This is a genomic window from Rhizobium sp. USDA 3886, assembly GCF_056279785.1.
Window position 1 is genome coordinate 58,159 of record NZ_JBWCDC010000001.1, and the last position, 451,553, is coordinate 509,711.

421 protein-coding genes, 1 tRNA gene and 26 pseudogenes (2 of these 448 only partly in view) are annotated in these 451,553 nt (G+C 60.5%); 224 read left to right on the forward strand and 224 right to left on the reverse strand.

The features are described from left to right. Window positions 1-456, forward strand: partial view of a sensor histidine kinase gene (locus ACZ9BX_RS00315; protein ID WP_476214891.1) — the final stretch only. Its footprint begins 1,110 nt before the window's first position; the window shows 456 of its 1,566 coding nt (coding positions 1,111-1,566); its start codon lies off the left edge, out of view; it ends in the stop codon at window positions 454-456. Between the two features lie 78 nt (window positions 457-534). Here the strand turns inward: ACZ9BX_RS00315 and ACZ9BX_RS00320 are convergent, their stop codons facing one another. The 4 genes from ACZ9BX_RS00320 to ACZ9BX_RS00335 form a co-directional block, all read right to left on the reverse strand. Then, window positions 535-1,320, reverse strand: a complete 786-nt coding sequence (locus tag ACZ9BX_RS00320; protein ID WP_476214893.1) for a TIGR01458 family HAD-type hydrolase — start codon at window positions 1,318-1,320, stop codon at window positions 535-537. A 269-nt stretch (window positions 1,321-1,589) separates the two neighbouring features. Then, entirely contained in the window at window positions 1,590-1,733 is a 144-nt protein-coding gene (locus ACZ9BX_RS00325) for a hypothetical protein (protein WP_476214895.1), read from the reverse strand. 43 nt (window positions 1,734-1,776) lie between these two features. Continuing rightward, window positions 1,777-2,046 carry a hypothetical protein gene (locus ACZ9BX_RS00330; RefSeq protein WP_476214897.1) on the reverse strand — a complete coding sequence of 90 codons (270 nt, stop codon included), beginning with the start codon at window positions 2,044-2,046 and terminating at the stop codon, window positions 1,777-1,779. 184 nt (window positions 2,047-2,230) lie between these two features. Continuing rightward, window positions 2,231-3,031 carry a class I SAM-dependent methyltransferase gene (locus ACZ9BX_RS00335; RefSeq protein WP_476214899.1) on the reverse strand — a complete coding sequence of 267 codons (801 nt, stop codon included), beginning with the start codon at window positions 3,029-3,031 and terminating at the stop codon, window positions 2,231-2,233. A 338-nt stretch (window positions 3,032-3,369) separates the two neighbouring features. Here ACZ9BX_RS00335 and ACZ9BX_RS00340 point away from each other — a divergent pair, with 338 nt between their 5' ends. Then, window positions 3,370-5,604, forward strand: a complete 2,235-nt coding sequence (locus ACZ9BX_RS00340) for a putative bifunctional diguanylate cyclase/phosphodiesterase (protein WP_476214901.1) — start codon at window positions 3,370-3,372, stop codon at window positions 5,602-5,604. Window positions 5,605-5,849: 245 nt separating this feature from the next. Here ACZ9BX_RS00340 and ACZ9BX_RS00345 read toward each other — a convergent pair whose 3' ends face one another. The 6 genes and pseudogenes from ACZ9BX_RS00345 to ACZ9BX_RS00370 all read right to left on the reverse strand — a co-directional run bounded on the left by ACZ9BX_RS00345 (window position 5,850) and on the right by ACZ9BX_RS00370 (window position 10,677). Continuing rightward, on the reverse strand, window positions 5,850-6,122 hold the full coding sequence (locus ACZ9BX_RS00345; protein WP_027510065.1) for a DUF982 domain-containing protein: 273 nt from the start codon (window positions 6,120-6,122) through the stop codon (window positions 5,850-5,852). 376 nt (window positions 6,123-6,498) lie between these two features. After that, window positions 6,499-6,825 (reverse strand): annotated as a pseudogene (locus tag ACZ9BX_RS00350) (adenylate/guanylate cyclase domain-containing protein); the annotation flags it as partial. A gap of 81 nt (window positions 6,826-6,906) precedes the next feature. Further along, complete coding sequence (locus ACZ9BX_RS00355; RefSeq protein WP_476214904.1) at window positions 6,907-7,680, reverse strand: FadR/GntR family transcriptional regulator; 774 nt, start codon at window positions 7,678-7,680, stop codon at window positions 6,907-6,909. 9 nt (window positions 7,681-7,689) lie between these two features. Then, complete coding sequence (locus ACZ9BX_RS00360) at window positions 7,690-8,970, reverse strand: TRAP transporter large permease (RefSeq protein WP_476214905.1); 1,281 nt, start codon at window positions 8,968-8,970, stop codon at window positions 7,690-7,692. A 4-nt stretch (window positions 8,971-8,974) separates the two neighbouring features. After that, window positions 8,975-9,553 carry a TRAP transporter small permease gene (locus ACZ9BX_RS00365; RefSeq protein ID WP_476214907.1) on the reverse strand — a complete coding sequence of 193 codons (579 nt, stop codon included), beginning with the start codon at window positions 9,551-9,553 and terminating at the stop codon, window positions 8,975-8,977. 146 nt (window positions 9,554-9,699) lie between these two features. After that, entirely contained in the window at window positions 9,700-10,677 is a 978-nt protein-coding gene (locus ACZ9BX_RS00370) for a TRAP transporter substrate-binding protein (protein ID WP_476214909.1), read from the reverse strand. Window positions 10,678-11,050: 373 nt separating this feature from the next. Here ACZ9BX_RS00370 and ACZ9BX_RS00375 point away from each other — a divergent pair, with 373 nt between their 5' ends. Together ACZ9BX_RS00375 and ACZ9BX_RS00380 are read left to right on the forward strand one after the other, a co-directional pair. Then, window positions 11,051-12,070, forward strand: coding sequence for a Gfo/Idh/MocA family protein (locus ACZ9BX_RS00375; RefSeq protein WP_476214911.1), 1,020 nt, complete (start codon window positions 11,051-11,053; stop codon window positions 12,068-12,070). Window positions 12,071-12,184: 114 nt separating this feature from the next. Further along, the gene (locus tag ACZ9BX_RS00380; RefSeq protein WP_476214913.1) at window positions 12,185-12,376 is read left to right on the forward strand and encodes a DUF3008 family protein; all 192 of its coding nucleotides are present in this window, start codon (window positions 12,185-12,187) and stop codon (window positions 12,374-12,376) included. 94 nt (window positions 12,377-12,470) lie between these two features. On the opposite strand, the gene ACZ9BX_RS00385 is transcribed toward ACZ9BX_RS00380, so the two are convergent. Then, on the reverse strand, window positions 12,471-12,830 hold the full coding sequence (locus tag ACZ9BX_RS00385; protein WP_476214915.1) for a hypothetical protein: 360 nt from the start codon (window positions 12,828-12,830) through the stop codon (window positions 12,471-12,473). Window positions 12,831-13,211: 381 nt separating this feature from the next. Here ACZ9BX_RS00385 and ACZ9BX_RS00390 point away from each other — a divergent pair, with 381 nt between their 5' ends. Then, window positions 13,212-13,661, forward strand: a complete 450-nt coding sequence (locus ACZ9BX_RS00390; RefSeq protein WP_476219851.1) for a hypothetical protein — start codon at window positions 13,212-13,214, stop codon at window positions 13,659-13,661. Here the strand turns inward: ACZ9BX_RS00390 and ACZ9BX_RS00395 are convergent. After that, complete coding sequence (locus ACZ9BX_RS00395; RefSeq protein ID WP_476214917.1) at window positions 13,651-14,301, reverse strand: response regulator; 651 nt, start codon at window positions 14,299-14,301, stop codon at window positions 13,651-13,653. The genes ACZ9BX_RS00390 and ACZ9BX_RS00395 overlap by 11 nt on opposite strands. Beyond that, on the reverse strand, window positions 14,298-15,695 hold the full coding sequence (locus ACZ9BX_RS00400) for a sensor histidine kinase (RefSeq protein ID WP_476214919.1): 1,398 nt from the start codon (window positions 15,693-15,695) through the stop codon (window positions 14,298-14,300). The genes ACZ9BX_RS00395 and ACZ9BX_RS00400 overlap by 4 nt, the downstream gene beginning before the upstream one ends. Window positions 15,696-15,967: 272 nt before the next feature. On the opposite strand from ACZ9BX_RS00400, the gene ACZ9BX_RS00405 reads away from it, so the two are divergent. The 4 genes and pseudogenes from ACZ9BX_RS00405 (at window position 15,968) to ACZ9BX_RS00420 (ending at window position 19,869) form a co-directional block, all read left to right on the forward strand. After that, entirely contained in the window at window positions 15,968-16,726 is a 759-nt protein-coding gene (locus ACZ9BX_RS00405) for a hypothetical protein (RefSeq protein WP_476214921.1), read from the forward strand. 119 nt (window positions 16,727-16,845) lie between these two features. Then, on the forward strand, window positions 16,846-18,174 hold the full coding sequence (locus ACZ9BX_RS00410) for an MFS transporter (protein WP_476214923.1): 1,329 nt from the start codon (window positions 16,846-16,848) through the stop codon (window positions 18,172-18,174). Window positions 18,175-18,240: 66 nt separating this feature from the next. Beyond that, window positions 18,241-18,930, forward strand: a pseudogene (cysC, locus tag ACZ9BX_RS00415) (adenylyl-sulfate kinase); the annotation flags it as partial. A gap of 165 nt (window positions 18,931-19,095) precedes the next feature. After that, complete coding sequence (locus ACZ9BX_RS00420) at window positions 19,096-19,869, forward strand: DUF1194 domain-containing protein (protein ID WP_476214925.1); 774 nt, start codon at window positions 19,096-19,098, stop codon at window positions 19,867-19,869. A gap of 106 nt (window positions 19,870-19,975) precedes the next feature. Here ACZ9BX_RS00420 and katG read toward each other — a convergent pair whose 3' ends face one another. Then, entirely contained in the window at window positions 19,976-22,177 is a 2,202-nt protein-coding gene (katG, locus tag ACZ9BX_RS00425; protein ID WP_476214928.1) for a catalase/peroxidase HPI, read from the reverse strand. 431 nt (window positions 22,178-22,608) lie between these two features. On the opposite strand from katG, the pseudogene ACZ9BX_RS00430 reads away from it, so the two are divergent. Both ACZ9BX_RS00430 and ACZ9BX_RS00435 read left to right on the forward strand, forming a co-directional pair. Beyond that, window positions 22,609-22,771 (forward strand): annotated as a pseudogene (locus tag ACZ9BX_RS00430) (DNA-binding response regulator); the annotation flags it as partial. After that, window positions 22,771-22,905 carry a hypothetical protein gene (locus tag ACZ9BX_RS00435; RefSeq protein WP_476214930.1) on the forward strand — a complete coding sequence of 45 codons (135 nt, stop codon included), beginning with the start codon at window positions 22,771-22,773 and terminating at the stop codon, window positions 22,903-22,905. The pseudogene ACZ9BX_RS00430 and the gene ACZ9BX_RS00435, both read left to right, overlap by 1 nt. Before the next feature lie 395 nt (window positions 22,906-23,300). Here the strand turns inward: ACZ9BX_RS00435 and ACZ9BX_RS00440 are convergent, their stop codons facing one another. Continuing rightward, window positions 23,301-24,698: an MFS transporter gene (locus tag ACZ9BX_RS00440; protein ID WP_476214932.1), complete on the reverse strand. Its 1,398-nt coding sequence runs from the start codon at window positions 24,696-24,698 to the stop codon at window positions 23,301-23,303. A 138-nt stretch (window positions 24,699-24,836) separates the two neighbouring features. Here ACZ9BX_RS00440 and ACZ9BX_RS00445 point away from each other — a divergent pair, with 138 nt between their 5' ends. The 7 genes from ACZ9BX_RS00445 (at window position 24,837) to ACZ9BX_RS00475 (ending at window position 31,312) form a co-directional block, all read left to right on the forward strand. Continuing rightward, window positions 24,837-25,268, forward strand: a complete 432-nt coding sequence (locus tag ACZ9BX_RS00445; RefSeq protein WP_027510082.1) for a winged helix-turn-helix transcriptional regulator — start codon at window positions 24,837-24,839, stop codon at window positions 25,266-25,268. A 14-nt stretch (window positions 25,269-25,282) separates the two neighbouring features. Further along, window positions 25,283-26,359 (forward strand): Ldh family oxidoreductase, encoded by a 1,077-nt coding sequence (locus ACZ9BX_RS00450; RefSeq protein WP_476214934.1) that lies wholly within the window; start codon window positions 25,283-25,285, stop codon window positions 26,357-26,359. A 113-nt stretch (window positions 26,360-26,472) separates the two neighbouring features. Continuing rightward, a complete protein-coding gene (locus ACZ9BX_RS00455) occupies window positions 26,473-27,222 on the forward strand; it encodes a FadR/GntR family transcriptional regulator (RefSeq protein WP_476214936.1) in 750 nt (249 codons plus the stop codon). A gap of 23 nt (window positions 27,223-27,245) precedes the next feature. Further along, window positions 27,246-28,220, forward strand: coding sequence for a sialic acid TRAP transporter substrate-binding protein SiaP (locus tag ACZ9BX_RS00460; protein WP_476214938.1), 975 nt, complete (start codon window positions 27,246-27,248; stop codon window positions 28,218-28,220). A gap of 62 nt (window positions 28,221-28,282) precedes the next feature. Further along, a complete protein-coding gene (locus ACZ9BX_RS00465; protein ID WP_132564255.1) occupies window positions 28,283-28,855 on the forward strand; it encodes a TRAP transporter small permease in 573 nt (190 codons plus the stop codon). Window positions 28,856-28,859: 4 nt separating this feature from the next. Then, the gene (locus ACZ9BX_RS00470; RefSeq protein ID WP_476214941.1) at window positions 28,860-30,266 is read left to right on the forward strand and encodes a TRAP transporter large permease; all 1,407 of its coding nucleotides are present in this window, start codon (window positions 28,860-28,862) and stop codon (window positions 30,264-30,266) included. A gap of 14 nt (window positions 30,267-30,280) precedes the next feature. Further along, complete coding sequence (locus tag ACZ9BX_RS00475; RefSeq protein WP_476214943.1) at window positions 30,281-31,312, forward strand: L-idonate 5-dehydrogenase; 1,032 nt, start codon at window positions 30,281-30,283, stop codon at window positions 31,310-31,312. Here the strand turns inward: ACZ9BX_RS00475 and ACZ9BX_RS00480 are convergent. After that, window positions 31,309-31,587, reverse strand: a pseudogene (locus tag ACZ9BX_RS00480) (dihydrodipicolinate synthase family protein); the annotation flags it as partial. The gene ACZ9BX_RS00475 and the pseudogene ACZ9BX_RS00480 overlap by 4 nt on opposite strands. After that, a pseudogene (locus tag ACZ9BX_RS00485) lies at window positions 31,547-31,960 on the reverse strand (ABC transporter substrate-binding protein); the annotation flags it as partial. The pseudogenes ACZ9BX_RS00480 and ACZ9BX_RS00485, both read right to left, overlap by 41 nt. 145 nt (window positions 31,961-32,105) lie before the next feature. On the opposite strand from ACZ9BX_RS00485, the gene ACZ9BX_RS00490 reads away from it, so the two are divergent. Beyond that, window positions 32,106-32,573, forward strand: a complete 468-nt coding sequence (locus ACZ9BX_RS00490; protein ID WP_476214945.1) for an RrF2 family transcriptional regulator — start codon at window positions 32,106-32,108, stop codon at window positions 32,571-32,573. 4 nt (window positions 32,574-32,577) lie between these two features. On the opposite strand, the gene ACZ9BX_RS00495 is transcribed toward ACZ9BX_RS00490, so the two are convergent. Further along, window positions 32,578-33,654 carry an acyl-CoA dehydrogenase family protein gene (locus tag ACZ9BX_RS00495; protein WP_086998172.1) on the reverse strand — a complete coding sequence of 359 codons (1,077 nt, stop codon included), beginning with the start codon at window positions 33,652-33,654 and terminating at the stop codon, window positions 32,578-32,580. 225 nt (window positions 33,655-33,879) lie between these two features. Between ACZ9BX_RS00495 and ACZ9BX_RS00500 the strand changes: the two genes are divergently transcribed. Beyond that, entirely contained in the window at window positions 33,880-34,617 is a 738-nt protein-coding gene (locus tag ACZ9BX_RS00500; protein WP_476219853.1) for a metallophosphoesterase family protein, read from the forward strand. Here ACZ9BX_RS00500 and ACZ9BX_RS00505 read toward each other — a convergent pair whose 3' ends face one another. From ACZ9BX_RS00505 to ACZ9BX_RS00535, 7 genes and pseudogenes are all read right to left on the reverse strand, one after another. Further along, window positions 34,618-36,966 carry a polysaccharide biosynthesis tyrosine autokinase gene (locus tag ACZ9BX_RS00505; RefSeq protein WP_476214947.1) on the reverse strand — a complete coding sequence of 783 codons (2,349 nt, stop codon included), beginning with the start codon at window positions 36,964-36,966 and terminating at the stop codon, window positions 34,618-34,620. It abuts the gene before it with no gap. 4 nt (window positions 36,967-36,970) lie between these two features. Then, window positions 36,971-37,978 carry a glycosyltransferase family 2 protein gene (locus tag ACZ9BX_RS00510; RefSeq protein ID WP_476214949.1) on the reverse strand — a complete coding sequence of 336 codons (1,008 nt, stop codon included), beginning with the start codon at window positions 37,976-37,978 and terminating at the stop codon, window positions 36,971-36,973. After that, entirely contained in the window at window positions 37,975-38,901 is a 927-nt protein-coding gene (locus tag ACZ9BX_RS00515) for a glycosyltransferase family 2 protein (protein ID WP_476214951.1), read from the reverse strand. Before ACZ9BX_RS00515 ends, ACZ9BX_RS00510 begins: the two co-directional genes overlap by 4 nt. Further along, on the reverse strand, window positions 38,901-39,896 hold the full coding sequence (locus ACZ9BX_RS00520) for a glycosyltransferase family 2 protein (RefSeq protein WP_476219855.1): 996 nt from the start codon (window positions 39,894-39,896) through the stop codon (window positions 38,901-38,903). Before ACZ9BX_RS00520 ends, ACZ9BX_RS00515 begins: the two co-directional genes overlap by 1 nt. Before the next feature lie 39 nt (window positions 39,897-39,935). Further along, window positions 39,936-41,099 (reverse strand): annotated as a pseudogene (locus tag ACZ9BX_RS00525) (glycosyltransferase family protein); the annotation flags it as partial. Window positions 41,100-41,180: 81 nt separating this feature from the next. Further along, window positions 41,181-41,972 (reverse strand): endo-1,3-1,4-beta-glycanase ExoK, encoded by a 792-nt coding sequence (gene exoK, locus ACZ9BX_RS00530; RefSeq protein WP_476214953.1) that lies wholly within the window; start codon window positions 41,970-41,972, stop codon window positions 41,181-41,183. Window positions 41,973-41,975: 3 nt separating this feature from the next. Continuing rightward, window positions 41,976-43,094, reverse strand: coding sequence for an acyltransferase family protein (locus ACZ9BX_RS00535; RefSeq protein ID WP_165928221.1), 1,119 nt, complete (start codon window positions 43,092-43,094; stop codon window positions 41,976-41,978). Between the two features lie 525 nt (window positions 43,095-43,619). On the opposite strand from ACZ9BX_RS00535, the gene ACZ9BX_RS00540 reads away from it, so the two are divergent. Further along, window positions 43,620-44,579, forward strand: coding sequence for a glycosyltransferase family 2 protein (locus ACZ9BX_RS00540; RefSeq protein WP_476214957.1), 960 nt, complete (start codon window positions 43,620-43,622; stop codon window positions 44,577-44,579). A 6-nt stretch (window positions 44,580-44,585) separates the two neighbouring features. Here ACZ9BX_RS00540 and ACZ9BX_RS00545 read toward each other — a convergent pair whose 3' ends face one another. Beyond that, a complete protein-coding gene (locus ACZ9BX_RS00545) occupies window positions 44,586-45,587 on the reverse strand; it encodes a glycosyltransferase family 2 protein (RefSeq protein WP_476219857.1) in 1,002 nt (333 codons plus the stop codon). 135 nt (window positions 45,588-45,722) lie between these two features. Then, window positions 45,723-46,010 carry an exopolysaccharide production repressor protein gene (locus ACZ9BX_RS00550; protein WP_476214959.1) on the reverse strand — a complete coding sequence of 96 codons (288 nt, stop codon included), beginning with the start codon at window positions 46,008-46,010 and terminating at the stop codon, window positions 45,723-45,725. 769 nt (window positions 46,011-46,779) lie between these two features. Here ACZ9BX_RS00550 and ACZ9BX_RS00555 point away from each other — a divergent pair. The 4 genes and pseudogenes from ACZ9BX_RS00555 (at window position 46,780) to ACZ9BX_RS00570 (ending at window position 51,135) form a co-directional block, all read left to right on the forward strand. Further along, window positions 46,780-47,460, forward strand: coding sequence for a sugar transferase (locus ACZ9BX_RS00555; protein ID WP_476214961.1), 681 nt, complete (start codon window positions 46,780-46,782; stop codon window positions 47,458-47,460). A gap of 121 nt (window positions 47,461-47,581) precedes the next feature. Then, a pseudogene (locus tag ACZ9BX_RS00560) lies at window positions 47,582-48,803 on the forward strand (polysaccharide biosynthesis/export family protein). An 11-nt stretch (window positions 48,804-48,814) separates the two neighbouring features. After that, on the forward strand, window positions 48,815-50,080 hold the full coding sequence (locus ACZ9BX_RS00565) for an O-antigen ligase family protein (RefSeq protein ID WP_476214963.1): 1,266 nt from the start codon (window positions 48,815-48,817) through the stop codon (window positions 50,078-50,080). Between the two features lie 47 nt (window positions 50,081-50,127). After that, the gene (locus tag ACZ9BX_RS00570) at window positions 50,128-51,135 is read left to right on the forward strand and encodes an acyltransferase family protein (protein ID WP_476214965.1); all 1,008 of its coding nucleotides are present in this window, start codon (window positions 50,128-50,130) and stop codon (window positions 51,133-51,135) included. A 3-nt stretch (window positions 51,136-51,138) separates the two neighbouring features. On the opposite strand, the gene ACZ9BX_RS00575 is transcribed toward ACZ9BX_RS00570, so the two are convergent. The 4 genes from ACZ9BX_RS00575 to ACZ9BX_RS00590 all read right to left on the reverse strand — a co-directional run bounded on the left by ACZ9BX_RS00575 (window position 51,139) and on the right by ACZ9BX_RS00590 (window position 57,548). Further along, window positions 51,139-54,312, reverse strand: coding sequence for an efflux RND transporter permease subunit (locus ACZ9BX_RS00575; protein WP_476214967.1), 3,174 nt, complete (start codon window positions 54,310-54,312; stop codon window positions 51,139-51,141). Continuing rightward, on the reverse strand, window positions 54,309-55,484 hold the full coding sequence (locus ACZ9BX_RS00580) for an efflux RND transporter periplasmic adaptor subunit (protein WP_132564228.1): 1,176 nt from the start codon (window positions 55,482-55,484) through the stop codon (window positions 54,309-54,311). The genes ACZ9BX_RS00575 and ACZ9BX_RS00580 overlap by 4 nt, the downstream gene beginning before the upstream one ends. A gap of 522 nt (window positions 55,485-56,006) precedes the next feature. Then, a complete protein-coding gene (locus tag ACZ9BX_RS00585) occupies window positions 56,007-56,594 on the reverse strand; it encodes a DNA-3-methyladenine glycosylase (protein ID WP_476214970.1) in 588 nt (195 codons plus the stop codon). Between the two features lie 51 nt (window positions 56,595-56,645). Next, complete coding sequence (locus ACZ9BX_RS00590) at window positions 56,646-57,548, reverse strand: LysR family transcriptional regulator (protein ID WP_476214971.1); 903 nt, start codon at window positions 57,546-57,548, stop codon at window positions 56,646-56,648. A gap of 122 nt (window positions 57,549-57,670) precedes the next feature. Here ACZ9BX_RS00590 and ACZ9BX_RS00595 point away from each other — a divergent pair, with 122 nt between their 5' ends. Together ACZ9BX_RS00595 and ACZ9BX_RS00600 are read left to right on the forward strand one after the other, a co-directional pair. Beyond that, complete coding sequence (locus ACZ9BX_RS00595) at window positions 57,671-58,411, forward strand: SDR family oxidoreductase (RefSeq protein ID WP_476214973.1); 741 nt, start codon at window positions 57,671-57,673, stop codon at window positions 58,409-58,411. A gap of 138 nt (window positions 58,412-58,549) precedes the next feature. Next, window positions 58,550-58,816, forward strand: a pseudogene (locus ACZ9BX_RS00600) (oxidoreductase); the annotation flags it as partial. 237 nt (window positions 58,817-59,053) lie between these two features. Here ACZ9BX_RS00600 and ACZ9BX_RS00605 read toward each other — a convergent pair. Continuing rightward, on the reverse strand, window positions 59,054-59,965 hold the full coding sequence (locus ACZ9BX_RS00605) for a LysR family transcriptional regulator (RefSeq protein ID WP_027510111.1): 912 nt from the start codon (window positions 59,963-59,965) through the stop codon (window positions 59,054-59,056). A gap of 165 nt (window positions 59,966-60,130) precedes the next feature. Between ACZ9BX_RS00605 and ACZ9BX_RS00610 the strand changes: the two genes are divergently transcribed. From ACZ9BX_RS00610 to ACZ9BX_RS00630, 5 genes are all read left to right on the forward strand, one after another. Beyond that, a complete protein-coding gene (locus ACZ9BX_RS00610) occupies window positions 60,131-60,943 on the forward strand; it encodes an alpha/beta hydrolase fold domain-containing protein (protein ID WP_476214975.1) in 813 nt (270 codons plus the stop codon). 48 nt (window positions 60,944-60,991) lie between these two features. Next, window positions 60,992-62,179, forward strand: coding sequence for an efflux RND transporter periplasmic adaptor subunit (locus ACZ9BX_RS00615; protein ID WP_476214977.1), 1,188 nt, complete (start codon window positions 60,992-60,994; stop codon window positions 62,177-62,179). A gap of 237 nt (window positions 62,180-62,416) precedes the next feature. Beyond that, window positions 62,417-65,614, forward strand: coding sequence for an efflux RND transporter permease subunit (locus tag ACZ9BX_RS00620; protein WP_476214979.1), 3,198 nt, complete (start codon window positions 62,417-62,419; stop codon window positions 65,612-65,614). Window positions 65,615-65,769: 155 nt separating this feature from the next. Beyond that, window positions 65,770-67,554, forward strand: coding sequence for an IlvD/Edd family dehydratase (locus ACZ9BX_RS00625; protein ID WP_476214981.1), 1,785 nt, complete (start codon window positions 65,770-65,772; stop codon window positions 67,552-67,554). Between the two features lie 130 nt (window positions 67,555-67,684). After that, a complete protein-coding gene (locus ACZ9BX_RS00630) occupies window positions 67,685-69,532 on the forward strand; it encodes a putative bifunctional diguanylate cyclase/phosphodiesterase (RefSeq protein WP_476214983.1) in 1,848 nt (615 codons plus the stop codon). On the opposite strand, the gene ACZ9BX_RS00635 is transcribed toward ACZ9BX_RS00630, so the two are convergent. The 4 genes from ACZ9BX_RS00635 to ACZ9BX_RS00650 form a co-directional block, all read right to left on the reverse strand. Continuing rightward, window positions 69,480-70,496 (reverse strand): NAD-dependent epimerase, encoded by a 1,017-nt coding sequence (locus ACZ9BX_RS00635; RefSeq protein WP_476214985.1) that lies wholly within the window; start codon window positions 70,494-70,496, stop codon window positions 69,480-69,482. The genes ACZ9BX_RS00630 and ACZ9BX_RS00635 overlap by 53 nt on opposite strands. A gap of 2 nt (window positions 70,497-70,498) precedes the next feature. After that, entirely contained in the window at window positions 70,499-71,815 is a 1,317-nt protein-coding gene (locus ACZ9BX_RS00640) for a UDP-glucose dehydrogenase family protein (RefSeq protein WP_476214987.1), read from the reverse strand. A 94-nt stretch (window positions 71,816-71,909) separates the two neighbouring features. Continuing rightward, entirely contained in the window at window positions 71,910-73,337 is a 1,428-nt protein-coding gene (locus ACZ9BX_RS00645) for a mannose-1-phosphate guanylyltransferase/mannose-6-phosphate isomerase (RefSeq protein WP_476214989.1), read from the reverse strand. Between the two features lie 32 nt (window positions 73,338-73,369). Further along, window positions 73,370-74,797, reverse strand: a complete 1,428-nt coding sequence (locus tag ACZ9BX_RS00650; RefSeq protein ID WP_476214991.1) for a phosphomannomutase — start codon at window positions 74,795-74,797, stop codon at window positions 73,370-73,372. A gap of 155 nt (window positions 74,798-74,952) precedes the next feature. Here ACZ9BX_RS00650 and ung point away from each other — a divergent pair, with 155 nt between their 5' ends. The 3 genes from ung to ACZ9BX_RS00665 all read left to right on the forward strand — a co-directional run bounded on the left by ung (window position 74,953) and on the right by ACZ9BX_RS00665 (window position 77,347). After that, window positions 74,953-75,654: a uracil-DNA glycosylase gene (gene ung, locus ACZ9BX_RS00655; RefSeq protein WP_086998221.1), complete on the forward strand. Its 702-nt coding sequence runs from the start codon at window positions 74,953-74,955 to the stop codon at window positions 75,652-75,654. A 140-nt stretch (window positions 75,655-75,794) separates the two neighbouring features. Continuing rightward, the gene (locus ACZ9BX_RS00660) at window positions 75,795-76,727 is read left to right on the forward strand and encodes a VOC family protein (RefSeq protein WP_476219859.1); all 933 of its coding nucleotides are present in this window, start codon (window positions 75,795-75,797) and stop codon (window positions 76,725-76,727) included. Window positions 76,728-76,738: 11 nt separating this feature from the next. After that, window positions 76,739-77,347: an alpha/beta hydrolase gene (locus tag ACZ9BX_RS00665; protein ID WP_086998224.1), complete on the forward strand. Its 609-nt coding sequence runs from the start codon at window positions 76,739-76,741 to the stop codon at window positions 77,345-77,347. Here ACZ9BX_RS00665 and ACZ9BX_RS00670 read toward each other — a convergent pair whose 3' ends face one another. Then, complete coding sequence (locus tag ACZ9BX_RS00670; protein ID WP_476214994.1) at window positions 77,348-78,190, reverse strand: DUF6030 family protein; 843 nt, start codon at window positions 78,188-78,190, stop codon at window positions 77,348-77,350. A gap of 401 nt (window positions 78,191-78,591) precedes the next feature. Between ACZ9BX_RS00670 and ACZ9BX_RS00675 the strand changes: the two genes are divergently transcribed. Continuing rightward, on the forward strand, window positions 78,592-79,437 hold the full coding sequence (locus ACZ9BX_RS00675; protein ID WP_476214996.1) for a GNAT family N-acetyltransferase: 846 nt from the start codon (window positions 78,592-78,594) through the stop codon (window positions 79,435-79,437). Here ACZ9BX_RS00675 and ACZ9BX_RS00680 read toward each other — a convergent pair. After that, window positions 79,434-80,351, reverse strand: a complete 918-nt coding sequence (locus tag ACZ9BX_RS00680; RefSeq protein WP_476214998.1) for a DMT family transporter — start codon at window positions 80,349-80,351, stop codon at window positions 79,434-79,436. The genes ACZ9BX_RS00675 and ACZ9BX_RS00680 overlap by 4 nt on opposite strands. Window positions 80,352-80,546: 195 nt before the next feature. Here ACZ9BX_RS00680 and ACZ9BX_RS00685 point away from each other — a divergent pair, with 195 nt between their 5' ends. Beyond that, window positions 80,547-81,845 carry an adenylosuccinate synthase gene (locus tag ACZ9BX_RS00685; RefSeq protein WP_132564194.1) on the forward strand — a complete coding sequence of 433 codons (1,299 nt, stop codon included), beginning with the start codon at window positions 80,547-80,549 and terminating at the stop codon, window positions 81,843-81,845. A gap of 61 nt (window positions 81,846-81,906) precedes the next feature. Then, a complete protein-coding gene (locus ACZ9BX_RS00690; RefSeq protein ID WP_476215000.1) occupies window positions 81,907-84,294 on the forward strand; it encodes a hypothetical protein in 2,388 nt (795 codons plus the stop codon). A gap of 179 nt (window positions 84,295-84,473) precedes the next feature. Here ACZ9BX_RS00690 and ACZ9BX_RS00695 read toward each other — a convergent pair whose 3' ends face one another. From ACZ9BX_RS00695 to ACZ9BX_RS00705, 3 genes are all read right to left on the reverse strand, one after another. After that, complete coding sequence (locus tag ACZ9BX_RS00695; protein ID WP_476215002.1) at window positions 84,474-85,151, reverse strand: glutathione S-transferase family protein; 678 nt, start codon at window positions 85,149-85,151, stop codon at window positions 84,474-84,476. 88 nt (window positions 85,152-85,239) lie between these two features. Further along, a complete protein-coding gene (rpoH, locus tag ACZ9BX_RS00700) occupies window positions 85,240-86,148 on the reverse strand; it encodes an RNA polymerase sigma factor RpoH (RefSeq protein WP_476215004.1) in 909 nt (302 codons plus the stop codon). A gap of 172 nt (window positions 86,149-86,320) precedes the next feature. Continuing rightward, entirely contained in the window at window positions 86,321-87,346 is a 1,026-nt protein-coding gene (locus ACZ9BX_RS00705) for an RluA family pseudouridine synthase (RefSeq protein WP_476215006.1), read from the reverse strand. 37 nt (window positions 87,347-87,383) lie between these two features. On the opposite strand from ACZ9BX_RS00705, the gene ACZ9BX_RS00710 reads away from it, so the two are divergent. Together ACZ9BX_RS00710 and ACZ9BX_RS00715 are read left to right on the forward strand one after the other, a co-directional pair. Continuing rightward, window positions 87,384-87,758, forward strand: a complete 375-nt coding sequence (locus tag ACZ9BX_RS00710; RefSeq protein WP_027510130.1) for a hypothetical protein — start codon at window positions 87,384-87,386, stop codon at window positions 87,756-87,758. Window positions 87,759-87,763: 5 nt separating this feature from the next. Next, entirely contained in the window at window positions 87,764-88,585 is an 822-nt protein-coding gene (locus ACZ9BX_RS00715) for a TrmH family RNA methyltransferase (RefSeq protein ID WP_476215009.1), read from the forward strand. Between the two features lies 1 nt (window position 88,586). Here the strand turns inward: ACZ9BX_RS00715 and ACZ9BX_RS00720 are convergent, their stop codons facing one another. Continuing rightward, a complete protein-coding gene (locus ACZ9BX_RS00720; protein WP_476215011.1) occupies window positions 88,587-89,741 on the reverse strand; it encodes a hypothetical protein in 1,155 nt (384 codons plus the stop codon). 121 nt (window positions 89,742-89,862) lie between these two features. Continuing rightward, window positions 89,863-90,462 carry a DUF1134 domain-containing protein gene (locus tag ACZ9BX_RS00725; protein WP_476215013.1) on the reverse strand — a complete coding sequence of 200 codons (600 nt, stop codon included), beginning with the start codon at window positions 90,460-90,462 and terminating at the stop codon, window positions 89,863-89,865. 187 nt (window positions 90,463-90,649) lie between these two features. Here ACZ9BX_RS00725 and chpT point away from each other — a divergent pair, with 187 nt between their 5' ends. Together chpT and ACZ9BX_RS00735 are read left to right on the forward strand one after the other, a co-directional pair. Continuing rightward, window positions 90,650-91,297, forward strand: a complete 648-nt coding sequence (chpT, locus tag ACZ9BX_RS00730; RefSeq protein WP_476215014.1) for a histidine phosphotransferase ChpT — start codon at window positions 90,650-90,652, stop codon at window positions 91,295-91,297. Window positions 91,298-91,416: 119 nt separating this feature from the next. Continuing rightward, entirely contained in the window at window positions 91,417-91,779 is a 363-nt protein-coding gene (locus tag ACZ9BX_RS00735; protein ID WP_476215016.1) for a response regulator, read from the forward strand. Window positions 91,780-91,899: 120 nt separating this feature from the next. Here ACZ9BX_RS00735 and ctrA read toward each other — a convergent pair whose 3' ends face one another. Next, a complete protein-coding gene (ctrA, locus tag ACZ9BX_RS00740; RefSeq protein WP_027510136.1) occupies window positions 91,900-92,601 on the reverse strand; it encodes a response regulator transcription factor CtrA in 702 nt (233 codons plus the stop codon). A 440-nt stretch (window positions 92,602-93,041) separates the two neighbouring features. Here ctrA and ACZ9BX_RS00745 point away from each other — a divergent pair, with 440 nt between their 5' ends. Next, a complete protein-coding gene (locus ACZ9BX_RS00745) occupies window positions 93,042-93,392 on the forward strand; it encodes a hypothetical protein (RefSeq protein WP_027510137.1) in 351 nt (116 codons plus the stop codon). Between the two features lie 96 nt (window positions 93,393-93,488). Here ACZ9BX_RS00745 and ACZ9BX_RS00750 read toward each other — a convergent pair whose 3' ends face one another. Beyond that, on the reverse strand, window positions 93,489-93,767 hold the full coding sequence (locus ACZ9BX_RS00750) for a GNAT family N-acetyltransferase (protein WP_027510138.1): 279 nt from the start codon (window positions 93,765-93,767) through the stop codon (window positions 93,489-93,491). A gap of 107 nt (window positions 93,768-93,874) precedes the next feature. On the opposite strand from ACZ9BX_RS00750, the gene ACZ9BX_RS00755 reads away from it, so the two are divergent. Next, the gene (locus ACZ9BX_RS00755; RefSeq protein ID WP_132564401.1) at window positions 93,875-94,342 is read left to right on the forward strand and encodes a paraquat-inducible protein A; all 468 of its coding nucleotides are present in this window, start codon (window positions 93,875-93,877) and stop codon (window positions 94,340-94,342) included. Window positions 94,343-94,365: 23 nt separating this feature from the next. Here the strand turns inward: ACZ9BX_RS00755 and sciP are convergent, their stop codons facing one another. Beyond that, window positions 94,366-94,641 carry a CtrA inhibitor SciP gene (gene sciP, locus ACZ9BX_RS00760; RefSeq protein WP_007533628.1) on the reverse strand — a complete coding sequence of 92 codons (276 nt, stop codon included), beginning with the start codon at window positions 94,639-94,641 and terminating at the stop codon, window positions 94,366-94,368. Between the two features lie 389 nt (window positions 94,642-95,030). Here sciP and ACZ9BX_RS00765 point away from each other — a divergent pair, with 389 nt between their 5' ends. Beyond that, on the forward strand, window positions 95,031-95,441 hold the full coding sequence (locus ACZ9BX_RS00765; protein WP_476215019.1) for a hypothetical protein: 411 nt from the start codon (window positions 95,031-95,033) through the stop codon (window positions 95,439-95,441). A 28-nt stretch (window positions 95,442-95,469) separates the two neighbouring features. After that, entirely contained in the window at window positions 95,470-95,736 is a 267-nt protein-coding gene (locus tag ACZ9BX_RS00770; protein WP_476215021.1) for a helix-turn-helix domain-containing protein, read from the forward strand. 5 nt (window positions 95,737-95,741) lie between these two features. Here the strand turns inward: ACZ9BX_RS00770 and ACZ9BX_RS00775 are convergent, their stop codons facing one another. After that, window positions 95,742-95,978, reverse strand: a complete 237-nt coding sequence (locus ACZ9BX_RS00775) for a hypothetical protein (RefSeq protein ID WP_476215023.1) — start codon at window positions 95,976-95,978, stop codon at window positions 95,742-95,744. 229 nt (window positions 95,979-96,207) lie between these two features. Further along, the gene (gene cysQ / locus ACZ9BX_RS00780; protein ID WP_476215025.1) at window positions 96,208-97,026 is read right to left on the reverse strand and encodes a 3'(2'),5'-bisphosphate nucleotidase CysQ; all 819 of its coding nucleotides are present in this window, start codon (window positions 97,024-97,026) and stop codon (window positions 96,208-96,210) included. Between the two features lie 463 nt (window positions 97,027-97,489). Between cysQ and ACZ9BX_RS00785 the strand changes: the two genes are divergently transcribed. The 7 genes from ACZ9BX_RS00785 (at window position 97,490) to ACZ9BX_RS00815 (ending at window position 104,118) form a co-directional block, all read left to right on the forward strand. Beyond that, a complete protein-coding gene (locus tag ACZ9BX_RS00785) occupies window positions 97,490-98,392 on the forward strand; it encodes a branched-chain amino acid ABC transporter permease (RefSeq protein WP_476215027.1) in 903 nt (300 codons plus the stop codon). A gap of 4 nt (window positions 98,393-98,396) precedes the next feature. Beyond that, entirely contained in the window at window positions 98,397-99,788 is a 1,392-nt protein-coding gene (gene livM, locus ACZ9BX_RS00790) for a high-affinity branched-chain amino acid ABC transporter permease LivM (RefSeq protein ID WP_476215029.1), read from the forward strand. Continuing rightward, window positions 99,788-100,666 (forward strand): ABC transporter ATP-binding protein, encoded by an 879-nt coding sequence (locus tag ACZ9BX_RS00795; protein ID WP_476215031.1) that lies wholly within the window; start codon window positions 99,788-99,790, stop codon window positions 100,664-100,666. The genes livM and ACZ9BX_RS00795 overlap by 1 nt, the downstream gene beginning before the upstream one ends. Continuing rightward, window positions 100,666-101,394 (forward strand): ABC transporter ATP-binding protein, encoded by a 729-nt coding sequence (locus ACZ9BX_RS00800; protein WP_132564171.1) that lies wholly within the window; start codon window positions 100,666-100,668, stop codon window positions 101,392-101,394. The genes ACZ9BX_RS00795 and ACZ9BX_RS00800 overlap by 1 nt, the downstream gene beginning before the upstream one ends. Window positions 101,395-101,418: 24 nt before the next feature. After that, window positions 101,419-101,772, forward strand: coding sequence for a DUF6867 family protein (locus ACZ9BX_RS00805; protein ID WP_132564169.1), 354 nt, complete (start codon window positions 101,419-101,421; stop codon window positions 101,770-101,772). A 120-nt stretch (window positions 101,773-101,892) separates the two neighbouring features. Beyond that, entirely contained in the window at window positions 101,893-103,014 is a 1,122-nt protein-coding gene (locus ACZ9BX_RS00810) for a branched-chain amino acid ABC transporter substrate-binding protein (protein ID WP_476215034.1), read from the forward strand. A 135-nt stretch (window positions 103,015-103,149) separates the two neighbouring features. Then, on the forward strand, window positions 103,150-104,118 hold the full coding sequence (locus tag ACZ9BX_RS00815; RefSeq protein WP_476215035.1) for a 2-hydroxyacid dehydrogenase: 969 nt from the start codon (window positions 103,150-103,152) through the stop codon (window positions 104,116-104,118). A gap of 26 nt (window positions 104,119-104,144) precedes the next feature. On the opposite strand, the gene ACZ9BX_RS00820 is transcribed toward ACZ9BX_RS00815, so the two are convergent. From ACZ9BX_RS00820 to ACZ9BX_RS00835, 4 genes are all read right to left on the reverse strand, one after another. Continuing rightward, window positions 104,145-105,332, reverse strand: coding sequence for an acyltransferase family protein (locus ACZ9BX_RS00820; protein ID WP_476215037.1), 1,188 nt, complete (start codon window positions 105,330-105,332; stop codon window positions 104,145-104,147). Between the two features lie 133 nt (window positions 105,333-105,465). After that, complete coding sequence (locus tag ACZ9BX_RS00825; RefSeq protein WP_476215039.1) at window positions 105,466-105,891, reverse strand: N-acetyltransferase family protein; 426 nt, start codon at window positions 105,889-105,891, stop codon at window positions 105,466-105,468. A 52-nt stretch (window positions 105,892-105,943) separates the two neighbouring features. Beyond that, window positions 105,944-106,861 carry a response regulator gene (locus tag ACZ9BX_RS00830; protein WP_476215041.1) on the reverse strand — a complete coding sequence of 306 codons (918 nt, stop codon included), beginning with the start codon at window positions 106,859-106,861 and terminating at the stop codon, window positions 105,944-105,946. Next, window positions 106,854-110,240, reverse strand: a complete 3,387-nt coding sequence (locus ACZ9BX_RS00835) for a hybrid sensor histidine kinase/response regulator (RefSeq protein WP_476215043.1) — start codon at window positions 110,238-110,240, stop codon at window positions 106,854-106,856. Before ACZ9BX_RS00835 ends, ACZ9BX_RS00830 begins: the two co-directional genes overlap by 8 nt. A gap of 179 nt (window positions 110,241-110,419) precedes the next feature. Here ACZ9BX_RS00835 and ACZ9BX_RS00840 point away from each other — a divergent pair, with 179 nt between their 5' ends. From ACZ9BX_RS00840 to ureG, 18 genes and pseudogenes are all read left to right on the forward strand, one after another. Continuing rightward, window positions 110,420-112,312 (forward strand): acid phosphatase, encoded by a 1,893-nt coding sequence (locus ACZ9BX_RS00840; RefSeq protein WP_476215044.1) that lies wholly within the window; start codon window positions 110,420-110,422, stop codon window positions 112,310-112,312. A gap of 368 nt (window positions 112,313-112,680) precedes the next feature. Beyond that, window positions 112,681-113,973 carry an urea ABC transporter substrate-binding protein gene (urtA, locus tag ACZ9BX_RS00845; protein ID WP_476215045.1) on the forward strand — a complete coding sequence of 431 codons (1,293 nt, stop codon included), beginning with the start codon at window positions 112,681-112,683 and terminating at the stop codon, window positions 113,971-113,973. Window positions 113,974-114,092: 119 nt separating this feature from the next. After that, window positions 114,093-115,712 carry an urea ABC transporter permease subunit UrtB gene (gene urtB / locus ACZ9BX_RS00850; protein WP_476215047.1) on the forward strand — a complete coding sequence of 540 codons (1,620 nt, stop codon included), beginning with the start codon at window positions 114,093-114,095 and terminating at the stop codon, window positions 115,710-115,712. Continuing rightward, complete coding sequence (gene urtC, locus ACZ9BX_RS00855) at window positions 115,709-116,872, forward strand: urea ABC transporter permease subunit UrtC (RefSeq protein ID WP_476215049.1); 1,164 nt, start codon at window positions 115,709-115,711, stop codon at window positions 116,870-116,872. The genes urtB and urtC overlap by 4 nt, the downstream gene beginning before the upstream one ends. 6 nt (window positions 116,873-116,878) lie before the next feature. Continuing rightward, the gene (gene urtD, locus ACZ9BX_RS00860; RefSeq protein ID WP_476215051.1) at window positions 116,879-117,634 is read left to right on the forward strand and encodes an urea ABC transporter ATP-binding protein UrtD; all 756 of its coding nucleotides are present in this window, start codon (window positions 116,879-116,881) and stop codon (window positions 117,632-117,634) included. A gap of 221 nt (window positions 117,635-117,855) precedes the next feature. Next, on the forward strand, window positions 117,856-118,551 hold the full coding sequence (gene urtE, locus ACZ9BX_RS00865) for an urea ABC transporter ATP-binding subunit UrtE (RefSeq protein WP_476215052.1): 696 nt from the start codon (window positions 117,856-117,858) through the stop codon (window positions 118,549-118,551). A gap of 162 nt (window positions 118,552-118,713) precedes the next feature. Beyond that, entirely contained in the window at window positions 118,714-119,535 is an 822-nt protein-coding gene (locus ACZ9BX_RS00870; protein WP_476215054.1) for an urease accessory protein UreD, read from the forward strand. A 21-nt stretch (window positions 119,536-119,556) separates the two neighbouring features. Then, on the forward strand, window positions 119,557-119,859 hold the full coding sequence (locus tag ACZ9BX_RS00875; protein WP_024315673.1) for an urease subunit gamma: 303 nt from the start codon (window positions 119,557-119,559) through the stop codon (window positions 119,857-119,859). Between the two features lie 10 nt (window positions 119,860-119,869). Next, window positions 119,870-120,124 (forward strand): DUF1272 domain-containing protein, encoded by a 255-nt coding sequence (locus ACZ9BX_RS00880; protein ID WP_476215056.1) that lies wholly within the window; start codon window positions 119,870-119,872, stop codon window positions 120,122-120,124. 11 nt (window positions 120,125-120,135) lie between these two features. Beyond that, a complete protein-coding gene (locus ACZ9BX_RS00885; RefSeq protein WP_022716977.1) occupies window positions 120,136-120,441 on the forward strand; it encodes an urease subunit beta in 306 nt (101 codons plus the stop codon). A gap of 22 nt (window positions 120,442-120,463) precedes the next feature. After that, window positions 120,464-120,877, forward strand: coding sequence for a lysozyme inhibitor LprI family protein (locus ACZ9BX_RS00890; RefSeq protein WP_476215058.1), 414 nt, complete (start codon window positions 120,464-120,466; stop codon window positions 120,875-120,877). A gap of 11 nt (window positions 120,878-120,888) precedes the next feature. Continuing rightward, window positions 120,889-121,512 (forward strand): Urease operon accessory protein, encoded by a 624-nt coding sequence (locus ACZ9BX_RS00895; RefSeq protein WP_476219861.1) that lies wholly within the window; start codon window positions 120,889-120,891, stop codon window positions 121,510-121,512. A gap of 3 nt (window positions 121,513-121,515) precedes the next feature. Further along, on the forward strand, window positions 121,516-123,228 hold the full coding sequence (gene ureC / locus ACZ9BX_RS00900; RefSeq protein WP_476215059.1) for an urease subunit alpha: 1,713 nt from the start codon (window positions 121,516-121,518) through the stop codon (window positions 123,226-123,228). 29 nt (window positions 123,229-123,257) lie between these two features. Further along, window positions 123,258-123,932, forward strand: a pseudogene (locus ACZ9BX_RS00905) (TIGR02117 family protein). A gap of 351 nt (window positions 123,933-124,283) precedes the next feature. Further along, entirely contained in the window at window positions 124,284-125,150 is an 867-nt protein-coding gene (locus tag ACZ9BX_RS00910) for a GGDEF domain-containing protein (RefSeq protein ID WP_476215061.1), read from the forward strand. Window positions 125,151-125,229: 79 nt separating this feature from the next. Then, window positions 125,230-125,709: an urease accessory protein UreE gene (gene ureE / locus ACZ9BX_RS00915; RefSeq protein ID WP_476215063.1), complete on the forward strand. Its 480-nt coding sequence runs from the start codon at window positions 125,230-125,232 to the stop codon at window positions 125,707-125,709. Window positions 125,710-125,715: 6 nt separating this feature from the next. Next, the gene (locus ACZ9BX_RS00920; RefSeq protein ID WP_476215065.1) at window positions 125,716-126,387 is read left to right on the forward strand and encodes an urease accessory protein UreF; all 672 of its coding nucleotides are present in this window, start codon (window positions 125,716-125,718) and stop codon (window positions 126,385-126,387) included. A 76-nt stretch (window positions 126,388-126,463) separates the two neighbouring features. Next, a complete protein-coding gene (gene ureG / locus ACZ9BX_RS00925) occupies window positions 126,464-127,075 on the forward strand; it encodes an urease accessory protein UreG (protein WP_132564130.1) in 612 nt (203 codons plus the stop codon). A 42-nt stretch (window positions 127,076-127,117) separates the two neighbouring features. Here ureG and ACZ9BX_RS00930 read toward each other — a convergent pair whose 3' ends face one another. Further along, the gene (locus tag ACZ9BX_RS00930; protein ID WP_476215068.1) at window positions 127,118-127,432 is read right to left on the reverse strand and encodes a DUF930 domain-containing protein; all 315 of its coding nucleotides are present in this window, start codon (window positions 127,430-127,432) and stop codon (window positions 127,118-127,120) included. A gap of 2 nt (window positions 127,433-127,434) precedes the next feature. Between ACZ9BX_RS00930 and ACZ9BX_RS00935 the strand changes: the two genes are divergently transcribed. Next, window positions 127,435-127,752, forward strand: a complete 318-nt coding sequence (locus ACZ9BX_RS00935) for a hypothetical protein (protein WP_476215070.1) — start codon at window positions 127,435-127,437, stop codon at window positions 127,750-127,752. A 40-nt stretch (window positions 127,753-127,792) separates the two neighbouring features. On the opposite strand, the gene ACZ9BX_RS00940 is transcribed toward ACZ9BX_RS00935, so the two are convergent. The 6 genes from ACZ9BX_RS00940 to ACZ9BX_RS00965 form a co-directional block, all read right to left on the reverse strand. Then, window positions 127,793-131,098 (reverse strand): efflux RND transporter permease subunit, encoded by a 3,306-nt coding sequence (locus tag ACZ9BX_RS00940; RefSeq protein ID WP_476215072.1) that lies wholly within the window; start codon window positions 131,096-131,098, stop codon window positions 127,793-127,795. 11 nt (window positions 131,099-131,109) lie between these two features. After that, window positions 131,110-132,297, reverse strand: a complete 1,188-nt coding sequence (locus ACZ9BX_RS00945; protein ID WP_027510172.1) for an efflux RND transporter periplasmic adaptor subunit — start codon at window positions 132,295-132,297, stop codon at window positions 131,110-131,112. Between the two features lie 423 nt (window positions 132,298-132,720). Then, window positions 132,721-133,692, reverse strand: coding sequence for an ABC transporter substrate-binding protein (locus ACZ9BX_RS00950; RefSeq protein ID WP_476215075.1), 972 nt, complete (start codon window positions 133,690-133,692; stop codon window positions 132,721-132,723). 55 nt (window positions 133,693-133,747) lie between these two features. Further along, the gene (locus tag ACZ9BX_RS00955; protein ID WP_476215077.1) at window positions 133,748-134,875 is read right to left on the reverse strand and encodes an ABC transporter permease; all 1,128 of its coding nucleotides are present in this window, start codon (window positions 134,873-134,875) and stop codon (window positions 133,748-133,750) included. Beyond that, window positions 134,872-135,756: an ABC transporter permease gene (locus ACZ9BX_RS00960; protein ID WP_476215079.1), complete on the reverse strand. Its 885-nt coding sequence runs from the start codon at window positions 135,754-135,756 to the stop codon at window positions 134,872-134,874. Before ACZ9BX_RS00960 ends, ACZ9BX_RS00955 begins: the two co-directional genes overlap by 4 nt. 225 nt (window positions 135,757-135,981) lie before the next feature. Further along, on the reverse strand, window positions 135,982-136,764 hold the full coding sequence (locus ACZ9BX_RS00965; protein ID WP_476215081.1) for an ABC transporter ATP-binding protein: 783 nt from the start codon (window positions 136,762-136,764) through the stop codon (window positions 135,982-135,984). 99 nt (window positions 136,765-136,863) lie between these two features. Here ACZ9BX_RS00965 and ACZ9BX_RS00970 point away from each other — a divergent pair, with 99 nt between their 5' ends. Beyond that, window positions 136,864-137,277, forward strand: a complete 414-nt coding sequence (locus ACZ9BX_RS00970; protein ID WP_476215083.1) for a cupin domain-containing protein — start codon at window positions 136,864-136,866, stop codon at window positions 137,275-137,277. A 2-nt stretch (window positions 137,278-137,279) separates the two neighbouring features. Here ACZ9BX_RS00970 and ACZ9BX_RS00975 read toward each other — a convergent pair whose 3' ends face one another. Genes ACZ9BX_RS00975 through ACZ9BX_RS00990 form a run of 4 tightly spaced genes read right to left on the reverse strand, consistent with a single transcriptional unit; the run spans window position 137,280 to window position 140,659 of the window. Then, window positions 137,280-137,675, reverse strand: a complete 396-nt coding sequence (locus ACZ9BX_RS00975; protein ID WP_476215084.1) for a hypothetical protein — start codon at window positions 137,673-137,675, stop codon at window positions 137,280-137,282. Between the two features lies 1 nt (window position 137,676). Beyond that, window positions 137,677-139,131, reverse strand: coding sequence for a dihydropyrimidinase (gene hydA / locus ACZ9BX_RS00980; protein ID WP_476215086.1), 1,455 nt, complete (start codon window positions 139,129-139,131; stop codon window positions 137,677-137,679). Next, window positions 139,128-139,406: a hypothetical protein gene (locus ACZ9BX_RS00985; RefSeq protein WP_476215088.1), complete on the reverse strand. Its 279-nt coding sequence runs from the start codon at window positions 139,404-139,406 to the stop codon at window positions 139,128-139,130. The genes hydA and ACZ9BX_RS00985 overlap by 4 nt, the downstream gene beginning before the upstream one ends. Further along, entirely contained in the window at window positions 139,406-140,659 is a 1,254-nt protein-coding gene (locus ACZ9BX_RS00990; protein WP_476215090.1) for a Zn-dependent hydrolase, read from the reverse strand. The genes ACZ9BX_RS00985 and ACZ9BX_RS00990 overlap by 1 nt, the downstream gene beginning before the upstream one ends. Before the next feature lie 292 nt (window positions 140,660-140,951). Here ACZ9BX_RS00990 and ACZ9BX_RS00995 point away from each other — a divergent pair, with 292 nt between their 5' ends. Beyond that, window positions 140,952-141,596 (forward strand): TetR family transcriptional regulator C-terminal domain-containing protein, encoded by a 645-nt coding sequence (locus ACZ9BX_RS00995; protein ID WP_476215092.1) that lies wholly within the window; start codon window positions 140,952-140,954, stop codon window positions 141,594-141,596. Window positions 141,597-141,639: 43 nt separating this feature from the next. On the opposite strand, the pseudogene ACZ9BX_RS01000 reads toward ACZ9BX_RS00995, so the two are convergent. Together ACZ9BX_RS01000 and ACZ9BX_RS01005 are read right to left on the reverse strand one after the other, a co-directional pair. After that, a pseudogene (locus ACZ9BX_RS01000) lies at window positions 141,640-143,121 on the reverse strand (GAF domain-containing protein); the annotation flags it as partial. A gap of 127 nt (window positions 143,122-143,248) precedes the next feature. Then, a complete protein-coding gene (locus ACZ9BX_RS01005; RefSeq protein ID WP_476215094.1) occupies window positions 143,249-144,148 on the reverse strand; it encodes a LysR family transcriptional regulator in 900 nt (299 codons plus the stop codon). A gap of 103 nt (window positions 144,149-144,251) precedes the next feature. Between ACZ9BX_RS01005 and ACZ9BX_RS01010 the strand changes: the two genes are divergently transcribed. Then, a complete protein-coding gene (locus tag ACZ9BX_RS01010) occupies window positions 144,252-145,265 on the forward strand; it encodes a zinc-dependent alcohol dehydrogenase family protein (RefSeq protein WP_476215096.1) in 1,014 nt (337 codons plus the stop codon). A gap of 46 nt (window positions 145,266-145,311) precedes the next feature. On the opposite strand, the gene ACZ9BX_RS01015 is transcribed toward ACZ9BX_RS01010, so the two are convergent. Together ACZ9BX_RS01015 and ACZ9BX_RS01020 are read right to left on the reverse strand one after the other, a co-directional pair. Further along, window positions 145,312-146,364, reverse strand: coding sequence for a magnesium and cobalt transport protein CorA (locus ACZ9BX_RS01015; protein WP_476215098.1), 1,053 nt, complete (start codon window positions 146,362-146,364; stop codon window positions 145,312-145,314). Between the two features lie 110 nt (window positions 146,365-146,474). Beyond that, a complete protein-coding gene (locus ACZ9BX_RS01020; RefSeq protein WP_476215100.1) occupies window positions 146,475-146,891 on the reverse strand; it encodes a rhodanese-like domain-containing protein in 417 nt (138 codons plus the stop codon). Between the two features lie 70 nt (window positions 146,892-146,961). Here ACZ9BX_RS01020 and ftrA point away from each other — a divergent pair, with 70 nt between their 5' ends. Further along, window positions 146,962-147,951 carry a transcriptional regulator FtrA gene (ftrA, locus tag ACZ9BX_RS01025; RefSeq protein ID WP_476215102.1) on the forward strand — a complete coding sequence of 330 codons (990 nt, stop codon included), beginning with the start codon at window positions 146,962-146,964 and terminating at the stop codon, window positions 147,949-147,951. Window positions 147,952-148,147: 196 nt separating this feature from the next. On the opposite strand, the gene preA is transcribed toward ftrA, so the two are convergent. The 4 genes from preA to ACZ9BX_RS01045 form a co-directional block, all read right to left on the reverse strand. Next, the gene (gene preA / locus ACZ9BX_RS01030) at window positions 148,148-149,461 is read right to left on the reverse strand and encodes an NAD-dependent dihydropyrimidine dehydrogenase subunit PreA (RefSeq protein WP_476215104.1); all 1,314 of its coding nucleotides are present in this window, start codon (window positions 149,459-149,461) and stop codon (window positions 148,148-148,150) included. 12 nt (window positions 149,462-149,473) lie between these two features. After that, window positions 149,474-150,835, reverse strand: coding sequence for an NAD(P)-dependent oxidoreductase (locus ACZ9BX_RS01035; protein ID WP_476215106.1), 1,362 nt, complete (start codon window positions 150,833-150,835; stop codon window positions 149,474-149,476). Between the two features lie 395 nt (window positions 150,836-151,230). Beyond that, window positions 151,231-152,184 (reverse strand): HWE histidine kinase domain-containing protein, encoded by a 954-nt coding sequence (locus ACZ9BX_RS01040; protein WP_476219863.1) that lies wholly within the window; start codon window positions 152,182-152,184, stop codon window positions 151,231-151,233. Between the two features lie 238 nt (window positions 152,185-152,422). Further along, window positions 152,423-153,217: a response regulator gene (locus ACZ9BX_RS01045; RefSeq protein WP_027510191.1), complete on the reverse strand. Its 795-nt coding sequence runs from the start codon at window positions 153,215-153,217 to the stop codon at window positions 152,423-152,425. 270 nt (window positions 153,218-153,487) lie between these two features. Between ACZ9BX_RS01045 and ACZ9BX_RS01050 the strand changes: the two genes are divergently transcribed. Both ACZ9BX_RS01050 and ACZ9BX_RS01055 read left to right on the forward strand, forming a co-directional pair. After that, window positions 153,488-153,694, forward strand: a complete 207-nt coding sequence (locus tag ACZ9BX_RS01050) for a NepR family anti-sigma factor (RefSeq protein ID WP_027510192.1) — start codon at window positions 153,488-153,490, stop codon at window positions 153,692-153,694. Between the two features lie 10 nt (window positions 153,695-153,704). After that, window positions 153,705-154,259, forward strand: coding sequence for an RNA polymerase sigma factor (locus ACZ9BX_RS01055; protein ID WP_037141941.1), 555 nt, complete (start codon window positions 153,705-153,707; stop codon window positions 154,257-154,259). A gap of 66 nt (window positions 154,260-154,325) precedes the next feature. Here the strand turns inward: ACZ9BX_RS01055 and ACZ9BX_RS01060 are convergent, their stop codons facing one another. From ACZ9BX_RS01060 to hemP, 7 genes are all read right to left on the reverse strand, one after another. Further along, window positions 154,326-154,730, reverse strand: coding sequence for a hypothetical protein (locus tag ACZ9BX_RS01060; protein ID WP_476215110.1), 405 nt, complete (start codon window positions 154,728-154,730; stop codon window positions 154,326-154,328). 9 nt (window positions 154,731-154,739) lie between these two features. Beyond that, entirely contained in the window at window positions 154,740-155,087 is a 348-nt protein-coding gene (locus ACZ9BX_RS01065) for an ElaB/YgaM/YqjD family protein (RefSeq protein WP_476215112.1), read from the reverse strand. Between the two features lie 147 nt (window positions 155,088-155,234). Continuing rightward, window positions 155,235-156,029, reverse strand: coding sequence for a heme ABC transporter ATP-binding protein (locus ACZ9BX_RS01070; RefSeq protein ID WP_476215113.1), 795 nt, complete (start codon window positions 156,027-156,029; stop codon window positions 155,235-155,237). Between the two features lie 12 nt (window positions 156,030-156,041). Then, window positions 156,042-157,157, reverse strand: coding sequence for a FecCD family ABC transporter permease (locus tag ACZ9BX_RS01075; RefSeq protein ID WP_476215115.1), 1,116 nt, complete (start codon window positions 157,155-157,157; stop codon window positions 156,042-156,044). Window position 157,158: 1 nt separating this feature from the next. After that, window positions 157,159-158,085, reverse strand: a complete 927-nt coding sequence (locus tag ACZ9BX_RS01080) for a heme/hemin ABC transporter substrate-binding protein (RefSeq protein WP_476215117.1) — start codon at window positions 158,083-158,085, stop codon at window positions 157,159-157,161. Between the two features lie 11 nt (window positions 158,086-158,096). Then, window positions 158,097-159,149, reverse strand: coding sequence for a hemin-degrading factor (locus tag ACZ9BX_RS01085; RefSeq protein ID WP_476215119.1), 1,053 nt, complete (start codon window positions 159,147-159,149; stop codon window positions 158,097-158,099). Window positions 159,150-159,158: 9 nt separating this feature from the next. Beyond that, complete coding sequence (hemP, locus tag ACZ9BX_RS01090) at window positions 159,159-159,338, reverse strand: hemin uptake protein HemP (RefSeq protein ID WP_476219865.1); 180 nt, start codon at window positions 159,336-159,338, stop codon at window positions 159,159-159,161. Window positions 159,339-159,482: 144 nt separating this feature from the next. On the opposite strand from hemP, the gene ACZ9BX_RS01095 reads away from it, so the two are divergent. The 6 genes from ACZ9BX_RS01095 (at window position 159,483) to ACZ9BX_RS01120 (ending at window position 162,716) form a co-directional block, all read left to right on the forward strand. Beyond that, a complete protein-coding gene (locus ACZ9BX_RS01095; RefSeq protein WP_476215121.1) occupies window positions 159,483-159,926 on the forward strand; it encodes a hypothetical protein in 444 nt (147 codons plus the stop codon). Between the two features lie 62 nt (window positions 159,927-159,988). After that, complete coding sequence (locus ACZ9BX_RS01100; protein ID WP_476215123.1) at window positions 159,989-161,245, forward strand: energy transducer TonB; 1,257 nt, start codon at window positions 159,989-159,991, stop codon at window positions 161,243-161,245. A gap of 107 nt (window positions 161,246-161,352) precedes the next feature. Continuing rightward, window positions 161,353-161,766, forward strand: coding sequence for a DUF2325 domain-containing protein (locus tag ACZ9BX_RS01105; protein ID WP_027510203.1), 414 nt, complete (start codon window positions 161,353-161,355; stop codon window positions 161,764-161,766). Then, complete coding sequence (locus tag ACZ9BX_RS01110; protein WP_132564076.1) at window positions 161,763-162,029, forward strand: hypothetical protein; 267 nt, start codon at window positions 161,763-161,765, stop codon at window positions 162,027-162,029. The genes ACZ9BX_RS01105 and ACZ9BX_RS01110 overlap by 4 nt, the downstream gene beginning before the upstream one ends. Before the next feature lie 10 nt (window positions 162,030-162,039). Beyond that, on the forward strand, window positions 162,040-162,354 hold the full coding sequence (hmuQ, locus tag ACZ9BX_RS01115; protein WP_027510205.1) for a heme-degrading protein HmuQ: 315 nt from the start codon (window positions 162,040-162,042) through the stop codon (window positions 162,352-162,354). After that, window positions 162,351-162,716 carry a bleomycin resistance protein gene (locus ACZ9BX_RS01120; protein ID WP_027510206.1) on the forward strand — a complete coding sequence of 122 codons (366 nt, stop codon included), beginning with the start codon at window positions 162,351-162,353 and terminating at the stop codon, window positions 162,714-162,716. The genes hmuQ and ACZ9BX_RS01120 overlap by 4 nt, the downstream gene beginning before the upstream one ends. 2 nt (window positions 162,717-162,718) lie before the next feature. On the opposite strand, the gene ACZ9BX_RS01125 is transcribed toward ACZ9BX_RS01120, so the two are convergent. Both ACZ9BX_RS01125 and ACZ9BX_RS01130 read right to left on the reverse strand, forming a co-directional pair. Further along, window positions 162,719-163,075: a DUF423 domain-containing protein gene (locus tag ACZ9BX_RS01125; RefSeq protein ID WP_476215127.1), complete on the reverse strand. Its 357-nt coding sequence runs from the start codon at window positions 163,073-163,075 to the stop codon at window positions 162,719-162,721. Between the two features lie 8 nt (window positions 163,076-163,083). After that, on the reverse strand, window positions 163,084-163,473 hold the full coding sequence (locus ACZ9BX_RS01130; protein WP_476215129.1) for a group II truncated hemoglobin: 390 nt from the start codon (window positions 163,471-163,473) through the stop codon (window positions 163,084-163,086). Window positions 163,474-163,629: 156 nt separating this feature from the next. On the opposite strand from ACZ9BX_RS01130, the gene ACZ9BX_RS01135 reads away from it, so the two are divergent. The 4 genes and pseudogenes from ACZ9BX_RS01135 (at window position 163,630) to ACZ9BX_RS01150 (ending at window position 165,782) form a co-directional block, all read left to right on the forward strand. Continuing rightward, window positions 163,630-164,193: a TetR/AcrR family transcriptional regulator gene (locus tag ACZ9BX_RS01135; RefSeq protein ID WP_476215131.1), complete on the forward strand. Its 564-nt coding sequence runs from the start codon at window positions 163,630-163,632 to the stop codon at window positions 164,191-164,193. Between the two features lie 18 nt (window positions 164,194-164,211). Beyond that, window positions 164,212-164,553: an SMR family transporter gene (locus ACZ9BX_RS01140; protein WP_476215133.1), complete on the forward strand. Its 342-nt coding sequence runs from the start codon at window positions 164,212-164,214 to the stop codon at window positions 164,551-164,553. Between the two features lie 68 nt (window positions 164,554-164,621). Then, window positions 164,622-164,729 (forward strand): annotated as a pseudogene (locus tag ACZ9BX_RS01145) (ThuA domain-containing protein); the annotation flags it as partial. A gap of 9 nt (window positions 164,730-164,738) precedes the next feature. Continuing rightward, window positions 164,739-165,782 carry a Gfo/Idh/MocA family protein gene (locus ACZ9BX_RS01150; RefSeq protein ID WP_476215135.1) on the forward strand — a complete coding sequence of 348 codons (1,044 nt, stop codon included), beginning with the start codon at window positions 164,739-164,741 and terminating at the stop codon, window positions 165,780-165,782. A gap of 44 nt (window positions 165,783-165,826) precedes the next feature. On the opposite strand, the gene ACZ9BX_RS01155 is transcribed toward ACZ9BX_RS01150, so the two are convergent. Then, complete coding sequence (locus ACZ9BX_RS01155; RefSeq protein WP_476215137.1) at window positions 165,827-167,017, reverse strand: glycosyltransferase; 1,191 nt, start codon at window positions 167,015-167,017, stop codon at window positions 165,827-165,829. A 302-nt stretch (window positions 167,018-167,319) separates the two neighbouring features. Between ACZ9BX_RS01155 and ACZ9BX_RS01160 the strand changes: the two genes are divergently transcribed. The 4 genes from ACZ9BX_RS01160 to ACZ9BX_RS01175 all read left to right on the forward strand — a co-directional run bounded on the left by ACZ9BX_RS01160 (window position 167,320) and on the right by ACZ9BX_RS01175 (window position 174,150). Then, window positions 167,320-168,660, forward strand: coding sequence for a polysaccharide biosynthesis/export family protein (locus tag ACZ9BX_RS01160; protein ID WP_476215139.1), 1,341 nt, complete (start codon window positions 167,320-167,322; stop codon window positions 168,658-168,660). Between the two features lie 32 nt (window positions 168,661-168,692). Then, window positions 168,693-171,953, forward strand: coding sequence for a nucleotide-binding protein (locus ACZ9BX_RS01165; protein WP_476215141.1), 3,261 nt, complete (start codon window positions 168,693-168,695; stop codon window positions 171,951-171,953). Between the two features lie 4 nt (window positions 171,954-171,957). Then, window positions 171,958-173,229 (forward strand): glycosyltransferase family 4 protein, encoded by a 1,272-nt coding sequence (locus ACZ9BX_RS01170; protein ID WP_476215142.1) that lies wholly within the window; start codon window positions 171,958-171,960, stop codon window positions 173,227-173,229. A gap of 237 nt (window positions 173,230-173,466) precedes the next feature. Next, entirely contained in the window at window positions 173,467-174,150 is a 684-nt protein-coding gene (locus ACZ9BX_RS01175) for a sugar transferase (protein WP_476215144.1), read from the forward strand. Between the two features lie 446 nt (window positions 174,151-174,596). Here the strand turns inward: ACZ9BX_RS01175 and ACZ9BX_RS01180 are convergent, their stop codons facing one another. After that, window positions 174,597-176,090, reverse strand: coding sequence for an oligosaccharide flippase family protein (locus ACZ9BX_RS01180; RefSeq protein ID WP_476215146.1), 1,494 nt, complete (start codon window positions 176,088-176,090; stop codon window positions 174,597-174,599). A gap of 240 nt (window positions 176,091-176,330) precedes the next feature. Here ACZ9BX_RS01180 and ACZ9BX_RS01185 point away from each other — a divergent pair, with 240 nt between their 5' ends. Continuing rightward, on the forward strand, window positions 176,331-177,125 hold the full coding sequence (locus ACZ9BX_RS01185; RefSeq protein WP_476215148.1) for a 4'-phosphopantetheinyl transferase family protein: 795 nt from the start codon (window positions 176,331-176,333) through the stop codon (window positions 177,123-177,125). Here the strand turns inward: ACZ9BX_RS01185 and ACZ9BX_RS01190 are convergent. The 3 genes from ACZ9BX_RS01190 to ACZ9BX_RS01200 all read right to left on the reverse strand — a co-directional run bounded on the left by ACZ9BX_RS01190 (window position 177,049) and on the right by ACZ9BX_RS01200 (window position 189,259). Further along, window positions 177,049-178,644 (reverse strand): glucosamine inositolphosphorylceramide transferase family protein, encoded by a 1,596-nt coding sequence (locus ACZ9BX_RS01190; RefSeq protein ID WP_476215150.1) that lies wholly within the window; start codon window positions 178,642-178,644, stop codon window positions 177,049-177,051. The two genes, ACZ9BX_RS01185 and ACZ9BX_RS01190, sit on opposite strands and share 77 nt — an antisense overlap. 49 nt (window positions 178,645-178,693) lie before the next feature. Beyond that, window positions 178,694-188,209, reverse strand: coding sequence for an amino acid adenylation domain-containing protein (locus ACZ9BX_RS01195; protein WP_476215152.1), 9,516 nt, complete (start codon window positions 188,207-188,209; stop codon window positions 178,694-178,696). A 264-nt stretch (window positions 188,210-188,473) separates the two neighbouring features. After that, window positions 188,474-189,259: a glycoside hydrolase family 16 protein gene (locus tag ACZ9BX_RS01200; RefSeq protein WP_476215153.1), complete on the reverse strand. Its 786-nt coding sequence runs from the start codon at window positions 189,257-189,259 to the stop codon at window positions 188,474-188,476. 215 nt (window positions 189,260-189,474) lie between these two features. Between ACZ9BX_RS01200 and ACZ9BX_RS01205 the strand changes: the two genes are divergently transcribed. The 4 genes from ACZ9BX_RS01205 (at window position 189,475) to ACZ9BX_RS01220 (ending at window position 194,265) form a co-directional block, all read left to right on the forward strand. Next, on the forward strand, window positions 189,475-190,908 hold the full coding sequence (locus ACZ9BX_RS01205; protein ID WP_476215155.1) for a hypothetical protein: 1,434 nt from the start codon (window positions 189,475-189,477) through the stop codon (window positions 190,906-190,908). Beyond that, window positions 190,905-192,161 carry a polysaccharide pyruvyl transferase family protein gene (locus ACZ9BX_RS01210; RefSeq protein WP_476215157.1) on the forward strand — a complete coding sequence of 419 codons (1,257 nt, stop codon included), beginning with the start codon at window positions 190,905-190,907 and terminating at the stop codon, window positions 192,159-192,161. Before ACZ9BX_RS01205 ends, ACZ9BX_RS01210 begins: the two co-directional genes overlap by 4 nt. Window positions 192,162-192,408: 247 nt before the next feature. Further along, window positions 192,409-193,116 carry a Crp/Fnr family transcriptional regulator gene (locus ACZ9BX_RS01215; RefSeq protein ID WP_476215159.1) on the forward strand — a complete coding sequence of 236 codons (708 nt, stop codon included), beginning with the start codon at window positions 192,409-192,411 and terminating at the stop codon, window positions 193,114-193,116. A gap of 381 nt (window positions 193,117-193,497) precedes the next feature. Then, window positions 193,498-194,265: a LuxR C-terminal-related transcriptional regulator gene (locus ACZ9BX_RS01220; protein ID WP_132564036.1), complete on the forward strand. Its 768-nt coding sequence runs from the start codon at window positions 193,498-193,500 to the stop codon at window positions 194,263-194,265. Between the two features lie 667 nt (window positions 194,266-194,932). On the opposite strand, the gene ACZ9BX_RS01225 is transcribed toward ACZ9BX_RS01220, so the two are convergent. Both ACZ9BX_RS01225 and ACZ9BX_RS01230 read right to left on the reverse strand, forming a co-directional pair. Beyond that, window positions 194,933-196,348, reverse strand: coding sequence for an efflux transporter outer membrane subunit (locus tag ACZ9BX_RS01225; protein WP_476219867.1), 1,416 nt, complete (start codon window positions 196,346-196,348; stop codon window positions 194,933-194,935). A 583-nt stretch (window positions 196,349-196,931) separates the two neighbouring features. Then, on the reverse strand, window positions 196,932-197,456 hold the full coding sequence (locus ACZ9BX_RS01230; protein WP_476215162.1) for a DUF6428 family protein: 525 nt from the start codon (window positions 197,454-197,456) through the stop codon (window positions 196,932-196,934). A 42-nt stretch (window positions 197,457-197,498) separates the two neighbouring features. Here ACZ9BX_RS01230 and ACZ9BX_RS01235 point away from each other — a divergent pair, with 42 nt between their 5' ends. Genes ACZ9BX_RS01235 through arsK form a run of 6 tightly spaced genes read left to right on the forward strand, consistent with a single transcriptional unit; the run spans window position 197,499 to window position 201,425 of the window. Next, window positions 197,499-197,855, forward strand: coding sequence for an ArsR/SmtB family transcription factor (locus ACZ9BX_RS01235; protein WP_476215164.1), 357 nt, complete (start codon window positions 197,499-197,501; stop codon window positions 197,853-197,855). Beyond that, on the forward strand, window positions 197,852-198,382 hold the full coding sequence (locus tag ACZ9BX_RS01240; RefSeq protein WP_476215166.1) for an arsenate reductase ArsC: 531 nt from the start codon (window positions 197,852-197,854) through the stop codon (window positions 198,380-198,382). The genes ACZ9BX_RS01235 and ACZ9BX_RS01240 overlap by 4 nt, the downstream gene beginning before the upstream one ends. After that, window positions 198,382-199,077, forward strand: a complete 696-nt coding sequence (locus tag ACZ9BX_RS01245; RefSeq protein WP_476215168.1) for an MIP/aquaporin family protein — start codon at window positions 198,382-198,384, stop codon at window positions 199,075-199,077. The genes ACZ9BX_RS01240 and ACZ9BX_RS01245 overlap by 1 nt, the downstream gene beginning before the upstream one ends. Next, a complete protein-coding gene (gene arsC, locus ACZ9BX_RS01250) occupies window positions 199,074-199,496 on the forward strand; it encodes an arsenate reductase (glutaredoxin) (protein ID WP_476215170.1) in 423 nt (140 codons plus the stop codon). Before ACZ9BX_RS01245 ends, arsC begins: the two co-directional genes overlap by 4 nt. Further along, window positions 199,471-200,196 carry an arsenical resistance protein ArsH gene (gene arsH, locus ACZ9BX_RS01255; RefSeq protein WP_476215172.1) on the forward strand — a complete coding sequence of 242 codons (726 nt, stop codon included), beginning with the start codon at window positions 199,471-199,473 and terminating at the stop codon, window positions 200,194-200,196. Before arsC ends, arsH begins: the two co-directional genes overlap by 26 nt. Further along, window positions 200,193-201,425, forward strand: a complete 1,233-nt coding sequence (gene arsK / locus ACZ9BX_RS01260) for an arsenite efflux MFS transporter ArsK (RefSeq protein ID WP_476215174.1) — start codon at window positions 200,193-200,195, stop codon at window positions 201,423-201,425. Before arsH ends, arsK begins: the two co-directional genes overlap by 4 nt. 23 nt (window positions 201,426-201,448) lie before the next feature. Here arsK and ACZ9BX_RS01265 read toward each other — a convergent pair whose 3' ends face one another. Then, complete coding sequence (locus ACZ9BX_RS01265) at window positions 201,449-201,955, reverse strand: hypothetical protein (protein WP_476215176.1); 507 nt, start codon at window positions 201,953-201,955, stop codon at window positions 201,449-201,451. A 46-nt stretch (window positions 201,956-202,001) separates the two neighbouring features. Continuing rightward, complete coding sequence (locus ACZ9BX_RS01270) at window positions 202,002-203,348, reverse strand: mechanosensitive ion channel family protein (RefSeq protein ID WP_476219869.1); 1,347 nt, start codon at window positions 203,346-203,348, stop codon at window positions 202,002-202,004. A gap of 281 nt (window positions 203,349-203,629) precedes the next feature. On the opposite strand from ACZ9BX_RS01270, the gene ACZ9BX_RS01275 reads away from it, so the two are divergent. The 5 genes and pseudogenes from ACZ9BX_RS01275 to ACZ9BX_RS01295 form a co-directional block, all read left to right on the forward strand. Continuing rightward, window positions 203,630-204,022, forward strand: coding sequence for a GFA family protein (locus ACZ9BX_RS01275; protein ID WP_027513617.1), 393 nt, complete (start codon window positions 203,630-203,632; stop codon window positions 204,020-204,022). Between the two features lie 20 nt (window positions 204,023-204,042). Continuing rightward, window positions 204,043-204,221, forward strand: a pseudogene (locus ACZ9BX_RS01280) (IS481 family transposase); the annotation flags it as partial. A gap of 281 nt (window positions 204,222-204,502) precedes the next feature. Next, window positions 204,503-204,631: pseudogene (locus ACZ9BX_RS01285) on the forward strand (metallophosphoesterase); the annotation flags it as partial. Window positions 204,632-204,814: 183 nt separating this feature from the next. Further along, a complete protein-coding gene (locus tag ACZ9BX_RS01290; protein WP_476215178.1) occupies window positions 204,815-205,714 on the forward strand; it encodes a metallophosphoesterase in 900 nt (299 codons plus the stop codon). Between the two features lie 42 nt (window positions 205,715-205,756). Next, a pseudogene (locus ACZ9BX_RS01295) lies at window positions 205,757-206,162 on the forward strand (adenylate/guanylate cyclase domain-containing protein); the annotation flags it as partial. Between the two features lie 147 nt (window positions 206,163-206,309). Here ACZ9BX_RS01295 and ACZ9BX_RS01300 read toward each other — a convergent pair. Both ACZ9BX_RS01300 and ACZ9BX_RS01305 read right to left on the reverse strand, forming a co-directional pair. Further along, complete coding sequence (locus ACZ9BX_RS01300) at window positions 206,310-206,825, reverse strand: LapA family protein (protein WP_476215180.1); 516 nt, start codon at window positions 206,823-206,825, stop codon at window positions 206,310-206,312. A 50-nt stretch (window positions 206,826-206,875) separates the two neighbouring features. Beyond that, entirely contained in the window at window positions 206,876-207,562 is a 687-nt protein-coding gene (locus ACZ9BX_RS01305; RefSeq protein ID WP_476215182.1) for a TetR/AcrR family transcriptional regulator, read from the reverse strand. 147 nt (window positions 207,563-207,709) lie between these two features. Between ACZ9BX_RS01305 and ACZ9BX_RS01310 the strand changes: the two genes are divergently transcribed. The 5 genes from ACZ9BX_RS01310 to ACZ9BX_RS01330 all read left to right on the forward strand — a co-directional run bounded on the left by ACZ9BX_RS01310 (window position 207,710) and on the right by ACZ9BX_RS01330 (window position 212,613). Then, window positions 207,710-208,888: a patatin-like phospholipase family protein gene (locus ACZ9BX_RS01310; protein ID WP_476215184.1), complete on the forward strand. Its 1,179-nt coding sequence runs from the start codon at window positions 207,710-207,712 to the stop codon at window positions 208,886-208,888. A 27-nt stretch (window positions 208,889-208,915) separates the two neighbouring features. Further along, window positions 208,916-209,674 (forward strand): acetoacetate decarboxylase, encoded by a 759-nt coding sequence (locus tag ACZ9BX_RS01315; RefSeq protein ID WP_476215186.1) that lies wholly within the window; start codon window positions 208,916-208,918, stop codon window positions 209,672-209,674. 26 nt (window positions 209,675-209,700) lie between these two features. Then, window positions 209,701-210,483, forward strand: a complete 783-nt coding sequence (locus tag ACZ9BX_RS01320; protein WP_476215188.1) for a 3-hydroxybutyrate dehydrogenase — start codon at window positions 209,701-209,703, stop codon at window positions 210,481-210,483. A gap of 130 nt (window positions 210,484-210,613) precedes the next feature. Continuing rightward, a complete protein-coding gene (locus tag ACZ9BX_RS01325; protein WP_476215190.1) occupies window positions 210,614-211,501 on the forward strand; it encodes a DUF2092 domain-containing protein in 888 nt (295 codons plus the stop codon). Further along, entirely contained in the window at window positions 211,501-212,613 is a 1,113-nt protein-coding gene (locus tag ACZ9BX_RS01330; RefSeq protein ID WP_476215192.1) for a hypothetical protein, read from the forward strand. Before ACZ9BX_RS01325 ends, ACZ9BX_RS01330 begins: the two co-directional genes overlap by 1 nt. 106 nt (window positions 212,614-212,719) lie before the next feature. On the opposite strand, the gene ACZ9BX_RS01335 is transcribed toward ACZ9BX_RS01330, so the two are convergent. Further along, on the reverse strand, window positions 212,720-213,361 hold the full coding sequence (locus ACZ9BX_RS01335) for a TetR/AcrR family transcriptional regulator (RefSeq protein WP_476215194.1): 642 nt from the start codon (window positions 213,359-213,361) through the stop codon (window positions 212,720-212,722). A gap of 230 nt (window positions 213,362-213,591) precedes the next feature. On the opposite strand from ACZ9BX_RS01335, the gene ACZ9BX_RS01340 reads away from it, so the two are divergent. From ACZ9BX_RS01340 to ACZ9BX_RS01355, 4 genes are read left to right on the forward strand one after another with little or no spacing between them, the layout of a single operon-like run. Next, window positions 213,592-214,656, forward strand: coding sequence for an efflux RND transporter periplasmic adaptor subunit (locus ACZ9BX_RS01340; RefSeq protein ID WP_476215196.1), 1,065 nt, complete (start codon window positions 213,592-213,594; stop codon window positions 214,654-214,656). A 1-nt stretch (window position 214,657) separates the two neighbouring features. Then, on the forward strand, window positions 214,658-215,755 hold the full coding sequence (locus ACZ9BX_RS01345; RefSeq protein WP_476215198.1) for an efflux RND transporter periplasmic adaptor subunit: 1,098 nt from the start codon (window positions 214,658-214,660) through the stop codon (window positions 215,753-215,755). After that, window positions 215,752-218,805, forward strand: a complete 3,054-nt coding sequence (locus ACZ9BX_RS01350) for an efflux RND transporter permease subunit (RefSeq protein WP_476215200.1) — start codon at window positions 215,752-215,754, stop codon at window positions 218,803-218,805. Before ACZ9BX_RS01345 ends, ACZ9BX_RS01350 begins: the two co-directional genes overlap by 4 nt. 1 nt (window position 218,806) lies before the next feature. Then, window positions 218,807-220,090, forward strand: coding sequence for an alpha/beta hydrolase (locus ACZ9BX_RS01355; RefSeq protein WP_476215202.1), 1,284 nt, complete (start codon window positions 218,807-218,809; stop codon window positions 220,088-220,090). Here ACZ9BX_RS01355 and ACZ9BX_RS01360 read toward each other — a convergent pair. Beyond that, window positions 220,075-220,347, reverse strand: a complete 273-nt coding sequence (locus tag ACZ9BX_RS01360) for a hypothetical protein (RefSeq protein ID WP_476220081.1) — start codon at window positions 220,345-220,347, stop codon at window positions 220,075-220,077. The two genes, ACZ9BX_RS01355 and ACZ9BX_RS01360, sit on opposite strands and share 16 nt — an antisense overlap. Between ACZ9BX_RS01360 and ACZ9BX_RS01365 the strand changes: the two genes are divergently transcribed. Then, window positions 220,271-220,783 (forward strand): TetR family transcriptional regulator, encoded by a 513-nt coding sequence (locus ACZ9BX_RS01365; protein WP_476219870.1) that lies wholly within the window; start codon window positions 220,271-220,273, stop codon window positions 220,781-220,783. The genes ACZ9BX_RS01360 and ACZ9BX_RS01365 overlap by 77 nt on opposite strands. Window positions 220,784-220,864: 81 nt before the next feature. Here the strand turns inward: ACZ9BX_RS01365 and ACZ9BX_RS01370 are convergent, their stop codons facing one another. From ACZ9BX_RS01370 to xylF, 7 genes are all read right to left on the reverse strand, one after another. Next, on the reverse strand, window positions 220,865-222,637 hold the full coding sequence (locus tag ACZ9BX_RS01370; RefSeq protein ID WP_476215204.1) for an ABC transporter ATP-binding protein: 1,773 nt from the start codon (window positions 222,635-222,637) through the stop codon (window positions 220,865-220,867). Between the two features lie 91 nt (window positions 222,638-222,728). Then, window positions 222,729-223,724, reverse strand: coding sequence for a hypothetical protein (locus ACZ9BX_RS01375; RefSeq protein ID WP_476215206.1), 996 nt, complete (start codon window positions 223,722-223,724; stop codon window positions 222,729-222,731). Window positions 223,725-223,796: 72 nt separating this feature from the next. Then, window positions 223,797-223,940: a hypothetical protein gene (locus ACZ9BX_RS01380; RefSeq protein WP_476215208.1), complete on the reverse strand. Its 144-nt coding sequence runs from the start codon at window positions 223,938-223,940 to the stop codon at window positions 223,797-223,799. Between the two features lie 367 nt (window positions 223,941-224,307). Continuing rightward, window positions 224,308-224,384 (reverse strand) — tRNA-Arg (locus ACZ9BX_RS01385). Between the two features lie 134 nt (window positions 224,385-224,518). Further along, window positions 224,519-225,301 (reverse strand): ATP-binding cassette domain-containing protein, encoded by a 783-nt coding sequence (locus tag ACZ9BX_RS01390; protein ID WP_476215210.1) that lies wholly within the window; start codon window positions 225,299-225,301, stop codon window positions 224,519-224,521. A gap of 14 nt (window positions 225,302-225,315) precedes the next feature. Then, window positions 225,316-226,629, reverse strand: a complete 1,314-nt coding sequence (locus ACZ9BX_RS01395; protein ID WP_086994472.1) for a sugar ABC transporter permease — start codon at window positions 226,627-226,629, stop codon at window positions 225,316-225,318. A gap of 263 nt (window positions 226,630-226,892) precedes the next feature. Then, the gene (gene xylF / locus ACZ9BX_RS01400) at window positions 226,893-227,933 is read right to left on the reverse strand and encodes a D-xylose ABC transporter substrate-binding protein (protein WP_476215212.1); all 1,041 of its coding nucleotides are present in this window, start codon (window positions 227,931-227,933) and stop codon (window positions 226,893-226,895) included. 226 nt (window positions 227,934-228,159) lie between these two features. Between xylF and ACZ9BX_RS01405 the strand changes: the two genes are divergently transcribed. The 5 genes from ACZ9BX_RS01405 to ACZ9BX_RS01425 all read left to right on the forward strand — a co-directional run bounded on the left by ACZ9BX_RS01405 (window position 228,160) and on the right by ACZ9BX_RS01425 (window position 233,149). Then, on the forward strand, window positions 228,160-229,383 hold the full coding sequence (locus ACZ9BX_RS01405; RefSeq protein WP_476215214.1) for an ROK family transcriptional regulator: 1,224 nt from the start codon (window positions 228,160-228,162) through the stop codon (window positions 229,381-229,383). A 272-nt stretch (window positions 229,384-229,655) separates the two neighbouring features. Continuing rightward, the gene (locus ACZ9BX_RS01410) at window positions 229,656-231,065 is read left to right on the forward strand and encodes a circularly permuted type 2 ATP-grasp protein (RefSeq protein WP_476215216.1); all 1,410 of its coding nucleotides are present in this window, start codon (window positions 229,656-229,658) and stop codon (window positions 231,063-231,065) included. Further along, complete coding sequence (locus tag ACZ9BX_RS01415) at window positions 231,065-232,009, forward strand: alpha-E domain-containing protein (RefSeq protein ID WP_027508220.1); 945 nt, start codon at window positions 231,065-231,067, stop codon at window positions 232,007-232,009. Before ACZ9BX_RS01410 ends, ACZ9BX_RS01415 begins: the two co-directional genes overlap by 1 nt. Before the next feature lie 12 nt (window positions 232,010-232,021). Next, window positions 232,022-232,840: a transglutaminase family protein gene (locus tag ACZ9BX_RS01420; protein ID WP_132561204.1), complete on the forward strand. Its 819-nt coding sequence runs from the start codon at window positions 232,022-232,024 to the stop codon at window positions 232,838-232,840. 90 nt (window positions 232,841-232,930) lie between these two features. Further along, complete coding sequence (locus tag ACZ9BX_RS01425; protein WP_476215220.1) at window positions 232,931-233,149, forward strand: hypothetical protein; 219 nt, start codon at window positions 232,931-232,933, stop codon at window positions 233,147-233,149. Window positions 233,150-233,242: 93 nt separating this feature from the next. On the opposite strand, the gene ACZ9BX_RS01430 is transcribed toward ACZ9BX_RS01425, so the two are convergent. Further along, window positions 233,243-233,437 carry a hypothetical protein gene (locus ACZ9BX_RS01430; RefSeq protein ID WP_476215221.1) on the reverse strand — a complete coding sequence of 65 codons (195 nt, stop codon included), beginning with the start codon at window positions 233,435-233,437 and terminating at the stop codon, window positions 233,243-233,245. 54 nt (window positions 233,438-233,491) lie between these two features. Beyond that, complete coding sequence (locus ACZ9BX_RS01435; RefSeq protein ID WP_476215222.1) at window positions 233,492-233,845, reverse strand: hypothetical protein; 354 nt, start codon at window positions 233,843-233,845, stop codon at window positions 233,492-233,494. A 320-nt stretch (window positions 233,846-234,165) separates the two neighbouring features. Between ACZ9BX_RS01435 and ACZ9BX_RS01440 the strand changes: the two genes are divergently transcribed. Both ACZ9BX_RS01440 and ACZ9BX_RS01445 read left to right on the forward strand, forming a co-directional pair. Continuing rightward, window positions 234,166-234,468, forward strand: a complete 303-nt coding sequence (locus ACZ9BX_RS01440; protein WP_476215223.1) for a hypothetical protein — start codon at window positions 234,166-234,168, stop codon at window positions 234,466-234,468. Window positions 234,469-234,531: 63 nt separating this feature from the next. Beyond that, window positions 234,532-234,795, forward strand: coding sequence for a DUF1488 family protein (locus tag ACZ9BX_RS01445; protein WP_027508225.1), 264 nt, complete (start codon window positions 234,532-234,534; stop codon window positions 234,793-234,795). A 380-nt stretch (window positions 234,796-235,175) separates the two neighbouring features. Here the strand turns inward: ACZ9BX_RS01445 and ACZ9BX_RS01450 are convergent, their stop codons facing one another. The 9 genes from ACZ9BX_RS01450 to chvE form a co-directional block, all read right to left on the reverse strand. Then, entirely contained in the window at window positions 235,176-236,003 is an 828-nt protein-coding gene (locus tag ACZ9BX_RS01450) for a transglutaminase-like domain-containing protein (protein ID WP_476215226.1), read from the reverse strand. Window positions 236,004-236,086: 83 nt separating this feature from the next. After that, window positions 236,087-236,962, reverse strand: a complete 876-nt coding sequence (locus ACZ9BX_RS01455) for a transglutaminase family protein (protein WP_476215228.1) — start codon at window positions 236,960-236,962, stop codon at window positions 236,087-236,089. Between the two features lie 45 nt (window positions 236,963-237,007). Beyond that, window positions 237,008-237,250 (reverse strand): hypothetical protein, encoded by a 243-nt coding sequence (locus tag ACZ9BX_RS01460; RefSeq protein WP_476215230.1) that lies wholly within the window; start codon window positions 237,248-237,250, stop codon window positions 237,008-237,010. Window positions 237,251-237,368: 118 nt separating this feature from the next. Further along, complete coding sequence (gene araD / locus ACZ9BX_RS01465; RefSeq protein ID WP_476215232.1) at window positions 237,369-239,108, reverse strand: L-arabinonate dehydratase; 1,740 nt, start codon at window positions 239,106-239,108, stop codon at window positions 237,369-237,371. Between the two features lie 61 nt (window positions 239,109-239,169). Continuing rightward, entirely contained in the window at window positions 239,170-240,603 is a 1,434-nt protein-coding gene (locus ACZ9BX_RS01470; RefSeq protein WP_476215234.1) for an aldehyde dehydrogenase family protein, read from the reverse strand. Window positions 240,604-240,674: 71 nt separating this feature from the next. Further along, complete coding sequence (gene araD1, locus ACZ9BX_RS01475) at window positions 240,675-241,670, reverse strand: AraD1 family protein (protein WP_165928146.1); 996 nt, start codon at window positions 241,668-241,670, stop codon at window positions 240,675-240,677. A 111-nt stretch (window positions 241,671-241,781) separates the two neighbouring features. Further along, on the reverse strand, window positions 241,782-242,987 hold the full coding sequence (gene mmsB / locus ACZ9BX_RS01480; RefSeq protein WP_027508232.1) for a multiple monosaccharide ABC transporter permease: 1,206 nt from the start codon (window positions 242,985-242,987) through the stop codon (window positions 241,782-241,784). Next, window positions 242,984-244,522, reverse strand: coding sequence for a multiple monosaccharide ABC transporter ATP-binding protein (gene mmsA, locus ACZ9BX_RS01485; RefSeq protein WP_476215236.1), 1,539 nt, complete (start codon window positions 244,520-244,522; stop codon window positions 242,984-242,986). Before mmsA ends, mmsB begins: the two co-directional genes overlap by 4 nt. A 98-nt stretch (window positions 244,523-244,620) precedes the next feature. Next, the gene (chvE, locus tag ACZ9BX_RS01490; protein WP_027508234.1) at window positions 244,621-245,685 is read right to left on the reverse strand and encodes a multiple monosaccharide ABC transporter substrate-binding protein; all 1,065 of its coding nucleotides are present in this window, start codon (window positions 245,683-245,685) and stop codon (window positions 244,621-244,623) included. Window positions 245,686-245,958: 273 nt separating this feature from the next. Between chvE and ACZ9BX_RS01495 the strand changes: the two genes are divergently transcribed. Both ACZ9BX_RS01495 and ACZ9BX_RS01500 read left to right on the forward strand, forming a co-directional pair. Next, window positions 245,959-246,963 (forward strand): LysR family transcriptional regulator, encoded by a 1,005-nt coding sequence (locus ACZ9BX_RS01495; protein WP_476215239.1) that lies wholly within the window; start codon window positions 245,959-245,961, stop codon window positions 246,961-246,963. 57 nt (window positions 246,964-247,020) lie between these two features. Then, complete coding sequence (locus ACZ9BX_RS01500; RefSeq protein ID WP_476215241.1) at window positions 247,021-247,500, forward strand: hypothetical protein; 480 nt, start codon at window positions 247,021-247,023, stop codon at window positions 247,498-247,500. Here ACZ9BX_RS01500 and ACZ9BX_RS01505 read toward each other — a convergent pair whose 3' ends face one another. Beyond that, complete coding sequence (locus ACZ9BX_RS01505; RefSeq protein WP_476215243.1) at window positions 247,501-247,737, reverse strand: hypothetical protein; 237 nt, start codon at window positions 247,735-247,737, stop codon at window positions 247,501-247,503. A 153-nt stretch (window positions 247,738-247,890) separates the two neighbouring features. Between ACZ9BX_RS01505 and iolG the strand changes: the two genes are divergently transcribed. Together iolG and ACZ9BX_RS01515 are read left to right on the forward strand one after the other, a co-directional pair. Then, entirely contained in the window at window positions 247,891-248,883 is a 993-nt protein-coding gene (iolG, locus tag ACZ9BX_RS01510; protein ID WP_476215245.1) for an inositol 2-dehydrogenase, read from the forward strand. Window positions 248,884-249,052: 169 nt separating this feature from the next. Next, window positions 249,053-249,943, forward strand: coding sequence for a DMT family transporter (locus ACZ9BX_RS01515; RefSeq protein ID WP_476215246.1), 891 nt, complete (start codon window positions 249,053-249,055; stop codon window positions 249,941-249,943). Window positions 249,944-249,948: 5 nt separating this feature from the next. Here ACZ9BX_RS01515 and ACZ9BX_RS01520 read toward each other — a convergent pair whose 3' ends face one another. The 3 genes and pseudogenes from ACZ9BX_RS01520 to ACZ9BX_RS01530 all read right to left on the reverse strand — a co-directional run bounded on the left by ACZ9BX_RS01520 (window position 249,949) and on the right by ACZ9BX_RS01530 (window position 254,287). Then, window positions 249,949-251,724, reverse strand: coding sequence for a B12-binding domain-containing radical SAM protein (locus ACZ9BX_RS01520; protein ID WP_476215247.1), 1,776 nt, complete (start codon window positions 251,722-251,724; stop codon window positions 249,949-249,951). A 185-nt stretch (window positions 251,725-251,909) separates the two neighbouring features. Then, window positions 251,910-253,611: pseudogene (locus tag ACZ9BX_RS01525) on the reverse strand (DEAD/DEAH box helicase). Window positions 253,612-253,900: 289 nt separating this feature from the next. After that, on the reverse strand, window positions 253,901-254,287 hold the full coding sequence (locus ACZ9BX_RS01530; RefSeq protein ID WP_476215248.1) for a hypothetical protein: 387 nt from the start codon (window positions 254,285-254,287) through the stop codon (window positions 253,901-253,903). A gap of 53 nt (window positions 254,288-254,340) precedes the next feature. Here ACZ9BX_RS01530 and ACZ9BX_RS01535 point away from each other — a divergent pair, with 53 nt between their 5' ends. Continuing rightward, window positions 254,341-254,466, forward strand: coding sequence for a hypothetical protein (locus tag ACZ9BX_RS01535; RefSeq protein ID WP_280173940.1), 126 nt, complete (start codon window positions 254,341-254,343; stop codon window positions 254,464-254,466). An 80-nt stretch (window positions 254,467-254,546) separates the two neighbouring features. Beyond that, window positions 254,547-257,924 (forward strand): response regulator, encoded by a 3,378-nt coding sequence (locus tag ACZ9BX_RS01540; RefSeq protein ID WP_476215250.1) that lies wholly within the window; start codon window positions 254,547-254,549, stop codon window positions 257,922-257,924. Here ACZ9BX_RS01540 and mnmC2 read toward each other — a convergent pair. Continuing rightward, on the reverse strand, window positions 257,921-258,637 hold the full coding sequence (gene mnmC2 / locus ACZ9BX_RS01545; protein WP_476215252.1) for a tRNA (5-methylaminomethyl-2-thiouridine)(34)-methyltransferase MnmC2: 717 nt from the start codon (window positions 258,635-258,637) through the stop codon (window positions 257,921-257,923). The two genes, ACZ9BX_RS01540 and mnmC2, sit on opposite strands and share 4 nt — an antisense overlap. On the opposite strand from mnmC2, the gene ACZ9BX_RS01550 reads away from it, so the two are divergent. The 13 genes from ACZ9BX_RS01550 (at window position 258,636) to ACZ9BX_RS01610 (ending at window position 267,486) form a co-directional block, all read left to right on the forward strand. Beyond that, the gene (locus tag ACZ9BX_RS01550) at window positions 258,636-259,814 is read left to right on the forward strand and encodes an NAD(P)/FAD-dependent oxidoreductase (RefSeq protein WP_476215254.1); all 1,179 of its coding nucleotides are present in this window, start codon (window positions 258,636-258,638) and stop codon (window positions 259,812-259,814) included. The two genes, mnmC2 and ACZ9BX_RS01550, sit on opposite strands and share 2 nt — an antisense overlap. Window positions 259,815-259,927: 113 nt before the next feature. After that, entirely contained in the window at window positions 259,928-260,635 is a 708-nt protein-coding gene (locus tag ACZ9BX_RS01555; RefSeq protein ID WP_476215256.1) for a DUF1045 domain-containing protein, read from the forward strand. 47 nt (window positions 260,636-260,682) lie between these two features. Then, on the forward strand, window positions 260,683-261,540 hold the full coding sequence (locus ACZ9BX_RS01560) for an AraC family transcriptional regulator (protein WP_476219872.1): 858 nt from the start codon (window positions 260,683-260,685) through the stop codon (window positions 261,538-261,540). Between the two features lie 105 nt (window positions 261,541-261,645). Beyond that, entirely contained in the window at window positions 261,646-262,311 is a 666-nt protein-coding gene (locus ACZ9BX_RS01565) for an AzlC family ABC transporter permease (protein WP_476219874.1), read from the forward strand. Then, window positions 262,308-262,610 (forward strand): AzlD family protein, encoded by a 303-nt coding sequence (locus ACZ9BX_RS01570; RefSeq protein WP_476215258.1) that lies wholly within the window; start codon window positions 262,308-262,310, stop codon window positions 262,608-262,610. Before ACZ9BX_RS01565 ends, ACZ9BX_RS01570 begins: the two co-directional genes overlap by 4 nt. Before the next feature lie 115 nt (window positions 262,611-262,725). After that, the gene (gene puuE / locus ACZ9BX_RS01575; RefSeq protein WP_476215259.1) at window positions 262,726-263,649 is read left to right on the forward strand and encodes an allantoinase PuuE; all 924 of its coding nucleotides are present in this window, start codon (window positions 262,726-262,728) and stop codon (window positions 263,647-263,649) included. Then, entirely contained in the window at window positions 263,649-264,146 is a 498-nt protein-coding gene (gene uraD / locus ACZ9BX_RS01580; RefSeq protein WP_476215261.1) for a 2-oxo-4-hydroxy-4-carboxy-5-ureidoimidazoline decarboxylase, read from the forward strand. The genes puuE and uraD overlap by 1 nt, the downstream gene beginning before the upstream one ends. After that, on the forward strand, window positions 264,147-265,169 hold the full coding sequence (alc, locus tag ACZ9BX_RS01585; RefSeq protein ID WP_476215263.1) for an allantoicase: 1,023 nt from the start codon (window positions 264,147-264,149) through the stop codon (window positions 265,167-265,169). A gap of 57 nt (window positions 265,170-265,226) precedes the next feature. Next, window positions 265,227-265,520 carry a nucleotidyltransferase family protein gene (locus ACZ9BX_RS01590; RefSeq protein WP_086994518.1) on the forward strand — a complete coding sequence of 98 codons (294 nt, stop codon included), beginning with the start codon at window positions 265,227-265,229 and terminating at the stop codon, window positions 265,518-265,520. After that, window positions 265,517-265,879: a HepT-like ribonuclease domain-containing protein gene (locus ACZ9BX_RS01595; RefSeq protein WP_476215266.1), complete on the forward strand. Its 363-nt coding sequence runs from the start codon at window positions 265,517-265,519 to the stop codon at window positions 265,877-265,879. Before ACZ9BX_RS01590 ends, ACZ9BX_RS01595 begins: the two co-directional genes overlap by 4 nt. A 3-nt stretch (window positions 265,880-265,882) precedes the next feature. After that, entirely contained in the window at window positions 265,883-266,383 is a 501-nt protein-coding gene (locus ACZ9BX_RS01600) for an ureidoglycolate lyase (protein WP_476215268.1), read from the forward strand. Further along, window positions 266,380-266,736 (forward strand): hydroxyisourate hydrolase, encoded by a 357-nt coding sequence (uraH, locus tag ACZ9BX_RS01605; protein WP_027508255.1) that lies wholly within the window; start codon window positions 266,380-266,382, stop codon window positions 266,734-266,736. Before ACZ9BX_RS01600 ends, uraH begins: the two co-directional genes overlap by 4 nt. 3 nt (window positions 266,737-266,739) lie before the next feature. Further along, a complete protein-coding gene (locus ACZ9BX_RS01610; protein ID WP_476215271.1) occupies window positions 266,740-267,486 on the forward strand; it encodes a metallophosphoesterase family protein in 747 nt (248 codons plus the stop codon). Here the strand turns inward: ACZ9BX_RS01610 and ACZ9BX_RS01615 are convergent. From ACZ9BX_RS01615 to ACZ9BX_RS01630, 4 genes and pseudogenes are all read right to left on the reverse strand, one after another. Continuing rightward, window positions 267,483-267,887, reverse strand: coding sequence for a type II toxin-antitoxin system HicB family antitoxin (locus ACZ9BX_RS01615; RefSeq protein WP_476215273.1), 405 nt, complete (start codon window positions 267,885-267,887; stop codon window positions 267,483-267,485). The genes ACZ9BX_RS01610 and ACZ9BX_RS01615 overlap by 4 nt on opposite strands. A 2-nt stretch (window positions 267,888-267,889) precedes the next feature. Beyond that, window positions 267,890-268,076, reverse strand: a pseudogene (locus tag ACZ9BX_RS01620) (type II toxin-antitoxin system HicA family toxin). Window positions 268,077-268,122: 46 nt separating this feature from the next. Then, window positions 268,123-269,265 (reverse strand): alpha-hydroxy acid oxidase, encoded by a 1,143-nt coding sequence (locus ACZ9BX_RS01625; RefSeq protein WP_132561264.1) that lies wholly within the window; start codon window positions 269,263-269,265, stop codon window positions 268,123-268,125. A gap of 76 nt (window positions 269,266-269,341) precedes the next feature. Beyond that, window positions 269,342-270,307 carry a quinone oxidoreductase family protein gene (locus tag ACZ9BX_RS01630; protein ID WP_476215276.1) on the reverse strand — a complete coding sequence of 322 codons (966 nt, stop codon included), beginning with the start codon at window positions 270,305-270,307 and terminating at the stop codon, window positions 269,342-269,344. Between the two features lie 95 nt (window positions 270,308-270,402). Between ACZ9BX_RS01630 and ACZ9BX_RS01635 the strand changes: the two genes are divergently transcribed. Further along, entirely contained in the window at window positions 270,403-271,251 is an 849-nt protein-coding gene (locus ACZ9BX_RS01635) for a LysR family transcriptional regulator (protein WP_476215278.1), read from the forward strand. 78 nt (window positions 271,252-271,329) lie between these two features. On the opposite strand, the gene ACZ9BX_RS01640 is transcribed toward ACZ9BX_RS01635, so the two are convergent. The 4 genes from ACZ9BX_RS01640 to ACZ9BX_RS01655 form a co-directional block, all read right to left on the reverse strand. Beyond that, window positions 271,330-271,734, reverse strand: coding sequence for a helix-turn-helix domain-containing protein (locus ACZ9BX_RS01640; RefSeq protein WP_476215280.1), 405 nt, complete (start codon window positions 271,732-271,734; stop codon window positions 271,330-271,332). 7 nt (window positions 271,735-271,741) lie between these two features. Then, complete coding sequence (guaD, locus tag ACZ9BX_RS01645; protein ID WP_476215282.1) at window positions 271,742-273,076, reverse strand: guanine deaminase; 1,335 nt, start codon at window positions 273,074-273,076, stop codon at window positions 271,742-271,744. Further along, complete coding sequence (locus ACZ9BX_RS01650) at window positions 273,073-274,314, reverse strand: urate hydroxylase PuuD (protein ID WP_476215284.1); 1,242 nt, start codon at window positions 274,312-274,314, stop codon at window positions 273,073-273,075. The genes guaD and ACZ9BX_RS01650 overlap by 4 nt, the downstream gene beginning before the upstream one ends. 69 nt (window positions 274,315-274,383) lie before the next feature. After that, window positions 274,384-274,842 carry a hypothetical protein gene (locus ACZ9BX_RS01655; RefSeq protein WP_476215286.1) on the reverse strand — a complete coding sequence of 153 codons (459 nt, stop codon included), beginning with the start codon at window positions 274,840-274,842 and terminating at the stop codon, window positions 274,384-274,386. A gap of 249 nt (window positions 274,843-275,091) precedes the next feature. Between ACZ9BX_RS01655 and ACZ9BX_RS01660 the strand changes: the two genes are divergently transcribed. Then, window positions 275,092-275,424: a hypothetical protein gene (locus ACZ9BX_RS01660; RefSeq protein ID WP_027508266.1), complete on the forward strand. Its 333-nt coding sequence runs from the start codon at window positions 275,092-275,094 to the stop codon at window positions 275,422-275,424. 7 nt (window positions 275,425-275,431) lie between these two features. Here ACZ9BX_RS01660 and ACZ9BX_RS01665 read toward each other — a convergent pair whose 3' ends face one another. Continuing rightward, entirely contained in the window at window positions 275,432-276,328 is an 897-nt protein-coding gene (locus ACZ9BX_RS01665; protein WP_476215289.1) for a LysR substrate-binding domain-containing protein, read from the reverse strand. Between the two features lie 102 nt (window positions 276,329-276,430). On the opposite strand from ACZ9BX_RS01665, the gene ACZ9BX_RS01670 reads away from it, so the two are divergent. Beyond that, a complete protein-coding gene (locus ACZ9BX_RS01670; protein ID WP_476215291.1) occupies window positions 276,431-276,634 on the forward strand; it encodes a hypothetical protein in 204 nt (67 codons plus the stop codon). Here ACZ9BX_RS01670 and xdhC read toward each other — a convergent pair. The 5 genes and pseudogenes from xdhC to ACZ9BX_RS01695 all read right to left on the reverse strand — a co-directional run bounded on the left by xdhC (window position 276,610) and on the right by ACZ9BX_RS01695 (window position 282,633). Then, on the reverse strand, window positions 276,610-277,422 hold the full coding sequence (gene xdhC, locus ACZ9BX_RS01675; protein WP_476215292.1) for a xanthine dehydrogenase accessory protein XdhC: 813 nt from the start codon (window positions 277,420-277,422) through the stop codon (window positions 276,610-276,612). The two genes, ACZ9BX_RS01670 and xdhC, sit on opposite strands and share 25 nt — an antisense overlap. Window positions 277,423-277,666: 244 nt before the next feature. Next, window positions 277,667-280,006 carry a xanthine dehydrogenase molybdopterin binding subunit gene (gene xdhB, locus ACZ9BX_RS01680; protein ID WP_476215294.1) on the reverse strand — a complete coding sequence of 780 codons (2,340 nt, stop codon included), beginning with the start codon at window positions 280,004-280,006 and terminating at the stop codon, window positions 277,667-277,669. A 212-nt stretch (window positions 280,007-280,218) separates the two neighbouring features. Further along, a pseudogene (locus ACZ9BX_RS01685) lies at window positions 280,219-280,314 on the reverse strand (endonuclease domain-containing protein); the annotation flags it as partial. A 46-nt stretch (window positions 280,315-280,360) separates the two neighbouring features. Next, on the reverse strand, window positions 280,361-281,827 hold the full coding sequence (gene xdhA / locus ACZ9BX_RS01690; RefSeq protein ID WP_476215296.1) for a xanthine dehydrogenase small subunit: 1,467 nt from the start codon (window positions 281,825-281,827) through the stop codon (window positions 280,361-280,363). Window positions 281,828-281,856: 29 nt separating this feature from the next. Then, entirely contained in the window at window positions 281,857-282,633 is a 777-nt protein-coding gene (locus ACZ9BX_RS01695; RefSeq protein WP_476215298.1) for a 3-hydroxybutyrate dehydrogenase, read from the reverse strand. Between the two features lie 218 nt (window positions 282,634-282,851). On the opposite strand from ACZ9BX_RS01695, the gene glpK reads away from it, so the two are divergent. Further along, window positions 282,852-284,345, forward strand: coding sequence for a glycerol kinase GlpK (gene glpK / locus ACZ9BX_RS01700; RefSeq protein WP_476215300.1), 1,494 nt, complete (start codon window positions 282,852-282,854; stop codon window positions 284,343-284,345). A gap of 36 nt (window positions 284,346-284,381) precedes the next feature. Here glpK and ACZ9BX_RS01705 read toward each other — a convergent pair whose 3' ends face one another. Next, window positions 284,382-285,404 carry an acyltransferase family protein gene (locus tag ACZ9BX_RS01705; RefSeq protein ID WP_476215301.1) on the reverse strand — a complete coding sequence of 341 codons (1,023 nt, stop codon included), beginning with the start codon at window positions 285,402-285,404 and terminating at the stop codon, window positions 284,382-284,384. Between the two features lie 165 nt (window positions 285,405-285,569). Between ACZ9BX_RS01705 and ACZ9BX_RS01710 the strand changes: the two genes are divergently transcribed. The 9 genes and pseudogenes from ACZ9BX_RS01710 (at window position 285,570) to map (ending at window position 291,707) form a co-directional block, all read left to right on the forward strand. Continuing rightward, on the forward strand, window positions 285,570-286,031 hold the full coding sequence (locus tag ACZ9BX_RS01710) for a nuclear transport factor 2 family protein (protein WP_476215303.1): 462 nt from the start codon (window positions 285,570-285,572) through the stop codon (window positions 286,029-286,031). Window positions 286,032-286,047: 16 nt separating this feature from the next. Beyond that, window positions 286,048-286,602 carry a TetR/AcrR family transcriptional regulator gene (locus ACZ9BX_RS01715; RefSeq protein WP_476219876.1) on the forward strand — a complete coding sequence of 185 codons (555 nt, stop codon included), beginning with the start codon at window positions 286,048-286,050 and terminating at the stop codon, window positions 286,600-286,602. A gap of 132 nt (window positions 286,603-286,734) precedes the next feature. Beyond that, window positions 286,735-287,109, forward strand: a complete 375-nt coding sequence (locus ACZ9BX_RS01720) for a YciI family protein (RefSeq protein ID WP_476215305.1) — start codon at window positions 286,735-286,737, stop codon at window positions 287,107-287,109. Further along, the gene (locus tag ACZ9BX_RS01725) at window positions 287,106-288,365 is read left to right on the forward strand and encodes an RNA polymerase sigma factor (protein WP_476215307.1); all 1,260 of its coding nucleotides are present in this window, start codon (window positions 287,106-287,108) and stop codon (window positions 288,363-288,365) included. Before ACZ9BX_RS01720 ends, ACZ9BX_RS01725 begins: the two co-directional genes overlap by 4 nt. A gap of 103 nt (window positions 288,366-288,468) precedes the next feature. After that, window positions 288,469-288,937 (forward strand): annotated as a pseudogene (locus ACZ9BX_RS01730) (SRPBCC family protein). A 127-nt stretch (window positions 288,938-289,064) separates the two neighbouring features. Beyond that, on the forward strand, window positions 289,065-289,322 hold the full coding sequence (locus ACZ9BX_RS01735) for a type II toxin-antitoxin system prevent-host-death family antitoxin (RefSeq protein WP_132561901.1): 258 nt from the start codon (window positions 289,065-289,067) through the stop codon (window positions 289,320-289,322). After that, entirely contained in the window at window positions 289,322-289,744 is a 423-nt protein-coding gene (locus ACZ9BX_RS01740; protein WP_476215309.1) for a PIN domain-containing protein, read from the forward strand. The genes ACZ9BX_RS01735 and ACZ9BX_RS01740 overlap by 1 nt, the downstream gene beginning before the upstream one ends. Window positions 289,745-289,845: 101 nt before the next feature. Then, window positions 289,846-290,907: an LLM class flavin-dependent oxidoreductase gene (locus tag ACZ9BX_RS01745; protein ID WP_476215310.1), complete on the forward strand. Its 1,062-nt coding sequence runs from the start codon at window positions 289,846-289,848 to the stop codon at window positions 290,905-290,907. Window positions 290,908-290,948: 41 nt separating this feature from the next. Then, window positions 290,949-291,707, forward strand: a complete 759-nt coding sequence (gene map, locus ACZ9BX_RS01750) for a type I methionyl aminopeptidase (protein WP_476215312.1) — start codon at window positions 290,949-290,951, stop codon at window positions 291,705-291,707. A gap of 231 nt (window positions 291,708-291,938) precedes the next feature. Here map and ACZ9BX_RS01755 read toward each other — a convergent pair whose 3' ends face one another. Then, a complete protein-coding gene (locus ACZ9BX_RS01755) occupies window positions 291,939-292,529 on the reverse strand; it encodes a PadR family transcriptional regulator (protein WP_476215313.1) in 591 nt (196 codons plus the stop codon). 157 nt (window positions 292,530-292,686) lie between these two features. On the opposite strand from ACZ9BX_RS01755, the gene ACZ9BX_RS01760 reads away from it, so the two are divergent. After that, entirely contained in the window at window positions 292,687-293,868 is a 1,182-nt protein-coding gene (locus tag ACZ9BX_RS01760; protein WP_476215315.1) for a YbfB/YjiJ family MFS transporter, read from the forward strand. A 120-nt stretch (window positions 293,869-293,988) separates the two neighbouring features. After that, window positions 293,989-295,251: a peptide antibiotic transporter SbmA gene (gene sbmA, locus ACZ9BX_RS01765; protein WP_476215317.1), complete on the forward strand. Its 1,263-nt coding sequence runs from the start codon at window positions 293,989-293,991 to the stop codon at window positions 295,249-295,251. A gap of 103 nt (window positions 295,252-295,354) precedes the next feature. On the opposite strand, the gene ACZ9BX_RS01770 is transcribed toward sbmA, so the two are convergent. Then, the gene (locus ACZ9BX_RS01770) at window positions 295,355-296,353 is read right to left on the reverse strand and encodes a polysaccharide deacetylase family protein (RefSeq protein WP_476215319.1); all 999 of its coding nucleotides are present in this window, start codon (window positions 296,351-296,353) and stop codon (window positions 295,355-295,357) included. 118 nt (window positions 296,354-296,471) lie between these two features. Here ACZ9BX_RS01770 and ACZ9BX_RS01775 point away from each other — a divergent pair, with 118 nt between their 5' ends. The 3 genes from ACZ9BX_RS01775 (at window position 296,472) to der (ending at window position 299,275) form a co-directional block, all read left to right on the forward strand. After that, window positions 296,472-297,056 (forward strand): NnrU family protein, encoded by a 585-nt coding sequence (locus ACZ9BX_RS01775; protein ID WP_476215321.1) that lies wholly within the window; start codon window positions 296,472-296,474, stop codon window positions 297,054-297,056. 101 nt (window positions 297,057-297,157) lie between these two features. Beyond that, window positions 297,158-297,841, forward strand: a complete 684-nt coding sequence (locus ACZ9BX_RS01780) for a tetratricopeptide repeat protein (RefSeq protein WP_476215323.1) — start codon at window positions 297,158-297,160, stop codon at window positions 297,839-297,841. A 15-nt stretch (window positions 297,842-297,856) separates the two neighbouring features. Continuing rightward, window positions 297,857-299,275, forward strand: coding sequence for a ribosome biogenesis GTPase Der (der, locus tag ACZ9BX_RS01785; RefSeq protein WP_476215325.1), 1,419 nt, complete (start codon window positions 297,857-297,859; stop codon window positions 299,273-299,275). Window positions 299,276-299,380: 105 nt separating this feature from the next. On the opposite strand, the gene ACZ9BX_RS01790 is transcribed toward der, so the two are convergent. From ACZ9BX_RS01790 to ACZ9BX_RS01840, 11 genes and pseudogenes are all read right to left on the reverse strand, one after another. Further along, window positions 299,381-299,818, reverse strand: coding sequence for a hypothetical protein (locus ACZ9BX_RS01790; protein ID WP_476215327.1), 438 nt, complete (start codon window positions 299,816-299,818; stop codon window positions 299,381-299,383). Window positions 299,819-300,106: 288 nt separating this feature from the next. Further along, window positions 300,107-300,385, reverse strand: a pseudogene (locus ACZ9BX_RS01795) (transcriptional regulator, SarA/Rot family); the annotation flags it as partial. Window positions 300,386-300,456: 71 nt separating this feature from the next. Continuing rightward, window positions 300,457-301,635, reverse strand: a complete 1,179-nt coding sequence (locus tag ACZ9BX_RS01800; RefSeq protein WP_476215329.1) for a glycosyltransferase family 4 protein — start codon at window positions 301,633-301,635, stop codon at window positions 300,457-300,459. A gap of 164 nt (window positions 301,636-301,799) precedes the next feature. Then, the gene (locus ACZ9BX_RS01805) at window positions 301,800-302,711 is read right to left on the reverse strand and encodes a sugar kinase (RefSeq protein WP_476215331.1); all 912 of its coding nucleotides are present in this window, start codon (window positions 302,709-302,711) and stop codon (window positions 301,800-301,802) included. Between the two features lie 158 nt (window positions 302,712-302,869). After that, window positions 302,870-303,211 (reverse strand): hypothetical protein, encoded by a 342-nt coding sequence (locus ACZ9BX_RS01810; protein ID WP_027508293.1) that lies wholly within the window; start codon window positions 303,209-303,211, stop codon window positions 302,870-302,872. 161 nt (window positions 303,212-303,372) lie between these two features. Further along, window positions 303,373-303,708, reverse strand: a complete 336-nt coding sequence (locus tag ACZ9BX_RS01815) for a hypothetical protein (RefSeq protein ID WP_476215332.1) — start codon at window positions 303,706-303,708, stop codon at window positions 303,373-303,375. Window positions 303,709-303,848: 140 nt separating this feature from the next. After that, the gene (locus ACZ9BX_RS01820; protein WP_027508295.1) at window positions 303,849-304,832 is read right to left on the reverse strand and encodes an ABC transporter ATP-binding protein; all 984 of its coding nucleotides are present in this window, start codon (window positions 304,830-304,832) and stop codon (window positions 303,849-303,851) included. Beyond that, window positions 304,825-305,817, reverse strand: a complete 993-nt coding sequence (locus tag ACZ9BX_RS01825) for an ABC transporter ATP-binding protein (RefSeq protein ID WP_476215335.1) — start codon at window positions 305,815-305,817, stop codon at window positions 304,825-304,827. The genes ACZ9BX_RS01820 and ACZ9BX_RS01825 overlap by 8 nt, the downstream gene beginning before the upstream one ends. Window positions 305,818-305,819: 2 nt before the next feature. Continuing rightward, complete coding sequence (locus tag ACZ9BX_RS01830) at window positions 305,820-306,737, reverse strand: ABC transporter permease subunit (RefSeq protein WP_027508297.1); 918 nt, start codon at window positions 306,735-306,737, stop codon at window positions 305,820-305,822. After that, the gene (locus ACZ9BX_RS01835; protein ID WP_132561324.1) at window positions 306,734-307,657 is read right to left on the reverse strand and encodes an ABC transporter permease subunit; all 924 of its coding nucleotides are present in this window, start codon (window positions 307,655-307,657) and stop codon (window positions 306,734-306,736) included. The genes ACZ9BX_RS01830 and ACZ9BX_RS01835 overlap by 4 nt, the downstream gene beginning before the upstream one ends. 48 nt (window positions 307,658-307,705) lie before the next feature. After that, a complete protein-coding gene (locus tag ACZ9BX_RS01840; RefSeq protein WP_132561326.1) occupies window positions 307,706-309,286 on the reverse strand; it encodes a peptide ABC transporter substrate-binding protein in 1,581 nt (526 codons plus the stop codon). Between the two features lie 269 nt (window positions 309,287-309,555). Here ACZ9BX_RS01840 and bglA point away from each other — a divergent pair, with 269 nt between their 5' ends. After that, a complete protein-coding gene (gene bglA, locus ACZ9BX_RS01845; RefSeq protein WP_476215339.1) occupies window positions 309,556-311,193 on the forward strand; it encodes a beta-galactosidase BglA in 1,638 nt (545 codons plus the stop codon). A gap of 128 nt (window positions 311,194-311,321) precedes the next feature. Further along, window positions 311,322-311,612, forward strand: a complete 291-nt coding sequence (locus tag ACZ9BX_RS01850; RefSeq protein ID WP_476215341.1) for an addiction module antidote protein — start codon at window positions 311,322-311,324, stop codon at window positions 311,610-311,612. A 6-nt stretch (window positions 311,613-311,618) separates the two neighbouring features. Here ACZ9BX_RS01850 and ade read toward each other — a convergent pair whose 3' ends face one another. The 9 genes from ade to ACZ9BX_RS01895 all read right to left on the reverse strand — a co-directional run bounded on the left by ade (window position 311,619) and on the right by ACZ9BX_RS01895 (window position 321,763). Beyond that, window positions 311,619-313,316 carry an adenine deaminase gene (gene ade / locus ACZ9BX_RS01855; RefSeq protein ID WP_476215342.1) on the reverse strand — a complete coding sequence of 566 codons (1,698 nt, stop codon included), beginning with the start codon at window positions 313,314-313,316 and terminating at the stop codon, window positions 311,619-311,621. A gap of 132 nt (window positions 313,317-313,448) precedes the next feature. Continuing rightward, window positions 313,449-314,555 carry a branched-chain amino acid ABC transporter substrate-binding protein gene (locus tag ACZ9BX_RS01860; RefSeq protein ID WP_476215343.1) on the reverse strand — a complete coding sequence of 369 codons (1,107 nt, stop codon included), beginning with the start codon at window positions 314,553-314,555 and terminating at the stop codon, window positions 313,449-313,451. A gap of 270 nt (window positions 314,556-314,825) precedes the next feature. Further along, on the reverse strand, window positions 314,826-315,887 hold the full coding sequence (locus ACZ9BX_RS01865) for an alpha/beta hydrolase family protein (RefSeq protein WP_476215345.1): 1,062 nt from the start codon (window positions 315,885-315,887) through the stop codon (window positions 314,826-314,828). Window positions 315,888-316,037: 150 nt separating this feature from the next. After that, window positions 316,038-317,363: an omega-aminotransferase AptA gene (gene aptA / locus ACZ9BX_RS01870; RefSeq protein WP_476215347.1), complete on the reverse strand. Its 1,326-nt coding sequence runs from the start codon at window positions 317,361-317,363 to the stop codon at window positions 316,038-316,040. A gap of 263 nt (window positions 317,364-317,626) precedes the next feature. Continuing rightward, window positions 317,627-317,944 (reverse strand): ArsR/SmtB family transcription factor, encoded by a 318-nt coding sequence (locus tag ACZ9BX_RS01875; RefSeq protein ID WP_022714154.1) that lies wholly within the window; start codon window positions 317,942-317,944, stop codon window positions 317,627-317,629. A gap of 107 nt (window positions 317,945-318,051) precedes the next feature. Continuing rightward, entirely contained in the window at window positions 318,052-318,807 is a 756-nt protein-coding gene (locus ACZ9BX_RS01880) for a HugZ family pyridoxamine 5'-phosphate oxidase (protein ID WP_476219878.1), read from the reverse strand. Between the two features lie 32 nt (window positions 318,808-318,839). After that, window positions 318,840-319,889, reverse strand: coding sequence for a choline ABC transporter ATP-binding protein (gene choV, locus ACZ9BX_RS01885; protein WP_027508307.1), 1,050 nt, complete (start codon window positions 319,887-319,889; stop codon window positions 318,840-318,842). Continuing rightward, window positions 319,886-320,731, reverse strand: coding sequence for a choline ABC transporter permease subunit (gene choW, locus ACZ9BX_RS01890; protein ID WP_476215348.1), 846 nt, complete (start codon window positions 320,729-320,731; stop codon window positions 319,886-319,888). Before choW ends, choV begins: the two co-directional genes overlap by 4 nt. 78 nt (window positions 320,732-320,809) lie before the next feature. Beyond that, window positions 320,810-321,763: a choline ABC transporter substrate-binding protein gene (locus ACZ9BX_RS01895; RefSeq protein ID WP_132561345.1), complete on the reverse strand. Its 954-nt coding sequence runs from the start codon at window positions 321,761-321,763 to the stop codon at window positions 320,810-320,812. Between the two features lie 234 nt (window positions 321,764-321,997). On the opposite strand from ACZ9BX_RS01895, the gene ACZ9BX_RS01900 reads away from it, so the two are divergent. The 3 genes from ACZ9BX_RS01900 to ACZ9BX_RS01910 all read left to right on the forward strand — a co-directional run bounded on the left by ACZ9BX_RS01900 (window position 321,998) and on the right by ACZ9BX_RS01910 (window position 324,971). Then, window positions 321,998-322,600, forward strand: coding sequence for a thymidine kinase (locus ACZ9BX_RS01900; RefSeq protein ID WP_027508310.1), 603 nt, complete (start codon window positions 321,998-322,000; stop codon window positions 322,598-322,600). Between the two features lie 52 nt (window positions 322,601-322,652). Beyond that, window positions 322,653-323,723, forward strand: coding sequence for a hypothetical protein (locus ACZ9BX_RS01905; protein WP_476215351.1), 1,071 nt, complete (start codon window positions 322,653-322,655; stop codon window positions 323,721-323,723). 117 nt (window positions 323,724-323,840) lie between these two features. Beyond that, window positions 323,841-324,971 carry a DUF2333 family protein gene (locus tag ACZ9BX_RS01910; protein WP_476215352.1) on the forward strand — a complete coding sequence of 377 codons (1,131 nt, stop codon included), beginning with the start codon at window positions 323,841-323,843 and terminating at the stop codon, window positions 324,969-324,971. Window positions 324,972-324,974: 3 nt separating this feature from the next. Here ACZ9BX_RS01910 and ACZ9BX_RS01915 read toward each other — a convergent pair. The 3 genes and pseudogenes from ACZ9BX_RS01915 to ACZ9BX_RS01925 all read right to left on the reverse strand — a co-directional run bounded on the left by ACZ9BX_RS01915 (window position 324,975) and on the right by ACZ9BX_RS01925 (window position 326,809). Continuing rightward, window positions 324,975-325,432, reverse strand: a pseudogene (locus ACZ9BX_RS01915) (PAS domain-containing protein). A gap of 45 nt (window positions 325,433-325,477) precedes the next feature. Then, window positions 325,478-326,203 (reverse strand): helix-turn-helix transcriptional regulator, encoded by a 726-nt coding sequence (locus ACZ9BX_RS01920; RefSeq protein WP_476215354.1) that lies wholly within the window; start codon window positions 326,201-326,203, stop codon window positions 325,478-325,480. A gap of 144 nt (window positions 326,204-326,347) precedes the next feature. Next, the gene (locus ACZ9BX_RS01925) at window positions 326,348-326,809 is read right to left on the reverse strand and encodes an Lrp/AsnC ligand binding domain-containing protein (protein WP_476215355.1); all 462 of its coding nucleotides are present in this window, start codon (window positions 326,807-326,809) and stop codon (window positions 326,348-326,350) included. 112 nt (window positions 326,810-326,921) lie between these two features. Between ACZ9BX_RS01925 and putA the strand changes: the two genes are divergently transcribed. The 3 genes from putA (at window position 326,922) to ACZ9BX_RS01940 (ending at window position 332,151) form a co-directional block, all read left to right on the forward strand. Further along, window positions 326,922-330,041 (forward strand): bifunctional proline dehydrogenase/L-glutamate gamma-semialdehyde dehydrogenase PutA, encoded by a 3,120-nt coding sequence (gene putA / locus ACZ9BX_RS01930; protein ID WP_476215356.1) that lies wholly within the window; start codon window positions 326,922-326,924, stop codon window positions 330,039-330,041. A 173-nt stretch (window positions 330,042-330,214) separates the two neighbouring features. Beyond that, window positions 330,215-331,891, forward strand: a complete 1,677-nt coding sequence (locus ACZ9BX_RS01935) for a formate--tetrahydrofolate ligase (protein WP_476215358.1) — start codon at window positions 330,215-330,217, stop codon at window positions 331,889-331,891. 23 nt (window positions 331,892-331,914) lie between these two features. Then, window positions 331,915-332,151 carry a hypothetical protein gene (locus ACZ9BX_RS01940; protein WP_476215360.1) on the forward strand — a complete coding sequence of 79 codons (237 nt, stop codon included), beginning with the start codon at window positions 331,915-331,917 and terminating at the stop codon, window positions 332,149-332,151. Between the two features lie 298 nt (window positions 332,152-332,449). Here ACZ9BX_RS01940 and ACZ9BX_RS01945 read toward each other — a convergent pair whose 3' ends face one another. Together ACZ9BX_RS01945 and ACZ9BX_RS01950 are read right to left on the reverse strand one after the other, a co-directional pair. Beyond that, complete coding sequence (locus tag ACZ9BX_RS01945) at window positions 332,450-332,686, reverse strand: CopG family ribbon-helix-helix protein (RefSeq protein ID WP_476215362.1); 237 nt, start codon at window positions 332,684-332,686, stop codon at window positions 332,450-332,452. A gap of 111 nt (window positions 332,687-332,797) precedes the next feature. Further along, window positions 332,798-333,661, reverse strand: a complete 864-nt coding sequence (locus ACZ9BX_RS01950) for an extensin-like domain-containing protein (RefSeq protein WP_476215364.1) — start codon at window positions 333,659-333,661, stop codon at window positions 332,798-332,800. 279 nt (window positions 333,662-333,940) lie between these two features. On the opposite strand from ACZ9BX_RS01950, the gene ACZ9BX_RS01955 reads away from it, so the two are divergent. Continuing rightward, a complete protein-coding gene (locus tag ACZ9BX_RS01955) occupies window positions 333,941-336,076 on the forward strand; it encodes a TonB-dependent receptor domain-containing protein (protein ID WP_476215366.1) in 2,136 nt (711 codons plus the stop codon). Window positions 336,077-336,337: 261 nt separating this feature from the next. Further along, entirely contained in the window at window positions 336,338-338,527 is a 2,190-nt protein-coding gene (locus ACZ9BX_RS01960) for an anthranilate synthase (RefSeq protein WP_476215368.1), read from the forward strand. Window positions 338,528-338,572: 45 nt separating this feature from the next. On the opposite strand, the gene ACZ9BX_RS01965 is transcribed toward ACZ9BX_RS01960, so the two are convergent. Then, window positions 338,573-339,169, reverse strand: a complete 597-nt coding sequence (locus tag ACZ9BX_RS01965; RefSeq protein ID WP_476215370.1) for a GNAT family N-acetyltransferase — start codon at window positions 339,167-339,169, stop codon at window positions 338,573-338,575. Window positions 339,170-339,299: 130 nt separating this feature from the next. Between ACZ9BX_RS01965 and emfA the strand changes: the two genes are divergently transcribed. Beyond that, window positions 339,300-340,214, forward strand: coding sequence for a CDF family cation efflux transporter EmfA (gene emfA / locus ACZ9BX_RS01970; protein ID WP_027508325.1), 915 nt, complete (start codon window positions 339,300-339,302; stop codon window positions 340,212-340,214). Then, complete coding sequence (gene queF / locus ACZ9BX_RS01975; RefSeq protein ID WP_476215372.1) at window positions 340,214-340,678, forward strand: preQ(1) synthase; 465 nt, start codon at window positions 340,214-340,216, stop codon at window positions 340,676-340,678. The genes emfA and queF overlap by 1 nt, the downstream gene beginning before the upstream one ends. Window positions 340,679-340,694: 16 nt before the next feature. Here the strand turns inward: queF and ACZ9BX_RS01980 are convergent, their stop codons facing one another. Beyond that, window positions 340,695-341,465 (reverse strand): DUF2076 domain-containing protein, encoded by a 771-nt coding sequence (locus ACZ9BX_RS01980; RefSeq protein WP_476215374.1) that lies wholly within the window; start codon window positions 341,463-341,465, stop codon window positions 340,695-340,697. 105 nt (window positions 341,466-341,570) lie between these two features. After that, window positions 341,571-342,293: a hypothetical protein gene (locus tag ACZ9BX_RS01985; RefSeq protein WP_476215376.1), complete on the reverse strand. Its 723-nt coding sequence runs from the start codon at window positions 342,291-342,293 to the stop codon at window positions 341,571-341,573. A 159-nt stretch (window positions 342,294-342,452) separates the two neighbouring features. Between ACZ9BX_RS01985 and ACZ9BX_RS01990 the strand changes: the two genes are divergently transcribed. From ACZ9BX_RS01990 to leuA, 3 genes are all read left to right on the forward strand, one after another. Next, entirely contained in the window at window positions 342,453-343,040 is a 588-nt protein-coding gene (locus ACZ9BX_RS01990) for an ATP-dependent Clp protease proteolytic subunit (protein WP_476215378.1), read from the forward strand. Window positions 343,041-343,296: 256 nt separating this feature from the next. Beyond that, window positions 343,297-344,481: a benzoate/H(+) symporter BenE family transporter gene (locus tag ACZ9BX_RS01995; protein ID WP_476215380.1), complete on the forward strand. Its 1,185-nt coding sequence runs from the start codon at window positions 343,297-343,299 to the stop codon at window positions 344,479-344,481. Window positions 344,482-344,805: 324 nt separating this feature from the next. Further along, window positions 344,806-346,521, forward strand: coding sequence for a 2-isopropylmalate synthase (gene leuA / locus ACZ9BX_RS02000; protein WP_476215382.1), 1,716 nt, complete (start codon window positions 344,806-344,808; stop codon window positions 346,519-346,521). 44 nt (window positions 346,522-346,565) lie between these two features. Here leuA and ACZ9BX_RS02005 read toward each other — a convergent pair. After that, a pseudogene (locus tag ACZ9BX_RS02005) lies at window positions 346,566-347,049 on the reverse strand (winged helix-turn-helix transcriptional regulator); the annotation flags it as partial. 2 nt (window positions 347,050-347,051) lie between these two features. Between ACZ9BX_RS02005 and ACZ9BX_RS02010 the strand changes: the two are divergent. Continuing rightward, on the forward strand, window positions 347,052-348,017 hold the full coding sequence (locus tag ACZ9BX_RS02010; RefSeq protein ID WP_476215384.1) for a quinone oxidoreductase family protein: 966 nt from the start codon (window positions 347,052-347,054) through the stop codon (window positions 348,015-348,017). Window positions 348,018-348,019: 2 nt separating this feature from the next. On the opposite strand, the gene ACZ9BX_RS02015 is transcribed toward ACZ9BX_RS02010, so the two are convergent. From ACZ9BX_RS02015 to ACZ9BX_RS02030, 4 genes are all read right to left on the reverse strand, one after another. After that, the gene (locus ACZ9BX_RS02015; protein ID WP_476215386.1) at window positions 348,020-348,865 is read right to left on the reverse strand and encodes an anti-sigma factor family protein; all 846 of its coding nucleotides are present in this window, start codon (window positions 348,863-348,865) and stop codon (window positions 348,020-348,022) included. A gap of 3 nt (window positions 348,866-348,868) precedes the next feature. After that, on the reverse strand, window positions 348,869-349,375 hold the full coding sequence (locus ACZ9BX_RS02020) for an RNA polymerase sigma factor (protein ID WP_476215388.1): 507 nt from the start codon (window positions 349,373-349,375) through the stop codon (window positions 348,869-348,871). 168 nt (window positions 349,376-349,543) lie between these two features. Beyond that, entirely contained in the window at window positions 349,544-350,104 is a 561-nt protein-coding gene (locus tag ACZ9BX_RS02025) for a tetratricopeptide repeat protein (protein ID WP_476215389.1), read from the reverse strand. Between the two features lie 144 nt (window positions 350,105-350,248). After that, on the reverse strand, window positions 350,249-351,157 hold the full coding sequence (locus tag ACZ9BX_RS02030; protein ID WP_476215391.1) for a metallophosphoesterase family protein: 909 nt from the start codon (window positions 351,155-351,157) through the stop codon (window positions 350,249-350,251). Window positions 351,158-351,228: 71 nt separating this feature from the next. Here ACZ9BX_RS02030 and ACZ9BX_RS02035 point away from each other — a divergent pair, with 71 nt between their 5' ends. Beyond that, window positions 351,229-351,708 (forward strand): NUDIX domain-containing protein, encoded by a 480-nt coding sequence (locus tag ACZ9BX_RS02035; RefSeq protein ID WP_027508338.1) that lies wholly within the window; start codon window positions 351,229-351,231, stop codon window positions 351,706-351,708. A 3-nt stretch (window positions 351,709-351,711) separates the two neighbouring features. On the opposite strand, the gene ACZ9BX_RS02040 is transcribed toward ACZ9BX_RS02035, so the two are convergent. Further along, on the reverse strand, window positions 351,712-352,701 hold the full coding sequence (locus tag ACZ9BX_RS02040) for a glutathione S-transferase family protein (protein ID WP_476215393.1): 990 nt from the start codon (window positions 352,699-352,701) through the stop codon (window positions 351,712-351,714). 275 nt (window positions 352,702-352,976) lie between these two features. Between ACZ9BX_RS02040 and ACZ9BX_RS02045 the strand changes: the two genes are divergently transcribed. Both ACZ9BX_RS02045 and ACZ9BX_RS02050 read left to right on the forward strand, forming a co-directional pair. Continuing rightward, window positions 352,977-353,477: a GNAT family N-acetyltransferase gene (locus tag ACZ9BX_RS02045; RefSeq protein WP_476215395.1), complete on the forward strand. Its 501-nt coding sequence runs from the start codon at window positions 352,977-352,979 to the stop codon at window positions 353,475-353,477. A 73-nt stretch (window positions 353,478-353,550) separates the two neighbouring features. After that, the gene (locus ACZ9BX_RS02050) at window positions 353,551-354,864 is read left to right on the forward strand and encodes an MFS transporter (protein WP_476215397.1); all 1,314 of its coding nucleotides are present in this window, start codon (window positions 353,551-353,553) and stop codon (window positions 354,862-354,864) included. Here ACZ9BX_RS02050 and ACZ9BX_RS02055 read toward each other — a convergent pair. The 5 genes from ACZ9BX_RS02055 to ACZ9BX_RS02075 are packed head-to-tail and all read right to left on the reverse strand — an operon-like array spanning window position 354,861 to window position 362,110. Beyond that, complete coding sequence (locus ACZ9BX_RS02055; protein ID WP_476215399.1) at window positions 354,861-355,280, reverse strand: N-acetyltransferase family protein; 420 nt, start codon at window positions 355,278-355,280, stop codon at window positions 354,861-354,863. The genes ACZ9BX_RS02050 and ACZ9BX_RS02055 overlap by 4 nt on opposite strands. A 4-nt stretch (window positions 355,281-355,284) precedes the next feature. After that, window positions 355,285-357,354, reverse strand: coding sequence for a hypothetical protein (locus tag ACZ9BX_RS02060; RefSeq protein WP_476215401.1), 2,070 nt, complete (start codon window positions 357,352-357,354; stop codon window positions 355,285-355,287). Window position 357,355: 1 nt separating this feature from the next. After that, complete coding sequence (locus ACZ9BX_RS02065; RefSeq protein WP_476215403.1) at window positions 357,356-360,169, reverse strand: DUF4159 domain-containing protein; 2,814 nt, start codon at window positions 360,167-360,169, stop codon at window positions 357,356-357,358. Beyond that, window positions 360,166-361,086 carry a DUF58 domain-containing protein gene (locus tag ACZ9BX_RS02070; RefSeq protein WP_476215405.1) on the reverse strand — a complete coding sequence of 307 codons (921 nt, stop codon included), beginning with the start codon at window positions 361,084-361,086 and terminating at the stop codon, window positions 360,166-360,168. The genes ACZ9BX_RS02065 and ACZ9BX_RS02070 overlap by 4 nt, the downstream gene beginning before the upstream one ends. Before the next feature lie 13 nt (window positions 361,087-361,099). Next, window positions 361,100-362,110 (reverse strand): AAA family ATPase, encoded by a 1,011-nt coding sequence (locus ACZ9BX_RS02075; protein ID WP_476215407.1) that lies wholly within the window; start codon window positions 362,108-362,110, stop codon window positions 361,100-361,102. A gap of 158 nt (window positions 362,111-362,268) precedes the next feature. On the opposite strand from ACZ9BX_RS02075, the gene ACZ9BX_RS02080 reads away from it, so the two are divergent. From ACZ9BX_RS02080 to ACZ9BX_RS02090, 3 genes and pseudogenes are all read left to right on the forward strand, one after another. After that, on the forward strand, window positions 362,269-362,892 hold the full coding sequence (locus tag ACZ9BX_RS02080; RefSeq protein WP_476215409.1) for a DUF1285 domain-containing protein: 624 nt from the start codon (window positions 362,269-362,271) through the stop codon (window positions 362,890-362,892). Next, window positions 362,889-363,539: a CoA pyrophosphatase gene (locus tag ACZ9BX_RS02085; RefSeq protein WP_476215411.1), complete on the forward strand. Its 651-nt coding sequence runs from the start codon at window positions 362,889-362,891 to the stop codon at window positions 363,537-363,539. The genes ACZ9BX_RS02080 and ACZ9BX_RS02085 overlap by 4 nt, the downstream gene beginning before the upstream one ends. Beyond that, a pseudogene (locus ACZ9BX_RS02090) lies at window positions 363,536-364,790 on the forward strand (CCA tRNA nucleotidyltransferase). The gene ACZ9BX_RS02085 and the pseudogene ACZ9BX_RS02090 overlap by 4 nt, the downstream one beginning before the upstream one ends. Here ACZ9BX_RS02090 and ACZ9BX_RS02095 read toward each other — a convergent pair. The 3 genes and pseudogenes from ACZ9BX_RS02095 to hemF form a co-directional block, all read right to left on the reverse strand. Next, a pseudogene (locus ACZ9BX_RS02095) lies at window positions 364,791-364,977 on the reverse strand (DUF1059 domain-containing protein). Between the two features lie 112 nt (window positions 364,978-365,089). Beyond that, entirely contained in the window at window positions 365,090-365,371 is a 282-nt protein-coding gene (locus ACZ9BX_RS02100) for a hypothetical protein (RefSeq protein ID WP_476215413.1), read from the reverse strand. 116 nt (window positions 365,372-365,487) lie between these two features. Beyond that, a complete protein-coding gene (hemF, locus tag ACZ9BX_RS02105; protein WP_476215414.1) occupies window positions 365,488-366,402 on the reverse strand; it encodes an oxygen-dependent coproporphyrinogen oxidase in 915 nt (304 codons plus the stop codon). A gap of 171 nt (window positions 366,403-366,573) precedes the next feature. Here hemF and ACZ9BX_RS02110 point away from each other — a divergent pair, with 171 nt between their 5' ends. Then, window positions 366,574-366,834 carry a hypothetical protein gene (locus ACZ9BX_RS02110; protein WP_022714201.1) on the forward strand — a complete coding sequence of 87 codons (261 nt, stop codon included), beginning with the start codon at window positions 366,574-366,576 and terminating at the stop codon, window positions 366,832-366,834. A 3-nt stretch (window positions 366,835-366,837) separates the two neighbouring features. On the opposite strand, the gene ACZ9BX_RS02115 is transcribed toward ACZ9BX_RS02110, so the two are convergent. Then, window positions 366,838-368,484, reverse strand: coding sequence for a Na/Pi cotransporter family protein (locus ACZ9BX_RS02115; protein ID WP_476215416.1), 1,647 nt, complete (start codon window positions 368,482-368,484; stop codon window positions 366,838-366,840). A gap of 206 nt (window positions 368,485-368,690) precedes the next feature. Next, window positions 368,691-369,152 (reverse strand): tRNA (cytidine(34)-2'-O)-methyltransferase, encoded by a 462-nt coding sequence (locus ACZ9BX_RS02120; RefSeq protein WP_476215418.1) that lies wholly within the window; start codon window positions 369,150-369,152, stop codon window positions 368,691-368,693. Window positions 369,153-369,534: 382 nt separating this feature from the next. On the opposite strand from ACZ9BX_RS02120, the gene ACZ9BX_RS02125 reads away from it, so the two are divergent. Continuing rightward, window positions 369,535-371,391, forward strand: coding sequence for an ABC transporter ATP-binding protein (locus tag ACZ9BX_RS02125; protein WP_476215420.1), 1,857 nt, complete (start codon window positions 369,535-369,537; stop codon window positions 371,389-371,391). A 273-nt stretch (window positions 371,392-371,664) separates the two neighbouring features. Continuing rightward, window positions 371,665-371,787: a hypothetical protein gene (locus ACZ9BX_RS02130; RefSeq protein ID WP_476215422.1), complete on the forward strand. Its 123-nt coding sequence runs from the start codon at window positions 371,665-371,667 to the stop codon at window positions 371,785-371,787. Window positions 371,788-371,966: 179 nt separating this feature from the next. On the opposite strand, the gene ACZ9BX_RS02135 is transcribed toward ACZ9BX_RS02130, so the two are convergent. Beyond that, complete coding sequence (locus ACZ9BX_RS02135) at window positions 371,967-372,191, reverse strand: ribbon-helix-helix domain-containing protein (RefSeq protein ID WP_027508356.1); 225 nt, start codon at window positions 372,189-372,191, stop codon at window positions 371,967-371,969. A 163-nt stretch (window positions 372,192-372,354) separates the two neighbouring features. Here ACZ9BX_RS02135 and ACZ9BX_RS02140 point away from each other — a divergent pair, with 163 nt between their 5' ends. The 5 genes from ACZ9BX_RS02140 to ACZ9BX_RS02160 all read left to right on the forward strand — a co-directional run bounded on the left by ACZ9BX_RS02140 (window position 372,355) and on the right by ACZ9BX_RS02160 (window position 377,913). Beyond that, window positions 372,355-374,244, forward strand: coding sequence for an ABC transporter ATP-binding protein (locus ACZ9BX_RS02140; RefSeq protein WP_476219880.1), 1,890 nt, complete (start codon window positions 372,355-372,357; stop codon window positions 374,242-374,244). Between the two features lie 239 nt (window positions 374,245-374,483). Beyond that, window positions 374,484-375,062, forward strand: coding sequence for a ubiquinol-cytochrome c reductase iron-sulfur subunit (petA, locus tag ACZ9BX_RS02145; RefSeq protein WP_027508358.1), 579 nt, complete (start codon window positions 374,484-374,486; stop codon window positions 375,060-375,062). Between the two features lie 14 nt (window positions 375,063-375,076). Continuing rightward, a complete protein-coding gene (locus ACZ9BX_RS02150) occupies window positions 375,077-376,348 on the forward strand; it encodes a cytochrome b (protein ID WP_027508359.1) in 1,272 nt (423 codons plus the stop codon). A gap of 21 nt (window positions 376,349-376,369) precedes the next feature. After that, window positions 376,370-377,254, forward strand: a complete 885-nt coding sequence (locus ACZ9BX_RS02155; RefSeq protein ID WP_476215426.1) for a cytochrome c1 — start codon at window positions 376,370-376,372, stop codon at window positions 377,252-377,254. Window positions 377,255-377,370: 116 nt separating this feature from the next. Next, window positions 377,371-377,913 (forward strand): adenine phosphoribosyltransferase, encoded by a 543-nt coding sequence (locus ACZ9BX_RS02160; protein WP_027508361.1) that lies wholly within the window; start codon window positions 377,371-377,373, stop codon window positions 377,911-377,913. A 9-nt stretch (window positions 377,914-377,922) separates the two neighbouring features. Here the strand turns inward: ACZ9BX_RS02160 and ACZ9BX_RS02165 are convergent, their stop codons facing one another. Genes ACZ9BX_RS02165 through ychF form a run of 3 tightly spaced genes read right to left on the reverse strand, consistent with a single transcriptional unit; the run spans window position 377,923 to window position 379,984 of the window. Then, window positions 377,923-378,390: a MaoC family dehydratase gene (locus tag ACZ9BX_RS02165; RefSeq protein ID WP_027508362.1), complete on the reverse strand. Its 468-nt coding sequence runs from the start codon at window positions 378,388-378,390 to the stop codon at window positions 377,923-377,925. Beyond that, window positions 378,387-378,848, reverse strand: coding sequence for a MaoC family dehydratase (locus tag ACZ9BX_RS02170; RefSeq protein WP_086994230.1), 462 nt, complete (start codon window positions 378,846-378,848; stop codon window positions 378,387-378,389). The genes ACZ9BX_RS02165 and ACZ9BX_RS02170 overlap by 4 nt, the downstream gene beginning before the upstream one ends. Before the next feature lie 32 nt (window positions 378,849-378,880). Further along, window positions 378,881-379,984 (reverse strand): redox-regulated ATPase YchF, encoded by a 1,104-nt coding sequence (ychF, locus tag ACZ9BX_RS02175; RefSeq protein ID WP_476219882.1) that lies wholly within the window; start codon window positions 379,982-379,984, stop codon window positions 378,881-378,883. A gap of 368 nt (window positions 379,985-380,352) precedes the next feature. Between ychF and clpS the strand changes: the two genes are divergently transcribed. Next, entirely contained in the window at window positions 380,353-380,664 is a 312-nt protein-coding gene (gene clpS / locus ACZ9BX_RS02180) for an ATP-dependent Clp protease adapter ClpS (protein WP_476215430.1), read from the forward strand. Window positions 380,665-380,795: 131 nt separating this feature from the next. Then, window positions 380,796-381,050, forward strand: coding sequence for a hypothetical protein (locus tag ACZ9BX_RS02185; protein WP_476215432.1), 255 nt, complete (start codon window positions 380,796-380,798; stop codon window positions 381,048-381,050). 135 nt (window positions 381,051-381,185) lie between these two features. On the opposite strand, the pseudogene ACZ9BX_RS02190 reads toward ACZ9BX_RS02185, so the two are convergent. The 5 genes and pseudogenes from ACZ9BX_RS02190 to ACZ9BX_RS02210 form a co-directional block, all read right to left on the reverse strand. Then, window positions 381,186-381,640 (reverse strand): annotated as a pseudogene (locus tag ACZ9BX_RS02190) (N-acetyltransferase family protein). 5 nt (window positions 381,641-381,645) lie between these two features. Further along, a complete protein-coding gene (pth, locus tag ACZ9BX_RS02195; RefSeq protein WP_476215434.1) occupies window positions 381,646-382,368 on the reverse strand; it encodes an aminoacyl-tRNA hydrolase in 723 nt (240 codons plus the stop codon). A gap of 82 nt (window positions 382,369-382,450) precedes the next feature. Beyond that, window positions 382,451-383,170, reverse strand: coding sequence for a substrate-binding periplasmic protein (locus tag ACZ9BX_RS02200; RefSeq protein WP_027508368.1), 720 nt, complete (start codon window positions 383,168-383,170; stop codon window positions 382,451-382,453). A 25-nt stretch (window positions 383,171-383,195) separates the two neighbouring features. Further along, entirely contained in the window at window positions 383,196-385,553 is a 2,358-nt protein-coding gene (locus ACZ9BX_RS02205; RefSeq protein ID WP_476215437.1) for an EAL domain-containing protein, read from the reverse strand. A gap of 185 nt (window positions 385,554-385,738) precedes the next feature. Then, on the reverse strand, window positions 385,739-386,359 hold the full coding sequence (locus ACZ9BX_RS02210; protein ID WP_476215439.1) for a 50S ribosomal protein L25/general stress protein Ctc: 621 nt from the start codon (window positions 386,357-386,359) through the stop codon (window positions 385,739-385,741). Between the two features lie 309 nt (window positions 386,360-386,668). On the opposite strand from ACZ9BX_RS02210, the gene ACZ9BX_RS02215 reads away from it, so the two are divergent. The 3 genes from ACZ9BX_RS02215 to ACZ9BX_RS02225 all read left to right on the forward strand — a co-directional run bounded on the left by ACZ9BX_RS02215 (window position 386,669) and on the right by ACZ9BX_RS02225 (window position 390,924). Then, window positions 386,669-388,774 carry a putative bifunctional diguanylate cyclase/phosphodiesterase gene (locus tag ACZ9BX_RS02215; RefSeq protein ID WP_476215441.1) on the forward strand — a complete coding sequence of 702 codons (2,106 nt, stop codon included), beginning with the start codon at window positions 386,669-386,671 and terminating at the stop codon, window positions 388,772-388,774. Window positions 388,775-388,869: 95 nt separating this feature from the next. Then, window positions 388,870-390,336 carry a hypothetical protein gene (locus tag ACZ9BX_RS02220; protein ID WP_476215443.1) on the forward strand — a complete coding sequence of 489 codons (1,467 nt, stop codon included), beginning with the start codon at window positions 388,870-388,872 and terminating at the stop codon, window positions 390,334-390,336. A 102-nt stretch (window positions 390,337-390,438) separates the two neighbouring features. After that, window positions 390,439-390,924, forward strand: a complete 486-nt coding sequence (locus tag ACZ9BX_RS02225; protein WP_476215445.1) for a 2'-5' RNA ligase family protein — start codon at window positions 390,439-390,441, stop codon at window positions 390,922-390,924. Window positions 390,925-390,987: 63 nt separating this feature from the next. Here ACZ9BX_RS02225 and ACZ9BX_RS02230 read toward each other — a convergent pair whose 3' ends face one another. The 7 genes from ACZ9BX_RS02230 to lgt all read right to left on the reverse strand — a co-directional run bounded on the left by ACZ9BX_RS02230 (window position 390,988) and on the right by lgt (window position 397,553). Continuing rightward, complete coding sequence (locus tag ACZ9BX_RS02230) at window positions 390,988-391,485, reverse strand: Kazal-type serine protease inhibitor family protein (RefSeq protein WP_476215447.1); 498 nt, start codon at window positions 391,483-391,485, stop codon at window positions 390,988-390,990. Between the two features lie 88 nt (window positions 391,486-391,573). Next, window positions 391,574-392,506, reverse strand: coding sequence for a ribose-phosphate pyrophosphokinase (locus tag ACZ9BX_RS02235; RefSeq protein ID WP_027508417.1), 933 nt, complete (start codon window positions 392,504-392,506; stop codon window positions 391,574-391,576). A 105-nt stretch (window positions 392,507-392,611) separates the two neighbouring features. Next, window positions 392,612-393,433: a hypothetical protein gene (locus ACZ9BX_RS02240; protein WP_476215449.1), complete on the reverse strand. Its 822-nt coding sequence runs from the start codon at window positions 393,431-393,433 to the stop codon at window positions 392,612-392,614. A 98-nt stretch (window positions 393,434-393,531) separates the two neighbouring features. Continuing rightward, window positions 393,532-394,683 (reverse strand): M24 family metallopeptidase, encoded by a 1,152-nt coding sequence (locus ACZ9BX_RS02245; RefSeq protein WP_476215451.1) that lies wholly within the window; start codon window positions 394,681-394,683, stop codon window positions 393,532-393,534. A 4-nt stretch (window positions 394,684-394,687) separates the two neighbouring features. Beyond that, the gene (pgeF, locus tag ACZ9BX_RS02250) at window positions 394,688-395,482 is read right to left on the reverse strand and encodes a peptidoglycan editing factor PgeF (RefSeq protein ID WP_476215453.1); all 795 of its coding nucleotides are present in this window, start codon (window positions 395,480-395,482) and stop codon (window positions 394,688-394,690) included. 100 nt (window positions 395,483-395,582) lie between these two features. After that, on the reverse strand, window positions 395,583-396,683 hold the full coding sequence (locus ACZ9BX_RS02255; RefSeq protein ID WP_476215455.1) for a class I SAM-dependent methyltransferase: 1,101 nt from the start codon (window positions 396,681-396,683) through the stop codon (window positions 395,583-395,585). 21 nt (window positions 396,684-396,704) lie between these two features. After that, window positions 396,705-397,553 carry a prolipoprotein diacylglyceryl transferase gene (lgt, locus tag ACZ9BX_RS02260; RefSeq protein WP_476215457.1) on the reverse strand — a complete coding sequence of 283 codons (849 nt, stop codon included), beginning with the start codon at window positions 397,551-397,553 and terminating at the stop codon, window positions 396,705-396,707. A gap of 192 nt (window positions 397,554-397,745) precedes the next feature. On the opposite strand from lgt, the gene ACZ9BX_RS02265 reads away from it, so the two are divergent. The 4 genes from ACZ9BX_RS02265 (at window position 397,746) to ACZ9BX_RS02280 (ending at window position 400,073) form a co-directional block, all read left to right on the forward strand. After that, the gene (locus tag ACZ9BX_RS02265) at window positions 397,746-398,006 is read left to right on the forward strand and encodes an accessory factor UbiK family protein (protein ID WP_027508423.1); all 261 of its coding nucleotides are present in this window, start codon (window positions 397,746-397,748) and stop codon (window positions 398,004-398,006) included. A 393-nt stretch (window positions 398,007-398,399) separates the two neighbouring features. Then, window positions 398,400-398,900 carry a type III secretion system chaperone family protein gene (locus ACZ9BX_RS02270; RefSeq protein ID WP_027508424.1) on the forward strand — a complete coding sequence of 167 codons (501 nt, stop codon included), beginning with the start codon at window positions 398,400-398,402 and terminating at the stop codon, window positions 398,898-398,900. 1 nt (window position 398,901) lies between these two features. Continuing rightward, window positions 398,902-399,720: a pyrroline-5-carboxylate reductase gene (gene proC / locus ACZ9BX_RS02275; RefSeq protein ID WP_027508425.1), complete on the forward strand. Its 819-nt coding sequence runs from the start codon at window positions 398,902-398,904 to the stop codon at window positions 399,718-399,720. A gap of 11 nt (window positions 399,721-399,731) precedes the next feature. Next, a complete protein-coding gene (locus ACZ9BX_RS02280) occupies window positions 399,732-400,073 on the forward strand; it encodes a tRNA-binding protein (RefSeq protein ID WP_476215461.1) in 342 nt (113 codons plus the stop codon). On the opposite strand, the gene ACZ9BX_RS02285 is transcribed toward ACZ9BX_RS02280, so the two are convergent. Genes ACZ9BX_RS02285 through ACZ9BX_RS02300 form a run of 4 tightly spaced genes read right to left on the reverse strand, consistent with a single transcriptional unit; the run spans window position 400,074 to window position 403,210 of the window. Beyond that, entirely contained in the window at window positions 400,074-400,655 is a 582-nt protein-coding gene (locus tag ACZ9BX_RS02285; protein ID WP_476215463.1) for a DUF1349 domain-containing protein, read from the reverse strand. 7 nt (window positions 400,656-400,662) lie between these two features. Further along, complete coding sequence (locus ACZ9BX_RS02290; protein ID WP_476215465.1) at window positions 400,663-402,039, reverse strand: ATP-binding protein; 1,377 nt, start codon at window positions 402,037-402,039, stop codon at window positions 400,663-400,665. 28 nt (window positions 402,040-402,067) lie between these two features. After that, entirely contained in the window at window positions 402,068-402,766 is a 699-nt protein-coding gene (locus ACZ9BX_RS02295) for a response regulator (RefSeq protein WP_027508429.1), read from the reverse strand. After that, on the reverse strand, window positions 402,767-403,210 hold the full coding sequence (locus ACZ9BX_RS02300; RefSeq protein WP_051336468.1) for a MarR family winged helix-turn-helix transcriptional regulator: 444 nt from the start codon (window positions 403,208-403,210) through the stop codon (window positions 402,767-402,769). It lies immediately after the preceding gene. A gap of 293 nt (window positions 403,211-403,503) precedes the next feature. On the opposite strand from ACZ9BX_RS02300, the gene ACZ9BX_RS02305 reads away from it, so the two are divergent. Beyond that, window positions 403,504-404,397, forward strand: coding sequence for a branched-chain amino acid aminotransferase (locus ACZ9BX_RS02305; protein WP_476215467.1), 894 nt, complete (start codon window positions 403,504-403,506; stop codon window positions 404,395-404,397). Between the two features lie 49 nt (window positions 404,398-404,446). On the opposite strand, the gene ACZ9BX_RS02310 is transcribed toward ACZ9BX_RS02305, so the two are convergent. Together ACZ9BX_RS02310 and ACZ9BX_RS02315 are read right to left on the reverse strand one after the other, a co-directional pair. Beyond that, window positions 404,447-404,713 (reverse strand): hypothetical protein, encoded by a 267-nt coding sequence (locus ACZ9BX_RS02310; protein WP_132561448.1) that lies wholly within the window; start codon window positions 404,711-404,713, stop codon window positions 404,447-404,449. 169 nt (window positions 404,714-404,882) lie between these two features. Next, complete coding sequence (locus ACZ9BX_RS02315) at window positions 404,883-405,491, reverse strand: DUF1236 domain-containing protein (protein WP_132561450.1); 609 nt, start codon at window positions 405,489-405,491, stop codon at window positions 404,883-404,885. Window positions 405,492-405,770: 279 nt separating this feature from the next. Between ACZ9BX_RS02315 and ACZ9BX_RS02320 the strand changes: the two genes are divergently transcribed. Continuing rightward, window positions 405,771-406,415, forward strand: coding sequence for an MBL fold metallo-hydrolase (locus tag ACZ9BX_RS02320; RefSeq protein WP_476215471.1), 645 nt, complete (start codon window positions 405,771-405,773; stop codon window positions 406,413-406,415). A gap of 70 nt (window positions 406,416-406,485) precedes the next feature. On the opposite strand, the gene ACZ9BX_RS02325 is transcribed toward ACZ9BX_RS02320, so the two are convergent. The 6 genes and pseudogenes from ACZ9BX_RS02325 to ACZ9BX_RS02350 all read right to left on the reverse strand — a co-directional run bounded on the left by ACZ9BX_RS02325 (window position 406,486) and on the right by ACZ9BX_RS02350 (window position 410,758). Beyond that, window positions 406,486-406,899 carry a BA14K family protein gene (locus tag ACZ9BX_RS02325; RefSeq protein WP_476215472.1) on the reverse strand — a complete coding sequence of 138 codons (414 nt, stop codon included), beginning with the start codon at window positions 406,897-406,899 and terminating at the stop codon, window positions 406,486-406,488. A gap of 146 nt (window positions 406,900-407,045) precedes the next feature. Next, the gene (locus ACZ9BX_RS02330; protein ID WP_027508436.1) at window positions 407,046-407,261 is read right to left on the reverse strand and encodes a cold-shock protein; all 216 of its coding nucleotides are present in this window, start codon (window positions 407,259-407,261) and stop codon (window positions 407,046-407,048) included. 482 nt (window positions 407,262-407,743) lie between these two features. Beyond that, window positions 407,744-408,634, reverse strand: a complete 891-nt coding sequence (locus ACZ9BX_RS02335; RefSeq protein WP_476215475.1) for a DMT family transporter — start codon at window positions 408,632-408,634, stop codon at window positions 407,744-407,746. 194 nt (window positions 408,635-408,828) lie between these two features. Then, window positions 408,829-409,977, reverse strand: a complete 1,149-nt coding sequence (locus ACZ9BX_RS02340; protein WP_476215477.1) for a PQQ-dependent sugar dehydrogenase — start codon at window positions 409,975-409,977, stop codon at window positions 408,829-408,831. Between the two features lie 80 nt (window positions 409,978-410,057). Beyond that, window positions 410,058-410,393, reverse strand: a pseudogene (locus ACZ9BX_RS02345) (class GN sortase); the annotation flags it as partial. Next, window positions 410,393-410,758 (reverse strand): hypothetical protein, encoded by a 366-nt coding sequence (locus ACZ9BX_RS02350; protein ID WP_476215479.1) that lies wholly within the window; start codon window positions 410,756-410,758, stop codon window positions 410,393-410,395. The pseudogene ACZ9BX_RS02345 and the gene ACZ9BX_RS02350, both read right to left, overlap by 1 nt. 350 nt (window positions 410,759-411,108) lie before the next feature. On the opposite strand from ACZ9BX_RS02350, the gene ACZ9BX_RS02355 reads away from it, so the two are divergent. The 4 genes from ACZ9BX_RS02355 (at window position 411,109) to ACZ9BX_RS02370 (ending at window position 413,571) form a co-directional block, all read left to right on the forward strand. Beyond that, window positions 411,109-412,311, forward strand: coding sequence for a pyridoxal phosphate-dependent aminotransferase (locus ACZ9BX_RS02355; RefSeq protein ID WP_476215481.1), 1,203 nt, complete (start codon window positions 411,109-411,111; stop codon window positions 412,309-412,311). A 100-nt stretch (window positions 412,312-412,411) separates the two neighbouring features. Beyond that, on the forward strand, window positions 412,412-412,678 hold the full coding sequence (locus tag ACZ9BX_RS02360; protein ID WP_476215483.1) for a type II toxin-antitoxin system Phd/YefM family antitoxin: 267 nt from the start codon (window positions 412,412-412,414) through the stop codon (window positions 412,676-412,678). Then, the gene (locus ACZ9BX_RS02365) at window positions 412,675-413,061 is read left to right on the forward strand and encodes a type II toxin-antitoxin system VapC family toxin (protein ID WP_476215485.1); all 387 of its coding nucleotides are present in this window, start codon (window positions 412,675-412,677) and stop codon (window positions 413,059-413,061) included. The genes ACZ9BX_RS02360 and ACZ9BX_RS02365 overlap by 4 nt, the downstream gene beginning before the upstream one ends. 225 nt (window positions 413,062-413,286) lie before the next feature. Next, window positions 413,287-413,571, forward strand: a complete 285-nt coding sequence (locus ACZ9BX_RS02370) for a DUF2188 domain-containing protein (RefSeq protein ID WP_027508444.1) — start codon at window positions 413,287-413,289, stop codon at window positions 413,569-413,571. A gap of 119 nt (window positions 413,572-413,690) precedes the next feature. Here ACZ9BX_RS02370 and ACZ9BX_RS02375 read toward each other — a convergent pair whose 3' ends face one another. The 5 genes from ACZ9BX_RS02375 to trxB all read right to left on the reverse strand — a co-directional run bounded on the left by ACZ9BX_RS02375 (window position 413,691) and on the right by trxB (window position 418,533). Continuing rightward, window positions 413,691-414,494: an aminoglycoside phosphotransferase family protein gene (locus ACZ9BX_RS02375; RefSeq protein WP_476215487.1), complete on the reverse strand. Its 804-nt coding sequence runs from the start codon at window positions 414,492-414,494 to the stop codon at window positions 413,691-413,693. Between the two features lie 72 nt (window positions 414,495-414,566). Continuing rightward, the gene (locus ACZ9BX_RS02380) at window positions 414,567-415,691 is read right to left on the reverse strand and encodes an alkene reductase (RefSeq protein ID WP_476215489.1); all 1,125 of its coding nucleotides are present in this window, start codon (window positions 415,689-415,691) and stop codon (window positions 414,567-414,569) included. 106 nt (window positions 415,692-415,797) lie between these two features. Continuing rightward, window positions 415,798-416,091, reverse strand: a complete 294-nt coding sequence (locus tag ACZ9BX_RS02385) for an ArsR/SmtB family transcription factor (RefSeq protein ID WP_086994171.1) — start codon at window positions 416,089-416,091, stop codon at window positions 415,798-415,800. Between the two features lie 547 nt (window positions 416,092-416,638). Beyond that, window positions 416,639-417,535, reverse strand: coding sequence for a LysR family transcriptional regulator VtlR (locus tag ACZ9BX_RS02390; protein WP_027508448.1), 897 nt, complete (start codon window positions 417,533-417,535; stop codon window positions 416,639-416,641). 23 nt (window positions 417,536-417,558) lie between these two features. Further along, entirely contained in the window at window positions 417,559-418,533 is a 975-nt protein-coding gene (gene trxB / locus ACZ9BX_RS02395; protein WP_476215494.1) for a thioredoxin-disulfide reductase, read from the reverse strand. Between the two features lie 229 nt (window positions 418,534-418,762). Between trxB and ACZ9BX_RS02400 the strand changes: the two genes are divergently transcribed. The 5 genes from ACZ9BX_RS02400 to ACZ9BX_RS02420 all read left to right on the forward strand — a co-directional run bounded on the left by ACZ9BX_RS02400 (window position 418,763) and on the right by ACZ9BX_RS02420 (window position 422,962). Further along, the gene (locus tag ACZ9BX_RS02400; protein WP_476219884.1) at window positions 418,763-419,230 is read left to right on the forward strand and encodes an Lrp/AsnC family transcriptional regulator; all 468 of its coding nucleotides are present in this window, start codon (window positions 418,763-418,765) and stop codon (window positions 419,228-419,230) included. Then, window positions 419,220-420,008 carry a hypothetical protein gene (locus ACZ9BX_RS02405; RefSeq protein WP_476215496.1) on the forward strand — a complete coding sequence of 263 codons (789 nt, stop codon included), beginning with the start codon at window positions 419,220-419,222 and terminating at the stop codon, window positions 420,006-420,008. The genes ACZ9BX_RS02400 and ACZ9BX_RS02405 overlap by 11 nt, the downstream gene beginning before the upstream one ends. Window positions 420,009-420,089: 81 nt before the next feature. Further along, window positions 420,090-420,896 (forward strand): glycosyltransferase family 2 protein, encoded by an 807-nt coding sequence (locus ACZ9BX_RS02410; protein ID WP_476215498.1) that lies wholly within the window; start codon window positions 420,090-420,092, stop codon window positions 420,894-420,896. 15 nt (window positions 420,897-420,911) lie between these two features. Further along, window positions 420,912-421,943 carry a glycosyltransferase gene (locus ACZ9BX_RS02415; RefSeq protein WP_476215500.1) on the forward strand — a complete coding sequence of 344 codons (1,032 nt, stop codon included), beginning with the start codon at window positions 420,912-420,914 and terminating at the stop codon, window positions 421,941-421,943. Beyond that, a complete protein-coding gene (locus ACZ9BX_RS02420) occupies window positions 421,940-422,962 on the forward strand; it encodes a glycosyltransferase (protein ID WP_476215502.1) in 1,023 nt (340 codons plus the stop codon). The genes ACZ9BX_RS02415 and ACZ9BX_RS02420 overlap by 4 nt, the downstream gene beginning before the upstream one ends. Window positions 422,963-422,983: 21 nt before the next feature. On the opposite strand, the gene ACZ9BX_RS02425 is transcribed toward ACZ9BX_RS02420, so the two are convergent. The 6 genes from ACZ9BX_RS02425 to ACZ9BX_RS02450 all read right to left on the reverse strand — a co-directional run bounded on the left by ACZ9BX_RS02425 (window position 422,984) and on the right by ACZ9BX_RS02450 (window position 431,652). After that, window positions 422,984-424,024: a glycosyltransferase family 4 protein gene (locus tag ACZ9BX_RS02425; protein ID WP_476219886.1), complete on the reverse strand. Its 1,041-nt coding sequence runs from the start codon at window positions 424,022-424,024 to the stop codon at window positions 422,984-422,986. 39 nt (window positions 424,025-424,063) lie between these two features. Further along, window positions 424,064-424,540, reverse strand: a complete 477-nt coding sequence (gene greA, locus ACZ9BX_RS02430) for a transcription elongation factor GreA (protein WP_027508456.1) — start codon at window positions 424,538-424,540, stop codon at window positions 424,064-424,066. 241 nt (window positions 424,541-424,781) lie between these two features. Further along, a complete protein-coding gene (locus ACZ9BX_RS02435; protein WP_476215504.1) occupies window positions 424,782-425,996 on the reverse strand; it encodes a T6SS phospholipase effector Tle1-like catalytic domain-containing protein in 1,215 nt (404 codons plus the stop codon). A gap of 72 nt (window positions 425,997-426,068) precedes the next feature. Next, window positions 426,069-429,554, reverse strand: a complete 3,486-nt coding sequence (gene carB, locus ACZ9BX_RS02440; protein ID WP_476215506.1) for a carbamoyl-phosphate synthase large subunit — start codon at window positions 429,552-429,554, stop codon at window positions 426,069-426,071. Window positions 429,555-429,726: 172 nt separating this feature from the next. Further along, window positions 429,727-430,752 (reverse strand): zinc-dependent alcohol dehydrogenase family protein, encoded by a 1,026-nt coding sequence (locus ACZ9BX_RS02445; protein WP_476215508.1) that lies wholly within the window; start codon window positions 430,750-430,752, stop codon window positions 429,727-429,729. 72 nt (window positions 430,753-430,824) lie between these two features. Beyond that, window positions 430,825-431,652, reverse strand: a complete 828-nt coding sequence (locus tag ACZ9BX_RS02450) for a LytTR family DNA-binding domain-containing protein (protein WP_476215510.1) — start codon at window positions 431,650-431,652, stop codon at window positions 430,825-430,827. On the opposite strand from ACZ9BX_RS02450, the gene ACZ9BX_RS02455 reads away from it, so the two are divergent. Both ACZ9BX_RS02455 and ypfJ read left to right on the forward strand, forming a co-directional pair. After that, complete coding sequence (locus ACZ9BX_RS02455; protein WP_476215512.1) at window positions 431,651-432,175, forward strand: DUF2306 domain-containing protein; 525 nt, start codon at window positions 431,651-431,653, stop codon at window positions 432,173-432,175. The genes ACZ9BX_RS02450 and ACZ9BX_RS02455 overlap by 2 nt on opposite strands. 81 nt (window positions 432,176-432,256) lie before the next feature. After that, window positions 432,257-433,189, forward strand: coding sequence for a KPN_02809 family neutral zinc metallopeptidase (ypfJ, locus tag ACZ9BX_RS02460; protein WP_476215514.1), 933 nt, complete (start codon window positions 432,257-432,259; stop codon window positions 433,187-433,189). 75 nt (window positions 433,190-433,264) lie between these two features. On the opposite strand, the gene ACZ9BX_RS02465 is transcribed toward ypfJ, so the two are convergent. Continuing rightward, window positions 433,265-434,260: an aldo/keto reductase gene (locus tag ACZ9BX_RS02465; RefSeq protein ID WP_476215515.1), complete on the reverse strand. Its 996-nt coding sequence runs from the start codon at window positions 434,258-434,260 to the stop codon at window positions 433,265-433,267. A gap of 109 nt (window positions 434,261-434,369) precedes the next feature. Between ACZ9BX_RS02465 and ACZ9BX_RS02470 the strand changes: the two genes are divergently transcribed. The 3 genes from ACZ9BX_RS02470 to ACZ9BX_RS02480 all read left to right on the forward strand — a co-directional run bounded on the left by ACZ9BX_RS02470 (window position 434,370) and on the right by ACZ9BX_RS02480 (window position 438,227). Next, on the forward strand, window positions 434,370-435,272 hold the full coding sequence (locus ACZ9BX_RS02470; RefSeq protein WP_476215517.1) for a LysR family transcriptional regulator: 903 nt from the start codon (window positions 434,370-434,372) through the stop codon (window positions 435,270-435,272). Window positions 435,273-435,430: 158 nt separating this feature from the next. Further along, entirely contained in the window at window positions 435,431-436,678 is a 1,248-nt protein-coding gene (locus tag ACZ9BX_RS02475) for a TCR/Tet family MFS transporter (RefSeq protein WP_476215518.1), read from the forward strand. Between the two features lie 145 nt (window positions 436,679-436,823). Further along, window positions 436,824-438,227 carry an MATE family efflux transporter gene (locus tag ACZ9BX_RS02480; RefSeq protein WP_476215520.1) on the forward strand — a complete coding sequence of 468 codons (1,404 nt, stop codon included), beginning with the start codon at window positions 436,824-436,826 and terminating at the stop codon, window positions 438,225-438,227. Here ACZ9BX_RS02480 and ACZ9BX_RS02485 read toward each other — a convergent pair. The 3 genes from ACZ9BX_RS02485 to ACZ9BX_RS02495 all read right to left on the reverse strand — a co-directional run bounded on the left by ACZ9BX_RS02485 (window position 438,185) and on the right by ACZ9BX_RS02495 (window position 441,029). After that, window positions 438,185-439,264, reverse strand: a complete 1,080-nt coding sequence (locus tag ACZ9BX_RS02485; protein WP_476215522.1) for an acyltransferase family protein — start codon at window positions 439,262-439,264, stop codon at window positions 438,185-438,187. The genes ACZ9BX_RS02480 and ACZ9BX_RS02485 overlap by 43 nt on opposite strands. Window positions 439,265-439,363: 99 nt before the next feature. Further along, complete coding sequence (locus tag ACZ9BX_RS02490; RefSeq protein WP_086994487.1) at window positions 439,364-439,684, reverse strand: antibiotic biosynthesis monooxygenase family protein; 321 nt, start codon at window positions 439,682-439,684, stop codon at window positions 439,364-439,366. 157 nt (window positions 439,685-439,841) lie between these two features. Further along, window positions 439,842-441,029, reverse strand: a complete 1,188-nt coding sequence (locus ACZ9BX_RS02495) for a hypothetical protein (protein WP_476215524.1) — start codon at window positions 441,027-441,029, stop codon at window positions 439,842-439,844. Between the two features lie 220 nt (window positions 441,030-441,249). Between ACZ9BX_RS02495 and parC the strand changes: the two genes are divergently transcribed. Further along, window positions 441,250-443,505 carry a DNA topoisomerase IV subunit A gene (parC, locus tag ACZ9BX_RS02500; protein WP_476215526.1) on the forward strand — a complete coding sequence of 752 codons (2,256 nt, stop codon included), beginning with the start codon at window positions 441,250-441,252 and terminating at the stop codon, window positions 443,503-443,505. Between the two features lie 155 nt (window positions 443,506-443,660). Continuing rightward, a complete protein-coding gene (locus ACZ9BX_RS02505; protein ID WP_476215528.1) occupies window positions 443,661-444,116 on the forward strand; it encodes an SRPBCC family protein in 456 nt (151 codons plus the stop codon). Here the strand turns inward: ACZ9BX_RS02505 and ACZ9BX_RS02510 are convergent. From ACZ9BX_RS02510 to hemB, 4 genes and pseudogenes are all read right to left on the reverse strand, one after another. Next, window positions 444,105-444,251 (reverse strand): annotated as a pseudogene (locus ACZ9BX_RS02510) (type II toxin-antitoxin system death-on-curing family toxin); the annotation flags it as partial. The gene ACZ9BX_RS02505 and the pseudogene ACZ9BX_RS02510 overlap by 12 nt on opposite strands. Before the next feature lie 43 nt (window positions 444,252-444,294). After that, complete coding sequence (locus tag ACZ9BX_RS02515) at window positions 444,295-445,071, reverse strand: arginyltransferase (RefSeq protein WP_027508471.1); 777 nt, start codon at window positions 445,069-445,071, stop codon at window positions 444,295-444,297. 172 nt (window positions 445,072-445,243) lie between these two features. Next, window positions 445,244-445,702: an RDD family protein gene (locus tag ACZ9BX_RS02520; protein WP_027508472.1), complete on the reverse strand. Its 459-nt coding sequence runs from the start codon at window positions 445,700-445,702 to the stop codon at window positions 445,244-445,246. 71 nt (window positions 445,703-445,773) lie between these two features. Then, on the reverse strand, window positions 445,774-446,787 hold the full coding sequence (hemB, locus tag ACZ9BX_RS02525) for a porphobilinogen synthase (protein ID WP_476215531.1): 1,014 nt from the start codon (window positions 446,785-446,787) through the stop codon (window positions 445,774-445,776). Between the two features lie 132 nt (window positions 446,788-446,919). Between hemB and ACZ9BX_RS02530 the strand changes: the two genes are divergently transcribed. The 5 genes from ACZ9BX_RS02530 to nrdR all read left to right on the forward strand — a co-directional run. Then, window positions 446,920-447,357, forward strand: a complete 438-nt coding sequence (locus ACZ9BX_RS02530) for a DUF6163 family protein (RefSeq protein ID WP_027508474.1) — start codon at window positions 446,920-446,922, stop codon at window positions 447,355-447,357. A gap of 131 nt (window positions 447,358-447,488) precedes the next feature. Then, entirely contained in the window at window positions 447,489-448,004 is a 516-nt protein-coding gene (gene ldtR, locus ACZ9BX_RS02535) for a transcriptional regulator LdtR (protein ID WP_027508475.1), read from the forward strand. Window positions 448,005-448,456: 452 nt separating this feature from the next. Then, window positions 448,457-449,758 (forward strand): L,D-transpeptidase family protein, encoded by a 1,302-nt coding sequence (locus tag ACZ9BX_RS02540; protein WP_476215534.1) that lies wholly within the window; start codon window positions 448,457-448,459, stop codon window positions 449,756-449,758. Between the two features lie 392 nt (window positions 449,759-450,150). Next, a complete protein-coding gene (gene glyA / locus ACZ9BX_RS02545; protein ID WP_476215535.1) occupies window positions 450,151-451,449 on the forward strand; it encodes a serine hydroxymethyltransferase in 1,299 nt (432 codons plus the stop codon). 9 nt (window positions 451,450-451,458) lie between these two features. Then, window positions 451,459-451,553, forward strand: the start of a protein-coding gene (gene nrdR, locus ACZ9BX_RS02550; RefSeq protein WP_022714748.1) for a transcriptional regulator NrdR. 382 nt of this gene lie beyond the right edge of the window; the window shows 95 of its 477 coding nt (coding positions 1-95); the start codon lies at window positions 451,459-451,461; its stop codon lies off the right edge, out of view.

The following is a 451,553-nucleotide window of genomic DNA, read 5'->3' on the forward strand; positions in this document are numbered from 1 at the left end:
CGCCGCGCTGTCCGCAATTTGGCGGAAAATGCGGTCCGCTACGCCGGCCACGCCAGAGTTCATGTCCAGCAGTCGGCCGCCGGCGTGGATATCGTGGTTGAAGACAACGGCCCAGGCATCCCAGACGGCATGACCGATAAGGTATTTGCTCCGTTCTTTAGGCTGGAAACATCTCGAAACCGGGACACAGGAGGCGTTGGGCTGGGCTTGTCAATCGCTCGTGCGGTGGCGCGCCAGCATGGCGGCGATATCGCGCTATACCCCAACAATCCCGGACTCAAGGCAGTCATTTCGCTTCCAAAGGAAGGTCGCGTTGATCCGCCGTCGTCAAAGCGAAGCCGAAATAGCAAGAGCGCGATTTCGCTGAAACGCCCGGCCCGCAATAACACCGTTCCAGCCGCCGAACCGCAGGCGCCCGCTCGTGCGTCGCTCTCGTTGCCCCGGCCGAAGACGTAGTCCAGCCTGGAGCTGGAGACCGCCAATATAGCACGCGGCAGCCGCCCTAAACGCCTCTGAGCAGATGAATGCTCGGTATCATTCCCTCGGCCAAGTGTTGCGTTCCGCGAGAATCCAGTCGGCCGCGGCGGAAATATCGTCGACCGTCGCAGTTGGCGGCGGCCTGAACCGGGTTTCGTCCCCGGGACGATACTTGCCCGTGCGGACGAGCAGCGCCTGGGAAAGTCCGGCCTGTAGGGCACCCGCAACGTCGGTTTCCGCGTCGTCGCCGACCATTACGGCCTCCGCCTTCGAACAATTCATGCTAGCGAGCGCCAATAGGAAGAATTCGGGAGAGGGCTTTCCCAAAATGATAGCGCGCCTTTGGCTTGCAAACTCCAGTGCCGTAATGAATGCGCCCGCATCGAGACTGAGCTTTCCATCAGCATCCTGGAAAGTCCGGTTTGGCGCGAGCCCGAGGAATTCGGCATCCTCGATCAATTCTCGAAAGGCCGCGTTCAGTGTCTGGTAATCGAAAGCCTCGCCGGCATCGCCGACAACAAGAGCCTTCCCTTGCCCTCCTGCCAAGCCTTGGAAATCCGGCACGAGGTCGGGGTGAACCAGAAGGTATGGCGATCGATCGTGTTCCTCGAGCCACTTCCGCGCAGCTTGCGCAGGCGTGAAGAACTCGTCACTTGTGACAGAAAGCCCAAGTCCGTCCAGCCGCTTTAAGATAGCCTGCTTGTTCGAGCGCGTCGTATTGCTCACGAACCGGATAGGAAGGCCGGCTTCGCGCAAGCGCGCGACAGCATCTGTTGCGCCCGGTATGATTTCCTCGCCGTCATAGATGACGCCAGCGAGATCCAGAAGTACGCCGCTAATCATAGAAGGAGAATGAACGCCGAAGCATCCTGCGTCAATTTTGTGAGGGACCTGGTCACGTTAGCAACCGCAAAGCATTACACGGTGCCGGAGACTCCCAAGAGAAGCGCGAGTAGTATGATGCCGACCAAACCAGCGATGAATACCAACCGCTGCCAACGCCTCTTCAGGATGATTTCACCCTGGCGGACGTCTTCCGCAGAGAAAGTCGGGGGCGGCTTCTTAGTTTGGTCTGGGCTCTGCTGCTTGTTCATCCATACTCTGCCTTTTCATCACTGCGACAGGTTCTGTGCGGGAGGGGTAGGTGGCTGCCCTTGCTGATCAGGTATATTGCTGCCAAATGGATTGATGATGAGCAAAGCAAAAGCGATCACCAGAACGACAACAAGTCCGATGACGACGTGTCGGGTGCGCATGGGCCTTCTCCTTTTGGTGGGCTTTCGCAAGGACCGATGGTCCTTACTTTTTTCGCTTCTCCGCAAGCACCCGTGCCAGGGCATCTTTGAGAATTGCGCGGATCTCGTCGTTCGCTAAGCCTTGAATGGCGAAAGCCCGGCTTGGTTCGACGCCAGGATCTTCTTCCTGATCGCTGACGGTTTCATTGTCGCGCACCAGCAATTCCAACGCCTGATGAAACTTGGGATCTCCGGCAATGATTGTGAGCAGCGACACAAAAAGCCGACGATGGGCGTTCAACCGCGCTTCCGTTTCGTCTGCCATGTCGCTCATTTTATCGATCCCGCATCTAGCAGCGGAACGAGAGCTTGAGAAATTTGTTCCGGCGATAAGCGCAAATCGAGACGCCGACGTGGTGACGTTTCAAGATCGATATTGCATTCGGTGGCCGCGAGTCGGACGAACTGTTCCAGCGCAGAACCGTGGGAAGCATTCCCGCGCTCCGCCGGCCATCCGGTCAGGGAACGATACCTTGGCAGGCCCAGGCGACGTTCGCAAAAGATCTCCGGCCGTCGGGCTGGCCGGCCTCGTAGGCGTCGCGCACGGCAGCCTCGGTGCGCACCCGTTCCGCGGCGTCGAGCGTGGCCACATATTTGCCGAGCGGCCCTTCGCCAGCGCCAATCGGTGTCCAGTAGTCGTCAAAGTTTTGATAGTCCATGCGGATCATCAGCTGGGTTTCCGTGACGTTTACGAGACCCTGCTCGACAAAAGTCCGTTTCATTTCGCCCGGTTGCATCATCGGTTGGAAGCAATAGCGGGCGCGCAGCTGGCGCCCGCCGTCGCTGAGAGCCGCCACCGTGTCGACCATCATGCGCATGCCGGGCATGCCGCCGAGATGATCCCATACGGCCGCTGCGACGATGCCGCCCGGCCGGACGACGCGACGCATCTCAGCGACGGCCTTACCGGCCTCGGGTACGAAGTGGAGGACGAGCAGCGCCAAGGCGCGGTCGAACGTGCCGTCATCGAAAGGGAGGGCGCAGGCGTCCGCTTGCCGGACCTTTATGCGCGGGTCGGTGTTGCGCCGGATTGTTTCCTCGACAAAGACGGGAGAATAATCGATCGCGGCGATCTCGCCGAGATCGGCGGTCCTGGCGAGCGCGAAGGTCAGGCTGCCGGTGCCGCAGCCGACATCGAGAATCTTTTCGCCGTCGGCAAGCCCCGCGAAATCGATGAACATGGGCGCGAGTTTTTGGCTCCAGCGACCCATGAGTTGCTCATAGCCGGCTGCATCGTGGATGTTGAAGCTTGAGGTCATCGAACTATCCATAGATTTTGGTCGTATGCTAGACCTCGATAGAGTGCTTGCCAAGGCGCAAAAGCAATCGCTTTTAGGGGGGAACTGATCGCTGTGTTCACCCCGCTCCAGTCATCTCGATCAACTGGATCAAGTTCCCGCAGGTGTCGTTCAAGACGGCCATCTTGACAGTGCCTGCATCCATAGGCGCTTGCGTGAACTCCACTTCCAAGGGCACGCAGCCATATTCCGCGTCCAGTTCATCGCCTCGGAGTGCGCTGTGGAGGCGTCGCGTAAATCTGAGGTTTCTTAGGTGGAGCTTAACGTTCTGGAATTAAGCATGTTCTCATGAAAAGGGCATGCGACACATGAAACATCCCCGGCTTCGCGCGGTCTTCCTTCTCCTCATCCTTCCTGCTGCCGCGTCGGCGTCCATCTGGGCGGCGCTCGCGATTATGATCGGGGTCGCAACGGGAGCTACCGACGAGGCGGCCATTGGACGGCAGCGGCATCTTGCGGAAATCGTGGTTGCGAAGCTGCAGGAGGGCGTGGCCCACGATCAGGAAAGCGTGACGGTATGGGACGACGCAGTGCACAAGGTTGCCGCTGGTGATCAGGACTGGATGGAGATGAACCTCGGCAAGTGGATGTTCACTTACTTCCAGCACGAGCGGGCGTTCGTGGTCGCTCCGGACGGGCGTGCAATCTACGCCTTCGCCAGTGACGAAGCCGACCCCAAAGAAGCCTTCCGGCAGATGCATGACATAGTTCTTCCGCTGGCCCAGAAGCTCCGGAGGAGGCTGGTCATAGGCGACCAGAATGGCGTCTCCGACCAAGTCCTTAGCATCGGCGAAAGCGAGCTGGCCCTCGTCAATGGCCATCCGTCAGTCGTCAGCGTGAAACCCATAGTGTCGGATTCCGGCGATATAGAACAGGATCCTGCGCGCGTAAATCTTCACGTCGCCGTACGCTACCTCGATGGCAATTTCCTATCCGGCATGGAGCAGGAATATATGTTCGACGATCTCCGCTTCACATGGGCGCGAAGCAACGACGACGGCCGGTCCTATGCGAAGTTGAAGAACGCGACCGGAAGCGACTTCGGATATTTTTCCTGGCGACCGTTCGCACCAGGCGCCGCCGTGGCGGACAGCGTCGGCCCAACGGTCGCCATCGCCGGTATCGCCGTCTTCGCTGCCATGAACGCTATGGGAGGAGCGGTGCTGCTACGAAGCCGCCGCTTGCAGCGCAGCAGAGCCGAACTGGAGCACCTAGCCGCGCACGACGGCCTCACCGGACTGGTGAACCGTTCCGAGTTCCAAAGGCACCTTTCTCAGTCGTTCGCCTCCTCCGTACCTGGACAGTCCACCGCAGTGCTGTTCATCGACCTGGACCGTTTCAAGCAGGTGAACGACATGCTTGGCCATGCGGCGGGCGACGCTCTCCTAGTGGCGGTTGCCGGCCGCCTGCACGATGTCTGTTCCGGAAGCCTTGTAGCGCGCCTCGGTGGCGATGAGTTTACCGTCGTCCTGAAGAACGTCTGCGAGGAGAACGTGGCCGCCGTCTGTGAGCATATCCTTGAAGCGATGGGGCGCCCCTTCGAGATAGACGGAGGCCCGATCAGCATCGGCGCGAGCATCGGGGTGGCTATCGCCGAGAGCGGAATGGCCGCTTCGGAGCTAACGAGAAAGGCTGATATCGCGCTGTATAATGCCAAAGGCGCCGGCCGAAACTGCTACGCGATCTTCGGCGCTCATATGGAGGAGCTCCTCCAGACGCGCCGCGAAATCGAATACGATTTGCGGCGGGCCGTAGCCGAAGGAGAAGGACTGGAGCTTCATTTCCAGCCCGTCTATGCGGCGGACAACGGTGCGCTCTGCGGTGCTGAGGCGCTCCTGCGCTGGCATGACCCGATCCGCGGCAGCGTCGGTCCGGACGTGTTCATACCGATTGCGGAAGAATGCGGGCTCATGAACTCGCTTGGAGAGTTCGTCCTGAGGGAGACGTGCCTCGCCGCGCAGCGCTGGCCGGCGCTCAAGATCGCAATGAATGCGTCCCCGAAGGAACTCCGGGGCGACGGCTACCCGCTCAAGGTGATGTCGATGCTAAATCACTACGGCATCAACCCAGAACAGATCGAAATCGAGATTACGGAAGGTACGCTCCTTGACAGCGGAGGACAGTGCCAGCGAAACATCGAGACGCTTCGATCGGCTGGCGTCCACTTCGCGCTCGACGACTTCGGAACGGGGTTCTCCTCGTTTGGACGCCTTCAGAACGTCAAGGTCGACCGTATCAAGATCGACAAGAGCTTTGTCGACCGGTTCGGAAGGGAAGAGGAGGGGCAGGCCATCGTCGAAGCGATGATCGGATTGGCGCGCGCCAAGGGCTTGAAGACGACGGCCGAGGGCGTTGAAACCGAGGACCAGCGCGTGGCGTTGAAGGAACTCGGCTGCGATCATCTTCAAGGGTATCTGCTGTCTCGGCCTCTTTCGAAAGAGCAGTTCGATGAACTCGTCGGAGGCAACGTCGTCAACCTGCGTCTGTCAAAGATATCAACCCTCGCTCACGCCTCAAGCAGCCAGACCGAATAGCAGCGGCAGTGAGGCCGTCAGAGTCGCAAGCAGCATGCCGGACGGGCGCGCGAGGTCGACGCGCAGCGTGCTGTTGCTCTTCTCGTTTAGAGTTCCGCCACGCAAGATGCCGCCGCGGCGGCCAGGCCCGCGTCGCCAGCGTTCCACGGCCGCAGGTACCGCTGCACGAACGTTTGACGCACTGTCAAACGCCTTGGCTCGATCTGCAACGTACGACACTCTAGCTGCTTAGAATGGAACGGAAATCAGGCTCTCACTTGGATGATGTCAGGGATTTCGACGGGAATGTGCGCCTCGCGAGCGGCATCGATGAAGGCCTGCCTTGCCTGCTCTTTTGACGTTCTTCCGTCAGCTACGCCGATGCATACTTCCATGGCATCGAAAAATGCTTTGCCATCGGACACAGGCCAATACCGGAGAAGCATATCGAGGGCCTCCCGCGTATTTGTAATGGTGTAGAGCTGTCCGCTTTTCTTGCAGACAATCATTACCGGCTGAACCCATTGCGCATTGTCCATGGCCCACCTCATGACCTGTCGGCAAGTTACACTCACTGGAATCCTGCACGGGCGCAAGCGGATTCAAAGCTTGGGTTAATTTCTCATCGATCCAGGAGACACAGAAAAACGCGAGGAGCAGGTACCGCGCGCTCATGTGGCGTTTCGTTCGATACCGCCCGAACGCGCAGCGGTTTCCGGAGCGTTGGTGCGGGCAAGTTCCTGCAGGAACTGGTCCATCAAGGGGGAATCTCCAAGCGCCGATGCTTGCGTTCGGAGGCCAGCGAAAATTCAGGTTTTGTCTGCATCAATCGCGCCATTTGCAACCTGGGCTTCCGCCACATCCCCGCGACCCGCCAGCAATGCGGGTCGGTCGCTGGGAGGCGTCGGCAACACCACGACCGCGGTCGGCGCTACGGACGACCGCGGCGCTCACAAATATGCTGCTAGGCTCGGCCATGGATTCAAGCCGCGAAAGGTCTTTCCGCAAAGCCGAGCTGGATACCGATAGCCGCATCAAGGACCTCATTCGTGCTTGGGAATGCGGCAAGGAACCCGTCGCCGGCGCTCTTGAAAATCCGGCCACCGTGGCGCTCGACCGACGGTTTGATGACATCATCGAAAACTGAACGCAGCTTTCCTAGGTCGCAGCCTCGTCCTCGGCCATAAGGCAGCTATATCCGGCGATGTCGCCGGCCATGATCGCAGCGAGCTTCCGTTCCACGCTAAGGTCTCGCTACTTTACTTCGGGTCACAACGTGGCTCTTGCCAACACCGGTTGCTATCGGGTTGGAGGAAAAGGAGATCAGCCCTTGCGCTTGGTCGTTCCTGAAATCCATTTGGCCTGTTGGCCGCTCAGCAGGGCGCGATAGCGTTCTTGGCTGGCGGTCAGGTGAGCACGCATGGCGGCGCGGGCGGCTTCCGGGTTATTGGCAGAAATCGCCTTCAGGATTGCCAGATGCTCTCGTTGCAGGCCTTCCTGATAGTTACGCGATAGCATGCTGTCTGTACCCCAAGGGGAAGCGACGTCGCAGGGGATCGCCCGCATGCCGAGCGCATCGAGAACTTCTACGTAGTAGGAATTATTAGTGGCGGCCGCAATTGTGCGGTGGAAAGCGAAGTCGCTCTTGCCCGTTGCCTCGCCGCGCTCAAGCAGCCGGTCGAATTCGAAGAAAGCTTCCTGGATCTGCGCCTCCTGAGCGGCGTTGCGCCGCAGTGCGGCAAGCCCCGCGCTCTCGATCTCCAGTCCCATGCGCACCTCGATCACGTTAAGCGCATGGGAGATCTTGTTGCCGACATCGAGGGTGATCGAACCGAAAGCAATCGTCGGATGGTCCTTGACGAAGACGCCGGCGCCTTGCCGCGCCTCGACAAGTCCATCGGCGGCAAGGGTCGCAATCGCCTCGCGGACAACGGTGCGGCTGACGCCGAAGAGCTCGCCCATCCGGCTCTCCGTTGGTAGCTTCTGGCCGGGCGCGTATTCCCCGGACAAGACCTGAGCACGGATGGCCGAAACCACGCTTTCGGAGAGTTTCGGCCTTCGCTCGACCCTCAAATCAACGGCTATATCGGCCGCCATGTCGCTCTCCTATTTGAACACAGCCGGCAGCCACAGCGAAATTGCCGGGATGTAGGTGACCAGTCCGAGCACCACCAGGCCGGCGCCGTAGAACGGCCAGATCGAGCGCATAGCCTCCCAGACGGAAATCTTGCCGACCGCACAAGCCACGAATTGCACGGCGCCGACTGGAGGCGTGTTCAGCCCGATGCCGAAATTCAGGATCATGATCACGCCGAAATGCACCGGATCGACGCCGTAGGCCTGCGCCACCGGCAGGAAGATCGGCGTGCAGATGATGATGGTCGGTCCCATGTCCATGAACGTGCCGAGCAAAAGCATCAGGACATTGAGCAGCATCAGAACCGTCAGTGGATCGTCGGCGACGGTCTTCATCCAGGCCACCAACGAGGCCGGCACCTTGAGGAAGGCCATCAGCCAGGAGAAGGCGGCGGCGGTGCCAATGATCAAAAGCACCATTGCCGTCGTGCGCACGGCGCCTTGCGTGGCGTGGACGAAGTCTTTCCAGCTCATCTGCCGGTAGACGAAGAAGGTTATCAGCAGCGCGTAGAGCACAGCGATGCACGAGCTTTCCGTCGCCGTGAAGATGCCGGACCTCACCCCGCCGAAGATGATGGCGATCAGCAGAAGCCCGGGCAGCGCGACAGCGAGCAGATGCGCCGCCACGGCAAAGCCGGGGAACGGCTCCGTCGGGTAGCCGCGCGAGCGCGCGACGATGTAGGCGGTCACCATGAGTGCAACTGCGAGCAAGATGCCGGGTAGTATGCCGGCGGTGAACAGGTCGGCGATGGAGATCTTGCCGCCGGCGGAGATCGAATAGATGATCATGTTGTGGGAGGGCGGCAGGAGCAGCGCGATCAGCGCCGCCATCGAGGTCACGTTGACCGCATAGTCTGCGCCATAGCCGCGCTGCTTCATCTGCGGGATCATCAGGCCGCCGACGGCTGCGGCTTCTGCCACCGCCGAACCGGAAATGCCGCCGAACAGCGTCGCGGTGACGATGTTGACCTGGCCGAGACCGCCGCGCACGTGGCCGACCAGGGACGCGGCGAAGGCAACAATGCGGCTCGCGATGCCGCCGCGTACCATCAAGTCGCCGGCGTAGATGAAGAAGGGGATGGCGAGCAGCGAAAACACGCTCATGCCGGAATTGAGCCGCTGGAAGACGACCAGCGGCGGCAGGCCCATGTAGACCACCGTTCCGAAGCTGGCAACCCCGAGGCAGAAGGCGATCGGCGTGCCTATCAGCATCAGGGTGGTGAAGACACCGAATAGGATCCAGAGTTCCATCGCACTACACTTTCAATTTGACGTTCGGGTCGGCATTGATGTTTTCGATCTCGACGGCGATCTCGGCGGGCAAAATCTCATCCAGCGCATCGTCGATCGGTTCGCCGGCGAGACGAAGCACGATGCGCTCCAGCGAGAAGATCACGGCAAGCACGCCGCCGCCGGCGAGCGGCAGATAGTCGAACGCGCCGGAAATACCCAGCGACGGCAAGGTGGTGTTCCAGGTCAGGCTCATGAGCGCACCGCCGTACCAAATCATGCCGGCGCCGAAGGCCAGAATGACCACGTCCGAGATCATGCGCAGGACGCGCTTGCCGGATTTCGGCAGCACGTAGAGCAGCACGTCGAAACCAAGATGGTTGTTCTCCCGGATGCCGATGGCGGCGCCGAGGAAGATGAACCAACTCATCAGCATGACCGAGCCCGGCTCCGTCCAACTCGGCGAGTCGTTCAGCACGTAACGGCAAAATACCTGCCAGGCGACGAAGGCTGTCATCAGCACCAGGCCGGCGCCGGCGAGCCACAGGGCGGCGTTGCTCAGGCGCGTCAGGAAATTGGTGACGGGTGTCAGGTTGTTCGACATAAGGGCCTCGTCGAATTTGGGCGTTCACTCTCCCTTATGGGAGGATCGATGAAGATTTGCGCGAAACGGCAGATGAACCGGGGTGGAGATAACCGCCACCCCGGTAGCTGACGCCGCCTCCCGCAAAAAAGGGAGGCAAGGTGCGGCTACTGCACCGCTTTTACATCCTCGACCATCTTCTTCAGCACGTCGTTGGTGACGTGCTTCTCGTAAACCGGGGACATGGCGTCGATGAACCCCTGCTTGTCCGGCATGGTGATCTGCGCGCCGAGTTTTTCGACATTGGCACGCGATTCAGCGACCTTGGCTGCCCAGAGCTCGCGCTGCTTTGCGACACTGTCCTTGGCTGCCTGCTTGAAGACCTCCTGATCCTCCGGCGTCAGCTTGTCGAAAGCGGCCTTGTTCATGACGAACACCTCCGGCAGGATCGTGTGCTCGTCGAGAGAGTAGTTCTTCGCAACTTCGGCGTGCTTGGCGGTGTCGTAGCTCGGGAAGTTGTTTTCCGCGCCGTCGATGACGCCTGTTTCGATCCCCGAGTAGACTTCGCCATAGGGCATTGGCGTGGCGTTGGCGCCGAGGGCCGCCACCATGTCGACGAAGATGTCGGACTGGATAACGCGGAACTTCAGGCCCTTCATGTCGGCAACCGAGGTGATCGGCTTCGTCTTGTTATAGAAAGAGCGTGCGCCTGCGTCATAATATGCCAGCACCACGAGGCCGGCCGGTTCGAACGCCTTCTTGATCTGGTCGCCGATCGCGCCGTCCATGACCTTGTGCATGTGTTCTTCTGAACGGAAGATATAGGGCAGCGCCGGCACGATGGTTTCCTTCACCGTCCCGTTGAACGGCGCCATCGAGATGCGGTTCAGCTCGATCACGCCCGAACGCACCTGCTCGATCGTGTCCTTCTCCTCGCCAAGCTGCGCGGAATGGTAGACTTCGACGGCGTAGCGGCCGCCCGTGCGCTCCTTCACCAGCTCGCCGAAATACTTGACGCCCTCGACGGTCGGATAGCCATCCGGATGAGTATCGGACGATTTCAGGACCGTTTGAGCGCTGGCCGCGCTGCTCATGAACGAGGCGGCAACCATAAGACCCGCCGCCAGTTTAACAAAGTTTTTCATGCTCTCCTCCCGATTTGCATGACGATTAATTTTTCAGAGCCGGTACGCCTGCTTTGCGAGTCCAAAGGAAAAGTCCCCCTGCACGCTTTGCCTCCTTCTGGCGATAGTCCACGACCAGACACTGGTGGTCCGGCACGATTGAGTAGTTGCGCGAATTAGGAAGCCGCTCCTCCAACCGGCCCTCTATGGCTAGGGCCAGCAAGATGTAATGTCAACATACAAAACCTATGTACTTGTATGATGAATTCTTGCGGCCCGTACGGCAGAAAAACAAGGAGGGAACATGCAGACGAGGCGACAACGCAACATTGACAAGCAGGTGAATGCGGGCATTCCTGCGTTGATCGATTGAAGGGCTGACGGAGGGACTGAGATGGCAAAATTGCGCATCGGGTTGATCGGTCTCGGCATGGCCGCAGCGCCGCATGCCAAAGGGCTGCTCGATCTTAAGGACAGAGTGGAGGTCGCTGCCGCCTTCAGCCCGACGCCTGCGAGGCGGAAAGCATTTTCAGAGACCTACGGTTTTTTGACCTGCGACGACGCCGAAACGATATTCAGCGACCCGTCGATAGTTGCGGTCATGATCCTGACGCCGCCCAATACGCACCTCGAACTGGTACAGCGAGCAGCCGAAGCACACAAGCACGTGCTTCTCGAAAAGCCGCTGGAGATCACGCAGGAGCGGGCGCGGGCGCTGGTCGAGGTGGCGGAGCATGCCGGGATAAAGCTTAGCATCGTACTTCAGCATCGCTTTCGTCCGGTTAGCATGGCATTTGCGGGATTGATCAATGAAGGGCGCCTCGGCGAGATCGCCAGCGCTTCGGCGCGCCTCCACAACTGGCGGCCGCAAAGCTATTATGACCAGCCGGGACGCGGCACTCGGGCTCGTGATGGCGGCGGCGTGCTTCTCACCCAGGCCATCCACACACTTGACCTTCTGGTTTCGCTCGCCGGCCTTCCGGAGGAGGTCAGAGCCTATGCGGCAACCAGCAAGGTGCACCGCATGGAGACGGAAGATCTGGCAATGGCGGCCATCCGCTTCGCAAGCGGAGCAATCGGGACGGTGAGCGCCACCACCTGCGCCTACCCCGGCTATCCGGACGAGATCGACGTCATCGGCACCCGCGGCATGGCCCGCCTCGGCGGGCGAAGTCTTGCCGCTTCCTTCCACGATGGAACCGAAATTTCAATCGAAGACGAAGCAGCCGGCGGTGCCGGCGCCGATCCTATGGCCTTCCCGCACGACCATCACCGCGCCGTGCTTGCCGATTTCCTCGACGCTATCGAGCATGGAGGCGCGCCGCGCGTGACCGGGCGCGAGGCGCTAAAGGTTCACCGCCTCATTGATGCCATTCTCGCCGCCGCCGAAAGCGGCCAGCCGGAACGTCCGTAAAGCGTTTCCGCGAGCAACCAAGCCGGCATGGTCGAGCTCAGTCTGGCGTCTGGTCGACCTGGCTCAGGAACTATCCTTCCCGGCGGGAGTTGAGCGTGGAAGGGAGAAACCGACATGCCAGCAAAATCGAAAGCACAGCAGAAGGCGGCTGGAGCAGCTCTCGCAGCAAAGCGAGGCGAAATACCGAAAAGCGAGCTTAAGGGGGCGTCCAAGCAGATGGTTGACTCCATGAGCGAGAAACAGCTCGAGGAGTTCGCCGCGACCAAGACCAAAGGAAAACCGGAACACGTCTCCCGGAAGCAGTAGGACGCCGTCAAAGGCGACCACTGATCACAATACAATCCATAAAAAGCTCGAACACGGGAGGGCTATATCGTGCCTACCGATCCGTGCGCTCGGCCTATATTTGGCTCAATGAATCGGCAAGTTTCTCTCTCAACGTTCGCCCTACAAGAATGTCATCGGCCCTGCGTTCAGGATCACACGCCCGCATTTCGGCCGTCAGCAATTTTAAAGCCTCAGCCAACTTTCTTTCCGCATTGACGGTAAACGCTGAACCGGCTTCCCGCAACTCGCCGTAGGCTTTTGCGCACTCATAGACCTCATCGATCCTGGCAAGACACTCCGCTGTGGGTTTGATGAGTCTCAGGGCGAGACGGAGGTTGATTGCGATCGCAAGTTCGAACGCAGCAGCCGAGAAACTTGCAACCGCGCCCGGGGGACGGACTCGGTTCAGAAACACCTGCCATTGAGGGATCATTGCGGTCTCCGGAACACCGACCTAAATTTCATGAAAAAACGAGAGTACGCGAACACATATCTCTCGTGGGTTGATCATGCCCTCCAAGTCTTCGTCTGTCCTCGGACCTTAGTCTTAACGCTAGCGGACGAAAGTCTGATCCCACCCATGGGAAAGGTCTGATCATCTTCAATCTGGCGCATCGAGGGTTGACGGCCAGCATCCGTCATGAGCAATCTCATGGAGCTTGGGCTGGACTTTTTCGGCTTCGAATCTTGGCTGCATGTAAATTTGCTCAGCAGGTTTTGCCCGCCGTCTCGAGCCGAATGTCCGCCATTGCTCCAAGTGCGCCCTTTAATTATCACAAAGGATGTGGGTGCTGACCCGCGTCAGGTAACAGCGATGACTACGCGTCGGAATTTTCTAGCCATCTTGTGTTGGGCTTCGGTCGGCGCTTCCCTTTCGGTTCTTCCCTACAAGATCGAAATATCCGGATCCGCATTCGACGTGACCGCCCAGTCTGCTCTGGCCAAGGGTGGAAACAACGGGAATGGCGGTGGCAACGGCGGAGGCAATGGCAATGGCGGAGGCAACGGCGGAGGCAACGGCGGAGGGAATGGAAACAGCAGCGGCAACGGGAACAGCGGCAACGGCTCTTCCGGAAAGAACTCTGGTGCATCAGCTACGACAAGCGATGACGACAACTCCTCGCTCGAAGTGCGTCACGTCGATGGAATGAGCGAGGAGATCAAAAGGGGACGCTACGTCATGAAGGACGCGAAAGGACGCACGATCGTCAATCGGCGCGCCACCTTTGATGATGTAAAGCGGCTTCGGTCGTTCAGTCCCTGACCAGCTTTCGATCAACGGCATCGCGAAGGACCATCGCCGCCTCGGTCCTGTTATTGACGTCAAGTTTCGCCATGACCTGTGTCATGTGATGCTTGATCGTTTTCTCGTGCAGGTCGAGCTTTCTGGCCACCTCCTTATTGCTAAGTCCTGTCGCGACGAGGCTCAGAACTTCGTGCTCGCGTGCGGTAAGCGCCGCAATTGCGTCAGCATCAGAAGACGGGGGTGGATTGTGAAGCAACTTGGCGGACAGCGTCGGCGCGACATATCCTTCCCCCGCAGCCACCGTACGGATGATGTCGGCAAGCGCCCTGGAGCCGACGCCCTTGAGAACATAACCTTTCGCCCCCGCTTTCAAGGCGCCGGTAACGTCGTCGTTGGCTTCAGAGACCGTCAACATAATGATCTTCTGCGACGGTGATACTTCAAGGATCGGATCAATCGCATTCAGTCCCCCGCCGGGCATGGAAATGTCGATGAGTATGACGTCAGGCTGCAGGTTCTCTGCAATTCGCAACGCGTCATCCCTCGATCCGCCTTCGGCAACCACCTCGAAGCCGTCGATCTCCGACAAGCTCCTCGTTACGCCCTCTCTAAACAGCGGATGATCGTCGATAACCGCGACCCGTATCTTTTCGCTCATACTTGCTCGGTCTCCTCAGTATTCAGTGTCATTCTGACGATCGTGCCTGGCGCCGCGGATATGATCTCGAACGTACCGCCAAGACTTTCAACGCGTTCCCTGAGGCCCGCAAGCCCAAGGCTGGTAGGCCCGACGTCGTCAGGATTGAAACCCGGCCCATCGTCTGCAACCTCCACAGTGACGCACTTTCCCTCCAGGCGTTGAATAACGTGCTGACCACCGCCGCCGTGACGATGAGCGTTATTCAGCGCCTCCTGGACGAAACGGTAGACGCATATCTTCGCAGACGGCGACAGACAAACAGATGTGCTGGATGTGACCAAGTCGACCACCGTTCCGGTTCTCTGCCGATGCGCGTGAACACTCCGCTCCAATATTTCCGAAAGACTCGCAGCCTCGATCTGCGGCAAGACCAGACCGCTGCAAATCGTGCGGATTTCGTGCATGGCCTCGTCGAGGCTTGCCTTGATGGACGCGATCTCCTGCTCGCGCCTGGCCGGAGAGGTCGGTGAGCCGACGACCGTGCGACTATCCAGCCGAAGCGACGCATAGGCTATAAGCTGGGCCGGGCCATCGTGAAGATCAGCGCCGATGCGCCGCAGATGGCTCTCGTTCAACGCCGTGACACGCTCGGACGCGCGCTGGACACGCTCCCGGAGAGCCTCGTTCTGGGCGAGCAGGGCGGACAGATCGTCAATCCGCTGTCTTAACGCGTGACGCTGATTTTCGATCGTCCGGCTGCCCCTTAGAACAATCGCAGATAGCGTGGCAAAGAACACGAGCGTAAAGCCTGCCACGGCGAGCCACGTGTGAAGCCGGGCCCGGTTCAGGCTGTGCTGGAAGTCGTTGGCAATCTCGTAAAACTCGGAGACGGCGACCACCTGTCCCGACCAGGGCTGAAGGACAGGGTTATAGATCTCCAAAAGCGGTTTTCCGGCCAGGCGTTCTGTCTCGTCCTCGACATCATCGAGGTCGTTGAATTGCGCCGCCATCTTGCCGGCAAAGGCCGTCTTGAGTTCATCGCTAAGCGGGAACCTTTTCCCGACCATGGCCTTGTCGTTCGAATAGAGAACGGTTCCGTCCGAGCGCCACAAACGGAATGACAAAAGCCGGTCTCCGAGCGCACCTTGCCCGAGCGTCTCGTCCAGAGCTCTCGCGACCGTGTCGTCAAGCGCCTCGCTCGTCTGCATGTCAGGCAGCAGCGGAGCAACGACGCTGTCCACGTAAAGGGCGGTCGTTGCGGCAGAATTGCGTGTAACGGCGTCTTCGATCATACGTGTCACGAACGCCCCGACCAGGAGCATCGCCACGATCGAGACGACGCCGCCAATGACCAGGAACTGCTTGGCCAGCGACTGCGAATTCCACTTTGAAATCAGGTTGGGCCGACGCACGAGTATTCTCGGGGATTGGTCGCATAATATGGGCGACCCGTTTCGATCTGGCAGACAGCCTACCGTCTCCGCTGCGGCGGTCAATGGCGAGCTCTTCCTGCCCCGACTATCAGACGTTTGGAATCCCTCCATCGGACTTAAGTCCTAACCGCCGCGGCATTGGTCTGAGGATCATGGAATCGCGCCGCTGCGCAAGCTATTGTCGCCCCACTGATGCCGCTCATCTGCGGCGACCGCGATTTGCATCGCTGCTTCAACAAGGAGACAATCACATGCCTATCAGGAAACTTGTCGGCCGGAGCATCCTCGCGCTCGCCATGACAGTCGCTCCACTGGCGGGCGCCTCGCTGGGAATATCGGATGTGGCCTTCGCCAAGGGCGGAAATGGCAACGGCAATTCCGGGGGTGGGAATGGCAACGGCAATGGGAATGGCAACGGAGGCAGCCATGGCAGCGCCGGTTCGAACCATGGCAAGTCTGGGAACGCGCATTCGAAGGCGAGTTCCAAGACTGGGACTGCAAGCACGCCGACGCTCGAATCGCTTTTCTTTCATGACAAGAAACCCAGCAAGGCCGTAAAGGCGGGTAAGCCCGTGAAGGCCGGCAATGCTGCAAAGGCAAGTCTGAGGAATGCCAAATCAGATACGGCTGGCCTGAGTTCGTTGAACCGCAATTATCACGCCTACATGAATTCCAACGACCCGCGGCTGGCCCCTGTTGCCGACTATGTGATGGCATATGCGGAATTCGAAAAGGTAAGCGGGCCGGATGTGGTTCCGACGGATCCCGAACTGAGCGATGAGGCGCTGCGCGAGGCTCTTGCCGGCTTCACGAAGGGAGGCGTCGTGAGCGACGATGCCCTTGCAGAAGCCAAGGAAATCCTTGGCGTGGGGCCGGCCGTCGGCAAGATCGATGAGATTCGCGAAACGCTCCCCGAGCCGGAGATCGTGGATACCGTTGAGGAGCCGGCAGCCACGGAAACGACAACTGTGACGATCGTCACCGAGACGCCAGTCGAACCGGCGAACTGACGTTGGTCATTCGCCGGTACCTTGCGGCGGCGACTGAAGAGTAGGTTCGTTCGGTTTTGGGCTATTTTCGTGCTAAAGTACAAAAATTGGGGGGCGATGTTAAATGGGAGGACGAAAACATGCCCACTCAAGTCCCAACGGATTTCCGCCGTGTGATCATTGCCGCGTCGGTAGGAAACATCATCGAATGGTATGACTTCTATATCTTCGGAAGCTTGGCCGCCGTGCTTTCGGTGAAGTTCTTTGAGCAATCCAACCCGGTCGCAGCTCTGCTGAGTACGATTGCGCTGTTCACCGCAGGATTCCTGATCCGCCCCTTGGGGGCGTTCCTCTTCGGCTGGATGGGCGACCGGGTCGGCCGCAAATACACGTTCCTCATCACGCTCACCGGCATGGGGTTGGGCACAGGCGCCATCGGCTTGATACCGAGCTATCAGGCGATCGGGCTGACCGCCGCATTCCTCCTCTTCGGCCTGCGGATGGTCCAGGGCTTGTGCCTGGGCGGCGAGTATGGCGGGGCCATCACCTACGTCGCCGAGCATGTCCCCGACGAACGCCGCGGCTACTACACAGGTTGGCTTCAGACCTCTCCAACTCTCGGGATCGTGGTGTCGCTGGCCGTGATCATCGCGACGCGCACGTATTTCGGCAATGAGGTCTTCGACGAATGGGCGTGGCGCATTCCGTTCCTGGTATCCTTCCTGCTGGTAGCCATTGCAATCTATATCCGGCTTCAGCTCCGGGAGACACCGATCTTCCAGGAGATCAAGGCTAAGGGACAGATGACCCGAAATCCCTGGAAGGAAGCCTTCCTCAGTGCCAACATCCAATATGTCGGGATCGCGACCATCGTGCTGATCGGGCAAGGAGTGGTCTGGTACAGCGGCCAGTTTTGGGCTTTGTACTTCCTGCAGCAGGTTTCCAAGGTGGACTCGCTGACCTCGTCCTACATCGTGGGAGCTGCGCTGCTCATTGCAACGCCGAGTCTGATCTTTTTTGGCTGGCTGTCAGACATTATCGGCCGCAAGCCAGTGATTCTCGGAGGCATGCTGCTCGCCGCGATCACGTACTATCCGCTGTATTTGTGGCTGGGAACAGTCACGCAGCCTGACAACATCAACTTCCCGGTCGCGATCTTCATCATCTTCATCCTCGTTTGCTATGTCGGGATGGTATATGGCCCGGTCGGAGCGTTCCTGGCGGAATACTTCCCCGGCAGGATCCGGTACACGTCGGTATCGGTGCCGTATCACATCGGCAATGGCTGGGGCGGCGGATTGGTGCCGTTCATCACCTCGGCGGCGTTCGCGGCCACCGGCAGCATCGGCTACGCGCTGATCTACCCGATCGCGGTTCCTGCCGTATGCTTCCTGCTCGCCCTCTTCCTGATGCCCGAGACCCGCAGAATAAGCATCTGGGAGCCGATCGAGCCTAGAACCGGATCGTAACAAGGTCGTCCGTGTGCGGGCCGCAAGGCCCGCCTCGCACCCTCGCATAGGAGCGCCCGTGACCCGCCAATCGCCTTCGACAGCCATCGCGGCAATCGCATCACCGGCAATTTCATTCTGATCGACCGGATGACCAATCGGACCATCGATGCCAATATGTGTCGAGCGGAAAATATTCGCTGGCAGGCTCTTGAGATCAATCGCGGGTCGCGTGCCGTCCTGATGAACCAGCGGCCTGCGGTCGTATGGTTCACCGGGCTTTCAGGCTCTGGCAAGTCGACTGTTGCAAATAGCCTCGAGAAGCTGCTCCACGGTAAAGGCCGTTACACCTACGTGCTGGATGGCGACAATATTCGCCATGGCCTCAACCGCGATCTTGGCTTCACCACTGAAGACCGCGTCGAAAACATCCGGCGCGTTGCGGAAGTGGCCAAGCTAATGGCCGATGCCGGATTAATTGTGCTCGTCTCCTTCATCTCGCCTTTTCGCGCCGAGCGCCAGCTCGCACGCGCGATGATGGAAAAAGGCGACTTCTTCGAAGTATTCATCGACACACCGATAGAGGAATGCGCCAGGCGCGATCCGAAGGGGCTCTATAAGCGCGCGATCACCGGCGAGATCAAAAACTTCACTGGAATCAGCTCCCCCTACGAGCCGCCGGAGAATCCTGAGCTCCGTCTTCGCACGGTGGGTTCCGATCCTGATCGGCTCGCCATGCAGGTGGAGGAGTTGCTCGGCGTGCGCCCTGCCGGCTGAGGGTGGGAAATCAGGCTGAGGGCGAACTGACAAGCTATTCTGCCCATCGCGGTGGTTCCCTCTATCACTGAAAGTTGAAAGGATGCGCGCGGCGGAAGGTCACTCCCGGACCAAGCTGTGTTACAGTTTTCTTATGGTTTGAATAACGCAGTGATTGGGTTGCCGATGCTTACGACACTCGCTGTGCTCATGAGCCTCTCTGGCGCCGCCGCGACGATGGCGCAAGCGGCAGGAGGCGAGGTCGATGTTGAGCTCGTCCTCGCCGTCGATACCTCCCGGTCCATGGACTATGAGGAAATTCGCATCCAGCGTGAGGGTTATGTCGAAGCGCTCAAGCACAAGGAATTCATCGACGCGGTAAAGAACGGTCTCACCGGCCGCGTCGCCATAAGCTATTTCGAATGGGCAGGCTATGTGGTGCCTGGTTCCGTGATCGATTGGGAGGTAATCGAGACGCAGCAGGATGCGGTCGAATTCGCCGGCAAGCTCGAAGCACGGCCGATCAACACGCAGCGCCGCACGTCGATCTCCACCGCCATCGCCCAAGGCACGATGATGATCGCCTCAAGCCCCTATAGCGGCGTGCGGGAGGTGATCGATGTTTCCGGGGACGGCCCAAACAATTCCGGCGAACCGGTCACGCCCAGCCGAGACAAGGCGATGAAAGCAGGCGTCGTCATCAACGGCCTCGCGATTATGCTGAGGCCATCTGAGAGCAGGCTCGACGAGTATTATGCAGATTGCGTGATCGGTGGGCCCGGCTCCTTCGTGCTGCCGGTTCACAAGATCGAGGATTTTGCCGTTGCCGTGCGCCGTAAGCTGGTCATGGAGATCAGCGGCCTTACCCCGCCGGCCACGGTACGGAAAATTGCTGGCGTCGAGCCAACCACCGATTGTCTGATCGGCGAGAAGCAGTGGCAAGACCTGTTCGACCGCTGACTTCCACTGTTTCATCCGCTCCAGCTTTGGCTCGGTTCTTGAACGGCTGACAGGAAAGGCGACCGGGCGCAGCTGGATCTCAGCTGCGCCCGTGTGCCTATCCACCTCAGGCGGCGAGATCGAAGCGATCGGCGTTCATCACCTTCGTCCAGGCCGCCACAAAGTCGCGCACGAACTTCTCTTGCGTGTCACTCTGACCGTAGACCTCGGCGAGCGCTCGCAGTTGGGAGTTCGAACCGAAGACGAGATCGACACGGGTGCCGGTCCACTTCATGTCATCCGTATTGCGATCGCGTCCCTCGAATACATACTTCGATTCCGGTGCCGCCTTCCAAACCGTGCCCATGTCGAGCAGGTTGACGAAGAAATCGTTGGTGAGCGTTTCAGGGCGCGTGGTGAAGACACCGTGCTGGGATTGTCCGGCATTGGCGTTCAAAACGCGTAGGCCGCCGACGAGAACTGTCATTTCCGGCGCTGTCAGCGCCAGCAGTTGCGCCTTGTCGATCAGCAACTCCTCGGGCGAAATGGAATATTCGCCCTTCTGATAGTTGCGGAACCCATCGGCGATCGGTTCGAGTACGGCAAAGGAGTCCACATCGGTCTGCTCCTGCGTCGCGTCGGTGCGGCCGGGCGTGAACGGAACTTCGATGTGATGACCGCCGTTCGCCGCCGCCTTCTCGATGGCTGCTGCGCCGCCGAGCACGATGAGATCGGCGAGCGACACTTTCTTTCCGCCGGACTGGGCGTCGTTGAACGCCTTCTGAATCCGTTCAAGCGTATCGAACACGATCGCCAGCTGGTCTGGCTGGTTGACCTCCCAATCCTTCTGAGGTGCGAGGCGGATGCGCGCGCCGTTTGCACCTCCGCGCTTGTCGGAGCTGCGGAAGGTGGATGCCGAGGCCCAGGCGGTCGAGACCAGCTGGGAGATTGACAGTCCCGATGCGAGGATACTGCCCTTGAGATTGGCGACATCCTGTGCGTCGATCAGGACGTGGTCAATCGCGGGGAGGGGATCCTGCCAGATCAGTTCTTCCGCCGGAACTTCCGGGCCGAGATAGCGCGCGCGCGGGCCCATGTCGCGATGGGTCAGCTTGAACCAGGCGCGGGCAAACGCATCTGCGAACTGATCCGGATTTTCGAAGAAGCGCCGGGCAATCTTTTCGTAGGCAGGGTCGAAGCGGAGCGCAAGGTCCGTGGTCAGCATGGACGGCGCGTGACGCCTGGACTTGTCGTGCGCGTCCGGTACTGTACCGGCACCGGCACCATGCTTTGGCGTCCACTGATGCGCACCGGCCGGGCTCTTCGTCAGTTCCCATTCGTAACCGAACAGGTTCCAGAAGAAGTTGTTGCTCCACTTCGTCGGTGTCGTGGTCCAGATGACTTCCAGGCCGCTGCCGATAGTGTCGCCGCCCTTGCCGGTTCCGAAGCTGCTCGTCCAGCCGAGGCCCTGCTCCTCGATGCCGGCCCCCTCGGGTTCAATGCCAACATGCGAGGCATCGCCTGCGCCGTGGGTCTTGCCGAAGGTATGTCCGCCCGCAATAAGGGCGACGGTCTCTTCGTCATTCATGGCCATACGGGAGAAGGTCTCACGAATATCCCTGGCGGCGGCAAGAGGATCGGGGTTGCCGTTCGGCCCTTCCGGATTGACGTAGATCAGACCCATCTGCACGGCGGCGAGGGGAGTTTCGAGATCTCGTTCGCCGGAGTAACGCTTGTCTGCAAGCCAGGTAGCCTCGGCGCCCCAATAAACGTCTTCTTCGGGCTCCCAGACATCCGGGCGGCCGCCGGCGAAGCCGAACGTCTTGAAGCCCATCGACTCCAGGGCAACATTGCCGGTGAGGATCATCAGGTCGGCCCAAGAGATCTTGTTGCCGTATTTCTGCTTGATCGGCCAGAGCAGTCGGCGTGCCTTGTCAAGATTGACGTTATCCGGCCAGCTGTTGAGTGGTGCGAAACGCTGCTGACCGGCTCCCGCACCGCCGCGGCCGTCGCCGGTACGGTAGGTGCCTGCACTGTGCCATGCCATGCGGATGAAAAGTGGGCCGTAGTGACCGAAATCGGCCGGCCACCAGTCCTGCGAATCGGTCATCAGCGCGAGGAGATCCTTCTTCAGCGCCTCCAGGTCGAGCTTCTTGAACTCCTCGGCGTAGTCGAATCCTTTGCCCATGGGATCGGACAGGGAGGAGTTCTGATGGAGGATCCTGAGGTTCAGCTGGTTCGGCCACCAGTCCCGGTTCGACCTACCGCCATGGGCCGTGTGCGTATGCACGACTGGACACTTGCCCGCAGTATCGACTTTTGAATCCATATTTTTCTTCCTTGTGATCACTTGAATTGGGCCATCCAGAGGAAGACCGCCCTGAAGCAAACGAGTTCAGGGCGTCCGGCGCGCCTGGATAGTCTGGACGTCAACAAGCTACGCACCATCAGTGACCATTATATGGGCCGCGTGTGACGGTGGCTGCATCTCATCTCCGCTTCAGGCACTATACCCAAGCAGGTTCATTAATTTAAGTTGGATTTTCCGATCATTGCGATAAGGTTTAGTTATGAAAAGACACTTAAGCAGCTTCGCTGTTTTTCGAGGCGTTGGCGTGTGCCATCGTCGACGACGAAATCCGGATCTTGTTTTCTAGGCATCACAATCGCAGCAACATTGCCTGAACATCCTTCCGTCCCCGTAATGCTGTTGCAACCTTCGCGGCAGACAAGGGAGGGACGCGAGGGCGAGGCGACGTATTGAGGCTTCTGTTAATCGAGGACGAGAGGGAACTGGTCAATGCGCTGTCGGTGGCGCTGAGCAAACACGGCATCGTCACAGACACATACAATGCATCTCGCTGACGCAATCGAATTAACGCGCCAAAATGTTTACGATGCGATCCTTCTGGACCGGCGTCTATGATCGACTCGCTGATCAAGGTCGTCGAGGCGTTCGACCGGGCCGGTGTCGAGCTGATTAACGAGAACGCTGTCAGTAGCGGCGGCGGACGGGGCGTGCGCCTAAGGCACACGCAATCTTCAAGCGCGGCATGATCTGAGAGCTGGCATTGGAGTGGCGCCGCCGCCAGATCCGGCCGGGGCTTCCACTAGAATTGGGGCAAGGGAAAGGACAGACATGCGAGCCCGGGTCGAACCGACTTTCATCGAACTTTTTCTGATGAGCTCATCGTGCTGACATCGACAGATACCTGCAGAACGCCTCCCATTCCGGACACGCGCGATTTACCGAGCCGTCGAGTTCGATGGAGTGCTGGGAATACCGGCTGGACTTCCCCCGGCATCTGCAATCGCCGATACGCGATCCGGATCCGTCCGAAGAGATTTTGCTTCGACCAGAGCGGTGTTGCCTTTGGCTCGGAGGATCATCTGCTTTCGGTGGACGTTCGATGCGATTGATGGCCGCGACTGGAGCCACGGCCGTCTTGCGTTCAGGATGGCATGGCCTGATCGCAGGGCACACCGCAGCGGCGCCTGATGCCCGTGGCAGTGATCAGCGCGCCGGCCACGGCGGCTGCGACCGGGACGATTAGCGCCGTCTGAAGCGATACCAGCCGCGCTTCAGCAGATGTAGAATCGCCAAGAGCATAGGCGCCGATGGCACTTGCACCCGAAAGGCCGAGGGCTGCGCCGAACTGGAAGGCGGTATTGACCAGCCCGCCGGCCAGCCCCTGTTCGTCTTCACGAATGCCGTCGGTGGCGGCGATTGTCAGCGGGCTGTAGGCGATCGAGAAGGCCAGTCCGAGCAGCAGCATGCTTGGGAAGATCGCGGCATATGTCCAGTCGAGTTCCATCCGCAATAGTAATGCATACGAGACGGCGGCAAGAACGAAGCCTCCGAAGATGACGCGGTCGTTTCCGAAGCGATCGACAAGCCTGGGCGTCAGGATGGGAGCGACGACCGCGTCGATGCCGATCACCAGCATCGCAATGCTGGTCTGCATGGGTGTCCAGCCAAGCAGTTCCTGGAGATAGAGTGTCGCGATAAACTGGAAGCCGAAGAATGATCCGGCGAACAGCAGTGCTCCGAGGTTCGACCGGAGGAGGGATCCGGAGCGGAATATTCCGAAACGCACGAGCGGGGAAGCGGACCGGCGCTCGATGAGGACGAAGGCAAGCCACAGCGTCGCACTCGCTCCGAACACGCCGAGCGTCCATGCCCAGTTCTGGTTCGGATGTTCGAGGCGGGTCACGCCATGGACTGCAAGCAGCATCGCCGCCGTTAGCGCGACAGCGCCAGGGATGTCGAAGCGCTCCTTGGCGGTTGCAGACTGCTTGTCGGCGATGAGCCTGATCGCGGCCGCAAACGTGAGGAGCGCGAGGATGACCGGCGCAAAGAACACCCAGCGCCAGTCGATCGCGGCGAGCAATCCGCCCAAGACAAGCCCAAGCGAGAAACCGGCGGAGGCCGTGGATGCGTAAATGGTCACTGCGCGGTTGCGCTGAGGGCCTTCCGGAAAATTCGTCGCGACAAGCGCCAGGCCGGCCGGTGTCATGAATGCCGAGGCGGCGCCCGTGACAAAGCGAGCGAGAAGGAGCATCCAGCCTTCCGTGGCAAGGCCGCCGAGGCCCGAGAATGCAATGAAGACGGCAAGTGCGGAAAGGAAGACCCGGCGCTTGCCGAAGATGTCCGCAGCGCGGCCGCCGAGCAGCATGAAACCGGCGTAACCGAGCACATAAGCGCTCACCACGCCGCTCAGCGTGGTTGTCGTCAAATTAAGATCGGACCGGATTGCCGGAAGCGCGATATTCAGCATGGCGACATCGATGCCCTCAAGAAAGATTGCCCCGCAGAGGACGATCAGCGTGGCTGCGGCACGGGGCGTCATAGGTGCAGCGCCTGTTTCAGGGGATGAAACGGTTGTTGACATAAAGCATGATCCTTCGTTGACGATGGAGGAACAGTGACTTTTCGTCAGCCAGTTCCCTCTTGTAACTGTCAAACAATAAGGCCATGATCCGGCGCTATGAAAGAAGGCACTTTAAACTCACCGAGTAACCCTTGCAGCACCGAGGCGGATTACGAGGTCCTGCAGTGGGACGCGCGCGAAGGCTGCGAGGTACGGCAAATCCTCGATCGCATCGCCGACAAATGGTCGCTGCTGGTGATCGCGCTGCTGGAAAAGCGCACGCTGCGCTTCACCGAATTGCGCAACAGCATCGAAGGCATCAGCCAGCGCATGCTGACGACCACCTTGCGCAACCTGGAACGCGACGGAATTATCGAGCGGACGGTCTATCCCGTCGTGCCGCCGCGCGTTGAATACGCCCTGTCGCCCCTCGGCTGTACTCTGCACGAAACCATCCAGGCGCTGGTGGGGTGGACGGAATCCAACCAGGCTGAAATTCTGGCGGCCCGAGCCCGTTATGACACTAAGGCAGCCAGCGAGCGCTGGTGAAAGGTAATTTGCCGATGCCGACTGAACGTCCGACTTCGCCTGTAAGAGCGAGGCTTGCTTCCATCGATCGCTTCTGCCGCGCCGTCTTCATTGCAGCGGGTACTGACGAGGCTACCAGCGATGGAGCGACGCGCGCGATGATGCATGGAACGCGGCTCGGCATCGACAGCCATGGCGTCCGGCTGTTGCCGCACTATGTCAGGGGCTTGACCGAAGGCCGCATCAACCGGCAGCCGAAGGTGGCGCTGGCTTCGGCATTCGGAGCGGTCGGTGTGCTCGAGGCCGATAATGGCCATGGAGGGCTTGCTACTTTCGTGGCGATGGATCATGCGATCGAATTTGCGGACCGTTACGGCATCGGGGCCGTGGCCATCCGCAATTCCTCGCATTTCGGGCCTGCCGGTGCCTATGCGCTCGAGGCGACCCGGCGGGGCTTCATCGGCTTTGCCTTTTGCAATTCCGACAGTTTCGTCCGCTTGCATGACGGTGCGATGCGCTTTCACGGCACCAATCCGATCGCCTGCGCCGTGCCTGTCGTCAACGACAATCCCTGGCTCTTCGACATGGCCACCAGCGCGGTGCCCTATAACCGCGTTCAGCTTTACAGGAGCCTTGGCAAGAGCCTGCCGGCCGGTACGGCTTCGGATAGCCGCGGCCACGATACCACCAACCCGGAACAAGCCGACATGCTGGCGCCGCTTGGCGGTGAATTCGGGTTCAAAGGTGCGGGGTTGGCGGGAATTTCTGAAATCCTCAGTGCTATCCTGACCGGCATGAAATTGAGCTTCGACATCGCGCCAATGCCCGGCCCGGATTTCTCGACGCCGCGGGGACTCGGCGCGTTCGTGCTCGCGATGAAGCCTGATGCTTTCCTGGATAGACACAGGTTCGACGCTGCGATGACGCGCTATTTGGAGACGTTGCGAAGTTCGCCGGCCCGCGATGACCTGCATGTCATGGCGCCGGGCGACCGCGAATGGAACGTTGCCGAGGACCGCGAGACGAATGGTGTCCAACTCGACCCCGCGACAGCGGAATGCTTTGCGGCGCTTGCCGCGCGTTACGATCTGAAACCGCCGTTCGGCCCATAGGGCCTGTTTCTTGCGGCGGATTGACGCATAGGAAGATCAATGTTACCAACGGATGAATTGGTCAGGCCACTTGGCCAATTGTGCGTTTGAGGAGAAACGCGCCAGGGAGGCATATGTTTTCAGCTGTTGAATCGCGCCGCCTTTACAGGCAGGTGGCGGACCAAATTCGCTCGATGATCGCGACTGGCGAACTGGCTGTTGGCCAGCGCCTTCCGCCCGAGCGCGAACTCGCCGAAAAGCTGGCGGTCTCGCGCCCGACCATTCGCGAAGCTTTGATAGTGCTGGAAGTAGAAGGGCTCGTGCATATCCGGATGGGCTCGGGAATATATGTCGCCCGGAAGCACACCATTCAGCCCGCTCAGCCGGAGCGCGAACCGTTCGAAGGGCCTTTCGAGCTGCTGCAGGCCCGCGCCATCATTGAATGCGCGATCGCCGAAGAGGCTGCACAGCGTGCGACGCCCAGCCACATTGTCGTGCTCGACGAGAATCTGCAGCAGATGGCAAGCGTTGTCAGCGACACCAACGCGGCGCTCGCCGTCGACCGAGCCTTCCATACGGCAATCGCCGGGATCGTCGAAAATGCCGTGCTCATTCGCTTCACCGGCGAAATCTACGATCAGCGCATGACGCCGTATTTTGAGAAGCTGGCGAGCCATTTCGAGGGACCGGATTCCTGGACGTGGGCGATGGAGGAGCATCGCGCCATCAGGAATGCGATCGCAGCCAACGATCCCGTGGCCGCCAAACAGGCGATGCGGACGCATCTCGACAGATCGCAGAAGAGATTTTCCGAAAGCTTCGGGGAGGAGTTTTTCGGAGAAGACGAAGGCCGCCGCGCGGCCCAGAGGAAAGCAAAGATCTAACGCAAGCTCGGGAGGAAAGAGCGATGAAGATCAGACTGGCTACGATAGTTTGCACGGCAGCCGCCATCATGGCGACGACGGTTGCAGCGCACGCACAGACGGTCCTGAAATGGGCCCATGTCTACGAAACGTCCGAGCCCTTCCACACGGATTCGGTCTGGGCATCCGAGGAGATCAACAAGCGCACCGGTGGGCGCTACAAGATCGAGGTCTATCCCGCTTCACAGCTTGGCAAGGAAGCGGACATCAACCAGGGGCTGAAGCTTGGCACCGTCGATATCATCATTTCCGGGTCGAGCTTTGCCGCCCGCGACTATAAGCCGATCGGCGTCACCTACTTTCCCTATATCTTCCGCGGTCCAGAACATCTGATCGCCTACACCAAGAGCGATGTTTTCAAGCGCCTTGCGCAGGGCTACGAGGACAAGACCGGCAACCACATCGCTGCCGTCAGCTATTACGGCACGCGCCAGACGACCTCGAACAAACCAATCGCGAAGTGCGCCGACATGCAGGGTCTCAAGATTCGTGTTCCCGACGTTCCGGCCTATCTCGCGATGCCGCGGGCCTGCGGCGCCAACACGACGCCGATCGCCTTTGCCGAGGTGTATCTGGCGCTTCAGAACGGCACGGTCGAGGCACAGGAAAACCCGCTGACGACGATCGAGGCGAAGAAGTTCTACGAAGTTCAGAAGAACATCATCCTGACCGGCCATATCGTCGATCACCTGAACACCGTGGTTTCCAAAACCCTGTGGTCGAGCCTTTCCGACGAGGACAAGAAAATCTTCGGAGACGTGTTGCAGGAAGCTGCAGAGCGCACGACGAAGACGATCGAAGGGCGTGAGAACAAGCTCATTGCCACCTTCAAGGAAAAGGGCATCAACGTAACAGAAGTCGACAAGAGCGACTTCGAGAAGACGGTTGCCGAGAAGGTGGCCTTCGAGGACTTCGGCTACGAGAAGTCCGACTGGGAAGCCATCCGCGCTATCCAATAATCGTGACGATGCGGCGCCATCGAGCGCCGCATCCTCCCTTCCGGCAAAAACGGATGTCGCTCATGTCGCAAGAAGTCCACACCCAGATCACCCCCGACGAGATTGCCCACACCTTCGAAGGCGCGGCTCCGACCGCTAAAGCTTCGGACTATGCCCCGGAGGACTGGATCACCCTGATCGTCTTCTGGCTGATGACCGGCTGCGTCTTCCTGCAGTTCTTCACACGTTATGTCTTGAACGACAGCTATGCCTGGACGGAAGAGATCGCCATCAACTGCCTGATCGGCGTCGTCTTCCTCGGTTCGATCATGTGCGTGCGCACCTCGCGCCATATCCAGGTGGACGTGTTCTACCACTATATGCCTGCGGGTCTGGCGAGGGTTCTTGCCACCTTCGTCGATGTCGTCCGCATCGGCTTCTTTGCCTACGCCTGCTATCTGATGTGGCGCTATGTACAGATCGTCGCCGGCGAGGAGATGGTGACGATCGCGCTGCCCCGCAACATCGTCTTCTATAGCGTCTTTGCCGGATTCGTCCTGATGCTGCTGCGCGCCATCATGGTCTCCGTGGCCAATATGCGCCGCGGCTATTCCGTTCTGGAACGGCCCGAGGAATTCCAGAAAATCGAGGATTGATCACATGCTCCTGCTCGTCGGCTCCTTTCTCTTGCTGATGGTCATCGGCGTGCCGGTCGCCATCTCGATGGCGTCCGCCTCGGTGCTCTATATCGTCATTTATGGCGTCGCGCCCGACATCATCGTCGCCCAGCGCATGATCGCCGGCGTCGAGAGCTTTCCGCTGCTTGCCGTTCCCTTCTTCATTCTTGCCGGCAACCTAATGAATTCGGCCGGCGTAACAGGTCGCATCTATTCGTTTGCGGTCGCCCTCGTCGGCTGGATGAAGGGAGGGCTCGCGCAGGTCAACATCATTGGCTCGGTCATCTTCTCCGGCATGTCGGGAACCGCGCTTGCGGATGCCGCCGGCATCGGTACGATCGAGATCAAGGCGATGAAGGACCATGGCTATCCGGTCGAAGCTGCCGTCGGCGTCACCGCGGCCTCGGCGACGCTCGGCCCGATCTTTCCGCCGTCTCTGCCCTTCGTCATTTACGGCATGATGGCGAATGTATCGATCGGCGCGCTGTTTATGGCCGGCATCCTGCCCGGAATCGTCATGACCATTCTGATGATGGTGACGGTGGCCGGCTTCGCCTATGCGCGGAGCTGGGGTTCGGACGCGCCCTTCGATGTGAAGCAACTGCTGTCGGCATCGCTGGAAATCGTCGTAGTGCTGCTCGTTCCCGTCGCGATCTATCTCATGATGCTTGCCGGCTTGTCGATGAACGTGTCGGCCGGCATCGCGCTTGCAGCGCTTCTGGCGCTGGACTGGTATTTCAGTTTTTCCGCCGTCATGGCGCTGATGACGCCGGTCATTCTCATCGGCGGGATGACGATGGGCTGGTTCACGCCGACGGAGGCGGCGGTCGCGGCGGTGCTCTGGTCGCTTTTCCTGGGGCTGGTGCGCTACCGCACGATGACGTTCACAACGCTCGCCAAGGCGAGCTTCGATACGATCGAGACCACGGCCTCGGTCCTTTTCATCGTCACGGCGGCCTCGGTCTTTGCCTGGCTGCTGACGGTCAGCCAGGCAGCACAGCTCTTATCGACGGCGATCCTTTCGATCACCGACAACAAGTGGGTGTTCCTGATCCTCGTCAATCTGCTGATGCTTTTCGTCGGCTGCTTCCTGGATACGATCGCTGCGATCACCATCCTCGTGCCGATCCTGTTGCCGATCGTGATGCAGTTCCAGATCGATCCCGTGCAGTTCGGCCTCATCATGACGCTCAATTTGATGATCGGCCTGCTGCATCCGCCACTCGGAATGGTATTGTTCGTCCTGTCGCGGGTGGCAAAGCTCTCCGTCGAGCGCACGACCATGGCGATCCTGCCTTGGCTCGTTCCGTTGTTCATCGCGCTGATCCTGATCACCTTTGTTCCGTCGATTTCGCTCTGGCTGCCGCAGCAGCTCGGGTTGTTGAAGTAATCACGGAGGTACGCATGCAGACGCGTTTTGCCCGGCTTTACGGACCACGGGACCTGAGGGTCGAGGCGGGCTCGGTGCCGGAACCCGGGGAAGGCGAAGTGCTCTTGCGCATGGCGGTTGCGGGGATCTGCGGCTCCGACCTGCACTACTACCAGGATGGCGGCTTTGGGCCGGTGCGTGTGCGCGAGCCGATCATTCCCGGCCACGAAGCATCCGGCTTCGTCGAGAAGGCGGGCGCTGGCGTGGCCTTGCCTCCTGGCACCCTGGTCGCCGTCAATCCCAGCCAGCCGTGCGGATCGTGCGAATATTGCGAGCGCGGGCAGCCGATCCACTGCCTCGACATGCGTTTCATGGGCAGCGCCATGCGGCTCCCGCATGAGCAAGGCATGTTTCGCCAGTGGCTGGTCGTATCGGCAGTGCAATGCGTTGCCGTTTCCGGGGAGGTCAGTGCCGCCGAAGCAGCCTGTGCCGAACCGCTCGCCGTCTGCCTGCATGCGGCTTCACGCGCGGGCGATATCGCCGGAAAGAAGGTGCTGGTCACCGGCGCCGGGCCGATCGGGTGCCTAGTCGTTGCCGTCGCAAGACATCATGGGGCTGCGGAAATCGTCGTCACCGACCTCGCTGATGCAGCACTGCAGCGCGCAGGCGCCATGGGTGCTGGCAAGACGATCAATGCGAAAGATCAGGACGCGCTGGCGGCATACGAAGCCGGCAAGGGCTATTTCGACCTCGCTTTCGAGTGTTCCGCCGCAGCACCCGCAATCCGCTTTGCCATCGCGTCGGTCAAGCCGCACGGCGCCATCGTGCAGGTGGGCGTGACCGGGGACATCGCCATTCCGTTGAACGCTCTCGTCAGCAAGGAGCTGCATATTCACGGTTCGCAGCGCTTTCATCCGGAATTCGCGGATGCCGTGGCATTGATCACCGACCGGCAGATCGACGTTCGTCCGATCATCAGCCACAGCTTTCCTCTCGATCGTGCCCTTGAGGCTTTCGAGCAGGCCGGTGACCGCTCGGCTGCGTGCAAGGTGCAGCTGGTTTTCTAGGGAGCAAAAAAGAGATCGCCAATTTCCTTGCACGCGATGACGCGCAGCCGCGCTGCCTCCATCTCGTCGATGGAGCGGTAAGGCCACCGCAGCCGTGTTCCGACGGGTCCCAATTGCCGATTGCGCTCAGCAATTTGTCGAGCGCGGCATTCGAATAATCACCGGCTTTCTGGCGCAAGGGGGACGATGTATTCGTCCATGAATCGGCAGATCCGGCGTTCCGGGGCTGATGACGTCAACGGCGCGCGGCACGACGTTGATGCCGACCTGGGCGAGCATCGCCTGCACGGCCTCAAGCACGTTGGTCGCAAGCGGCGTCATGTAAGAGGTCAGAAGCGCGATCGGCTTGGCGCCATTGATCTGATCCCAGCCTGCTTCCTTCAGCAGTTCCTTTGCCTTTTCCAGATCGTGGGCGTAGGTTTCGATGTCCTTCGGCACCAGCCGGTCGGCGGCATAGACGCAATTGGCCGGCATCGCGGCGCCGCCATGCAGGCTCTTGGCGTCGCGATTGATCGCATACGTCACCGCCTGGCGGATGCGGACGTCCTTCCAGATTGGCGAATCGTGGTTGAAGCCCAGATGGTTGACCACGAAGGAGTTGCCCTCGATGACTTTGAAGGATTCGTTGTCCTTGAAGGTTGGCACGTCGCAATGCTAGCCCTGATTTTTAGGGAGAGCCAGAAACTCGAACTTAACCTATATAAATAATAGCTATTTACTGTGCGCTCACGTTTTCGACGCTATCTGTATGGATAGAAGAAGGCACTGCGCGGGTTCTGCGGGGCGATCGAAAATGCTGACTAAAAAGGGAAAATATGGATTGAAGGCACTGGTTGATCTGGCGCGTCTTGCGCCGGGCGAAACCGCCTTCATCAACGATGTCGCCGCGCGCAACAATATCCCGAAAAAGTTTCTCGATACGATCCTTCTGGAACTTCGCAATGTCGGTATCCTGCGCTCCAAGAAGGGGCCGGGCGGCGGCTATTCGCTGTCACGGCCGGCGTCGGAAATCCGCATCGGTCACGTCATCCGCACGCTCGACGGCCCGCTGGCCCCCATTCGCTGCGCAAGCCGCACAGCTTATGAAGCCTGCGATGACTGTTCTAACCCGGAAACCTGTCATGTGCGCCGCTCGATGACCGAGGTGCGAGACGCGATCGCCGATATCCTCGACAACATGACGCTCGATCAATTCGTCGCGAAGGCCGACAACCTTGGCGATGGAGTCGATGAAACGTCGCCGGTTTCCGCCGCGGGCTGATGCTCTAGCGATCCTTTCGCAAATGATGGGCGGCGCGCTGATGAAGAACATCGGCGGATGTTCCCAGCGCGCGGATGCGGGCGTTTCGCCAATGCCGGTCGAGATTGAGGCCGACGCTTGCAGCGTTTTTTCCTGCCAGTTCGAAAGCCAGGGTCGAGGCATTTATCGCCAGTTCGCTTGCGGCAGCGCGCGCGGCGGTGGCGGAGAAATAGGCATCTTCGACCGCCCGGCCGCCAATATTGATCTGCGCGATGTCGAGCTTCCGGCCGGCCCTTTCCAAAAGCGCCGCAACCGTCTCCATGGCGATCGCAAGCTTGCCGATGTCGCTTGCCTGTGCCGCGCCGGCATCCGCGGAAAGAACCGCACGCGCGATCCCAAGATCGACGGCCGCATGCTGCAATTCGCCGATCGCCGACGGCGCAGTCGCGGCAGGCGCGACCGCGTCCGCGTTGACATGCACGTCGCTGGCCACGATGGCGGCTGTGCCGTTGGTGCGCTGCCCAAGGCCGTCCCAATCGTCGACAAACTGAAGGCCTTCGCTGTCGCAGGGGAGGTAAAGCGTGCTCTGATCATCTCCCACCGCAATCCAATCGGCGAAGAGCACCGCGGGCGAAGACGTGCTGCGACCATTTAGTCGATACCCGAGACCGCGGGAACTGACTGCGGCAGTATCGGGGAATACGGTTGCGGCAAAGCGATCGCCGGCGAGCACCCGCGCAAAGAGGGCGCGCTGCAGCTCCTCGCCGGCCTGCTGCCGCAATCCATCGAGCACTGTAAAATGAACTTCGAGAAATTCGCCGATCGAGGGATCGCCTTCAGCGATAATCGCAACGATTTCGGCGAGCAGCGAATTGGTGACGTCCAGCCCTTCATATTCGGGTGGGACCGTGATCGCGCCAAGGCCGGATTGTGAAAGCGCGTCGATTTCTTGATAGGGTAGGATGCGATTGATGTCGCGCTCGCTCGACTGCCGCTGGAACACGGCGGCAAGGCTGCGCGCCGTATTGATTGCCTCTTCCTCGCTTCCGATGCGCTGTGCGACCGGCCGCGTTCGGTCGTGAAATTGCGATACGGTTCCCATCTGTCGTACTCTTGTTCGAAGATGATAGAAGTGATTGATCACAACCGGGATGATAAGGTCGGTTTTTCTACAAAATCAGTATGGTTTGAATTTTCTTGCCAGCTTGATAGAGATGGCCATGCCTGACTATCCCACAAACCCGGCAATTCTCAACGGCGCGACTTTCAGTCAGGCGCAAGATTGATTATGGCTCATCCGTTTGCAGCCGACCAAGAGGTTCCCATGATGCTATCGCTTGCCCGGCAACGCCTTGAGCTCGATCCCGGCGGCAGGCCGATCTATGCCATAGGCGACATCCACGGGCGTCATGACCTGCTGCAGATGGCCGAACATACGATCGTGAAGGATGCAGCACGCCTGCCGGGGCGCAAGCTCATCATCATGCTTGGTGACTATATCGACCGCGGCCCGTCGTCAGCGCAGGTGATCTCGCATCTGATGGGGCCGCCGCCGGAGAATTTCGACCGCATCTGCCTGACCGGCAACCACGAAATCATGATGCTCGACTATATCGACGGGAAGATTTCGTTTTCCGAATGGATGCGCATGGGCGCCGATTCGCTGCTGCGCTCCTACGGTCTCGATGCAGAGCATCTGCCGCTGATCTTCCCGACGGCGGCCAAACTTGACGGCTTCATTCGCCAATCGCTGCCGCGCCAGCACATCGATTTCATGCGGACGCTGCCAATCCTCGTCGACACGCCGGACGTTCTGTTCGTCCACGCCGGGATCGATCCAAATTCTACGATCGAGAGGCAGAGCGACGAGGACCTCGTCTTCATCCGCGAGCGGTTCCTCGACAGCGGCATCCCGCTGCCGAAGCTTGTCGTTCACGGCCATACGCCATGCAACGAGCCGGAGGTCCAGCCGCGGCGGCTTAATCTCGACACGCGGGCCTTCAAGAGCGGGCGGCTGAGCGTCGCTCGCCTGTGGCGAGGCCAAGTTCACCTCTTCTCCACCTGATCAGGCCCCGGCCGACTGCCGCTTTGCCGGAATCTCCTCCGTGTAGTAGCTGACATATTTGTGGTGGTAGCGTTCCGTCCCGCCGAAATTGCTGAACTTGCCGAGTTCCGACATATCCGTTTTGTTGAGGATGACGCCGAGAATCTTCTGCTTTATCTGTGGTTCGGCATTCACGATGTCGCGGACCATGTTGGTCGGCGTCTGGCCCCATTCCGTCACGAACAGGAAGCCGTCCACCTGTGGGGCGAAGGCCTTCGCGTCGATGACCGGCCCGAGCGGTGCAAGGTCGACGACGATGTAGTCGAACATCTTGCGGGCATTTTCCATCAGGTTGAACATGCCCTGCGAGGAAAGAAGCTCACTGGTGTGCATCAGGTTGTCGTTCGAAACGACCGGCAGGATCGCGAGCTTGGTGCGGCTGTCGACCCTGACGGCACTTGCCCACGGCACTTCGCCGAGTACCGCCTCGACGAGACCCTGCTGCGGCGGGGTCTTCAACATGCGCGTCAGGCCCGGGTTGCGAAGGTCGGCGTCGATCAGCAGCGTGCGCTTGCCGCTGGAGGCGAGCAGGGCTGCGAAGTTCGCGGCGGTCGTCGACTTGCCTTCGCCGGGAAGGGCGGAGACGACGCCGATGACGCGGTCGCTCTTGCCCTGGAACATGACGTCGCTTGCAAGCTTGGCGTTGCGAAGCGTTTCGGCAAAGACCGAGCGCGGCGCTTCGAGGACAATGCGCATGATGCGCTCGAAGCTTGCGCCGTCATCCGGCGCTTCCGCGGTCTGTGGTAGCGGGGTCTTGCGCGGCTGGAAGACCTTGCGTTCCTTCGGCAATTTGCCGACCAGCGGCAGATAGCCGAGGAACTTCAGGCCCAGGATAGAGCGAACGTCGCCCTCGACGCGGAAGAAGCGTTCGCGGAATTCCTGGAATGCCGTCAGCGCGCCGCCCGCCATCAGGCCGAGGACGATCGCCAGACCGAGCGTCATCGTCTTCTTGGGGCTCGACGGCGCCGTGGGGATACCGGCTTCGGAAATCACGCGCGCCTTGGCGATCGGGAAGGACTGCTGCTGCGCAGCCTCCTCGTAACGGCCGAGATAGGCTTCATAGAGCGTCTTCAGCGCGGTCGCCCGCTGTTCGAGATCGTTGAGCTTGACGATCGACTTGTCGGACTCAGAGTTCTTTCCGGTCAGGTGCCGGATATTTTCCCGCAGCGACTCCTCGCGAGATTTGGCGACCTCGAACTCGTTGCGGTAGCTGGAGGTAAGCTGCTGGAGCTCTTGGAATATCTGACGCGTCAGGTCTTCCTTTTCCGTGCGGAGCTGCACCGCCTGCGGGTGATCAGCACCGAAATTGGTGGCGATTTCCTGCTCGCGGCGGGTGACCCCGATGTAACGTGTACGGAGGTCCTGGATCACCGAATTGTCGGTCTGGCCTGAGGAAATCGCGGCGTTGTTGACCGCACCTTCCGGACCTTGGTCGACAATCGATTTGAACTGATTGTAACGGGCCGAGGCGCTGGCCGCATCAGCCTGCGCGACGATGAGTTGCTTGTTGAGATCGGCAAGCTGCTGCTCGGACATCAGTTCGCCATTCGCCGACGTCAGGCCGTTTTCCGTCTTGAATTTTGCGACTTCGAGTGCCGCCTGCTGCGAGCGGTCGCGGAGATCGGCAAGACGTTCCTGCAGCCAGACGGAGGCGCGTTCGGTTGCGTCGAAATTCGCGTTGAGCTGGTCGTTCAGATAGGCGTCGGCATAGGCCTTTGTGACCCTTGCCGCCAGCATCTGGTCGGTCGAGCGGAAGGAGACGGCGATCACAGAACTGCGGGAAACGCGTTCCACAGCCAGCGCCTGCTGCAGCATGGCCGCGGCCTTCTGCCGGCGGCCGTTACGTGCATCCCCCTCGGTGACAGGCGGGCCGCCCGGTGTCAGGGCGCTCGCAACGAGCTTCACGCCGGACTTCACGAGCTCGGCCGGCGACATTCCGGGGTTCAGGATGGTGTCGTTCTCCGAGAGGTTCTGGGCGTCAACGACGCTCAGTGCCAACTCGTTCGACTTCAGGATCTCGACGGCGCTCGCGATCTGCATATCCACTTGCTGGGCGCTGGCGGCAGGCGCCTCATCCTCGGCGTATTTGGTCATGCTGTCATCGAGCAGGATCTGCGTCATCGACGTGTAAACGGATGTCGCAAGGATCAGATAGATGGCAGCAAGCGCCACAAACGCGACGACGCAAAGCGCGATCGAACCGGCGCGGCGAAACAGGATCGCAATCAGCCGATCGATATCGATGAAGCTGTCGGAATCGTCGGACGCTTTCGGTACGGTGCTGTGCAGGGTCAGGTTTCGTTGGTTCATGAGGTCATCCTTTGGGCGTGCGCGGTGCGCCACCGAACGTTGGAATGTCTGTCTTGAGGCCAGCGAGATTGCGGAATGCCGCGGCCAATCTGTTGAGGCGGACAGCGATCGGCATCTTGAGGTGGCGGAGGGCAATAGGATCGCTCCATGCCGCCTTGATCATGCCGGAGATCGATCTGTTCTTGACGCTTTCGACGAGGAGAAGGAACGATCTCGCCTGCCGCAGGCTGCGTGCCCGGAATTTCTGCGCAGCCGTAGCCTTCACATCGAGCGTGTGCTTGCCGAGGAAGACCCTGTCTCCTTCCATCATCGCCTCGATATGCCGGAGCTCCAGCATGCGGGAGATGGAACCCTCGCGGATATTGTAGTCATAGCCGGCAACCGGCTCGACCACGCAGCGCGCGCCAAGCGCCAGCGCGGAGGCGAGGAATACATAATCCTCGCCGATCCGCAGATTCTCGTCGAAGCGCAGTGCATGGCGCTCGATGAATGCGCGTTCGAAAACGGGCTTGAGATAACCGAAATTATGCGTCGTCTGGAAAAGCGCATTGGAGCGAATAAAATCGGGCAGCGTCAGTTCCGGCATGGCTGCGAGCACGCTCTCGGAGAACATCGTTTCCGGCGGCGTACCATCGGCGCGGATCACCCGCAGATTGTCGACTGCGATCTGCGCGCCGGCTTTCTCGGCGCGGGCAATCAGCCTGGCCAGCCGCCCCGGTTCGATCGCATCGTCGGAATCGAGCACGGCAAGCCACCGGCCCGTTGCTGCGGCCATGGCTGCGTTGCGTGCTGCGGCAGGTCCGCCGTTCTTTTCGAGGGCGAGCAGGCGGACATTCCTTTCCGCATAGCCTTGCGCCACTTCGCGCGTGTCATCGCTCGAGCAATCGTCGGCAACGATGACCTCGACGGTCACGCCGGTCTGCGCCAGCGCGCTTTCGATTGCCTTCGAAAGCGTTTCCGCTGCATTGTAAGCAGCCATAATGAAGCTGATGTCTGGCAGCTCTTTCGTCATGCAGTCCCCTCTGCTGCGCCATATTGGCGGATCTCGCGCACGCCGAGTAGGCCGCTGACGACGCCGAGATGCATCGTGCCGCGAAGTGCGTAACGATAGCGCGGAACGGGAGCCAGGATGCAGATGAGCGCCACGCCCAGGCAATAGCCGGCCTTTGCCGTGGCAAACCCGATCTGTTTCAGGCGGTCAAGTCCCCGATGCTTTTCCTGCAGCAGGCGTCCATGCGTCTGGCCGAAGCGGAAGCGGCGTTTCGCGAGCCAGGAAAGCTCCGCCCGTTTTTCCGGTACCGCCTCGTAGACGTGCGCTTCGGGGGCGTAGGCGATGCGTCCTCCGTCCCGGTGCATATGGCTGAAGAATTCGGTGTCTTCGCCGCCCGTCTTTCCAAGCGCCAGATTGAAGCGGCGGCCCTTCACATGTTCGGAGCCGAGGCGGAGCAGCACATTGCAGGTGTAGCCCGTGCGGATTTCGCCGCCAACCCAGACCGGCAGCGTCGAATGAAAATCGCCGTCTCGCATCCAGGCAGGAGCGGTTGACGAGTAGACGCTCCGGACCGGGCCGAGGATCGCATCGGCGCCGGTCTTTTCCGCCCCATTCAGCAGCTCCACCAGCCAGTTTTCCGAGGCATCCTCATCGTCGTCGATGAAAGCCAGAAAATCGCCCGTGGCGTTTTCGAGGCAGGCGTTGCGGGCGATCGAGATGTTTGATGCCGGGCAGTGCACATAGGCGATCTCGTGCGGGATCGTCGAGCGGAGCGCTTCGACGCGTCCTTGTGCGCTCGGCGTCACATCGTTGTCGGCAACGATGATGCGCAGGCTGACATTCTCAGGAATCGCAAGCACGCCAAGCGAAAGCAGCGCCTCGTCCAACGAGGCGCGGCGATAGGTGCAAACGCCGATATCGATCTGCATGCGTTGGTCCTTCATCAAGACGCCTTGCGGTTGCGGAAGTTCAAGAGTTCCATCCAGAAACCGGCCGACCAAGCGAAATGCATCACCATGGCCGAGAGTGCGGCAAGCGGCCCGTATGGATTACGCTGGCCGACCGCCATCCAGAAACCGTAGCCGACGCAGGCGGCGGCCCAGAGGCTGAACGGAATGACAGCAATCCAGCTCAGCACGGCCAGAAACGCGCCGATAAAGACCGGCACCACCGCGAGCGGCAGCATCTGGCGAAGGTTCGGCATGCTGCCATGCTTCAGAATGTTCTTCGCACGGCCCCGGCCATAGCCGAGATATTGCCGGAAAAGCGTTCCAACGGTTGATCTTGGATAATAAATCATCCGCGTCTTATCGGACATCCAGATGCCAAAACCCGCCTTTTTCAGACGGTAATCTAATTCCGCGTCCTCATTATGGCTGAATGTTTCATCGTAGCCGCCGACGGTCTCGAAGGCTGCGATACGCATCAGCGCATGGTGGCCGTGGTCGGTCCAATGGCCCTTGGCTCCCTCGCGATGCTTCGAGCCGCCGTTGCCGAGTTTGGAGTTCTGCGCGAAGGCGGTGGCCTTCTGGAAGATGCCGAATCCGATCGTTTCCATGGCGACGACGACCGAATCCGCCTGGGTAAGCTCGGCTTCCTCGACGAGTCGCTGGCAAAAATCCGTCGGATAATCGCCATGGGCGTCGATCCGGATCAGGTATTCGTAGTCGCGGCCGAAGGTCTTGACTGCGAGATTGATGGCTGCGCTCTGGACGCGGCGGGGGTTGTTGAGAAGGATGACGCGCGGGTCGGTTTCGCTGATGCGGCTGACGATTTCACGCGTGCCGTCGGTGCTGCCACCGTCTGCGACGACGATGCGGGCATTCAGCTGATCGAGCGCCGAACCGAGCTTTTCGATCAGGGGTTCGATGTGCTTTGCCTCGTTCAGGCAAGGAATGATGATGAGGCAGGCGACGCTGGAACAAACATCAGTCATCATTGCAGTCAACCCTTCTGGAACTGCTGTTGCGGGGCTAGAGGCATTGGCCGCGTGCGCTTCGGCGGCGGACGGTACAAGGCGGGACAGATTGTCGACTAAGGTGCGGCAATCGCTGCGGTCGGCGAGCCAGCTCTTCCGGTCTTCAGCAGCGACGGCCGCTGCAAGCGCGCCGTAACGCTCGCCGGTGAGGCCTTCGAAAAGCGCCTCAAGGCTTTCGACAGAGGCGTCGTGCAGCGTCAGGCCGATCTCCTTGCGGGAGAGGAAGCGAGCTGTCTCAGTGCTAGCGAGCGCTATCGGGACGCTGCCATAGAGGCAGCCTTCATAGAGGCGGTTGGGAAGCAGCCAGCTGGAATTGAGGCCTTCCTCGAAGAAGTCGATCGCCCAGGAGAAGTGGACATCGCTGTAAATTGCCGACAGGTCTTCCGGGTTCTTATATGGCCCCTCGAAGCTCAGATAGGGTTCGTTGGCGACGAAGGTATCGAAATCCTCGAATTCGGAATAGGCCGGCCGGCCGCGCAGCACGACGCGGACGCGGCCATTCATTCGACGGGAGAAATCGGCAAGCAGTTGCAACGACTTGCGGCAGCGGAGCGCGCCGAACCAGCCGATTTTCCAGGGCTCGCCTTCGGCTGGCGGCAGGCGGAGCGGGGTTGCTTCCGGCATGCCGTTCAGCGCGAGGACCTTGTTCTCGACAAGCATGATCGGCGCCTTGAGAGCCGAGCGCGAAACGAAATAGTTGGCGATGAAGGCGGGCGAACTCGTCAGAATCAGCTTCGCCTCTCGCCCGAAATAGGCTTCCGCAAGGCCGACCGCCTTTCCGGCCATGCCGTCGCTCACGAGAAGGCGATGGATATCAAGGCACTCATAGACGATCGGCACACCGCCGAAGAGGTGGCTGGCGCGATCGGCGACTGCGAGCGATTCCAGATTGCGCCCGATGATCACGTCTGGCCGTTCGATACCCTTCAGAAGGCCCCGCAGTCCAGCGACCGCCTTTGCGACGGCGCCTATGCGCTGGCCGAATTTGGCGTCGGCGGTCCGCCCGAGTTCGATCGGCGTGAGGCCGTTGACGGCGGCAAGCGCATTCTCGCTGCGCCGGAAGCCGGCCAGCGTCACCGAGGCAGCGCCTTCAGTCAGCATCAGCACGCGGCGGCGCACGGCGGGATCGGCCAGATCATGCGCCAGATAGAGGACTTTGAGCATCAATACTCCTTGCGCTATCCCGGATATCACCGGAGTCCGTTTCGGGGTGTGCTGTGCAATCTTTCGGTAGTTTCACTACGCTCAATTGAGCGTGCAGGCGATCGAACCCTCGAATTGGCATTTGTCGCCCGGAGCCGTGTAGGCCATCCGATCGATTTCCATCGTCGTTGGTTGCGTATAGGCGAATTTACCCATCCAGTTCGCAAGTTTGTCGGTTCCCCAGAGGCTGAAGAAGATCTTCTGAGGGTTCTGGGGGATCTTGGACTGGTCGGTGACGTCCTGGACGAGCTTGCCGTTCAGATAATAGCGAAGCCGGCCCGGCTCCCAGACGAACGCGTAGTCATTGAAGCTCTGGTCGGCCCCCTGGCCGACAGGCACCAGCTTTTCGTTGCCGCCCTTGGCCTTGATATACTGGTTCACCTGGACAGTCGACGTGTCCTTGCCGAGCACCTCGAAGTCGATTTCGTCGTGCTGCTGCTTGTCGGCAGGGCCTATATAGGTGAAGAAGGCGGAGTTCAGGCCCTTGCCGGTTGCAGTCTTGATCCGCGCTTCATAGGTGCCGTAGCTGAAGCGCTTTTTCGTCTGGATCTCGCCGCAGAGATAGTTGCGGTCCTTGGATTTGCCCTCGGCGAAGGTCAGCTGCAGCATGCCGCCCTCGGCCTTCACCTGGTTTTTCGACCAGGTGCAGTTCTGGTGGGCGCCGTTGTTCCAGCCGTCGGATACATACCAGATGCTGCGGTCGATCTTGTCGAAATCATCCACGAAGGATTTGCTCGTTGCCTGCTGGGCATGTGCGGGGAGGGCGCCGAGGATAAGGGCGCCGATCGTCAAACTCTGGCAAAGCAGTCGCGCATGGGCGATTTTGGCCGTCATGTCTCACCTTTGCTGTGGAGCGAATTCTGCCGGGACCTTCCGGCGGGAAGCGGATTGAGAGCTCTTTTTGGTCCGGCCGCCGGTCAGCACAGCGTAGAAGCGCGGCGCGTTGTTTCGGACGAAGCTGTTGGAAAGCGCAAGCACTGGAAAAAGCACCAGAAGCGAGCCACAGAAAAAGAGCGGATAGAAGCCGATGCCCGTCTTTTCCCAAATCATGAAGAATAGGACGAGCAAAGGATAATGTGCGCAGAAGATCCAAAAGCTCAGGCTTCCGGTCTTCGAAAGACGCTGGCCGAGGGAGGTCTTGATCAGCGGCGCCGAAAGCATCCAGAAGCCGGCGGCCCCGCCGATTGCCAGCGCATTGCGGCCAAGCTCCACCCAGTCCGGCATTGATGGACCGGTCATGTAGATCGCGGTCGCAAGCAGTGCCGAAGCGGCAAGCAGAGCCGCCACGCCAAGTGGTGCAAAGCGGTCGAGTGCCTTGATGTCAATCTTGTAGAGGCTTGCATAGATGCCAAAAGCGAAGCTGAAGAGGATCGAGCGCTTGATCACGATGTAGAGCGACATTTCCGGAATGAGCGCGAGCAGCAGCAAAGTCGACAATGTCAGCAGGGGAACGCGCCGGATGAGCCAGGCAAGCAGCGGCGAAAGCAGGATGCAGACGAAGAGGTCGCGCAGGAAGTAAAGCGGGATGTTGGTGGGAAATTCCTCTGCCGCAAAGAGCTGGCTGAGCAGACCGCGTACCGATGCCGTCCAGGGGCTTACGACATAGCCGTCACCAATGCCGACGCTCAGCATTGCCAGCGCGGCGACAAAGAACGCGGTATTCCAGATGAGAAACGGCAGGAAGACGGTCTGCGCTTTCGTGCGCACGGTTTTCCCATAGTTGAAGCCCTCCGTCCCGCCGCGAAACAGCAGGTAGCCGGAAATGGCGCTGAGGCAGGGAACCCCGACGCGGAAGAGCGCTTCGCTCAGGAAGACCCGCAGCCAGTCGAAGAAACCGTAGTTTCCGTTGAACGGCGTATTGGCAGGGTCAAACGGTATATGGACGAACACGATGCCCGAAATGAGCACGATGCGCATCAGGTTGATCCGCGAGGATACGTTGGCGTCAACGTTCACGTTATCAGTCACCCCTATTGGGCCGCACCTCCCCTTGCGACCGTTTCAACGAGAGCAGACTCGAGCCCGCAGACCAAAAGCTAGAGCGTTTTCACGGAAGAAAATATGGCACTGCAGCAAAAAGTGATCGGCGATCCCGTTTCGGGACGGCTGAATTGAACGGTTGCGGCCACGGGTTTTATCGTGTTTGGCTTTAAGAGAACCTACTGAAACGCCGATGGGCCAACGTATTTCGGAAAGTCATCATAAATTCAAATTGGTGAGGCTATGACGCCCGCCGCGGCGGAAAAGTTTTTTTCGTTTGGTGAAGGAGTCTATCCCTTTCCCGCGATGCCGGGCGCTTGAATGTGGCTGAAATGTGGCTTTCGCTACTCCAGTGGGTTTATTCGGCACATGGCTGTTTGAGACCGCCAGCGGGCTTTGACAAATTTCGGCCGGAATGACCTTGATCATTTCGCAGTGCAGCAACTTGCTTGGTACGGTCTCGGCCCTATGTGCCCACCGGACGGCTCTTCAGGAGAAAGAATGGCGACCTTTACGATCATTATCCCCTTTTATCAACGCGAGGACGGTATTCTTCGCCGCGCGTTGGCCTCGGTCTTTGCGCAGAGTTTTCAGGACTTCGATGTGATTGTCGTCGATGATCAGTCGCCTTATCCCGCCGAGGACGAGTTGAAGCCGCTTGTCGAAGAGCAGAGATCGCGGATTGCCGTCGTGAAGCAGGCGAATGCGGGACCGGGCGGGGCGCGTAATACCGGCCTCGACAATGTTCCGGCGGCAACGCGCTTCGCAGCCTTCCTCGATTCCGACGACTTGTGGACGCACGAACACCTGCAGAATGCCTATGATGCGCTGCAGAGGTTCGATGCCGACTGCTATTGGGCGTCGATCCACGGCGGCGAGGAATTCGATTATCATTTCAGCATCGCCGACCTGGAGGCCAGCGAAAAGGCGGTACGCCTTTGCGAACACCCGCTTCTGCTCGAGATTCCGGATATTGCCAGCGTGATGCTCAAGAACTGGGCCTTCCTCCACATGTCGTGCATGGTCATCGGCCGACCGCTGATCGAGAAGGTGCGCTTCGACGCTGCGCTGCGGCTGGCGGCGGAGGACGTGCTGTTCTTCTGCGATTGCATGCTTGCGGCGCGGCGCGTTCTTCTTTGCGTGGAGCCGGGTGCCTTGCGCGGCGAGGGCATCAACATCTTTCACGGCGTCGACAACGACTCACCGCAGTTTCTCAAGCAGCAGTTCATCACCTGGATGGCGCTCGACCGGCTTGAAAGCCGCTTTTCGAAGCGCCCGGTCGAAATTGAGACCATCAAGGCCTACAAGAACCGGGCGCGGAAACAGGCGCTCTGGAGCCAGGCGCGCCTGGTGCGCAGGCGCCGCCTGCCGGACTTCCAAATGCTGGCCCGCTGGGCGTGGCGCGATCCGGCCCTGTTTGCGAGCGCTCTTCAGATCGCCGGCGGCAAGCTTTCGAAGTAGCGCTGGCTATTCGGCCGGTGAGGCCAGCAGATATCTGAGGCCGCCGGCGCCTCTGGTGGCGATCTCGACTCCACCGGGGCTGCGGAAGCGTTCCGTTTTGTCCATGAAGATGCCGCCGGCAATCGCCGGAACGGCGAAAGGATGAGCGAGGGCGTAGCGCAAGGCCGCACCAGCGCCCGACTGCCTCTTGATATCGAGGAAATGGCGAAGCTCGTATTTGCCCCGGGCATGCCTCTCATGGCGGCGGACGGCCGCGGCGGCTTCCGGCGTCAGGCTGCCGCTGGCCAGAATCGCTTGGTCGGCTTCGTAGAGCTTGCGGAGGTCCTCTGTCCGGTGGCTGCCGCTCAACGAGTTGCCACGCACGACGGCGCCGTAGCCGCAGCTATGGATCACCTTGTAGCGCGCGCCGTTGGCCAAGGCCCGGACGTAGATGTCGTAGTCCTCACCGAGACGCATCTCCTCGCGATAGCGCAGCTTGTGAGTATCGAGAAACGCGCGCCGCATCACCGGTTTCAGGAAGCCGATTTCGCCGCGCCGGACGCCCCGCTTCGAGATATTGCCGTCGATGAAGGTCACCAGGTCGAGAAACAGGGGACGGTCCGGGAAATGGTCGAGTTGCTGAGGCGCGCGCATCACGGTCTCTGCCTCGACGAAGGCAATGTTGTCGGCGACGAAATCCCAGTCATCCTCCGCAAGCATGCGGCTGAACCGGCCTTCGAAAAAGAAATCGTCGGCATCGAGAATGCTGATCAGCGGCGCGGTGGAGATTTCGATCGCGTGATTGCGGGCGGCCGATGGGCCTCTGTTCTTCTCGAAGGAAACGACGTTCAGGCGACTGCTGCCGTCATCGGCAGATCTGGCGGCGTCGGCGGTTCCATCGCCGGATCCGTCGTCGATGACGACGACTTCAGCCACTTCTTTTTCGCGTAAAGCCGAAGCGACAGCCATTCCGATCGTATCGGCCGCGTTCTTGGCGGCGATGATCACGCAAACACTTGCCTGAGCCATTTCAACCACGTCGTACCCTCCGTTGTCTCGCGCAAGAGTTAGGACGTCGCCGCGTCGGCGGCAATGTAAAAAACCTTCAAAAGATGTTACGGGATCGTTCGGGCGCTATCGTTCACCGCCCGAAAAGACTTGTTTTTAACGGTTGAAAGGCTCGGAGCCATTGAAGGGCGAGACAGGAATCTTCTCCTTGTCGTCGCTGCGGGCCGGTACATGGGATACCGCCATAGTGCCTTGCGTGTTGTGCGCCTTCGCTTCCTTCCACACGAGGAAAAGGACGCAACCGAAATAGCCGATTTGCAGGAGAACCGCACAGATCACCGTGTCGATCAGTGTCGTCGTCAGTGAGCCGTTCAGCCAATAGGTCGCAACCGCAAAAACGGCCAAAGCGCCGATCATGCTGACGAAAACGCGAGGTGCATACATAGCCTTGCCTCCCTTGGGGAGGTTCGTTCAATGAACAGTCATTGAATTCGGGCTTCCTCCCTAAGGACCCTTTACTTTGTATATTTTAGAAGGCTCCTCGTTTCAACCGAACGAGGACATTCTTTTTCATCCATTGCCTCTTTTCTACAGTATTCGGTTTAAGGTTTCTTTCCCGATTTGGGTAAAATCGACGACGCCTCGTTAAGGAATGCCGTGACGCATTCGGGTAGCTAAATGTGTCGATTTTACTCCAGGTTGTCCGAATTTTGACATTGCACGCGGTACTTTGCGTCACATTTGCCTACCGAACCAACGCATGAGAGCCAAATGCGTTCAACTTTTATTACAAAGTTTTCATCTAAATCGATTTGAGTGTGCGGTGCAAAATTGATGGTGCAATGCAATAAATTGGCGATAAGACAATATAGTTGACCTACTCCGGGTAGTGCCCTCATTGCTTAGCCAAATGTCACCTGAAAGGCGTAGAAAGATCTATTCTTCAATCTTTTTGCGATGCGAAGCAAATACGAAGACCTTTAGTGCGCCGCACAGAGTCTATTCAAAAACATTGCATGCTTTGAATATGAAATTTAGAGAACCCTTAAACAAAGAAATGTGATCAAGACACGCCTGAAACGGGCCGTTACACAATCGCCATGAAATTGTGGCTTAAAAAAACAAATTCCGCCCATACACTCCTTATTCGTCAGCGCTAGCTTAGCGGCCTGGGCATACCGACCAAACGGCAAACATAAGTGGAGTTAACTCTATGAAGTCTGCGACGAGATCGGACGATACGCCATTCTTTGGCGTGGTTCATGCGAATGCGTTTCCGCCGACCGGCGGAATCATGAAACGGGCATTCGATATCTCAGCTGCCTCGCTCGGGCTCCTTTTCCTGAGCCCGATATTTTTAATGGTGATGCTGCTTGTAAAGCTCTCCGACAAGGGGCCGGCTTTCTATGGGCATCGCCGTATTGGCCACAACGGCCAGGAGTTCCGTTGCCTGAAGTTCCGGACCATGGCCGTCAATGGCGACAAGGTCCTGCAGGAGCATCTGCGCAACAACCCGAAGGCAATGGAAGAATGGTGCGCAACGCGAAAACTGCAGGACGATCCGCGGGTGACCGCGGTCGGAAGCGTGCTTCGCAAGCTCAGCCTCGATGAACTGCCCCAGCTCATCAATATTCTCCGCGGCGAAATGAGCGTTGTCGGGCCGCGGCCCGTCGTTCTTGACGAACTGGAGCTCTACGAGTCCTCAGCCGTCTACTATCTGCAGGCGCGTCCGGGCCTTACCGGCCTTTGGCAGATCAGCGGACGCAATGATGTGTCCTATGCTGCCCGCGTTGCTTTCGATACTCACTACGTCGAAAACTGGTCGCTCATCCGCGATGTGAAGATCATTGCACAGACGATTCCCGCCGTCTGCATGCAGCGCGGCAGCTACTGAGAAGCCGCTTCCATATACGCCAAGTAACGTACGGTACTGCTTTTGGCTTGCCGTGCCGATTTACGAGGAAGACTGAATGAGAGAAATCCTGTTGCGCCGCAACCTGCTTGAAAATTCGTTTATGCACGGCCTCGCTTTCGTTGCGGGGCTTGGCATATTGATCGGGTCCTCCGGCTTTGCCCGGGCTGCCGACTACCAGCTCGGCACCATGGACAAGCTGCGCATCCGCGTTGCCGAATGGCAAACGGCGGAAGGCGCGATCCGCGACTGGTCAGTGGTGAGTGGCGATTACACGATCGGCCCCTCAGGCAGCCTTTCACTGCCATTCGTAGGCGACCTCCCAGCCTCCGGAAAGACGACGGATGCAATCGCGAAGGAAATCGGGCGCCGCGCTGCAGAAGCAGTTCGGCCTCAAGGACCGGCCGTCGGCATCCGTCGAACTTGCTCAATTCCGGCCGGTCTTCATGACCGGCGATGTGGAAAACCCCGGCGAATATCCCTTCGCGCCCAATCTGACAGTCGTGAAGGCCGTCAGCCTGGCTGGTGGCCTGCGGCGGGCCGATGCCGGCCAGCGCTTTGCCCGCGACTTCATAAATGCCAAGGGCGATGCCGTCGTCTATACGACGGAGCGCAACCGGCTCATTGCCCGCAAGGCTCGGTTGCAGGCGGAAATTGCCAAGAGCGACACGATCGAAATGCCGAAGGAACTCACGGATCTGCCCGAGGCAAAGGCCCTGCTTGCCAGCGAAATGGCATTGATGAATACGCGCAAGAAGCGTCTCACACTGCAGCTTCAGGCACTGGACGACCTGAAATCGCTGTTGCAGGCCGAAATCGAGTCTCTCGGCAAGAAGACCGAGACGCAAACGCGCCAGCTCGAGCTTGCCAAGGAAGATCGCGACAAAGTCGAAAACCTTGCCGAGAAAGGCCTTGCGCTTAGCGCCCGAAAGATGGCCGCCGAGCAGCGCGCCGCCGATACCGAGGCAACGCTTCTCGATATCGATACCAACATCTTGAAGGCCAAGCAGGACATCAGCCAGGCCAATCAGGACGAGATCACCCTGCGGAACGACTGGGACGCCAAACTGTCGCAGGAATTGCAGGACACGGAATCCGAACTCGATACACTCAATCTGAAGATTGCGACCAGCGATGCATTGATGTCGGAAGCCCTGGCACAATCGAACGACGCCGCCCGCTTCGATCCTCAGAATGCCGCGAGCATCAGCTATTCCATCATGCGGGAGGTTGACGGCCTGTCGAAGGAAATTCCGGTCCAGGAAAATACCGCATTGCAGCCGGGCGACCTGATCAGGGTCACCGCCGGGGTTGCAATGAGATAGCGGAGACTGGTATGCGGATCGCCAAATCGTTGCTGATAAAACCGGGGGAGAACGAGCTTTACGCCATTCCGGCGGTTGCGCTCTCGCTCTTCTGCTTTGCCTACTCGATCCGTTTCGGACAGGTGGCGATCCTGTTTTACTATGCCTTGTGGCTGCCGCTCGTCGCCGTCAATTACCGCAAGGTGCTCGGCAGCTACAGCCGGTTCATCTGGCTGTTCGCCTTTGCCGCTTTCGCTTTCCTCTCCGTCTTCTGGTCGGCCGTGCCGAGCGTGTCGCTGAGGGCGAGCATCCAGTATCTGACGCAGGTGATCTGCGCGCTGATTGCCGTGCGCGTGCTCGATGTCCGGACGCTGACGCTTGGTTCGGTGGCGGGTGCGGCGATCGTGCTGCTCTATTCGATCCTCTTCGGCTACTACGAATATGACGTGCTCGACGGGACCTACAGTTTCGTTGGCGCCTTTGCGTCGAAGAACCAGCTCGGCTTTTATGCGTCGCTGGGCATCATCTTCGCCTTTGCCGCCGTCTTCATTTATGGCGAGCGACGCCTCTGGATGATGGCGTCGGGCGTGGTCGGGCTCATGGCGGCCTATTGCCTGCTTGCCTCGCAATCGGCCACCTCGGTCATCACGACGGCGGCAATCGTCGCGCTGCTGATAGGCTTTCGCGTCGTGCTCATGTTGTCGCCGCAACAGCGCAAGCTGCTGGTGGTCGGCGGCGGCGTCGCGGCTGTCATCCTGGTAGTAGCAGGTGTCTATCTGGGCGCTATCGACGCGGTGCTCGGCATCTTCGGCAAGGATTCGACCCTGACGGGCCGCACCTATCTCTGGCAGCAGGGTATCGAGGCTGCGGCGCAGAACGCGGCCATCGGCATCGGTTATCAGGCTTATTGGGTTCAGGGCTTCGCAGAGCCCGAGCGGCTATGGAAGGAATTCTTCATCGCCTCGAGAGCCGGGTTCCATTTTCATAACACCTATATCGAGACGGCCGTCGAACTCGGCCTGATCGCCGTGCTCATCCTTGCTGTCACGATCATCGCGACCCTCTGGGGGCATCTGCGCCGGCTGATCGAGGATGTGCGCAACGATGAATCCTATGTTCTTTTCGGTATCACCGTGCTGCTTCTGATCCGTTCGTTCGTGGAGATCGACGTTCTGACGCCCTATAATGTCGGTACCTTTCTTCTTTATTTTTCCGCGGGAAAGCTTGTCGGCGCGCGCCAGCGCTCGGCGATGGCCGGCCTGCAGCGTTACCAATCTGCTGCGACCGTGCGTTCCTGATTTTTTTTGCATGTACGCCGCCGAAAGTGGCGTGATGAGGGATATGCATGAAGACCCTATACGGGATCCAATATTTGCGTGCCTTTGCGGCACTGGCGGTCGTCGTTTTCCACGCGGCAGAAAGAAGCGGCGGGCATTTCGCGATTGGCGCCGCCGGCGTCGACGTCTTCTTCGTCATCAGCGGCTTCATCATGTGGGTGATCAGCGACCGCAAGCCCCTGACGCCGCAGCACTTCCTTCTTGACCGCATCCGCCGTATCGCACCTTCATACTGGCTGGTGACGGTCATCATGATCGGCGGAGCGCTGGCAGGATTGTTTCCGAACCTGAAGCTTGACGCTGGCCATGTCCTGGGCTCGCTCTCCTTTATTCCCGTGCGCTCGCCGAGCAGCGGCGAGATCTGGCCGGTCCTAGTCCAGGGTTGGACGCTCAATTTCGAAATGTTCTTTTATGTCCTGTTTGCGGGCGCGTTGTTCCTGCCGCGCCAGTGGCGGCTGCTTGTCCTCTCCGTGGCGTTCGGTTTCTTCTTCCTGATCGGTCTCATATGGAAGCCATCTTCGCCGATGCTCGCCACCTATACGCGGCCGATCCTCCTGGAATTCCTCGGCGGTGTCTTCATCGCCGAACTGTGGCTGCGCCGTTGGATCGCCGGCAACAGCCTCGGGCTTGCCTGCGTCGGCGCCGCACTCTGCGGTTTTGCGGCGATTCACCTGATAGGTGCCGGGTTCGACGAATTCATATGCGGACCGCTGGCGATGGCGCTGGTGTTCGGCATGGTCTCGCTGGAGGCCGACGGCAGCATCGGCCGCGTGCCGCTGCTCACCTATCTCGGTGATGCGTCCTATTCCATCTACCTGTGGCATACGCTTGCGGTATCGGTTGCCATCAAGGCTGCAGGAATTCTCGGAATTCCGGGCGGCGTAGCCGTGGTTGCGGCCATTTGCGGTGGAACGTTGCTCGGAATTGCGGCCTATGAGATGGTCGAGAAGCCGCTGCGCAAGCTCCTGTCCAGCGAAGCACCCAAGCGCCGCCCGCTTGAGCAGCGCCCTTCGTAAAGATCAACCTGTTTCTTCGACCGGTTGCCCTTTCGGCGCGACTTTGCGGCGGCGCGCGCGCAGCACGACGTAGAAAACAGGGGTCAGGAACAGGCCGAAGATCGTAACGCCAAGCATGCCCGAGAAGACGGCGGTACCGAGCGATTGGCGCATTTCCGCGCCTGGCCCCGTCGCGATCATCAGCGGCACGACGCCGAAGATGAAGGCGAATGCCGTCATCAGGATCGGGCGAAGGCGCAGATGGCTGGCCTCGATCGCCGCCTCCACCGGCGTCTTACCGTCCTCTTCCGCTTGCCTCGCGAATTCAACGATCAGGATCGCGTTCTTTGCCGCAAGGCCGATTAGCACGATGAGGCCGATCTGGGTCAGGATGTTGTTGTCCATCCCGCGAAGATGCACGCCCAGCAGCGCCGCAAGGATCGCGAGCGGCACGATCAGGATGATCGCAAGCGGCAGCACCCAGCTTTCATATTGCGCCGACAGCGCCAGAAAGACGAAGATCACCGAAAGCGCGAAAATATAGATCGCCGTATTGCCGGTGCCGCGCTCCTGAAAGGCGAGCTCGGTCCAGTTGAAGGTCGTTCCCGAGGGCAGTAGCGAACCCGCGATCTTCTCCATGCTGTCGAGGGCGGTGCCGGTCGACACACCCGCCGCCGGATTGCCCTGTAGCGGTACCGAAACATACATATTGTAATGCTGGACGAGCGCCGGACCGCTCCGGTCCTGGACTTCGATGAGGGTTCCCAACGGCACGAGTGCGCCCGTCGCCGACCGGACCTTCAGGGCAAGGATGTCGTCCCGCTCGAGGCGGAATTGTTGATCGGCCTGCGCCCGCACCTGATAGACTCTGCCGAAAGCATTGAAGTCGTTGACATAGGATGTGCCCAGATTGATCGAGAGCGTATCGAATATGTTCGAGATCGGGACGTTCAGCATGCGTGCCTTGTCGCGATCGATATTGAGAAAAAATTGCGGGCTCGATTCGGAGAAGGTCGTGAAGACGCCGGTCAGCCCGGGCGTCTGATTGGCGGTACCCATCATCTGCTGGGCAAGGGCCAGAACCCGCCGCATGTCGCCGCTTTCGAGGTCCATCAGCTGCATCTTGAAGCCGCCGGAATTGCCAATACCCCTGACCGACGGCGGCGGGATGGCAATAATGAAGGCTTCCTGGATGCTCTGCAGGTTTTGGTAGAGCTGACCGATGATCCGGCCGGCGCTCAGACCCTGCTCAAGCCTGTGTTCGAAGGTGTCGAAGGGTGCGAAGACAACGCCTTGATTGGACGCGTTGGTGAAGGTGGCGCCGCTGAAGCCTGCAAAGGCCACCGCATTTGAGACGCCGGGCGTGTTGCGGATGACTTCCGCCGCCTGCTGCACGACGGCATCGGTTCGGTTGAGCGAGGCGCCCTCGGGCAATTGGAGGACGACGATTGCATAGCCCTGGTCCATATTGGGGATGAAGCCACTCGGGACGATTCGACCCATGTAGTAGGTCGATGCCAGCAGTCCCGCAAATACCAGCAGCGCACAGAACAGGGCGGTCTTTGTCGAAACGGTGCGGCGAACAATCCATGAGTAGCCGTTGCTCATTCGGTCGAAGCCGCGATTGAAGCCGTTGGCGAGGCCGCGGCCCAGTCGCGTGAACGGATTTCGCGTCTCCTTCGCATGTTCTTGGTGCGGCCGCAGCACGAGCGCAGCGATGGCTGGCGACAATGTCAACGAGTTGACCGCCGAGATTGCCGTTGCGACCGAGATCGTCACCGCAAACTGCCGGTAGAACTGGCCGGTAATGCCTGGGATGAAGGTTGTTGGGACGAACACGGCGATGAGAACCAGGGAGATCGCGATGACCGCCGTTCCGACCTCGTCCATGGTCACATGCGCCGCTTCCCTCGGCGTCATGCCCTTGGCCAGATTTCGCTCGACGTTCTCGACGACGACGATCGCATCGTCTACCACGATGCCGATAGCGAGCACGAGCCCGAAGAGCGTCAGCATGTTGAGCGAGAAGCCGAAGGCGAGCAGGAAAGCGAAAGTGCCGATCAGCGACACCGGGATCGCGACGATGGGGATGATGGCCGTGCGCCAAGATTGCAGAAAGACCAGCACCACAATTGCGACCAGCACGGCCGCTTCGAAAATGGTCTTGTAGACCTCTGATATCGACTCGGAAATGAACTCGGTCGGATTGTAGACGATGTTGTAAGCCAGCCCTGGGGGAAAGTCCTCGGCGAGCTGTTCCATGTTCGCCTTGATTTCGGCGGCGGTAGCGAGCGCGTTTGTGCCCGGACGCGAGAAGATGCCGAGCGCCACCGCCGGCTTGCCGTCGAGGTAGCTGTTGGTGACGTATTGCTTGGCGCCGAGCTCGATGCGGGCAATGTCCTGCAGCTGTACGAGGCGGCCGTTCTCTGTCGCTTTCACAATGACGTAGCGGAACTGCCGCGCATCGGAGAACCTGCCCTGCGTCGTCACGGTGTATTGGAATGCGTTTATGCCCGAAGCCGGCGGCCCGCCGATCGAGCCACCCGAAACCTGCACGTTCTGTTCGCGCAAGGCAGCCACCACATCGTTCGGGGTCATGCTATAAGCGGCCAGCCTTTGCGGATCGAGCCAGATGCGAAGGGCATATTCGCGCTCGCCGAAGATGGTGAGGTCTCCGACGCCGTCGAGACGCACCAGCACATCGCGGATGCGGCTGCGGGCATAGTTTGAAACGTAAAGCTGATCGTAGCGGCTGTTCGGAGACAGGATATGCACGACCATCATCAGGTCGGGTGAACTCTTCGCGGTGGTGACCCCGTTGCGGCGAACCTCATCGGGCAGGCGCGGTTCGGCGATCGCTACCCGGTTTTGGACGAGAACCTGCGCCGTATCCAGATCGGTACCGAGCTTGAAGGTGATTGTCAGCGACATCGACCCGTCGTCAGTCGAGTAGGAGGACATATAGAGCATGTTCTCGACGCCGTTGATTTCCTGCTCGAGCGGCGTTGCGACCGTGTCGGCGACGGTCTGGGCGTCGGCGCCGGGATAGTTGGTGCGCACGACGATGGTGGGCGGTGCTATTTCGGGAAACTGCGCCACCGGCAACTGGAAATAGGCGAGGCCGCCGAGAATGAGCAGAACTATGGAGAGGACGGACGCGAAGATCGGCCGGTCGACAAAGAAATGCGCGAATCTCATTGCGCGAACTCCATGCCTGCGGCTTCCGGCGGGATGTCCTCGCGGCTCTGCGGCAGCTCGGTCATCTGCGGCGTGATCTTGGCTCCGGGGCGGGCACGCATCAAACCGTTGATGACGATGGTTTCCTTGCCGTCCATGCCTTCTCGGATGGCGCGGTAGCCGTAAAGCCGCGGGCCGGGGCGCACGGGCTTGGTGGAAACCGTGCCGTCCTCGCCGACGACATAAACGACGCGCTGGTTCTGGTCGGTGCCGATCGCCTCGTCCGGCACCAAAATGGCTTTGTAGACGTTGGACGCCTCCACCTGCACACGGCCGAAAAGGCCCGGCTGGAGCACGAAGCCCGGGTTGTCGAAGCGGGCGCGGACCCGCATCGTGCCGGTCTGGCTGTCGACCCGGTTTTCGGCGAAATCGAGCTTGCCTGTGAACGGCTTTTCGTTGGCATCCGTGATGCGGACCTGCACCTCAAGACCGCCGCCGCCCTGCTGAAGGTCGCTGCCGCGCGCACGCGCCGTCTGCGCGAAGTTCAACAGCCGGCGCTCGTCGACGTCGAAATAGAAGTCGATCGGATCGAGCGAAACGATCGTCGTCAGCACCGACTGGTCGGCCTGGACGAGGTTGCCGACCGAGATCAGCCGCCGGTCGATGCGGCCGCTGATCGGGGCGGTAATCTTCGTATATTCGAGATCGAGCGTGGCCCGATCTGCCGTGGCCTGGGCGCCGCGGACGTTGGCCTGAGCGGATACCCATTCGCGGCGCCGGTCATCGAGCGTCGAAACCGACTGGCTGCCGCTGGTGGCGAGTGACTCTGCGCGTTTGAACTGCGCCTCGGCGTAAATCAATGTCGATTTGGCGACTTCAAGCGCAGCGGTTGCTTCATTGAACGCAGTGACAAAGGGGCGCTGATCGATGACGAAGAGCAAGTCGCCTTTCTTGACCATCGCGCCATCGGTGAAATGTACTTCCTGCAGGTAGCCGCCGACGCGCGATCGCACCGAGACCTCGTCGACAGCCTGGAAGCGGCCGATGAACTCGTCGCTGTCGACGACATCGCGAACGACGGGTTTTGCAACCGTGACGGGCGGGGCAGGCGGAGCTTCCTGGGCAATCGCGACGATCGGCGAAAGCATGGAAAGGCAGGCAAGCGTCAGTATGTTGCGAAGAGAGTAAAGCATAACGATCCCCCATTCTGGGCGGCCGGTATGCCGCCAAACTTATGCGGTAACGATGCGATTCATATCTGCTGTGTCAAACCCGGTTTTCCCGCGTTCGTCTTGCTATCCTTGTCACACAGCATGCCGTCCGGCAGGCGTGCCAGCATGCAAAAAAGGCCGAAGTTCTGCTCCGGTAACTCTCTGAAATCGGACTATAAACGTCAGTGGACAAAAATTGCAAACGTCAATCGCCGGCAGTTTGAGAAACTGACCGGGATTACCGGTTTCGACAATCAACTCTTGCCAGCGGCGCTCCAGACACCCGAATTCCTGGTTTCGGAAGCTGGCCTTAACCGTGCCCTGCGGAATCGACGATCATCGGAACCGCGCGCGGAAACCCCGTCCTTCAGGCGGGGAGGAAGCGCTATATGGACGACTTCAAGCTGCTGATGCTGATGTCGCTCGCGATGATGCCGCTGGCGCTGCTCTTGCGCAAGCCCAAGGCTGCGCCCGTATCAACGGACCACAGCGGTGATGGAATGATCAGCGGAACGGCTTGCTCAGATATCGCGAGCCCTGAATGCCGAAGCGCCATGGAACTTCGGCATTTTTCGTTATGCCGATACGCAGGCCCGAGATGATCGGAACTGGTGCGGAGGGCGAGATCGAAAAAGGCGGGCGGTCGAGAAGACGGTTGTTGATGGCGATGTCGATATCGAGCGCCTGGCAAAGCTTGCCGGGACCGCTGCAGAGCTGGGTGAGCACATCGGTGCCACGGCGCTCGATCATATGGGCGATGCCATTTTCAGGTTCGAGCGCGCGGATCAGAACGGCCGAGCCCGGCGTGCAGACGAAGTTCAGGCACCAGTACATGCCGTAGATGCGGTAGATATAGACGTTACCCGGCGGGCCGAACATCGCGCCGTTGCGCCTGGTCGGGCCGCGGAAACTGTGCGAGGCTTCGTCATGCGGGAAATAGGCCTCCGTCTCCGTGATGCGCCCGCCCACGCCGTTGACAAGCAGGTGGCAGCCGATGAGATCGCGGGCGACGGCGATCGCGTCGCGCTCGAAGAAGCTTCGGAGGTCGCCGCCGGTCAAGGCAGCCTTTCCAATGGCACCCTTATTCGTCATTCAAGTTCCCGTCGTTTGATTCCGGCGGATATCATCGCGTGCCGGGCACCGCTACCCGAAATTTGTCCGCTGCTGCGCAAAGATATTCACCAGCCAGTCGATGAAGACACGGACCCGGGGCGAAAGCTGGCGGTTGCGCGGGTAGAGGAGCGAGACTGGTGTTTCCGTCAGCGGGAAGCCCTTCAGTATCTCTATCAGCTCGCCGGAGGCGATGTAGCGTCCGGCGTGATAGCGCGGCACCTGGATGATGCCTAGCCCGTAGCGCGCCGCCGCATGAAGGCTCTCGGCTGCATTGACGGAGACAGTGGCCGGGATCATGACATTGCGGACCTGACCGTCGATGATGAATTCGAGCGGCAGCAGCCCGCCCGTTGCGCTGGACCGGAAGCCGACCATACGGTGGCCATCGAGGCTGTCTGGATGTTCCGGCATGCCATGGCGCTCGATGTAGGCGGGTGAGGCGAGGGTAATCTCCTCCAGCATCGCCACGCGCCGGGCGATCATATCGCTGTCCTGCGGCACGCCGACGCGCAACACGCAATCGATGCCTTCGCGCACGAGATCGACCAGCCGGTCGCCCTCGCTCATGTAAAATTCGATATCCGGATACATCTCCAGGAAGGACGGCAGGCTCGGCAGCACGAAATGCCGGGCAAGCGTGCCGTGCACATCGACTCGCAACATGCCCTTCGGCTTGACACCGGCAAAGGCCCCCTCGGCGTCCTCGATGTCGGCCAGAATCGAAAGGCAGCGCTGATAGTAGGCTTCGCCGTCGAGCGTCGGGCTGACATGGCGGGTGGTGCGTTGCAGCAGGCGGACGCCAAGCCGGGCTTCGAGCTGCTTGACGGCATCAGTCACCGTCGAGCGCGGCAGTCCGGTGTCCTCGGCTGCGAGCGTAAAGCTGCGGCGTTCCACGACGCGGGAGAAGACCCGCATGGCATCGAATCTGTCCATTCTATTTGTTCGTATTTTTCGGATAGTGATGCCGAAGAATGCATGATTATCCGCAGATTGAAAAGCGGCATCTTCTCCTCATCGAAACGCGCTACGGCGCAAATGAACGAAGGAGAAAGAAAATGACAAGCAATAACAACAAGATCGCCCTTGTAACCGGCGCTTCCCGCGGCATAGGCGCCGCTGTCGCGGAACGTCTCGCCAAGGACGGCTTTACCGTCGTCATTAACTATTCCGGCAACGCGGCTCCCGCCGAAGAACTGGTGCAGAAGATCGAGCAGGCCGGCGGCAAAGCTCTGACGGCGAAGGCCGACGTCAGCGAACCAGAGGCCGTGCGACGGATGTTCGATGCGGCCGAAGCGGCCTTCGGTGGCATCGACGTTCTCGTCAACAATGCCGGCATCATGATGCTGTCTTCGATCGCCGACGCCGATGATGCCAATTTCGACCGCCAGGTCAGCGTCAACCTCAAGGGCACCTTCAACACGCTCCGCGAGGCCGGCAAGCGCCTGCGCAACGGCGGCCGGATCATCAACTTCTCGACCAGCGTCGTCGGCGCCAAGCTTGAGACCTACAGCGTCTACGCCGCCACCAAGGCCGCCGTCGAAATGCTGACGGCGATCATGTCGAGGGAAATGCGCGGCCGGAACATCACTGTGAATGCGGTCGCTCCCGGCCCGACGGCCACCGATCTCTTCCTCAACGGCAAATCCGACGAACTCGTCGGCCGCATGTCGAAGATGAACCCGCTCGAGCGCCTAGGCACGCCCGAAGATATCGCTGCCTCCGTCTCGTTCCTCGCCGGTCCGGACGGCTCCTGGATCAACGGCCAAGTCCTGCGCGCCAACGGCGGCATGGTCTGATGCGCAACATCGAGCCAACCATCTCAATTCACCTCACGAAAGAAGGACTGGGACAATGAGCGAGCAAGTTATCATCATCACCGGTGCATCGAGCGGCTTCGGCGCTCTCACTGCCCGCGCCCTTGCTAGGGAAGGCCACACAGCGAAGGCCCCTATAAGGGCGTTCCGGAGCAGGCGTTGAACGGTCTTGCCGCACTGGAGCCCGCCGATGCCGATGCGGGCTCGGTTGCCGCCGCCATTGCCGACGTCGTCGCCATGCCCTTCGGGAGCCGCCCGTTCCGCATGCATATCGACCCGTCGCAAGATGGCGCGGAGATCGTAAGCGGCGTTGCCGACCGGGTTCGCGCCGAGATGTATCGCCGCATCGGCCTCGAAGACTTGCTCAAGACTCACGTTAGGGGTTGAGGTTCAGCGGCATTGTTCCGTTTTTCTGAACGGTGATGCTCGAAGTTACGGTCTTACAATCCGACCGGATGCAATTATATCTGTTGGGGAAGGAGCGAACGGAAATCCCCATCCCGGACGCCAACCTCCAAAAGCCTTCCGGGCCATTTTCCCTGGTGACGCGGCGGGCTCGAAATTCGAAGTTTATCCGATCGCGGCCCGTCGAAGGTTTCCCTGCCTTCCGGGCCGCTTCCGTTTTCAAGCGTCGTTGAGCTTCGCGTCGGCAAGCAGTTTTACCATCCAGTCCACGAAAACACGCACCTTGTTGCTCAGGTGCCGGTTCGGCGGATAGACGACGTAGAGCGGCAGCGGATCGCGCTTCCATTCCGGCAGAACTTGAACGAGTTCTCCCTTTGCGATTGCTTCGCGCGTCATGAAACGGAGCATTTGGCCAACGCCGAGGCCGTTGGTGAGCGCACTCATGAATGTTCTGCCGTCATTCACCGAGACGATGTATCTCGGGTTCACCTCTATCTCTTCATTGCCGTTCTTGAACACGAACGGCATCATGCGGCCGGTCTGCGCGCGGAAATAGTTAATGCCGTAATGGCTGCTTTCGAGTTCTTCCGGGCGTGAGGGCATGCCGAATTTCTCGATGTAGCGGGGCGATGCGCAGGTGACCATTTCGATTTCCGACACCCGCCTTGCGATCAACGACTGATCGGCGAGCGTGCCGGCGCGAAGGGCGCAATCGACATTCTCCGCAAGGTAGTCCACGGTGCGGTCGCTGACGCCGAGATCGATGCGGATATCCGGGTATTTCAGATAAAAGTCGCAGAGCGCCGGCACGATAATGGTGTCGGCAAAAGCGCCTGACATTTCAACGCGTAAGCGGCCGGTTGGAAGACTCTGGGAATTGGAAAGGCTGCCGTCGAGCTCTTCCAGTTCCGAAACAATCTGGGAGGCGCGTTCGTAATAAAGCGCGCCGTCGGTCGTGACCATGACGCGCCGCGTCGTGCGGTTGAGCAGCTTGGTGCGCAGATGCGCTTCCAGTCCCTGGATGAGATTGGTGATTGTTGCTTTGGGCATTGCGAGCGTGTCAGCCGCCCGTGTAAAGTTGCCCGTCTCAACGACGCGTATGAAGGCGCGCATTGCCGAGAGCTGGTCCATCGGAAATCTCCACAGTTTGCACTGCGATATTATTCGAAATTCGGAACAGTGTAATCATAATACAGCTTCTTATTCCGCGGTGTGAATAACAATATCTTTTTTGTAAGATTGGCAAGCTATGGCCGCTTGCCGTGCGTTATATCCCATTAAGCGAAAGCCCGACCGATGACGGTGCAGGTGAAAGACATGGTGCTGGAGAAGGTGGCTATCGGCCCCATTTCCGCGCGCGTCTATCAGGGCGCCGAGTTCGGCAAGGGGGCGCCCATCGTTCTGTTCTTTCACGGCGGCGCCTTCCTGCAGTCCGGCATCAAGGAAAGTGCGGTTGCTGAGAGCATGGCGAAAGCCGGTGCGATCGTTGCGGTCCCTGACTATAATGCGCCGCTCGGCAACGTCTTTCCGAAACCGCTCGAAGTCGGTTACTCCCTTTTTTCCTATCTTGCCAACAAGCGCGCCTCCGGCATTGGCGATCGCAATTCACTGCTTCTGATCGCCGGCGAAGAGGCTGGCGGTAATATTGCCGCGGGTGTAGCGCTGAAGGCACGCGATCATTATGCCAACGCGCTCGACGGCCAGATCCTGCTTTCGCCGCTCCTCGATCCGTTCATGGGCACGTCCTCCGTCCGCAAGGCGGACGGCATCGGCATGCGCCAGAGCTGGACGGAAGGGTGGAGCCACTATCTCAGCGGTGGCGGCTGCCACCCCTATGCGGCACCCTGCCTCTGTTCGCGCATTGCCGGGGTTGCGCCGGCGCTGATTTTCACCGCGGAAGACGATCCTCTGCGCGACGAGACCGTCGGTTATGCCGCCCGCCTCAAAGAGGCAGGCGTCGGGGTCCGCCAGCATATCCTCCCCGCCGGGACAGGCTGGCCATCTATCTACGGCGGGAAAACGGTCGGCACCTCGAACTGGCAGGAAAGCATCAGCCGCGAGTTCGGAAGTTTCGTTCAGGAGTTAAGCGTTCAACACCAATTGCATTGAAAACGAACTGATTATCGCCGGCCGCAAAAGGCCGCAAGGAGAGTACCAATGACGTCCAGAAAGAAGCGCTGGGCCCTGGTGGGCGCTGGCATAGGGCTTGTTGCGTCTGTTTCAGCAGCCGCCATCTTTTTTGAATTGCCGATGAGCACTGCTGCCACGGCTGCTTCCGCTCCTGCACAGGCTCCCGCCGTACCGGTGACGGTTTCTGTCGTTGCTGCCCGTAATGTAACTGCTTGGGAAGAATTCTCTGGCCGTTTGGAAGCGGTCGACCGGGTTCAGGTGCGTTCCCGCGTTGCGGGCGCCATCCAGTCGGCTCACTTCCGCGAAGGTGCGCTGGTGAAGGCCGGCGATTTGCTCTTCACGATCGATCCGGCCCCCTATCAGGCCGCGGTTTCGCAGGCCGAAGGGCAGGAGGCTTCTGCCGAGGCCAAGGTCAGCCTGGCGCAGATCGAGCTTGAGCGCGGCCGCCGGCTTTCGGATAGCCGCACGATCTCGCAGAGCGATATGGACCAGCGCCAGAGCGCCTATACCGAGGCGCAGGCAGGGCTTCGTACCGCGCAGGCGGCGCTGCGATCGGCTCAGCTCGATCTCAGTTATACTGAGGTCCGGGCTCCGGTTTCCGGCCGCGTCGGCAAGCTGGAAATCACCGCCGGCAACCTTGTCGCCGCAGGCTCGGCTTCACCGGCGCTGACGACGCTCGTCTCGGTCGATCCGATCTATGCGAGCTTCAACGCCAGCGAGGAGATGGTGACGAAGGCGCTGTCGCAGCTTCCGGCTAGCGACGGTGCAGTCCGTGCGCTCGAACAGATCCCGGTTGAAGTCGGCACGCTCGCCGACGAGGGCACGCCGATCAAGGGCAAGCTCCAATTGGTCGACAATCAGGTCGATGCCGCAAGCGGCACGATCGGGGTACGTGCCGTGTTCGACAATCCGGGCGGCAAGCTACTTCCCGGCCAGTTCGTGCGCGTCCGCATGGGGCAGCCGAAAGCCGAAAACAGGATTCTGGTCAGCGAACGCGCGATCGGTACCGATCAGGACAAGAAGTTCGTCTTCGTCGTCGACGGCGAGAACAAGGTCAGCTACCGGCCGGTTCAGCTCGGCAATGTAAGCGACGGCCTTCGCGTCGTCGAAAGCGGGCTGAACCCGGGCGACACGATCGTCGTCAATGGCTTGCAGCGCATCCGTCCGGGCGCGATCGTCGAACCGCAGATGGAAGAGAAGGTGGCGGCCAAGTAGGCGTCGGCTATTCCCTTCTCTCCAGCGGGGAGAAGGTGGCCCGAAGGGTCGGATGAGGAGCGGTCGCGGCAAACGCGCCCGTCGCTTATTGCGTCGCTCACCCCTCATCTGCCCTGACGGGCATCTTCTCCCCAGCTGGGGAGAAGCGAGAATGACCCAACTAAATGACCCGCCGGCGGTCCCCCAACCGCCGGACAGGGGCTTTGCATCCAAGTTCATCCCGGAGAGGGCTTTGAAATGAACATCTCCAGATTTTTTGTGGACCGCCCGGTGTTTGCCGGCGTGCTTTCGGTCCTCATCCTCGTCGCCGGTCTGATCGGCTTGAGGGCACTGCCGATTTCCGAATATCCGGAGGTCGTGCCGCCGTCGATCGTCGTGCGTGCCACCTATCCAGGCGCCAACCCGGAAGTCATCGCACAGACGGTTGCCACACCGCTCGAAGAGCAGATCAATGGCGTGGAGGGCATGCTCTACATGTCCAGCCAGGCAACCTCCGACGGCGTCATGACGCTGACGGTGACCTTCAAGCTCGGCACCGACCCGGATAAGGCGCAGCAGCTCGTGCAGAACCGCGTCTCGCAGGCCGAACCCCGCCTGCCGGAAGAGGTGAAGAGCATCGGCATCACGACGGTCAAGAGTTCGCCGGACCTGATGATGGTCGTCAACCTGATCTCGCCGGACAACCGCTACGACATAACCTATCTGCGCAACTACGGCGTCCTCAACATTAAGGACCGCCTGGCGCGCATCGATGGCGTGGGCCAGGTCCAGGTCTTCGGTTCGGGCGACTATTCGATGCGCGTCTGGATCGATCCGCAGAGGGCTGCCGAGCATAACCTCGCCGCCAGTGATATCACCAATGCGATCCGCGAGCAGAACGTCCAAGCCGCTGCCGGTACGATCGGCGCTTCGCCGAGCCTGCCGGGCACCGATCTGCAGCTCAACGTGAACGCCCAGGGCCGCCTGCAGACGCCGGAGCAGTTCGGCAACATCATCGTCAAGACGGGCGCCAACGGCGAGATCACCCGGCTTAGCGATGTTGCGCGCGTCGAGCTCGGCGCTGCCGATTATTCGCTGCGCTCGATCCTCGACGGCAAGCCGGCGGTTGCCATTCCGGTCTTCCAGTCTCCGGGTTCCAACGCCATCACCATCTCGGACGAGGTCCAGAAGACGATGGAAGAGCTGAAGACCGCGATGCCGGACGGGGTCAGCTACGAGATCGTCTACGACACGACGAAGTTCGTTCGTTCGTCGATCGAGAAGGTCGTCGATACGCTGCTTGAAGCCATCGCGCTCGTCGTTCTTGTCGTGATCCTGTTCCTGCAGACATGGCGTGCCTCGATCATCCCGCTGATCGCCGTTCCGGTGTCGATCATCGGCACCTTTGCGGTGATGTACGTCTTCGGCTTCTCGATCAACGCACTCAGCCTCTTCGGCCTGGTGTTGGCGATCGGTATCGTGGTGGACGATGCGATCGTCGTCGTCGAAAACGTCGAGCGCAACATCGAGAATGGGCTCAGTCCGAGGGCTGCGACCTACAAGGCCATGAAGGAAGTTTCCGGTCCAATCATCGCGATCGCGCTGGTGCTCGTCGCGGTCTTCGTGCCGCTCGCCTTCATCAGTGGCCTGTCGGGTCAGTTCTATCGCCAGTTCGCGCTGACGATCGCGATCTCGACGGTTATCTCGGCCCTCAACTCGCTGACGCTGTCTCCGGCGCTGGCAGCGCTCTTGCTGCAGGATCACCACGCCAAGCGTGATTGGCTGACGCGCGGCATGGACTTCATCTTCGGCTGGTTCTTCCGCGGCTTCAACCGCGCCTTTGGTGCCGGTTCGAGGGGCTATAGCAAAGGTGTCGGTGGCCTGCTGTCGCGCAAGAGTATCGTCATGGTCATCTACCTGGCGCTGGCCGGTGCGACCTACGGCGTCTTCAATGCCGTTCCGGGTGGTTTCGTGCCGGCACAGGACAAACAATATCTGATCGGTTTTGCCCAGCTGCCGGATGCCGCAAGCCTTGACCGGACCGAAGACGTTATCAAGCGGATGAGCGATATCGCCATGGCCGAACCCGGCGTTGCCCACGCAATCGCCTTCCCGGGTCTGTCGATCAACGGCTTCACGAACTCCTCGAATGCCGGCATCGTCTTCGTGACGCTGAAGGATTTCGAGGAGCGTAAGTCGCCCGCACTTTCCGGCGGTGCGATTGCCATGTCCCTGAACCAGAAGTTCGGGGTCATCCAGGATGCCTTCATTGCGATGTTCCCGCCGCCGCCGGTCAACGGCCTCGGCACGACGGGCGGCTTCAAGATGCAGCTCGAAGACCGCGCCGGCCTCGGCTACCAGGCGCTCGATGAAGCCACCAAGGCTGTCATCGGCAAGGCTTATCAGACGCCTGAGCTAACCGGCATCTTCTCCGCCTACCAGATCAACGTTCCGCAGCTCTTTGCTGACCTCGATCGCGCGAAGGCCGAGCAGCTCGGCGTCTCCGTGACCGATGTCTTCGAAACACTGCAGATCTATCTGGGTTCGCTCTATGTCAACGACTTCAATGCCTTCGGCCGCACCTACAGCGTCCGCGTGCAGGCCGATGCGAAGTTCCGCGCCCAGGCGGACGACATCGGCCAGTTGAAGGTCCGTTCGGCATCGGGCCAGATGATCCCGTTGTCGGCGTTGCTGAAGGTCAGCGCGACGACCGGGCCGGAGCGGACCAACCGTTATAACGGTTTCCTCTCCGCCGATATCAACGGCGGTCCTGCTCCGGGCTTCTCCTCCGGCCAGGCTCAGGCCGCGATCGAAAAGATCGCCAACGAGACGCTGCCGAAGGGCATCAGCTTCGAGTGGACGGATCTGACCTATCAGCAGATCCTGGCGGGCAATTCCGGTGTACTGGTCTTCCCGCTGGCGCTGCTCCTGGTCTTCCTCGTGCTGGCCGCCCAGTATGAAAGCCTCACTTTGCCGCTTGCGATCATCATGATCGTGCCGATGGGTGTGCTGGCCGCCTTGACGGGTGTCTGGCTGACGGGTGGAGATAACAACATCTTCACCCAGATCGGCCTGGTGGTCCTTGTCGGTCTATCGGCGAAGAACGCGATCCTGATCGTGGAATTCGCCCGCGAACTGGAGTTCGAAGGCCGGACACCGGTTCAAGCGGCAATCGAGGCAAGCCGTTTGCGCCTTCGCCCGATCCTGATGACCTCCATGGCCTTCATCATGGGTGTCGTGCCGCTGGTGGTCTCCACGGGTGCGGGTGCGGAAATGCGCGCTGCCATGGGTGTCGCGGTCTTTGCCGGCATGATCGGCGTGACCTTCTTCGGCATCTTCATGACGCCGGTCTTCTACGTGCTGGTCCGTAAGCTGACGGGCAACCGTCCGCTGGTGCAGCACAACGACAACCATCCAGCGTCGGATGAAAATGTCATCCGGGTCGCGGCGGAATAAGCGGCAAACGCTGTCGAAATCAAAGGCGGGACATTTGGTCCCGCCTTTTTTATTTGCATGGCGGTGTCATGCGTCTATGTCTTTGATGAACGTACATCGGACGAACGGAGCCATCCGCCAGAGCGTACAAACATGCCCGTTAGGGGGAGGACAACATGACAGAGAACAAGCCACCGAAGCGCCGCCTACGTTCGCAGGACTGGTTCGACAATCCCGATCATATTGATATGACGGCGCTCTATCTCGAGCGCTTTATGAACTACGGCATCACGCCGGAAGAGCTGCGCTCCGGCAAGCCGGTCATCGGCATCGCCCAGAGCGGCAGTGATCTCACGCCCTGCAACAGGGTGCATGTCGAGCTTGCCAAGCGCGTGCGCGACGGCATCCGTGATGCGGGCGGCATTCCGATCGAGTTTCCAACGCATCCGATCTTCGAGAACTGCAAGCGTCCGACGGCGGCGCTCGACCGCAATCTCGCCTATCTCGGGCTTGTCGAAATCCTCTACGGCTATCCGCTCGACGGCGTCGTGCTGACGACCGGCTGCGACAAGACCACGCCTTCGGCAATCATGGCGGCGTCGACCGTGGATATCCCGGCGATCGTTCTTTCCGGCGGGCCGATGCTTGACGGCTGGCACGAGGGCGAACTGGCGGGCTCCGGAACCGTGATCTGGCGCATGCGGCGCAAATACGGTGCCGGCGAAATCGACAGGGAAGAGTTCCTTCAGGCAGCGCTCGATTCCGCACCGTCCGTCGGCCACTGCAATACGATGGGCACGGCCTCGACGATGAACGCGCTGGCCGAAGCGCTCGGCCTTTCGCTGACGGGATGCGGCGCCATTCCGGCTGCTTACCGGGAGCGCGGCCAGATGGCCTACCGCACCGGGCGGCGCGCCGTCGAGATTGTGTTCGAGGACCTGAGGCCGTCGGACATCCTGACGCGCGAGGCTTTCCTCAACGCCATCCGTACCAATTCGGCGATCGGCGGTTCGACCAATGCGCAGCCGCATCTCGCGGCAATGGCGAAACATGCGGGTGTCGAGCTCCACCCCGAGGACTGGCAAGTCCATGGTTTCGATATCCCGCTGCTTGCGAATGTGCAGCCGGCTGGCGCCTATCTCGGCGAGCGTTATCACAGGGCAGGCGGCACGCCGGCTATCATGTGGGAGTTGCTGCAGGTCGGTAAGCTCGACGGCAACTGTCGCACGGTGACAGGCCGGACCATGGCCGAGAATCTGGAAGGCCGGGAGGCGAGCGACCGCGAGGTCATCCGGCCGTTTGCGAAACCTCTCAAGGAGCGGGCGGGCTTCCTCGTTCTTAAGGGCAACCTCTTCGATTTCGCGATCATGAAGATGAGCGTGGTCTCGGACGAGTTCCGCGCGCGTTATCTTCAGGAGGCCGGGCGCGAGGGCGTATTCCAGGGGAAGGCTGTCGTCTTCGACGGCTCGGAGGACTATCACAAGCGCATCAACGATCCTTCGCTCGGTATCGATGAGAATACCATTCTCGTTATCCGCGGGGCGGGACCGATCGGCTGGCCGGGGTCAGCCGAGGTCGTCAACATGCAGCCGCCGGACCACCTCCTCAAACGCGGCATCAGTAGCCTGCCGACGATCGGCGACGGCCGCCAGTCCGGCACGGCGGACAGTCCTTCGATCCTCAACGCCTCGCCGGAAAGCGCCGCGGGCGGCGGTCTCGCCTGGCTTCGCTCCGGCGACATCATCCGGATCGATTTCAATCACGGCCGCTGCGACATGCTGGTCGACGACGCAGAGATCGAACGCCGGAAAGGTGATGGGATTCCGCCGGTGCCGGCCGATGCCACGCCGTGGCAGCGAATATACCGCCGGTCGGTCAATCAGCTTTCGGAAGGGGCCGTGCTTGAAGGGGCGGCAGACTTCCGCCAGATTGCAAAGGTTCCGCCACGTCACAACCATTAGGGGACACTCCCTACGGAAGTAAGAAAGGGTTCACCTCGTAACTAGTTCGGGAATTCGTAAAAGGCTTCGTTAATGTGGGTTTGAGACGGTATTATAACTTCTCGCATCTGCTCAAGACTGAGACACCGAATTGCCGAAAAAAACACCGACCCGGTCGGAACAGGAATTCCAGAATCTGTTAAGGCGCCTCGAGCTTGCGCTCGACGCGTCGCAGATCGGCGTTTGGGAGCATAATGTGCGCACCAACCAGATCCTGTGGGATGCGCAGATGCATCGGCTCTATCAAACGGGCGAGACCATGTGTGTCGTTCCGACATCGATTTGGTGCGATGCGATCCATCCGGACGACCGGCAACGCGCAGTGCAGGAATTCGAGGAGGCGGTCGCCCGGCGCGGTGCCTACAATTCCGAATTTCGCATCATCCTGCCAAGCGGCGAAATCCGGCATTTGCGCTCGCGGGCGCATTTCTACGTCAGCGAGGAGGGCGCTCCCTCGTTCATCGGCGCTGAGTGGGACGTCACGGCGGACGTCATGTTGAACGCCGAGCTGAAGAGCCAACGACAGGTCGCCGAGGCGCGGGCAAGGGCGCTTGAAGAAAGCAACGCGCGCATCGAATATGCGGCCGAGCACGATTATTTGACCGGGCTGCCCAACCGCCGCCTGTTCGACAGGCGGTTTACCGAACTGCATGCCGATAAGTCGAACTCGACGCTTGCCATCCTTCACCTTGGCCTAGACCAGTTCAAGCAGATCAACGACAGCTATGGCCACGCTGCAGGCGACGCCGTTCTGCGCGCGGCAGCGCTGCGGATTACGGCCGCCGTTCCGGGAAGCAGCCTCGTCGCGCGGGTTGGCGGCGATGAATTCGTCGTTCTGCTCTGGAATTTCGCAGGTGTCGAAGAACTCACCCGCATTGCGGCGGATGTGCAGCAGCGGCTGCGCAAGAAGATCCGGTTCGGCCAGGAACTGCTGCAGTCCGGCACGTCAATCGGCATATCATGGAACACCGGCCGGCGGACGCGCAATCTGTTCGCCGAGTCCGATCTTGCGCTTTATCAGGCGAAGAAACTCGGCTTGAACCGCATCGAATTCTTTACCCGGCAGTTGCAGGACGAGCTGCTCGGCAAACGGCGCCTCGCCGAAGAGCTGAAGCGCGGCCTGGAGCGCGGAGAGATCGTCCCTTATTACCAAGTGCAATATGACGCCAGGACGCGCGCGATTTCCGGCCTCGAAGCGCTTGCCCGCTGGCTTCATCCGGAAAGAGGCTTGCTGTCGCCTGCTGCGTTCCTGAAGATTGCGGAAGAAAGTGGACTTTCGGCAGACATCGACGAAACAATCCTCAGGAAGGCGCTGGATGATCGCCGCCATTGGCAGGATCGGGGCGCCGCTGTTCCGCGCATAGCGGTCAACATTTCCAGCGCGCGGCTGTTCGATCCGGCGCTGCTCGATGGCCTCCGGGCGATGGAGGTTCCTCCTAGCGAATTCGCTTTCGAGCTGGTGGAGACGATCTTTCTCGACGATCCCGATGAGAGGCTGCTGAGCAATATCGATCAGATCAAACAGATGGGCATCGATATCGAGATCGATGATTTCGGCTCGGGGCACGCCTCACTAATCGGGTTAGCAAAGCTGCGCCCAACACGCTTGAAACTCGACCGGCAGTTGGTGACCGACATCGTCGAATCCGAGGAACAACACCGTGTCGTCAGTTCCATCATCGACATCGCCAAGGCGCTCAATGTCGGCGTGATCGCGGAAGGCGTTGAAACGGAGGGCCACGCTGAAGCGTTGACGCAGCTCGGCTGCGACATGCTGCAGGGTTATGCACTCGGCTATCCGATGCCAGCTGCGGAGATCGGCAAGCTCATTTCGCCGACTGGCCGAATTCCGGTCAAATCGGGTGCGGGCGGACGAACGCTGGGGGTTACGATTCCAGCTCCCGGCGGGCTTCCAGATACCATTCGACAAAAGCTCTGATGCCGGTTTCGAGCGTCGTGTCCGGTTTGTATCCCGTCAGGGCGACAAGCAGGTCCGGGCTTGCGAAGGTGCGCGGCACGTCACCCTTCTGCATCGGCAGCATCTTGCGCTGCGCCGGCTGGCCGAGCGCTCTCTCCACGGTCTCCACGAAGTCCATGAGGCTGACCGGCTGACCGCCGCCGATATTGACGATGCGGAACGGGGCCTGGCGGGAGAGCGTCTCGACCTTCTCGTCGGCGACGCGGTTTTCCTCCGAGGGCGTGATCGTGGAAAGTCGCACGATCGACTCGACGAGGTCGTCGATATAGGTGAAATCGCGGCTCATCTTGCCTTCGCCGTAGATTTCGATCGGCTGGTCTTCCAGCATGCTCTTCACGAACTTGAAGAGCGCCATGTCCGGGCGGCCCCAGGGACCATAGACGGTGAAGAAACGGAAGGCGGTCGTCGGCACCTTGTATAGATGCGCATAACTGTGCGCCATCAGCTCCATCGACTTCTTGGTCGCGGCGTAGACCGTCAGGGGTTCGTCGGCCCTGTCGGTCTCATGGAAGGGAACGGAGGGATTCGCACCATAGATCGAAGAGGTCGAGGCCAGCATTAGATGCTGCACCTTATGGCGCTCCGCGGTTTCCAGGATATTCCACGAGCCTTCGACGTTCGAGCTCAGATAGGCGCGAGGATTTTCGAGACTGTAGCGGACGCCGGCCTGGGCCGCGAGGTGGATCAGGACGTCCGGCTTTGCCTGGCTGACCGCGTCCTCCAGCGCCTTCTGATCTTCAAGCATGGCGACCACCGGCTTGAAGGTGGGGAACTGGGCCAGAGCCGCATGCCGCATGTGCTTGAGCTTGACGTTGTAATACGGGGTCAGGCCGTCGAAACCGGTAACCCGATGCCCATCCTGCAACAGGCGCCGCGCGAGGTGAAAGCCGATGAAGCCTGCGGTGCCTGTTATGAAGTAATGCATTTCTATCTCTTCTCCGTCTTCTTACCGACGGCGAAGTGGCTGAAGCCGTGACGCGTGATTTCGGTGACAGGATAGACATTTCGCAAGTCCACGACCACGGGATTCTTCATCGTGGTCTTCAGGCGCTTGAAGTCGAGCGCACGGAATTCATCCCATTCGGTAACGAGCACGATGGCGTCGGCGCCTTCGGCGATTTCATAAGGGTCCGTGCCGTAAGTGACAGGGCCAAGCATTTCCTTGGCCGCTTCCATGCCTTCTGGATCGTAGGCGTGAACGGTGGCGCCGCCGTCGAGCAATGCCTGGATAATGGTGATCGACGGCGCATCGCGCATGTCGTCGGTGTTCGGCTTGAAGGTCAGGCCGAGCACGGCGATCTTCTTGCCGCGCACGCTGCCGCCGCAGGCGGCGATTACCTTGCGGCCCATGGCCCGCTTGCGGTTGTCGTTGATCGCCACCGTCGTTTCGATGAGGCGCATCGGGCTGTCATAATCCTGGGCGGTCTTGACGAGCGCCAGCGTGTCCTTCGGAAAGCACGAGCCGCCATAGCCGGGACCCGCATGCAGGAACTTGTCGCCGATGCGTTTGTCCATACCGATGCCCTTGGCAACCTTCTGCACGTCCGCGCCGATCTGCTCGCAAAGATCGGCGATTTCGTTGATGAAGGTGATCTTCATGGCGAGGAAGGCGTTGGCGGCGTACTTGATCAGCTCCGACGTGCGGCGCTCGCAGAAATAAAGCGGTGCTTCGTTGAGGTAAAGCGGCCGGTAGACTTCGCGCATCACTTCCGTGGCGCGTGCATCTTCCGTGCCGATGACAATGCGGTCGGGGCGCTTGAAATCGGTGATGGCAGCACCTTCGCGGAGGAATTCCGGGTTGGAGACGACGGCGATATCCTTGCCGGGGAACTCCTCGCGGAAGATGCGCTCGATCTCATCGCCGGTGCCGACGGGAACAGTGGATTTCGTCACGACGACCGTGAAGCCGCTGACGGCGGCGGCAATCTCGCGTGCTGCAGCATAGACGTAACTCAGGTCGGCATGGCCGTCGCCGCGGCGCGACGGCGTGCCGACTGCGATGAAAACGACATCGGCGTCTGCGACCGGTGCAGCGAGGTCTTTGGAGAAATCGAGGCGACCGGCGGCCCGGTTATGTTCGATGATGGCATCGAGGCCCGGCTCGAAGATCGGCACTTCACCGCGCTCAAGGGCATCGATCTTCGCTTCGGATTTATCGACGCAGGTGATGTGGTGGCCGAAATCCGCAAGGCAGGCACCCGAGACGAGACCGACATAGCCCGAACCAATCATAACAATGCGCATAGGATAACCTTCATGAAAACGATCGCGGCCTACCGGCGGCAAAACGCGATCGTGTTACAGGCGCACCGTTATAAATTCAAGACAGCGCCAGTTCTCAGCTGCGCCCAAACTCGTCGACGATGCGGATGATATCGTCCTCGCCGAGGTAGGAGCCGGTCTGCACCTCGATCAGTTCGAGCATGATCTTGCCCGGGTTTGCCAGGCGGTGCACCTCGCCGAGCGGGATATAGACCGACTCGTTTTCCCGCAGCATCTGTACATTCTCGCCGATCGTCACCTCGGCCGTGCCCTTGACGACGATCCAGTGTTCCGAGCGGTGGTGATGCTTTTGCAGCGACAGCTTCTTGCCGGGTGTCACGAAGATGCGCTTCACCTGGAAGCGGTCGCCGTTGAAGATCGAGGTATAGCCGCCCCAAGGCCGGTACGAGGTCGGATGGGTCTCGGTCAGTTTCGACGTCGCGGGCAGGGCGGCGAGGGTCTTGACGAGGTCGCCGACGCTCTGGCTGTCCTGCAGCTTCCCGACATAGACGGCATCTTCGCTGGCGATTACCGCGACATCCTCCATCCCCTGAACGGCTAGATGCACGCCGTGGCTCATCACCAGCGAGTTGCGGCTGTTGACGAGCGTCGTGTTGGCGGTCGCGACGTTGCCGTTCGGGTCGCGTGTCCCGGTTTTCCAGACGGAATCCCAGCTGCCGAGATCCGACCACTTGAAGGGCGAGGGCACGACGGCGGCATTGGCCGTCTTTTCCATGATCGCATAGTCGATCGAGATGTTGGGGGCCGTTGCGAAGGATTTGGCGTCGAGACGGGTGAAGTCGAGATCGCGGGCGGCCTTCGCGACGGCGTCTCCTGCCGCTATCATGACGTCCGGGGCATAGTTGCGCATCTCGGCCAGGAGTGAAGACACCTGGAACATGAACATGCCGGAATTCCAGTAGAAGCCGCCGGCAGCCACCATGTCTTTCGCCTTGTCTGAAGGCGGCTTTTCGATGAAGCGCCTCACTGTCTGCGCGCCGGTCGGAAGGTTTTCGCCGCCTTCGATATAGCCGTAACCGGTTGCTGGTTCGGACGGCTGGATGCCGAACGTCACGAGCTTGCCGCTGGCGGCCGTTTCCCGTGCCATGCGCACGCTGTCGAAATAGCTCTCGTCGGCGACGATCTCATAGTCCGAGCCGAGCACATGCATGATCGCGTCCTTGCCGAAAAGGTCGGCAACGAGGGCGGCAGCGGCGGCAACGGCAGGTGCGGTGTTGCGGGCCACCGGCTCCAGCAGGATTGCCTTCAGCGTATGATCGAGTTCGCGGGCCTGTTCGGCAACGAGAAAGCGGAATTCCTCATTGGTCAGCACGATCGGCGCTTCGTAGAGGGCCGGGTCGGAGACGCGGGCGAGCGTTTCCTGGAACAGCGTCTTGTCGCCGATGAACTGGATGAATTGCTTGGGCGCGGCAGCGCGCGACAGCGGCCACAGGCGCGTGCCCTTGCCTCCTGCCATGATCACGGGAACGATCTTTTGCGTCATCGGGTGTGTTTCCTCAAATCTTCTGTCTTCAATCAATTCTGTCCGGCCCAGTGCGTGATCCGGTTCAGTCCGGCGTCAAGCAGCTGGCTCGCGGCCTGTTCGGTTTCCGCTTCGACATAGCAGCGCATCTCCGGCGCGTTGCCCGAGGGACGGAAATGGATGATGCGCTTGTCGGCCAGCGTGACGCGCAAGCCATCGATATCGCTTGCTGTGAAGGGCTTGCCAATAGGCTTCAGGAATTCGGCGAGGTTTTCCAGCGAGGCGCGCAAATAGGCCATCAGCCGTGCGCTCGTCTCGACCGGGAAGTTCTCCAGCCGGTCGGCCGCCGCGACCGGAAGTTTGTAGGAACCGGCAATCGCAGACAGCGGCTTCTTCTGTGCCGCCGCCAGCGAAAGGACCGCCAGGATCGGCAGGAAGCAGTCGCGTGTCGGCAATGCCTCCAGCGTCTTGCCGTTGATGGCGAAATCCGAACCGATCAGCAGGCCGCCATTGGCTTCAAAGCCCATCACGCGGTCCATGCCTGCGGAGATCGCCTCCTGCATGCCGGCGATGACGAAGGGCGAGCCGACACGCGTGCGGATGACGTTGAAAGAGCCGGCCGTCTCGATGCCGGAGTTGGAGGTAACGGGCGTTACGACGGTGCCGGCGTTCAGAAAATTCGCAGCGATGAGCCCGAGCAGGTCGCCGCGCAGCGGAGCGCCGGTCTCGTCCGCCGCCAAAGGCCGGTCGCCGTCGCCATCGGCCGAAACGAGCGCATCAAGTGTCAGGGACTGTGCCCAATCCTTCAGGAACGCGATAGTTTCCGCCGAAACGGCTTCGGTATCCACGGGGATGAATGTCTCCGACCGTCCAAGCGCGATGGCTTCGGCTCCGTAATGCGACAGCAGCCGCACCATCATGTCGCGGGCAACCGTACTGTGCTGATAGACGCCGATCTTCAGGCCGGAAAGGGCATTTGGAGGCAGGATGCCGGCGTTACGCGCCATGAAGGATTCGGCGCATTCGCCGGACCTGTCCTCAATTTCTGCTTTGCCTGCCATTACGCCTTCGGGCAGGGGGCGGTCGAGCTTGGCTGCAAGATCGGATATCGCCGCTTCGTCCGCCTTATCGATCTCGCCATCGGGCCGGTAGAATTTGATGCCGTTGCGGTCCGCCGGGATGTGCGAGCCGGTGATCATCAGGCTGGCGGCCTTGTTGCGCGATCCGTAGAGCGCGAGCGCCGGTGTCGGAACGGTGCCGCAGTCGGCGACCCTGAAGCCCAGTCCGGTCAGCGCGAGAGCACAGGTCTCAGCGATCGCAGGGCTGGAATCGCGGAAGTCGCGGCCGAGCAGGACGAGATCGCCTTCTTTTGCGTGGCCGCTTTCAAGAAGATACTGCCCGAACGCTGTCGCATAGACAGTCGACGCCCGGCCTTTCAGATCGGTGGAAAGGCCGCGCAGGCCGCTTGTTCCAAATTTCATCCGTGTTAAGCCTTTGCTGACGCTTGCTTTCCTGCGCGAATTATCACCAGTCTGACGATACTTCGTAAATTTTGGCCGCGATAGGTGACTAAAATATTCTACACCTCCCTTTTCAAGGCAAATCCATCAACCCTTCGGTGGAACGAGGACGATCGATGAGCGAACAGACCATCGCGCTCGAAGAAAGCTGGAAGGCGGCGCTCGCGTCTGAATTTTCCAGTCCCTACATGCAGCAGCTCAAGGATTTCCTGCTGGTGCAGAAGCGGAGCGGCAAGCGTATCTTCCCCAAGGGGTCGGAGTATTTTCGCGCGCTCGATCTCACGCCGCTCGCCGAAGTGAAGGTCGTCATTCTCGGGCAGGACCCCTATCACGGTCTCGGGCAGGCGCATGGGCTCTGCTTCAGCGTTCGCCCAGGCGTGCGCATCCCGCCCTCGCTGGTCAATATCTACAAGGAGATGGAAACCGATCTCGGCATCAAGCCGCCGCGGCACGGCTTCCTGGAGCATTGGGCGCGGCAGGGCGTGTTGCTGCTGAACAGCGTTCTGACCGTCGAGGAGGCGCAGGCCGCATCGCATCAGGGCAAGGGCTGGGAGCGCTTCACCGATGCGGTGATCCGCAAGGTCAACGAGGAATGCGAGTCCGTCGTCTTCATGCTCTGGGGTTCCTATGCACAACGAAAGGCCGCTTTTGTCGACACCTACCGCCATCTTGTCCTGAAAGCGCCGCATCCGTCGCCGCTTTCGGCGCATAACGGCTTTTTCGGATGCAGGCATTTTTCGAAGGCGAACGCTTTTCTGCAGTCTCACGGCCGTGCGCCCGTCGACTGGGAATTACCTGCCAATCCGCAGGATATCTAGCTTTTTCTGAACGCCTCCGGATCGGCGTTCAACAAAAGGAGACAATGCGTTTTGATCTCCCGGACTATTCCAAAACGCTCGAAGCGATCATCTATGACCCATCAAAGGCTCGCCGTCGCGGGCAAGAAAGGGGTCTCGACATGCTCAACCAGATCAAGGGCCTGCACCATGTCACATCGATGGCGGAGGACGCTGGCACAAATAATCAGTTCTTCACGAACGCGCTCGGCCTGCGCCGCGTCAAGAAGACCGTGAACTTCGATGCGCCCGACGTCTATCATCTCTATTATGGCGACGAGATCGGTTCGCCGGGCTCAATCATGACCTATTTCCCGTTTCCCAAGATGGCGCAGGGCCGTCCAGGCACCGGCGAGGTGGGCACGACCGTCTTCTCCGTTCCCGAGGGTTCGCTCGGCTTCTGGAGCGACCGGCTCGCCAAAGTCGGCACCGGCGGTCTCAAGGCCGACGAGAGCTTCGGCCAGAAGCGGTTGAGCTTTGCGGGTCCCGATGGCGACGGCTTCGCGCTTGTCGAGGTCAGGGACGACGGCCGCCAGCCATGGACGCATGGCGGCATCAGCGAGGATTACGCCATCCGCGGTTTCCACTCCGTTGCCATGCGCCTTCGCGATGAGGGTGCGACGTCCGAACTCCTGAAATTCATGGGCTATGAAGTCCAGGAGGAGAAGGACGGCGTGAAGCGCTTGGTGATGCCGGGCGGAAATGGCGCGCATCTGGTCGATCTCGAAACGATGCCGAATGTTTCCCGTGCGCTGCCGGGTGCCGGCTCCGTGCACCACGTCGCCTTTGCCGTCGAAAACCGCGAGAAGCAGCTCGAAGTCCGCAAGGCCCTCGTGGATACGGGCTACCAGGTGACACCGGTTATCGACCGCGATTATTTCTGGGCGATCTATTTCCGCACGCCGGGCGGCATTCTCTTCGAGGTCGCCACCAACGAACCCGGCTTCGACCGGGATGAAGACACGGCTCATCTCGGCGAGGCGCTGAAGCTGCCGCAGCAACATGCGCATCTGCGGCAGCTGATCGAACAGCACTTGCCGCCGCTCGAAGCATAAGGGGCAGACCGATGAACGACCACAGCTATGTGCATCGGCTGTACGCCGGTGCACCGGGAAAACCTATCCTCTTCGTGCTGCACGGCACCGGAGGCGACGAAAACCAGTTCTTCGATTTCGGACGGCGGCTGCTGCCCGATGCGACGATCGTCTCTCCCCGCGGCGACGTTTCGGAACACGGCGCGGCACGCTTTTTCAAGCGCACCGGCGAGGGCGTCTACGACATGGACGATCTTGCCAGGGCCACGCGGAAGATGGCGGCTTTCGTCAAGGACATGACGGTCGATCACGGCGCGTCGCACATCCTGGGCATCGGCTTTTCCAACGGCGCGAACATCCTCGCGAATGTGCTGATCGAAAATGGGTTGTTTGATGCGTCGGCGCTCATGCATCCGCTGATCCCGTTCCAGCCGAAGCCGAATCCGGAGCTTGAAGGCCGCAAGGTGCTGATCACGGCGGGCGAACGTGATCCGATCTCTCCGGTCGGGCTGACCCAAGCGCTCGCCGTCTATTTCGCCGGGCAGGGGGCGGCGACCTGGACAGAGTGGCACCAGGGCGGGCATGACATCCGCCCGAACGAGATCGACGCCGTGCGGCGTTTCTTCGAGCCGTATTTCTAACTAGCGGAAGATTGGCGGCAGTGCTTCCGAGACCTCTTTGTCCGGCGCGGGCATCCAGCGTCCCGTCGAAAAATAGGCCCTCGTCCGCGTCTGCGGACCGGGTGCTGCCTTGATCGTCAAGATAAAGTTGAAGCTGTTCTCGCTGCTGAATTCGCGGGAGAAGACTACACTTGCGCCAAAACCTTCCGCCCTGACATCCTTCAGCTCGCCGATCGCGCTCAAGGCATCATGAAAATCCGGCCAGTGCGGTTGTGCGAGCACCGTTTCGAAAACGCGCATGAAAGACGGATCGAGCCGGCCCGCGCTATCCGTCACCGGCCCGACGATCTTGGCGCGCATGTTGGAAATCGCGCCTTTGCGATCTCCGCGAATGATTAGAAACACCGAACTCAGCGGGCGCTCCCCATCTTCCTTGTAGACCTCTTGAAAAGAGCATTCATAGGCGCTGCTGCCCATGGCGGAGGCACGCCATGAGGTCATCTCTATGCCTGCCTTGCGCAACGTTTCACACATGTCCGGTCCGGACACCCGCCAGGTCCGCAGGAAATTTCCGGCGAGTTCGGGCTGCGGAACATCGATCAGCCTCGGCGGGATCTTGACCGACTGCAGTGGAGCAGGCGTTGCAACCTCTACCAGCGGCGGCGGCGGTTGCTGGACCTTTTGCGGATTGAGATCGTAGCCCAACAAAGGTGTCAGGGCACGTAGATGGCGCATGTCGTTGGATAGCAGGACCGTGCCGGCAACGAGCGAGATCGAAAGCGCGAGCATCAGCCACAGTGCTGCACGGCGCTTGCGGCGCCGCGGCGGCGTTTTCATGTCGAGGCCGGACGGTTGTGTGGCCAAGGCTTTCACTCGTTGCAGATGCGCCACTGTAGACAGCATGCTTCAGGTTTCTCTTGCAACCAAATTGATCGCTGGGAGTGCTATATTAGTAAAGAATTCACTCCGTTTGCGCTAGGACGGCCAGAAGCGGCCACGCGAACCAATCTGCGGTACCGGCAAAGAGGTGCTGTCATTCAGGCTTTGCTGCTTCTACGAAGTAATTCTCTTGAGATTTCAACGGCGTTGCTTCATGATAATTGCGATGCGAAGATTTTCGTGTCGTGCCTTATGACGATCGATGCAGATCGTTTCAGCAATGAACATGTTTCTTCGCGCCCAGCAGCGATGCTGTGGTTCAGGCTTTAGCGTTTTTGGATATTCTCCCCTGCAAACTTGAGGCAGGGTTTGCTTGGGAAGGTTGCATGAGTTCGGAATTTGCGGTTCGCGCGATGCGGCCGGGTGAGTTAGAGCTTGTGCTCGAGTGGGCAAGGCAAGAGGGGTGGAATCCAGGACTCGACGATTCGCTCGCTTTCCAGGAGGCCGACCCGTCCGGCTTTTTCGTTGGTGCTGTCGGTGAAGTCCCGGTAGGCTCCATTTCGGTGGTGAAGTACGGCGAAGGCTTGGCGTTTCTCGGCCTCTATATCGTCCATCCAGATTTCCGGGGCAAAGGCTACGGCAGGGCGCTCTGGAAGGCCGGTGTGGCGTCCGCGGCAGACCGCACGATCGGTCTCGACGGTGTCCCCGCACAGCAGGAGAATTATCGCAAGGCAGGCTTCGAACCCGCCTATACCACGGTGCGGTACGGCGGCGTTCCGAAGACGTTGCCCCAGTCTTCGCTCTTGGCGCATCCGGTCTCCGACAAGCTGGACGGGCTGTTCCGTTACGACGCCTCGATTTTCACTGAACCGCGCAATGCGTTCGTTGCCGCCTGGTGCAAGAGGCGTCGCGGACGCAAGACCGTGATCGTGCGCAAGAGCGGCAAGATCCGCGGCTATGCCACGATCCGCCGCTGCTATGAGGGCTACAAGATCGGGCCGCTTTTTGCCGCCGATGCCGAGACCGCAGCTGCGCTGCTTGCCGAATTACTGCCGGAGGCCGGCGGCGAGCCGGTGTTCATCGATGTCCCCGCCGCCAACAGGGAAGCGCTCGCGCTGGCCGAAAGCCTGGGTCTCGAACCGGTATTCGAGACGGCGCGCATGTATCGCGGCGCCGCCCCTCATATGCCGCTGAAGAATGTCTATGGCGTCACGACGCTGGAGCTCGGCTAGTCCATAGGCGAAGCGGAGACGGTTTGGGTCGAAAGCTTTGGACGGCCCCTTTCAGCGATTGCAATGCCTCCCAGCGTCAGCACCAGCGAGACGATATGGAAGAGCTGCAACGTCTCGCCGAGCAGCAGCACGGATAGAAGCGTGCCGAAAACCGGGACGAGATTGATGAAGAGCCCGGCCCGGTTGGCGCCGATCCATTCCACGCCTTTGATATAGAGGATCTGCGCAACCAGCGAGGCGAAGATCGCGGTGTAGAACGTGATGATCCAGCCTTTGCCGTCCGGAAGCTGCGCATTGCCCGCCGCACTTTCCCAAAGCAGCAGTGGCAGCGACGTCAGCGCCGCCGCAAGCGCGGGAAACGCCATGAGCGTGCGCCAGTCAACAGGCGGCTTCCAGCGCAGGAAGATCGTGTAGATCGAATAGGCTGCGACCGCCACCAGCATTAAGGCGTCGCCGCGATTGAGGCTGAGCCTGAGCAGCGTTGCGAGGTCGCCGTGCGCGGCGGTCAAGGCAACGCCGACGAGCGTCATGCCGAAGCCGGCGACCTGTGCCGCCGAAACGCCGGTGCGGAAGAAAACCAGATTGAGCAGGAAGATGAGCATCGGGATGCCGGCCTGCTCGATCGCGACGTTGATGGCGGTGGTGTATTTCACAGCCGAGTAAAGCATGGCGTTGAAGAGCGTATAGCCGACCATGCCGTAGAAAAGGAGCAGGGGCAGCTTCTTGCGGACAATCGGCCAGTCCCTCTTGAGCTGTGGAAGCGACACTGCGGCGATGAGCGCGGTCGCAAGCGTCCAACGCAAGAAAGTCAGCGTCATGGGGCTGACATGGCCGAGCGCGAGTTTCCCGGCAACTGTGTTTCCGCCCCAGCACAGCGTCGCAATGACGAGACAAATATAGGCCGTGATATGCAAGGATGATTCTTCCGTCTTCCGAAAAAGCAGTTCGGATAGCTGCCGATGCATGGGCAATAGCCCGCGGCAGGCTGATTTGTCACGTAAAAAGCCCAATTCGCCCTGATAACAGGGTCGCTTTCCAAAAAACAAAGCTTTATAGATGCGCGGGTTTGAGCAGAGCGCGGATAATCCGCCGGTAACAGGAAGAGTTGGATGACGAACGTAGTCGTGGTCGGTTCGCAATGGGGTGACGAAGGCAAGGGCAAGATTGTCGATTGGCTTTCGGAACGTGCGGATATCGTTGTGCGCTATCAGGGCGGACACAATGCCGGCCATACGCTCGTCATCGACGGCACGAGCTACAAGCTATCGCTGCTGCCTTCCGGCGTCGTGCGCCCGGGCAAGATGGCGGTGATCGGAAACGGCGTCGTCGTCGATCCGCATGCCTTGATCGCCGAGATCGAAAAGCTGGAAAAGCAGGGCGTCAAGATTTCTCCTGACAACCTGCGCATCGCCGACAACGCGACGCTCATCCTGTCGCTGCACCGCGAGCTCGATGCCTACCGCGAAGATGCCGCCTCCAATAGCGGCACGAAGATCGGCACGACGCGCCGTGGTATCGGCCCGGCTTATGAAGACAAGGTTGGCCGCCGTGCAATCCGCGTGATGGATCTCGCCGATCTGGAAGCGCTGCCGGGCAAGGTCGACCGCATTCTTACGCATCACAATGCGCTCCGCCGCGGCCTGGGTGTTGAAGAGGTGAGCCACGAGGCTATTATGACGGAACTGACGTCGATTGCGGATCGCGTGCTTCCGTTCCGCGAAACGGTCTGGCTGCTTCTCGACAAGGAACGCCGTAAGGGCGCGCGCATCCTCTTCGAAGGCGCGCAGGGCAGCCTGCTCGATATCGACCACGGGACCTATCCTTTCGTGACCTCGTCCAACACCGTCGCGGGGCAAGCCGCAGCTGGCTCGGGCATGGGGCCGGGTTCGCTCGGCTACATCCTCGGCATTACCAAGGCTTACACGACGCGCGTCGGCGAAGGTCCGTTCCCGACCGAACTCAACGACTCGGTCGGCCAGTTCCTCGGCGAAAAGGGCCATGAATTCGGTACGGTGACGGGCCGCAAGCGCCGCTGCGGCTGGTTCGATGCCGCACTTGTGCGCCAGTCGGTTGCCACGAATGGCATCACCGGCATCGCGCTGACTAAGCTCGATGTGCTTGACGGTCTCGACGAACTGAGGATCTGCGTCGGCTACATGCTCGATGGCGAGCAGATCGACCATCTGCCGGCAAGCCAGGCGGCGCAGGCCCGGGTGGAGCCGGTCTATATCACGCTGGAAGGCTGGAAGGAATCGACTGTCGGCGCCCGCAGCTGGGCCGATCTGCCTGCGCAGGCGATCAAATATGTCCGCCAGGTCGAGGAGTTGATCGGCGCCCCCGTCGCGCTTCTGTCCACAAGCCCTGAGCGCGATGACACCATACTTGTGACTGATCCGTTTGAGGATTAATGTCGCGGTCATTATGGCACCTGGCCCGGTCGAGAACCGGGCCTCTCGAGAAAAGTAACTAATGGCTGATTTTATTGCAGTTATCCGGCGGGCGGTTGACGGCCTGGCCGAGAACACCCCCGAGATGCGGGCGAAGGTTTACGAGCGTGCCCGCGGCGCGGTGCAGCGGCAGCTCGAAAACATGAAGCCGCGTCCGCCGGAAGCGATGCTGCAGCGCCAGCTCGATAAGCTCGATGCCGCTATCCGCGAGGTGGAGGCCGAGCACTCCGAGGCATTGCCGGACGATGAGGCAGCCACTGCTGCTGCAGCAGAAGCGCTTGTCCATGAAGAGCCTGCGCCCGAGCTGCCGGCGGAATATGCGGCCGTGCCGAAGCCGGCTGAAGAACCGGTTGCTGAACAACCGGTTGCTGAGGAACCGATTGCCGAGGAACCAGTCGCCGAAGAGCATCTGGCCGACGCGGATGAACCCGCCGAACACCGGCACGAGGAGCCGCAGCCTGAGCCGCAGGAAGAGGCGGCCCCCTACGCAGCACCTTACGAGGAACCTGCACCGATAGCGGCCGCGGAAGAGGCCGCGCCGGAAGAAGAATGGGACCGTCCGGTCGAGGAAGTTGCTGCTGCGGTGGAAGCGGAAGCAGCCCCTCCCGAGGAATGGGCTGCATCCCATCACGATGAAGTGCCGGTCGAGGAATACGCAGCTCCGCCGGAGGAATATCTCGAAGAAGCGCCTGCCGTCGAACCCGAACCGGCTGTCGAACCGGAACCCCTCCGTCCGGCCGGCGAATACGATCCGTCGAATCGCCTTGTCGAACCGTTCGTCTCCTTCGAGAAGCCGGAAGAGTTCGTCGAGCACAGCCGCGAAGAACCGCTGCAGGCGGAAACGGTTGCGCATTTCGATCCCGTCTGGGCTGAACCTGCTGCCGAAATCCCAGCCGAGCCCCCGAAAGACGCCGAGATTGCATGGGCTACTGAAGAGGTCAGAAATTTCTCAGAAAGCGTTCCGCCTGCCGAGTCGGCCAATGACCACGCGCGCGCCTTCGAAGAAGCCATTGCAGGTCTTCAAAACCCGCCGCCGCCCGCGAAGATGCCGGCCGCAAACGAGGGCTTTTCCTGGGAAGCTGCTGCCTTTGACGATCTGCCGCCGATCGAGGCAGGCACCAGCAAGAAGGCCCCAGTGGCGGCCCACTTCGACGATTCGGACCTGTTCGCCGAGATCCACGGCAAGCCTGCGGCGCCTGCTCCCGATGTGCCGGGCGCGGAGTGGCAGGAAGCAAAGGAGCTTCGGGGCTACGATCGCCGCGGCGTCGTTGCGGAGGACGACGATTCCGTACCGGCCGCTGATATTGACGAGCTCGTCGCGGCCAAACTGCAGAACAAGAATTTCCGCATGGAACCGAAGCGCCGGCGCCTCGGTCTCAGCATGATCATTACCATCATTGCCGTACTGGCGGTGCTGGGTGGCGGGGCCTATGCCGCCTGGATGAACCGCGCCCAGCTGATCGCGATGGTTGACGATCTGGTGAGCGCCGCTCCGTCCAAGACGGCCGAGAGCGAGCCCGCTGCTACGCAGAACCAGACGCCAGCAGCCCCTTCGACAAACAATACCGAAGCGGCCAAGCCTGACGAAAACGATAGGCAGGTTGCCTCACTCGATGACGGCTCTTCGGTCAGCAACAAGTTTAACCAGCGCCTCATGGCAGACGGCAGGGAAGTCGACAGCGGCCCGGCTGCCATACCCGGTACGCCGACCGCCGAAGGCAAATCGGTCGCCGAGCAGAATGTCGCATCCGCCGCGCCAGCTCCGCCCGCACAGGCAGGTGCCGCGTCCGCCGAGACGCTGACACCGAACGGGCCTGCCGCTGCCCCGCAGCAGCAGGTGCCTGCCGGCGCGGCTGAGAAGATGTTCCTCTATGAGGAGCGAATCGGCCAGAGTTCGCCGACTGCGATCCAGGGGAGCGTCGCCTGGAGCGTCCAGCATGAAACTGGCCAGGGCGGTAAGCAGGAATCGACGGTGCAGGCCAATGTGACGGTGCCGGAGCGCAATCTTTCGGCTCTCGTGACCTTCAAGCGCAACTCCGACCCGTCGCTTCCGGCAAGCCATCTCGTCGAGGTCGTCTTCTCGCTTCCGCCGAATTTCGAAGGCGGCAGCATTGACAGCGTTCAGCGCATTTCGATGAAGCGCACGGAGCAGGATCGCGGCGACCCGCTGATTGCCGTGCCAGCCAAGATCACCGACGATTTCCATATGATCGCACTGAATGACTATCCGGATGCCCGCAAGGCGAACCTCGACCTGCTTGCGACGCGAGACTGGATCGATATTCCGATCACCTACCGCAACGGCCGCCGCGCGCTGATCACCATGCAGAAGGGTCCGACGGGCACGGCAGCCTTCAGCACGGCGATCAAGGAATGGACGGCGCTTGGCGACGTGAGCACGAGCCAGTAGCAGGTCTAGGTTCTAGGCGGGGGAGTTCCCTCACCCTAACCCTCTCCGCGTTTTGACGGGGAGAGGGGACCTGCCTCACTCAACGTTGCCGATTGAGGAAAACGGCGCGACACATATTCCTTCGCCCGCTTGCGGGGAGAAGGGCGCAATGGCGCCAGCAATCCAATATCGGCCAGCAATTACCTATGTTTCGGAAGAGCGCCCGCTGCCGCCGCCTCACGTTGAGGGTTCGTGCAATGCATGCTTGGACGCTCGACCATGCGTTGCCACCAGGAGGCGAGGGCGGGGTGCTGTTCCAGCAGTCCTCGCGCTTCCGGAACCATCAAGAAGTAGTCCATCATTGGCGCGACGTGTAGATCGGCCAATGTCAGGCTCTCGCCGCCAAGCCAGGGTGCCCCGTCCATCAAATCCGCCAGAGCCTGCAGGCAAACAGGCACTTTGGATCGCGCGATGGCCACTCGCCTTTCATCGCTTGGCTCCCCGCGTAGTGGCTTCGAGACCAGTTCCACATACATTCCCCAGACGAGGTTGGAGTAGATGTATCCATCCGCGATGCTGATGATCTGATTCATCCGGGCGCGCTGCTTTGGAGTTGCCGGTTGCAGCCTCGGACCTTCGAATGCTTCGTCGAGATAGCGCGTTATCGCTCCGCTCTCATAGAGATTGAAGCTATCATGCTCGAAGGCCGGGATTCGGCCGAACGGCTGCCGGGCGAGATAGGATGACGGCGGTCCCGACGCGGCAAAGACATCGACGGGCACCAGATCGTAGTCGACGCCCTTTTCGTGCAAGGCGAGCCGCACGGCCCGCACATAGACGCTGTAGTCTGCTCCGAACAATTTCGGCTTCTGGCTCATCGCTTCTTGCGACCCATAAATAAGGAAAACCGCCGGCCGCGATCTGCAGCAAGCGGCTTTCCGATTTCATATCGGGGCGTGGAACCCGTTATGCCGTGGCTTCGACGACGCGGACGGCTTTTGCCCTCTCCAGAGCTTCCTTGCGCACGGCGTCCTGCACCTTTTCGAAGGCGCGGACTTCGATCTGGCGCACGCGTTCGCGGCTGATGTCGAACTCGGCCGACAGATCTTCCAAAGTGACCGGATCCTCAGCAAGACGGCGTGCCTCGAAGATGCGGCGCTCGCGGTCGTTCAGCACGCTCATCGCCTTGGAGAGCATGCGGCGGCGCGTTTCGAGCTCGTCCTGCTCGATCAGCACGTCTTCCTGGCTGTCGTGATCATCCACGAGCCAATCCTGCCACTGGCCGCTGTCGCCTTCGGAGGCCTTGATCGGCGCGTTCAGTGAAGCGTCGCCGGAAAGGCGACGGTTCATCGAAACGACTTCCTCCTCGGAGACGTTCAGCTTCGTGGCGATCTCCGCGACATGCTCCGGCCTCAGATCGCCTTCGTCGATCGCCTGGATCCGGCCTTTCAGGCGGCGCAGGTTGAAGAACAGGCGCTTCTGATTTGCGGTCGTGCCCATCTTCACCAGCGACCACGAGCGCAGGATATATTCCTGGATCGAGGCCTTGATCCACCACATGGCGTAGGTGGCGAGACGGAAACCGCGTTCCGGATCAAACTTTTTCACGGCTTGCATGAGGCCGACATTGCCTTCCGACACGACTTCGCCGATCGGCAGGCCATAGCCTCGATAGCCCATCGCGATCTTGGCGACGAGGCGCAGGTGGCTGGTGACGAGTTTATGCGCAGCTTCGCGATCGCCGTGCTCGGAATAACGCTTTGCCAGCATATATTCCTGCTGCGGCTCCAGCATTGGAAACTTGCGGATTTCGTCGAGATAACGATTAAGACCGGCTTCGCCGGCGGTAATGGACGGCAAGGTATTGCGGGCCATGATTGCACCCTCCTGTATAGATTCCGGTTCCCGATGGAACGCGTCCCCGCGTCGGAACAGGCGAACCGGGACGTGCGGCTCAAATCCAAGCCCGCACTAAGTCTATATATAGATAAGTATGGCGGAACAGCGGTTCAAGCCCGTCAAAAGCCTTCACGAAGACGTTATACGGCTAACGGCGAAGCGCCTCCGCGAGTTCCACCATATCTTCGGGAAGCGGCACTTCGAAGTGCATAAGCTCGCCGGTGCGGGGATGCTCGAACTGCAGCATATAGGCATGGAGCGCCTGTCGGCCGAAGCTGTTGACGACTTTGCGGGCTTCATCCGGCAGCAGATTGGCCTTGGTTCTCAGATGCGCGCCATAGACCGTGTCGCCAAGCAATGGGTGGCCGATATGGGCCATATGGACGCGAATCTGATGGGTACGGCCGGTTTCCAGGTGGCACTCCACCAGCGAAGCAAGCGCTGTAGCATCCGGGTTCTCGTGGAAGCGTTCCAGCACTTCGTAATGTGTGATGGCCTCGTCGGCATCCTGGCTGTCGGCACGTTTGACCGAGCGGCGCGTGCGGTCGCCAGTGGAGCGGCCGAGCGGCACATTGATCGTGCCTGAGAGCGAGCGCGGCCGGCCCCAGACGATCGCCTGGTAGGCGCGTTCGAGCGGCATGGTGCGGCCGTGGTCGGCAAACTGCAGCGACAGGTGGCGGTGGGCGATGTCGTTCTTGGCGACGACCATCACGCCGGTCGTATCCTTGTCTAGCCGGTGCACAATGCCGGGCCGCCGGACGCCGCCAATGCCCGAGAGGCTGTCGCTGCAGTGGTGGATCAGCGCGTTGACGAGGGTGCCCGTCCAGTTTCCGGCGGCGGGATGGACGACCATGCCGGCCGGTTTCGAGATGACGATGAGGTGGTCGTCCTCGTAAAGGATGTCGAGCGGGATATCCTCGCCCTTCGGCGTCGGGTCTTCCGGCTCTGGCAGCAGGATTTCGTAATTGTCGCCGGGGCGAACCTTCTTTTGCGGATCGAGGGCGACTGCACCGTTCACGAGCAACTGACCGTCCTTGATCAACACCTTGACGCGGCTGCGGGAAAATTCTTCGCCGAGTTGAGCCGTCAGCCAGGCATCGAGGCGGCCTTCGGCATTCTCATCGGCAGTCAGGACTTTCCTAATACCTGATGCTTGTTTAAAGGGGTCGCTCAAGACGCTTCTTCTCCGAAAGTATTTATAGGACGCCGTTATGACGAAAATCGAGCCAGACGATCAGGAAGAACAGCCCCTTGACCCGGCAATGGAAAATGTCCGGCGCAAGATGGTCCGCCTGCAGATCGTTTCCGGCGCCATCATGTTCGTGAGCCTTATGGCGGTCTTCGGCGCCGTTGTCTACAAGACGATGGAGGCCGAACCGGCAGCGGTCTCCAGCTCCGGCGTTCCTTCGGATTCGCCGGTCAGGTCCACGGTTTCCCTGCCGCTCGGTTTCGCCGTGCACTCCACGTCGCTCTCCGGAAGCCAGGTTCTGTTCTTCGGCCAGTCCGTCGACGGCAAGCGCCAGGCGCTTGTCTTCGACATCAAGGCTGGCCGGCTCATTGCCGACATCACCGTCGCCGGCAACTAAGGCCGATGGTCGCCGCGCCGATCACGATCGAAAGCGCTGATGATCCGCGCATTGCGGAATTCCGCGCGATCCGCGAGCGCGACCTGACAGGCAGACAGAACCGCTTCATCGCCGAAGGCACTGTCGTGCTGCGCATGCTGGCCGAAGCCCATACCGCAAGAAGTGGTTTCGAGGCGGAGAAGATCCTGCTGCTGCGAAATCGCGCCGACGGGGTGTCCGACATCCTGGCACGCTTCCCGGACGACGTTCCGGTCTACGTCGCCGAGGCGGATGTTCTCGACGGAATCGTCGGCTTCCATCTGCATCGCGGCGTGCTGGCGCTCGGCCGACGCATCCCGGGCAGCGAGAGCTTGCTCGATAGCCTGCCGGAGCGCACACTCGTGCTCGTCGGCTGCGGCATTTCCAATCACGACAATGCAGGCTCGATGTTCCGCAATGCGGCTGCCTTCAACGCGGACGCCATCTTTCTCGACGAGACGTCCTGCGACCCGCTGTACCGAAAGGCGATGCGCGTTTCCGTGGGGTCCGTGCTGAGCGTTCCCTATCAGCGGAGCGGTTCCGCCCTCGATATCCTCACCGCGCTCGCCGAACGTGGCTTCGATATCTGGACGCTGTCGCCGCGCGGCGCGACGGACATCCGGGCGATACCGCCTTCGGATCGTATGGCGCTGGTGGTCGGTACGGAAGGAGAAGGGCTGCCGGAAGCGATCCTGTCGCGCTTCAGGAGCGCACGCATTCCGCAATCTTCCGGCCTCGATAGCCTCAATGTCGCGACGGCGACCGGCATTACTTTGTTCGCGATGGCGTCCGTGGCTGGCCGTCTCTGAATCAGCCCGGTTGCGACAGGATCGTTGCCGCGCGCTGGGCGAGGCTCACGCGTTCGCCCTCTTCATTGGCCGCATCCTCCGGCAGAAGGTCGCGGATTGGCGAGGAGGAGCCTTCGTTAAGCGCCGTCAGAGCGACCACGCCGGCCGCGATCGAAGCGATCTCTTCGCGCATGGCGCTGTCGTTGCCCGTCGTCGCCTTCGCCTTGGAAATGCGATCGGAAACGGCTGCACTGCGAGCGCGAACCTCTTCGGCAAGGCGGGCGGCAACCGCTGCTGAATCAAGTTCGGAAGCTGGAGCTTCTTCCTGCATCAGTTCCTCCCCCGTGGTTTCAACCGCTGCCAGCCCCGCATCGCGAAGCGCACGGTTTGCCTTGCGCAGGCCGACGTTGAGCAACTTCAACTGCTCCTTGAGCTTGGCGATTTCCTGCTGGCGGCGACCGAGCAGCGCTTCCTTGTCGGCAGCAGCAGCTGTTTCGCGCGCGGATTTGTCTTCGAGGCGGATCACCATATGCTCTTGCTGCGTCAGCTTCTGCTCGGCATCCTTGGCCCGCTTCTGCAGAAGATTGACGTCCTGGCGTAACGTGTCGCGTTCGTCGCGCAGCGCATTGGCGCGGAATTTTACGCTTTCAATCTCAGTTTCGCGCGCCGCCATGTCGATTTTGAGGTTGTCCGCCTGCTCGGCGAGCTTGTTGAGGCGCGCGCGCAGCGTCTCGATCTCGCTTTCCTTTGCAGAACTCGCCTGTTCGGCAATGTGAAGGCTCGTCTTCAACTGGCTGATATAGTTCTCGCCCTTGCGCAGATGAGAACGGAGTTCGGCAGCCTCGACGTTCAGATCGCCGATCTGGGCCTGCAATGCGCCGATTTCGGACGACAAGCGGCCGGCATCGAGCGCAAGGGAATCATGGCGAAGCTGCAGGGACAGGGATTTTTCACGCTCGCGTATCAGGTCCTGTGCCGTTCTAGCATTCTCCGCAGCGTAGAGCGCCCGCACCATGTCCTTCTGCGCCCGCACTTCCTGGGGGCTGAGGGGCATCGTCGCCTTCATGCGGTTTTCCGTATACCAGACGATGCGGCGATGGATTGCGGGAGAAATCAGGAAGACGAGGAACGCCGCCGTCAGGAAACCCAGTCCGAACAGAAGAGCATATTCGATCACGGCGCGGCCACTGCTTTAAGGTTTGATTTGCGTCAGCGCCAATGATTAAAGCACGCGCTGCGCCTAGAGCAAGTGGCGGATAGGTGACGGCGGGGAAGAATCCCGCCGCCGGATCGCAGCTTCAGAAGGGGTTCCAGGTCGGGCCTGGCGTGATTTTCAGATAGCCGACGTTGACGCCGAGACGGGCGCCGACGCCGGTGCGGATCGGAACCACCAGAACATTGTTGTTCTTCAGCAGCGTCATGCCGAAGCCGGCGATGACGAAGGCCTGGCCGCTGACACCGCCGAAGCGGGCATAGATGCTGTCGATTGACGGCAGGTCGTAGACCAGCATCATGACGCGCGAGCCCTGGCCGCCGTAGTCGATACCGAGGGACGGACCCTGCCAGTAAAGCGGATGTGCGCCGGCGTTCTTGGTGTTGAGCTGACCTTCGCCGTAGGTCAGGCCGGCGATGAAGGCGCCGGACCCTTCCTGTCCTAGAACGTAACCGTTCGGCAAGCCGTATTTCTGGAAGGCTGCTTCGACGACCTTCGCCAGTCCGCCGCTGGTCGAGCCGAAGAAGGAGTGGCCGGCATCGACGATCTCCTGCATCGTATACTGGCCGCTGTTGGCTTGCTGCTGCGCGGCTACCTGGTGAGGGGAGAGCATAAATGCGGAAATGGTCAGCGCGACGAGGAGCCGGCAAAAGCCCATAAATCTTCCGGGGAATTGAAGGCGCATGGTGTCATCCGTTCATCATGGTCGGTTCGATGAGCCGTTTCCGGCAGTGGATGCATTTTGCGCGGATCGTCTTAATAATCGGTTTACCAAATATGGTGTCATTATGGCGGAGAGTACGGCGCAAACTTCGTGCAATTTTGATCAAGCAAGATAGGCGGGATGAATTTACCGCCTTCAGGAGACCATGATGTCCAAGAACCCCAATCTTACATTGACCGGTCCGGATCTGGCCGCGCTACTTTGCAGCCGTGTTTGCCATGACGTCATCTCGCCCGTCGGCGCGATCAACAACGGCCTCGAACTGCTGGATGAAGGCGGCGCCGATTCGGACGCCATGGACCTCATCCGCACGAGCGCGCTCAATGCCTCGGTCCGCCTGAAATTTGCACGCCTGGCATTCGGAGCTTCCGGTTCGGTCGGCGCTTCGATCGATACCGGCGAGGCTGAGCGTGCTGCAAAGGATTTCGCGGTCGCCGAAAAGAAGACCGAAGTGATCTGGAACGGGCCGCGCGCGATCGTCGCGAAGAACCGGGTCAAGTTGTTGCTCAATCTTTTCCTTGTGGCCTATTCCTCGATCCCGCGCGGCGGCTTGCTGGAAGTAACACTTGAGAATCCGGAGTTCGACGCGAAGTTCAAGATCGTCGCCAGGGGCAAGCTGATGCGCGTGCCGGCGAAGTTCGTGGAAATCACATCCGGCCAAGTCGAGGAGGCGATCGATGCGCATTCGATCCAGCCTTACTACACGGTCCTGCTTGCCGAAGAGTGCGGCATGGAGCTTGGCCACAGCGCGACGGGCGAAGAAATTATCTTCACCGCTGAGTCCGTTTCCGTCTAGCGTCATGGTTGCATCGCTGCAGCCTGCTGCGATCCGGGTAACACTTCGTTAGCCTAATGGACCTATTCTCGAGGACTGAGGAAGCGCCACTGGAGTAAAAGTGGAGCGAAGGAGCAGGCATGCAGCGGTTCATGATCACTGATAGTTCGGATGTCGTCCGCAAGGTCGGAAAACGCATCCTTTCCGAACTCGATTTCCTTGTCAGTGAGGCGTCCAATGCAAGTGAAGCGCTTTCGCGCTGCCAGGCCGAGCTTCCGGAATATATGATCGTCGATTCCGGCATGGACGGCGCGCTCGAACTGATTTCCACCATCCGGACGATGGAAGGCGGCAAGGAGGTCAAGATCTACTACTGCGTGATCGAGGCCGATCTCAAGAAGCTGATGATGGGCAAGCGGGCAGGGGCTACCGACTTCCTGCTCAAACCCTTCGACCGCAAGATCCTGACGGCCGTTTTCGGCAACCGTGCCATCGCCGCCTGATTTTCAAGATTTTCAAAGGGTCGAGCCGCCTCCGGGCGGCTTTGTTTTTGCAGGTCCGAAACGAAAAGTCCCGCCGGAAAAGCGGGATATTTCATAATCGGAAAGGGTAATTTCAGCGTCTCAAGCGGTTTCGGCATATTCGGCGCCGTCCGGTTCGCGCAGAACATAGCCACGGCCCCAGACGGTCTCGATATAGTTTGCGCCGCCGGCAGCGTTTGCGAGCTTCTTGCGCAGCTTGCAGATGAAGACGTCGATGATCTTCAGTTCCGGCTCGTCCATGCCGCCGTAAAGGTGGTTGAGGAACATTTCCTTGGTGAGCGTCGTGCCCTTGCGGAGCGAAAGCAGCTCCAGCATCTGGTATTCCTTGCCGGTCAGGTGAACGCGCTGGCCACCGACCTCAACGGTCTTGGCGTCGAGATTGACCAGCAGCTCACCGGTCATGATGACCGACTGCGCGTGGCCCTTGGAGCGGCGGACGATCGCGTGGATGCGGGCGACCAGTTCGTCCTTGTGGAACGGCTTGGTCATGTAGTCGTCGGCGCCGAAGCCAAGGCCGCGGACCTTGTCTTCAATGCCTGCCATACCTGAGAGGATAAGGATTGGTGTCTTGACCTTGGACAGGCGGAGAGTGCGGAGCACTTCATATCCGGACATGTCGGGAAGGTTCAGATCGAGAAGGATGATGTCGTAATCATACAGTTTGCCGAGATCGACGCCTTCCTCACCGAGATCGGTGGTGTAGACGTTGAAACTTTCGGATTTCAGCATCAGTTCGATGCTCTGCGCTGTCGCGCTGTCGTCTTCGATAAGTAGTACCCGCATTATTATCCCCTTTACCGCCGCCGAAAGGTGGTCTGGCCCCCTACGCGATACCCGAATACTTCACTGCGTGATTTGGAAGCTGCCACGAAATGGTTAACAAATTCTGATTCACTCTGGCAAGAGGTAACGAATTTATTAAGCAATTTGTCCATTTCGCTGTTTTCCAACGAGAATTCGCAACGCCAACCCTTAACTTTTACATTAAGAATGACCGGTAAGCGATTCATTCGACTCACCAATGAACAGGATCCGGAAATCGCGTAGTGATGTTTACCGACCCTTAAATCATCGGCACTATCATTAACGATGCCCGTAAACGAAAGGTTACCACCGGTAGGTTTTTGTTAATATCGACGGAAATTTTTTGGGCAGACCGTTTCAAACCGGTGCGCAAGGGCAATTTAGTAGAGCCGGGATCTCGCATCACTGGAGTAATGCGTATGAAGTCGCGTGAGAGCCTAGTTCGCCTGAAGGAGTTTCAGGTGAACGAAAAACGACGTCAGCTGCAGCAATTGCAGATGATGATGTCGGAATTCGAACGGATGACGAAGGATCTGGAAAGCCAGATCGTCGTCGAAGAGAAGAAGTCCGGCATTTCCGACCCGAATCACTTCGCCTACCCGACCTTCGCAAAGGCGGCACGCCAGCGCGCCGACAATCTTCAGGTTTCCATCAAGGAATTGAAGATGCAGGAAGAGTCGCTGGAGCAGGCGCTCGAGGAGATGCAGGCGGAATATGCCCGTGCTACCGCGCTCGAAGAGCGGGATGGCGCCATTCGGGCCCGCGCCTGATTGGCTGGCAGCGGACGCCGGCGGCGGCGTCCTGGGATCGCCTGAAGAAGCCATGTATGATGGGCATAAGTCCGTCATACATGGCTTTTGGTGTTGTTAATTCACCACGTCGCGCCAATCGTCATGGCGTTGTGATTGCGCCTTGAAGAACGGGCAGAGCGGAAAGATCTTCCAGCCGCCCTTTCGCGCCTCTTCGACGGCGTGAAGCGCAAGCGCCTGGCCGATGCCTTTGCCGCGAAGGGCATCCGGCACGCCGGTGTGATCGATGATGATGAGCTTCGGCGACGTGCGGGAATAGCTCATTTCGGCCTCGTGGCCGTCGACCTCGGCCACATAGCGGCCGCCCGAGGCACTGTCTTCGTTGCGAATATCCATTGTATTTTCTCCGAAAACCGATGTTGTTGAGCCAGATCGTGACATGGCGGTGTAGCCATGCCAAGCCGGTGCAGGCGGCGACACAGTGTTCAGTCAAAGGGTATCCGATGAGAAAATTGGTGGGAGTCCGGCCGGTATTGCTTGTTGCAGCACCATTTTTCCTGGCGCTCGGGCTGGTCCTGCCCCTGATCCGATTCGAGAAACTCTACTTCTTCAATGAAACACCGTCGCTGGTGGAGATCGTCGCTTCGCTCTGGAGCGGAGGGGATATCCCGCTTGCGCTGGTCGTCGGGATCGTGTCGGTCGTATTGCCAATCCTGAAGATCATCGGCATCGCCGCCGAGGCGACGGCTGCCGGCGGCGGGACCGGCAGCTGGTTTTATCGTTACGCCGTGCCGTATCTGTCCAAGTGGTCGATGATGGACGTATTACTGGTGGCGATCGTGATTGCGGCGGCGAAGACGACGGGCCTGGCGGATGCTTTCACACAGCCCGGACTCTGGTGCTACGCAGCGTCAACAATAATTTCGGGCCTTCTTCACTCCCTTCAGGGAGATGCGCCCGGCCCGAAATAATGTCTTTGCCTGTAGCAGGTGGTTCAGTGACGGTATTGCTGGATACGCGTCGTGCGCAGGCCGGCAAGGCCGTGGCTGTTGATCGACGACTGCCAGGACAGGAATTCTTCGACCGTGAGCGTGTAACGCTCGCAGGCTTCTTCCAAGCTCAACAGGCCACCGCGAACCGCCGCGACAACCTCAGCCTTGCGACGGATAACCCAGCGCCTTGTATTCGGCGGCGGAAGATCCGCAATCGTCAGCGGGCTGCCATCGGGGCCGATGACATATTTTACTCGGGGACGTATCATTTCGGTCATTGGACTCTCTACACAACTCAAGACCACGCCGGCACTCTAGCCCGTCACATTTAAAAATTGCCTAAGCGCATAGTAAGACTTTGATAACAACTTTAGCCGCTTTCCCGCGTACCGCGACTTCTTGCCTGCTGTAGCGTCAATTTGTACGGGACGCATGGCTCCCATGCTGAATAAATAGTATCGATATTTCGGCGACGGCTTTATAAGCGCCGCAACATCATGAATGAGCGCTAGACCCCGTCTCCTCTTCTCGCAGCATCAGTCAAAGATTACGTCCGAATGCCTCCCGTCCTTGCGGCGCGGGGCATTGTTGCAGTCTTGCTGTTGTCCGGCGCCGCAAGGCTGTCGAGCGAGGGGCGTGAGCGACGGCCGCGGCTGAGGAAAAGACGATGACTAGACGTGAGCGCGCAGCCCGCAACTGCGCAGACGATAATGCTTTTCCGCTTTCCACTGCCGTTCGAACAGGCGAGTCGAAGGCGGAACTGAAGCGCCGGCTGGAGAGTATGGCGAAAGCCGCAGGCTTCGATTATTATCTCTTCGCAGCCTTTCCGCGCGGCGACAGCACGGCTTTTCTCGAAAATCGCATTGCCAGCAACTGGCCGCAGAACCTCGCCAATCTCTATGGCGAGGCCGATCTGTTCCATTGCAGCCGGCTAGTGGGTGTTCTGAAGCGCACGATCATGCCGGCAGGAAAACCGCCGGCTGAATGCGCTGTTCCGCATGCATGGGCTGCAGAACACGTTCGGCTTTTCGCTGCACGACGCCGACCTGAAGCAATACATCTTTGCCTTCTCCGGTAGCCGCGCCGCGCTTTCGCGCGAAGAAGAGATGGATCTGTTTTATGCAGCGATGGAAGCGCTCGACCGTTTCAGCAGCGAGAACCGCGCAGACGAGGGGCCTCGGGAAAATCTTACCCGCCGCGAGATCGAATGCCTGCGCTGGTCGGCGGCGGGCAAGAGCAGCGACGAGATTGCGATCATCCTCGACCTCTCGTCGCATACGGTGGTCGGCTATCTGAAGGGCGCGATGCGCAAGCTCGATTCGGTCAATCGCATGCAAGCCGTCGCCCGCGCCTTCCGCTACAGATTGCTATAAGCCGTTCAAGGCAGAATGGCGCTCACTTCGGTCTTCCCGGCACCGAACTCGTATTGGGCGGTGCCGGTGCGAAGGATCGAGAGCCGGTCGCCGCTTGCAAGCTGCGCGAGGCCGAAAGCCGTCTGCCGGGTCGGTGCGGGCGTTTTCACGATGCCGCCTGCCGCGATCGCCAACGCCGTCTGCCAGCTTGCGCCGTCGCCGCTCACCTTCACCGTAAATTCGTCATTGCCGGCAAGTCCCATTTCCGCGCGGCGGGACCAGCCTGACCGAAACAGCAGCGACGCCGTATCACCGGCCGACGCTTTGTTGACCTTGATCTGGTGGCCCTGGCCTTCGTGGCTGAAGAGGCTTGCAGGTGCTGCGACGGCGAGGCGATTCGTGGTGTCGGCTGTGGCGTTGAGGCCGAGAAGCGGCCCGCATCGTAAGGCGCCTTCGGAATGCGCCGATGAAAATGCCCTTTTTCTTTGATTTTTAATGGTTTTCGCCTGAAGCCATGCGCATTTGCACGGGCATTTCCCTGCCGCCCCAGGAGATGAAGTCGGGATTGGCGAAGTCGAAATCCGCCCTGTCGCCGGTCTTGCCGTAGGTGAGCGGCAATCCATCTATGGTGACGGTCGTGCCTCCCGCGGCGCGCAGAACCGCGTCGCCCGCTGCCGTATCCCATTCCATCGTGCGGCCAAAGCGCGGATAGACGTCTGCCTTTCCCTCGGCAAGCAGGCAGAATTTCAGCGAAGAGCCGATATTGGTGCAATCCGAGATCGCCTGCTCAGCGAGAAAGCTGTCGGTCGCGGGGCTTTTGTGGCTGCGGCTGGCAAGCGCAAGACGCTTGGCGGGCGGTTCTCGGACCGTGATCGCGATGCGCTCCATCACCGTAAAATCGGCGCCGACGACGAGTTTTTCCGCGTGTCCAGCCTCGCCTGTAAAGGCAACGCCGAGTGCCGGCGCATAGACGATGCCTGCAAGCGGTACGCCATGCACGACATAGGCAATGTTGACCGTAAATTCCCGCCGTCCGTCGACGAATTCGCGCGTGCCGTCGAGCGGATCCACCAAGAAGAAGGCCGTCCCCTCGATATCCGGCACGCGGCCGGCTGCCACCGATTCTTCGGCAATTACCGGAATATCTGGATAGCTGTGCGCAAGATGCGCGAGGATGATCTTCTCCGCCTCCTCATCGGCGCGCGTTACAGGGCTTGAATCTGCTTTTGTCGCGACGGCGCAGCCTTCCTCGAAGATCGCTATGATCGTTCTTCCCGCCTCAAGTGCCGCCTCTTCGAATGTCGCCAGCATGTTCCCCTCAATGAACGCAAGCATCCTGAAAGCCCGTCTGCAGTATATAGATAATATGGTGATTGGCTATTTTTTTGGGCGGCCAAAAAATCATCCTGCAGATATCCACCTGCCTTGAGATGTTTTTCGCGTCCGGCCCTCGAATTTTGTACGAAATTTGCTGAGAGTTCCTTTTCTGTGGAAAAGGTATCATGCCAAGGGTTGCCCACCTCGCAGGCGATTTGGTTAATCCACAGCCGGTTTCTGACTAAAATTTCCCCAGGGAATGCCTCTTTAATGTGGATTTTGGTTCGAAACGCGCCACTTACGTTCGTTTGGACAAGAATCTGACCCAGTAAAGCCTTTTTGTCTTCACATTTCCGCGGAAAGCGGTATGGATGCCCCACATGAGGTTCCGATAAAAGGGAACTACAGACCAAAAAGAGATGCAGTCATGTTGGCTCGCATCCAGGGGAAATGAGATATGGAGTATTTCGTCCAGCAGCTCTTTAATGGGCTGACGCTCGGATCCATCTATGGCCTTGTCGCTATTGGCTACACGATGGTTTATGGCATTATCGGCATGATCAATTTCGCCCATGGCGATATCTTTATGCTCGGTGGTTTCGCCGCTCTTATCGTCTTTCTCGTTCTCACATCCATCTTCGCAGGCCTTCCGGTCGCAGTTCTTCTGCTGCTGATGCTTGTCGTTGCAATGTTGATGACGAGTTTGTGGAATTGGACGATCGAGCGGGTTGCATACCGGCCGCTGCGCGGTTCCTTCCGCCTGGCGCCGCTGATCACCGCGATCGGCATGTCGATCACGCTGTCCAACTTTATCCAGGTGACGCAGGGCCCACGCAACAAGCCGATTCCGCCGCTCGTCGGCTCGGTCTACAACATCGGCGGCATTTCGATTTCGCTGAAGCAGATCATCATCATCGTCATCACCGTGGTGCTGCTGGCCGCCTTCTGGTATATCGTCAACCGCACGGCGCTCGGACGCGCCCAGCGCGCGACGGAGCAGGACCGCAAGATGGCCGCTCTTCTCGGCGTGAACGTCGATCAGACGATCTCCATCACCTTCATCATGGGTGCGGCGCTCGCCGCCGTCGCCGGCACGATGTATCTGATGTATTATGGTGTCGCCTCGTTCAACGATGGCTTCACGCCGGGCGTCAAGGCTTTCACCGCAGCCGTTCTCGGCGGCATCGGCTCGTTGCCAGGTGCCGTTCTCGGCGGCTTGATGATCGGCCTCATCGAGTCGCTGTGGTCCGCCTATTTCACGATCGCCTACAAGGATGTCGCGACCTTTGCGATCCTCGCTTTCGTCCTGGTCTTCAAGCCGACCGGCATCCTCGGACGGCCGGAAGTCGAGAAGGTATAACATCATGGCAAACATTGAAAATTCTGCTGGCAAGCCCGCACCCGGGCTTGTCCAGAAGGGCCTTACGGAAGCCTTCTTCGCGGCTGTCCTTTCTCTCGGCCTGTTCGTTCTCTATGTCGGCCTCAAGACCGACCAGAACATCAATAACGAGCTGATCATCGTTCAGCGCTGGGGCCTGCTCGCGATCTTTGTGGCGATCGCTGCGATCAGCCGCTTCGTCATCGTCGTTTTTGTGAAGCCGAACATCGACAAGCGCAAGCTTGCAAAGGCGAAGCATGGCGAGCTCGACATCTCGACTGAGAAAGGTTTTCTCCGCCAGCATTTCCTGAAAATCGCGCTGGTCGCGCTGCTGCTCTACCCGGCGGCCATCTATGCGGCTTTCGGCGCGCAGGGCTCACTGAAATGGGTCGACAACTTCGGCATTCAGATCCTCATCTACGTGATGCTCGCCTGGGGTCTTAACATCGTCGTCGGCCTGGCCGGCCTGCTTGACCTCGGTTACGTCGCTTTCTATGCGGTTGGGGCCTATTCCTACGCGTTGCTGTCCAGCTATTTCGGCCTGTCCTTCTGGCTTCTGCTGCCCATGTCGGGCATTCTGGCGGCACTCTGGGGCGTCATCCTCGGCTTTCCGGTCCTGCGGTTGCGCGGCGACTATCTTGCCATCGTGACGCTCGCCTTCGGTGAAATCATCCGTCTCGTGCTCATCAACTGGACGGCTGTAACCAAGGGCACCTTCGGCATCTCGGGCATCCCGAAGGCGACGCTGTTCGGCATTCCTTTCGATGCGACGTCGGGCGGCTTTGCCAAGCTCATGGGCCTTCCGATGTCATCGGCCTATTACAAGATTTTCCTCTTCTATCTGATCCTGGGTCTCTGCATGCTGACGGCCTATGTCACGATCCGGCTTCGCCGCATGCCGATCGGCCGCGCCTGGGAAGCTCTGCGCGAAGACGAGATCGCCTGCCGTTCGCTCGGCATCAATACGGTCACGACAAAGCTCACCGCCTTTGCGACGGGCGCTATGTTCGGCGGCGTCGCCGGCTCATTCTTTGCAGTGCGCCAGGGCTTCGTCTCGCCGGAATCGTTCGTATTCCTGGAATCAGCCGTCATTCTGGCTATCGTCGTCCTCGGCGGCATGGGATCGCTGACCGGTATTGCGATTGCTGCGGTCGTCATGGTCGGTGGTACGGAAGTGCTGCGCGAAATGGACTTCCTGAAAGCTGTCTTCGGTCCGGATTTCACGCCGGAACTCTACCGCATGCTTCTCTTCGGCCTCGCCATGGTCATCGTCATGCTGTTCAAGCCGCGCGGCTTCGTCGGCTCGCGTGAACCGACTGCCTTCCTCAAGGAACGCAGGGCAGTCTCCGGAAGCTTCATCAAGGAGGGGCACGGCTGATGAGCCCCACAGAAATGACGACAATGTCCAGCGATACCCTGCTCAAAGTCGAGCATCTGTCGATGAAATTCGGTGGCCTCATGGCCATCAACGATCTGTCCTTCGAAGCCAAGCGCGGCGACATCACCGCGCTGATCGGTCCGAACGGCGCCGGCAAGACGACCGTCTTCAACTGCATCACCGGCTTCTACAAGCCGACGATGGGGATGGTCACGCTGAACCAGCGGAGCGGAAAGCAATACCTGCTCGAGCGTCTGCCGGATTTCCGCATCACCAAGGAAGCCCGGGTCGCCCGCACCTTCCAGAACATCCGCCTGTTTTCGGGCCTCACCGTTCTGGAGAACCTGCTTGTTGCCCAGCACAACAAGCTGATGAAGGCATCGGGCTACACGATCCTTGGCCTTCTCAATATTGGTCCGTATAGGAAAGAGGCTGCGGCATCCATCGAGCTCGCACGCTTCTGGCTGGAAAAGGCCGATCTGACCAGCCGCGCCGACGATCCTGCAGGCGATCTGCCCTATGGCGCGCAGCGGCGTCTCGAAATCGCTCGCGCCATGTGCACTGAGCCGGAGCTGCTCTGCCTTGACGAGCCCGCCGCCGGCCTTAACCCGCGTGAATCGGCGGCCCTCAATGCGTTGTTGCAGGAAATTCGAGCCGAGACCGGTACCTCGATCCTGCTCATCGAGCACGATATGTCGGTGGTCATGGAAATCTCCGACCATGTCGTCGTGCTGGAATACGGCCAGAAGATTTCCGACGGCACGCCGGAGCACGTGAAGAACGACCCGAAGGTCATCGCGGCCTATCTCGGTGTTGAGGACGAGGAAGTGGAAGAGGTCATCGCAACCGTCGAGAGCCTCGAAGGGGGCGCAAACTGATGGCCGGCGAACAGCTTCTCAAGGTTCAGGGCGTCGAAACCTATTACGGCAACATCCGTGCGCTCGCCGGTATCGATGTCGACGTCAACAAGGGCGAGATCGTCAGCCTTATCGGCGCAAACGGCGCCGGCAAGTCGACGCTGATGATGACGATCTGCGGCAGCCCGCAGGCCCGCAAGGGTTCAGTCATCTTCGAAGGACGCGACATCACCCGCATGCCGACGCACGACATTGCGCGGCTTCGCATTGCGCAGTCCCCGGAAGGTCGCCGCATCTTCCCGCGCATGACCGTCACGGAAAATCTGCAGATGGGTGCGGGTCTCGATAACCTCAAACATTTCAACGAGGATACCGAGAAGATCTTCACGCTGTTTCCGCGCCTCAAGGAACGCCATGCGCAGCGCGGCGGCACGCTTTCTGGCGGTGAACAGCAGATGCTGTCGATCGGCCGCGCGCTGATGGCCCGTCCGAAGCTATTGCTTCTCGACGAGCCTTCGCTCGGTCTCGCGCCGCTGATCGTCAAGGGCATCTTCGAGGCGATCAAGAAGCTCAACGAGCAGGAAGGCCTCACCGTCTTCCTCGTCGAGCAGAATGCATTTGCTGCCCTGAAGCTTTCGCACCGCGCTTACGTGATGGTGAACGGCAAGGTAACGATGAGCGGGTCCGGCAAGGAGCTACTCGCCAATCCGGAAGTCCGTGCCGCCTATCTCGAAGGCGGAAGACATTGAGCCGGGCAGAAGGGAGAGTTTGATATGCAGGGACTTTTCTTTGAGCCGGATACGGGCGTGCGGATGGTCATCCGCGGCCTGGTCATGCTGATCGGATTCTGGACGGCGTGGCGTGCCGGCAAGGCTGCAGCTGAAAGCTGGAGCGACTATCCGCTGGTTGTCGTCTACACCTTCCTGCTCGCCTGGGTGATGCAGTTTCTGCATCACGCGCTCTTCAACGGGCCGATGCTCAGCGTCTTCTTTTACGTCATCGATTTTGTGCTGCTACTCGTCTTTTCGACGGTGGGTTTCCGCTATCGCCGCACCAATCAGATGGTCAACAACTATTACTGGCTGTACGAAAAAACTTCTGCGTTCTCGTGGAAGGACAAACATTGACAGTCCGTTGAAACTAGGCATGAATTGCCTTCAGAGTGGAACAGCTTTCCTGGCGCAGTGAATGGTGGGTAATGCGCCGGGTCTTGGACCGGAACCCGCCCAAAAATTGGGAGTAAAAATATGAAGAAGTCTCTTCTGTCGGCAGTGGCTCTGACGGCGATGGTCGCCTTCAGTGGCAACGCCTGGGCCGACGTTCTCATTGGCGTCGGCGGTCCTCTGACTGGCCCGAACGCTGCGTTCGGCGCTCAGCTTCAGAAGGGTGCTGAGCAGGCAGCCGCTGATATCAATGCCGCAGGCGGCATCAACGGCGAGCAGATCAAGCTCGAACTCGGCGACGACGTCTCCGACCCGAAGCAGGGCATTTCGGTTGCCAACAAGTTCGTCGCTGACGGCGTGAAGTTCGTTGTCGGCCACTTCAACTCGGGCGTTTCGATCCCGGCGTCTGAAGTCTATGCTGAAAACGGCATCCTCGAAATCACCCCGGCTGCAACGAACCCGGTGTTCACCGAGCGCGGCCTGTGGAACACCTTCCGCACCTGCGGCCGTGACGACGCGCAGGGCGCGATTGCCGGCAAGTATCTTGCCGACCACTTCAAGGACGCCAAGATCGCTGTCGTTCACGATAAGACACCTTACGGTCAGGGTCTTGCCGACGAGACCAAGAAGTCTCTGAACGCTGCCGGCGTTACGGAAGCCATGTATGAAGGCATCAATGTCGGCGACAAGGATTTCTCCGCCCTCATCGCAAAGATGAAGGAAGCCGGCGTCTCGATCATCTACTGGGGTGGTCTGCACACTGAAGCCGGTCTCATCATCCGCCAAGCTGCCGACCAGGGCCTGAAGGCAACGCTCGTTTCCGGTGACGGCATCGTCTCGAACGAACTTGCTTCCATCGCTGGTGACGCAGTTGCCGGTACGCTGAATACCTTCGGCCCGGATCCGACGCTCAACCCGGCCAACAAGGAACTCGTTGAGAAGTTCAAGGCTGCCGGCTTCAACCCGGAAGCTTACACGCTCTACTCCTACGCTGCCGTTCAGGCGATCGTCGGTGCTGCCAAGGCGGCCGGTTCGACCGATGCGGAAGCCGTTGCAACCGCGATGAAGGAAAAGGGTCCGTTCCCAACCGTTCTCGGCGACATCTCGTTCGACGAAAAGGGCGACCCGAAAATCCCGGGCTACATCATGTACGAATGGAAGAAGGGTCCGGACGGCAAGTACAGCTACTTCCCACAGGGTATGTAAGCTTCGATTGCACGGTCCAGTACCGTTTACGGAAGCCCGGTCGAGACCGGGCTTCTTTCTTTTTGGACAGGCGTTTCAATTCTTGCGGCCATCCTCTAGTTCTTTGAGGCGAAGAATTTTGAGACGGAAGCACCAATGTCCAGACCGCGCATCCTCGTCACCCGCCGCTGGCCCGCCGCAGCAGAAGCCGCGCTTGCCGAACGTTTCGACGTGACCTTCAACGAGAAAGATGTTCCGCTTGGCCTCGGGCAGATACGGCAGGCGATGGCGGATTATGATGCGGTCCTGCCGACCGTTTCCGACAAGCTGCCGGCCAGCGTTTTCGAGCGTGACATTCGCACGCGGATCCTCGGCAATTTCGGCGTCGGCTACAATCACATTGATATCGCTGCCGCAAAGGCAAAAGGCATCCTGGTCACGAATACACCCGGTGTGCTTACCGACTGCACGGCGGATATCGCCATGCTGCTCCTGCTGGCCGTTGCCCGCCGCGGCGGCGAGGGGGAACGCGAAGTTCGCGCCGACGCGTGGAAAGGCTGGTGCCCGACGCATATGATCGGCACGAAGGTGACCGGCAAGACGGTTGGGATCATCGGCTTCGGCCGCATCGGAAGGGCCTTTGCACAGCGCTGCCATTCCGGCTTCGGGATGAACGTGGTCTTCTACAATCGTTCCAAGATCGATGACGATGAGGCCGAACGCTATGGCGCGCTGCAGCTGGCGACGATGGAGGAGGTGCTTGCTGCTTCCGATTTCGTTTCGCTCCATTGCCCCGGCGGCGCTGAGAACCGACATCTGATGAATGAGGCGCGCTTTGCGACGATGAAGCCGGGCGCGTTTCTGATCAATACGGCGCGCGGCGACGTGGTCGATGAGATGGCCCTGATCTGCGCCCTGGAGGCAGGCACCATCCGTGGCGCGGGGCTCGACGTCTATGAAGCCGAGCCGCAGGTGCCGGAGAAGTTGAAAGCGATGGAGAATGTCGTCGTGCTGCCGCATCTGGGCAGCGCGACGGCCGAGACCCGAACGGCAATGGGCATGAAGGTGGTGGAGAACATCAGCGCCTTTTTTGACGGGCGCGAGCCGCCGGATCGCATCGTTTGACTTCGCTCCATGCGGCGCAGGTTCTCCTACCGCGAGAGCTGACGATCGGGCTCACCTGCTGCAACTGTCCTGCTGCCGCGGCTGCTCAAACCGAACAGGATACGTGCCGGGCCGGGCACGAAGTCCACGCAGAAGGCAAACAGAGCCGAAAGCAGGATTGTCGCGGCCGTGATGATCAAGAAGCTTACGGTGACGGGCAAGTCGAGCGGCAGGACATAGTAGAGCGCGGCTACCGTTACAGTTTGATGCACGATGTAGAGCGGGAACACCAGACGGTTCAACCCCGATAGCCTTGCGCTCTCGCGATTGAAATGATGGGCCGCAAAACCGACGAGCGTCAGGATCATGCTCCAGGCCAGCAAGAATATCCCTGCCTTGAACAGCGGCGTATTTTGCGCATAGCTCCCGATCGCCTGGTCGGCCGGGACCATCCAGGCATAGCGATAAAGCAGCACGGTCGTCGCCAGCGCGATTGCGGCGCTGACGAACCGCCGGCTAATGATCGTCTCGATCAATGCGCTGTGATGGCGGGCAATGAGGAAGCCCAGTCCGAACCAGCTCGCCCAAACGGCAAACCACGCGCCGTCATTGTAGAGGGCATTCGTTTGCTTCGGAAAGAAGGGCGAAAGCGCCAGGTTGAGTGCCAGCGGCAACAGGAAGAAGAAATAGATGAAGCCGGTTTTCGAAGTGCGTTCGAACCAGGCTGCAATCTTGTTCCCGGGCTGTACCAGATATCCGAATATGGGATAGCAGATCACCGACATGACCAGCAGATAGGCGACGAACCACATATGCGCCCATGTGAAATTGCCTTTGGGATAACGGCCTTCGGTGAAGTAGCGGGTTATCCAGAATTCGAGAAGTGAGCCCTGATAGCCGTTCTCGTACATGCGCTCGTACCAAACCTGCGGCACGACGATCACTGCCATGGCAAAGAGGAGAGGTATCACCAGCCGCATCGTGCGCTTGCGCAGGAAGGAAAGGCTGCTTGCCGAGCCGAAGGTAAAGGCCGCTCCCATGCCGGAGACGAAAAACAAAAGCGCAAGCCGCCACGCACGCGGGAAGTCCATGACCAGCGAAAGCGTGGCGCTTGTCTTGTCGCTGTGGATCAGCCAGTTCATGTCAGGCAGAAAGGACGCCGACGAATGGTAAAGGAGCAGGATCGCGAAGGCGAAGATCCTAAGCCGATCCACATAGTAAAGCCTGCTTTTCATGCCCGAGCCTGCGTTGCAATGGCCTATGGTTCCTCTTGCATACGCGCAAAGGATTTAAGGATCACTGCCCAAGCGTGGTAAATGCTTTCCAACCCGAAGACGTGGGTGAACGCCATTGATGAATGCGTGCCGATCAGACACCGGTGCCGGGTTGGCTAAGTTCGAAGAGCAGTTCGTTGTCTTTATCGCCAATCACTTTCCAGCCGGCTTGGCGATAAAGCTTCTCGGCTCGTGTTCCGGGGTCTGTTGTCAGCCTGATGCGATCATAGCCTGCATCCATCAGGGCCGAGCAGGCGCTGGCAAGAAGGGACGTTCCGATACCGCGCTTTGCGTAAGTATCATCGACAAACAGCGCCCAGATGTTGCCGTTGCGCGGGTCGCCAGCGGAAAAGCCTTGGACCTCGCCATCCTGTTCCCAGACGAATATTCCCGGGTTTGCAATAAACCAACGCAGATCGTCGAGTGTAACCTTGCCGGGATCGGATAGCCGGTTTTCACTAACGCTGTTTCGGATCTCCACGATGCGTGCGATATCCCGTTCTGTGGCTTTCCGGATCATATCTCCAGCCTTTGTCGTGTCAGCGGCTGTCTCGATAAGCTGCACAGAACGCTCATATCTCGTGCAGCACATGCGCTGCCTTGACTGCAGCAGACGCCCGGTTCTCGACGCCGAGCTTCACATAGATCTGCTCCAAGTGCTTGTTCACCGTGCGTGCCGACAGGCCCAATATCTCGCCGATGTCGCGGTTCGCCTTGCCCTTGGCTATCCAGAGCAGCACTTCGGATTCACGATGGGTCAGGGAAAAATGCTGGCGAAGCACGACGTCGTCGCTGCGTTGATTGGCGGCGGTCAGGCGGAAGAGATATTCGTCAGGTCCGATGGTTCCGAGGAAGGCAAGCTGGAGCGTTGCCTGACCCGCATGCGCGATTGAGATGACGGCATCGCGCCCGGCTGCGGCGCGCACCTTCATCCACTCGGCAATATGACTGGTGACGATCTCCATGCCGTCATCGCTGCCTGTCGCGGCATTGACGAGGCGGGTTGCCTGCGGCGTCGACCAGTGAACAGTGCCGTCGCCCCTGGCCGCAAGCAGATGCCGCCCGGCGGCGTCCAGAGCCACACGGGCGCTTTGCGCCGAGCGCGCATTGCGAAGGTGAACACGAATGCGGGCGCGAAGCTCATCGACATTGATCGGCTTGGTCAGATAATCGACGCCGCCGGATTCCAGCGCGTGGACGACGTGTTCTGTCTCCGTGAGGCCGGTCATGAAGATCACCGGGACCTGGCTGACCGCAGCATTGGCCTTCAGCCGCCGGCAGGTCTCGAAGCCGTCCATGGCCGGCATGACCGCATCAAGCAGGATCAGATCCGGCGTGATGCGCTCGACGATGTTCAAGGCCGCAGAGCCGGAGGTCGCGATCAGCACGGAAAAACCTGACTGTTCCAGCGCGTCTGTCAAAAAGCCCAGCGCCTCCGGCGAGTCGTCGACCAGCAGAACGATGTCGCGGGGGAGGGCCGGTTCAGCCAATGGTGTCTACCTTTTCGTCGAAGTCGTGCAGGAAGGTCATGAAGCCGGCAAGGTCGAAGGCGGCGACATAGGTGCGGAGTTCATCCGTAAATGGCTGATTTGCCGCCACCTTGGCAAGGTCTGCCAGCTTTGCTTCGATGCCGCGAATATAGCCGATCTCGCCGAGGCGGAGCAATTCGTCGATATGCGCTGCACCGGGACTCTTCATCGGCGGTTGCGCCACGGGCAAGGTCGCTTGGGCGGCGTCGGCATAGAGCCACTTCAGGCCAAGATGCAGTGCCAGCTTGTCGCGAAGCTGCCTGATATCGACCGGTTTGCCGATTGCGTCGCTATGACTGCCGTCGCTGCCGGCGGCGGCGGCCGCGTCTCCGATATTGGCGGAGAGCATGACGATCGGGGAGGTCTGGCCGGTTTCGCGCAGGCGCGAGACGAGCTGCCAGCCGTTCATGCCGGGCATCGAGATGTCGACGAGGAAGAGGTCCGGCTGGATGCCTTCGATCAGGGTGAGGCAATCGGGGCCGTTGCCCGCCGTCAGCACGACGAAATCGAGCGGCACCAGGATTTCCCGCATCATCTCGCGATGGTCTTCGTTGTCGTCGACCACGACAATCGTCCGGCGGGGGCCGTCGTAGCTGACGATCTTCTTTTCCTGCGGCGGAGCGATCATCTCGCGCATCACGGCCGATAGCATCAGGCGGACGCGGAAGGTCGAGCCCTTGTCCTTCTCGCTGCTGACGGAGATTTCGCCACCGAGCGTGTTGGTGAGGAGCTGCGTGATCGTCAAACCCAATCCCAACCCCGGCATGGGGCGAATATTGTCGGCCTCGCCCCGCTGGAAGGGCTCGTAGATGCGGCCTAGATCCTTTTCGGCAATGCCGCGGCCGGTGTCGGAAATGGTGAAGGTTGCGACCTGGCTGCGATAGCCGACATCGAAGGTCACGCTGCCCTTGTCTGTAAACTTGATGGCGTTCGACAGCAGATTGACCAGGATTTGGCGCAAGCGCTTTTCGTCGGTGCGGACGAAGTGCGGCAGGGACGGAGAGCGGTTATGGCTGAAAGCAAGGCCCTTCGCCTGCGCCTGCGGGCGGAACATGTCGACGATCTGGTCGAGGAAGTCGCGGATGTTGATTTCGTTCGAATAGACCTGCAGGCGGCCCGCCTCGATCTTGGAAATGTCGAGCAAACCGTCGATCAGGCCGGAAAGATGCTCGGCGCTGCGGCGGATAACCTTGATGGACGACTGGCGCGGCGCGGGGATGGTCTCGTCGCGCTCCAGAATCTGGGCATAGCCGAGAACGGCGTTGAGCGGCGTGCGCAGTTCGTGGCTCAGGCCGACGACATACCGGCTCTTCGCCCGGTTCGCGGCCTCTGCCGTCTCCTTGGCATTCTGAAGCGCTGCGTCAGTCTTCTTATGAGCGGCGATTTCTCTCAGCAGCAGGGTATTCTGGCGCGAGGATTCCTCTTCGGCGACGACCCGGCTGTCATGCGCCAGCACGTAGAACCAGCAGACGACGCCGGCGATGACGGCAAAGACGAAGAAGACGATCAGGATGGTGCCGTTGACGACCTCCGCCGTTTCCGGCGAGGCAGAGGCGACCTGATGGGCGATCATCGCAAGGATCGCGCCGACCGCTGTCAGGGCCAGGACCACGGCGATACCATAACGTCCGAGACGGGTGGTCAGCTTCTCGACCACCGTTTCCGGCAACAGGACCTTGGCAACGGTGCCGACCTGCGTATTGAATCGCGCCTTCGGCTTGCACATGTCGTGGCAGCGGCTGTCGAGCGAGCAGCAGAGCGAGCAGATCGGCGCCGCATAGGCGGGGCACCAGGCCATGTCCTCCGGCTCGAACGGGTGCTCGCAGACGGAGCAGGTGATGTTCGTCAGGTTTTTCCAGCTGTGGCGCGGCTTGCGCGCCAGATAGAACTTGCCCTTCGTCGCCCAGGCGATCAGCGGCGAAGCGGCCAGTGCGATCACCAGCGTGATGTAGGGTGCGAGCGAAGCGGCGATCACCCCGAAGGCGCCAAAATGGGCGATCAGCGCCACCGTCGCCGAAAGGCCCATGGCGCCGAGGCCGACGGGGTTGATGTCGTAGAGATGCGCCCGCTTGAACTCGATGCCGGGCGGTGCAAGGCCAAGCGGCTTGTTGATGAAGAGATCGGCCGAGATCGTGCAGAGCCAGGCCATGGCGATGATCGAGAAGATGCCCAGCGTTTCCTCGAGCAGCCGGTAGATGCCAAGTTCCATGAGAAGCAGGGCGATCGCGACGTTGAAGATCAGCCAGATGACGCGGCCGGGGTGGCTGTGGGTCAGGCGCGAGAAGAAGTTCGACCATGCGAGCGAGCCCGCATAGGCGTTCATCACGTTGATTTTCAGCTGCGAGACGACGACGAAGGCCGCCATCAGCAACAATGCGCCATTCTGCCAGGGGATCATGTAGCCGAAAGCGGTCAGATACATCTGCGCAGGATCGGCGGCGCGGTCGACGGGCACGCCGGCGCTTAACGTCAGCACGACAAGGAAGGAGCCGGCGAGCAGCTTCGGTGCGCCGATGATTACCCAGCCGGGACCGGCCAGAAACACGGCAAGCCGATGGCGCCATTTGCGCTGCCCGTCCGGCGGCAGGAAGCGCAGGAAGTCGGCCTGTTCGCCGATCTGGGACATGAGCGCCAGGATGACGGCGGAGGCGGCGCCGAACTCGATCAGATTAAAGTCCGCAATCGTGCCCGGCGGGCCGGATGCGTGGCGGATGCCGGCAAAGGCGCGCCAGAGATCGAACTTCTCCCAGTCCAAAAAGGCGATGAAGATAAAGGGGAGGATGTTGAGCACGATCCAGAACGGTTGGGTCAGGAGCTGGAAGCGACTGATAAGTTTTACACCGTAGGTCACCAGCGGGATCACCATGACGGCGCTGATGATATAGCCGATCCAGAGCGGGATGCCGAGCGTCAGCTCCAGCGCGCCGGACATGATCGAAGCCTCGATCGCAAAGAGCATGAAGGTGAAGCTGGCATAGATCAGCGAGGTGATCGTCGAGCCGATATAGCCGAAGCTTGCCCCGCGTGTCAGAAGATCGATGTCGACGCCGTGCCTGATCGCATAGCGGCTGATCGGCAGGCCGATCGCCAGCATGGCGATCGAGGCGACGACGATCGCGAAGAAGGCGTTGGTCGTGCCGTAGGAGAGGGTGATCGCGCCGCCGATCGCTTCGAGCGCGAGAAAGGAAATCGCGCCGATCGCCGTCTGCGAGATGCGCTGCGAGGAAAATTGCCGGGCGCTCTTGGCGGTGAAGCGCAGCGCATAGTCTTCCAGCGTCTGGTTCGCGACCCAGCGGTTGTATTCGCGTCTCACCGGAATGATGCGTTGGCGCGCTGCCATGCCTATTTTCTAGCGCTCTCTATAAAATGATTATTGAATAGGCAGCTTTGGCAGGAATGACGGAAAACGCAAGAGGCGCGGCGCGCAAGTTCATAGAACAGCCATATTTTTGAAACGCCTCTGTCACAACGAAATCCTACCACTCCGGCATTTCTTCCTAAAAAATACGGAAATCCATTATGTCTGTCTTGCGCCGTTGCCGGTTGACCACCGCGCTCCTCGTTCTCCTGACCGTTGTGCCGTCGCTTGCAAGTGCCCAGTCGGCCCCGGCCTATGTCGATGCCGGCGTCACCAACAAGCGCGGCGATGCCTGCTTTTCGGGCGCAGACAGCAATGCCGCGGTGCATCTTCTCTCCGGCTTTCTGAATATCTGGACGCCGCGCACGCCGTTCGTCGATGCGGGCGTCGAAGCGCCGGCCAAGGACAATTGCCCGGCCGTTGCCAAGACCGATTGGGACGGCATTCCCTTCAGCCCGACCGACGGCCATATCGTCAACCAGGCGGTTCACGACGCGAATATCGCCTATGTCATCAAGGTGACCCGTGCGCGCACGGCGGAGCAGGCCATCGTCGCCTATCTCGACGACCGGCGAGGTAAGAATGTCAGCATTGTCGACGGCCTTGGTCCGCTGACGGAAGCCTGGAAGGCCGGGTCAAAGCAGACGACGACGATTACGGAAGTCGCCGCCGACGCGACGACAGTGAAGTACGACGACAAGGGAAACAATCGCGGGCTCGGCAGCAAAGCTGACGAGAAAAACAAGACCGATGCGAACCCGGACATGGGCCTTGCGGTCGACCTCATCAACGCCGCAAGCGGCGACGGCTCGACAGAAGCCGCCAAGCGCTATTTCAAATATGCGCGTCCCTATCGCTGGCGCAGGGATGTGTTGGTCCTCCCGACGCTTGAGCCAGCGAAGAGCGGCAAGCCGGCCGAAGACGGCGGTTTCCCGAGCGGGCATGCGGCGGAAGCCTGGCGCGATGCGCTCGCCATGGCCTATCTCGTGCCGCAACGCTTTCAGGAAATGCTGACGCGTGCCAGCGAAATGGGCGAGAGCCGCATACTGGCCGGTATGCATTCGCCGCTTGACGTCATGGGCGGCCGCGTTCTCGCAACCGCGACGGTCGTCTACAACCTCAATAAGCCGGAGAATGCCGCATTGAAGCGTGATGCTTACCGCCAGGCGCAGTCCTGGCTCGCCATGAAGAGCGGCGCGACGGGCGAGGCCGGTCTTGACGCCTTGTCGCATGCGGCGGTGCTTGCCAACGACCGCTTCGCAGACAGCAGCGCGAACCGCGCCTATATGCTTCAACGCCTGACCTACGGTTTCGCGCCGGTCGACGCGACCGACCAGCCGCCGCGCGTGCCGAAGGGTGCTGAGGTGCTCCTCGAAACGCGTCTGCCCTATCTCGACGCCGAGCAGCGGCGCGCGGTGCTGGAAACCACCGAAATCGCTTCGGGCTATCCGCTGCTCGACGATGCGGAAGGTTACGGCCGCCTCAACTTCTTCGCCGCCGCGGACGGCTACGGCGCGTTCGAGGATGAGGTGACGGTGACGATGGACGCAGCCAAGGGCGGTTTCAACGAGTTGGACACCTGGAGGAACGACATTCAAGGCACGGGCCGGCTCGTCAAGCGCGGCGGTGGCATCCTCGGGCTTTCCGGCGCTAATGGCTATACCGGCGGCACGGTGCTGGAGGAGGGTGCTTTGGCGGCCCTGTCGCCGGCGGTCTTCGGCAGCGGCGATCTGGCGGTCGACGGCGGTTCGCTCATCCTGGTGGCCGAAAAGCCAGTGACCGTCGGCGGCGACTATCGCCAGCGCGCCAGCGCCGTGATGAAGCCGACGCTCGGAGAAGGCGGCAAGGGCGGCCTCATCGTCAAGGGCAAGGCGGTACTTTCCGGCGAACTTCGCGTGACCCTTGCCGACGGCTATGCGCCGGCGCCGGGCACGAAGATCGAGTTCCTGAAAGCGGATGCTGTCACCGGGACTTTCGGCAAGGTGAGTGTCGAGGGCCATAAAGCAAGTGTTGCCTACGGCCCGACAGCCGTCACCTTGACGATCGACGGATAACAGATAGAGGCATCCGTCGGGCAGGGCTATCATCGCATATACCGGGCAGATAGCTGCGCTCTCCCCTTCTCCCCGCCGGGGAGAAGGTGGCTCGAAGGCCGGATGAGGGGCTTCGCGGTATGTTCGGCCTTTCGCTTGTCGCTCAAGACGTTGCTTCGCTCCATCCCCTCATCTGCCCTGACGGGCATCTTCTCCCCGCAGAAGAGGAAGAGGCAGAATGCCGTTCCTCCCCGATCTGCTCATTTCGCCCCCACCTCTACGTCATATTGCGTATACGGTTTTGCGCTGCAGCGCCCGATAGTCCCTTAAGCAACAGTTAATTTCAGTTTCCGGCCTGTTGCGGAACAAGAAGAGGGGAGTTCAACCAGATGAATCTCAAGTCCTATGTAACGGGTGCTGCGCTTGGCGCCGTCATGGCGGCCTCAGCCGCCTTCCACGGCGCGGTTGCCGCCGACGACACGATCAAGGTCGGCGTGCTGCATTCGCTGTCCGGCACCATGGCGATTTCCGAAACGACGCTGAAAGACGCGATGCTGATGCTCATCGACGGGCAGAACAAGAAGGGTGGCCTTCTCGGCAAGAAGCTCGAAGCGGTCGTCGTTGATCCGGCTTCCGACTGGCCGCTCTTTGCCGAAAAGGCACGCGAGCTGATCGAGAAGGACAAGGTTGCGGCCGTCTTCGGTTGCTGGACCTCGTCTTCGCGCAAGTCGGTCCTGCCGGTTTTCGAAGAGCTGAACTCGCTGCTTTTCTACCCGGTTCAGTATGAGGGCGAAGAGTCTTCGCGCAACATCTTCTACACGGGTGCTGCTCCGAACCAGCAGGCGATTCCGGCCGTCGACTACCTGATGGAAAAGGAAGGCGTCAAGCGCTTCGTGCTCGAAGGCACCGACTACGTCTATCCGCGCACGACCAACAAGATCCTGGAAGCCTACCTCGTCTCCAAGGGCATTCCGAAGGAAGACATCATCGTCAACTACACGCCGTTCGGCTTCTCCGATTGGCAAACGGAAGTTTCCAAGATCAAGGAATTCGGCTCGTCCGGCAAGAAGACCGCCGTCGTCTCCACCATCAACGGCGACGCTAACGTTCCTTTCTACAAGGAACTCGGCAACCAGGGCATCAAGGCAACCGATATCCCGGTCGTCGCCTTCTCGGTCGGCGAAGAAGAACTTGCCGGTCTCGACACCAAGCCGCTCGTCGGCCATCTCGCTGCCTGGAATTACTTCGAGTCGGTCGAAAGCCCGGCGAACAAGAAGTTCATCAAGGAGTGGCACGCCTTCACTAAGAACGACAAGCGCGTGACCAACGACCCGATGGAAGCCGCCTATATCGGCTTCAATGCCTGGGTTAAGGCCGTCCAGGCTGCCGGAACGACGGATACGGACAAGGTTCTCGACAGCATCATCGGCACCACGGTTCCGAACCTTTCCGGCGGCTATGCCACCGTCATGCCGAACCACCACATCACCAAGCCGGTGCTGATCGGTGAAATCCAGGGTGACGGCCAGTTCGAAATCGTCCAGGAAACGTCAGCCGTCGTCGGTGACGAATGGTCCGACTTCCTGCCGGACTCCAAGGACCTGATCTCCGATTGGCGCAAGCCCATGAACTGCGGCAACTTCAACGCTGCAACGGGCAAGTGCGGCGGCAAGGGCTCCTGAGTACGAACCCGATCCGTTGACTGCCTGAAGCCTTCCGTCCGGATCCCTTATCCGGGCGGAAGCTCCGTCCCGAGCGATTGCTGCCCACAAGGCCAACGACAAGCCAGGCGAGAGAGCCCATGTTTCGCGCCATCAAGATTTTCCTTCTGACGATCTGCCTCGCCCTGCCGGCATTCGCGACAGCGCTCAAGGCACAGGAAGACCTTCACCCTCTCATCGATGCACTTGGTGTTGGCGATTTCGATGCCCGCGAGGCGGCCATCAAGGCGCTCGTCGCTTCCAAGGATCCGCATGTCGGCCAAGTCCTGCAGCAGTTGAGCGACGGCCAGCTCTACGTGAATTCCGAAGAGGGCGGTCCCGTTCTCCTGCAGGGTGGCACGGATGACGAGCCGACCTATTCCGACCCTATCACCGGCGAAGCTGCCGCCGATGTCGATCCGGACTACATGTCCAAGGTGAAGATCAACAATTCCCTGCGCGGCGTGATCGCCAGCGCCGTGAGCACGCTGACGCTGCTGAGCCCGGACCGTACCGCGCGGCTCGCTGCCGCCCAAGGGTTGCTCAAGGATTCCGACCCTTCCAATCTCGATCTCCTGGACTCGGCGCTCGCCGATGAAAAGGACGCCGAGGTCAAGAACACGATGGAAGCGGCTCGTGCGGTGATGATGCTGAAAAGCGATGTCAGCGCCGACGAGAAGAAGGCGGCGATCGATACGATCGCGGCGCGCGGCGGCCGCAACGCGCTCACCATCCTGACCACCGCGATGGAGACCGCGCCCGACGACCTGAAGGCCGGCATCGAGGCCAATATCGCCAATATCAAGCGCAATCTGGCGCTCTGGGATATCGTGCAGAACATCTGGTACGGCCTGTCGCTCGGCTCGGTACTGCTGCTCGCGGCGATCGGGCTTGCCATTACCTTCGGCGTCATGGGCGTCATCAACATGGCGCATGGCGAAATGGTGATGATCGGCGCCTACACGACCTATGTCGTGCAGGAATATATCGCATCGACCTTTCCCGGGCTCGCAACCTATTCGCTGGTGATTGCGATTCCGGCTGCGTTCCTGTTCACCGGCTTCGTCGGCCTCGTCATAGAACGCATGATCATCCGCCATCTCTACGGCCGTCCGCTTGAAACGCTGCTGGCCACGTGGGGCGTTTCGTTGATCCTGCAGCAGGCGGTCCGCACGATCTTCGGCCCGACCAACCGCGAAGTGCGCAATCCGAGCTGGATGTCCGGGGCCTTCGAACTCGGCGGGCTGTCGATCACCTGGAACCGGATGTGGATCATCGTCTTTTCGATGATCGTCTTCGTGACCCTGCTCTTGCTCCTGAAGCGCTCCGCCTTCGGCCTGCAGATGCGCGCGGTCACGCAGAACCGCCGCATGGCATCATCGATGGGCATCCGCACCGGCTGGGTCGATGCCTTCACCTTCGCGCTCGGTTCCGGCATCGCCGGCATGGCGGGCGTGGCCCTTTCGCAGATCGACAACGTCTCGCCGAATCTCGGCCAGAGCTACATCATCGACAGCTTCATGGTTGTGGTCTTCGGCGGCGTCGGCAATCTCTGGGGCACGCTGGTCGGCGCGCTGTCGCTCGGCGTCGTCAACAAGTTCCTCGAGCCCTTCGCCGGCGCTGTGCTCGGCAAGATCCTCGTGCTTGTCCTCATCATTCTCTTCATCCAGAAGCGTCCGCGCGGACTCTTCGCACTCAAAGGAAGGGCGGTGGAAGCATGATTGCGGCCTTCCTGCTCCGGTCGCTCGACCGCAAGATTTCGATTGCCATCGCCATACTGCTCGCGGTCGCTGTGCTGGTGCCGGTGCTCAATCTGCTGACCGGTCCGGATCACGCGCTGCATATCCCGACTTACATCATGGCGCTGTTCGGCAAGTATCTGACCTATGCGTTGCTGGCGCTGGCACTCGATCTCGTCTGGGGCTTCTGCGGCATCCTCTCGCTCGGCCATGGTGCATTCTTCGCGCTCGGCGGCTATGCGATGGGCATGTACCTGATGCGCCAGATCGGCTCGCGGGGCGTCTATGGCAATCCGATCCTGCCGGACTTCATGGTGTTCCTCAACTGGCAGGAGCTGCCGTGGTTCTGGTACGGCTTCGACCAGTTCTGGTTTGCGGCGCTGATGGTGCTGCTAGTGCCCGGCCTACTTGCCTTCGTCTTCGGCTGGTTCGCCTTCCGCAGCAGAGTCAATGGCGTCTACCTCTCGATCATCACGCAGGCAATGACCTATGCGCTGCTGCTTGCTTTCTTCCGCAACGACATGGGCTTTGGCGGCAACAACGGCATGACGGATTTCAAGGAGATCCTCGGCTTCAACGTGCAGGCGGAAGGCACGCGCGCCACACTCTTTGCCGCCACGGCGATCTTCCTGGCGCTCTCGCTGCTGCTCGCTTCCGCCATCGTGCGCTCAAAATTCGGCAAGGTGCTGGTCGGCGTGCGCGATGCGGAGAGCCGCACACGCTTCCTCGGCTACCGTGTCGAGCACTTCAAGCTTTTCACCTTCGTCGTATCGGCCATGATGGCGGGAATTGCGGGTGCGCTTTACGTGCCGCAGGTGGGTATCATCAACCCCGGCGAATTCGCACCGGCGAACTCCATCGAGGTCGTCATCTGGACGGCCGTCGGCGGTCGCTCGACGCTGATCGGGCCGATCATCGGCGCCATCCTGGTCAACGGCGGCAAGACCATCTTCACCGGCCTCTTCCCGGAATTCTGGCTCTTCGCCCTCGGCGGTCTCTTCGTCGCCGTGACGGTGTTCCTGCCGAAGGGGATCGTCGGCACGATCGCCCAATATCTCGGCAAGAAAAAGCCGAGGACGGAAGCGGTGCCACCCGCCCTGCAGGAAGAAGGCGTCGATGCAAAGATCCAGGCAGCGGAGTAGGCAGTTATGATCCCGGATTTCAAACCCAACAGCGTGCTCTACCTCAACAATGTCTCGGTTTCCTTCGACGGCTTCAAGGCGCTGAACTCGCTTTCGATTGTGATCGAGCCCGGTGAGCTTCGCGCCATCATCGGCCCGAACGGCGCCGGCAAAACGACGATGATGGACATCATCACCGGCAAGACGCGGCCTGACGAGGGCGAGGTCTATTTCAACGGCGAGATCGATCTCACCAAAAAGGATGAAGCGGACATCGCCCAGCTCGGCATCGGCCGGAAATTCCAGAAGCCGACGGTGTTCGAAAGCCACACGGTCTGGGACAATCTGGAACTGGCGCTGAACCGTAAGCACGGCGTTTTTCCGACGCTCTTCTACCGCCTGTCTTCCGACGACAAGGTGCGCATCGAGGAAATCCTGGAAACCGTGCGATTGACGCATCGTCGCGACGAACTCGCGGCGAACCTCTCGCATGGCCAGAAGCAGTGGCTGGAGATCGGCATGCTGCTGGCGCAGGAGCCGAAGCTGCTGCTCGTCGACGAGCCGGTTGCCGGCATGACGGATGCCGAAACAGCCGAGACTGCGATACTGCTCCGGGAAATTGCCAGGAACCGCTCCGTCGTCGTCGTCGAACACGATATGGGCTTCATCCGCGATCTCGGCGTCAAGGTGACCTGCCTGGCGGAAGGCTCGGTGCTTGCGGAAGGGTCGATCGATTTCGTGAGTTCCGATCCGAAGGTGATCGAAAATTATTTGGGGCGGTGAGGGATGATCGATCTGTTTGTCGTTGGTGGGACTCTGACCCCTCCCCAAGCCATCCCCACAAGGGGGAGGGGCTTAACCGGGCCGTTCGGTCATCGCCATGATTGCCCCCTTTTGCATGAGTTGATGGGAAGCAAGACGGAAGCTCCGAGCCAGCTCCTCTCCCTTGTGGGGAGGGGCTGGGGAGGGGATCTTGTATCCGAAAAACGCCAGGAGACGGCATCATGCTGACAGTCGAAAACGCAAATCTCCACTATGGCGCCGCTCAGGCGCTGCGCGGCATCTCCATCAAGGCGGACATGGGCAAGATCACTTGCGTGCTGGGGCGGAACGGCGTGGGGAAGAGCTCTCTTCTCCGCGCCGTCACCGGCCAGCATCCGCTGTCGGCCGGAACAGTCAGCTTCAACGATGTGGCGCTCAACGGCCTGCCGCCTTACGCGCGTGCCAAGCAGGGCATCGGCTACGTGCCGCAGGGTCGTGAAATCTTCCCGCTGCTTACCGTCAAGGAAAACCTCGAAACCGGCTTTGCTCCGCTTGGCCGCCGCGACCGCAACATCCCCGACGACATCTTCAGTCTCTTCCCGGTGCTGAAGTCGATGTTGTCCCGTCGCGGCGGCGATCTTTCTGGCGGTCAGCAGCAGCAACTGGCGATCGGGCGGGCCATGGTGACGCGGCCGAAGATCCTTGTGCTGGACGAGCCGACCGAGGGCATTCAGCCGTCGATTATCAAGGATATCGGCCGGGCCATCCGCTATCTGCGCGACTCGACCGGTATGGCAATCCTGCTCGTCGAACAGTATCTCGATTTCTGCCGCGAGCTTGCCGACTACGTCTACATCATGGACCGCGGCGAGATCGTCCAGGACGGTTTGGCGGAGACGCTGGATACGGCCGAGGCGCGCCGCCACCTGACCGTTTGAGCGGCATATGCCGCATTCCAAGGCAGCTTCCATGTTCTGACCAAGCGTGCCCGCCATCGCTCCTCTAAGATCGGCAGGCGGCATAAAAATTGCTTGCTTTCAACTATTTGCCGGATTGAATGAGAACAGCCGGGCAAGCGGCGGAGGTGCCAAGGGAATGGAATGACGATCGTGGCCGCAATCATCAGACCGCAAAGGGCCGAGGGGCGGGGGCATCTGGCGGCAAAGCTGCTGGACGGGCGGGCGCGTATCCGCGAACTCTATCAGGAGGGTGCCGCCAAAATCCGTCTGCCGGAGACCTTCGATGCCTCCTTGGAAGCCGTCATCATCAATACCGCCGGCGGGCTGACCGGCGGCGACCGGATGAACTGGAGCGTCGTCGCAGGACCCGGAACACGCATCGATGTGACGACGCAGGCCTGCGAGAAGATCTACAAGGCATCCGCTGGAACGGCTGAAGTCACGACGACGATTGAGGCAGGCGCTGGATCTCGTGTCGACTGGCTGCCGCAGGAGACCATCCTGTTCGATCGCGCCTCGCTATTCCGCCGCCTCGACGTCGATCTCGACGAGACGGCGGAGTTCCTGGCTGTCGAGGCGATCCTGCTCGGCCGCAAGGCGATGGGCGAGGCGATGGAGACCGGGCTCTTTCGCGATCGCTGGCGCATCCGCCGCGCTGGCAGGCTGATCCATGCCGAGGAGTTGCGGCTTGACGGTGCCGTAAGCGCGCTGACTGCGCGCCAACCCATCCTCGGCGGGCAGGTGGCTTTTGCTACGTTGCTTTATACCGGTCCCCTCGCCGATAGCTATCTCGCGAAGGTGCGCCCCTTGCTCGACGACCACATGGCGGGCGCAAGCGCCTGGAACGGCAAGCTCGTCGTGCGCGCTGCAGCCGCTGACGGATTTGCCCTCAGAAAAGTCCTGATCCCGGTCATTTCCGCCTTGCGCAACGGAGCGCCTGTGCCGAAAGTCTGGAATCTCTAGTTTCAAGCAAGTGGATGGACGATGAACCTCACTCCGAGAGAAAAAGACAAGCTGCTCATCTCGATGGCGGCGATGGTGGCGCGGCGCCGGCTGGAACGCGGCGTGAAGCTCAATCATCCTGAGGCGATTGCGCTGATCACCGATTTCGTCGTGGAAGGCGCGCGTGACGGCCGGCCGGTCGCCGAGTTGATGGAAGCGGGGGCTCATGTCATCGGCCGGCATCAGGTGATGGAGGGCGTGGCCGAGATGATCCATGACGTGCAGGTGGAGGCGACTTTCCCGGACGGCACCAAGCTCGTCACCGTCCACGAACCGATTCGCTGAGGAGGCTCTGATGCTCGAACTTCGACCGAACTGCGAATGCTGTGACAAGGACCTGCCGCCGGAAAGCCGGGAGGCAATGATCTGCACCTTCGAGTGCACCTTCTGTGCCGATTGTGCGAGCGATGTGCTGCAGGGCCAATGCCCGAATTGCGACGGCGAGTTCACCCGCCGCCCGGTGCGTCCAGCAGCCATGCTGGCCAAATATCCGGCATCGACGAAACGTGTCGTGAAAGCCGAGGGCTGCGCGCCCGTGAAGGCGGCGTGAGGAGAGATAAGATGATCCCAGGCGAAATCATTGCCGCAAGCGGCGACATCGAACTGAACGCCGGCGCGCCGACCGTCACGATTGAAGTATCGAACACCGGCGACCGCCCCGTGCAGGTCGGCAGCCACTACCATTTTGCCGAAACGAATGCCGGCCTCTCCTTCGATCGCGACAAGGTGCAGGGCATGCGGCTCGACATCCCGGCGGGCACGGCCGTGCGTTTCGAGCCTGGCCAGACACGTTCCGTGACGCTGATCCCGCTTTCCGGCAAGCGCGAAGTTTACGGCTTTCGCCAGCTCGTGATGGGTAAGCTCTGAGAAGAAAAAACGGGAGGAATCGATGCGGTTGACCATGTACCTCGCCGGCGCCGCGGCAGGCTTGATGATGGCAGGCATCACGCAGGCCCAGGAGCCGGATTGCAAGAACCCGAAGACCCAGTTCGACATGACTTTCTGCGAGCAGTCACGATACGAGACGGCTGATATAGCGCTGAACGAGCAGTGGAAGAAGGCGCGTGCGGCGGTCGCGGCGACCGACAAGGATCTGGACGAGAAGGATCGCGGAGCCGAGAAAGCGCTGCTAACCGCGCAACGCGCCTGGATTTCCTATCGCGACGCCCAGTGCGAGGCTTTCGGCTTCCAGGCGCGCGGCGGCACGATGGAGCCTATGCTGGTCGCGGGTTGCCTTGCCAACTTGACCGATGAACGCACCAAGCAGCTCAAAGAGCTTTCCGACGCGATGGGGCTAAGGTGAGCCGCAAGATCATGATCATCGGCAATGGGGAAATCGGTGAGACAGGTGCGGCGGCAATCGCAGCCGCGGACTTCGTCATCCGTTTCAACGAATGCCGCTCCTTTGTCGTAAGTCCCGGCCGCACCGACGTCGTGGCCGTCTGCAACACCGGACGCCCGGCCAAGGCGATGCTGGGTTCGGACGCGTGGCGGAGCCACCCGGCCGTCACGGAGGCTTCGGAAATTTGGAGCGTCCGCGATCCCGAAAAATTTGCTGCGCTGCGTGCGCCGCTTGCCGTTTCGCATCCTGAACTCGGCGACTTCTGCGACGATTATACGAGTCAGTTCAACGCCTTCTGCGCGGAAGCTGGCAAGCAGCATGTAGTTGTTGAGAAAGTGATTCATGAAGCGGTCGATAACGCCCTGGCGACCTTTGATCCCGCACCCTACGTCGTTCCGAGCAGCGGCATGATCGCGATTGCCGAGACCTTCAGCAGGTTTCCGAAAGCCGAGATCGGCCTTGCCGGCTTCAGTCATACCGGCTGGGAGTGGCACCCCTTCGCCGCCGAAAGGCAGCTCGTCGACAGCTATATCGCAGATGGCCGGCTGACACGCTATGCAGCCGAACCGCCTCTTTCTTCCTCCCAAGGAGCCTGACATATGCCCCACAAGATTTCCCGCGCTGCCTATGCCAGCATGTTTGGTCCGACCATCGGCGACAAGGTCCGGCTTGCCGATACCGAGCTTTTCATCGAGGTCGAAAAGGATTTCACCACCTACGGCGAAGAGGTGAAGTTCGGCGGCGGCAAGGTGATCCGCGACGGCATGGGGCAGAGCCAGGTGACGCGCGCCAACGGGGCGGTCGATACCGTCATCACCAATGCGGTGATCGTCGATCATACCGGCATCGTGAAGGCCGATATCGGCCTCAAGGACGGACGGATCGTCGCGATCGGCAAGGCCGGCAATCCGGACACCCAGCCGGGCGTCAACATCATCGTCGGTCCGGGCACCGAAGCGATCGCGGGCGAGGGCAAGATCGTGACAGCCGGCGGGATGGACTGCCACATCCATTTCATCTGCCCGCAGCAGATCGAGGAAGCGCTGATGAGCGGGCTTACTTGCATGCTCGGCGGCGGCACCGGCCCCGCCCATGGTACGCTGGCGACGACCTGCACGCCAGGCCCGTGGCACCTCGCCCGGATGATCGAGGCGGCCGACGCGTTTCCGATGAACCTCGCCTTCGCCGGCAAGGGCAATGCCTCGCTGCCCGGCGCGCTTGAGGAAATGGTGCTCGCCGGCGCCACCTCGCTGAAGCTGCACGAGGACTGGGGCACGACGCCGGGCGCGATCGACTGCTGCCTGACGGTTGCCGATCAGTACGACGTGCAGGTGATGATCCACACCGACACGCTGAACGAGAGCGGCTTCGTCGAGGATACGATCGGCGCCATCAGGGGCCGCACGATCCATGCCTTCCACACGGAAGGCGCAGGCGGCGGCCACGCGCCGGACATCATCAAGATCTGCGGTCAGTCGAACGTCATTCCGTCGTCGACGAACCCGACACGGCCCTACACGGTCAACACGATCGCCGAGCACCTCGATATGCTGATGGTCTGCCATCATCTTTCGCCGTCGATCCCGGAAGACATCGCTTTTGCCGAGAGCCGCATCCGCAAAGAGACGATCGCGGCGGAAGACATTCTCCACGATATCGGCGCCTTCTCGATCATCTCCTCGGACAGCCAGGCTATGGGCCGTGTCGGCGAGGTGGCGATCCGCACCTGGCAGACGGCCGACAAGATGAAGCGCCAGCGCGGACGCTTGAAGGAAGAGAAGGGCGACAATGACAATTTCCGCGTCCGCCGTTACATCGCCAAATACACGATCAACCCGGCGATTGCGCACGGCCTTTCTCATGAGATCGGCTCCGTCGAAGTCGGCAAGCGCGCGGACCTCGTCATCTGGAATCCGGCCTTCTTCGGCGTGAAGCCGGACATGGTGCTGCTCGGCGGTTCGATCGCCGCAGCACCTATGGGCGATCCGAATGCCTCGATCCCGACACCGCAGCCGGTGCATTACCGACCGATGTTTGCCTCATACGGCAAGAGCTTGACCAACTCATCCGTCACTTTCGTTTCGCAGGCGTCGCTCGACGCCGGGCTGAAGGGCAAGCTCGGCGTCGCCAAGAACCTCGTCGCGGTCAAGAATACCCGCGGCGGCATCTCCAAGGCGTCGATGATCCACAACAGCCTCACGCCGCATATCGAGGTCGATCCGGAGACCTACGAGGTGCGCGCCGACGGCGAACTGCTTACCTGCGAACCGGCAACCGTGCTGCCGATGGCGCAGCGTTATTTCCTGTTCTGAGAAATCGCCCAGGTGCACGGAGAATTCTGATGAAAGGGGGCGTCCGCTGGCTATTGCGTGCTGTGGCCCTTCTGATCCTGTCGGGGGCGAGCGGGACCGTCATCCCCTGACCGCTGGTCCATCCTGTCCAGGCGTCTTCCGGCGGGAATGCTTCGCTGCGAATCCTCATGCTGTCAGGCCCCATTCACACAGACATTGCCATTCCACTCGATGACAGGGCAAGGAAGGCGTTCCCTTTCCTTGAAAGCGCGGGCATTCCGGTCAGGGATCCGGCGGCACAATGGCTGATTTTCGGCTGGGGCGGCCGCGCCTTCTATCTTGAAACTCCGACCTGGGGAGACCTTAAGCCGTTGCCGGTACTGCGGGCGCTAACGATCGACAGTTCCGTCCTGCACGTAGATGTCGCGGGGTGTATTTCCGAAACGCATCCATCCGTTTCAGCATTCAATCTCGGCGGCAATCAGTTCGAGCGGTTGCTCGATTTCATTTCGAACAGCTTTGCAGGTCAGGTGGGCGAGGCGGTGCCGATTCCGGGTGCAGCTTACGGAATGTTCGACCGTTTCTTCGAGGCGAACGGCTATTTCAACGCCTTGCTGGGTTGCAACACCTGGACTGCTGCCGCTCTGCGTTCCGTGGGGCTGCGGACGGGCATGTGGAATCCTGTCCCGCAGGCATTGACCTCATCTCTTGGTCTCCACAATTGAACTGCCGGCCGTGTTGCCAAGGGTACCGTCGCAGCTTGCTAGTCTTAAAGTAGCTATCAACCTCGCTCTTCTATCGGTTGTGAAAAACGGCAAAATATTCTGAAGAGGAAGATTGCTACGACCCAAGTGCCCGGAATGTTTTAAAGTCCTAATGATCTTTTCTTTTCAGCCTTTTGACCTCGTTTTTGTGATTGTTTATTCCTCTCCAAGCGGCCTGCATCGAGCGCGCGAAAACATCACAACATTAAATAGCATAAACCCGTTTCAATTTTAACGATCTGCTTAAGACCCCGGCAGGAGTTGAGCACTAATCAGGTATTTCATGCGACGCCGAGCTGGAGGTCGATTCTCATGAGGAGCTGGATTTTTCTCCAGGCTGAACTTGGCAATTTTCACCATCGCGGTACGATCTTCAGTTTCGCGCTGAAGATGAGTTTTGCCGCCGTTATCCTGTCGATCCTGTTGATCCTCGTGGTGATGCCGCCGCTTGCCTTCCTTGGTGTGCTGCCGTTCACGCTCGCTCTCTCCATCAGCTACAGCATCGCGCTGTCCTGGCTCCTTAGTGGCATTGTCTGCGGTATCCTTTCGCTGATTGTCGGTCATGCCATGCATCAGCTGACGGTATCGCGTGCGGCGTTCGAAAAGCTCAGCCGCACCGATACGCTGTCCGGGCTGTTGAACCGCCGTGCGTTTACGGAGGCGCTCGACAATATCGATGACCGCGCCTCGCTGGCGATCTTCGATGTCGACCGCTTCAAGGCGATCAACGACCGTTTCGGCCATACCTGCGGCGACGCCGTCATCATCGCGGTTTCCGCAATTCTCGCCTCGGCATTCGACGGTTCTTCGGTCGTTGCGCGTCTCGGCGGCGAGGAGTTCGGCGTCATCGTTTCAGGCGGTGACGTTGAAGAGCGGCTGCAGAAGATCGAAGCCGTGAAGGCGCAGATTGCCCGACGGCCGATCGCTGCCGACGGCTGCGACATATCGATCACTATTTCGGCCGGCATTGCCGATCTTCTGCCCGGGCGCAGCAAGGAGGCCGTTTATGCGTCCGCCGACAAGGCGCTTTATCTGGCAAAGGCGCTCGGCCGCAACCGCGTCGTTCACGAGAGGAACGCCCTGCACCACGCATGGCATCATCATCTGGTCGAGGGAGGTCTCGGGGTCCAGGGCGCGGTGCCAGATTACGATGACACGCAGCGTGCCTACGGGATATAACTGTTTCGCAAAGCGCATTGGTGCTTGCGCCGCCAAGCGCTATTTTGCATGGTCGTGATCTCACAGAAACGGACATCACATGCAGCGCGTTACCTCCTATCTTCCGGCCGGAACCCCGTCTTCCAATCCCATTGGCAAGGTCGTCCTGCCACATGATCTGAGGCATCTGCGCCGTAAACTTTTGCATCTCGAAAACGGCGACATGGTCATGCTCGACCTGAAGGAACCGGTGCTGTTTGCAAGCGGTGACATGCTGGTCCTCGAGGACGGCGAACTCATCGAAATCCAGGCCGCGGACGAAAAGCTTTTCGAGATCAAGGGCCGGGACCGGCTGCATCTCATCGAGCTTGCCTGGCATCTCGGCAACCGCCATCTCGGTGCGCAGATCGAAGAGGAACGCATCCTGATCCTTCGCGACCATGTGATCCGGTCGATGCTCGAAGGGCTCGGCGCGACTGTCAGCGAAGTCACCGAGCCATTCCAGCCCGCCCGCGGCGCCTACCATTCCCATGGCAGTCACTCGCATGGGCACGATCACGGCCACCACGCGCATGACTAAACCGCAATGAGCGGGAGCGGCGACCTACAGGGCTTGCTGCGCCTCATGGCATGGCTCTCGCCGGCCTTTCCGGTCGGCTCGTTCGCCTATTCCGGCGGCCTCGAGCGCGCCGTCCATGACAGGCTCGTCACCGATGCGGCCTCGCTGGACGGATGGATCGAAACACTGGTTTCCCACGGGAGCATCTGGAACGATGCCGTGCTCTTTGCAGCGAGCTGGCGGATGCAATCGGATGCAGCGGAGCTTGCGGAGCTTGCCGCCTTGGCGGAGGCCTTTGCTGGGTCGCGGGAGCGCCATCAGGAGACCATGCTGCTCGGCGACGCCTTTCTGGCGGCGGCACGCGCCTGGCCCGATACCGTCTTCGATCGGCTGCCGCGGGCCGCTGCCTATCCCGTTGCCGTCGGCGCAGCCGCCAGCGCTCATGGCATAGCGCTTCAAAAGGCACTCGCGGCCTTCCTGCATGCTTATGTCTCGCAGTCAGTCTCGGCCGGCATCCGGCTCGGCGTTGCCGGACAGAAGGACGGCGTCGCCATCCTGGCGCGGTTGGAAGAGGCGATCGCCGCGACTGCGCATAGGGCCTCCTGTTCGACGCTCGACGATCTGGGTTCGGCGGCGATTCAGGCGGATATCGCCTCGCTACGGCATGAGACGCAGACGACGAGGCTCTTCCGCTCCTGACGGGAGCATCTGCGGTATTTGCCGGTGGCAGAGCCGCTCTCCGGGCGCTATCATCTGCCGAATTGGAGTGTGACATATGAAATCGAGAAACGGACCTCTTCGTGTGGGCATCGGCGGACCTGTCGGCTCCGGAAAGACGGCGCTGACGGAGAAGCTCTGCAAGGCGATGCGCGACGATTATTCCGTCGCCGTCGTCACCAACGACATCTACACGATCGAGGATGCCGAAGCGCTGATGCGCATGCAGGCGCTGCCGTCGGACCGTATCGTTGGCGTGGAAACCGGCGGTTGCCCGCATACGGCAATCCGCGAGGACGCGACAATCAATCTGCAGGCGATCGCCGGTCTCAATGAGCGTATTCCGGATCTCGATATCGTTTTCATCGAGTCCGGCGGCGACAATCTGGCAGCGACGTTTTCGCCCGATCTGGCCGATATCACCATCTATGTAATCTCCGTTTGCCAAGGCGAAGAAATCCCTCGCAAGGGCGGGCCGGGCATCACCAAATCGGACCTGCTGGTGATCAACAAGAAGGACCTCGCACCCTATGTCGGCGCCGATCTTGAGGTCATGGACCGCGACGCGGCGCGCATGCGCGACAGGCGCCCGTTCGTCTTCTCCGACATGAAGCGCGGCGACGGCATCGGCCCGATCGTCAGCTTCTTGAAGGAGCAGGGTGGGCTCTGACGGTAGATTCGTCACTCAGAAAGGCCCGAGGACGCGACAGCGTTAGTCAGCCTGGCCGTCATCCGCGGGCAGGAAACGCGTCTCCCACTCGCTTTCCGGAATTTCTTCACCCACTGAAACCTCGAATGCGACGATCTTCTCGATATTCGGAGAGGCCTCGCATTTGAATTTGATGTTGTACCAATGGCGGTTGCTTCGAAACGCGCCGCCTTCGGCTTGAAGGGTCAGGCCGGAGAGCTTCGTATCCGCCATAGCGTAAGCGACCAGGAAATCCGGCTTGAATTCGGCCTTCCATCTATGGACCTGCTCCATCGCTTCGATATTGCAGAGTTGAACAATGCGTTCGCCGGTTGCCACCTGTGCGCTTCCACAGCAGGCGGTTTCGTTTCCCCATCGACCGATGGAGACGTCAGAAGCTCGACGGTTATGCTTTCTTCCAACGGCGAAAGCTGCTGGCGCCCGGCTGGAAAGAAGGCAAGCCCGATGACGGCGGCGATATGGAATGCGAGCGCAACCGCAGTGCTTCGCCAGGCCATTTTGTCGTCGTGCCGAAAAGTCCCCAGGTTCTCTGCGACAATCGAAATCTGGAAGACCCGCTGCTAAAAATATCTTTGAAAAGGAAACCCGTTCACAACGGCCGTTGCGCGCAGCTTTCAATTCCAATTCCACATAAATGAAAGACCGGGTTCGACCCGGCCTCTAAACACTCGCGTAACCTCACTCCGCCGCAAAGGGCGGCAGGCGGAGCACGTTCTTGTCGTTGGCATTGGCGCTCTTGCGCTTGCCTTCCGGATTCTCGATCGCTTCCACCCGTTCCGAGAGAGAGCCGATGGCTTCCGTCAGTTCCTGGCGGGACATTGCCAGCTCTTCCTGATCCTTCTTGCCCACGAGGCGGCCGAAGAGCCAGCGGAGCAGGAGCGAGAGATCGTCCATGATCAGGAAGAAGGATGGCACGACGACCAGCGACAGCACTGTCGAGACGATGATGCCGCCGATCACGGCGATCGCCATCGGCGCGCGGAACGAGCCGCCTTCGCCGACGCCGAGTGCCGAGGGCAGCATGCCTGCCGACATGGCGATCGAGGTCATGATGATTGGCTGGGCGCGCTTGCGGCCGGCCTCCACCATGGCTTCGACGCGCTCCATGCCCCGGCGGCGCATCTCGATCGCGAAGTCGACGAGCAGGATGGCGTTCTTCGTCACGATGCCCATCAGCATCAGGTTGCCGATCAGAACCGGCATCGAGAGCGGATTGTTGGTGATGATCAGAGCAACCGCCACGCCGCCGATAGCCAGCGGCAGCGAGAACAGGATGGTGAACGGCTGGATCACATCCTTGAAGAGCAGGATCAGGACGGCCAGAACCATCATCAGGCCCATCAGCATCGCGTTGACGAAGCTCTGCTGCATTTCCTTCTGGACCTTTGTGTCGCCGCTTTCAGCAAGCTGCACGGTCGACGGGATAGGGGTGTCCTTGACGATCTGCAGGAAGCGCGCCGATGCCGTGTCGAGAGCCACGCCTTGCGGCAGGTCGGAGCCGATCGCGACGACGCGATTGCGGTTGTTGCGCTTGACGGAGCTCGCACCTTCCGAATAGTCGATGTCAGCCACGGTCGAGAGCGGAACGATCGCGCCGCTCGCCGTCTGGATCTTCAGCGCGCGGATGGCGGCAAGATCGCGCCGCATATCGAGCGCGGTCTGAACCCGGATCGGGATCTGGCGGTCGTCGAGATTGATCTTGGCGAGCGCCGCATCAATGTCGCCGATCGTGGCGACGCGGATCGTATCGGAGATCTGCTCCGGCGTGATGCCGAGGCGGGCAGCCTGGTCCTTGCGCGGACGAACCTGCAGTTCCGGACGCGGCAGGGCGCCTTCGGCGCTGACGTTTGCCAGCAGCGGATCGGCACGCAGCTTCGATTCCAGAAGGCCGACTGCTTCGTTCAGGTCCTTCTCGTTCTTGGAGAGGAAGTTGAACGACAGGTCGCGCTCGCCGCGGTCGTTGAGCTTCAGGATTCGAACGTCCGGAATATCCTTCACCTTGGCGAAGACTTCCTTTTCGATATCCCATTGTGGACGCTCGCGGCCATGAACCTCGACCTTTGGCAGGTAGGGGCCGATGACCGGGAAGGAGCCGAAGACATCGTTGACAACTCTCTTCACCAGCGAGTGGTCCAGCTTGAAGAGCGTGAGTGTGATCGTTGCGCGGCGCAGTTCGAGATCGCCTTTGGGCGAGGCGCCGCCGAGAACGAAGACGCTTTCGACGCCGTTGATGTCCTTGACCCTGTTATAGATCGCGTTGGAGGTCTGTTCGGTGTCTTCGAGCTTCGCATTCGGCGGCAACTCGACGGAGAGCACGATACGCGAGGCGTCTTCCGGCGGCAGGAAGCTGCCGGGAACCTGGGCAAGCAGCGCGACCGAGCCGACCAGGAAGCCGATCGCCGCAAACAGCGTCGCATAGCGCGACCACCAGTGGCCGGTCGTGGCACGCACGAGACGCGTATAGCCGCGGAAGAAGAGGCCGTCATTGTCGTGATGGTCGTCCTGGCCGTCCTGGGCGCGCATCAAGTAAGCCGCCATCATCGGCGTGATGAGGCGTGCCACGACGAGCGAGAAGAACACCGAGAAGGCGACCGTCAGGCCGAACTGGATGAAGTACTGGCCGGGAATGCCCGGCATGAACGACACCGGCACGAAGACGGCGATGATCGTGAACGTCGTGGCGATGACGGCGAGGCCGATTTCGTCCGCCGCTTCGATCGCAGCCCGATAGGGTGTCTTGCCCATCTTGATGTGCCGGGCGATGTTCTCGATTTCCACGATCGCATCGTCGACGAGAATACCTGTCGCGAGCGTGAGGGCGAGGAAGCTGACGAGGTTCAGCGAGAAGCCCATCAGGTCCATGATCCAGAAGGTCGGGATCGCCGACAGGGGGAGAGCGATCGCCGAAATCAGCGTCGCGCGCCAGTTCTTCAGGAACAGGAACACGACGACAACCGCCAGCAGCGCACCTTCCATCAAAGTGTGGAGGGCCGCTTCATAGTTGCCGTAGGTAAAATAGACGGAATCGTTGATCAGTTCGATGCCGACATTCGGGTTTTCCGCGCGCACCTTGTCGAGGCTTTGCGCCACCGTTTCGGCGACACTGACTTCGCTGGCGCCCTTAGCGCGGAAGACACCAAAGGTAACGACGGGCGTATCGTCGAAGCGCGAGAAGGACTTCGGCTCCTGATAGGTGTCCTTGATGGCGCCGAGCTCGGCGAGCTTGACGAAGCGGCCGTTCGGCAGCGCGATCGTCGTATTGGCGAGTTCCGCGACATTGCGGGCGTCGCCGAGAACGCGGATCGCCTGCTCGCTGCCGGCCACCTGACCGCGCCCGGAACCGAGGTCGACGTTGGTGCCGTGCAGCTGCTGGTTCACGCTGGCGGCGGTGATGCCGTAGGCGTTCAGCTTGTCGGGGTTGAGCTCGATGCGCACTTCGCGGTCGGCGCCGCCGTAGCGATCCACACGGCCGATGCCGGCCTGGCCCTGCAGGGCGCGCTTGATCGTGTCATCGACGAACCAGGAGAGTTCCTCGAGCGTCATGTCCGGCGAGGAGACTGCAAAGGTCTGGATTGCCTGGCCTTCGACGTCGACCTTGGCGACGATCGGTTCCTCGACATTGGCCGGAAGATCGCTGCGGATGCGGTCGATCGCGTCCTTGGTGTCCTGGACTGCCTGCTCCGTCGGCACTTCCATGCGGAACATCACGTTGGTTTGCGACTGGCCGTCGGTGACCGTAGACTGGATTTCGTCGATGCCGTTGATCGAGGCGACGGCGTCTTCGATCTCCTTTGTCACCTGCATTTCGAGTTCGGCAGGCGAAGCGCCGCTCTGCGTCACGGTGATCGAGACGAGCGGCACGTCAATGTTCGGGAAGCGCGTGATCGGCAGCTTATAGAAGGACTGAATGCCGACAAAAAGCAGCAAAGCGAAAAGCAGCAGCGGCGCTACGGGATTTCGGATGGACCAGGCTGAAAAGTTCATCGAGCCGTCTCTCAGTTGGAAGCAGCGGGCTGTTCGCGAACCGGCGTAATGCGGTCACCGTCGCGCACATAGGCGCCGGCCTTGGCGACGACTTCGTCGCCGTCCTTCAGGCCCTTCACGATCTCAATATAGGCGCCGTCCTGGATGCCGGTCTCCACTTTGGCGAATCTCACAACTCCGTCTTCGACCCTGCGGGCGGACGAGCCTTCGCTGCTCGTCAGGACCGCCGAAAGCGGCAAAGCCACGTTCTCGGCCGTTCTCATGATAATTTCGGCGCTGCCGTACATGCCGGAGCGCGCCTTCCTGTCATCATCGATCAGAATATGGACGAGGCCAAGGCGCGTCGTCGGATCGACGGTCGGCGAAACGAGACGTACGGAACCAGAAAGCTTGTCGCGGCTGCCGGCAAGCGAGATCGTCGCCTTCTGGCCCGGTTCGATTTTGATGATATCGCTCTCGCCGACCTCGGCGACCAGTTCGATGTCGTTGTCGCGGATGACGGTGAAGAGCGGATCGCCCGAGCCAAGGGCGATCGCGCCGACCTTGGCGTTCTTCGCCGAAACCGTACCTGCAACCGGCGTCCTCACATCGGTGCGGGCAAGCCTCAAGTCCGTGTCGGCGATCTGGCTGTCGACAACCTTGAGATCCGCCTGGGCAACCATGATAGCCTGTTCGGCAGATTTCACGCGGGCATTGGCCGAAGCGGCGGTGGCATCCGCCTGTTCCACAGTCGCAGTGGACACCGTGCCCTTCTTTACCATTTCCCGCGCGCGGGCCTGCTGCTGGCGGGCCTGCTCGGCATTCGCCTCTGCTTCGACCAATTGTGCCCGCAACTGCGCGAGCGTCGCCTCGCCCTTTGCTTTCGTTGCCTCCATCTGGCTCTTCTGCAGGAGCAGCGCGTCGTCATTCAGTGTCGCAAGCGTGCTGTCTGCCGCAACCTTGTCGCCGACATCGGCATTCAACGCGCGGATCGAAAGGCCCTCGACCTGCGGCTGGATATAGACTTCCTCGACCGGCTTCACTGTGCCGGTCGCCACCACGCGGTCAACGAGCGCGCGCGTCTTGGCGGTGGTCACGACGATTGCCGGCAGGTTCTGCTGTGGCGTCGTGGTTGCAGTTTCCTGCGCGAAGGCGGGAGATATCGCGAGCGCGGCGATCAGAAGGGTGGAGGCGCGTAGTATTGTCAGCGTGCGTGCCATGGGTCGTCATCCAAATATTTGACATAATAAGCCAAAATCGCGCGTTGTCCCTCAGCTCGCGAAGTGGCCATTTCGTCTCTGTGTTCTCAGAGGTATTCCCGCATTATTCGCCGTCTCTATTACAGAGAAGTGTCTCCTCCGGCAAATCCGGCCTGTAAATGGTAGCGATTTGCTCAATATGCAAGACCGGCAGAATATAATTCCCCTATCCGACATATTAATTACCCCTTATGTCTAGATCAATCACCGTATGGTTATGGGCGCATTCCGATCATTGATCGCAGCCGTGTATTGCCGGTACATTACAATGACGTGCGAGCTTCCGCCGATGCGACATTCCCCTGCAAATTTTTTGCGGTGGTTTTAAGGAATAGAAAACGCGCGGATTTCGCCGCGCGTTTCCATTTTCGGAATTGGGTGGAATTACTTCGCAGCCGCGTCCGTGATGTCGTGCGTCCAGGCGCCGGTAGGCTCCTTGTTGATGATCTTCTGGTCGAGAAGAGCCTTGGCCGTGCGATCGTAGAGCGCCGTGTCGAGCTTGCCGGTGCCGTCGCCGATCAGCTTGGCGACTTCGCCCATCATGCGCTTCTGGTGGTTCTCGTCCTGGCCGCCGGCATCGACGACGATTTCGGCTGCTTCATCCGGATTTTCTGTCGAGTATTTCCAGCCCTTCATCGACGCCTTGACGAACTTGACCATCTTTTCCTTGAAGGCCGGGTCCTTGAGCTTGTCTTCCAGCGCATAGAGGCCGTCTTCGAGAAGATCGTTACCCATTTCCGTGTAGTTGAAGACGATCAGCTCTTCCGGCTTGAAGCCCGCATCGATCGCCTGCCAGTATTCATTGTAGGTCATGACGGAGATGCAGTCTGCCTGCTTCTGGAGCAGCGGCTGCACGTCGAAGCTCTGCTTCAGGACGGTCACGCCATCAGGGCCGCCGTCGGTCTTCAGGCCGATCTTGTTCATCCAGGCGAAGAACGGATACTCGTTGCCAAAGAACCAGACACCGAGGGTGCGGCCCTTGAAGTCGGCTTCGGTTTTCACCGGGCCGTCCTTGCGGCAGATCATTTCCATGCCCGACTTCTGGAAGGGCTGGGCGATGTTGACGAGCGGCACGCCCTTTTCGCGGGCAACCAGCGCGCCACCCATCCAGTCGACGATCACATCGGCGCCGCCGCCGGCGATGACCTGTTCGGGCGCAATATCCGGGCCGCCCGGCTTGATATCAACGTCGAGGCCCTCTTCCTCGTAATAGCCCTTCTCCTTGGCGACGTAATAGCCGGCGAACTGGCTCTGGGTAACCCATTTCAGCTGCAGGGTCACCTTGTCGGCAGCCATTGCATGGGCTGCGGCGAGCGACATTGCGCTTGCCATCATTGCAACCATCAGTTTTTTCATTTTCTTTTCCCTCTGAAGTTATGCCCCAATCCCATTTGCGGGAATAAAGCGACGTCTAGCCACCACGGATAGACGGATGCCAGAAAGTCACCGCCCTTTCGGCGAGGGCGACGGCCCCATAGAAGATCGAGCCCGCCAGCGCCGCAACGGCGATTTCAGCCCAGACCATGTCGACATTCATGCGGCCGATCTCGGTGGAGATGCGGAAGCCCATACCGACGATCGGCGTTCCGAAGAATTCCGCAACGATGGCACCAATCAGCGCCAGCGTCGAGTTGATCTTCAGTGCGTTGAAAATGAAAGGCATGGCGGCGGGAATCCGAAGCTTCAGCAGCGTCTGCCAGTAGTTGGAGGCATAGGTGCGCATCAGGTCGCGCTCCATGTTGCCCGAGGCGGCCAGTCCCGCGACGGTATTCACCAGCATCGGGAAGAAGGTCATGATGATGACGACGGCAGCCTTCGACGGCCAGTCGAAGCCGAACCACATGACCATGATCGGCGCCACGCCGATGATCGGCAGCGCCGAGACCATATTGCCGATCGGCAGCAGGCCGCGGCGCAGGAACGCCACGCGATCGGCCAGGATCGCGACGATGAAGCCGCTGGCGCAGCCGACGGAGTAGCCAATCAGCACGGCCTTGAAGATCGTCTGGCGCACGTCGTCGCCGAGGATCGTCAGCGATCCCGCGATGCGGGCGCCGATGGCGCTTGGCGGCGGCAGGAGCACGAAAGGGATGCCCGCGCCGCGGGTCGCCGTTTCCCAGAGGATGAGGATCCAGGCGCCGAAGATCGCCGGGATCAGCAGGCGCAGGAACGAGCTTGCGAAATTCGAGGCAGGGTTGAGCTTGGAAAGCACGGTGACGCAGCGCCAAGCGAGCAGCCAGCAGGCGGCGATCAGAAGGAAGAAGGACTTCGCCGCCATGCCCTCGTTGCCGGCTATGCCGGAGAGCAGCATCCAGGCGGCTTCATGGGTGCCGATCAGCAGAACGGTCGCGGAATAGAGCCCCGGCAGGGGTGCCATGGAAATGAGGGCGGATGCCGCGACGATAACCATGACAAGCATCACCGTTTCATCGCTGAAGGGGTGGGGCGCGCCTTCGCTGAGGAGCGGTAGCGAGAGCAGCGCCACTGCGCAGAGAAAAAGCGCGATCACCGCCTGCCAGGAGACACCCAGGTTCTTCATGCCGGTCTCCCGCCCATGGCGCGATCAACGATCTTGGCCACGAGGCCGACGATCGCGACAAGCGTGGCCGCCAGTACCGAGCCCGCCACGAGTGCCGCCCAGATATCGATCGTCTGGCTGTAGTAGGAACCGGCGAGAAGCTTCGAACCGATGCCGGCGACGGCGCCGGTCGGAAGTTCGCCGACGATTGCGCCGACGAGACTTGCGGCGATCGCCACCTTCATCGATGTAAAGAGGAACGGGATCGAGGCCGGGACACGCAGCTTCCAGAAGGTCTGCAATGCGGTCGCATTATAGGTGCGCATCAGGTCGAGATGCATGATCTCCGGCGAGCGCAGGCCCTTTACCATGCCAACGGCGACGGGGAAGAAGGAGAGATAGGTCGAGATCAGCGCCTTCGGAATCAGGCCGGTGATGTTGATTGCGCCGAGCACCACGATGACCATCGGCGCGATCGCCAGGATCGGCACCGTCTGCGATGCGATGATCCACGGCATCAGGCTGCGGTCGAGCGTCTTGATATGCACGATGCCGACGGCGATTGCGATGCCGAGCAGGGTTCCGAGCGCAAAGCCGACGACGGTGGAGGACAGCGTTACGCCGGCATGATAGACTAGGCTGCGATTGCTGGAGAGTTTTCGCAGGAAGGTGTTCTCGAAGACGCTGTTCGCCACCTGATGCGGCGCCGGCAGGATCGGCTTCGGCTGCGAGAGCGTCTTGCCGATGAATTCCATCGTGGCGGGGGTAACGTTGCCGCGCTGGTCCATGTCGCGCTGGAAGGGCGCGTTCATGAAAACCGCCGCGACATACCAGAAGACGACGAGCGCCAGCAGGATCGTCAGGACGGGGATGACTTTGTCCTTGAGGGTGTCGGGGGTCATGGGCATGCCCTCCCGGTGCCGAGTATGCCGGCAGCCCCCTCTGTCTTGCCGGACATCTCCCCAACAAGGGGGGAGATTGGGTCGGGGCCGGCTCCTCGCTCCTCATTTGCGTCGCGCAAGGACGAACCTATGTCGTTTGGCGAGACCAGAACGGCACAGTGATCTCCCCCCTTGTTGGGGAGATGCCCGGCAGGGCAGAGGGGGGTGGCGAAGGAACGCAAATCCCTACTCCTCATAGCTATGCCCCGCTCTCAGCCCCTCACGCACGCGGTGGGCGATTTCCAGGAATTCCGGGGTTTCGCGGATGTCGAGCGGGCGTTCGGCGGGAAGCGTGGAGTCGATCACGTCGGTGACGCGGCCGGGGCGCGGGGACATGACGATGATCTTCGTGGAGAGATAGACGGCTTCGGGGATCGAATGGGTGACGAAGCAGATCGTCTTGTTGGTGCGCGACCAGAGCTTCAAAAGCTCTTCGTTCAGGTGGTCGCGGACGATTTCGTCGAGTGCGCCGAAGGGTTCGTCCATCAGCAACAGGTCGGCATCGAAGGCGAGCGCGCGTGCGATCGACGCGCGCTGCTGCATGCCGCCGGAAAGCTGCCAGGGGAACTTTTTCTCGAAGCCGGCAAGGTTGACGAGATCGAGCGCCCCGGCGATGCGCTTCTTCCGGTCTGAGGCGGCATAGCCCATGATTTCGAGGGGGAGCGCGATGTTCTTCTCGATCGTCCGCCAGGGGTAGAGCGCCGGCGCCTGGAAGACGTAGCCATAGGCGCGTGCCTTGCGGGCTTCATCCGGCGTCATGCCGTTGACGGTGATTTCGCCCGATGTCCTCTTCTCCAGATCGGCGATGACGCGCAGGAACGTCGTCTTGCCGCAGCCCGACGGACCGATGAAGGAGACGAAGTCGCCCTTGCGGACATCGAGATTGACATCGCTCAGCGCATGCACCGGGCCGTCATTCGTCTGGTAGGTGAGACAGAGATCCTTTGCGGATACGACGGATGCTTGCATCGATGCTTTACCAGTCCTGTTTTCCCCGCGTCGCCGCGGTTTGCGTGCTATGATGATCGCCGGTTTTCTTTGCCGCGGCAAAATTCATGGAGAATGACGATGGACGCGAAGTCAAAGCCCACCTGCCACATCATTCGCCCCAGCCACGCCTATAGCGGCAAGCAGGGGCTGAGCTACTTCGAAGGCATCGCCGCCGAGACGGTCGGCGCGAAGGGCATCTGCATGCATCTTTTGACAATCCCGCCGGGCGTTCGCGCCAAGGCGCATCTGCACGAGGCGCATGAAACGGCGATCTACATGCTCTCCGGCGAAGCGCATACCTGGTATGGCGAAGAGCTGGAGCATCATGTCGTTGTCCATGCCGGCGAGCTGTTCTACATTCCGGCGGGCGTCCCGCACCTGCCCGCCAATCTCAGCAGCACGCCTTGCACGGCGATCATCGCGCGCACCGATCCCAATGAGCAGGAGAGCGTCGTCCTGCTGCCCGAACTCGACGAGATCGTGCCGGCGTGAGGCTATTTGCATAGCGGCAGAGGCCCCCACTTGATCGTGTCGTCTGAGGTGAAGCCGATCGTGTAACCCTTTGGCCCGGAAGTGATCTTGGCGGTATCGTCGCCTTCGCCTTCTTCTCCATCGGCCTGTTCTCCCTCGGCCTGGCAGGAAACGGTTGCGGTGAAGTTCTTGCCTTCGGTGGTCGGGACCTTCTTGATCTCGCAATAGGAGGCAGCCGTGGTGATCGCCTCCGAAGTCAGCAGAAAGAAGTCGTCGGAGCCGGTGCTCTCGCCGCTCTTGGCATAGGCGCAGCCGTCCTTGTTGCCGTAACTGCCTTTCATCGGCAGCGTTTCGGCTTGAGCCGCGGTGGAAAGCGCGGCCAGCGAAACGAGTGTCAGAACCAGCCAGCCGCGTGCCATGTCAGACCCCGCTTGCCGGAATGCCGGTGCGTTCGACCTTGCGCGGGGCGGTGACTTCCTTCCAGGTCGATAGCGCCTTGCTGACGGCTGTGACCGGTTCGCGCTTGACGAATTCGCCGTGGCCCTCTTGCGTCTTGATTATGTCCTCTTCAATGGCGACCACGCCTCGCGTCAGCGTGTAGCGCGGCAGGCCGGTGACCTGCTTGCCCTCAAAGACGTTGTAGTCGATGGCCGACTGCTGGTTTTTCGAGGTGATGGTCTTTGCGCGCTTCGGGTCCCAGACGACGAGGTCCGCGTCGGCACCCACAAGGATCGCGCCTTTCTTTGGGTAGATATTGAGGATCTTGGCGATGTTCGTGGAGGTGACGGCGACGAACTCGTTCATCGTCAGGCGGCCGGTATTGACGCCGTAGGTCCAGAGCATCGGCATGCGGTCTTCCAGGCCGCCGGTGCCATTCGGGATCTTGGTGAAATCGCCGACGCCGAAACGCTTCTGGTCGGTGGTGAAAGCGCAATGGTCGGTCGCCACCACCTGCAGCGAACCGGAAGCAAGGCCGGCCCAGAGGCTGTCCTGATGCTGCTTGTTGCGGAAGGGCGGCGACATGACGCGGCGGGCGGCATGATCCCAATCCTTGTTGAAATATTCGCTCTCATCGAGAGTCAGGTGCTGGATCAGCGGCTCGCCGTAGGCGCGGATACCTTTTTGGCGGGCGCGGCGGATCGCTTCGTGCGCCTGTTCGCAGGAGGTGTGGACGATATAGACCGGGCAGCCGGCCATGTCGGCGATCATGATTGCGCGGTTGGTTGCCTCGCCTTCGACTTCTGGCGGCCGGGAATAGGCATGCGCTTCCGGGCCATTATTGCCCTCGGCCATCAGCTTTGCCTGCAATTGCGCAACGACGTCGCCGTTTTCGGCGTGGACCAGCGGCAGCGCTCCGAGTTCGGCACAGCGGCGGAAGGAGGAATACATCTCGTCGTCGTCCACCATCAGCGCGCCTTTGTAGGCCATGAAATGCTTGAAGGTGTTGATGCCCTTGTCCTCGACGACGGTCTTCATCTCGTTGAAGACCTGCTCGCTCCACCAGGTGATCGCCATATGGAAGGAATAATCGCAATTGGCGCGCGTCGACTTGTTGTCCCACATGGTCAGCGCTTCGAGCAGCGACTGGCCGGGCGAGGGAAGAGCAAAATCGACCACCATGGTCGTGCCGCCGGAAAGGGCGGCACGTGTACCGCTCTCGAAATCGTCGGACGAGTAGGTGCCCATGAACGGCATTTCGAGATGCGTATGCGGGTCGATACCGCCCGGCATGATGAAACAGCCGGAGGCGTCCAGCACCTCGGCGCCGGAAAGGTTCGGCCCGATCTCGACGATCTTGCCGCCTCCGATTTCGATGTCGGCTTTGTAGGTGAGGTCGGCAGTAATAATGGTGCCGCCCTTGATGACTGTGGTCATTCTCCGAACTCCCTGCCGCTGCGCGGTGCCTGCGCAAGCTGTTTATCCAACGACTGGCGGTAGCGGATGCAGCCGCGCATGAACTGGGGCCAATCCGGCACGATCTGGCCGCCGGGCGGTGGATCCGGCAGAAGCTCCCACATGTCGGGGTGATGCCAACAGAGCTCGTGCATGGACGTATCCCGGTGGGTGCGGATCGCATGGCGCATGGCGCGGGCTGCCGAGAGCAATTCGGCATGCGTCATTGCGTTCAGATCTGCATCCAAATTCGCCATCAAACCACAATCTCCGCCGTCTCGACCACGGCATGAAACAGCACGTCCGCACCGGCGGTCGCCCATTCCTTGGAAATCTCCTCCGCCTCGTTGTGCGACAGGCCGCCGACGCAGGGGCACATGATCATCGTCGTGGGCGCGACCTTCGCGGCCCAGCAGGCGTCGTGGCCGGCGCCGGAAATGAGGTTCATGTGGCTGTAGCCGAGCCTTTCGGCGGCGTTGCGCACGGCGGTAACAAGCTTCGGATCGAAGGTCACCGGTTCGAAATGGCCGATCGCCTCGATCGAACAGCCGACGCCCAGCGCATCGGTAATCTTCGGCGCCTCGGCTTCGATTTTCGCCCGCATGCGGTCGAGTTTTTCCTTGTCCGGTGAGCGGATGTCGACGGTAAAGACGACCTTGCCCGGCAGCACGTTGCGGGAGTTCGGCGAGAAGAAAACCTGGCCGACGCCGCCGACGGCACCCGGCTGCTCGCTCATGGCGACCTCCTGGACCATCTCGAAGATGCGCGCCATAGCCAGACCGGCATTGACGCGCATGTTCATTGGCGTTGAGCCGGTATGGGCTTCCCTGCCGGTCAACGTGAGTTCGAGCCACCAGAGGCCCTGACAGTGCGTGACGACGCCGATCTGCTTCTCATCGGCTTCGAGGATCGGTCCCTGCTCGATGTGATATTCGAAATAGGCGTGCATCTTGCGGGCGCCGACCTCTTCGTCTCCGAGCCAGCCGATACGCTTCAGTTCGTCGCCGAACGTCTTGCCCTCAGGATCCTTGCGACCATAGGCAAAGTCCAGCGAATGGACGCCGGCGAAGACGCCGGAGGCAAGCATCGCCGGGGCGAAACGGGCCCCTTCCTCATTGGTCCAGTTGGTGACGACGATCGGGTGTTTCGTCCTGATGCCGAGATCGTTCATCGTGCGGACGACTTCGAGCGCGCCAAGCACGCCGAGTACGCCATCATATTTGCCGCCGGTCGGCTGGGTGTCGAGATGCGAGCCGACATAAACGGGGAGCGCATCGGGGTCGGTGCCGGGACGGGTTGCGAACATCGTGCCCATCTTGTCGACGCTTACGGTCAGGCCTGCGGCCTCGCACCATGTGCGGAAGAGGCTGCGGCCCTCGGCGTCGGCGTCCGTCAGCGTCTGGCGGTTGTTGCCGCCGGCAATTCCGGGACCGATCTTCGCCATGTCCATGAGACTGCCCCAGAGTCGGTCCCCGTTGACGCGCATGTTCTCACCTGGTGCTGCCACCATGTCTGAAAATCCTCACCTGTTTTTCACGGTCATGCAAAGAACATGCGCCGTCTGTTCCCATCGTCAATTCCCGATGCGTTTGTTTGTTTTGTTACGCCGGAAAATCGCCAGTTGCCTTTGTTTTGCATCTGACGGATAATTTGACCGATTGGTAAACATTACAGCTTCCGGCGCCGGGCTCAAGACGAAAATCAGGAAAAATACAGACAAAATTGCGGGCAGTTGCTCAAAAGGATGGCAGGGAGAGCTGCCTGAGTAAAGCAATTGAATTTCAAGGGGAAACGAGAGCCAGATGGCAATTCCGAGAGCAGCGAAGACCCAGCGGCGCACACGGATCCAGGAGGAGAAGGAAGAGCAGATCCTGGAAGCGGCGCTCGATGTGTTTTCCGCCAGGGGTTTCCGCGGCTCTACCATCGACCAGATCGCCGAAGTGGCCGGCATGTCGAAGCCGAATCTGCTTTATTACTTCCGCACCAAGGAGGCGATGCATCGGGCGCTGATCGACCGCGTGCTTTATACCTGGCTCGAGCCGCTTCGCGCCTTCGATGCCGAAGGCAATCCGGAAACCGAAATCCGCAACTATATCCGCCGGAAGCTGGAATTGGCGCGCGACTTCCCCCGCGAAAGCCGGCTGTTTGCAAACGAGGTGCTGCAGGGCGCGCCGCATATCGAAGACGAGTTGAAGGGGCCGCTGAAGCACCTCGTCGACGAGAAGGCCGAGGTGATCCGCGCCTGGGCCAAGTCCGGCAAGATCGCCAAATGCGATCCCTACCATCTGATCTTTTCGATCTGGTCGACGACACAGCATTATGCCGACTTCGACGTCCAGGTGCGCGCCGTGCTCGGACAGGAGCATGCCGGGGCGGGGCGCTTCGAGGATGCGGCGCGCTTCCTCGAACAGCTCTTCATCGGCGGGCTGATGGTTCGTCCGGCCTGAACCTAAGCCTTCCTCAACCGCCCTGCCGTGCAGCAAAGGCCTCAAGCGCCACGCGGATCGTTTCCGCGATGCTGCATTCCGCCTTTGAAAACGGAAGCGCGCGTCCGCGCGCCAGTTCCGACCAGGTGTTGAAGCTTCCGCGAGGTGTAAGGCTTTCGGCGTTTGGACCGTATTCCCCCGGCCTGTGCGGATCGCCGGCCCAGTGCGCCGTGCGCAGGATTTCCTGGCGGAAAAACACAACATAGTCGCGAGGCAGTCGAGAGATGGGAATGACCAGAAGCCCGGCGGCGTCGCCATTCGTTTCCGCTCCTGGCGAGAATTCCGCGATATGATCGGTCGTGAAGACATGGCCGGGTGCATTTCTGTTCAGCACGTCGATCAGCGTGGAGAACTGCTCCTGCGACGGTGCCAGGCCGGTCAGTGCCGTGCGGCCGTTGATCGAGACGCCGATGCCATCCGCGGGAACAGCGCCGGCGAGCGCTTCGGCCAGCCAGGCCGGATCATCAAGCAGGCCGGTATTGCCCGCAACGGCGGTGAACAGCCGCTCGACGATCTGCCGCGCCTTGGTCTCGACTTTCAGAGCCAGGCGGCATTCCCGGGTTTGAAGCCGCGAGGCGAACATCTGGGCGAAGATCTCCACCGTCGAGCGCCGCTCGAAAGAGGGCAGCCGGGCAGAATAATGATGGCAGGTAAAGAGGCCCCAAAGCATGCCGTCCGTGACGATCGGAATCGACAGCGAGGCGGCGACGCCCATGTTCTTCAGATATTCGATCTGGCTCGGTGAGACGGAGCGCAGAATCGACAGGGAGAGATCGATCGCGCTGCCGTGCTCATCGCGTTCCGGCAGGATAGGAACCGGTGAAGCTTCGACATCGGCGATGATTCGGTAAGGGTTGCGGAGATGGAGCGTGCGCGCCAGGACAGGAATGTCCGGGGCCGGGTAGCGGAAGCCAAGAAAGGAGCCGATGGCGGGTCTTGCGGCTTCCGCCACAACCTCGCCGGAACCTCCTTCATCGAAACGATGAACCAGCACGCGGTCGAAGCCGGTGATGCCGCGCGTCAGGCGGGCGCCTTCGCGGAAAAAGGCTTCCAGCGTCTGCGCTTGGTCGAGGCGCACCATCATGGCGCGGAGCGATATCGTCGAACCGCCCTGGCTGCCGGCCTTTGACGCTTCGGCCTCGATAACGACATGGTCGCCGCTGAAATGCAGAGCGACGTCGAAGATGGGACCACCCTCCGCAAAGGCGATGCCGGACAGCCGCTCGACCATATCTGCACCGCGTATAACGGTCAGCCGATTGCGGATCGTGTGCAGCGTCCTGGACATGATGATGCCGGACAGCGGCTGCCCCAGTATGTCCTCGTAATCGACACCCAGAAATTTTCCGAGGTTGGCCGACGCCCATACGATCCTCCAGTCGGGGGAGGCCGCAAGCAGGAAGCCGAAGGGCTGGATGGCGGCGCGCTGAAGGATGGCATCCCGGTCGCAATTCGTCAGGTCCGCACGATTGCAGGGTTCGCTCACGAGACAGGAACTCCGGTTCCGTTTCAGTTGGGCCATTCCGGCGTAACAAAGTAAGCGATATACGGCGGAAACACGCCATTTCCAGTGAATACACCAAAAAATTCAGAGGGTTCCGAGACTTTCTTCGCTAACTCATGAGAGCCGGGAGCCTCGCGGCCAAGGTGTCGATCGCCAGGCGCACCTTCGGCTGCATTGCGGGCGACTTTACCCAGACGACATTGGCATCGAAGGCGACAGCCGGAACATCCGTCAAGACCCGGCGAAGCTCGCCGGACGCAACGCGGTCCCGCACGAGCCAGCACGGCAGCCAGGCAAGGCCTACGCCCTCTGCCGCCGCGTCCGCTATGGTGGCGAGATCATCAAGCCGCAGCCGCGATCGCGGCAGAACCTGCCGGAAGGGTTCGGCTTTCGTCGGGAAGATCCAGGTGCGGTTTCGATCCTGCCTGCCGTAGACGATGCCGTCATGCTTTTCGAGGTCTTCGAGCTTGGCTGGAACGCCGCGCCGTTCGAGGTAGCCGGGAGAGGCGCAAACCGTCATGCGCTGCTGGGCGATGACGCGCACCATCAGGCCCGGATAGTCCCCAAGCGGGCCGTTGCGCACGGCAAGATCGAAGCCATCTTCGACGAGATCGATAATCCGATCGTTGAACGAAAGATCAAGTTCGAGATGCGGATGCTCGTCAAGGAGCTTGATGAGTATCGGGGCCGCGCATTGACGGCCGAAAAGAACCGGCATCGTCACGCGCAGCCGCCCGCGCACTTCCCGCTTCCCGCTTTCGAGAAGCGCCTCGCCATGCGCGATCTCCTCGATCGCGCGCAGGCAGTGCTCGTAAAAGAACTGGCCTTCCTCCGTCAGACTCTGCGCCCGGGTTGTCCGGTGAAACAGGCGGACGCCTAGTCTCTGCTCCAGGCGCGCGATTGTCTTTCCGACGGCTGAGCGCGTCAGGTGAAGGCGCTCAGCTGCCACGGAGAAGCCGCCGGCCTCCGCGACTTCGACGAATACCGATATGCCTTTCAGCTGCTCCATGATTGTATCCTTTATGGAAACATTTTGTGGAATTAATACCGCAACTGACGATCAAATTTCAACGATATGCTTCGACTCCGTTCAATCAAACGGAGCAAGAGGAATGTTGAAAGCAAAGCAATGGTCAGTCGACAATATCGGCCCCACGAATCTGATGGTACGCGAAGCGGCGATCGTAGAGGCCTCCGGTGACAAGGTGCGGGTCCGAACGCAGGCAGTGTCGCTGAACTATCGCGACAAACTGGTGCTGGAAACCGGCATGGGTCTGCCGCTGCAGTTTCCCTTCGTCCCGGCGTCGGACCTTGCCGGCGTCGTCGAAGCCGTCGGCCCCGACGTGACGCGCTTCAGGCCGGGCGATCGGGTCATCACGACCTTCCTTCCCGGGCGCATCAACGGGCCGGGCCTCGGCGATGCGCGCCACCCGCCCCATAAGACGCTTGGAGGATATTATCCGGGCGTGCTGTCCGACTATGTGACCTTCTCGGAGGACTGGTTTGTCCATGCGCCCGAGACACTCGATGCCGGAGAGGCGAGCACGCTCCCATGCGCAGCGTTGACGGCTTGGTTCGCGCTCATCGAACTCGGCAAGCTGAAGGCCGGCGACAAGGTGGTCATCCAGGGAACGGGCGGTGTGGCGCTTTTCGGTCTCCAGATCGCCAAGATGCACGGCGCCGAAGTCATCATCACCTCGGCAAATCCAGAGAAGCTTGCCCGCGTGCGGGAACTCGGCGCCGATCACGGGATCGGCCGCGCGAACTGGGCCGAACGCGTTCTCCAACTGACGGAGGATTACGGTGCTGACCACATCTTCGAAATGGCCGCAGGCGCCAATTTCGGCGAATCCCTGAAGGCTGTCGCAGTCAGCGGACGTATTTCGGTGATCGGCGTCATGGACGGCTTCGATCTCTCGGCCCCGGTGCAATCACTGCTGTTGAAGTCGCCGACGGTGCAAGGTATCAGCGTCGGACACCGCCGCGCGCTGGAGGATCTGGTCCGCGCCGTCGATCGCACTGGCCTGAAGCCGGTGATCGACAGGCGCTACACCTTCGGCGAACTGCCGCAGGCGCTTCATCACCTGGATCGCGGCCCCTTCGGAAAGATTGTGATCGAGTTCTGAGCCAGGTGATCTCTGCTCCCGTCAGAGCATTCTGGCGGGAGCCCGGCTACAGCCACTTTGCCCGGCGGAAGAAGACGAAAAGTGTGACGCACAGGGTTGCGATCACGCCCAGCACCACGAAATAGCCATACTGAAAACTCAGCTCCGGCATATCGTTGAAATTCATCCCGTAGATACCGGCGATCGCCGTCGGAACAGCAAGGATCGCCGCCCAGGAGGCGAGCTTGCGGGCGATCGCCGTCTGTTCGGTCTGGCCAATCATCACGCTGGCTTCGAAGGCGAAGGCGAGGACCTCGCGCAGTGCATCGATATCTTCCTGGACCCGGCGCACATGGTCCGTGACGTCGCGGAACAGCGACTGAAGCGTCGAGTCCATGCCGGGAAGATCGATATGCTCATAGCGGCGGCAGACGTCCACGAGCGGCACCACGGCATTGCGCAGCCGCAGCAGCTTGCGCCGCAGCAGGTAGAGGCGCTCGATGTCGGCCTTTGTAAGCTGTTCGCGCAGCATCAAATCTTCAAGCTTCTCGACTTCTTCCTGCACGACCTCGATCACCGGCATGTAGTTGTCGACAATGAAATCGAGGATGGAATAGAGAATGTAGTTCTCGCCATGCGCCAATGCCGCCGGCGTCGCCTCGCAGCGCTGCCGCACCGCCAGGTAAGAGGATGATGCGCCATGGCGAACGGAAACGACATAACCTCTGCCGACGAAAAGGTGGGTTTCGCCGAAGACGATTTCGCCGTCTTTCATGTGGGCGGTACGGGCAACGATGAACATGGCGTCGCCATAAATCTCAAGCTTCGGGCGCTGATGCGGCTGGGCGGCATCCTCGATCGCCAGCGGGTGGAGATTGAATTCTGCCTGCACCTGGTGCAGCAGCATCTCGTCCGGCTCGTGCAAGCCGATCCAGACGACCGCATTCTCGTGCGTCCGCCATTCGCCTGCCTCTTCTATCCGGATATCGCGGATGCGCTGCCCCTGCTGGTAAACGGCAGCTGCCACGACCCCCGGACGAACAGAGGGCGACGATGCCGGCGCAGCCGCGCCAGTTTTCCCGCCAGCGGCGGCACTCTTCAGATTCTTGGTCCGTTCCAAAACCGCCTATTCCTTCCGCTGCGGCATCCCGGCCGGTTGTGTCCCAACGCAGAGAACCATAGTCCCATTTTGCGAAACACGCATCCGGGATCAGGGTTAAAGGATGTCCGTCATTCCGCAGCGATCGTGGCGTCACCTTCCGCAAAGGTAAAGCCCTCATCAGCCCAGCCGGTCATGCCGCCGATCATCACCTTGACGGAAAGGCCGAGCCGCGCTAGGCGCAGCGCCGCCTTGTCGGTGCCGTTGCAATGCGGGCCGGCGCAATAGACGACGAAGAGCGTGCCAGTCGGCCATTCCGACATGCGGTGCGCAGTCATCTTGCCATGCGGCAGGTTGATCGCGCCCGGAACATGCGAGCGAGAAAAGAGCGACGGCGAGCGGACGTCGAGGAGGACGAAATCGGCCTTGCCGGAGGAAATGGAGGCGTGAACATCCCAGCAGTCCGTCTCGAAGGCCAGCTTGCGGGCGTAATAAGCGGCGGTTGCTTCCCGTGAGGCGGCAGGTGTTTCACTGACGGGGCTCGGCATCGGCTTTCCTTTCGCGGTTCGAGTTGCCGTTGAGGATGGCGGATGTTATGGCTCGGCGAAATTGGCCTTAATGACGGTTAGCGTAAAGATCATGCCAAACTTTCTCAAAGGCCCGCATGTTGTCGTTCTCGCCTATGACGGGCTCTGCACCTTCGAATTCGGCATCGCTTTTGAAGTCTTCGGGCTTCTGCGTCCAGAGATGGGCGAGGGCTGGTATCGCTATTCGGTCTGCGGCATCGAACCGGGGCCGCTCCGCGCGGCGGGCGGATTGAGCGTTTCGGTCGATCGCGGCCTGGAGGTTCTGGCGGAAGCCGATCTCATCGTCGTGCCGGGCTGGCGGGCGATCGATGCGTCGGTGCCGGACCCGTTGATTCTTGCATTGCGGACTGCGCATCGGCGGGGCGCACGGGTTATGTCGCTCTGCTCCGGCGTGGCGGTGCTCGCCGCGTCCGGTCTGCTGACCGGCCGGCGTGTGACGACGCATTGGCGCTATGTCGCCTCGCTTGCGGCGCGTTATCCGGAGGTCACTTTCGATGCAAGCGTTCTCTACATAGATGAGGGCAGCATTCTGACCGCCGCGGGCAGTGCCGCCGGTATCGATCTCTGCTTGCACGTCGTGCGCGGCGATTTCGGCGCGGAGGCGTCAAACAGCGTTGCCCGCCGTCTGGTGCTTCCGCCGCATCGCGAGGGCGGGCAGGCGCAGTTCATCAGCACGCCCGTACTCGAAGAGCGGGAAGGCATGCGGCTCGGGCCATTGCTCGAATGGATGCGGGAACAGCTGGACGTGGAACAGCCGATCAGCCTGCTGGCGCAGAAGGCGGGCATGAGCCTGCGGACCTTCCAGCGCCGCTTCGAAAAGACGACGGGCTTGAGCGTCGGCGAATGGCTGCTCAAGGAGCGGCTTCGCCACGCCCGCGACCTCCTGGAAAAGGAACTCGCCGCGTCGCTTGACGACATCGCCACCGCCAGCGGCTTCGGCACACTGGCGACGATGCGGCACCATTTCCGCAAGCGGCTCGGAACGAGCCCGAGTGCCTATAGACGGTCGTTCGGCGCTTGAGGCAGTTTAATGGCGAGCGTTTGCGGTGTGGGATTGCCCCTCACCCCTAACCCTCTCCCGTTCTGACGGGGAGAGGGGACGTGCCCCGCGCGCTGCCGAGAGGGACGAAGGCGATGCGGCATATGCCCTGCTCCCCGCTGGCGGGGAGAAGGTGGCGGCAGGCGGACGAGGGCATTCGCAGCCTTAATAACGCTCGCTACTCCGCCGCCTGCCTCGCCATCGGGTTGTTTGGGTGGGTCGTCCAGTTGGCGTAGTTCGGATCGACGGGGCGCCCTGTGCGCTTGTCAAGCGCGCCGGCGGGGAGCGGCTCCAAGGTGATGCAGTTCTCGACCGGGCAGACGTTGACGCAGAGATTGCAGCCGACGCACTCGTCTTCCATCACCTCGAAATGGCGCACGCCGTTGACGAACTGGGTGATCGCCTGGTGCGAAGTGTCCTCGCAGGCGATGTGACAGCGGCCGCATTTGATGCAGGCGTCTTGGTCGATCTTCGCCTTGGCGATGTAGTTGAGGTTCAGATACTGCCAGTCGGAGACATTCGGAACGGCGCGGCCGGTGATGTCGTCGAGGTTCCCGTGGCCCTTTGCGTCCATCCAGTCGGAGAGCCCGCTGATCATCTCCTGCACGATCTTGAAGCCGTAGGTCATGGCCGCCGTGCAGACCTGCACGTTGCCGGCGCCAAGCGCCAGGAACTCGGCGGCATCGCGCCAGGTGGTCACGCCGCCGATGCCGGAGATCGGCAGACCATAGGTTTCTGGATCGCGGGCGATTTCGGCCACCATGTTGAGCGCGATCGGCTTGACCGCCGGGCCGCAATAGCCGCCATGGCTGCCGCGGCCGTCGATCGAGGGTTCAGGAGAGAAGGTGTCGAGGTTGACCGCGGTGATCGAGTTGATCGTATTGATCAGCGAGACGGCGTCGGTGCCGCCGGCCTTGGCGGCGCGCGCCGGCTTGCGGATGTCTGTGATGTTCGGCGTCAGCTTGGTGATGACCGGCATGCGAGTGTACTGCTTGCACCAGCGCACGACCATTTCGATGTACTCCGGTACTTGTCCAACCGCAGAACCCATGCCGCGCTCGGACATGCCGTGGGGACAGCCGAAGTTGAGTTCGATGCCGTCGGCGCCGGTTTCCTCGACCAGCGGCAGGATCGCCTTCCAGGCATTTTCCTCGCAGGGGACCATGATCGAGGCGATCAGCGCCCGGTCCGGCCAGTTCATCTTCACCTGCTTCATTTCGCGCAGGTTGGTGTAGAGGTCGCGGTCGGTGATGAGTTCGATATTGTTGAGACCCAGCAAACGGCGGTCAGCACCCCAGATCGCGCCGTAGCGCGGGCCGTTGACGTTGACGACGGGCGGGCCTTCCTCGCCCAGCGTCTTCCAGACGACGCCGCCCCAGCCCGCCTTGAAGGCACGCTCGACATTATAGGCCTTGTCGGTGGGCGGCGCGGAGGCAAGCCAGAACGGGTTGGGCGACTTGATGCCGACGAAATTGTTGCGGAGATCAGCCATTATTTATTCTCCTCACGCGACAGCGACGGTTGGCTGCGCACCGGCAGCGAATGTACGGTTGATGGATTCGGCGGCATCGCGGCCCTGCGCGACAGCCGAGACGGTGAGGTCATCACCACCGAAAACGCAGTCGCCACCGGCCCAGACGCCGTCGAGCGACGTGCGGCCTTCGCCGTCGATGGCGATGCGGCCGGATTCCATGCGCAGCGAGCCGAGACCGGACGCTTCGAAGGTCTGGCCGATCGCCTTGAAAATCTGATCGGCGGCGATGGCACCGGTTTCTCCGGTCGTGACGAGACGGCCGTCGGCGAGCTTAGTATATTCCACCTCGATCGCGGCAACCTTGCCGTCCTGCGACAGGATGGACTTCGGCGCCAGCCAGTGGCGGATGATGACACCTTTGGAGGTGGCGAGGTCCTGCTCGAACTCCGAGGCGTTCATGTGCTCCTTGCCGCGGCGGTAGCAGATCGTCACTTCTTCGGCGCCAAGCAGTTTTGCCTGTACGGCCGCATCGATGGCGGTCATGCCGCCGCCGAGCACGACGACGCGGCGGCCGACCGGAACGTCCGCCTTGTTCATGGCCTGCCGAAGCGAGGCAATGAAATCGACGGCGTCGTCCACTCCGGGCAAATTCTCGCCCTCGACGCGCAGCGCATTGACGCCGGCAAGGCCGATGCCGAGGAAGACGGCGTCATATTGCGATTGAAGATCAGCCAGCGAGAAATCGCGGCCAAGCTGCTGATCGTGGCGGACTTCGATGCCGCCGATCGACAGCACATAATCGACCTCTTTCTGCGCGAAGTCGTCGACTGCCTTGTAGGTGGCTATACCGTATTCGTTGAGGCCGCCGGATTTCGGCTTGCTGTCATAGATGACGATGTCGTGGCCTTTCACCGCAAGGCGGTGAGCGGCGGCAAGGCCGGCCGGGCCGGCGCCGACAACGGCGATCTTCTTTGCGGTGGAGGAGGCGCGTGTGTAGAACTGCCTGCCTGCCTGCATGGCCGTATCCGTCGCATAGCGCTGCAGGCGGCCGATCTCAACGGGTTTTTCCTCTGCCGTGTTGCGCACGCATGCCTGCTCGCAGAGATCTTCGGTGGGACAGACGCGGGCGCACATGCCGCCCAGGATGTTCTGGTCGAAGATCGTCTTCGCCGAACCGATCGGGTTTCCGGTCGCGATCTGACGGATGAAGAGCGGAATGTCGATGGAGGTGGGACAGGCCGTCATGCACGGCGCATCGTAGCAGAAGTAACAGCGGTCGGCGGCGACCAGCGCCTCATGCTTGTCGAGGCGCGGATGCAGATCGGAAAAATTAGCTTCATACTCGGCGGACGAGAGCCGGCCGGCATGAATCCCGGTTTCCAGTCGTTCCATTGAAGTTCCCTCATTATTGGTAAACGGCTAGTGAGGAAAAGCGTAACTCAGGATAAAAATTTTATCAAACGGTAAAATTTTGAAACGTAAAGTCATATAAGTATCTGTTTTCGTTATTAATGCAGCAAAGTGGAGAACCCAGCAGACGCCATGCATGAGGACAAGCGTTTCCCAGCTTGTAAAAAAGATTCAAAAAATCCAATTTTTTTCGGAACCGGCGGAACCAAAGTTTAACGCGGTCGTTATTGGGGCATCTGGATGATGATCGCATCGACCCAACATGCGCGCCCCCAACCCATCATCCGGATTACTCACGGTCCCCTCCCGATGAGTGAAAACAGCCAGTGCGCCGCCCTCGCACTGGCTGTTTTTCGTTGCGGCCAGCAGAGCGCTGCTTACGAGCGTTTGAGAATCTCGAATTCCGTCTCGGGGATCTGCAGATAATATTCGATGCGGCCGGGGACGAGCCTGAGTTCCGCCTTGCCGTTCATCGAGGACGGAACGACGCGCTCGAGCACGGTCTTGCCGAAGCTGTTTTCGCTAAACTCGTGAATCTCTGTCCGGTTCGGGAGGATCTCCACCCAGGCGATCTCGATCGCCTTCTTGCCGTTCAGCTTGGCTTCCTTGCAGTTCAGGGTGATCGACGACGCGCCGCTGGCGATTGCGCCATAGGAGGCCGAATTGACGATAAGTTCATGAAGCGCCAATCCGAGATGTACGGCGGCATTCGGCGTCATATGGGCATTGATGCCGAAGATCGGCATGGAGCCTGCCGTTTCCGGCCAATAGGGGGCGAACTGCTTCTCCGCGAGATCGAAGAGATAGGCGCCCCGCCAGCTCGAATCCGTAATCAGGTCCTGCGAGTTCGAAAGCGACTGAAGACGGCCACGGAACTTCGCGAGGAAGCTGTCGAGCGACAGCGTATTGCGGGCCGTTTGCGTCGCGATGCCCTGAATGATCGCGAGCAGGTTCTTTGAACGGTGAGAAAGTTCTCGCAGCAGCGATTTCAGAACTTTTTCGCGGTGCCGCGTTTCGGTGACTTCGGAGATGACCGAAAGAATGCCGAGGGAGCTGCCATTGCTGATGCGCTGGACCTTGAGCTCGTAGGTCCGGGCCTCACCATCGACGTCCATATCGATCTCGGCGTTGGTTGCTGTTCCGGTTTCCAGCACCTTGAGCTTCAGGGCCCTCAGGTAGTCGCCATGCGCCTTGCCGAAGAGATCACCGTCGCTGCCGCCGACGAAAAACCGTTCGGCGAAGTGGCGCGGAAGATTTTCGGCAAAGGAGAATGCCAGCTTTGAATCCTGAAAGAGAATCGAAATTCCGGCGCTGTTCAGCGCCCGCTCCATCATCGCGGACTTGCCTTCTAGCGCGAAAGGCCTGCCGGTTAATGGTTCTGTCGTATTCACCAGGCCGCCTTTCCTTCGATCCTTCTTGTGCAGCTGGAAAGGGGTTGCCACCTCGGGAACCCCGCCGGTCATACTATGACCAAGCGTTGCAGAAACCGTTAAAGCTGCTGCCGGAGCGCCCCAGCTAGCTGGGAACGCTTCGTTATTGGCTTTGTTCCGTCGCTGCGACGGTTCAGCTTCATGCCGCAACCTTGGTGGATTCATTGAAGAATAGCGCCTGGCTGATCAAAGCCTTGACCATGTCGGGATTGAAGGGCTTGGTGACCAGGAAAGTCGGCTCCGGCCGCTCGCCTGTCAAAAGGCGCTCTGGAAAAGCCGTGATGAAAATCACGGGCACGTTCGATGTCTTTAGAATGTCGTTCACCGCGTCGATGCCCGAGCTGCCGTCGGCAAGCTGGATATCCGCAAGAACCATGCGCGGCTTGGTCTTGTTGTAAAGCGCTATGGCTTCGGAATGGGTGCGGGCGATGCCGGTGACCCTGTGGCCGAGGCTTTCGACCATCTGCTCTATATCCATCGCGATCAGGGGCTCGTCTTCGATGATCATGATATCGGTGGCGACCTGGCGCGAAATCTCCTGCGAGGCCTTGTCGAGCAGGCTCATTACTTCCTGGTCTTCGGTGTCGAGAATATCGGCGATCTCGCCGACGCGGAAATTCTCGACCGAAGCGAGGATGAAGGCCTGGCGCGCTAGCGGGGAGACCTTGGCAAGGTTTACGGTCGCCCGCTGCTCCCACGCATAGGGCGATGCTGGCTCCGGAATCTGGACGGCGGTGGAACCAAACAGCTTAGTGAACAGTTTGTAGAGTGCGACACGGTCATTCGCGGTATCCGGGAAAATGGATATGTCGGCGATTATGGCCTCCAGAACTGCGGCAACGTAAGCATCACCTGAAGTCTGCGTGCCTGTAAGCGCACGGGAATAACGACGCAAATAAGGAAGATGCGGCGCAATTCGAGTAGAAAGTGTCATTAAAAACTCCCGTCTGTAGGCCGTAACTGCCTTTAATGCAGTGGAAACGTCGCGCCATTAAAAAAGTTCCAGTATATGCGGAACTTTTTTCACAGCCTTGCATTATGCTGGCGACGAATGAAGGGCGTACCGCAATTTTGAGCCACGATACCGGTAAGTATTTCAGCACCAACCGCCCCGAGCGGCGGGCGGTGCCGTTGGCGTTCCAAGCCGCAGCATAGATATCGCCCCCCACCAACATAGAGACAACCGACAAGAAGTGACGAATTGATGACAAAGCAGCAAAAAGAAGAACAGGATCAGCAGCGGCTGGAGATGCGCGCAAGCGATATCCTCGATCCAAACAACCAGATCGGCGTCAAACTACGGTCGCTCTATGCGGCGGCACAGGATGAAGCGATCCCCGATCGTTTTCTCGATCTGCTCGAGAAGCTGGACCAGGCCGAGATGATGGCTTCGGCCAAAATGGCCAAGTAAGGGCGAGTTGATGGATAAGGCTCAACCAAGCTTCAAACGCGAACTGCTGGCGGCATTACCGAGCCTGCGTGCGTTCGCGATCTCGTTGATCGGCCGGCACGATCGCGCCGACGACTTGGTGCAGGACACCATCATGAAGGCCTGGGCAAAGCAGGACCACTTCGAGATGGGCACCAACATGAAGGCCTGGCTCTTCACGATCCTGCGCAACGAACTCTATAGCCAGATGCGCAAGAGCGGCCGCGAGATCCAGGACAGCGACGGGCTGTTCACCGAATCCATGGCGATGCATCCTGCGCAATACGGCGCGCTCGACCTGCAGGATTTCAAGAAGGCGCTCGATCAGCTACCACCGGATCAGCGCGAGGCCATCATTCTCGTCGGTGCCTCGGGCTTCTCCTATGAAGAGGCCGCGGAGATTTGCGGATGCGCCGTTGGCACCATCAAGAGCCGCGTCAACCGCGCACGCCAGCGGCTGCAGGAACTGCTGCAGATTTCCGGCGAAGCGGATTTCGGTCCGGACGCGACGTCCGCGCCGCTGACATCGAAGGCTTTTGCCTTCTGATCCTTGAATTGCATCGTAAGAAAAACCGGCGGGCTCAGGCGCCGGTTTTTTGTGCGGCGGGAAGGGTTAGTCATCGCCGTGTTTGGAGCGCATCAGGTTCGTTGCGACGAGGGCGGCAAGCACCCCGGCCGTCAGGAGCGGTTGCGAACGGACAAGGCTTATGCTGGCTGCCGCCAGCGACTCGATCGCCAGACGACGCTCCTGCGTGCGGCGGGCGTCCTGCACATTCATGATCATCATGACGATCAGAACGACGATGCCGACGAGCAGGGCGCAAGCCGCGAGAAAGAGGGCTGCACCCACGGGACCGTAGACGCCTGCGAGCCAGATTGCTCCGGCTGTCACGGCAAGCACATAGGCCGTCAGGAGGAAGACCGCCGCGAGCACTATGAAAATGCCGTTGCGCTTGGTTCGTGCAACGGTCCTGTGAACGCTGTTTCCTATCAGCAGGCTAAGGATCGGGAAGAGCATCGAGCCTCCTCAGCGGCGTGCGAGGAGTGCGAGCACGAGGCCGAAGGCGGCAGCAGCACCGATCGTTGCGATCGGATGCCTGCGCACGGTATGGCGAACTTCACTTGCGCCGCGCAGATAACTCTCTTGCAGGTCGTGCAGCAGGTCCTCGCTGCGGCCTAGGAGTTCGTCATAGCCGGCGGCCGCCTGATAGCGGAGCTTTTCGCCGCGTCGCCGCGAATTCTTCGCAACCAGCTTCGTCAGAGTCGCGATTTCGTCGCGCAAGGTTTCGATCTGATCCTCAATCGTGGATTCGATGTCGTGAAGCGTACCGTTGCCATGGCGCCGGCCGCGAATGGACGGGAGGATAGAAGCCATGATGCTCTCCTTGGCATGGGCGCGCGCAAAGCCGCGGGCCGGTTTCAAACGAGGTCAGCACCGATCATTGCAATAAACAGTATCGCCCGGCATTGATCCAAATCATCGACACGACAACGCGTTGCCCAATCAAAAGTTCCGGTCGGTTCAGCGACCGGCAAGCGCACTGTGAGCCAGGACAAAGGGTGTTCCGTCCGCCGGGATCTGATTGATGCGCAGCCGGCATCCGAAAACCGATTGCATGCGCTCGTCTGTGAGCACTTCGCGAACGCTGCCGGCCGCGGCAAGGCGTCCGCCCTCCATCAGCACGATCTGGTCCGCGAAGAGGGCGGTCAGGTTGAGGTCGTGCATCACCGCGATCACGCCGCCGCCTGCGTCGCAGAATTTCCGCGCAAGGCTCATGATCGTCAGCTGATGGCTGATATCGAGGCTGGAAACAGGCTCGTCGAGCAGCAACCAGCAGGGCTTCCCATCCACGACTGGCTCGGAGATTTGGCACAGCACGCGGGCGAGCTGGACGCGCTGCTGCTCGCCGCCGGAAAGCTCCTGGTAGAAACGGCCTTCGAAGCCGCCGAGGTCGACGGCGGCGAGCGCGCGTGCCGCGATCTGTTCCGCCTCCTCGGGGTGCAGGTTCAGCCCTGTCGTCAGTCCCATGCGCACGATCTCGCGCACGGTGAAGGGAAAGGAGATGGCGCTCGCCTGTGGCAGCACGCCGCGAACGGCGGCCAGCTGCCAGGGCTGCATTGCCTTGACCTCTTCGCCGTTGATGCGCACGGAGCCGTCAAAGGAAAGCTCGCCGGAGGCCGCCTTCATCGTCGTCGTCTTGCCGGAGCCGTTCGGTCCGGCGATCGCGGTCAGCTGGCCGGCCTTCGCCGTAAAGCTGACGTCGTGGACGATTGTCTTGCCTGACAGGCGGACCGAGATGCCGGAGAGTTCGATCATCGAAATTCACTTTTAAAGTGCCAGCCGTGAGCGCTGCCGCAACAATATCCAGAGGAAGAACGGCCCGCCGATGGCCGCGGTGATGATTCCGATCGGCAATTCGGCGGGCGCGACGATGGTGCGCGCCAGAACGTCGGCGAAGATCAAGAGAGAGCCGCCGAGGAGGGCGGAGGCGGGCAGCAGGTAGCGGTGGTCGGGGCCGATGATCATGCGCAGGAGATGCGGCACGACAATGCCGACGAAGCCGATACCGCCGCTGACCGCGACCGACGCGCCGGTCGCGGCAGCTACGGCTACGATCGCAATATTCTTCAGCCGCTGAACCGGGACGCCCATATGAAACGCGGCGGCCTCGCCGAGGGTTATGGCATTCAGCCCGCGCGCCAAGAAGGGCAGGACGGCAAAAGATACCAGAATGATCGGCGCGGCTGCGGCGATCTTCATCCAGGTTGCGCCTGCAAGCGAACCCATGGACCAGAAGGTGAGATCGCGCAGTTGCTGATCGTTAGCGACGTAAGTCAGCAGGCCCGTCATCGCGCCGGTCAAGGCTGCGAGCGCGATGCCTGCAAGCAGCATTGTGGCGACCGAGGTCTGGCCGTTGCTCGTTGCGATTCGGTAAAGCAGCACCGCTGTAATAAGGCCGCCGCCGAAAGCTGCAATCGGTAGAGCATAGATGCCAAGCAGCGCAAGGAACGGCATGGCGATCGTTCCGCCGAGCACGATCATCACGACGGCGCCGAAGCTCGCTCCGGACGACACGCCGACGAGGCCGGGATCGGCAAGCGGATTGCGGAACAGACCCTGCATCACAGCGCCCGAGACGGCGAGCGAACCGCCGACGAGAAAACCGAGGATCGCCCGCGGCATGCGGATATCGAAGATGATGATCCGATCGCGCATGTTGAGCGCCGCTTCCGAACCCAAGATGTTTGCGATCACATCGACGATCGAGGCATCCGAGGCGCCGGTCGTCACGGAAAACAGCAGCGAGAAGAACGAACCAACGACGAGCAGGCCAATCACAAGGAGCGCCAGCCGCGCCCGATCGCCCGTTTCGTGGCGTTGACGAAACGCGGCTATCGAGAAAATTGATCGTTTCTGTCCCGTCATGGCATCCAGCAGAACCATCTCAGCCCCCGTAGATGGCTTCGTTCAATTCGCGGACGGCGCCTGCAGTGCGCGGGCCGAAGCCGAGCAGGTGCAGCCCGTCCATGCGGATGACGGCCTTCCTTTGAGCCGCGGGGGTCAACGCGAGCGCCGGCTGCTTGAAGAGGTCGTCGTTGGCGGCGGCGTGGCTGCCCTGACGGTTCATCATCAGGATCACGTCGGGCTTTGCCTCGATGATCGCCTCATCGGTCACCGGCTTGTAGCCGGAGAAGCTGCCGACGGCATTGATGGCGCCTGCGAGCTTGACGATGCCATCGGCTGCCGTGTCCGTGCCGGAGGCCATGATCTTGCCGCCCTGCGTGCTGAGGATGAAAAGCACGCGCTTGCGCTCTGCGTCCGGCCGCTTACCTGCATCGGCGACCGCGGCATCCAGATCGGCACCGACCTTGGCCTCCAGTGCCTTGGCCTTGTCCGGTACGGCGAGCAATGTGCCGATCCTGTTGATCTTCGTCAGGATGCCTGCGCGATCATAGGTACTCGGAATGGTTTCGAACGGCACGCTGGCGTTCTTCAGGACGGTCAGCGCTTCCGGCGGGCCGGAGCCTTCGACGGCGATGATTGCGGTCGGGTTGACGGCGAGGATGCCTTCCGGCGAGAGAGCCCGCATATAGCCCACATCCGGCAGCTTCATGGCCGCAACGGGGTAGATGCTGGTGGAATCGCGGGCGATGAGGCGGCTTTCTTCGCCGAGCGCGTAGACGATCTCCGTCACGTCTCCACCGATGGCGACGAGACGAGACGTGTCGATCTTTTTCGGTTCCTCGGCATGCGCGGCCCGGATGAAGCTATTGTCCGCCGTCGCGGCGGGCAGCAAAGGCAGCACCATAACGGCCGCCGTCAGCGCCAGTTCCCAAAGCCGGAGGCGGCGCAGGTTCGAAGGTATTTTCATCGTTCCGTTCCTTACGCTGCGACGCTCGCTTCGGCCTTCGGCAGGCTTTCGATGATCTCGCGCCAATCGGTGCGCTCGTCGAAACCTTCCTTCCGCTTGCCGAAGAACTGGATGATCATCTCGCCCTTGGCGTCATAGGCTTCCAGCGAGGTGACGTGGCCGTCCTTGGTGGGCTTTCTCACGGCCCAGGTCTCGGCGATATGGTCCTGGCGCAGATGCAGGTGGAAGGTTGGATCCATGATGTTGATCCACGGTCCCATCGCCTGAACGTTAAAGATCGGCCCGGAATGGATCTGCACGATGCCGTTGTTCGCGACAAAGCACATGATCGGCAGGCCGGCCTTGACGGAGGCATGCATCATATCGGCCGTCGCGGTGTTGTCGAGCTTCCAGGCGTAATCGTCGCCGACCGTGTGCAGCGCAGCCTGACGGCCGATCTTGAGGCGCTTCAGCATGCCGAAGAATTCATGCGTGTCCGCGAGCTTGCTCCAGTTGTGGCGCAGCTCGTCACGACCGACGTTGCCGCTCTCATCCTCGGAAGCGGAGATTTCGGCCTCGATGAGTTCCTGCGACTGATCGTCGAGCTTCAGATCGGCGACGATCGAGCGGTAGGCCTCGACGTTTGAATTCGGGCGCAGATGCACTTTGTGGACCGCGTTGCCCGTCTTGTCGAAATACTGCAGGCTGAGGCGCTCCTCGTCGCCGTTCTTCTTCGTGACAGCAAAGCCATGGACCCAGCGGCTCGGGAAGATGCGAAGGTCGATGTTTTCGCCGAGCACGATTGCGCTCTGTGTGCCCATCTTGATGTTTTCGAAGACGCCGATTTTTTCGTGGACGGCGCTTTCATTGCGCGACAGCGCTAGGACTTCACCGAGTTCGGCCACGCGTTCCAGAAGCTTCAGCGCACTGGCGTCAATGCGCGTCGCGGAAATGCCGACTTCGGCGGCGACCAGGGCCGCTTCGGAAATGTTCAGCCGCGCCGCGATATCGCGCTCGCGCATCTGCGGATTTTCGGCGCGGAACGCGCGAATTTCGGCCGGTGCCGGTCTGGTCTTGTCAGTCATCTGCTACCCTTACTTATTGAGAATGAGTTTGCCCTGCCGGGTAATTTTCATGCGGTAGACCAAGCCGTCATGCCGGATCATGATCTCGTTCGCACCGCGGAAAATGTCCGCGCTTTCGATGGTGCGGATTTCGGCTGCCTCCCGCGGGAGAGGCGCATGCTTAAAAGTGTCTGGTTTCTCAACCATCATTTCGGTTGGCAATTTCCGCTGGCGCCGGGGCTTGTTTTCCTCCGGCCTTGATACAATTAACTTGACTTTCATAGTCACCATTTTTTAAAGACGCAATAGCGGACTTTTCAAGTCAAGTTTTAGAAATTACATGGAGAAGCGGTGATGGCGGCGGGCGGATTTGCGGCATTTGTGGCAGGCGGATTGCTGGCGACTGGAACTCTTTGCCCCGCTTGTGCGCAGAATGCCGCCGCGGCGGCCCCCGCGAATGTCCTCGAAGTCGAGTTGAATGCGCTAACGCCCTCGCAGAAGGGCTGCATGATGACCTTCGTGGCACTCAACAAGCTTGCCGCGCCCGTCAACAAGATCTCCTTCGAGCTTGCTTTCTTCAACGACAAGAATGCCGTCGACAAGATCACCGTGCTCGACTTCCGCGATCTGCCGCAAGGCAAGAAACGCGTGCGGCAGTTCGACATGCCGAATGTGAAGTGTGAGGCCGTGACCCGCATCCTCATCAACGACACGCCGGTCTGCGATGGCCCGGCCGCTGGCGAATGCATGAAGGGCCTCGTCACCCGTTCGCAGATTTCCGTTCCCTTCGAGGGATGAGCAGTTCATGCCGGGGATGATCCCCGGCGGGTTTCAGTTTCAAACCGGCCGGGGCAGGGCACATGGCAGTTTCAGCGAGATCCAGGTCGCGACGCGATTTCATCGTGGAGCAGGATGCTGACGGCCTGAACGACAATGCGCCAGGCATCCATCCCGGCCATGAAATGCCCGAGTTGCGGAATGCGCAGCGCCAGCCCGCCGCAGAAGCCGTGATGCACTATGCGCGTCTGTCGCTGATCGAATCTTTTCCGGAACATCCGCAGGCACAAACGACAGTGGCGGCAGATGCGCCGCCGATGGACCAAAGCGCCCTTGAAAAGCAAGCGAACGAGCCGAAGCCGGGCAAGCGCCGCGTCTTCATTGCCTGCCTGACCTCCTTTGCTTTTCACGCCATTCTCTTCACCGCCCTGGCTGTCGGCTTCGTCGTGACACCGCACGAAACGGAGGAAGAAGCAGGCGAGGCCGTGAGCGTCATTATTCTCGGTGATTCAGAAGCCGACCAGGCCTCTGCCGGCGATCCGGACCTGCAAGTGGAGCCGCAGCCGGAAGAGATCGTCGCCGAGACGGTGCAGCCGCGGATCGTGCAGCCTACGGAACAGCCGACGGAGGTTCCGCCAGAGACGGTGCAGCCAATCCAGGCGGAGGCCGTGCCACCGGTGCAGGAGGTTACACGCGTCTCCCCCGAGACGGTGACGGCGGCGGAACCTGAAGTGCTGACGTCGAATGTTCCGGCAGAGACGTCGGTCGTGCAGCCGATGGCGACGGAGGTGCCAGAGGAGGTGAAGCCCGTCGAGCCGGTAGAGACCGCCGAAGCGCTACCGGAGCCGGTAAAGCCCGAAGAGGCACCCGCACCGACGCCGAAGCCGAAGGCGGTTCAGCCGGTTGAGAAGCCGGTGGAAAAGAAGCAGCCGCCGAGGAAGGTGGAGAAGAAGGTCGCTGGATCGCAAGGCGAGAACAAGCAGGATTCCATGCGAGGGGCCAGCGACGGAAGCGAGACGGCAAGTTCGGATCGCAATTCGCAGGCAGCGAGTAACAACAGTGGCATCGGCACCGCGGCCAAGGCGAATTATGCCGGTAAGGTTAGGAGCCGCATTCGACGTGCGATCAGGACGCCGCGCGGGATCGAGGGAGATGTAGTAATCACGTTCTCGGTGAGCGGTAGCGGCGGCTTAAACTCCGTTCGCGTGTCCAGAGGATCCGGCGATCCTAAGGTTGATCAATTTGCCCTTGATGCTGTGCGGCGTGCCGCGCCATTTAGTCCGCCGCCGGGCGGCCAGGCCATGCTTATGTCCGTGCCAATTGCTATCAATCAAAGATAATATGACAAAAACTGTCAACTTTATACTTTACTCTAAAAATCAAGTTTAATAAGGTCCGTTCGCACACGTTAGAATCGTGTGACGATCAACGAGCGAACGGGTGGTAAATGGCTCGGAAGGCGAAGAAGGGACTAAACCGGGAAATCCGCGTCAGCGCGGATGTGGCAGCGCAGGCGACGCAGCAGGATCCTGGACGATCCAAACTGGATGGCCGCAGTTTCCTCTATGTCGGCGGCCGCGATTGCCAGGTGGCGCATCTTCGCCAGATCGCGAGCAACTTCGGTGCCGAACTGATCCATCACGATGGCGGTCTGCGCGAGGCGGTCTCCCGTATCGATACAGTGCTTCCCTCCGTCGACTGCGTGTTCTGCCCGATCGACTGTATCAGCCACGATGCCTGCCTGCGTGTGAAGACCGGCTGCAAGAAGTTCGGCAAGGCCTTCATTCCGCTGCGCAACGGCAGCAAATCGAGCCTCGAGCGTGCGCTGCAGACCATGAACGAACGAGACAATTCCCGATGAAAGATCAGCACCCTGACGGGTTCATGATGATCGGCCTGCACAAGCTCGCCGCGCAGAATGGTGATGGCCTTGTGCCCGAACTTTACGACCTCTTGGTGAAAAATGCCGAGCGCGAGCACCTTTATCCGAACGTGACCGAGTTTCCCGTCTGGGAAGCGCGCATGCCGGGCGAAAAGGCCGATGCAGCACTTGGCCGCGAGGCGGCAAACGGCAATAATGTCGTTGCCTTCCCGCAGGCCCGCGCGGACGGCAGTAAGGTGTGAGGAGGTTTCGATGTACATTGCGATGAACCGCTTCAAGGTCGCGACCGGCGCCGAGGCGGATTTTGAAAATGTCTGGCGCAGCCGCGATTCCAGCCTCTCGCAGGTGCCGGGCTTCATCGAGTTCCGCCTACTGCGTGGAAAGGCCAATGCGGAGGAAGGCTATACGCTATTTTCCTCGCATACGCTCTGGCAGAGCGAGGAGGATTTCCAGAACTGGACGAAATCCGAGAACTTCCGCGCAGCGCACCGTAATGCGGGCGAGCACAAGGTGATGTACAAGGGGCCGCCGGTGTTCGAAGGCTTCAACGTCGTGGACGGCATATGAGCGGGGATCCGGACCGTATCGAGGTCCTGCCGGTCCTGCCGTCGCTCGACATTGCCGAGACGCTTGCCTTTTATCGCGACGAGCTCGGCTTTGCGCAGATCGTGCACCAAACGCCTGACTATCTGATCGTCAGGCGCGATGAGATGGAACTGCATTTCTGGCGCACCGACGATACCGGCCTGCCGGAGAAGACGTCGGTCTATCTGCGCGGCGGGCGTATTGCCGCCCTTCATGCGGAATATCGCGCGAAGGGCGTCAGTCGTCTAACCGATATGGAAGTGCGACCGTGGAACATGGAGGAATTCTACATCCATGATCCGCACGGCAACCTGCTGCGCTTCGGCCGCGTGCCGCAGCGCTGACCTTATGGTTTGGTGGGCATCAGGCCGCCGGTGGCGATCGCCAGCCAACCCAGCATCATCGCCCAGCCGCCGGTCGGCGCGGCATAGGGAAATAGTCCGATCCCCGCAAACCGCAGCATCGCGAGATCGCCGGCAAAGAACAGCGTGCCAGCGATGATCAACAAACCGGCCAGGCGGGCGGTTCTGATCTTCTCGATGCCGATTGCGAGACCCAAGAGGGCAGGGGCGTGCGACAGACACATCGCGGAGGCGGAGGCTGCGAGCGCGGCTTCACCGCCGCCATGGGCGGCGACGGCGGCAAGTGCCACGCCCGCCGCGCCGAAGAGGCCAGCGAAAACAAAGAAAAGCGGTGCGGCCATGGCTGATCCTATTCATTGTTCTGCATATGGAAGGCGAGCCGTTCGACCGGCGTCCAGATGATCTCGCGCAGCTTCTCGCTGGCGATCGTTTCGTCGAGCGCGCGGCGGAAGCAGAACAGCCACTCATCGCGCTCGACCGGGCCGATCGTGGCAACGAAATGGCGGCTGCGCAGCCGCGGATGGCCGCGTTTGTCGGTATAGAGAGGCGGGCCGCCGAAGTAGCCCGTCAGATATTCGTAGAATTTCTCTTCGCTGCCTTCGAGGCTCGGCGGATGAACCGCGCGGACATGCTTTGCTTCCGGCAACGTGTCCATCAGCTCGTAGAAGCGATGCGTCAGCGTCCGCACCGTGTGGTTGCCGCCGATCGCTTGATAGAGCGTGATAACTTCTTCCGTCACAAATCCATCCCCTGAAGTCCGTATTTCTTAATGCACTGCCGTTGCCCTATCCGCAACCGGCTGCGGTGAGCCGCGGCATTTTGCGCAGGAACAGGCGGAAGCGTGGGATGCAGATTTCGATTGACAAAACCGTCCAGACGGTATTTTTAATAAATTATGTCAACCGCTCATCATCGCAAGAAGCAGCCTGTTCTCGTGCGCCGGCAATTACTGGATGTCGCCGCGCGCCTTGCGAGTGAGCAGGGCATGGCGTCGGTAACGCTCGATGCCGTCTCCGGGGCATCCGGCATCAGCAAGGGTGGCCTGCTGCACCATTTTCCGACCAAGAACGCTCTGCTGGATGCGCTGTTCGACAGTCTGCTAGAGCGTTTCGATCAAGAGCTCGATGAGCTGATGCGGGCCGATCCGGGGCCGCACGGACGCTTCACGCGCGCCTATCTTTTCGCGTGTGCCGACATCAGCGAAAGGACGGACGACTCCCGCCACTGGACACAGGTGACGATCGCGATGCTGGCCGAGCCGCGGCTGCGCAAGCGCTGGCGGGAATGGGTGCGGGAGCGGGCGGACGAATATGTCGGCACCGACTCGTCGATCGATGCGCAGATCGTGCGCTTTGCCGCGGATGGTCTCTGGCTTGCCGAGGCGACGGAAAGTCACGAGATCGGTGCTGCCGAACGAAGTGCGCTGATTGCGCGCCTTATAGAACTCACGAAACACTGATTTTCGAAGGATTGAACCATGAGCCCGGCTGCCGTCTACGCGCTGCTCCTCGCCGCGATCGTATTGGAAGTAATCGGCACCACCGCCCTGCAGCTTTCGCAGCAGCTCACGCGTTTCTGGCCGAGCGTACTTCTCGTCGCCTGCTACACGACGTCCTTCTACGTCCTGTCGCTCACTTTGAAGGTGATCCCGGTCGGCATTGCCTATGCGATCTGGAGCGCTTTGGGAATAGTGCTGATTTCGGTGGTCGGGTTTGTCTATTTTAAGCAGCGCCTCGATCTTCCCGCCATGATCGGGCTCGGGTTGATCATTTCCGGCGTCCTGGTCGTCAACCTCTTTTCGAAATCCATTTCTCATTGATTTCTCTCGGTTTTCTCCGTCAATACCTCGCGTTGCAAGAGCCGCGCCAAGAGGTCTGTGTGCCGGCTGCGTTGACGAGCATCGCGGATGCCCCAAATGAGCCGGTAAGGAAGGCACTGGAGCCGATTGAAGAGCGCGGCCCGAAACCACACCGGACGGCCGCCGCTCACTGCTGAGGAGCATCCATGCGACTACTCGTTCTTGGTACGGGCGTGATGGCGAAGAACCAGTTGCGCCATTTCGCGCACATGGATGGTGTCGAGGTCGTCGGCGCGGTCGATACCGATCCCGATCGCCTGAAGCTCTTCGCCGATGAATTCGGCATCGAAAAACGTTTCCTGACATTGGACGACGCCATAGCCTGGGGTGATTTCGACGCCGCGACGAACGTCACGCCGGACCGCATCCATCACCCGACGACCATGGCGCTGATTGCTGCGGGCAAACATGTGCTGTGCGAAAAGCCGCTGGCGGAAAACTATCCGAAGGCTCTGGAGATGACGGAAGCGGCTGAAACGGCAGGCGTCGTCAATATGGTGAACCTCACCTACCGCAACGTCGCGCCGCTGCAGCGCGCCCGCGAGATGGTGCTCGCCGGCGAGCTCGGCACCATCAAGCATGTGGAAGCATCCTATCTGCAGAGCTGGCTCGTGTCGCGCGCCTGGGGCGACTGGCGCACGGAATCGACTTGGCTCTGGCGTCTTTCGACCGGCCACGGGTCGACCGGTGTGCTCGGCGATGTCGGCATCCACATCCTCGATTTTGCCGCTTATGGTGCAGCGACCGATATCGATCACGTCTTTGCCCGGCTGAAGACCTTCAACAAGGTACCGGGCGGCCAGATCGGCGAATATCTTCTGGATGCGAACGACAGCTTCACGATGTCGCTCGATTTCGCCAATGGCGCGCTCGGCGTGGTGCATGCCAGCCGCTGGGCGACGGGCCACTTGAACGAGCTGAAGCTTCGCATCTACGGCGAGAGGGGAAGTCTTGAGGTCAACCATCGCCCTACCGGCTCGGATTTGCGCGGCTGCCTCGGCGAGAATGTCGAGAGTGCGACCTGGAGGGAGATCGAGGCCGCTCCGGTTTCGACGAACTACCAGCGCTTTGCCGAAGCGGTGATGAGCGGCCTGCAGCCAGACCCCAACTTCCGCCACGCCGCCAACCTGCAGAAGGTGATCGATCTTGCCATGATCACCGAGCGCGAACGGCGCGAACTGAAGGTGTGATTTCGGAAAAACGCGCTGCGCGCCCGGCCAGCGCGGACGCTCCGTTAGTGGACGATATCCGTTCCAGGCGGGGGGACGGGGAAGACGCTGTCCAGAGGAAACCGGCGGGTCTCCGCATGGGAGGTCGCAGCAAGTGCGCTAGTTCTTCTCGCCCGAAGTTCCTCCTGGATGATCGAGTCCATGCCGAACCTGAAATTCCTGGTGCTGAACCGCGCTGCGTGCGTGCGAATGGTTTCGGGATCGAAATCCTCGGTGTGTTCTTCAAACGACCGCACTGCGTCGACGATGGCTTCAACGTTCTGCTCATAGAAGAGGAGGCCGGTTTCTCCCGGCACGACCGTTTCAAGCGCTCCGCCACTGCCGAAAGCGATGACCGGCCGGCCGCTCGCCATGGCTTCCACCGGCACAAGGCCGAAATCCTCCTCTCCGGGGAAGATCAGGGCGCGGCATCGGGCCAGTTTTTCCTTGAGAACCGGAAAGGGCACCCGCCCCAGGAATTTCACGGTCGGCCCCGCGATCGACTTCAGCATGGCAAGCTCTTTGCCTTCGCCGATGACGACGAGGTTGCGTCCCATCTTGGAAAAGGCCCTCACGGCGAGATCGACCCGCTTGTAGGAGACGAGCTGCCCGGCGCAAAGATAAAAGTCCTCGATGGCATCCGCCGGCGCATAGTCCTCGACTGCTACCGGCGGATAGACGACCGTGGCGGAGCGTCCGTAATACTTGCCGATGCGCGCTCTCACATGGTGCGAATTCGCGACGAAACGGTCCACGCGCATGCTGGTGCTGACATCCCAGGACCGCAGAAGCGGGGCGATCACCGGAAGCATCATTCTGGAGGCGAGTCCGGCATGCGAACGGTAGACGTGATAGTGGTCCCAGATATAACGCATCGGCGAATGGCAGTAGCAGACATGCGTCGAATGTGGCGGAGCGATGATGCCCTTGGCGGGGCCGGATTCGCTTGAGATGATGAGGTCGTACCCGCTGAGATCCAGACTTTCGAGCGCGAAGGGCATTAGCGGAAGCAGCGACTGGTAATGCCTGACGGCACCCGGCAGGCGCTGCAGAAACGACGTCTTGACGACATGTCCCCTTATTTTTTCCGAGACACGGCTTTCATCGTAAACGAGGGTGAAGATGTCGGCGTCTGGGAACATGTCGCAGAGGGCCTCGACGACCTTCTCGCCGCCGCGCATCGAAACCAGCCAGTAATGAACAATCGCGACACGCATGATGTCTCCCTCGCCAACCAGTCGGATCATCATCGTTGAAGCGGGGGACATTCCACAGAGCCTAGATTGGTCTGCAACGGCCCTAAAACGGTGTAGAGCCACGGCCGAAAGACCTATGTGGAGCGGCCACTTGGCCGGAGATACCGCAACTGGGGTAAGCGGCCGGTTGGTTTCTACTCCGTCTTCCTCAGATTGGACTAAAGCAGGCTGCCTCGCGGTGGATTTACTCGAATTGCATTAGGCGCATCATCGGAATTCGGCGGTTTGCCCGCTGCAGAATCACGAGGAGAACAAGTCGCGCCATGCCCATTGCTGCCGTACGCAATTCAAGAACCGCATTGCCCGGCGCCCGTCGTGTCCTCCGCTTCATCATGGCGGCAGGGCTCATTGGCACCGCTTTCACCGGACAAGCCGTCCATGCCGCAGACGACAGCTACCGCATCAAAGCGCAGACGAGGATGAAGGTCTCGGTCGTGGAATGGGTGACTTCAACGGGCGAGTACAAGGAATGGACCGCTCTCAACGGTGAATTTGCCGTGTCTCAGCGCGGCGATATCTCGATGCCGATGGTCGGCGAGATTGCCGTTCTCGGCAAGACGACGGAAGAGACGGCCCTCCTGATCGGTGAGAGGATCAAGAAACTGACGGGCCTTGCGACCGCTCCCATCGCTTCGGTTGAGATCGCCAAATATCCGATGGTCTATGTCACGGGTGCCGTCGAGCGACCGAACGAGTTCGAATTCCGGCCAGGACTGACCGTCAAGCAAGCGCTTGCGCTGGCTGGCGGACGGGAACGCCGCGCCGACCGCTCCGGCGAATATGCCGACGCCGAGCAGATTCGTTACGCCGGGGAATTCAGCCGCCTCGAGCTTCAGGCAAAACAGCTCATGGCCCGCCGCGCCAGGCTGATGGCCGAGCTGAACGACAAGCCTTCCGTGGATTTTCCTCCGGAACTGACCGGGGCCCCCGAAGGTTCAGTCGTGAGCCAGATACTGAAAAGCGAAAGCGCTCTCTTCACGGCAAGAGCCGACGCCTTGCGGCACCAGCTGGAATCCGCAGCAGATCTCATGAAGCTCTTGCGAAGCGAGATCACTGTGCTCGACGAGAAGATGGTGGCGCAGGAAAGGCAAGTGCAGATCGCCCAGGATGAGCTTGTCGACATCGCAAAACTCGTCGACACCAAGATCCTGACCACCTCCCGCAAGACATCCCTCGAACGCATCGTCGCCGATATGCAGAGCGACAAGCTCGATCTGGTCGTCGCGTCGATGCAGGCCAAGCAGAAGCTGAACGAAACCGAACGCGAAGCACTCAACCTGAAGGGCCAGCGCAAGACAGAGGTGGGGCAGGAGCTGCAGGTAACAGAAGCGGAGCTGGAAGACGTGCGGTTGAAGCGCACCACGACCGTTCAGCTGCTGCAGGCCGCAGGCGCGTCCGTTGCACGCTACGAAAGCCTCCAGGCCGTCGACGTGCAACCGCTTGAGTACTGGCTGACCCGCGGCGGTGGTTCGGGCACTGCTGCTCCGGTTCCAGATAGCGCTGAGCTTGAGCCGGGGGATGTGCTGGACGTTCGCTACAATGTCTCCAAGAACCTGGACGGCTCGATGCTTTCGTCTGCCAATCCTCCTCCGCGGGTACAGTAAATCACATGAATTCGAGGATCGGGCAAAACAATATGGTTGTTCACGACATCGGCAAGCTTATCCCCGGCGATCAGTTCGGCAAGAAGCAATCACCTGACACCGAAAATATATCGTTCGGCGACATTTGGCGCTTTCTGAAGCGTCACACCTTGATACTCGCCTTCTTCACGGCGGTAGGCGCTGCCGCAGGCGGTGCTTATGTCGCCACCCAGCCACCGCTTTTCTTCGCCGCTGCCCGCCTCGTCATGGATCCCGAGCAGGGCCGGATCGCGTCGCAGGATGCTTTCACTGGAACGATTATCATCGAGGCGGCTGAAATCGCCAGTCAGGTGGAGATCATCCAGTCGGAGCCGATCGCGAAAGCGGTCATCAACAAACTCAATCTCTCCGAGGATCCGGAAATCCAGGACAATGCGTCGTGGCGGTCGATCGCCAAGGACTGGCTGCAGTCGATGATCGGCGAAGCGGCGGCACCCGCCGTGCCCGGCCAGGAGGCGTCAGACGAGGAGATACGCATGCGCAGGACGATGGCGTCGTTCCTGTCGCGGGTCTCGGTCGTCAGGGTAGGGCAATCCTATATCCTCGAAATCGGCTACAAATCTACCGATCCGCAAAAGGCAGCTCGCGTCGCGAACGCCCTTGCGCAAGCCTATATGGATTCGGCCGTCTCCGCGCGCGCCGCAGCAGCGCAAAGCGGGGCGAACTGGCTGGAAACCCGGTTGATCGACGTGGAGAAGCAAGCCCGGGAGGCGGCATTGGATGCAGAAGAATTCCGGGCCATGAACGGCATAATGGAACTCGGCACCACGTCGTCCCTGGACCAGCAGCAATTGTCCGAAATCAGCAGCCAAGCCATTTCCGCAAGTGCCGAGACCGCTGCCGCGTCCGCCAAGCTCGATACCCTCAATCGGCTAATGGCGGGGGAAGCGGTTGGCGGCAGCGTTCAGGAGACGATCGACAACCCCCGCATACAGAAACTCCAGGAGGACGTCAGTCTTGCTACGTCAAGGCTGAACAATCTGATAAGCCGCTACGATCCGGGCAATCCCGCGATCGCGGCCGCCAAAGAGGAAGTTGCACGGCTAACCGGCGATATCAGGAACGAACTCGTCCGCATCCAGGAAGTATACAAAACGAACCTGCAGGTCGCGCAAACTCGCGAACGCCTCCTCAATGACCAGATGGCGGCGCTGACTGCGACCGGCACGGACAAAAACCTGGCGCGTGTGAAACTCACCGAAATGGAAAGTCGTGCGACGACCTATCGCCGCATCTATGAAGGAATTCTCCAACAACTGACGGGCACGTTGCAGAAGCAGTCTTTCCCGCTCGGAGATGCCCGTATCGTGACGGCCGCGTCCGCGCCGCTGACGAAGAGCTCACCGAAACCCTCCATTATCCTGCCCTTCACCACGCTGATGGGCCTGGCCGGTGGTCTTCTGCTCGCGCTGCTTTTTGATGGAAGGGGCAAGGGGATTCACTTGAACTCCAGGCTGCGGCAGGAACTCGGTATAGCGTCGCTTGGAAGCCTGCCTCTTCAGGGCGCAACGGCAGTTTTGCCCGCCGGGGCGAAGGCGGCAAACCTGCAGGCCGCGATGCCGCTGCGGGGTGTGCTCGATGCGCCCTATTCCGATTTCACCGAAGCCTTGCGAGGCGTGAAGAACTCCATTAGTTCGGCATTCCGCCCCAATTCGCCAACGGTCATCGGCATCACGTCGGTCGGCAGCGGCGAGGGAAAGACGACGGTTGCGGTGAACCTCGCGCAGCTCTACCAGAATGAAGGCACGCCGGTCGTCCTCGTCGATGCCGATTTCCAAAAAGGCTTCCTGAGCAAAGTGGTGAGTGCCGCCGGGGAGGACTTCGGGCTCCGCGTGCTGCGGATAGATCATATTGGCGCAGATGAGCCGCAAGCCGCGGAACATGTCGTGGCACGTCACGACGAGCACGGCCGCAGGAGAAGGAGAAGCAGGGACGACGAGCATGCTGAAGCCTCCACGCTGGTTCCCGTGCTGACCGTCGAGGAGACAACACGGTCTGCCGCATCCCATCAGATCTTCGGTCATCTTGCTGCGTTCAAGACGGAAATCGAGTTGCTCCGGCAGCGCTACGGCGTCGTCATCGTCGATCTGGCGGCATTTGAGGGTTCGGCGGATACCCGCCATATCTTCAGCTATCTGGATGGCATCGCGATTGTCGTCGGCAAGCCGAAGAAAATGACCATCGAGCGGCTGTCCGCCGCGCTTGCGAGTTTCGGCACGTCGCGGGTCAACCTTCTCGGGATCATCGCCAATCGCAGCGGCGGCAGGAAGCGTTCACCGAGAAAGCCTGCTTCGTCGCGGCCGAGCGAACCTGCCGTAAAACCGGCCACTCCCCATCTGGCCTTCAATGACAAGCCGCGCGGGCGCCCGCTCAAGGTGACTGTCGGCATCGCGAGTTCAGGCAGGAGCGAAGTCCTCTCTGCCGTGCTTCCCCATATATCGCGCCAGACGCGTCAGCCCGAGGAGGTCGTCATCTGCGTGCCCTCGCTCGAAGATGTCGACCGAATGAGCCTTTCCTCGCTTGCATGCCCGGTCAGGGTGCTGGTTTCAGAGCGCGGGCTTTGCCTTCAGCGCAACACAATTCTCGACAGCATCGTCGATGCGGATGTGGTGCTCTTCCTCGACGACGATTTCCTGATGACGCCCACTTATATCGAGGACACTGAGCTCCTGTTTCGTACCCGGCGCGATATCGTCATGTCGACGGGCACGGTCATCGCCGACGGGATCACCGGGGCGGGCATCTCGGTCTGCGACGGCCTTAAGCTGGTACAGAAGGTTCGCCGCCCGCAGAAACGCGAGAAATCCTTCAAGCCGATCTATAACGCCTATGGTTGCAACATGGCTGTCCGCGTTTCGGCGATCGTGGCTTCAGGAGTCCGGTTTGACGAGAACCTGCCGTTTTACGGCTGGCTCGAAGATGTCGACTTCAGCCGCATGATGGCGCGATATGGCGAGGTCATTTGTGCCGACCATCTCCAAGGCGTGCATCTCGGGACGAAGGCCGGACGAACGACCGGCATCAAGTTCGGATATTCGCAGATCGCCAATCCGATCTATCTCGTGCGCAAGAAAACGCTGAGTTCCGGACGGGCGGCTGCGCAAATGGGCCGGAATCTGGCCGCCAATCTCGTCAAAGTCTGGCGCCCCGAACCCTGGGTCGACCGGAAAGGGCGCCTCAAGGGCAATGCGATCGCACTTTTCGATCTTCTGACGGGCAGGCTTGCACCGCAGAAGATCAGAACGATGGGGTAGGGTCGTGATCACGCGCTATCCCGACCGTGTTGTCGTCATCAATGACCGTTCGACAAAGGTTGGAGGAGCCTCCAACCTTGCCATTCTGTCGGCGCACCTGCTCAAACGCGCCGGCATTCCCGTAACCTATCTGGCGGGCGACGCGGCCGGAAGCGAGCTGCCGGCGGACGACACCATCAATCTCGGCGGTGCGCCGCTGACCGCTCAGGGCCGCATCGCAGCGTTAATCAGCGGGCTTTACAACAAGCAGGCGCTCGAAGCCGTGCGCGAGGTTATCGACAGCGCCGACACGGCTTCGACGATCTATCATGTCCATGGCTGGTCGAAGATCCTTTCGCCCTCCATCTTCCAGGCCCTATGGCCGGTCCGCCAGCGCGTGGTCCTGCATGCGCATGATTATTTCCTGTGCTGCCCGAACGGCGGCTTTGCGAACTACCGAAAAGACACCGTCTGCACGCTCAAGCCGATGTCGGTGCCGTGCATGATGACGCAATGCGACAAACGCGGCTATCACGAGAAGATCTGGCGTTCTGCACGCCACTTGCTGCGGGAGCGGCTCTATCAGACGGACGAGCTCCCGGCCAATATCGTCATCGTGCATCAGCGGATGCGTGAATATTTCGAGCGCGCCGGCATCTGCACCGATCATATCGAGACCATTCGCAATCCGGTGGAGCCGTTCCTGCACAGAGGGGCCGAACCCTGGACGATGCGAGATTTCTTCTTCGTGGGAAGGCTCGAGCCGGAAAAAGGGTTCGAGGATGCCGCGCGAGCGGCGCGGCTTGCCAATGTGAAGCTCCAGATCATTGGCGATGGCGCAGGGCGGTTGATATTGGAACGCGACTATCCTGAAGTCGTCATCCACGGCTGGAAAGCGAAAGAAGAGATGCACGAACTCCTGCGCAATGCGCGCGCCATCGTCGTGTCGTCGCGCGTGCCGGAACCTTTCGCGCTTGCAGCCGTCGAAGCGATCGGAAGCGGAATTCCCGTCATTGTGCCTGACGCCGCCTTGTTGGGAAACGAGCTTGAGGAATTCGGTTGCGCGCTGACATTCAGGACGGGGGACGTCGGATCGCTGGCGACGGCGATCCGACGGCTCGCAGCCGATGATGCGGTGGTACGCTCCATGAGCTTGAACGGCCTCAGCAAGGCGCCCGGGCTTGCTCATTCGCCGGAGACCTGGGGCGAAGCGCTGATCGCTCTCTACGGCCGGATCTTGGCGCGAACGAGCTTGGCTGGTGTTGCCGGCCGGCTACCTGAACGATCCGGTAATTGATCCGCCGCCTATCGCCATCCGTTCATTTAATTGAACGGCATCAAGCAGATACCCTTGTTGAAAGCGGTTGTGTTCTCTCGTGTCTCGACAGTTTTAAAAGGTGAATGAATCAATGGTCCCGCCATCGGTATTCGGGCCTACTTCTATCTGACTAAGGCTTAGCCGTTCTGGTCAATTGTCTATTCTGGCCGACACTGCCAACCTTAACTGTGGGTTGAGATACAACGGGGTTTCAAAATGCTATCGTTCTTTGATGGCGTTGCTCAGGACGGGCAATCGGCTCGGCTACGACGGCCGACGTCGAGAGATTATCGCCTGAAGCGTGCCGGGGACATCCTGATTTCCGGGTCGGCGCTGGTTTTCTTTCTGCCATTTTTTGCGCTTATCGCGGTGGCCCTGCTGCTGGTTGATGGGCGGCCGCTCATATTCCGACACCAGCGTGTCGGCCGCTACGGCCGTTCATTCTCATGCCTGAAATTCCGCTCGATGCGGAAGGACGCCGATGCGCGGCTGGCCAGCATTCTCGCCAACGATCCCGTGCGGCGCGCCGAATGGAATGAAACCCAGAAGCTGGTCAACGACCCGCGCGTCCATTGGCTTGGAAAATATCTCCGGATGACGAGCCTCGACGAGCTGCCGCAGCTCTGGAACGTCTTTTGCGGCGATATGAGCCTTGTCGGGCCGCGGCCGATCGTGGCCGATGAAATGGAGCGTTACGGCCGTCGGATCCATTACTATCTCGCCATGACGCCGGGCCTTACCGGTCTATGGCAGGTGCACCGGAACAAGGACACGACCTATGATGAACGGGTGCAGTTCGACGTGGACTATTATCACAGCTGCTCGATGTCGGCTGACTTGAAGATTATCTGGAAGACGATCGGCATCGTTCTTTTCGCGCGCAACGAATCTACCAGATGAAAAAGGCCATCACGGCCCCCCATATCACTAGGCAAAAGAGAATGGCCACCCACCGCAGAACGAATTTTGCGGTGGGAGAACGCGTACGTTCGAAAGGGACTTTTGAATGCATCCGTCCGCCCTCCTGCCGACGTTTCAACACTAAGACCCCTTGGCTTCGAAAATGGTTGGGCTTAGACGCCTTGCTTCGCGCAACTTCAAACTGAACTGCCCGCAATTCTTCGCCTCGACGAAGACAACAGCAAGCATCAATGTCAATCGACATGCCAGTTAGGCGTCCGGTTGTGCTCCTTTTATGGCGAGTCTCCTGCATCTCGCAAGTGTACCTGGCTTTCCCATCGGTTTTACAGCCTGAAACATAAGGGCCGCAGGGGCTATATTTGAGAGCGGCTTGCGCCTTTCGATCAGGCAAACCGATAGATTATGAACAGGCCGAACGGCATCCATTAAATGGCCGGCCTGAACCTCTTTCTCAGATATTGCATGACGAAGTCGTATTCATGCAGTCCTTCGGACGAAGACATGCGCGCCATGAAAAACATGCTGCCAAGATAGACAAGCGCTGCAGCGGCGGCCGTTGCAATCGATAGCCACAACTGCCGCAGAGGATGGTCAACGGAGTCGCCGAGATAGATTCCCGGCACCAGGCAGAGCGCCATCAGCAAGATCGGAGCGAAATATTTGACCCCTTCCTTGGCTTGCCGGGCAAGGCTCAGGCCGATCGATGCACGGACGATGGCAAGCGAAGTGGTGAGGCTTATCGCGGCGGCGATCGTCTGTCCGGCCAGTATGCCATACAGCCCGTAAGCATATCCGAGCGAGCAGATCAGCATCAATTTGGAGCAAAGCTCGATGACGTTCTTGACGACGATCAGATGCATCTTGTCGGCCAGGAAGCAAATGGAATTCACCAGTGCCGTGGGAAGGCTGATGATGGCGATCAGCGGCAGGCATGTGAGGATGAAGGCGGCGCCATGCCAGGAAGGCCCAAGCAATATCGTGACGACCACATCCGCGAGGATCGACAGAAGCACGAGCGCCGGCGCGACCAGGAAGACGATCGTGCTTGTGGCGCGCAGATAGGCTTCACCAAGCTTTTCATGCGACGGAATCTGCGAGAACGCGACGAGAAACGGCCTGAAGAGCGGTTGGACCACCGACTGATAGGGAACGGCAGTAATGTCGCTTGCAACGGAATAGCGGCCGAAGGAAACCAGGTCCATAAAGCGCGGCAGGAGGAGTTTTTCGAGCTGCCAGTTCACCGATTGGAGAATTTGCGACAGCATGTACCATCCGACAATGGGCGCAAACATCGACCAGTCCTTGAGTGACAGAACTAGCCGCTGCGGCGCGTAGATATAGGAGACAATTATCATCAGCATCGGGCCGACAACCGTGCCAACCGCGATCGCCCAGTAGCTTCCGGTATACAAGGCCATGGCTACGGCAGCACACAAGGAGGCTATCTTGCCCGCAGCCTCCAGGATGAAGTCCGGGCGAAAATCGAAGCGCTGTGTAAAAAGTATCAGCTTCGGGCTCTTAAGTCCGCGCATGACAGGCGCCAGCGAAAGCACGCAGATCAGGGTGGTCAGCCGCGGCTCGTCATAGAACAATGCGAGCGGATAGGCGAGCGCACAGAGCAGCATGCCAACGATCAGACCTCTTGTCAGGCCGATCGTCAGAGCCGTGTCGAACATATCCTTGGTTGGCGACGGCTCTCTGATGAGTGCGGCAGCAACCGGCATCTCGAAAATCGCCTCGGCTATGAGAACCGAGGACATCGCCATAGCCACCAGTCCAAAATCCGATGGGCCGAGCAGCCGGGCGAGACACAGGAGCGTTACGAAATCCAGTGTCTTCGAAGCCAACTTGCTGCCGACCGTCCAGGTGCCGGCTTTTGCCGTCAGGCTGGATAGCGACGATGGCTCACGCGAACTCATTAATACTACTCCATCGGTGCCGGCACTTTGAAGATTACCAAAATACGGCGAAGGCCGGAGCATGGCCAAGGTGCCTATAAGCGTAACTCTCTACCGACTTTGGATAGCTTGCCTGTCGGGCCGCAGACCAGCCAAACTGGTGCTCCGTGCAGGTGACGCTACCTGCCATTCTGAGCTTGGCTGGCAGACAAACGGCGGTCCTGATTGCTCTCTATGAACTGTCGGCAGGGGGTGGGGGTAATGCGTGACGGCTTGAGCGCTGATGTCATCGACATCTGGATATGGAACCTGGAGGAGGCGAGCCCTTCGCAGGCACCATATCTCGCAACGCCATTGACGGCCCGCGAGCTTGACGCGGCAGCCCGCTTCGTTCACGAGCGTGATCGCCGCAGGTTCATTGCAGGCCGGTCGGGGCTGCGCCGAATTGTCGGCAGCTACCTCGGGATAGAGCCCAACCGCCTCAACCTGAGCTACAATGCCTATGGCAAGCCGCGCATCGCAGCTTCGAACGGCAGGATGTTGCATTTCAACCTCAGCCATTGCGGCGGGATGGCGGCCTTTGCGGTATCAAGCTGCTACCAAGTCGGGATAGACATAGAAGAGGTTCGGCCTCTGAAGGAAGACAATGTCAGCCATTTCCTGTCGCCGAAGGAGGAAACGGCCCTCGCTGCACTTCCGGGGGCAGAGTATCGTCGGGCGTTTTATTCCGTCTGGACACGCAAAGAAGCCTTCGTCAAGGCGATCGGCGTCGGACTCTCGTTTCCCCTGGATGCATTCGACGTCACCGTCGGCGATGGTCTTCCGCCGCGCCTTGAGCGCCTGGATGCAGACGGAAATTCGCCGGCGGATTGGAGTCTGTTCGACCTGGAAATCCCATCTCCATTTGTCGGGACGCTTGCGGCGCTGACCGGCGGAAGGCATGTCAGCCTGAACTATCGAGACGAAAACGCCCTGTTTTTCATGTCAAACGGGCATCCAGAACGTAACGATTGGCCACCTCATCAAAATGATGGCAGCCAAGCAGGCCTTTCTTGAAGTCCGGCGTAATCGTTCGTATGCACCGCTCGCTGTAGCTGTCGAGGCTCAGCTCGTCGATTTCCATGATGTTCAGTCCATATCCGTAGATGCCATAAGCATTGCGCTGCGACGGCCTATAGAGGCGGCCGCCCCGTTCGAACATGCGTCCGGCATTTCGCGCGAGCGTGCTGTCTATGACGACCGGATTGTGCCGGTGCGGCGTAACGCGCTCGAGCTTTGGACCGTCGACCTCGAAAACGTAGAGTTCACTGCAGTGATCTTCATAGTCGTGGAAATCCGACAGATTCGTGAAAAGCCACCATTTTCCTCCATGACGCATCAGCACGCTGTCGGCGGCCGACCTGCCTTCGAGCGCCGTCGAGTACAGTTCCCATTTCAGCGGAAATTCGACGCAGCGCCAGATCTGGATTTGGCGCGATTGGTGCCGCTCGGGCATCATGAAAATATCCTCGCCATCCCTGAAGACAAAAGGGTAGGAAAGGTGGTGCTCGCAACGCAAGGCTATCCCGAGGTGTTCGAGCTTGTCCCCGCGGAAGCGCCCGACGGCAATGTGGGCATTCTTCTGGCCATCCGCATAGGCTTCGCAGAAGAGGTAACATTCGTTCTCATGTTCGAAAAGGAACGGATCCGCCTTGATCTCGTTCATCGTTGGCGGAATTTCAACGGATTGCTGTGGGTCGAAATCCTCGATGTGACCCCCGCCGGTATAGAGGGCCCAAACGGACGAACCGGTATGAAGCTTCTTTCTCAGCATTTTGATGCAACGTGCGGCGAGGTCGCCAGCAAGCGTAGCAACGTAGCGGCCAAGGTCTGAAGCGGAGGGCGGGGGGATTGCCGGGATGGGCCGGCGGGCGATCACATGCAGTTGCCGTGTCTCGGCAAGGCGTTTCAATTCGCGCATAAGCAAGGTCACGCCACGCTCCTTTATCGAGGCGGAAACGCGCGCAGCACTTGTCTTGGTATTGAAGAAGGACGACGCGATGACGTCAACGCTTCCGCCCGGTCCTGCGGATTTATAAAGCAAGAGCTCGATCGATGCCGCCTTCGAAATAGTGCCACGATAGGCGAACCAGTCGACATTGTCCGAGACCTGATCGCTGCAACTCAACGCCCATTGTCCGAACGGCAAGGCATCACTTACGCCTGATGGCAGGCCGGAGGGCGTCATACGAATGACGATGTCCGCTTCCAGGTCCTGCAGGAGGCGTCGAAGGATGTCCTGGCTCTCCGCCGTTTCTAAATCGCGCGATCCCATGTCGTCGAACCGCTGGGTTTCCGGCGAAAAGCATTTCGGCAGATAGGGGGTCTCATGCGTAAGGAACCTGCGTTCCAGACGGGCCTCGAGTGCGAAGAGCTTCGGCACCCGAACCTTAGGTGCCGCCTGATGCACGATGATGCTTGCAAGATCAAAAAGAGGCTCGGAAGCAAGCCGGTCAAGCACCATCAATTGCCATGCTTCGAGCCGATCCCTCGACGTTGCCAGGACCGCAACTTTCACAGGTCTGTGTGCTGCCATTCCCATCCACGCGTGCTCCCAAAACTGACGAACGTCTGACGGATTGCGCTCAGTGAGCTATTCCGCCTGATGACACGTCCGAGGAGACTCCAAGGCGCGCGGATATGAGATTTGCCAGGGCCTTGCCGGAATCTATGAGCGAGTCCTCATGCCATCCTTCAAGGTCGAGCACTGGCGTGTCCTCGGCGACGGCGTTCCTCCAGCCGAACCTCAACTTTCGTGCCCGGCTATTGTGCGCCTGACTGCGCACCAGGACAATTGATGAATCTCTGATCGCCGGGTCATTGTGATGCGTGGCTGCGGAATTCATGAACGCAGTGACCATCGCATTGGCGCGATCTGATTCCAAAGGTTCGGCGCTCTTCACGTGAAGAAGCTGCATCAGCTTCCATGAGATGTTGAAGTGCCTGAAGTAATTTTGGGCTGTAATGTCCCCCCTCACCAGCTTGCTGGTGAAGTGCAAGACCCGCTTCGCGCGCCTCTCGGTCTGCCACCACATTAGGCGGCTCTTGGGCAGCGATGATACGAACGTGGGGCACCAGCTATCGATGGCAGCGGTACAGCGTACGTCTATGCCGATTTCGCGCAACTGCCGGCTGATCTCCATGACCAAAATGCCGTTCACACACAGACCGACCAGGGCCAAACGACGGGTTCCCGCCGGAATTTTCATCGCTTCGATCGCTTGTCTGGCGATATCTTCCACCGACATATCCGCCGGTGCGCTCGTCAAATCAGCGCTGAACATGTTCAGGTTGTGAACGGAAATGCTGTCGTCGATCTCGGTGGCGAGCGCGTAGTACAGGAATGGATGATTGAACGTATAGACAACAGCATCGCTGCTGCCTGTCTTGCATGTCACCAATTCCCAAAGGGACGAATCCGTGTCAACGCCTTCCAGTGTCTTGGCGATTTTTGCCGTGAAATCCTGGAATGTCCGAAATTTGGAAATCATTTCGGGATTTGGAACGATCTTGTAGGCCGCCTCTACTTCTTGCAGGAGTTTTGCTGCGAGAACGGAGTTGCCGCCGACGGCAAAGAAATCGTCATCAGGCTGCAATTGGTCAATGTTCAAGACGCTGCACCACATTGAGGACAGGCCTTTGGACAGCTTCTCTCGCCGCCGGATCTGCTGTTCGGCAAACCTGGCCAATTGCGCGATAGACGGGTAGCGCAACAGGTGCTTGGCTTCCAGCGGGAGATTGGCGTCCAGCATGCGCGCTGCCATGCGGAAAATTGTGAGGGAGTCGGCTCCAAGCGCATAGAGATTGTCGTCCACGGCGATATCCTGGCTGCCGAGTATGTCCTGCCAAATAGCCGCAAGTTGCACTTCCATTGGAGTGCGCGGTTTGGTCTTTTTAGTCTCGGTGCTGTGTGCAGGAATTCCACGCTGCTGCAACGTCTTGCGATCAAGCTTGCCGTTGCCTGTCTGCGGCAATTCGCTGACGGTCACCCAGTAGGTCGGCACCATGTAGCGGGGCAGCTTCGCCGTGACGAAGTCCGAGAGCTCGGCTGCGCTCGGCTCGGCGCCTGCTTCCGGTACGATGTATCCAACGAGCAATTTGCCGTCACTCTTTTTCTCCGCAGCGACGACCGCGCATTGGCGCACGCCGGGAGCCTTCGAAACGACGGCTTCGATATCGCCGAGTTCGATGCGGAAGCCGCGGAGCTTGATCTGCTGGTCTCGGCGTCCGAGCAGTTGCAGCGAACCGTTCGCAAGGCGGCGTCCGACATCGCCGGTCCGATAGAGCCGCGTTGGCGGGTTCGAGCCGAAGGAGATCTGAACGAAGGCCTTCTCGGTTAGATCCACCCGGTCGAAGTAGCCGTTCGCCAGGCCGTCGCCGCCAATGCACAGCTCGCCGGTGACGCCGATGGGCGCGATTTCGTTGTTGCGGTCGACGATGTAAAGCTGGGTATTGGCAATCGGATGGCCGATGGTGATCGGTGCCTCCGCGTCGGTTATGCGCGCGACGGACGACCAGACCGTCGTCTCCGTCGGGCCATACATGTTCCAGAGCTCGCCGCCGATTTTCAGCAGGGATTTGGCGAGTTCTTTCGGCATAGGCTCTCCGCCGCACAGCATCTTGAGGTGCGGTTTGTCCTCTAGACCGGCCTCGACAAGCATCTGCCAGAGCGTTGGGGTCGCCTGAAGCACGGTCGCACCGCTCTTTTCCACGAGATCGACAATGGCGAAGCCATCCTGCACCTGCTGCCGGTCGGCAATCACCATCTTCCCACCGGTAACGAGCGGCAGGTAGAGCTCGAGCCCCGCGATGTCGAACGAGATCGTCGTCACCGCAAGGATCGTATCCCGATCGGTGAAGCCGGGCTCCTTCGCCATGGAGAGGAGGAAGTTCGTCAACGCCCGATGGGACACTTCGACGCCCTTGGGTGCCCCGGTCGAGCCGGAGGTAAAGATGACATATGCAGGGGCAGCGGAATTGGGCGGCAGAGTGTCAAGCGCAGTGCTGGTCATTCGGCCTACCGCCTTTGCTTCCTCGTCGATGCGAATAACGGGAATGCCTGCGGGGGCGAGCGACGCCATGGCATCGCTGTCGCATATCAGGCCGCCGACGCGCGCGACGTCGAGGGTCTGGCAAAGGCGCTCTTCAGGATGGGAAAGATCCATGGGCACGTAGGTGTGCCCGGCCTTCATGATCGCCAGCAGCGCCACGACCATGTCTAGCGACCGGTCGACGAGCAGTGCGATGCGCTGGCCGGGCTCGGGAATCGCCTCTTGAATATATCGGGCAAACTGATTGGAGCGGGCTTCCAGCCTGCCGTAAGTGATGGAGCGGCCGCCATGTTCGGCGGCAACCGCATCGGGCTGCTTCGACGCCTTGCGGGCGAAGAGGGAGACCACGTGCTCATCGTGCGGATAGTTTGCCGCCGTGTCGTTCAAGCCGTCTATCAGCCAGCCGCGTTCGTCGTCGCTCAATAACGGCAGCCTCGAGATCTCGACGTCGATGTTCCTGGACAGGGCTTCGGCGAGCGTTGCGAAATGCTGGATCCAGCGCTCGATTGTCGATCGGTCGAAGACCTCCGCATTGTATTCGACATCGATGCGGACGGCGTTTTCTTCTTCGAACGCGCAGAAGAACATGTCGAAATTGGAAAAGCCCTTCACGTTGTTGGCCATGTTTGCCGTCAGGTTCCCGAAGGGCTGATCTGCTGTGGTGTGGTCCAGATTGAACTGGATTTCTGTCAATGGCAGGCGGCGCGAATCCCGCTTTACGCCAAGTTTGCGCACGAGCGTGCCATAGGTGCAGGACTGATGCTCTACCGCCTCCAGAACAAGCCGTTGCGTTGCCCTCAGGTGCTCGCCGAAGGACGCCTGTGATGCGACGGTCTGGCGGATTGGCAGGAGATTGACGCAATGGCCGAAAAGGATCGCTTCTCCGATCAGGTTCTGACCGGCTGCAGGAACCGCAATCACGATGTCCTCCTGCCTGGAAAGCCGGGAGACGACGACCTGCAGCATTGCCAGCAAGGTTGAAAACAGGGTTGCGCCGGACTGCGCTCCAGCTTTTTTCAGCGCCTTGTAGACATCGCCCTCGATGTAGCCCGTGCAGGTACCACTGGCGAAGTTGCGATGTTCGGGCCGCGTCCGGTCCAGCGGTAGTTCCGGCAGTTCCGGAATCTCCTTGAACTGATCGAGCCAGAACTGCTCGTCCTTCTCGGATTTTTCGGGTGTGGGCGCAAGCTTCGTCGCATAGGTGGCAAAGGAGAGCGCCGGCTCGAATTGCGGTGTCTCGCCGTTGCGGAAAGCCGCATAGGCCATCGCTAGCTCGTCGAGAAGCACGCTGATCGACCAGCCGTCGCAGATGATGTGGTGCCCGCTGAAGACGAAAACATGCTTGTCGACCGCCAGACGCGCGATGAAGGCGCGGGCAAGCGGGCCGTCGACGAGGTCGAAGGGCGTCCTTGCATCCTCGTCGAGCATCTCGCGAAGCTGCGCTTCGCCGTCGGGCTGGCCGGCGAAATCCACCAGCGGCGCCTGAAGCGCGAAATCGTCGGCGAAGCGGAAGGAATCGCCAGCGCGACTGAAGCGGATTCGAAGCGCATCATGGCGATCCGTCACAAGGCTCAGTGCCTTTGAAAAGGCAGCTTCGTCGAACTCGCCGTCGAGCGTCAGCGAAATGGACAGGTTAAAGGAGCAGGACGCTTCATCGCCGGTCTGGGCTGCCAGCCAGATCTCCGTCTGAGCTTCCGTGAGCGGGACGGATTCCAGCCTTTCTGCGGGCGTGACCGGCGCACCTACGGTTTCGGGCGGGACAGCAGCAGCTGGAGCCGGAGCAATTGACAGTACCGCCTGCGCCAGGCTTACGGCTGCGGCCCCTTCTGCCACCGCCACCGGTGGAGAGGTCGCCGAGGATTGCAGCAACTGGAGCTGCTGGGCGAAGAGTGATTGGAGCAGTTGAATCTGCGATTGAATGAGGGCCTGCACTTCGCCCATCGATGCGGAGGGCGAAGGGGTAGGCGCAAGAGGAATCTCCGACGCGGCAGAAACCGCCGCTGGCGCAAGATGCGCCGCAGGCGGCGGAGATGCTGCCGGCGCTTTCTCCGGCATTTTCTCATCGAGATGTTTCGCCAGGTTGGCGATCGACGGAATGGTGCTCAGAAGATCGCGGAACGAAATCTTGACCCGGTAGTCCTTCTCGATCCTCTGCGCGAATTGCCCGATGAAGAGGGAATCGAAGCCCAGCTCGATAAATGTCGCGGCGACGTCGGCCGGCCTCAATGCATTGCCCGACATCTCGGCGAGAGTGGCCAGCAATTCGCACTCAAGCGCAGGGATACGATCGGCGGAAGAGGGGGCGTTCGTTGGAGCGACGCTGACAGTTGCCGGCATTTGGATCGCAGCCGAAGGTTCGACCACGATTTGCAGCTCGGAGCGAGACCGCGCGTAAGAGCCTGCATTGCGGCGCGCCGATGGAGGCGCATCGATCCAGTGACGCTGGCGCTGGAACGGGTAGACCGGCAGATCAAGGTGTGCCGTTGCGCCGTTGGGCAGTTCCGGCCATCCGAGGACGCAGCCAGCAATCCACAATCTGCCTTGGGCGCCGGCGAAGACATCGGCAGCTTCGGGTGCGCGATCGTGTTCGGGCAGAGACTGGATGACGGTATTCAGGTTGTCCCGTGCAACGGTCTGCGAAGCAAATACGGAGAGCGTCCGCCCTGGACCAACCTCCAGGAGTATGGGTTTTCTCCCGTCGCAAAGCTTTGCGAGGCCAGCGGCGAAATGAACGGCGTCGCGGCAGTGCCTTGCCCAGTAATCCGGCGAAGTGCCCTGTTGCGCCGTCTGCCAGTCTCCGGTCACGCAAGAGATATAGGGAACCGTTGCGGTTCCGTAGGTCACCTTGGCTGTCTCCTCGTAAAGTGCAGCTGCCGCCTCGTCCATCATCGGCGAATGGAAGGCATGCGACGTGTGCAGGCGGCTGAAGGCAATGCCGCCAGCTTCGAGCGCTGAACAAACCTCGTCGATCTCCGCGAACGGGCCGGAGATAACCGACAGCTTCGGAGCATTGACGGCGGCGATCTCGACATCGCCTTTCAGGTAAGCGGACACGGTTTGCGCGTCGGCCCGAACCGAAACCATCGCGCCTTGCGGCTGGCTTTGCATGAGACGCCCGCGGCTTGCGACAAGCCGGAGTCCATCCTCGAAAGAAATCACGTTGGCAAGCGTTGCCGCTACGAACTCGCCGACGCTATGGCCGATCATCGCGTAGGGCCTGAGGCCTCGGCTCATCCACAGCCGTGCCAGCGCATATTCGACGAGATAGAGGCAGGGCTGAGCGATGCGCGTGTTGCGCTGTTCGTCAGCCATTGCTTCCGACACCGGTCCGCAATGGCAGATGAAAATCCGAAGATCAAGGCCGAGCATAGGCTTCAGCAGTTCGGCGCCCCTGTCGATCCAGCGTGCGAATTCCGGTTCGCTGTTATAGAGTCCAGCACCCATGCCGACATATTGCGCGCCCTGTCCCGGAAACATGAACGCGACCGGAGGGGCGTCCGAGGCGATGGAATCCGCAGTGCGTTCCGCGCCGAGCTTTTCCCGTGCCTCTTCGACGGTCCGGGCCGATATCGCAAAGCGATGGCTGAACTCGCATCTGCCGTTCTGCAGCGTTGCGGCGACGTCTGCGAGCGAAATCTCCGGGCGCTCGGTCAGGTGAGCGCTGAGATTGGCGCGCATAGCCGACAAGGCTGCCTGATTGCGTGCCGACAGCGGCAGGATGTACGGCCTGGTGACGTCTGAGCATGCCTCGCGGTCTTCGCCAATCGCTTCTTCGAGAATGACGTGGACATTCGTGCCGCCGACGCCGAAGGCACTGACGCCTGCGCGGCGCGGATTTCCCTGTGCCGGCCAGTCCGTCATTTCGGTGGGAATATAAAAGGGGCTCTCCTCGATATTGAGCCGAGGATTGGGGCGGCTGTAGTTGGGCATCGGCGGAATCTTGCCGCGATGAAGCATCAGCGCTGTCTTGATGAGACCGGATACGCCTGCAGCACAGTCCATATGCCCGACATTGCCCTTCACTGAACCGAGCGCACAGCTCTCCCGCGCGTCCGCAATGTCGAGATAGGCCTCCTTCAGGCCGCCGAACTCGATGGGATCGCCCAGGGGCGTCGCTGTCCCGTGGCATTCAACGTATCCGATCGATGCGGCTGGCACTCCTGCATTTGCCAGGGCGGCGGAGATCGCCTCGGCCTGTCCGCGGACGCTCGGTGCGGTGAAACCGACTTTGTCGGAGCCATCATTGTTGATGCCGTAGCCGCGGATGACTGCGAAGATGCGATCGCGGTCCCTTCGCGCGTCTTCCAGCCTCTTCAGGAGTACGACGCCTGCGCCGCTTGCAAAGACGGTTCCATCCGCATTCGCATCGAACGGCCGGCAGGTGCCGTCGGCCGAAGCCATGCCGCCTTCCTGGTAGATATATCCCCGTTTTTGCGGCAGCGTGATGGACACGCCGCCAGCGAGCGCCATGTCGCAAGCATAGGTCTGTAGGTTCTGACAGGCCTGCGACACGGCAAGTAGCGAGGTCGAGCAGGCCGATTGCAGCGTGAAGGCGGGGCCGCGCAGATCAAACTTGTAGGCAATACGAGTCGCGAGCGCGTCGTTGAGCGCTCCTACGAGCTGCTGAAAACAGCCGATCTGATAATTGGAGGCAAATTCCTCCGCCTTGGCACGATCGCCAAGGACGTTGTTGATCAGATAGGTCGGCATCGACGAGCCGGCAAAGACGCCGATCATGCCCGGATAGCGATGCGGATCGTAGCCGCCGTTTTCGAGCGCTTCCCAGCAGATTTCCAAAAAGACGCGATGCTGCGGATCGGTGAGTGCTGCCTCGCGTGCAAACATGCCGAAGAATTCGGCGTCAAACATGTCCACGTCCGGAAGATGCGGGCGGGCAGCGACATAATTTGCGGCGGCGCGTTCTTCGTCGGTGAAGCAATCTTCGATTTCGTCCGGCGCGAATGTTGAAAAGGCATTCCGGCCGTCACGGACGAGCTCCCAAAGCGCTTCCACGGAGGGTGCGCCCGGGAAGCGCCCAGACATGCCGATGATCGCGATGCCGCCCGGGCCCTGATCGTCCTCGATATCAATTCGATCGAGATCGGCGTGGGCGGTTTCGTGAATTCGCGTCATGAAGCGCTCCTTCGGAACTGGGACATGGTTTTCCTTTGAAGTGCCGCCCGCCTGGGCAGCGGCGATGGATCGCGCGGTATTTTGGGATTTGCCCTCGATATGGCGGGCAAGCTCGCGGATGGTCGAATGCTTGAACAGTGCGACGACATCTACGGCGCGCCCGAGCCTTGCTTCCAGTCCCGCATGCACCTGCAAAAGCTGGAGAGAGGTGCCGCCGAGATCGAAGAAGTTTCTGTCGAGATCGATCCCTTCGGCACCCAACGCCTCGCTCCAGAGCTGCGTCAGTAGCGTTTCCGCTTGCGTGCTTGCCACGGCTTGCGCATCGGGCCGGGCGGCCTCGATCGGCGGCGGGAGGAGGCTCGCGCGGTCGACCTTGCCGGCCGGGGTGAGCGGGAATGCATCGACCACGACGGTCGCACTCGGAATCATGTAGACCGGAAGTGTGGCGCGCAGCCTCGACATGACCTCTTGTGCGAAAGCCGGATCGCGAAGCGCAGTTTCCGCGCGCGGGCGCAGATAGGCGACGATACGTTTCAGGGTGGAACCCTGGAGGTGGCAGAGAACGATGGCGTCGGAGAGTGCCGGGTCGTTCCTCAGTGCGGTCTCGATCTCGTCAAGCTCGACGCGCTTGCCGTTGATCTTGACCTGGCGGTCGCGGCGTCCCTTGAAGCTCACCGTACCGTCGGGCTGGAGAAGGGCGATATCGCCGGTCAGATAGCAGCGTTTCGGGCCGGCCCTCGTGGCGACCATGACGAATTTCTCCGCGGTGCGCTCCGGACAACGGAAATAGTCGATCGCCAATCCGTCGCCGGATATCGCAAGCTGCCCCTCGCGGCCGGGCGGAAGTTCCCGCAATTCCTCGTCCAAGATGCAGATCCCGGTATGGGCGATCGCCTTGCCGATCGGCAGCTCCGCCTCCGCAAAGCCTGGCGGCACGGTGAAGGCCGCTGCAAACACCGTAGTTTCGGTCGGGCCGTAGGCATTGCTCAGCCGGCAGCCGGGATAGCGCTGGAGGAATCGTCGGGCATGCACTGGAGAGCCCACGTCGCCGCCAAAAAGCATATGGCGCAGCCTCGGCAGATCGCCCCCTGCATAGTCCGCGAAGAGATTAAACAGCCCCGTGGTGAGAAAGGTCATACTGACGCCGGTGTCACGCATGACGCCGGCAAGGCGCGCCAGGGAGAAATCGGCATCGGGCATGACGGCGACCGTGCATCCGTTCAGCAGCGCGCCCCAGATTTCGAAGGTCGTCGCGTCAAAGGCGATTGTAGCGGCGTGAAGGATGACGTCGTCACGTCTGAAATCGATATAGTTCTGATCGAGGACGACCCGCGCGATGCTGCGGTGGGCAATCGTAACGCCCTTCGGCCGGCCCGTGGAACCGGACGTGTACATGATGTAAGCCGGGTCACTGCCAGTGACCTCGATGGCCGGCCGTTTGGCGACGGCGCTGTGTGCGAGCCTTCCAATCACAACTCCTGCATCGATGATTGTGCCGCGCAGGTCGGGGACGGAGCTAGCCCTTCCAGCGGATGCCGCATCGACGAAGACAACCTTGGGGGCGCACTCGGCGGCGACATAGGCGAGATGCTCTTCGGGATAGGCCGGATCGAGCGGTACATAGATGCCGCCGGCCTTCAGGATCGAAAGCATGCAAATGACGGTATTGAGCGCGCGCGGAAGCAGCATGCCCACGACATCGCCCTTTCGGATTCCGAGCTCCGCGAGGTGTCCCGCCAGGGCGTCGGACAATCTGTCGAGCTCGTCGTAGGTGAGACGCTCGTCGCCGAAGACAATCGCCGTCGCCTGCGGGGCGATGCGAGCCTGCTGACGTACGATGTCCTGGAGAGAGCGGTCCCGGTCATAAGACACAACAACATCGGCTTCGTTCGTTTCAAGAAACGCCGGATCAGTCACTGATTTGCCCCCAATCATTGCCCTGCAGAAGATCGTCCAATCGAAAGAACGAGGAGACAGGATTTCATGATCGAGGAAAATCGCCAGTTGATCATTGGGATGACTGCAAGTGCACGAAAGTCTTAGAGGGCCGGTTTTCCCATACCCTGTCCCAGGTGGCAGGCGACCGCGAACTTCTGCTAACGCCTTGTGACACATGCGTTTTTTAAGGGTGCGAACGGATAGTTGATTGGATGCGGGTGAGCCTGCGGTCAATGCGGAGCGTCACCTGACGCTGTAAGCCCGGACGTAATCCACGAACATATGCGAAGGATCGGGAACGTCCATTTCGCCAGCGTCTTTCGCCAGTCCCAGATTGACGAGGACATACATCGGCTGGTGGTGCTCCGGCTGGGTTTTAGTTTTCCAGACCAGCTTCTCGTCGAAATACATGCGGATGAATTCGGAATCTATTTTCACGCCATATGTATGAAAGTCGGTGGGCCTTGCGTCGCGGAACACCTCGATGCGCGAGAAATCCGAATAATGCCCGCCACTGCGGTGCCAGACATGGACGGTCGAAGAATATCCTTCCGGTTTGTCTCCGTAGAATTCAAGAACATCGATCTCGGCGGTCGATTTCGACCTATCCTTGCCAATCAGCCAGAAAGCCGGCCACACGCCAGGCCCGATGGGCAGCTGGGCGCGCGTCTCGAAATATCCGTAGCACTGCGAAAATCCATTTCCCTTGGGGTCAACGGAGGCAAGCAGGCCGGAACGCCAATCGCCCTGGGCGTTGCGGGCCGCCTCGATGCGCAGAACGCCGTCGGTGACGACAAACGGAAAACCGAGTTCGGGATTGGCAAAACGGGCGCCGCCGAAATCGCCGGACCACGGCGTATGAGCGATCCAGCGGGTTCCAGGCCCCCAGGCCGACACGCTGAGATCGTCGAAGTTGTCTTCGAAAGTGAGCTTCATCTCCTCGGTATCGATTTGATCGCCGGTGTCGCCGGGCACGCAGTCTTCGGCATGTGCCAGGCGGGCGCACAAAAGCGCGGCAGCGATCACCATGCCCAGCCGGCGGCCAGAGGATCGCGGCCAGCCTGGACGACGAAGACAGGTTTTGGGCGTAAACGTTCTCATGCCGCGGACCGTACCGACGCGCACTTTCGCGGGAAAGGGCCCAATTCGACCGAAGGACTACCGCAAAGGGCTTAAGGCGGACGTAAATACAAGCCGCTTCGGCGCGTGATAGCTTTCCTGTTGAGGAAAACTGGGTGCGGTGGATGCGGGTCGAATTCATTGGGCTGATGACCATTCTGCTGGGGGCAATTCTGGTGTTCGCCCCGGTCAGGCATTCTTTCACATGGATGATGCTGTCGACTGCATTCGGCGCGGCGGCGGCCATTGCGCTGCCCGGACTGGGCGGAGCGTCAATCCTGGTGCCAAACCTCTTTCTGCTGTTTTTCGTTCTACGCATCTTCATGGCATTCGGCGAGGGACAGATCTTCGCTGCAGTCTCTCCCTCGCGCGCTGGATTCATCCTGCTGGTATTGACGGTCTTCGGACTGTTTACGGCTTTGTTCTTTCCGCGGTTGTTTCAAGGAATGACGGAAACCATGATCGTCGAGCGGTCGGTCGGCCTGCGAAACATAATCTCGCTCGTGCCGCTGCGTGCCTCGTCGAGCAATATAACGCAGACCGTCTATGCCGCGGGCGGCCTGGTGGCGTTCGCCAGCACCTTTGCCTTCTTCAGGCGCGCAGGCGCGCATGACGATCTCATCAAGGCCGTATTGGTCACCGCGACGGTGACATTGAGCTTCGCACTGGCCGATATCGTCACCTATTTCACGCGAACCGAATATCTGCTCGGCTTCGTCAGGACGGCAAACTACGCGCTGCTGACCGCCGCCGAAAAAGGCGGGCTGAAGAGGATTTCCGGGACTTTTCCAGAAGCATCGGCGTTTGCTGGCTATACGCTGGTGCTGTTTGCCATCATCGCCAGCCTCTGGCTCGAAGGCGTCCGTGGCCGGGCAATCGGCCCTTTGACCTGGCTTCTGTCCATCGCATTGCTTTTTTCGACATCGGCGACGGGGCTTATCGGTCTTGCGATTATTCTTCCGGTCCTTTTCTTGCGGTCGCTTTTTTGGCCGCCCGCTGACCGATCTCGCCAGCCGGCGCTCTTTATTGCCGGCTCGGTCGCGGCGGTCCCGCTCGTCGTGTTTCTCGTCCTGGCGACGCTGCCTGGGCTTTCGGCAGGCGTTGCCGGCTTCTTCGACGAGATGCTGTTTTCCAAAGTCGACAGCCAGTCGGGACAAGAGCGTGCGGAGTGGAACGCCGTTGCCTACAAGACGTTCCTCGACACGTTCGGTTTCGGTGCGGGGCTGGGCAGTGCACGGGCCTCCAGCTTCGTGCTGGTGCTGCTGTCCAATATCGGGGTGCTCGGCGCGTTATTGTTCGCGCTGTTCATATGGTCCGTACTGTCGTTGAAGCCGGCTGTTGGATCGTCGCAGCCGAATGAATGCGGTGCGGCAATACGCGCCGCGAAAATGGGGATCCTGGCGGTGCTGGTTACGGCTTCCACATCCGGAACCGTCTACGATCTCGGGTTGATGATCTACATTCTTGCCGGCGCCACGACCGCCCTGACTGCGCCCTATCCGCTTCGCGCGAGGGCCTCTGCCTCCAATACCATGAGCTTACAGGAGAGGCGGTCATGAGCAGGATGCCCTTCAAGATCGTCGTCTTCAACGTCAAATACAGCGAGAACCTTGGCGACGGCATATTGGCTCTGTGCATCGAGCACGGCCTTTTGCAAACTGGCGGCGGCATCGAGGTGGAGACTGTCGATCTCGCCGGCCGCCAAGGATTCGGCGGCACAAGCAGCAGCCATCGCCGGCATCTGCTCAAGCTGCTTCAAAGGCTGCCAAAGCCTGCGCGGCGGTTGGCTGTCGGGTTCGTCGTCCGGCGAAGGCTCCGGCGGCAACGTGTGGAATGGGAACGGAAGATTGCCGCGGCGGATGCAGTCGTCATCGGAGGCGGCAATATTTTCCAGGACGACGACCTGAATTTCCCCTTAAAGATCGGAACAGTTCTGGATTGCGTTCGGCGCTTCGACCGCCCGCTCGCGATCTATGCTGTTGGCGTAAGCGCTGATTGGTCGGAGCCAGCCAGGCGGCTATTCGCCCGCATCGGCGGCGTGCGGCTGCTGCACGTCTCGGTACGGGATAGGTTTGCTTACGATAGCTGGCGCCATCACTTTCCAGCCGGGCCGGCTCCGGACATCATCCCTGATCCTGGACTCCTGATCCACCAACTGGCCGATACGGCGCGCGTACCGAGCGCGAGAAAGACGGTCGCCATCTGCGTCACGGAACCGGTGGTCCTCAAGCGGCATGCCAGCCAGGCAGGTCCGATTCCGCTTGGAGATGCGGCCGGGTACCGCAAGCTGATAAATGCGCTGATCGACGACGGATTCAGCGTGATGCTATTCTGCAACGGTGCCACGGAAGATCACATTTTCGCGAGGGCGATCGTGAACGAAGGCACGATGGTGCATCATCTTACCTCAGGCGTACTCCACCTTGCCGATCGGCCTACGGACGTAGGGCAGTTGCTGCGGCTGCTGAATGCCGCAGATGTCATCCTTTCCCATCGTCTCCACGCCTGCATCGCCGCCTATTCCCTGCGCATTCCGCATGTCGGACTCAGCTGGGATAAAAAGGTCGAAGGCTTCTTCCGCTCCGTCGGGCGCGAAGCCTATTTCGTGGATGCGGAGCGTATGCCTGCGAGCGAAACTTCCGCTCTTCTTAAGGCCGCGCTCGCCCAAGGCATTGATCAGGAAAGATATAATCTGACGATGGACTGTGCGGAAACGGGAATGCGACGTTTGCGATTTGCGCTGGGGCCAGACCTGACCTCCGGATGTCCGATGCCGGACGACGTGCGAGGCGTTGCAGCCGGCCCTCGTTGAATCCCACCTTGAAGGACCTGATATTCGTCTGCTTGTCGATTGCCGGCGAAGTGTTGTTTTATGATGCCCTGAGAGATTCAATGTATGCCCGTAGTCCTGAAGCGCGTGATAACATCGCTATTCGCAAACAACTTAAGCAAAATGGAGTAAGCGACACGGCAAAAGACGCATGATATTGTGTCAATTCTAACCTTAAGATTATACTTTTGATCAGTCAAAGCGGATGTTCGCTTACGGGGTTTGGGGAATGGCAACACTGACCACCGCGGAATATGAGCGTTCTGCAAATCGTCATCTCAAGCGTCGCGAATTTGCGGGGGGAGCGTACCGCGGCTACCAAGCCGGCGAAACGATCTTCGAGATTGGACATCGCCGGGCCCGCACCTTCTATCTAGTCAGCGGCTGGATAATATCCTGGAAGCTGCTTCCACATGGCACACGGATGGTGTCCGATTTTTCGCTTCCCGGCGATATCGTCTGGACTGCTTCGGCGGAACTGTCTCGCGAGACGATGCAGGCGCTCTCCAACATCCGCATCTACGAACTGCCGGCGCTTGGCGATCGAAAGCCCGAGAGCGCGTCGAACGACCTTCACCGCGCGCTGCTCATGGAGATGGTGCGCCGTCAGGCCCGGCTGACCGAAAGGATGGCGAATATCGGCCGCCGGGACGCTTTTGCCCGTACGGCGCATCTTCTTCTCGAACTGGCTGTCCGGCTAGATGTCTTCCAGCATGAGTCGGTGGATGGGTTTGAATGTCCGCTGACACAGGCCGAAATCGGTGATGCCGTCGGTCTTTCGACCGTCCATATCAACCGCGTCCTGAAGGAAATGCGGCTCAGTGGCCTGCTTGTATTCAAAAGCGGCGTCGTCGAATTCCTGGACCGGAAGAAGCTTGAGGAACTGGTCGATTTCGACCCAAGCTACCTGGCGCCGCCGGGGGAGCGTCGGCTGTAAATTCCCAAATTACTTCCAGGCGGTCGGGCTCTTCGAAAGAAAAGCCGACAACGCATCCCTGGGGATAATTCTATATATATGAGGATTATTCACAATACGCGTAATTCATTGTGACTAGAATGATTAGCGGTCATGTTGCCGCGCAGTACGAAATAAGTTTTAGATCTGATCTTTTATAAGTAATGATTAACATATGTTAATGACGACATTTATAATAGATGCAAGTTTAAATTTGGGGCGTTTGAATTTCACATGAATGAAATTGTACTTTGGATCAGGAGACATAGCTTGATCTAACTGTATGATTCGCAAGTAAAGCGTATGTATTTCAAACGGGTCTCTAGTTTTGGCTGCCAATTTTGTTGAGAGTAGGAGTCGGCTATGAACGGGCAACAAATAACCAATGAAAATACTAGTGTCGCAAGGACAACCCGCCTCATTTCCTTGAAGGCGAGGGATCCGGTACGGAGTTTGTCGTCGGCGAATTTCGTTACGACGGAAGAGCATACGGAATATCTGCTGCTGATCGATTCGCGTGCGCTTGACCGGGAGTGTCTGTCACGCAGCCTTCGCGATTACCAACCGACCTTGAACATCATTTCCGCCAATTCGCTGGAGGACTGGCAGAACCAGCATATCCAGCATGATCCCGCCGTCATCCTCTTGATGATCGGCGGAAAGAAGATCACGGACGTCGATGTGGGCCAGACGATCGCGAAATTGACCGAGAAGTTCAAATCCAGCCCGGTCGTCGTGGGCGCGGAAAGCGACGAACTTTCGCAAATCCTCAAAGCGCTGGAATACGGCGCCCGAGGCTACATACCCACAACTGTTAGTATTGGCGTCGCTGCAGAAGCAATCGGCCTGGCTCAGGCCGGGGGGATCTTCATTCCTGCAAGCAGCATTCTTGCCGCGAGACATGTCATCAGCGCGGTCAGTAGCGGAATGAACTGCGCTGAGGAACTCTTCACGCCACGTGAAGCGGTCGTAGCGGAAGCCTTGCTGCGCGGTAAGGCCAACAAGATCATCGCCTATGAAATGAAGCTTTGCGAAAGTACGGTAAAGGTTCACATCCGCAACATCATGAAAAAGCTGAATGCCACCAACCGTACGGAGGTTGCCTACAAGATCAGGGAATTCATGCATTAGTCGTGAATGGCTGTTGCTGAATTCCCTGAAGCTGCGGTGAAGGCGCTGCGTATGCTTTCGCGGGCAGGGCCGTCGCCGCTTGGGTAGGAGGCGGATTGCGCGGTTGCCTGCGAAGGAGCCGAGTTCCGATGCCGCTTGACGGTCGAGAAGGAAGATATCTGAGCGTCCCCTGCGCCGTCCAGGCCGGGGGCGCTGTTTTTCTGTATAAGACGGAAGACGGCTCGATATTCGTGAGACAAGAAGCCGGGCTCGCTTCAGCAAAGAAGCGAGCCCTTCCGCAAGGAGCTTGTCGCGGTCATTAGCCCGCGAGTATTAGCTGCCGCATTTGGAATTGGCTCTACTCGGTACTGCCCCCGATCCCAAGGCAAGGATGCCATACTACTGCACGAAATCAATTAATCCCTTTGGGTTATGGGCCGGCCGGGCCAGTTCCTGTCTTCTTCTGGCACACTAAGCGCGTTTCAGCGGGCCGTCATGGAGCGTATCGGGTGTAGGGGCGGCTCATCCATTTGGAGAAATGTTCAAGACCGGGAATCTGTGGTCTGATGCTCGGGAGCGGTATCACGCTTGCGTGACCGTCTCTTTACTCCTCCGATGAAGGGAGAAGGGCTCGCCGATAGGCAGGGCGGGTCCTTTTTCCTTGGCCATGCGGGATTTTATCTGCCGCTCAGCTCTTTGTGGGTCCCTTTGCCACGGCGGCGGAGACGGCGTTGACCTTGCCGCCCGGGGCATAGCCGCCGCCGATGGCGACGTTGAGCGAGACGTAGTCCTTGGCCATCTGCTGCACCGAAGCGGCAAGACTTGCCTGGGCGAGCGACACCTGGCGCTGGGCGTCGAGCACGTCGAGCAGCGAGGAGGCGCCGTCCTTGTAGCTCGCCGTCGACAGTTCCAGCGATTCCTGCGTCGTCTTGACCTGGGCGCGCAGCGCTTCCACCGTCTGGGCGTCTCGGCGTACCGCCGACAGCGCGTTCTCCACCTCTTCGACGGCGTTGAGCACTGCCGCCTTCCAGGCGAGATAGGCGGTTTTGGCGTCCGACTTGGCGATGTCGACATTGGCGCGCAGGCGGCCGCCGTCGAAGATCGGCAGGCTGAGCGTCGGGCCGAACGACCAGGTGGTCAGGCCGCCGCCGCTGCCGCCGGCCGGGTTGACCCAGGTCGGCGAGATCGCGCCGGAGAGCGAGATCGACGGATAAAGCTGCGATTGGGCGACGCCGATATTGGCGGTCGCCGCCGCCAGATTGCGCTCGGCCACGCGGATGTCGGGACGGTTGCGGATCAGGTCGGCCGGAATGCCGGAGATGATGCCGGCACGGTAGACCGGCTGGGAAGCACCCTTCTGCAGCTCGGCCATCAGCGCCGACGCCGGCAGACCGAGCAGCGTGGCGATGTGATGCGCCGAGACGCGGAAGTTGGTTTCGAGATTAGGGATTTCGGCCTGCGTCGACTGCACCAGGCCCTCGGCCTGGACGACGTCGAGCCTGGAGGCTGCCCCGGCTTCCAGCTGGAACTTGGTGAGGTCATAGGTCTCCCGGCGCGATTGCAGGTTGGCCTTCGACAGCGCAATGCGCTCCTGGAAGAAGCGGGCGTCGATATAGGTCGAGACGAGGTCCTGCAGGAAGGCCAGCCGGGCGACGTCGGCGCTGGCATAGGCCGAATCGAGCGAGGCAAGCGCGCTTTCCTTGGAGCGGCGGTACTGGCCGAAGAGGTCGAGCAGCCAAGAGACGTTGGCGTCGCCGCCGGTGGTGTTGGTGGCGCCCACCCGGGTGCGCTCCGAGCCCATCTGGCCCGATACCGTGTGCGAGGCGCCGACCACCAGGCTCGGCAGCGAGCCGGCGCCGGCAACCGTCACATTGGAGGACGCCGAATTGATGCGCTCCATCGCCTGCAGCACGTCGAGGTTCTGGTCGATGCCGCGCGCCACCAGGCTGTCGAGCTGCCTGTCGCGATAGGCCGACCACCAGGCCACCGTCGCAACATCGCCGATCTCCTTCTTCGCGCCCTCGCCGAACTTTGCCGGCAAAGGCATCTCAGGCGGCGTGTGATCCGGGCCACTCACGCAGCCTGCCAAGGTCGACGCAATCACGAAATACGCTGCGCTTCGAGCTAATGCTGTTCGCCCCCTCAATCTGCCGACCTCCTTGGTTTTGTTGAAACTACGCTAAACATCGTTAACGAAACGTTGCATCCGCCCCCTTCGCCCGGCCTGCTGTGGGAATTCGGCGATGCGGAAGCCTTCATCTGGGGCCGGCTCAACCATTTAAAGCTCGCGCCTCGCGGGCGAGCCCAGCAACGGGATGCGGGGAGGGGCCGGCACAAAAACCGGCGGACGGAAACGAAAGGCGTCGCTCGGATTAACGCTCGTTGGCTCCTGGAGGCAGGACGAGGCAGTGGCGCAAGCCATCAGGCGAGACGTCTTGCCCTCCATCCTGGCGGCTTGAGGACGGTAGCTTTGCCGCGAGGACTCCTGCGCCGGAGGCGCTTCTAAGATCGGATATATGGCGACGCCCACTGCAAGGCTGACGGAAACGCACGTTACGATGTAAAACAGCACAAACCTCATGGCACGTTATAACGGCAGTGTCCCGGCGACATATCAACCTGCCCAATATGATTAGGCAGGGCTGGAGATAACCGTCGCTATGCGCGCCCCGGCTTTTCAATACCCTCTAAGCGCAGCACGCATTTTTGCCGTTCGTGGGGCCGCAGCAGGCTTCAGCCCTGCGTGTTTCCTCTGCGAGCCAGCGGTCGCGCGGCTTGCAGCTTGCCGGGCGAGGTGCAAGTTCGACGTGAACGGTGCCGCCGCGCAAGACCGGCATGGCCGCGCAATAAAGCTGCATCGGCCGCACGCCGTCGCTGACTTCGAATGTCAGCCTGGCAGAACCGTCCAGTTTCACATGCTCAGTCACCTTGCGGATGATCGCGTAGAATTTTCCGGCCGGCATATGCGTGCGGTCGTCCTCTTCTATGTCCCATAGCTGGATGAAAATCTCTCGCCATGCTTCCGGGTTGGCACCGCAGTCGAGCGCTGCGAACTCGCCGGCCTTGACTTCGGTGACGTGGTAGCCCGGGTTCACGGGGCGGCCGTCGTAATGGAAAACCAAGGGCGAATCCTTGGTGCCTGCGAGGAAGTCGAGTAGCAGGCCGAGGCTGATGTCACGGTCCTGTATTTTGCTGTTGTCGATCGCGTTCATTTGCATTATTCCTCATTTCAACAATTTAAGGATCATTGAAATATGGATCAACGTCAAGCCCTGAGCGCCTTCGCCGCACTTGCCCAGGAAACCCGCTTGCAGATCGTCCGCATGCTGGTGGTTGCGGGTCCGGACGGCATGGCCGCCGGTATGGTCGCGGAGAAGACGGCCGTATCGCCCTCGAATGTCTCCTTCCATCTCAAGGAGCTCGAACGCTCCGGCTTGATCAACCAGAAGCGTGAATCCCGCTCCATCATCTACACTGCCAATTACGGGGCGCTGGGTGGCCTGATCAAGTTCCTCATGGAAGATTGCTGTGGCGGCAATGCCGAAATCTGCGCACCGGCTGCTGCTGTCGCTGCTTGCTGCACCCCTCAAACCACGGAGAAGCTGCAATGACCATCGATCGTGTCTATAACGTGCTCTTTATCTGCACCGGCAATTCCGCCCGCTCGATCCTAGCGGAATCCATCCTCAACGCCGAAGGCAAGGGCCGCTTCCGGGCGTTTTCGGCAGGCAGCCAGCCCAAAGGTGAGGTCAATCCCTATGCGCTGAAGGAGCTGCAGGCGCTGGGCTATCCTTCGACCGGTTTCAGCTCGAAGAGCTGGGACGTCTTTGCCGAGCCGGGCACGCCAGAAATGAATTTCATCTTCACGGTCTGCGACAGCGCCGCCGGCGAAGCCTGCCCGGTCTGGATCGGCCATCCGATGACCGCCCATTGGGGTGTCGAGGATCCGGCCGCCGTCGAGGGCAGTGAAGTCGAGAAAGGCCGGGCTTTCGCACAGGCTGCGCGGTTCCTCAAGAACCGGATCGTGGCCTTCCTGAGCCTGCCTTTGTCGTCGATCGACAAGCTCGCTCTGGAGCAGCACCTGCTCCAGATCGGCGCCATGAAAGGCTCGACGAGCAATCCCGCGAAGGCAGGATAATGGTGATGTTCGATCTGCCGCGCCGCCTGGTGTCCGAGGGCCTTGGCACCGCACTTCTCGTTGCGACCGTGGTCGGGTCGGGCATCATGGCTACATCGCTCACGCAGGATGTAGGACTGGCGCTGCTCGGCAATACGCTGGCGACCGGCGCGATCCTGGTGGTTCTGATCACCATCTTCGGGCCGGTTTCGGGAGCCCATTTCAATCCGGCCGTCTCGCTGATCTTTGCGATGTCGCGCTCGCTGCCGAAACGCGACTTCCTCTGTTACGTCTTGGCGCAAATTGCCGGCGGCGCCATCGGCACGATCGCGGCCCACCTGATGTTCGATCTTCCTGTTATCGAGCTGTCGACAAAAGTGCGTACCGGCGGTGCGCAATGGTTTTCCGAAGGTGTCGCGACCTTCGGCCTGGTGGCCGTGATCCTCGCCGGCATCCGCTTCGAGCAGAAGGCGGTGCCGTGGCTGGTGGGGCTTTATATCACCGCCGCTTACTGGTTCACCGCCTCGACCTCGTTTGCCAATCCGGCTGTCGCCTTCGCCCGGTCGCTGACCGACACTTTTTCCGGCATTCGTCCGCTCGATCTTCCGGGCTTCTGGGTCGCCGAGATCGCCGGCGCGGTCGCGGCACTCTTTCTCATCACCTGGCTGCTGCAGCCGGGCGCGTCGCCAACCCTTTCACCCGAGGCAAAACTATGAAGGCCACCATCTATCACAATCCGAACTGCGGCACGTCGCGCAACACGCTGGCGATGATCCGCAATGCGGGCATCGAGCCGACGGTCATCGAGTATTTACAAACCCCGCCGTCGCGCGCGGAGCTGGTCAAGATGATCGCCGATGCCGGCCTGACGGTGCGCCAGGCCATCCGCGAGAAGGACACGCCTTACGCGGCACTCGGGCTCGACGATCCGACGCTGACCGACGACGAGCTTCTCGACGCGATGCTGAAAGACCCGATCCTCATCAACCGGCCCTTTGTGGTGACGCCGCTCGGCGCGCGGCTGGCGCGGCCGTCGGAAGTGGTCCTGGACATCCTGCCGAGCACCCATAAGGGCGCCTTCGCCAAGGAAGACGGCGAACAGGTCCTCGATGCGGAAGGCAAGCGCCTTGTCTGATCTGCCGGCAGCCTCCCGCGAACATCTGCGGCCTCTCGATCCCACAGCGCTGCGGCCGCCGTTTTCGATGCACAAGCCCCGTATCCTGATCCTCTACGGCTCGCTGCGCACCGTCTCCTACAGCAGGCTGCTCGCCCATGAGGCGGCGCGCCTGCTCGAGCACTTAGGCTGCGAGGTGCGGATCTTTGATCCGGAAGGATTGCCGCTGCCCGACGCGGCGCCGGTGAGCCATCCGAAGGTTCAGGAGTTGCGCGAACTCTCGCTGTGGTCGGAAGGGCAGGTGTGGGTTTCGCCCGAACGCCATGGCGCCATGACCGGCATCATGAAGGCGCAGGCCGACTGGATTCCGCTCTCCGTAGGATCGGTGCGGCCAACGCAGGGCAAAACGCTCGCCGTCATGCAGGTGTCGGGAGGTTCGCAGTCCTTCAATGCGGTCGGGCAGATGCGCATCCTCGGGCGCTGGATGCGGATGATCACCATCCCGAACCAGTCCTCGGTCGCCAAGGCCTTTCAGGAGTTCGACGCGGACGGCCGCATGAAACCCTCGTCCTATTACGACCGCGTCGTTGACGTTTGCGAGGAACTGGTGAAATTTACCTGGCTCACCCGCGACGCGTCTGCCTATCTCACCGATCGCTACAGCGAACGCAAGGAAGAGGCTGATAAGCTCGAACAGCGCGTGAGCCTGAAATCCACATGACCGAACGTCCGCCGATCGCCGCCATCATCGCCCTTGGCCTCACGCAGATCATCGGCTACGGCACACTCTATTACAGCTTCAGCATCCTTGCTCCCGGCATGTCGCGGGATCTCGGCTGGCCCTCGGAGGCCGTGTTCGGGGCATTGTCCGCGGCTCTCCTGATCGGCGGCCTTACGGCCCCTGCGCTCGGCAAATGGATCGATCGCTTCGGCGCCGGGCGTATCATGACCGCGGGGTCGGCGATCGCCGTGGCTGCGTTGACCGCCTGCGCGCTGGTGCCCGGCAGAATTTCCTTCGTCGTGGCGCTGATCAGCATCGAGATTGCCTCGAACCTCGTGCAATATGGCGCGGCCTTCGCGCTGCTCGTGCAGATCCGGCCGCAGGTGGCACAGCGGAGCATCACCTACCTGACGCTTATCGGCGGGTTTGCCTCGACGATCTTCTGGCCGATCACCACGATGCTGCACGCCGAGATGTCCTGGCAGCAGGTCTATCTGGTCTTCGCAGGCCTCAATCTCCTCATCTGCCTGCCCATCCATGCCGTTCTCTCCCGGCAAATGCGCCGCAACCGCGAACGGAGTGGCAAGGCCTCACCAACGAAACGCGTGGAAGGAACGCTTGCCGCATCGGCACGCAGGACCGGTTTCGTCCTGATGGCGCTTTCCTTTTCCCTCCAGTCGCTGGTGAGCTCGGCCATCCTCGTGCATATGGTGCCGCTGCTTTCGGGCCTCGGGCTCGGCGCGACAGCGGCATTGGTCGGGACGTTCTTCGGTCCCTCCCAGGTGCTCAGCAGGTTCACGAACATGCTCTTCGGCGGGAACCTGCCGCCGCTCAAGCTCGCCATCATCGCGGCCATGCTTATGGCCGCAGCGGTGTTCCTGCTTATACCGACCGCGCCGTCCGTCGTTGGCGCCATCGCGTTCGCGGTTGCCTTCGGCCTGGGAAATGGCCTCTTCAGCATCGTCACGGGAACCCTTCCGCTGATGCTGTTCGGAAGCGACGGGTATGGAAAGCTGCAGGGCCGGGTGATGGCGGCGCGGCTGATCGTGTCGGCCACCGCACCCTTTGCGCTGGCGTACATGATGGGAGCCATCGGCGTCGTCTGGTCGCTGGCGCTGACATCAGCGGCAGGCGGCCTTGCCGTGCTGGTGCTGGCGGCCATCGGGCGGCTTGCCACGAACGTGTATGCATCCGAAATGAAGGCAGGGGAGGCGGCGAGTGCCACCTGATACTGCCCGTGCCCGGACGCCGCTTACTGACGTCGCAGATCGATGCTGCTGGTGATGACCGGCCTGCCGGTGTTAAGGTCGCGGTCGACCGTCCGGAGGCGCAGGCCATCGGCGCCGACCTTCTCGATGGTCATGTTTGCGTTCCGGTCACCGTTCACTGGGCGGGCCCACCGTACCGAGAGATCAATGGCATTGCCGCGGCGTTTTCCGGACAGCACGGAGGGTTGTCCCGACGGCCCGACATAGGCTCCGGTATAGCGACCGCCGCTGAGCCTCAGATTTGCTGAAACCGCCCGGCGCACGACGAGAAAGCCCCGGCAGCTGCCGTTCATGGAGAAGTTGACCCTGCCCGCCGCCGTTGCGAAGCTGCACCGCACGTCGATCGGATCACTGCCAATGCGCATTAGCACCTGGCCTGTGCCTTGCCAGTTTCCGGCAAGTGACTGGAGGAAATTGGCTTCCTGGCCGGCGGCGGCAAGCGGCTGGGAGCCGGCGAGTGCGAGGGACAACAAAAAAGCGGCAGGGCGCATGGCGGTTACCTCGTGAACGGATATTGCCGAACGTCTTTGAGGCAGTTCAGTTCCCGGATTGTGTGCCGCCGGAAGCGCAGCCGTCATCTGGTCGTTGCCGAAGAGATGCGCGGGCAAGCTCGACAGGTGTCTTCATGATGATTTCGCGATGCGGGAACGGGATCGAAATGCCGGCTGCCTTGAATGCGTCCCACAATGCCATGAGCACTTGACCGCGAACGTTTGTAAGACCGTTGCTCGGGTCGGAGATCCAGAACCTCAGCTTGAAATCCAGCGATGATGCGCCAAAGGCCGTCATCCAGCAAACCGGCTGGGCGTAGGTGCCCGCAACCCGCGGAATGGTCTTGGCGGCCTCGATTGCGATGCGCGCAACCTCGTGCGGGTCGCTATCATACGAGGTTCCGAAATCAACCTCGATGCGGACATATTCACTGGAGAACGACCAGTTGACGACCTGCTGGGAAATGAAGTCCTCGTTTGGAATGAGGTACTCCTTGCCATCTCTCGTGATGACCGAGACGAAGCGGGAGCGCAGGTCGCGAATCGAGCCGAAGGTCTCTCCCAGCGTAATGGTGTCGCCCGGTTTGATGGATTTATCGAGAAGGATGATGATCCCAGATATGAAGTTGGAGACCACCTTCTGCAGGCCGAAACCGATACCGACACCGACGGCACCTGAAAAAACCGTGAGCGCCGTCAGGTCGATGCCCGTCGCAGACAAGGCAACAGTGCCTGCGAAGACGATAAGCCCTATCTTGACCAGTTTGCTGATGAGAACCTTCAAGGACGGCGTGAGATCCGCGGACTTCTGGATCCAGTTCGACGACATGTTGCCGATCAGAACCGCTAGCCAGATCAGCGCAACGGAAAGGACGATGGCCTTCAAGACGAGCAGCATCGAGAGGCGAACGGCACCGAGATTGATGGCGACGTCATCGAGTGCTGCGAGAAGCGCCCGGTCCAGCCCAAGCGCGTAAAGCGCAAAGTAGAGCCAGCCCGTGGCGGCAACGACACGGGCCAGCATCTGGTTTCGAATGATGCGCGTGAGCACCGAGATGACGAACCACGCCACCACGAGGGTGAGGGCAGTTCCCATCAGCCACCGGTGGGAGGGCCATGCAAAACGCAACAGCACCACATCGGCAATCGCCAGCAGCACAATCAGAAAGAGCCAGCGCGTTCGCCGCATGAAAGCGATGATCACGCGAAGCAGATCCGGATTTCCCTTGATGGTGCGGGCGCGCGATTCCAGTGCCGGCTCGATCCGTTTTGCCAGCCAGCCGGAAAGCAGGTAACCAGCGACAATCAGGGCGGACTGATAGAGCGTCCACTCATTAAGAAGGAAAGCCTGCAGCCAGGATCCGGCAGCGTTGACCGCCTCGAGGAAATCCATCGTCGTTCTCTCGCGATTCTGCAGGATAACCAGCGGGAGCGGGGTTTTGTTCAAAATCCGGGTTCCGACGCAATTTTCCCGATCATTATCGAGGTAAAGCGCGCGGGTGAGGTTCAGTCGAAGCGCGGGGTTTCTTGGCGCTAGCTGCTGCGGGCAGTGCGGGGCCGGTTTACGGTGCGGAGCTTTGTGAACGAAGCGTCCCCGCCCGCAACGGTCAATTTGCAATGACAGTGCCGTTCGTTGTAACCATTCTGACCGCTTGATTTTAGAGGAGACGCAGCATGGACCGGTTCACCGGCGGTTGCCTGTGCGGCAACGTCCGAATTGTGGCGTTGGGACTCCCATACCGGGTCGGCGTTTGTCACTGTCTCGACTGCCGCAAGCATCATGGGGCACTCTTTCACGCTTCCGCGGTGTTCCCTCAGGATGCAGTGACAATCGATGGCGAAACACGCGACTACGCCGGGCGGTTTTTCTGTCCCCGTTGCGGTTCCTCCGTTTTCGGACGCAGCGCAGACGAAATCGAAGTGAACCTAGGATCCTTGGATGCCCCTGACCAACTGATGCCAACCTACGAACTCTGGACCGTCCGTCGCGAGTCCTGGTTGCCGCCATTTCCGCTCAAGAGACGATACGACCGCGATCGTGACGCCACGGGTCGCTTTGAGGAGTAGGTCGCGCGAACGGTACGAAGGTCTATCGCAAGAAGATCAGCGTCTCGACCGTGCTGGCCGGACAGAAACTGGGACTCAAGGACGTCGACGACGGCATTTGGCTCGTCAGCCTCATGCATTATGATCTGGGACATATCGAGTGGAGCAGAGAACTTTGCAAACCATCGACAACCCGTTCGGCACGAGGTTGTCACCCATGTTTCAAGTACGTTCTGTTACCCATGTCTTCTCTATTCGGCGTGTTGGGGTCAATCGCTTACGAGCGTCTCCGCCTCTTCGGGGCATGACATCTTCCGCAGGTCCTCGCTTCTGTTCGGGATCGGCGTTTCGCCCTCCCAGCATGGGGTTAGGAGAATAAGGCGATTCAATCGATCATGCTGGAGCGTGGCTGGTGGCTGTGAGAAGGGATTATCTTATCTGGGTGACACGACAACGGACGGCGTACTCATCAGCCACTTCCGCGGCAGAGGATTCGACTTCGATCGTTATGCCTATGGCCATGGGGTCGAAGCCGATCGCAGCTTGATCGTCTCCGGCGAGCTCGGCTGCTCGATTGCGCCGGTCCGCTTTGGTGCGCCGCCGGAGATCGTCGTCATCGATCTCGGTTGAGAGGACTCCGGCCGCATGGCTTGGGCGCGCGGCCGAATGACGTATTTCGGTGTGGTGGCGTGCTCGCTATGATCCGGCAGGGAAAGAGGCGGTCGTCCACGTCGGGCGAGCGTTTTTCCTGCCTGCATCGCCCCCACGAAGGCGACCGGCGGCTTAAAGGTCATCCATCGAAGGGAAGAAGGCATGCTGGCGCGGCGCGGATTCCTCAAACTTTTCGGCGGGCTGGTAATGGCGGGATTTGGCACCAGCACCTATGCCGTGGGGGTCGAGCCGTTACAGCGGCCGCTGGTAACATCCTATGCGTTGCGGCCTGCCAACTGGCGGGCGGGCCTCAAGCTGAGGGTCGTTGTCCTGGCCGACATCCATGCCTGCGAGCCTTGGATGCCGGTGCATCGGATTGCCGGCATCTGCGATCAGGCCAGTGGGCTTGGCGGCGACATCATCCTCCTGCTCGGCGACTACATGAGCAGCCTGCGCCTGGCCGGCTTCGTGGAACCGGCCCGTTGGGCCGAGGCATTGGCACGGCTGAAGGCGCCGCTCGGTGTCCACGCGATCATAGGCAATCACGACTGGCTCAACGATCCCGTCGCCCGGCTGGCCGGTCATGGTCCGACGCTTGCCCACAGGGCGCTCGCCGGCGTCGGCATCCCGGTTTACGACAATCGTGCGCTGCGGCTAGAAAAGGACGGACGATCTTTCTGGCTCGCCGGTCTGGCCGATCAACTCGAGCCAACCTATCCGTCTCCAGACGGCTCTGGCATGATCCCCGGGCTCGATGACCTGCCCGGCACGTTGGCTGGAATCGATGGCGATGATCCGATTATCCTGATGGCCCACGAGCCGGATATCTTCGTCGATGTGCCCCGGCGCGTTTCGCTGACGCTCGCCGGCCATACCCATGGCGGGCAGGTGAGATTCCTGGGCTATTCACCGCTTGTCCCGTCGCGATACGGCAACCGCTATGCCTACGGGCATATCGTCGAGCACGATCGCCACTTGATCGTCTCCGGTGGATTGGGTCTTTCGAATTTGCCGATCCGGATCGGATCGCCGCCGGAGGTCGTTGTCATAGACATCGGCTAAGGGCAATGCTTGCCGTCGTTCCTGTCGCAAGTTGCGTGCTATAAACAGGTGGCCCAGGAAATCGGTGTCGCCTTTTTGCCGGAGGGCAGCGTTAGAAAGGCCGGTGCACGTGTTCGTGTGAGCGGGCAGCTTGTCGACGGCCGAGACGGAAGCCATCTCTGGGCGGAGCGTTATGACCGCGAACTCACGGACATCTTCGCCATACAGGATGAAATCGCCAACGCCATTATCGAACAGTTGAAAGTCAGGCTGCTGCCGCATGAGAAGGCGGCGATCATCGCAACGCCGACAGAAGATGTCGAGGCCTACACCTATTATCTCAGAGGCCGGCAGTTCCTGCACATGTGCTCGAAGTCCTACATGCTCCTGGCGCGGCGCATGTTCGTGAAGGCGTCCGAGATCGATCCCGGATATTCTCGTGCCTATGCCGGCATCGCGCTCTGCGATTCCGTCCTGCACTCGTGGCGATATGCCGACATCTCCATCGAAGGCATCCTCGCAACGAGGAGGGCTCGAAGGCCACCCGATCCAGCGCAACCGCGACATCCGCACGAAGGGACAGGCTGTCCGGTGTCTGACGCGGCGGCCAGGTTGTTTAGTGGGATGATGAAAGTGAAGGCATGGTATGTTGAGGGTGTTTTAGTCCGCGAGGTCCATGGAACCTCATCGCGGAGGCTGCGCGCCCGGTCGCAAGTTCCGCGCGACAAGCCTCACCGAAATCCAAGAGAAAGTTCATCGCGCCGGAATGCGCGAGGTCCCGCATTTCCGAGAGCGAGCGATTGGGGGTCAGGTAGGTTTCGACGATCCTCGCCATCGCCAGTTCGGCTGCATCCACGACCCGTCTTGACGAGATCAGACGCATCTGGGCGACCAATGCGTAAAGTAGCACGAGATCGGAAACGTCGTCCTTCTGGTGGCTTATTGCGTCGGCATAAAGTCGCGTCGCTTCGGATATGAAGTCGGAGAAGAGCTTTTCCCGCTTGGCGGCCTCGAGCTCTCGCTGTTTTTCCCTCACCTGGGAGCGGTGCGTCATCCAGGCGGTGGCGAACGAGGCGAGACCGCCGATAACGACGCCGGCGAGGCCCATCAGGGCGGAGATGTATGGGTCCATGAGAATTGCCTTTCCGAACGAACGGGCTCACCAATGACGTGGCTATGCTCCTACCCCGCCAGCGGGGGACCAACCCAAACGCCTTCTGGTACGGCGGGGATGCTGTTCACCAATCCGTCGAGCATTCCTTGCAGGACGTTCTCGGTCAGCTCCTCCATCTTGTCGCTGGGGCCGACGAGGCGGTCCGCTAGCAGCAATGTTAGACCGTGCATTTGGGACCAGAAAACGAGTATCGCCCCGTCGAACATGAGGGTGTTGGCCTCGGTATCTGCAATGGGGCGCCCGAGAGCGCCGTCGGAAATCGCGTCAACGATAAGCGCTTTCATGTTGTAGGCCGCAGTTCTTTCGATTGCGGGACGCCCGTCGTCCTGACCACCGAGGTAGCCGCCGAACATCAATCTGTAGAGCGCTGGATTGTTGACGCCGCCGCAGACATATGCGCGCGCCATAGCTCCAAGCCTCTGGCGAGGACTGTCGAGTTCCTTGGTTGCTTCGGCCATCCGTCTAGCCAGCAGTTCGAACCCGACCGCCGAAACGGCGGCCAGCAATTCGCGCTTGTCGGCGAAGTGCTTGTACGGGGCGTTGTGGCTGACGCCCGCGCGTCGGGCGAGCTCACGAAGCGAAAACTCCGTGCTTTGAGATTCGCTGAGGACGTCGAGCGCGGCCTCTACGATCGCCCTGTGCAGGTCGCCATGGTGGTACGGGCGCTGGTCTTTCGTGGAAATGTCTTGGGTCATGCCGTCCATTTAGATTGCTAAGTTGCTTATGTCAACATTCTGTCATTGTATGTTGACATTGTCCACTCCAACACTTAAGTGGGCGGTGTCAACATGCGCTGCGGTCGGTCTGGAACGGCAGCGGGATCAACATCGAGGTGAAACTGCATGGCCGCTCAACATCCCGTCAAAAACAAGACGCACCGCATAACGGAGCGTCCGCCATTCGAGCGTATCGCTCTGTTGTTGCAAGGAGGAGGGGCGCTCGGTTCATATCAGGCCGGCGTCTATCAAGCGCTGGCCGAAGCCGGACTGCATCCTGACTGGGTCGCCGGCATCTCCATCGGCGCCATCAACAGTGCCCTGATTGCCGGCAATCCACCTGAAAGGCGGGTGGAGGCGCTCCGAAGCTTCTGGGAAACGGTAACCGCCCCCGCGCACGGGTTTCCCACTCTGTTTTCGGCAATGCTACGGGCGGTGGGGTTCCGGGGTGATTTTGCGCGCGGCCTGCTCAATCAGGCACACGCCGTCACCACCCTTATGGACGGCGCCGCGGGCTTCTTCACGCCCCGTCCGGTACCACCTTTCTTTTCGGCCGCCGGCAGTATCGAGGCGGAAAGCTTCTACGACGTCGCACCGCTGAAGGCGACGCTGGAGCGGCTGGTGGACTTTGATCGCATCAATACAGGAGCCATGCGTTTCAGCGTCGGCGCCGTCAACGTGCGCACCGGCAACTTCGAGTATTTCGACACTACGACCCACAATATCCGCCCCGAACATATCATGGCGAGCGGCTCCCTGCCGCCTGGCTTCCCGGCGACGAGGATCGATGACGAGTGCTACTGGGACGGCGGCCTCATATCGAACACGCCGCTGCAATGGGTCCTCGATAACGCGCCGCGCCAGGACACGCTGGCCTTTCAGGTCGACCTCTGGAGCGCGAGTGGCGAGTTCCCGCGTGACCTGCTCGGAATCGAACTGCGGCAGAAAGATATCCGCTTCTCGAGCCGCACCCGCGCGGCGACCGACCATTTCAAGACGCAGCAGCGGCTGCGCCGCGCACTCGGCCATCTCGTAGAACTCGTCCCGCAGGATGCGCTGCTGCAAGCTGATCCGGAGATTAAGCTTCTCGTCAATCAGGCCGACGAGAAGGTCTACAACATCGTCCAGCTCATATATCGCGCCAAGAACTACGAGGCGAGTTCCAAGGATTACGAGTTCTCTCGCCTGACGATGGAGGAGCACTGGACCTCCGGCTACAACGACGCCCTTCGAACATTGCGCCACCCCGAGGTGCTGCAGCGGCCCGACACGCCCGACGGCGTCGCCATTTTCGACTTCGATTGAGTTTTCACCAAAGAGAAGAGCACGACCATGAAGATCGCCGCAGTCCGCGAAAATGCCTTCGCGATGCCGCTCAACAACCCGGCCTATCCGAGGCCACCCTACAAGTTCTACAACCGCGAATTTGTCGTCATCAACTACCGGACCGATCAGGAGTCCCTTCGCGCCGTCGTGCCGGAGCCGCTGGAAGTGATCGGCGACACCGTCGCCTATGAATTCATCCGCATGCCGGATTCCACGGGTTTTGGCGACTACACGGAAACCGGGCAGGTCATTCCGGTGCGCTTCGCGATGCCATCGGGCAAGCTGCAGGAAGGCAGCTACGTGCATGCCATGTATCTTGACGACAACTCTCCGATCGCCGGCGGCCGCGAGATCTGGGGCTTTCCGAAGAAGCTGGCGACGCCGAAGTTGTCGCACGAGCAGGAGACGCTCGTCGGGACGCTCCACTACGGCTCGGTTTTGTGCGTGACGGCGACCATGGGCTACAAGCATCGCGAGCTCCCGCTGGAGCCGCTGGCAAAGGCGATGGCGAAGCCCGCCTTCGTGCTGAAGGTCATCCCCCACGTCGACGGTTCGCCCCGGATTTGCGAACTCGTGCGCTACTATCTCGAGGATGTGACGCTGAAGGGCGCGTGGGCCGGGCCGGCAGCCCTGCAATTGTTCGAACACGCAATGTGCGACGTCGCGCGTCTACCCGTGCGCGAAGTCACGTCGGCCAGCCATTACGTCGCCGACCTGACGCTCGGCCTCGGCGAGGTCGTGTTCGACTACCTCCAAAACGACTGATCTCCCGCAACTGAAAGGAACTATCCATGTCTCGATTTGATGGAAGAGTGGCGATTATCACCGGAGCCGCGAGCGGCATCGGCAAGGAAATCGCGCTTCGCTTCGCAGCCGAAGGCGGCATTCCCGTGATCGCCGACCTCAATCTCGACGCCGCGAATGCAACGGCCGCCGAGATCAAGAGCAAGGGCGGCGACGCCTTCGCCGTGGCGATGAACGTCGCCGACGAAGAGCAGGTGGAAAAGGCCGTCGGCGAGGTGATCGCCAGGTTAGGCAAGATCGACGTGCTGGTCAGCAATGCTGGCATCCAGATCGTCAAGCCGCTGGTCGACTTTCCCTTTGCGGACTGGAGAAAGCTGCTTTCGATCCATCTCGACGGCGCCTTTCTGACCACCCGCGCCTGCCTCAGGCACATGTATGCCACCAATTACGGCCGGGTGATCTACATGGGCTCCGTGCACTCCAAGGAAGCCTCGAAGCTGAAGGGGCCTTATGTCACGGCGAAGCACGGACTGATCGGACTGGCCAAGGTACTGGCAAAGGAAGGAGCCGAGCACAACGTCACGGCTAACGTGGTCTGCCCCGGCTTCGTGCGCACGCCGCTCGTCGACAAACAGATCCCCGAGCAGGCGCGGGAGCTCGGCATCAGCGAGGAGCAGGTGGTTAAGACGGTGATGCTCAAGGATACCGTCGACGGCGAGTTTACCAGCACCGATGACGTGGCCGACGCCGTTCTCTATTTCGCGGCGGCCAAGTCCAATGCCGTGACGGGTCAGTCGCTGGTCGTGAGCCACGGCTGGTTCATGCAGTAGGATCGATTGCGGACAGACGGACGGCACCCTTTGCGGCGCCGTGCGACAGGAACGCTCCAGCACCCAGACCAACTCGACGAGCCACAGTGAGCTCGCGCTATCTCGTTCTTGAGTATCAAAGGAAATGAACATGGAAGTCTGTAATGGTTTGCGGCGGGGCCTCTTGAAGGCCCGGCGACCGTCTGTCGCCACCAGTCCGTCTATTGACGCAAACGTGCGCCACGTTACCGGGATTCAGAATGCCCTCCATACTGCTGCGCTGGGCATGTTCGTAGGATTCGCCGCGCTGCCGACAGCCCGAGCGGATGAACCGACTCCGCCAATAAAACCGACGGTCAGCGACGAGGCAGCGACCGCCGTTTCGCAGATGGGAAAGACGCTCCTTGCCAAGGATCTGACGATCACGGCGAGAACAATCAGCATTTACCTGGATCAGTCCGGACAACCGCTTCACATCTTCCATACGATGAAAATCACTGTGCGTCGTCCAGACCGGATCGCCGTCGAGTTCGATGGCGATGACGGCAAGCACGATCTGTTCTACGACGGCAAGGCGGCGTCGGTCTTCTTTCCCGACAGCAAGAACTACGCGACGATCCCGGCATCGGGCGACATACCATCCGCGCTCAACCAGGTGGCAACCAAGCTGGACGTCGATTTTCCGCTCGGCGTCCTTTTTGCAGCCTCTCCGGACAAAGTCCTGTTGAGCGATGCCATGGCCGCCTGGCAGGTGGGCACGGCTACCATCGACGGCGTCGAGTGCCGGCATCTGTTTTTCTCTCAGAAGTCCGGCATCGATCTTGAATTGTGGGTCGAGAACAATGGCGCTGCGACGCCGCATCGTCTGGTCGTCACCTACCCGTTGCTGCAGGGGCAACCAAGCTTCGTTGCCGAATTCACGAGTTGGCAGACCAAGTCCCGTCTGCCCGACTCCGAATTCACCTTTGAACCTCCCGCCGGTGTGAAAAAGATCGACCTGACGTCAGCCGTCGCGTCGGGAACGGAAGGAAGCAAGTGATGAGCTATCTGATGCGCACCTGCTTTGCTTTTCTCGCTTTGACGGCCATCACATCGGACGCCGCCTTCGGTCAGTTTGCGCCGCCGCCCGGTGGTCCGCCGCCCCTGCCGTCTGGAGGACCACCCCATTTCCCGTCGGGAGGGCCGGGCGGGTTCCCACGTCCGCAGATAGGCCGAACCCCGCGTCCGCCGATGGCCCACGGCCGCGCGCCGATGAGCGCCCAGAACCGTCCGCCGGCGAACCCTCGTACTCGTATGCCAAATGTCGGTGGCGCAAAGGGGCGATTGGCGGAAGGACCCGGCCATGGACGGGGCAATCTGTCCGGGAACATCCGCAACACGGTGAATTCGGGCGGTAACATCAACGGCAACCGCACCTTCATGAACTCCGGAGGCAATATCGTCGCAAAGGACTCGGGCAACCTCACCGTCAATAATTCCGGCGATCTCAGGGTCTCTGGCAACGGCAACGGATACTTCGGCCGTGGATACTACGGCCGCGGAGATCACGGCCGCGCCGAGTATGGCGGCGGAGACCATGGCGACGGATACGGCCGTGGATACTATCGCCGCGAAGCCTACGTCCTGGGCGGGTATGCGGCAGGCGTCGCCGTCGGTGCTGCGGCAGCTTCGAGCACAGGCGGAACGACATATTCTTCCTATGGAGATCAGTCTGGATCCACTACGAGTTCCTCTGGCGTAGCGTCCTCGGGTTCATCCCAAGGCAGCGGGGGCTCCGCCAACGCGGCGTCGTCGGGTTCGCATCACGGCGGCTCTTCGGGTTCGTCTCTCGCCAGGTCTTCAGGCTCTTCCAGCGGGATATTTGTGAACTCTTCCGATCAGAGCCATTCGAAACCGGCCGTCGGCGGCGGCGGAGAGGGCGGAACGAACCAGAGGGGCGGCGATAGCATCTCCCGGTCTGTGAATCCTTTGATCGTTGGCCTGTTTGAGAGCCTACCTCCGGAGGGCGCGGCATGGACGTCCGAAGATGCGGTCGGCTGGCTTCAGGCCGCTGCCGCCAATCTGCGGATCGTCTATAAGATCCAGGAAAATATCGTGGTCACGGGCGAAGTTCCGCCGCCGAATTATGATCGCGGGCCTGGCGGGAATTAGATTCCGCTGGGCACGGGAGGCTCAGGCCGGACGTCGCACGAGGCATCCGGCCTTGCCACGCATCGAAGAATGCGAAGCTCTGTCCGCTCTGACACAATTCACCAAATCAGTATCTGCGTTCCGAACGCTGCATGAGCCCGCTCATCACGAGGTCGATGTGCGCCTCAAGAAGCGCCTTGCCGTCGATAGGCGTTCGATCCGCAAACATGAGACGCCAGACGGCAACTTGAAAAACCGAACTCGCGAGCACGTCCCTCGCATAGGCCGCCGCCTGTTGGCAAAACTCTCCCGATTTCACGCCTTGCTCGATTAGGGCCGCGAGGGCAGCAAGCGTCGGCGTGATGAAGCGGCCATGATAGCAATCGACCGCTTCGGGAAAGCGAGTGCCTTCGGCGAGGGACAAGCGCAGGAGTTCTCCCGCCTTTCGGTCGTTGGCCTTGCTTTCATACGAGACCAGCAGCAGGGCTCGTATCCGGTCGGCGGTGGATCCACGAAGGCTGCCGATGGCGGTCGAGGGGTTCGCGGATGACGTCGCGGCGTGGCGAAACGTTTCCCGGAAAAGAACGTCCTTGGTCGGGAAATAGAAGTAGATCGTTCCCTTTGTTATCCCCAGTCGGGCTGCGACGTCTTCGACACGCGTCGCCGCATAACCCTTCGCCGCGAACTCTTCGAACGCGGCCTCCAGTATTTCGTCAGGACGCCTTGCCTTGCGCTCCGCCCTCGATGTTTTCTTTTCAACTCGTTTCATCACATCCCATTGGATTCTTTGAGAATATCCGGTGACACACCCGCGCTGGCCAGCTCAGGGCCCTGGGCGGTGGCGCGATCTGCAGTGGCAGCCGCGATTTGATCGTACCCGCTCATCTTGTCTCGATGTTGCGTGTGTCAACATTTTTGACCTGGATATGTTGACATCGCCCACTTTACCCATTAAGTGGGCGTTGTCAACATCGGGCGATAGCCTGTTAGGAGCAAAAAATGCAGTCCTTTAGATTGCTGGGAATTGGTCTCGCCTGCGCAGTCCTGGCTGCCTGCGAAGAGAAAGCTGAAGTTGCGCCGCCGCCGCAGCAGATCCGCGTCGTTGCGGCAGCCGAGGCTCGGTATCAGCCGGGTGCGGAAATCACCGGCGAGGTGAAGGCGAGGGTCCAGACCGAACTCTCCTTTCGCGTCAGCGGGCGGGTTCTTGAGAGAAGGGTCGACGTCGGATCGCATGTCCATGCCGGCGACGTCCTCGCCCGGCTCAATGACACGGAACAGCAGGCGGACGTCAGCGTCGCCCGTGCCGCGTTGGCGTCGGCGCAGGCTGTCGTTGCGCAGAAGACGCTCGCCTTCAACCGGGCGAAGTCGCTCCTGCAGTCGCAGGCTGTTCCGAGGGCGGTCTTTGACGACGCCCAGAAGGAGCTGCTGAGTGCGCAGGCATCCCTCGAGGCCGCCGAGGCCGCGCTTGCGACGGCAGAGGACGCTCTGTCCTACACCGAACTGAAGGCCGCCGCGGACGGCATCATCACGGCGCGCGGCATTGAAGCCGGGCAGGTGGTGTCAGCAGCGCAGTCGGCCTTCACGCTCGCCCATGACGGCCCCCGAGACGCAGTGTTCGACGTCTTCGAGGCGTTCTTTCTGGATGGCCGGCCGCTGAACGACGTCGAGGTCGCACCGGTCTCCGATCCTGCGAGCGACGTCCACGCCAGCATACGAGAGGTCTCTCCCGTCATAGACGCGAAGGCAGGCACGATCCGGATCAAGGTGGGGCTCCAGGAGGGCGCGCCATGGCCGCTCGGAACGCCTGTGGTGGGCAAGCTGCGCGCCTCGCCGCGCGACGGAATCGTGCTGCCCTATACCGCGATCGCATCAGCCGGGGGCGAACCTGCCGTGTGGCTCGTCAACACTCAAAACCAATCCGTTTTCCTCCGCAAGATCTCGGTCGACCGGTATCGCCAAAGCGATTTCGTCGTCACCGGCGGCGTCGCCGCACAAGACCTGATCGTCACCGAAGGCGGAAAATTCCTCAAGGAAGGCCAGGCCGTCGCCTGGGAAGGCAAGTGAGATGACCCTCAATCGCATATGTACCTCTCTCCCACTTCTTCTGTCAGTGTCGCTGCTTGCAGGCTGCGATCAGAACTCCGTCGCAGGGGAGGAGACGGCTCCCCGTCCTGTCAAAGTCGTCATGGCCGCGGCCGAACAGGATAAAATCGTAAATTTGCCCGGCGTGGTGCGGGCCCGCATCGAGACCGACCTGGCGTTTCGGACGCTGGGGCGAATGGTGTCTCGCAAGGTCGATGTCGGTGACCTCGTGCACAAGGGCGATGTCCTGGCGGAAATCGATCCGCTCACTCTGCAGCTCGCGGTCACGAGCGCGGAAGCCGAACTCCGCAATGCCCAGGCGCAGTTGGAGAACGCCGCGACGACGGAAACGCGCAAGCGAAGGCTCGTCCAAAGCAATGCGGCGAGTGTTGCCGATCACGATCTTGCCGAACAGCAGCTCAAATCGGCTATCGCCAATGCTGCGAAAGCGACGGCCAGCCTTGCGAAGGCGCACGAGCAGCTAGGCTACTCCGAGCTGAAAGCCGAGTTCGATGGCGTCGTGACCGCCACGTCCGCAGAAATGGGCCAGACCGTCTCGGCCGGCCAGCCGATCTTGAAATTGGCGCGCCTCGAGCAGCGCGACGTCGTCGTCGATGTTCCCGAAGCGCAGTTCAGTCGCGTTCGCCTGGACGACCGCTTCAACGTCGCCCTCCAACTCGACAGCAGGATCCAGACGACCGGCGTGGTCCGCGAGATCGCGCCGCAGGCCGATCCGAATACCCGCACCTATCGGCTGAAGATCGGGATCGATCAGGCGTCGGACATCTTCCGCCTCGGCGCCGTGGTCACCGCGAAGCCGCTCGTCGAAGAAACGAAGCAGGCGATCACGCTGCCGCTCTCCGCCATCCGCCATGAAGGCGGCGCCAGCCAGGTATGGGTGGTGGATCGCGCCACGGCCCAGGTCGTCCTGAGGCCGGTTGAACTCGACGGCCCGGCGTCCGCCCCCCGTTCCGTCCTGGTTCGAGCGGGCCTGCGGCAAGGGGAAGAGATCGTCGTCGCCGGAGTCGATGAACTCTCCGACGGACAGAAAGTGCAACTCGGACAGGAGCCACGCCCGTGAATAAATTCAATCTTTCCGACTGGGCGCTCGAGCATCGTTCTCTCGTCTGGTATTTCATGATCATGTTCGCGCTCGCTGGCGCCTTTGCCTATCTTGGACTCGGCCGCGAGGAAGATCCGTCCTTCACGATCAAGACGATGGTCATCCAGGCCCAATGGCCCGGCGCGTCCGCGGACGAGGTGACGCAGCAGGTCACCGACCGCATCGAAAAGAAGCTGCAGGAACTCGACAACCTCGAACATACCCGCAGCATCACGACCGCCAGTCAGACGACCGTCTTCGTCGACCTGCTGCCGGATACGAACGCGCGGGACGTGAAGCCCACCTGGTCGCGGGTTCGCAACCTTGTCGACGATATCAAGCACGAATTCCCTCAAGGCGTGGTCGGTCCCTTCTTCGACGACCAGTTCGGCGACGTCTACGGCAACATCTTCGCCTTCACGAGCGACGGCGGACTTAGCCAGAGGGAACTGCGCGATTTCGCGGAGAATGCCCGGACGCAGATCCTCAAGATTGCCGACGTTGGCAAGGTCGACATCGTCGGTGCGCAGGAGGAGGTGATCTACCTCGAGTTCTCCACCCGCAAGATCGCCGCCCTCGGCATCGACCGCTCCGCCATCATCGCCACGCTGCAGGCGCAGAACGCCGTCACCCAGTCCGGCTTCATCGAAACCGGACCGGAGCGGGTCGCCTTGCGGGTCGGCGGGCGGTTCATCTCCGAAGACTCCTTGCGTGGAATCAATCTCCGGGTAAACGACCGCTTCTTCCCGCTGACGGACGTCGCCACGATCACCCGCGGCTACGTCGATCCGCCGACGTCACTCTTCCGCTTCAACGGAAAACCGGCCATCGGGCTCGCGATCGGCATGAAGACGGGCGGCAATCTGCTCGCCTTCGGGGAAACGCTTGAAAAGACGATGAGCAAGATCGTGCATGATCTCCCGGTCGGCGTCTCCGTCGAACAGGTCTCCGACCAGCCGAAAGTGGTCGACGAGGCGGTTGGGGGCTTCACGAAGGCCCTGTTCGAGGCGGTCGCGATCGTGCTCGCGATCAGCTTCATCAGCCTCGGGATGAGGGCCGGCCTGGTGGTGGCAATCGCAATCCCGCTCGTTCTCGCCATCACCTTTATGGTCATGTTCTACACCGGCATATCGCTGCAGCGCATCTCGCTCGGAGCGCTGATCATCGCGCTCGGCCTTCTCGTCGACGACGCCATGATCGCCGTCGAGATGATGGTGGCACGGCTGGAAGCGGGCGACAGTCTCACGAAAGCGGCCACCTACGTCTACACATCCACGGCCTTCCCGATGCTGACGGGCACGCTCGTCACTGTCGCGGGCTTCATCCCCGTCGCTTTCAACAAGAGCAACGCGGGCGAGTTCACCTTCACCCTGTTCGTCGTCATTGCGGTTTCACTCGTCGTCTCGTGGGTGGTCGCCGTCGTGTTCACGCCGCTGATCGGCGTGACCATTCTACCGAAGACGATGAAGAAGCACGCCGAGCACAAGGGTCGGTTTGCCAAAGTTTTTTCCAGCCTTCTGCAGTTCTGCCTGCGCTGGCGCTGGATGACGATCGTCGCGACGGTCCTTCTCTTCGCGGGATCGATCGTCGGGCTGTCGATGGTGCAGCAGCAGTTCTTCCCGAGCTCCGACCGCCCGGAACTGATCGTCGACTGGAACCTGCCACAGAACAGCTCCATCGCCGAGACGAGCCGCCAGATGGGCCAGTTCGAGCACGAGATGCTGGCCGGCAACCCCGGCGTCGAGCATTGGTCGACATATGTTGGTAGGGGTGCGCCGCGCTTCGTCCTTTCCTTCGACGTGCAGCCGGCCGACGTCTCCTTCGGTCAGACGATCATCGTCACTAAGGGGCTCGACGTTCGCGACAAGCTCAAGCAGCAGATGGAAGCCTACCTTCAGAAGACTTTTCCGGGAACGGACGCTTATGTGAAGCTTCTGGACATCGGCCCTCCGGTTGGCAAGCCGATCCAGTACCGCGTGTCTGGCGAAAATCTGCAGACGGTGCGCGAGCTGGCACAGAAGCTGGGCTCGATCGTCGGCACTGATCCTTCCCTTAGAAACCTTGCCTTCAATTGGAACGAGCCGGCTCGCGTCGTGAAGATAGACGTGCTGCAGGACAAGGCCCGACAGCTCGGCGTCTCGTCGCAGGACATCGCGATGGCGCTCAATACCGTCGTACAAGGAAATGCCGTGACGCAGGTCCGGGACGACATCTATCTGGTCGACGTCATCGGGCGCGCCGCGGAAAAGGAGCGCGGCTCGATCGACACCCTGCTTGACCTGCAACTGCAGAGCAGCAGCGGCCAGTCCGTCCCGCTGTCATCGGTCGCAACCTTCCACTACGAACTCGAGCAGCCGACGATCTGGCGGCGTGACAGAATTCCAACCATCACGATCAAGGCCGGAATCGGCGATGCGATGCAGCCGGCGACCGTCGTGAAGGCACTCTCAGACAAGGTTTCGGCATTTGAAAAGACACTGCCAGCCGGGTATTCCGTTAAGGTCGGCGGCGCGGTCGAGGAGAGCGCCAAGTCGCAGGGTCCTATCGCGAAGGTGGCGCCGGCAATGTTCGTCATCATGGCCACGCTCCTGATGATCCAGCTTCAGAGCTTCCACCGGCTTCTCCTGGTCTTCTCGGTAGCGCCACTCGCCCTTATCGGCGTCGTCGTGGCGCTGCTCGCCAGCAATTCGCCGCTTGGGTTCGTCGCGCTCCTGGGCGTGCTCGCGCTGGTCGGAATCCTCATCCGCAACTCGGTGATCCTGATCGTCCAGATCGAGGAGCTGCGTGCAGAGGGAGTGCCGCCATGGAAGGCGGTGGTGGAGGCGACCGAGCACCGCATGCGGCCGATCATGCTCACCGCTGCGGCCGCGACGCTGGCCCTGATCCCGATCTCGCGCGAGATATTCTGGGGTCCCATGGCCTACGCGATGATGGGCGGGATCGTCGTCGGCACGGCGCTCACACTTCTCTTCCTGCCGGCGCTCTACGTGGCCTGGTTCCGAATTCCTCGCGACGTCGAGCAGCATTGAGATGACAAAATCGCTCTCACTTCCTGGGCGCATTGCCCAGGCTCCCACCGGGTCTGGGTTCGCCAAGGCGATCGCTGGCCGCTTGGGCCGAGCCGTCCCGATCCTTGTGGCCCTTTCCCTCGCTGCATCGGGTTGCGCCAACCGGGTGCAGGATGTCCTTCAGCCTCTCGCCGCGGCCCCGACCGGCACGAGCCGGGTCACCATGCTCGTCGCCACGACACGCAAACCTTCGTTGGATCCGGGAAAACTCTTTACCGGCGACCGCGGGACGGCGATTTCCCTCAACAGCGTCGACGTATCCATCCCGCCCGACCGGAACCGCAAGATCGGGGAGGTGCAGTGGCCGTCCCGCATGCCGCCCAACCCGCAAAAGGAGTTCGCGGTCACGCAGGTTGCCAAGGTGCAATCCGAGGGCCAGGCGTTCGACTGGTACCGGAAGAATCGAAACACGAAGCATCAGGTCATCATTTTCGTTCATGGATTTAACAACACCTACGCCGACGCCGTCTTCCGCTTCGCGCAGATCGTCCATGACTCGGGAACCGACGCCGCGCCGATCCTCTTCACCTGGCCGTCAAGGGGGCGTGTCTTCGACTACTTTTACGACAAGGAGAGTGCCAACTATTCGCGCCGGGCTCTCGAGGATCTGATCCTCCAGGCTTCGAAAAGTCCCGACGTCTCCGATGTGACGATCCTCGCCCATTCCATGGGCGGCTGGCTTGCGGCCGAGGCGCTGCGGGGCGTCGCCATGCGCGAGAAATCAATCCCGACGAAGGTGAAGAACGTCGTTCTCGCATCGCCGGACATCGACATCGACGTGTTTCGCCGCCAGTTCACCGAGATGGGACCGAAGCGGCCGCACTTTGTGATCCTGACGTCGACACGCGACAAGGCGCTGGGGATGTCGAGCTGGCTATCGGGTGGCGTCAACCGCGTCGGCGGATCCGACCTCAGACCCTATGCGCCTCTTCTCGACGAACTTGGCGTTTCCGTTATCGACACGAGCGCCATCGCGACGAACGATCCGCTCGGTCACAACGCCTTCGCCGACAGTCCCGAGATCGTGCGCCTGCTCGGGCGGCGGCTGGCCGGCCAAAGCCTGGAGGGCGGAAAGACAAGCGTCGCTGATCAGATCGGAGTGAGTGCGGCCAATTTCGCCGGCTCGGCAGTGCGCGTGACCGTGGCGGCACCAGTTGCGGTCATCAGCCCGGAGGCACGAAAAATCCTGAAGCGGGAGATCTCTCCCTCAGACGGGCGGATCGTTGACGGTCAGATCTCGTATTGAACCATCGGCCGCTTCAACCGGACCGAAGCGCCGTTCAAATCGAGGAATCGATAAGATTTGCAAATGGAAACTGGCACGACGATGAGAAGCCAACCGCGAGCTGATCCCAGATCCTCGATCATCGGAGCCGGCACGGCCGCATGCCGACTGTACGGGCCGTCGAAAACAAATGTCGCCGATATTGCCCGACTACTTGGGAAGTCCCCGGCCAGCGTGTACAGAATATTCCCCTCCAAGGCTGCGATATGGGATGCCATCGCCGGAAATTTCCTGGAGACCACCCTGCGCGTCCCCGCGCTTGCCATTGGAGAACGAGGCGACGCGGCGAGCTGCCTTAAGGAAGCCGCTCTCGGTCAACATCGGTTGATGTCGGAGGCACGTGACGGCGACTGCAAAATGTTCAGCCTTGTTGTTCTCGCTGCTGAAGGAAGTTGGCCGTCGTTCATGCAATATCTCAAGGGACTCCAGGCCGACGTGGGGAAGTTGATCCGCGCCGGAGTCACGAGCGGAGAATTCGCTCCAGGTAATGCCGACGTAGCTGCATCTTGCTTTTGCGCCTCGGTGGTCTCCTTGTGGGATCCAAGGATGATTGGGGTGCCTTCAAGCGCGCATAGCATATCAGCTCATGCTCTCGTTTCGTTTGCAGTGGCAGGACTTCGGCGGGAAGCTTCGTTGCCGCGCCAAGCAGACTAGCCGCCCCGCGCATGCACCAACTCGTTGTTGAATTGCGCGACGAGTGGAAGATGCTCGACACGAAGATTGCAGCGCTGGATGTTAAACCGCTTTGTCCGCTGGTCGAAAATTCACGTGCGCCATCTGTTTTTGCCAAAGAGATCGATAAAGCGTGTTGGAAGAAAGCAGCTCTTCATGACTTCCTACAGCGACAATCTCACCAGCATTCATCACAGCGATCATGTCAAAGTTCCGAATCGTGGAAAGCCTGTGCGCGATTGCGATGATCGTTGTGGATTCTGGGTGCTCATCAATCGCACGCTGAATAATCGCCTCACTCTGGGAATCCAACGCTGACGTCGCCTCATCCAAGATCAATACGGGCCGGCGCTGTAGGAAAGCTCTGGCAAGGAGGATTCGTTGCTGTTGCCCGCCAGAGAGCTTCGTTCCTCGGTCCCCGACGAGCAAATCATAACCGGCTCGGGGATTGTCGGGAACAAGTTGCTCAATGAAAGTGTCCGCATGTGCTTTCCGGGCAGCGACTATAATATCCTCTAGAGACGTGCCCTCACGGCCAAAGGCTATATTCTCACGAATTGACCGGTGAAACAGAGAGTCACCTTGCGAAACGACCGCGAAGGCCGCCCGGAGCTTATCTAGGGGGATTTCTCTGATATCCTCTCCATTAAATTTAATTGCCCCGGCAGATACGTCGTAGTGGCGCAACAGAAGATCAACCAATGTTGATTTCCCTGATCCCGAAGGCCCGACGATAGCTACCTTCGTTCCGCTTCGGATGCCGAGCGAGGCACCTTTAATAATAGAAGGGCCGCCCGGATAGGCGAAAGTTGCATTCATCAATTCAATATCTGGGGGACCGGAATACTGTTCTGCCGTGGGGTTCCGCGTTGTGATTGTGGGCCGCGGGTCGATCGTTGTCCGGGCATCCTTGATAGCACCCAGGGCTTGGGTAAGCCCCTCCCATATGGAAACAAACCATCCCGCATCCGTGGCCATACCAATCGCGAGCGTAACGCCGGCGACAAATTCGCCGGGCGATAGGAGGTTTTGGCTCAGCCCGTATACTCCAAGCGCCAGAATTGCCGCCACCAATCCCGTGTTCAGGATTCGGATGCAGAGTCCTGTGGTGGTTGTTAGCCTGTTGATCGCAAGGTTGTTGTCGTTCTGATCGTCAATTTTTCCATACACATAGGCGTTTTCCAAATCGTAAGCGAAGTAGGTCTTAATTGAACGTATGTTCGAAAAGTATTCCGTAACAGCTCCATTCACACTGCTCGAGGTTTCAGCAATGCGTGCAGCCTGCTGGTTTACCTTCGGCGCAAGCCAGATCGCGAAGACTACGTTTAGGATGATCCAGAGCACCACCGGAATTACGAACAACGGGGCTAGATAAGCTACCAGGCAGGCTGAGCCGAGGAACCGGATCAGGCCCAACGGGAACCGTCCTGCAAGGAGTTCCGCGCCTCCTTGGACTGCAAGGGACACCTGATTAATACGCCCTGCGACCTGCCCTGCGTGGACGGCGTTAAAGTATGACAAATCATGCTGCGCGGCTGCTTTGTGCGATTGCCATAGAGAGGAGGCACGCGTTTGGCTGCGAAGAGACTGCATGCGCAGCATATAGTTGATTAGCCAAATGATGGGATCGAGCAGCAGATAGGCGAGAATTAGGCCCCCGAGAACAAAGAGCTTTTCAGAGGAAAGCGCCAAGTTTTGTGAGTATGCAACAGCGTCAACGAGCCAGGAGACGGCCCATAGCCTTGCCAGCTCGGAGGCCGTCAGGAGCGTGCCGGTTACGCTCGAGGCAATGATGAGCCATTTGAAAGGCCGAAGGAATTGCAGAAGAATCTGCATTGAGCTTGCATCTTTTGGCAAGCTCAACTCATGACCCTCGATCTTTATGAGGCGTTCAAAATATGTGAACAATCGCTCGAGCATATTGATCCTAAGACGGGATGATTTTCCCTACAGGATAACCGTCAAGGGACGCGCTTCGGAGATATGAGCGCGTATATGGTTGCCCTTCAACAGGCTCCTCGAAAATGTCACGGGCATGGAAGCCGTGTGCATTGTTCAAAATGACTATGCGCCGGCTCTCTTGAGGAACGGCATATTTCGGCCGAGTACGGCGAATGACGTCTTTGAATTCATCGAGAAGACCGATTGTGAAATTGTTGCCGCCTCCCGTGCTTCGACCAAGAAAATCTCCGTTCATAAAAGTGATGATCCTGCCATCCACCTTCTGAAAGATCGCGGTTTCAGCCCGGTTTGCCGATATTGATCTGATTTCAGAGCCCTTGTCGCTGTAAACAGAGGGAGTCAGGTCGAAGAGGTAATTATCTTCAGTTCCGATTTTCTCGAAATATTCATCGATATTGTCAATGGCTGAAGTTGGAATCCAATAGAAGTTCCCACGGCGTTTGTAGTTTATGAATATATTATATATAGAGATGAATTTAGGGACTGACAGCCGGGAATTAAAAATTCCGCCGTCTGAATGGAAATCCAAAATATCTGTCGGCGAGATATTTTTCAGACCCGCCTCGTTGAGGACCGCATTGTTCGCCGGTGATGCGTTAAACATCGAAAACGGTGTGCGGTTCTCCCTATCTAGAATGCTTGGCATCAGCGTTTGCGAGATTGACACAGCCACCAGTGCACCAGTTATAGCGTCTTTCGTGGGGTCGTCATAAATCTCTGGAATATCAATCCCAGAGATGCCGATGTCCGGGTCTGAAAAGGAAGCGATCGACTCTTGGAGATGGGGACAGAAGTGTGCTGATGCCGCTTCGGCCAAGCCTGACATGGTGCCGCTGTCTGCCGTCGCGATGAGGGGCAAGACATCTCCCTCGCGCAGTAGATGCGCTTCGCAAAATTCTCTTACTGCGTTCTTGTCGAGAACGGTTACAGGCGCAGAAACAAAGGGTTGGTCATTCAGCATTCTCTTCCTCCTTGGATGCAGAGCGGGGGTATTTCCCCCGCTCCTCTCGCACAATCGTTCTGAGACTGACAATTACCGGCCGCCGAGGCCGCCAGCGCCCGGGCCGTGGCCGCCTCCATCGGTGCACTCAGGTCGCGTCAATCCGATAGAAAGGCCTTTCGCCAATTCGCCCATGGAGACGGCCTTGTTGGTTGCAGCGTTGTTTTGCTCTTTCATAGTACTCTCCTTCTCGGCCACAATTGGTGTGGCGGTTTACGGACTACGAAACTGTCAAAGATGTTCTTCGCCAGCGTGTGAAATGTTATATCATAACGAAGATGGTGACAAGTTCGCATCGCTTGTAAAGGCCGAAAAGGCCAAGCCCCGGCATCAGCGACGACAATGCGATCGCGAACGCAATTCAAAGCCTCATCAGAAGTAATAGGGATCAGTTCGGAGACGAAGAGTTTGTCATCGGCTTCAAGCTTTCCGGCGGCGGCGCGATCATCTCGAATATTGAAGACATCAACGGGAACAGTACCAGCAAGACCCTGCGGGCAAGCTAGATCCGTTACCTATGTCTCCGGTACGGACACCAGTTAAATGGCGCACCCGACAGGATTCGAACCTGTGACCTTTGGAATCGGAATCCAACACTCTATCCAGCTGAGCTACGGGTGCATTCCCAAGGCGGTTTTGAATCGCCTGTCCGATGGCTGGTTCTTAGCCTAGCTTGCCCTGCGCTTCAATCTCTTAAATTGAAAAGTCCGCCGTTCTTGCGAGCGGCGGACTTTGGTGTTCACGGGGTTATCCATTCAGACCTGCATGGCGCCGGGGCCTGGGATCGCCTTTGGCGGCACTTTGCCGAGGATGATCATGCCGAGTACCTCGTCCTTGGTGACGTCCTCGGTGCGGGCATGGCCGACGACCTGGCCGTTTTTCATCACAGAGACGCGGTCGGCGAGGTCGAAGACGTCGTGGATGTCGTGGCTGATGAGGAAGATGCCGATGCCTTCCTTCTTCAGCTGCTTGATCAGTTCGCCGACCTGCGCCGTTTCCTGGGGACCAAGGGCCGCCGTTGGCTCGTCCATGATCAGGATGCGGGCGTTGAAGAGGATCGCGCGGGCGATCGCCACCGACTGCCGCTGGCCGCCGGAAAGCGCCTTGACCGGCTCCTTGAAGCGCTTGAAGTTCGGGTTGAGGCGTCCCATCACCTCTCGGGCCGAGGCCTCCATGGCGCCGTCGTCGAGCGTGCCCCACTTCGTTCGTATCTCGCGGCCGAGATAGAGGTTGGCTGCCGCATCGACGTTGTCGGCGACGGCGAGCGTCTGGTAGATCGTCTCGATGCCGTATTTCTTGGCGTCACGCGGGTTGCGGATGTCGGCCGATTCGCCGTTGATCAGGATGTCGCCGCTGTCGCGCTTGTAGGCGCCGGAGAGGATCTTTATCAGTGTCGATTTGCCGGCGCCGTTATGGCCGAGCAATGCTACGACTTCGCCGGGGTAGAGGTCGACCGAGGCGTTGTCGACGGCATGGATGCCGCCGAAGGAGATCGAGATATTTTTCAGTTCCACAAGGGGAGTGCTTTGATGTGTCATGGTTCGGACTCCTCTTACTTGGCGCGGGCGCGGTAGACGGTGTCGAGCCAGACGGCAACGACAAGGACGGCACCGACAACGATTCTCTGGAACGGGCTGTCGATGCCAAGAAGCACCATGCCGGACTGCAGCGACTGCATGACGAGTGCGCCGAGCATGGCTCCGGCGATGGTGCCGGTGCCGCCCGCAAGCGACGTGCCGCCGATGACGGCAGCGGCGATGGTATAAAGCTCGTCCAATTCGCCCTGCGCGTTCGTTGCGGCATTGAGGCGGGCAGTCGAGATTGCACCGGCGATGGCGCAGAGCAGGCCCATGAGCGCGAAGATGCGTATCGTGACCCAGCGGGTCTTGATGCCGGCGAGCTCGGCTGCCTCCGGGTTGCCACCGATGGCGAAGACGTACCGGCCGAAGCGCAGGCGCGTGGCGATGAAGGTCATGATCGCGCCGACGATCACGGCGATCAGGACCGGCACTGCAATGCCGTAGGGAATATCGAGGCCGGTCTCCGGCCAGGGGATGCTGTTTGCCTCCGCATATCTCTTGGCGATGTTCGTCGGCCAGTAATAGTTGTTGGCGACGGCGATCGCCCCGAGCACGAGCACGCAGCCGAGGGCAGATAGGAAGTATTCGGCCCAGAGCGGGCGCCGCGGGAAGCCGAAACGCCGGCGCTGGCGGCGGGAATTGACGATGCTGGCAACGATGGCGAGGCAGGCGATGACGCCGACGATCCAGCTCCAGGTGGCGCCGATCGAGCCATCCGTGCCGCCGCCCATGATGCGGAAGTTGATATCCATCGGCGCGACCGTCTGGCCGCTGGTGACGAACCAGGTGGCGCCGCGCCAGACTAGAAGCCCGCCGAGGGTGACGATGAAGGACGGCACGTTCAGGAAGGCGATGATCATGCCCTGGAGCATGCCGATCGATCCGCCGACGATAAGGCCGGCAGCAAGCGTGATGATCCAGGTGGCGGGGCTGTTGAAGCCGAGATATTGCGGCAGCACCTGCGCCTGCAAGACGCCCATCACCATGCCGCAGAAGCCGAGCATGGAACCGACGGAAAGGTCGATGTTGCGGGTGACGATCACCAGCACCATGCCGGTCGCCATGACGGCGACAGAAGAGGTCTGGACCGAGAGGTTCCAGAGGTTCCGCGGCGTCAGGAAGAGGCCGCCGGTCATGATCTGGAAGCCGATCCAGATGATCAGCAGCGCGCCGACCATGCCGAGAAGGCGGGTGTCGATCTCCGTCGCGCGGAAGAAACGCGCCACCGGATTGGCCTCCGCATTGCGCGGCCCGTTGGAAGTCGTGGAATGTACCGTTTCGGCCATGGGTTTGCCGTTCCCCCATCTTTTGGGCAAGCCGCGGAGCTTTTGTCAACCACCGTCCGGCGCCTACGTCCTGTTCTTAAACTATCACCATCACCGATCTTTGCAGATCTGGTCTCAGCGGCCATGATGGCATCGGGTCGGGATGGGTAATGGTGCGGTCGATCAGCGCGCTACCGGGTTGCCGCCGGACGTTGATCCGCATCCGGCGCCGCAACGGTTTGCCGTTGCGGCGCCGGCATTATTTTCAACCTCTCGGCAGCGATTTAGTTGCAGGCAGCAACCGAACCGGCCTTGACGCCCTGGCAGGCTTCCGCCTTGCTGATCCAGCCAGCGTCGATGACGACGTTGAGGTTGTCCTTAGTGATCGGCAGCGGCTTCAGGAATACGGACTGCATGGCGACGCCCTTCGGGCCGTCGTTGAAGGTCTCAACGCCTTCGATCTTGTCCATGGTCTTGCCAGCGGCGAGATCGAGGGCGATTTCGGCAGCGCGCTTGCCGAGCTCGCGGGAGTCCTTCCAGACTGAGACCGTCTGCGTGCCGATGGCGACGCGGTTGAGTGCTGCCTTGTCGGCGTCCTGGCCGGAGACCGGGACGGAGCCGGCGAGGCCCTGTGCGTCCAGAGCGGCGATCGCGCCACCGGCCGTGCCGTCGTTCGAGGCAACAACGGCATCAACCTTGTTGTCGTTGGCGGTCAGGAACTGCTCCATGTTGCGCTGCGCGTTTTCCGGCTTCCAGCCGTCGGTATAGGCTTCGCCGACACTCTTGATCTTGCCTGCATCGATCGCGGCCTTCAGCACTTCCATCTGGCCTGAGAACAGGAAGTCTGCGTTCGGGTCGGATGAGGAGCCCTTGATAAAGACGTAGTTGCCTTCAGGTTTTGCGTCGAAGACGCCCTTTGCCTGCATGCGGCCGACTTCCTTGTTGTCGAAGGTGATGTAGAAGGCGGCCGGGTTTTCGATCAGGCGGTCGTAGCCGACCACGGGGATCCCTTCGGCAGCGGCCTTTTCGATGGCCGGGGCGATGGCATCGGAGTCCTGTGCAAGCACGATGAGGGCGTTCGCGCCCTGCGAAATCAGCGATTCGACGTCCGTCAGCTGCTTTGCGGCAGACGACTGTGCGTCAGCGGAGATATATTTTGCACCCTTGGCTTCGAGAGCCTTCTTGATGGCGGCTTCGTCGGTCTTCCAGCGTTCTTCCTGGAAGTTCGACCAAGAAACGCCGACGACGAGATCGGCAGCCATGGCCGCCGTGTGTACGGAAACGAGGATAGCCGCGCCGGCCATCAGCTTCAAAATAGACTTCATGTTGTCCTCCCGAATGAATTGCGGCCGACCCAGCCCGAATGCTTCCTCCGGCCGCCGCGGATCGCTGTCCAGAAAACGATGAATTATTTTCTCGACAGTCGAGAAATTTAGTGTCAGAGATTTTTTCAACTGTCAACACCGCACTACCGGCTAAATTCCAATGCGGAAAAGCGGCTGGAGATTCGGTGTGAAAGCGGGGCGGGATACGGGGGAGAGGGCGGCATTCATGCTGACCAAATCGAGCACGGAGCTGGTCCGGCAAAGGAATAGCGTGCTGGTGCTCGCCGCTCTCCGCCGCCACGGCGCGCTCGCGCATACCGAGATTTCCGACTATACCCGCCTGTCCTCCGCGACGATTTCGGCAATCACCGCCGATCTCGAAAAGGCGCAGATCATCGAGAAATCGGAGCACCAGGCGGCAAGCGGGCGAGGGCGGCCGCGCGTGCTTTTCCGGCAGCGGCGGGAATGCGGCTATCTGATCGTGGTCATTATCTCGTCGGATGCCGTACAGTATTCGCTGGTGGATTATGCGGGCAAGCTGATCGATCGCTTCAGCGAGGAGCGTTCGCATGACCCTGCCGGGGCGGCGCGCTTCGCTGCTGCGGTCAAGGCGGGCCTGTCGCGTATTCTGGAACGTTCCCGGATCAGCCGCGACAAAGTCTTGCTGATCTCGATCAGCAGCAAAGGGCTGGTGAATTCGCTCGAGCCTGTACTCGTCTGGTCGCCGATCTTCGGCAGCGAACAAATCGATTTCGAATCGGCGCTGCGCCCGGAATGGCAGGCGAAGATTATCCTGGACAATGAAACGTTGCTCGTCGCCGCCGCGCTCGGCGCGCGTGAGGAGAATGTAAAGGGTGCGGATTTCCGCTCGCTTGCCGCGCTCTCACTCGGCCACAGCATCGGTCTTGGCATCGTCAGGCGAACGCCGCATGGCGGCCACGAGATCTCGGCGCCGAATTTCGGCCATATGCTGCACATGGCCAACGGCGGTCTTTGTCGTTGCGGCGCCAAGGGATGCATCGAGGCGCACGCGGGGTTCTATGCGATCCTTCGAACGGCCTTCGAGGTGCCGCTCGATACGATCCCGGCGAAGTTCGTGCCGGTCGCCGAACTTGACAAGATCGCGGCGCAGGCCCGCCAGGGGCATCGCATGCCGGCCTTCGCCTTCCGCCAGGCGGGCCTTGCGCTCGGCAACGGGCTGTCGCGCGTACTGAGCCTGACGGAGCGCATGCCGGTCGCAATCACCGGGCCGGGCACGCGCTACTACGACCTGCTGCGGCAGGGGATCGAGGAGGGCCTTGGGCAATCGCATGTCGTGCGCATGGAAGGCATGCCGGAACTGAGAGTGGTCGCGGACGAGCAGAACCTCGTCTTCGAAGGACATCTGAACCGGGCGCTTGCCTTAATCGACGAGGACATCGTCAACGCCGGCGGCCCCGGGCAGGACTGAGGGGACTACTGACGGCACCCCGGCGCAAGCAAAACCCCACTGGCGTGATTTGAGTCGGCGGGGCGAGCGGAAAATAATCACATGCCCACTTTTTGGCCGTGCCCGCTAGACCATCCGTTCACGTGCTCGCGGCATGGCTGCCTAAATACCGGTTTTTTGGCTGTTTTTGGCGCTGTTGACGATTTTAGGAATCTTCTCTTCGAACTGCGCATGGTTCTTGCATTGCCTTTTGCATTGTATTCAAATGAACAAAAAGAAGGGGAGCCACACCTTTGGCATTTGATGAAATGATCACCGGGGATGAAAATCCCCGTCAGCCATATGAAAAATATTTCGAATGGTACAATGCCCAAGACAGGGCGCATCTGATTGCCAAATCCCGCGATGCGGAAAACATCTTCCGGAAAACCGGCATCACCTTCGCCGTTTACGGGCACGAGGACTCTTCCGAAAAGCTCATTCCGTTCGACATCATCCCGCGCGTTATCTCCGGCCGCGAATGGCGCAAGCTCGCTCAGGGTATCGAGCAGCGGGTGATTGCTCTCAACGCCTTCCTCGACGACATCTACCACAAGCAGGAGATTATCCGCGCCGGCCGCATTCCGCGTGAGCTGATCGAGAAGAACGACACGTTTCTTTCCGAGATGATCGGTTTCCGCCCGCCCGGTGGCGTCTATACGCATATCGTCGGCACCGACATCGTGCGCACCGGGGAGGATCAGTTCTACGTCCTGGAAGACAATGCCCGTACGCCGTCCGGCGTCAGCTATATGCTGGAAAACCGGGAAACCATGATGCAGATGTTCCCGGAACTCTTCCACGAGAACAAGGTCCAGCGTGTCGAGGATTATCCGTATCTGCTGCGCCAATCGCTTGCCTCGCTCGCGCCTCCCGGCTGCAAGGGCAAGCCGCGCGTCGCCGTGCTGACGCCCGGCATCTACAATTCCGCCTATTACGAACATTCATTTCTCGCCGACATGATGGGCGTCGAATTGGTCGAAGGGGCGGACCTGCGTGTTATCGACGGCAAGGTGAAGATGCGCACCACCCGCGGCTATGAGGCGATCGACGTGCTTTACCGCCGCGTCGATGACGACTTCCTCGACCCGCTAACATTCCGTGCCGATTCCGCGCTCGGCATTCCGGGCATAATGGATGTCTACCGCTCCGGCAACATCACTATCGCCAACGCGCCGGGCACCGGTATCTGCGACGACAAGGCGATCTATTCCTACATGCCGGAGATCGTCGAGTTCTATACCGGCCGGAAGGCGCTTCTCGAAAACGTGCCGACCTGGCGCTGCTCGGAGGCAGACAGCCTGAAATATGTGCTGGAGCACCTCGAAGAACTCGTCGTGAAGGAAGTGCACGGCTCCGGCGGCTACGGCATGCTGGTCGGCCCGACGGCCTCGAAGAAGGAGCGGGTGGACTTTGCCGAAAAGCTGAAGGCCCGGCCGAACAATTACATCGCCCAGCCGACGCTTTCGCTCTCCACGGTGCCGATCCTCGTCAACAAGGGGATTGCGCCGCGTCATGTGGACCTGCGGCCCTATGTGCTGGTTTCCGACAAAGTTCAGATCATTCCGGGCGGCTTGACGCGCGTGGCGCTGAAGCAGGGCTCGCTGGTCGTCAATTCCAGCCAGGGCGGCGGTACCAAAGACACTTGGGTATTGGAGGATTGATGCTCGGAAGAACTGCAAACGGACTCTACTGGATGTTCCGTTACATCGAGCGCGGCGAGAATATCGCGCGCCTTATCGATGCCGGTCTGCGCATGTCGCTGACCCGAAGCGGCACAGGCGATGATGACTGGGATGGTGTTCTGCAGAGCGCTGGCGTCCGCGAAGCCTACGACGAAGGGCACGCCAAGCTCACCAGGGCCGATGCGATCGACTATCTGCTGCGTGACCTTTCCAATCCGTCGAGCGTGATGTCCTGCATCGATTCCGGCCGCAACAACGCCCGCATGGTGCGCACGGCGCTGACCCGCGAGACCTGGGAGGCAACCAACGAATGCTGGATCGAGCTCAAGGCCCTGCTTTCCAAGCGCCTCAAGGCGGCCGAGATGCCCGAGGTCATCGATGTCATCAAGCGGCGCGCGGGCCTTATCCGCGGGGCCTTTCATGGCTCGATGCTGAGAAACGAGCTCTATAACTTTGCGCGCATCGGCACCTTCATCGAGCGGGCGGACAATACGAGCCGCATTCTGGACGTCAAATATTACGTGCTGCTGCCATCCATCTCGCAGGTAGGGTCCTCGATCGACAACGTCCAGTGGGAATCGATCCTGCGGTCGGTTTCAGCGCACCGTTCCTACAGCTGGGCCTATGACGAGGAATACAAGGCGGCCAATATCGCCGACTTCCTGATCTTGAATGGCCAGATGCCGCGGTCGCTGGCCTATTGCTACGAAAAGATCGTCAGCAACCTCGGCTACATATCAAGCAGTTACGGCGGCGAACGGCTGTCGGCTCACGATACCGCCGACGCCATCCGGACGTCATTGCAAACGAGGCAGATCAAGGACGTTATGGACCAGGGGCTGCACGAGTTCCTTGAGGATTTCGTCAACCGCAACAATCAGCTGGGCATGGAAATTTCCGACGGCTATCGATTCTACGTTTAAGCGGGGCATGAGATGAGACTGAAGATTAGCCATGTCACCGAATACCACTACGACGAGCCGTCGCAGTTCTCGCTGCAGCGGCTGCGCCTGACGCCGCCCTCAGCCTTCGGGCAGAAGGTTCTGAACTGGTCGCTGCATGTCGAAGGCGCCAAGCCCGAGGTGGAATACGACGACCAGTTCGGCAACCATGTTAACCTCGTCTCGCTGCAAGGCGAACAGAAGGTGACGCGCATCGTCGCCGAGGGCGAGGTGGAAACCGAAGACCGCAACGGAATGACCGGCCCGCATACCGGCTTCTGCCCGCTCTGGCTGTTCCTGCGCGACACGCCGCGCACCAAGCCCGGCAAGCTCATCAGGGAACTGATACGGACGATAAACGGTGACAACGAGCTCGCCCGGATGCATGCGCTGATGGCTGCCATCCACGAAGCCGTCGACTACAAGCCGGGAACCAGCAACACGGACACGACCGCCGAACAGGCGATGGAGAAGAAGAGCGGCGTCTGCCAGGACCATGCCCACATCTTCGTTTCGGCGGCTCGCGCACTGCACGTGCCTGCCCGCTATGTCTCCGGCTACCTGATGATGGAGGGGAAAGCCGAGCAGGCCGCGACGCACGCTTGGGGTGAAGCGCACATACCCAACCTCGGCTGGGTCGGCTTCGATCCGGCAAACGACATCTGCCCCGATGCCCGCTACGTCCGCGTCGCTTCCGGCCTCTGCTACCGCGACGCAGCCCCGGTTTCTGGCATGCGTATCGGCACGCCCGGCGAGAAGCTGTCGGTCATGGTCAAGGTCGAAGATCAGGGCCAGATGCAAAGCCAGAGCTGATGGCCAGCGTTGTTTAAAACTGTTCGCAGAAAGAAGATCGGAAGATTTTCATTTTGGCGTTATTAAGATAAAGTCGTGCTATAGTACGCCATGGCTTATTCTTCGAAAGATTTGGAGCTTTCCCGTCGGCGCGTGGTGGAAGACAGAAAGCACATCGCGGCGCAGGAAGCCCATATTGCGGGTATTTTGCTGCGGGGAGAACCGAGCTCGCTGGCCGCAGAACAGCTCATTGATTTCAATCAGCAACTGCGTGCTCATACTTTTGAATGCGATCTGATCGCTGCAGCCCTCCGCGCTGACCGCCATTGATCTGCACCAAGGATGCTGGTGTTTCAACGAATGGCAAAGAGACAGCCGTAAAAGCGTCACGTCTCCTTTAAGCGTTGTTACCTGTCGTACCGTTCAGCTCTCGTCCGCAAAGTCCGGTGCGATCGCGATTTCCAGTGCAAGCCGCGACGCTTTCAGCCGGGCGGATTTTTCGCTCCGTTCTGCAACCTCGCTCGCCATGATCTTGTTGAAGGCGATCGTTGTCTCCTGTGCCTGATCGCGCCCCGATATCCTGGCACTCATGGCGGAATGCAAGCTTTTACGCGGCATGAGTGCCTCTTCTGCGTTGAATAATCGTTAAGTCATATAAATCAGCCCGGCTCGTCAGGGGGTGACCTTGCCAAGTGCTATTTGGCACGCCTGCGCTAGATCCGAATTCGGCTCGGTGCTGCCGAGAGGCGTCGCCCAACCAGCTTTCTTGACGACATCGGAACGGCTGTAGCTGCTGGCGGCCTTCAGCTCTGCCATGATTTCAGTGGCAGCCGGATCCGTCTTTGCACGTTCGAGGCAATAGGGCGTCAAGGCTGCGGCTATGGCTGCCGTCCTTTCAATGCCAGCTGACTTTTGTGCGCCGGCGCCGGTTACCCAGCCGCCCCACGAAAAGCCAATGATAGCAAGGGCTGCTGCTCCGCAAACCGCGCCGTAAACGGCCGGTCGCAACCAAGATAACTTTTCCATGATTTTGTCCAATCTTTGGCGATCGGTCCAGCAATATTGCTGGAGAGAAAGTTACAATAGCATGATATCCGCTGCGCTCTAATTAAATTAAAATATATTTTGAAAGATAAATTTGGAATCGCAAATATATTTAGGCTAATATTTACATTGAAGATGCTCATAAATCTTGTGCCGCCCGGAATTATTAAATTCGTGGCATCGAAGAATTGATCATTGACGAAAGATATCATGTCCTCCTTTGTCAGGCTAAGAGCAATCATTCCGCATCAGGCATTGATAACGCCGCGGCAGAACCCATTTTAAGGTATGGAGGTGGCATCATGCAGTTTAGCGGTGAAGCGGCATGCATGGAGCCTTCAGAACCGGCAACTGCTGAGCGGCGTGCACTTATTGATCATCTTAGGGCGGTGATTGCAAACCTTGCGCATGGACTTGCGGCCGACGGGCAACTGGAACTTGTGCCGCTAATGCTGGAAATAAACGAAATTCTCCGCGATTTGACCGATGAAATTTCACACGCGGACGCGGCATACTCCGACGAGATTATCGCGGGCACGGTTCGTCTCATCAGAACATCCCATGCTCTGCTTGATGACAAGGTCATAGCACAGACCATCCATTGAGTATGAAATCCGCGATGGTCGCAGCATACCGCCTGACCCACGCTCACTTTGAGGACTAGCCGAATGACGCTCATCTTTCCCAACAGAAGCCGTACTTTCGACGAAACGAGGAAGGCTGTCCGCTTTACCGGCTACGACGGCATGTTCGAAGTCAGGTTTCTCGTCGAAGCAGCAGCACTTGGACAATCCGCCGCGGCGAGCGCTTCGGAACTGGCCTGTCTCGGTGCCTTTGACGCCGCACGCTCTACGATCCAGGAAGCAGCCTCCAGAGCCTATGCACATCGGCGCGGAAATAATCTGACGCTCACTGCACGGGATTTTCGCTGATCGTACAGATATCGATCGCGCCTGACAGGCTTAGATGGAGGTCGTTTTCGCGGCGCCCGAATAACTGCGCCGCGAGGGATTCCCCACCGAACGACCTTGTGCTGCCGACGTCAGATGGTCGCAGTACCTAGCCCTAACCAAAGGAGGAGGATTTCATGTCTTCCACGATAACCTTTTACTCCTGGAGGAACATCGCTCTGTCCCTCACTCAGTTTCGATATGTCGAATTCTTGATTAAATCGACGCCGGCGATCAGCCTGGCTTTCATCATCTATATTACATTCAGAGGCGTACTATGGTAGGCCCTGCGAGCACGTAACCTGGGATTAGCTTTCTGTTTCCGTAGCGGTGCACGGCAGGCGGAATACCCGAATGCCTGGCTAGGCGATGGCGGTGTCATCGCCGGGCACCTCTTCCGTGACCACATCGAACTGCTTCAATACGGCCGGGCCGAAAGCGGTCGAGATGGCTACATCAGTCGCATCGCGGCCGGTTGCCATCAGTATGCGGCCGATGCGCGGAATATTGTGCCGGGCATCCACGGTATGCCAGTGACCGCCCAGATAGACTTCGAACCAGGCGCTGAAATCCATTGGCGCGGGATCGGGCGGCACGCCGATATCGCCGAGATATCCGGTGCAATAGCGCGCCGGTATGTTCATGCAGCGGCAGAGCGTTATGGCAAGATGCGCGAAGTCCCGGCAGACGCCGGTCCTGTCTGAATAGCCGCCATGCGCGGTTCTGCGCGCATCGGCTTTCAGGTAGTCGAACTCGATATGGCCGTGTACGAAATCGGCAATAGCTTGCACGCGCGGCCAGCCGGATATCGTGTTCGAGAATGTCGCCCAGGCGAAATCACCTAGCCGATCCGTATCGCAGTAACGGCTGCCGAGAAGGAAAACGAGCACGTCGTCCGGCAGGTCCTTGATCTCGTGCTGCGGAGCGTCCACCGGCACGACATCCGGCTGGCCGCTGTCATAGATCTCGAACGCGGTCGAAATCGTGGTCACTCCGGGCGGGGCGACGATGCGCGTACAGGAATTGCCAAAACCGTCGGTATAGTTCCACGCCTCGATCGGCTGGTTGAACGACAGCACCTGATCCGTCAAGAGGTCGGGACGTCGCGAGGGGTGGATATTGAGGACGAGAAGCATTGGCGTTGGCTGCCCGCATTCATAGCCTATCGTGAAACCAGCGCGAATCTTCATGGAAGCTCCTTCATCCAGCAAGCCCGCAGGCCATCATGGAACGTCAGGAAAAGCTATCAGTTCCACAGGCTCTTCACCACACTTTACCGTTCGGTAGTGACATTGACCTGCACAATCAGATCGTCGAAATCGTCCGCCGCTCCGTCATAGCTGCCCCAGAGTGGAACCGCTTGGCGGGGATCGCGCGCAACGCCGACGCGGATCAGATCGTGGTTGCCGACGATGCCGTTCGTGGGATCGAATTCCACCCAGCCGGCGCCCGGGAGATAAACCTGGCACCAGGCATGCGTCGAGCCGCCGCCGAGCGTCATCGAACCGTCGCGATCCGGCACGTAGATATAACCGGTGACGAAACGGGCAGCGAGGCCAAGCGACCGGGCGGCCTCCATCATCAGCAGGGCAAAGTCGCGGCAAGTTCCCTGCCGCTGCATGAGCGTCTGGATCGGCGCCTGCGTTCCGTGTTCCGAGCGGCGGGCATAGACGAAACTTTCGTGGATCGCATAGCAGAGCGTCATCAGGACGTGGCCGGTCTGGCCCGAGGAGCTTGTTCCGACGAACTGATGCGCCCAGTGAGCAACCGCACCGTCCGGATCCTCGTAGTGGCGTGTGATCGTGCAGGAAAGGTCCGGCATCTCTTCGTCGCCATAGGAAAACGGATAGGTCAGTGCCTTGCGATCGATCTCAAGATCGAGCGGCACCTGCGGTGTGTGATCAAGGCGAATATTGGTCTCGAAGCGCAACTGATCCGCCGGCCGGTCGATGTCCACGAGCGCAATGCAATTTCCAAAGACGTCGTGTATCCAGCGGATCTGGGCCGGCTCGGGGTCAATCGTCAGGGTCGCATCCAGAAGACGCTGGTCGAAGCTGTCCCGCGGGCGGAAAAGCACGCGGTGCTGCCCGAAGGTGACGGGCCGTTTGTAGGAATAATGCGTGATGTGCTTGACGGAAAAAACGGTCATGCTGTCTCGCCCGCCCCGGAGCTTCGATACGACAAAAGGCTGCGGCTAATCGAATTCCGGCACCAAGCCTGACTGGAACAGGATGACCGATGGGCCTTGTTCGCCGATGCCAGGGTTTCTCTCGTGGCACCAGACGACGACGCCATCATAATCGTTGACGAGCGTCTGGGCGATATAGACGGCCGTGTCTTCCCTCTTCATGTGCCGAGGCTCGAATGCCGGAATCAGGGTACCGTGCTCATCCTTGTTGAAGGCACTGAGCACAATCAGTTTTCGCACTCCAGGCATGGCGCCCTCCCTGGCGCGATAACGGCGGGGAGGCGGGATCGTTCCGGAAGAAATGCCGGCTCTCAAAGAAAAAGGCGGAACTTTCGTCCCGCCTTTTGATGCTGGTAACCGTTTGGCCTCAGTGGCTGTCCTTGCCGACCGCGCTTCCGCGACATCCCTTGAGGAAGTCGAGGTCGGCGCCAGTATCGGCGCCTTGGACATGCTGCTGGTGCAGCCAGGCATAACCTGATGTCGGCAGATCATGCTTCGGCTGCCATTCGGCGAGGCGCCGCGTCAGTTCCTCGTCGGAGATGTCGAGGTGTAGACGGCGGTTCGGCACGTCGAGCTCGATCATGTCGCCGTTTTTCACGACCGCGAGTGGCCCGCCGACCGCAGCTTCCGGGGAGGTGTGCAGCACGACTGTGCCATAGGCCGTGCCCGACATGCGGGCATCGGAGATGCGCACCATGTCGGTGATGCCCTTCTTAAGCACCTTGGGAGGCAGACCCATGTTCCCCACTTCGGCCATACCGGGATAGCCCTTCGGACCACAGTTCTTCATGACCATGACACAGGTCTCGTCGATGTCGAGATTGTCGTCGTTGATCTTGGCCTTATAATCGTCGATGTCCTCGAAGACGACCGCGCGGCCTCGATGCGTCAACAGATGCGGGGAAGCGGCAGACGGCTTCAGCACCGCGCCCTTCGGCGCGAGATTGCCGCGCACCACTACGATGCCGCCCGAAGACGTCAGCGCCTTTTCGGCGGGCAGGATGACGTCCTCGTTCCAGTTGACGACGTCCTTGACTTCGTCCCACACGGTTTCGCCGGACACAGTCAATGCGTCCTTGTGCAGGAGGCCTGCCTCGCCGAGGCGCTTCAACACGACGGGCAGGCCGCCGGCGTAGAAGAACTCCTCCATCAGGTATTTGCCCGACGGCATCAGGTTGACGATGGTCGGCACGTCGCGGCCACAGCGGTCCCAATCGTCCAGTGTCAGGTTGATGCCCACGCGGCCGGCCATGGCGAGCAGGTGGATGACCGCATTTGTCGAGCCGCCAATCGCCGCATTCGTGCGTATCGCGTTCTCGAAAGCCTCTTTCGTCATGATGTCAGAGGGCTTCAGGTCGTCCTTGACCATCTGTACAATACGGCGGCCGGTGAGTTGCGCCATGACCCTGCGGCGGGAATCGACACCGGGGATGGCGGCGTTGCCGGACAGTGCCATGCCGAGCGCTTCGGCCATGGAAGCCATGGTCGAGGCGGTGCCCATGGTGTTGCATGTGCCCGAGGAACGGCTCATCGAGGCTTCCGCCTCAAGAAATTCGGCCTGGGTCATCTCGCCGGCCTTCACCATTTCGGAGAACTTCCACAGATGCGTGCCGGAGCCGACGCGTTCGCCGCGGAAATAGCCGTTCAGCATCGGCCCGCCGGTGACGACGATCGAGGGCAGATCGACGGAAGCGGCACCCATGATCAGCGACGGCGTGGTCTTGTCGCAACCAACCAACAGCACGCAGCCGTCCATCGGCTGGCCGCGGATCGCTTCCTCGACGGCGAGCGCGGCGAGGTTGCGGTACATCATTGCCGTCGGGCGGAAGGTGTTTTCGGATGCCGAGAATACTGGCACCTCCATTGGGAAGCCGCCGGCCTCCCAGACGCCCGCCTTCACCTTCTCAGCGAGCTCGCGCAGATGGCCGTTGCACGGCGTCATATCTGACCAGGTGTTGAGGATGCCGATGACAGGGCGCCCGTCGAACAGGTCGTGCGGATATCCCTGGTTCTTCATCCAGCCGCGGTGATAGATCACGTCGCGGCTCGTGCCGCCGTACCATTCCTGCGACCTCAGCCTGCGCGGCCATTCCGCTTTCTTTTTCATTGTCCTTGCCCTTTGAGTGCCCCAAGCCGTCGGACGCGGCGGCTTGGGATTTGATATCCGTTTATGCGAGCGTGTAGGCGGTTTTCACGACAGTGAAGAATTCGGCGGCGTATTTGCCTTGCTCGCGTGAGCCGTAGGACGAGCCCTTGCGTCCGCCGAAGGGAACATGGAAGTCGACGCCTGCGGTCGGCAGGTTGACCATCACCATGCCGGCTTCGGCATTGCGCTTGAAGTGCGTCGCGTGCTTGAGGCTGGTAGTAGCGATGCCCGACGACAGGCCGAACGGCGTGTCATTGGCGACAGCCAGCGCCTCGTCGTAATCCCTGACACGAATGACTGATGCGACCGGTCCGAAGATTTCCTCGCGGGAGATGCGCATCTGGTTGGTCGCTTCAGTAAAGAGCGTCGGCTGCAGGTAGAAGCCGGGCGTGTCGCGCGAGATCAGCTCGCCGCCGAAGGCAAGCTTGGCGCCTTCTTGTCTGCCAATCTCGATGTAATCGATGTCGGTCTTCAATTGTCTCTCGTCGACGACCGGGCCGATATGCGTGCCGGTCTTCAGCGCGTGATCGACGTTCAGCGACTTCAGCTTCTCGGTCATGGCAGCCACGAACCTGTCATGGATGCCTTCCGTCACGATCAGGCGAGACGATGCCGTGCAGCGCTGGCCGGTCGAGAAGAAGGCCGAGTTGGCGGCTGCTTCGACGGCGACGTTGAGATCGGCGTCATCGAGGATGACCATCGGGTTCTTGCCGCCCATTTCGAGCTGGATCTTGCGATTATGCTCGATGGAGGAGACGGCGACGCGCTTTCCGGTGCCGACGGAGCCGGTGAAGGTGATGCCGGCAAGGTCCGGGCTGTCGAGCATCGTCTGGCCGACGACCGAGCCTTTGCCCATGACGAGGTTGAGCACGCCTTTCGGCAGGCCCGCACGGTTGAGGATATCGACGATCGCCCAGGAGCAGCCGGGAACGAGCTCGGCCGGCTTGAAAACGACGGTGTTGCCGTAGCAGAGCGCCGGGGCGATCTTCCAGGCAGGGATCGCGATCGGGAAGTTCCAGGGCGTGATGATGCCGATGACGCCGAGCGGTTCGCGGGTGATCTCGACGCCGATATTCGGACGCACGGAGGGCACGACTTCGCCGGCAAGGCGCAAGGCTTCGCCTGCGAAGAATTCGAAGATCTGCGAGGCGCGTATCGTCTCGCCGATCGCTTCGGGCAGCGTCTTGCCTTCTTCACGGGCGAGCAGCGCGCCGAGCTCATCCTTGCGCGCCATGATCTCGTCACCCGCCTTCTTCAGGATGACGTGGCGTTCCCAGATGCCGGAACGCGACCATGCGGGGAAGGCGGCCTTGGCGGCGGCGATGGCGTTCTTGGTGTCGGCGGCGGAGCCGCTGGCATAGAGGCCAACGACCTCCTTCGTATCGGACGGATTGATGTTTTCGACGGCGTCGGCGCCGGTCCATTCGCCGGCGATCAGGTTTTGATAAATGGTCATGGGCTGAACGAGCCTCCTTTACCCTTTACAAAGTGGTCCGGCCGCAGCTCGCGGCCGGCCCAGCGCAAAATTCAAAGCTGCTTGACAGCGATATTTTCTTCGGCGGCGACCTTCAGCGGATTGCGCAGCGGTAGGCCGAATTCGGCAACCTCGATCTCGAAGACATCGCCCTCTTCCGTCTTGACGCCATCTGCGAAGGAGAGCGTGGCGGTGCCGAACATGTGGACGTGAACATCCCCCGGCACGCGGAAGAGGCCGTATTTGAAGTGGTGATATTCGAGGTTCGCGAAGGTATGCGACATGTTCGCCTCGCCGGAGAGAAACGGCTTCTCGAAGATCACTTTGTCGCCGCGCTTGATGCGCGAGGTTCCGCGGATATCCTCAGGCGCAACGCCGATGCGGATTTCCGGGCCGAAGCTTGCGGGGCGGAGCTTGGAATGGGCGAGATAGAGATAGTTGATCCGCTCAGTGACGTGGTCGGAGAACTCGTTGGAGAGCGCAAAGCCGATGCGAAACGGCGTGCCGTCCTTGGCGATCACATAGATGCCGGCCATCTCCGGCTCTTCGCCGCCGTCAAGCGCGAAGGAGGGGGAGACGAGGGGAGCACCGGGTGCGGCAGCGCCGTAGCCGTTGCCCTTGTAGAACCATTCGGGCTGCACGCCCTTTTCACCGGCCTTCGGCTTGCCGTTCTCAAGGCCCATCTTGAACATCTTCATCGAGTCCGTGAGCGTTTCTTCCGCGGCCTCGGTGGTCTTCTTGTGCATGGAGTCGCGGGTCGCCGCCGATCCCAGATGCGTGAGGCCGGTGCCGGTCAGATGAAGGTGAGCAGCATCCGGATGGGTGATCGGCGGGAGGAAGTTACCCTCCGCATAGGCCTTTTCCAGATCGACGGCATCGCCGTAGCCATGCGTCTCGATGACTGAAACCAGCGGCTTACCGGCGTCTGCGGCTTCCATTGCCAGCGCGTAAACGCTGTTTGCATTCTTCACGGCTTTCGCTGCACCGCCCGGCTCACGCACGGCGACGATGATCTCTCCGTTCGAACCCTTGATCTGCGAAATAAGCACGGCTTTCATCCTCTATAGCTGGGCGCGGAAAAGCTCCGCCTCTCCGGCTTCCGAGGGAGCCGGAACTGGTCTTTCTCATGCCTGCAAATGCCTGGACTGGCGCCGGAGCGCTTAGCCCTTGTTCTTGTTATAAACGTCGAAGAAGACGGCGGCCAAAAGCACAAGGCCCTTCACCATCTGCTGGAAATCAATGCCAAGGCCGACGATCGACATGCCGTTGTTCATGACGCCCATGATGAACGCGCCGATGACGGCACCGGTGATCTTGCCAACGCCGCCGGAGGCGGAGGCGCCGCCGATGAAGCAGGCTGCGATGACGTCGAGCTCGAAGCCGACGCCTGCTTTCGGCGTCGCGGAGTTCAGGCGCAGCGCAACGATGATGCCTGCCAGGCCGGCAAGGACGCCCATGTTGACGAAAGTGTAGAAGCTCAGGCGCTCGGTGTTGATACCGGAAAGCTTGGTGGCTTTCTCGTTGCCACCCATCGCGTAGATCCGGCGGCCGATCGTCGTCCGGCGTGTGATGAAGGCGTAAGCTGCGATAAGCACGAGCATGACGACGAGAACGTTCGGCAGGCCCCTGTAGCTCGACAACTGCCAGCCGAGCGCCAGGATGGCGAGCGTGACGAGCGCGTGCTGGGCAATGAAGAAGCCCGCCGGCTCGACGTCGATGCCGTGGCTTTCATTCACCTTGCGGCGGCGCCAGGCAAGATAGAAGAGGACGACCGGGATGATGAGCGTCAGGATCAGCGACGTGGACTGTACCGGCGTTCCGGCGATGTCGATCATGCCGCCCGGCAGGAAGCCGGTGCTGATGATCTGGAATTCCTTGGGGAAGGGGCCGATGTTCTTGCCGCCGAGCACGAAGAGCGTCAGACCGCGGAAAACCAGCATGCCGGCCAGCGTTACGATAAAAGACGGGATGCGGTGGTAAGCGATGAAATAGCCCTGAGCGGCGCCGATAATGCCGCCGATCATCATGCAGAGCAGGCCCGCGAGCCAGAAATTCATGCCCCATTGCACGGTGAAGATGGCCGCGAGCGCGCCCACGAAGGCGACGATCGAGCCGACCGACAGGTCGATATGGCCAGCCACGATGACGAGCAGCATGCCGAGCGCCATGATGACGATGAACGAATTCTGCAGAACCAGGTTCGTCAGGTTGACCGGACGGAAGAGAATGCCGCCCGTGTAAAGCTGGAAGAACACCATGATCGCGACGAGTGCGATGAGCATGCCGTATTCGCGAATGTTGCCCCGGATGTAGTCGGCAATCGAGACGACGTTGCTTTCCTCGGTGGCTGGGTTGACCGGAGTCATTGTCTCTTCTCCCCTGAGCGCATGATAGCGCGCATGATGGTTTCCTGGCTCGCTTCTCCCTTCGGCAGTTCCGCAACGATGCGACCTTCGTTCATCACGTAGATGCGGTCGCACGTGCCGAGCAGTTCCGGCATTTCCGATGAGATCATCAGAACGCCTTTGCCGTCGGCTGCGAGCTGGTTGATGATAGTATAGATTTCGTATTTGGCACCAACATCGATGCCGCGGGTGGGCTCGTCCAGGATCAAGACATCAGGATCGGAGAAGAGCCACTTGGACAGCACGACTTTCTGCTGGTTGCCGCCCGAGAGATTGACCGTTTCCTGGAACACGCCGGAAGAGCGGATGCGAAGTTTCGACCGGTAGTCGTTCGCGACCTTCAGCTCCTGAACGTCATCGATGATCGTACTGTTCGACACGCCGTTGAGATTGGCAAGCGTGGTGTTGCGCAGGATGTTGTCATTGAGCACGAGGCCGAGATGCTTGCGGTCTTCGGTGACGTAGGCGAGGCCGGCATCGATCGCCTTGCGGACCGTGCTGACATCGACCGGCTTGCCGTGCATCAGCACTTCGCCGCTGACCTTATGGCCGTAGGATTTGCCGAAGACGCTCATGGCGAATTCCGTTCGTCCAGCCCCCATGAGACCGGCGATGCCGACGACCTCGCCCTTGCGGACGGTGACGTTGACGTTGTGCAGCACCTGGCGGTCGCGGTGATGCTGGTGATAGGCGTTCCAGCTCTTCACTTCGAGGATGGTTTCGCCGATCGGAACCGAACGCGGCGGATACCGGTCCTCGAGATCGCGGCCCACCATGTTGCGGATGATGACATCTTCGCTGACCTCGTCGGTGTGACAGTCGAGCGTCTTGACGGCCATGCCATCACGCAGAACCGTGATCTGGTCTGCGACTTTGCGTACTTCGTTGAGCTTGTGCGAAATGATGATCGAGGTGATACCCTGCTTGCGGAATTCGATCAGCAGGTTGAGCAGCGCGTCGGAGTCGCTTTCGTTCAGCGAAGCCGTCGGCTCATCGAGAATGAGCAGCTTGACGCTTTTCGACAGCGCCTTGGCGATCTCGACGAGCTGCTGCTTGCCGACGCCGATGTCGGTGACAAGCGTGTCCGGAGATTCGCGCAGGCCGACTTTTGCGAGCAACTGCCGCGTGCGGTTGAACGTCTCCTGCCAGCTGATGATGCCGCTCTTGGCATTCTCGTTGCCGAGGAAAATATTCTCGCCGATCGACAGAAGCGGCACGAGCGCCAGCTCCTGATGGATGATGACGATGCCGATTTCTTCCGAGTCCTTAAGCACCTTAAAGTTGCGGACTTCGCCGTCGTAGACGATCTCGCCATCGTAAGTGCCGGCCGGGTAAACGCCGGAGAGGACTTTCATGAGGGTCGATTTTCCGGCCCCATTTTCGCCCACCAATGCGTGAATTTCACCCTGACGAACCTTGAGGTTCACATTCTCAAGCGCTTTTACGCCCGGGAACGTCTTGGTAATGTTCCGCATTTCGAGGATTGTATTGTCCATAGTCAAAATCCAACGCCAGCAGCCGGAGATACGGCGCGACGATCATAAAAGTGAAGACCGGAACCCGCAAGCAGCAGGTTCCGGCCAACCTGGTACGATTACTTCAGCTGGTCAGCCGTATAGTAACCGCCTTCGACGAGAACCTTCTCGTAGTTGGTCTTGTCGACCGCTACCGGCTTCAGCAGGTAGGACGGAACAACCTTGACGCCGTTGTCGTAGGTCTTGGTGTCATTGACTTCCGGCTCCTTGCCGGACATGACAGCGTCAACCATTGCAACGGTGACCTTGGCGAGTTCGCGCGTGTCCTTGAAGACTGTCGAGTGCTGTTCGCCAGCAATGATCGACTTCACGGACGGAACTTCAGCGTCCTGGCCGGAAACAACCGGGAGCGGCTGGTCCGGGGTGCCGTAGCCGACGCCCTTCAGCGACGAGATGATGCCGATGGAGAGACCGTCGTACGGAGACAGGACGGCATCGACCTTGGCGTCGGTGTAGTTAGCCGAGAGCAGGTTGTCCATGCGGGCCTGGGCCGTTGCAGCGTCCCAACGCAGTGTGCCGACCTTGTCCATGCCGGTCTGGCCAGACTTCACGACGAGCTTGCCGCTGTCGATGTAGGGCTGCAGGACAGACATCGCGCCGTCGTAGAAGAAGAAGGCGTTGTTGTCGTCCGGCGAACCGCCGAAAAGCTCGATGTTGAATGGACCCTTGCCATCCTTGAGGCCGAGGGCGTCAACGATGGAGGTTGCCTGCAGGACGCCGACCTGGAAGTTGTCGAACGTTGCATAGTAGTCGACGTTGGCCGAGTCGCGGATCAGGCGATCGTATGCAATGACTTTGATACCGGAGTCATGAGCCTTTTGGAGAACGTCGGAAAGCGTCGTGCCGTCGATAGCGGCGATGACGAGAACCTTAGCGCCCTTCGTGACCATGTTCTCGATCTGAGACAGCTGGTTCGGAATATCGTCGTCAGCATACTGCAGGTCGGTGCTATAGCCCGCTGCCTCAAGCTGCTTGACGATGTTGTTGCCGTCGTCGATCCAGCGAGCCGAAGATTTCGTGGGCATCGCGATGCCTACCATCCCCTTGTCCTGCGCCATTGCCGGCATAACGAATGAAGCGATGCCGAAGGCAGCCGCAGCCATCAATGAGATAATGGATTTCATTTCTCTCTCCCTTGTTAATAGACGGCGGACGAAAAATCGCCCGCCAACGAAACTGTGGCAGGTTCCGTAGATTGGATAGTTACTTCAGATGGTGAGAAACGAAGTAGGTCTCCTCCACGATCTCACACGTGTTGAGTGCCAACCAGCACACGGCCGCAAACTCGTATGGAATCTTATAACTGTCAAATAGAATAAGTGGTAAAGTGCATAACAAATTTGGTATATCGTTAAAAAGTATTACTTTTGATGGAGCGCGGATGGGAGGCCGCAACCATGGCGATTGTTTCCGACGCGATTTCCACGGATCGCATCGATATCCATAGCGACAATTTCGGTGATGATGCCTTTCTGCGCGCGGGCTTGAAGCTGAATCACCTGCGCATGATCGTCGCAATCGAAGATAGCGGGCAGATTTCCGCAGCGGCGGAGACCCTGAACATTTCCCAGCCGGCCGCCTCGCGGATGCTCGCTGAAATGGAATCGATCCTGAAGACGCCGCTTTACGAGCGGGTCGCCCGTGGCGTGGTGCTGACCACCTTCGGAGAAGCACTCGCCAGGCGTGCACGAAAAATTCTGCTGGAATTGCGCGAGGCCGGCCGTGAGATTGCCGAGTTGAAGAGCGGCAAGGGCGGCTCCGTCTTCATAGGCGCCGTCACTGCGCCCGCCATGAGCCTCGTCGTTCCGGCCATCGACAAGGTCCGCAAGGCGTTTCCGGGTATCGAGATCAACATAGAAGTGGAGACGAGCAACGTTTTGGCGCGGGAACTGCTCGCCGCCCGACACGACTTCATTATCGGCCGCATTCCTGACGATCTCAATCCGCGGCTCTTCGAAGTGCGTGAAATAGGCATCGAAAAAGCCTGCCTGATCGTGCGCAGGGGCCATCCGCTCCTGAAGAAGACTGTGAGCAGCCTCGCCGATCTCCATGGCTACGGCTGGGTTTTCCAGCCGCCGGGCACGCTGCTGCGGCGAACGCTGGAGGATATCTTTCTAGCGGCGAGGGTGCCGCTGCCGGAAAATATCGTCAACACGTCATCCTTGCTGCTGACCTGCGCGATTATTTGCGAGACGGATGCCATCGCGCCCGTAGCGCTGGACGTTGCCCAGTTTCTCTCCGGCCAGGATGCGAAGGCGTCCGACGTGCGCGTGTTGCCGACCGATTTCAAGATAGACGTAAAGCCCTACAGCCTGATTACCGCCCGCGAGCGCGCGCTGCCCCCAAGCGCGCGGCTTCTTTATGACCTTATTCTCGAGGAAAGCCGGAAGCAGGGAGAATGAACGCAAGCCCGGCGCCATGCTGGCGGTGTTCAATACGCCACTTCGAAGGGAAGGGGCATGTTGTTCGGGCAATCGGTTTTTCAATCCGTTCTGGAGCGGCTGAAAGCGGAGGAAGCGAGCGAAGACGAGGCGTCCGTCGAGCATCGCGTCCATGGCTTCAGCATTGGTCTCGCCTTCGACGTGATGGAGGGCGTGTCGGCGGCGTCGCAACGCGCGGGCCAAGGCTATCTCGACAATATGGAACCGGAGACGCCCGCTGCCGCAGCAGACGAGGAAATCCGGCCGCAGCCCGTTGCGGAACCTGAGCCGGAACCCGTCATGCCGGAACATCTTGCGCGCACTGCGTCTGCCGAGATCGCGGCGGAACTCGCGATTACAGCCGTCGACACGCTGCAGACGCTGAACGAAAAGCGCCGGGCTTTCGCCAAGTCGAACCATCCCGATCGCGTCGCGCCGGCATTCCGGGAGAATGCGACGAAGCGCATGATGCTCGCGAACCTGCTGATCGATGAAGCCATGCGGCGTCGCGGCCGCTGATTATTCGGGATCCGTCTCTCCCGGTTTGGAGGCTTCGTTAGGTTCTGCGGGCGGTTGCGGCTTGAAGGTCCAGAAAAGCATATAGAAGGCATAGGCGCCGGCGCCGGCCGACAGCACACCCCAGAAGGGATCGCCGGTGACGAACTCCAATGCCGCCCAGGCGAGACATACGCCCACGATCAGCGCCCGCACCCAGACGCGGCGGTAGGCCGGATGGTTCGGATCGATCAGTTGCATGTTTCCCCCGGTCAAATTTCGATCACTTGTCTTTAGGATGGATTTCGCGAATGTGAAAGGGCAACGGGCTTGACGGCTCGCATAGAAAATGGAATGAAAATTCTACAATTATCGAAATTCGGTTTATTTGTTCCGAATTCCAGGGAGGTTCTCATGACAGTCAGATTTGGTCTTCTCGGCGCCGGCCGCATCGGCAAGGTTCACGCGAAGGCCGTGAGCGGCGACGTGAATGCGAAGCTTGTTGCCGTCGCCGACGCGTTTCCGCAGGCGGCCGAAGCGATCGCTTCCGCCTATGGCTGCGAGGTCCGCACCATCGAGGTGATCGAGGCTGCCAAGGATATCGACGCTGTCGTCATCTGCACGCCGACGGATACGCATGCCGACCTGATCGAGCGATTCGCGCGGGCCGGCAAGGCGATCTTCTGCGAAAAGCCGATCGATCTTAACGTCGATCGTGTCAGGGCCTGCATCAAGGTCGTTGACGAGACCAAGGCAAAGCTGATGGTCGGTTTCAACCGCCGCTTCGACCCGCATTTTATGGCGGTGCGCAAGACGATCGACGACGGCCGCATCGGCGAAGTCGAAATGGTGACGATCACCTCTCGCGATCCCGGTGCCCCGCCGGTCGACTACATCAAGCGCTCTGGCGGCATCTTCCGCGACATGACGATCCATGATTTCGACATGGCCCGCTTCCTGCTCGGCGAAGAGCCGGTCTCGGTTACGGCAACGGCTGCCGTACTCGTCGACAAGGCGATCGGCGAAGCCGGCGATTACGACAGCGTTTCGGTCATCCTGCAGACGAAGTCCGGCAAGCAGGCGATCATCTCCAACTCCCGCCGTGCCACCTATGGCTACGACCAGCGCATTGAGGTGCACGGCTCGAAAGGCATGGTCGCGGCCGAAAACCAGCGCCCGGTCTCGATCGAGGTCGCGAACGGCGATGGTTATACCCGCCCGCCGCTGCACGATTTCTTCATGACCCGCTACACCGAAGCCTATGCCAACGAGATCGCAAGCTTCATCGCCGCGATCGAAAAGGGTGCCAAGATTTCGCCCTCCGGCGCCGACGGCCTTGCCGCGCTGGCGCTCGCCGATGCGGCAGTCCAGTCCGTCAAGGAAGGCAAGCTCATCAAGCTCGGCTGACGGCAACTCCCGACCGGAAGCCGCGCATGAGATGGCCGGGCAGACGCCCGGCCATTTCCGTTTCGCGCCACTCATCAGCGAAACTTGAAATAAGTATCAATGCTTCGCCTTTGACCAAGGCCTGCAGGACGGGTACACCGCGCTCATTGCCGTTGTCCCAGGATCGCTAATGACCCTCGATCGTTTCGCTCCCGCCATCTTCGTTCTGCTCTGGTCTACCGGCTGGGTCGTCGCGAAATATGCGGCGCTGCATTCGGAGCCCTTTACCTTCCTCGGCATCCGTTTTGCGCTTTCGGCGCTAGCGTTCGTTGGCCTCTGCCGGGTGCTGAAGGCGAGATGGCCGGATCGCGCGACGGTGCTGCGGGCGATCTATTCCGGTTTCTTTCTGCATGGATTCTATCTTGCCGGTCTGTGGTGGGCGATCGCCAATGGCGTTCCGGCTGGCATTTCCGGCATCATCGCAGCGCTGCAGCCGCTGCTGACGGCGATGGCAGCACCCTTCCTGATCGGCGAGCGCCTGCAGCCCACCCAGAAGTTCGGACTTCTGCTCGGCTTCTTCGGCATAGCGATCGCCGTTTCCCCAAAACTTTTCGATCCTGCGTCTGCGAGCCTCGCCCATGCGGCGGTGCCGCTCGCGATCAACCTCGCCGCCATGGCCTCCGTCACATACGGCACGATCTACCAGAAGAAACACCTGCAGACCGGTGATCTCAAGACGATTGCGATGCTGCAATATGTGGGTGCGCTTGTCGTGACCGTGCCGCTCGCGCTCACCTTCGAGCGCCTGCATTTCGACGGAACGCCGGAGGCTATCGGAGCGCTGATCTGGTCGGTCTTCGGCCTGTCGATGGGCGGGATCGGGCTGCTTCTGTATCTAATCCGCCGCGGCCACGTCTCGCGGGCCGCGTCGCTGATCTATCTGATGCCGCCGACGGTCGCGATCGAGGCCTTCATCGCCTTCGGCGAACCGCTGACAGTGCCACTGGTCATCGGAACGATCGTCGTTGTCACCGGCGTTTATCTGACGAACCGGAAAAGCGCCCGCATGGCCGAGGCTTGATCAAGCTACTGGCCGGCATGGGTCAGCTGATGGATTTTCCTGACATGTGTGACGGCCGCGGTACCGCCGGCTGTCTTGGTGAACAGATCCAGCTTCTCTTCTTCGCTGTCATCGACCGGCGTCAGCGCCTGGTCCATATAGTATTTGGATGCCGGGCTTCTCTTGATGAGGAACGCAGTCGCGCTCATGCGCAGGATGACGCCTGCCAGCGAAACGTGCTTGGTAACGGTTTCCCACACGAATTGCGGCCAGAAGACGAGGGGGTGCGGTTTCGGCATTCCGGGCCGGCGTTCGGAAGGATGCTTCAGCCGCAACAGCCCGCTTTGCAGCGGATGCACATTTTCCAGCGGCACCGTCGTTGCGAAGGACACCAGCACCTTGACGAGGCTTGCAAGCGGCAAGCCGCTCGCAACGGCGCGGCGCAGCAGCGTCTTTACATGCTCCGGCGAATAATAGAGCGACCAGGCCTCGTGATAGATGCTCTCCCATTCCTGCCTGCTCATCTTCTCGTGCGCAGTGCAGACATGTTCGACGTCATAGGTATTGAGGTCGGCGTCCATCGGGACACCCTTGCGCCAAAGCGTCTGGTGATCCTCCGAGCCCGGCAGCGGCGTCAGGACGAAGAACTCGATGACATCGAGCGGCAGTTCGTGCTGAATGATCTTGATATCGCGGCGGATGGTTTCCGGCGTGTCGGAAGGAAAGCCCAGGATATAACCAGCGAGCGTCATGATGCCCTGCGCTTTCCAGGCAAGCAGCATCTTCCGGTATTCGGTGATCTTGTTCTGGTTCTTCTTGGCAGCTGTCAGGTTGTCCGGATTGACGTTCTCCAGGCCGATGAAGACCCGCGTGACGCCGGCGCGCTTCGCTTTTTCGATGAAGTTCGGGATCTTGTGGCAGAGCGTATCGACCTGGATCATCAATCCCAGCGGAATGCCATCCCTTTCCTTGAGTTCGATCAGCCGGTCGAAGATCGCTTCCCAATCCTTGTTGCGGGCGAAGTTGTCGTCAGTAATGAAGAACTTGTGGATGCCCTGCGCCCAGTTCATCCGCACCAGCTTTTCGACGTCATCGGCCGAACGGAAGCGGGATTTGCGGCCCTGCACGTTGATGATCGTGCAGAAGGAACACTGGTAGGGGCAGCCGCGACCGGCGTCGAAACTGCTGCTGAGGCCGAGCGTATGCTCGACATTTTTTTTGGGCAGGAAGGGAACCGGCGTGCCGCCGATGCCTGGAAGGTCGTTCATGAAATTGTAGACCGGCGCAAGCTTGCCATAGGCCGCGTCCTGCAAGACCTTGTCGAGCCTGCCTTCGGCCTCGCCGGCGAACATCGAAATGCCCATCTCCCGGCACGCGTCGAGTTCGACCGCGTTGCCGTCGAGCATCGAGAGACAACCGGAGACATGAAAGCCGCCCATCGAAACCGGAATGCCTGCGGCGCGGAACGGCCGGGCAATGTCGAGCGCCCGCGGATACTGGTTCGACTGAACGCCGACCAGTGCGACCATGCCGAAATTGTCATGCTGCTTCAGTAGTGCGAGCAGTTCCGGAATATGCACGCGAGTATTGGTTTCGTCGATCACCTTGATGTCGATGCCGACGCCGGGGCCGAGCACTTCGCGCTCCGCGCAGTCGGCTGCAATGCCAAAGAGAGCCGCCAGCGAATTCGAAGGGATCATCGCCCGCCACCAGCGGATTACATAGCCGTCGTCATCATAGTGCGACGGCTTGAGGAGAATGAGCTGAAAGCGGCGGCTGCTCGACGTCAGGGGAGATGACAAAACCTATCTCGCTCGTTGTAGGCAGTTCAGGACGGGTGTGATCAACATGCGTGGCGTTCGTGACGAACGCCGGTATGGAATGCACTGACATCATCGTGACGGAATTCTGCCTGGCTGGGCAACCGTCATGCACGAGCTTAAAATAAAAAAAGGCCGGAAGATACCCGGCCTTTTTCAGTTCTGTTTCAGGCCTGTTCGCGGCGCTGGCCGCCGCCATTGCGGGGGCCCTTGCGGCGCATGCCGCCGGAGCCGTCCTGGCGCTGTTCGCCATGTGCCTGCTGGCCGCGATCCTCGCCATGCTTGCGGCCAGGGCGGCCGTGCGCGTTGCGGGCACCGCCGGGGTGATGGCGGTTCGCATCGGCGTTGCCGTGCGGGCGCTGTTGCGGCTTCTTGCCCGGGCGGAAATCCGAGGTCGAGACGAGATCGTTATCCGGTCCCTGCGGCGTGACTTCGCCACGGCGCTGGCCGCGGAAGTCCTCGTTGCGGGCAGTTTGGCGCTCGGGCCGCGGACGGCGCTCCTCGGTGTTGGCGCGAACGCCGGCGGCTTCGCCTTCGCGGCGCGGACGGCGATCCTGGCGAATGCCGGAGCGTTGTTCGCCCGGACGGCCTTCGCCGCGACCCTCACCACGGCCCTGGCCACCTCGATTGCGGTTGCTGCCGTTGCCATTGCTGTTACCATTTGTACGGCGGGGCGCAGCACGCATGTCGGCCGGTGCTTCGCCGCTTGCAACGGTGATGTTGATGTTCATTAATTTTTCGATGTCGCGGAGTAGGCGTGCTTCATCAGGGGCGCAGAATGCGATTGCGATGCCGTCGCGTCCGGCGCGGGCCGTACGGCCGATGCGGTGAACATAAGCTTCCGCAACTTCCGGCAGGTCGTAATTGAAGACGTGGCTGACGGCCGGGATGTCGATGCCGCGGGCGGCCACGTCGGTAGCAATCAGCGTCTTGATGTCGCCGTCGCGGAACGCCTTGAGGGCGCGCTCGCGCTGACCCTGGCTCTTGTTGCCGTGGATCGAGGCGACGGAATAGCCTACATGCTCGAGATGCTTCATCAGCTTCTCGGCGCCATGTTTGGTGCGCAGGAAGACGATGGCGCGGCCATCCGGGTTTTCGGTCAGCGACTTCTTGAGGAGATCGGTCTTATCGTTCTTGCCGTTGACGAAGTGGACGTACTGCTCGACCTTGTCAGCAGCCTTGCCCGGAGGTGTCACTTCCACCTTGACCGGATCGGTCAGGAAGTCGGCGGCGAGGTCGGCAATGGCCTTCGGCATGGTCGCCGAAAACAGCATCGTCTGGCGCTTCTTCGGCACCATCTTGGCGATCTTACGCAGGTCGTGCACGAAGCCGAGATCGAGCATTTGGTCTGCTTCGTCGAGCACGAGGTAACGTACGGCCGTGAGGCCGATGGCGCGGCGGTTGATGAGATCGAGGAGGCGGCCGGGTGTCGCGACGAGAATGTCGGTGCCCTTTTCAAGCTGCAGCTGCTGCTTGTTGATCGATACGCCGCCGACAACGACGTTAATGCGCAGGTGCGACTTGCGCAGGAAGTTCTTCAGGTTGACGGCGATCTGGTTCACCAGTTCGCGGGTCGGAGCGAGGATGAGCGTGCGCGTCGTACGGTTGTCCGGCCGCTTGTCGTCGGCAAGCAGCTTTTCGATGAGCGGCAGGCCGAAGGCGGCGGTCTTGCCCGTACCGGTCTGGGCGAGGCCGATCAGATCGCGGCCTTCGAGGAGAAGCGGGATTGCCTGCGCCTGAATAGGCGTTGGCGTTTCAATGCCGAGCTGAAAAAGCGTGGCGACGATCGGCTTGGAGACACCAAGCGATTCAAAATTAGTCAAGGCATAACCTTTCGGGGCGCCGAAACGACGTGCCGGATCGCACCATGCGGTCCAGTATCATTCTGGCGTCAAGAACCCCGCGTGAAGTGGGAACTTGTGTGTTGGAAAAACTTTCCAGCGCTTCTGGCCGCACTTGGGATCGCGGCATCCTATGAAATGCGCTTTTGTCCTTCTTCTTGCGTTTGTCTTTTTTCGCAGGGGCAGCTCACGCGGCGGCCGGAAGGTGAAAGCTGGCCTGCATTTGGTCTAGTTCGGGTTGAAAGTCAAGGGACGAACGCGAGAAAGGCGTTGCAGGCGCCGCCCGAGCAGACGGCGCCGTGGCGCAGACGGGTTCCTCAATAGCCGGGGCAAACCCGGACGGTGACCCACACGTCCGCTTGATGATCGTAGCGGCGTTCCACATCGCAATATCGATAGCTGCGGTAATGGACCGGGTAGGGCCGGTAGTAGGAGCGATAGTAAGGCCGGTAAAAGGGCCGGTCGTAAGGGCGATAGACCGGATAGGGCCTGTAGTACGGCCTATAGTAGTAGGGTTCTGGATAATACCCGTATGCCGGATAAGGCCGCACGGCATGCGAGAGCAGGATGCCGCCGATGGCACCGGCGGCGACACCGCCCCAAAACTGATGATTGGCATGCGCAGGTGTTGCCGTAACGAGCGAAGTGCTCGCCAAAGTCAATGCCATCAGGCCCGCCGCCATGCCTTTATGAAGTACGGACATGAGCGTCTCCTTTCGTAGACGAAGCTCGTTCTTTGAAGCCGTCAGGAGAATCCGTGGCAAAACGCGGCCAGCTGATCGAGTTCAACCTTACAACGAAGGAGAGTATAGCATGGTTCCAGCCCGCTTGCGCTAACGCCGTTGCCTCGATCCGGCGCCGCGCCGCAAAAGCGCTTGCCTAATCCTTATGGTTAAAGCTCTGTTAAGCCGCTCGGTTGTATGGTCGGCCTTCTCATTCATTCATTGCAGGAGCGGGCGCTTTTTGACATCTGCGGGGAACCTTCTCGAACTGGCATGCAGCCGGATCGCTGATCTGGAGACCCCGGCCTATGTCAAGAACAGCGAGCTTCGCTATGTCGCCGTCAACGAAGCCTATGCCCGCTTCTTCGGCAGGGAAATTTCCGATTTCATCGGCGGCCGGAGCCGCGAAATCCTCGACCGTCCCGAGGAAGAGGAACGCGAGGACAAGGAGCGCCGTGCTCTGGTCTTCGGCACCGAGGAAACCGCTATCTGCTTCGATCCCGCCGGAGCCACCCATGAGCGGGTGCGAATCGAAAGCTTCATGCCATCGGAGGACCGGGCCTATGTTCTCGGCATCTTCGAGGCGCGCGTGCAGGTGCGCCGTCCGGTCCTTTCGGGGCCGGACCGGGCGCTGCTCGCCGATTTCGAGCGCGTCCGCGCGACGGTGGAAAAGCTCGATCATCCGATCGGCATTTTTGCTGACGACGGCCGGCCGCTGATCGTCAATTCGGCCTATCGAAACGGCGGCGGCAATGCATCGCCCGCTGAAAACGGCTGGCACGAGAGCGTGAATGAGCTCGATCTCCTCCGCACCATCATGGAAGATCTGCCGGTTGCCGCCTTCGTGCGCGACGAAAACCACCGGCTCGTCTATGCCAACCAGTATTACGAGACGTTCACCGGCCATATCCGGTCGAAAGTGCTTGGATTGACGGAGTTTGAGATGTTCGGCGAGGAGGGTGGCGCCAGCATCTACGAAGAAAACGTGCTGGCGCTCAAGGAGGGCTCGCTTACGGAAGTGGAAGGAAGGCTTCCGAGCACTGACGGCACGGTCTACCCGATCCTGTCGCGCGTCAATCGCGTCCGGACGCCGGACGGCAAGGTCTATGTCGTCGGCTCCTTCTCAGACATTTCCCCACTCAAGGAGCGCGAAGCCGAACTGATCGCATCGCAGACGCATGCCGAAGTCCTGCATCGCGACATTGAAAACATCCTGCGTTCGCTGCCGGTTGGCATGCTGATCCTCGATAACAGTCTCGATATCCTCTACATCAACGACGAATTCTACGCGATATGCGATCTCCCGCATGAGGATCGTTTCGACGGACGGCCGTTCATCGACGTCATCCGCCGCAATTACGAACTCGGGCGTTACGGCTACGAGCGTAGCCCGGAAGATATCCTGGCAGAGCGCCAGCGCCATTTCGGCGCGGATGCAGAATCAGAACCGATCGAGCTCAGCTGGTCGGGCGGCAAGTCGATTATCTTCGACAGCCGCCGCATTTCGAACGACCGCATCCTGCTCTCCTATTCCGACATGAGCGCCATTCGCGCGAGGGAGAAGGAAATCCACGAGGCGCGCGCTGCCCTGGAGCATCTCGGCGAACTGATGCGGGACGCGACGCGGGCTATGCCGCAAGGGCTCGCCATCGTCCAGGACGGTCTCATAAAGCTCTCCAGCGATGCCCTTTTCCGCGTCCTCAGCATTCCGCCTGAATATCTGGTGGCGGGCAGAGGCTGGATCGACCTCTTCAATTTCTGCGCCGATCGCGGCGACTTCAAGGGTGCAGCCGCCGATGTGCTGCACTATTGGCGCACTAACATTACCGAGAAGCAGCCGATCGCTACCGTGTTCCACGTCGCCGGCGAGCGCTGGGTGAACATGGAGGCGACGATCAGCGAGCGCGGGCATTGGGTCGCGCTCTTCACCGACGTCACCGAAATGAAGGAGCGTGAGGAAGAGCTTCAGCGGCTGCTTGCGCGCGCGGAGGCAGCCGACCGCGCCAAGTCGGAATTCCTCGCCAATATGAGCCATGAAATCCGCACGCCGATGAACGGCGTGCTCGGCATGGCCGAGCTCATGGCGAAGACCGATCTCGATGCGCGGCAGAAGACATTCATCGACATCATCGTCAAGTCCGGCAACGCGCTTCTGACGATCATCAACGATATTCTGGACTTCTCGAAGATCGACGCCGGACAGATGACGCTCCGCAAGGCGGCCTTCGATCCGGTGGAAGCGGTCGAGGACGTCGCGACGCTGCTCTCTTCGCCGGCCGCCGAGAAGGACCTCGAGCTTCTCGTGCGCGCCGATCCGAACCTGCCTGCCGCCGTCATCGGCGATGCCGGGCGGTTTCGCCAAATCGTTACGAACCTCGTCGGCAACGCCGTCAAATTTACCGAGAAGGGCCATGTCTTCGTCGATATCGGCTTCCGGCCGGGATCAGACGGCGAGATCATGGTCGAGATCAGGATCGAGGATACCGGCATCGGCATTCCGGACGACAAGCTGCAGTCTGTCTTCGACAAATTCTCGCAGGTCGATTCCTCTTCGACGCGCCGCCACGAGGGCACCGGCCTCGGTCTTGCCATCACCGCCGGCCTGGTCGATCTCTTCGGCGGCTACATCAACGCTGAAAGCGAGTCCGGCAAGGGCTCGGTCTTTACCGTCAATCTGCCCTTAGCCATCGCCGCCGCCCGCCTCGAGCCCAAGCCGTTGCCGGTCAATGTGCGCGGCGCGCGGGTGCTCGTCATCGACGACAACGAGGTGAACCGCCGCATCCTCACTGAGCAGTTGGCACTCTGGGGCTTTGACGGCGTGGCTGCGGAGGGCGGCAGGATAGGAATGGCCATCCTCGAGGCCGCGCACCAGATCGGCGTCCAGGTCGATGCCGTGGTGCTCGACTATCACATGCCGGAAATGAACGGCGCGGAAGTCGCGCACATGATACGGGCCGACGCCCGTTTCGAGAATCTGCCGATCATCTTCCTGACCTCGATGGATATCTCCGGCACGGAGAAGGAGTTTGCGGCCCTCAACGGCCATGCGCATCTGATGAAGCCGGCGCGCGCCGATCTTCTTCGCAACACGATCGTCGAGGTCGTGCGCGCAAGCCGCGTGAAGCAGGCATCGGCGGCGGAAATCGTTCGCCTGCAGGCCGGGCGGGAGGTCAAGGAGCCGGAGGCTGCCGCGCCGCCCGTCGAGTCGCATAGGGCGATCATCGATGTGCTCGTCGCCGAGGACAACGAGGTGAACCAAATCGTCTTCACGCAGATCCTGCAGGGCACGGGCTTGAGCTTCCTCGTTGTCAACAACGGCCAGGAGGCGGTCAATGCATGGCAGGCGCATACACCGCGCATCATCATGATGGATGTCTCGATGCCGGTGATGAACGGGCACGACGCGACCCGCGCGATCCGCGCCCGCGAGCGCGGGCAGGGGCACCGCGTGCCGATCATCGGAGTTACGGCGCATGCGCTCGAAAGCGACCGCGAACTCTGCCTTGATGCCGGCATGGACGACTATATGTCGAAGCCGATCAGCCCCGAACTGCTGGAAGAGAAAATCCAGTTTTGGCTCGGCAGGAGCGAGCAGTTGCCTGGCCGCTCGGGGTTTTAGGGTTTTACGCCGCAAAGCATCTCGCGCTTGCCGGCGAAACCCTTGCGCCGTTCGACGGTAAAGCCTGCGGCAATCAAATTGCGCCTGACGAAGCCTGCCGCGGTATAGGTAGCGAAGCTCCCGCCGGAGAGGGTCTTCTCGCAGACGAGCCGCATCAGTTCTTCCGACCACATGTCGGCGTTGCGCGACGGTGCGAAGCCATCGAGATACCAAGCGTCGAAGCCGGGTTCGGCGGCCGCAACGCCATCGATTGCCGGGCCGCAGACGACGCTCAGCGTTGTCTGGGAATCGAGATTGAGAGTAATGGTGCCCTGTGATTCGCCCGGCCACAGCGCCGTCAGCGTCTGCCGCTCGGCGTCGATTTCCGGCCAGTGCGAGAGGGCGCGGCCGATCTCGGCGCGGCGCATCGGAAAGAGTTCGAAGGACATGAAATGCAGGTGCTGCCAGGACTTGCGGTGGGCCTTCGACTGCCGCCATGTCTCGGCGAAGTTCAGCCCGGTGCCGAAGCCCAATTCTCCAATGCGGAAGTCATCCTTGCCGGTCCAGCGCTCCGGCAGGCCGTTGCCCGCCAGAAAGACGTGGCCGCATTCGAGCCGGCCATCCGTCTGGCAATAAAAATGGTCGCCAAAGGCCGGCGAATAGGGCATATCGCCGTCGCGCCATTCGAGCGGCTGGCTCGTGCTGCCCATCTGGTCGGGATCATTGTCTGTCATGCCTAAAGCCGATAATGCGGTCGTCTCCTCCGGTCAATCGTCCTTCAGCTTGCTGATCGCGGGCGGCGGCATTATGGGGCTTTGGGCGGCGGTGCATGCCGAACGCCTTGGCATTGATACGCTGCTCGCCGACGCAGGCGCGTTGGGGCAGGGCGCCAGCGGCGGCCTGCTTGGGGCGCTGATGCCGCATATGCCGGACAAATGGAATGCCAAGAAGCAGTTCCAGTTCGATGCGCTGGTTTCCCTCGAAAGCGAGATCGCCGCGATCGAAGCCGCGACCGGCCTATCCGCCGGCTACCGCCGCTCGGGCCGCATCATCCCGCTACCGAAGCCGCACCTGCGCAAGATCGCGCTTACCCATTCCGCCGATGCCGAAACGCATTGGCATCAGGGCGGCCGCGACTTCTACTGGCATGTCGCGGATGCTCCGCCGGTCGCGGACTGGATCGATCCTGCCGCTGGCGAAAGCGGCTTCGTGCACGATACGCTCGCCGCCCGCGTCGCGCCCCGCGAGCTGGTTGCCACTCTTGTCGCCTTTCTCCGCCAGGCGAAGAATGTGAGCATCATCGAGAATGAAGCAGTCGGCGGCCTCGAACCAGAACGCGGGCTTGCCTATGTTGGCGGAAGAAAGATTGCGTTCGGCCGCTGCATTATCGCCGCGGGTTACCGGTCGTTTCCGCTTCTGCAACAGTTCACGCCCGGACTCGTCAAGCCGCTCGGTCAGCCGGTCAAGGGGCAGGCGGCCTTACTGAAGGCTGATGTCGATCCCGCCTTTCCAACCATCTTCCGCGACGGCCTTTATGTCGTTTCCCATGAGGGTGGCCATGCTGCCATCGGCAGCACCAGCGAGAACCGTTTTGACGATCCGGCGTCGACGGATGCCCAGCTCGACGGGCTGGTCGAGGCCGCGCGCGAGATGGTCCCGGTGCTTCGGGATGCCCCGGTCATCGCGCGTTGGGCCGGCCTGCGTCCGAAGGCGATCGACCGTGATCCGATGATCGGCCCGCATCCGGCGTATCCGAAGCTCATCGCCTTGACCGGCGGCTTCAAGGTCAGTTTCGGTCTCGCTCACCGCCTTGCGGAAGCTGCCATGCATATGGCGGCGGGCCGGTCCGCACCCTTCGTTCTGCCGGAAAATTTCGCGCTTTCGAGCCACATCGTGGTTGCTTCACGTTAAACGTGAATTAGAAGCCGGTTCTTTTCGTTATTCTGTCATGCAAATCACCTATCTGCTTGCGCATCGACGGCGCCGGAATCGCCCGCGCGCCTTCCTTCGATCGAGGAGATTGCATGCGCTATGCCATTTGCTTCACGCCTGCGCCGAGCGATCCGCTCACCCAGGTGGCGGCCAATTGGCTTGGCCGCAACGTCTTTTCCGGCGAGATGGTCGAACCTCCAGCCATTCGCGGCATCGGCATCCACGAGATCGCATTCCATACCGCCGTGCCGCGCCGCTACGGCTTCCATGGCGTGTTGAAGGCTCCGTTCTATCTTGCACCGGATGTTTCGGAATCACAACTCTTGCGTGAAATGATGCGCTTCTCCGGCAGTCTGCAGCCATTCCTAATTCCAAGCGTCGAAGTGGCGCGCCTGCGCAATTATTTCAGCCTCGTGCCGTCGGTTCCCTGCGATCACATGCATTATCTCGCTTCCGCAGTCGTGCAGCATTTCGATCGCTTCCGTGCGCCGCTCTCCGAGGCGGAGATCGAGCGCAGCGATCCGGACGGGCTTTCGGCCGCGCAGTTCGCCAACCTGTATCGCTGGGGCTATCCCTATGTAATGGACGAATTCCGCTTCCATATGCCCTTGACGGGGCCAGTCAATCTTGTCGACATGCCGCGCATCGAGCAGGCGCTCAGCAGTGTCTTCGACGCTGTCCTTGCGGAACCGGTCGCTGTCGCCAACATCGCACTGATGATCGAGGAAGGCACCGGCGGGCCGTTCCGGGTCCATTCGCTGCATCCGATGGGCAAGGTTAGCGCGCGCAAGATCGCCTGATCACTTTTGTTCAAGAACGGGTGGCCCGAAGATGCTATATCCGGGTGATGGACAACATCTCCCAGGAACAGGCGACCGGGGCCATGCCGCTGTCGCGAGCGGAGACGACGCGATTCTGGCGTGACAGCCGGTTCGGTGGCATGGAGTGCCTGAGCGCGACGTTCCTCACGCATGAGTTTGCACCGCACGCCCACGAGACCTTCAGCATCGGCGCCATCGAAAGCGGCAGCCAGATCGCGACCATCAGGGGCACACGCGAAAGCTCAGGGCCTGGCGATCTCTACCTGATCAATCCCGGCGAAATCCATGACGGCGCGCCTGTCGAGGGCGGCTATCGCTACCGGATGATTTATCCGGACATGTCGCTCTTCCGTGAAATCCTGGAGGACGTCACCGGCCGCACCTTCGGCGGTACGCCTGCCTTCGGCAAGCAGATCCTTCACGATCCGCTGCTCGCCGACGCTTTTCACGATGCCCATCGCGCGCTGGAATCGGGCGCCGGCGCGCTGGAAACCAGCCAGGGCATGTTTCTCGTGCTCGAGGCCATGTTCCGGCATCACGGCAGTTCGATCATCGTGCCGGTCGATACGCGGGAGCGATCCGCCGTGCAGCGCGCCCGCGATTACCTGATGGAAAACTACGTTTCCGATGTCGGGCTTGAAGAGCTCGCCGCGGTGGCAGACCTCAGCCGCGCGCACCTGATCCGCGCCTTCCGCAAGGAATTCCACATCACGCCGCACGCCTTCCTCACCGATATCCGCATTCGCGTTGCCCGGCGCAAGCTGCAGGCCGGCGGACAGCCGGCCGAGATTGCCCTCGAATGCGGCTTCGCCGACCAGGCGCATTTCAGCCGGCATTTCAAGGCGCGCACCGGAGTGACGCCCGGCCAATACCGCGCGCGGTAATCACTTTCGTTCAAGACGGCCATTCATCTCCATTCTAAGACCTCCCAGCAAATCGGAGATCCTATTGTGAACGGGAATGGAAAATGGGCGGAGTTTCTGGGGGGCATGCGGGCCATTTCGCCGCTGATCGCTGCCGTCATACCGATCGGCGTCGTCTTCGGCGCGGTTGCAGCCACCAAGGGGCTTTCTCCGGTGGAGACGGCGCTGATGAGCGCACTGGTCTTTGCCGGCGGATCGCAGTTCGTGGCGATGGATATCTGGATGCATCCGGCCTCGTGGACGAGCGCCGGTTTTGCAGCGCTGCTCGTCAATATCCGGCACGTGCTGATGAGCGCCTCGCTCGGCACCAAGATGCAGGCCTTTGGCGGACGCAGGCGCTATTTCGCATGCCTGTTTCTTGCCGACGAGATCTGGGCGATGGCGGAATTCCGTGCCGGCCTTGCGCGGCTCACACCAGCCTGGTTCGCGGGGCTTGCGGCACCTTTCTATCTTGCCTGGGTGCTTTCGAGCCTTGCGGGTGCGACGCTCGGCGCTTTCCTAGGTGATCCCGCGGCGCTCGGGCTGGATTTCGCCTTTCCGACCGTCTTCATCGTGCTGGTCATGGGCTTCTGGAAGGGACCGGAAACCGGTGCTGTGCTGCTCGCAAGCGGTGCGGCCGCGGTGGCGACCCAGCATTTCGTGCCCGGCGTCTGGTATATCGCGGCCGGTGCCGTTGCCGGCCTGCTTGCGGCAGTCGCCAGCGGCAGCCGGCGTGTGGAGGTAACGCAATGACGGTCGATTTCTCTACTCTTCTCGCAATCGTCGCCATGGCGGCTGCGACCGTTCTCACGCGCCTGAGCGGCCTTCTGCTCGCGCGGCATGTATCCCTGGAGGGAAGCCGCCGCAAGGCGATCGAATCCATACCACCTGCGGTTTTGATGGCGGTCGTTGCGCCGACCGCCTTTGCCACCGGTATCGCGGAAACGATCGCCTGCGCGGTCACAGCCGTTGCGGCACTCGGTCTGCCGATGCTCGTTTCCGTGGTGCTTGGTGTCCTCTGCGTCGCGCTGTTACGGGCTGTAGGCATCTGATTCGGCCGCAGACGTGGTGACTTGTGCCGTAGCGGCGAAAGTCAGTTTCGCATTTCCGTCTCGACATTCCGTCTCCGGGTGCTACCGTTTCACCTATCCTTCAGAAGGTGATTTGATGGCATCCGATACCTATCCGCGCGATCTCATCGGCTACGGCCGCAATACGCCTGATCCGAAATGGCCGAACGAGGCCCGGCTCGCCGTGCAGTTCGTCATCAACTACGAAGAGGGCGGTGAGAGCTCGATCCTCGATGGCGATCCGGCGTCCGAGAACCTGCTGTCGGAAATTGTCGGAGCAGCACCTTGGCCAGGCCAGCGCAATCTGAACATGGAATCGATCTACGAATACGGCTCGCGCGCCGGGTTCTGGCGGCTCTGGCGCATGTTCACCGAGCTCAAGGTTCAGGCGACCGTCTACGGCGTGACGCTTGCGATGGCCCGCAATCCGGAAGCTGTCGCAGCGATGAAGGAAGCCGGCTGGGAAATCGCCAGCCATGGCTACCGCTGGCTGGAGTACAAGGATTTTCCGGAAGACCTCGAGCGCAAGCACATTCTCGAAGCCGTGCGCCTTCATACCGAGCTTACCGGCGAGCGTCCGTACGGCATGTATCAGGGCAAACCCTCGGACAATACGCTGCGCTTGGTGCAGGAGGAGGGCGGCTTCCTTTATTCATCAGACTCCTACGCCGATGATCTTCCCTATTGGGTGAAGGGCGTCGACGGCAAGCCGTTCCTCATCATTCCGTATGCGCTTGAAACGAACGACATGCGCTTTGCGACGCCGCAGGGCTTCAATTCCGGCGATCAGTTCTTCACCTATCTCAAGGATGCCTTCGATACGCTCTACGAAGAGGGCCGGGCCGGCAGCCCGAAGATGATGTCGGTCGGCCTGCATTGCCGCCTTGTCGGGCGTCCCGGCCGCGCGGCGGCGCTTAAGCGTTTCATCGAATATGTGCTGCAGCACGACAAGGTGTGGATTCCCCGCCGCATCGAGATCGCCGAGCATTGGCACAAGAACCACAAGCAGGACGTGATCTGATGATCCGGCGGGATGAATTCGTATCGCGCTTCGGGGGCGTCTTCGAGCATTCGCCCTTCATTGCCGAGCGCGCCTATGACGATGGTTTCATCGGCGATGAGTTGACTGTGGACAAGGTGCACATTCCATTGGTCGCTGTCTTCCGCGCCGCAAGCGAAGAAGAGCGTCTTGGTGTGCTTCGCGCCCATCCTGATCTTGCCGGACGCCTGGCCATCGCCGGCGAACTGACGGAAGACAGCAAGAAGGAGCAGGCAAGCGCCGGTCTCGACCGGCTGAGCGCCGAAGAGCACGCCCGCTTTACCGAACTCAACAAGGCATATACCGAAAAGTTCGGCTTTCCCTTCATCATCGCGGTGAAAGGGCTGAACAAGGACGATATCCTCGCGGCTTTCGAGAAACGCATCGGTAACAGCCGCGACGAGGAGTTTGCGACCGCCGCCGCTGAGGTCGAAAAGATTGCGCTTTTGCGCCTGACATCCATGCTTCCGGAGAAGTGAATGACTGAGAATACCAATGCCAGCCTGCCGTCCTTCGCGAACGGCGCGATCAACCTTGCTTCCGCACGCCTAGGCGCCAAGGGCCTTTATGCGACGGACGAGTTCTTCGCGCCGCTGGAGCGCATGCTGCAGGATGTGCCGGCGAGCTTCGATCCGGATCTTTACGACGACAACGGCAAATACATGGACGGCTGGGAAAGCCGCCGCAAGCGCGTGCCCGGCCACGACTGGGCGATCGTCAAGCTCGCGATGCCCGGCCGCATTTTCGGCTTCGATGTCGATACCAGCTACTTCACCGGCAACTATCCGCCGCATTGTTCGATCGAGGCTGCCTTCGTCGAGGGCGGCGATCCGACCGAGGCGACCATCTGGACCGAAATCCTCACAAAGTCGCCGTTGGGACCGAGCGCTCATCACTTCTTCGAAAACGCCGACAAGGCAAAGATCTGGACGCATCTGCGCCTGCATATCTATCCCGATGGCGGCGTCGCCCGGTTGCGCGTTTATGGTTCGGCTTATTTCGACTGGTCGAACGTCGAGGCGAATGAAGAAGTCGACCTTGCCTATATCTTCAACGGCGCGAAGTCGCTTGCCTGGTCGGACGCGCATTATGGCCACCCCGACAAGATGCTCGGCCCCGGCCGCGGCATCAATATGGGCGACGGCTGGGAAACCAAGCGCCGCCGCGGCCCGGGTCATGACTGGGCGGTGATCCGGCTTGGCCATCCAGGCAGGATCAAGCGCGTCATTGTCGATACCGCCTTCTTCAAGGGCAATTTCCCGGACACGTGCGAGCTTCTCGGCGCCTATCTGCCCGATCTTGGCGACACACTGAGCGAAACGGACATTGCGGCTTCGGAAAACTGGAGGCCGATCCTGCCGCGCACCAAGCTGCAGATGGACCACATCCACGAATATGGCCCGGACACCATCGCCGACATCGGGCCGGTGACGCATGCGCGCATCGCGATGCATCCGGACGGCGGCATCATGCGTCTGAGGCTTTTCGGGGTGAAGGGGTGAGTTCTTTCTTCTTTATTGCGGCTCGCCTATATTCAAGGCATCAGGAGTGATGCCTCGATGAAGCCGTCGGAAGTGTTGGAAAAGAACAGGCAGGCGATCCGCGACGCGACGAAGCGCTTCAACGCGGCGAACCCGCGTGTCTTCGGGTCCGTCGCTCGCGGCGAGGACAGGCCGGACAGCGATCTCGATATTCTTGTCGATGCGCTGCCGGGGACGACGCTATTCGATCTCGGCGGGTTGCTGGAGGAATTGCAGACGCTGATGTCCGGGACGGAAATCCACGTTCTGACGCCAGGTGATTTTCCCGAACGTGTCCGCAGCCGGGTCCTGCAGGAAGCCAAGCCTGTATGAGTATCGATCGGCTTCGAACCTATCTCGACGAGATGCAGCAGGTCGCATTCGAAACCGTCGATTTCGTCAAGGACATGAGCAAGGATGAATTTCTGAAGGACCTTGTCAGACAGCGCGCAGTTGGAATGAACCTCCTGATGATCGGTGATGCAACCTCGCGCATCATGGAGGAATATCCCGAGTTTGCAGCGGAATTTTCCAACGTGCCTTGGCAAAAAATGCGCGGAATGAGAAACCGTATCGCTCATGGCTACATGAGCATGAACCTAGACACCGTTTGGGATACTGCGCAAACAGCCATTCCCGATCTTCTCGATCAATTGCATGGATTGCGTCACTGGCACGCCCAAGGTGAATGACTTTTGACGGACCTTCTCGACATCCAGCCCCTCACCAAAACTACCTTCGTGCCGTTCGGTGACGTCATCGAGGCCGATCCATCGACCATGCGCTGTATCAACAGCGGCACGACCGAACGTTTCCATGCGCTGGCGACGGCAGAAGCGGCAGGCGAGGGCGCGCGCGTCGTCATCAATCTCTTTCGCGGCCAGCCGCGCAGCTTTCCTTACGAGATCGGCATGATGGAGCGGCATCCGTTCGGCAGCCAGAGCTTCTCGCCGCTTTCCGGCCGGCCGTTTCTGGTGGCGGTTTCTGAAGATCAGGACGGAAAGCCCGGCAGGCCGCAGGTGTTTCTCGCGCGGGGCGGCCAGGGCGTGAACTACCGGCGCAACGTCTGGCATCACCCGTTGCTGGTGCTCGGGCAACCGAGCGATTTTCTGGTTGTCGACAGGGATGGACCCGGCGATAATCTGGAAGAACATTTCTTCGAAACGCCATACATCATCAGCGAGCCAGCCCTATGACCGGACTGACGACCCATGTTCTCGACACGGCCTCCGGCAAGCCCGCGCAAGGGCTGAGGATCGACCTGTTTCGCCTGGATGGGGATATTCGCCATCACATCAAGACGGTCGAAACCAATTCGGACGGACGCGTGGACGGCGGGCCGATCCTCTCCGGCGAAAGTTTTCAGGCCGGAACCTACGAGCTGCTGTTTCATGCGGGCGACTATCTGCGTGCTTCGGGCACGCCGTTGCCGCACCCGGCCTTTCTCGATCTCGTGCCGATCCGCTTCGGCATTGCGGATACCGCTGCGCATTACCACGTGCCGCTGCTGATCTCGCCCTACGGTTATTCCACCTATCGCGGGAGCTAGGCGATGCGGTTTGCGGCTATCGCGGATATCCACGGCAATCATCCGGCGCTGGCGGCGGTCCTTGCCGATATCCGCGCGCAGGGCATTTCGGACATCGTCGATCTCGGCGATTGCTTCAGCGGTCCGCTCGAGGCAGGCAAGACCGCCGACCTGCTCATCCCGTTTGCTCTGCCGACGGTCCGCGGCAATCACGACCGCTACCTGATCGAGCAGAAACCCGAAGCCATGCATGCGTCAGATAAGGTAGCCCACGAGCAGCTTTTGCCGCATCATCTCGACTGGCTGCGATCGTTGCCGACCAAGCTGATCTATAAGGAAGAAGCCTATCTTTGCCACGCCACGCCTGGCGACGATAACCTGTACTGGCTGGAATCCGTGGCGCCCGAGGGCCATGTGTTTCTGAAGCCGCCCGAGGAGATCGAGGCGCTCGCGGAAGGCATCGACTTTCCGCTGATCCTTTGCGGCCATACGCACATCCCCCGCGCCGTCCGCCTTTCGCACGGCCGTCTCATCGTCAATCCCGGCAGCGTCGGCTGCCCGGCTTACAACGATGAAAAGCCCTATCCGCACAAGGTTGAGACCGGCCATCCGATGGCAAGCTACGCCATTCTGGAGAAATCCGCGTCCGGCTGGACGCCCTATTTCCGCAACGTCGCCTACGATCACATGGCGATGTCGAGACTTGCAAAAGCAAACGGCCGCGCGGATTGGGCGGCCGCGCTGGCAACGGGAAGAATGCCGCCGTTTTAAGCTGCTTCGCCGCGATCGATTTCATGTTTCGCCGCTCGCGCGAGAAAGCCGGAACGGGACAATCCCTGCGCCGCGGCAAATGCATCCACGCGTTCAAGTACGTCTTCCGGAAGGGTGATGTTGATACGAATCGCCTTGCGGGCTGGCGTTTTGAGGCTCACGAGAATTGCAACACCGTCGCCGTTTTCCGGATCCGCCATGATGCTTTCAAGGCTGGATGGTTCGGGAATGGCTTGGCCATCTTCAGCCATGCCTTCGACATGGAATGCCAAGGCTTCCTCTGCCATTTTCCGCGCCTCGTCCAGGCTTCTCCCTGCCGTCACGACGCCTGGAAAATCAGGGAAAGACACGCCATAGTCACTGTCGCTTTCCTTATGGATCAGTCCGATATAGTTGCGCATAATCACCTCAGGTTGAGACCGGATTGCTTTTCGATGCTCTTAAGAGTGCCAATCGGAATGTCGCGCCTTGGATGGGGAACGGTCACGCGGGCGGATTTTATAGGGTGTTTCAGCTGCATATGGCTGCCCTTACGGGCAACCTCGAACCAGCCATCCTTTTAGCAACGCGATGACGTTTGCACTCTTCATGAATGTGATGTTATACACACTTATGTGTATCTCGTAAATGGTGCCGCTACTGCCGTCCGGCGATGATCGACGAGTTGACGTCGTTGATGTCGCGTTTGCCGCAGAGCGCCATGGTGATGTCCATCTCCTTGCGGAGGATAGCGAGCGCCAGTGTCACGCCTTCCTTGCCCATGGCGCCGAGGCCGTAGAGGAAGGGGCGGCCGATATAGGTGCCTTTGGCGCCGAGCGCCACGGCCTTCAGCACGTCCTGGCCGGAGCGGATGCCGCCGTCGAGATGGATTTCGATCTTGTGGCCGACGGCATCGACGATCTGCGGGAGCATGCTGATCGAGGAGGGAGCGCCGTCCAGCTGGCGGCCGCCATGGTTGGAGACGACGATCGCGTCGGCGCCCGTCTCGGCTGCCGCCTTCGCGTCCTCGACATCGAGAATGCCCTTGATGATCAGCGGGCCGCCCCATTTTTCCTTGATCCAGGCGACATCGGCCCAGGAAAGCTGCGGATCAAACTGCTCAGCTGTCCAGGAGGACAGCGAGGAGAGGTCGGAGACATTCTTGGCATGGCCGACGATGTTGCCGAAGGTACGGTGCTTGGTCTTGAGCATGTCGAGGCACCAGACGGGGCGCGTCGCCATCTGCCAGATATGCTTCGGCGTGAATTTCGGCGGAGCGGAGAGGCCGTTGCGCAGGTCTTTATGCCGCTGGCCGAGGATCTGCAGGTCGGCCGTCAGAACCAGTGCCGAGCACTTTGCCGCCTTGGCGCGGTTGATCAGGTTCATGACGAAGTCCTTGTCCTTCATCACGTAGAGCTGGAACCAGAAGGGTCGCGTTGTCACCGAGGCGACGTCCTCGATCGAGCAGATGCTCATCGTCGAGAGCGTGAAGGGGACGCCGGCTTCTTCCGCTGCACGGGCCGCCAGCATCTCGCCGTCGGCATGCTGCATGCCGGTAAGACCCGTCGGCGCGAGCGCCACCGGCATCGAGACCTTCTGGCCGACCATCGTCGTCTCCAGCGTGCGGTTCGTCATGTCGACGAGAACCCGCTGGCGCAGCTTGATCTTGGCAAAATCGCTCTCGTTCGCCTGATAGGTCGACTCTGTCCATGCGCCCGAATCCGCATAGTCGAAGAACATTTTCGGCACTCGGCGCTGGGCGAGTTTCTTGAGGTCGGCGATGGTGAGAGGAGTGGCCATGGACAAGACTTTCACATCTGGATAACGTCATGGGCCTTAACATGATTTTCAGGCAGAAGGGTACATCTTTCGTCGCCTAGGGAACAAGAATCAGGCTCCCTGCGGCACCTCCTTTTTCGAGAAATTGCTGCGCCTTTGCCGCATCTGCCAAGGCATACTCGCCGGCGATCGTTGCGGCGATGCCCGACTGCGTCATTTCGATTGTCGCCTTGGCGGCGGCGGCATAATTTTCGCCGTCTACGATGTAGGCCATGATGCTCGGATGCGTGAGCGATTTTCCGGGACGCAACTCCTCAACGGAGACCGGCGGTATCGGGCCGCCGGCCTGTCCGATCGTTGCGGCGACGCCGAACGGGCGCACGCATTGGATGGTCTTAGAAAGCATGCTGCCGCCGATGCCGTCATAGGCGGCATCGACGCCACGGCCGCCCGTCAGCCGTTTCACTTCGCCGACCACATCCGCGTCGCGCCCGACGATCACGTGATCGGCGCCGTGGTTGCCGGCAAGCCCGGCCTTTTCCTGCGAACTGACGGTCCCGATGATCGTCGCCCCGAGATGTTTTGCCCATCGCACCAGAATGGTGCCGAGGCCGCCCGCGGCCGCATGGACGAGGACGATCGTGCCGGGGCCGACCTTGTAGGTTTGCGTCAGCAGCATGTAGGCGGTCATGCCCTTTAGCATCGAGGCGGCGGCGACGCGCGACGGGATCTCATCCGGAAGGCGGATGGCGCGCGCGGCGGGCAGCAGGCGTGTTTCGGCATAGGCGCCGACCGCGCCGGCATAGGCAACGCGGTCACCCGGTTTCAGCTCGGTGACGCCGGTGCCAACGGCCTCTACGATGCCCGCGCCCTCGACGCCTAGGACGGCCGGATAGGCCGGCAGGGGATAGATGCCCTTGCGGTGGTAGATGTCGAGGAAATTCATGCCGATCGCTTCGTGCCGTATGTGGATCTCATCGGGGCCAGGCCGCTTTGGCGTGCGCTCCAAGACCTGCAGTTGTTCGATGCCGCCCGGCGTCTGAAGTGTAACGATCTTGTCCATGACTGTGCTCCGATTTGCTGTTGCGGCAATCATGGCCGATGGCTTGTTGATCGAAAATTCCCTATTGTTTGCCAATCGATGGGAAAAAATGATCAATGTTCGATTGGGAAAATCTCCGCTACTTCGCAGCCCTGGCGCAGACCGGAACGTTGCTCGGCGCGGCCCGCTTACTCGGCGTGGAGCACGCGACGGTCGCCCGCCGCGTCGCCCGTCTGGAAGCGCAGATGAGTGTGAAACTCATAGATCGGCGCGGACGGCGCGTGTCGCTGACGGCAGATGGGGAGCGGGTCGCAGTGATGGCCGAGCGCATGGGCGAGGAGGCGCGGGCAATCGAACGCGTGAGTCTTGCTGCCGGCGGCGGCCTTGCGGGCGACGTCAGGGTAAGCGCGCCGCCGACGCTTGCGGCCGCCCTGCTTGCCGGGCCGCTTGTCGAACTGCGGCGCAACTATCCGGACATCGGCATCACCATTGTCGGCGAGACGCGCTACGCCTCGCTCGACCGGCGGGAGGCGGATATTGCGGTCCGAATGACGAAGCCGGAGCAGGGCGACTTTACCGTTACCAAGCTTGGCGACGTGGCTTTTGGATTCTATGCCTCCCCGGCCTATCTGGCTTCCGTGCCTGAGGAGGCCTGGAGCTTCATCGCCTATGACGAAACGATGTCGAGCTCGCCGCAGTCGATGCGCCTGCTCGATGTGGCGAATGGGCGAAAACTTTCCATCAGGGCCACGACGCTCGAATTCCAGCTTTCCGCCGCGAAAGCCGGCGGCGGCGTCGCTCTCCTGCCGAATTTTCTCCTTGCCGGCGCGGATGACCTTGTGGAGGTCATTCGGGAGACGAAGCCGCTGACGCGTGAAGTCTGGCTGGTCGTTCACTCGGATATCAGAAATGTTCCGATCATCCGCGCGGTGATGGAGACTTTGAAAAGGAACTGGCCTTATTAATATCCTATGCCGCGTTGGTACGGATCGGCTGGATCAAAATGTCGGTCGGAATCCCGAGATGCTCATGCAGCCGGCGTATCATTTCGAGAGGGATCGCCTGCGATTGAGAATTTCCGCTATGCGTCCCCGACTGCCGAGGATTGGCTCAAGGTCCTTGCGGCTCAAGCCCTGGTGTTCCATGCGGAACAGAATGGCGTCGATTGGGTCGGGCAGATCGATTGGATAGTGTGACGCCTCGTAGCCATCGATCAGCGTCGCGAGAATGTCCAGTTTGTCTGCTTCGGGCGAACCATCCGGCGCATCCCAGAGTTGCTTTAAAAGAGTGAGCGCATTCTCGTAGTCTTCATTACTCCGGATGGGTCTTAGTTCACTCATAATCCACCACTGCAGCATCGATCTTGTTGTAATCAAGGCCGCTTGACCTTTCTGACCCTGCGGACTTTCGACAAATTGCGTCAATGTTCGCCGGGCGATCACTCTCATGGAAGTTCTATGATGCTCCCATTTTGGGTTCAATGGTGAGGTTGCTCTTCGCTGCCTCGCCCGCCACATAGGTCTCCACGATCGCCCGGTCATCGCCCATCGTCTGGAGCAGGAAGAGCTCTTCCGGAAGAGTCTTCACGACGTCCATCTTCAGCGCCATGGCAGGCGTTGCCGCTGCGTTCAGGACGACGAGATCGGCGTCCGTGCCTTCATCCAGCGTGCCGATGCTGTCTGCAAGCGAGAGTGCTTCGGCATTGCCGAGCGTCATGTAGTAATAGCTTTCGAGCGGGTTGAGGCGCTCGCCGAGGAGCTGTTGGATCTTGTAGGCTTCGTCCATCGTGCGCAGCAACGAATAGCTGGAGCCGCCGCCGATATCGGTGGCGACGCCGATCCTGACGGGTTTTTCGCGACGCGCGAGTGCCTTCAGCGGGAAGAGGCCGGAGCCGAGGAAGAGGTTGGACGTCGGGCAGTGAACGGCGACGGCGCCCGCCTCATTCATGGCGCCGGCCTCGCGATCGGAGAGGTGGATGCAGTGGCCGAAGAGGCTCTTCGGCCCAAGCAGACCGTAGCCGGCGTAGATATCGGTGTAGTCGATCGCGTCCGGATAGAGCTCGCAAGTGAACCTGATCTCCTCGTGATTTTCCGAGAGGTGCGTCTGGATGTGCAGGTCCGGAAATTCCTGGGCGAGCGCCTGGGCCGCCTCCATCTGCTGCGGCGTTGAGGTGATCGCGAAGCGCGGCGTGATGGCGACGTGGTTTCGGCCTTTGCCGTGCCAGTCGGCAATCACCTGCCGCGTTTCGTCATAGCCCATCTGAGGCGTGTCGAGCAGGCCCTGAGGCGCATTGCGGTCCATCATCACCTTGCCACCGACCATGCACATGTTCCGGCGTATGGCCTCCGCGAAATAGGCATCGGCGGAGGTCTTGTGGACGGAGCAATAGGCGGCGGCCGTCGTCGTGCCGTGACGGATCAGTTCGTCGTAGAAATGCGTCGCGATCTTCTGCGCATGCGCGCTTTCGACGAAGCGGCATTCCTCCGGGAAGGTATAGGTGTTCAGCCATTCGAGCAGGTCGGCCGCGTAGGAGGCGATCACCTGCATCTGCGGAAAATGCAGGTGCGTGTCGATAAAGCCCGGCATGATCAGGTGCGGGCGGTGGTCGATTTCGACCGCATCCGCCGGAGCCTTCTTCCTGATGCCGGCGTAGGCGCCGATCGCGGTGATCTTGCCGGCCTCGATCACCAGGCCGCCGTCGGTCTCGTAGCTATAGCTCTCCGTATCGATGAGACTGAGCGGAGCGCGCTTGAACGAGAGCAGGCGCCCGCGCAGGAGTTTTGTCGTCATTGCTGTTTGCCTTCGACTGCGCTTTCGAACCAGGCGACGAGCAGCTTGCGCTCGTCCGGCGTGATATCCGTCACATTGCCGGGCGGCATGGCATGGCTGCGGCCTGCCTGTATATAGATTTCGCGCGCATGGGCGGCGATTTCCGCGTCATTTTCGAAGATGACGCCGTTCGGCGGGCGGGCAAGGCCCTCGTAGACGGGTTCGGCAGCATGGCACATCGAACAGCGCGTCGAGATCAGCTCCTTGACGGCAGGGAAGTGCGGATCGCCGGCGAATTGCTGGAACGCCGGCGCAACAGCGGCAGTCGTATCGCGTTCGCCCGTCAGCGCCTTCGGCACGGTCGAAAGCCACATGATAAGGATGAAGAGGATGACCGTTGCGATCCATGTCCAGGTCGGCCGTCCCTTGCGCGCGTGCGTCGTGTTGAACCAGTGGCGGATGGTGACGCCCATCAGGAAGACGAGAGCGGCGATCACCCAGTTGTAGGCGGTGCCGAAGGCCAGTGGATAGTGGTTCGACAGCATGAAGAAGATGACGGGCAGCGTGAGGTAGTTGTTGTGCAGCGAGCGCTGCTTGGCGATCTGCCCGTATTTCGGATCGGGCGTGCGCCCCGCGATGAGGTCGGCGACGACGATCTTCTGGTTGGGGATGATAACCATGAAGACGTTGGCCGACATGATCGTCGCGGTGAAGGCGCCGAGATGCAGGAAAGCGGCGCGGCCGGTGAAAAGCTGTGTGTAGCCCCAGGCCATGAAGACGATCACCGCATAGAGCACGGCCATCAGTCCCCAGGTGTTCTTGCCAAGCGGCGACTTGCAGAGCAGGTCGTAGACGACCCAGCCGACGGCGAGCGAAGCAAGTGACATCAGGATCGCCACCGGCGCGCTGATGTCGAGCACATGGCGGTCGATGAGGAAGAGGTCGGCACCGCCGTAATAGACGATGCAGAGCATCAGGAAGCCGGAGAGCCAGGTGAAGTAGCTTTCGTACTTGAACCAGGTCAGGTGCTCGGGCATCTGCGCCGGGGCCACCAGGTATTTCTGGATGTGATAGAACCCTCCGCCATGCACCTGCCATTCCTCGCCATAGGCGCCCGGCGGAAGATGCGGCCGCTTCACCAGGCCGAGGTCGAGGGCGATGAAATAAAACGACGAGCCGATCCAGGCGATCGCGGTGATGACGTGAAACCAGCGCGCCGCGAAAGCCAGCCATTCCCACGCTATGGCATATTCATACATTCAGTTCCCCTATCTTCCTCCGACTCGCCACATTGCAGAAAGTTGCCGCGGGAGGGAAGGGGTAGAGCCTCAGTCGGCTATCTTGCCGAGGACCACGTACCGGCGATCGTTTCCCTCGACTATCGTGAACGCCGCGGATTTGCTGTCCGCGCAATTCATTGCTGTGAAATTTCCTGGCAATTTGCTTGGAAGAGCTAGCTGGATCGCGGCATGGGCCGCCAAAAAGTCGAGCTTAGCAGAGCGGCTAAAGCGGAGAACGCCGATCTTCGACTCTTGAATAAGGATGATTGCCCAACTGCCTTCGTCGCCGCGATATCCGATATTGGCGAGATGCTCGTTAGCGCGATCGCCACCAGTCACCATTTCGTGAAGTCTGTCTTCATAAGGTCCAAGAACACAAACGCGGTCAAACTGCTCTGCGATGAGCAGATGTGCAGGCTGTGGCTCACCGGGTTTAAGTCTCTGAAAATCGACAGGATCTGAATAGTAATACGTCGCGGCCGCGATCAAGGCTGATGCCAGGAGCATAGGAATTGCCGCGACGTGTTTCCGCCCGAAAGGTCTCCAATTCAGTCTGCGTCGCCGCACTTTTCCCGATCCTTTATGTCATTAAAAGTTGCAGAAACTATTAGGATGGCACGTCTCATTTGAATATGTTGCGCCGCAAAATTTAGTGATCCTTGAAATGTCACGAGTCGGTTACAATTACAATTGTAGCCGCCGGGGTGAGGTGGAAACCGCATTGGGGCGGCGCATTCATCGACGGAGAAGATGCCCATGCGCAGCATTCTGGCAAGTGTGATGATTGCGTTCGCGTCGAGTGTGAGTGCTCACGACGCGCCAGCGGGTTGGTCTTACGAACCTTTCTGTTGCAATGGCGACAACCATACAGGCGATTGCCAGATGATCCCTTCGAAGAGCGTCAAAGTGACGCCCCGGGGATATCGCGTGACGCTGCTGCCCGGAGACCACCGGCTGGTGACGCGGGCTCATGTCTTCATGCTGCCGATGACGAAGGCGATGCAATCCGGCGATGGTGAGTACCATCTCTGCCTGTTCCCGAACGAGGATACGCCGCGCTGCTTCTACGCGCCGGAAATGGGTTATTGAGCGCCCCTTAGAGATCGTACGCGCCCATCTCGTCGATGATCCAGTTCCGGAAGGCCCTGATCTTCGGCACATTCCGGCGGTTCCCGGGATAGGCCAGCCAGTAATCGCGGCCGTCGTTGCAGGATAGTTCGAAAGGTTGATAGAGCCTGCCTGCGGCGATATCCTCTTCGAAATGCCCCGGATTCAGAATGGCGACGCCTTGCCCCGCCGCGGCTACACTCGCGTCCATGATTTGCGTGCCGAGTTCGTTTCTGGGGAATTTCTCCAGTCCCGGATTATCGATCCCTGCTGCGGCAAACCAAATCCGCCACCAATGGTCCCCGGCGCTGATGATCGATAGTTTGAGGAGATCGGCGGGCGTATGAACGCCGCCGACCTTGGCAGCAAGCCGCGGACTTAACATCGGCGAAAAATCGAGGCGCATGATGCGATGGCAACAGAGGCCCGGCCAATTGCCGTCGCCCCAGCGGACAGCCAGATCGGCCGCCTCCCTGTTGAAATCTATGAGTGTTGCAGATGTCTTCAGCCTGACGGCAATGTTAGGATGTTTTAGCTGAAACGAGCCAAGATGGCGTGACAGCCACTGTTGGGCAAAAGTCGCTGTCGAATGGATCGTCAGAGTCTCCTCGGATGCTTGTCGAAGCGATTCCATCGCCTCGGCCAGCATCGCGAAACCTTCGGTGACCCTTGGCGCCAGCCGTTCACCGGCATCGGTAAGGCTAATCATGCGCGGGCGGCGCAGGAACAGCGGTTCGCCGATATTCTCTTCCAGCAGCTTCACTTGATAGCTGACGGCAGTCTGCGTCATGCCGAGCTCTTCGCCCGCCTTGGTGAAGCTACCGAGCCGCGCCACAGCCTCAAAGACGCGCAGCGCATTCAGCGGGAACTGTTTCGACAGCTTCATGGATAAGTTCTCTTTATGCATTCAGACGATTGTTCGATTGGAATTGCAGCATTTTTAGCGGCACTCTGCAAGCCATAGCATCAGTTGAACAAAGGTGATGTCATGGATTGCCATGCTATCGAGGAAAGCGCGAAACCCGTCAATCTCTCGCTTTCAGCGCTTGTTTCAGGCATCGCGGCGTGGGCTTATGGCAAGATATTCCACCCGTCGCGGCTCGATCTCGAGGGCACACCGGACCGCGTGAAGCGCGATCTCGGCTTCCTGGATGGACGCGATCCGCGCTACGAGGCCGATCTCTGGCGATAGGCGGAAAGCGCCGTCAAGATTTCGGCGGCGGTCATGGCGGCGATCACTTCCGGCCGCTTGTCCCTGACCGCCGAACCGCCGATCGGCAGCGTGAGGCGGTCGAGCAAGCTTCGCTCGCCTCCTTCGCGCATAAGCCAGTTTGCGAAGGTCGCGCGTTTCGTGGCCGAGCCGATCATGCCGGTATAGGCAAGATCGGTTCTCTCCAGCGCCTCGCGCGCGATCAGGAAGTCCAGCGAATGGTCGTGCGTGAGGATGACGACGGCGGAACCGCCGGGCATCTCCTTCACCAGCGCTTCCGGCATCGGCATAAGCCGCGTCTTCGTTTCCGCCGGCAGGTTCGCAAGCTCTTCCTTGCGCGTCTCGACCACCATCACGGAGAGCGGCAGCGGCGCAAGTGCCGCAGCGAGCGCGTGCCCGACATGGCCTGCACCGAAAAGATAGACTTCCGGCCGGCGCTCCGTTTCTTCGGCCTGCCGTGCTCGCAGTTCCGCCATCAGTTCATCCGTCACCCGCCGGAACCGCAATTGCGTACGCCCGCCGCAGCACTGCCCGATCTCCGGTCCCAGCGGAATATCCATGACCTCGCTGCCGCCGCCCGCAAGCAGTTCGCGCGCGTTGCGGATCGCCATGAACTCCAACTGCCCACCGCCGATCGTGCCCCAAGCGGCGTTTTCGGAGACGAGCATGAAGGCGCCGGCTTCGCGTGGGGTCGAACCCTGGGTTTCGAGGACGTCGATGAGGATGATGGCTGGGTGGGCGGACGCGAACGAGAGGAAAGAGGAAGTCATGGCGCGAAAGCACCCCCCTCTGTCCTGCGGGACATCTCCCCCACAAGAGGGGAGATTGATATGACGCGCGCTTGCCGCCAAACAATATGCGAATTATCACAGCCTGCTGGTCGCAGGGAGCCGACGTCTCTAGACGACCTCCCCCCCTGTGCGGGAGATGTCCCGCAGGACAGAGGGGGGTACAACTTGCACCAGCTTCCCCGCTCATTCCCCTTGACTTGAGACGTTAGTGAGCAAGCCACTCTTACACCCGCTTCATCCGCTCCACCGCCATCAGTACCTGCTCCGGCGTTGCCGGGGCGTCGAGCCGTGGGCAGACCTTGTAGTCGGCGACGCTGGCGACCGCCATGGAGAGCGCTTCGAGCACGGAGATCGCCAGCATGAGGGGTGGTTCGCCGACGGCCTTGGAGCGGCCGATGGTGGGCTCGGCGTTTTCCGACCACTCGGCGAGGCGAACGTTGAATATCTTCGGACGGTCGGAGGCGAGTGGGATCTTGTAGGTCGAGGGCGCATGTGTGCGCAGCCGGCCCTTGTCGTCCCACCAGAGTTCTTCCGTCGTCAGCCACCCCATGCCCTGCACGAAGCCGCCTTCCACCTGGCCGATATCGATCGCGGGGTTCAGCGAGCGGCCGACATCGTGAAGGATGTCGGTGCGGTCGATCAGATATTCGCCGGTCAGCGTATCGATCGAGACTTCGCTGCAGGCGGCACCATAGGCGAAGTAATAGAAAGGCGTGCCGCGGCCGGCGGCCCGATCCCAATGGATCTTCGGCGTCTTGTAAAAGCCTGCTGCCGAAAGCTGCACGCGGGCGAAATAGGCCTGCTTTATGAAATTGGGGAAGGGGATTTCCGCCTCGCCAACGCGCACCCGGTTCGGCAGGAAGATGATGTCCGACGCGTCGACGTTCCATTTGTCTGCGGCGAAGGCAACGAGCCGCTCCTTGATCTGCCGGGCGGCGTCATGGGCGGCCATGCCGTTCAGGTCGGAGCCGGACGAGGCGGCGGTCGCGGACGTGTTCGGCACCTTGCCGGTGGTCGTCGCGGTGATCTTCACGCGGTCGATATCGACCTGGAAGCTGTCGGCCAGCACCTGCGCGACCTTGGTGTAGAGGCCTTGGCCCATCTCGGTGCCGCCGTGGTTCAGGTGGATCGAACCGTCCTGATAGATATGCACCAGCGCCCCCGCCTGGTTGAAGGCGGTCATGGTGAAGGAGATGCCGAATTTCACCGGCGTCAGCGCGATGCCCTTGCGGATGTAGCGGCTGTCGCGGTTGAAGCCGATGATGGCATTGCGGCGTGCCTGGTAATCGGCGCTTTCCTCCAGTTCCTCGACGATGCGCAGGACGATGTTGTCTTCAACTTCCTGATGGTATGGCGTCGTCGTGCGGCCGGAACCCGGCTGTCCGTAGAAGTTCAGCTTGCGGATTTCGAGCGGATCCTTGGCGACCGCGTAAGCGATCTCTTCGATGAAGCGCTCGGCCCCCAGCATGCCTTGCGGCCCGCCGAAGCCGCGGAAGGCGGTATTGGAGACGGTATGCGTCTTCAGCGGCATCGAGGTCAGATGCACATGCGGGTAGAAATAGCTGGAATCGGCGTGGAAGAGGGCACGGTCCGTCACCGGGCCGGAGAGGTCGGAAGAAAAGCCGCAGCGCGCCGCATAGGTCGCGTCGACGGCGTGGATGCGGCCTTCGTCGTCAAAACCCAGCTCGTAATCCACCAGGAAGTCGTGGCGCTTGCCGGTGGAGCTCATGTCCTCGTCGCGGTCAGGACGGAACTTGACGGCGCGCTTCAGCTTCTTGGCGGCGATGGCGGCAAGCGCTGCAAACTGGTTGCCTTGCGTTTCCTTGCCGCCGAAACCGCCACCCATGCGGCGCACGTTCACCGTCACGGCATTCGACGGAATGTTCAGCACGTGACCGACGATATGCTGGATCTCGCTCGGGTGTTGAGTCGAGGCCCAGACGGTCACATCGTCATCCTCGCCGGGGATCGCCATGGCGATGTGGCCTTCGAGGTAGAAATGCTCCTGACCACCGATGCGCATCTGGCCCTTGAGGCGATGCTGGGCGTTGTCCATCTCGGCCTTGGCGTCGCCGCGCTGCAATGTCATCGGAGTGACGACGAGCGGGCTGCCGTTTTCGAGCGCACCCTCGATATCGCTCCAATGCGGCAGGTCGCGATACTCGATCTTCGCCTTCTGCGCGGCATGGCGCGCGGCGTCGCGGGTTTCGGCGATCACGGCAAAGATCGGCTGACCGTGGAATTCGACGTTGGCGTCGGCAAGAAGCGGCTCGTCATGGCTGCCGTTGGAACTGACGTCGTTGGCGCCCGGCACGTCCTTGCCGGTGAAGACCCAAACGACGCCAGGGTGTCTGCGGACTTCCGAAAGATCCATGCTGAGAATCTCGGCATGGGCGCGGTCGGAGGTGCCGAGCGCGCCGTGCAGCAGGCCGGCGGGTTCGGGAATGTCATCGATATAATCGGCAGTTCCGGTCACATGCTTATGCGCTGAATCATGTTTCAGCGACGCGTGCATGGGGCCGCTGATGATGACTTTGGTGGTGTCGAAGGTGGATTTATCCATGGCGCACCTCCCGGGTGAATATGGGAGCCGCTACCTTTGCCTCCTCCCTCATTCCTATGCTTGTCACACGAATCCAGCCACGGCGCGTCTGCGCCGTGAATGAATCATTCGCCTGAAGGGAGTCTCTCGCGCCCAAGGACTTGGGCGCACTGGATTCCTGTGACAAGCACAGGAATGAGGAGGAGAGGGTGGGCTTGCGAGTTTTTTCTGCCTGCACTGCCATCCGCCCTACGGGCACCTTCTCCCCGAGGGGAGAAGGGGAAACCGAGACGGCGCGGCATCCCCTTCTCCCCAGCCGGGGAAAGGTGGCGGCAGCCGGATGAGGGGGTGGGCTTGCACCAATGCTGATCACCATCACGCCACTCCCTCGAACCGCTTCAATTCCACCGGCGTGCCAACCGTTTCCAGGTAGAAGCGCTTGAGCAGGTTCTTTGCCGTCAACTGCCGGTATTCGGCGGTGGCGCGCCAGTCGGTGAGGGGCTGGAAATCGGCATCGAAGGCGCCACGTGCCTTGTCGACGGTTTCCTCGTTCCACGGCTTGCCGATGAGATCGGATTCGACGGTGCGGGCGCGCTTTGGCGTTGCGGCCATGCCGCCGAACGCGATGCGCACGTCGTTGACGTCGCCGGCCTCGTCGAGCGTCAGATAGAAGGCGCCGAGCACGGCGGTGATGTCCTCGTCGCGGCGCTTGGTGATCTTGTAGACCGCGAAATGGCTGCCTTCGGCCGGGTAGGGCATGAAGACGCTTTCGACGAATTCGCCGGGCTTGCGGTCCTGCTTGCCGTATTCGACGAAATAGTCCTCCAGCCGCAGCATGCGCGTGCCCGCTGCCGAGCGCATCTTCAGCGTCGCGCCGAGCGCGATCAAAGGCGGCGGGCTGTCGCCGATCGGCGAGCCGTTGGCGATGTTGCCGCCGATCGTGCCCATGTTGCGCACCTGCTCGCCGCCGATGCGGTTGATGAGATTGCCGAGCGTCGGCACTTTCGGGGCGAGGGCTTCGAAAGCCTTGGTATAGGTGACGCCCGCGCCGATCGTGACGCCGCCATCGGTCACCTTGATCGTCTGCAACTCGTTCAGGTGGTTGATGAAGACGGCAGGGTTCAGGGCGCGCATCTGCTTCGTCACCCAGAGCCCGACATCGGTCGAGCCGGCGACGACGGTCGCGTCCGGCTCCTCGGCCAGAATGCGCGCCAGCGCCTCGACCGAACCAGGAACGATTAACCGCTCCTCGCCGGATGCGATCGTGATCGTCTCGCGCGTCTGCATCGCCCAGAGCCTTGAGACGATCTCGGAGCGAGTCTTTTCGAGCGGGTCGAAGAGCGTGCTCGGGCGCGCGCGGCTGACGGCTTCGGCCGCCTTGACGATCGGCTCGTAACCTGTGCAGCGACAGAGATTGCCCTGTAACGCCTTTTCGATCTCGGGCCGTCCAGGCTTCTCGTTTGTAAGCCACAGGCCGTAGAGGGACATCACGAAGCCCGTGGTGCAGAAGCCGCATTGCGAGCCGTGATAGTCCACCATCGCCTGCTGCACCGGATGCAGCGTACCGTTCCTGGCGGCCAGGTGCTCGACGGTGACGACATGCGTGCCGTTCAGCGATCCCAAGAAGCGGATGCAGGCATTGACCGTCTCGTAGAAGAGCTTGCCGTCGAGCAGGCGGCCGACGAGCACCGTGCAAGCGCCGCAATCGCCCTCGGCGCATCCTTCCTTCGTGCCGGTCAGCCGGCGCCTCAATCGCAGAAAATCAAGAAGCGTCTCGGTCGGGTGGACATCGGTAAGCGCGATGTCCTCGCCGTTGAGGATGAAGCGGATGCTGTCTTTCATGATGTTCCTTATTCTTGTTTTTGAAATGGTTATGCCGCGGTCCAGCCTCCGTCAATCGAGATGTGGGTGCCGGTCACCTGCCGGGCGTCGTCGCTGGCGAGGTAGAGCGCCATGGCGCCGATCTCCTCGGCCTTGACGAATTCGTGCGTCGGCTGGGCCTTGAGGATGACCTCGGTCTTTACCTGCTCTTCGGTCATGCCGCGGGCCTTGGCCGTATCCGGTATCTGCTTTTCGACGAGCGGCGTCAGCACATAGCCGGGGCAGATGGCGTTCACGGTCACGCCGAATTCGGCAAGTTCGAGTGCGGCTGTCTTCGTCAGACCTAATATACCATGTTTTGCGGCCACATAGGCGGACTTGAACGGCGAGGCAACGAGGCCGTGCGCCGAGGCGATATTGATGATGCGGCCATGTTTCTTCGCCTTCATCAGCGGGATGGCGGCACGCATCGTATGAAACGAGCTCGACAGGTTGATGGCGATGATCTGGTCCCACTTCTCGATCGGGAAATCCTCGATCTTCTCGACATGCTGGATGCCGGCATTGTTGACTAGCACGTCGACGGTACCGAAGGTCTTTGCCACCGTGCCGATCAGGTCGGCTATCTCCGCTGGCTTCGTCATATCTGCCGGATGGTAGAGCGCGCTTCCTTTGGAAAGTGATTCAAGCCGCTCCACTATCGCCTTGATCTCATCCGAATTTCCGAAGCCGTTGATGACGACATTGTCGCCCTTGCCGGCAAAGGCGGTGGCGATCGCAAGCCCAATGCCGCTGGTGGATCCAGTGACAACAACGGTTCTCTTCATGCTCATCTCCCTTTGGCTTGTTTTCGCGACGCAATATCGCGAAGGTTATGCCCAAAGCGGCGCTTCTGGCAATCGCGCGGGAGAGACGATTTGTAGGCCGGCGACAACGACCGAAGGCCGGATGAGAGCTGTTTCTTTTTCGTTTTATTTTCTTTTCAGGTTCGCTTTGGTGCCCTATTGATTTCTGCAACAAAGCACTGCGCATGGGAGGGACAGGCGTGAGCGGATATGTTTTGGCGATCGATCAGGGCACGACATCGACGCGGGCGATCATTTTCGATGGCGAGATGAGGATCGCCGGCGCGGGGCAGAAGGAGTTCACGCAATTCTATCCGCGTTCAGGCTGGGTTGAGCACGATCCGGAGGAAATCTGGGATTCGGTGGTTTCCACCATCCACATGGCGCTGCGCGAGGCGAAAATCGAAGCCAAGGATATCGCAGCACTCGGCATCACTAACCAGCGCGAGACGGTCGTCGTCTGGGAGCGCGAGACCGGCAAGCCGATCCACAACGCTATCGTCTGGCAGGACCGCCGCACGGCGAACTACTGCGACAATCTCAAGCGCCAGGGCCTCGAAAAGACGTTCACCAAGAAGACAGGGCTGATCCTCGATCCCTATTTCTCCGGCACCAAGCTTTCCTGGTTGCTAGCCAACGTAAAAGGGGCACGGGCGCGCGCTGTCAAGGGCGATCTCTGCTTCGGCACGATCGACACCTTCCTGATCTGGCGGCTGACCGGCGGCAATAGCTTCGTCACCGATGCCACCAATGCATCGCGCACGCTGATGTACAATATTGCCGAGAACAACTGGGACGAAGACCTGCTCGATATCCTGCGCGTGCCGGCCGCCATGCTGCCGGAGGTGAAGGACTGCGCTGACGATTTCGGTATTGCCGATGCCGCGATCTTCGGCGCCGCGATCCCGATCTTCGGCGTTGCCGGCGACCAGCAGGCCGCGACCATCGGCCAGGCTTGCTTCGAGCCCGGCATGATGAAATCGACCTACGGCACAGGCTGCTTCGCGCTCTTGAATACCGGCGCCGACATGGTGCGCTCTAACAACCGGCTGCTCACCACAATCGCTTACCGCCTGAACGGCGAGACGACCTATGCGCTTGAAGGCTCGATCTTCATTGCGGGGGCTGCCGTGCAGTGGCTGCGCGACGGCCTCGGGATCATCGACCGCGCTTCGAAGACCGGCGAGCTTGCGGAACGGGCCGACCCGACACAAGAGGTCTATCTCGTCCCCGCCTTCACCGGCCTTGGCGCGCCGCACTGGGATCCGAAGGCGCGCGGCGCGATCTTCGGCCTCACCCGCAACAGCGGTCCAGCCGAATTCGCCCGCGCGGCTCTCGAAGCCGTCTGCTACCAGACCCGCGACCTGCTCGATGCCATGCAAAAGGACTGGAGGAACGGCAAGGACGACACGGTGCTTCGCGTCGACGGCGGCATGGTCGCCTCCGACTGGACGATGCAGCGGCTGGCCGACCTGCTCGAAGCTCCCGTCGACCGCCCGGCCATTCTCGAAACCACCGCTCTTGGTGCTGCCTGGCTTGCCGGGAGCAGGGCAGGCGTGTGGCCCGACCGCAAGACCTTCTCGGCTAAATGGAAACGCGACCGGCGCTTCGAGCCGGACATGGATGAGAAGACGCGGGCCGCGAAGATCAAGGGGTGGCGCAATGCGGTGAAGCGGACGCTGAGCGGCTTTTAGTATTGCTTTCGCGCGGCTATCGCCGCCTTGGCCGCTTCAAGTTGCAATTACTTGCCGCTTCCGCCCTGCCGGCGGAGCGTAGAGCCAGCCGGCGCCGCTGCGATGGGCGACCGCCTTGATGGCGAGCGACAGGCCGATCGCCACGACCACGACAAGCGGTGCGGTCACATAGCCGCTTGCCGCATGTGCCTTCACCAGCGCCGCGATCGCTGCCACCAGCAGCGAAACGATCATGACGTGGGTCACATAGACCGGAAGCGTATTGCGACCAAAATAGGCGAAAGCATGCAGGACTGGCTGCAGCCGGGACATCAGCACGGCGGTTCCGCAGAACCATGCCAGACCAGCGATGGAAGAGAGCAGCGCCCAGCTGCCTTTTTCGACGGCCTGCAGCCGCCAGCGCAACAGATAGAGTGCCGCAAAGAGCAGGAAGCCGCCGAATGCCGTGAGAAGTGGGCGCTCCGTGATCGTGCCGACCACGGATTTTCCGTACCAGCAGCCGAAGAGGAAGAAGACAAAATACTGCAGCACATTGCGATGGGTGAAGAGGTCGACCTGCAGATGCTCGCCGAAGGCGAGGATCGAGACCACTGCGGCGATCGCGATCGCCGCCGCATGATGGGCGGAGGAGAGGAGCTTTGTGGCAACCATGAAGATCGCCAGTGCCCAGATGAACCAGATGCCGGTGTTAGGCGCCCACCACATCTCGATCAGCTGGTAGGGATCGCTGCCTTCGCCCGGTACCAGGGCGTTGGTCTGGACATAGCGGAAGAACAGCCAGCGCGCGGTGCTCCAGATCGCGAAGAGATAGACGAGCAGCCAGATTTTCCGGCGCAAAAAGTCGCGCCAGGACGCCTGTACGGCCGATGCCGCAAGAAAGCCGGAGACGGTGAAAAACAGCGGCATCCGGATCGGCGTCATGATGCCGCTGAGGCGGGCATAGAGGTCCGGGGCGATCTCGTGGAAGTCGTGGTAGAGGAGCGTGTGGTAGATGACCACGAGGATGATCGACATACCCTTGGCGATGTCGAGCCAAGCGATGCGGTTTTTTTGCTGCATGGCCGCTCCCCGAATTGTGCAACGCAACGGCAATAAATAGGCGAATTTCGTCAAAAGCGAGGGCGCGCAGCCAATCTCTTCATCGGGGCGGAATGCCGCAGCAAGGCCGCTTGTCAATTCTGTACCGATAGGTACAATGTGATCATATTGGTACAGGAGATCATCATGAGTGCACTTGTCCCGCCTTTCACACTAGAAACCGCAACGCAGAAAGTCCGCATGGCGGAGGATGGCTGGAATAGCCGTGATCCGCAAAGAGTATCGCTCGTCTATACGCCGGACAGCAGCTGGCGGAACCGGGCGGAATTCATCAACGGCCGCGCGGAGATCGTCGCGTTCCTGACGCGCAAATGGGCAAAGGAGCTGGATTATCGGCTGATCAAGGAACTCTGGACCTTCGGCGGGAACCGCATCGCCGTGCGCTTTGCCTATGAATGGCATGACGACAGCGGCAACTGGGTCCGCTCCTATGGCAACGAGAACTGGGAATTCGATGCGGCGGGCTTGATGCAGCGGCGTTTCGCCTGCATCAACGATCTGCCGATCAAGGAATCGGACCGTAAATTCCACTGGCCACTCGGCCGGCGGCCGGATGATCATCCCGGCCTATCCGACCTCGGCCTTTGAAAGGAGGGCGTCAGATCTGAAAACGCTCTACGAACGCACCGATGTCGTACCGCTGCTTGCCGAAATCTTCCGCGAACTGGGCTTCGAGGGCGCGACGCTCAGCCGGATCACCGAGCGGACCGGCATCGGCAAGGGAAGCCTCTATCACTTCTTTCCCGGCGGAAAGGAAGAGATGGCGGCAGTCGTACTCGCCGATGTCGACACCTGGTTCGAGCAATTCGTCTACGAGCCGCTTCGTCGCGACGATCCTGCGCAAGCGATCGCCGCGATGTGGAAGAATGTCGATGTCTATTTCCGCTCCGGCGGCCGGATCTGCCTAGTCGGCGCCTTTGCGCTGGACGAGACCCGCGAGCGATTTGCGGCCGTCATCAACAGCTATTTCCAGCGGTGGATCGATGCGCTCGCCGATGCACTCGTCCGCAGCGGCCGCCCGGCCGGCCAGGCGAGGGCGGTGGCCGAGGACGCCGTGCTCGGCATCCAGGGGGCTCTTGTGCTGTCGCGCGCGCTGGATGACAAGGCCTTGTTCAAGCGCGCGCTGGATCAGATGGCGAAGCGGTTGAGCGCCACTTGAGCATAGCCGGTGCTGCCAGCTCCTTGGCGTCCTCGCATTGCCGTGGCTTGCCGATCCTCCGAACGATAATTTTTTGCTGCGTCCTGTCGGTTGCCGGGTTACTTCTTCGTCATTGAGGAAGAGGAGTGAGAGATGCTTTACGCAATCCTTTGCTATGCCAATGAAGAGACGGTTTTCTCCTGGTCCAAGGAGGAGGAAGACGCCGTCATGGCGAAGCTTCATGCCGTACAGGCTCCCGTCGCCCAGGCCGGAAAACTTGGTCCCGTCGGGCGGCTGATGCCGACGACTGCGGCAACCACCGTGCGCAAGGGCAAGGAAGAACCGCTCGTGCTCGACGGCCCGTTTGCCGAAACCAAGGAAGCGCTGCTCGGCTTCTACGTGGTCGATTTTGAAGCCCTGGACGAAGCGGTCGCCTTTTCGAAGGAGCTGTCGGCGGTCAATCCAGGCTCGACATCCTATGAAATTCGGCCGTTCTACGTCTTCCGACCCGGAGAAGCCTCGACATGACGGATATTGCCTGGATCGATGTTGCGCTGACTGCTGCCCGGCCAAAGGCGCTGGGCGCGCTGCTGCGCTACTTCCGCGATCTCGATATTGCGGAGGAAGCGTTTCAGGAAGCATGCCTGCGCGCGATCCGCACCTGGCCGGACAAGGGGCCGCCGCGCGATCCGACCGCCTGGCTGATCTTCGTCGGCCGCAACAGCGGCATCGATGCGGTGCGCAAGCAGGCGAAGACCCAGGCACTGCCGGACGAAGATCTGATTTCCGACAAAGAGGATGCCGAAAGCGATATCGCCGACCGGCTGGACGAATCCAACTATCGCGACGACATCCTGCGGCTGCTCTTCATCTGCTGCCATCCGGACCTTCCGGCGACACAGCAGATCGCGCTCGCATTGCGGATCGTTTCCGGGCTCTCCGTGCAGCAGATCGCGCGCGCCTTTCTCGTCGGCGAAAGCGCCATGGAGCAGCGGATTACCCGCGCCAAGGCACGGGTCGCGAAAGCCGGCGTGCCGTTCGAGACGCCAGGGCCCGAGGAGCGGGCGGACCGTCTCGCGATCGTCTCAACGATGATCTACCTGATCTTCAACGAGGGTTATTCGCAGGGCGATCCGAAACGCGAGGCCGCCGCCTTCAGCGACGAGGCGATCCGGCTCGGCCGTCTCCTGCTTCGCATCTTTCCGAGCGAGCCGGAGATCATGGGACTGCTGGCGCTGATGCTGCTGCAGATATCCCGACGTGATGCGCGCTTCGATGCCAATGGCGAGTTGGTGCTGCTGGAGGATCAAGACCGCTCGCGTTGGAACCATGCGCTGATCAACGAGGCGCTGAACCTGCTCGACAAGGCGATCCGTCACCGCCGGCCCGGACCCTATCAGCTGCAGGCGGCGATCGCGGCCCTCCATTCGCGGGCGAAGCGCGCCATGGACACGGACTGGGAAGAGATCGATCTGCTTTACGGCGTGCTCGAGCGCCTGCAGCCGTCGCCGGTGGTCACGCTCAACCGGGCGGTTGCGGTATCGAAACTCAAAGGACCGGAAGAAGCGTTGAAGCTCGTCGACACGCTCGGTGAAAAGCTCGACGGCTATTTCTACTATCATGGCCTGCGCGGCGGACTGCTGAAGCAGATGGGCCGAGCGAGGGAGGCGCGCGAAGCCTTCGACCGTGCGATCGCGCTTGCGAATTCCGCTGCCGAAGCGGCTCATATCCGCCTGCAGATCGACAAGCTGCAGAGTGAGCCTGCACACCCGGCTGCGAAATAAATTTCAAGAAAAAATCGCTGACGATGTCGGAACGACAAATGGCGACACGTCCTTGTAACAACCTGATGGAAAACAGGTTTTGCTCAACAGGAGGAATGCTGAAATGATTGCTGATGCAAAACACGAACTCGTTCTCGTGCGCGAATTCGATGCCCCGCGCGAAAAGATCTTCAGGGCGTGGACCGATCCGGAACTCATGAAGGAATGGTTCGTCCCGCGCCCCTGGACGGTGTCCAAGGTCGAGAGCGACGTCCGCCCGGGCGGTTCGAGTCTTGTCGTGATGCGCAGTCCGGAAGGTCAGGAATTTCCAAACCACGGCGTCTATCTGGAAGTCGTCGAAAACGCGAAGATCGTCCTGACGGACGCCTATATCAGTGCCTGGGTTCCATCCGAAAAACCTTTTATGACCGCGGTGGTGCTTCTCGAAGACCTCGGCAACGGCCGGACCAAGTACACCGCCAAAGCGCTGCACTGGCGGGGCCGAAGACAAGGAAGAACATGAAAAGATGGGCTTCCACGAAGGCTGGGGCAAAGCTGCCGATCAGCTTGCCGAGCTTCTGACCCGCATCTGATAGTTTTGGCAGTTCATGCGGGTGCTGAAGCGGTTTCATCTTGATTCCGCCGGCGCCCGCAATCCTTTGATTTTGGATTCGGATTGGCAGTTCCTTATATATGTAGTAACGTTTCTACATATAGGTGATTGCCATGACCGTCATGACAAGCAGGGAATTCAACCAGGATAGCAGCGGCGCGAAGAAGGCGGCCGCAAAAGGGCCGGTCTTCATCACCGATCGCGGCAAGCCTTCGCATGTTCTGTTGACGATCGAGGAATATACCAAACTTGCCGGAAAAGGTCCGAGCATTGCCGAGCTTTTTTATTCTCCTGGCGCGGATGAGATCGAGTTCGAGCCGCCGAGAATTGACGATTTTGGGCTGAAGCCCGTCGATTTCTCCTGATGTATCTCATCGACACGAACGTCCTGTCGGAATTCCGCAAGCTGCTCACCGACAAGGCAGATTCTGTCTTTGCCGAATGGTTTTCGACGGTTTCTTCCGAGCGTCTCTATGTTTCGGTCGTGACGCTTTTCGAGATTGAGAACGGGATATTGAGGCTGGAGCGGCGCGATGCGCATCAAGCTTCGATCTTGCGGAATTGGTTCGTCCAAGCAAGGACGCAGATGCAAGGCCGTATTATCGACATCGACCAGGGGATCGCGCTGCGCTGTGCCGCATTGCACGTGCCCGATCCCCGCTCGACGCGGGATGCGTTTATCGGTGCGACGGCGATCGTGCGCAATCTGACGCTCTTGACCCGCAATACCCGCGACTTCCAGGGGATGGGCGTCGAGATCATCAATCCCTGGGAGCGGCTACCCTAAGTCACCCATCAATTTCATCGAACGGTCCGTTCCAGAATTTCCGGTTGCCCTCCGCTGCCCGTCTTCTTATCTCCATGGGCACATTCAACAGGATGCCGAGCATGGAACTGGGTCTTTATACCTTCGCCGACGTCAATCCGAACCCTGAGCGCAGCAAGGGTGCCGAAGGAGCCGAGCGGCTCAAGCATCTCATCGAGGAGATCGAGCTTGCCGACCAGGTGGGGCTCGATGTGTTCGGGCTCGGCGAACATCACCGGCCCGATTATGCCGTCTCCGCGCCTGCGGTGGCGCTGGCTGCGGCGGCGGTGAAGACCAAGAATATCCGGCTGACCAGCGCGGTGACGGTGCTTTCCTCAGATGATCCAGTTCGTGTGTTCCAGCAGTTTGCAACGCTCGATCTGATTTCCAACGGCCGGGCCGAGATCATGGCGGGGCGTGGCTCGTTCATCGAATCCTTTCCGCTCTTCGGCTACAACCTCGAAGATTACGACCAGCTTTTCGAAGAGAAGCTCGATCTGCTGATGGCCCTCCGCGAAGGCGAGACCATCACATGGCAGGGCGAGCTGCGGGCGCCGGTCAACGGCCGCGGTGTCTATCCGCGCCCGCTGCAGGATCCGTTGCCGCTCTGGATCGCTGTCGGCGGGACGCCGCAATCCGTGGCGCGCGCCGGTGCGCTCGGCCTTCCGGTGGCGCTTGCCATCATCGGCGGTGAGCCGCGCCGTTTTGCGCCACTCTTCGATCTCTACCGCGAGGCAGCGCGCCGGGCCGGACAGGATCAGGCGAAGCTGAAGACCAGTATCAACGTCCATGGCTTCATCGCCGATACGACGGATGCGGCAGCCGACCAATTCTACGGTCCGCAGGCGGAGGTCATGAACCGCATCGGCCGCGAGCGCGGCTGGGGACCGACGAGCCGGGCGCATTTCGACATGTCGCGCGGGCCTTCTGGCGCCCTCTTCGTCGGAGACCCGGAGGCGGTGGCCGAAAAGATCGTCGCACATCACAAGATATTCAGGAACGACCGTTTCCTGCTGCAGATGGCGATCGGCCTCATGCCGCATGAGCAGGTCATGCGGGGCATCGAGCTCTACGGTACGAAAGTGGCCCCGCTTGTCAGAAAGGCATTGACTGACGCGGGCGAAGGGGCGAAAGCCACGGCCTGAACCCGCGATGGCCTGCGCCTTGCGGCAGGCCGGAAAAAATTATGGTAATCGAAAACGACGACGAACTGGTAAAGCTCAAGGAGATCGGCCGCATCTGCGCCAACGCCATTCAGGTGATGGCGGCAGCAGTCGAGCCCGGCATGACAACGCTGGAGCTCGATCAGATCGGCCGCAGGGCGCTGGAAGATGCGGGCGCGCGTTCAGCGCCGGAATTCTGCTACCAGTTTCCGGGTGCGACCTGCATCAGCGTCAACGAGGAAATCGCCCACGGCATTCCGGGATCGCGTGTGATCCGCCCGGGCGATCTCATCAACATCGATGTCTCGGCCGAAAAGGACGGTTTCTTCGCCGATACCGGCGCCTCTTTCACCGTGCCGCCGGTCAAGCCGAAGATCGAGAGGCTCTGCCGCGACGGCAAGCGGGCGCTCTGGGTCGGTCTCAACCAGGTGAAGGCCGGCGAGCCGCTGGCGAAGATCGGCAAGGCCGTCGGTGCCTTCGCAGTGAAGAACCGCTATACGCTGGTCGCCAATCTCGCAAGCCACGGCGTCGGCCGCTCGCTGCACGAAGAGCCGGCCGAGCTTTCCACTTGGCCCGATCCTTCCGAGAAGCGGATGATGACCGAGGGCCTCGTCTTTACCGTCGAGCCTTTCCTGTCGCTCGGCGCGACATGGGCCGAAGGCGGCGACGACGCCTGGACGCTCTACGCCGATCCGCAGGCGCCCACCGTGCAGTTCGAGCATACGGTCGTGGCGACGCGGAACGGGCCACTGATTTTGACGCTGCCGGATGGCGGGGTCTAGCGGCAATTCTCGCGACATATTGTTACCCCTCACCAACGAAATCTAAGCCTTGGCCGGCGGCCAAGGACAAGAGTTCGTACCCTCTTCCCAAAACAAAAAGGGAGAGGTAGGGCGCCGGGCGTGCGGCGAGTTCCTCTCCCACAGTGGGAGAGGAAGCAATTTCGACATTTAGCATTTAGCCGTAGGCTAAGTGCTAGAAATTGCAGGTGAGGGGTCAGAGATGAGCCTACCTCACCCTCGCGTCTCCGGCTTGTCACCTTGCAGAATTTCCGTTGCGGCGCGTTCCAGGATGCCGGCGATGCGGGCGGCTTCGGCCTTTGACCATGGATAGCGCATCCTGAGTGCGGCGCGCAGCAGCGTACGGGCGGCGCGGATGTCGCCATTGTCGCGCATCAACTCTTCCTCGTCCTCGGCGTCGCGATGGCGGCCGTGGTGGTCCGGATCGAACATGCGGTTGACGAAAGCCATCTTCTCGCCGATGCGTTCGAGCTTGTTCAGCGTGTGCTGGATCATCGCGCGGTTCTCCTCGACCTTCTGTCTGCCGCGTTCGGTGATCTTGTAGAGCTTCTTGGTGCCTTCGTTCTCGACTTCGGCCAGCTCGGTCTCTTCCAGATAGGTCAGTGCCGGATAGATGACGCCGGGACTTGGAACGTAGAAACCGCCCGAGCGCTCCTCCAGGGTCTTGATCAACTCGTAGCCGTGACGCGGACGCTCGTCGAGCAGCGCCAGCAGCACCAGTTGAAGATCGCCGGCCGAAAACTTGCGGCCCATTCCCATCCGCATCGCTTCGCCGAACATGCCGCTACCTCTGAAACCTCTCATGGCCTGCTCCTTTATCGTTAGTCATATCCAGAAATATATCGTAAAATATATGTCGTAAGATATATCGTTCAAGAGAGGCATCAAGGATTTGTGGAATTGATCGATCGATCAGATTTTCTCGTTTGTCCCTGCTATTGTGCAGCGCGATAAAGCGAGCATGTTGGCACGCGGCGATACTGAACCAGCGAACCCCTTGCGGACAGCACTTGCCGGCATGATCGCGATGTCGGCGGCCATGGGGTTCGGGCGGTTTTCCTATACGCCGATCCTGCCGGGAATGATGAGCGGCCTGCCGCTTTCGGCGGCCGATGCCGGGCTTATCGCCTCGGCCAATTTCGCAGGATACCTCGCGGGCGCCGTGCTTGCCGCTTACAGCTGGGCGACGGGTCGCGAACGCAAGGTCGCACTTTTGGCACTGCTGGCGAATGCTCTGCTGCTCGCTGCCATGGCCGGCACGAATTCCGTTGCCGTCTTCGCCGCCATCCGCTTTCTGGCCGGGCTGGCAAGTGCCTTTGCGATGATCTTCACGTCGTCGATCGTGCTCAGCCATGGCGCTGCGGCAGGCAACGACCACATTCAGGCGGCGCATTTCGGCGGCCCGGGTGCTGGCATTGCGCTTTCTTCGGTCATGGTGATGCTGATGGGCCTCATCTTTACCGGTGCCTCGGGCTGGCGAGCCGACTGGATCGGTGGTGGGATCTTTTCGGCGATCAGCCTCGCCGCCGTCTGGATTCTGCTTCCATCGGCACCGGTACGCACGGGCAATGCCGGCAAGGAGCCGCCGATCGCCTGGAGGCCGCCGGTGGCTCTGCTGACGCTGTCCTACGGCATCTTCGGTTTCGGTTACGTGATCACCGCGACCTTCCTCGTCACCATCGCGCGCATGGATGCGGCGGGGCAGGCGGTCGAATTCCTCTGCTGGTTCATCGCCGGGCTGACGGCAGCTGTTGCCCTTTTTGCGTGGCGGCCGCTGGTTTATCCGCTTGGCCTCGGCTGGGTCTATGTCACCGCTCTTCTCATAGAGGCGCTGGGCGTTCTCGCGACCGTGATGCTGCCGCATTCGCTGGCGCCGCTGATCGGCGGGGCTCTCTTTGGCGCCACCTTCCTCGCCATCACCGCCTACGGGCTTCAGATCGGCCGCAAGCTGGCGCCGGAAAGCGCGCGCCGCATCTTCGCAACGATGACCGCCGCTTTCGGTCTCGGCCAGATCGTCGGCCCCGTCGTCGCCGGCTGGATCGCCGAGCAAACGGGCAGCTTCATCCTGCCGACCTATATCGCCGCTGCAGCCCTCATCCTATGCGCCGCGCTCGTGCTGCCGGTGATCAAGAAACTGGGATAAGCCGTTACAAATGCGTAACAATGGGCCGAACCCATTGCTGCCTTCTTCGAACTGCCATAGTTTCCGGCACAATCAGTTAGCTGATACTCTCAAGATTCCAGTTCAGGAAAGCGACTGCTCGTGTTCCATTCCTTCTTCCCGCAGCCGAAACTCTTCTTCACGTCAGTCGTCATCTGGGCACTTGTTTGTATAGCCGCTTGGTACCTCTTCTGGGGCAATCTCGGCCTATCGCTTGGTTTTACACCGGTTCCCGAAGGGCAGGAGCCCATTAGTCTCGCCTTTTTTCTGACATTGGATAATCTCTGGTTTTATGCCTTCTTCTTCATTTGCGCGCTGATCTTCTGCGGCTTTTGGCAGATTTTCGCGAGGAATCACCCATGGGTCATCTGGTCCGTTTGGGGATCAGCGCTGATCATATTCTCAACCTATTTCAGCGTGCAGATTTCGGTCGCCATCAACAACTGGCGACGGCCCTTCGGCGACCTGCTGCAGAATGCGCTTTCCAAGCAGCCGGGCATCACCGTCGAGAATTTTTATGATCTGATGATCATTTTTGCGCAGATTGCGTTCCTGAGCATGTTCGTGTCGATCATGACCGACTTCTTCACCAGCCATTATATCTTCCGCTGGCGGACGGCGATGAACGATTTCTACATGTCGAAATGGGACAAACTCCGCCATATCGAAGGCGCGTCCCAGCGTGTCCAGGAAGATACGATGCGTTTTTCGAGCACCCTCGAAGGGCTTGGTATCAACCTGATCAATTCGGTCATGACTCTCATTGTGTTCCTGCCGATCTTGTTTGCCCTGTCGACCTACGTGACCGAGCTGCCGATCATCGGTGAAATTCCGCATACGCTGTTCTGGCTGGCGCTCTTCTGGTCCGCGTTCGGAACGGTCCTTCTTGCTGGTGCCGGTATCAAGCTGCCGGGATTGAACTTCCGCAACCAGCGCGTCGAAGCGGCCTACCGCAAAGAGCTGGTTTATGGCGAGGATCATGCCGACAGGGCTCAACCGCCAACGGTCGGCGAACTCTATGCGAACGTGCGGCGGAATTATTTTCGGATGTACTTCCACTACATGTATTTCAACGTTGCCCGCTATTTCTATCTCCAGGCGGACACGTTGTTCGTCCTGTTCATGCTGGTCCCGACGATCGTCGCTGGCAAGATCACCTACGGCATCTACCAGCAGATCGCGACCGCCTTCGGCCAGGTCAGCAACTCCTTCCAGTATCTCGTCAATTCCTGGACGACGATCATCGAGCTTCTGTCGATCCACAAGCGCCTGAAGGCCTTCGAAGCGGCGATCGGGGATGAGCCTCTGCCGGAGATCGATCAGCGCTATCTTGAGCGCGAGGGTGTCGTCCAGCCGGACGGCTGAGGCATGGAGCGTCGCGTTTGCTGCGGCCCTCTCATCCGGCTGCCGGGGAGAGAAGGTGCCGGCAGGTGGATGACGGGGCTGTCCGTAGGGCTTTAGCGGACCCTCAAAGCCCCGAAGTCTCCTGTTCCCTCAGCCTCCCGCGCGCTTCGATCATCGGGATCGCTTCCGCGTAGCTGACGCAAGCCACATCGGCGCGGCGGCAGACGTTGCTCACCAGGCGGTCGAGCGCGCGCCAATAGGCGCCGCCGTTCATTTCCACGAAGTGGAAGCCGAGCTGGAGGGGAATGCGGTCTCCGGCATATTGCCTGTCGAAAGCTTCCTTGAAGGCCGCGTAGGCGCGCTCCTCGAAAACCTTGCTGCCGGTCTTGTCTTCTTCGCCCTTGGAGTGGCGGACGAAGAGATTGTAGTCCATGCCGATCACCGGTTTTTCATTCGGGCCTTCTGGAATCAGCGGCAGGCCGAAGCGGATCACGCCGTCTTCGACGACGGGCATCGCCGGACCTTTGGTCACCAAGCTGGCGTCATAGGAAAAGCCCGCCTTCTTCTCCGCGGCGATCATGTCGGCGCCCGGTGTTGCGGAAAGATACGGTGCGCGAAACCCCTTGATGCCGTGCTCGACCAAGCCCTGCCAGCCCTGCGGCTCTTCAAGACCGACGCTTTTCCAGGCGTTCTTCAGCGTCGCGTTGAAGGTCGCGTATTCGGCGGACCAATCGGCCTCGCTCCATTGGCGGCCGTCGAAATGGCCGCAGGCGTGGCTCGAAATATCGTGGCCTTCGAGGTGCGCATGCCAGATATTGCCGAGCCGCTCGCGGATTTCCTCGTCGCTCTGCGCAAAGCCGACATTGGACTTTCCGCGTTTTTGGTGAGGGGCTTGGTAGGCTTTCTTCGCGGCTTGATTCATCAGAAAGGTACAGGAGAGAAAATAGGTGAAGCGCGCCCCGGTCCTGGCCGCCATCTCGCGGCTCTTCTGCCACAGCGCGTTGTCATGGGCGCCGTCGAAGGAAACGATCACGAGCTGCTTCGGCGGCTGATCGGCTGCCTGGGCGGGGAGGGAAGCGACAAGGCAAAGGGCCAGCGAGGCAGGAAAAATGGAATGAAACATGGGCACCGCAATAATTTGTTTGCGGCTTTCCTGTTACAGAATTGCGGCGAAGCTGCGGTGGCGCTGGCATTTTCCGGTGGCTGCCGCTAATCCTCGGGAAACGGACAGGAGACGCGCCATGGCATTGCTCATCGTCGGCATCATACTTTTTCTCGGTCTCCATCTGGTGCGCGTCGTCGCGCCCGGCTTTCGTCAGTCGATGATCGCAAGCTTGGGCGAGCGCCGCTGGAAGGCCGGTTATGCGATCGCGAGCCTTCTTTCGCTGATCCTGCTGATCTACGGTTTCGGCCAGGCGCGGCAGGTCACCGGCTTGCTTTATACGCCGCCGGTCTGGATGGCGCATATCGCCGCGACGCTGATGCTGATTGCGCTCATCTGTCTTGCCGCCTCGCTGCTGCCGGCGGGGCACATTGCGGTTCGGACCAAGCATCCGATGGTGCTCTCGGTGAAGATCTGGGCTTTCTCGCATCTCCTGGCCAACGGCGAGACCTCGTCGGTGCTGTTGTTTGCGGCCTTTCTTGCCTGGGGCGTCGTCCTCCGCATCGCCCTGAAGCGGCGCGAGCGGGCGGGCGAGTTGACGCTGCGGCCCTTCGTCTCGGCGAAGTACGATCTCTACGCCGCCGTCGTCGGCGTGCTCGCCTGGGCGCTGGTCACCTTCAGGCTGCACGAATGGCTGATCGGCGTTTCGCCGCTCGCCGTGTGACGAATCTTTGCGATCCCCCTTACAAGTGCCGCAAAATGGAGTAGAAGGCCCCACAATATGCGGCAACGCATGCAATGGGCTTATCCGTGCCGGAGACGAGAATGGCATTCAACGACGACAGCTTCATCCGTGAAGTAAACGAGGAACTTCGTTCCGACCAGATGAAGGGCGCCTGGCGCCGTTTCGGCCGCTATGTCATCGCCGTCGCCGTTCTGATCGTGGTCGGCACGGCAGGCAAAGTTGCCTTTGACTACTGGGACGACAACCGCTCGTCCGGCACCGGCGATCAGTTTCTGGCGGCGATGAAGCTTGCCGATGAGAACAAGAGCGACGAGGCGCTTGCCGCGCTCGCCACGCTCGAAAAGGAAGGACATGGCGCGTATCCGGTTCTCGCCCGCATGCGTGCAGCCTCGGTCCAGGCGCAGAAGGGCGACAATACCGCGGCTATCGCCGCCTTCGAAGCGATCGGCAAGGACCAGTCCGTGCCGGAAGCTGTCCGCGATGCTGCCAAGATGCGTGCCGGCTGGCTGCTGATCGAAAACGGTACTTACGAGCAGGTTTCCGCCGCCGTCGAGGAAATGGCCATTCCGGCGAATGCCTTCCGTCACTCGGCCCGCGAAGCGCTCGGTCTTGCCGCCTACAAGGCCGGCAACATGGCGCAAGCCCGCCAGTGGTATCAGGCGATCGCCGACGATGCCGCAAGCCCGCGCAACATTGCAAACCGCGCCCAGATCATGCTTGATAACATCACCGCATCCGGCAAGGCGCCCGCCGCACAGGGCTGAATCTAAGGATTTCTAATGAGCTTTACGGTCGCGATCGTCGGTCGCCCGAATGTCGGCAAGTCGACGCTTTTCAACCGTCTGGTTGGGAAGAAGCTGGCGCTCGTCGACGATACGCCCGGCGTCACCCGCGACCGCCGGCCGGGCGATGCGCGGCTGATGGACCTCAAGTTCACGATCGTCGACACCGCCGGCCTCGAAGAGGCCGATGCCGAAAGCCTGCTGGGGCGCATGCGCGCCCAGACGGAAGCGGCAATCGACGAGGCCGATCTGTCTCTCTTCGTCGTCGACGCCAAGACTGGTCTGACGCCGGTCGATACCGCCTTGGCCGAGATGCTGCGCCGCCGCGGCAAGCCCGTCGTCCTCGTTGCCAACAAGGCCGAAGCGAAGGGCTCCGACAGCGGCTTCTACGACGCCTATACGCTCGGTCTTGGGGAGCCGACGCCGATCTCGGCCGAGCACGGACAGGGCATGCTCGACCTGCGCGACGCGATCGTCGCAGCACTCGGCAAGGAGCGCGCTTATCCGCCGAAGGAGGACGTCGCCGTTACCGATGTCGACGTGCGGCCGTCGGAGGTCGAGGGCGAGGAAGACGAAGAGCCCGCCTACGACGATACAAAGCCGCTGCGCGTCGCGATCGTCGGCCGGCCGAATGCCGGCAAGTCGACGCTCATCAACCGCTTCCTCGGCGAGGACCGGCTGCTGACCGGGCCGGAAGCGGGCATCACGCGCGATTCCATCTCCGTCGAGTGGGACTGGCGCGGCCGCACCATCAAGATGTTCGATACCGCTGGCATGCGCCGCAAGGCGAGGGTGATCGAGAAGCTGGAAAAGCTCTCGGTAGCTGATGCGCTGCGCGCCATCCGTTTCGCCGAGCTCGTCGTCATCGTCTTTGATGCGACGATCCCCTTCGAGAAGCAGGATCTGCACATTGTCGATCTGGTGCTGCGCGAAGGCCGCGCTGCGGTGCTCGCCTTCAACAAATGGGACATGATCGAGGACACGCAGGCCGTTCTCTCCGATCTGCGCGAAAAGACCGACCGGCTGCTGCCGCAGGCGCGCGGCATCCGCGCTGTGCCCATTTCCGGCCAGACGGGCCGGGGGCTCGACAAGCTGATGCAGGCGATCATCGATACCGACAAGGTATGGAACAAGCGCATTTCGACGGCGAGGCTCAACCGCTGGCTGGAGCAGGCGCAGGTGCAGCATCCGCCGCCGGCCGTTTCCGGCCGCCGCATCAAGCTGAAATACATGACGCAGGTTAAGGCCCGCCCGCCGGCCTTCATGATTTCCTGCACCCGTTCAGACGCTCTGCCGGAATCCTATACGCGCTATTTGATCAATGGTCTGCGCGAGGATTTCGACATGCCAAGCGTGCCGATCCGCATCCATTACCGCTCGCCGGACAATCCGTACGAGCCGAAGAAGAAGCGGTAGCCGCCTTTCACTCCTGTTCGGGATATGCGCCGCCGCACGGCGCGCTGAAAAGCTGGAGCTGCCACATGGCTGCTCCAGCAATGACCCTACGAAACCTTGGCGCTCCTAGTCGAGGAACGCCGCGCGAAGCCGATGGAGCATGCCGCGCCTTCCTTCAGCAAAGAAGGAGCGGATTTGCCGGGCAGCGGTTGCCGCGTTCACCGTAGCGCCGAAGTGGCAGTAGCAGATGACCTTATGCAACTCCCTGTCGGTCAACTCGAAGAAACGCTTTGCCTCGCCATAGGTGTCGTTTTCCATCCCGGCTGCACGCAGCACAGGATCCTTGAACGCGACGGAGATCGGCGAATTGTCGGCGCGCATGATGTCGCGCCCTGCTTCCGGCTGATATTCTGTCTGGTGCAGCGTCGAGAGGTGCCGGTTTGGGAACTGCTCGAGAACTTCTGCCCAGCGCTGCAGGCGCTCGCTGCGCGACATCGGCCGGCGTGGCTGATCCGGGTTGACGTTTGCGACGGTCCGCAGTTGGTCAAGTGCTTGATATTTCATTTTAGCCTCCGATTCAGACGATGGCTGCTCCGCCCCCTTGCTCATTTGCCCTGAGATAAGATTGACTCCTGCGGGCGCGGAAGTCCAATCACGATGCTCATCGAGGCGGCTTTTTGCGTCATTGGCAGCGTTTTCGGGCGCTTTGGTGCTGGAGAGCCGGGTACGAGGGTTGCCGGTGAATTGTAGGCGAGCGATAAGCGCCAGAAGCAGTCACTGCCCGCCATTGATCCGGCGCAGTCGAAGCAGTGCGTCCGCTGGGCTAACAGCACATTCGCTCTTCGAGCCCGTCACACTCCTGTTCAACGCCCCGCCAAGTGCCACGGTCTCGGCCTGCAAGCGCGAGACCGGCGGCGTCCCGGCCGGTGGCGCCGGCGATGCAATTGGGGATCGCGGCGGCTTTTTCCTTCAGCCTGATCCTTCGCCGCTCAGGCGGACGATAACGACGCGTTCGTCTTCCTTGCGGCGCTCTCGGCGAATATAGCCGGTGGCCTCGAGGCACACCTCAGCAGGGGTGAGCGCGCTCGGTTCCAGGAAGAGCTTTTCGCCAAGACTGCCGACAGCGTGGCCGCCTCTTGAAGGCCATCAGCGAAACCGCGACCGTCCACAGCGCCATCACGCTTGCCAACGGCATAATCAGGTCAAGCGCTCGACTTGATCGGGCCGACGGCATCGCTGGCCTTTCTGCTTTTGGGCAAGGTCTTGGCATATTGCCAGGCCTTCTTCCATTTCGGCGTGATGACGCCGTTGGCGGCGCGGATGTTGTTGATGAACTGCTGCGTCGCTGCTTCCCAGGAGTATTGCATCGCAAGGTCCCGTGCCTTCTCGCGTGAGGCGGACAATGCGCCGAGGCAGGCCGTCTGCAAGTCTTCGTCCAAGGCTCCGACCTCGCCATCCTCGCCGATGATATCGACCGGGCCGGTGACGGGGTACGCGGCAACGGGAACGCCGCATGCGAGCGCTTCCAGGATCGTGTTGCCGAATGTGTCGGTCAGTGACGGGAAGACGAAGACATCGGCTTGCGCGTAGATCCTGGCAAGCTCTTCGCCGAATTTCAGGCCGGTGAACAGCACGTCCGCATAGCGTTTTTCCAGCTCCGCGCGGGCAGGGCCGTCGCCGACGACAACCTTGGAACCGGGCAGGTCGAGATCGAGGAAGGCGGGCAGGTTCTTTTCCAGCGCCACACGTCCGACCGTCATGAAGATGGGGCGCGGCAGGCCGAAGGGCTTTTCCTCCAGCTCCATAGGGCGGAATTGCGCGGCGTCGATGCCGCGGCTCCAGGGCATCAGGTTGCGGATGCCCTTTTCCGACAGTTCGCGTGCAAGGCTCGGCGTTGCCACCATGCAGCCGGCGCCGGAATTGTGGAACCACCTCACGAATGCGTAGAGCCAGCTCTTCGGCACCGGCAGGCGGGCCGAGACATATTCCGGGAAGCGCGTGTGGTAGCTGGTGGAGAACGGCATGCGGTTCCTGAGGCACCAGCGCCGCGCCGTCAGCCCGAGCGGGCCTTCGGTGGCGATATGCACATAGGACGGCTTGTGTTTTTCGATCTCGCGGGCGACCCGGCGGTAATTGGCGATCGAGAGGCGAATTTCCGGATAGGTCGGGCAGGGGAAGCTGCTGAAACGCTCGGGCGTCACCATGGACACCGCGACCCCCAGGTTCGCAAGCTCGCGGTTGGTGTTTTCGATCGAGCGGACAACGCCGTTCACCTGTGGATGCCAGGCATCGGTGACGATCACTAGCCTCTCCGGCAGGCTTCCAGGCGCAGCATTGGCGCAGCTCTCGCCGCTATGGCTGTTCGACGAATGTTGCAGCATGTCCCGTTTTCCATCCACGCCGCGCCGTACCGGACGGCAGCGGACAACCCCAGGCGGGCGTGAGGAACGTGATTCCCGCATGCCCTATTTTGAGGCCTCTCCATGATGGATTTATTACAGGCCGATTTCGGCTGGCGATCGATGCACGATTGCCACACCCGGGGCTACAGCCCGAGCTTGCCCTTCGCGACCAGCGCACCATGCTCGCTGACGACGCGCGCGGCAACCTTCGCTGCGAAATGGGCGCTGGCGACCGGATCCTTCGTCTCGAGATATTTGGCCAGGAACGAGCCGTTGAAGCTGTCGCCGGCACTGGTGGTGTCGACGACCTCATTGACCTTTTCGGCCGGCACGAAGTTCTGCTGGCCGGCGAAGTTTAGCGTCACCCCTTCTGCGCCGTTCTTGATCGCGACGTTCGGCGCGCCGAGCGCGCGGTAGCGGTGGACCGTGGCTTCGATGGAGTCGTCGCCGAAATGCAAGGCCTCGTCTTCGAAACTCGGCATGACGAGAGAGGAGGAGCGGGCGCCTTCGCTGATCGTCGTGTGCATGACGTCATAGCTCGACCAGAGGCGTGGGCGGATGTTCGGATCGAAGACGACGAACTTTCCCGCGGCCTTGGCGCGGCGGGTTTCGGCCAGCAGCGTGTCGGCATCTTCGCGCGGCAGGATGGCGAGCGTGATGCCCGAGAAATAGACGACGTCCGAGCCTTCGATCGCCTCGCGCAACCGATCGGGATCGGCGGCGAGCTGCCGGGCGGCGGAGCTCTCGCGCCAGTAGCTGAAGAAGCGCTCGCCATTTCTGAGGTTGATCAAGTAAAGGCCGGGTGCCTTGCCCTTGATGCGGCGAATGAGCTTTGTGCCGATGCCAGCTTCCTCGAAGAAGGCGATCATCTCGTCCGACATGGGGTCATCGCCGAGCGCGGTGAAATAGTCGACGCTCCAGGCCGGCTGCATGCAGGCGCGGGCATACCAGGCGGTGTTCAGCGTATCGCCGGCGAAGCCTTTTCTCAGCAGGCCGCCGCCTGCCTGCGAAAGCTCCACCATGCACTCACCGATCGATAAGAACCGTCCGCTCAAAACTGCCTCCCGAAAATTTCCTTCGTTTGCTGATACCGCGGAGAGGCGCTGGGAGGCAAGCGTCGGTATGGCTGGTTCCGGCACGTTTGCCGGGGCGGCTGTCGCAAGAAAGTCTGCTTCGCTCTGTCTGCGAAGCAGGTTTGATCAACGGCGCATTGCTATTCGTGGATCGTGTAGCTGCCGAGCTGGCAGAGGTCCTGCGTGTCCTCGGTCGTGTCGAGGTCGGATGCCTCGTCGAATTCGAAGCGCATGTCGTATTTGCAGACATCGCGGCCGTCGGCGATGGTGATGCTTATCGTTTCGCCCGGATTGAGGACCTGCTCGCCGAAGACGTCGTCTTCCCATTCATCGACGCCCGTCGGGGAGGTGTAGAAGCGCGTCAGCTCGGATTGGGTGCCGTTGATGAGCTTGAATGTCAGATCTTCAGCCTGCGCCGGAAAGGCAACGGCAAAAAGCACCGCTGCAGCAGCTGCGGCAACGTTTAAGCCTGTGTGTTTCATGAAAAGAATCCCCCCGCCCATGATTGGGCCGATTCCTCCTAGCTGAAGCTTGTGAAAGGACAATCATCAGGACGTTGCAGTTTTGCCAAACCGGGCAATCGACCCAAAAATGGCTGACGCAAAAAGCCCGCCGGCGACGGCGGGCTCATGTCGCAGATCGCCTATCCGATCTCCGGGCAGCCCCGGCGGTTCGCGAAGACGATGCGGTCCGGGCCGTAACGGGTCCAGCCTTGCACCGTGACGCTACGGTTCGTCACGCGGACGACCTCAGCGCGGCGTAAGCCGGATTCGCGAGCGGCTATCTGTGCCTCGCGCGGGCTGCAGCCCCGGCGGTAGTCGTCGCGATAACGATCATAGCGATCGCGTTCGTAGATGCGTGCGCCGTCCGGACCGATGCGGAACTCAAGATCCTGAGCCTGAGCAAAGGACGCGGGCGCGACAGCGCCTCCGAGCGTAAGCGCCAGCGCAAGGCCGGCATTGGATATCAGCTTGAGCATTTTCTCCTCCTTTCGGAGCCCCTGCAGTGACCCGCATGCTTGTGTAGGGGTGAACTGCCTCGGAGCGCGAATTGTTCCGCTCCGAGGCAGGTCCCGGCAGCCCGCGTGTTGCCCGCGATCTGACCCAGGACAGACGCGAATTACCGATCCATGTGGTAGCAGGCTGCCGTTTGGCCCGGGCGCACATGCTCGGTCGGCGGCATTTCCGTCCGGCAGATGTCCGTCGCCTTCCAGCAGCGGGGCGAGAAGACGCAGCCCTTCGGCGGGTTCAGCGGCGAGGGCGGATCGCCCTGTAGGCGGATTCGTGTGCGCTGGCGGGCAAGCTTCGGATCGGGGATGGGGGCGGCCGAAAACAGTGCCTGCGTATAAGGATGCGCGGGATGTTCGAAGACCGTTTGGCAATCGCCAGCTTCCACCACCTTGCCGAGATAGAGCACGAGCACGTCGTCCGAGATCAGCCGCACGACGGAAAGGTCGTGGCTGATGAAGATCAGCGTCAGGCCGAACTCCTTGCGGAGCTTGCGCAGGAGCGTGATGACCTGCCCCTGGATCGACACGTCCAGCGCCGACACCGGCTCGTCGCAGATGATGAGCTTCGGCCTTGTCACAACCGCGCGGGCGATGCCGATGCGCTGTGCCTGGCCGCCGGAGAACTCATGCGGGTAGCGGTTGATCATTTCCGGCACGAGGCCGACGGCGCTCATGATCTCGCGTACACGTTCGAGGCGCTGCGCTTTGGAAAGTTTCGGCTCGAAGACCGTTAGCGGTTCGGCGATGATGTCGCCGACCGTCATACGCGGGTCGAGTGATGCGATCGGATCCTGGAAGATGATCTGCATGTCGCGGCGTGCAGCACGCATCTCCTCATCCGAGAGGTCCAGCAGGTTGCGGCCTTGCCAGAGTATTCGGCCTTTCTGCGAGCGCAGGAGCCGCAGGATGGAGCGGCCGAGCGTGGATTTTCCGCAACCGGATTCGCCGACGATTCCGAGTGTGCGGCCCTCCTTCAGATCGAAGCTGACATTATTGACCGCCGTCAGCATCACCGGCGGCTTGAAGAAGCCCTTCGCGGGCAATTCAAACTGGGTCGTCAGGTTCTCGACCCTCAGCAGCGATCGTTCAGCCATGGTTCAAAAGCTCCTCGATTCGCGGGAAGGGATGGAAGCAGGCTGCGCAATGGCGCGGTGCCAGCGTTTCGAGCGGCGGCGGATGATCGATGCAGTCGTCCTCCACCTTTGGACAGCGCGGCGAGAAGTTGCAGCCCTTCGGCAGGTGCTGCAGGTTCGGCGGCCGTCCGGGAATGACGACGAGCTGATCGACATCCTGATCCGGGCGCGGAATCGCCGCGTGCAGCGCCACCGTATACGGATGTGCCGGATTCTCGAAGAGCTCGTCGACCGGCGCTTCCTCGACGATGCGGCCGGCATACATGACCGCGACGCGATCGGCGAGGCCGGCAACGACGCCCAGATCGTGAGTGATCATCGCGAGCGCCGTATTCATCTCGGCCGTCAGATCGTTGAAGAGATCGAGAATCTGCGCCTGGATGGTGACGTCGAGCGCAGTGGTGGGCTCGTCGGCAATCAGAAGCTTCGGCTTGGTGAGCAGCGCCATGGCAATCACGATGCGCTGCCGCATGCCGCCGGACAGCTCGTGCGGATAGAGGTTGAAGCGGCGCGTGGGGTCGGGGATGCCGACGCGCTTCAGCATGTCGAGCGCTTCGGCAGAGGCCGCGCGTGCGGTGAAGCCGCGATGAACCTCAAGCTGTTCCGTCAGTTGCCGGGAAATCCTGAGAGACGGATTCAAGGCGGTCATGGGGTCCTGGAAGACCATTGCCATGTCCTTGCCGCGCACCCGATCGAGTTCGCGCGGCTTCAGCGACAGCACGTCCCTGCCTTCGAGCAGCGCCTGGCCTGTGGTCCTGCCGTTCTTGGCGAGCAGGCCCATGATGCCCAGGAACGTCTGGCTCTTGCCGGAGCCGGACTCGCCGACGATCGCGATGCGTTCGCCGCGCTTGATCGTGAGGTTCATGTTTGAGACGGCCTTCACCTGGCCGTCCGGCGTCTCGAAGGTGATCGAGTAGTCTTTGAGTTCGAGAAGGGTGTCGGTCATCTTCAGCGATCCTTCGGGTCGAACGCGTCGCGCAGGCCGTCGCCGATGAAGAGCAGGCTGAGCAGCAGCGCGACGAGGAAGCTTGCCGGGAAGACCAGCAGCCAGGGCATGCTCTCCATGGCATCCGTGCCTTCGGCAATCAGCGTGCCGAGCGAGGTCAGCGGCTCCTGGACGCCGAAGCCGAGATAGGAAAGGAAACTCTCCGTGGCGATGATTTCGGGAACGGTGAGCGCCGCAAAGATGACCACCGGACCGATGAGGTTCGGGATGATGTGCTTGAGGATGATCTTGAAAGGCCTCTGTCCCGAGGCGCGCGCGGCCTCGATGAACTCGCGCTGCTTGATCGACAGCGTCTGGCCGCGGACGATGCGAGCCATGGTCAGCCACTCCAGCGCGCCGATGGCGGCGAAGAGCAGATAGACGTTGCGGCCGAAGATCACCATCAGCAGGATGACGAAGAGGATGTAGGGAAGCGCGTACATGATATCGACGAAGCGCATCATGACTGAATCCAGCCTGCCGCCGATATAGCCGGAGACGGCGCCGTATAGCACGCCGATAACCACGGAGACGACGGTTGCCGTCAGCGCGACGGCAAGCGAGACGCGGGTGCCGTAAAGTACGCGGGCCAGCAGGTCGCGGCCGTTCGGATCGGTGCCGAAGTAATGGCCGCTGGCAAAGTCCGGCGGTATGCGGAAGGCGGCCCAGTCCGGATCTTCATAGTTGAATGGAATGGCATAGGGGCCGAGGAAGGCTGTGAGGATGAGCAGCGCCAGTACCGCGATTGAAAGCACGGCGGCCTTGTTGTGCGAGAGGCGGCGGAGTGCATCCTTGGTGAGCGAGCGGCCTTCGGGGGCAAGGCCTTCGGCCTGCAAAAGTTCGGCGGCGAGCAATTCGCGTTTTGCGGGGTTGAGGATCATCTATTTCTCACTTTCGGATCGAGCCACGCATAGGCGATATCGACGAGAAGGTTGAGGAAGACGATCAGCACCATGTAGAAGATGACCGTTCCGAGAACCATGCCGTAGTCGCGGTTCAGCGCCGCGTTGATGAAGTAGCGGCCGATGCCGGGCAGTCCGAAGACGCTCTCGACAACCAGCGAGCCGGTGAGAAGATAGCTGGCCGCTGGTCCGAGATAGGAGACGACAGGCATCATGGCGGGCTTCAGCGCATGGCGCATGACCGTCAGGCGCGCGCCGATGCCCTTTGCCTTGGCGGTGCGGATGAAGTTCTGGCTCATGACCTCGATCATAGAGCCGCGCGTGATGCGCGATATGCGGCCGGCATGCGGCAGCGCCAGAACAACGATCGGCATGATGAGGAATTTGACCGAGCCGTCGCCCCAGCCACCGACTGGAAGCCATGCGAGACGGATGCCGAAAACGAGCTGCAGGATGGGAGCGATCAGGAAGTTGGGAAGCACGACGCCGATCAGAATGAGCGCGCCCAGAACGTAGTCGGGCGTCTTGTTCTGGTAGAGCGCCCCAAGACAGCCGACAGTGATGCCGACGAGAATGGCGAGCAGGAAGGCGGCGGTGCCGATCGTGAACGTATAGGGCAGGCCGATCATGATCTGCTGCCCGACGGTGAAATCCTCGCTCGCGAAGGACGGGCCAAGATCGCCTTTCAGCAGGTCGCCGACATAGATCAGATACTGCTGGATCAGCGGCTTATCCAGATTGTAGTGGGCCGCGAGGTTCTTCATGATGACCGGCGGCAATGGCCTTTCGCCATCGAAGGGGCCGCCGGGGGCAAGGCGCAAAACGAAAAAGCAGGCTGTGACGGCGATCCAGAGAACGGGGATCGTCGACAGCAATCGACGGAGTGCATATTTGATCATGATCGTGGACCGGCCCCTCCCGCAGACTGCGGGAAGGGCCGTTTTTCCTTACTCTTTCATCGACAGCCAGCGCGTACGGTGGATGTCCTGCACGTTGTCGACGAAGCCCTCGATCTTCGGCGAGACGACGTTTTTCGAGACGTAGTAGTAGATCGGCATGGCGGCGGACTCATCCAGCGCCAGCTGCTCGGCCTTCTTGAAGATCTCAGCGCGCTTGGCGAGATCCGTCTGCGCGTTGCCTTCCTTGATCAGCTTGTCGTATTCGGGATTCGACCAACGGCCGTAGTTCATCTGAACGCCGGTGACGAGCAGGTTCAGGAAGTTATCCGGATCGTTGTAATCCGCAAGCCAGCCAGCTCGGCCGATCTCGACCTGACCGCGCTGCATCTGGTCATAATGCACCTTGGTTTCGGCGTTGACGAGCTCGACATTAACACCGAGCGGCTTCCACATAGAGGCGATCGCGACGGCGATGCGCTTGTGGTTGTCGTTGGTGTTGTAGCTCAAGACGGCATGGAGCGGTTTGTCGGGACCAAAGCCAGCTTCCTGAAGCAGCTTCTTGGCTTCAGCAACTTTCTCGCCGTAGGGCATATCCTTCCAGGAGACATAGGCCGGCTCACCGTAGTTCGCTGTGCCCGGCGGAACCCAGGAGTAAGCCGGCAGTTCACCGGTACCAAGGATCTGCGGGCCAATGACTTCGCGGTTGATCGCCATGGAAAGCGCCTGACGGACGCGTTTGTCGCTGAATGGCGGCTTGGTGGAGTTGACGACATAGTAGTAGAGGCCGGCAAACGGAGCCACATGCGCCTGGCCCGGCAGGTTCGTCTTCATCCACTCATACTGGTCGGTCGGGAAGTCGGTGAGGATATCGAATTCGCCGGCGCGGTAGCGCTTCAGCGCAGCTTCCTGATCTTCGAGCACGAAGAACTTGGCGCCGTCGATCTTCAGATCCTTGACGCCGTACCACTGATCGTTCTTGACTGTGGTGACGTGGGAGCCCGGAACCCATTCCGTTGGCTTGTAAGGGCCGTTGGTAACAATGTTGCCGATCTTGACCCAATCCTGGCCCTTGGCCTCGACGACATGCTTCGGCAGCGGATAGGCCGTGTAGTGCATCAGGGCATTGATGAAATAGGGGGTCGGGTTTTCAAGGGTGATCTCTAGCGTCTTGTCGTCGATCGCCTTGACGCCGAGCTGGCTGAAATCGGTGATCTCGCCCTTGTTGATCTTTTCGGCATTCTTGATGGTGAACTGCAGATAGGCGTAGTCGGCGGCGTTCTTCGGGTCCATGATGCGCTGTAGGGCGAAGACGAAATCTCCGGCCGTCACCGGCTGGCCGTCGGACCATTTGATGCCGTCACGAAGCTTGAAGGTATAGACCTTGCCGTCATCCGAAACGGTCCAGCTTTCGGCCTGGGCCGGGATCGGATTATCCTTGGCGTCTTCAGTGACGAGGCCTTCAAAGATGTCGCCGGCGATACGATTCTCCCAGTCGCCGGAGAGTTTTTGCGGATCGAGCGATGTTGGGTCGCCGCCATTATGGATGTTTAGCGTGGCCGCGTGGGCCGAGAAGGCCAGCAATGTGCCAAGCATTGCTGAGGCTAGAAATTTTTTTGTTATATGGTTCATATTGGGCCACCTTTCCAGGCTTTTTTGCCTATTCTTAGTCGTTTGTTCCCGGTTTTTGACCTGTTACGTGCAAGTCAACGCGCACCTTATCGCAAAGGTTTGGCGTTGCAACCCCCAATGACGGCGGGTTGATCGAGATGTGGACAAGCCCGTAAGCGGCATTTCCTTTGCCATGAGCGTCCCGCCCAAAAGAGGTCATCAGCGCAGTTGTTTTTTGTTTTCCGGGCTTTAGTCTGTGCGCATTTCGAGTGGCGCGGAGAATCCGGCAAATGGCGACAAAGGCAGCGGACTGGTGGCGGGGTGCGGTCATCTATCAGGTTTATCCACGGTCATTTCAGGATACGAACAGCGACGGTCTTGGGGACCTCAAGGGCATCACCCGCCGCCTTTCGCATATCGCCGACCTCGGCGTCGACGCGATCTGGCTCTCGCCGTTCTTCAAATCGCCGATGGCGGACATGGGTTACGATGTCTCGGATTATTGCGACGTCGATCCGATCTTCGGCACGCTTGACGATTTCGACGAGATGATGGTTACCGCCCATTCACTCGGGATAAAGGTCATCATCGACCAGGTGATCTCGCATACGTCCGACCAGCACCCGTGGTTTATCGAGAGCCGCTTGAGCCGCACGGATCCCAAGGCGGACTGGTATGTGTGGGCCGACCCGAAACCCGACGGCACGGCACCCAACAACTGGCTTTCGATTTTCGGCGGCCCGGGCTGGGAATGGGATGGCGTGCGGCGCCAATACTACCAGCACAATTTCCTGACCTCGCAACCGGATCTCAACTTTCACAACGAGGATGTCCAGGATGCCGTGTTGAAGACGGTAAAGTTCTGGCTCGACCGTGGCGTCGACGGCTTCCGCCTCGATACGGTCAACTATTACTTCTGCGACAAGCAGCTTCGCGACAATCCACCTCATGAGCCCGGCGTGAGCGACGGCGGCCTGGATGCGCCCGATACCAATCCCTACGGGATGCAGAACCATCTCTACGACAAGACGCGGCCGGAAAATCTCGATTTCCTGAGACGTTTGCGGGCGCTTCTCGATCGATATGAAGGGCGGGCGACGGTTGGCGAGGTCGGAGACGGGGCGCGGTCGCTGAAGACTGTTGCGGCCTATACGACCGGGGGCGACAAGCTGCACATGTGCTACACCTTCGATCTGCTCGGACCGGATTTCACCGCCGCGCATATTCGCAACTGCGTCGAGAGCTTTCAGAAAACGGTTGTCGACGGCTGGGTGTGCTGGGCCTTCTCCAACCATGACGTCAAGCGCCATGTGAGCCGGTTCGCAAAGACCGAGGAGGAGTGTCCGGTGATCGCCAAGCTCGCGATTTCCGTGCTCGCGGCGCTGCGCGGTTCGATCTGCCTTTATCAGGGTGAGGAGCTGGGGCTTGCCGAAGCGGAACTGGCTTTCGAGGATCTGCGCGATCCCTATGGCATTCGCTTCTGGCCAGCGTTCAAGGGCCGCGACGGATGCCGCACGCCGATGCCCTGGGAGGCCGGCAAAGCGCATGCGGGCTTCACCTCGGCGGAGAAAAGCTGGCTGCCGGTACCCTATGAGCAGGCCGCCCTATCCGCCGACACGCAGATAGCGGACACCAATTCCGTACTCACCCACTACCGGCGAACGCTGGACTTCCGGAAGCGGTATCCGACGCTCGTCGACGGCGACATGGAATTCATCGACACAAATCAGGACCTTCTGGCGTTTACGCGCGGGAAGGACGGCGAGAAGCTGCTTTTCGTGTTCAACCTGACGCGAGAGGCAGCGGAGTTCAGATTGCCCGCGGGAATGATGCTTGGAAAGCCAGTCGATATGCCGGGAACTGGCGGTTCGATCGGCAGGGAGTCGATCCAACTTGAAGCGCTAAGCGCGATTTGTAGCCGGATTTGACAATTGTATGTTATAAATTACAAATGCGAACATAATTCTCAAGCAGACGCCGACTGTGGCGCGACAAAAGCATTCACGAAATCGATATAGAACAGCGACGAAGATTGCTGCGGAACTGGACGAAACTGATGACTGAGAAGCTTTTTGATTTCGAACCAGCGGAGGCGCTCGATTCAGACGAAGCGATCGAGGTCTTTTTGACGGAAGCGCTTGAAAGCGGAGATCCGAAATTTATCGCATCCGCCCTTGGCGTGGTCGCACGTGCCAAAGGAATGACGAAAATTGCAAAGGAAACCGGCCTTGCGCGCGAACATCTATATAAGGCGCTGAGCGAGAACGGGAACCCGACATTGGAGACCACATTGGCGGTTCTAAAAGCCATCGGTCTTGAGCTTACCGCCAAGCCGAATGCCGGATAACGAATCTCACCCGATCAGCACGAAACGGTCTACATCGACCATTCCCCGGTCCGAAATCTTTAGATGCGGGATCACGGGCAGCGGCAGGAAGGCGAGCTGGAGGAAAGGCTCTTCTAGCGTGGCGCCGAGCGCGTAGGCTGCCTTTCGGAGATGGTGGAGGGTGTCGCGGACCTTTTCGTAAGGTTCGAGGCTCATCAGCCCGGCGACGGGAAGGGCGATTTCGCCGGTGACCCTGCCGTCCTCGACGACCACGAAACCGCCCTTGATGTCTCCGAGGCGGTTGGCGGCACGTGCCATATCGTCCTCGTTGACGCCGACGACACAGATATTGTGGCTGTCATGGCCGACGGTGGAGGCGATCGCTCCTTTCTTCAGGCCGAAACCCTGGACGAAGCCGTTGGCGTGGTTGCCGTTCTTGCCGTGGCGCTCGATGACGGCGACCTTGATGATGTCGTTTTCGAGGTCGATGCCGATCTGGTTGCCCTTTGTTGGCAGGCGCTGCCGGCGAAATTCGGTGATGATCTTGCCGGGGGTGACGCCGATGACCGCCGTTTCGTCCTCGGTGGCCGGCACGCTGAAATGGGCGGCACTGACGGGGCGGGCCTTGACGCTGTCGAGACCCACCGGCGCGACCAGTTTGCGGGTGGCGAAGAGTGCATCCGTGACGGGGCGGCCGGCGGAAAAGACGATCTCGGCTTTGCAGCGCTCCAGGCTGTCGATGACGGCGAGATCGGCGCGCCAGCCGGGCGCGATGAGGCCGCGGTCCATCAGCCCGAAGGCGCGGGCGGCGGAGATCGAGGCGGCGCGGTAGATCGCGAGCGGCTCGACCCCGCTCGCGATTGCGGTACGGATCATGTAGTCGAGGTGACCCTGTTCGGCGATATCGAGCGGATTGCGGTCGTCGGTGCAAAGCGCGAGATAGGGCGACAGACGTTCGGTGATGATCGGCATCAAGGCCTTCAGATCCTTCGAGACCGAGCCTTCGCGCACAAGGATGTGCATGCCCTTGCTGATCTTTTCGAGGGCCTCTGCTGCGGTCGTGCATTCATGCTCGGTGCGGATTCCGGTGGCGAGGTAGCCGTTGAGGTTCATGCCGCGCAGCAACGGTGCGTGGCCATCGATATGGCCGCCCTGGAAAGCTGCGAGCTTTTCCATGCAGACCGGATCCTTGTGGATCACGCCGGGGAAATTCATAAACTCTGCAAGGCCGATGACCTTCGGATGCTCGCGGAAGGGAAGGAGCCTTTCGACGGGCAGATCCGCGCCCGATGTCTCAAGATGCGTGGCGGGCACGCAGGAGGAGAGCTGGACGCGGATGTCCATGATCGTTTCGAGGGCCGAATCGAGAAAGAACTGGATACCTTCGGTGCCGAGCACATTGGCGATCTCGTGCGGATCGCAGATGGCGGTGGTGACGCCGTAGGGCAGGACGCAGCGGTCGAATTCATGCGGCGTAACAAGCGAGGATTCGATGTGGAGATGGGTGTCGATGAAGCCCGGAACGACGATCCTGCCGGAGATGTCGATCTCGGTTTCGCCCTCATAGGTGCCGTAGGTGCCGACGATGCGGTCGCTGCCGATGGCGATGTCGGATTCGACCAGTTCGCCGGTCACGAGATCGAAGAAACGTCCGCCTTTCAAGACGATATCGGCCGGCAGGCGGCCTATGCCCTGGTCGATGAGGCGTTCAAGCTTGGTGGTCATGGGCATCCTCGTTCTGGCTATCCGTCCGTTATAACTGAAGTGCCGGACAAAGCGCTACAAGCGAGACTGCTCCGCAAATGAAAACCGGGCGCCGATAAGACGCCCGGTCAATGGAATGCCGGTTATCAGGCCTTATTCGGCGGCGACGATCTTGCCGCCTTCCCACTTGTAGAGCGCAAAGCTCTGCGAGGTGAGATCGCCGGTTTCGCCATAGGTGAGCTTGCCTATCGCGGTCGGGATCGGTTCGCCGGTCTTGAGGGCGGCTGCAACCGCTTCGGCATCTTCGGCGCTGCCGGCCTTCTCGATGCCTGCCTTCAGGACCTCGACGGCGGCGTAGGCATTCAGCGTGAAGGCTTCGGCCGGGATATTCTTGGCGGCGAGCGCATCGGACGCTGCCTTCGAGTCGCCGCTCTTGGTCGCATCGGACGCATTGGTGAAGACCGTACCTGCTGCGGCTTCCGTTCCGATGTTCCAGAATTCGCTGTTCGACAGGCCGTCACCGCCGATGATCGTTGCCTTGACGGAAAGGTCGGCGAGCTGGCGGGCGAGCAGTCCACCCTCCGGATGATAGCCGCCGAAATAGATCACGTCGACATTTTCGGCCTTGAGGCGGGTTGTGAGCGCGCTGAAATCCTTATCGCCGGGGGTGATTGCATCATTGATGACCTCGGTGACGCCGCCAGCGTTGAGCGCCGCCTTGAATGCATCGGCGAGCCCCTTGCCATAGGCGCCCTTGTCGTTGACGATGGCGACGCGCTTGTCCTTGAAGGTCTTGAGCACGTATTTGGCGGCGACTTCGGCCTGCTGGTCGTCGCGGCCGCAGGTGCGCAGCACATTGGTGAGGCCGCGCTTGGTGAGATCAGGTGCTGTCGCTGTCGGGGTCACCATCAGAATGCCGTTTTCGGCAAGCACGTCGGAAGCGGGGATGGCGACGCCGGACGTGACCGGACCGACGACGAAGCGGATGCCTTCGCCGACGAGCTGGTTTGCAGCCGAAACGCCCTGCTTCGGCTCGCCCGCGTCGTCGGCAGTCTTCAGGACAACCTTCTCGCCGAGGATGCCGCCTTTCTTGTTGATCTCGTCGACAGCGGTCTGCGCGCCGTTCTTCACCTGGTCGCCATAGGCGGCAACCGGGCCGGTCAGCGGTGCGATGAGGCCGATGGTGATGTCGGCATAGGCAAACGGCGCAAAGGCCAGCGATGCGACAAGGGTCGCGCCAGTCAAAGTCTTAAGACTCATTTTCGTTCTCCTTGGGTGGGGCCTTCCGGCCCGCGACGACTGCCGCGACAGCGAAACCCGCTCGTTCAACACCCCAAAGGGATGCGCCAAAGGACGGCGGCTACGGTGCGGTCAACGCGCCTTCCGGCCACTTTTGGCTTCGGAAGGCACAGAGCAATTTTCTATGAATTTTGCTGCGATTCCGCAAGGAGATAACAAAACGAGGCCCGTCCTTGGCAAATCCGGTAGGGAACAGGCGTCGATCGCGATTTTCTTGGAGGTTTTCGCGATCTATCTTGTTGGAAGGGCTCTTTGCAGGAATGCGACGATCATGTCCGCAATTTGCCGATGAATGGTGCTTCGATCGGCGCCCTGACCATCCTTGCAGACGATGCTCTCGCCCGGTGCTTCCTCCTCAATCAGCGCTGCCGCTCCCGGTTTGCAAGGCTGCATGAAACTGAAATGCAGGGAGCCAGGGACGAGGGCATAGGAGGTCGTGGCAGAAGGCAGATACTGGGCCAAGTAGGCAGAGTCCTTGTTGGTGGCGGCGATGTCCGCTTCGGAGGCAGTCTCCTTGTCGACATCCTCGGCCGCTCCTAAGACAAGCGCTGGCACGCGGACGGACGCGAGGCTTTGCGGCGTAAGGCCGCGTCCTGGGCCGAGGTCAAGCATGACGACCGCGCGGATCCGCCGGTCGCTGAGATCGGCGCCCATCGCTGCGGTGGAGGCTGCATCCCGTCCTACACCCAACGCCTTGAATATCTCGCAATAGAGGGAGCCGAACTGCGCCATGCAATTCGTCATTATATCGTTGGCATCGAAGCGACCGCCCGCAAGTTCAATGACCGTCCATCCGCCGAGCGAATGACCGATGGCAGCGATGCGGTCGATTGCAATGCCGCCGGTCAGTTCCCGACGAGAAAGCAACGCGTCGATGACGAGGCTGAGATCGCGCGGGCGCTTCCAGAGCATTACGGCTTCAGGTGGCCGCATATCGAAGGTGGTAGTGCCGGGGTGGTCAGGTGCTGCGATGACATAGCCTTGGCGAACAAGTTCGCTCGCGAGCCAGGCGAGGTTGCGCCAACTACCGCCATAGCCGTGCGAAAGGAGCACCAACGGGTGAGGGCCGGTCCTGGCTTCGGCATCCTTGACGACAGGCTGGCCGCTGAAGGCGGGCGTTTCGCCGAGCAGCACCGGTTCCCGGTCGGTGTCCGTAGGATACCAGATGCTGACATGCATGGGCCGGTCGCCTTCGGTGTCCGGCAAGGTCATCTCGCGGAACCCGACCGCAGCGAATGCCGACTGGGCCGAGAATGAGACGAGCAAGGCGATGAAAGGCATGAACTTGAGCATGGAATCTCCGGTTGGAAATGAACTCGTCCTTCCTGCAGGGAATTTGTGCGGGCTGCGACCCGGAACGCGATCGAGGTCGCAACAAAAAGGGTCGAGACAAAAGCCTCGACCCTTGGACTTCAAATCTCAGCGTGAACCGTCGATGCAGTCTCAGATGTTGTTCTGCAAAATTTCGCGCAGTTTGCCAAAGAGCTCGTCGATGTGCTTCTTCTCTATGATGAGCGGCGGGGAAAGGGCGATGATGTCGCCTGTGGTGCGGATCAGCAGGCCGTTTTCGTAAGCCTTCAGGAAGGCCGTAAACGCGCGCTTCGTCGGTTCGCCGGCGATCGGGTCGAGTTCGATGGCGCCGATCAGGCCGGTGTTGCGGATATCGATGACGTTCGGGCAGTCCCTCAGCGAGTGAAGGGCGTCGGCCCAGTAATCCGAGAGTTCGCCAGCGCGGGTGAGCAGGCCTTCTTCCTTGTAGGTGTCGAGGGTGGCAAGCGCGGCGGCGGCGGCGATCGGATTGCCCGAATAGGTGTAGCCGTGGAAGAACTCGATCATGTGCTCCGGGCCATTCATGAATGCGTCGTGAATCTCGGAGGTGACAAAGACGGCGCCCATCGGGATGACGCCGTTGGTCAGGCCCTTGGCGGTGGTGATGATGTCGGGCTTCACGTCGTAAAACTGCGCGGCGAAGGGAGCGCCGAGACGGCCGAAGCCGGTGATGACTTCGTCGAAGATCAGCAGGATGCCGTGCTTGGTGCAGATTTCGCGGAGCTTCTGCAGATAGCCCTTCGGAGGAATGAGAACGCCGGTGGAGCCTGCGACCGGCTCGACGATCACGGCGGCGATCGTGGAAGCGTCATGCAGTGTCACGATGCGCTCCAGCTCGGTTGCGATGTCGCCGCCATGTTCGGGCTCGCCGCGGGTGAAGTTGTTCTTTCCGGGCTGATGCGTATGGGGCATGTGGTCGACGCCGGTCAGAAGCGTGCCGAACATCTTGCGGTTGGAAACGATGCCGCCGACCGAAATGCCGCCGAAATTGACGCCGTGGTAGCCGCGTTCGCGGCCGATCAGGCGGAAGCGGGAGCCGTTACCCTTCACGCGGTGATAGGCCAGCGCCACCTTGAGCGCGGTCTCGACCGACTCGGAACCCGAGTTGGTGTAGAGGACGTGGTCCATGCCTTCCGGTGCGATATCGACGAGGCGGTTTGCCAGTTCGAAGGCCTTCGGATGGCCGAGCTGGAAGGCCGGGGCGTAGTCGAGCTCGCCGGCCTGTTCGCGGATCGCCTCGGTGATCTTCGGCCGGCAGTGGCCGGCATTCACGCACCAGAGGCCGGCGGTGCCGTCCAGAACCTGACGGCCGTCATGCGTCGTGTAGTACATGTCCTTGGCGCCGACGAACATGCGCGGCTCCTTCTTGAACTGCCGGTTTGCCGTAAACGGCATCCAAAAGGCGCGAAGATCGTTTGGTGCATTGAGGCGATTGGACATGCTGTTCTCCTGGCCGTCGCGAGGCCGTTCCCGGGGCTTTGCGCCCAATTTTTACTGTTCGGTCAAATTATCAGCGCTTCTTGGGGCGTCAAGCCATGGACGTCATCGATGGCGGCGCAGCCTTCCCGCAAATAAACAAAACCGGCAAATCGAGAGATTTGCCGGCCAAAGTTATTTTATCGTGCTGAAATACTGCTCACCGCGCCGTTCCGGATACATCCCTTTGGCAGCACGGCTTTTTGGCAAACTTTATGTCTGCGTTATTATGCTGCAGATCTGCTGCGGCCCTGGACTGCATAAATATCCTCGAGCGTCGCCAGGATCTTCATCACCGGTTCCGAATTGCTCGAGTAATAAATGGTCTGCGCATCGCGGCGGGTCTTCACCAGTTTCTGTGCCCGCAGCTTCGAAAGATGCTGCGAAAGCGCGGACTGGCTGAGGCCGACCTGGGTTGCAAGTACGCCGACGGGGACCTCGCCTTTGACGAGGCTGCAGAGGATCAGGAGGCGCTTGGGATTCGCCATTGCTGATAAGAGGGCGGCCGCCACATTAGAGTGGTCTGACAAGTCAGTGGTTTCCATATTTCCAATCTTCCTAAGCGAATCGTACATCCGTATAGGCACAGGGCGTTAGACGGGGGTTTGGCGGACAGTCAAAAGTAGCAACTGGTCTGGAAGATTGTATATACCTAAATTTCACGTACTGAGTATGCTATTTTAGATATGTGTGACGTAATGTCCGCCGCATTGTCGATGAGTGACTCAAATTCGCAACGGTTGATCAAATCGCCGGAAATAGCGTCGAACCCCGCGCAGTCCACCCCACATACGCGCCATGCCGCACCGTTTGACTCATTAAAGAGCTTTGCGAGCGCCCCGGACAGGTCGGGGTGCTTATCTACTAAATCTCGCACTACCTGCGCCGCCTGTGCGGCAACGGCATCGTTCGCGGGCGAGAGAATCATGAGGTCGGCGCCTTCCAGAAGATACGCGCGGCCGAACCCTCCATTAAGGCTTGCCGACTGCGGAATGAGACGGAAGAAGCGGAAGTCCGGGAAGTCTATATAGAGCTTCGCCTTTGCATGCCGGTCGAGGAAACGGGTGCGGATGCGCCGGTGAACGGAGCTTCCTCGCTCGACCGTTTCGGCAATGCATTGGGTGGTGAGCCGCGGATGCGCCAACGGGTCACCTCTGCCGGGTTCGCCTGTCAGCAAGGATGCGCGCGGATCGGCCTCCAGCGCCTTCGTATGCGTCGAGAGCGCCGAAACCAGGATCACCGGCACGCCGTCAATATCGGTGCCGAGCAGAACTCGGCTCGCGAAGGGAAATCCGGTCGCTGGATCGAGAACGGCAAGAGCACCATAGCGGGCGGAACGCAGAAGAATGCGCGCGAGCTTGCGCGCTTCCTCGTCCGTTTCCCTGATTACGGAAGCCTGATCTTTCATGTCCACTTTCTTGACGGAAGCGGACGGCGGGATCAAGCCTGTTCTTTGCGCCGGTGCTGGGTCAGGCCGGCAACGACATCCTGAGCCGAAATCGTGCCGATGATGGCGCCGTTCTCGACGACGCCGATACTGCCCGGCTGCCGGGAGAGCGCGTCGAGAATATCGATTAGCGGCGTTTCGGCGCGTGCCGTGGCGCTGACGCTCGCCCCCGCCGCATGGCCGAGGCCTGGCTGCATGACGTCCTGCGCCGTCAGCATGCTGATCGGGTTCATGTGCTGGACGAAATCAGCGACATACTGATCGGCAGGGTTCTTGACGATATCTTGCGGCGTGCCGCACTGGATGATGCGCCCGCCTTCCATGATGGCGATGCGGTTGCCGATGCGGAAGGCCTCGTCGAGATCGTGGCTGACGAAGAGGATCGTCTTCTTCAAGCGCCGCTGGAATTCGAGAAGCTCGTCCTGCAGGCGGGTGCGGATCAGCGGGTCGAGCGCGGAGAATGGCTCGTCCATGAGCAGGATCGGCGCGCCGGTGGCGAAGGCGCGGGCGAGGCCCACACGCTGCTGCATGCCGCCGGAGAGTTCGTTGACCTTGCGGTCGGCCCACTTCGTCAGGTTGACGAGCTCGAGTTGTTCTTCGACGCGCTTCTTGCGTTCGGCGTCCGGCATGCCGGCCAGTTCGAGGCCGAAGCCGACATTCTCGGCGACGGTCCGCCAGGGCAGCAGGGCGAATTGCTGGAACACCATAGAGACGGTGTGCATGCGCAGGTCGCGCAGACCCTTGGCGCTTGTCTTGTATGGATTGCAGGGGCCATCGGCGGTGGCGACCGAAACCTCGCCGCGAACGACCGGGGCAAGGCCATTGACGGCGCGCAGCAGCGTCGACTTGCCGGAGCCGGAAAGGCCCATCAGCACCAGGATTTCGCCCTCCTCGACGGTGAGCGAGGCATCGGCGACGCCGAGCACGAGACCGGTCTCGGCGCCGATCTCGTCACGGGTCTTTCCCTGATCGACGAGGGCGAGGGCGGTTTGCGGCTTGTCGCCGAAGATGATGCTGACATTGTCGAAGCGGACTGAGGTCATGCGCCGTCTCCTTCACCTGCCGCGCGGAACATGCGATCGAGGATGATCGCCAGGATGACGATACAGAGACCGGCCTGGAAGCCCATGGCGACATTCACCGTGTTAAGTGCGCGAACAACGGGCTTTCCAAGGCCATCGGCGCCGACGAGCGCGGCGATGACCACCATCGATAGCGACAGCATGATCGTCTGCGTGAGGCCAGCCATGATCTGCGGCATCGCGAAAGGCAGCTCGACCTTGCGCAGTACCTGTGTCGGGGTTGCGCCAAAGGACTCGGCTGCTTCGACGAGGGAGGGCGGTGTCGAGATGATGCCGAGGCGGGTCAGACGGATCGGTGCAGGAATGGCAAAGATCACGGTTGCGATTAGGCCTGGCACCATGCCGAGACCGAAGAGAATGAGTGCGGGGATCAGATAGACGAATGTCGGGATCGTCTGCATCAGATCGAGCACTGGGCGCATGATGGAGAAGACCCAGGCGCGTCTTGCCCCGGCAATGCCGAGCGGAATGCCGATCGCCATGCTGACGAATGTCGAGGCGAGGACAAGGGCCAGCGTTTCCGTCGTCTCCTTCCAGTAGCCTTGGTTCATGATCAGCAGCAAACCGAGCAAGGTGAAGACCGCAACGCCGATCGAGCGGCGGAGCCAATAGGCAATCGCCGTAATGGCGAGGAGCACGATCAGCGGATGTGGCGCCTGCAGGATGAAGAGCAATGCGCCAATCACATGCGAGAGAGTCAAGGCCAGCCAGTCGAAAAACCATTCGCCGCTCGTCGTCAGCCAATCGACGGTGGATTTGGCGACGGGGCCAATAGGGATTTTGTAATCGGTGATCCAGTTCAAGAAGCGCGCCTATCCAAAAGAGCAGAGATCAGGATGAAACAAAAAGGGGCGGCGTGCGGGCCGCCCCGTTCATCAGTTTCAGAGGCCGAGGCCGGACTTGACGGCCGCGGCGGCGTCCTTGCCGTCCTTGGTCGTGACGCCTGCGAGCCATGGCTCGACTGCTGTCGGATTTGCCTTCAGCCATTCGGTTGCCGCGTCCTGCGGGTCCTCGCCATCGTTGAGGATCTTGCCCATGATCTGGTTTTCCATCTCCAGGCTGAACTTCAGGTTGGACACGAACTTGCCGACGTTCGGGCACTCGGTGACGAACCCTGCGCGGGTGTTGGTGTAGACCGTCGCGCCGCCGAAGTTGGGGCCGAAGGAGCTGTCGCCACCCGTGAGGTAGGTCATCTTGAAGTTCTCGTTCATCGGATGGGGGGCCCAACCGAGGAATACGACAGGCTTACCGTCCTTTTCGGCACGAGCAACCTGCGCCAGCATGCCCTGTTCGGAGGACTCGACGACTTCAAGGCCGCCCATTCCCATCTCGTTCTTCTCGATCAGGGTCATGACAAGGCGGTTGCCGTCGTTGCCCGGCTCGATCCCGTAGATCTTGCCATCGAGGGCATCTTTATGCTTGCCGATGTCGCTGAAGTCCTTGATGCCCAGTTCGGCGCCCTTGGCGTTGGTGGCAAGCGTGTACTTGGCACCTTCGAGATTGGCTGCGATGGATTCAACCGACTTGTCGTCGAGATAGGGTTGGACGTCCTTCTGTTGCGCCGGCATCCAGTTGCCGAGGAACACATCGATGTCCTTGTTCTTCAGCGACTGATAGGTGACCGGTACGGAGAGAACCTTGACGTCCGGCTCGTAGCCGAGGCTCTTCAGCACGACCGCGGCAACGGCGGTGGTTGCCGTGATGTCCGTCCAGCCTACGTCCGAGAAATGGACGGTCGAGCAGCTTTCGGGTTCTGCAGCAAATGATGCGGTTGCGATTGAAAGTGCTGCAACTGCAGTGGCGGTGGTCAGTTTGAATGCGCTTGTCATTTTCATTTTAGACTCCCAGTCTTAAGTTCCCAAGCCAAGCATCAATAGACGACATTTACAAGCGACCTGCGTGTGTTTGCGCCGGATTGGCTACCCCGAATGCGACGTGCCGCTTTTCTCATGATATGCCCGGATTTCCGGGCTTTTGTGATTTTTGCCTCCGGATTTCCTGTGATTATCGATTCTGCGGTCTTTTCTTTGCCGATTCGAGCTTTCAAGAAGCAAAACACGGAGAAAATGATGGCGAAGCTCTATTTCAACTACTCTACCATGAACGCCGGCAAATCGACCATGCTGCTGCAGGCGTCCTATAATTACCACGAACGCGGCATGCGCACCGTGCTCTTGATTGCAGCCTTCGACGAACGCACCGGCAAGGGCGTCATCGGCTCGCGTATCGGGCTGGAAGCAAGCGCGATCGCTTTTGAAGGTCATACCGATCTCTTCGCCCTCATCAAGGAACTGAGCGGCGAGGGCAGCCCGGTCGCCTGCGTCTTCGTCGACGAGGCGAATTTCATGACACGCCAGCATGTCTGGCAGCTCGCCCGCGTGGTTGACCGGCTGAACATACCGGTCATGGTTTATGGCCTTCGGACCGATTTCCAAGGCAAGCTGTTTCCGGCTTCCGAGGAACTGCTGGCGATTGCTGACGAGATGCGCGAGGTGCGAACCATTTGCCATTGCGGCCGCAAGGCGACGATGGTCGTACGGCTCAATGCCGATGGAGAGGTTGTCCGCGAGGGCGCGCAGATCGAGGTCGGCGGCAACGAGAAATACGTATCGCTGTGCCGCAGGCACTGGGACGATGCAATGAATGGCGAATGGTGCGCCGAGGCCGTTTGAGCTTCGGCCTGCGAGCGGCTAGGCTAAGCACGGAGATTCTCTGGAGAGGCCGGTGCGCAAAGCTCCCTCGTTCGACAGTCAATTCGAAGCAGCCGACGCGCTTGTCTCAACCCTGTGCGCCGACGCGGCCGCATGCGCTGCCTTCATCGAGTACTTTGCGCGCAAAGGAGCGCAATCGGACGACGAGGCGATTCTGGCGCAACGAGACCGGTTCCAGGCTTTTGCGACGGCGCGCTTGGAATTCGACGGACTTCTTGGTGAAATGGTGGCCGGCCTCGACCGGATGACAGCGGAGGTCTCCGCGGATATGGACAGCTTCCGCGGGCTGACCGCACGCGAGAGGCTGACCGGCTGGTTTTCGAGGCAGCGCATGTGGCGCCTCCACCGTCAGCGGGTGCACGAAGCGCCGGTGATCGAGCGGCTGCTCGATCTGCTGTCGAAATCCAACGCCATTACCGGTTTGGTCAGCGGCCACCGCGAATTCGCCCTTGCTTGCCATAAGGCGGCAGAGAGCGATGTTGTCACGATCGTCGAGCAACGCGGGCGCCTTGTCGGTGCCATCGATATTGCGCGGTTGCGCATGAAGGAGATGAAGGCGAAGGCGCTAACGAGACAGGGACGCATCGGTCTTTACGGCGGCAGGGCCGAATGGGAGCGAATGGAGGAGGAGCGGCGTGCGCTTGAGGCGGAGGCTGAGAAGATTGCCGAAGAAGAGCTGAAGATGCGCGACGAAAGCCAGCGGCGCGAAGGCTTCATTACGATGTTCCAAGAGTTCGTCGATGCATTGAACAGCCAGATCGGCCTTTGCAATGCGTTGCTCCGCAAGCTGTCGATCGGTACGGAAGAACGGCTGATCATCTATCAGGCGCAGGTAGATACCGACGTTCCGGGATCGAAAGCGAAAATAACGCAGGAGCGGTATCCACATATCGCCGGCCCGATCTCGCTCTTCGAAAGGGGTATGCTCGTTCCGCAGGACATCGGATTGCGCAAGGCGGCCGCGGATGCGGCCTTCGGCAAGAAGTTTGCGGCATTCGCCGAAAGCCACGACGCGACCGACGCTCCGATCATCGACCTGACGCAAAGATCCTCCAGGTTCAGGTTGCGCTTTGCCCGTTTTTGATGAAACGACGGCCTGCGCGATCTTCTAAAAATCTCTCCTTCATGTTGTGCTCGATCGAGCAAACACATATGTGAAATGCAGGACTTTCTGACGTTCGCTAGGGTTTAGGAGAAGGGCATGCTCGACCGGATCGCCGGTTTCTTCAGGCTGATCGGCCGCACGATCGCCCGCTGGTTCAGTCTTTTTGCCGCCTGGGCGTTCTGGCCCTTCCTTGCCGCCCATGGCTGGTACCAGCGCCGGACGTGGATGATCCGGATCCCCATCATTGCGTTCGCGGCACTGCTGGCCGTCCTTTATGCGTATTTCTTCTGGCAGACGCAGGTCTGGTCGAATTTCAATCCGTCCTTCGTTAACCAGTACCGTCTTTCCGAGCGCAAGGTTCCGGCAGGCCAGGAACTGCCGGTTGCCGGCGGCGCGGCAGCACCGGCGGCCAAGACCTGCCAGCGTTCTGCGATCGTCGATGTCGCCGCCGACCTGACGGACTTCAACGTCAACCAGAACGCATGGATCTCCTCCATGCTGCTCTACCGGCTCGGTTTTTTCGGTATCGCCTGGGACCATACGCCGTTCCTCGACAACAAGGCGTCCTTCCAGCGCGGCGTCAATCAGGCGGCCCGGCGGACCTCGGCCGAGCTTGTCGATACGCTCGGGCGCGTACGCGGCACGTCCGGCATCAACAACGATCTTCAGAACGCCCGCGGAAATCTGCAATTCGACGAATACAGCTGGTATTTCGGGCTCAATCCGTTCGGGCCGAAGACCCCGACGCCGAGCTACTACCGTTCGGCGATCGGCAGCCTGCGCAAGTTCAATACCGACCTTGCCAGCTGCAACGCCGTCTTTGACGGCCGCGCGGACAACCTCGTCCAATTCATCGACCGGATCGCGAACGATCTCGGCGGCACGTCGGACATGCTGGCGGAGCGCTCGGAGAACCACAATCGCGGCTGGTTCGATACGCGCGCCGACGACCGCTTCTGGTTCGCCTACGGGCAACTCTATGCCTATTACGCCATTCTCGCGGCGGCACAGTCGGATTTTTCGCAGGTGGTAGCGGAGCGCAATCTCGGCGCCATCTGGAGCGGCACGACGAGGCAATTTCAAGCCGCCCTGCGCATCCAACCGGCGATCATTTCCAATGGCCGTGAGGACGGCTGGATCATGCCGAGCCATTTGGCGACCATGGGTTTCTACATCCTGCGGGTGCGGTCGAACCTCGTGGAGATGCGTTCTGTCCTCGACCGCTGACCGTCAGGGCTGGAGGGAATTGTCTTCTACCCCGACGATGCGCAGTGGCTCGACGAATTCATATGTGACGTGTGACGCCAAAGATCTCGTTGTTGCGGAAACGGCCGACCGATCGGACCATCTTGTAGCCGCCGCGCCGGTTGTCGACCCTATAAACATAGTGAAAGCCCACTTTGTGCCGGCTCGCATGCTCGAAGGTCTGCGTTATCAGGATGCGGTCCTCTTCGTGAATCCGTGAAAGCAGCTCTACGGGATTTGCCAGGCCGGTGGTGTAGGGCAGGTCAAAGATGGCATGGACGTCCTCGGTAGCAAAAAAGTGACCTGTTTCGAGTTCCATGCGCCAGAAGCCGAATAGCCGCTGGGCCGAAACAGGCTAGACGATTTCGGCATCGCTGATGCCGATTTGATCGCGTGATTGCTCTTTCTTGTGGAGTTCCGGCTGCTTCGAATCGAAGAGGCACGTTTCCGCCCGCGTGAGGTTTTCGCACTGATTCTCTTCTGATTTCTCAGCTGATCAGCTTCAATCGGATAGCTTTTGCTACCAATTGCGTGCGGTTGACGCAATCGAGTTTTTTGATCGCGTTCGTCATATAGGCGTTCACCGTATGGTCGGAGAGAGCGAGGATCTGGCCGATTTCAACTGACGTCTTGCCCTGGGCCGTCCAGCGGACGACTTCGAGCTCGCGCGCGGAGAGCGCGTTGTAGGTGCTGTCTTCGTTGCGCTTGACGGCACTGTAGGCGTCAAAGGCGTGAAGCACGATTACCGTGAGTTCGTTGATTTCGCTCTGGCTGAGCGATGCGCGCTCGCCTGAAAACCAGAAGGCCAGCCGCTTGCCGTCTGCGGCATTGACCGGCAAAACGATGCCCGCCGGCATTTTATGCTGAAGCATCAGGCTGCGAAGTTCGCAGCGAAACATTTGGGCCGTTGCGGCGTCGGAGAGATGCCAGCTCTGCGGGGCGACAGATTCTCTCAGCTTTGCCGTAAACGGACAGGCGCGTAGCATATGAGCGCGATCGAACTCTCTGAGGTACGTGCCCGTCAATGACGTTTCTACGACCAGTGGCTTAAGAAACAAGTCCTCGGAAGAGGGCGTATTCATCAACGTATAGTGAGTTAACCCGAAAGCATTTGCAATCCTGTGCAAGACCTGGACAAAAAGAGCGCGCGTCCGCGCCGATGCCAATTCCGTCGATAAAAGTGACTGCCTTTCGGAGGTAGTCATGTAAGACATAATGCGCCCCGCCTTGCCTTCATGTTACCGCTATCAAATACGTTAATTGCCAGCCACGCTAGCCTGAATTGACTTAGTACACGCTGATTAAATCATACTGTTAAAAATTAATCGCGCAGGTACCCTCTCAGGTTGTTTTTAATGTTACACAGGTAGCAGCCCGGCTGATTTTACTTCTTCCATTACTGCATAAGTATGAGTTTCCCTTACGCCAGGCAGCGGCAGAATCACCTCTGAAAGAAATTGCCGGTAAGCCTCCATGCCCGCGACGCGGGCCTTGACGAGGTAATCGAAGCCGCCGGCGACCATGTGGCACTCCATGACGTCGTCCGAGCGCTTCACGGCACCTGCGAAGGCATCGAAGACGTCGGGCGTCGTGCGGTCCAGCTTGACCTGGACGAAGACGAGCAGGGTGCGCCCGAGCTTTTCCGGCGACAGGACGGCCATGTAGCCGGTAATATAGCCGTCGCGGGTAAGGCGCTTGACCCGCTCGGCCGTCGCGGTGGGGGAGAGGCTGACGCGCTCGGCAAGCTCGATGTTCGTAAGGCGGCCTTCCTTCTGCAGGGCGCGGAGAATCTTGCGGTCGAGACGGTCCAGTTCTTTCATTTTCCACGGCCTTTCGGGCAATCGGTAGCTGAAGAAAATTTGATGATCCATCAATTTAGTGAAAAACGCTACGGATGACCAGCTATGTTGCGGATATCACGGAGAACCCTTTATGAACCACCAGATTTCCACGCAATATCCCGCGTTCAACGCTCCATTCGCCGGTGACGATGACTGTTTGTTGCATGCGTTCAGCGAGAAGCTGCACTTCAGCGCCGCCGAGGACAAGGCGATCGACAAACGCGCAAGCGGCATGATCAAGGCGATCCGCGACAATTCCGGCGCGATGGGCGGCGTGGAGGATTTCCTGCGCGAGTATGGGCTTTCGACGCGCGAGGGGCTGGCGCTCATGGTTCTTGCCGAAGCGCTGCTGCGCGTGCCCGACGCGCTGACGCAGGACAAGCTGATCGAGGACAAGCTCAAGGAAGGCGGTTGGAGCGAGCATGAGGGCAAAGCCGAAAGCTGGTTCGTTTCGGCTTCCGCCTGGGCGCTCGGTGTTTCCGCCCGCATCCTGCGCCCCGGGGATACGCCGGAAGGCGTGGTCCGCGGCCTCGTCAAGCGCCTCGGCCTGCCGACGGTGCGCAATGCGACAAAACAGGCGATGCGCTTCCTCGGCCACCACTTCGTGCTCGGCGAAACGATCAAGGATGCGCTGAACCGCGCCTCAAAGAATGAGGAGAAGGGTTATCGCCACTCCTTCGACATGCTGGGCGAGGGAGCGCGAACGGCGGAAGACGCCAAGCGCTACTGGCAGTCCTATGCAATGGCGATCGAAGCGATCGGCACCTGGATGGGGAAGAACGCCAAGTCCAAGCAGTTGCCCGACCGCATGGGCATTTCGGTCAAGCTTTCGGCGCTGCATCCGCGCTATCTCGCCACCCATCGCGACCGGGTGATGAAGGAACTGGTGCCGGACCTCCTGAAGCTCGCGCAGATGGCAAAGGCACATAAGCTGAACTTCACCGTCGATGCCGAGGAGGCCGATCGCCTGGAGCTTTCGCTCGACGTGATCGCCGCCGTGTTCAGCGACCCCTCGCTTGACGGCTGGGATGGTTTCGGCCTTGCGATCCAGGCCTATCAGAAACGCGCGACGGCGGTGATCGACTACGTCGATGCGCTCTGCGAAAAGCTCGGCCGCCGAATGATGGTGCGTCTCGTGAAGGGCGCCTACTGGGATACGGAAATCAAGCGCGCCCAGGAGCGCGGGCTCGACGACTATCCGGTCTGGACGCGCAAGCAGGCGACGGACCTTTCCTATCTCGCCTGCGCCAAGCAGATGCTCGACAAGCGCGCCCGCATCTTCCCGCAGTTCGCCACGCACAATGCGCTGACGGTTTCGACCATTCTGGAGCTGGCGGGCGAAGACCGGACCGGTTTCGAATTCCAGCGCCTGCATGGCATGGGCGAGACGCTCTACAATCACCTGCTTGACAGCAACGATCGCATCGCCTGCCGCATCTATGCCCCTGTCGGCGGTTATCGCGACCTGCTTGCCTATCTCGTCCGCCGTCTTCTGGAAAACGGCGCCAATTCCTCCTTCGTCGCCATGGCCGGCGATAAGAACACGCCGATCAAGGCGCTGCTGGAGCGCCCCGCCGACAAGCTGCAACTCGATACCGGCACGAGCGCCCGCAACAGCAGGATCCCGATGCCGCTTGCCATTTACGGGAAGCGCAAGAACAGCACGGGCCTCGAATTCGGCCATCGCGAAACCCTGGAGAAGCTTATGTCGAATATCCGCAGGGGCGACGCCGCAATCGCTGCCACCCCGCTGATCCCCGGTGTTTCCGCGACCGGCGCGGAAACGGCGGTGCTCTCGCCGTCCGATCATTCGCATAAGGTCGGCTCAGTTCGTGACGCGACGGCTGCCGATGTGGACAAGGCCTTTGCCATTGCCGCCAAGGGTTTCAAGAGCTGGTCGCGCAAGCCGGTGGAGGAGCGCGCCTTGACGCTGGAGCGCATGGCGGACCTCATGGAGGAAAACCGCGACCGGCTGCTGGTGCTGCTTTCGGCGGAAGCGGGCAAGACGCTGGACGACAGCGTTGCCGAAATCCGCGAGGCGGTGGATTTCTGCCGCTATTATGCAGCCGAAGCGCGCGGCCAGTTCGGCACCATCACCAAGATGCCCGGGCCGACCGGCGAGGACAACCGCTATCTCTGGCGTGGTCGCGGCGTCTTTGCCTGTATCTCGCCCTGGAACTTCCCGCTGGCGATCTTCCTCGGCCAGGTCTCGGCAGCGCTCGCCGCCGGTAACGCCGTGATCGCCAAGCCCGCGCCGCAGACGCCGCTGATCGCCTTTGAGGCCGTCAAGCTGTTCCATCAGGCGGGCATCCCGCAGGATGCGCTGCTCTTCGTGCCGGGTGGCCCGCAGGTCGGTTCTGCGATTACTGCGCATCCGGCACTTGGGGGCGTTGCGTTCACCGGCTCGACCAAGACCGCCTGGGCGATTAACCGGGCGCTTGCCGCCAAGGACGGCCCAATCGTGCCGCTGATTGCCGAAACCGGCGGTCTCAATGCCATGATTGTCGATGCGACGGCGCTCTCGGAGCAGGTGGCAGACGACGTCATCCTCTCGGCCTTCCGCTCCGCCGGTCAGCGCTGCTCGGCGCTCCGCCTTCTCTTCCTGCAGGAGGACGTCGCCGAAGACATGACGCGGATGATCGAAGGTGCGGCGAAGGAGCTTCAGCTCGGCGATCCAAGCCTGGAGACGACGGATGTCGGCCCGATCATCGATGACAAGCAGAAGGCCATGCTGGAAGCACACATCACCGATATGCAGAAGACACAGAAGGTGCGCTATGCGGGCAAGGCGCCTGCCGGCGGCAGCTTCTTTGCGCCGCACATCGTCGAGCTCGACAAAGCCTCGGCGTTGACGAAGGAAGTCTTCGGCCCGGTCCTGCATATCGTGAAGTGGAGGGCGAAGGACCTGCCGAAGGTGCTGGAAGACATCCAGTCCTCCGGCTACGGCCTGACGCTTGGCGTCCACAGCCGCATCGACGCGACGATCCGCACCGTCACCGACGCGCTTGATACCGGCAACGTCTACGTCAACCGCAACATGATCGGCGCCGTGGTCGGAACCCAACCGTTCGGCGGCTCCGGCCTTTCCGGGACCGGCTTCAAGGCCGGCGGTCCGGCTTATCTGCTGCGTTTTGCGCTCGAACAGGTGATCTCGGTGAACACGGCGGCGGCCGGCGGCAACGCCAGCCTGATCGCCATGGGCGACGGTTGAAGCCGAGGTTGACGGCGCTCCCTTAGCCGGGGGGAGCGCCTTCCGGTTTTGCGGAGCGTTGTGATTTTCCTGTGCTTCAACGCTGCTGGCCGCCTTGGCCAAGCGGTCGCCTCTTGTTTCCGGTTCGCGGATGGCGTCATGTTCCGGCAGAGACAAAGCTCCGGGGGACCAGCGTGGCCATCAAATCCGATATCGAAATCGCGCGCGCGGCAAAGAAGAAGCCTATTTTCGAGATCGGCGCGAAGCTCGGCATTCCGGCGGAACACCTCGCACCTTATGGCCACGACAAAGCGAAAGTCAGTGCGGAATTCATCGCCGCACAGATGGAGAAGAAGGAAGGCAGGCTGATCCTCGTCACCGCCATCAACCCGACACCGGCGGGCGAGGGCAAGACGACAACCACCGTCGGTCTCGGCGACGGGCTGAACCGGATCGGCAAGAAAGCCATTGTCTGCATCCGCGAAGCGTCGCTCGGGCCATGTTTCGGCGTGAAGGGCGGGGCTGCCGGCGGCGGCTATGCGCAAGTCATTCCAATGGAAGACATCAACCTGCATTTTACCGGCGATTTCCATGCGGTTACTTCGGCGCACAACCTTCTCGCCGCTATGATTGACAACCATATCTACTGGGGCAACGAGCTGGACATCGACCTGCGCCGCGTCACCTGGCGCCGCGTGATGGACATGAATGACCGGGCGCTGCGCGAAATGGTCTCCTCGCTCGGCGGCGTTGCCAATGGCTTTCCGCGGCAGAACGGCTTCGACATCACCGTCGCCTCGGAGGTCATGGCGATCCTCTGCCTGGCGACTGGCCTCAAGGATCTGGAAGCTCGTCTCGGGAACATCATCATCGGCTATCGCCGCGACAAGATGCCGGTCTATGCCCGCGATCTGAAGGCGGACGGCGCAATGGCCGTGCTTCTGAAAGACGCGATGCAACCGAACCTCGTCCAGACGCTGGAGAACAATCCGGCTTTCGTCCACGGCGGTCCGTTCGCCAATATCGCGCATGGCTGCAACTCGGTGATTGCGACGAAGACTGCGCTGACGCTCGGCGATTATGTCGTGACCGAGGCGGGGTTCGGGGCCGATCTTGGCGCAGAGAAATTCTTCGACATCAAATGCCGCAAGGCGGGGCTGAAGCCCGATGCGGCGGTGATCGTTGCCACGGTGCGCGCGCTGAAGATGAACGGTGGCGTGAACAAGGAGGATCTGGGAGCCGAGAATGTCGCAGCGCTTGTGAAGGGCTGCTCGAACCTTGGGCGGCATCTCGCGAATGTGCGGAAATTCGGCGTTCCGGTGGTGGTCGCGATCAATCATTTCGTTTCGGACACGGACAAGGAAATCGCGGCCGTCCAGGAATATGTTGCGCGCCACGGCGCCGAGGCGATCCTCTGCCGCCACTGGGCGGAAGGCTCGGCCGGCATCGAGGATCTTGCCTACAAGGTGGTGGAACTGGCGGAATCCGGCCAGGCGAAATTTGAGCCGCTTTACGCCGACAGCGTACCGCTGTTCGAAAAGATCGAGATCGTCGCCTCGAAGATCTACCACGCCGGCGAGGTGACGGCGGACAAGGCTGTTCGCGACCAACTCGTCACCTGGGAAGAGCAGGGTTACGGCAATCTGCCGGTCTGCATGGCGAAGACGCAATATTCGTTTTCGACAGACCCGAACCTTCGCGGCGCACCGGAGGGCCATATCGTGTCCGTACGCGAAGTGCGGCTTTCGGCAGGCGCCGGGTTCGTCGTCGTCATCACCGGCGAAATCATGACGATGCCGGGGCTGCCGAAATCGCCATCCGCCGAGCGGATATTCCTGAATGATCAAGGGTATATTGAGGGGCTTTTCTGATGCCGTTCTTCAGGTATCCTCGAATGTATGTTTTCGCCGCTGCCGCAGTATTTGCGCTCACGGTGAACGGCTCTGCAGCCGATGCGCAGGCGTCTGTGCAGCAGAGCATGGCCGATTTCATGAAGAGCAATCCCGACTGCAAGGAGTTCAACGATCAGTGCTCGATCTGTGCCGTGACCGACGGCAAGGCCGAGTGCTCCACGCCCGAGGTCGCCTGCGTCAAGAAGCCTTATGTCTGCACGCGGCGCGCGGACAACTGAGGTGGCGAAGCCGCCGGATTTTCCGGCATGAAGAAAAGTCAAAGTCTTTCTGGCCATTTTTACGATGTATCGAGGATTGTCAGGAGGTCGATGTTTTCTCCTGATATCCGGTACGCAATGATTTAGGGAATATCAGCGAACACCATTTCCCGAGTGCCAGACACGCGCGCCACCCGGCCCAGCAAGGGATGCTCTGTCAATGCTTCGGCAGTCGTTGCTGCCCCGCTCGATCACGCGAGTGGCGTTCGGATCATGCTTTGCGATATAGGCTCCAATATGATCGAGCCGAGCCAAGGCGCTATGTGTCCAGCGGCGCTGAAAGCTCATTTGCGGAGATATTTTGAGATGATGCATTCGCTTCATCATCAGAAGCAAATTCGCCTGCATTGGCTTCACGGACCGCCGCTTCGATTTCCGCGACCTGCCATTCTTCTCGCTCGACGAATTCCTCTATCACCAAGGAAGCGATTTCTTCCGTAGATAGCTTGCGCTTTTCGGCAACGCGGTCGAAGCGCGAAGCTATCGATTTTTTCAATGAAAACTTAAAACAATCATCAAGGGGCCCTGCAGCGTGCAAGAGAATTCTAGTCTGTCCACGTCTTGATTCAATAGGCAAGCATAACCTGTTGAAAGTTATGGCTTCTGTCTAATGACAATAACGATATCCTCCTTTCCGCTGCAGCACATCCATGTGGAAGTGTTTTTCGTGCGCGGCGTCGCTCTCAGGATCGAGCACGGTGGAAAAATAGAGGCAGCCGGAGGCACTGACCGTGCGCTGGAAGGCGCCGGTGAGGGTGGAATCTTCCCGGCGCGGCTTCACCGCAATGGCCTCGCCCTTTTCGAAACTGAAGCTTGCGATGTCGATGGCGTTGCCGCGGGCGTGCTCGGAGATCTTTCCGGCAAACGCACCGTTGCGCAGGCGGCAGATGTATGAAGAGGCCTGGTTGATGGTCGTGATCTGCCCGTGTTCCTTCGCGGCGACGGCGGCTGCCGGAATGACGCTCTCCTTCATCCAGCGCGCAAGTGCCAGAGCCGCCGGGCAGCGCAGCGTCGCCTGCGGCTTCACCGCGATGCCTGGGAGTGCCTCGACGAGATTGATCGGCTTGTCGATGCCGCAGCCGTGACCGTCATCGATGCGCGGGATGTCCTTGAAGACGGCGCCGAGGGCCTGCAACTCCCTCACGCATTCCGCATGATCGGCGTCGCTTTCCGGCTCGATGGTCAGGTTCTGCGCTTCCAGCGTACCCGGCGCCGGCGGCCCGAATTTCTCCGGCTTTTCCTCCTCCGGTTTGGCCGTGTCCAATGGCTTCTCATTCGGAGGGGCTGGTGGGTTTTCGGTCCCGTTTGCGGTTGAGGGCCTCGGTTCGGGGATCGGTGCGGTCTCTGCGGGTGCTTCGGCTTCGCCGTCAATCCGCGGCTTTTCCTGAGGGAAGGGACCTTTGTCGGGGAGGCTTGCGCCGGTGAGGATGATCAGGGCTGTCGTCGCCGCTGCAACTGCGATGTTCTTCAAGCTTCAACCGTCCGTGGCTGCTGATGAGAAAAGGGCAACGCATGAGGGCGGATTTCGTTGCAATTTCGCAACGTTCGTGGGCATCGTTAAAACTTGATGATTTAATTCAACATAAGGCTGGCGTTTATATTGACAATTATACTCATGTTTTTTATGCGGCAGAAAGAAGGCGGAATGTTGGGTCCCGCCGCAAATCCGAAAAGCCTAGCCAGCCCCTCGAGCGCCTGACGCGCCCCGACCAGCCAGCCCGGTATTTATTCATCCTAGAGGGTTGGTTTAATGATTGTCCGCAATTCGCGCGCCGTTCTTTTGGCTTGCACTGCATTGGTCGTTTTTGGCGCCGGTTTTCCGGCATATTCGCAAAGCCCGGAAGAGGAGGCGGCTTCCCAAAAGACGGATCGCGTAACGCCGCTGAAGAAGATCGTCGTCGGTGCGGGACAGCGCAAGATCGCCATCGATACGCCGCAGGCCGTTACTGTTCTCGACCAAAAGGATATTGATGACGCCCAGGCTGAAACGATCGGCGATATCTTCAAGGATGTGCCCGGCGTCTCCATTGCCGGCAGCGACCGTGTTTTCGGTGAGGCGTTCAATATCCGTGGCATCGGCTCCACCGAGGATTCCGCCGACGGCTCGCGCATTGTGGTGAATGTGGACGGAGCCCAGAAATTCTACGAGCAGTACCGGATGGGATCGTTCTTCTCGGACCCTGAGCTTTACAAGTCCGTCGAAGTGCTGCGCGGTCCGGCCTCTTCCACGCTTTACGGCGCCGGTGCCCTCGGTGGCGTCATCAACTTCACCACCAAGGATGCCTCAGAGTTTCTGCAGGAGGGCTACGACAATGCTCTCAGGCTCAAGAGCAGCTATGAAACAAACGGGAATGGCTATCTAGGTTCGTCTATTTTCGCACATCGCTTCAACGAGGGTGCTGAATTCCTCGGTATGTTGAACAAGCGCGGGTCCAGCGAATTCGAGTTGGGAGATGGCAGCGACTTGTCGGGCTCGGACTTTCAGTCGTGGTCGGGCCTGGCCAAGGGAACTTTCCATTTTGGTGATGGCGACGAGCAGACACTGCGCTTGTCCTATCAGCATTGGGACAGCGATGCTAACGATCAGGACTATGCTCAGACCGGCACGCAGGCCGCATTCGGTACTGTCGACCGCCATGTGATTGATGATACCGCGGTCTTGAGCTACGAAAATCCAGTCAGCGACAATCCCTGGCTCGACTTCAAGGCAACCGTTTCATACTCCGACACTACGGTCGACCAGAGCGACGGAACGCTTGGCGGGTTTTCGAATATCATCGAAGCTGATTATGGCTATCGGACATGGCAGGCCAATGTTCAAAATACCTCTGAGTTCTCGGGCGATAGCTGGGTAAACTACCTGACCTACGGCACGCAACTGAGCCATCAGGATCGCACCGCGGATTCGCCGCTTGCGACCAGCCCGACGCCCGGTGCGATCGCCACACATCCCGAAGGCACTGACAACAAGGTCGGTCTCTTCGTGCAGAACGAGTTCGTCTATGACGAGCGGCTGACAATCATCGGCGGCGTTCGCGGCGACTTCGTCTGGCGACAGCCCGGCGACTCAACGGCGGCCTTCAGCAATGCTGTCGATGTCAACGATCAAGCTTTCTCCCCCAAGCTCGCTGCGCACTACAAGCTGACCGATGAGTTCGGCATTTTCGGATCGATTGCCCATACGGAACGTCTGCCGACGTTGGATGAGCTCTACACCTGGAGCAAGGGAACCAGCCTGGATCTCAAGAAAGAAAAATCCAACAACTTCGAAATTGGCTTTACGGCAACGCGGGACGACATATTCCAGGCGGGCGACAATGTCAGTTTCAAGACGACCGCCTTCTACAATGACCTGGAGAACCTCATTGCAACCACCGGCACGGGAGCATCCTCCTATTTCTACAATGTCGGCAAGGCCCGCATCTATGGCGTCGAAGTCGAAGGGGCGTACGAATCGGATTACGTTTTCGCCAAGCTTGCCTACACAGGCACGCAGGGCCAAGACCGCAGCGATGGGGTGAACTACAACAAGCCGCTGCCGACTGTACCGGCCCACAAGATAGCCTTCACTTTGGGCGGCCGGCTTCCCGAGCGGGACATCGAATACGGCACGCGCATCACGCATGCCTTCGAGGCGCAGAACAGCGTCCGCGGAACGGCCGCATCCTCCGGTTCCACGCCGGACCATCTCGTTGTTCCGGCGCCCGATTGGACGACCGTGGACCTGTTCGCCTCCTGGAGGCCGCAGAGCGGCGAAATGCAGGGATGGCAGGTTCTGGCCAGCGTCAACAATCTTTTCGATCAATACTATCGGGAAAACACGTCCAACGATTACGCCAAGGGGCGCACGTTCAAGATTACCTTGAGCAAGCAGCTCGATTGGTAATTTGGTTTTAGCGGGTTCGTTTCAGCCGGTTCCGACCGGTGAAAGCGAACCCGCTAAAACCGCTCTTGCGCTTCTCCCAATCTCACGCTAACAATTCCGCCCATGAAGAAGTCCTTGAACATTGCTGTTTGGTGGTGGGCTCGCTGAGGCGGCCTCGATCAATCGTGTTCAAAGACGACGAGTGAGCCGCCCGAGACTTCGAGGCGGCTTTTTTGTTTTCAAGGCCGCCTGTCGTCCGGGCCCCGATAACGGAGTGGAACAATGGTAACGATCCTTCGGGACGACGGTGCGGAAATTTACGAGACGAGGGGCGGCGTTACCGTCACGCGACAGCGCAGGGCGATCCCCTATGCCGATGCGGTCGTCTCCTATGTCGACAAGCTCGATGAGCGCCGCGGCGCGGTCTTTTCCTCCAACTACGAATATCCGGGCCGTTACACGCGCTGGGACACTGCCGTCGTCGATCCGCCGCTCGGCATCTCCTCCTTCGGGCGCGACGTCTGGATCGAAGCCTATAACGAGCGCGGCGAAGTGCTGCTCGGCTTCGTGGCGGAGCGGCTGAAAAAAGTTGTCGAGCTGGAACTCGGCGCTGCCACCGCACGGCGCCTCGATCTCAAGGTGAAGACGCCGGACCGGGTGTTCACCGAAGAGGAACGCTCGAAGATACCGACGGTGTTCACGGTTCTTCGCGCCGTCACCGACCTGTTCCATTCGCAGGCGGATGCGAGCCTCGGCCTTTATGGCGCCTTCGGCTACGATCTCGCCTTCCAGTTCGATGCGATCAATCTGAAGCTGACGCGCCCTTCCGACCAGCGCGACATGGTGCTCTACCTGCCGGACGAAATTCTGGTGGTCGACAATTATTCCGCCAAGGCCTGGATCGACCGCTACGATTTTGAGAAGGGCGGCGTGACGACCGAGGGCAAGAAAGGTGATGTCGCGCCGGAACCCTTCAAGCAGACCGACGCCATTCCGCCGAAGAGCGATCACCGGCCGGGCGAATATGCCGAACTCGTCGTCAAGGCAAAGGAGAGCTTCCGCAAGGGCGATCTCTTCGAGGTCGTGCCGGGGCAGAAATTCATGGAGCGCTGCGACAGCAAGCCTTCCGACATTTCCAAGCGCCTGAAGGCGATCAATCCGTCGCCCTATTCCTTCTTCATCAATCTCGGAAATCAGGAATATCTCGTCGGCGCCTCGCCGGAAATGTTCGTGCGCGTCTCGGGCCGTCGCATCGAGACCTGCCCGATCTCCGGCACGATCAAGCGCGGCGACGATCCCATCGCCGACAGCGAACAGATCCTGAAGCTGCTCAACTCCAAGAAGGATGAGTCCGAGCTCACCATGTGCTCGGATGTCGACCGCAACGACAAGAGCCGTGTCTGCGAGCCGGGTTCAGTCAAGGTCATCGGCCGGCGGCAGATCGAGATGTATTCGCGCCTCATCCACACCGTCGACCATATCGAGGGGCGGCTGCGGGACGACATGGATGCCTTCGACGGCTTCCTGTCGCATGCCTGGGCCGTGACCGTCACCGGCGCGCCGAAGCTCTGGGCGATGCGTTTCATCGAAAGCCATGAGAAGAGCCCGCGCGCATGGTATGGCGGGGCGATCGGCATGGTCGGCTTCAACGGGGACATGAATACCGGCCTGACGCTGCGCACCGTCCGTATCAAGGACGGAATTGCCGAAGTGAGGGCAGGGGCGACGCTGCTCAACGATTCCATTCCTGATGAAGAAGAAGCCGAAACCGAACTGAAGGCCTCCGCCATGCTTTCCGCCATCCGCGATGCAAAGGCCGGCAATGCCGGCAAGGTGAGCCGCGACGTCGCTGCCGTCGGCAAGGGCGTCAACATCCTGCTGATCGACCATGAGGACAGCTTCGTCCATACGTTGGCGAACTATTTCCGCCAGACGGGGGCGACGGTTTCGACCGTGCGCACGCCGGTGCCGGAGGAGATTTTCGACCGCCTGAACCCTGACCTCGTCGTCTTGTCGCCTGGCCCCGGCAATCCGAAGGATTTCGATTGCAAGGCGACAATCAAGAGGGCGCGCGCCCGCAACCTGCCGATCTTCGGCGTCTGCCTCGGCTTGCAAGCGCTCGCCGAAGCCTATGGCGGTGAATTGCGGCATCTGGCGCTGCCGATGCACGGCAAGCCGTCGCGCATCCGCGTGCTGGAACCGGGCATCGTCTTCTCCGGGCTTTCCAGGGAAGTCACTGTCGGCCGCTACCACTCGATCTTCGCCGATCCCTCGACCCTGCCGCGCGACTTCATCATTACGGCGGAGAGCGAGGACGGCACGATCATGGGCATCGAGCACGCCAAGGAGCCGGTTGCCGCCGTGCAGTTCCATCCGGAATCGATCATGACGCTCGGCGGCGACGCCGGCATGCGGATGATCGAGAATGTCGTGGCGCATCTGGCGCGCAAGGTGAAGACCAAGGCGGCTTGAGCCGGCGCCCGCAGTTCGGCCGGTCCGCTGCCGTGGATCGGCCGTTTATGCCCGGCGTTTGACGATGCGCAGGTTCATTTCGGAGCGCAGCCTGAAGCCGAGCGACTTGTAGAGGGCGATTGCCGTCGTATTGTTCGCATAGGCGTGCAGATAGGCAGTTTCGCCTTGGGTGGCGATTTCGCCGGCCACAAAACGAAAGAGCAACGTGCCGAACCCGCGCCGCTGGAATTCCGGATGCGTGCAAAGCCCGCTGAGTTCGGCAAAGCCGGTCTGGCGCAGCCGCTGGCCGGCCATGGCGATGAGCCTGCCTTCAGTCTTGATCCCCCAGAAGGGGCCGAGGCTTTGGGCGCGTAATGTGAACGGCCCGGGCTTGGTCAAGGTTGCAAGTGCCAGCATCTCCTCCGCATCGGATTGATCGAGAGGCTGGATGCGATTATCCACGATCCGCTCGTGGGGACGCTCGGCAACCATCTGAACGGCTAAAGCCTCGGAAACGACAACCAGTCCCGGTGGAATGGCGATCGGGCCGGCTTCGACAAGCAGCATGGTTTCGTCGGCTTCCGGGAGGTCTTCTAATGCCTCGAGACTTTCAGGAGTATTGTCGGCGGCGGCTGCGTTGCCGCAGGCCGTCCAATTTGACAAAATGCCGGTAATCCCCCATATCACCCGCATTGGCCGCCTGCGCGATTTTCGCGCGGGCGGTTTTGCGTTTGAATGGGCCCAATGCTGCAATTCATTCGCATCCGCACTGAGGCTGGCAAGAGGGATCGACATGGACGGACAGGGCAATCTCGCGGTTCAGCGGCTGGCGCTTTGGAGCATTCCGCTGTCGCTCGGCGTCATGGGACTGAAGATGGTGGCTTGGTGGGTCACCGGCTCGGTCGCGCTGCTTTCGGATGGCCTGGAGTCGACCGTTAACGTCGTTGCCGCCCTCATTGCCTATTTCGTCATCCGCTACGCGCAGAGGCCGGCGGATCACGACCATCCGTTCGGGCACCACAAGGCTGAGTACCTCTCGGCGGTGATCGAAGGCGTGCTCATCGTCGTTGCGGCGCTCCTGATCGTCAACGAGGCGATCGGTCACCTGGCGGCGCCGCGCATGCTCGATGCGCCGGCGCTCGGCCTTGCGATCAATTTCGGGGCAGGGGTGATCAACGCCGTCTGGGCGCAGCTGCTGATCCGCACCGGCCGAAAACACCGCTCGGCGGCGCTTGCCGCCGACGGCCAGCATATCATGTCGGACGTCGTGACCTCCGTCGGCGTGCTGATCGGCCTGCTTCTGGCGATCGCGACCGGCTATCCGATCTTCGACCCGATGCTTGCGATCCTCGTCGCCGTCAACATTCTCTATCAGGGCTGGAAGGTGATCTCGCATTCGATCGGCGGGCTGATGGACCAGGCGGTGGAACCGGAGGAAGAGGAGGCCATCAAGCAGGCGATCGCCACGCATGCGGCGGGCTCGATCGGCGTTCACGACCTGAAAACCCGCAGGGCGGGTTCGGTCACCTTCGTCGATTTTCATCTTGTCGTTCCGGCCGCAATGCCGGTAAGGCAGGCGCACGATATCTGCGACCGCCTTGAAGATGCCATCCGCGCGGTGCATCCGGGCGCTAGCATTGCCATTCACGTCGAGCCCGAGGGCGAAAGGGCCCATGGGATCCGCGTCAAAGTTGTAAAGGACGTCTAATGCCGAAAACCGATGTTTCCAGCCTGTCGATGCTGGGAAAAGAGACCGAAACAGCCAAGTCGCCGGAAGAGGCGGTGCTGGAGAAGGTGCCGTCAAACCATGCGGGCACCGACTTCGTCGTGCGCTTCACCGCGCCGGAGTTCACCTCGCTCTGCCCGATGACCGGCCAACCGGATTTCGCCCATATCGTCATCGACTACATCCCGAACGAATGGCTGGTTGAGTCGAAGTCGCTGAAACTCTTCCTACATTCCTTCCGCAATCAAGGCGCCTTCCATGAGGACTGCTCGATCTATATCGCCAAGCGTCTCGTGGAACTGCTCGATCCGAAGTGGCTTCGGATCGGCGCCTATTGGTATCCGCGCGGCGGTATTCCAATCGATGTCTTCTGGCAGACGGGCAAGCCGCCGGAAGGCGTATGGTTGCCCGACCAGGGTGTTGCGACGTATCGCGGCCGCGGCTGACACTTAGGCCGATCGGTCAGACGTCGAAACTATCGTCGCCGGACTGATCGTCTGCGACATCGTCATCATTGTCGTCACTGTTGTAATCGGCCTGCCGGATATCGTTGTCATTGTTATTGTTGTCGTCGTCAGCCTGTGGCTTCTGATCGCCATAATCATTATTGATGACGGTCTCTTCGGCGGGAGCGCTGGCATTGCCGAAAGGATTGCTGCCGGAAAAAGGCGAGCCCCATCCGAGCGACGACATATGATTGCCGAAGATGCCGCTCAGCGAATTGGCAAGCAGCATGCCGCCTGCCACGCCGGCAGCCGTGCCTAGTGCGCCGCGAAGGAAGCTGCCGCCGGCAGAGGGTGCGCCGGGCTGCGGATCCCAAGGACCGCTCGGCTGCTGCTGCCGCATCGGGCGGACGGGCTCATCATAACCGCGATCCTGCTGGGCTTGGCGGGGCGCATTGCCCCAAGGGCCGGAAGTCTGCGCTGGCTGCTGCGCCTGGCCGGTGCCGAAGATCGAGCTTAGGAACCCGCCACCCTGTTCGGCCTGGTGATGTTCGCTTTCGCCGGCCTCGAGCTGGCGGATGCGTTCTTCCAGTTCCTTGATGTGGTTGGCGGCCGCTTCAAGACCCTTTTCCTGGACGATGACGGCCTGCGCCAGATAATAGGTAGTATAGGGCTGCTCGCGCACGCCCTGATCGATGAAGGTCTCCGCTTCGCGATCGCGCGGTGTCGCGGCGGCGGTGCGGACCCTGTCGAAAAGCCCGGCCAGCAATTGGCGTTCTTCCGGTGACATGGCTGTCTTCCTTGTATCTTTCGTGCGGACATGGCCGCGTGAGGATGAGGTAGGAACGGATTTTGGCTTTTCAAAGCCGCGGCGCGTTACATTTCGGTAAGGCGCTCAGGACCGGACCCAGACGCGCAGCGGGCCGAGCGATGTGAAGCCGAGCTCCAGCGCATCGCTCAAATCATCGCCATGCTCGTAGCCGACGACGGGCGTGCCGGGAAAGATCTCCGCCGCCTTCTGCACGAGCCCCGCGCGAATGGCTCGCTTCCTCCTTTTGATGGCAAAGACGTTCGAATGGGCGACCACATCCGCCTGGCGGTTGAGAATTCCGCCGCCTTCGAGCGCTTTGCCCTCGAAGGTGGCGAAAAAGGCGATATCGGGATTGAGCAGCAGCGGTTCGGCGAAGATCGGCGTCGCTTGCGGCGGGTCGCCTGCGCCCCAGGCTTTTTCCCAGAGGTCCAATTCATCCGCCGTTGCGATCCGCTTCCATGTCACGGACTGATCTTCCGGCGCATGAATCTTGTCCGCCTCGATGCCGAGCCATTCGGCCTCGAACAGGATTTCGAAACCGAGAGGGGCAAGGTTAAGCGCGGCGTAACTGTCCTTGACGCCCCAGCCGCCCTTTCGCGAGCGGATCAGCACCGCTATCGCTTCCTCCTGCTCGCGCGCGGTATCGCCGCCCGTCAGCGTTATGGCGTCCGGATAAAAGGGCGGCGTGCCCTGGCGGTGGAGCCAGAGGGTTGCGGAAAACTCGCCGGGCGCGCCCTGCGCCTCGCAGACGGCATTGCACCAGAGCGCATTGTTGCGGACAGCCGCGCGTAGCATTTCCGATGTCATTTTCTCCTCCGCTTCGAGCTCTCGGCAGAATGCGACCATATCGTCGGTTCGTCATAAGAATATCTTCACCCGTTCCGTGCCTTGCCTTTTTCCCGCATTGTTTTACCCATTGAGTCGCACTATGTGCGAGGAACGCGAGTTCACGTGAGAGAGATTCGAATGAACGACGAAGAACAAGACGACGACAAGACGAAGGAACTGCCGCTCAGCAAGGAAACGGAGGCGAATCTTTTCAAGTCGCGTTCGATCTTCATCTACGGGCCTATCAACCAGGAAATCGCCCAGAAGGTCTGCTCGCAGCTCGTGGCGCTTGCTGCAGCCAGCGACGACGACATCCGTATTTACGTCAGTTCGCCCGGTGGTCACGTCGAATCCGGCGATTCGATCCATGACATGGTCAAATTCATCAAGCCGAACGTCTGGATGATCGGCACCGGCTGGGTCGCCTCCGCCGGCGCGCTGATCTACGTCGCGGTACCGAAGGAACGGCGTCTCTGCCTGCCCAACACGCGCTTCCTGCTGCACCAACCCTCCGGTGGCACGCGCGGCATGGCCTCCGACATCGAGATCCAGGCGCGCGAGATCATCAAGATGAACGAGCGCCTGAACAAGATCATGGCGGCTGCCACCGGTCAGCCGATCGAAAAGATCACCGCCGACACCGACCGCGACTACTGGCTCTCGGCCGAAGAAGCCAAGGCCTACGGACTGGTTTCGCGAATCATCACTTCGCAGAGCGAGATTTGATTTTCTCCTCTCCCATTAGGGAGGGGCCGAAGGATCGGATGTGGGGCGGCGCGGCAAGCGTCGCCCCTTTTTCTTGATCAAAGTTGGAGTTCGCAATCGATCCTGAGGATCGACTGCCCGGCTTCGCCGACCTCATCTGCCCTGTTGGGCATCTTCTCCCCGGAGAGAGGGCGAAGCCAGAACGCGGGCATCCGCACTTGCGCGACTCCACCTAATAGGGCTCCATGCGGCTTTCCCGCTCATCCTGAGTCCCGCCATGCTCAAAGACTTTTCCGTCCAGGCCCTGTTCATGGGAGTCCTCACTGCCTTTGTCGGCTTCGCCAGTTCCTTTGCGGTTGTCCTGCAAGGACTGCATGGCGTCGGCGCGACGGACGCCCAGGCGGCGTCGGGGCTCATGGCACTGTCGATCTCGTTGGGGCTTTGCGCGATCGTGCTAAGCACCGTGACGCGGATGCCCATCAGCACCGCATGGTCCACCCCGGGCGGGGCTCTGCTTGCCAGTACCGGTGTGGTCGAGGGCGGGTTCAATGCGGCGGTAGGAGCGTTTCTTACCTGCGCGCTGCTGATCGTCATCGCCGGCCTGTTCAAGCCGCTCGGCCGGGCGGTTGCCGCCATTCCGGCGCCGCTCGCCAATGCCATGCTCGCGGGCGTGCTGATCGGGTTGTGCTTCGCGCCGGTGAAGGCGATCGCTTTCGATCCGCTGCTCGGACTGCCTATCGTGCTTGCATGGATCGTCGTCGGCGCGTTCAAGCGGCTCTGGGCGGTGCCGGCGGCTCTGGGGGCTTTCGTGCTGATTCTTGCCTTCGGCGTGGACATTCCCGAGGGAGCGCTGGGCTCGATCGGGCAGGCGCTGCTGCCGACCGTCGAGATCGTTACGCCTGTTTTCAACCTGCCGGCTTTCATCTCCATCGCGCTGCCGCTCTTCATCGTCACCATGGCGTCGCAGAACATTCCGGGCATCGCCGTGCTGAAGGTAAATGGCTACGCGCCGAAACCCGGATCGCTCTTCTCGGTAACCGGTCTGTTCTCGGTCGTATCGGCGCCCCTCGGCGGCCATGCGGTCAATCTGGCTGCGATTACCGCGGCGATGTGCGCCGGTCCGGACGCGCATCCGGATCCCGCTCGGCGTTACTGGGCGGTGCTAATCTGCGGCGTCTGCTATCTCATTGTCGGCCCGCTCGCCGGCGTCGTGACGACTTTCGTGGCGCTGGCACCGCCGATCCTGATCCAGGCGGTCGCCGGCCTTGCGCTCGTCGGCGCCTTCTCGGGCTCGGCGATGGCCGCCTTCCAGGCTCCGGAATCGCGGGAGGCCGCGGCGATCACCTTCCTGGTCACTGCGTCGGGTGTTTCCTTCGGCGGAATTTCCGGGGCTTTCTGGGGACTGGTGGCCGGCGGCCTGATGCTGGCGCTGTCGCGTTTTGTGCAAGCGGCAAGAAAATAGGCGGGGGGTTGCCAGTTTTTTGTTCGGCGGCTATAAGCGCGCTTATGAAGACGACTGGCGCAAAGATTTCCGACACCATTGTCCGCGGCCGCGTTGCCCTGCGTGACAATACGCGCGCCCTGACGTCGCTTCTTCTCCTCGGCCTTACGCGCGGTTGCCGGGTCCTTTGAGGAGCGCCCGGCGGCCGAAAGCCCGCTGGCCCATCGCTCCTCGCGACGATTTCCCTGAATGCCAAGATAGAGCACAAGGTCCGTATTTGCTGTCGCAAAGCCTGCTATGATGGGCTAAGACGCGAGGCAAATTGCCGGGACGAGGAAGAAGACAATGGACGCGACGACGCAAATTCCCGCAAAAGGCATGCAATCCGCAGGCGTGAAATACCGCCCGTACCCGCAGGTGAACATTCCCGATCGCACCTGGCCGACGAACGTGATCACCAAGGCGCCGGTCTGGTGCTCGGTCGACCTTCGCGACGGCAATCAGGCGCTGGTGGATCCGATGGGTCACGACCGCAAGGCTCGCATGTTCAATCTGCTGCTCGCCATGGGCTTCAAGGAAATCGAGATCGGATTTCCGTCCGCCTCGCAGACGGACTTCGACTTCGCGCGCTGGTGCATCGAGGAAGGAAACGTCGCGGACGATGTTTCGCTGCAGGTCCTGGTTCAGTGTCGTCCCGAACTCATCACCCGCACCTTCGAAGCGCTGCAGGGCGCCAACAGGCCGATTGTGCATTTCTACAACTCGACGAGCGAGCTGCAGCGCCGCGTGGTTTTTGCCAAAGACGTGCAGGGCATCAAGCAGATCGCCGTCGATGCGGCGAAGATGATCACTGACATGGCGGCCAAGGCCGGCGGCGGCTACCGCTTCGAATATTCGCCGGAAAGCTTTACGGGCACCGAACTCGAAGTGGCGCTGGAAATCTGCAACGCCGTCATCGACGTCATGAAGCCAACGGCGGACAACAAGCTGATCATCAACCTGCCGTCCACCGTCGAGATGGCGACGCCAAACGTCTATGCCGATCAGATCGAATGGATGTGCCGCAATCTCGACAATCGCGAGAGCCTGATCGTTTCGCTGCACCCGCATAACGACCGCGGCACCGGCATTGCAGCAGCCGAGCTCGGCCTGCTGGCGGGCGCCGACCGCGTCGAGGGCACGCTTTTCGGCAACGGTGAGCGCACCGGCAACGTCGACGTCGTGACGATGGCGCTCAACATGTTCACCCAGGGCGTCGATCCGGAAATCGACTGCTCGGATATCGAGCGCATAAAGAGCGTTTTCGAATATTCGAACCAGATGACGATCGGCGAACGCCATCCTTACGTCGGCGAACTGGTATACACCGCGTTCTCCGGCTCGCACCAGGATGCGATCAACAAGGGCATGAAGGCGATCAAGGTCGCCAACCATCCGCTGTGGGAAGTACCCTACCTGCCGATCGATCCGCAGGATGTCGGTCGCTCCTACGAGGCGATCATCCGCATCAACTCGCAGTCCGGCAAGGGCGGCATCGCCTATATCCTGCAGCAGGATTACGGGCTGAACCTGCCGCGCAATCTCCAGGTCGAGTTCCGCGAGGAGATCCAGCGCATCACCGACGAAGAAGGCAAGGAGCTGCCGTCGCGCCGCATCTACGACCGCTTCATCGAGCGCTACGTGACGCAGCCCGAGGGCCGTATCAAGTTCGTCGATCACCACACTTTCGCCGATCCCGATCGCAAGGGCGTGCGCGTCGTTGCAGCGGAGATTACCGACAATGGCGAGACGAAGCGTATCGAGGGCCGCGGCAACGGGCCGGTCGACGGCTTCATCAACGCGCTCTCGCACTATCTCGGCATCGAGATGTCGGTCGAAGACTATTCCGAGCACTCGCTGCAGCACGGCTCGAACGCGGCGGCCATCTCCTACGTCGAAACCGCCTATCCCGGTGGCAAGCTCTTCGGCGCCGGCATCAGCACCAATATCGTCGGCGCCTCGCTCGAGGCGATCGTCTCGGCGGCGAACCGGGTGCTTGATGTGAGAGCCGGGAAGAACTGATCGGCATCGCGCAGCGGGTTCTGTCCGCTGCGCATTTTCGCCGCTCAAGCGGCGATATTTTCATCGCGCGGACGGACGATGCAGTCGGCAATGTCGGCGACTTCGTTCAGCGCTTCGGCATGGCGCTGGCCCCATTGGCAGAGCGCCAGCAGTACCGGCTCAAGCCCAAGTCCAAGCTCCGTCGCGGTATATTCGACGCGTGCGGGAACCTCGGCGAAGACCTCGCGCCTCACCAAACCGTGCTCTTCCATCTCGCGCAGCTGTTGGATCAGCACCTTCTGCGTGATCTCCGGCATCAGGCGTTTCAGCTTCGAGAGGCGCTTCGGTCCGCTGAAAACGTAATAGAGGATGATTGGCTTCCAGCGCCCGGCGATCACCTTCAGGGCGCGTTCGACGGGCAATTTTGGCAGTCTTTTGATGGGTTCAGCCATGGTCACTTCCTGGTGGGTATGGCACGAAAGAGTGTGTATTCCTGCCACCAAGCTTACTGGTAAAGCGCTGCTCACGCCATTCAAACGTGAGGTCTGCCCATGAGAGCCGTCCGCTTCAACCATTTCGGTCCGCCTGAGGTCCTGAAAATTGTCGAGGTTCCGAAACCGGTGGCCCGTGAAGGGGAGGTTCTTGTTCGTGTCCGTGCTGCGGGTGTCAATTTCTTCGAGGTGCTGATGCGTGCCGACCGGTATGAGGTGACGCCGGAATTGCCGATGATCCTGGGTGTCGAGGTTGCAGGCATTGTCGAGGCGGTGGGCGAGGAAGCTGATGCCGCTCTCATCGGTGCACACGTCGCCGTTCCGCTTTTTGCGCTTGGACGGGGCGAGGGCTACGCGGAGTACGTCGCCGTGCCGGGAAGCTCAGTGATCCCGATCCCGGATCAATTGTCTTTCGAGGCGGCGGCAGCGCTGATGGTGCAAGGGCTGACGGCGCTGCATATGGTGCGTCAGGCGCCGCCGCGGGGCAAAGCCGTTCTTGTCCATGCTGCTGCCGGTGGCGTCGGGTCGCTGCTGGTGCAATTGGCGAAGCGCGAGGGTGCAGGATCGGTCATTGCGACCGCCAGCAGCGCGAAGAAGAGATCGCTGGCGCGCGCGCTCGGCGCGGATTCGGCGATCGACTATACGGCCGACGGCTGGCAGGAAACCATCCGTGAGCAGGCATCCGTCGATCTGATCTATGATACGATTGGCAGCGAGGTGACGCGTGCCTCTCTTGCAACGCTTGCGCCGGGCGGAGAGCTTGTCTTTGCCGCACTGGGCCGCTTCCAGCTTGAGGCGACCGACCTCAACGCTATGTTCAAAAAGAACCAGTCGCTGAAGGGATTTGCCCTGCTGCCTCTATTATCCGAAACGCTGTCGGACGATCTCTCCACGCTGTTTTCGCTTGCTGTCTCCGGCGCGTTGACCATCGCGGAGGGCGCAAGTTTCCCGCTGGACAAAGCTGCCGACGCGCATCGCGCCATCGAAAACCGGGGCGTTAGCGGCAAGGTCGTGCTGGTGCCGTAAGCTCAGATCGCGGTTGCGACTTCCATGGCGATCTGGCTGAGCGAGGCTTCGGCGGAAGGGCCTGCCAGAACGTAGGATGTGCCGGCATTGTGCCAGGTGATCAGGCCGATTTCGTCTCTGATCGTTTCCTTGAAGTCCTCGGACTCGGGTGGCTGGGGATCCTTGCGGAAGCAGATCGAGATGAGATCGCCATCAGCGCTCGTATAGACCAGCTGGCCGACCGGTTTTCCGTCGCCAAGAAGCACACGGGCGCCCTGAAAGGTCCAGCCGTCGGCGGACAGGTCAGGCACGCGGAAGGCGACGCCGACCGTTGACGTCAGCCAGTTGGAAATCTCTTCGGCCTGCGTCGAGGGAACCTCGACGATATGCCGTGGCTGGCGGATCATCAGGCGCTGGTAGGCGGTGATGTCGTTCAGCCAGTTCTTGCTGCCGGCGTTGTCATCCACGGCTTGCGTTGTGCCATGGCCCGTGGGAGCGCCGGGGCTTGTGCCGGCGAGATAGCCGATGCCGCAGCCGACGATGAAAAGGATGATCGCCGCAGCCAGCGCCTGCGTGCCGCTGGGTGCAAGCTTCATCGATGGGCGGCTGGTTCGCGGGGCGATCGGCGCCTTGGGCGGCTGAACGCTCTTGATCGAGCGCACGAGCGCCAGCGGAACCGGCTCTTTCAGGATATCGTCCAGTCGGTGGCGGCCGAAATCGGCGCCGTGACGCAACTTGTCGTAAAGCCGGCGTGCACCTTCGTCGGTGGCGAGACGCTGTTCCAGCTCATGCTTCTGTTCCGGCGTCGCTTCCCCGTCGAGAAGGGCGGTCAGCTGGGCGTCAAGCGTCAGTTTCTTGAAATCGGGCAAAGTTCAGTACCTGTGAGGATGGTCGTCGGCGAGGCTTGCGAAGTGCAACCGCGCCGCGGCAAGCTGCGCGGGCACGCTGCCTGCCGATATGCCCATGATGTCGGCGGCCTGCTGATAGGTATGGCCTTCGACAGCGACGAGCAGGAAGACGCTCGAAATGCCCTCGGGCATTTCGGCGAGCATGCGGTGTATGGCATCGGTATCAGCGACGGCTGCGCGGTCGCGCACGGCATCGCGGATGTCCGTGACGTTGCCCTTTGAAGCCGGCCGCGCCTTGCGCTTGCGGCCATCGTCGCTCCATTGCTGGCGGGCGAGCGTGTAAATCCAGCTTTCGAGCCTGCCTTCGCCGCTCCACTGGTGGCTTTTCGCCACCGCGCGCTGACAGACCGCCTGCACCAGATCGTCGGCAGCTGCTGCATCGCCGGCAAGCGTCATCGCGAAGCGCCGCAGCCGCGGGAGCAGTCCCACCAGGTCGCGTCGGATATCGATGGTCGTTACAGGCTGACGCATGGTCTCATTTCATGAATGTGTTCGGGCGAAGCACCCAAGGTGGGCTAAGCTTTTTATATCGTGGAAGTGACCTTTATGAAACAATTTTGCACTGCCGCGCAAGAAGAAGACGGCGCGGCCGAAGAATTCCCAAACGTTTTTCTATTGGACGCCGGCGCGGCTCCCGTTTCAATAGGTCCGGTAGCCGTTCAGGCTCTGCAATAGCGCCCGGTAAGCCCAAGTGTTTTCGCCGCCGCGGTCGCGGATTTCGACGAGCTGGACGCGGGCGCCTTGGATATCTCCTTCTTCGACCAGGGCTTGGCCCATGTATGACCGCGCGAGAATGTAGTTCCCATCGGCCTGCAGTGCCTTGCGGTAATACGACATTCCGAGCTCCGTCCGGCCGGCCTTGCGGTTTGCGTAGCCGAGATAGTTCAGGATGCGCGGATCCTTCTGATTCCTGGCGAGATTCAGGACGGTGATGGCGTTCTCATACTGGCCGGCATAGGCGAATTCGCGCGCTGCCTTGAAGAGGTCATCGTCGTTGAAGCTGCTCTTCTTCGGCGCGACGCATTCCTTCTTCGTCTTGTCCCACACCTTGCCGTCGGCGCATTTCGTCGTGGTTTCGGTCTTTGGAGGTGGTTTGGTCTCGTCGCTTTCGTCACCGACAGCGAAGGCCGGTGCCGAGAGCCCGGCTGCAAGACCGAAGGCGAGGATGAGACGGCAGATGCGGTTTGCTGCGGTGCGCATGGCTTGCTCCTGGTCGGCGGCAGTTGCGGCCGGATTGTACCGCGGGATTTGGAATTACCAAGGGGAGAAGCATCGCGCGGCGGAAAATCGTGACGGCTTCAGAAAATGATTCAAGAGGCGGCGAAACCGATTCCGCTTTCCTGTCTAAAGCTTGAAAATATCGACACTTTCCGGCGTGACGCCGTCACCCATATCGTTCAAGCTGAAGCGCTCGCCCCGCAGTTCCCAGGCGCCCGGCGAACCGTCGATGCTGAAGAGATTATAGGCGGCGCGGGGCTTCAGGCCGCCCGGTCCCTGCGAGGCGGAGGCGATGCCGACCACAGGCACGGGGCTGGTCTGACCGCGCAGCCAGTGGAGCGTATTGAGGTGCGTATGGCCGTGGAGCACGAGTTCTGCCCCGCCGGTCGAGACAACGGCGGCGAAGCGGCGGATGCCGATCATCCGCTTGTAGAAGGCGGTCGCGCCGCGGATCGGCGGATGATGGATCATGACGACGCGGAAGAGGCCTGCCTCGCCGGCCGCGCGCAGCATGTTGACGGTCTCGCGGGCCTGCCGCTGGCTGAAGAAGCCGCTGGCGGCAAAAGGCGGCGTGGCGACGGCCGTCGAGCAGCCGACGAGCGCGACTTTGCCGCGGACGCGGAGATAGGGAAAGATGTGCTTGTCTTCCTCCCATTCAACTGGGGCGAGATCGCCGCGCACATAGTCATACCAGGCGCGCATGGATTTTTCGTAAGCGCCCGGCACATAGGCGTCGTGGTTGCCGGGAACCACGGAGGTTTCGGCTGGCTCTCCGAGCGCGCGCAGCCAGGCGGCGGCGGAGCGGATCTCGATGCGGCTTGCAAGGTTCACCAGGTCGCCGGTCACCGCGAGGTGGTCCGCATGGCGCGCACGGATATCGTCCAACAGCAGATCCAGCGTGCCGCCGAAAAGATGCTTGCGCCTATAGCGATGCCAGTTCACAAAGCCGGTGATGCGCTTCGAGAAAAGCTCGCGGAATGAAAGATTGGGAAGCGGACCGAGGTGGATATCCGAGATATGCGCGAGCTTGAACATGCTACGACACATAGACCAGGATAGTTACAAATCAAACACATCCGATTGAACGAAATAGTGAAAACAGAACCATGACGACCAAGGAAATCAGGCCCTGGCAATCCAAACTGCTGATGCGGATCGTGCATGGTTATTTCGCGCTCGCACGCGGCATGACGATGGGTGTGCGGGCCGCCTGCTTCGATTCGTCGGGGCGGATTTTCCTGGTGCGTCACAGCTATATTCCCGGTTGGCATATGCCGGGCGGCGGGCTGGAGCGCAACGAGACGGCAGAAGAGGCTCTGATCAAGGAACTGCGCGAGGAGGGCAACCTCAGGATCATCGGCAGGCCGCAGCTCTTCCATGTCTATTTCAACGCATCGGCGAGCCGGCGCGACCATGTGGTCTTCTATCGTGCCGAGGTCGAGCAGACGGCGCCGCGCAAGCCGGACATGGAGATCGTCGAATGCGGTTTCTTCGCGCTCGACGATCTGCCGGAGGGTGCGACCGCGGCGACGAGGCGGAGGCTCCGGGAACTGAGCGGCGAAGAGCCCGCCGCTCACTACTGGTAGGATTCAGGCCGCAGCGGCAAGCTTGGCGCGGCCGTGCGCGCCGTCGAGATCGAGCGCCGGTCCGACCGGCACCACACCCGTCGGGTTGATCGTCTTGTGGCTGCGGTAATAGTGCTGCTTGATGTGGTGGAGGTTCACCGTCTCCTTGACACCCGGCGTCTGGTAGAGATCGCGCAGGTAGCCCGAAAGGTTCTTGTAGTCTTCGATGCGGCGGATGTTGCATTTGAAGTGGCCGACATAGACGACATCGAAGCGCGCCAGCGTCGTGAACAGCCGCCAGTCCGCTTCCGTCAGCCGGTCGCCGAAGAGGTAGCGGGTCTTGCCGAGGCGCTCGTCCAGCGTGTCCAGCGTTTCGAAAATCTTGACGACATTTTCTTCGTAGGCCTCCTGCGTCGTTGCAAAGCCGGCCTTGTAGACGCCGTTGTTGACAGTGTCGTAGACGATTGCGTTCAGCGCATCGATATCGGCGCGAAGATCGGCGGGATAGAAATCCGTTTTTGAACCCGTCAGGCCGTCGAAGGCGCTGTTGAACATGCGGATGATCTCGGCTGATTCATTGTTGACGATCGTGCCGGTCTTCTTGTCCCAGAGCACGGGAACTGTGACGCGGCCGGAATAATGCGGGTCGGCCTTCACGTAGATCTCCCAGAGGGTCTTTGCTCCGTATAGATGATCGCCGGTGGCGCCGTCGCCGGATTTGAATTCCCAGCCGTTCTCGGCCATCAGGGGATCGACCACGGAGACGGAGATGATGTTCTCAAGCGTCTTCAGCTTGCGAAAGATCAGCGTACGGTGTGCCCAGGGGCAGGCGAGCGACACATAGAGATGATAACGGTCCGCCTCGGCCTTGAAGCCGCCGATGCCTGTCGGGCCGGCCTCTCCATCGGCCGTGATCCAGTTGCGGAACTGCGAGGCCGCGCGCTTGAAGTGGCCCTTCGTTTCCTTCGTATCGTACCAGACGTCCTGCCAGACGCCGTCAACCAGAATGCCCATTGTGTGCTTCCTTCAAATTCGTCGTTGGCGGAACATATCGCAGGCGGCCCCATCTTTGCAGGGTGCAAACGCTGAACAGTGCGTCCTGCAGTTTTTCGACGGCCGCATTTTGCATTGGACGGGAGAAATTTTTCCTGCTATCGGCCTTTTCACATTTTCTCAGGATCCGACTTGATGGCCGCAACCAGAAACCTGCGACGACGCTGATGCTCCCGAACGCCTGAACGGCGTGCTCGAGAATCCATCACTTCCGTCTATCCGGTTTCTGTCTCATCATGCACAAGCACGATCTGGTCTACCTCACCGAGGATGCGTCTCACGACGCGGCTATCGAACACATCAACGAAGAAGCATTCGGCCCCGGCCGGCATACGCGTGCCGCGGCCCGCATCCGCGAACAGGGACCGCACGATCTGTCGCTCTCCTTCATCTGCACCGATGATGGCGAAACGATCGCTTCCGTCAGAATGACGCCGGTCATGGCGGGCGATGTGAAGGGGCACCTGCTCGGGCCGCTCGCTGTCCGGCCATCGCACAAGAATATGGGCATCGGGCGCGAACTCGTGCGGATCGCGGTGGAGGCGGCAAGGGGCAAGGGCTCCGAGGCCATCATCCTCGTCGGCGATCCGCCTTACTATTGCCCGCTCGGCTTCGAGAGGGTCGCCTACAACGCGCTCGCCTTTCCGAGTCCGGTCGATCCCGCCCGCGTTCTCGCCGTTCCGATTGCCGAAGATGCGCATCAGCGTCTCAAGGGTATAATCGGCTGGCGTGCATAGGCCATATGTTCTATCGCTGATTACCCCGGAACCTCACTTGGCGCGAGATTTCGGCAGCTTGGTGGAGGGCGATATGAGTGGAATTTCGATGGACGAGGCGCTGGATCGCGCCGGGACGGGCGCCTTTCAGCGGGGGCTGATGGCGATTTTTGGGCTTGTATGGGCGGCCGACGCCATGCAGGTGCTCGCCGTCGGCTTTACGGCCGCTTCGATCGCCGCCACGTTCCAGCTGACAGTCCCGCAGGCGCTGCAGACCGGAACGCTTTTCTTCCTCGGCATGCTGATCGGCGCCGTCGTTTTCGGTCGGCTTGCCGACAAGGTGGGCCGACGCTCCGTGCTGATCCTGACGGTCGGCTGCGATGCCTTGTTCGGCACGCTTTCGATCTTTGCGCCGGATTTCACCAGCCTGCTCGTTTTGCGTTTCCTGACGGGGATGGCGGTTGGCGGCACGTTGCCGGTCGATTATGCGATGATGGCGGAGTTCCTGCCGGCAAAGATCCGCGGCCGCTGGCTCGTCGTGCTCGAAGGCTTCTGGGCGGTCGGCACGCTGATCGTCGCGCTTGCCGCATGGGCCGCGAGCGTCGCCGGCGTTGCCGATGCGTGGCGCTACATCTTCGCCGTGACGGCGTTGCCTGCCATCCTTGGCATCGGGCTCCGTTTCTTCGTACCGGAATCGCCGCTCTATCTGTTGCGGACCGGCCATGTGGAAGAAGCCAAGGCGATCGTCAACCGCATGCTGAAGCGCAACGGCAGGCCGCAGCTTGCCGCCGCCGAGCAGATTGTGCCGGTTACGCATGCGGCTTCGGAAGGCATCTTCTCCGCCTCGCTTCGCCGCCGTAGCCTGATGATCCTGGCGATATGGTTCCTCGTTTCGGTATCCTATTACGGCGTGTTCACCTGGATGCCCGCCAGGCTTGCCGGCGAGGGCTTCGGTTTCGTGCGCGGCTACGGCTTTCTCGTCTTCGTGGCGCTCGCCCAAATACCGGGCTATGCGCTTGCTGCCTATGGCGTCGAAAAGTGGGGACGGCGGCCGACGCTGATCGGCTTCTGCCTGCTTTCGGCGGCGGGATGCCTGCTCTTCGTGCTTTCGCCGGACGATACGTTGATCGGTGCATCGCTGCTGATCATGAGTTTCGCGTTGCTCGGTACCTGGGGCGCTCTCTACGCCTATACGCCGGAGCTTTACCCGACGGGATCGCGCGCCACCGGGATGGGAGCCGCAGGCGCAATGGCCCGGCTCGGCGGGCTTGCCGCACCGTCGCTGATGGCATTCGTCGTATCGCTGGGGCTCGGCGTCGCCATCGGACTGTTTGCAGCGCTGCTGGTCATCGCCGCCATCGCAGCGCTGGTGATCGATGCGGAAACACGGCGAGTCTCGCTCGCCTAACCAAGGCTCTTGCGCAGGAAGCTCCGTGTCCGGCCTTTCGGAAACTGCGGCAGTTCGCCGAAGATTTCATAGCCCGCCTGCTGGTAGGTGTGCAGCGCCTGCGGATTGAACGTATCGATCCATGCGCCGTGGCAGCCGCGGGCGCTTGCCTCTTCCTCTGCCGCAGCGAGGATCTTTCCGGCCATGCCTTTGCCGCGCTGGGTCTCCGGAATGTAGAGGTTCTGCGTAAAGAGCCAGCCCCATGCGGTGTAGCCCGAAAGTCCACCTGTCACCTTGCCGTCGGTATCGCGGATGAGGACGGCGAGCGGCTTGCGTTCCGAAGCGCCGACGTCCTCCGTGTTGAAGGCGCTGAGCGCATCCTGGATGATGGCAAGGTCTTCTGGGGAGGGCGATGCTGTCAGCTCGAATTCCGGCATGGCGTCATCGTCCTTCGCGCCACCACATGGCGCCAAAGGCGAGCAGCAGCACGCCGACGCCGGCAAAACCGGCAAAGAGCGGCAAGGTGTTGATGCCCTTAAGAACTGTCTCGTTAGTCAGCTTGATCTGCATGCGATCGTTGTCGACCACGCGGATCTGACCGCGAACCGGCAGGATCGGCGGCACCTCGACAGCGCCATTAGTATCTGAAACGCGGGTGACAAGGCCGCGTGTCTTGTCGGAAATCGGCTTCAGCACGTCCGTCGTCGAGATCATCGCCTTGAATTCGGGCGCATCGACGGCACCGACATGGACGAGCGTCGTCAGGTCGCCGTTGCGGATTTCGAAGAGGCCGATCTCATCCATCTTCTTCTCGGCCTTGAAGAGACCGGGCTCGGATTGCGCCAGCGGCAGGTTTTCCATCTTGCCCGACGGATATCGGACCGTAGCCTCGCCCGGATTGTCGCCGATCGTCTGGCGGGTAACCTCCAGCGTGCGGCCTGAGGCGCGCGCCGTCAGCGCTTCCTCCTCCAGCGCCGGTTCCTTCATCAGCCAATGCGCGATGCGGCGGTAGAGCGAGACATGCGGGCCGCCGCCCTCGAAGCCGCGGGCCCAGAGCCAGCCCTGGTCGGAGAGCAGCATGGCGACGCGCCCCTGGCCGGCGCGGTTCAAAAGCAGCAGCGGATGATTGTCGGCGCCGACCATCACCGTCTGGCCATGCGGTGAGGCGACATCGACGCTGCGGAACCAGCGGCCCCAATGCGGCGGCTCATCAACGGAGCCGTCGAGGCCGCGGGTGACGGGATGCTTGCGGCCCTCCTCGGAAAGGCGGGGATAGAAGGCCTTGTCAATCATCTGGCCGGTCGGCTCGGCGGGAAGAACGGCCGAAAGCGGCGTCAGTGCGATCGAATCCTGGCCGGCATGTTCGGGACCCGCGGCGATCAGCAGCGCGCCGCCGTTTTCGACATATTGGGCGATGTAGTCGTAGTAAAGGATCGGCAGCACGCCGCGGTGCTGGTACCGATCGAAGATGATCAAGTCGAAGTCTTTGATCTTGTCGACGAAAAGCTCGCGCGTCGGGAAGGCGATCAGCGAAAGCTCGTTGATCGGCGTGCCGTCCTGCTTTTCGGGCGGGCGCAGAATGGTGAAATGGACGAGATCGACCGAGGCGTCGGACTTCAGGAGATTGCGCCAGGCGCGCTCGCCGGCATGCGGTTCGCCGGAGACCAGAAGCACGCGCAGGTTCTCACGGATACCATCGATGACATGAACGGCGCGGTTGTTTGCCTCGGTCACTTCGCCGGGGAATCCAGCCACCGAGAATTCCAGCACGTTGCTGCCGCCGCGCGGGACCCTGAAGGAAAACGGCGTATCCTGACCCGGCGTCGCCTGCATCGTGGCGATCACGTCGCCGTTCAGCTTCACGGTGACATCGGCCGTGCTGCCGGGGCTCGGGCCGTCGTCGAAGACGCGCAGGACCAGTTGCTGCTCTTCATTGACGATGCCGAAGCGCGGCGCCTTGATCACCTCGATGCGGCGGTCGAATTCGTTGGCCTTACCGGTAATCAGGCCGTGGACCGGCGCGTCGAAGCCGATCGCCTGAGTGACGCCCGGCGCGTCATGCACTTCGCCGTCCGTCAGCATGATCGCGCCGCCGATGCGGGCAGGAGGCACGTCGGCAACGGCAGCCGAAAGCGCGGTGAAGAGGCGTGTGGACGGCGTATCGGAATCTTCCGGCTCGGTCGCATCGACATAGCGGGGTTCGATGTTCGGGAAGCGCGAGAGGCGATCCTTCAGCTGCGCCAGCGCCTCGTCGGTCATCTTGATGCGTTCCGGCGTCTGCTGGCTCTGGCTGCGGTCGACGATGACGGGAACGACCGTCGAAAGCTGCTCGCGGTCTTCCTGCATGAGCAGCGGATTGGCGAGCGCTGCCAGCAATGCGAAGGCGGCGAGCGTGCGGATCCAGGCGCCGCGGATGCCGCGCCAGATGGCGAAGGCCGCGACAACCGCGACGATGGCCGCGAGCGCCGCAAGAACCGGCCAGGGAATGAAGGGCGAGAAATCAACCGTCATGTCACTGTCCCAGCCGTTCGAGGAGCGCGGGGATGTGGACCTGATCGGTCTTGTAGTTGCCCGTCAGCATATACATCATGATGTTGACGCCGGCGCGATAGGAGTATTCGCGCTGCATCTCATCCGGCGGAACGGTCGGCAGCATTGGTGAGCCGTTCTGATCGACCGCCCAGGCCCCGGCCAAATCGTTGCCGGTGATCAGGATCGGCGAAACGCCGTCGGCCGAGGCGGTGGATTTGGCGTCCGACGCGCGGTCGTCCTGTCGCGATTCGATCCAGAGAGGGCTTCCGGAATAGCGGCCCGGGAAGCTGGAGAGCAGGTAGAAGGACTTCGTCAGCACGTGGTCCGAAGGAACCGGCTCCAGTGGAGGGATGTCGAGATTGGCGAGGATCTGCTGCAGACGCTCGCCATTGGCGCTCGACGCACCGCCATTATTGTCCAGCGAGGCGAACTGGTCTCGCGTATCGAAAAGTACCGTTCCGCCGGCGCGCATATAGGCGTCGATGCGGTTAATCGCAGCCGCAGACGGCATCGGCGCGGAGGCCGAAACCGGCCAATAGATGATCGGATAGAAGGACAGCTCGTCCTTCGTCAGATCAAGGCCGACGGGTGGCGCCGGTTCTAGCGTCGTGCGGAAGGTCAGGAACTCGGTCAGGCCTTCAAGGCCATGCTCGGAAATATTGTCGACCTCCTGCTCGCCGGTGACGACATAGGCGAGGTGAGTATTGTCCAGTCGCTGGAATATCTGGTCGTCGCCGGGCTTGGAATCGTCGGCGCGCAATTGCGACGGCTGCAGGAAGAAGGCCGCACTGACGGCAACTGCGATGATCGCCGCAGGACGCGCGGCCGAACGCAACCGGGAGAAGGCGCCGCCCATGAACATCACGATGAGGCTGTCCGCCAGGAGCAACAGGAAGGCGATGAGGAAGAGAGTGGGCTTGGCGGACCAGGTTTCACCGCCGATCAGGCCTTCGCGCAGGACATTGATGCCAGCCGTGTCGAGCGGCCTCAGCTCGGCGTTATTCGGTAATACGTTCAATGCGGTAAAGCCGTCTTCTGAACCATAGAGTCCTGGCGGATTGTCGAAATTGGAAACGGGCTCGGCCTTTGCGTTCGGGATCAGCGGCCGCGCAGTGCCGGTCTCCGTCGTCAGCACGCCCTTCGCGGTCAGCAGGCGGAAGGGCGGCAGGGCTTCGGCGGTGGTTGCAGCACCGGCTTCGGAGGTTACGCCGCCCGAGCGGGAGAGTTGAACGATGCGGCGCAGCATCTCGACGAAATTGCCGGAGATCGGCAGGTTGGACCAGGTCGCCTCGGCGCTGACATGGAAGAGCACGATACGGCCGGCATTGATCGGCTTGGTCGTTACCAACGGCGTGCCGTCGGCAAGGCTTGCCCAGGTGCGCTCGGCAAGATCGGGCGTCGGCTCGGCCAGAACCTGGCGCTTGACGGTCACGTCTGTCGGTTTGGCCATGCCGGCGAAAGGACCGAAATTCGGGAAATCCGCGAGCGGCTGCGGCTCGGCCCAGGAGAGCGCGCCGCCGAGCGCACGCTCGCCCTGGCGCAACGTCACCGGCACCAGCGGGTCATCCGCCGGCGCGGCGGCAAGGCGCGGACCGGCGAAGCGGATCAGCGTGCCGCCATTGGCGATCCAGCGCTGCATCGGCTCATAGGTCTCCTGCGGCAGCCGACCGATATCGGCCATGATGATGACCGACGGGTTCTGCGACAGCAGGTCGGGAATGGAGGCCGCGAGATCCGGTGTGTTCGGCTGGATCAGATCGGCATAAGGCTGCAATGCGCGCTGAATGTAATAGAGAGGCGAAAGTAGCGGCTGGAATTCATCGCCCGCTTCGCCGGAAAGCAGCACCACGCGGCGGCGCTTGAAGCCATCGTCGAGCAGATGGACCGAGCCTGCCGTCGCATGATTGTCGATGCTGACGCGTGCGAAATCGTTGCGCATCTCGAAGGGGGCGGGAATCGAGCCTGAGGCAACCGACTGTCCGGGCTGGAAATCGACCGTGCCTGCGGCAATCGCGCGGCCCTGGGCATCCTGCGCCGTCAGCGGCAGCGAGGCAGCGCCCGTGCTGTCAACGCGCGTCGCGGTCACGCTCATGGCGTCTGCGGCATTCGTGGCACCGGTGATCGCGACCGTTCGTGTGGCATCGCCTTCGATGAGACGGAGCTCGGCAGGCTGCAGGTCGGCGAGTTGGCGGACGGTGGCATCGTCTTCCTTGGCGGCAGCGCCATCGGAAAGGAAGGCGAGGGTGCCGGGTTTCGTGCCGTTGAGGGCCGCGCGCAATGCCTCGAAGGCGCGTTCGCGATCCGGAACGAGCGGCTGCGGCTCGGCGGCGCGCAGCATATCGCGGGCTGCTGTCGCGGTGCCCGGCACGGCATTGTTGGTCGGATCGGCCGTAAAGGCGACCGCGACGGGCGTGCCCGCGGATTCGGCATCGTCGATCAGCGCTTCGGCGGTCTGCACGCGGCGTTCCCAATCCGGCGACGTCGCCCAGCCGTTGTCGACGAAGAGCACCAGCGGGCCGCCTGCGGCAAGCGAACTGGTACGCGGATTGAAGACCGGGTCGGCAATGGCGAGGATCACGGCAGCGGCCAGCAGCATACGCAGCAGCGTCAGCCACCAAGGGCTTTGGGCAGGTGTTTCCTCACGCTTCAGCACGGCCGCCAGAATCTTCAGCGGCGGGAAGACTTCGGACTTCGGACGCGGCGGCGTGAGCCGCAGAAGCCACCAGATGACCGGCAGGGCGACAAGCGCGCCGAGTATTGCAGGATAGGCGAAAGCAAAGGGAAGGGTGCTCATAACAGCCCTCCATGCGTCGCCTTTGCCGGCATGCCGGAAAGATACATGTGCACGGCGACCAGCGCTTCGGATGCCAGGTGATCGGTGCGATGGGTGACGAACGTCCAGCCGAGGTGGCGAAGCGACTGGCCGAGATCGTCCCGGCGTGCCAGATAAGCGCGGCTATAGGCTTCGCGGATGTTTTCCGCACGGCCGGACACGAGCTTCGAACCGGTTTCCGGATCGGTGAATTCGGTGCGGCCGGTATAAGGAAAAAGCTCTTCGGCGGGATCGGCGATCTCGACCATATGGCCGCGAAGGCCGCGGCGGGCAAGCGGGGTGATGCGGGCCATGATCGCCGGTGCATCGTCTAGGAAGTCGCCGATGAGCACGAGATCGCTCCAGCCGCGGATCATGGCGATTTCCGGTAGTCCGCCGGGCAGCGGCGCATGCATCAGCGCGGTCGCAAGCCGCTCGGCGGCGTTGCGGGCGGCGACCGGTTCCATGACGCCGGGGCAGCCGATGCGTTCCCCGGAGCGCGCCAGGATTTCAGCGAGCGCCAGCATGATGACGAGCGCACGGCCTTCCTTCGAGACGCTGCCGAAGGTCGACTTGTACATCATCGAGGGCGACATGTCGGCCCAGAGCCAGATGGTGTGGGCGGCTTCCCATTCGCGCTCGCGGACATAGGTATGGTCGTCGCGGGCCGAACGGCGCCAGTCGATGCGCGACAGGCTTTCCCCTTCGGTATAGGGGCGGAATTGCCAGAAGTTCTCACCGATGCCGCGCTTGCGGCGGCCGTGCCAGCCGGCAATCACGTTGTTGGCGATGCGCTTGGCTTCGACCAGGCAGTCCGGCACCAGGGAAGCCCGCTGCCTTGCGCGGGCAAGGGCATCGCTGCCAGGGGTCGGATTGACGATCTGTCCGATAGATGCCACGCGTCCGGATTCCTTATCCTTTGGCCTGCTTGACGAGGCCGGCGATGACATCGCGGACCGACATGCCCTCGGCGCGGGCAGCGAAGGTGAGCGCCATGCGGTGTTCGAGAACGGGTTCGGCAAGCGCATGGATATCATCGAGCGACGGCGCGAGCCGGCCTTCGTAGAGGGCACGGGCGCGGGCGCAGAGCATCATGGCTTGGCCGGCGCGCGGGCCGGGCCCCCAGGCGACATTCTTGTCGGTCGCGGCGTTGCCCTGGCCAGGGCGGGCGGAGCGCACGAGATCGAGGATCGCGTCGACCACCTTGTCGCTCACCGGCATCTGGCGGATGAGCCTCTGGATTTCCATCAGCCGCCCGGCATCGAGGACGGCTTGCGGCTTCGTTTCGCTGATACCGGTCGTTTCCAGCAGGATCTGGCGTTCGGCGGCAAGCTCCGGATAGTGCACGTCCACCTGCAGCAGGAAGCGGTCGAGCTGGGCTTCCGGCAACGGGTAGGTGCCTTCCTGCTCCAGCGGGTTCTGCGTCGCGAGAACGTGGAACGGCGTCGGCAGGTCGTAGCGCTGGCCGGCGATGGTGACATGATACTCCTGCATCGACTGCAGCAGCGCCGACTGCGTGCGCGGCGAGGCGCGGTTGATCTCGTCGGCCATCAACAGCTGGGCGAAGACCGGGCCCTTGACGAAGCGGAAGGAGCGGCGGCCGTTCTCGTCCTGGTCCATCACTTCGGAGCCCAAGATGTCCGACGGCATCAGGTCCGGCGTGAACTGGATGCGGTTGGCGCCGAGGCCCAGCACTTCGCCGAGCGTGGTCACCAGCTTGGTCTTTGCAAGGCCGGGAACGCCGACCAGAAGCGCATGGCCACCGGAAAGGACGGCGAGCAGGGTGTTTTCGACGACGCTTTCCTGGCCGAAGATCACCTTCGAGACTTCTTCGCGAACAAGGGCGATATCGGCGAGCGCCTTTTCCGCAGCGGCGATGACTTCCCTTTCATCGAGGCTGTCTTCGGTCTTCATCATACCCATCAGGTATCTCCAACGGCTGAATCATTCGTCGCGAATCGGCGGATTTACGCCTCTGGCTCGTACCCTATAGAGTTATGGAGATGTTGCGGGCTGACAAGTTCGTTCCAAATGACTATCTCGTGACTACCCTTTCGTTAAAAGCAAACCGGGACAGAAGAATGGCAGCGCAAGAGATAAGAGCGAGCGAAGATGCCGCAGGGCTTGCCGCGCTGATTTCGCGTGCTGCGGGCGAAGACGGAGGCAAAAAGCGCGGACTTCCGCCCGTCGAGAAATGGAATCCGCCGTTCTGCGGCGATATCGACATGGAAATCCGCGCCGACGGCACCTGGTTCTACATGGGAACGCCGATCGGCCGCGCGCCCTTGGTTCGCCTGTTTTCGACCGTCCTGCGTAAGGAAGAGGACGGAAAGACCTATCTCGTAACTCCTGTGGAAAAAGTCGGGATCCAGGTCGCCGACGCGCCGTTCGTCGCAGTCGAGATGATCGCTACGAATCGCGGCGGTCAGCAGGTGCTGACATTCCGCACCAATACCGGCGATGTCGTCGAAGCCGGCAAGGAGCATCCGTTGCGTTTCGTGATCCATGGCGCAAACCGCGAACTGAAGCCCTATCTGCATGTGCGCGGGCGTCTCGAGGCCTTAGTATCGCGTGCCGTGATGTACGAGCTGGCGGACCTCGGCGAGATTGCCGACATGGAGGGCAAGGAGATGTTCTGCGTCCGCTCCGGCGGTTCGCTCTTTCCCATCATGCCGGCCGACGAACTGGATGCGCTTTCCCGATGAGCAATGCCCTGAACCAGCGTTACCCACTTTATTCCGCCGCCGAATTCCGCCGCCGGGCGCTCAGTCAGAGCGGCGGGCCGGTCGATCATTCCTGGCGGGATCATGGTGATCACGTCCTCAATCCGGATATCGTCACGATGGTCGAGGGCTTCCGTCTACGCGACGCCGCGGTCCTCGTGCCGGTGGTCGACGACGGCGACGAGGCGCGGGTGATCTTCACCAAGCGCACGACGAACCTGCGCAAGCATTCCGGGCAGATATCCTTTCCGGGCGGGGCGATCGACTCTACGGACATTTCTCCGGAGATGGCAGCTCTACGGGAAACGCACGAGGAGATCGGCATTGCCGGCTCCTTCGTGGAGACGGTCGGCCGCCTGCCGCATTATCTCGCCGCCACCGGCTTTCGCATCACGCCGGTGCTTGGCATCGTTAAGCGGGGTTTCGAGCTGAAGCTCAATCCGCGAGAAGTCGACGATGTCTTCGAGGTGCCGCTGTCGTTCCTGATGAATCCGGACAACCACACCCGCGACAGGCGCGTGGTCGAAGGCATCGACCGGCATTTTTACCGCATGCCCTATGAAAGCTGGATGATCTGGGGCATCACCGCGGGCATTGTTCGCACCCTTTACGAGAGGCTTTATGCATGACCAGCCTTGCTGATGAAGCATGGTTCCAAGATCTCCGCCTTCAGCGCGTCTTCGCGCTCCTGAATGCGGACGGCGGCGAAGGGCGCGTCGTAGGCGGCGCCGTGCGCAACAGCCTGATGGGGATCCCGGTCAGCGATATCGACGTCGCGACGACGCTGACGCCGGACACCGTGACGGAACGGGCGAAAGCCGACGGCATCAAGGCGATCCCGACCGGCGTCGAGCATGGCACGGTGACGCTTGTGATCGAAGGGAAGCCGTTCGAAGTGACGACGCTGCGCACCGACGTCGAAACTGACGGGCGCCGCGCCAAGGTCGCCTTCAGTACTAATTGGCAGGCGGATGCGGAGCGACGCGACTTTACGATCAATGCGCTTTACATGAATTCCAAGGGCGAAGTGGTCGATCTCGTCGGCGGGCTTGCCGATATCGAGAAGCGCAATATCCGTTTCATCGGCGATGCGGCCGCGCGCATCGCCGAAGACTATCTGCGCATCCTGCGGTTCTTCCGCTTTTTTGCTCATTACGGCTCCGGCCGGCCTGACGCGGAAGGACTGCGGTCCTGTTCGGCGGCACGCTCGAAGCTCAGCACCCTTTCATCCGAAAGGGTCTGGTCCGAACTTCGCAAGCTGCTTGCTGCCGAAGACCCGGGCAGGGCGCTGCTCTGGATGCGGCAGGTCGCGGTGCTCACCGAGGTCCTGCCGGAGACCGAGAAATGGGGCATCGACGCCATTCCGGCATTGGTTGCGACAGAAAAGGCGCTCAGCTGGAAGCCCGACCCGCTCCTGCGGCTTGCTTCGATCGTTTCCGCCCGATGCCGAACGGCTGGAGAGGATGGCAGTTCGCCTGAGATTTTCGAATGCCGAAGCGGCCTTTTTCAGGGCCTGGGCGGCGGCCCCCCCGGTCGATGACGAAATGTCTGCCGCCGCCTTCGACCGGCTGCTCTATCGCAACGGAGCGGAAGGCATCGCCACGCGCCTGAAGCTCGCGCTCGCCGTTGCCCGCGGCAAGGCGGAAGGCAATATGGAGGAGATGAGCCGATCGGCCAGGCTCGGCAAGCTGCTGGCCCAGGCACTCGCGTGGAGGAAGCCGAAGTTTCCGATCGGCGGCGGCGATGTCATTTCCACCGGAATCCCGGCAGGTCCACGTGTCGGCGAGACGCTTGCGAAACTCGAGAGCCAATGGGTGGACGAGAATTTTGCCGCCGACCGGGCGGCGCTGCTCGCCCGGCTGAATGAACTTTCGACGTGATCAGGCCGCGGTCGCTTCGTCGCGGATGCGGGCCTTGATGTTGTCGATCATGTTTTTCGCGAATGACCGTTTCACCATGGGCGGACTTCAAGTGCTCGACCACGCGGCGGACGACCTCGGCGTCTTCATCGGCGCGTGTATGCCAGGCGCAGCCCGGTACGAGCGTACCGCATTCGAAAAGTCGCATTGTCTAACTCCTTTGTCCGGAACATGACGGAATAATCGCGCTGACACGCGTTTCTCTTCAATGTGCGAAACGGGGGGAAGGTTCCGGCCGATGATGCACATCGGCCGGCAAGTCACCTGCGATATTCCGGCATCGCCCAAGCACGGAAGCACTCGGACGACTGGTACGGGGCATTCGAATCTGCACTTTCTCGTGCCTGTCCCCGCAGTTCTTCGGGCGATTTTCCGGCAGCGAGCTGCAACTTCACCTGTTCGATGAAGCAGGACAGGGGCAGATCGGAGCCGCTCGTTGCTCGCATTTCTTCGGCGATGCGGTTCAGGAAGTCCGGGGTATCGATTGCACGAGATGCCTCCCGAGCATCCGCAGACGCCGGCGAACCGCTCTGTATCATCATGACAATCCTCCTCCGATTGTTAGGCAACACAAGCTCAGTTTAGCACGTTAGTTTAGCGCACGCTCACGCTTCTTGAAGGCCATGTAATGTATTTTTACCCGTACGCTGTCGTACGGTCATGGCCACCGGACGACCGGCGGCATCGATGAGAGAATTGACTCGATATTGCCACCTGTCTTCAGTCCGAAAATTGTACCGCGATCGTAGAGCAAATTGAACTCGACATAGCGCCCGCGCCTGATCAATTGCTCGTCACGGTCCGCCTCCGTCCATTCCTTGTTGAAGTTGGAGCGGACGATTTTCGGATAGACCATGGCGAAGGCCCGGCCGACATCGCGCGTGAATGCAAAATCAGCCTCCCAGCCGCCAGCTTCTTCGCTCGAATGCAGCCAGTCATAGAAGATGCCGCCGATGCCGCGCGGCTCGTTGCGATGCTTCAAGAAGAAGTACTCGTCGCACCATTTCTTGTAAGCACCGTAGTCTGCGACGCCTGAATGGCTGCGGCAGGCGATTTCCATCGCCTTGTGGAAGAGGCGGCTGTCGTCGTCTTCCTGCGTACGGCGCCGGTCGAGCACCGGCGTCAGGTCCGCACCGCCACCGAACCAGCGGCTGGAGGTGACGACCATGCGGGTGTTCATATGCACCGTGGGCACGTTGGGGTTCACCGGATGGGCGATCAACGAAATCCCCGAGGCCCAGAAGCGCGGGTCTTCGCTGGCGCCCGGCATCTGGGCACGAAGATCGGGCGCGAATTCGCCGTAGACGGTGGAGGTATGCACGCCGACCTTTTCGAAGACGCGGCCATGCATCATCGACATGCAGCCCCCACCGCCGGCACCATTTTCACGCGACCATTCCTTGCCGAGGAAACGGCCTGGCTCCTGATCCGAAAGCGGGCCGGTCAACTCGTCTTCCAGAGCTTCGAAGGAGGCGCAGATTGTATCGCGCAAACCTTCGAACCACGTGCGGGCGGCGGTTTTCTTGTCTTCGATATCGTCCGGCAGGCCGACCGGCAGGTCTGGTCGTTCCATCATTACCCCTACATTACAACACAACGCGACTCGATCATCGCTAATTATGGCTTCGTGGTATCAGGTGCATCGGTGGCTTGCCAGCGGGCGGAAGGACGCAGTCGAGGCGGCAAAGATTCGACTCGCAAATTGAAATTTTGAATACTACCTTTTCGGTCAGAGGTAGGTTTCATGACTAAAATCCCGGGACCTCCGTCGTTTGACGGCTTGAAGCGAAGGATCGAACGGCATCGGGCGGAAGGCACTGCCCGGAAGGGCGACCATTTCGTACGCCAGACATACCGCCTTGGCCTGCTCGACGCGCGGGCCAAGGCGCGCGAATGGTTCGCCGAATACCCGAAGGCGGCCTACTGGACCGAAGTGGAAAGCTGGCGGCAGCTCGACAACGACCAGATCGAATTCACCATGCGCCGGCTTCCTTCCGCCGACTGACCGTCATTCCGCAGGCGTGCGCAGTCGGCTCTCGATGAGCAATCCGCTCTCGTCGAGGATCGGGTGCGCCACCGAGACAATGTGGGCGTTGATGCGCTTCAGGTCGCGCAGCATGTCGAGATGTAGCGAGCTCGTCTGCAGACTGTCGGCGTAGCCCTCGCGCAGGCGTTCAAGGTGGCGTTCGGCCGATTGCTTCTCCATCCTGCGCACCTCGACCTTCACTTCCATCATCTGCTTGGCGAGATTGAAGTCGCGCGTCACGAAGATCGTTTGTGCGATCCGCAGGTTGTCGATCGTCAGATGGAAGAGCTTCTTGAGCTCCTGGTAGCCGTCGTCGGAGAACCGCAGGCCGAGCGAAGCCTTCTTGCCTATCTGCGGCAGCAGGCCCTTTTCGATGATGTCGCCGATATGCTCGAGGTTGATGGCGTAGTCAATGATGACGATCGAGTGGCGGCCGTTCTCTTCGCTCAGGCCCTCGCGGCCAAGCTTGGAAAGGTAGACCTTCACTTCCTGCTGCAGGCTGTCAACCCGCTTTTCGAGCGTGGGAATTTCCTTGAGCTTCGTCAGGTCGTTCTGCTCGAAGGCGTCAGAGGCGCGCATCAGCATGCGTTCGATGATGTCACCGACACCGAGGACTTCGCGAGTGGCGCTCGCAAGCGCCACGACGGGCGTCGACAACTCGTGCTGGTCGAGATATTTCGGCGCATTATCGGTCTGTGTTTCCTCCGGAACGAGGCGCAGCATCAGCTGCGACAAGAGGCGCGAGAACGGCCAGGCGAGAGCCGCGAGGATCAGGTTAAAGCCGAGATGCGCATCGACCGGCAGCTTGGTGGGCGCAAGCGGCAGCATTTCCAGAAGTTCAGCTCCATAGCCGGCAAGCGGCAACGCGATCACGCAGCCGGCGGCGCGCACGATCAGGTTGCCCAGCGCAACGCGTTTTGCGGAGGCAGGCCCCGCAAGCGAAGCGACAACTGGCGGAATTGCGCCGCCAAGATTGGCGCCCAGAACGAGCACGATCACGAGGCCGGCCGAAAGAATACCGGTTGACGCCAACGAAAGGATCAGCACCACGGCGGCGAGGCTCGACGAGGAGATGAAGGCAATGCCGGCGGAAAAGGCAAGCGCCACCGGCCAGGCGTTGTCGAGCAGGCCGATGAAGGCGGCGAGGGCAGGAGATTGGCGCATCGGCTCGGTTGCGCCGCTCAGGAGGTGCAGCGACAGGAGCATGAGACCGATGCCGATCAGGGCGGTGCCGCCGCCCTGGCGTGCGGTCGAGCCGCTACGATAGAGGATGATACCCGCGAGGATGACGAGCGGCGACAGCCATTCGATGCCGGTCGCGACGATCCAGGCCGTGACTGCCGTGCCGACATTGGCGCCGAGCAAGACGATCTGCGCCATGCGCGGCTTGACCAGTTCGCGCTCGACGAAGGAGGCGACCATCAGCGCCGTCGCCGTGGAGCTTTGCAATGCCAGCGTTGCGACGAAGCCTGAAACGAAGGAGCGCAATCCGCCGCGCGTGCCGGTCGCAAGACCCGTCCGCAGCCGTGCGCCGAAGGCCCGCGATACGCCATCCTTCACCTGCGCGAGACCGAACAGCAACAGGGCTACTGCGCCGAACAGGTTTATCATGACGATCGTGGATTCCATGCTCTGCGGGTTCTTTTCTTCTCGTTCGCGGCCGGTGCAATGCTGTGCAATCTGACGTTCAGCGCATTGCCATCTCTTTGAAATCGTGGCCTGGATTCTGGCTTCTTTTGATTGTCCGGCTAAATATAATACGCCTGTTTCGGGATATCACAACGTCGTTCGCGACATATCTTGGCGAGGCTTCGCGCGGCCGCTCAGAGACGAAATCAACGCGAGACGGTCTGGCGTATGGCCTCGCCGGCGATCATCGCGGCGGAGACCGCGACATTGATCGACCGCTGGCCTTCGACCATCGGGATCAGAATACGCCCGTCGGCTTTTTCGTGAACATGGTCCGGAACGCCCGCGCTTTCGCGGCCGAACAGCAAAATGTCGTCCGGCCGAAATGCGAAGTCGGTGTACCGGCCCGATGCCTTGGTGGAGGCAAGCACGATGCGGCGGCCCGTCGGAGCCCGCCATTCCTCGAAGCGATCCCAACTGACATGACGGGTGAGCGCGACGGCTGCGAGATAGTCCATGCCGGCGCGTTTCAGATTGCGATCGGAAATGTCGAAGCCGGCGGGCTCGATGATGTCGACGGCAATTCCGAGACAGGCGGCGAGACGCAGGATCGTGCCGGTATTGCCGGGGATGTCGGGCTGATAGAGCGCCAGTCTGAGATCGGTCATCCGAAATACCATTTTGCTGCTTAAGGCAAAGAGACCTAGTTCAACTGTGATTTCGGCGCAACAGGACGCATCTTGACCCTGAATTGTTCAATTTCCGCCGATTTTGGACTGGAAATTTCGCAATTTTCGCGTTATTGGTGCGCATCTTCAATCGCCAGCTAGGGAGGGCCGACATGAATATTCTGATGCTTACGCGCCTTCCAGCCGTGATACCAAGCGTGGCGATCTCGCGCTCCTGAGCGCAAAACTTCCTAAAATTCCCATTTTTGATCCATTGCGCGGCTGTCGTGGCCTCGCCCCTCGAACGTCCGGTTCCCATATGTGCCTCAGTGCGTTTTGCGCAGGCCGGGAGGCGGAACGGCAAAGTTCCGGAGCACTTTTCATGTTTAGCTGGTTCGAACAGCGACTGAACCCCTTTCCGAGTGAGGAGCCAGTCGTTCCCCCGAAAGGTCTTTTTGCCTTCTGCTGGCACTATACGAAGCCTGCGGCGCCCTGGCTAGCGGCCATGGCGGTGCTGACGGCGCTGATTGCGATCGGCGAGGTGGCACTCTTCCAGTTCCTCGGCGATGTCGTCGATTGGCTGACGAATGCTGACAAGGCGACGTTCCTGCAGACGGAGTGGCACAAGCTTGCCTGGATGGCGGCTTTGATCCTTATCGGCCTGCCGCTGGCGGCCGGGCTCGATTCGCTCATCATGCATCAGGTTCTGCTCGGCAACTATCCGATGAGCGCGCGCTGGCAGATGCACCGCTTCCTGCTGCGCCACAGCATGACCTTCTTCGCCAACGAATTTGCCGGACGCGTTGCGACCAAGGTGATGCAGACCTCGCTTGCAGTTCGTGAAACAACGATGAAGATCCTCGACGTCTTCGTCTATGTCGTCACGTACTTCCTGACGATGATCATCGTGATCGCCGCGGCAGACTGGCGGCTGATGATGCCGATCCTGGTCTGGCTTGGTATCTATGTCGGCATCGTGTCGTATTTCGTGCCGCGGCTTCGCAGGATCGCCGCACGTCAGGCCGATGCGCGTTCGATGATGACCGGCCGGGTGGTCGATAGCTACACGAACATTGCGACCGTCAAGCTGTTCTCGCACGCGGGCAGGGAGGAAGGCTATGCCAAGGCCGGCATGGACGAATTCCTGCAGACGGTTCACCAGCAGATGCGCCGCGTCACGCTGTTCCATGTGTGCGTCTATATCAACAACTGCGTGGCACTCTTCGTCATCTCGGGCCTGTCGATCTGGTTTTGGCTGAATGGCCAGATCTCGGTCGGCGCGATCGCCATCGCGATCGGCCTTGCGATGCGTGTCAACGGCATGTCGCAGTGGATCATGTGGGAGGTGTCGGCGCTCTTCGAAAACATCGGTACCGTCTATGACGGCATGGAAATGATGACGAAGAGCCACGACATCACCGACAAGCCTGGTGCACCGCCGATGCAGGCGAAGAAAGGTGCGATCCACTACGACCGCATCCGCTTCCACTACGGCAAGGGCAAGGGCGTCATCGAAAGCCTTTCGCTCGATATCAAGGCGGGTGAGAAGGTCGGCCTCGTCGGCCGGTCCGGGGCAGGCAAGACGACGCTGATGAACCTGCTGCTGCGCTTTTACGATCTGGAAACCGGCCGCATCACCATCGACGGGCAGGACATCTCGCAAGTGTCGCAGGAAAGCCTCCGGTCGCTGATCGGCGTGGTGACGCAGGATACGTCGTTGCTGCATCGCTCGATCCGCGACAACATTGCCTACGGCCGTCCGGACGCGACGGATGAGGACGTGATCGAGGCGGCGAAGCGGGCAAATGCCTGGGAGTTCATCGACGGGCTTGTCGACATGCAGGGCCGCAAGGGGCTCGACGCGCAGGTCGGCGAGCGGGGCGTCAAGCTCTCCGGCGGCCAGCGCCAGCGCGTTGCGATCGCGCGCGTGTTCCTGAAGGACGCGCCGATCCTGGTGCTCGACGAGGCGACCTCGGCGCTCGATTCCGAAGTGGAAGCGGCGATCCAGGAGAACCTATTTGCGCTGATGGAAGGCAAGACGGTAATCGCGATCGCCCATCGCCTGTCGACGCTGACGGAGATGGACCGCCTGATCGTGCTCGACAAAGGCCGGATCATCGAGGCCGGTTCGCACGCCGATCTCGTCAGCCAGGGTGGCATATATGCCGACCTCTGGACCCGGCAGTCCGGCGGCTTCCTCGCCGATCATTCGGTAGAAGCCGAGGAAGCGGCGGAGTAAGGCGAAAAGGCCCTCCCGGTGAAATGAAAAGCGGGAGGGCTTTTCTTTCTAAGAAGCCGTGCTATGCCGGCTGGGCGAGAAGAGGATTCCATCATGGCAACCGTGACGATCTCGCTACCCGACAGACTCAAGGCGCGTGAGAATGAAGCGCGGCTGGAAGCTCTGCTCCTTGAAGGGTTGGCCTCCGGAGAGGCTAGCTACGCCTGAGTTCTGGAGCGATCTGAAGAAAGAAGCGGCACAGCTTCTTTCCGCTCAGCGGGAAAAGAAATCCCGGTGAAGCTCATCATCAAGCCCGCGGCCCGAAGGGATATTTTATCGCAGGCCGCTTACCTGGCCGAGCACAGCGGCAACGAACTCGGCCTGCGGTTTGTGGCTCGCGTCGAGGAATCTCTCTAGCGTCTTTGTGATTATCCGGATGCCGGAGCGCCAAAGGCTGTCAGCGATCCTTCTTTGGCCGGATTGCCGTCATGGCCCATCCTATTACTTTTCAGGCGATCGCGGCATCGCAATTCTTCGCATTTTGCACGGTCGGCGCGACCTACCGCATGCACTGAACGAATCCTAAAAGAGCCTGTTCACAGGCTGTCCGCCCAATCCCGTACCCTATGACGTTCGACCACGACGATGGCGCCTGCCATCGTGCGGAGTGCCGTCAGGCGGCGTTCTTCCTCGTTGTCGAGCCATGCGGCAACGGCCTCGCTGACGATGGTGTCGCGCGATATGCCGAGTTGGGCTGCGGTTTCATCGAGTCTTTTCGCAAGCGGCAGCGGAATATGCGACGCAAGCACCCTCGTTTCCATGACGGTATTTCTCCGTTAAACGGCGATTGTACTCCGAGATCGTGACGAGGTCAGCGACATTCAACACGGATGCCGCCGATGTTACCGAAAATTGCCAAAATATTAGGTTCTGCCCGTCCTCCATTGCCTTTGCCGCAGGGTTGTCCCGGACTATAACGCAATGATGCTCCTGCGCCCGATACTCAATCTGTTCGAACACTGGATCGATCCGTTCCGACCGCGCGGCAATATCCAGCCACCGCGTTCGACCGCGGGCTTCATCTGGTTCTACATCGGCCAGGCAAAATGGCCGTTCGTCGCGATGCTCGTTCTGGGCGGCATGTCGGCAGCGATCGAGGCTGCGCTTTTCTGGTTCGTCGGACGGCTGGTCGATATACTAGGTGCCGTCAAGCCGGGCGTTGGCTGGAGCCAACTGCTTGCTGCGCACGGCGGCGAATTGTTCGGCATGCTGGCGCTAATCGGCCTCGTTCGTTTCGTGGTTGCCTTTCTCATCGCGCTGGTCGATCAGCAGGTGATCACGCCGGGCTTCTATAATCTCGCACGCTGGCAGTCCTATCTGCATGTGTCGCGCCAGTCGCTGCACTTCTTCCAGAGCGATTTTTCCGGGCGGATCGTGACGAAGGTCTGGTCGGCCGGCCAGGCGGTGGGCGATCTCACCACCTCTCTCATGGAGAGCGTCTGGTTCGTCGGAATCTACGCAGCGACGACACTGGTGCTGGTCGCGCGGCTCGATCTTTCGCTTGCCGCCGTGGTGCTGTTCTGGCTTTGCGCCTTCGGCGTGCTTGCCCGCTATTTCGTGCCGCGCATCCGCTATCACTCACGCGAAACGGCGGAAGCCGCCTCGATGCTCAACGGCCGCATGGTCGATTCCTACAGCAACATCCAGACGCTGAAGCTTTTCGCTCGTCACGAGGAGACCGACCGCTACATGCGCCAGGGCTTCGACATCTATCAGGATACCGTGCTGCGCTTTACCCGCTTCATCACCGGTGTGCGCGCCTCGATGGCGCTGCTTTCCGGCCTAATGATCGTGACGATGGCCGGGTTGAGCGTCGATCTGTGGCTGCGCGGGTTGGTGAGTTCCGGTTCGGTGGCTTTTTCGCTGGCGCTGGTCCTGCGCCTCAACTTCCTCCTCGGGCGCCTGATGACGCAATTCAACGGCATCATGCGCAATCTCGGCACGATCCAGAACGCCGCCGAGCTGATTTCGCAGCCACTCGCCCTCGTCGATCGGCCCAATGCTTCCGATCTCGTCGTCCGGGAGCCCGGCATCCGCTTTGAAAACGTCTCCTTCCATTACGGCCGGGGCAAGGGTGTCATCGAGAATTTCTCGCTCACCGTCGCGGCCGGCGAGAAGGTCGGGATCGTCGGGCGTTCCGGCGCCGGCAAATCGACGCTGGTCCATCTCTTGCTGCGCCTTTACGACCTTGAAGGCGGACGCATCCTTGTCGATGGCCAGGATATCGCCGCCGTCAGCCAGGAGTCGCTGCGCATGCAGATAGGCGTCGTCAGCCAGGATACGTCGCTGCTGCACCGCTCGGTCAAGGACAACATCCTCTTTGGCCGGCCCGATGCGGGCGAGGAGCGGCTGCTTGACGCCGCGCGGCGGGCCGAGGCGCTCGGCTTCATCGATCAGCTGCAAGATCAGCAGGGACGCAAGGGTTTCGATGCGCATGTCGGCGAGCGTGGCGTGAAGCTTTCAGGCGGGCAGCGGCAGCGCATAGCGATCGCGCGCGTCATGCTGAAGGACGCGCCGATCCTCGTGCTCGACGAGGCGACCTCGGCGCTTGATTCCGAGGTGGAAGAGGTGATCCAGTCCAATCTCAGCCGGATCATGGAGGGGAAGACCGTGCTCGCCATCGCGCACCGCCTTTCCACCATCGCCGCACTCGATCGGCTGATCGTCGTCGATCGCGGTCGGATCATCGAAGAAGGCACGCATGAATCACTGGTCGGAAGGGGCGGGCTTTATGCAGAGCTATGGGCGCGCCAGTCCGGCGGCTTCCTTGGTGCAGACGAAGATATGCCCGGGCGCGAGGCGAAGGTGGTTTAGAAAAGCGTCTGCCGGCTAGGCTTCGATCCGCTGAAGCCTGCGGATTGCCTAAAAATTCATCCGTATTTTCCCGCGACATTGTGCCCCCATCCCCTTGTCAAGGCTGGACATAATTTGCGATCAAGCATAGAACGCGCCGGATTGGCGGGGAATCTATGGCCGAACTGTGTCTATATGGATTCGCCGCGTAGAGGGGCAGGGCGGAATTCCGCGAAAATTGCGCAGAGGATGGTTTAGCCGTGAGCGAACACGAAACGACAAGCGAGGCTTCAGCGGAGCCCACGCGCCGCGATTTCCTTTATCTCACCACTGGTATGGCGGGCGCGGTCGGCGCTGCGGCTGTCGCCTGGCCTTTCATCGATCAGATGCGTCCGGATGCGTCCACGCTCGCTCTCGCGTCCATCGAAGTCGATGTATCGAGCCTCCAGCCCGGCATGTCGCTGACCGCGAAGTGGCGCGGCAAGCCGGTCTTCATCCGCAACCGTACGCCCGAGGAAGTAAAGGCTGCCGACGAGGTTCCGCTTTCGGATCTCAAGGATCCGATTGCACGCAACGAGAACCTTCCGGCCGAAGCGCAGGCAACCGGTATCGACCGCTCTGCCGGCAAGGACAAGGAAAACTGGATCGTCATGATCGGCTCGTGCACCCATCTCGGCTGCGTGCCGCTCGGGCAGGCCGGCGAATACAATGGTTGGTTCTGTCCCTGCCATGGCTCGGTCTACGACACGGCCGGCCGCATCCGTAAAGGTCCGGCGCCGACGAATCTGCCGATTCCGACCTATTCGTTCGTTTCCGATACAATGATCAAGATCGGTTGAGGGGAGACTGATTTATGAGTGGCCATTCCAGCTACGAGCCATCAACCGGCCTAGAGAAGTGGATCGACGCGCGCCTGCCGCTACCGCGCATGGTCTACGACAGCTTCGTTGCATATCCGGTTCCGCGTAACCTGAACTATGCCTACACCTTCGGCGCCATGCTTGCGGTCATGCTGATCGCTCAGATCCTGACCGGCGTGGTGCTCGCCATGCATTATGCCCCTGAGGCCTCGGTCGCTTTCAACGCCGTCGAAAAGATCATGCGCGACGTCAACCACGGCTGGCTGCTGCGCTACATGCATGCCAACGGCGCATCCTTCTTCTTCGTTGCTGTCTACCTGCACATTGCCCGCGGCCTCTACTACGGCTCCTACAAGGCGCCGCGCGAAATCCTCTGGATCCTCGGTGTTCTCATCTACCTGCTGATGATGGCGACCGGCTTCATGGGCTACGTCCTGCCCTGGGGGCAGATGTCCTTCTGGGGCGCGACCGTCATCACCGGCTTCTTCTCGGCCTTCCCGCTGGTCGGCGAATGGGTGCAGCAGTTCCTGCTCGGTGGCTTCGCAGTCGAAAACCCCACGCTGAACCGCTTCTTCTCGCTGCACTACCTGCTGCCCTTCATTATCGCGGGCGTTGTCGTGCTGCATATCTGGGCGCTGCACGTCGTCGGTCAGACGAACCCGACCGGCGTCGAGGTCAAGACCAAGACGGACACCGTCCGCTTCACGCCTTATGCTACCTTGAAGGACGCACTCGGCGTTTCGATCTTCCTGCTGGTCTATGCCTACTTTGTCTTCTACATGCCGAACTTCCTCGGCCATCCGGACAACTATATCCCGGCAGACCCGCTGAAGACGCCGGCCCACATCGTTCCGGAATGGTACTTCCTGCCGTTCTACGCGATGCTACGCTCGATCACCTTCAACATCGGCCCCATTGACTCCAAGCTCGGCGGCGTCCTCGTGATGTTCGGCGCAATCATCGTGCTGTTCTTCCTGCCGTGGCTCGACACGTCGAAGGTCCGCTCTGCGGTCTACCGCCCGTGGTACAAGATGTTCTACTGGCTCTTCGTGATCGATGCGATCATCCTCGGCTGGCTCGGTTCCCAACCTGCGGAAGGTTCTTTCGTCCTGATCTCGCAGATCTGCACGCTGCTTTACTTTGCTTTCTTCCTGGTCGCCATGCCGGTGCTTGGTCTCGTCGAGACGCCGCGCCGCATTCCAAACTCGATCACCGAAGCCGTGCTGGAAAAGCGCAATCAACAAACTGCTACGGTCAAGGCATAAGCGAGCGGAAGGAATAGAACGATGAAAAAGCTTGTTGCAAGCATTCTGCCGCTCGCAGTCGCAGCCTTCCTCGGAAGCGCTGCATTCGCCCAGGAAGCGACGCCCGGCGAGGGCGCTGCTCCGGCCGAGCATGAGGAGGGTGCCACCCCGCACTACCCGCTGAAGCACCCGCGCGAACAGGACTGGAGCTTCGCTGGCCCGTTCGGCCATTATGACAAGGGCCAGCTGCAGCGCGGCCTGAAGGTCTATACGGAAGTCTGTGCCGCCTGCCACTCGATGAGCCTCGTTCCGTTCCGCATGCTCGGCGAACTCGGTTACTCCGAGGCACAGGTCAAGGCTTTTGCCGCGAATTACGAAGTTCAGGATGGCCCGGATTCTGCGGGTGAGATGTTCACACGCAAGGCTATCGCCTCTGATTATTTTCCGTCGCCTTACGCCAACGCCCAGGCTGCTGCAGCCTCGAACAATGGCGCGGCCCCGCCGGACTTTTCGCTGATTGCGAAGGCCCGCGGTATCACCCGCGGCTTCCCGCAGTTCGTCTTCGATATCTTCACCCAGTATCAGGAAGGCGGCCCGGACTACATCTACTCGCTGCTGACCGGCTATGAAGAGCCGCCGGCGGGTTTCCAGGTTCCGGAGGGTGCGCATTACAACCCGTACTTCAACGCGGCGGCGGCCTTTGCGATGCCGAAGCCGCTTTCGGACGATCAGGTGACCTATGATGACGGCACGCCGCAGACCGTCGACCAGTACTCCAAGGATGTCTCGGCATTCCTGATGTGGGCGGCAGAGCCGCACCTCGAAGAGCGCAAGCGCACCGGCTTCATGGTCATCGTGTTCCTGCTGATCTTCTCGGGGCTCATCTTCCTGACGAAGCGCTCGGTCTACGCCAACAAGGAACACTGAGTGGTCTAACTCAACAAGCAAAAGGCGGCTTTCGGGCCGCCTTTTTTGTTGGTTCCATGTCAGTCAGTTGATAGGGTACAGCCGACTAAATGCCTTCGCAGACAGACGGACTTTCCATGAACAATATTGCCTCGGAGCTTGCGGCCAGCATCCGCTCCATCCCGGACTATCCGAAGCCCGGCATCATCTTTCGCGACATCACGACGCTGCTTGGCAATCCGCGGGCGTTCCGCCGCGCCGTGGACGAACTGGTGCAGCCCTATGCGGGCCTGAAGATCGACAAGATCGCCGGCATGGAAGCGCGGGGTTTCATCCTCGGCGGCGCTGTGGCGCATCAGCTCTCGGCGGGCTTCGTGCCGATCCGCAAGAAGGGCAAGCTACCGCATGACACGGTGCGCATCGCCTACAGCCTGGAATATGGCGTCGATGAGATGGAGATGCACCGGGATGCGGTTCAGCCGGGCGAAAAGGTCATTCTCGTGGACGACCTCATTGCGACCGGCGGGACGGCCGTCGGCGCGACGAAGCTGCTTCGCCAGATGGGCGCGGACGTCGTCGGCGCGTGCTTCGTCATCGATCTGCCGGATCTCGGCGGACGCAGGAAGCTCGAGGAGCTTGGCGTCAAGGTCCACACGCTGGTCGAATTTGCCGGGCATTGAGCTTCGGCATTACTCGAATTCCAGCACGCTGCTTTCGAAGCGGATGACGGGCGTGCCGTCCTGATTGACGCCTTCGTTGAGAATTGAATTGAGGAACCAGCCCGGCCGCGATGTGAGAGGCCGGCTGGCAAGCAAGGTCACCGAGTAGCTGACCGTCTCGTCGACGAAGACCGGGCGCAGCCATTGCAGCTTCTGGAAGCCTGGCGAGGGGCCGAGTTTCGGCGGGGCGATGCCTTCCCTGGCAAGCCGTGCGGTTTCCTTTTCCCAGTAGTCCAGGAACGTCCGCATCCACGCAGCGCAGGTGTGCCAGCCGGAGGCGCAGAGATTGCCGAAGAGCGTCTTCCTGGCTGCCTCCTTGTCGACATGGAAGCGCTGCGGGTCGAAACGCGTGGCGAAATGGACGATCCGCTTCTCGGTAAACGTGTAGCTTCCGATCACCGTCTTTTCGCCGATCGTGTAAAGCTTTGCCATCCTCATGGGTTTGCCTCCGCTGCATCGCGCATGCCGAACATGATCCAGTTTTCGCAATAGCAGACCAGATCGCCGCGCTGATTCTGGACCTCATGCTTGAACCGGGCGATGCCGATGCCGGGCCGCGAGCGCATGGCGCGCGCTTCGAGTACAGTCGAGCGGCCGGATAGCGTGTCGCCGGCCAGCACAGGCTTCTTCCATTCCATGAGATCGATGCCCGGCGCGCCCTCGGAATGGGAATTCAACAGATAGCCGTAAGCCATCATGCGCATGAAGAGGGCTGAGGTATGCCAGCCCGAAGCTGCGAGCCCGCCGAGGATACTCGCGCGCCCGGCGGTCTCGTCCATATGCATCGGCTGCGGATCGAATTCGGTTGCGAACTCGATAATTTCCTGCGCCGTCACGGCGACCGGGCCTAACGCAAAAGTGCGGCCCGGTTCGAAGTCTTCAAAAGTTAGCTTCATCTGGCCTCGTCCTCCCTCGGCCGTGGTGCCAATCAGGTATTGAAGCGGAAGTGGATCACGTCGCCATCCTGAACTACATATTCCTTGCCTTCGTCCCGGGCTTTGCCGGCTTCCTTCGCGCCGGTTTCGCCGCTGAGCGCGATGTAATCATCATAGGCGATAGTGAAGGCGCGGATGAAGCCGCGTTCGAAATCCGTGTGGATGACGCCGGCAGCGGCCGGCGCCTTGGTGCCGCGCACGATCGTCCAGGCGCGGGTCTCTTTGGGGCCGACGGTGAAATAGGTGATCAGGTCGAGCAAGTGATAGCCCGCACGGATCAGGCGATCGAGGCCGGCCTCTTCAAGACCAAGTGCGGAGAGGAATTCTTTGCTTTCTTCTTCCGGCAGTTGAGCCACTTCGGATTCGATCGCGGCCGAGATGATCACGCATTCGGCGCCTTGGGCTTTCGCCATCTCGGCAACAGCCTCGGTATGTTCGTTGCCGGCCGCGGCATCGGCTTCCGCGACGTTACAAACGTAGAGCACCGGATGGGACGTCAGAAGGTTCAGGCCCTTCAGGATTTCGATCTCGTCGGCGCCGAGTGTCTTCAGCAAGAGGCGTGCCGGTTTCCCTTCGTTGAGGAGCTTAATCACCGCTTCCATGACGGGAAGCTGGGCCAGCGATTCCTTGTCCTTGGAGGCGGCGCGTTTACGGGTTTGCTCGACACGGCGCTCCAGACTCTCAAGGTCGGCGAGCATCAGCTCGGTTTCGACGGTTTCGGCGTCGCTGACCGGATTGATGCGGCCTTCGACATGCGTGACATCGTCATCCTCGAAGCAGCGCAGCACATGCACGACGGCATCGACCTCGCGGATATTGGCGAGGAACTTGTTGCCGAGTCCTTCACCCTTGGACGCGCCGCGCACGAGACCGGCGATATCGACGAAGGAAATGCGGGTGGGAATAATTTCTTTCGAGCCGGCGACCGAGGCAAGTTTCTGCATCCGCGGATCGGGAACGGCAACTTCACCGGTGTTCGGCTCGATCGTGCAGAAGGGATAGTTCGCTGCCTGCGCCGCTGCCGTCTTGGTGAGCGCGTTGAAGAGTGTCGACTTGCCGACGTTCGGCAGACCGACGATACCGCATTTGAAGCCCATGGCTGGATGTCCGTATTCGCTGAAATCGTTGCCTTGCGTATGGGATAAAGGAGCCATGCGGTCAAGTCTTCGGGCACTTTTACCGCTGCTCACTTGCCGATGGGGCGATGCTGGCCTATTCTTTCTGCATGCGGAGATTTCGAGACGTGATATTGCGGATTTCACCGAAAGGTCAGTGACCCTCACGAAGGAGATCCTCGACCATCTTGGTGTCAAACCCGGCGACGAGCTTGAACTTGAGCTCTTACCTGATCGAAAAGCTGTAGTCCGTGCTTGCAATCGACAGGTGAGCGTCGAAATTTCCTAGCCGACAATAATTGTCTAATTTAGAAAACTCCCTCTCATGTCATCAACGGGTGGATTTTCCGATGAGTGACAACGACGTTGCCATAAAGCCGAAAACGAAGGTCAAGCTGAAGCTGGATAAGCCGAAGCTCTACAAGGTTCTTCTTTTCAACGACGATTATACACCGCGCGAATTTGTGGTCATGATCCTCAAGGCCGTCTTCCGGATGAGCGAGGAGACGGGTTACCGCGTGATGATGACGGCGCATAAAATGGGCTCCAGCGTGGTCGTCGTCTGCGTCAAGGATATCGCCGAGACGAAGGTCAAGGAGGCGATGGATTATGCCAAGGAGGCGGGCTTCCCGCTGATGTTTACGGCCGAGCCGGAAGAGTAGCTACCGTTTCCAGTCTTCTGAAACCGCCGTCCGTCAAATCGCGCTGGATTTGCGATCGATGACAAAGACCTCGCGGTTCATTGCCAGTTCAGGCTTCGTGGCTGAACCTATAGTGATGGAAGGAGAAGCAGATGCGCACCCAACTCGTCCTATTTGCTGCCATGGCGATGACGACCACCCTGGCGGAGGCCGGGAGCCAATCGTCGAATACGAGCTCGAACAGCTCTTCCAATAACGGTGTCGTGCGCGAGCGGGTTGTCGATACCTATTGCGAAGACGGCCGAAGACGGCTGAAGACGGCTGAAGACGCCTATTGCGAGCGCTACGTTTTGCGTCGGGTCTATCGCGACGACTGGCGGAGTGGCCATGAGGGCAACCGGCGCTAGGCAGGCGCCATTACGATGATGACGATTGGAGCTCAGTGCAGCCTGAAGCTTGTCGTTCAATCCAGGGTATTCGGGGTGGCTGCTTCTGGCGGAAAATGGTCCACGCGGCCCACCGAATGCATAAAATCCCTTTGATCAGCCAGGGCGCCTGATCTGACAGCCGGTCTTATCCCGCATGAAACCACAGTTTTCATAGAAACGCAGGGTCTCAGGGTTCTTTGAACCGGCGAGGAGCATCACTTTATAGCAATTCTCCTCCCAGGCCGTTGCGCAGGCATGCCGGATCAACGCGCCGCCATAACCCTTCCTGCGATGGTCGGCATGTGTGATGACATTCTCGATCAGGGCGTATGGGGCACCGTTTCGCGTCAGATTAGGTGTGATGATCAGCGTAGCGGATGCGACGGGCACGTCGTCGGCCAGCGCGATAATATGGTCATGCCCGGTTGAGCGAGGATGGCCGCAAAGCGCTCGTTTGCCCGTGCCGGATCGATCGCGGGATCATCGGGATTAAGGTGGTGGTAGAGATCGAGGAGCGCCAGTAGGTCGTTGGGGCCTGCGGACCTGATCAAGATATCTCGCTTCGGCATCTTGCCTACTCGCCTTTGTTGCCGAATATCTTCTTCAGCATCTCGGCCATGGGGCCGGTCGCGGGCAGCTTCGGCTGAGCGTGATTGCGTGCCTGAGGGATGTGCGATTGCGCTGCCGGCTTTTTCTGCGGCTTCGGCTTCTCCTCCTCCGCCGCCGCCTTGCCGCCGACGGCAAGAGCGAGCTTGTTCATCAGCTGCGAATCCTCTTTGCGCACAAGCATATCGGCATTGTCGGCAAGCGTTTCCAGAAGTAGCTCCAGCCAGGTCTGGTCAGCCTTGGCGAAATCGCTGAGGACGTGGTGCTGCACCAGCTCCTTGACGCCAGGGTGACCGATGCCGAGGCGCAAGCGCCGGTACTCCTTGCCGCAATGCGCTTCGAGCGACCGGATGCCGTTATGGCCGCCATTGCCGCCGCCGGTCTTCAGTCGGGCTTTGCCGGGAGGGAGGTCCAGTTCGTCATAAATGGCAACGAGATCAGCGGGCTGCAGCTTGTAGAAGCGCATCGCTTCGCCGACGGCCTCGCCCGAAAGGTTCATGTAGGTCTGCGGCTTGATCAACAGCACCTTTTCGCCACCAAGCTCGCCTTCCGAAATTTCCGCCTTGAACTTCTTGGACCAGGGCGAGAAGTTGTGACGCCGGTGAATGGCGTCGGCTGCCATGAAGCCGATGTTGTGACGGTTTCGGGCATATTTGCTTCCGGGATTGCCGAGACCCGCGATGATCAGCATTGGCAGTCCGCTCCTTCAATACTTCGCCCGTTTCACCACCGCGAAACGGGCGGGAAGTCAAGCGCAAAGGCAAGGCGGGGCGTCAGTTGCCGAGGTTCAGTCCGTACTTCAGGAAAATCTCTTTCTGCGTACCGTCGGCGATCAGCTTGTCGAGCGCGGCCTGCATCCTGGCTTGCAGATCGGATGGAAAATCCTTGTGGCAGGCTATGCCCATCGGCTGCGAGGAGAGCATGGTCACCATCTCCACCGGTTGATCCGTCTTCAGCTTCTCGAAATAGATTTCCGAAATGGGCATCATGTCGATACGGCTGCCGAGAAGCTTGCGAAGCGTGGCATTGAAATCCGTCGCGACGTCAAGCTTGGTGAAGCCCTTCTCTCTTAGTACCATCTCGGTATAATCCTCGCGCTGCGTGCCGATGATATATTTCTTGGCCTCCTCAAGATCTTTTGCAACGACGCCCGATCCCTTCCGCGTGATCAGGATGTTGCGGTCGACGAGCAGCGGTTCGATCCATTTGAAGAGCGGATCGCGCAGCGCATTGTGCGCCGTGGCAAAGACGCAGGTCATGGGTTGCGATTGCGCAAGGCTATAGGCCCGGGCCCAGGGCAGCACCTCCATCGCATAGTCGATGCCGATATCAGCCATGATCTTTTCGACTTGTTCGACGGTCGCGCCTTTGATCGCCTTTCCATCACGATAGTTGAAGGGCGGGTACTCCTCGGTTGTGAAATTTACCGTCTGCGACCGTGCCGGCGCTGCGCAATGCAGCGCCAGAAGAGCAAGGAGCAGGAGCTTTTTCATCGCATTCCCTCCTTCGACGTGCAGATCACGAGGCGCGCGCCACCGCATTCGGCGCGTGTGTGAGTTCTTCGATCAATTTTTCGGCATTCTGCGGGCGATGGAAGAGATAGCCCTGGCCGTAGTCAAGCCCCATCTGGTGTAGGGTGCGGCATTCTTCCTCTGTTTCAATGCCTTCTGCGATGACAGCGCAGCCCATCTTGTGCGACAACGTGGTGATGCCTTCGATAAGCATCCGGCTCTTGTGGCGGACGTCATCGTTCGCGTCGTTGATCGACCGCGTGAAGGACTGGTCGACCTTGATGATGTCGACGGGGAAACGGTTGAGATAACTCAGCGACGAATAGCCCGTGCCGAAATCATCGAGTGCGATGCGGCAGCCGAAGCGGCGTAGTTCGGTCACTACCATGCGGATCTGCGGGTTGTCGTGCATCAGTACGGCTTCCGTGATCTCGACGACGATTCGATCCGGACGGATGCCGTGTCGCCCGAGGAGCCCGGCGAGTCGCGAGGGCAGTGCGGTTTCGAACTGCAGCGGCGAGAAATTGATCGCAAGGTAGGCATCGTGCATCCCCGGAATCCGGGAAATCTGCGCTAGATGCCCGATCGCCTTTTCCATGATGACGTTTCCGACGCGGACGATCTTGGCGGTCTCCTCGGCGACGTGGATGATGCCGGCCGGGGACATAAGCCCTTTCTGCGGGTGATTGAGACGCAAGAGCGCTTCGAAGCCGGTAATGCGGCGGTCATCGAGGCCCACGATTGGCTGCAGATAGGCATCGAACCAATCCTCGGTGAGGCCATTCTCGATGTGGCTTTCGATCTCGGCTCGGGCTCGGGCGCTATCCAGCATGCCGTTGTCGAAGAGCTGCGATCCGTTCTTGCCGTCGCGCTTCTTTGCATACATCGCCATATCCGATTTCTGCAGCAGTTCGGCGGCATTCGACGCATGGCGCGGATAGATGGCGATGCCGACGCTGGCGCTCAGATGCAGGTCCGGACCGAAAGGCTCCTCGAAGAGGGAGGCGATCTGTTCGCACATCGCCTTGGCGCGCTTCTCGCCATCCTTGGCCGGAAGCAGGATGGCGAACTCATCGCCGCCAAGGCGCGCTGCCTGGTCGGAGGGGGCAAGATGCGTGTTAAGCCGCTCCACGAGCTCGCGCAGCGCACGGTCGCCCTCGGCATGGCCGAGATTGTCGTTGATCCACTTGAAGCGGTCGAGGTCGACGAAGAGGCAGGCAACTTCCTGTCCCGCGGCATCGGCTTCGGCAATCTTGACGTCGAGCGCGGCCTCGAAGCCTTGGCGGTTCAAAAGGCCGGTGAGATGATCGGTGATCGCCTGGCGGTGATTGCGGTCCTCGGAGGCCTTCAGTTCCGTTACATCGGTCATAACGGAGAGCGAGAGCTGGTTTGGCCCGGTGGCTGTCTTGGATTCCAGGATAAGCACATCCATCACATGGTCGCCGGCGCAGAGGAACTTGACGGTCACGTCGAGCGCCGCGCCGGTTTCGATCCCTTCCTTGCGATTTTGGAAGACGTCGCGGGTGTCGGAGGTCACGAGTTCGGAAAATCTGCGTCCGGTGACGTCGGCCCTGCCGTAACCCGTTGCGACCAGCCAATAATCGCTGACCGCGGTGATGCGATCCTCGTTGTCCAGCGAGAAGAGCATGGCGGGCGTCAGGTTATAGATGTCGGTTGCGAGGCGGTGCGCGAGCTTTAGCTCCTTCTCCTCGCTCTCCAGCTTTGTCTGCATCTCGTTGAAGCTGCGGGCGAGGCGGCCCATCTCATCGCTCGATTGCCAATCGACATGATGGCGCGATCCGAGCTGGCGGGTAGCCTCGATGGCAGCGATGAGCCGCATGAGGGGCTGGATGACGAAGAGGCGGTTACCGATCAGCGCCGTACCGAAGACGGTGAGCACAGCGAAGATGAAGATGGATATGAAGACGACTTCTTCATGCTTCAGGCCGGAAAATAGGCCGAGCTTTGGATAATAGACCGCGATGCTGCCAAGATTCTTTGGGCCGTTGACCGTGTTGTAGATGATGGCGCGGGAAACCTGAACGAGCTCGCCGCTAAAGGACTTCGGGATGGTCGACTGCGTAACGTTGAGCTGGCTGGACCGATCACGGACCTCGACCTTCACGATGGCGCCCTGCGAAACCATCGTGGCGCTGATCTGGGTCACGCTGTCCTCGTCCAGATCCCAGAGCGGCTTTGCGAGCGCCTGGGAATTTGCGACCAGAAGAATGGAGATGTGGTCGCGTATTTCCTTGTCGGCGCGCTCGGAGGAAAGGAAGAGAAACAATACAAAAAGCGGAGCAACAAATATGAAAAGCGCTCCGCAAACAATCGCAAAAAATCTGTTCTCAACGGAATTATTCATAGTTTCCGTTTTCTCCCCAGGCCTGAACTTCGGGGCCGTAGTGGCAAAGATGCAAGTATACAAATGCTCGCAGAATGCTTTCACGAATGTGTTAAATGTTGCTGAAGTAAGCTCGCGCCTAAATTGAAAAGGCCCGCCTTCCAAGAGGAAAGCGGGCCTTATGATTACGAATTGGTGTATGCGGATTATGCTTCCGCTTCGCCTTCGCCTTCGCCTTCAGCCGGAGCTTCTTCTTCGACACCAGCGGCCGGAGCAACGATCGTGGCGATCGTGAAGTCGCGGTCGATAACCGTGGTCACCCCCTTCGGCAGGGTGACTTCGGAGATATGGATGCTGTCGCCGATCTTCTTACCGGTGAGGTCGATATCGAAGAATTCCGGGATCGCATCAGCCGGGCAATGAACTTCGATGGCGTGGCGAACGATGTTCAAAACGCCGCCGATCTTCACCTGCGACTTCTCTTCGTTGATGAAGTGAACCGGGATTTCGACGGTGACCTGCGTGTTGCCGGAGACGCGGAGGAAGTCCACGTGCATCATGAAGTCGCGAACCGGATCGCGCTGATAGTCCTTCGGCAGAACCTTGTACTTCTGGCCGCCGACGTCGATCGTCGCGACAGTGGTCATGAAACCACCGGCATGAATGCGCTTCGTCACCTCGTTGGTGTTGAGAGCGATAGAAATGGGGGCCTGCTTATCACCGTAGATGACAGCGGGAATCAAACCGTTGCGGCGAAGTTCACGGGCGGACCCCTTACCAACCCGTTCGCGCGCCTCGGCCTTGAGCTCGTAAGTTTCCTGGCTCATGGCTATTCCTTTCGAGGTTATTTGGAGAGTCTCCGCCAGGCATCAGCCTTCCGGTGACTGGAGGGGCGTTTAGGCCTTCCTCATCCGCATTGCCTCCAAGGGTGTCTGCGCGGACGCGTGCGCTATAGTATAAGTGAAGCGGAAACGCAAGCTGACGCAACCTCTACATCTTGAGTTGCCGTCCATCGGATGGCGGTTGCATTTTCTATGGATTGTTTAACCATCAAAGTACGTCACTCCCCGGAATTAAGGAATCCTACGCAGCGAGACAATAATGATGGAGCCGATATCAATGTTCGGTTTTTCTAAATGTTGCGCGTTATTTCCTGCATCACGGTCGAGCACAGCTTTGACGGTCTTATATTTGCGACGATCATCTGCTTGCTTGGCTCGCTGCTCACGATGCGGCTGTTTACCAGGGTTCGTCGCACGCAGGGGCTTCAGAGGGTCAACTGGCTATTCCTTTCAGGCTTCGTCGGCGGCTCGACCATCTGGACGACGCATTTCATCGCGATGCTCGGCTACCGCTCGCCGGTCATGAGCGGCTACGATCCCGGCCTGACGCTTCTCTCGCTGTTTATCGGCATGGTCGCGACGATGCTGGGCTTCACGATCGCTTCCATGTCGCAGAAGAGTGCGCTGATCGAAGCCGGCGGCGCCATCGTCGGGCTCGGCGTCGCGCTGATGCACTACGTAGGTATTGCGGGATTTGAAGTCGGAGGCGATCTGGTGTGGCAGACGTCCTATGTCGCCGCCTCGCTTGTCTTTGCCGGTATCTTCGGGGCCGCCGCAACCAACCGCGTCGCCCGCCCTTCGACGCGCTTTTGTAGACACGGCTCGGCCTTGGCGCTGGTTCTTGCGATCGTGCTGACGCATTTCACCGGCATGGCCGGCCTGTCGATCATGCCGGATCCGTCCGCAGCCGTGCCGGCCGAATTGATATCCGTCGGTATCATGACCGGTCTGGTTGGTGCGATAATGGTGATTATCCTCGTGCTCGGCGCTTCGACTTACATCATCGATATGCAAACGACACAGGCCGCCGTCGCGCGTTACCGGCATCTGTCGCTGCACGACCCGCTGACCAACCTGCCCAATCGCGCCGCATTCAACGAGCATTTGGCCAGCCTGATCAACAGGCCGAAGGACATGACGGCCCATATTGCCGTTCTCTCCTTCGATCTCGATCGCTTCAAGGAAATCAATGACGTTCACGGCCATGCGGCCGGCGACGCGGTTCTCCGCATCGTCGGCGCGCGCCTGCGCGGCATCATGCAGATGTCGCAGTTCGTGGCGCGTGTCGGCGGGGACGAATTCGTCGCCGTCATGGACGATTACTTTGTCCGGTCCGATGCTAGGGCGCTGGCGCAGCGTGTCCTCGATGAAATCGAGAAGCCGATCGCATGGGATGGCATTTCGCTTTCGGTCGGCTCCAGTGTCGGCATCTCGACCTATCCGGGGCAGGCCGAGACGATCGACGACCTTCTCTCACAGGCCGATATCGCGATGTACCGGGCGAAATCGACCGCAACCAACACCATCTGCTTCTATGATCCTTCGATGGACCAGGCTGCCCGTGACCGCAATGCGCTTGCGATCGAGATGCGCGAAGGCCTCAGGAGAAATGAGTTCGAGCTTTTCTACCAGCGGCAGAACGATACCGTCACACGCGCGGTTCTGGGCTTCGAGGCGCTATTGCGCTGGAACCATCCGGTACGCGGCAGCATCTCGCCGGTAGAGTTCATTCCGATAGCGGAGCGGACGGGCTTCATTCTGGAACTGGGCGAATGGGTTCTCCGCAGGGCGTGCCAGGAGGCGGCAGGCTGGAAGAATCCTCTGCGCATCGCCGTCAACGTCGCGCCGCAGCAGCTCAGCGACAACCGGTTGCCGCAGATCATCCACGAAATCCTCCTCGATACCGGGCTTGCCGCGTCACGCCTGGAAATCGAGATCACAGAATCCGGCATCCTTGCCGACCACCAGCACGCGCTGCACGCTATCCGGCGCCTGAAAGCGCTCGGCGTGAAGGTCGCGATGGACGACTACGGGACGGGTTATTCGTCGCTTTCGACGTTGCAGAGCTTTCCCTTCGACAAGATCAAGATCGACCGCTCCTTCGTGGATGGCATCGTAACCAACAAGCAGTCGGCCGCGATCGTTCGCTCGACGCTGATCCTCGCCGCAAGCCTCGACATCCCGGTGCTGGCCGAAGGCGTCGAAAACGAACAGCATATCGATTTCCTTCGCCGCGAGGGCTGCCTGCAAGTGCAAGGATTCCTTTTCGGCAAGCCGGTGCCGCGTTCGGGGATCGAGGAGATCGTTAACGCCGCACCTGCCGCCAAGGCAGAGGCTGAGACCTCCGTCATCGAGGGGACGGCTGAGGAAGCGCGCCCCGGAGCTGCAGCCGCGGCCTGAGCAAAACATTCATCGCGCGCCAAGCCGGCTGGCTTGACATCCGCGCGCGCGCATTCTCACATGGCCGCCGATCGATGCGGCGGAGGAGCACATCCATGCGGTACAGGCTGATCACGGCGGCAAGCGCCGTTGTTCTCGGATTGATGACGGCAGTTCATGCCGCCGAGATCAACCAGGATGGCGCAAATGCCATCCGCGACCATCTCAACAACCTGCTGCCCGAAGATATCGCAAAGAGCGGTGTCGTGGCCGTCAATCCGGCTGGCACGCGTTACGAGATCATCTACGATCTGGCCAAGCTGCTTTCCAAGGTCAATCCGGCGGATTTCACGATCGGCGGCCTTAAGCCAATTTCGATGTTCGCCACGCCGCAGGACAACGGGCTCTGGAATGTCGAAGGCGACAATAGCTTGAACGTTTCCGGTCATTTCAAGGGACCGGACCAGAAGCGCACCGAGTTCACCTATTCCATCGCCTCTCTGGCCTATACCTCCATCTTCGATCCGGCGATCAGCTATTTCCGCTCCGGCGACTTCAGTGCCAAGGATATCAAAGCCACGTCAGCGACCGATACCGAACAGGTCAATGCCAGCGTTGGCGACGTGAAATACAAGCTCACCTCCGCCGATAGCGCTGCCGGCAGGATGGACTTTGCGGTGAACGGCACTTTGACGGCCTTTGCCGAGCAGGTGAGCGGGAAGGAAATGCCGCCGGTCCACATCACTGCCGATGCCATCGATTTCGACGCCAGGGTCAATAGCCTCCCGGCGAAGGAGTTGAGGGACATTGTCGTCTTTGCGCTCGACCATGCCGAGGAAAAGCAGATCAGCAAGGAGAACGAGGAAAAGCTGAAGGCTATGCTGCGCGACGCTTTTCCCCTGATCTCTTCGCTCGAAGAAACCATCGATCTCCACAATTTGGCTGTCACAGGTGCTGCCGGTGGCGGTGGCGCGAAGAGCTTCGGTTATCGCCTGACAGTCGACGGGCCGAGCGACGCGACACGGCTTGGCGTTGCAATGAATGCTGCCGACGTGACATTTGACAGCCCGATGGTTCCTGCCGCCTATTCCGCCTTCCTGCCGCAGGCAGTCGATGTGCAGTTCGGCATTCCGGATATGGATTTTGCGGCTTTCGGCGATGAATTCATGAAGCTCGATTTGACCAAGTCGCGGGAAGAAGGAGAGGACGCGGGCAAGAAGGCCGTGGAGCGGCTTTTCCGCGATGGGAAGTTTGTGATGGACTTTCCGAAGATCAGTGCCAAATCAGGCGTCTACGATATCGATATGTCCGCAAAGGTCGAGAGCCGCCTCGATGCCGGCAAGGATGAGTATGCGCTACAGGCCTCCATTCTGGCGCGCGACTACGACAAGACCATCGCCGCGGTCCAGGAACTCGCCAAGGCCAATCCCGAGCTCAATCAGGCGTCCTTCGGAATGCTAATGGTCAAGGGTTTCGCCAAGACCGACCCGGACGGCCGTCAGCGCTGGGACGTGACGGTCAGCCCCGACGGTTCGGTGACGGTCAACGGCCAGCAGATCAAGGGACCGGATAAGCCGGAATAATATTGCCGAACATCGGGCGGCAATTGCTTATCAAGGCGCTGATGTTGGAGACGCTCGGCCGTGCCTCACGGGATAAGCCTGAAATGCTCGAACGAAACTGCATTGCCGATAGTCGAGCTTTGGCACGAGGCGGCGACGTTCGAACCTGCTCCGTCGATGAAGGCGCTAAATTATCCGCCTCATATCACTTTGGCGATTTACGAGGATTTCGTGCCTGATGAGAGTATCGGCGTGCTCTCCAGAATTTTTGGTACTCAGCCTGCAGTAACAGTGACCTTTTCAGGTATTCGTTATTTCCAAAACGAGTTCCTAGTATTATGGGCGCGTCCGGTATCGAATGACCGGCTGCTGCAGCTTCACGCGGCCATCCATAGCGAAATAGACCCGACACTCTGTCGTGAGTACTATCGCCCCAGTTGCTGGGAGCCTCATTGCACGATTGCTATGAAGGTCCCCAGGTCCATGTTCGAGCCTGCCATCAATTGGGCAGAGGAAAAACGGGCCGAATTTTCCGTTACATTCGATGCGGTGGATATCGTGCGGTTTCCGCTGGTCGAGGTGTTGAGCGAGGTCAGGTTGACTCCATAGTCACTGCTTCTGGCATTTTCAAATCGCTTTGGTAAGCGGCGACGGCTGCATGAGCGCCGATGATCAGACGCGGCACTCGCCGCCGCTGATGATCCGGAAGCCTGCATTGCCTGCCTCGCAGGGATTCGGGAAGGTCTGGGTCTGGCGGCCGCGCTGGCCGCAGACAGGCCTATATTCCCGCGTGCAGATGCCGCCTGGGCGTCCTGGACCGTCAGGCCTGTCCGGGCGATCCGGCCAGTCGGGGCGGCCGGGACGATCCGGTTCGGGGCGCGGGAAGGGCGGCGGTTCGCGGCGGCATTCGCCGCGGCCGACGATCATGAAACCGCTGTTGCGGGCCTGGCAGGCATTTCCGAAGGTTTGAAGCCGGCCGCCGCGTTCGCCGCAGACCGGCGCATATTCCATGGTGCACATCTGCTGTTGGGGTGGCCACGGACGGGGCGGCGGACGCGAATAACCAGGATCGACATCGACCGTGCAGGCGGAAAGCAGAGGAATCAGCGCGAGGAGCGCTGAGCGCTTCGAGCTTGCTGAATGTCTAGCTATCCTAATGATTTCCGTCATATCGCTCCCCGTACAAATCACTGAAGGCAGCCTAGCGGATGAAGGCAAAAATACAACCCTGCCTATTTTTTACCGGCGAGCGAAACTCTCAGTCGAAGAGGCTGGAAACGGATTCTTCCTGACTGGTGCGGTTGATCGCTTCGCCGATGAGGGTCGCGGTCGTGATGACGCGGATATTATGCGCCGACTGGACGGCGGTGGTCGGCTGAATGGAGTCGGTGATCACCAGTTCGCGCAGCTTCGACGACGTGATGCGGGTGACCGCGCCGCCGGAAAGAACGCCGTGGGTGATGTAGGCGGTGACGCTTGCAGCACCCTGGGCGAGAAGCGCATCGGCGGCGTTGCAGAGCGTGCCGCCGGAATCGACTATGTCGTCGATCAACAGGCAGTCCTTGCCTTCGACTTCGCCGATAATGTTCATGACTTCGGATTCACCCGGGCGGTCGCGGCGCTTGTCCACGATCGCCAGAAGACAGTCGAGGCGTTTGGCGAGCGAACGGGCGCGGACGACGCCGCCGACGTCCGGCGAAACGACCATGACGTTGCTGATGTCGTAATTGGCCTTGATGTCGCGCGTCAGCACCGGAACGGCGTAGAGGTTATCCGTCGGGATATCGAAGAAGCCCTGGATCTGGCCGGCATGCAGGTCGAGCGTCAGCACGCGGTCGGCGCCAGCCTCGGTGATGAGGTTGGCGACCAGCTTGGCGGAGATCGGCGTGCGCCCCGAGGCGCGGCGATCCTGGCGGGCATAACCGAAATAGGGAAGAACGGCCGTGATGCGGCGCGCGGACGAACGGCGCATCGCGTCGATCATGATGAGCAGTTCCATCAGATGATCGTTCGTCGGGAAGGAGGTTGACTGGACGACGAAGACGTCTTCGCCGCGGACGTTTTCCTGGATTTCGACGAAGATTTCCTGATCGGCAAATCTTCTGACGCTGGCCTTGCCCAAGGGCACATTGAGATAGGTGCAGATCGCTTCGGCGAGATGCCGGTTCGAATTGCCTGCGAAAACCTTCATTTTGGCCCGCCTGTTGTCCGCTGATAGCCGCGCTTTTTAGCCAGCTTGCTTCCGAATGCAAGCGCAAAGGCGCCACAGGCTTTGATATTTGTAAAAAGCCTGTTTCTAACCGTCGCGCGTCTGCCGCCACGAATTGAATTCGGTGATCGTTTTCGTGGCGATCTGCTGCATGACGGAGGCGGGAACGCCGGCCCAGGGATCCTGTGCCGCGGAAGGCACTTTTTCCTGTCCCTGGATGCGGTGCAGGCGGGCGCCACTGCCGTCGAGGATATCCCACACGTAAACGACGGTCACGTCGCCCTCATCGGTAAAGGCGGAGAGGTAGCCCTTCAGGATATAGTCGCTGCTGGTGTCGTTCGAACTCTTGATCGAGAGACCGTGCGAGCGCGCCTCGGCGCCAAGCTGGCGGGAAAGCGGCGTTACTGCCTGAACGGGAGCGCCGATAATCGGCAGGAAGCGGACGGTGCTGCCGCGGATTGCGGACGAGGCGGCAGGATCGATTGCGGCAACCTGTTGCGGCTGGCGGGCAGGGGCCTGATTGCCCATGTCCTCTTCTTCCGCCTGCGCATTGGAAACCGGTTCGGGAAGCGCCTGGCCTTCGGCAGGCTGCGGAGCGGCGGGGGACGCGCCGCGCCGGGCAAGGGCATCGGCCTGCTCCTGCATCGTCGTCGGCGGTGCGCCGGGGCCGGATCTGGAGGTCTGATTGTTGTAGGCCGGGTGATAGCCGGCCTGGCGGGATTCGCCAGCAAAGGCCCGCTGTGGCTCGGCGCCTGCCATTCGTTCAACTTCGCGCTGGGTGACAGGTGAGGAACGGCCCTGCGACGAGTCGCCGATATCGACTTGCGGCGTCAGCGCATCGGTGGTGTTGCAAGCGGAAAGCGCGGCCAGGCAGGCAAGGAGCATCGGCGCAGTCTGAACTCGCGTCATCGCTGTCGTCGTCCTTCCCTCGTTCGCATCAGCCCCGCTGATTTATGGGGGCGGGGGCTGTCCGCTGTCAATTCCGGATTCTTGCCGGTGATTGCCCGTCATGCGCCGATGAAGTCGAGCGAGTGGCGGGAAAGCGTGCGCGGCGCATGCTCCGTCGTCAGGTAGGTCTGGCCAAGCGTCATGGCCGTTCCGGTATCGGAATCGGCGATGATCATGTGCACGAAGAGCGACATGTTCGGCTCGATCGGTTGCGGATTGCCGACATGAAACATCTGATGTTCCATCCAGGACGGCGCGAAGCGGGCGCCGAGGGAATAGCCGCAGGCATTCAGCCGATGCCGGGCAAGCCCGCGCTCGTCCATGATCTTCGCATGCATGTCGAAGACGTCGCCGAAGGTGTGGCCGGGTTTCAGCACGGTTTCGATCGCCTGCAGGTTTTCCAGGCAGGCGTTATAGAGTTCGCGATGGCGGTGTGTCGGTTCGCCAATCACGATCGTGCGCATCATGGCGGCGTGATAGTGGGCATAGGTGCCGGCCCATTCGAGCGTAAGCTGGTCGCTCGCATCGAGCTTGCGGCGGCCGGCCTTGTAGCGGCAGAGCAGGGCGTCCGCGCCGGAACCGATGATGTACTCGTTGGCTGGATAATCGCCGCCGCCGGAAAAGACCGCTCCCTGCATGGCGGCAAGGATATCGGCCTCGTCTGCGCCGGGCTTCGTCAACTTTATCGCCTCATCCAGTGCGTCGTCGGCCAGGGCTGCGGCACGCTCGACATAGGCCACCTCCGCCGGGCTTTTCACGAGGCGCAGCCTGCTGACGAGGTATGAGGCGTCGGTGATCTGGCCGAAGGTGGAAAGCTGGGCATCGAGCAAGTGGGCGATGCGCCCGGTCATGCCATGGGTGTCGTATTCGACGCCGATGCGCGCGCCGAGCAGATCCATGTCGACCAGCAGGTTCCTGAGGTCGAGCGTCGGGTCGGCATTGACGCGATCGACCCAGACGTGGATGTCTTCGAGGATCGACGTGTGTTTGGCCTGGCGAAGGTCCGCCGAGCGGGTGATCAGCGACATCGTGCCGTCGGCCTTGACGATCAGCGCCTGGAAGAAGCAATAGCCGAAGGTGTCGTAGCCCGTCAGCCAGTACATGCTTTCCTGCGCGAAGAGCAGGACGGCGTCGAGCTTTTCCGCGCGCATCTGGTCGGTGAGGCGGGTGAGCCGGCTTGCGAATTCGGCTCTTTCGAAATGCAGTGCCATTCGGTCAAATCTCCCTGATGCTGATTGCTGAAATCTGGCGGCCGTAATCCGGCTCTTTATTATGTGTAGTGCGCCGGTACGAGAAAAAACGCTCGTTGTCCGGATAGGTGCAAATACCAAGGCTTTCGGCGCGCACGCCGGCCTTCCGCAGCCGGTCGACGGTCAACGCCGGAAGATCGAACATCGCATGGGCGGGCTTTCCCGACGGAATGAAATAGCGCTTGTAGGACGAATCTTGTTTGACGAAACGCTCAATGAATTCGGGGCCGACTTCGTAGCTTGCCTGACTGATCGAAGGGCCGAGGCAGGCGACGATAGCCTGGCGCTTCGCTCCGAGCCTTTCCATTGCTGCAATGGTGTTTTCCAGGACGCCGGTCAGTGCGCCTTTCCATCCGGCATGCGCCGCGCCGATTACCCGGTTTTCCGGGTCGACGAAGAGGATCGGGCCGCAATCGGCGGCAAGAACGCCGAGCACGATGCCGGGTGTTGCCGTAACCAGTGCATCGGCTTCGGGGCGCGTGCCGTCATAGCTGCCGTCGACGGTGACCGCATCCGGCGAATGAACCTGATGGACTGTCGCGAGCCTTTCCAAGGGCTGTCCGAACCAGGCGGCAACGCGGCGGCGGTTCTCCATCACCTTTGTGCGGTCGTCATTCGAGCCAATTCCGACATTCAGGCCGCGATAGAGCCCTTCCGAAACGCCGCCTGCGCGCGTGAAATAGCCGTGGCGGATCGCTTCGCCGGCCGCTTCGTTCAACAGCGCGCTTTCAATCGGTGCGGGAGAGGCCGCGTCTTGCATCAGTGATTCCGGGGTGTTTCGAACGGTGCCATTGTTCGCCGGTCCGCCCGGCGAAGCATTGTTGATTGCGCCGGATGTTGGCCCAGGGCCGAGCGTCCTGTCAATCCACGGGGCGGAACGGCATGAGATCGACGACCGGATAGGAGACGGCCATCACCTTGAAAAGCTCACCCATCCGGCCTTCGCCGGAGCCGGCCAAACGGTCGACCGCGCTCTGGATGATCTGCTGGGTGCGCGGTTCGCGATCGCGACCGAGAGCGGCGGCGCGCTCGAGAATGCCGAGGCCGATCAGGAAATCGCCCTGATGCAGCGCACCGTTGAGATGCAGCCCTGCGGCGACAGCGGTTTTTGCAAGATCTTCGAAATCCACATGGCTCGTCAGATCCGCTTCACCGGGATGGGCAAGCGGCGGATCGAACTCGTGCATGCGCACGGCCTGCAGCGTATCACCGAAGCCGGTGACGAGGTGTCCGTAGTCGATTGCCAGCGCCGTGCCGCCGAAGGCCCTCAAGCGATCGCAGATGGTGATCATCACGGCCTGCCGGGCCGGTGAAATCTCAAAGAGCGTGCCGGCCGGCACGGCCTGCGGCGATTCGGGTAGCAGTGCCGGATCGATGCTGGCGATCCCGGCAGCGAATGCCAGTTCGCCATCCGCGTCGAGGCCAACCATGCGCTCGCGAAAGCCGGTCGACGTCTTGACGAATTGGCGGATCGGAATGGCGTCGAACAGCTCGTTTGCCGCAATCACCGTGAAGCCCGGCGGCACCTCCTCAAAATCGAAATGCCAGCTGATCTTGCCCTCATGTGCGACAAGCGTCTGTTGCTGGATGTCGCGCAGGCGTTCGCTCGTTTCGACGAGATGAACGGTCATGTTCTCGAAAAGCGGCGGGGCGAGGCGCTCGATGACGCGCAGCATATCAGCCATCATTGTCCCGCGGCCCGCCCCGATTTCAACGAGGCGCACGCCTGACGGGGTGCCGTGCCGCTGCCAGGCGTGCACAACGAAGACCCCGATCATTTCGCCGAAGAGCTGGCTGACTTCGGGCGCGGTAACGAAATCTCCGGACCGGCCGAAGGGCTCGCGGGTGCGATAGTAGCCGTATTCCGGATCAGCGAGGCAGAGCGAAAAATAGTCCGTGACGCTGATCGGCCCGTTCGCCTGAATGATCGCCTTTATCTTTTCACCGAGTGCGGTCATCATGATCGTACCGTCCTGACAGGCTCAATGCTGCAAAGCGGCCTGGCGGAGGGCCCGCGCCATCGCCCAGATTCCGAGCAGCACCATCGGGAAAGAAAGGACCATGCCCATGGTGAGCCAATTCGTGCCGAGTAGGTAGCCGAGCTGCGCATCCGGCTCCCGGAAGAACTCGACCAAGATGCGCGACAGCCCATAGCCGCAGACGAAGACCCCGGTAACGAGTCCAGGTGCTTTCAGCGCCCGGAATCCATAGACGAGAAGGGCAAGCGAAAGCAGCAGCACGATGCCTTCGAGGCCCGCTTCGTAGAGTTGGCTTGGATGGCGTGCAAACGGCCCTCCGGTCGGGAAAACGACTGCCCACGGCACATCCGTCAGCCGTCCCCAAAGCTCGCCGTTGACGAAGTTTGCGATGCGGCCGCAGAACAGGCCGATCGGCACCACGGCGGCGGCGATGTCGAAAAAGCTCCAGACCTGAATGCCGTTGCGGCGCGCAAAGACGATCATGGCGATCGTCGTGCCGGTGATTCCACCGTGGAAGGACATGCCGCCGTTCCAGATTTCGATGGCGCGGAGCGGGTTCTCGATCACGGACGGCAGATCGTAGAAAAGGATATAGCCGATGCGGCCGCCGAGAACGATGCCGAGGGCTGCCCAGACGATGAAGTCGTCGATCTGCGCCTTGGTGATCGGCGAGGCATTGCCCGGCCAGAGCTCATCGTTGCCGGCGATCTGCCGGGCATAAAGCCATCCGAGCATGATGCCCGCGACATAGGCGAGGCCGTACCAGTGAACAGCCAGCGGGCCGATCGAAAAGGCGATCGGATCGATATCCGGAAAGGGCATGATCGAAAGAAGATTGGCTGCAGTCGGCAAGGCTTTTCCACCCGTTGATGTGCGCGGAACATGGCGTTGCGATACGAAGCGGTCAAGTCGATTGTGAGGCGGAGCATGCCCCGTGGGGGCTTATCCAGAGCAAAGCGCTTGCATCCTTAACGGCAAAGCCCTACCTCCTTTCTAAGGCTTCAGGCCTATCAAAATCATGTGGTGGGAAGGAGAAAAACCGCCATGACGAGTGGAACAAACCGCATCATGGACGAATTCGCCAAGCTGATGACGGATGCAGCGGGCGCCGCCCAGGGTGTACGCAAGGAAATCGAGACCGCCTTCAACGCTCAGGCCGAGCGCTGGCTAAACACCATGGATGTGGTCAAGCGCGAGGAATTCGAGGCCGTCCGCGAAATGGCGATCAAGGCTCGCGACGAAAACGAAGCGCTGCTTGCCCGCGTCGCTGCGCTTGAAGCAAAACTTGCCGCAAGAACGAAATAAGTCTCATTCAGGCACAAGTGCGGTGTGCCGCATAAGCGGCACGTCGCCTCTTCGACAAAAAAACAGGTGCCGTTTTCCACCTGTGGACACTGCCAAAAAAGCCAATACGCAGAGTCGTTTACAACCTCCTTCTGAAATCAAATTCCGAACGGCTGTCCACAGTACCTTTCCGGAAATGGCCGGAGAGGGGCTGGCTTGTCACCGGGGGCGTTATACACTGATTTTAAATGATGATTCGAAGCGGACATTGGTAAGCTCCGGGCAGGTTCACTGCGTTAGGTCTGGCAGCGGTTCAACGAACATCCGAGTGGTGGTTCCGGTATTTGCGTGTGTCTTTTCTTGTGTTCGTAAACCCAAGTTCAGTCGCATTCATTCCGGTCAAGAAGGTGCTGCATGAGCCTTATGGAATTGGAATTCGAGCGTCAGTCGAACCCGGTCGATATGATCGAGTACGTCGCCGCCAACAACGACTGGGCGTTTGAGCGGTCGGGCGAGGACGAGATCGCAATGACGGTCGAGGGGAAGTGGGCCGATTACCACGTTTCCTTCTCCTGGATGGAGGAATTCGAGGCGCTGCATCTCGGCTGCGCTTTCGACATCAAGGTTCCGGAGGCCCGCGTCAACGAGGTCACCAAGCTCTTGGCTGCGATCAATGGCCAGGTTCTGATGGGCCATTTCGATTTGTGGCGGCAGGAAGATGTGATCATTTTCCGGCAGTCGCTGCTGCTGGCGGGCGGGGCCGAGCCGACGAACCGTCAGGTGGAAGTTTTGCTTTCCAGCGCCCTCGATACCTGCGAAGCTTACTATCAGGCGTTCCAGTTCGTCATCTGGTCCGGCCTGGATGCCGCCAAGGCTATGGAAGCAGTCCTCTTCGAAACGGTCGGCGAAGCGTAAAATGTCACCATCGTCTTCCGATACAGTCGTTCTCGTCGGCGCCGGCAATATGGGCGGCGCGATGCTCTCCGGCTGGCTGAAGAGCGGTGTTCCGGGATCCTCCGTTGTCGTGATCGATCCGGGTCCGTCACCCACGATGATGAAGGTCATCGGCGATGCGGGCGCGACGCATGCCTCAACCGTTCCCGCCGGTCTGAAGGCGGATGTCATCTTCCTCGCGGTGAAACCGCAGGTGATGGAAACAGTCCTACCGCCGGTGAAGAGCGCCGTCGGATCCAAGACGGTGGTCGTTTCAGTGGCTGCTGGCAAGACCCTGGCTTTCCTCGAAAAGCATCTCGGCGAGGCCGCTATGGTTCGCGCCATGCCGAATACGCCCGCCATGATCGGCCGCGGCGTCACCGGCGCATTCGCCAATGCGCGCGTCAGCGCCCGGCAGCGTGATCGCGTTCATTCCCTTCTTCGCGTCTCTGGTCCTGTCGAGTGGGTCTCGGCCGAGTCCGATATCGATGCCGTGACGGCATTGTCCGGCAGCGGCCCGGCTTATGTGTTCTATCTCGTCGAGTGTATGGCAGAAGCAGGCCGTAAACTTGGCCTGCCGGCGGACCTCGCCATGCGTCTTGCGCGGGAAACTGTCGCGGGGGCTGGTGAACTCCTACACCAGTCCCCCGACGACGCCTCGAAGCTTCGCCAGAACGTCACGTCGCCTGGTGGCACGACGGCCGCGGCCCTTTCCGTGCTGATGGCGGAAGAGGGCATGCAGCCGCTGTTCGACAAGGCTCTTGCAGCTGCCCGCAAGCGTGCCGAAGAACTGGCCGGTTGAAGGGCATCGCGATGGCTGAGGAAGTCACCTATGCCGATTTCGAGCGTGTGGACATTCGTGTCGGCACGATCATTGAGGCCGAACCCTTTCCGGAAGCCCGAAAGCCAGCGGTCAAGCTGCTGATCGATTTCGGCCCGGAGATCGGCGTCAAGAAATCCTCGGCGCAGATCACCGTGCACTACACGCTGGAAAACCTCGTCGGCCGCCAGGTTCTAGGAGTGGTGAATTTCCCGCCACGCCAGGTCGGGCCGTTCCGCTCGGAGGTCCTGACCCTCGGCTTCGAGGACGAAGCGGGCGCGATCGTTCTCGCCGCGACAGACAAAGCGGTGCCGAATGGCAAGAAGCTGATGTGATCAGTGAATGTCGCGCGAGACCGGATCGGTCAGCGTAAAATCGTGAAAGACGGCCTCGAAGCCTGCGCGCTGCGGCGAGCAGAATGCCGGGCCGACCATCACCTCTTCAATCGACGGATTGAACCAGGCAAGGCGCGCCATGCGCCATTCGCTGATCCGGTCGGTCCGGTACTGAATAAAGAGCGCGTCCTTGTTGCGGGTCACGCGAAGGGAGAGCCGTTCGAATTCATGCTCGATGCGAAAGGCCGACCAGTCGGAATTGCCATTGGTGACGACGGTGCTGAAGTGCTTTGCGCCATCGGTGTATTCGACCCCGCATTTTATCCAGCGTGCTGAATCCGCACGGACCATCAGGCCGGCCTGGTCGTAAAGTTCCTGATAGCGGCCTGAGAATGTCACTTCTGCCGTGAAGTCGCCCTTGCGCCGGTGATGCAGGAAATGACCGTCGTCGCGATGAAAGCCGTAATAGGTACCTTGCCAGAAGTCTGTCTTTTTGCCTGATCGGACGTGCAATGCACCCTCACGAAGCTCCGCCAGGGGCGGAGAATTGAGCCAGATCATCTCTTTCGGGTCGATCGCCATCTGGACCTCACGCCGGGATGCGGATGGTGGCGCGGAGGCCGCCGAGAGGACTGTCGCCGAGCGTGACGTTGCCGCCGTGGCTGCGGGCGATGTCGCGGGCGATGGCAAGGCCGAGGCCGGTGCCGGAAGCGTCCAGATTGCGCGCTTCATCGAGACGGAAGAAGGGCTTGAAGACGTCCTCGCGGCTTTTCTCGGGAATGCCGGGGCCATCATCATCGAAGTTCAGCGTCAGCCATTTCGCACTGTGCTTTACTTCAATGTTCAGCGTATTCGCATAGCGGCGGGCATTGGAGGCGAGGTTAGCCACCAGGCGCGTGAATGCGTTCGGCCGAACCAGGACTTCATCTTCGCCTTCGATCGAATAGCTGAGCGTCTTTTCGTGCAGGGCGAAGTCCGTTTCGATCTTTCCGAGCAGTTCGCTGAGCTTCAGTTCTCCGACATCCTCTTCGATCTCGGTGCGCGCAAAGGCCATATAGGCCTCAAGCATCGATTGCATGTCGTTGACGTCGTCATTCAGGCCCTGGAGTTCGGGACTGTTACCGGCAAGGGCTAGCTGCAGCTTGAAGCGGGTCAGCACCGTGCGCAGGTCGTGACTGACGCCGGTCAGCATCGCGGTTCGCTGTTCGATCTGCCGTTCGATGCGTTCGCGCATCAGGATGAAGGCAAGTCCAGCGCGTCTGACCTCGTCGGCGCCGCGCGGATAGAAGTCATCGTGTTTATGTCCCTTGCCAAAGCTCTCGGCGGCTTGCGCGAGCGTCAGGATCGGCCGAATCTGGCCGCGCAGGAAGAGGATCGATACGCCGATCAGCACGAGAGAGGCGCCGACCATCCAGACGATGAAGATATGCGTGTTCGACGCATAGGTTTGGTTGCGCTTGGTCAAAACGCGCAGAATCTTGGCGTCCAGCTTTATCCGGATTTCAACGAGGCTCGAATCTCCCACGGTGTCGATCCAGTAGGGCCGCTTGATCTGGTCGCTGATCTCATCGCTCAGGATGCCATCGAGGATGGAGAAGAACGGCTTTTCGCGCGGTGGCGGCAGTTCTCCATCGGGCTCGATCGAAATCTGCAGGTTCAATTGCTCGCGGGCGATGCGCGTGGCTTCGCTGAAATCCGCATCCTGCGGATAGGTTTCGATGATCTGAATGATCGCCGCGATATCGCGGGTGACGGCCATCGACAGGCGCTGCGTCACCATTTGCCAATGGCGCTCCATGAAGACCGCGGCGACGACGGACTGCAGCAGCACCATGGGAATGATGATGATCAGCAGCGAACGGACGTAGAGGCCGGTCGGCAGACGGCGGCGCAGCCAGCGGCCGAACCCTTTCCATCCGGAGGCTGGCGAGCGCTCTTCGCGGCGTAGGGAGTCGAAAGTCACCATCACAGTCGCGATCCTGACGTTGAGGCCATCAATCGATGCTCAGCCTGTATCCTATACCACGAACCGTCTGCAGCCAGACAGGATTTGCGGGATCGTCCTCGATCTTGCGGCGCAGCCGATTGATCTGCACGTCGATCGTGCGCTCGCCGACGTCGACGTCATTGCCGATGAGCTCGTGGCGCGGAATGGTATCGCCGGCACGCCTGGCAAAAAGCAGCATGATCTCCTGCTCGCGGTCCGTGAGGCGGATCACTTCCGTCGCCTTCTTCAGTTCCTTGCGAGTGAGCGAGAAAGTGTACGGGCCGAACATAATCTGCTCGATTTTCGGCGCGTCGGAGGCGTTGCGGCGCAGGATATTGTTGACGCGCAGCACCAGTTCACGCGGATCGAAAGGCTTCGAGAGATAATCGTCGGCGCCGGCTTCAAGTCCCGCGATGCGATTGTCGGACTCCGCGAGCGCTGTCAGCATGATGATCGGCACGTTTTTGATGGCGCGCAGGCCGCGTGTCACGTCGATGCCGGATTCGCCCGGCATCATCACGTCCATGATGATGAGATCGAAGTCGAGCCCGGCAAGCTTGCGTTGCGCCTCGGCGCCATCCGCAGCCACGGTCACCCGGAAGCCGTTCTCCGTCAGGTAACGGTTCAAAAGAGCGCGGATTCGGGTGTCGTCATCGACCACCAATAGATGTGCCGCGTCATCCGAAATGATTGTTTTTCCCGCCATTCAACCCGCTTTCGTTGTTTGTCTGTCCCTCATACCCCTTAGAAATGCCTTTACGCTTTCGCGCACCTCCGGAGCGGCACCGTCGAATGCTCTCTCAATGCGGCGCGATTGCGGCTCCGCCAGAGCGAGCGCCAGTTCGCGCCCGGTCTTTGTCGGATATAGCTTACGCTGGCGCCGGTCTTCAGGCCCCGCAACCTGACGAATATACCCCGAATCGATCAGTTGTTTGAGCACTCGAGCGAGGCTCTGTTTGGTAATCTTCAACGTATCCAGAAGATCGGCAACGGTCATGCCCGGTTCACGGTTAACGAAATGCACCACCCGGTGATGGGCCCGGCCGAAGCCGCTCTTTTCCAGGATCGCGTCCGGATCGGAGACGAAATCGCGATAGGCAAAAAAGAAGAGCTCGATGATCTCGAAATCGATGATGCCGGTGTTTTCCATCGGCGCGGCCAACGGTTCGGATTTGGCTGCTTTCGAGCTGGTCTGTCGTGCCGCCACGTCATTTCCTTTCTCGTTCTGCGCGCCCTGCGAAACTATAGCAAAGATATGTCAGCTTTGTTGACATAATTTTGCGCCGCTGTTAGCTTCCCCGGACTTTGCGGAGGCGGGCGTTTGTTCGAAACCGGCCCGTCTTCCCTCCCCATACAACGCATATTTTTCCCCACTGCGCAGTGGATAAAACGTAATATGGGCAACAATCAACAGGTATGGCGTGAGCGCCGGAGGATATGAGAATGGCTTCAGTTCCCTTCGACCAGCTGGATGGGGAAATCTGGTTCAACGGCGAATTCCTGCCTTGGAAGGACGCGAAGATCCACGTGCTGACGCATGGTCTGCATTATGCGAGCGCGGTCTTCGAAGGCGAGCGTGCCTATGGCGGCCGGGTATTCAAGCTGACGGAGCACAATCAGCGTCTTCACAAGTCCGCGGAAATTCTTGGTTTCAAGGTGCCTTACCCGGTCGAGGAACTCGATGCGGTAACGATCGAACTCTTGAAGCGCCAAGGTTTTTCCGAGGCCTATGTGCGGCCGATCGCCTGGCGCGGCAGCGAAATGATGGGGATCTCGGCCCAGTCGAACCGCATCAATGTCGCGATCGCCATCTGGCAGTGGGGCAGCTACTTCAATCCTGCCGAAAAGCTCAAGGGCATCCGCCTCGACATCGCCGAATACCGGCGCCCCGACCCGATGACCGCGCCGGCTTCGTCAAAGGCTGCCGGTCTCTACATGATCTGCACCATTTCCAAGCATGCCGCAGAGGCAAAAGGCTACGCGGACGCGCTGATGCTTGATTACCGCGGCCAGGTCGCCGAAGCGACGGGTGCCAACATCTTCTTCGTTAAGGACGGCGTTATCCATACGCCGCTTCCGGATTGCTTCCTGAACGGCATCACGCGCCAGACGGTGATCGAGCTTGCCAAGCGCCGCGGCTATCCAGTCGTCGAGCGCGCGATCCAGCCGGAAGAGCTCTCGGGCTTCAGCGAATGCTTCCTGACGGGCTCTGCCGCGGAAGTGACGCCGGTCTCTGAGATCGGCCCTTATAAGTTCGCGCCGGCGACGATCTCCGAGACGCTGATGAACGACTACATGAAGGAAGTGTATCCGGCGGCGTCGATCGCGGCCGAATAACCTCGACAAGGAAAGCCCGGCCGCGCCTTCCGCGCGCCGGGCTTTTATATTACCGCGCCCGCGCCATCACCATTCCGACGATGGTCGACAGGATACCGCCGCCGATCAGGCCGCCGATGCCATCGGCAATTAGTCCGGTCAACGCCGCTTCGCCGCCGACCATGCTGAGAAGCATGCCGCCGCCGACGCCGCCAATTGCACCAGCGATCGTCCGGGCGACGACGCTGACCGCCTGCTGTTTCAGTGCCGCGCTCGCGGCATTGCCGCCGACGGCGCCGGCAATCAGTTGCGTGATGAGCGGAAGTAACGCTTCCATGATTTCCCTCCATATGGCGATCGATGCGAATCGCCTGCACATCGCTCCCTGCGACGTATTAGAATTTTATCATGTCCTGGAGGGAAAGGGGAGCTAAAAACAACCCATGCGAGAGATTCGGTATTTAAAAGGCTAGCGAGGCGATCTACGGACCGCCTCGCGCCATATCTCATTGATAGACGTAGACAATGCGGCGGGTGCCTGGATCGACGAGGACGGGTCGGTCATTGATGCGGACGTAGCGATACTCGTAGTTCGGAATCTCCTGGAACGTCACGCTCTCCGGAACCGCGGCACCCACGACGACGTCGCCGCCCAATTGAACTGTCTGCGCCGGTGTGGTTTCGATATAGGTGCGGACCGTCTCAGGCGGAGTTATCGCCTCCACGGAGCCGACGGGACCAAGCAGTTCGTCGCCCGGTGCGGGATCGGCAGGGATGCTTGCGGTCGATTCATAAGTCACGGTCGGGACGCCAAGCACCGCTTCGTTCTCTTCGACAATGACGGGATTGCCGTCGCGCAGGACCTGCAGATATTCGGCATAGACCCAGCCGCGCATGCCGTTCACATCGACGCGGCACCAGCGGCTGCCCTGGATACAGCCGTCGAGCAAGGCGGGCGAACCGCGCGTTGCGACGCCCACCGAGGGATACTGCGGGCCAGGCCCGGAACGCACATTGAGGTCATTGATGGCCGTCGCGGTCATTTCCGCATGGGCGAAGCCAGCGCTCGCGGCGAGCACGGCGCCTGCCAGGAAAAGATGTCTCGTGAAGGTCATTCTTTTTCTCCTTGCTTTTTGCTGGAGTGAAACGCTCCGTTCACCATCTGGTTCCGCCTTTCGAGAGGTCGGGTTGAAAACCGGATTCACCAGAACGCCTCAAGACATTGAAAGTTAACAATAAAGATTAATGCTGCGTGCCATTTTCTGCTGCGATGAACAGTTGTTACGAGGCGTCTTGATAGCGTGAGTCAGTGTGAGGATCGCCAAAAAAGCGGCTAGCTTTGGCGATCTTTCCGGCTATATCGAAGCAGGCAGAGAGACCAAGCGAGGCATATCATGGGCATGCTCCAGGCCGGCGTCATTCCGGTAACACCCTTCCAGCAGAACTGCACGGTTCTCTTCGATCCGGACACGAAGGAGGGCGTGGTCGTCGATCCGGGCGGCGATGTGTCGGTCATTCTCAAAGCGCTCGAGGAGAACGACCTCGTCATCAAGGAGATCTGGCTGACACACGGGCATCTCGATCATGCCGGCGGCGCCAAGGAACTCAAGGAAGCGCTCGGCGTCGATATCGTCGGTCCGCACGAGGATGATCGGCCGCTGCTGGAGCGGATCGAGATACAGGCGCAGAAATACGGCATCACCGGTCTGCAGAACGTCGTGCCGGATCGCTGGCTGAAGGATGGCGACAGGATTTCCTTCGGTAGCCATGAGTTCGAAGTTTATCACACGCCCGGCCACGCGCCCGGCCATGTCATCTATTTCAATCGGGCCCAGAACTTCGCGCATCTCGGCGACGTGCTCTTCAATGGCTCGATCGGCCGAACCGATCTGCCGGGCGGCAATCACCAGCAACTGCTGGATTCGATCCGCGACAAGGTGCTGCCGCTCGGCGATGACGTCGGCTTCATCTGCGGGCACGGCCCCGGCAGCCGCATCGGCGACGAGCGACGCAGCAACCCATTCCTCAGCGGCATCTGATCTCGTCAAATGGCCAAAACAAATGCGCCGCTCGATGAGCGGCGCTTTGCGGTTCGAGGGGGTTCGCGGATCAGCCTGCGGTGCAGAAGTGCTCGCGGCCGTCGTTGCCGACAAAGGTGCCACTGCTCGGATCGAAACTGCGGTAGCGGTAAGAGCAGTAGCGCTCCCACTGCGGCGTCCAGGGCTCGATCTCAGCGCGGACAGGGGCGTAGTAACGCGGCGGTGCGCGGTAAACCGGCACGGCTTCATATTCCGGCTCATAGGGCGGATCGATATAGCGCGGCTCTTCATAATAGCGCGGCTGATTGGCGATGGCCGAGCCGACGATCAGGCCGGTTGCAAGGCCGACCGCGCCGCCGACAAGCGCTGCGTCGCCATTGCTGTGGCGATGCCAGCGGTCACGGGCGGATGCTTCGCCGATTACAGAAAGGGTGAGGGCTGCGGCAGTAGCTGTCAGAAGAAGTGTCTTGGCGAGCCTGTTCATGGTCATATCCTATTCTTGGAACCCCGTGAGCGGTTCCTGCGCCGTGATGATGACAAGATAGTGGCGGCTATCTGAACGGACGCTGAATGATAAAACCCGGCATAGCTGCCGGGCCTCAACTCGAATTAGGCGGTCTTGTTGAGGCTTCAGCCGTCAATCTGCAGATTGACGGCCTTGGGCCCCTTGCCGCGGCGATCCGGCTCCGTGTCGAAGCTGACCTTCTGATTTTCGGTCAGACCGGCAAGGCCCGAAGCCTGAACGGCGGAAATGTGAACGAAGATATCGGCGCCACCCTTGTCCGGCTTGATAAAGCCAAAGCCTTTGTCGCTATTGAAGAATTTAACTGTGCCAGTCTCGGCCATGCGTCAGGTCCTTTTCTCTCTGCCCGCCATCCACACGGGCAGCATCAACTATGTCCCTTGCGGGGCGTTGGCAGGCAATTCTTGAAATTCGAGAAAAAGGTCCCCTCTACCTCGGCCTGTCTCATGACGGGATTATTCCCCACCTTGGCGAGACCGGCTGACCGGAATATTAGCGTTTCCGGCGCGCACATTCTTAAGGACTTCCCATGCTCGCAAAATGCCCGAACGCCGTGAGATTGCTGCGATTATCGGGAATTGGCAAGCAAAAGTTTTTTAACGTGTTAGCGAAAGCACATTTAGTGCGGCTATCCTATTTGCGTCAAAACGCAAATTTTCCCTCACAGCGGACGCGTGATTAACGTTTTGTATTGTTCGCAATATAAGTTGAGAGCAGATTTTCCCAAAAATGCAACGATAGCGCGTCCTCGATGGGGCGAGAAATTTTTTCCGAATTCGCCGTCCAACCCAGAAAAAGCCATAGCTCAAGCGGGCTGGCTGCGCCTTTTTTCGAGTTCCGGTACCAGTTCGACCACAAGCATAGCGGTAAACATCAGCGCGCAGCCTGCATAGCCGAGCCGGGGCATAGTCTCTCCGAGCAGCAGTGCGCCGAGCGCCGAGCCGAAGAGCGCTTCGGAGGAGAGGAAGATGGCAGCTTGCGATGGTGTCGTGTAGCGCTGGCCGATCACCTGCAGCACGAAAGCGACGCCGGAGGAAGAGATGCCAACGTAGAGGATTTCGGGTGCTGCATCCGTGACCGCTTCCATGCTGATCGGCTCGATGGTGGCGGCCACGACGAGGGCACAGACTGCTGTCACTCCAAATTGGGCGGCAGAAAGCATAAGGGGCCGTTCGGTCTCGGAAACTGTCGTGCCTGCGAGCGTGATCTGGATCGCCCAGAAGGCGGCGCAAACGACCGTCAGTCCGTCGCCCGTGGTCAGCGCGGAAAGCTGTCCGCCGGACAGCATGTAGATGCCGGCGACGGCCGTGACGGCAGCCGGCCAGATGATCCAGTGCGGCGGGCGGCGCACGAAGGCGACGGCGATCAGCGGCACGAAGACGACATAGAGACCCGTGATGAAGCTCGAATTCGTCACAGTCGTCGTCTGAAGGCCGATCTGTTGGGTCAAGGCGCCGCCGAAAAGGGCAAAGCCGATCAGGATATAAAGCCCGAGATGACGGCGCGTGGTCTTAACCCTGGCCTTGCGTGCCTCAAGGAGCACGAAAGGCAGGACCGCGACCGTCGCGACCCCAAAGCGCAGTCCGATAAACCAGAAGGGACCGATTGCCTTCATGGCCGTCGACTGCGCGACGAAGCCGCCGCCCCAGATCGCGGCAGCAAGCAACAGAAGGAGGTTCGCCTGGACGCGCGTCATTTCAGTCCTCGATGTGGGGCAGGTTGTGGCAGCGACGGTTACCAGTTGCATTTCGTTTCGGCAAGGGCGAAGAGGGGCGCGTTCAGAGTGCCAGATTGCTCGCATGGCCGAATGAATCACCGCCGGCTACTCCGGAACTCCGCTTGCGAAAAGCTTGCCCTGAGGGACGGGCAGGCGGCGCAAGGAGCTTCGTCCTAACCGTTCTGACGGTCGGCGCGCGAGACGCGCAGCAGCGCGCCATCGGCTTCGTCCGTGACCATCAGGAGCGCTCCGTCCGGTGCGATGACAATGTCGCGGATGCGGCCGTAATCGCCTTCGAAAATCTGCTCTTCTGCAACGAAAGCACCGCTATCATCGCGCGGCATGCGGGAGAGCAGTTCGAATTTGAGCGCTGCGACGAGGAAGTTGCCGTCCCATTCCGGAAACATCTTGCCGCGATAGATCGCGAGCGCGCCGGGGGCGATGGACGGGTCCCAATAGTGCAGCGGCTGTTCCAGCCCTTTCTTGGCCGTGCCTTCGCCGATCTTTGTGCCGGAGTAATTCCGTCCATAGCTGATGATCGGCCAGCCGTAATTCTTGCCGGGCTCGATGACATTGATTTCGTCACCGCCGCGCGCACCATGTTCGACGGTGTAGAGTTTGCCGTCGGCGGTGTCGAAGGTGATGCCCTGCGGGTTGCGATGGCCTTTCGACCAGATTTCCGGCAGTGCCTTGCCGCCGTTCTTGAACGGGTTGTCCGCAGGGATGCTCCCATCGGCATTGATATGCACGATGGAGCCGGCATCATCCTTCCAGTCTTGAGAGCGGTCGCGGTCGCCGCGGTCACCTATGCTGATAAAGAGACTACCGTCGCGGGCGATGGCGATGCGCGCACCATATTGGATACTGCCGCCGGTGAACTGGTCCATGGTGAAGATTGGCTTCACGTTCTCGAGCCTGCTGCCGTCGGCGGCAAGCGTGGCGCTGAAGGCTTCGGTTCCCGAGCCTCTGCGATTGGCGGTCGATGCCGTGAAATAGATCGTGCGGCTCGTTGCGAAATCCGGCGCGAGCGCTACGTCCATCAGGCCGCCCTGGCCGCGGGCACGGACGTCCGGCACGCCTCCGATCGGATCTGAAAGTTTTCCCTCCCTGACGATCCGCATCCGGCCTGGCCGCTCAGTCACCAGATAGGCGCCGTCGGGCATGACTTCCACGGCCCAGGGATGCTCCAGCCCATCCACCAGGGTTTCGACGCTAACTGCGACCTTCTCGGTCTCGACCCTGTCTGCTGCCGCGGCAAAGCCGGGTGCGAAGACGGTCACGCCAGCAAGCAGGGAAGCGGCGAATGTTCTGGCGATAGTCATGTGGCGCTTCCCGTCGCGGTCATCCGCTTTCAACGTGGAGCGGATGGCAGGGCGCTTCAACCTTATTGCGGCGCAGATAACGGCTTTGTGTTTTGCGGTTGAATGGAGGCAGTCGGCGTCGTGTCCACCAGCTCGGCTTCGGCAAAGGAGCGCTGCAGCAGGATCTGCGCGACCGCAGCCTTTCCCTTGATGTAGAAGCCGTCGCTCATCAGCGCGACGCCATACAGGGCAAGCCCGGCGATGCCGAGCGCAATCATCCGCTCGACCGTCGAAAGGCGCGAGAAAAGGAAGCCTTTCTCGCGCTGCCGCGGCGCGTCGTGGGCCGTGGCCGCAGCGGTCGCCATGGCCAGTTCGAGGTAAGAGGGAAGCGGTTCGAACTCGCCCGCGTCCTGAAGCCGGTTTCCGTTGCTGCCCATTACCTGCTCCTCACGGTCATCAGGCGCTTGATGCGGCGGCGCCACACGGCCAGTGCGCCCGCTGCGGTCAGGGCGAAAAGCAGCAGAGTCAGCCCGCGCATGATCTGTCCGTCGGCATGCGTCGCCGTCCGCGGTTTGGCCGAAGCGGCGGGTTGGGCGGTCGCGTCGTTTGTCGCCACCGGTGCGGTTAAGGAGCCGGCAATTTGCTCGGTCTTCTGCAGCTGTGGCGCCTCTTTGGCGCGGGCGGTCGAAATGATTCCGAACGCAATCGTCGAAGCGGCGACGACGCTTACTGCAATCAAAAATGAAAGCGAAACCCGGCGGGCGCGAAGCCGCGCTGCGGCCCGCTCGTCCCCCAGAAACATTGGCATACCCTCAACAACCAATTAGGAGCGCTAAAGATGAGGCTTCGATCCCGGCGGGCTCGCGACCGAATTGTGGCATGCCGCGTCATTTGTTGCGGCATAATCATGGCAAAGGCTGAATCCGCGAAGTTTTTGATTTCAGGGACGAAATCCACATCCCTTCAGAGATTGGTTCAAGTTCTTCGCAAAGTGATTCATGCTTGCGCCGCCGAGCGTGGCCAATGATCAATAAGAATCATTGGCACCATCACGCCTTTGCGCTTGAAATGCTGCTGCACATTGGACATAGAGCTAACCGCAGAACTCCGGTCCCGGCCTTCTGCCCGTTTCAACCATATAGGACCGTTATCATGGCCTTTCTTGCCGATGCTCTTTCCCGTGTGAAGCCTTCAGCCACCATCGCCGTCTCCCAGAAAGCGCGCGAGCTGAAAGCCAAGGGGCGCGATGTGATCGGCCTTGGCGCCGGCGAGCCGGACTTCGATACGCCGGACAATATCAAGAAGGCCGCCATCGACGCTATCGATCGCGGCGAGACGAAATACACGCCGGTTTCCGGTATCCCGGAGCTGCGCAAGGCGATCGCGGCGAAGTTCAAGCGCGAGAACGGCCTGGAATATTCCTGGGAGCAGACGATCGTCGGCACCGGCGGCAAGCAGATCCTGTTCAATGCCTTCATGGCGACGCTGAATCCGGGCGATGAAGTCGTCATCCCGGCGCCCTACTGGGTGTCCTATCCGGAGATGGTGGCGCTTTGCGGCGGCACACCCGTCATCGTCTCAGCGACGCAGGAAAACAACTTCAAGCTCCAGGCGGCCGATCTCGACAAGGCGATCACGCCGAAGACCAAGTGGTTCGTCTTCAACTCGCCGTCGAACCCGTCGGGTGCTGCCTATACGCATGCCGAACTCAAGGCGCTGACCGATGTCCTGCTCAAGCATCCGCATGTCTGGGTGCTCACGGATGACATGTACGAGCACCTGACCTATGGCGACTTCAAGTTCGTGACGCCGGTCGAAGTCGAGCCTGAGCTCTACGACCGCACGCTGACGATGAACGGCGTCTCCAAGGCCTATGCAATGACCGGCTGGCGTATCGGCTATGCGGCCGGACCGCTGCCGCTCATCAAAGCGATGGACATGATCCAGGGCCAGCAGACCTCGGGCGCCACCTCGATCGCTCAGTGGGCCGCCGTCGAAGCGCTGAACGGCACGCAGGATTTCATCCCGGTGAATAAGAAGATCTTCGAAGGCCGCCGCGATCTGGTGGTGTCGATGCTGAACCAGGCCAAAGGCATCGTCTGCCCGTCGCCGGAAGGCGCCTTCTATGTCTACCCGTCCTGCGCCGGCCTGATCGGCAAGATCACGCCTTCGGGCAAGGTCATCGAGACCGACGAGGATTTCGTGTCCGAACTGCTCGAAAGCGAAGGCGTCGCCGTCGTGCACGGCTCGGCCTTCGGCCTCGGCCCGAACTTCCGCATTTCCTATGCGACTTCGGAGGCCCTGCTCGAAGAGGCCTGCAAGCGCATCCAGCGCTTCTGCGCGGCCTGCAAGTAAAGCAGTTGGCAGAAATTGAAGAGAGGCTCGTCAGCGATGGCGGGCCTTTCTATTTTATAGGATCGTTGACGATGTGGCTGCATGTGGCTACATTTGGCGTATGAAAACCGTATCGATCCGCGATGCCAAGAACCGCCTGACTGAACTCGCCCGCGAGGTCGAGGAAGGGGAGACGATTGTCGTGACGCGAAACGGCCGCCCGGTCTTTGATCTCGTCCCGCATAAGCCGCGCGGCGGTTTGAATTTGGAGGCTGGCCAGGCCTACCTCCGGTCGAAGGGCATCACCAATCCCGTGCCCTTCATAGCCGACGATTTCGACGATCCTTTGCCGGAGGATTTTCTCCTTAGGCCCCTGCCTGAACGATGAGGCTGCTGCTCGACACGCATATCGTGCTTGCGATCTTGCGAAAGGATGTTGCACAGCGATTTCCTGTGGTCACGACCTTGTTAGGCGAGCCGCAAACAGTCGGATTTGTGAGTGTCGCGAGCCTATGGGAGACTGCGATCAAGGCAAGACTAGGCAAGCTGGATCCCGGTATGCCTCTTGAAGAGATGGCGCAATCTCTTCAGGAAATAGGATTGTCGCTCCTTGGGATCGATGTCAGCCACGTCATAACCGCGGCTGATCCCGAGCCGGATACCCGCGATCCCTTCGACCGGCTTCTGCTCGCTCAATGCCAAATCGAAGGGCTGCGGCTTGTGACGATCGACCGGGCTCTGGCTGACCATCCGCTGGCCCTGAAATTCTGATCCCGCTTTTCGGCAGCCGATGATTTTCCGTATCAGGCAGGTCAGGTGCGGGGTGAATTTGCAGTCTTGTGCATTTAATGGAATACTGCCGAAATTGGTCAGCCGGAAGCAATCGCGGCGTGCCTCATAACTCTCGCCTTGCCGCCCGCGATGGAGCCGGATGCAGTCCGGAAGCCTTCGGCTGATCGCCGATAAATCGGGCCGCTGAAAAAAGAGGAGAGGTGCATGATCAAGGTGGTTTACGAAGTCGTTCCCCACGACGGCGGCTGGGCTTACCGGCTGGGAGACGTCTATTCCGAAGCCTTCCCCTCGCATGCCGAGGCGCTGGAAGCAGCCCGCATCGTCGCGGCCGAGCAGCAGGTCGGCGGCGATTCCGCCGAGATCAGCTGGCAGGACGAGAAGGGCAAATGGCATGAGGAATATGCCGAAGGCGGCGACCGGCCGGAGACGGAAGTCGTCGATAGCAAATGGAAGAGCGGCGGTTCCGCCGAGGCCTTTCCGCGTGCCTGAGCCGAGCGTCCGTTCGACGATCGTGTTGATCAACCCGCGGCATTCAAGCGCAGGCTCCCTCACGCGCGGCACGATCTGCCACTTGATGAAATTCCTCTGACCTCTATTGAAGGAAGCCGCTAGGCTTGCTGCAACTCCGCCAGCGCGATGCGCGCGACGGCAAGCGGGCTTTCAGCAGACGTATTCATATTGTCGCCGAGGAACCAGGCCGCAGACAGGCCGGAATACGCGACGATCCATTGGAGCAAGCGTTTGGATTCCATGCCGGTTTCGGCACAAACGATCCGAAGCTGACGCTGCAGCCGTCCCGGCACTCTGATGGCCGGAAGATCTTCGTTGGCGAAAGTATTGGCATAGTCGAAGCCGCGTTCGCCGAATAGACCCTTCGGGTCGATCGCAAGCCACCCGTCCTCTTCGAAATCGAGAATGTTGCCGTGGTGAATGTCGCCGTGCAGCACGCCCGGATCGCGCGGATCGGCAAGCAGCGCCTCGGCGATCGCGCTGCATTCGGCAAGCACGCCGCCATAGGTTTTCGCGGCGGGCTCCAGTTCCCGGAACCAGCGGCGAAGAGGAACAAGTTCGGGTAAGGGCTTTTGTCGTGGCGCATGCAGCCTTTCGACCGTGCGGCAGATGATGCGGCTAGCCTCGTCGTCTTCACCGTCCGTCGCCATCTTGAATAGGGAGCGGCTGCCGGTCGCCCGCTCGAGCAGAACGGCTTCGTCATCATGGGCATAGACCCTGGCGGCACCGTCACCATCCCACCAGTGCATCAACGCGCCGCCGGCCCTTTCGGCCTCGTCACGAGACGTCTTGAGCATTGCCGGCCTGCCGTTCCAGAGGACCGGCAGGAGGTGGCTGGAATGGGTGATGATCGGCTCGCCGTCCGGTATCAGCGACCAGCGGCGGAGATGGGATTCGAACATGGCCGCATCCTAACGGCAGCAGTCGAAAAAGAAATCCCGCGTGAGGCGGGATTTCGTCCGGTACGCTGGAGATCAGGCGACCTTTTCGAGCAGCGGATAGTCGATGTAACCCTTTGCGGTGCCGCCGTAGAAGGTGGCCTGGTCTGGCGTGGTGAGCGGCAGGTTCTTCTTGAGGCGCTCGACCAGATCCGGATTGGCGATAAAAGGCTTGCCGAAGGCGACGAGATCGGCGCGACCGCTTTCTGCGGCGTCGATCGCCATGTCGCGGTCGTAACCATTGTTGACCATCCAACCCGCCTTGCCGCCGGCCTTTTCATAAGTCTGGCGCAGAGCCTTGTAATCGAAGGGGGGATTTGTGCCCTGCGTGTAATCGCGCTCGCCACCCGTCTGGCCCTCTATAACGTGGACATAGGCGAGGTCATATTTGGCGAGGCCCTCTACGACATAGGCAAAGAGCGTCTGCGGATCGGAATCATAGCTGTCGCCTGCGGGGGTGACCGGCGAGATGCGGATCGCCGTGCGGCCTGCGCCGATTTCCTTGGTGACCGCGTCGACCACTTCGAACGTGAAGCGGGCGCGGTCTTCGATCGAACCGCCATACTGGTCGGTTCGGTCGTTGACGCCGTCGCGCAGGAACTGGTCGAGTAGATAGCCATTCGCACCGTGGATTTCGACGCCATCGAAGCCTGCGTCGATCGCCGCGCGTGCGGCCTTGCGATAATCCTCGATGATGCCGGGGATCTCCGATGTCTCGAGCGCACGCGGCTCGGAGGTATCGGCAAAGGAGCCGGTGCCGTCCGCATTGATGAGGTAGGTCTTGGCCTTGGCAACGCGGCTGGTTGAGGAGACCGGCTTGCCGCTGTCCGGCTGCAGCGTGGTGTGCGAGATGCGGCCAACATGCCACATCTGCACGACGATCTTGCCACCGCCTGCGTGCACGGCATCTGTCACGCGCTTCCAACCGTTGAGCGCTTCCTTCTTGTAGAGGCCGGGAACGTCCGCGTATCCTTGGCCCTGATGCGTGATCGCAGTTGCCTCTGTGATGATGAGGCCGGCCGTCGCGCGCTGGCGGTAGTATTCGACGTTCAGATCGTTCGGGATCGCGCCCGGTGAACGATTGCGCGTCAGCGGTGCCATGACGATGCGGTTCCTGACGGCAATGTCGCCAATCTGCGCGGGTTCGAAAAGCTTGTTCATGGAAGTCCTTTCTTGTTTCGGCGGGAGGATCACTCGGCCGGAGCGGGGCAACTCGATCCGGCGGAGAGATTGGCAAAATGCAGTGGCACCGAGGCCGATCAGGCCATCACAGATCCTGGCTTAATTGCTTGAGGAAGGCAGCGATCGTTTCTTCGTTGCGCCGGTAGAAAACCCATTGGCCGACGCGCCTGGTGGTGACCAGGCCGGCGCGGCTCAATGTTGCAAGATGAGCGGAGACGGTCGATTGTGAAAGGCCGCAGCGTTCGAATTGGCTGGCACAGACGCCCATCTCCAAGGGATGCTCTTGGGAAGCAAAATGCTCGTTCGGATTTTTCAGCCAGTTGAGGATTTCCACCCGCTTCGGGTGCGAAAGCGCCTTCAGGATTTCGTCTCTGTCCATCGTCCAATACCGAACTATAAATCGAATTCTATCGATACATGGATCGTCAATTTCCGATATGCAAATCACGAGGGCGTGAGCTGCGCAGTTTTGACCGGCGCCTAAATTTTCGGCAAAAAAAGAGGGCCACCGAAAGCTCGGGGCCCTTTAAGGTGTGAAGGTCAAAAACCTCCAGAGGGGAACAGCTAATGCGGTGGCACTGGGAGAGAAGCCACCGAAGTGCATCAGCTATAGGCGATATGGTGCTTTACTGGGCATCTTTCAATGCATTTTTATGCATGCCTGCCATGCGCTGCACAAATTATGCTGCAATGCAGCGATTATGGGCAAAAAAAAGAGGGCCACCGAAAGCTCGGGGCCCTTTAAGGTGTGAAGGTCAAAAACCTCCAGAGGGGAACAGCCAATGCGGTGGAACTGGGAGGAAAAGCCACCATGTGCATCAGCTGAGTGCGATATGGTGTTTAATTGAGCAAACGGCAACCCTCTTTTGTGCATGCCAGTCATGCGTTGGTTGCATGGTCTGCATTTTAGTGAACAAAAACGGGAATCAGAAGTTCCAGTTTCTCGCCTTGCTGACGATGAAATCGCGGAATGCCTTCAGCTTTGCGGCGTTCTTGATTTCGTCAGGATAGCAGAAATAGGTGTCGAAGGAGGGTACGTCGGCGTTGATCGCGAGCTGGATGAGGCCGGGGTCGCGTCCGACGATGTAATCCGGCATGCAGGCGACGCCGATGCCAAGCAGGCAGGCGCGCTTGATCGAGGTCTGGCTGTTGATCTGGAGATGCGGAATCCGCTTGTTGTCGGACGAGCGCCCGGCGATCTCCAGCCAGTTCACATCGAGAAGATAGCTGGGGGCGGGTTCACCGAAGGTGATGATGCGGTGACTGTCCAGATCCTCGACCGACTGAGGCTCGCCGTAGCGGTTGATATAGGAAGGGGCCGCATAGACGTGCATATGCACGGTGAAGAGCTTGCGCTGAATGAGATCGGACTGCTGCGGCTGGCGCAGGCGGATGGCGCAATCCGCGTGGCGCATGTTCACGTCCAGTTCCTCGTTGTCGAGAATGAGTTGGATCTGGACGTCCGGATAGAGCTGCATGAACTCCTGGATCTTGTCCGTCAGCCAGCCCTGGCCGAGACCGACGGTGGTGGTCACGCGCAGCTTGCCGGATGGCGTTTCCGTCGTCTCGGTGAGCTGCATCTTCACCGTCTCGAGCTTCAGCAGCACGTCATGAGCGGTGCGATAGAGCAGTTCGCCCTGTTCCGTCAGGATCAGGCCGCGGGCATGGCGGTGGAAGAGCTTGGTGCCGACGTCCTGCTCCAGCGCGCTGACCTGGCGGCTGATCGCAGACTGGGAGAGATGCAGCTTGTCGGCCGCATGCGTGAACGATCCGGCCTCGGCAGCTGCGTGAAAGATACGCAGCTTGTCCCAATCCAATGGCATTCCCCCACCCCTCATAGCCGATCTTACTCCGCGGCCACGGCGACGGGCATGTGGCCCGTCAGATAACGTTCGGCTTCGAGGGCAGCCATGCATCCCATGCCGGCGGCGGTGACCGCCTGCCGGAAGATATCGTCCGTCACGTCGCCCGCAGCATAGACCCCCTCTATGCTGGTCGCGGTGGAATCCGGAGCGGTCCAGAGATAGCCGTTGTCCTTGAGCTTGAGCTTGCCCTTGAAAAGTTCAGTTGCCGGCGCATGGCCGATCGCCACGAAGACCCCGTGGATGGCAACGTCGCTGACGGCGCCGGTGCGGGTATCGCGCAGCCGCGCGCCGGTAACCGATGGCGGCATCGGCGGCTTGGCCGGCGTGCCGGTGATTTCGGCGACTTCGGTGTTCCAGAGAACCTTCACGTTCTCCTTCGAGAACAGGCGCTCCTGCAGGATCTTTTCGGCGCGGAATGCATCGCGGCGATGCACGACCGTCACCGACTTCGCGATGTTGGAAAGATAAAGCGCTTCCTCGACGGCGCTGTTGCCGCCGCCAACGACGATGACGTCCTTGTTGCGATAGAAGAAGCCGTCGCAGGTGGCGCAGGCAGAAACGCCGAAGCCTTGGAAATGCTGTTCGCTTTCGATGCCGAGCCACTTCGCCTTGGCGCCCGTCGCGATGATCAGCGTATCGGCGGTCCAGACCTGGCCGCTGTCTGTGCGGGCCACGAAGGGGCGCTGGTTCATCTCGACTTCGGTGACGATGTCGCTGACGATCTCGGCGCCGACATGCTTGGCCTGCTGCAGCATCTGGTCCATCAGCCACGGGCCCTGGATCGGATCGGCAAAGCCCGGATAGTTTTCGACATCCGTCGTGATCATCAGCTGCCCGCCTTGCTCCATCCCGGCAATCAGCACCGGCTTCACCATCGCACGCGCCGCATAGACGGCGGCGGTATAGCCGGCGGGACCGGAGCCGATGATGAGCACCTTGGTATGGCGGGCGGACATGTCATTTCCTTTCGATTGGCGGGAGGCGTCGGCTAAAGAGCGAATGCGGCCGTATCGCGATCCTCAGCCATTTATGAACGACCAATGCTATTATTCAAGGGCAGCCTTGCATTACCAACAAGGCATTGCGCCCGCCTGTGCAAGATTCGGTCATGCGAGCGAAACATTCTTGCGTATTCCGCCGCTTTATATAGAAGCTGCCTCCGGAAAATTAAAGAAAGGCAATGCGGTGGTTCGCGCCGAACTCGACGTCATCGACATAAGGATCTTGCGGGAACTCCAGGCCAACGGCCGGATGACGAACGTGGAGCTCGCCGACCGCGTCGGCATTTCGGCTCCGCCCTGTCTGCGGCGTGTCCGTAAGCTCGAAGAGGCCGGCGTGATTGAGGGCTATCACGCGATGCTGAACAGTCCGAAGCTCGGCTTCGACCTCGTCGCCTTCTGCATGGTCGGCCTCAAGCATCAATCCGAAACCAACCTCAAGGCCTTTGCCACCGCCACTTCAAACTGGCCGCTGGTGCGCCAGGCCTGGATGGTCTCCGGCGACAGCGATTTTCTGCTGCATTGCGTCGCAGAAAACCTGACCCGCTTCCAGGATTTCGTCATCGAAGTACTGACCGCCAACGAGCATGTCGACACGGTGCGCACGATGCTGACGATCCGGCAAGTGAAGAGGCTGGGGCTGGTTGAGGTTTGACAATGATCCCGGTTCGGGCAGTGCCGATAATCAGGAGATTTTTGTGAGCATAGAGTTGACCATCGTAGCGACGCGCCGGCCCGAGTTGCTTCGCGCAACGCTTCAAAGCTTCAACGAGAAAATGTTCAAGAACTTCAGCTTTTCGCGCGTTTCGATGAATGTCGATAAGCTATGGGGCGATGAAGAAGACGAGCGCAACTGCATCGAGGTGCTGAAAAGCTTCTATCCGCAAGCGATCGTCTATGCACCGCCTGTGCCGGGCTTTGCTGCTGCCGTGAAACGCCTCTGGCTGAACAGTGAAGCAGATTTCGTTTTTCACATGGAGGATGATTGGGAGCTTTTGGAGGAGATTCCGCCTGGAATTTTAGACCTTTTTGGGGAGAAAAGCGTCTCTCAGGTCTCGCTGATGACGAAGGAAAAGAACTGGAGCGTCGAGCGCCGGGGGATGTTCCATTACGCCAGAAAGAATTACCGATTTCTGGGATTCGAGCTTCCGATAAGGCTCAAGTATCCGAACTTCACGACGAGTCCTGCTTTTCTTCGGGGAGACTTCGCGCGCGGTTGGGGCAAACTGCTGGACGAGACCCTCGATCCGGAGAAGCAGGTTCGTTCACTGCGAAACCCGCAACTGATGCAATATGTGTCCAAATTTCGGAATCGGCTGTATGTCGGAAAGTCCGGGTATTATGTCGCCGAGGATACCGGCCGAGTTTGGCGAGACAGAATGGGAATTGAGAAAGTCGTTGTCGATGATGCTTCGGCTTGGTTGTCGAAATAGCTTGCTCGCCGGCGCCTAGCAGCCACGACAACAGGAGCCATAGGGGCGAACTGCACATTCCTTCTTTTGGGGACTAGTCTTTTGAAGCTGCCGATCTCCGCCTTTATTATCTGCCAGAACGAAGAGCAGTTCCTGGGTGGGTGTATAGAGTCACTGGCCCAATTTTCGGAGATCGTCATCGTCGACTCCGGATCAACGGACGGGACAGTTGGGCTCGTGCAGTCCTATATCGACAAGGGCTGGCCGATCACGCTGTTTCATGAGGCATGGCATGGCTATGCCGGGCAGAAGCAGTTCGCGCTGGAGCAATGCAGCCAGCCGTGGTGCTTCAACATCGATTCCGACGAGCGGCTTGATGCACCGTTGCGCAAGCTGCTGCCGGAATTGATCGCAGGGCCGGAAGAGATCGTCGGCTGGCGTGTGGCGCGGCGGCCTTACCTGATCGGCTATGGCTACACGCCGGAAAATGTGCTTGAACGCAAGAACCTCCGCCTTATCCGCAAGGGCAGGGGCGGCTACGACCTAAGCCAGGCCGTGCATGAGGGCATCGTGCCCGACGGGCGGGTGGAAAAGGCAAAGAGCGGCAGTCTGCTTCACTACCGCCCGCTGATCATTGACGAGCAGATTCTCAAGGAAAACAAGTATTCGACACTGAAGGCGGACCAGCAGGTCGCAGCCGGCAGGACAGCGCGGTTTTCCGGCCTTGTCTTCAGCCCTCCGCTCTATTTTCTCCGTCTCTATTTCAAAAACGGCCTGTGGCGCTGCGGTGCTTCAGGCTTCATAGAGGCGATGACGGGAGCTGTTTATGCGTTTCTCACGCAGGCGAAGATCTACCAACGGCAAGCGCTGAAGCGGCGTCCGAATATCGACGACGCGCAACAACGATAGGGTCGGGGACCGCTCATGAAGGTCATGCATATCCATTTTGGCAAAGAGGGGGGAGCCGAGCGCTTCTTCGTCAATCTCGTGAACGCTCTCTCCGACCGGGGCGTGGAGCAGCGGATGCTCATTCGTCCGGACCGGAGCTGGAAGAAGGATGTCGAAAGTTGCGGCACGGTCTACGAAGGAATCTTCCGCAGGATATCGCTGTCACGTTTCGTCCTGTCTGCTCGCATGCGCGGCATCCTGAAAGAATTCCAGCCTGACGTGATCATGACCTGGCAGTTGCGCGCCAGCCGCTTCATGCCGAACTACAACAAGGCCCGGCGTATTTCCCGCCTGGGGGATTACCCTGAACATCTCGGCTACTACACGAATTCGCAGACCCTCGTCTGCATCACGCCGGATATTGCCGCCAAGGTGCGGGAATTCGGCTGGACGGGTGGCGTCGAGGTTATCGCCAACTTTACGCGTTCCACGCCGAGCGTGCCGATTTCCCGGGATGCTCTGCAGACGCCGGAGAACGCATTTGTTGTCATGGCGATGGGCCGCTTCGTCAAGCGCAAGGGCTTCGACGTGATCATTCGGGCTATGGCGCAGGTCGGGAATACCCATCTTTGGCTCCTCGGGGACGGGCCGGAACGGGAAAACCTGGAAGCCCTTACCGATCAGCTGGGCTTGCGCGACCGGGTCCGTTTTGCCGGCTGGCAGACCAATGCTTATCCCTATCTCGCGGCTGCCGATGCCTTTGCGATCACATCGCTGCATGAGCCTTTGGGGAATGTCTGCCTCGAAGGGTGGGGCGCGGGAAAACCGACGATCTCATCGCGCGCCGAAGGTCCTTCATGGGTGATGACCGACGGCGAAGATGCCATTATGACCGATTGCGGCGACGTCGATGGGTTGGCGAAGGCCATCATGCGCCTGCGCGACGATCCTGCGCTGCGCGAGCATCTCAAGGACGGCGGATGGCGGACGCTCCGCGAGCGCTTTTCCGAAGAGGCGATCACCAACGCCTATCTTCGCCTCTTCGAGACCGGTTCGAGCGCACCATGAAGGTCCTGCATTTTCATTTCGGCAAGGATGGCGGCGCCGAGCGTTTCTTCGTGCATTTGGTCAATGCACTGGCGCGGCGTGATGTCGAACAGACGGCCATCATCCGGCCGAACAGGCTGTGGCGCAAGGATATCGAAGCTGTCACGAACATAACGGAGAGCAATTTCCGCAACCTGTCATTGGACCGCCTGCTTCTTCCGATGAAGGCGGCCCGCATGGCGCGGACCCAAAAGCCGGATGCCTTGGTCGCCTGGGCGCAGCGGGCGAGCGAGTTAATGCCGGATTACAGAGGCTGTATCAAGATTTCCCGTCTGGGGGACTACCCGACCAATCTCCGCTATTTCAAGAATACCGACGTCATCGTCTGCAATACGCCCGGCATCGGCCAGCATGTGCGCGAACTGGGCTGGACGCGCGGCGTCGAGGTGATTTCCAATTTCACGGATACGGAGCGCGTCGCGCCCGTCGATCGGGCGGCGCTTAAGACACCGGAAGATGCTCCCGTCGTGATGTCCATGGGGCGGTTCGTTCCGCGCAAGGAATTCGCTTTGTTGACGGCTGCCGTTGCCAAGCTGCCGGGCGTTTATCTCTGGCTTGCCGGGGACGGCGAGGAGCTGAAGAATGTCGAGAAGGTTGCGGCCGATCTCGGTGTAACCGATCGCATTCGCTTCCTCGGCTGGCAAAAGGATACGCGGCCGTTTGTGGCCGCCGCCGATATTTTCGTGATGCCATCGAACCATGAGCCGCTCGGCAACGTCATCCTTGAAGCCTGGGCGCAGCACAAGCCGGTGGTTTCGAGCCGGTCGGAGGGGCCGAGTTGGTTTATGCAGGACGGCGAGAACGGGCTTCTTGTCGACATCGGCGATGCCGATGGCTTCGCTCGCGCGATCGAGCGGCTGATCAATGATCCGGTTTTGGCGGCCAAGGTGGCGGCGGGCGGCTACGCGACGCTGATGAGCCAGTTCTCGGAAGATGCGATTGCCAATGCCTATCTCGAACTTTTCAAGCGCAAGCCGTAGCCGATAGAATTGACGGCTACTTTACCGGCGCAGAAGATCCTCATAGACAGCCTTCAATGCTTTCGCTTCGCCTTCCAGCGCGAAATGCGCCCGCACATGCGCGAGCGCCGCCTCGCCATGGGCGAGGGCCTTTTGCGGATCGGCAAGGTAGGGGGCGACTGCCCTGGTGAGGGCTTCGCCGTCGCCGGCCGGAACGATGTTGCCGTTCATTCCTTCCTCGATCATTTCGGCATAGGCCCCGGCATCCGACGCAACGACTGCCGTCTTTGATGCCATGGCCTCCAACGGCGTCAGCCCGAAACCTTCGTTGCGGGAAGGAGCGACATAGAGGGTGAGCCGGCGATACCAGACCTTGATGTCCGGCACTTCGCCCAGAAAGACGATCCGGTCGGCGAGACCGGCGGCGGCGATATCGGCCTTCAATTTGTCGGCAAAAGCGGTGTGCTCCGCCGCTACCCGGCCGGAGATCACTGCCGTCCACTCCGGATGTTGCGGCAACAGTTCGATCATCGACCGCACGAAGAGGTCGGTGCCTTTTTGGTGCCTGATGCGACCGAAGCAGCCGACGAGATACTTGCCGGGCAGGCTAGTGGCCTCGGTGCTGTCCTCGGCGGTTCGTGGCGGATGGAAAAGTTCCACGTCGATGCCGTGGCGGATCACGGTGTGCGGCACCTCAAGAAAGGAGCCGGATCGGGCATTGGTCGCAACGACCGCGTCCATCCGGCGGATCAACCAGCGCGTATAGGCGGTATGCCGGCGCTGCGCGGCCGACGTGAACAGCAGCTTTAGCGGCATGCGGAACATATGCCGCAGCACGACGCCCGCGGCCATTTCATTGTTGCGGCGTGCGTGCCAAACACGCTGCTGGCGCCCAGTAGGCGGACGCCAGGCGGAAAGAAACTGGCTCCACGACAACTTCGGAAGGCCGTCCGGCAGGCCGGGGCCGAGCGTTGCGATCTTGATGCCGAGTTTGATCTGGCAGGGAACCAGCTGGACGATCGTCGACGTGACGCCGGATAATCGCTGCTTGAAGTTCGGCGCGATGATTTCGACGTCAGCTATATCTATCGCGGCCGGCTTGACCGTTTCCGCCACAGGCTATCAACCCCAGGAGATCGACAGGACTTCGTAGGCTTTGGAGCCGCCCGGTGCGATGACCTCGATGGAATCGCCGACAACCTTGCCGATGAGTGCGCGGGCGATCGGGGAGGAGATGGAAATGCGGCCGGCCCTTACGTCGGCCTCCTGATCGCCGACGATCTGGTAGGTCTTTTCTTCCTCGGTGTCCTCGTCGACGAGCTTGACCCTGGCGCCGAATTTGATCTTGTCGCCGGACATCTTCGCAAGGTCGATCACTTCGGCGCGCGCCGTCAGGTCTTCGAGTTCGCTGATGCGGCCCTCGTTGTGGCTCTGCGCTTCCTTGGCTGCGTGATATTCGGCGTTTTCCGAAAGATCGCCATGAGCACGGGCTTCGGCGATCGCTTCGATGATACGCGGGCGCTCCTCCTGCTGACGCCAGCGCAATTCTTCCTGCAGCTTGACGAAACCACCCTGTGTCATCGGAACCTTATCAACCATTTTCCTGTCCTTTGATCTTCGTGTCCTATAGTCAGGCAGCGACACAAAAGAAAACAGGTCCCGAAGGGGACTTCGGAACCGTGCAATAATCCTAATCACTCGCTTATAGCAGATCGTTGCCGCCGATTTCCATAAAATTCGTAATGTGGCGCGCTACCCGGCTAACCGCCCGCTCTCGGCCAGCGTTCCCGATTGGGCTGCCCTGGAAAGGGTGAGTCGGATCAAAGAATGATTCAAGCCATTAAGGGACAAAGACGGGATTTGCAGGCAGGTTCGGCGGATTGTAGGCGCCGGCATCCTTCCGCTCCTTGACCGAAATATGGATCAGCGCGTCGTCAGGAATGAAGCGCTGGTCGCTCAGAGGGAGATAGATGGCATTCCGGTTGCCGCGCTTGCGCCAGGAATTTTCCGGCACGCGCCGAGGGATGTATTCAAGGATTTTCCATCCGGCGGTCATCGAATTATGGAGCGGAGCGCTGGAGTTCAGCGGCACATATTTTTTGTGGTTCTTGCCGAGTACGATGTCGTTGACGGTGCGGGTGCGATAGAGGAGCCCGGCCGGCTGCGTTTCCTCTATCATCCAGGCGAGGGGAATCTTGACGGCTCCGCTTTGCGCTTCCGGATAGCCGCCGCCGATATCGCCGTGGACGCCGGCAAACCACACTTCCTTGAAATTCTGCTTTACCGGCGTCTTTGGCCGGAACGGGCGGCCCCAATATTCCTGGTCTCGCTCCCAGATCTCCGGTTGGAACATGGTCCGCCGTTCATCGATGGCGACTGCGTGCCGCACCCATTCGACACTCGGGTTCTTGCGGGTGAAAGGGTGGGCCTTGAATTGCGGAAGCCATTTCCCCGCTTCGATCACTGAGGTCACCGTATCGAAAAGACCAAGCAGCTTGATCGGCGGGCGATCGTTTCTGAGCATGCGTTCGTAGAGACGCATGGCCGCGAAAGCAGAGGAGGTATCGTCGCCGCTATCCTCTGCAGCGCCGCCGGCTTTCTCTTCCTGCGCGGGAATTCCCTTGTAGGTTCTGTAGGCATAATCGAGCAGGTTGAGATGATATCGGCTTGTCAGACCGAAGGCATGGATAAAGCCTGCCAGGACACGCGCCGAATAGGCGCCGCGGCTAAAGCCGAAGATGTAGATGCGATCGCGGCCGGAATGCCGCCCATCGGCGTCAGGCGGGCCGCGATCGTAGTTCTCGACCAGGAAACGGTAGGCTTCCTTGACGTTCTGGTCGAGGCCCCAGCCGGTGGCGAGTCCGAAAACCTCATAGGATTTGCGAAGCAGCCTCGACCAGGCATTTGCCGCGCCGAACGTGCCGATGCCTGGATCATAATAGACGATCTGCTCATCCGAGCGTTTCAGGGTGCCGAACAATCTGACAATATTGGTCCGGTCGGCCGAAATCTCGTTCGACGTGCCATCGAACAGAATGACGATGTTCTTTGCCATCAACCGCTCCGGATGTACCGCCGAAACGGTAACATCCGAGAGATTTTACGGCAACTTCCGGTCGTTTAATACTCAGAAATAGCTCTGCAGAGGGCGGACTTCGAGGTTGCCCGCCTTCAGCGCCTTGATCGCCTGTGCGGCGGCTTCAGCACCGGCCATCGTCGTGTAATAGGGCACCTTCTGCATCAGCGTCGCACGGCGGAGCGACTTCGAGTCGGAGATCGCCTTGTTGCCGTCCGTCGTGTTGATGACGAGCTGGACCTGGCGGTTGCGAATCGCATCCTCGATGTGTGGCCGGCCCTCGAGCACCTTGTTGATCTTCGTCGCTTCGATGCCGTTTTCAGCCAGGAAGCGTTGCGTGCCGCCGGTGGCAAGTACCTTGAAGCCTTCGCCTACGAGAACACGGATCGCAGGCAGGACGCGCGGCTTGTCGTGATCACGAACTGAGACGAAGACCGTCCCGTCGCGCGGCAGTTCGACACCGGCGCCGAGTTGCGACTTGGCGAAGGCAAGAGCGAAATCGGTGTCAAGGCCGATGACCTCCCCGGTCGACCGCATTTCCGGCCCAAGCAGCGTATCGACGCCCGGGAAGCGGGCGAAGGGGAAGACGGCTTCCTTGACGGCAATGTGCTTCAGGGCGCGCGGATCGGGCTTTTCGCCGTAGGCTGCGAAGGCCGCATCCAGCTTCTCGCCGGCCATGACGCGGGCAGCGATCTTGGCGATCGGCGCACCGATGGTCTTTGCCACGAACGGCACGGTGCGTGAGGCGCGCGGGTTGACTTCGAGTACGTAGACGGTGCCATCCTTGATGGCGAACTGCACGTTCATTAGACCGCCGACCCTCAGCGCCTTCGCCATGGCCTTCGCCTGGCGCTCGAGCTCGTCGAGCAAGTCCGCCGACAGCGAGCGCGGCGGCAGCGAGCAGGCCGAGTCGCCGGAGTGGATGCCGGCTTCCTCGATGTGTTCCATGATACCCGCGACATAGACATCCGTACCGTCTGACAGGCAGTCGACGTCGACCTCGATGGCATTCGTCAGATAGCTGTCGAAGAGCAACGGGTTCTTGCCGAGCAGCGTGTTGATCTGGCCGGTCTTGTCGTTCGGATAGCGCTGCTTGATGTCTTCCGGAACCAATTCCGGAACCGTGTCGAGCAGATAGGCCTGCAGCATCGATTCCGAATGGATGATCTGCATGGCACGGCCGCCGAGGACGTAGGACGGGCGCACGACCAGCGGAAAGCCGATTTCGGCGGCGACGAGGCGGGCCTGCTCAACCGAGTAGGCGATGCCGTTGTTCGGCTGGTTGAGGTCGAGCTTCATCAGGAGCTTCTGGAAACGGTCGCGGTCTTCGGCAAGGTCGATCGCATCCGGTGCGGTGCCGAGGATCGGGATGCCGTTCTTCTCCAGCGCTTCGGCAAGCTTCAGCGGCGTCTGGCCGCCGAACTGGACGATGACGCCGACGACTTCGCCCTTTTCCTGCTCGGCGCGCAGGATTTCGATCACGTCTTCGGCCGTCAGCGGCTCAAAATAGAGGCGGTCTGATGTGTCGTAGTCGGTCGAGACCGTCTCCGGGTTGCAGTTGATCATGATCGCTTCATAACCCGCATCCTTCAGCGCGAAGGCGGCGTGGCAGCAACAATAATCAAACTCGATGCCCTGGCCGATGCGGTTCGGGCCGCCGCCGAGGATGACGACCTTCTTGCGGTCCGAGACCTGCGCTTCGGAGCGTGCGACGCCGACAAAAGGCGTCTCGTAGGTCGAGTACATGTAAGCAGTCGGCGAGGCGAATTCGGCGGCGCAGGTGTCGATGCGCTTGAAGACCGGGCGGACATTCAGACTGTTGCGAAATTCCGCCACTTCCTTCGGACGCTTGCCCGTCAGCGTCGCGAGGCGCGCGTCCGAGAAGCCCATGGCCTTCAGCATGCGCAGGTTTGCGGCATCCGCGGGCAAGCCATGCTCGCGGATACGGGCCTCCATATCGACGATTGCCTTGAACTGAGCGATGAACCAGGGATCGATCTTGGAGCCCTCATGAACTTCGGCCTCGCTCATTCCCTGGCGAAGCGCCTGGGCGACCATGCGCAGGCGATCAGGCGTCGGCGTGCCGATGGCGGCGCGGATGGCGTTCTGGCTGGATTCGCCCTCTTCGACGTCGGGGATTTCGATTTCATCGAGGCCGGTCAGACCCGTTTCCAGCCCGCGCAGCGCTTTCTGCAGCGATTCTGCGAAGGTGCGGCCAATGGCCATGACTTCGCCAACGGACTTCATCGCTGTCGTCAGGACCGGCGAGGCGCCCGGGAACTTCTCGAAGGCAAAGCGCGGGATCTTGGTGACGACGTAGTCGATCGAGGGTTCGAACGACGCAGGCGTTGCGCCGCCGGTGATGTCGTTTTCCAGCTCATCGAGCGTATAGCCGATCGCGAGCTTGGCGGCGACCTTGGCGATTGGGAAGCCGGTGGCTTTCGAGGCAAGCGCGGAGGAGCGCGACACGCGCGGGTTCATCTCGATGACGACGAGGCGGCCGTCTTTCGGATTGACGGCAAACTGCACGTTCGAGCCGCCGGTTTCGACGCCGATCTCGCGCAGCACCGCGATCGAGGCGTTGCGCATGATCTGGTATTCCTTGTCGGTCAGCGTCAGCGCCGGCGCGACGGTTATCGAGTCGCCCGTGTGGACGCCCATCGGATCGATGTTCTCGATCGAGCAGATGATGATGCAGTTGTCCGCCTTGTCGCGGACGACTTCCATTTCATATTCCTTCCAGCCAAGGACCGACTCCTCGATCAGGACCTCGGTCGTCGGAGACGCATCGAGACCGCCGCTGACGATGTCGAAGAATTCCGAACGGTTGTAGGCAATGCCGCCGCCGGTGCCGCCGAGCGTGAAGGACGGGCGGATGATGGCCGGCAGGCCGATGTCGTCGAGCGCCTGCGCGGCGATCGCCATGGCGTGGTTCAGATAGCGCTGCTTGCGGTCGCTTTCGCCGAGGTTCCAGTGGTTTTCTAGCTCGTCCAGCCCAGTGTCCAATGCCGCGCCGGAGAGGCTTTCGCGCAGCTTCGTGCGTTCGGCCTCATGCGTCTTGCGGTCGGTATCTTTGATGTCTGTGGCGTTCGCCAGCATCGAGCGCGGCGTTTCCAGCCCGATGCGGGCCATGGCTTCGCGGAAGAGGGCGCGGTCTTCGGCCATATCGATTGCGGCTGGCTTGGCGCCGATCATCTCGACACTGTAGCGGTCGAGCACACCCATGCGCTTCAGCGACAGAGCGGTGTTCAGCGCCGTTTGGCCGCCCATGGTCGGCAGCAGCGCGTCCGGCCGCTCCTTGGCGATGATCTTGGCGACGACCTCCGGGGTGATCGGCTCGACATAGGTCGCGTCCGCGAGACCTGGGTCGGTCATGATCGTCGCCGGGTTGGAGTTGACGAGGATGACGCGGTAGCCTTCCTCCTTCAGCGCCTTGCAGGCCTGGGTGCCGGAATAGTCGAATTCGCAAGCCTGGCCAATGACGATCGGTCCCGCGCCGATGATGAGGATCGATTTGATGTCTTGGCGCTTCGGCATGGCGATATCCGTTTCTAGCTGCGCAAAAAGCCGGCCAGGGTGGGAGGCACCGGGTCGGGTCGCGCATGGAGGGTCTTTTCAGGCTAGAAGCGGCTTATAGGCAAATGTATTTGCAAACGGAACCCCATAAATCGCGGAATCGACAGGAATCCGAAAACTCCTGAAATGCCGGTCAGGGAGCCGGCACGACGATCACGCGGATTTCGCCGTTTCGCGCCGGATTGGCAATCGCGTCCGGTGCGTCATCAAGCCCGATCCGGCGGGAGATGAGAGGCTCGACCTTGATGGCGCCAGAGGCGATCAGGTCCGCGGCGCGGCCATGGGTGAACGGGTTCAGGAACGAGTTCACCAGCTTGATCTCGCGGAACAGCAGATCGAAGGGCTGCAGCGAAATTCTGGCGCCTTGCGGCATGACACCGAGGACCACGACGGTGCCGCCGCGGCGGGCGAGGAGAGGCGCCTGCTCCATGGTCTCAGTCACCCCCGCGCATTCGAACACGATATCGGCCCCGCCCGGCAGAAGGCCGTCGTCAGGCGTCACCAGACCGGCGGTGTCGCCTGCCAACGGATCGACCGTGACCGTCGCCCCAAGCTCTTCGGCGAGCCGCCGTTTAGCGGCGTTGCGCGTCACGAGCACGACGCGCGTTGCGCCGGCAAGCCGCGCAAGCTGCACGACGAGCAGGCCGATCACGCCGCCGCCGAGCACCGCCACGGATGCGCCGGCCTTGATCTCCGCCAGATCGACGCCGTGCAGACAGCAGGCGAGGGGTTCACAGAAGACGCCATGCAGCGGTGCCAGCGACTGTGGCAGCTCGAACGCCTGTTGCTCCGGCATGCAGACATATTCGGCAAAACCGCCATCCCGGTGAATGCCGATCGCCTGCAGGTTCCGGCAGAGATTGACACGTCCGCGCTGGCAGTCCGGGCAGCGTCCGCAGGCGATGTTCGGGTCGCCTGTCACCCGCATGCCGGGAGGAAAGGCGGTTACGCCTTCTCCGACGGCTTCGACGATGCCGGTGAATTCATGCCCGAGCGTCACCGGCGGCTTCGACGGAAATTCACCCAGGAACAGATGACGGTCAGTACCACAGATGCCGCAGGCCTCGACCTTCACCAGCACTTCGCCAGGCCCCGGCACCGGTTTTTCCACACGGCTCACCGCAAGCCGTCCCGTCGCTTCCAGGCGCACAGCTCTCATTAGATCCTCCTGCATCCTCTCCTTCAGTGAGGGCGAAAGCAGGAGTCGCGTCAAGCATTTGCTGCAATTTCCTCAACCAAAGTGCCGCCGCACCTCTGCCGCGTAGCTGCGGCTGACTGGAATTTCGAAGCCGTCGCGCGTCAGGATAAGCAGCTTTCCGTTGTCCCGCTTCAAGCGCTCGACATGGGCATCGGCGATCCAATGCGAGCGATGAACCTGCAGCCCGGCTGTGCCGCCCGTCTCCCTCAGCGCGTCGGCAAAGCGCAGCAGCACGAGTTCGCGCCCGAGACTTGTCACGACTTCGGTGTAATGGTCTTGCACCGAGAGCCTGAGCAGTTCGCCCCGGTTCTGCGGCTTCAGCCTGTCAAGAATGGAAGGCGGTCGCGGCGTACTGCCTGATGTCGCAACCACTTCTTTGATCCGCTCGTTCATTGCCATGTAGGTGAGCAGACAGAAGAGCGCGCAGAGTGGTAAGGCAAAGAACGCGCGTTGCAGGCCGCTCTGCATCGAATGCCGCGTGCCGTCGAAGATGAAGTCTATAAGGCTAAGAACATAGCCGATCGGCAGCGCTGCGGCGACCGAGCCGAGCATCATCCGCCAGAACATGCTCGCGATATGGCGGCGCAACAGAACCTCCGCAATCACCGAACAGAGGATCGCGATCGACCAGGCCGCCGCCTGAACGACCAGCCAGTAGCCGAGCCTTTGGCCCGCCGTCATTCGCTCGGACGTCCCGTAGGGACCGCTGACCGCAAAGATCAGAATGACTACGGCAAAGGTTCCCCAGAAGCGCGGCGAACGGATAAATAGCCGCAATTCGCGAAGCGTGGATTGCATGAAGGAGTGATCCACGAAGTTTTCCTGCCATTCACGCCAAATCGATTGAGAGAGAGAACTCATGGCGGAAAGATCGCTCAAGTTCAACCGGATACCAACCATGACCCTTGAGCCGCTTCTTCAAGCCCCGCTTGCCATCCAGATCCACGTTGCTGCTGTCACGCCTGCAGCACTCCTCGGCGCCTACATTCTGCTTCGCCCGAAAGGTACCCGCCGCCACAAGGCGCTTGGCAGGATCTGGATGATACTGATGGTGGTCACGGCGCTTTCCAGCTTCTTTATTCATGAGCTCGATCTGTTTTTCGGCTTCGGCCCGATCCATCTCCTTTCGACTGCAACGCTCTTCGGCAGCTGGCAGGCGATAGCTGCGGCGCGCCGGCGCGACATTCGTACGCACAAGCGTATCGTCAAAGGTCTCTATTTCGGCGGCGTTATCAGCGCTGGTCTGTTCACGCTCGTGCCGGGGCGAATCATGAATGAGGTGATCTTCAGCGGGAATGATACGGCTTCGGCCATGGCCGGCATTGGGCTCGTGACTATCGGCGCCATTCTCGTGCTTCGTCCGCGTCTAAAGCTCTTCGCCTGAAACCTGCTGGCATTCGCACCCTCGCCGGATATATAATTGCACTTAGAGCGCATGCCTGCGCATCGTCGGGGGAGAATTCAGATGGAATGGAAGGGGCGCCGCCAGTCGGACAATGTCGAGGATCGCCGCGGTGATGCGACAGGTGGCGGGCTCCGGCGCAATCCGTTCGGCCGCAACGGCGGCTTCAGCTTTCCGTCCGGCGGCGGTGTGGGGCGCAGGGGTGGCGGGCTTTCGATCGGCACGATCATCTTCCTCGTCGTCATTTATCTGATCTTCAAGGCGATGGGCATCGACCTGATGCAGGCGTTGGACGGCGGCATGACGGGCGGCTCCGGCTACGAGCAAAGCCAATCGGAGGGCACGAGCACGCCTGCCAATGACGAGATGACCGCGTTCATGCGCACCGTGCTCGCCGAGACCGAGGACACCTGGCGCGGCATCTTCCAGGCACAGGGCAGGGAATATGAAGACCCGACGCTGGTGCTCTTTGCGGATGCCACACGATCGGCCTGTGGTTTCGCATCCGCCGCCACCGGGCCGTTCTATTGCCCAGGCGATCACAAGGTCTATCTCGACACCACGTTCTTCCAGGAGCTTGAGAGCAAGTTCGGCGCCTCCGGCGATTTCGCCGAAGCCTATGTCGTGGCCCACGAAGTCGGCCACCACGTCCAGAACCTTCTCGGCATTCTGCCGAAGTTCAACGAAGCGCGCCAGCGCATGAGCGAAGCCGACGCCAACAAGATGTCGGTGCGCGTCGAGCTGCAGGCCGATTGCTTTGCGGGCATCTGGGGCAAATATACCGAGCAGAAGGGCATCCTCGAAGCCGGCGACCTTGAGGAGGCGCTGAACGCCGCCCAACAGATCGGCGACGATACGCTGCAGAAGCGCAGCCAAGGCTATGTCGTGCCGGAAAGCTTCAATCACGGCACGTCGGATCAGCGCATGCGCTGGTTCAAGCGTGGCTTCGACAGCGGTCAGCTCGCCGCCTGCGATACGTTCTCCGGCCCGGTCTGAGTCGAGCGGCGTTGCCGCTTGCTCTCTCACCTTTCGAAGGGAGGGCAAGCGGTACTCACAGTCGACGGACTGTCGCTATCTCTCGCTATCCATATGCTTCAACTGCGCATCCGGGTAGCGCGCGCCTGCCGCGGCATCCTTTGGCACGGCGCGTTCGATCGCGGCCATATCGTCGGCCGAAAGCTCGACGGCTCTTGAACCGAGCGCTTCTGTCAGCCGGTCGCGGCGGCGGGCGCCGACGAGCGGGATGATGTCCTTGCCCTGTGCGGCAACCCAGGCGATCGCGATCTGTGCGACCGAGACCCGCTTTGCCTCGGCGATTTTGCGGAGTTCTTCGACGAGCGCCAGGTTCTGCTCGATATTGCCCTCTTGGAAGCGCGGGCTGTGGCTGCGGAAATCGCCTTTGCTGCTTTCCAGGCCCTTGTGCCAGTGGCCGCTGATCAGGCCTCGCGAAAGGACGCCGTAAGCGGTGATTGAGATGCCGAGTTCGCGGCAGGTGGGCAGGATCACATCTTCGATGCCGCGGGAAATCAGCGAATATTCGATCTGAAGATCGACGATCGGATGGACGGCGGCTGCTCTGCGGATCGTGTCGGCGCCGACTTCGGAAAGCCCGACATGCCGGACATAACCAGCCTTGATCATATCGGCGATCGCGCCGACGGTTTCTTCGATCGGCACATTGGGATCGAGTCGGGCGGGGCGGTAGATATCGATGTAATCGACGCCGAGACGCTGCAGCGAATAGGCGACGAAGTTCTTGAGTGCCGCGGGCCGGCAATCGTAGCCGAGCCACGCGCCCTGCGGATCGCGAAGCGCTCCGGTCTTGACGCTGATCACGACACTGTCCCGTTTGCGGCCTTTCAATGCCTCGCCGATCAGCATCTCGTTATGGCCCATGCCGTAGAAATCGCCAGTATCCAGCAGGTTGACGCCGGCATCCAGCGCGGCATGGATGGTGGCGATGCCCTCTTCGCGATCGGAAGGGCCGTACATGCCCGACATGCCCATGCAGCCGAGGCCGATGGCGGAAACTTCAGGCCCGGTCTTTCCCAAACGATAGGTCTGCATCTCTTTCTCCTCTTCGATACCCGAGCGGCATCCTTGAAGTATTTTTACTACGGCAGAATTTGTGCGATAATCTGGATAATCTTGAACAACCTGTACGGAAATACGCACAATGGATGACTTGCCTCTCAGTGATCTGGCTGCCTTTGCCACCATTGCAAGAGAGCGGAGCTTTCGCGCGGCAGCCCGCAAGCGCGGAGTGTCGCCTTCCTCCCTCAGCGAATCCCTCCGGCGCCTCGAAGAGCGGCTCGGCGTACGTCTTCTCAACCGCACGACCCGCAGCGTGACGCCGACCGAGGCCGGCGAAAGGCTGCTGGAGCGCCTCGCGCCGGCGCTTGGCGAGGTCGCTTCGGCGCTCAGCCAACTCGATAGCTTTCGCGACAGCCCGGCGGGGACGCTGCGGCTTAACGTGCCGGTGATCGCCGCAAAGCTCTTCCTGCCGGATCTCGCCAACCGGTTTCTGCAGCGCTATCCGCAGATCACGCTTGAAGTGGTTGCCGAAGACAGCTTCATCGACGTGCTCGCCGCGGGCTATGACGCCGGCATACGCTATGGCGAGCGATTGGAGCGCGACATGATCGCCGTGCCGATCGGCCCACGCCGCCAGTGCTATATCGTTGCTGCGTCGCCTGCCTACCTCGAACGACGCGGCGTGCCGCAGCACCCGAAGGACCTGCTCGGGCACGATTGCATCCGCCACCGTTTCCTGAGCGGCGCACCGTTCGCCTGGGAATTCGAGCGCGGTGGCGAAACACTGGTGATCTCGCCGTCCGGGCCGCTGGTGGCCAACGTCATCGAGATGGAGGTTGGTGCTGCCGTCGCTGGCCTCGGCGTCATCGGCTCCTTCGAGGAAGTCCTCGCTCCTGCCATAGCACGCGGCGAACTGGTCCCGATCCTTCAGGAGTGGATCACGGAATTCTCCGGTCCGTTTCTCTATTATGCCGGCCGTAGGCACATGCCGTCGGCGTTGCGCGCATTTGTCGATTTCGTGAAGGAGCAGCGGCGGACCGCCTGAAATCCCCGTTTGTTCCGCCCGCCGATCAATTTCGCTGGCGGCTTGATCAAAAACTTTGAAATGTTCACGTATTGTTTCATTTTTCGCGATGAGCTATGTAACAACCCCGGCGACGAGATCGTCTTTCCAGAAAGCAACCCCCTGTTGAGAGATGTTCCATGCTTGATCCCAAATTCGTTCGCCGCGGCCTCTTCCTCGTTTTCGTGATCCTGTTTCTGGACGTAATTGGCATTGCGATCATCATGCCGGTGCTGCCCGCCTATCTGGAGGAACTCACCGGCGGCACCATCAGCGATGCCGCACTCGACGGCGGCTGGCTGCTGGTCGTCTATGCCGGCATGCTGTTCTTGTTCTCGCCCCTGCTTGGCAATCTCAGTGACCGTTTCGGCCGCCGCCCGATCCTGCTTCTCTCCGTGTTGACCTTCGCGATCGACAATCTGATCTGCGCGGTCGCCACCAGCTTCTGGATGCTTTTTGTCGGCCGGGCGCTCGCAGGCTTCAGCGGCGGCAGCTATGCGACGTGTTCGGCCTATATCGCTGACATCAGCAATGACGAGAACCGCGCCAAGAATTTCGGCCTAATCGGCATCGCCTTCGGGGTCGGTTTCACCATCGGCCCCGTTATCGGCGGCATCCTCGGTGAGTTCGGCCCGCGCGTTCCGTTCTTCGGCGCGGCGGCGCTTTCCTTCCTCAATTTCGTCGCGGCCTATTGCCTGCTGCCGGAAACGCTGGATGCCAAACATCGGCGCACCTTCGAATGGAAGCGGGCCAATCCGCTGGGCGCGTTGAAGCAGATGCGCAATTATCCCGGCATCGGCTGGGTCGGCGCCGTCATGTTCCTCTTCTGGCTGGCACATGCCGTTTATCCGTCCGTCTGGTCCTTCGTTTCGACCTATCGCTACGGCTGGAGCGAGGGCCAGATCGGCCTTTCGCTTGGCATCTACGGTATCGGCGCCGCGATCGTCATGGGCCTCGTGCTGCCGAAGATCGTGCCGGTGCTTGGCGAGTGGAAGACTGCGGTCGTCGGCCTTTCTTTCTCGGTCGTCGGCCTGACGGGCTATGCTTTCGCCTGGGAGGGCTGGGTCGTCTATACGGTCATCATCCTGACCGTCATGGAAAACGTCGCCGATCCGCCGCTTCGCAGTATTGCCGCCGGCAAGGTGCCGCCGTCGGCACAGGGTGAATTGCAGGGAGCGCTCACGAGCCTCAGCAGCATCACGACGATCGTCGGCCCGCTGATCTTCACGCAGATGTTCGGCTATTTCACCAAGCCGGATGCTCCGGTGACCTTTGCCGGTGCGCCCTACCTGCTGGCCGCTTTCTTTATTCTCTCGGCGGCTCTGGTCTTTCTCGCGAAGGTTAAGACTGCGAAGCGCCCGGAAGCCCTGGAAGCGGCGGCGGAGTGAGCTATCAGAATTCGTGATGATGTGATGAATTTTTCATCATTTGCCTCTTTTGGGGTGGCTCTTTGCGGGGCTTTGATCTAAGGCCCGATATTACTTTGCCGCGAAATGCGGCCCAAAGTGATTCAACCAAACGGGAATGGCTCTGATGGACGCGCCGATCGACGTGCACAGGCTTGCGCCGCAAACTGACAATCGTTGGGGTGCGCATTTCCGCGCCACGCTGGCGCTCGGCATTCCGTTCATGGGCGCACAGCTTGCCCAGCTTGGCATCAACACGACGGACGTGATGATCGTCGGCCGCCTCGGCGCTGAGAATCTCGCTGCCATGGTCCTTTCGGCACAGTTTCTGTTCACGATCCTGATTTTTGGTTCGGGCTTTGCCATCGCGGTTATTCCGATGGTAGCGCAGGCTTACGGCCGGGGCGATATCGTCACAGTTCGCCGCTCGATGCGCATGGGCCTTTGGATGGTCACCGTCTATTGGCTCGTCATGCAGCCGGCCTTTTTCTATGCCGAGGAGATATTGCTCGTCGCTGGCCAGAAGCCGGAAGTGGCAAAGCTTGCGCACGGCTATATCCTGATCGGCCATTTCGGCGTGCTGCCGGGGCTGCTCTATAACGTCGTGCGGGCGCTCGTCAGCGCGATCGGCAAGGCTGCCGTCGTCCTGAACGTGACCATTGCCATGCTGGTGATGAACGCGATCTTCGCCTACGCCCTCATCCTCGGCCATTTCGGTTTTCCGGCAATGGGCCTTCAGGGCGCTGCGATCGTCTCGGTCGCGGTGCAGACCGCGGGCTTTATCTTCATCCTCGCCTATGTGCAGATGAGGGAGGAGACACGGCGCTATGAAATCCTGGTGCGCTTGTGGCGGCCGGACTGGCACGCGCTTTGGGATGTCGTTCGTCTCGGTCTGCCGATCAGCGTGACCATTCTTGCGGAGGTCAGCCTCTTTACGGTTGCCTCGCTGCTGATGGGTTATATCGGCACGATCGAGCTTGCGGCACATGGCATTGCGCTCCAATGGGCGTCGATCGCCTTCATGATCCCACTCGGCCTCTCGCAGGCCGCAACCGTCCGCGTTGGCATTGCGCACGGGCAAGGGGATCATTCCGCTCTGGTTCGCGCCTCGATCGCGGTGCTGATCATCGCGGCGGCGATCTCGGGTATCGGGGGTATCCTGTTTGCGGTCATGCCGGAGTTCCTGGCGCGCTGGTTCCTCGACGTCAGTCGTCCCGAGGCTTCGCAAGTGCTTGCCTATGCCGGCCCGCTGATCGTCGTCGCCGGCCTTTTCCAACTTGTCGACGGCATGCAGGCGGTTGCCAGCGGTTTGCTGCGCGGCCTCAAGGATGCGCGCGTGCCGATGATCATGGCGCTGATCGCCTATTGGCCGATCGGCTTCTTCCTTGCCTGGTTCTTCGCTTTCCCGATGGGCTTCGGCGGCGTCGGCATCTGGTTCGGCTTCCTCGTCGGCCTTGCGGCGGCTGCCATCATGCTCTGCGCACGTTTCTACATTCTCGTGCGCCGCGAGGAGAAAATGGCCGGCGCCTGAGCCGCATCGAGCTTCCCCAGCCATTTCGCGTCTTCGCGATGCCGTTTCCATCGTGATACGAGAAAGCGGCGTGCCGGTACCTCGATCACATAGTAACTCACGCAAGCAAGCCCGAAGGCAGTGGCTACTCCGACGGCGATAACGAGATCCGACGGTGCGGTACCGCCGAGCGTCTTCTCGACGAGAAAGAGCGCAGGCGCGTGGAAGAGATAGAGCGAGAAGCTGATTCTGCCGGCGAAGCGTAACGGAGCTGCGCCGAAGGCTACTACGGAGATCGGATGCTCAAGTGCCACCAGAAAGACCGATAGCGCAGCCGCAAAAGCCGTCGCCATATCCCAGAGTGAGCTCGCGGATTGCGGTGCGACGCCCTGACGAACCAGTAGGAACAGCGGTAACAGCAGCGCAAGCATCCCAATTATGATGTTTGGCCCTTGTCTGTCGATGCGCCGGTGCATTCGACCTGCGACAACGCCGAATAAAAAGAACGGCAGCTTGGATGGCAGCATGATGCCGCTACCGGGAAATCCGAGTAGTCCGTCGAGCGCCAGGAAGGTGGCGATGGCAATCGCGATATTCCGGTAGCGAATAGGATTCGATAGAAAGAGCCATATTAATGGGAAAAGCAGATAAAACTGAATCTCGGGCGGGACCGACCAGAAAACCCCGCTAGAGCCCATTAGTGCCATATGGCGGAGTACCTGACCTATACCGTTGATCGGCTGGAAATAATTCAGGTCCTGAAAGAGCGACAGGAGCGCAATGGCCAGCACTGCAGCAATATAAACAGGATAGATGCGCGCGAAGCGAGTTACGAGAAAGTCGGCACAGCTTTTCGGACTGAGCGGCCGATTGCCGTAGATGTACGCCATCAGGAAGCCACTCAGTGCAAAAAATAGGCCTACTGCATTGCTGCCGATATCGCGGATAGGCATGGAGAGGGCGGAGGGAAACATCAGATTGACGTGCGCGACAATCACGCCTGCGGCAGCAATGCCACGCAGACCGTCAAGGCTAGCGATGTGGCGTTCCCTGTCCATATCCAACCTCTGAAAAGCCCTGAGGCTCGCCAGAGGTTGTAGAGTAGCGATCTTAAGGCCCCATTAAGGCTTGTTGACCGTCGGGCCGATGCCATGCTCCTACGCCGCAACTGGCTTGTAATTGGCGATGTCGGCGCGAATGCCGAGCCGTGCGAAAAGCGCCTGCGGATCGAAGTTACGTGCCCGGTGCGCCGCTTGGACGGCGGCCTTCACCCGCTCGAGGACCTCAGCGCTTTCCCACTCGGCGATCGTCACGAAATTGAATTCGCCCGGTCCCGAAACCTGCTCCAGAACGGTGTGCCGAATGAAGCCTTCCTGGGCCTGCAGCACCTCGTGCGTCTTCAGCACATTGATCAGAAACTCCTCGCGTGCCGCCTCCGGCACCGCAAACTTGTCCACGCGATAAAAAGCGCCGTTCATCACCATCTCCTTGGTTTTCGATGTCACGGCAACCGGTCTAGTTCCTCAAGTTAAGTTGAGGTCAAGCGACGCAGAAAGAAAATCCCGCCTTGTAAACTTACTCCCGAAAGTTGGACCACTTCGGGGGCAAGTTTACAAGGCGGGCCTTTTCGTCAGCTTACTGGTTCGCCGTTACCTTCACACCGAGCACGTTCGGCAAAGTGTTCGGTGCGCCCATCGCAGCGCCCATGATGGTCGGGAAGGGGACCGGCTGAGGCGGCGCGGCGCTGACGGTGAAGCTATTCGGGTCGTCGAGATAGGTGTTGACCGCTGCCGAAATCGCGTTCTGCAGTTCCGGGATGTTGAGCTGCGCCAGCGCGATCGGCGCCATCGCCTTCAGCGCATCTGCCATCTGCTGTGCCGAGATGTTCTGCTTAGAGCCTGCATATTCCAGCGCGCGCTTCGTGATCGACGCGTCATCGAAGCGGATTTCGGCACCGTTGAACGAAAGCTGCTGCATGAGGCCGAGCATGGCGAGGCCGAGCGCCTGCTGCGCTTCTTCCTTGTTGGGATTGGTTTCGGAAGCCTTGGTTGCCTCCTGCAGCGACTTCACGAAGGGCAGGGTGTATCCCGAAATCTTGAAGGCAAGGTTCAGGCGGCCGACATTCGTGACGTCGAAGGCGAATTCGGAGATATCGATCGCACCGGGGCCGAGGTCCCACGCGCCTTTCATGGTGATGTCGCCGTTGAGGTGCTGCAGGGCGAGCTTCTCGATCGCTTCCTTCGCCTGCGGGTCCGGAGTATCGCTGAGGTCTGCCTTCATGCTCTTGAATGCGCCGTCGAAGTCGAAGCCGGATTCGTCCTCGCGCAGCGTCAGGTTCATGTCCGTCTCGCCGAGCGAGAAGACTTCCTTGCCGCCGTTGACCACTTTTATCGGACCGGCATGAGCGGTTTCGTAAAGCAGGATCGAATCGAGGCGGTCGCCGCTGGCGTCTGCCGGGATCGAGATGCCGCCGAGCGTCAGTTCGGAGGCGCTGACCGTCGTGCCATCCTTGGTCACGTTGATGTCGGGGAAGGCTGCTTCCTCGATGTAGTAACCGCCGTCTTCGTCTTCCTCGACGCCGGTCATCGTGATGTCGCCGATGTTGAGGGCGTCGCTGCCAGTCGGCTTGAAGCTCGCGTTCTTCAGCGTCACCGTCGTGTCGTTGACGTCGACACCATCGGTAGTGATCGTTCCGCCTTGGGTACTGTAGGCGGCATTCAACTTTTTCAGAAAATCCTGCCCGTCGAGGGCGACTGCGGAGCCGGCGAGCGACAGAAATGCGGCGCCAGACAGCATCAGCCGGGTTGTCCGGTAAAAAGTCATCGGTAAGTCCTTTGGTGGCGGTTGCAAATTGCAGCGAATTACTGCGGATCGAACGCGGTTTATATTTGCAGGGTTCTAAATTTCTGTTGAAGGGGAAAGCAAACGAAGTCCAAATTTGTGGCGATGCATGATGACCCATTCATGTCGTTCCGGGACGTCATCCACAGGCCAAAGCCCTCGATTCCTTGCCGTGAATCGTCTTCTAGGCTAGGCAGAGCCTATGGGACAAGAGATTTTGCCGCCCTCCGGCGGAGACGACGACAGCATTCACCCGGTTGATCTGAAGGCCGCGCTCGAAGAGCGTTACTTGGCCTATGCGCTTTCGACCATCATGCACCGCGCGCTTCCGGACGTTCGCGATGGCCTGAAGCCGGTCCATCGGCGCATCGTCTATGCGATGAACGAGATGGGGCTCAGACCCAACTCAGCCTTCAGGAAATGCGCCAAGATCGTCGGCGAGGTGATGGGTAACTTCCACCCGCACGGCGACCAGTCGATCTACGACGCACTGGCCCGGCTGGCCCAGGATTTCTCGCAGCGCTACACGCTGGTGAACGGCCAGGGCAATTTCGGCAACATCGATGGCGACAGTCCCGCCGCCATGCGCTACACCGAATCGAAGATGACGGCAGTCTCGGAGCTGCTGCTCGAAGGCATAGATCAGGATGCCGTCGATTTCCGCGACACCTACGACGAATCCAATTCCGAGCCGGTCGTCCTGCCCGGCGCTTTTCCTAACCTGCTCGCGAACGGCTCCTCCGGCATCGCCGTCGGCATGGCGACCTCCATTCCTTCGCACAACGCCCATGAACTTTGCGATGCAGCGCTGCACCTCATCAAGCATCCGGATGCGACTGTCGAAAAGCTCGTCGAATTCATTCCGGGACCGGACTTTCCGACGGGCGGCATCATCATCGACAACCGCGAAAGCATCATTGAGAGCTACCGCACCGGCCGCGGCGGCTTCCGGGTGCGCGCCAAATGGCAGATCGAGGATCTGGGACGCGGCGGCTATCAGATTATCGTCACCGAAATCCCCTTCCAGGTGCAGAAGTCACGTCTGATCGAAAAGATCGCCGAGCTGCTGATTGCCCGCAAGCTGCCGCTGCTGGAAGACATCCGCGACGAATCCGCCGAAGACGTCCGCGTCGTGCTGATGCCGAAGAGCAGGACCGTCGATCCGACGATCCTGATGGAATCGATGTTCAAGCTGACGGAGCTGGAGAACCGCTTTCCGCTGAACATGAATGTTCTTTCCATGGGGCGCATTCCGCGCGTCATGGCGCTGAACGAGGTGCTGAAGGAGTGGCTGGCTCACCGCCGCGAGGTCCTGCAGCGCCGTTCGCGCTTCCGCCTCGCCGCAATCGACAGACGCCTCGAAATCCTCGACGGCCTGTTGATCGCCTACCTGAACATCGACGAGGTGATCCGCATCATCCGCGAGGAGGACGAGCCGAAGCCGGTGATGGTGGCCCGCTGGGGACTGACCGACAACCAGGTCGAAGCGATCCTCAACATGCGGTTACGCTCCTTGCGCAAGCTCGAAGAGTTCGAAATCCGGACCGAGTTTGCCGAGCTCACCACAGAGAAGGCCGGCATCGAGGCGTTGCTCGCCTCCGAGGAAAAGCAGTGGCAGACGGTCGCCTGGGAAATCGGCGAGGTGAAGAAGAAGTTCGCCAAGGCGACCGAAATAGGCCGCCGCCGCACGCAGTTCGCGGAGGCGCCCGAAGCCGACGAGCAGGCCATTCAGCACGCCATGATCGAGAAGGAACCGATCACCGTCGTCGTTTCCGAAAAAGGTTGGATACGTGCGCTGAAGGGCCACATCGCGGACACGGCGAGCCTGACCTTCAAGGAAGGCGACGCGCTGAAGATAGCCTTTCCGGCACAGACGACGGACAAGATACTTGTCGTCACGACCGGCGGCAAAGCTTTCACGCTCGGCGGCGACAAGCTGCCCGGCGGCCGCGGTCACGGCGAGCCGCTGCGAATCATGGTCGACATGGAAAATGATCAGGACGTGCTGACGGCCTTCGTCCATGATCCGGCGCGCAAGCAGATGATCGTCTCGACCGCCGGCAACGGCTTTGTCGTGGCGGAATCCGAAATGGTTGCCAATACCCGCAAGGGTAAGCAGATCATGAATGTTGCGATGCCGGACGAGACCAAGCTCATCGTGCCCGTCAGCGGTGATCACGTTGCCGTCGTCGGTGAGAACCGCAAGATGCTGGTCTTCCCACTGACCCAGGTGCCGGAAATGGCCCGCGGCAAGGGCGTGCGCCTGCAGAGATACAAGGATGGCGGCATTTCCGACGTTCGTTGCTTCGCGATCGCTGACGGTCTTGTTTGGGAAGACAGCGCGGGCCGTACCTTCACAAAAAACAAGGAAGAACTGGCTGAATGGTTGGCTGACCGTGCGTCCGCGGGCCGCCTCGTTCCGAAGGGCTTCCCGCGCAGCGGCAAATTTTCGGGCTGAATGCGATGACAAATTGGCGATCCGCTCTTGGCATGCGGGTCGCGTCCTCTATCTCCCTCCTGTTATCAAAAATTGGGAACGGGTTCATTCCGAAGGCGGACGGAATGGCCGGTGGGCTTTGTGCGCGAGCGCTGCCCTAAAACGGAGGAGCCTCAATGTCTGCCAACACTATCAAGTTGCATGTCGATCACACTTACAACGTACCGCCCTCCGTCGTCTATGACGCATGGCTTAATCCGCAGATGGCCAAACGTTTTCTTTTTGCGACGGAGCAGGGGCATGTTGTCCGCGCCGAAATCGATCCCCGTGTCGGCGGCCGCTTCCTGATCATCGACCGACGCCCGACCGGCGACGCGTGCCACTGCGGCATCTTCCTCGAACTTCGTAGGCCGAAACACATGGTTTTTAGCTTCTCAGCTGAAGAGCACGACCACAATCCCGATCGCGTCGAAATCGACATCGAGCCGCTGGGCGACGGCAGCCGCCTAACGCTGACGCACGAAATGTGCGCCGAATGGGGGGCGTTCGAAGAGAAGACGCGCCAGGGCTGGATGCACGTTATGGAGGGCCTGGAACGGGTGCTGCAGCAGACGGACCGGCTAGCGAGCTAGGGGAACGGAGAAATCACGCAGAAAGCGCGTCGCGCCTGCTTCGTCTATCTCGCCGGCGGCAACAGCGAGGACGAACTCGTATAGACGCGCGTCTGTCGTTTCAATTTCGTAGCCGTTCCGCAGCAGAAAAACGCCGCATGCCCAACACGGCTTCCGCACGCATCCAGGTGAGGGGCATTTAATCGTGCGTGCTTTCGGGCATGGTGGAGGGATCGAAGCGTTCCCAGCCGCGTGGCGTCAGGTGTTCCTGAGGTTGGAAGCGCGTCTTGTAATCCATTTTGCGCGATCCCTGAACCCAATAGCCGAGGTAAACATGCGGAAGGCCGAGCGCCTTGGTGCGCTTCACATGGTCCAGGATCATGAAGGTGCCGAGCGAGCGCCTGTCATATTCCGGATTGAAATAGGAATAGACCATGGAAAGGCCGTCGCTCATCGTGTCGGTCAACGCGGCAGCCAGGAGTTCGCCACGCGGGCGGGCATCGAGACCCGAGCCTTCTTCCCGTTTGCGGTATTCGATGATTTTGGTGTTTACGTGCGTATCTTCCACCATGATCGCATAGTCGAGAACGGTCATGTCGGACATGCCACCTTGCTGGTGGCGGTCGTCGAGATAGCGGCGGAAGAGTGAATACTGCTCGCTGGAAGGCTGCGCCGAAAATTCGGTCGCAATGACATCTGCGTTGTGAGCGAGGACCCGTTTCATCGATTTCGTCGGCTGGAACTCCTGCGCGAGGATGCGCACCGAGACGCAGGCGCGGCAGGATTCGCAAGCTGGGCGGTAGGCGATGTTCTGCGAACGGCGGAAACCGCCTTGCGTCAGTATGTCGTTCATTTCGGCAGCGCGCGGACCGACAAGATGCGTAAAGACCTTACGCTCCATCTCATGCGGCAAATACGGACATGCAGCCGGAGCCGTCAGATAAAACTGCGGTGATGGCGAGGCCTGCGTATTCATTTGCCGGAGAGACGTCCTTTCGCATTGATTGTTTTATTATGACAGCATGACCTAAGAATAGAAAACGTCAACAGCGCGGCCGGTCTGTCCGCGCTATCATTTTCCTATTCTTTTTTGATATGGCGCCACCTGCTGGTCGGCAAAGACCGGCGGCGGGCTTTATTTCGCCGCATCAGGCGGTTCGCACCGTGACCGTGCCCACAAGCAGATCGTGAATGAGTCGGCTGCGCTCGGTAAACAGACCGGCGAGCAGAATCAGCGGCGTCAGCACAGAGTTCAGGATCCAGAAAAGCGCCAGGTGTGCGATCGCTAGGAGGAAATCCATCGGGCGGCCATCGACGCGCACGATTGCGATCCCCATCGCCCGCATGCCGGGCGATGCCTGACTCGGCCCGCCGACCGTCAAGCCGAAATAGAGGCCGGCAACCAGCACGAAGAGCGCCGGATAGAGAAAGAAACCGAGGCCGAGAGTCAGAATCGACAGGAAAAACAGCACGACTGCGGCAGGAATGCAGAGCAGCAGCACGATGATGTAGTCGAGAATGAACGCAAAGACCCGCCGGCTCAGCGTGCCGCTATAGGCGCGCCAGTCTTCCGGTGCGGCATAAAGCGGGTTCGGGTTAAGGCTCATCTGCGGTCTCCTTTGGAAATCGGTGCCACTGATATGGTGTCGGTGGCCGGAGATACAACAATGCGTGAAGATCAGCGCTTTGCCAGCAGTCTGGCGACCTCGATCGCGAAATAGGTCAGGATCCCGTCGCAGCCGGCGCGCTTGAAGGCGAGCAGCGTTTCCAGCATCGCCCGTTCGCCGTCGATCCAGCCGTTCATCGCCGCAGCCTTGATCTGCGTATATTCGCCGGAAACCTGATAGGCGAAGGTCGGAAGGCCGAAAGCCTCCTTCATCCGCCAGCAGATATCGAGATAGGGAAGACCAGGCTTGACCATCAGCATATCCGCGCCCTCCTCAACGTCGAGCGCTGCATCGCGGATCGCCTCGGTGCCATTGGCGGGATCGATGTAATAGGTCTTCTTGTCGCCCTTCAGCAAGCTGCCGGTCGAGATCGCCTCGCGGTAGGGGCCATAGAAAGCGGACGCGAACTTGGTCGCATAGCTCATGATCCCGACATTCTGATGCCCGGCGGCATCGAGTGCCCGGCGGATCGCTCCGATGCGGCCGTCCATCATTTCCGACGGGGCAATGATGTCGGAACCGGCATCAGCCTGCATGACGGCAGCGCGCGCCACCTGATCGACGGTCTCGTCATTGACGATTTCTGAGCCGCGCAGGATGCCGTCATGGCCGTGGCTGGTAAAGGGATCGAGCGCCACGTCGGTGATCACGCCGATGTTCGGGACGGCCTTCTTGATGGCAATCGTCGCCTGATTGATGAGATTGCTGGCCTGAAGGCTGTTCGAGCCCGTCTCGTCGCGCAGTGCCATCTCGATGTTTGGGAAGGTGGCGATCGCCGGGACGCCGAGATCGGCCGCCTCCCGGGCGGCTTCCGCTAATTTGTCGACGCTGATGCGGTTGACGCCCGGCATGGCCGGAATCGGTTGCACGATGCCTGAACCGGGGACTATGAAGACCGGCCATATCAGGTCGTCCACCGTCAGCCGGTTTTCCTGCACAAGGCGCCGCGTCCAGTCCGCCTTGCGGTTGCGGCGCATGCGGCGGTGTCCGGTGATCTCGTCAACGAGGTGGGTCCTGTCCTGCATTGTCTTTCGTCCCTGGCCATTCCATTTATAGGTCCGCTCATTATCATGACGATCCGGAAAACCAAACCGGGCGATTGGCCGCGGCGGATAAGCCGCTGGTGGAGCCGCAACGGGAACCCTAAAGTCTGCGCCATGGAAAATGATTCTCCGACGATGCCGAAGCGGACGCTGATAGACATCCTGTTCATCCTCTTCTTGAGGCTGGTCGCGATCTCCTGCTTCTGGTTCGGCCTGCAGTATTGGGCGATGCTCGTCGGCTATTCGCTCGTGGGAGCAGGGCGCTTCGATCTCCTGAGCCTGCCGTGGAAGGTTGCGGCCACCAGCCTTGCCGTTCTCTTCCCCGTCGCGTCGCTCGGCCTCTGGCTGACGGTATCCTGGGGGCCGGTCGTTTGGGTGCTCGCCGCAGGCGGTCAAATCCTGATGTACGGCCTGCTGCCGCAGACCTTCGGCTCCAACCGGCTCATCCTGCTGATGCATGGCGCGGTTGCCGCCGTCTACCTGGTTTTCCGCCTGGCGCTCTGGCTGGAGAAGCGCCGCCAACGCCGCAAAGTAAGCGTTGATTTACCCTGATACAACGCGGGGTTTTTGGTAAGGTGCTGTTAAGCCTGCAGTTTAAGTAGAATTTTATTTGTATTCGATAAGGTCTGTCTCAAGGCGGGAAGAAAACCAACACCGCCAAACAAAACAGTGAGGCAGTCATCATGAATACGAAAATCAAGCCGCAGGCGGTATCGAACTTCCGTGATCAGCAGGACCACGACATCCGTGATCTTTACATGGAATCCCTTCACCTTGTCGAACGTCTTCACCGCCGCCTTCTGGATGTCATCAAGGACGAGTTCGACCGTCAGGGCCGCAGCGACGTCAACGCCATCCAGGCCCTGCTCCTTTTCAACATCGGCAATTCCGAGCTGACCGCCGGCGAGCTGCGCTCGCGTGGCTACTATCTCGGCTCGAATGTGTCCTACAACGTGAAGAAGCTGGTCGATCTCGGCTTCATCAACCACCAGCGTTCGCGCATCGACCGCCGCTCCGTCCGCATCAGCCTGACGGAAACCGGCACGGAGATCGCCGAAACGGTGGCCAAGCTCTACGAACGCCACATCACTTCGATCGACAAGGTCGGCGGCATTGGCACCGACGAGTTCACCCAGATGAACAAGCTCCTGCAGCGCCTCGACCGCTTCTGGAACGACCAGATCCTTTATCGGCTCTAAGGTAAGAGACCTCCTCCAAGGTCGAAGAAAACCGGATGCGTCCCTGCGCGTCCGGTTTGCCGCGTTCGCAGCCAGCGTGTCATCTTTGCAACGCATCGCGCCCGCGCGCAGCGGCCCTGTATTCAGGCGGTCTTTTAGCCGTTATTAACCAGCATCGTTTACGGATCGATATGGTTTCGTCCGTGCCGCTCCCTACCAATGGTAGGCATATTGGACGTCGGCGACACGAATTGGCCATATTGGTATGACAGCGGAAATGCACGGCAAAGCGGCGCTTTCTAACACAATAGTTCAAAGTCGTCCGCGCTTCCGGCTCGCAATCTTGTGATGGCCAGGCGCGGAAAACTTGTGATGCGCCGGAGAACGGAATGGTAGTGATCTGCGCCGTGGCGCAGTGAATCGCAAAGCCCGCGGTTTTCCTTATCAGGCTGCGGCATTCAGTGGTTGGGATTATGTCGAAGAAAAACCGAATTGAAGCTCTTTCGCGCCGCGCCTTTCTTGCGTCTGCGGCAACCGTCGGCGCCAGCGCAATCGCCGCCCCGGCTTTCGCGCAGTCCGCGCTCGATGCGTTGATCAACGCGCCCCGCCGCGGCGATTGGGACGATCAGTTCGACGCCAAGGCCGCATCGCGCACGGCGAACGCCGCCGTTTCCAATACCCCGATCCTCAGTCCGCAATCGGTTCCGAGCATCCAGCTGGCGATCACGGAGTATCAGCAGATCGCGTCCGCAGGCGGTTGGCCTGAGGTCAATCCTGCTGGCGTGCGTCTTCAGCTCGGCGTGACGGATCCTTCCGTTCAGGCGCTGCGCCAGCGCCTCGCCATCACCGGCGACTTGCCGCGCGAAGCCGGCATGTCTTCCGCCTTCGATTCCTATGTCGACGGTGCGGTCAAGCGCTTCCAGGCCCGTCATGGCCTTCCCGCAGACGGCGTCATCGGCGAATTCACGCTAAAGGCGATGAACATTCCGGTCGACGTGCGCCTGCAGCAGCTGAACACCAACCTCGTCCGGCTACAGACCTTCCCGGAAGATCTCGGCCGCCGCCACGTCATGGTCAATATTCCGGCCGCCTATGTCGAGGCGGTCGAAGACGGCAGCGTGGCGACGCGTCATGCGGCCGTCGTCGGACGTATCAGCCGTCCAACGCATATCGTCAATTCGAAGATCTACGAGGTCATCCTCAATCCCTATTGGACTGCGCCGCGCTCGATCGTCGAGAAGGACATCATGCCGCTGATGCGCAAGGATCCGACCTATCTCGAGAGGAACGCCATTCGTCTGATCGACGGCAAGGGCAACGAAGTCGCCCCGGAAACGATCGACTGGAATGGCGAGGCGCCGAACCTGATGTTCCGTCAGGATCCGGGTAAGATTAACGCCATGGCTTCGGCGAAGATTAATTTCCATAACAAGAACGGCGAGTACATGCACGACACGCCGCAGCAGGGCCTGTTCAACAAGCTGATGCGCTTCGAGTCGTCCGGTTGCGTGCGCGTCCAGAACGTCCGCGACCTGACGACCTGGCTGCTGCGCGACACCCCGCCGTGGTCGCGTCAGCAGATGGAGCAGGTGATCGCGAGCCGCGTCAACACGCCGATCACGCTCGCCGAGGAAATTCCGGTCTATTTCGTCTACATCTCCGCCTGGGGCATGCCCGACGGCCTCGTCCAGTTCCGCGACGACATCTACCAGATGGACGGCAACGCCGAACTGGCGCTCGATACGACCGCTGGAATGGAGCAGCCGGTTCAGTAAAAAATTGATGCTTGTAGCTTTCTGAAAGCCGCGTCTTCGGGCGCGGCTTTTTGTTGTGGAGGCCACGCCGCAAGTCAGTCGAGGGCGAGGGCAGGCGGCATTCTTGACTTGAATCCCAGGCAAGGGCCGCCGTGGCTGGATCTCTGTGGCAAGCACAGAGATGAGGAAATTGCGGGAAGCGCAGCGAAACAGCCACATCGCTAAGGATGCAACGTCGCTGAAAGGGCGCACGCAGGAATGGCGCAGGGTGAGGGACTAAGCTCTCCAAATCCCACGATACTCAGTTGGGCGCATAGGTTGCGCGTAGATTGCCCAGCAAATGTCGTTCTTCGTATTGCTCTCGGCGGGGTGGAACGCTAAACCTTCGCGCATTCCAGTTGAGGAGCCCGCCCATGACAAATGCTTCCACGCAGACCTTCTTCAATCGTTCGCTTGCTGACACCGATCCGGATATCTTCGGCGCGATCGAAAAGGAGCTCGGCCGCCAGCGGCATGAGATCGAATTGATCGCATCGGAGAACATCGTTTCCCGTGCGGTGCTGGAAGCCCAGGGCTCCATCATGACGAACAAATATGCGGAAGGTTATCCGGGAAAGCGCTATTACGGTGGCTGCCAGTTTGTCGATATCGCCGAGGAACTGGCGATCGAACGCGCCAAGAAGCTCTTCGGCGTCAACTTCGCCAACGTCCAGCCGAACTCCGGTTCGCAGATGAACCAGGCGGTCTTCCTGGCGCTGCTGCAGCCGGGCGACACCTTCATGGGCCTCGACCTGAATTCGGGCGGTCATCTGACGCACGGCTCGCCGGTCAACATGTCCGGCAAGTGGTTCAACGTCGTGTCCTACGGCGTTCGCGAAGGCGACAACCTGCTCGACATGGACGACGTCGCCCGCAAGGCCGAAGAGCACAAGCCGAAGCTGATCATCGCCGGCGGTACGGCTTACTCCCGTATCTGGGACTGGAAGCGTTTCCGCGAGATCGCCGACTCGGTCGGTGCCTATCTCATGGTCGACATGGCCCATATTGCCGGCCTCGTCGCCGGTGGCCAGCATCCGTCGCCGTTCCCGCACTGCCACGTCGCGACGACCACGACCCACAAGTCGCTCCGCGGCCCGCGCGGCGGCGTCATCCTTACGAACGACGAAGATCTGGCGAAGAAGTTCAATTCGGCCGTTTTCCCTGGTCTGCAGGGCGGTCCGCTGATGCACATCATCGCCGCCAAGGCCGTCGCCTTCGGCGAAGCGCTGCAGCCGGAATTCAAAGACTACGCCGCTCAGATCGTCAAGAACGCCAAGGCACTTGCCGAGACCCTAATGGCGGGCGGCCTCGACGTCGTCTCCGGCGGCACCGACAACCACCTGATGCTCGTCGACCTCCGCAAGAAGAACGCCACCGGAAAGCGCGCCGAAGCAGCGCTCGGCCGCGCTTACATCACCTGCAACAAGAACGGCATTCCGTTCGATCCGGAAAAGCCTTTCGTCACTTCCGGCGTCCGTCTCGGCGCTCCGGCAGGCACGACGCGCGGCTTCAAGGAAGCGGAATTCAAGGAAATCGGTAACCTCATCGTTGAGGTTCTCGACGGCCTGAAGGTCGCCAATTCCGACGAAGGCAACGCAGCAGTCGAAGCAGCTGTTCGTGGCAAGGTGGTCGACCTTACCGGCCGCTTCCCAATGTACGACTACATCGGCTAAGGATAGCGCATGCGCTGCCCATTCTGCGGATCGGAAGACACCCAGGTTAAGGATTCACGCCCGGCGGAGGACAATACGTCCATCCGCCGCAGGCGTATCTGCCC

Coding starts and splice junctions, on each gene's coding strand:
- ACZ9BX_RS00320 (WP_476214893.1), bottom strand. CDS start 1,320: ATGATTAGCGGCGTACTTCTGGATCTCGCTGGCGTCATCTATGACGGC.
- ACZ9BX_RS00325 (WP_476214895.1), bottom strand. CDS start 1,733: ATGCGCACCCGACACGTCGTCATCGGACTTGTTGTCGTTCTGGTGATC.
- ACZ9BX_RS00330 (WP_476214897.1), bottom strand. CDS start 2,046: ATGAGCGACATGGCAGACGAAACGGAAGCGCGGTTGAACGCCCATCGT.
- ACZ9BX_RS00335 (WP_476214899.1), bottom strand. CDS start 3,031: ATGACCTCAAGCTTCAACATCCACGATGCAGCCGGCTATGAGCAACTC.
- ACZ9BX_RS00340 (WP_476214901.1), top strand. CDS start 3,370: ATGCGACACATGAAACATCCCCGGCTTCGCGCGGTCTTCCTTCTCCTC.
- ACZ9BX_RS00345 (WP_027510065.1), bottom strand. CDS start 6,122: ATGGACAATGCGCAATGGGTTCAGCCGGTAATGATTGTCTGCAAGAAA.
- ACZ9BX_RS00355 (WP_476214904.1), bottom strand. CDS start 7,680: ATGGCGGCCGATATAGCCGTTGATTTGAGGGTCGAGCGAAGGCCGAAA.
- ACZ9BX_RS00360 (WP_476214905.1), bottom strand. CDS start 8,970: ATGGAACTCTGGATCCTATTCGGTGTCTTCACCACCCTGATGCTGATA.
- ACZ9BX_RS00365 (WP_476214907.1), bottom strand. CDS start 9,553: ATGTCGAACAACCTGACACCCGTCACCAATTTCCTGACGCGCCTGAGC.
- ACZ9BX_RS00370 (WP_476214909.1), bottom strand. CDS start 10,677: ATGAAAAACTTTGTTAAACTGGCGGCGGGTCTTATGGTTGCCGCCTCG.
- ACZ9BX_RS00375 (WP_476214911.1), top strand. CDS start 11,051: ATGGCAAAATTGCGCATCGGGTTGATCGGTCTCGGCATGGCCGCAGCG.
- ACZ9BX_RS00380 (WP_476214913.1), top strand. CDS start 12,185: ATGCCAGCAAAATCGAAAGCACAGCAGAAGGCGGCTGGAGCAGCTCTC.
- ACZ9BX_RS00385 (WP_476214915.1), bottom strand. CDS start 12,830: ATGATCCCTCAATGGCAGGTGTTTCTGAACCGAGTCCGTCCCCCGGGC.
- ACZ9BX_RS00390 (WP_476219851.1), top strand. CDS start 13,212: ATGACTACGCGTCGGAATTTTCTAGCCATCTTGTGTTGGGCTTCGGTC.
- ACZ9BX_RS00395 (WP_476214917.1), bottom strand. CDS start 14,301: ATGAGCGAAAAGATACGGGTCGCGGTTATCGACGATCATCCGCTGTTT.
- ACZ9BX_RS00405 (WP_476214921.1), top strand. CDS start 15,968: ATGCCTATCAGGAAACTTGTCGGCCGGAGCATCCTCGCGCTCGCCATG.
- ACZ9BX_RS00410 (WP_476214923.1), top strand. CDS start 16,846: ATGCCCACTCAAGTCCCAACGGATTTCCGCCGTGTGATCATTGCCGCG.
- ACZ9BX_RS00420 (WP_476214925.1), top strand. CDS start 19,096: ATGCTTACGACACTCGCTGTGCTCATGAGCCTCTCTGGCGCCGCCGCG.
- katG (WP_476214928.1), bottom strand. CDS start 22,177: ATGGATTCAAAAGTCGATACTGCGGGCAAGTGTCCAGTCGTGCATACG.
- ACZ9BX_RS00435 (WP_476214930.1), top strand. CDS start 22,771: ATGATCGACTCGCTGATCAAGGTCGTCGAGGCGTTCGACCGGGCCGGT.
- ACZ9BX_RS00440 (WP_476214932.1), bottom strand. CDS start 24,698: ATGACGCCCCGTGCCGCAGCCACGCTGATCGTCCTCTGCGGGGCAATC.
- ACZ9BX_RS00445 (WP_027510082.1), top strand. CDS start 24,837: ATGAAAGAAGGCACTTTAAACTCACCGAGTAACCCTTGCAGCACCGAG.
- ACZ9BX_RS00450 (WP_476214934.1), top strand. CDS start 25,283: ATGCCGACTGAACGTCCGACTTCGCCTGTAAGAGCGAGGCTTGCTTCC.
- ACZ9BX_RS00455 (WP_476214936.1), top strand. CDS start 26,473: ATGTTTTCAGCTGTTGAATCGCGCCGCCTTTACAGGCAGGTGGCGGAC.
- ACZ9BX_RS00460 (WP_476214938.1), top strand. CDS start 27,246: ATGAAGATCAGACTGGCTACGATAGTTTGCACGGCAGCCGCCATCATG.
- ACZ9BX_RS00465 (WP_132564255.1), top strand. CDS start 28,283: ATGTCGCAAGAAGTCCACACCCAGATCACCCCCGACGAGATTGCCCAC.
- ACZ9BX_RS00470 (WP_476214941.1), top strand. CDS start 28,860: ATGCTCCTGCTCGTCGGCTCCTTTCTCTTGCTGATGGTCATCGGCGTG.
- ACZ9BX_RS00475 (WP_476214943.1), top strand. CDS start 30,281: ATGCAGACGCGTTTTGCCCGGCTTTACGGACCACGGGACCTGAGGGTC.
- ACZ9BX_RS00490 (WP_476214945.1), top strand. CDS start 32,106: ATGCTGACTAAAAAGGGAAAATATGGATTGAAGGCACTGGTTGATCTG.
- ACZ9BX_RS00495 (WP_086998172.1), bottom strand. CDS start 33,654: ATGGGAACCGTATCGCAATTTCACGACCGAACGCGGCCGGTCGCACAG.
- ACZ9BX_RS00500 (WP_476219853.1), top strand. CDS start 33,880: ATGCTATCGCTTGCCCGGCAACGCCTTGAGCTCGATCCCGGCGGCAGG.
- ACZ9BX_RS00505 (WP_476214947.1), bottom strand. CDS start 36,966: ATGAACCAACGAAACCTGACCCTGCACAGCACCGTACCGAAAGCGTCC.
- ACZ9BX_RS00510 (WP_476214949.1), bottom strand. CDS start 37,978: ATGACGAAAGAGCTGCCAGACATCAGCTTCATTATGGCTGCTTACAAT.
- ACZ9BX_RS00515 (WP_476214951.1), bottom strand. CDS start 38,901: ATGAAGGACCAACGCATGCAGATCGATATCGGCGTTTGCACCTATCGC.
- ACZ9BX_RS00520 (WP_476219855.1), bottom strand. CDS start 39,896: ATGATGACTGATGTTTGTTCCAGCGTCGCCTGCCTCATCATCATTCCT.
- exoK (WP_476214953.1), bottom strand. CDS start 41,972: ATGACGGCCAAAATCGCCCATGCGCGACTGCTTTGCCAGAGTTTGACG.
- ACZ9BX_RS00540 (WP_476214957.1), top strand. CDS start 43,620: ATGGCGACCTTTACGATCATTATCCCCTTTTATCAACGCGAGGACGGT.
- ACZ9BX_RS00545 (WP_476219857.1), bottom strand. CDS start 45,587: ATGGCTCAGGCAAGTGTTTGCGTGATCATCGCCGCCAAGAACGCGGCC.
- ACZ9BX_RS00550 (WP_476214959.1), bottom strand. CDS start 46,010: ATGTATGCACCTCGCGTTTTCGTCAGCATGATCGGCGCTTTGGCCGTT.
- ACZ9BX_RS00555 (WP_476214961.1), top strand. CDS start 46,780: ATGAAGTCTGCGACGAGATCGGACGATACGCCATTCTTTGGCGTGGTT.
- ACZ9BX_RS00565 (WP_476214963.1), top strand. CDS start 48,815: ATGCGGATCGCCAAATCGTTGCTGATAAAACCGGGGGAGAACGAGCTT.
- ACZ9BX_RS00570 (WP_476214965.1), top strand. CDS start 50,128: ATGAAGACCCTATACGGGATCCAATATTTGCGTGCCTTTGCGGCACTG.
- ACZ9BX_RS00575 (WP_476214967.1), bottom strand. CDS start 54,312: ATGAGATTCGCGCATTTCTTTGTCGACCGGCCGATCTTCGCGTCCGTC.
- ACZ9BX_RS00580 (WP_132564228.1), bottom strand. CDS start 55,484: ATGCTTTACTCTCTTCGCAACATACTGACGCTTGCCTGCCTTTCCATG.
- ACZ9BX_RS00585 (WP_476214970.1), bottom strand. CDS start 56,594: ATGACGAATAAGGGTGCCATTGGAAAGGCTGCCTTGACCGGCGGCGAC.
- ACZ9BX_RS00590 (WP_476214971.1), bottom strand. CDS start 57,548: ATGGACAGATTCGATGCCATGCGGGTCTTCTCCCGCGTCGTGGAACGC.
- ACZ9BX_RS00595 (WP_476214973.1), top strand. CDS start 57,671: ATGACAAGCAATAACAACAAGATCGCCCTTGTAACCGGCGCTTCCCGC.
- ACZ9BX_RS00605 (WP_027510111.1), bottom strand. CDS start 59,965: ATGGACCAGCTCTCGGCAATGCGCGCCTTCATACGCGTCGTTGAGACG.
- ACZ9BX_RS00610 (WP_476214975.1), top strand. CDS start 60,131: ATGACGGTGCAGGTGAAAGACATGGTGCTGGAGAAGGTGGCTATCGGC.
- ACZ9BX_RS00615 (WP_476214977.1), top strand. CDS start 60,992: ATGACGTCCAGAAAGAAGCGCTGGGCCCTGGTGGGCGCTGGCATAGGG.
- ACZ9BX_RS00620 (WP_476214979.1), top strand. CDS start 62,417: ATGAACATCTCCAGATTTTTTGTGGACCGCCCGGTGTTTGCCGGCGTG.
- ACZ9BX_RS00625 (WP_476214981.1), top strand. CDS start 65,770: ATGACAGAGAACAAGCCACCGAAGCGCCGCCTACGTTCGCAGGACTGG.
- ACZ9BX_RS00635 (WP_476214985.1), bottom strand. CDS start 70,496: ATGCATTACTTCATAACAGGCACCGCAGGCTTCATCGGCTTTCACCTC.
- ACZ9BX_RS00640 (WP_476214987.1), bottom strand. CDS start 71,815: ATGCGCATTGTTATGATTGGTTCGGGCTATGTCGGTCTCGTCTCGGGT.
- ACZ9BX_RS00645 (WP_476214989.1), bottom strand. CDS start 73,337: ATGACGCAAAAGATCGTTCCCGTGATCATGGCAGGAGGCAAGGGCACG.
- ACZ9BX_RS00650 (WP_476214991.1), bottom strand. CDS start 74,797: ATGAAATTTGGAACAAGCGGCCTGCGCGGCCTTTCCACCGATCTGAAA.
- ung (WP_086998221.1), top strand. CDS start 74,953: ATGAGCGAACAGACCATCGCGCTCGAAGAAAGCTGGAAGGCGGCGCTC.
- ACZ9BX_RS00660 (WP_476219859.1), top strand. CDS start 75,795: ATGCTCAACCAGATCAAGGGCCTGCACCATGTCACATCGATGGCGGAG.
- ACZ9BX_RS00665 (WP_086998224.1), top strand. CDS start 76,739: ATGAACGACCACAGCTATGTGCATCGGCTGTACGCCGGTGCACCGGGA.
- ACZ9BX_RS00675 (WP_476214996.1), top strand. CDS start 78,592: ATGAGTTCGGAATTTGCGGTTCGCGCGATGCGGCCGGGTGAGTTAGAG.
- ACZ9BX_RS00685 (WP_132564194.1), top strand. CDS start 80,547: ATGACGAACGTAGTCGTGGTCGGTTCGCAATGGGGTGACGAAGGCAAG.
- ACZ9BX_RS00690 (WP_476215000.1), top strand. CDS start 81,907: ATGGCTGATTTTATTGCAGTTATCCGGCGGGCGGTTGACGGCCTGGCC.
- ACZ9BX_RS00695 (WP_476215002.1), bottom strand. CDS start 85,151: ATGAGCCAGAAGCCGAAATTGTTCGGAGCAGACTACAGCGTCTATGTG.
- rpoH (WP_476215004.1), bottom strand. CDS start 86,148: ATGGCCCGCAATACCTTGCCGTCCATTACCGCCGGCGAAGCCGGTCTT.
- ACZ9BX_RS00710 (WP_027510130.1), top strand. CDS start 87,384: ATGACGAAAATCGAGCCAGACGATCAGGAAGAACAGCCCCTTGACCCG.
- ACZ9BX_RS00715 (WP_476215009.1), top strand. CDS start 87,764: ATGGTCGCCGCGCCGATCACGATCGAAAGCGCTGATGATCCGCGCATT.
- ACZ9BX_RS00725 (WP_476215013.1), bottom strand. CDS start 90,462: ATGCGCCTTCAATTCCCCGGAAGATTTATGGGCTTTTGCCGGCTCCTC.
- chpT (WP_476215014.1), top strand. CDS start 90,650: ATGTCCAAGAACCCCAATCTTACATTGACCGGTCCGGATCTGGCCGCG.
- ACZ9BX_RS00735 (WP_476215016.1), top strand. CDS start 91,417: ATGCAGCGGTTCATGATCACTGATAGTTCGGATGTCGTCCGCAAGGTC.
- ctrA (WP_027510136.1), bottom strand. CDS start 92,601: ATGCGGGTACTACTTATCGAAGACGACAGCGCGACAGCGCAGAGCATC.
- ACZ9BX_RS00745 (WP_027510137.1), top strand. CDS start 93,042: ATGAAGTCGCGTGAGAGCCTAGTTCGCCTGAAGGAGTTTCAGGTGAAC.
- ACZ9BX_RS00750 (WP_027510138.1), bottom strand. CDS start 93,767: ATGGATATTCGCAACGAAGACAGTGCCTCGGGCGGCCGCTATGTGGCC.
- ACZ9BX_RS00755 (WP_132564401.1), top strand. CDS start 93,875: ATGAGAAAATTGGTGGGAGTCCGGCCGGTATTGCTTGTTGCAGCACCA.
- sciP (WP_007533628.1), bottom strand. CDS start 94,641: ATGACCGAAATGATACGTCCCCGAGTAAAATATGTCATCGGCCCCGAT.
- ACZ9BX_RS00765 (WP_476215019.1), top strand. CDS start 95,031: ATGACTAGACGTGAGCGCGCAGCCCGCAACTGCGCAGACGATAATGCT.
- ACZ9BX_RS00770 (WP_476215021.1), top strand. CDS start 95,470: ATGGATCTGTTTTATGCAGCGATGGAAGCGCTCGACCGTTTCAGCAGC.
- ACZ9BX_RS00775 (WP_476215023.1), bottom strand. CDS start 95,978: ATGGGACTTGCCGGCAATGACGAATTTACGGTGAAGGTGAGCGGCGAC.
- cysQ (WP_476215025.1), bottom strand. CDS start 97,026: ATGCTGGCGACATTCGAAGAGGCGGCACTTGAGGCGGGAAGAACGATC.
- ACZ9BX_RS00785 (WP_476215027.1), top strand. CDS start 97,490: ATGGAGTATTTCGTCCAGCAGCTCTTTAATGGGCTGACGCTCGGATCC.
- livM (WP_476215029.1), top strand. CDS start 98,397: ATGGCAAACATTGAAAATTCTGCTGGCAAGCCCGCACCCGGGCTTGTC.
- ACZ9BX_RS00795 (WP_476215031.1), top strand. CDS start 99,788: ATGAGCCCCACAGAAATGACGACAATGTCCAGCGATACCCTGCTCAAA.
- ACZ9BX_RS00800 (WP_132564171.1), top strand. CDS start 100,666: ATGGCCGGCGAACAGCTTCTCAAGGTTCAGGGCGTCGAAACCTATTAC.
- ACZ9BX_RS00805 (WP_132564169.1), top strand. CDS start 101,419: ATGCAGGGACTTTTCTTTGAGCCGGATACGGGCGTGCGGATGGTCATC.
- ACZ9BX_RS00810 (WP_476215034.1), top strand. CDS start 101,893: ATGAAGAAGTCTCTTCTGTCGGCAGTGGCTCTGACGGCGATGGTCGCC.
- ACZ9BX_RS00815 (WP_476215035.1), top strand. CDS start 103,150: ATGTCCAGACCGCGCATCCTCGTCACCCGCCGCTGGCCCGCCGCAGCA.
- ACZ9BX_RS00820 (WP_476215037.1), bottom strand. CDS start 105,332: ATGAAAAGCAGGCTTTACTATGTGGATCGGCTTAGGATCTTCGCCTTC.
- ACZ9BX_RS00825 (WP_476215039.1), bottom strand. CDS start 105,891: ATGATCCGGAAAGCCACAGAACGGGATATCGCACGCATCGTGGAGATC.
- ACZ9BX_RS00835 (WP_476215043.1), bottom strand. CDS start 110,240: ATGGCAGCGCGCCAACGCATCATTCCGGTGAGACGCGAATACAACCGC.
- ACZ9BX_RS00840 (WP_476215044.1), top strand. CDS start 110,420: ATGTCTGTCTTGCGCCGTTGCCGGTTGACCACCGCGCTCCTCGTTCTC.
- urtA (WP_476215045.1), top strand. CDS start 112,681: ATGAATCTCAAGTCCTATGTAACGGGTGCTGCGCTTGGCGCCGTCATG.
- urtB (WP_476215047.1), top strand. CDS start 114,093: ATGTTTCGCGCCATCAAGATTTTCCTTCTGACGATCTGCCTCGCCCTG.
- urtC (WP_476215049.1), top strand. CDS start 115,709: ATGATTGCGGCCTTCCTGCTCCGGTCGCTCGACCGCAAGATTTCGATT.
- urtD (WP_476215051.1), top strand. CDS start 116,879: ATGATCCCGGATTTCAAACCCAACAGCGTGCTCTACCTCAACAATGTC.
- urtE (WP_476215052.1), top strand. CDS start 117,856: ATGCTGACAGTCGAAAACGCAAATCTCCACTATGGCGCCGCTCAGGCG.
- ACZ9BX_RS00870 (WP_476215054.1), top strand. CDS start 118,714: ATGACGATCGTGGCCGCAATCATCAGACCGCAAAGGGCCGAGGGGCGG.
- ACZ9BX_RS00875 (WP_024315673.1), top strand. CDS start 119,557: ATGAACCTCACTCCGAGAGAAAAAGACAAGCTGCTCATCTCGATGGCG.
- ACZ9BX_RS00880 (WP_476215056.1), top strand. CDS start 119,870: ATGCTCGAACTTCGACCGAACTGCGAATGCTGTGACAAGGACCTGCCG.
- ACZ9BX_RS00885 (WP_022716977.1), top strand. CDS start 120,136: ATGATCCCAGGCGAAATCATTGCCGCAAGCGGCGACATCGAACTGAAC.
- ACZ9BX_RS00890 (WP_476215058.1), top strand. CDS start 120,464: ATGCGGTTGACCATGTACCTCGCCGGCGCCGCGGCAGGCTTGATGATG.
- ACZ9BX_RS00895 (WP_476219861.1), top strand. CDS start 120,889: ATGATCATCGGCAATGGGGAAATCGGTGAGACAGGTGCGGCGGCAATC.
- ureC (WP_476215059.1), top strand. CDS start 121,516: ATGCCCCACAAGATTTCCCGCGCTGCCTATGCCAGCATGTTTGGTCCG.
- ACZ9BX_RS00910 (WP_476215061.1), top strand. CDS start 124,284: ATGAGGAGCTGGATTTTTCTCCAGGCTGAACTTGGCAATTTTCACCAT.
- ureE (WP_476215063.1), top strand. CDS start 125,230: ATGCAGCGCGTTACCTCCTATCTTCCGGCCGGAACCCCGTCTTCCAAT.
- ACZ9BX_RS00920 (WP_476215065.1), top strand. CDS start 125,716: ATGAGCGGGAGCGGCGACCTACAGGGCTTGCTGCGCCTCATGGCATGG.
- ureG (WP_132564130.1), top strand. CDS start 126,464: ATGAAATCGAGAAACGGACCTCTTCGTGTGGGCATCGGCGGACCTGTC.
- ACZ9BX_RS00940 (WP_476215072.1), bottom strand. CDS start 131,098: ATGAACTTTTCAGCCTGGTCCATCCGAAATCCCGTAGCGCCGCTGCTG.
- ACZ9BX_RS00945 (WP_027510172.1), bottom strand. CDS start 132,297: ATGGCACGCACGCTGACAATACTACGCGCCTCCACCCTTCTGATCGCC.
- ACZ9BX_RS00950 (WP_476215075.1), bottom strand. CDS start 133,692: ATGAAAAAACTGATGGTTGCAATGATGGCAAGCGCAATGTCGCTCGCC.
- ACZ9BX_RS00955 (WP_476215077.1), bottom strand. CDS start 134,875: ATGAAGAACCTGGGTGTCTCCTGGCAGGCGGTGATCGCGCTTTTTCTC.
- ACZ9BX_RS00960 (WP_476215079.1), bottom strand. CDS start 135,756: ATGACCCCCGACACCCTCAAGGACAAAGTCATCCCCGTCCTGACGATC.
- ACZ9BX_RS00965 (WP_476215081.1), bottom strand. CDS start 136,764: ATGCAAGCATCCGTCGTATCCGCAAAGGATCTCTGTCTCACCTACCAG.
- ACZ9BX_RS00970 (WP_476215083.1), top strand. CDS start 136,864: ATGGACGCGAAGTCAAAGCCCACCTGCCACATCATTCGCCCCAGCCAC.
- ACZ9BX_RS00975 (WP_476215084.1), bottom strand. CDS start 137,675: ATGGCACGCGGCTGGCTGGTTCTGACACTCGTTTCGCTGGCCGCGCTT.
- hydA (WP_476215086.1), bottom strand. CDS start 139,131: ATGACCACAGTCATCAAGGGCGGCACCATTATTACTGCCGACCTCACC.
- ACZ9BX_RS00985 (WP_476215088.1), bottom strand. CDS start 139,406: ATGGCGAATTTGGATGCAGATCTGAACGCAATGACGCATGCCGAATTG.
- ACZ9BX_RS00990 (WP_476215090.1), bottom strand. CDS start 140,659: ATGGTGGCAGCACCAGGTGAGAACATGCGCGTCAACGGGGACCGACTC.
- ACZ9BX_RS00995 (WP_476215092.1), top strand. CDS start 140,952: ATGGCAATTCCGAGAGCAGCGAAGACCCAGCGGCGCACACGGATCCAG.
- ACZ9BX_RS01005 (WP_476215094.1), bottom strand. CDS start 144,148: ATGGAGCAGCTGAAAGGCATATCGGTATTCGTCGAAGTCGCGGAGGCC.
- ACZ9BX_RS01010 (WP_476215096.1), top strand. CDS start 144,252: ATGTTGAAAGCAAAGCAATGGTCAGTCGACAATATCGGCCCCACGAAT.
- ACZ9BX_RS01020 (WP_476215100.1), bottom strand. CDS start 146,891: ATGCCGAGCCCCGTCAGTGAAACACCTGCCGCCTCACGGGAAGCAACC.
- ftrA (WP_476215102.1), top strand. CDS start 146,962: ATGACGGTTAGCGTAAAGATCATGCCAAACTTTCTCAAAGGCCCGCAT.
- preA (WP_476215104.1), bottom strand. CDS start 149,461: ATGGCTGATCTCCGCAACAATTTCGTCGGCATCAAGTCGCCCAACCCG.
- ACZ9BX_RS01035 (WP_476215106.1), bottom strand. CDS start 150,835: ATGGAACGACTGGAAACCGGGATTCATGCCGGCCGGCTCTCGTCCGCC.
- ACZ9BX_RS01040 (WP_476219863.1), bottom strand. CDS start 152,184: ATGGAGCGGGCGCTGAACAGCGCCGGAATTTCGATTCTCTTTCAGGAT.
- ACZ9BX_RS01045 (WP_027510191.1), bottom strand. CDS start 153,217: ATGACACTTTCTACTCGAATTGCGCCGCATCTTCCTTATTTGCGTCGT.
- ACZ9BX_RS01050 (WP_027510192.1), top strand. CDS start 153,488: ATGACAAAGCAGCAAAAAGAAGAACAGGATCAGCAGCGGCTGGAGATG.
- ACZ9BX_RS01055 (WP_037141941.1), top strand. CDS start 153,705: ATGGATAAGGCTCAACCAAGCTTCAAACGCGAACTGCTGGCGGCATTA.
- ACZ9BX_RS01060 (WP_476215110.1), bottom strand. CDS start 154,730: ATGCTCTTCCCGATCCTTAGCCTGCTGATAGGAAACAGCGTTCACAGG.
- ACZ9BX_RS01065 (WP_476215112.1), bottom strand. CDS start 155,087: ATGGCTTCTATCCTCCCGTCCATTCGCGGCCGGCGCCATGGCAACGGT.
- ACZ9BX_RS01070 (WP_476215113.1), bottom strand. CDS start 156,029: ATGATCGAACTCTCCGGCATCTCGGTCCGCCTGTCAGGCAAGACAATC.
- ACZ9BX_RS01075 (WP_476215115.1), bottom strand. CDS start 157,157: ATGGTTCTGCTGGATGCCATGACGGGACAGAAACGATCAATTTTCTCG.
- ACZ9BX_RS01080 (WP_476215117.1), bottom strand. CDS start 158,085: ATGAAAATACCTTCGAACCTGCGCCGCCTCCGGCTTTGGGAACTGGCG.
- ACZ9BX_RS01085 (WP_476215119.1), bottom strand. CDS start 159,149: ATGACTGACAAGACCAGACCGGCACCGGCCGAAATTCGCGCGTTCCGC.
- hemP (WP_476219865.1), bottom strand. CDS start 159,338: ATGATGGTTGAGAAACCAGACACTTTTAAGCATGCGCCTCTCCCGCGG.
- ACZ9BX_RS01095 (WP_476215121.1), top strand. CDS start 159,483: ATGGCGGCGGGCGGATTTGCGGCATTTGTGGCAGGCGGATTGCTGGCG.
- ACZ9BX_RS01100 (WP_476215123.1), top strand. CDS start 159,989: ATGGCAGTTTCAGCGAGATCCAGGTCGCGACGCGATTTCATCGTGGAG.
- ACZ9BX_RS01105 (WP_027510203.1), top strand. CDS start 161,353: ATGGCTCGGAAGGCGAAGAAGGGACTAAACCGGGAAATCCGCGTCAGC.
- ACZ9BX_RS01110 (WP_132564076.1), top strand. CDS start 161,763: ATGAAAGATCAGCACCCTGACGGGTTCATGATGATCGGCCTGCACAAG.
- hmuQ (WP_027510205.1), top strand. CDS start 162,040: ATGTACATTGCGATGAACCGCTTCAAGGTCGCGACCGGCGCCGAGGCG.
- ACZ9BX_RS01120 (WP_027510206.1), top strand. CDS start 162,351: ATGAGCGGGGATCCGGACCGTATCGAGGTCCTGCCGGTCCTGCCGTCG.
- ACZ9BX_RS01125 (WP_476215127.1), bottom strand. CDS start 163,075: ATGGCCGCACCGCTTTTCTTTGTTTTCGCTGGCCTCTTCGGCGCGGCG.
- ACZ9BX_RS01135 (WP_476215131.1), top strand. CDS start 163,630: ATGTCAACCGCTCATCATCGCAAGAAGCAGCCTGTTCTCGTGCGCCGG.
- ACZ9BX_RS01140 (WP_476215133.1), top strand. CDS start 164,212: ATGAGCCCGGCTGCCGTCTACGCGCTGCTCCTCGCCGCGATCGTATTG.
- ACZ9BX_RS01150 (WP_476215135.1), top strand. CDS start 164,739: ATGCGACTACTCGTTCTTGGTACGGGCGTGATGGCGAAGAACCAGTTG.
- ACZ9BX_RS01155 (WP_476215137.1), bottom strand. CDS start 167,017: ATGCGTGTCGCGATTGTTCATTACTGGCTGGTTTCGATGCGCGGCGGC.
- ACZ9BX_RS01160 (WP_476215139.1), top strand. CDS start 167,320: ATGCCCATTGCTGCCGTACGCAATTCAAGAACCGCATTGCCCGGCGCC.
- ACZ9BX_RS01165 (WP_476215141.1), top strand. CDS start 168,693: ATGGTTGTTCACGACATCGGCAAGCTTATCCCCGGCGATCAGTTCGGC.
- ACZ9BX_RS01175 (WP_476215144.1), top strand. CDS start 173,467: ATGCTATCGTTCTTTGATGGCGTTGCTCAGGACGGGCAATCGGCTCGG.
- ACZ9BX_RS01180 (WP_476215146.1), bottom strand. CDS start 176,090: ATGAGTTCGCGTGAGCCATCGTCGCTATCCAGCCTGACGGCAAAAGCC.
- ACZ9BX_RS01185 (WP_476215148.1), top strand. CDS start 176,331: ATGCGTGACGGCTTGAGCGCTGATGTCATCGACATCTGGATATGGAAC.
- ACZ9BX_RS01190 (WP_476215150.1), bottom strand. CDS start 178,644: ATGGCAGCACACAGACCTGTGAAAGTTGCGGTCCTGGCAACGTCGAGG.
- ACZ9BX_RS01200 (WP_476215153.1), bottom strand. CDS start 189,259: ATGGTGATCGCTGCCGCGCTTTTGTGCGCCCGCCTGGCACATGCCGAA.
- ACZ9BX_RS01205 (WP_476215155.1), top strand. CDS start 189,475: ATGCGGGTCGAATTCATTGGGCTGATGACCATTCTGCTGGGGGCAATT.
- ACZ9BX_RS01210 (WP_476215157.1), top strand. CDS start 190,905: ATGAGCAGGATGCCCTTCAAGATCGTCGTCTTCAACGTCAAATACAGC.
- ACZ9BX_RS01215 (WP_476215159.1), top strand. CDS start 192,409: ATGGCAACACTGACCACCGCGGAATATGAGCGTTCTGCAAATCGTCAT.
- ACZ9BX_RS01220 (WP_132564036.1), top strand. CDS start 193,498: ATGAACGGGCAACAAATAACCAATGAAAATACTAGTGTCGCAAGGACA.
- ACZ9BX_RS01230 (WP_476215162.1), bottom strand. CDS start 197,456: ATGAACGCGATCGACAACAGCAAAATACAGGACCGTGACATCAGCCTC.
- ACZ9BX_RS01235 (WP_476215164.1), top strand. CDS start 197,499: ATGGATCAACGTCAAGCCCTGAGCGCCTTCGCCGCACTTGCCCAGGAA.
- ACZ9BX_RS01240 (WP_476215166.1), top strand. CDS start 197,852: ATGACCATCGATCGTGTCTATAACGTGCTCTTTATCTGCACCGGCAAT.
- ACZ9BX_RS01245 (WP_476215168.1), top strand. CDS start 198,382: ATGGTGATGTTCGATCTGCCGCGCCGCCTGGTGTCCGAGGGCCTTGGC.
- arsC (WP_476215170.1), top strand. CDS start 199,074: ATGAAGGCCACCATCTATCACAATCCGAACTGCGGCACGTCGCGCAAC.
- arsH (WP_476215172.1), top strand. CDS start 199,471: ATGCGGAAGGCAAGCGCCTTGTCTGATCTGCCGGCAGCCTCCCGCGAA.
- arsK (WP_476215174.1), top strand. CDS start 200,193: ATGACCGAACGTCCGCCGATCGCCGCCATCATCGCCCTTGGCCTCACG.
- ACZ9BX_RS01265 (WP_476215176.1), bottom strand. CDS start 201,955: ATGCGCCCTGCCGCTTTTTTGTTGTCCCTCGCACTCGCCGGCTCCCAG.
- ACZ9BX_RS01270 (WP_476219869.1), bottom strand. CDS start 203,348: ATGGATTTCCTCGAGGCGGTCAACGCTGCCGGATCCTGGCTGCAGGCT.
- ACZ9BX_RS01275 (WP_027513617.1), top strand. CDS start 203,630: ATGGACCGGTTCACCGGCGGTTGCCTGTGCGGCAACGTCCGAATTGTG.
- ACZ9BX_RS01290 (WP_476215178.1), top strand. CDS start 204,815: ATGCTGGCGCGGCGCGGATTCCTCAAACTTTTCGGCGGGCTGGTAATG.
- ACZ9BX_RS01300 (WP_476215180.1), bottom strand. CDS start 206,825: ATGGACCCATACATCTCCGCCCTGATGGGCCTCGCCGGCGTCGTTATC.
- ACZ9BX_RS01305 (WP_476215182.1), bottom strand. CDS start 207,562: ATGACCCAAGACATTTCCACGAAAGACCAGCGCCCGTACCACCATGGC.
- ACZ9BX_RS01310 (WP_476215184.1), top strand. CDS start 207,710: ATGGCCGCTCAACATCCCGTCAAAAACAAGACGCACCGCATAACGGAG.
- ACZ9BX_RS01315 (WP_476215186.1), top strand. CDS start 208,916: ATGAAGATCGCCGCAGTCCGCGAAAATGCCTTCGCGATGCCGCTCAAC.
- ACZ9BX_RS01320 (WP_476215188.1), top strand. CDS start 209,701: ATGTCTCGATTTGATGGAAGAGTGGCGATTATCACCGGAGCCGCGAGC.
- ACZ9BX_RS01325 (WP_476215190.1), top strand. CDS start 210,614: ATGGAAGTCTGTAATGGTTTGCGGCGGGGCCTCTTGAAGGCCCGGCGA.
- ACZ9BX_RS01330 (WP_476215192.1), top strand. CDS start 211,501: ATGAGCTATCTGATGCGCACCTGCTTTGCTTTTCTCGCTTTGACGGCC.
- ACZ9BX_RS01335 (WP_476215194.1), bottom strand. CDS start 213,361: ATGAAACGAGTTGAAAAGAAAACATCGAGGGCGGAGCGCAAGGCAAGG.
- ACZ9BX_RS01340 (WP_476215196.1), top strand. CDS start 213,592: ATGCAGTCCTTTAGATTGCTGGGAATTGGTCTCGCCTGCGCAGTCCTG.
- ACZ9BX_RS01345 (WP_476215198.1), top strand. CDS start 214,658: ATGACCCTCAATCGCATATGTACCTCTCTCCCACTTCTTCTGTCAGTG.
- ACZ9BX_RS01355 (WP_476215202.1), top strand. CDS start 218,807: ATGACAAAATCGCTCTCACTTCCTGGGCGCATTGCCCAGGCTCCCACC.
- ACZ9BX_RS01360 (WP_476220081.1), bottom strand. CDS start 220,347: ATGGCATCCCATATCGCAGCCTTGGAGGGGAATATTCTGTACACGCTG.
- ACZ9BX_RS01370 (WP_476215204.1), bottom strand. CDS start 222,637: ATGCAGATTCTTCTGCAATTCCTTCGGCCTTTCAAATGGCTCATCATT.
- ACZ9BX_RS01375 (WP_476215206.1), bottom strand. CDS start 223,724: ATGCTGAATGACCAACCCTTTGTTTCTGCGCCTGTAACCGTTCTCGAC.
- ACZ9BX_RS01380 (WP_476215208.1), bottom strand. CDS start 223,940: ATGAAAGAGCAAAACAACGCTGCAACCAACAAGGCCGTCTCCATGGGC.
- ACZ9BX_RS01390 (WP_476215210.1), bottom strand. CDS start 225,301: ATGACACATCAAAGCACTCCCCTTGTGGAACTGAAAAATATCTCGATC.
- ACZ9BX_RS01395 (WP_086994472.1), bottom strand. CDS start 226,629: ATGGCCGAAACGGTACATTCCACGACTTCCAACGGGCCGCGCAATGCG.
- xylF (WP_476215212.1), bottom strand. CDS start 227,933: ATGAAGTCTATTTTGAAGCTGATGGCCGGCGCGGCTATCCTCGTTTCC.
- ACZ9BX_RS01405 (WP_476215214.1), top strand. CDS start 228,160: ATGCTGACCAAATCGAGCACGGAGCTGGTCCGGCAAAGGAATAGCGTG.
- ACZ9BX_RS01415 (WP_027508220.1), top strand. CDS start 231,065: ATGCTCGGAAGAACTGCAAACGGACTCTACTGGATGTTCCGTTACATC.
- ACZ9BX_RS01420 (WP_132561204.1), top strand. CDS start 232,022: ATGAGACTGAAGATTAGCCATGTCACCGAATACCACTACGACGAGCCG.
- ACZ9BX_RS01425 (WP_476215220.1), top strand. CDS start 232,931: ATGGCTTATTCTTCGAAAGATTTGGAGCTTTCCCGTCGGCGCGTGGTG.
- ACZ9BX_RS01430 (WP_476215221.1), bottom strand. CDS start 233,437: ATGCCGCGTAAAAGCTTGCATTCCGCCATGAGTGCCAGGATATCGGGG.
- ACZ9BX_RS01435 (WP_476215222.1), bottom strand. CDS start 233,845: ATGGAAAAGTTATCTTGGTTGCGACCGGCCGTTTACGGCGCGGTTTGC.
- ACZ9BX_RS01440 (WP_476215223.1), top strand. CDS start 234,166: ATGCAGTTTAGCGGTGAAGCGGCATGCATGGAGCCTTCAGAACCGGCA.
- ACZ9BX_RS01445 (WP_027508225.1), top strand. CDS start 234,532: ATGACGCTCATCTTTCCCAACAGAAGCCGTACTTTCGACGAAACGAGG.
- ACZ9BX_RS01450 (WP_476215226.1), bottom strand. CDS start 236,003: ATGAAGATTCGCGCTGGTTTCACGATAGGCTATGAATGCGGGCAGCCA.
- ACZ9BX_RS01455 (WP_476215228.1), bottom strand. CDS start 236,962: ATGACCGTTTTTTCCGTCAAGCACATCACGCATTATTCCTACAAACGG.
- ACZ9BX_RS01460 (WP_476215230.1), bottom strand. CDS start 237,250: ATGCCTGGAGTGCGAAAACTGATTGTGCTCAGTGCCTTCAACAAGGAT.
- araD (WP_476215232.1), bottom strand. CDS start 239,108: ATGAAAAAGAAAGCGGAATGGCCGCGCAGGCTGAGGTCGCAGGAATGG.
- ACZ9BX_RS01470 (WP_476215234.1), bottom strand. CDS start 240,603: ATGACCATTTATCAAAACCTGATCGCCGGCGAATGGACCGGCGCCGAC.
- mmsB (WP_027508232.1), bottom strand. CDS start 242,987: ATGACTCCGGTCAACCCAGCCACCGAGGAAAGCAACGTCGTCTCGATT.
- mmsA (WP_476215236.1), bottom strand. CDS start 244,522: ATGGACAATACAATCCTCGAAATGCGGAACATTACCAAGACGTTCCCG.
- chvE (WP_027508234.1), bottom strand. CDS start 245,685: ATGAAATCCATTATCTCATTGATGGCTGCGGCTGCCTTCGGCATCGCT.
- ACZ9BX_RS01495 (WP_476215239.1), top strand. CDS start 245,959: ATGGCGATTGTTTCCGACGCGATTTCCACGGATCGCATCGATATCCAT.
- ACZ9BX_RS01500 (WP_476215241.1), top strand. CDS start 247,021: ATGTTGTTCGGGCAATCGGTTTTTCAATCCGTTCTGGAGCGGCTGAAA.
- ACZ9BX_RS01505 (WP_476215243.1), bottom strand. CDS start 247,737: ATGCAACTGATCGATCCGAACCATCCGGCCTACCGCCGCGTCTGGGTG.
- iolG (WP_476215245.1), top strand. CDS start 247,891: ATGACAGTCAGATTTGGTCTTCTCGGCGCCGGCCGCATCGGCAAGGTT.
- ACZ9BX_RS01515 (WP_476215246.1), top strand. CDS start 249,053: ATGACCCTCGATCGTTTCGCTCCCGCCATCTTCGTTCTGCTCTGGTCT.
- ACZ9BX_RS01530 (WP_476215248.1), bottom strand. CDS start 254,287: ATGTCCGTACTTCATAAAGGCATGGCGGCGGGCCTGATGGCATTGACT.
- ACZ9BX_RS01550 (WP_476215254.1), top strand. CDS start 258,636: ATGCCTAAAGCCGATAATGCGGTCGTCTCCTCCGGTCAATCGTCCTTC.
- mnmC2 (WP_476215252.1), bottom strand. CDS start 258,637: ATGACAGACAATGATCCCGACCAGATGGGCAGCACGAGCCAGCCGCTC.
- ACZ9BX_RS01555 (WP_476215256.1), top strand. CDS start 259,928: ATGCGCTATGCCATTTGCTTCACGCCTGCGCCGAGCGATCCGCTCACC.
- ACZ9BX_RS01560 (WP_476219872.1), top strand. CDS start 260,683: ATGGACAACATCTCCCAGGAACAGGCGACCGGGGCCATGCCGCTGTCG.
- ACZ9BX_RS01565 (WP_476219874.1), top strand. CDS start 261,646: ATGCGGGCCATTTCGCCGCTGATCGCTGCCGTCATACCGATCGGCGTC.
- ACZ9BX_RS01570 (WP_476215258.1), top strand. CDS start 262,308: ATGACGGTCGATTTCTCTACTCTTCTCGCAATCGTCGCCATGGCGGCT.
- puuE (WP_476215259.1), top strand. CDS start 262,726: ATGGCATCCGATACCTATCCGCGCGATCTCATCGGCTACGGCCGCAAT.
- uraD (WP_476215261.1), top strand. CDS start 263,649: ATGATCCGGCGGGATGAATTCGTATCGCGCTTCGGGGGCGTCTTCGAG.
- alc (WP_476215263.1), top strand. CDS start 264,147: ATGACTGAGAATACCAATGCCAGCCTGCCGTCCTTCGCGAACGGCGCG.
- ACZ9BX_RS01590 (WP_086994518.1), top strand. CDS start 265,227: ATGAAGCCGTCGGAAGTGTTGGAAAAGAACAGGCAGGCGATCCGCGAC.
- ACZ9BX_RS01595 (WP_476215266.1), top strand. CDS start 265,517: ATGAGTATCGATCGGCTTCGAACCTATCTCGACGAGATGCAGCAGGTC.
- uraH (WP_027508255.1), top strand. CDS start 266,380: ATGACCGGACTGACGACCCATGTTCTCGACACGGCCTCCGGCAAGCCC.
- ACZ9BX_RS01610 (WP_476215271.1), top strand. CDS start 266,740: ATGCGGTTTGCGGCTATCGCGGATATCCACGGCAATCATCCGGCGCTG.
- ACZ9BX_RS01615 (WP_476215273.1), bottom strand. CDS start 267,887: ATGCGCAACTATATCGGACTGATCCATAAGGAAAGCGACAGTGACTAT.
- ACZ9BX_RS01625 (WP_132561264.1), bottom strand. CDS start 269,265: ATGGCCACTCCTCTCACCATCGCCGACCTCAAGAAACTCGCCCAGCGC.
- ACZ9BX_RS01630 (WP_476215276.1), bottom strand. CDS start 270,307: ATGGACAAGATCGTTACACTTCAGACGCCGGGCGGCATCGAACAACTG.
- ACZ9BX_RS01635 (WP_476215278.1), top strand. CDS start 270,403: ATGTTCGATTGGGAAAATCTCCGCTACTTCGCAGCCCTGGCGCAGACC.
- ACZ9BX_RS01640 (WP_476215280.1), bottom strand. CDS start 271,734: ATGAGAGTGATCGCCCGGCGAACATTGACGCAATTTGTCGAAAGTCCG.
- guaD (WP_476215282.1), bottom strand. CDS start 273,076: ATGACGACAAAACTCCTGCGCGGGCGCCTGCTCTCGTTCAAGCGCGCT.
- ACZ9BX_RS01650 (WP_476215284.1), bottom strand. CDS start 274,314: ATGTATGAATATGCCATAGCGTGGGAATGGCTGGCTTTCGCGGCGCGC.
- ACZ9BX_RS01655 (WP_476215286.1), bottom strand. CDS start 274,842: ATGCTCCTGGCATCAGCCTTGATCGCGGCCGCGACGTATTACTATTCA.
- ACZ9BX_RS01660 (WP_027508266.1), top strand. CDS start 275,092: ATGCGCAGCATTCTGGCAAGTGTGATGATTGCGTTCGCGTCGAGTGTG.
- ACZ9BX_RS01665 (WP_476215289.1), bottom strand. CDS start 276,328: ATGAAGCTGTCGAAACAGTTCCCGCTGAATGCGCTGCGCGTCTTTGAG.
- ACZ9BX_RS01670 (WP_476215291.1), top strand. CDS start 276,431: ATGGATTGCCATGCTATCGAGGAAAGCGCGAAACCCGTCAATCTCTCG.
- xdhC (WP_476215292.1), bottom strand. CDS start 277,422: ATGACTTCCTCTTTCCTCTCGTTCGCGTCCGCCCACCCAGCCATCATC.
- xdhB (WP_476215294.1), bottom strand. CDS start 280,006: ATGGATAAATCCACCTTCGACACCACCAAAGTCATCATCAGCGGCCCC.
- xdhA (WP_476215296.1), bottom strand. CDS start 281,827: ATGAAAGACAGCATCCGCTTCATCCTCAACGGCGAGGACATCGCGCTT.
- ACZ9BX_RS01695 (WP_476215298.1), bottom strand. CDS start 282,633: ATGAAGAGAACCGTTGTTGTCACTGGATCCACCAGCGGCATTGGGCTT.
- ACZ9BX_RS01705 (WP_476215301.1), bottom strand. CDS start 285,404: ATGCAGCAAAAAAACCGCATCGCTTGGCTCGACATCGCCAAGGGTATG.
- ACZ9BX_RS01710 (WP_476215303.1), top strand. CDS start 285,570: ATGAGTGCACTTGTCCCGCCTTTCACACTAGAAACCGCAACGCAGAAA.
- ACZ9BX_RS01720 (WP_476215305.1), top strand. CDS start 286,735: ATGCTTTACGCAATCCTTTGCTATGCCAATGAAGAGACGGTTTTCTCC.
- ACZ9BX_RS01725 (WP_476215307.1), top strand. CDS start 287,106: ATGACGGATATTGCCTGGATCGATGTTGCGCTGACTGCTGCCCGGCCA.
- ACZ9BX_RS01740 (WP_476215309.1), top strand. CDS start 289,322: ATGTATCTCATCGACACGAACGTCCTGTCGGAATTCCGCAAGCTGCTC.
- ACZ9BX_RS01745 (WP_476215310.1), top strand. CDS start 289,846: ATGGAACTGGGTCTTTATACCTTCGCCGACGTCAATCCGAACCCTGAG.
- map (WP_476215312.1), top strand. CDS start 290,949: ATGGTAATCGAAAACGACGACGAACTGGTAAAGCTCAAGGAGATCGGC.
- ACZ9BX_RS01755 (WP_476215313.1), bottom strand. CDS start 292,529: ATGAGAGGTTTCAGAGGTAGCGGCATGTTCGGCGAAGCGATGCGGATG.
- ACZ9BX_RS01760 (WP_476215315.1), top strand. CDS start 292,687: ATGTTGGCACGCGGCGATACTGAACCAGCGAACCCCTTGCGGACAGCA.
- ACZ9BX_RS01770 (WP_476215319.1), bottom strand. CDS start 296,353: ATGTTTCATTCCATTTTTCCTGCCTCGCTGGCCCTTTGCCTTGTCGCT.
- ACZ9BX_RS01775 (WP_476215321.1), top strand. CDS start 296,472: ATGGCATTGCTCATCGTCGGCATCATACTTTTTCTCGGTCTCCATCTG.
- ACZ9BX_RS01780 (WP_476215323.1), top strand. CDS start 297,158: ATGGCATTCAACGACGACAGCTTCATCCGTGAAGTAAACGAGGAACTT.
- der (WP_476215325.1), top strand. CDS start 297,857: ATGAGCTTTACGGTCGCGATCGTCGGTCGCCCGAATGTCGGCAAGTCG.
- ACZ9BX_RS01790 (WP_476215327.1), bottom strand. CDS start 299,818: ATGAAATATCAAGCACTTGACCAACTGCGGACCGTCGCAAACGTCAAC.
- ACZ9BX_RS01800 (WP_476215329.1), bottom strand. CDS start 301,635: ATGCTGCAACATTCGTCGAACAGCCATAGCGGCGAGAGCTGCGCCAAT.
- ACZ9BX_RS01810 (WP_027508293.1), bottom strand. CDS start 303,211: ATGAAACACACAGGCTTAAACGTTGCCGCAGCTGCTGCAGCGGTGCTT.
- ACZ9BX_RS01815 (WP_476215332.1), bottom strand. CDS start 303,708: ATGCTCAAGCTGATATCCAATGCCGGCCTTGCGCTGGCGCTTACGCTC.
- ACZ9BX_RS01820 (WP_027508295.1), bottom strand. CDS start 304,832: ATGGCTGAACGATCGCTGCTGAGGGTCGAGAACCTGACGACCCAGTTT.
- ACZ9BX_RS01825 (WP_476215335.1), bottom strand. CDS start 305,817: ATGACCGACACCCTTCTCGAACTCAAAGACTACTCGATCACCTTCGAG.
- ACZ9BX_RS01830 (WP_027508297.1), bottom strand. CDS start 306,737: ATGATCCTCAACCCCGCAAAACGCGAATTGCTCGCCGCCGAACTTTTG.
- ACZ9BX_RS01835 (WP_132561324.1), bottom strand. CDS start 307,657: ATGATCAAATATGCACTCCGTCGATTGCTGTCGACGATCCCCGTTCTC.
- ACZ9BX_RS01840 (WP_132561326.1), bottom strand. CDS start 309,286: ATGAACCATATAACAAAAAAATTTCTAGCCTCAGCAATGCTTGGCACA.
- bglA (WP_476215339.1), top strand. CDS start 309,556: ATGGCGACAAAGGCAGCGGACTGGTGGCGGGGTGCGGTCATCTATCAG.
- ACZ9BX_RS01850 (WP_476215341.1), top strand. CDS start 311,322: ATGACTGAGAAGCTTTTTGATTTCGAACCAGCGGAGGCGCTCGATTCA.
- ade (WP_476215342.1), bottom strand. CDS start 313,316: ATGACCACCAAGCTTGAACGCCTCATCGACCAGGGCATAGGCCGCCTG.
- ACZ9BX_RS01860 (WP_476215343.1), bottom strand. CDS start 314,555: ATGAGTCTTAAGACTTTGACTGGCGCGACCCTTGTCGCATCGCTGGCC.
- ACZ9BX_RS01865 (WP_476215345.1), bottom strand. CDS start 315,887: ATGCTCAAGTTCATGCCTTTCATCGCCTTGCTCGTCTCATTCTCGGCC.
- aptA (WP_476215347.1), bottom strand. CDS start 317,363: ATGTCCAATCGCCTCAATGCACCAAACGATCTTCGCGCCTTTTGGATG.
- ACZ9BX_RS01875 (WP_022714154.1), bottom strand. CDS start 317,944: ATGGAAACCACTGACTTGTCAGACCACTCTAATGTGGCGGCCGCCCTC.
- ACZ9BX_RS01880 (WP_476219878.1), bottom strand. CDS start 318,807: ATGAAAGATCAGGCTTCCGTAATCAGGGAAACGGACGAGGAAGCGCGC.
- choV (WP_027508307.1), bottom strand. CDS start 319,889: ATGACCTCAGTCCGCTTCGACAATGTCAGCATCATCTTCGGCGACAAG.
- ACZ9BX_RS01895 (WP_132561345.1), bottom strand. CDS start 321,763: ATGAAAATGACAAGCGCATTCAAACTGACCACCGCCACTGCAGTTGCA.
- ACZ9BX_RS01900 (WP_027508310.1), top strand. CDS start 321,998: ATGGCGAAGCTCTATTTCAACTACTCTACCATGAACGCCGGCAAATCG.
- ACZ9BX_RS01910 (WP_476215352.1), top strand. CDS start 323,841: ATGCTCGACCGGATCGCCGGTTTCTTCAGGCTGATCGGCCGCACGATC.
- ACZ9BX_RS01920 (WP_476215354.1), bottom strand. CDS start 326,203: ATGTCTTACATGACTACCTCCGAAAGGCAGTCACTTTTATCGACGGAA.
- ACZ9BX_RS01925 (WP_476215355.1), bottom strand. CDS start 326,809: ATGAAAGAACTGGACCGTCTCGACCGCAAGATTCTCCGCGCCCTGCAG.
- putA (WP_476215356.1), top strand. CDS start 326,922: ATGAACCACCAGATTTCCACGCAATATCCCGCGTTCAACGCTCCATTC.
- ACZ9BX_RS01940 (WP_476215360.1), top strand. CDS start 331,915: ATGTATGTTTTCGCCGCTGCCGCAGTATTTGCGCTCACGGTGAACGGC.
- ACZ9BX_RS01955 (WP_476215366.1), top strand. CDS start 333,941: ATGATTGTCCGCAATTCGCGCGCCGTTCTTTTGGCTTGCACTGCATTG.
- ACZ9BX_RS01960 (WP_476215368.1), top strand. CDS start 336,338: ATGGTAACGATCCTTCGGGACGACGGTGCGGAAATTTACGAGACGAGG.
- emfA (WP_027508325.1), top strand. CDS start 339,300: ATGGACGGACAGGGCAATCTCGCGGTTCAGCGGCTGGCGCTTTGGAGC.
- queF (WP_476215372.1), top strand. CDS start 340,214: ATGCCGAAAACCGATGTTTCCAGCCTGTCGATGCTGGGAAAAGAGACC.
- ACZ9BX_RS01980 (WP_476215374.1), bottom strand. CDS start 341,465: ATGTCACCGGAAGAACGCCAATTGCTGGCCGGGCTTTTCGACAGGGTC.
- ACZ9BX_RS01985 (WP_476215376.1), bottom strand. CDS start 342,293: ATGACATCGGAAATGCTACGCGCGGCTGTCCGCAACAATGCGCTCTGG.
- ACZ9BX_RS01990 (WP_476215378.1), top strand. CDS start 342,453: ATGAACGACGAAGAACAAGACGACGACAAGACGAAGGAACTGCCGCTC.
- ACZ9BX_RS01995 (WP_476215380.1), top strand. CDS start 343,297: ATGCTCAAAGACTTTTCCGTCCAGGCCCTGTTCATGGGAGTCCTCACT.
- leuA (WP_476215382.1), top strand. CDS start 344,806: ATGGACGCGACGACGCAAATTCCCGCAAAAGGCATGCAATCCGCAGGC.
- ACZ9BX_RS02010 (WP_476215384.1), top strand. CDS start 347,052: ATGAGAGCCGTCCGCTTCAACCATTTCGGTCCGCCTGAGGTCCTGAAA.
- ACZ9BX_RS02020 (WP_476215388.1), bottom strand. CDS start 349,375: ATGCGTCAGCCTGTAACGACCATCGATATCCGACGCGACCTGGTGGGA.
- ACZ9BX_RS02025 (WP_476215389.1), bottom strand. CDS start 350,104: ATGCGCACCGCAGCAAACCGCATCTGCCGTCTCATCCTCGCCTTCGGT.
- ACZ9BX_RS02030 (WP_476215391.1), bottom strand. CDS start 351,157: ATGTTCAAGCTCGCGCATATCTCGGATATCCACCTCGGTCCGCTTCCC.
- ACZ9BX_RS02035 (WP_027508338.1), top strand. CDS start 351,229: ATGACGACCAAGGAAATCAGGCCCTGGCAATCCAAACTGCTGATGCGG.
- ACZ9BX_RS02040 (WP_476215393.1), bottom strand. CDS start 352,701: ATGGGCATTCTGGTTGACGGCGTCTGGCAGGACGTCTGGTACGATACG.
- ACZ9BX_RS02045 (WP_476215395.1), top strand. CDS start 352,977: ATGCACAAGCACGATCTGGTCTACCTCACCGAGGATGCGTCTCACGAC.
- ACZ9BX_RS02050 (WP_476215397.1), top strand. CDS start 353,551: ATGAGTGGAATTTCGATGGACGAGGCGCTGGATCGCGCCGGGACGGGC.
- ACZ9BX_RS02055 (WP_476215399.1), bottom strand. CDS start 355,280: ATGCCGGAATTCGAGCTGACAGCATCGCCCTCCCCAGAAGACCTTGCC.
- ACZ9BX_RS02060 (WP_476215401.1), bottom strand. CDS start 357,354: ATGACGGTTGATTTCTCGCCCTTCATTCCCTGGCCGGTTCTTGCGGCG.
- ACZ9BX_RS02065 (WP_476215403.1), bottom strand. CDS start 360,169: ATGAGCACCCTTCCCTTTGCTTTCGCCTATCCTGCAATACTCGGCGCG.
- ACZ9BX_RS02075 (WP_476215407.1), bottom strand. CDS start 362,110: ATGGGTATGATGAAGACCGAAGACAGCCTCGATGAAAGGGAAGTCATC.
- ACZ9BX_RS02080 (WP_476215409.1), top strand. CDS start 362,269: ATGGCAGCGCAAGAGATAAGAGCGAGCGAAGATGCCGCAGGGCTTGCC.
- ACZ9BX_RS02085 (WP_476215411.1), top strand. CDS start 362,889: ATGAGCAATGCCCTGAACCAGCGTTACCCACTTTATTCCGCCGCCGAA.
- ACZ9BX_RS02100 (WP_476215413.1), bottom strand. CDS start 365,371: ATGATGATACAGAGCGGTTCGCCGGCGTCTGCGGATGCTCGGGAGGCA.
- hemF (WP_476215414.1), bottom strand. CDS start 366,402: ATGGAACGACCAGACCTGCCGGTCGGCCTGCCGGACGATATCGAAGAC.
- ACZ9BX_RS02110 (WP_022714201.1), top strand. CDS start 366,574: ATGACTAAAATCCCGGGACCTCCGTCGTTTGACGGCTTGAAGCGAAGG.
- ACZ9BX_RS02115 (WP_476215416.1), bottom strand. CDS start 368,484: ATGGAATCCACGATCGTCATGATAAACCTGTTCGGCGCAGTAGCCCTG.
- ACZ9BX_RS02120 (WP_476215418.1), bottom strand. CDS start 369,152: ATGACCGATCTCAGACTGGCGCTCTATCAGCCCGACATCCCCGGCAAT.
- ACZ9BX_RS02125 (WP_476215420.1), top strand. CDS start 369,535: ATGTTTAGCTGGTTCGAACAGCGACTGAACCCCTTTCCGAGTGAGGAG.
- ACZ9BX_RS02135 (WP_027508356.1), bottom strand. CDS start 372,191: ATGGAAACGAGGGTGCTTGCGTCGCATATTCCGCTGCCGCTTGCGAAA.
- ACZ9BX_RS02140 (WP_476219880.1), top strand. CDS start 372,355: ATGCTCCTGCGCCCGATACTCAATCTGTTCGAACACTGGATCGATCCG.
- ACZ9BX_RS02150 (WP_027508359.1), top strand. CDS start 375,077: ATGAGTGGCCATTCCAGCTACGAGCCATCAACCGGCCTAGAGAAGTGG.
- ACZ9BX_RS02155 (WP_476215426.1), top strand. CDS start 376,370: ATGAAAAAGCTTGTTGCAAGCATTCTGCCGCTCGCAGTCGCAGCCTTC.
- ACZ9BX_RS02160 (WP_027508361.1), top strand. CDS start 377,371: ATGAACAATATTGCCTCGGAGCTTGCGGCCAGCATCCGCTCCATCCCG.
- ACZ9BX_RS02165 (WP_027508362.1), bottom strand. CDS start 378,390: ATGAGGATGGCAAAGCTTTACACGATCGGCGAAAAGACGGTGATCGGA.
- ACZ9BX_RS02170 (WP_086994230.1), bottom strand. CDS start 378,848: ATGAAGCTAACTTTTGAAGACTTCGAACCGGGCCGCACTTTTGCGTTA.
- ychF (WP_476219882.1), bottom strand. CDS start 379,984: ATGGGCTTCAAATGCGGTATCGTCGGTCTGCCGAACGTCGGCAAGTCG.
- clpS (WP_476215430.1), top strand. CDS start 380,353: ATGAGTGACAACGACGTTGCCATAAAGCCGAAAACGAAGGTCAAGCTG.
- ACZ9BX_RS02185 (WP_476215432.1), top strand. CDS start 380,796: ATGCGCACCCAACTCGTCCTATTTGCTGCCATGGCGATGACGACCACC.
- pth (WP_476215434.1), bottom strand. CDS start 382,368: ATGCTGATCATCGCGGGTCTCGGCAATCCCGGAAGCAAATATGCCCGA.
- ACZ9BX_RS02200 (WP_027508368.1), bottom strand. CDS start 383,170: ATGAAAAAGCTCCTGCTCCTTGCTCTTCTGGCGCTGCATTGCGCAGCG.
- ACZ9BX_RS02205 (WP_476215437.1), bottom strand. CDS start 385,553: ATGAATAATTCCGTTGAGAACAGATTTTTTGCGATTGTTTGCGGAGCG.
- ACZ9BX_RS02210 (WP_476215439.1), bottom strand. CDS start 386,359: ATGAGCCAGGAAACTTACGAGCTCAAGGCCGAGGCGCGCGAACGGGTT.
- ACZ9BX_RS02215 (WP_476215441.1), top strand. CDS start 386,669: ATGTTGCGCGTTATTTCCTGCATCACGGTCGAGCACAGCTTTGACGGT.
- ACZ9BX_RS02220 (WP_476215443.1), top strand. CDS start 388,870: ATGCGGTACAGGCTGATCACGGCGGCAAGCGCCGTTGTTCTCGGATTG.
- ACZ9BX_RS02230 (WP_476215447.1), bottom strand. CDS start 391,485: ATGACGGAAATCATTAGGATAGCTAGACATTCAGCAAGCTCGAAGCGC.
- ACZ9BX_RS02235 (WP_027508417.1), bottom strand. CDS start 392,506: ATGAAGGTTTTCGCAGGCAATTCGAACCGGCATCTCGCCGAAGCGATC.
- ACZ9BX_RS02240 (WP_476215449.1), bottom strand. CDS start 393,433: ATGACGCGAGTTCAGACTGCGCCGATGCTCCTTGCCTGCCTGGCCGCG.
- ACZ9BX_RS02245 (WP_476215451.1), bottom strand. CDS start 394,683: ATGGCACTGCATTTCGAAAGAGCCGAATTCGCAAGCCGGCTCACCCGC.
- pgeF (WP_476215453.1), bottom strand. CDS start 395,482: ATGCAAGACGCGGCCTCTCCCGCACCGATTGAAAGCGCGCTGTTGAAC.
- ACZ9BX_RS02255 (WP_476215455.1), bottom strand. CDS start 396,683: ATGATGACCGCACTCGGTGAAAAGATAAAGGCGATCATTCAGGCGAAC.
- ACZ9BX_RS02265 (WP_027508423.1), top strand. CDS start 397,746: ATGACGAGTGGAACAAACCGCATCATGGACGAATTCGCCAAGCTGATG.
- ACZ9BX_RS02270 (WP_027508424.1), top strand. CDS start 398,400: ATGAGCCTTATGGAATTGGAATTCGAGCGTCAGTCGAACCCGGTCGAT.
- proC (WP_027508425.1), top strand. CDS start 398,902: ATGTCACCATCGTCTTCCGATACAGTCGTTCTCGTCGGCGCCGGCAAT.
- ACZ9BX_RS02280 (WP_476215461.1), top strand. CDS start 399,732: ATGGCTGAGGAAGTCACCTATGCCGATTTCGAGCGTGTGGACATTCGT.
- ACZ9BX_RS02285 (WP_476215463.1), bottom strand. CDS start 400,655: ATGGCGATCGACCCGAAAGAGATGATCTGGCTCAATTCTCCGCCCCTG.
- ACZ9BX_RS02290 (WP_476215465.1), bottom strand. CDS start 402,039: ATGGTGACTTTCGACTCCCTACGCCGCGAAGAGCGCTCGCCAGCCTCC.
- ACZ9BX_RS02295 (WP_027508429.1), bottom strand. CDS start 402,766: ATGGCGGGAAAAACAATCATTTCGGATGACGCGGCACATCTATTGGTG.
- ACZ9BX_RS02300 (WP_051336468.1), bottom strand. CDS start 403,210: ATGGAAAACACCGGCATCATCGATTTCGAGATCATCGAGCTCTTCTTT.
- ACZ9BX_RS02305 (WP_476215467.1), top strand. CDS start 403,504: ATGGCTTCAGTTCCCTTCGACCAGCTGGATGGGGAAATCTGGTTCAAC.
- ACZ9BX_RS02310 (WP_132561448.1), bottom strand. CDS start 404,713: ATGGAAGCGTTACTTCCGCTCATCACGCAACTGATTGCCGGCGCCGTC.
- ACZ9BX_RS02315 (WP_132561450.1), bottom strand. CDS start 405,491: ATGACCTTCACGAGACATCTTTTCCTGGCAGGCGCCGTGCTCGCCGCG.
- ACZ9BX_RS02320 (WP_476215471.1), top strand. CDS start 405,771: ATGGGCATGCTCCAGGCCGGCGTCATTCCGGTAACACCCTTCCAGCAG.
- ACZ9BX_RS02325 (WP_476215472.1), bottom strand. CDS start 406,899: ATGAACAGGCTCGCCAAGACACTTCTTCTGACAGCTACTGCCGCAGCC.
- ACZ9BX_RS02330 (WP_027508436.1), bottom strand. CDS start 407,261: ATGGCCGAGACTGGCACAGTTAAATTCTTCAATAGCGACAAAGGCTTT.
- ACZ9BX_RS02335 (WP_476215475.1), bottom strand. CDS start 408,634: ATGACGCGCGTCCAGGCGAACCTCCTTCTGTTGCTTGCTGCCGCGATC.
- ACZ9BX_RS02340 (WP_476215477.1), bottom strand. CDS start 409,977: ATGACTATCGCCAGAACATTCGCCGCTTCCCTGCTTGCTGGCGTGACC.
- ACZ9BX_RS02350 (WP_476215479.1), bottom strand. CDS start 410,758: ATGTTTCTGGGGGACGAGCGGGCCGCAGCGCGGCTTCGCGCCCGCCGG.
- ACZ9BX_RS02355 (WP_476215481.1), top strand. CDS start 411,109: ATGGCCTTTCTTGCCGATGCTCTTTCCCGTGTGAAGCCTTCAGCCACC.
- ACZ9BX_RS02360 (WP_476215483.1), top strand. CDS start 412,412: ATGAAAACCGTATCGATCCGCGATGCCAAGAACCGCCTGACTGAACTC.
- ACZ9BX_RS02365 (WP_476215485.1), top strand. CDS start 412,675: ATGAGGCTGCTGCTCGACACGCATATCGTGCTTGCGATCTTGCGAAAG.
- ACZ9BX_RS02370 (WP_027508444.1), top strand. CDS start 413,287: ATGATCAAGGTGGTTTACGAAGTCGTTCCCCACGACGGCGGCTGGGCT.
- ACZ9BX_RS02375 (WP_476215487.1), bottom strand. CDS start 414,494: ATGTTCGAATCCCATCTCCGCCGCTGGTCGCTGATACCGGACGGCGAG.
- ACZ9BX_RS02380 (WP_476215489.1), bottom strand. CDS start 415,691: ATGAACAAGCTTTTCGAACCCGCGCAGATTGGCGACATTGCCGTCAGG.
- ACZ9BX_RS02385 (WP_086994171.1), bottom strand. CDS start 416,091: ATGGACAGAGACGAAATCCTGAAGGCGCTTTCGCACCCGAAGCGGGTG.
- ACZ9BX_RS02390 (WP_027508448.1), bottom strand. CDS start 417,535: ATGCCATTGGATTGGGACAAGCTGCGTATCTTTCACGCAGCTGCCGAG.
- trxB (WP_476215494.1), bottom strand. CDS start 418,533: ATGTCCGCCCGCCATACCAAGGTGCTCATCATCGGCTCCGGTCCCGCC.
- ACZ9BX_RS02415 (WP_476215500.1), top strand. CDS start 420,912: ATGAAGGTCATGCATATCCATTTTGGCAAAGAGGGGGGAGCCGAGCGC.
- ACZ9BX_RS02420 (WP_476215502.1), top strand. CDS start 421,940: ATGAAGGTCCTGCATTTTCATTTCGGCAAGGATGGCGGCGCCGAGCGT.
- greA (WP_027508456.1), bottom strand. CDS start 424,540: ATGGTTGATAAGGTTCCGATGACACAGGGTGGTTTCGTCAAGCTGCAG.
- ACZ9BX_RS02435 (WP_476215504.1), bottom strand. CDS start 425,996: ATGGCAAAGAACATCGTCATTCTGTTCGATGGCACGTCGAACGAGATT.
- carB (WP_476215506.1), bottom strand. CDS start 429,554: ATGCCGAAGCGCCAAGACATCAAATCGATCCTCATCATCGGCGCGGGA.
- ACZ9BX_RS02445 (WP_476215508.1), bottom strand. CDS start 430,752: ATGAGAGCTGTGCGCCTGGAAGCGACGGGACGGCTTGCGGTGAGCCGT.
- ACZ9BX_RS02455 (WP_476215512.1), top strand. CDS start 431,651: ATGGCGGAAAGATCGCTCAAGTTCAACCGGATACCAACCATGACCCTT.
- ACZ9BX_RS02450 (WP_476215510.1), bottom strand. CDS start 431,652: ATGAGTTCTCTCTCTCAATCGATTTGGCGTGAATGGCAGGAAAACTTC.
- ypfJ (WP_476215514.1), top strand. CDS start 432,257: ATGGAATGGAAGGGGCGCCGCCAGTCGGACAATGTCGAGGATCGCCGC.
- ACZ9BX_RS02465 (WP_476215515.1), bottom strand. CDS start 434,260: ATGCAGACCTATCGTTTGGGAAAGACCGGGCCTGAAGTTTCCGCCATC.
- ACZ9BX_RS02470 (WP_476215517.1), top strand. CDS start 434,370: ATGGATGACTTGCCTCTCAGTGATCTGGCTGCCTTTGCCACCATTGCA.
- ACZ9BX_RS02475 (WP_476215518.1), top strand. CDS start 435,431: ATGCTTGATCCCAAATTCGTTCGCCGCGGCCTCTTCCTCGTTTTCGTG.
- ACZ9BX_RS02480 (WP_476215520.1), top strand. CDS start 436,824: ATGGACGCGCCGATCGACGTGCACAGGCTTGCGCCGCAAACTGACAAT.
- ACZ9BX_RS02485 (WP_476215522.1), bottom strand. CDS start 439,264: ATGGACAGGGAACGCCACATCGCTAGCCTTGACGGTCTGCGTGGCATT.
- ACZ9BX_RS02490 (WP_086994487.1), bottom strand. CDS start 439,684: ATGAACGGCGCTTTTTATCGCGTGGACAAGTTTGCGGTGCCGGAGGCG.
- ACZ9BX_RS02495 (WP_476215524.1), bottom strand. CDS start 441,029: ATGACTTTTTACCGGACAACCCGGCTGATGCTGTCTGGCGCCGCATTT.
- parC (WP_476215526.1), top strand. CDS start 441,250: ATGGGACAAGAGATTTTGCCGCCCTCCGGCGGAGACGACGACAGCATT.
- ACZ9BX_RS02505 (WP_476215528.1), top strand. CDS start 443,661: ATGTCTGCCAACACTATCAAGTTGCATGTCGATCACACTTACAACGTA.
- ACZ9BX_RS02515 (WP_027508471.1), bottom strand. CDS start 445,071: ATGAATACGCAGGCCTCGCCATCACCGCAGTTTTATCTGACGGCTCCG.
- ACZ9BX_RS02520 (WP_027508472.1), bottom strand. CDS start 445,702: ATGAGCCTTAACCCGAACCCGCTTTATGCCGCACCGGAAGACTGGCGC.
- hemB (WP_476215531.1), bottom strand. CDS start 446,787: ATGCAGGACAGGACCCACCTCGTTGACGAGATCACCGGACACCGCCGC.
- ACZ9BX_RS02530 (WP_027508474.1), top strand. CDS start 446,920: ATGGAAAATGATTCTCCGACGATGCCGAAGCGGACGCTGATAGACATC.
- ldtR (WP_027508475.1), top strand. CDS start 447,489: ATGAATACGAAAATCAAGCCGCAGGCGGTATCGAACTTCCGTGATCAG.
- ACZ9BX_RS02540 (WP_476215534.1), top strand. CDS start 448,457: ATGTCGAAGAAAAACCGAATTGAAGCTCTTTCGCGCCGCGCCTTTCTT.
- glyA (WP_476215535.1), top strand. CDS start 450,151: ATGACAAATGCTTCCACGCAGACCTTCTTCAATCGTTCGCTTGCTGAC.